This window comes from Bacillus sp. 2175 (genome assembly GCF_057812155.1).
This window is the reverse complement of sequence record NZ_CM173819.1, coordinates 2,179,630-2,641,002: the sequence shown is the minus strand read 5'-3', so window position 1 is coordinate 2,641,002 and position 461,373 is coordinate 2,179,630. Positions and strand designations below refer to the sequence as shown.

The following is a 461,373-nucleotide window of genomic DNA, read 5'->3' as shown; positions in this document are numbered from 1 at the left end:
TAAACCTTCCAGTAAACCTGCTTTCGCCAGTAATAGCGCTCCTGTACAAACTGAAGTCATCAGCTTTACTTCTTTCATTTGTTGGCGAATCCATTTTATTACTATTTCATTTTTTATTTCATATTTTCTAGCACCTAGCCCACCCGGAATTATTAAAATATCCACTGGTGGTAAATTTTCAATACTATAATCTGGCTGTACCTTCAATCCATTCCTTGCTGTAATCATTTCCCCATTCTCGCTAACTGTATAAACAGTAAATGTTTTTTCTTCATTCACCTCAGTTACAGAAAAAACTTCAAATGGCCCTGCAAAGTCTAACACTTCTACTTCATTAAATAAAAATATACCAACACTCCATTTATTCATCATAAGTTCACTTCCTGTTTCAAATGATGTAAAAGGTGATTATATCCTTTTTCTAATGCAATATCATACGCTGTTTTCCCATCATTTTTCTTAATCATCTTATTAGCTCCATTTTTAAGGAGCAACATAATTATTTCTTCATTTCCTAATAATGCTGCTTCGTGGAGTCCTGTCCAGCCACCACTTTGCATAATATTTACATCTGATCCTTTTTCAATTAAGAAAGCGACAAGTTCACTTTGCTTGTTCGCAATTGCCGCTTGCAAAGGTGTATTTTCATTTTCATTTTTCGCTCTACTATGTATATCTGCACCGCTTTCTAAAAGAAAACTCGCTATTTCTTTCTGTCCAAAATAAGCTGCTAAATGAAGTGGTGTCCAGCCATCTTCACTACATTCGTTAACAATGCTTGGACTCGCCTTTATAAACTTCACTACTTTTTCCTTATTACCACTTATAACAGCTTGTGCTATTGATTGTAAATGCTCCATAATAATCTCCCATCCTTCAAAATATTTAAGCATCTCCTTCTACATGTTCTATTAATTATTATATTTTCCTTTTAAAATCTTAAGTTTACATAATAATATTATATATATTACTTTTTTGTGCTTAATGCTGAATAGCAATAATGTTAAAAATACTGCCTTTAAACAATGAAGACCATAATTTCATTAGAGTTACTGAAAAAGCAAGCAAAAAACTATACACATAGTTTTCATCATATTTGTTCATTTGCATAAAATAAAACAGGTAATGTCTATTCTGCTATTCATGCTTTCAACATATCAAATAATATTATTCCAATAAAAAAACAATCCCTTTTTAAAATGGATTGTTTTTTTATTTCTTTTTTATACTGTTTATTTCATTTTTGTATTTTCAATGATGAAATAATTACATTTACAAAAATGAAACGCTACTATCTTAACCCCTCTTATAGTAATTTTTTCGTTTGAAAACAAAAAACACACTTCCACCTTACGATTGAAAAAACATATGTAAAAGTCTCTAAAACAGCTGCCTTATCATACTAATCTATAGCAGTTCTGTCTTCTTCCCTTACCCGTTTCCTTTAACACATACGATTTTAAAACTAGCGCCGTTAATGAATCTGTTAATGTTTTATATGATAAATTTGATAATGCCAATAGATCGTTCGTATATAGCATTCTATGCTTCTCTAATAATAATAGTACTAATCGTTCAGACGGTTTTAATGCCTCATCACTTTCTAGTATAAAGTCTATATTTTTCATTTCTCTAATTATTACTCCTTATATCAAAAAATACTTTAGACGCTTATTTAATATAAAAATAATACATAACAAAATTATAAATATATTAAAATAGCACCATCTAAAAACACTATTATACTATAACATAGAAGTAGTGTTTCCCCAAATAGGAAATGCTTTTTTATATCGCTTATAAGATTCTTGCAAACCTACATAATATTTTGTACCATTACCCACCAAGTTTTCTTCTAATTTCGCTGCTCATCCTGATGTATTTGTAATCAATGAAGTTCTTCTAAATTTATAAACAAATAAAAAACGGTTCGTCTATCATGCCCTAAACATGAATGACAACCGTTTTCCAGCTTCTTCTTAATTAACATGTTCTATCTTAAATATTTCTTGCAATATGCGGCTTACTGTAATGACTTGTTCCACCGCCACCAACTACTACTTTACCGCCTTTTTCGAAAATTAATAATTTACTTGAACCATCTGCAAGAAGCACTATTACTTCAGCATTATTACTTGTTGCTACATAAATTACATAACCACTCTTTGATATACAAGTTTCCCAATTCGAATCAAATTCTGATCTTACTACACGATTTGAATACACTTGATTTTCAATTCTATCTTGTTCTACGTTTTCCAAATTGATTCCTCCCACTTCACTAAAATAGCATTTATAGGAAAATAACAGCCCTATATAAAATAGTAGCCGACTTTAACATAAATAGTATATGTAATTAGTAGGAGAATGCTTGGACAACGAAAACGAAATAGACTTCAAAAATTTCACAATTGAAACTTCTCTTTAATCATTTCCGCTACTTCTTTTGCACTCAAATACGTGTTATTAATTTTTATATACTCTTCTTTTTCAATTTCACCATGAAGAGAGTTTAATCTATGCTTTTTCATCGTTTCTTTCAAATTATTTTCAGACCACTCAATATCTCTTTTTTTCGGTTTATGTTCTAATCTATTCGGGCTTTTATTTCGTTCTAATCTTTCATCTAATTCCGCTTCCAGCTCTACAAAATGCACTGTCCCACCTTTTGATTCAAAAATACTTTCTACATGATGTATATAATCCCAATCCGCTTGGAGGTCAAATGCCCATATATACGTAAAAATCATTCCAGATAAATCACTTTTAGATACTTCTTCAAATATTTCATTACGAAATAAACTTACTAGTCTTTTTGCTTCTTTCGTACTGTAATCAAAAATTGGACTTACTAAATCAATTGTCATGTGGTTATGAAAAAGTTTTAAACCGGTTAATGTTGCTAATTCTTGCCCCACTGTCATTTTTCCAACTGCTTGTGGGCCAAATATTAATATAAGTTTCATTTATTTCCCTCCAATCTTTCTCTATAAACCATTACATAAAATAAAAAATAAGGCAGCCGATTTTAAATCGATTGCCTTATTTTTTATTCATAGTTTTAGTTCTATTCTTTTCGCACAGCTTCAAAAGTAATCATTTGATTTGCATTTGACGGTTCTTTTTCATAATCATATTCAGCAGAGCACGTAATATTAGAGAAACCTATACTTTCTAAAAGAAGTTTAAACTCTTCTATTCCATACCAGCGCAGCGCAAAGCGTTGTAGTTCTGTTTGTACTAACTGTCCTTTACTCCACTTTTCATATTTCAAATATGATACAGTAACTTGGTTCAGCCAATCTATTTCAATTGATTTATTTTCTAATGTGATTCCGTCTCCACTCGGCAAAGAGAAAGTCGATGTATGAATTTCCCCAGTCTTCCAGTCATACGGAAGCATAATATCTACGATTAATCGTCCATCTGGATTAAGATGTTCATAAAAACATTTCAATGCATTTATAGAATCCACACGATTTTCAATTAAACAAAAAGATCCAGTAGGAATGATAATTGCGTCATATTTATGCGGAAGTGAAAATTGTTGCAAGCTTCCTTCATATAAATTAGGATGTAAGCCTCTCTCTTTACAGCGCTTACGGCAAGAATCTAGCATTTCAGGTGAATAATCTATCCCATCCACTTTAAAACCAGCCTCTAGAAGCGGAATGATGACACGTCCTGAACCTACTGCGGCTTCGAGGATTCTTCCTCTACAATCTTTTAACCGTTTTTTGTAATACTCAATATCACCATTTAAAGAATAACCGACTGGTTTTGTGTAATCATACAGTTCTGTACAAAGTGTACTATAAAAGCTAAACATTTATTTTCTCCTCCGTTTTTACGTACGGAAGATTTCAATTCAACTAATCTTCCTGCACCTCTGATTTTAATGATATTTCGAAAGAGCTGACTGTCATAATATATCACTCACTTTCCATAGAATATAATGATATTGTATTACATAACCTTCCAATTTGAAATATAAAAATTAAAAATTCAGACTACAAATTAAAGAGCTTACTTTAGTAAGCTCTTTAGAAAAAATATTTATTTCACAATCGGCAATGTCACTTCACTTAATTTCACTGTAAGTTTCGTGCCAGCTTTCGGCCTAATTGTATAATCATAATCACTTGCAATTAAAACAACTCCGATTTGATGCCCCGCTTTAAATACATAATCATCTGGCTGCATGTCCCATGTAAATGTATAATCTTTGCCCGGTTGAATCGCTGTTGAATTTTCTATACTCTTTAAGTTTTGTGGATCCATCCAGCCTCTCGTTACGATTTCCGGCTTCGCTCCTCCATAGTCAACAAGTAATGCTGTTAAATTTGATACAGATCGATCAATATTTCCTGTAATTGAAATCTTTGGTGTACCACTTATACGCGTATCTTTTTGCAGTACAGGCATTGTATATACTAATCGATTTGCTACTTCTAATTCTGGGTTTGCTACTAATTGGTTTGATTTCATTTGTGCATCATCTAAGAATGAGAAAACTTTATTAGCCGCTCCCATACTTAATGGTAAATTGACTGATTTATTACTTAAATACATACGGATTTTTGAAGGTACAGCCGCTGGATCTGGCCAATTTTTTATCTTTTGCCACGTTTTATTTTCTCGTTGCACATCAACCATTGGTTCATTCATAATTCCATTTTCAATTCCGTACAACCAATAATCTAACCATTTATTTTGTGTTTGCTGCCAGTTATTACTTGATGTCCCACCATGACCACCTTGGTGTAGCCACATTTTACGCGGAACATTATTTTCTCCAAGTGCTTCCCACCATTGCGCGAACTGTTTTGTTTTAACATTCCAATCGTTTAAACCATGAACAACAAATACACTCGCTTTTACATTTTTAGCATCTTTTACATAGTTACGTTTATCCCAAAAATCATTATAATTACCTGTTTTTCGGTCTTGTCCAGCCGTTAACTCTTTTATAACTTGTCCGCAAACTTCAGGGTTTTCCCTTGTCAGTACTGCTTCTGCCATATTATCTGTATCTTCCCCTTGATATCCGCCTGGAGCAATGACTGCACCATTTGCACGATAATAATCATACCAACTACTAATTGCTGCGATTGGAATAATTGTTTTTAAACCTTCGACTCCAGTAGTCGCAACAGCATTTGGTAAAGTACCATTATAGGAAACTCCAGTCATACCTACATTTCCTGTAGACCAATTTGCCTGAACTTCCTCACCCTGTTCTGTAAATGCTTTCGCGCGACCGTTTACCCAATCAATAACAGATTTTGTCCCGAGTATCTCTTGTTCATCTCCAGTTGTAGGGCATCCATCTGATTTTCCAGTACCGATACTTTCGCCTAGAATAACTGCATAACCTCTTGGCACGTAATAGTTCCCATACGAACCAAGATTAACCGCTCCATACGGTTTTCCTTCATACGCATACAATTCTTCATCTACATTATATACAGGAACATCTTTTAATCCAGATCGATATGGACTCATTTCATAAATAACAGGAACTTTCACATTCGGATCTGTCTTTGGACGCATAACTTTTATCGATACTCTGTCTTTCTTACCGTCTCGATCACTATCAACTTCTGTCTCTACATATAAATTTTCGATAATAGCTTCATCGAGAGAATAAATCGGTTTTGTCATCCCATTTTCTAATTCAATTTTTGTACTTTTAGTCTCTTCCTTCTTCTCTGCATGCACATCCATAGTAAAGCTAGGTATAATTGTTGCAGATAGCATTGCTGACAGTGTAATTGCCATTTTCTTTTTACTCAAAATGTTCCCTCCCCTTATTCGTTCTCTTTTACTATATAACAAAATAACTGAAAATTCAGTTTTATTTTATATAAAAGTTGAGAAACTCAAAGATTTCTTATTAAGTAAAATTTAATGCAGGTATGAAAGTATTTTCCCACTTCCTCCTTCTTTATAAAGTGAAACTTTAATCAGCCCTCACCAATTGGGCGTTTACGATCAGCAGGGCCACTTCTTTGCTTTCGCTGAATTTTGAGGTGGGGTCTTACTGCCCGGCAAATAGCGGGATAAATAGAGAAAAAGACAACCGATATTTCTATCGCTTGCCTTACATTCCATTTATTATTTTTCTAACTCTTTAAAGGTATCTTTCAAGTCTTTATCAGATACCTTTATATCTGCATTTTTAAGCAGTTCTCTAGTAACTTGTTGATGGAATTGAGGATCTTGTATACGTTGCTGTTCTAATTCTTTACGAATATTCTCTTTCTCTTCCTCATACGGTTTAAGCTCTTTTTTATCCGTTAGCTTAATAATATGATATCCGAAAGAAGATTTAACAGGTTCACTCAATTGACCAACTTCTAACTTATACGCAGCATCCTCAAATTCTTTCACCATCATACCAGGTCCAAATTCAGATAGTTCCCCACCTTTTTCTTTAGAACCTGGATCCTCTGAATATTGTTTAGCCACTGCCGCGAAATCTTCGCCACTATTTAATTTTTCTTTAATTTCTTTTGCTGTCTTTTCATCTTTTACTAAAATATGGCTAACTTGAAGCTTTGGCTTATAATGATCTTTAATATCTTTTTCCGTTACGGTTGCTTTAATAGCTTTTTCAAAAGCAAAAGTAAGCTTTAATTTCTCTTTCAACTGATCTTCATTTTTCACACCATTAGATTCCATATATGTATTAAAATTATCGCCCATCTTGTCTTTTAATTCTTTTAGTTGTTTCGTTACCTCTTCATCCGTAACTTTATATTTATCATTTAATACTTTTTCTACTACCATTTCAGATAAATTCTGTTTACCGTAGTTTTCTTTTAATTTTTTGTTAAAATCACTTTCTGAAATGCTTCCTGATTTTGTCGTTACAATATTATCTGATGAACCACATGCAGATAAAGATAACGTCATCCCCATTAAAATGCTACCAATTACTAATTTCTTTCTTTTCAAATCTGAATACCTCACTTCATTAAATTCAAATATAACTATGTAAATATAACGTTTTCCTGTGAACTTCACGTGAATTTAATGAAAGTAGAACATTTGCTAATTCTCCATTTAATACATCAATTTTGAAAATTATGGTGATTCATCCTGTATCGCTAATCTCTAAAGCTGCAAAAAGGACTAATATTTTCATTAGTCCTTTTTCACATTTATATAAAATTGAATTTCTCCATCTATAGAGGAAACTCCATATTCAAAACCATGCCTTTCTAAAATACTTTTCACTATCGCTAGACCTAATCCTGTACCTGATTTTTCTTTACTACGAGAAGATTCTAGTACGTAAAAAGGCTCCCAAATTTTCTCGATATCCTTAATTTTATCCGTAGGAATGCCATTTTTTATTTGGAAATATATACTTTTATTTCTATCTTCTAATGTAATTATTATGTTTTGATTTGCTGTATATTTTATCGCATTAGAAATTAAATTTTGAAACACCATTCTCATTTTATTTAAATCTGCATAAACGATTGTATCGCCCGTATTACAATTTACTTGCAAGTTAATTTCTTTCGAATCCAGTTCAATCTGATGCTTATCTAATATACTCTGGACCAGTGGTTCAATGGGGAATTCTTCTTTTTGTAAAATATCTCTTTCTAGTTTAGAAAATCGTAATAGTTCTTCAATTAAGTTTGATATTTGATCTGTTTGTTTAATAATTGTATCTACATAAGTCCCATCATCTAATCCATCTTTAATCCCCATAGAGTATGCTTTTACTAATGCGATCGGTGTCTTTAATTCATGCGTTACATCACCCATAAATCGTTTTAAATGTTCATTACGATCAGTTAAGTCTTGATGTGCTTCATGTAGTTTTTCACTCATGATATTAATACTATTGGCCAACTCTCCTATTTCATCATTCGTTTTCACTTTCGTTCTTTTAAACTGCAAATGTGAAATATCCTGAGCCACATCACTTAACTCTTTCAGTGGTGTCGTTATTATTTTTGAAAGTATCCACACAAGTAAAATAATAAGAAGGAGCGAGAAACATAGGATATATAAGTAAAATGTATTTAACGTATTTATAATTTCATTTGAATTCGCAATGGAAGTCCCAATTAAAATTATCGTATCATCTTTCGCAATATATTTAGCAAAAAAACTCGCTTTTACCTTTCCTTGATCGTACAGTTTATTCGATTGCCCTTCCGTCTTCACTTTCATAACTTCGTCTTTCGTAATCCAAAGCTTATTTAACGTTACTTTCTTTTTCGTAAGTTGCATGCGTAACGCGTCGTTCATAGCATCTTCTGACTGATTAATTGGCGTATACGCAATTGTAACATTATTTTCACTTTCAATTGTATGAATAATATCTTCTAAATCATTGACTGGCGCATTTTGTATTTGAGTTGTAAATTCATTTAAGTTTTCACGTGTTTTATAAATATTATATTTCGGCAAGAGAAAGTTAATTAATAATAAAGAAATTGTAAATATAAGAATAACGGTTAAAGAAATGCTGAGAAATAGCTTTTTCCCAAGTTTATTCACTTTGTTCCTCCAAACTATAACCCAGCCCACGATGCGTCTTAATAATATTTTCTCCAATTTTTTTACGCAGCCTTCTTACATGTGTATCAACCGTTCTCTCTTCTCCAAAATAGTCAAATCCCCATACAATGTCTAACAATTTTTTACGAGTTAAAATAGTTCCTTTATGATTTAAAAAGCATTTTATTAATTCGAGCTCTGTTTTTGTAATTTCTAACTCTATATCATTTTTATATACTTTATTTTTGGCGAAATTTATCTTTACATCTTGTACTTGAATAATATCATCATGCTGAATAAGTTTTTTCGCTCGTGTAATTAGTACTCCTGGATGAAATGGTTTTTTTACGTACTCATCTGCCCCACTTTGAAGCGCTGCTAATTCATCTTCACTTTCACTTTTCGCCGTAAGCATTAATACTTTTACGCTTGAATTCTTTTTTATTTCCTGACAGACAGTAATACCACTATGTTTCGGCATCATCCAATCCAAAATAGCTAAATCAATTTTTTCATCATAAAATATTTGAAGTGCTTCCTCTCCGTCTTTCGCTAATAATACTTCAAAGCCTTCTTTTTCAAAATAAGCTTTTAAAATCCTTAACATATCTTGTTCGTCATCTGCAATTAAAACTTTCATATTTTTTCCTCCATTGCTTTTAAACAAAAACCAATTGTATCATACAACATCTTTGTTACATGAATGTGACAGAAAAATATTTAAAGCTTTTGAGGGGATAGTAATGGTGAGGTGTTGTACTATGATAAAAAAAATCGGGGTCATTTCTCTTCTTCTATTTCTATTATCAACAAATGCGTTCGCAAATACAAATCAACAAATTGAAGTATTTGATTGTCAAAAAGAAATGGTCATTCAAAAACAATCTTTAGATCCAATAGTCCAAAAAGAAGCAGTTCAATACGCTAAAGCAATTACTGGTCCATTTAAAAACTTAAATGTCGTTCCAAAAGATGGCTATATGATAAAAATCCCATTATCTAAGCCGGTTTCTATTACTAATCAATGGTTACACACTACAATAGACGAAGTACTTATACTGCTCCCACTAAATGAAAAGCCTTATATTATGCTTTATGATGATGAAAATAACCCGCATTTTTATTATGTAAAAGGTAAACCAGGATTATTATTGAAACAAATGAACGTTAAAACGTAATTGACTGAAAAGGAGTCACCTTATAAGCTAAATTTTAAAAGCTAAGGTGCTCTTTTTTATAATAACAATTTAGTAAATGAAATTATAAAAGTTGTCTTTTAATATAAGGATCGCAACTTCATATATCAGCGATTTTTAAGATATATCGATTTACCAACAAAAAACCTGTTCGTAGCTATTATTTGGATAGCAATCTCTATAATAGTTTGTAGTGACTCGATCCCTTATATAATCCCCCTTTTACAAATCCATTCGCAGTATAAAACACATCCCCTTGCTTCGTGTCAGTATGTAAAACAATCACTTCAAAATATTTTTCCGCATGACATAATAGTTGGTTTAATAATAAGTTCCCTAACCCTATACGCCGATAATCCCTTGAAATATAAAATCTCCTTAACCGCCCAATCTTATTGTCTTTTGTGTACGGATCCTCATTTAAACCTCCAACTCCAATTAACATATCACCTTGGAAAACACCATATAAACATTCTCCAGTTTTATTGAATACATTTATTTTGTTTTTATATTCATTTATTAGCCTTATAAGGAAATTAAAACCTTCTTCTTCACTGTCTTGAACGAGATGACTGAATTCATATTCCATTAAATTTTCTATTTGTTGAATATGTATATCTTTCAAGTCCATTCCCCCTAAGTATGAAAATACATAAAAATGCTCGAGAATCTTTTATTCTGAGCATTTTTATGGTTGTTACTTTATGTAATTTATAGCGTGCGTATTCTTCACTTCATATGTAAATCGATAATACAGTTGATTAATTTTATTATGAAAATATAAGAGCCTTGCTACAATCTAGTGTGTGATAAGGCTCTTTAAAGTTGTTTAATTCTTATCGAATTAAAGCATGTGTTTGTTTAAGTGTATACATTCACCATTTATAAATTCTCTCAAATATACTATAAGTTTATATATTTCTCATTCTTCTCTAACAGGTTCAAAATAAATTGTAATTTGTTAATCGATATGCTTGTGTAACCACTGTTCAAATATCTTTAACTGTTCTTCGGTATGAAAGTAATGTTCACCCGTCTCCATAACTTCTAATTCACAACGATGTTTTTCTGTAAAATAGTTAATAGTTTCAAGTTCACACAGTTCATCCTTGGCTCCGTACAAAATATATGTATCTATATTCCATGTATTAATCGGATGTTCTTTTACATAGCATAAATAATCCCAATATAACTTTTGACCAATAGGTGTCTCTATAGTCATTTCTTTTTGCAAAAGCTCTGGTGTTACATTAAACCATTTCATCATATTTTCGATAATTCGTTCCATATTAACTACTGGTGATAAAAATAATGCCTTTTCTACCACATCATTTTGATAAGCTAAAAGGCTAAAATACGCTCCCATACTACATGCAAACACGTTTATTTCTTTCCAATGTTCTTTTGCATAATTCATAATTATAGATAATTCACTAACACAAATCTGTACTTTGCAAGGCGTATTATCATCTTTTCTTTCTCCATGCTCAGGTAAATCAAAGCTTAATACTTGATAACCTTTTTGTTTGGCTTCTTCAGCTAATATTTGAATAATTGTATCTTCCTTATTTGACATATTTCCATGTACTGCAATAAAAATTTTATCACTCTTATCTCCCCATAAAACCGCAGGAATATTACTAATTTTAAAATTATTTTTAATCATATTCCCTCCATAAACTAAGACATATAGGACTTGGCAAAAAACGCACACACTTTATTTACCTCTGTACAGCAGGTAATATCCCCTTCAACTCCATTAAATCATCTATTACTACATCAGCCTGAGCAAGTTCATCTTCTTGCGCAAAATCAAAATTGCACCCAATTGCAAGTAAACCGTTGTCTTTCGCTGCATTTATATCACATAGCCGGTCACCAACTACCGCTGCCTCTTTTATATCATATTGGTTCATAATACTTTTAACTAAGTCACCTTTATTTAGCGATTGTATTTGTTCAATACTAAACGTTTCTGTCACCCACTTGTCTAAAGCATAATAAGTTACGATTGCTCGTAAATATTCTTTCAAACCATTACTAGCAATGTAAATGGAACAATTATTTTCTTTTATATATGTAAAATCATGATGGGTAACGTTAGTTGAAATAACTAAATCGCCAACTTTTACACCTGGATGTAATCCACCAGCAACGCCCGTATTGATGATAGAGTCTACATTAAATTTATGAATTAATGTTTGCACACATGCAGCAGCATTTACTTTCCCTACACCAGAACGTGTAATAATTACTTCTGTTCCCATGAATTCTCCAATATAAAATGGCATTCCCGCAATTGTCTGTTCTTCTTGTATTACTAGCTTTTTTAAAAGTAAATCTATTTCAATTTGCATTGCTCCGATAATGCCGATTCTGTTTATGTATGTAGTCCCCTTTATTAATTAATCCCTTTAATCCGCTCAGACATAACCGATAATAAAAATTTCGGAAGTACAAGTTGTCTCTTTAATCTTTTCGGCTGTGAGAGTAACCTATACAGCCATTCAGTTCCAGTATCCCTCATTATTTTTGGTGCTCTTTTTACAGTACCAGATATTATATCAATCATGCCTCCGATACCAATAGATAGCGGAACGTTTAATGTTTGTATGTTTTCATAGATGAACTCTTCTTGTTTTGGTGAACCTAGTCCTACGAGTAGTAAATGCGGCTTGAACTGCTTAATTTTCATTTTTATTTCTTCTATTTCTTCACCATTTACAAATCCATGCTGTCCTTTAAATTGTGCTCCTGGGAACTGCTCATTTAATTTTTCTAATGCCTTTTTATTACTTTCTGGCGCAGCTCCAAAAAGAAAGACACGATATTCATTGTCGTTACAATATTTTATTAAATCGTGAGTTAAATCCGCCCCAGTAACACGTTCTTTCAAAGTTCCTTTTAATATTTTCGAGCCAATTATGACACCAATCCCATCCGCTGTTATTAAATCCGCAGATAGTAACATCTTTTTAAACTCCTTTGATTTTTCCGTATTTTCCTTTGCAGACATAACAATTTCAGGATTTGCAGTTACTACAAACCTTGGTTTCTCTTGTTGTTCATGTAGCCAACCTTTTAATAAACTTATAGCTTTTGCATATTCTAAAGTTGAAAAAGGTATACCTTTTATAAACTGCTGATCCACTGTACTCTCCCCTTACATAAGCTGCAAATATTCATCAATGTCTTTAGAAATTTGAATAAAAGCTTTATTCCAAAATTCATAATTTCTTATATCTATTTCAAAATGTTTTTTCATAAGCTCCTCTACTGGAGCCTTTCCTGTTTCTCGTAAGAACTCTTTATATTTCGAATGAAAAGTACTTTTACCTTCTTGAGCTATTTCTAATAAGCTAAAACTTACTAAATATCCAAATGTGTATGGATAATTGTAAAAAGGAACATCTGCTATATAAAATTGAATATATTTCATCCATACAAACGGCTGGTATTCACTTAAAGCTTTTCCATAAGCTTCTTTTTGTGCAATTATAGATAATTTCTCAATTTCATCAGCACTTAAAGGACCCTCTTTACATTTTTCATAAAATGTTTTTTCAAACTGATACGATGCTCGTATTGCCATTACATAATTAAAACTATTTCTTATTTTCCAGCTAAGTAATGACTTTTTCATATCTTTACTATCCGTTGTTTCAATTAGATAATTTAAGAGTACCGTTTCAAAGAAAATAGATGCTGATTCAGCCGTACTCATTGGCAAATAATCATCTAAAAAAGATGTAGATTGTTCAAAACTCATATTATAAAAATGCCAAGCATGTCCTAATTCATGAGCGAGCACTCTTACACTATCTATACTCCCATCATAACGAATGGAAATTCGCGATTCTTTCTCACTGAAAAATGGAGCACAAAACCCACCTGGTGGTTTATTCTCTCTCGGTTCAGCATCTACCCAACCACTTTCTATCGCATTACGTGCAAATTCTGCTAATTCTTCATCAATATTCTTACATGCATCATAAACGTTTTGTATTGCTACTGAAAAAGGAATCATGATCTCATTACTTTCCTTTACCGTCATAAGTTCATGCCATGTAATTGAAGCTTTTCCTTTCTTATACACGTTTAAAGCACTTACTAATTTATCAAGGTTTTCTTCTGTCGCATTCCACATTTGGAATAATACAGTTTCTGAAATGCCATTCGCATGAAAAGATTGTGTTAAAATCTCTCTATCTTCTATTTCATTACTCTTTGCATTACGCAATCTCCCTATTTGATTTAATACAGTAGCAAAGATTTCTTTTTCCTTATGTAAAGTACTTGTAAGTAACTCGAATACTTCTAATCTTTCCTTTTCATTATCACTATTCATTGCAATAGTATTTGCTTGTCCAAAGGATAATTGTTTATTATTGTGCTCTATTTCTATCCTATCCCGTAATTGTATGTACATATTTTCCCAAGCATTAAGCTCATCTTTTATTAACTTAGTATTATCTGAAGTTTCCACTTCATTATGTTTTATTACTTGCTGTAATTCATTTTTTAGTTCCTTCACTTTCACGGTCAATTTAGTAAGGTCAGATGGTACACTTTCTTCAACTGATCTACAGTACAAATAGTATTCTGTTTTCTCAATAGCTTGTATTAGCTTTGAAAGAACCTCTACATCTTTTGTTACAAAATATTTCTCTTTCAACTCCAAAATTGGAAATAGAATATCCTCATTCAAATACAAGCGATTTAAATCCCATCTAGCAATTTCTTGCATTTTTATAGTCGCCTCCTATTTTTACAAATAGTTACAGATATTTCTCCCCACACAATTATATATGAAATGGCAAAATTTTGATATCTTCAAATATTTAAATTCCTACAAATACATTCTTATTTATACTCTTTTCTTCTACCATTAAGTATCATTCCACATATAAAAAATACTCCCTCTACAAGAGAGCAATTCATATAGGAAAACTTCAAAGATTTTATCTTCACCAATACCATATCGACCGGTAATCACAGATTAAAGAAAAAAGGATTGATCAAATGATCAATCCTTTACTCTACTTCATTTAAGAAAAATAACGTTATAACGCCAGGTCCTGTATGTGCTCCGATTGCTGCACCAATTGTATTTACGATAAATACTTCACAACCGAATCTTTCCGTAATTAATGATTTTAATGCTTCCGCTGTTTCTAAGTCATCACCATGAGTGATACCGATTGTTTGACCTTTAAGGTCTTTACCACGCTCTTCCATAATATCAACAATTCGGCTTAATACTTTCTTTTTCCCTCTTACCTTTTCAAGTGGTACAAGTTTTCCTTCTTCCACGTTTAAGATAGGCTTAATGTTTAGTAAACCACCGATAAAACCAGCTACTTTACTTAAACGTCCACCTCTAACAAGGTACTGTAAGTCAGCTACAGTGAAGATGTGCTCCATATGGTTCATTAGAAAAGCGACACGGTTTAAAATATCTTCTTTTGGTGCGCCGTCTTTTGCCATTTTAGCAGCTTCTAAAACGACAAGACCTTGACCAAGCGAAGCACATTTTGTATCAATAATTTCTAAATCTAAATCTGCATATGTTTCTTTTACTTCCTCTTTAATGACAACTGATGATTGATATGTACCAGACAGTTCAGATGAAAAAGCTAAATATATACAAGGATTACCTTCTTTTGCATAAGAAACAAATTTTTCTTGGAAAGTTTCAAGTGAAGGCAATGATGTTCTATAAACAGCGCCTTCTCTCATTTTTTGTAATAATGTAACTGACTCTAATGTTACTCCATCTAAATACTCTGTTTCTGCTTCATCATATACACGGAGTGGAATTAAATCAATATCATATGCTTGCAGCAATTCTACTGGTAAATCCGCCGCACTATCCGTAATGATTTTAACACTCATTTTTAAACCTCTATTCTGTTATAAATATAAAATAATAAAATAAAAATAGTACTTTTAAATTATATACGTAAAACTTAAATGAAGAAAGGAAAACACTTTATATTGTATGCACTATTCTTCAAAACTTGAACTATTAATGAAAATGATTCTATTTTAAACACCTTTTTCTTATTATTTTTCTATAACACGAGTAATTTTATAAGTATTTTGTATCAGTATATTTTACTTCTTTAGCTTAATATTATCTTTTCAAATTCATACTGTTTAAAATTGAAAAGCCAAATCCAATAAAGGAAATGGCTTTTCAATTTTCATAAAATAACCAAACTTTATTTTCCATCACATTGTTTGTTTACATTCATACTTTGGTGATGTTGAATATTAATCCAGTTATGATAAATATTTATAGCCTGTACTATAATTAAAACAGTGAATATTTACCTGTAAGATGCACTATATCTAAAGAAGGTTAAACATTTTATAAAATATTTAATTTTACTAGTAAAGCTAATAAAATTTGGAGAAGAATTTGAACATTTACTGCTATGTCTGTATCTGTAGTCGTAACTGTAACATTTCTAGAATTTCTAATAACAGTTTCTTGTTTATTAATTTGTTTAATAGATGATTTTTGAAACAATTCTTGTGCTACACGGTCAGCTTTTTCACTATCTGCTATAGAAATACTTATTATAACCACGATAGCTGCTTGTAATGCAGCTTGAATAGATAACGCAGCTTTTGTATCTGTAGTCGTAACTTCTACATCTGCTGAATCTACAATTGTAATAGATTCTTCAGAAATTTGGTAAGTTTTACTTTCTTGTGCTGCAGCTTCTGAAACAGTAGCATTTTTAAAAGATGGATGAGGATTTGAGGAGTCTAATGCACTCCACCTTTTATTTTCCTCTGAATGACATGTTTTTTTCATACATTCACCCCCTTTCAATCTAAATAATTATTAACTTGTGATTGTATTTCAGAAACAATACTTTTAATTTGCTGCTTTTTTTCTGGTGATAAATTTTTTAGTTTTTCTTCATTTATCCCATGCCTATTAAAAATATCTGAGAGTAAAAGGTCTATAATTATATTCTTTTGATCCTTATCAAACTTAAAGGAAGAAAATTTATTTAAATCATCCATTTACAATATTCACTCCTATCAGTTTTCTATAAAAATTTAGATTAACTACCAGCATTATATGTATTTAAATAAAAAATGCTTGGACAAGTAACTTAATCTTTTATTTTCACGGCTTTTTACTAATAAAATCAAAAAGCTGTCTTCTAATACGAAGACAGCTTTCCTTTACTTCACATATATAAGTTTTATTCACTGTTAAATAATAGGTTCACCTTTGTTATTGTGTAGTTTTCCACACTTAATTTCCCATCAATTTTGAATATTAATTCAGTCATAATGAGAAAGTCCAAGCTTGTACCACATATTACAACAAAAAATATTTACTTAGAGTGAACCCTTATAGCTAAATATAAATAGGATAGACACTTTATAAAATGTTTAGTTTAACTAATAACGCTAATAAAATTTGAAGAAGAATTTGAATATTCACTGCAATATCTGTATCAGTAGTTGTTACGGTTACGTTTCTGGAATTTTTAATAAATGTTTTTTGTCTATTAATTTGTTTAATAGATGATTTTTGAAACAATTCTTGTGTTATTTTATCTGCCTTTTCACTATCTGCTATAGAAATACTTACTACAACCACAATAGCTGCTTGTAACGCGGCTTGGATAGATAGTGCAGCTTTTGTATCTGTAGTAGTAACTTGTACATCTGCTGAATCTACTATTTCAATATATTCCTCAGAAACTTGATCGATTTCATCTGTTTGTATAGCTTCTTCTAAAAAATTTGCATTTTTACTAAATGAATAAGAATTTACTGATTCGGAATCCTGTTTTTTTGGTTCAGAACCCCGATTTAATGGATCACGTTTTTTCTTTCTTCTACAAACTTCACAATCACACATAAAATCACCCCTTTTAGTCTAAAAAATTAACAATATAAAAATATTGGCTAACTACTAGCATTTTATGTATTTTCAAAAAAATTGTTTGGACAAGTAACTGAATTTATATTTTATTTCTAATTCTTTTTTGTAATAACAAAAAGCTGCCTTCTAATAAGAAGACAACCCTCTTTTATTTCACATTTATATAAAAGACCCATACTTAAATACACTAAACTTCATATGATATATTGCATCCTTTCTTTTTAGAATAAGTAGTCGTTACTGAAGGGCACTTTTCGAAGTGCTCTTATCTTTAATCCCCCTCTTTTTCAGGAAGAATTTTTTTTACTAAATCCTAATATGATTTGTATCACTAGGGCTGGCGATTACCACGTTTCCTTAATAGCTTCAATGAATACAGTAGCTACTAATTAAAATAACCCTATGATTTTCTCTACACTTAAACAATCTTGCGTTACCGAACACATAAACTAATTTTTATTTTGACTATGTAACACTAAATTCACAAGATTATTATCCTATGTTTGGTGAAGCCATCATTTCAATGCCAGCAATCCCACACTTTTAACTAATAACTTAAACAAATGTGCTATCTCAAGGTTCTTTTGATATAGTATCTTATGTTCTATATAATGAAGAGAGCGCTAGTATTTCCAAGGAGGATGTATATGAGTATTCAATTGGCTACATCTAACGATTTAGAATGGGTTAATAATCAATATGACTCAATAGGATTTGTACGGAGTGATTTAAAGAGAGATAAAGTTGCAATTATTACATATAACAACGAGTATGCAGGCGTTGGCCGATTAGTCCAAATAGATGAAGATACTTTAGAAATGGGCGGAATTTTTATTCTGCCTCAATTTAGAGGGCTACAATTAGCTGGTGAGCTTGTTTCATTTTTAGTAGAAACTGCAAAAAAATCACAAATACAAAATGTATATTGTCTTCCTTTTGAGGAATTAGAAAACTTTTATAAGAAATATGGATATACTGAAGTCGATACTACGAAAGAAGCAGTCCATCCAATCATTCTAAAAAAATATAATTGGTGTTTGGAGAATTACGATAAACACGTTCTACTCTTCAAATTGTAAATGTAATAAAAAAATATATTCTCAATCGTTTTTCTATCAGTACTCCTAATGGGAGCTAAAGATTAATCAAAGATATTTTATCTCTCCTTTTATAAATGGCTGATTAAAACTCAATGTTCTGTCAATACTATAGGTAACATGATTGTATTTCTCCATTCCCCCTTGGAGAAGAGCAGTTAGCTTTTGCTAACTGCTCTTTTATTTTTTCAAAAAGTCACATAAATATCTTTAATTCCAAACATTCAAAAGATAAAATGTGATAAAATTGTTATGAAGATATTTACCAACTAATACATGCGCCCTAGACTTACGTACTAGGGCGCATGTATTTTTTAGTATGTAACTCCTTCACTCATCTATTATCTACAAAATAAGTATCATATGCCTTATCAAATTCATATCCTAACTTTTCTGCTAGTTTAGCAGATGTAGTATTCGCTGCGTCCCAGTTTGGATACTTTCCATTTTCTAAGCAATCCAATATAATAGCTGCACTAACTACAGTTGCCAAGCCCTCTCTTCTATGATTGTGATCAGTCGCAACTTCAATTTCAATCCCATCATTATAAATACTATAGGAGGATGCACCGCATACAACTTCTCCATTATATAAAATGCTATAACCTATACCACGGTTTATATAATCTTCTATCGAATGAAATTGACTTGTAAAATCTTCAGATATCTTATGTAATTTGGGGCTATTTGCGATATGCTCATCTATTCTTCTTAACTCATATTCTTTTGGAAGTGCTGATATAAAAGATTGTAATTTTGAACGATTAAAAACTTCTGGATTTCGTTTGAATTTATAACGTAAAAACTTATCTATTTTTCTTTCATGGAATGTTTCTAAGCGTTGTTTCCACTCTTCACTATTTACGATAACTAAAATTCTTTCTGGAATATTACGTAATAACTCTTCTGTTTCTTTCGTATTTGGGTCTCCAGCGTAAAATGTAAAAATTCCTACCATAACTTGTGCTACTGTTGGATTTTCAAGATCATTTACCCAAGCAGTACCCATATGCCCTTGTAAATAAGAAAGTAAAACAACGTTATTGAAATCCTCAAACATAGAAACTAGTTTTTTTCTTGTATGTATATTCGCTTCATATATCATTTACATTCCCGCCTTCTTTAGAATCAACCACTCTTAACATTTTCATGAGCGCTCCATAATTCGTATTCATATACACACCCACCTGTTCATCATAAAAGCAATTGACTATTAAATTGAAACTTCGAATATTTATAAAATATCAGTAAACATAAAATGATTATAACATCTACTAACTATGAAATGATCAACCTATAAAATAAGTCAACAATAAATATATTTCTTACTCGTTAACAAATGGCTTAAAGGATCAACATAATTAATTATGTAACAACCCTCAACAATAGTTTGAGGGTTCATTTAAATACATGTATTATAACTCATTTTTATAAATAAAAGATTCCGTCTCACCGTTCTTATATACTTTAGTCAATTTAACAACTGACTTGTACGTATTATCGTCATCCTCTATCATTTTTTCATCTCTTCTATTTCGGCATCACCAGTTCCGCCCTCTATTTTTAAACAGTTCGAAATGGCAAGGTATCCGCTTGATGCCAATATAAAAATAAAAATCGTATCAGGAAAATTAATAAATAATAATCCGTAGTTTAAAGGGTCTCCAGCTGGATGTGATAAAAGTAATCGAAAACCTACCAGTTCAGGTACTTGAACAAAATCTCTAGAAACTCTCGGTTCACAACCCACTTACACTCCATCCCTTCTCTATATAGAATTGCTACTACATATATATAGGAAGAAAATAAGAAAAGCTTGGACAATATAACTTTAACGTAACATTATCGTTACCTACTCGTACATTTATATGGAAATCACACCAATTTTGAGTAAGGACACATAATTTTTACTATAAATACATATAACAATTTCATCTTTCATAAAAAAAACGTTATAATGAGGTGTAGCCTCTACGATTACGTTATAAAGGAGATTAAAATTATGGCTAAAATTAAAGTGTACCAAGCAAAAGAAGAAAATATGGATGCAGTAAAAAATATCATTGATGTTGAGGAACAAAACCCAACTACTGAAAATTTACAAAATCTATATGCGTGTGTATTAGATACTGAAGATATGGCATTGCCTGAATCATATATTGAAGAAGATATCTTAATTGATTCTATTGAAGTTATGGTTAACGCTTCTCAAAGCAAAGTAAGAGACTTAGGCGCATACGATGTAATCGAAGTTCAAAACAAAGGCAAGAAAACGCAAATTTTATTACTTGCAGACGAAGAATACGAAATTATCGAAGGCTAATCTAACACCGTACATACGAAAAATCTCCTTTCCAATTGGAAAGGAGATTTTTCATTACGCTTTTGATGTTTCACTCTTTTTATTCATTTGTTCTTTCTTAATTACCATACGCTCATTTCCCATAAAGAAAATGAATATGAATGCTAATCCAGCTGGTACCAATGCCCACATGAATGTTTGAACAATTGAACTAGAAAGAGCGTCAATAATCTTATCTAATATTTGCGGAGGGATTTGAGATCTTGCCGATTCTGATAAAATGGCTCTTGAATCCCCTAATTTTGTATTCATTCCCCCGCTCATCCCTTTAAATGCTTCTTCTAATTGATCTTGGAAACCTGTTCTTTGGATCATTCCGAAGATTGTAATACCTAGTGTCATTCCTAATGAACGAATGAAGTTACTCGTTGAAGTCGCAGATCCACGCTGTTCCATACCGAAGTTATGAATTGAAGCCATACTTAGTACAGAGAATGAGAAACCTACTCCAAATCCGATAATAATCATATAAACCGTTAATAATGCACGACTTGTTTCTGGCGTTAATGTACTTAATAAGAATAATCCGATTAACATAATAACAGCAGAAATAATCATAATGTTTCGGTAGCTCAGCTTAGTCGTTAAAAATCCACCTAACTGCGCTGTTACGACTGATCCTAGCATCATAGGTAAAAGTAATAATCCTGAGTTTGTTGCAGTCCCGCCGTATACACCTTGAATGAATAACGGAATGTAAACAGTTGCTGACATAAATGCAGCACCGTAACATAATGCAATAATTGTACTCATTCCGAATAAGCGCTGCTTAAACATCTCAAATGAAATAATTGGTTCTTCTACTTTTCGTTCAATAAAAATGAATGCGATGATTAAAATAGCGAATCCACCAAATAAACTTAAAATAAAGCTAGAATCCCAATCATATTTTTGTCCGCCTAGTTCAAGCGCAAACATTAAAGAAACTACTGCACCAACTAAAGTAATTGCGCCAAACCAATCAATCTTTTGCTTTCTATGAACGCGTGATTCTTTATAAAAGAATGTAATAAAAATAAGTGCTAAAATGCCAAGTGGTAAGTTAATATAAAATACCCAGTGCCAGCTAATATAATCGGTAATATATGCGCCAAGTAATGGCCCGAAAATACTAGATAATCCAAATACAGCTCCGAATAAACCACCCATTTTCCCGCGTTTTTCAGGTGGAAAAATATCAAAAACGATAGTAAACGCGATCGGCACTAATGCCCCGCCGCCAATACCTTGAATGGCACGATAAATACCTAACTGTGTAATATTTTCAGCAGTACCACAAAGTGCCGAACCAATCATAAAGACAATTAAACCGAAAATAAAGAATCTCTTTCTACCATACATATCTGATAGCTTACCGAAAATAGGCATGCCTGCCATTTCTGCGACCATATAGGCAGAAACGACCCATACAAAGTTTTCGAGGCCTCCTAAGTCACCAACGATTGTTCCCATCGCCGTTACGACAATGGTATTATCCATCGATGCCATTAAAATACCTAGCAATAAGCCCGCCACAACAAAGCCGAGCTTATTATTCTTCTCAACCATATCTCTTGCTCTCCCTCATACTACTTATATTTGTTTATGTTCTTTTACGACTGCATTACCTTTTTGATTAAAACTAGTATGATATTCTACAACACTAATTTCACATCCAGGACCAATTGTGACGTTGTTGCCTCTTACAACTTCAGCAATCGTATGTTCTAAATAGATATCATCTCCTTCAACAATTGAAGTTTGGAGGTTTCCAGCATGACTAGTAAAAGGAATAAATCTCGCTTTTTTACGAACGGTAATTTTTTTACCACCAATTTCTCTTACCTTACTGCCTTCATAACGAAGTGAGATTTGAATATTTTCAGCATTAAGTAATCCATCACTTTCAAGACCACCAGTTAATGATAAATCTTCTACTTCAATATCTCCCTTTACATTTAAAGCACCTTTTACATCTACGAAATCACCTGAAAACTTTCCTTCAATATCTATCATACCTCTAACTTTTGTTTTTTCAATATGAGCATCACCATGAATTTGTGTATTACCATATACTTTTACATATTCCGCATCTACATTTCCTTGTACTTCGTTATCTCCATACACGACATAGTTTTTCACTTTCACATTACCGCGTACATCACTCGTTCCGTACGTTTTAAACTCATTGCAACTCATATCATTCGTAATTGTTCCTTCACCGCGAATCTTCACTTTATTATAATCTCCGCCTGCTGAATTACCAGAACCATTTACTGTGAGACTATGTGGATGTTCCATACTGATTTCTCCCTTCCGTTAAACCTGCTTAATTTCTTTTACATTTGCATTTTTATCAACAGTAAGAACACCGGTATATTCAATCAGTTCAATCTCACAGTTTGCTCCTACTGTAACATTGTTTCCTCTTACCGTTCTTATGTGAGCATAATCAATATCGATATTGTCACCTTCTAATAGTTCAGCTTCTAACTGCAAGCCAAACACTGTTTTAAATAGTCTACTAAATGTACCTGATCTATGTCTTACTTTAATCGTTTGACCACCAATTTCTTTCGCTCGACATGTACCGTGAATATTTATATTAATTTCATCTGCGCTTAATAAACCACCGATTGTAAATTGTCCTTCTGAAGAAAAAGTATCCACTTCACAATTACCGTCAATTGTAGCTTGACCATTGACTTTAAATTCTTCACCAGTGACATTTCCACCTATCGTACCTTTTCCTGCAATTTTCAAACTGTTTGCTTTTACATTTTGCGTAATTGTTGCTTTTCCATCAATTCGCATCGTTTCAGCTTGAACTGTGCCATCAACTTTACCAGATCCGCTAATTCGTGCACTGCTACTTTTCAAATCGCCAGTAACTGCACCGTAACCGTTACATTCAAATTGCTCACATTCAACATTTCCATTCACAGTTCCTTTTCCGTTTAATTGCACTTTATGAAACTCGCCACCATTCGATGAACCGTAACCATTTATAATCAAATTATCTGTACGCATACTTTCTCCTCCACTACAACAATTTAGTTTTTAATGCTTCGGTATATTTCATAATCGCTTCGCGTAAAACGATTTTGGTGCCTTTTTCAAAAATTAAATCGTCCACGTTTGAGACTAATAAACATGTAGAAATCCCTAACTTTCGGACAATAATTAAGTCACAAGTTTTATGTTTAATTGCTTCATAATTTTCACGTAAAACTTGCAAGACCATTTTTCCTTCTTCTAAACTAATCTCTCCTGATTGCAGTAATTCTTCTAACATGTACACATAAAGAATATCTACAAATTGAAACTCTGCTCTTTTATTCGTTTGTTCTATGAAAAATTGTAAAACTGGTTCTGATGCAATCCCCTTGCATAAAATGTCTTCCTTTGTTAAAAGAATTTCTCTCACACTCGGCGAAAACATGTTCGCTAGTTCATCAAGTGATAAATCCTCTTTCATCGTTTGGATTTTATCGATACGCTCTAATATCTTTTCTTTCGGAAAAAATGTCTCTTGACCTGTAAACGTTGATTTTCGTACAAACCAATCTTCCGGAATTAAATTTTTTCTTTTCCACCTATATAACTGTCCGTATGAAATACCAGTTAGTTCTAATAAATCTTTTTTTGAAATTAAATCTGTACTCAACTCTATAACACTCCTTCCTGATAACAATGTAACATAACACTGTTACGCTGTAAATAGACTTTTATCACAAGTAGCGTAACAATGTGTAAAACAAACCTATTCCTACATACAAAAAAGGCTCTTACACACCTTATGAAAATGTGCAAAAGCCCTTATATATCAAGACTTAAACCAAATATTATAAAAATCAATCCAACCTTGTGAATTAATCATTATATTTTGAACTTTTTCATGTGTACTTACCTCTTGTTTATTACGATATAAAGGAATAATATGAATTTGACGTAACAAAGTATCCTCGATATCGCGTAACAGTGCAACTCTTTTCTCTAATTCTTCTTGTCTAAAATAAGGAGACAACTTTTCATGAAAGTCCATGCTGCTTTGTCCATGAATAAAACTATTTTTTGTAAGAAACATATATAATAGACTATCTTCTATTCGTTCACTGATTGTGGCACTATCATGCATCATATCGGCCTTTTGTATCGTACTTACTTCCAATAGCTCTTCTATATCAAGAAAATTATTTTCTACACGAATCCCATATTTCGCACACTCTTTTTGTATCCACTGTGCATCTTCAACATGATCTCGTCCTGTAAATGTGTAGAGTTGTAGCACTTCATTATGATAAGTACTCCTTTTAATTAAACTTTCTACATCTTCCTCAATCTCTACAATGCTTTCACCTGCTAATATTAGTTTTTTTGCCACTTCTCCACGTTCTCTGCCGAGTTCTTGAACGATTGTATAACCATGAATGATGTTATATAACGCTTTCCGAAATAACTCATCTTGCATTGGTCCTTCTTTCGTAAGATTACATGTTATATATGTCACGTTCGACTCAAGCCGAGACAATTCTTTATTATGTTTTTCTTTATCTTTATACTGCGCCTTTACTAAAACATCGTATGTACCTACACCTTGTTCTACATTCCACAACTCAACACGATCTAAAAAAGGTCTTTCACGAAAATATAAAGGATGTCCTTCTAAAATGAACAGATTTTCATTACTTTTATATAATTGAAAAGGCCCGGTTCCAATTAGCCCTCCTGCTTCATCTTCATTCACGATAGAACACTGTTCTGCACTTAGCATATGTAAAAACATTCGATTTTCTGTATGTAATTGAATTTCGAAAACGTAGTCATCCACTGAACGGATACTTTCAACGTGTTGTAACATCCATGCGTGTGCATTATTTTCCAGCTTTATAAATCTATTCAACGAGTATATAACATCATGTGCAGTAAGTTGTTTTCCATTATGAAAGTGAACTCCTTTTCGTAAGTAAAACGTCCATATTTTTTCAGCGTCATTATATTCCCAGTGAAATGCAAGTCTTGGCTCTATAATGTTTGTATTACCGTCTACATACACGAGTGTGTCGAATATATGTTTTACCATATGGCATTCTGAGCGCATTGTAGCGTATACAGGATCTAATGTGATATCTAAATTCATTTGTACTTGCAACCGGAGTACATCTCTTCTCCCTTCAGATGTCATTTCAACCTTATGACCAAATATTGAATCCACCCAGGAATGATATTCTCCCTTTACTGATGGAAAATGTGAGCTATAGCGTTCCACAAATATACTTCCGCTTTTCACATCCCCTTTTTTCATTATTTCTTTTCCTCTATCTAAAATTAAAGACATCGGGTGCTTTTGAAATATTAACTTAGACCGATTTCCTCTGCCGCGACCTGGAAACCACTTGATCCAATTTAACTCATCTAATTTTTTTATAATTAATTTACTATTGCGCTCTGTACAAAATAATGTACCAGATATATTTTGCACTGTTACTTCCAATCGTTCTCCCTCTTTTTTTCCTTTTCCATAAGCAATCCATAGTTCAATGTATTGATCTAAAATAAACATCATACTCCCCCTAAAAGGTGAAAAATCCTCCCTATAGTCTCTACCCTTTTTCCAACTCTCCTTTCATCTTATCATTTCAATATAGAAAGGAGGAATTAATATTGAATTATCTCTTACTTCGTTACAATAAACCTATTTTTATTAGATTGTGTGGTGAATTATTAACCCGAACGACTGAATCTATGTTAGCTCTCATTATGATTATTTACGTCAATAAAATGTTAAACGGCAATGTAATAATAACTATGCTAATTTTCGGATTACAGCCACTTTCAGACATTTTATTTACACTTATTGCTGGAGGAATTACTGATAAATATGGCCGAAAAAAGATTATGTTACTCGGATTATTACTACAAGGTGTTGCAATCGGCAGTTTCGTTTTCGCTCAATCTGTTTTTATATTTGCACTGTTATATGTCATTAATGGTATTGGCCGTTCCTTATACATTCCAGCTCAGCGTGCACAAATTGCTGATTTAACAAAACAAGAGCAGCAAGCAGAAATTTTTGCTCTCCTACAAACGATGGGAGCAATTGGATCCGTAATCGGCCCTTTAATCGGTGCATGTTTTTATAATACTCACCCAGAATATTTATTTATCGTGCAAAGTGTAACCCTTACGATATATGCCGTTGTTGTTTGGACCCAGCTCCCAGAAACCGTTCCACCTATGAGTAAGTCGAAACAAACAGTTGAGGCAAGTTCACCAAAGCAATTTATTTTTAAACATTATGCCATATTCGGTCTTATGGTTTCTACACTTCCTATTAGCTTTTTTTATGCACAAACTGAGACGAATTATCGTATTTTTGCAGAACATGTATTTCCTAATCTCTTATTCATACTCGCATTTATTTCAACATGCAAAGCCATTTTGGAAATCATACTACAAATCTTCCTCGTAAAATGGTCTGAACGATTTTCTATGGCGAAAATCATCCTTATTTCTTACGCCTGCTATACAATAGCTGCAGTTGGCTTTAGTTCTTCAACGACGATATTGTCGTTATTCTTCACCTTACTCTTTTTAGTCATTGGAGAAAGTATTGCTCTAAACCACTTATTACGATTCGTTTCAGAAATTGCACCTCACAATAAACGTGGTTTATATTTTTCAATTTACGGTATACACTGGGATATATCTCGAACGTGCGGACCAGTTATGGGTGCAGTTTTATTAAGTAAGTTAAATGGAAGTATGCTGTTTTATATTTGTGCTAGTTTCTTATTAATTGGAGGTATTGTTCAAGCACTGTTTGTTCAAAATTTAGAACGTAAAAAAATCATGAACCAGCCTACACATAATTTATAGGTTACTACTTTTTCAGTAGATCAATATTTCTTATTGGATGAATATTAAAAAACAAAAGTGAAGTATTTCGCGTATGAAAGTATGTTTTATATGGCAGGAGACGTTCCTTATTTACAACTAAAAACACCTCACTTAAGGAAAGTGAGGTGTTTTTGAAATCACTTAATTTCTTATCCTGCCATTTTATTAATACTATCCTCTGGTGAAAATACAGAAATATGATCTACCTTACCAGTCGATTTTGGAATGACAAATTTCAGCTCATACTGGTTATTTACTTTGTATACATATATTTTATCTTCACCATTCTCTTTAACTGAAGATGGTTTTCCTAATGCTTTTTCAATTTCTTGTAATGTAATCAATTTTAGTTCTGCATGATATGAGCGTACATCAAAAACTTGTGACCCTTTATTAAATCCGAAAACAATATTTTTATTTGTAAAAGTTGCGTACATTCCGTTCCCTGCATATTCGGTTTTATTTGCTTTCCCCCACGCTTTTTCAATTTCTTCAATATCCCCTGTATGGGCTCCAAATGGTACATTAGGTACTTTTCCTTCTTTTGCGAGTTCAAACAAATCTTTAACGTGGTTAATTGATTTTTGATTAAGTGTTCTATTTTTCGAATCTGGGTCAGGCGATGGTTTTGTTGTTTTTTCATTGCTTGGTTTTGCTTCAGGATTTTTCTGTTCTTCTGAAAAATTACTTTGTTCATTTTTATTATTTTCCGAGGTTGGATTTGTTTCCTTTTTTTCGTCTGTCCCTTTACATGCGACTAGCGCAAACATACATGTAAACACCAAAAATAACATAACTATTTTTAAATATATTTTCATCATTTTTACCCCCTATTGCATCTTATTCATTTCGTTAACCAACCCATTACATTACTTTTCAAATTATGTTTGTTCCAAAAAGTCAGTGCTTCACTCTCTCCAAAAGCTTGTACAAAACATATTACAAAAGCTGTTTCTAAAAAGTAACCAAGTCTGTTATATCCGAAGTAACTACCTCTTGATAAACGAAACCATTTTCATCTCCTTATTTAAACCTTCTCTTCTCAATGATAATATCCTCTATCTATAACTTAAAACATGCTCTCACAACAGCTCCTTGAAACAGAAAAAAAACAGTAGGAAGTGATTACTCTTTTCCTACTGATTGAAATAAAATTATACGGTAAATCTTAGCTTCTTAAAAAATGTAGCGATAGTATTTTTTACAGTTTCAAAATTATAAGCAAACGTGTTATCTCCACTTAATAATGAAATACATGTTAAACCTGCAGCTTTAATAAAAGCTTTTACATCTACAAGCATAGAATTAGCCTCCATGAATTTAATTACAATCATTATAACAGGTGTTTTACGATGCTAACATGAAAGTAATAAATAAATTTCTATTATTAATTTATCCCGCTATTTGCCGGGCAGTAAGATCCCCACCTCAAAATTCAGCGGAAACAAAGAAGTTAGGTGGGGGCCCTACTGTCCGTAAAAGCCCGATTGGTGAGGGCTGATAATCAGTGGGGATGAACACCCCCCACTGATTAAAGTTTCACTTTATTTAGCTCACAGTACACCATTCCAATGTCATATAAAAAAGCTGCCCAAAAAGGGCAGCTTCAAATATGTATATTACACTTCGATTGATTTACCATCTTCAACAATATGATAAAGTAAATGCGCTAAATGATGAATTGGACCGTATTCTTCCTCTTCCTCATCTGTTTCACCTTGGAACTCAAGATCGTTTAAGTACAGTGCTAAAAATTGATAGTATAGTTTTAAATCAAATCCGTAGCACGCAGTTGGCTCTTCATGATCACCTTCGTATTGTAACATTAAGTATTGATCGTTTCCTTCTGCATCTTCTGCGTCAAAGAATACGAAGAATCCAACGTTTGTATCTAAATCAAATAGATGACGAGTGCCTTTTTCTGTTGCTTTGTTAAAGTCCTCTTCACTTAATTTATGTACTGTTGTCGCTTTAGCATTATCTTCTTGATGGAAATTTACTGTGAATGTTTTCAATGCTGACACCTCCTGATTGTATAATACTAGCATAACATATAAAAAGGACTGCTTACAAATGTAAACAGTCCTTACATTCATTTTCGCATTGCTCGTAATAAGAAGCTTACGATGAAAATTAAAATGATCGCACCGATTAAAGCTGGAATAATTGCATATCCGCCAATGACTGGACCAAAACTACCAAGTAATTTCGAACCAACCCAAGAACCGATAATACCAGCAATAATATTACCTATTACACCACCAGGTACGTCCTTTCCAGTAATTAAGCTCGCAAGCCACCCTAATATACCACCGACGATTAAAGACCAAATCATATAATAACCTCCTTTACATTTCACCAATCAAAATATAATTAGAAACAATTGCTTACCATTAGTTATGTGACATTTTTCATAAGTTATTCATGTTGTTCAACTTTAAGATTTTTGAGAATAATACACACAGATTAAACCTTTTTTTGAACTAACGATTTATCCGACTTGTTATTACACACATTAAGGACAATCTGGCTTCAATATTGTTCGCATAAACTCTTCTTTAAAAGCTGCATAGTTAAAACCAACAGCAATTCTTTGAATCGGCCGATCATCAAACCTTGTTGGCTCAGCTATTTTTCTAAAGTCTGCTACACTTTGGCCCCTAGTCACATCATTTGTCGTACTAATCCACACTGCCGATTTTTTATATTCGAAAATACTGTCATTTATAAACGAGATAAACGGTAATAAATCGTGTATAGGACTCCCACCAATACCCGGATATTCTTTTTTATAAAAGTTCTCATAATAAAAATCAATCATTGGTTTAATGAGTTTCGCCTGTCCAGTTCCTTGTTTATCTATTATATTGGCCATTTCAGGTGTTATAAGCGCGCCCTGTGTTACATTTAACGGGTATATGCTAGCGTTTTTCGCATATTTCATAACAATATTTACTGCAATTGGATCACCATAAAAATTCGCTTCAGATACTGGTGTAACATTACCTGGAAATAGGAAAGCGCCGCCCATTATATAATACGAACAAATACGATCCATTATATTTGGATACAATAAAAATAACGTAGCAAGCGTCGTTAGTCTCCCTGTCGCCACAATTATAATATCTTCTGGACAAGGTTCGATTAATTTGATTAATTCACAAAAATTTTCTCGTTTACAAATTCTCATCTCAGGTGGAATAATAGGACCTAAACCGTGATCCCCGTGGATTTCAGGGAAAAACAAAGGCTCTTCAGCTGTCATCGGTCTACTCGCACCTTCAATAATTTTCACTTGTGTAGCATAATACCTTTCTAAAAAATAAACATTTTCCGTAACGATATCTCGTGATACATTCCCATACTCAGCAACAATACCTAAAATATCTAATTTACATGTTTTATTTGCATAAATTAACGCTACGGCGTCATCAATACCAAAGTCTCCAAAAAAGATAATTTTCTTATTAACTATTCTCACCCCTCTTGAGCATAATCTACTATTATTATTATGTGAAAAAGACAAGGCGGTGAAACAGCGCAAACTAAAAGAGCCGCCTATTTATTGGCGACTTCAATCTTTTTATAAGACAAATATGCAAGTACATTTTTACTTGAATCGTATTTCGGGTTATTTCCTTTTCTCGGCTCTCTCATATGTGTCTTTTCAAATCCAGGAATGTCTGGCATTTTCCCCATAAATTCAAGCATTTCTTCCTCAGTACCTTCAATGCGTACACGAATCATTATAACTATTCCTCAATTCTCAGTTTCTCTGTACTAAGTATATCGTACTTCAGAAAGACTGCAACACATTTATCTTTATCTTTTTAACGTTGTACTTTTTTTACATATAAACATAGCCATTTCAGTATAGAACGATTCTACTTTATTATTTTTAAATTGAATATTAAAATATCCCTTCATTTCGTTTGGTGCTTTCATCATACATTCTGTTAATTTTTCACGCTTTTGTAAAGGGACATCCATCATATTACACCACCAGTCAAAATCAAACTTCTTATCAAAAGTAAGACATGACTGCATTTGCAAACCGTTTTTTTCTAATAAAGTAAGCCATTCTGTCTTTTTTAGAGCTCGTTCATGACTTGGGTCACGCTTTTTTTCTATAAAATTATAAAATGTATCATATTCATTATTTTCTGGCGAAACATTATCTATTAAGATGAATAATCCATTATTCTCCAACGTACGATTTACTTCATAAATAAATTGAGCCGGACTCGTAAAATGATGGGCTGCAATCCGGCATGTAATTGTATCAAAAAAATGGTCTGCAAATGGTAAATTCTCTGCATTTCCTGCTACAAAAGATACATTTTCATGACCATTCTGCTTTATAAAAACTTTTGCTTTTTCTAACATCTGTTCTGTTAAATCAAGTGCAACTACTTCTTCAAACATAGGTGCTAACATATTTGCCACATGCCCGCCACCAGTAGCAACATCAAGAAGACGATTATTATGACGAGACTCAACTTGTTGAACTACATATTGTAAATCCAGTCCTTTAGCATGTATTTTACTATTTATATATTTATCTGCATTGCTGCCAAACTGTTTTTTCACAAGCTCTTCTTTACTCATATTATCATCTTCTTTCTATTGTTATTTACATATACGACTCATATAATTATTACAATTCTCTTAATGTATTTTCAAATCCTCTTTTCATCTCACTTCTTATCATATTTACCTTTCATTAAAATAATATAATTTTGCATTTTATTATTAAACAAAAAAAAGGCTATGGGAACTTCCCCCCTAACCTGAATAAATATTTACTACATTTTTATTTCTTCGTATATATCTATATAATATAAATCCTCTTTCAACTTCATAATAACATCTACTTCGTTATAAGTAGCCTCACGAGCATGTAAACCAAATTGATCCATACCAATCCATATCCACCCAGGTGTAAGATATAAAACATCTATATTAAAATAATCTAACTTAGTAAGCTCCGATGTAATAAATTTATCTTTATTAGCGATTTGTTTATCTATTAAACCGTATTCTTTCCCATTTTCAAATAGCGATATAAATTTCCCTACAATCGGATGTTCACGAACAATAAAATGATATTCTTTTTCTTCTATATTTACCACAATCAAACGAGAAACAGATAAATCAGGCCCTGAATTCGACATATTTGTTTATTCACCTCCTTATATAGGCTTCTTAAATATGATAACAAATGAATATTCAAATTAAGTTAATATAATGTAAAAAATAAAAAAGCTGATTTCCCTTTAGAAATCAGCCTTTATAATTTGATCAACTTTATTCTTTTACAAATTATTATAATGTTTCTTTTTCCTCATCATTTCCAGAAACTAAATTTCCTATAGCATCCGCTGTTACTTCCACTACAAATTCACAAATACCAGCTACAACTTCTCCAAGTATTTCATCCATCTTTTTACCCCCTTATTTTATGTAACCTATTTGCATTATAGAAGAAATTGGTAAATACAAACTATCGAAAAAGGTGACATAAACCTTACAGAATTGTAAGCTCTTTTATCCCTTTACTTATCCCCTTTGAAACTCCAAGTATTTTTAGCAGACATATAGGCCATCATAATATGAAGCAAGTAATAATTTAGTGTCAGGAGGCATTTAATATGTATTACGTAAAATTAATTAAAGGTCAATCTTTCTACGCTTTTGATCATCGTTTCTTAGTGTCTGAAGAAGAAGAGGTTTCAGAGAAAATTTATAATTACTTACGACGTAATGAATTTTTTGAAGTACGTAAAGAAGAATATTCTGCTTAATTACAAAAAGCATTAAGAAAAATATCATCTTATTGTGATATATTCTTAATGCTTTTATGTGAATTTCTTCTTTTCAATAATTATTGTTGACTCTATTAAATAATCCAGTATTTGTCCAAGCTAATTCTTCACTATTTTCATATTCTAGTATATGAGGAGGTGAAGAATATGACTCATATCATTGATTACCAAGCTACTCAGCCTATAAGTAAAACTGGTGAAACAACTTTTGCAATCCCAGCTTCTCCAAATAAAGCAATTTTAGCAAATTTAAAATTGAGAATTTCAAGTAGAGATTCACGAAATAATCGAGTAGAATTAATCGCTACAGTTGGTGTAGAAGGTATAACTGAGATTTCCCAAGTTTTATTTCGAATTTTTCGTGATAATATTGAACTTTTCAATACACAAGTAGGTATTGAATCAACAGGTTCTGAACAATTCTACGTACAAACATTTCAAGCTATAGATCAAAACGTTAGCAGTGGAACACACGAATATTCATTAACCGTAGAAAACCTTACTAGTGGTGCAAGTGCAGAAGTTGTTGGCCCACTATCTTTTAGCGCTTTAGCTATTGGACAAGAGCGTAAATGTTGCTAAGTGAATCTAATATTTAATTTTGTACTTGAGAAAAGCGAGGCGTAGTTATACGTTCTTGCTTTTTTATATGTATCCTTACTTTCTATTAGCTTTAATCATAAATTTTTTACGTTTTGATTCACTTATTACATCAATTAACACATCAAATTTTTGACAAATCAAAAAGATTGAAATCCAATTATGAAACACGTAATATAGACTCTGACTCTAAAAAAGTTCGTATGAAAATAATGCATAAATAAGGAGGTTTTATATACGAGTTTTTCATTTTAAAAGACGGAGAGGTTTTATGTTATGTGGCGTAATAAAAACGTTTGGATTGTTCTAATTGGGGAGTTTATTGCAGGTCTAGGATTATGGCTTGGTATTCTTGGCAACCTTGAATTTATGCAAAAATATGTCCCTTCTGATTTCATGAAATCAGTTATATTATTTATCGGACTATTAGCCGGTGTTCTAGTTGGACCTATGGCTGGCCGTGTCATCGATCAGTATGAAAAGAAAAAAGTTCTTCTTTACGCTGGGTTTGGTCGAGTTTTAAGTGTTATTTTCATGTTTTTTGCTATTCAATTTGAAAGTATCGCATTTATGATCGCATTTATGGTTGCTCTTCAAATTTCAGCAGCATTTTATTTCCCTGCATTACAATCTGTAATTCCACTCATCGTACGTGAGCATGAGTTATTACAAATGAACGGTGTACATATGAATGTTGGTACAATTGCTCGTATTGCAGGCACTTCACTAGGTGGAATTCTTTTAGTTGTGATGAGTTTACAGTACATGTATGCCTTCTCAATGGCAGCATACGCCTTATTATTCCTCTCGACTTTCTTCCTACAATTCGAAGACAAAAAATCAACAACACCAAGTAAACAAGCTGCAAAAGATAATAGCTTTATGGAAGTATTTCGTATTTTAAAAGGAATTCCTATTGCTTTTACAGCACTTATATTAAGTATCATCCCTCTATTATTTATAGCTGGGTTTAATTTAATGGTTATTAACATTAGCGAAATGCAACATGATCCTACGATTAAAGGGTTCATATATACAATTGAAGGTGTCGCATTTATGTTAGGTGCCTTCGTAATTAAACGTCTATCTGATCATTTCAAACCTGAAAAATTACTATATTTCTTCGCAGTTTGTACTGCTTTTGCACATCTGTCATTGTTCTTTAGCGATATAAAATGGATGGCTCTTACATCATTTGGTTTGTTTGGGTTTAGTGTTGGCTGCTTCTTCCCTATTATGTCGACGATTTTCCAAACGAAAGTGGAAAAAAGTTATCACGGTCGCCTCTTCTCATTCCGTAATATGTTTGAGAGGGTTATGTTCCAAATCGTCTTACTTGGCACAGGTTTCTTCTTAGATACAATTGGGTTACAATATATGGTTCTCATCTTTGGAGTCGTTTCATTATTGATTATTTCTATTTCCCTTTCTAAGCAGAAACATTATGAAAAACAGCATTCGCAATCTGCAAATTTATAAAATAAACAAAGAAGTATGGGTCTAATATTGAATCCATACTTCTTTGTTTTATAATACGCCTATTTATTACGTTTATTGAAATTACCTAAAGGAGTATCCCCCTTTTATTTCGAATAGATTATAAAAAGTACTCTTTATAAAAGGAGTGGTAAAATGTCTGATGGCATCGAAGTATTTATTGTCCTGCTCTTTGCAATTGCTCTGTTTAGCATCCTAAACTTTTTAGCCATTTCCTTATCTGGACATAGTTTTAAAAAAAGAATCGTGGCAGGTTTCATATTTTTACTACTGACTCCCATTATCTTTTTGACTATCGCAACATTTGCTTCTATATTCGATAAAGCAGGATTTGGCGCAGGTACGTTAGCCTTTATGACCGCAAGCGTATATATATTAAATGGAATAGTGATTCTGCTTTCCTCTTTATTTATCCTCAAAAAAGACATAACATAGGCTATAGTACTAGCATGAATCTGACTTTACACTAGATTCATGCTTATTTAATTTCTCCTAAATTTTTATATGAAATTAAATAATTCTTTAAAAAAATTTAAACTTTATTTATTATAATATCCCTATCGTATTCGCACGTTTATTAAAATTTAAAAGAAAGGAGCACAAAATGAAAAAGGTTCTACTTACAATTCCTATACTAATCATCCTACTTAGTGGATGCAGCAATAACGATATATACGGTTCTTGGGAAGTCGTTGACAATAAAAAAGGGGAATGCCCTGTATATTATAAATTTGAAACAGTTATCAAAAAAGAAAATAAAGAGGAAATTGTGCAAAATTTAGTAGAAATGCAAACAACAAAGAATAAAGACGATTTATATAAAGGCTCATTTGTCAAAAATTCTAATATATATCACATTGATTATGGTAATTCATTTACATCGGACCAAACTTTAAAAGTTGCCGACGGTACATTAAATGTATACTTTTTGACAGCCGAAAAATTATGCACATATAAAAAGAAATGATTACATTTCAGAGGAGACGCAGAAAATATTTTCTGCGTTATTTCACTTTAGAAATCGTCCACAAAAATAGCCCTTGTTTTCGTATTCTTTTTCATTCAAAACATGAGAAATATACTTAATAAAAACTAGAAAATATCTTAAGTTATATAAAATGAATCCTATAATAGACATTTCAATTAACACATCTACGCTATTTACATCGTTACTTTTCAAAATAGGCTAATCCTTCCTCTAAATTTGTCAATCGTTTTAATTTTCATAAAAAAATGATAAAATATAAACATGTGTTTTCAGAATAATTAAAAATGAAGAATGAAAGCACTGTTTTAGGAGGGGTTTTGATGACTTACACGTTAGCAACTAGAATGAAAGCATTCCAATCTTCTATATTTAGTGAATTAGGAGCCTATAAAAAAGAAAAAATTGCAGCAGGTCATAACATGATTGATTTGAGCATCGGAAATCCTGATATGCCGCCCGCTGATTTTGTAAGAGAAACAATGGTACATACAGCGAGTGAGAAAGAGAGCTACGGGTATACATTATCAGGTATTCAAGAATTTCACGAAGCTGTAACTGAATATTACAACAACACTCATAACGTTTTATTAAATGCGGATAAAGAAGTTTTATTGTTAATGGGTTCACAAGACGGGCTCGTTCATTTACCTATGGTTTATGCAAATCCAGGTGATATTATATTAGTTCCTGATCCAGGATATACAGCTTATGAAACAGGTATTCAAATGGCTGGTGCAACATCTTACTACATGCCTTTAAAGAAAGAGAATGATTTCTTACCAGACTTAGAAGTCATCCCTGAAGAAATTGCCGATCAAGCAAAGATGATGATTTTAAACTTCCCAGGGAATCCCGTTCCAGCAATGGCTCATGAAGATTTCTTTAAAGAAGTAATCGCATTCGCGAAAAAGCATAATATTATCGTTGTCCATGATTTTGCTTATGCTGAATTTTATTTCGATGGTAATAAGCCAATTAGCTTTCTCTCTGTACCTGGTGCTAAAGAAGTTGGTGTAGAAATCAATTCTTTGTCAAAAAGTTATAGTTTAGCAGGTAGCCGTATTGGATATATGATTGGAAACGAAGAAATTGTTCGTGCACTTACTCAATTTAAATCTAATACCGATTACGGTGTATTTTTACCAATTCAAAAAGCGGCATCTGTAGCACTAAGAAATGGCGCTGCATTTTGTGAGAAAAACCGCGATATTTATCAAGAACGGAGAGATACTTTAGTCGATGGATTCCGAGCATTTGGCTGGAATGTCGATAAGCCAGCTGGTAGTATGTTTGTCTGGGCTGAAATTCCACAAGGATGGACTTCTCTAGACTTCGCTTATGCATTAATGGATCGTGCGAATGTCGTTGTTACACCTGGTCATGCATTTGGACCTCATGGAGAAGGCTTCGTACGTATTGCACTCGTTCAAAATAAAGAAGTATTGCAACAAGTTGTTGAAAATATTAGAAATAGCGGCATTTTCGTCCTTGAAAAAGTAGATGAATTAGTTAAAAATTAGTTCCCACTCCCCTGCTTAACTTTAGCAGGGGTATTATTAATTGGAGGTACTTTCATATGCATATTAAAGACACGCTTCCCCATCGTTATCCATTTTTAATGATTGATAAAGTAACAAATGTAAAACAAGGTGAATCCGTTACAGGATATAAACTCATTACAAATAACGAATGGTTTATAAATGATAGTCAAAAACATATGCCTCATATGTTAATTGTAGAATCACTTGCCCAGCTTAGTGCATTTGTACATACAAGTGATTCTGAAGGACTAGGATTTCTCTCCTCTTTAGATGGAGTTGAATTCCACGGAAAAGCATATCCCGGTGATAAACTTGATTTACATTATGAGCTAACGCGCAATCGCCGAGGTTTTATTCTTGGTAAAGGTATTGCAACTGTAAACGACCAGCCTATTGTAACTATAGAAAAACTATTAATATATCAAGCAGATTAAAGTGTTCCTTATATCAGTTGGAAATATCTATTCTCAACCAATTAAGTAAATAGGAAAACATATTACGTAGTTAGGAGCAGGAAAATGGAACGTACTATCGGTATCGATGCTGGAGGCACATTAACGAAAATAGCTTATTTTAACGAAAAAAAGCTATTAACTTTTGAAAAATTTTATTCACATGAACAACATAAAATAATAGATTGGATTAAAAACAACAATGGCATAAAACAAATATGTATTACGGGTGGTAAATCGAAACTATTACAGCATCTGCTTACAGGTTCATATAAAATAATAGAGCTAAACGAATTTGAATCTACTCTTGCAGGTGTCCAATACATATTAAAAGAAGAAAAACACACTATAAACAATTTTATTTTAACCAATATCGGTACAGGTACTTCTATCCATTATGTTTATAATGAACAATATATTCGCGCTGGTGGAACCGGAGTTGGCGGTGGGACTATTATGGGACTTTCAAAATTGTTAACAAATACAAATCATTTTGAAGATGTAATCCCTCTAACAAAAGTAGGATCTAGAAAAGAACTAGATATTACGGTTGGAGATATTTATAGTGGTATTCTTTCCCCTATCGATAATAACTTAACTGCTAGCAATTTTGGTAAAGCCGCTATTTCAGAATCGAAATATAATAGCTCAGACATACTTGCTACTATACAAGGACTTGTCGGTGAAGTCGTTACTGCATTAAGCCTTCAATTCGCTGAAACAAAAAACATTAAACATATTATTTATATTGGTTCGACTTTATGTAATAACGTACAACTTCAACATATTATAAGTAGCTACACCGAATATCAAAATAAAACACCAATCTTTTTACAAGATGGTGGTAATAGCGGTGCAATTGGTGCATTACTTCATGCTACGAAATAAAAAGCTGACTTTTGTCAGCTTTTTAAAAATGGCACTTCAAATTCAATAATTGATTCCCCGTTCTCTCCAATTCGCTCCACGCTTATTCTATCAATCACACAATTTAACTTCCCATGAAAACTAGGAATCTCCTTCACTACTTCAGCAGCTAATTTGGCACTTTCTTTTCTTCCGACTGTTACATGCGGGATGTACGGAATGTCTTCTTTCAAAAATTGTAATAAAGGTCCTGTATACAGCCTATCATGTAGTTCTTCTATTTGTTTTCTTCCTCTATCAACTTCTAAAAACAAATAGTTTCCTACGCTAATGATACGATTTGCAAACTCAATTTCAATTTTGCCTCCCCCTTTTGATACATTAAAAATATGAGATTTTAATTCATCATTTGAAATATTACTCTTAAACGGGAATACGATTGTTATATGCGGTGGAATTAATCCAAATAAAGGATCATGTTTATGTCTAATGTTCTCTATTTTATCGATGGACATGTTGTTTAGAAAAAGTAAAATTGTACGCATTTTTATCCCCTCAACTTTTCCTCATTATAATATGTATCATATTCTATGACAGCCTGCCCTTCAACAACTTGTTTTGCTTACCTATAAAAATAAAAAAACTTCTCAAATGAGAAGTTTTCATATAGCATGATTATTATTTTCCCGCCAAACTTTCCTAAACTTTATATAACAAGCAATTCTCCATGGAATAATATACGAGACAGCAACAACGTAAAATAATAAACCAATCGTTTGTTGATCTAAATCAACGATAAATTGTCTTGAACCATATCTTAAAACGACAAGTGCAATAAAAGTAATTAAAAAAGCTGCACTTTTTTTCGTATAAATATTCCCATCATCTCTTCGCTCATAATTTGTTAGTGCTATAAGTGGTACAGAGAAAAGAATCCCAATAAATGCTGCTATAGCCACTTGTAGTACAGCTGGATGTACGGGACCTAAAAACCATACAATACCTGGTGTTAAAAATAGTAATGGCCATAAAATACGTTTTCCCGATCCCTTTATTGGCTTATACATGGAGCGATAACGACGCCAAAATATTAGTAGTGCAATGCATAAAAAAACGGTTATTAATGAAGAAGTATCTCCCATTCACTCTTCCTTCTCCCCTAAAATAATTGTATTTAAATTGTATCTTCAAACGAAACCTTACGAATAAATAGAGCGCTAATTACAATATATATGCAAATAAGAACTATTGAAACTAATATGAAATTAGGTATTTCTAGTAACATTTTACTATTAATAAACACCAACTCTTTTATACCTATCCCTGCATACATTGTACTCGCCAATCCGAATAAAACTATTATACTAAAGGCCAATCCGAACCAATTAAATCTTTTCTGAACAATAGTTGTTGATTGGAATAAACAAGCTAATGTACTATAAAATATGAATTGTACAAAGAATTGTTCAATTGCAGATGCTCCTAAATTTACATGTTCTGTTTTATAAAATGTATCCTGTAAAAACAAAGCTTGAAGACATGAAAACAATGCTGATTGCAATAAATTAAAACATATTGAACCAATCAAAAATTGCAACCTAGTGACACCAAACGAGACGACTGTAGGAAAAATATCAAGTTGAATAAGAAACACGCTTATCACAATAAACATTACGATTACAATTGATGAATTATTGAAAATATCATGTAAAAATGCTACCTTTATTCCCTTTAAATCAGTTGCAGTCATTGTCCCTTTTATAAGTAATGCCACAGTCCAAAAGATAAGAATGGCTTTATACTGATATTTTATATGTAACTTCAACTGCTTCATTAACATCGTCATTTTATTTCACCCCCAGTTATATGAATAAATAGTTTTTGTAATGTAATTCTATCAATTGATAACCCTTCTTTTTCAAGAGAGTAATAATCTTCATTAGAAAGTTCTTCCCATATAACAGAAATCCTCTTATTTCCATAAACTTCTCGATTTATTACTTTTTTATTGATTGAAAACTCATCCACTTTATCTTTTTTTCCTGAAATAATATGACCTTGTCGTAATAAATCTTCCACTGATGATTGAACAACAAGTGCACCTTCTTTTATGATGATTACATCTTCAATAACATGAGTTACTTCTTCTACTAAATGTGTTGATAATATAATTGTTCGTGGATGCTCACCGTAATCTTCTAGTAGTAGACTATAAAATAATTCACGGTGTGCTGCGTCTAAACCTGTAGTTGGTTCATCAAAAATAGTAATAGGTGCTCTACTTGCTAATCCTTGAATGATTCCGACAACAGTTTGCATTCCGTGTGATAATTTATGATATTTTTCTTTCAAATTAAGTTGAAATTTCCTAGCAAGTTCTTCAGCAAACTTTTGATCCCAGTTTTTATAAAACATGTTACATAAATTAAAAATCTCTTTAACTTTATTATTTAGATATGCAGCTTCTTTCACTTTAACAAAACAAATATTTTGCATCGCTTTACTATTCTCAAAAACATGTTCACCAAATATTGATATGCTTCCACTACTTGAAGTAATTTGACCTGCAAGTAAATTTAATAGTGTCGTTTTCCCTGCTCCGTTCCTTCCAAGCAAACCATATATTTTATGCTCTTCCAATGAGATCGTTACTTCATTTACAGCTATTTTCTTTTTATATTTTTTCGTTACATCTTTCGTTTCAAGTGCAATCATCCCTCTTTCCCCTCCTTCGTAATCTTTTGAATCATATCCATCAATTCATTTTTTGATATTTCTAGTACTTTCGCTTCTTCCCACACTTTAGGTAAATATTCAGTCATAAAAGTATTTTGTCTTTTTTTTAGTACGACTTCTTTCGCTCCCTTTGCAACAAACATTCCGATCCCTCTCTTTTTATATAAAATCCCCTCATCTACTAATACATTCACCCCTTTAGCTGCAGTAGCCGGATTTATTTGTAACATCTTCGCAAATTGATTTGTCGATGGAACTTGTTCTTCTTCAAGCAATATGTCTTTTAAAATATCAGATTCAATCGTTTCTGCAATTTGTAAGTATATTAATTTATTTTGCTCCAGAGTAGGTTTCACACTTTCACCACCTTAGGTTCATAGGTTCATTACTTATGTAATTAACCATATCACATAAAAATGTTTTTTTCCATAAATTTCTTTTACAAAAAAGAGAATCATTCGTTTAAGAATGACTCTCTTTCTAAAATTTCGAAGTTTCAACTCTTGTTCTCAAATTCTTTTCATTTATACCATTTTGACAAAAGTTAAATTGTTGTCCCTTTATTGACTTTGTACGATCTACTATTTGCCCTAAATGATAACTTGTATGCTCCACTAAATGTAATAAACTATGAAGATCAATATGCCTTTTTTCTTCCCATACTTGTATATATACTTTTCCCCACTCATCAAATATTTCTTCAACAGTTTTTAACAAAGTTTCGGAGCTTAAATGTTTTATTGGAAAATATTCTTCAATTCCATTTTCAAAAACTATATTGGAATCCTTATAACGCCTTGTATTTCTCTGTAAATGTTCACAAATATGTAGTACGATTCCACCAATTGAATTAACAGCGGTCTCTTGTTTCCACAAATCTTCTTCACTAACGAGCCTAATTGCCTGTACTAACTTAGGTAAATAATGATCCTGCATTCTATGATAAGAAATTTTGTATACTAACTCCATCTTCTCCCCTCCATTATTTCAACTGGCTCACTGGATATTTAGCAAATAAAGATTTCCGAAAATCTTTATCTTCCACAAGCATTTTAATTTTTTCTTCATTGCCGTTAAAGAACTTTATAACTTTATTTTTATCCCATATATCTTTTTCTTTTGGAAAATCATCGAATATTCTATGCAAAATTGATAACATTTCTTCCCTCGTTATCTTAAAGTTTTTATTCTCTACCTGAAACTCATAACTTTTTGCATTTGGCACTAAAATCACTAAATATATAGCATTAAAGAAAAAATTCTTCTTCATCGTATCCTTCTCATCAAACCAATACGTCTCAATCATTTCTTCTGTAAGAGCCCCACTTTCTTTTGCGCCATAGTTCACTTTTATATTTTCATTTTCTAAACTTATACTTTGAACTGTTCCACCACCGGGTAAATGATTAACAATTGCAACCACATCTGAATTATTACCAACGTATGTCCCAGTATATTTCTTAAAATCATCTGACCTAATATCATATATATCTTTTATTCTTTCTCCATTAGAACAAGCCGCAATGAATAAAAAAATTGTTAGCATAACGATCATGTTATGATGCATATATTTCATTTAGCATCCCCCATTTTTATCGATATTTCGTTAATTACAATATTTACTTTCAAATCCCTTTTAAATATACGCATTTTAATCAAAATTAAAAATTTTCATTTTTTATGTTTACAATTATCCATTAATTGTATATACTTACTAACGTAAGAAAAAAATTCTAAAAGGAGGTCGAAGGAAATGATGAAATTACAATTACATGCATTAACTTTAGCGTTAACTGCACCTGTGTTTTCTGGACAATTAAATATGAATTCGACCACCCTAATGGAGAATTGAAAATCGTACTTTATTTCATTTAATTCATAAATTCGCCACAGGAGGCCGTATACTTTCCTGTGGCTTTTTCACGCCCAGCCATAGGAGAACTGTATCTTCCTGTGGTTTTTTTGCGCGATTTTTTAGTCTCTTACATTATTTTTCTAAGAAAGGAGCAACATTCAATGACTATTAGCGTATTGTTTTTAAGTATTACGATTCAAAGAAATATAATTTCCAAAGATGAAATTCTTCATAATGAGCAAATTGAAAAAGCTATGAATGATGTTAAGGAGCGCCAAGCACTTTACTGTGATCACCTGTAATTCCTTTTCGAAAGGAGGAATTCATTTATGACTTTTCATATTTTCTTTTTTACGACTGTACTTCAAAAAAATACTTTATCTGAAACTGAAATCAATCGTAAACAACAGTTAAAACAACTGACTGATAAAATAACTGACATTAAAAGTTCATACTACACTCAAATGTATTAAAAATATATTTTAAAGGGGTAATATATTCATGAAATTTAAAGCATTCTTTTTAACAATCACTATTCAAAAACGTAAGCTCTCACAGAAAGAGATTTTACGTGAACAACACATTCAAAATATTATGGACGAAGTAAAAGAGCTTCAATCTTCTTATTACACTCGTCTTTTCTAAATCACTTATAAAGGGGTAATTATTTTATGAAATTTAAAGTATTCTTTTTAACCATTACCATTCAAAAAAATAAATTTTCCGAGTCTGAAATGCTTCATGAGCGACAAATTAATCAGGCTATGGATTCTGTAAAAGAAAGACAAAGTCATTACTGTAGTCACCTGTAATTTCTTATTACACTCGTTTTTTCTAAATCACTTATAAAGGGGCAATTATTTTATGAAATTTAAAGTATTCTTTTTAACCATTACCATTCAAAAAAATAAATTTTCTGAGTCTGAAATGCTTCATGAACGACAAATTAATCAGGCTATGGATTCTGTAAAAGAAAGACAAAGTCATTACTGTAGTCATCTGTAATTCCAATTCGAAAGGAGGAATTCACATATGAAGTTTCACCTATTCTTTTTAACGATTACGATTCAAAAAGAAACAATATCTCAAAATGAATTAAAACAAGAAAGACAATATAAACAAGTTATTGATGAAATTCGAGATCGTAGAAGCAAATACTACACTCACCTTTAATCGTTTAACTATATAGAATTGAAAGGAGTCGATTATGATGATGATAGCACGTAAGGAAATGATTTGGATAGTTCAGAGGGATTCCACATAGTTTTATAGAGCTTATATCACACAAGTTCATCGCTGAATTTGATGTATAAAAAATATATAATAAAATCATATCAACCCGCTTTTAATTATTTTTTTATAAACAAAAGATACACCACTTAAATAGAGGTGTATCTTTCTCAGGTTTTACTATTTCCGATTACTTCTCTTCGTTTTAAACAATCTCACTAAGTTTGAAACAACTGTTTTTGTTACTGCATAAACTGGTACTGCTAAAATCATTCCGATGATTCCAGCAAAGTTACCTACCCCTAAAATTAGGATAATAATTGTTAATGGGTGGATGTTTAATTTCGAGCTCATAATACGTGGTGAAATAATATTACTTTCAAACTGTTGTACAATTGTTACGATAATAATTACGTATAAGGCTTGCATCGGAGATACGAACAGTCCTACAATAACAGCTGGTGCTGCTCCGATAAATGGACCTAAGTTAGGAATAATGTTTGTAAATGCTGCAATAATTCCTAAAACGAAAGCGTACGGTAAATCGATAATTAAATAACCGATAAAAGTAAACGCACCTACAAATATACAAACGAGCGCTTGCCCTTGAATATATGCAGATAATGTTTCGTTCGTTTCCTTAATGATACGAAGCCCCTCTTCACGGTAAGACTCTGGTAATAAACTTACCGCTTTTCCTGGAAAGGCATGTCCATCTTTAAACATGTAAAATAAAATGAACGGTACAGTAAATACAACTAATGCAACGTTCGTGATAATACCAAATAAAGCCGTTGCACTCGACGTAATTGTATTTGGTATATCTTTTAAGTATTCAATCGCATTTTTTTCAATTGTTTCAATGGAAACGTAGTTTTGTGTAGATAACCATTCAAACAACCTATGATGTGATAATTCTTGTATGTATACTTTTCCCTCTTTTATGTAGCCTGGCATATTTTTTACTAAGTCCATTAGCTGTTGTGAAATCGTAGGAACAACTACTCCAACGCCAACCGCAGTTAATGTTATGATAAAAAGATATAACAGCAATATCGCTAAATTTCTAGGTACTTTTTTATTCTCCAAAAAGATTAATACAGGATTAAATATGAAGTATAAAAAAAGCGCGATTAAGATTGGGAAAAATAATGTTGATATGAAGATACCAATCGGTTGAAATAAAAATGATATTTTTGTGCAAATAAATATGATTCCTACAACCATTAGCACTTCTAATGTCCAAAAGTGCACTTTTGATTTCAAAAAAATGGCCTCCTTTAAACTAGCACTTCTCTTCATTGTACCAAAATAAGTATGAATTTCACATAATATTTTCCTTTACAATATTCCAAAATACCAATAAATACACTACAATGAGATTATATACAAATTTGCAGGTAAAGGTGATAAAAATGACACAATGCATCATTTGCAGAAAAGATACGAAAGAACTTAGTGAACAATATGTCATTCCAGAAATATTATGTGGATATTATTTCACAAACTCAATTTGTGATACTTGTCATGAACAAATGACAACAAATATTGATCGTCCTTTAATTAGGCATAAATTGAGTCAATTTAAGATTGAACAAATGAAAAGACAAATTGATTCCCCACTCTATACAAATGAGCACGGTGAGGAACTTGCGGCTGCTGAGACTGATGTTGTCGAAGTAAGCGACGAAATTCTTTATTCTAATGCATTAATTATGAAACTATGTAAAAAGCACGATATTTCCTTACATAATGAAATTTGGAAAGAGGAACGTGTAACGAAAGTAGCCAGTTCTATTCAACGTGAATTGCTATTGGATAACCGTAAATATAAAATGAGTATATTAAAAATGGCTTATACATTCGCTGTACAAACAGTTGATGGCTACTTTGAAGATCAAGATGCGATTGATATCTCTACCATTCTCTCAAATGCAGATTTCGTGGAACTAAAAGAAAAAAGCATTGTACGTGATTTAAGCAAAAGTTCTTTATGGAATACGCTAAATACAAGTAGTGAAAATCATTACTTTATTTTACTTAGCGATAAAGACGGTCTGTTTTGCTTCATTCGTTTGTTTGACATTTTTGATGTTGTCGTTCATTTATCAGAAAAAAGATTTGACCTTCCATCACCCATTGTCGGTGTAAATAATGTGAATACACAAAAATTTTATGTCCAAAGTTTAAAACAGTATATGGATGGGCTGTTTAAAGAAAAAGCACCTACTATATAACAGAGACCAGAACATACGGTCTCCTTTCTTGATGAAAAGACACTGTGTTATAATGAGTATGAAAAGAACAATACAATCACATAAACCAATTATAAATTGTATATAAATAAAAAAAACTAGTGTGCGGCTACACACTAGTCCACGTAACTTAGCAGATTGGATTGTTCATTTATCCTATTTGTTTCTTACAAACAAAACAACCCACATTCTATAGGCATAGGTGGGTTGTTATTTTTTGAGCTTGTCTATTAAAACGACGACGAACGTTAACAATGCAACGAGAAACAGTCCACCCTGCAGTAGCAACGCTATTTCACTCACGTATTATCACCCCCCTCCTACTCGGAGAAGTGATAATTGAACAACCAACCGCACCTTAAGTTACCCTTTAATTTTACCATATTTTCTAATAATTTACGATGAAAACCCGCAAGCGAATAACTTGCGGGTTTTTTATCTCGTGTTAACAGGCAGTAAACAAAATGAAGCAATAAATAAGTGAAACTTTATTTCTCACTATTTTTTTAATGCATATGCATCAGCAATCATTTCACCAACAATTTTATTTTCTTCTTTCTTCTCGTCTTTCAATAATGGGAATAACAATTCTGCCACTTCATACGCTTCTTCTAAATGCGGATATCCTGATAAAACAAACGTATCAATTCCTAACGATTCATATTCTTTTATCCTTTCTGCTACTGTATGCGGATCGCCTACAAGTGCAGTACCTGCCCCACCTCTTACAAGTCCGATTCCAGCCCATAAATTAGGGCTTATCTCTAACGACTCTCTCGTACCTTTATTTAAATGGGTCATCCGTTTTTGACCAACCGAATCATATCTTGCAAATGTCTTTTGAGCAAGCTCAATTGTTTCATTATCCACATATTGAATTAAACGTTCTGCCTCTTCCCATGCTTCTTCTTCTGTTTCTCTTACAATTACGTGTAATCTAATGCCAAATCGCACTGTACGCCCCTTCTCTTCTGCAAGTTTTCTTACTTCTTCTATTTTCTCTTTCACTTGCTCTGGCGGCTCTCCCCACGTTAAATATACATCACTATGTTCAGCTGCTACTTCTTTTCCAGCAGTTGACGATCCTCCGAAATATATAGGAGGATATGGTATTTGAACTGGTGGGAATACAACTTTACTATCTGTAACTTTAATATGTTTTCCTTCTAAAGAGATCGTTTCACCTTGCAATGTCGATTTCCAAACTTTTAAAAATTCATCCGCTGCTTCATATCTTTCATCATGATCAAGATATAATCCATCTCCTTGTAGTTCAACTGGATCTCCTCCAGCTACTACATTAATAAGCAGCCTCCCATGTGAAATTCTATCAAATGTAGATGCCATCCTCGCTGCAACTGTAGGGGACATTAGTCCTGGTCTCACTGCTACTAAAAATTTTAGTTTTTCTGTTTCAGCAGCAAGAGCTGAAGCTAACACCCAAGGGTCTTCACATCCTTGACCAGTTGGAAGTAAAACACCCGTATATCCTAAATAATCAGCTGCCGCAGCAACTTGCTTATAATAACCATATTCAGCTGCTCTTCCTCGTTTTGTCGTTCCTAAATATCGACCATCTCCATAAGCCGGAATAAACCATAATAATTCCATACCTTTACACACCCCTTATTTATTTTGAATCGTATACTAACACATTCTATATAAATTACCCCTAATAATTTATATGTTAATTCCCTGTCTCACCTTTAAAGTTATCTCGCCATCTTAAAAACTTCACTTCTAGTAAACGTACTAGAGAGTCAGAAAACTTCCCAACAAATGCAAATATAATTATGCCGACAAATACGATATCTGTATTTGAAAATTGCCTTGCATCCATAATCATATAGCCAATACCTTCTGTAGACCCCATAAGTTCTGCTACTACTAAACTCACCCACGCAACACCTAACGATAACCTTGCTCCTAGTAAAAGGTTAGGCAATGCAGCTGGTAAAATTAGTTTCGTGATTAATTTTCTTTTACTAAACTCTAACACTCTCGCAACATCAAATAACTTTGAATCCACACCTCTAATACCTAAAAATGCGTTTACGTATAAAGGAAAAAATGCACCATCTGCAATTAATAACACTTTTGATGTTTCACCAAAACCGAACCATAATACAAAAAGCGGCGCAACAGCTAAATGAGGTACAGTTCTTAACATTTGCACAGATGGGTCTAAATATTGCTCACTTCTCGTTGAAAATCCAACAATCGTTCCTAAAATGATTCCTAAGCCCCCACCAATAAAGAAACCAGCCGCAGCCCTGAATACACTAATACTTAAATGTCCGAATAACTCTCCTGTTTTAATAAGCTCTTGGAAAGCTAGAAAAATATCTAATGGTGTTGGTAAAACTGTTTTAGAAACAAGACCGAATACGCCAGCCAACTGCCAAATTATTAATATAATAACCGGTATAGTAATCGCCCTTACTAAAACTTTTACATTTAACTTTCGTACCTTCTTTATGCCATTTTTCTTAATCGTTATACTCGCTGGTTTCATAACAGCTTTCGTATTTTCCACTTTACAAAACCTCTTTTCACTTCGCTTTCAATGCTTTTTCTACGAAAGAATTATCTACAACTTTTTCCGTCTTAATTTCTTTCTTTATAGAACCGAGCTTATATTGAAAATCCGCAGTCTTTTGTTGTTCTGCTATTATTTCCTTAGTTACCGGAACTAAAATTGGTTTGTCGTGATTAAACACTTCTTTTACGATCTTCGCATCTATCTTTTTTACAGAAGTGTATACTTTTATTGCTTCATCTAAGTTAGCATCTTGCCATACACGTGCTTTCTCATAAACTTTGAGGAATTTCTCAACTAATTCTGGATGTTCTTTCGCAAATTTTGTCCTCGTAATTAAAAATTCTGGTGAAGAGACATTTAATGTTTCACCGTCTGCAATCACCTTCGCACCTTTATTTAACGTATGTAATGATATGAAAGGGTCCCAAATCGCCCATGCATCTACTGATCCTGATTCGAATGCAGGCTGCGCTTCATCTGGTTGTAATTGAATGACATTTACATCTTTTGCATCAATACCTTCTTTATCAAGTGCTCGATATAATAAATTAAAGGCACTACTTCCTTTTGCTACTGCAATTTTTTTACCTTTTAAATCTTTTACACTCGCAATCTTACTATCTTTTTGAACGAGAATTCCAGTTCCTTTTCTCGCATAACTTGTATTGGCGATTTCGGTAAATCCAATACCTGCTGCTTGCGCTGAAATGACTGGAGAATTCCCTACTTCACCAAAGTCTAATCGGTTTGATGCGATTGCTTCAAAATAAGGAGGTCCACTTTGGAACTCTGTCCATTTCACTTTAACTCCTTCTTTTTTAAACTCCTCTTCAAACCACCCCTTTTTCTTTGCTAGTAATAGCGGGCTTAATCCTTGTTGTATACCAATTTGTATTGTTACATCTTCTTTCTTACTACTTGCTGTACTTTTTTCACATCCTAACAAACATACTGATATAGCTAAAGCAAAAGAAAGAATTTTTAATTTTTTATACATATAAAATCACCCTTTTCCTATATACTTGTTTGAATCAACCCTCCATATTCAAACTGCTGTAATACTTTCGTTCGAAGTTGTTGGAACGATTGAGAAGTTTTATTTCGCGGATAAGCCAAATTATTTTCAATCACTTTATGTATTTTCCCTGGTTTTGCACTCATAATGATGATTCGGTTTGAAAGATATATCGCTTCGTCTATATCATGTGTAACGAATATCATTGTTGTTTTCTTCTGCTCCCAAATATTTAGCAATACTTCTTGTAAATGACTTCGAGTAAAAGCATCCAGCGCTCCAAAAGGTTCATCAAGTAATAATACATTTGGATCTCTTAATAACGCTCTCGCTATCGCAACACGTTGTGACATCCCGCCTGAAATTTCTTTCGGATACGATTTTTCAAAGCCATCTAACCGAACGATTTCAACCCATTCTCTTACCTTATCTTTCACATACTTATCTTTTAACGATAAATCTGCCGCTATATTTTCTTCAACTGTTAACCATGGAAAAAGCCTATGTTCTTGAAAAATAAAACCTTGTTTCTTGCTCGTTTTTAAGATAGGCTCCCCGTCAATAACAACTTCCCCTTCAAAATCATTATCTAGACCGGCAACAATTTTTAGTAATGTACTTTTTCCGCACCCACTCGGACCAATTACTGTAACAAAATCCCCTTTCTCTAATTGAAAATTAATATTCTCTAATACTTGAACAGTACCAGTTTGTTTCAAAAAATATTTTGATACCCCATCAATTGAAACAGTCATTTCTTCTCCTCCTTAAAATGATTCATATAAATGAACAGATTCAGTATTTGTGCAATAAAAAAACCAAAGGCATTTTATCAACAGATAAAATGCCTTTGGTTTCTCCAATCAGCAATACGTTATGGAATTAAGTACATATTATACAAATATTTCCGATAAGTCAACTAGGTTTTATCAAAACATACATATGATTCGTTTGAATATTTTTACTGTTGTTTATTTGAACGATATCATTTACTTACTATTTTTTCTGATTTTTAATCCACTGTAACCAATAAGAAAACTCACACGCTAAATGCATTTGATGGAATTTAATAACTAAGCGACGAAATTTCTACAAAAAAAAGAGTAATTTCAAGAAATATGCTACTAACCTTAGATTTATTAAAAAAGTTAGATCATATAACTTGAGACTACTCATTCCCATTCAAAATATTTATGTAATTAAATTTTATTTCCTCTGCACCCTGGCTGTCTCCAAAACTATTGGTGGCAGCTCTTTTTGAATGATTTCTTTTAATCCATAAAGAGCTTTCCTCACATAACCACCTTCGAAATTCCCTAATGGTTCTGGTAATTCATCTTCATCCAATATGAAGTATTCTCCATTTGGAAGTACCATAATATCGATGATTAAATCTTCAAAGGAAACCACTTCATCTTTTATTTGTGTGTTTTTTACAATATTAAAATAGGAACCTAAATACTTTCCTTTTATATCTCTCCATACGTATAAATTGTACGGACGATCTTTCCAGTAATATGCGATTGTATAACTTCCTTTTGGGATTGTTAACTTAGTATCATTTGCAGTCATTGTAAATGAATACTGCACCTCGTGAAATAAAACGATACTTTGTGATTGCTTTTCAAGTAATAAGCAATTGTGATCTACTATTGTTGAGTTATACCGGATTTTTCTTTCTATAATTTCAATTTTCGATGTAAGTAACTTATTCATTATTTTGTTTCCCCTTATGCTAGTTCTATCCTCAATTATATCCATTTATGTAGTGATAAAGAAGTGTATAGTTTTTTATATAATGTTTTATAAAAGTATATAATAAAAACTCCTTCTTATTTAGAAAGAGTTTTTCACTATCCATGTTTCATATTTTTTCACTTCTAACGGAAGCTCATTTGTTTTTATGTAACTAACAGCACTATTACTCATGTTTTAACTTTTCCTTAACCGCATCATAAAATTTTCGTTCTTCATCAACATTTAAGTAAACACGACTTACTGTTTTAGAAAAGCCGTATAACAACTGCGCTTTCACTGGCTCTTTTAATGTTATTTCAAAAGTAGCAGGTTCTTTTATGAACTCCATAACAGTTGCATCCAATACCTGTTTCCTTTCTTTTGCCGTTAGCAATTCACCCTTGTAGAACGCAATATTATCAATTTGTGTAAATGGCATAACAATTTTCTTTCCTAATCCGATTTGAATGACTACTTGTTCTTCTGTTACGACAAGGGGATTTTTGCGCATCGCTTGTATTTCAGCTATAAAATAAATCATCGCGTATACATTTAAAATAAGTAAAATCCATGCTATTACTGGATTCCACTGATGTAGTAAATAATGAAAACCAATGCTTTCAATTATTGTTGCATGAATAATCATGATATACACACCTATAGCACCAGTCTTTTTATGATATGAGTATACAGATTTACCTGTTGGTACTTTTTCACGCCACGATAAAAACGCATAATAGATTAACTTACACTCTGTTAGAATGGCATCTACTAACTTACTTCTTTTCATAGTAGCGTCAAACGCTGCATCAATTGCATAAGAAAAGGAATAATTTTCTCTTCTATATTCTTTATATTTTTTTATTATTTTAGGAAGCACTCTAACAATTTTATAGAGAAGGAATAATTCTAGACCTACAAATGCAATTTCAGCCGCAACAATAATATAAGAGATGAATGAAAAAGCTTGTAAATAGTCACTTGGAATAATAAATCTTGCAAAAATATAACCAGCTATTACAACAGGAACTATATACGTTAACGAGTATCTTTTTCGAATAATGAAGAAATACGTGATGATTGGAATGACAAACATGCAATCTAATAATGACCCAAGCACAACTTCTTTCGGCGCAACTGGTACAATTGGAAGGGCATACAATAAATAGTTTAATAGCATAATTAAAGATACGAGTCCAATCCAAACACCTTTTCGCCTTCGTGATAGTGTAACCTCCATACGTTCACTCCTTTATTTAAAAACCTCATTTAAATGGTCTTTATAAAATGAAATGGCACGTTCAAATTCTTTTACTTCCTCTACTTTCACGACAGTTTCAAGTAATAATTTCATCGCTGATTCGTGATCGTTTACGTTATATTTTGCTAATGATAAAAATACTTTCATCGGAGCGTTCTCTGGGAATTTTTTCACCCCAGCTTCTAATACTGTAATTGCCTTTTCATATTCCCCTATACAACGATATGTACTTCCTAAACCAATATAAGCACCGCAAAGCGATTCGCCATCAAGTCCATTTGCGATTGCCTGCTCATAATACGGAACTGCTTCTGTTTCTAGCCCCATTACATCATGTATCCACGCACACTGATACAGTACTTCTGCATCCTTTGTAAAGTTTGTTAATCCTATAAGCATCTCTTTAGACTGCGCATATTTCTTTTCGTTTCTAAGTTTAATAGCTTGCTTTAATAAATGTTCCATAGAATCCACTCCTCACCAATTATTCTGTGTATAGCTCTTGATTGGTATACGCTTCACATTCGTGTAAAAGTAAAATTCCCACCAATTAAAGTTTCGCTTACTTATTACTATGCGGATTCATTCTCATCTAAAAACTTAATTTTAAAAAGCAGTGACACGATTACATAATAACTCTAGGCTTTTGACAATTTCTTTCGCTGTTTCATCTTTCCCATTACACAACTTCCCTTTACCATCCTGTCCAATTACATAATGCACAGCTCCGCGCGAATATAAAGAATGTGGTGAATTCGCAATCATTACATTCGCCCTTGCTTCTTTCATTCTATTTTTTGCTCTTTCAAACAGTTCTTCTTCATTTAAATCACTTTCAAGTTTAAAACCAACAAGTACTGTTTCTGGGTCCCATTCTTTTATTTGTTTTAATACTTTTGGAGCCTTTTGAAAGTGAATAATCGGTGCTATATCACTTGAAATTTTTCCGTTCATATTAAGAACATTACCATCTTGATCACAAATTTTCTCCACAATCCAATCTGATCCAGCCGCTGCCATAATGACTGCATCAATCTTTTCATGTGATATGATACTTTTCATTTTATCTTGTAAATCAACGATTCCTTCAAATGGATGTAATTCTAACCCTCTATGTACATCACTCGGTTTCTCCGCAAAATAACCGTGTAAATATATAACATGTGCCCCTTTAGCTAGAAGTTCTTCTGCGATTATCCTTCCGATTGTACCTTTGGCCATATTCGTATGCCCGCGTACTTGATCCCATTTTTCTAGACAACCACCGCTCGTAATTAATACCTTTTTCCCCTTCATTGTAACCATCCCTTACTAATTTTTCTTACGAAACCATTCTGTTCCAAAGTCAACTATATCACGCTGTTTCATTAGACGACACGTTGCATTCCCTATCTTCCCATTTTTTACAGTTCCTTTTCGCTCAAACTCCACACCAATTTCTACAAACTTCTCAGATTCGTAATCCATTTCAAAAAACTCTTTCCACACTCTTTCACCGTTTTCTATAATAGGTGCTCCTACTTGTATTAACTCACATGCACCAGAACGCACCTCGGATAAATGAACAGACGTATTGGAATCATATCCAACACCAATTAATAATACGTACCCGTCTAAATCATATATTTTTCTTAATGGAGATTCTTCTCCAAAGCTCATTGATAACGAATGGTTCATTGTTATTTCTACTGCATGTTTTCCCCATGCAGCAAAACTTCCTAACGGATGATTACTACGTACTACATTCGGATATGTACGAAAACATTCAACTATTTCACCCATTCCCCTTGTTGGGGTTATACGTGAATCAAATGCTGGGACGTTATCTCGGATAATTTGCCACCAGTCTTCCGGTACAGGTGGTCTTGACCAATGTTTCGGATCGGACAAATCCGAAGATTGCGTTGGCATTATTATCGTTCCTTCTTCCGTAACAACTTTCATTAATGCTTCTACTACAGCAACCGCACCACCAGATATCCACCCGATAGAACTTAGTGATGAATGAACGATAATTGTCATTCCTTTTTCGACTCCTAATGCTTTTAAATCTTTTGTTATTGTTTCGATTGTATTTGGAAATTGTGTACTTGCTACTATTTCATTCATTTTCATATTGGTTCCCCCACTAGCTACGTAAATTTAAACTTTTATATAAATATATTATCATATTTTTCTTAATTTTTAACTTAATCATTTTTCACATCTATAAAAAATAGTAATATTATTACACAAAAAATATTTGAATTATAATATTCAGATTTAAAACACAAAAAGAAAGTGAAGATTTTACATCCAACCATAAAAAGCTGTTTTATACATAGACGAAAGAGCTCATCACAAATGATGAGCTCTTTGTTTACTTTATCCTTCAATTGTAACCCCAGTAAACATTGATAAGTTTCCCGTTATTTTCTCACCTACACGTAAAAATAAGCCTGCTGCTCTTCCGCTTATACAGTGAGAGCCAATTAATAGTTTACCAGTATATGGACCATCCCATGTGTCAATGGTATAGTCAGGCATTTCTATGTATTGCTGGTATATCTTCCTTTGTTCAAAGTAATACTCTGTTTTATCTTCAGCTAATAATTCATCATTTTCGTATATAGATACTCCGCCACCTTCACGACCAAATACAGGTTTTGAAACGTATGATTCATGTCTTTCTAGAAATCGCTTATTTGAAAAATATGTTGGTAGAAAGTATTTATAAATAATGTCTTGCTCTTCTTCTGTAAAGAAAACACTTTCTTCATAAAGCTTCCAAATTAGTGCGAGTACACTTTTGTTTTGCATAACAAACGCGGCTGGCGGATTAATAATTTTCACTCTTTCTTGCGCAATATGATCTAAAAATTGTAAACCAATCCTTTTTCCGTTCTTATCAACGTCCGTTACTAAATACTCTATTGGATACAGTCTATATAAATATTTTATTTTTTCTCCACTTGGCGTATATATACCATCTTCCGCAACGACAATGTCTTGTATTCCTACATAGTCCGTTGACTGATTTAAGCAATACGTTCTTAAAAACTGAACCGTTTGACTATCTTCATCGTGCCAATCATAACTAGTAAAATATATCGTCTCTTCAGGGCCTATATGATAGTCATGTTTAATTTGTTCCCATGCCTGCACAATATGCTCTTCTATATGGTTTGGGTGATTTACATCATGATAACGGCATAACACTTCATTTGCGACAGACGGTTCTAAATAGCCTGTTGGCGTATCACAATTTACTTCTATTAATTTTATATCGTCACCATTTACGATAAAATCAAACCTTGTAAAATATGAAAATAAACCATTATGTTTCATTCTCGCCATTTCCCACGCTTCAGCTGGGAATCCAAGTTTTTGAAAATCTTCTGTCGTATTTACAATATATTGATACGTTCTATATAACACATACATGATTTCTTCTGTCGCTTTTGAGATAGCAGTATAAGTTTTTGCTGGCATGCGATACATCCCTGTTGCCATATATTGATTCCATTCTTCATTCTCTAACAGACTAGGCCAAGTGAAACCATTCCTACTAGCCTCTTCTGCAAGTGAAAACCATACTTTCATATACTCTTCTTGCTCTCGTTCTGTATACATTACTCCATTACCCTTTCGTTTTAGGATCCTGCTGGCGCTTTTGCGTTTCCAATTCCACTTGAACCAGAGTTTACTTTCGGTGTTTGCGTAGTAGATGATTTTGGCGTATTTGTATCTGGTGTTACTTTATTGGATGGATTTGGCTGCTGTTTATTTAAATCTACTTTATTGGAAGTATTATTGTTACCGTTAGAACCACCAGTATAACCACCGCTACTACCGCCACCTGTTCTACGCTCATCTTTTTCACGATATGGAATAACATTATTTGCATACGGTTTCTTCATTAAATTTGGTTTTGCTGTATAATTCATATTTGAAGTTCTACTCGCTAATAAATATCCTGCTACAAATGGAAGTATCGGTAAATGAGAGTTTTCATGATAAGATGAAAATGACGGATTATTTTCCTTGCATAACTCATCTTTCTCTACATTTTCATTGGTTGGGGCTTTATCATCACAATTTAATGTTTCTTGTTCATTTCTTTGTTTTGCACCATCTGTTTTAACAGCTGTACTTTCTTGCTGAGCAGTTTCTTCTTCATAATCACCACAACCTGTTAATAAAAAAGATGACACCCCTATTGAAGTAGCTATTTTTATAAACTTACTTTTATCCATTCTCACTTGTTATACACCCATCTTCTTTTATCTATATTTTTCCAGATACCTATATTATATAATGAAATTATTATTTTTTTCAAACTATATTCAATATGTACAATTGTATATTTTCATGCTATTTTTCCATGTAACAATGAAATCTTTCTATCCCTGGATATTTTTCTCCTAAACTTTTAACTTGAAAACCAATTCTTTTATAAAATTCTACCGCCTCATCGTCTGTCTCTGCTTCTATATAAGTCAATTGATATATCCTTACCACTTCTTTAATCATTTGCAGTGCAATTCCTTTTTGACGATAATCTGGAGCCACTGCTATATGACATACTCGTGCTTTAGTTGCTCCGATTACTTCAATACCTAGACAAGCTTTTTCTTCATATTTGTACAAAGTCCCTTTATTACTTTGATAAAATAATACTGCTTTCTTTAAGCTTATTTCATTTGGACCGACGGCATATTGTAGCACATTTAATATTGAATCTTTTTCAATTTGTTCAACGCGATGTAAATTCATATTTTCATCCCTTTCTATGAAAAAAAGACTAACTCTTAATAAAAAGAGCTAATCTCATTACGCCGTTATTTTTTCTTCTTTTTTTACAACGACAGCCACATAACTATGAAGTATCATTCCAATAATAACGAGACTCATACCAATCCAAGATAATGATGACGGAATTGGTGCAGATAACCAGATCAGCTCTCCTACTAGCGCAAATAAAACTTCACCAGACTGCGTCGCTTCCACTGTTGCTAATTTTTGCGGATCATCTTTCACAAGATCTGTTGCAAAGAAAAATAATACTGTCGCGATTAACCCAGAGCTAACTGCTACAATAAAACATTGAAAAACTTGGCTACTTGACGGTAATCCGCCTGTTGATACTTCGTAACCAGATAATAAAAACCAAAATGGTAAACTTGCTAATGTCATACCGAGTACTCGCTGAAATACATCTAATTCCCCTTTACAAACTTGCATCATTTTTCTATTTCCAAGAGGATACGCAAATGCTGCAATAAGTACAGGAACTACACATAAAACGGTTTCACGAATACCTAATGAAGAAGCATGTTCTGCTTGCATGAGAACAACACCGAATAAAATAATGCCCGACATAACTAATTCCTTCATCGGAAGTTTTTTATGTAGTGGATCCACCGCAAAAAATGGTGTTAACAAAATCCCTGCAACGATTGTAATTTGCCATGTTGATGCAACAAGCCAACCTGGTCCGAACGCTCCAGCAAAACTAAGCGGTGCATAAAAGAGACCAAATCCAACGATACTCCACACTAACCATTCTTTCGGATTGTTTTTCATATATTGAAAGAGTTGCTTTAAGTTCCCTCTATACATAACAATAAGTAATAGCATTGGAACCATAAAATAATACCGTAATGATGCACTCCAAATCCAGCTTCCACCTTCTAAGTCCATTGCCCGGTTTAAAACAAAGGTAAAGGCAAAGAAAAATGATGCCAATATCCCTATAACAATTGCTTTCATTGTAAAACCCCTTGTATTTAATTTTTTATCTCTATGACATATATTTTAGTATACGCGATGAAAAATCTACATACAAACTTACATTTCACTTTGGGATGATGAAGGAATTGTAGTAGATTTACATGGGAATAAAGTGCATTGGTATGAAATCGAGGCCATTACATATCAAAATTTTCAAGGGTCAAAATCTACTTTAATCTCGACCCACTATACTCACCATGAAAATATACACATCCGCTATAAAAGATGGCTACCAACTATTGCACATTCAATTTACTGGTTTTCTATTGAGAAACCAAAAGATTATCATAAAAATTTAATGATAGCTTGGGAAGAAAAGCGAACGAATAAAAACAAACGCCTCCTTTAATTATTATTTAGGGGCGTTCGTTCATTCAAAAATTAAAGAATATGTAGTTTATATTCTCTGTATAATTTCCTCAAACGACTGATATGAGCTTGATGATACCAATTATGATCTGCTATATGCCATATTCACCATCTTATTGTCGCAGTTTCGCCTTTTTCATACAAAACTTCCTCTCTTAAAAGAACAACACCATATGTTCATCATCACTATACACACCATTCATTTTTATAGCCCTTTTTTCAATTCCGTATGTTTTAAATCCCATTGATTCATATAATCGTTTGGCTGGTTCGTTCGTTGACACAACCCCTAAATTCAATTGCTCTAGCTTCATCTCTTTTGCCCTTTCAATTGCTTTACGTATTAAATCACGTGCAAGACCACTTCTTCGATTTTCAGTATCTACATACATTGCAACGATATGTCCTTTATGCTTATATGCGTCTTTTTCTTCTGTTAATAAAGTAACAACCCCAACTAAACGATTTTCATTATTAAAAGCACCAAATGTAAAACTACTATTGGATGAAAGATTACTAGCAACTCGTTCAAGAGGATTTTCTTGACGTACTGCTTCTTCATAAGTCGTTATAAATGCTTCTGGATTTACTTGTAATGCTTGTAAACGTAACTCCCAATATTGTTTTGCATCCGCTTTTGTAAGTAATCGAATCATTTTATCTTCCCCTTTTTAATTTACATAATATTTTTATAGGCTACTTTTTTTGATTCATACTCTTCTTTTAATATACTGTAACGATTGCGATGAATGAACTTCCCCTGTCTCAATCGATCATTTCTCATTAACCCTTCGCATACAAATCCGGCACTTTCATAACTCTTTTTAGCTTTTGTATTATCTTCATCTACACGTAACCAAATTTTCTCCAATTCAAACTGAGAAAAACCTATTTGTAACATGCTGTTTAGAGCTGCCATTCCAAATCCTTTACCCCAATAGTCTTTATTTCCAATCGCAATTCCTAGTTCAGCATTTTTATTTGTTTTATCAAAATTTTTAAGGTCTACCCATCCAATATGTATACCTGCCTCAGTAACGATTGCCCTTTGTTCATAACCATTTTTTCGGCTTATACAAGCTTCAATCCAGTTTCTCGTATCTCCACGAGTGAACGGAGGATATTGATCTGGTACGACTAAATGCTTTGTTACATCTCTATCTAATGACCATTGATAGCGATCTTCTACATCATCTAGTGTCAATTCTCTTAATTGAACATATGGTACATTCATTTTTCTCTCCCCTTTTTATTTACCAATAGAAAATCCTTCGAACACTCTTCCACCATACTGTTCTAACATCTTTTCTATAAAATGAATTAATTCATTTTTCTCTCCCGTTTTATAAAAATAATCAAAAGCCGCTACAAATTTGTTTGCATATTGCTCATCATATCTTTTTAGCACTCTAATAAACCATTTTGAACTCCCAAGCCACTTACCATTTACTCTTAATACATATTCATGTACTAAATCCGCTAATAAATTAGCGATAAACAATTCTTCTTCTCTTTTTGTTGCACCAATAAAGTCATCTAAAGTATCCGTAATAAAATATCGCTTCTGCTTAATCGTTTCTTCGGTCCATTTAGCTGGTCCTTTATGTAGTAAATCATTCGCTTCTTTTTTTAATTTCTCAACAATTTCCTTTTCCCCTTTTAATGCAATCCCTTCCGAAACTAATTGTGGTAACGACGGTCTCCCTCGATCACAATCCATTTTGAAAAAGGTTTTATATGTTTCAAAATTATGAACAAACACCTCAACAGGCCATCCATTACTATAGAAAGATTCCCTATAGCAAGAAGTTAAACTTTGGTCAACTATTACAATATCAAGGTCAGATGTTTTCGTCGCTTCTCCTCGTACAACGCTTCCGCCGAGTAAAGCTACATCACAATTAGAAAATTGTAATGTAATTATGTTTTGTGCTGCGTCAATTGCTTTCATAACCGATCCTCTTTTCTTATTTCACTTTCTTTTTTTCAGCTCTTTCTCTCGCTTTTTTTATATAGCTTTCTGCATCTGGTGTTTTACATGATGTTGCACCGTGATCAACCTCTACTTTTCCAATTTCACGTGCAATTTCAATCGCTTGTCGCTCTAAGTCTTCATTACGAATTCCTATTGCGATTAAAGCACTATTCATCGCTTCTTTTTTTCTATTTTTTTCATTATGTATATTTTCTTTAATCTCTTCTAAGTACGGAGAGAAGAAATCATCATGTAACGTTTTATTTTTAATCGCTATATTTGCTAATAAAGACCAGCCAGCTCTTCCAATCCATTCATCATTAGACTTTGTCCACTCTTCCATTCTTTCTATTGCAATTGGCGAAGTACATATAGATGTCATAAGAACATCCATCAAACAGTAATAATCAACATCCTGAATCCAACTATTAAGCTGTTCTGTCGTTATTTTTTTCGGATCTAAAATATAAGTTGCTAATGTCATTGCGTCCATATTTTTCGTTTCCCACAATCCAACTGCTAAATCATGATCTTTTTTTATCTTCTTTTTTAACAATTTTAAATTCGCAAAACTAACTCCAAATAACGGCTCTTTCGCTCCGTGGTTTTTATACGTTTTTCGATTTTGTTCTGTTCCATATTCCTCTAGTTGCTGCATTACTTCCTCAAGTAACATATACCCACCTCTTTATCTTTTATGTTGACTGTATATATGTATGTACGATATATTCTACATTACTTTTTGGTTTTCCTATATTTATTTTTAAAATACGGTATGTGAAATTTTTAAACATTGCACAGCTACACCATCAAAAAACTATACATGTTAAACATACAGTTTTTTGATGGTATCAATTTTCCGTAGAATAAGATATAAACTACGAAAGAACTTTTAATGAGATGTGTATTTCCAACATGTTTAGAAAACTCCTTAAAATGGTTTACTATCATACTTTTATACCTCCTTCATAAATTATGTTTACTACATTTATTCTTAGCCAAAATACTTTCTACATTTTAATAACTCTCTCAATAAGATTTTCTTATATAAAAATCCCTACAAACGCTGTAGGGATTTATGTCTAAATCATTTTGCTACACTCTATTTCATATGAAAATAGTTTCCTTATTCAGATGCATTCATAAGCACAATTCTCCAACCATCTGGATCCTCTATTGTGGTTCCTTTCTCTATCCAATACGGGTTTTCTGGTTCCACCTCATGGTAGCCCATATTACTTAATTGATTTACTATATTTTCAATTTCATCTTTATTAGGCATATAAAAAACTAGTAAATTATCTTTTGTCGGTGCCGGACATGGACTTCCATTAACATGTGAAGTAAACTCCAAATGATACTCTTCATCTGGTAATCCAAACATAACCCCGTCATATCCTTCATGATTGTGAAATTCCCCTATACGTTTTAATCCTAATCCTGTTTCATAAAAACTAATCACTTCTTCCAATTTATCTGTTGGTCTTGCAATTCTAAATTGAACCCAATTCTTCATGCAAATCTCCTCCTTTTCATTTTCCAAAGCTTTATAGTAATTAGTATAGGTTAGATATATTCCCTTTAACATCCCTCATTAGTGTGAGCTTCCTAAGTTGAAAGACCTATTAGTTAATAAACAATAGGTCTTTAGTATAAATTGCTATTTTGCATTGTTTCTAATGTTATCCATGACTGCCCAATTGGATTAACATATGGCCTTTCCTCATTACAAATTTTACAGTGAGAAGGTGCTTCTTCATTTTCGGGATACTGTACTCCACATGTAGTGCAAATATAATTATTCATATTCCCGCTCCTTTTTTCATATAATTGTTTCTTTACGAATATTTTAATAAAAATCAAAAATATTCGAATCAATATTTGGAACGAAAACGAAGTGATACGAAAGTATGATTTGGTGATTGAAAGTTTAAATAATAAAGTTTAAATTCATTCTATTTTTCAAAACTGCAATTGATATAAAATCTTGCATACTTTTGGGTAAACTTTTTTACAAGTGTAAAAAAGTTTCTTTGCATTTCCCTACCTATAATTGCTAATATAGTAGAGTAGAACTTTTATAGAGAGAAGGAAAATTATGCACAATGGAATTCGAATGACAACTTTAGTAAAAAGGGCTATGTTAGTTTGTGCGGGAGTATTATTCACATACGAAGCGGCTTTTGGATCAGTACATACTGCTTTAGCTAGTACAGAGGATGAAGCAAAATCTGTTCAACTTGTAAGTGAGATTCAAACATCTCTTGCTCCGAAAGAAGCTCCAAAACATTATAACGGGCAAGTTAGAAAAGTCGCTTATTTAACATTTGATGACGGTCCTGGAAAATACACAGCTGAGCTTTTAGATATGTTAAAGAAAGAAAATGCAAAAGCAACATTTTTCCTAATTGGTTCAAACGTAAAAGCTTTCCCTGATCTTGTAAAACGCGAAGATGCTGAAGGCCACTACGTTGGGATGCACAGTATGACTCATAACTACAAGAAACTTTATACTGAAGGTCATTACGTAGATGAAATGAAGGAAGACCAAGGCTTAATCGCTGGTGTTTTAGGTAAATCACCAGTATTAACTCGTCCAGCTTACGGCTCTATGCCAGGATTAAACGAAGCTCTTCGCAACAAAGTTGTAGACAATGGCTTAAAAGTTTGGGATTGGACAATTGATTCTTTAGACTGGAAATATAACAAAATGCAAGTTGATGCTGCATCAGCTAAAATTGTAGAAAACGTTCTAGCTCATTCTACAAACCCAACAGAAGTTATCCTTATGCATGATATTCATCCACAATCAGTAAAAGCAGTACCTGGAATTATTAAAGGACTGAAAGAAAAAGGATATGAATTAGAAGCATATAATGAGAACGAACACTTCCCATTAAACTTCTGGCATGATAATCGTATGTAATGAAAAGACTTGATCCCCTCTAGTAGGTTATCAAGTCTTTTTTATCGTTTTTAGAATTTCCTTATAGAGAAAACCTATACACGCTTGCACCATATCAATATTATACGTCCCTTCCCTTTTATCAAATAAATTTAACTTTGAAATATCACATGCTATCTTTAACCTAGTTTAAATAAGTAGATGTTATATAATCGTATTTATAGTGCAAACTGAAGAAACTTGGAATCAATTTAAGAAAGAAACGCGATAAGTAAAAACTACAAAAGCGACTTATTCAAAATAAAAACATACATATCAGAATACAGTCAAAAAAGGATTGAATATACAATTTCAATCCTTTTTTATATTATCAACACTTTAGCACATATTACTCTTAAGGAGTGATATGTATATGGATTTTCTTTCACCTGAATATTTGTCTGCCTTGCTTGCCATTATTGTAATCGATTTAGTGTTAGCCGGAGATAATGCCATCGTAATTGGATTAGCAGCAAGAAGATTACCGAAAGACCAACAAAAGAAAGTTATCATTTGGGGAACCATTGGAGCAATCGCTATTAGGGCTCTCGCTACCTTAGTTGTCGTTTGGTTATTAAAAATACCTGGATTACTCCTAATTGGTGGTGTACTTCTTATTTGGATCGCTTACAAGCTGATCGCTGAGGGCAAAAATCATGATATTAAAGCCGAAGAAGGATTTTGGTCTGCTATTAAAACCATTATTATTGCTGATGCGTTAATGGGCATTGATAATGTACTCGCTGTTGCAGGAGCTGCCCATGGTAACTTTTCTTTAGTAATCATCGGACTATTAGTGTCTATTCCAGTAGTCGTATGGGGCAGCACATTAATTTTAAAATGGGTGGATCGTTTTCCTGTCATCATTACGATCGGAGCAGCCGTTTTAGCTTATACTGCCGCGAAAATGATTGTAGATGAGAAATGGTTCGCTGGATTTTTCGAAAGTAACCCTTTCGTTAAATGGGCATTTATCATTATTATCATCGTCGGTGTAGTTTTCTTCGGAAAGGCAAAACAAAAAGCAACAGCTGGTTTTGTCTCATAATGATGGTATATTTACAAATAAAAGGCGCTATTCATATGAATAGCGCCTTTTATTATTTATTTAGCTTCCCCTTCCGGAGTCGTTTTTACCTTCGTTTTGTTTTTATCACGGTTGTTATAGTTATACTTCGAACGATCTACTGGAGTGAATCCTTCCGGTGTGTAGAATCGTAATAAGTCACCATTTACGACTTGGTCAGAGTATTTTAGTGAGTTTTGAACCATTTGTTCATTTTTCTTTATTTCATCTGTAAATTCTACAGGTTTTCCAGTAGTTGTATCATAGTATTTGCCGTTTAGTGCAGTAACTGTTGGGCTTACGTAGTTACCGTTACGGAACGCAACGACTTGTTTATGATCTGGTGATAATAAATCAGAACCGAATTGAACATAATTCTTTGTATCTGTACCTAGTAAGTGTAATAGCGTTGGAAGAACGTCAATTTCACCACCGTATTGATGTTGTACGCCACCTTTCACTCCTGGTACACGAACGATTAATGGTACACGTTGTAACTGTGCATTTTCAAATGAGTTCATTTCTTTACCCATTACTTTTGACATTGCTGCATTATGATTATCTGAAATACCGTAATGGTCTCCGTACATAACAATAATTGAGTTATCATATAAACCAGATTGTTTCAAGTAATCGATGAAGCCTTTTACAGATTCATCTAAATAGCGTGCTGTTTGGAAGTACGTATCTACTGATGAATCACCTGTTGTTGCTGGTTCAATCGTTGCTTCTGCCTTATCGATTGGATAAGGGAAATGGTTCGATAACGTAATAAACTTTGTATAGAACGGTTGTTTCAACGTTTGTAATAACGGAATAGATTCATTAAAGAACGGTTTATCTTTTAATCCGTAGTTTACTACGTCTTTTTCATTCATATCGTAGTATGACGCATCAAAGAATTTATTAAAACCAAATGATTTATAAATATCGTCACGGTTCCAGAATGTTTTGTAGTTACCGTGGAATACTGCTGATGTGTATCCTTGTTGTCCTAAAATAGCTGGTGCTGATTGATACGTATTATGAGATTTCGTTGTAAAGACAGAACCTTGCGGTAAGCCAAACATTGAATTCTCTAACATAAACTCCGCATCAGATGTTTTCCCTTGTCCTGTTTGATGGAAGAAGTTATCAAAGTATAGTGTATTCGCATCTTTTGTAAATGAGTTTAAGAACGGTGTAACTTCTTGACCATTTAATTTGTAATCAATTAAGAAGTTTTGGAATGACTCTAAATGAATGTAAATTACGTTCATTCCCTTTCCTTTACCGAAATACTCAGGATTTGGACTTGCATAAGTTGATGTTAAATAATTTCGTACTTCTGTCATATTATCGCCATCCGCTAATGCTCGTTCTGTTGATGCTTTCGCACTTTGAATTCCATCATAAATTGTGTAGTTGTATGCACCTAAATATTTCACAATATAATTACGGTCAAACGTTCTTGTTAATAATTCAGGACGGTCAGACTCTGCAAGACCTAAGTTAACACTGAATAATAAAATACCTACTACAAATACTAGAGATAATTTATGCTTCGCAACACGAATTGGTTTTGGATTTGCAAATTTTGTTGCGACTAACACAATTAATATAATCGTGTCTAAGAAGTATAATGGATCATAAAGATGTAGCAACGCAAGAATACTACCACCTAAATCTCCAAAGTTATTCGTTTGTGTTAATGTCGGGAACGTAATAAAGTCACTGAAAAAGCGATAGTATACTACGTTTGCGTATAAAAGAATCGACAATAACAAATTAATGATAATTAACCAAATATAAGATCGTTTCCCTTTTGCAAATAATGCAAGTCCTAAAAATAGAACTGCTGAACTAAGCGGGTTAAAAAACAGCAAGAATTTTTGGATTGTGTTTGAAATTCCTAAATTGAATTCCGTTACATAAGCTGCATATGTTTTGAGCCACAATAAAATAACGGCAAACAGAAAGAATCCAAAATGATTGCTTAACACACTTTTGCTCTTTAATAAGAACTGTTTCATTTCTCCACCTCTTTTGATCATCCAAGGCTTATTTTTTATAAGTCTGTCTCTCTATTCAAATTTTCTTCTTCAAATAGATTATCTTTATTTAACTATATGAAGAATATTAGTAATTATAATTTGAAGCTAGTATTTATTCAACTATTTCTTTCTAGACATTTTGACCTTGGTTTCTATTTAACAAAATAAATTTGTAACATTTCCTGTTTTCTCCCAAGATTCATCCACTAATTATGACACCCCATACTATATACCTTTATAAACTCATTCGCAAACTATTCTATCTCCAAATTTGGTACATATTTCACATGACAAAATAATACGATTTGATTATATTACTCCACTTACATTTCCCTTCTTCAACTAACTCTTTAAATCTTAAAGTCATTACATCCCTTCCATACATGAAAGAATTCTCCTGTTCATTAATATTATATTTGAATAATTATTCATTTGACCGACCAGCGATGTTACGTTTTCTCGACAAAAAAACTCGCTCTAAAAAGAACGAGTTTTTTCATTATATATTATTGACCTTTGTACATTGCATCTACTTGTTTTTGAAGTTCCTCATTTTCTAAGAACTCATCATAAGTAGCCTCTTTATCGATTACACCGTTTGGTGTTACTTCGATAATGCGGTTTGCAATTGTTTGCACGAACTGATGGTCATGAGATGTGAATAATATTGTACCTTTGAATGCAATTAAACCGTTGTTTAATGCTGTGATTGACTCAAGGTCTAAGTGGTTCGTTGGATCGTCAAGTGTGATTACGTTCGCACCACTTAACATCATTTTAGATAACATACAACGAACTTTTTCGCCTCCAGATAATACAGAAACGTTCTTCTTAACTTCTTCACCTGAGAATAACATACGGCCTAAGAAACCACGTAAGAAGCTTTCAGACTCATCTTGTGGAGAGAATTGACGTAACCATTCAACTAAGTTGTAATCACTGTTCTCAAAGTACTTAGAGTTATCTCTTGGGAAGTAAGATTGAGAGGTTGTAACACCCCATTTGAATGAACCGCTATCCGGCTCCATTTCACCCATAAGAATTTTAAATAATGTTGTCATCGCAATATCGTTACGGCCGATAAATGCAACTTTATCACCTTTATTTAAAGTGAAGTACACATTATCTAACACTTTTTCACCATCAATTGTTTTAGAAAGACCTTCAACAGTTAATAAGTCATTTCCTACTTCACGCTCAGGTGTGAAGCCAACGAATGGGTAACGACGTGATGACGGTCTAATATCATCTAATGTAATTTTGTCTAATAATTTTTTACGAGAAGTTGCTTGTTTCGCTTTAGAAGCGTTTGAACTAAAGCGTGCAATGAAGTTTTGTAACTCTTTTACTTTCTCTTCTTTTTTCTTATTAGCATCTTGTGTTAATTTTAAAGCTAATTGGCTTGACTCATACCAGAAGTCATAGTTACCAACATAAAGTTGAATTTTACCGAAATCAAGGTCAGCCATGTGCGTACATACTTTATTTAAGAAGTGACGGTCATGGGATACTACGATAACTGTGTTTTCAAAGTTCATTAAGAAGTTTTCTAACCATTGAATCGCTTTTAAGTCCAAGTGGTTGGTAGGCTCATCTAATAATAGAATGTCAGGTTGACCGAATAAAGCTTGAGCAAGTAATACTTTTACTTTCTCTGCCCCAGTTAATTCTGACAATTTCTTATCATGAAGGTCTTCACCAATACCTAAACCTTTAAGAAGAATTGCAGCTTCTGACTCAGCTTCCCAACCGTTAAGCTCAGCGAACTCACCTTCAAGTTCAGCAGCGCGCATTCCATCTTCATCACTAAAGTCTTCTTTCATGTAAATAGCATTTTTCTCTTGCATTACTTTGTAAAGTTGCGTGTGACCCATAATTACTGTTTCTAATACTGGGAACTCTTCATATTCGAAGTGGTTCTGTTTTAATACTGCTAGACGCTCACCTGGCGTAATATGTATGTCACCTGTTGATGGTTCAATTTCTCCAGATAAAATCTTTAGAAATGTCGATTTACCAGCACCGTTCGCTCCGATTAAACCGTAGCAGTTACCTGGCGTAAATTTTATGTTAACATCTTCAAATAATTTGCGATCCGCGAAACGCAAACTAACGTTACTTACTGTAATCATTTGTGTCCTCCTACTAATACCGCTTATTTCAGCGTTTTCTCACCGATTGTCTTAAGAAATCGCATATTACGACTCAATTATTGTAGACTATAGCTATTATATAGTAGAAGATGGATGAATAGCAACGGTTGATTACCTTTCTACAATGAAATCGGATAGTTTTTGTCCATTCCCCTAGCTATTGTATGTATATCATCGACCTCTTTCTCATATAACCTTTCACTGCTCATTCTGTAATATATCGGATTCATTTTCATCTGAAATATTATATACCGAAAAAACTGTAGAGAAATCATTCCCTACAGTCTCTTCTTATTTCGTATTTATTATTTTCTCTTTGTAACTCTTCATTTTACTCGTTAACCCTATTAACGCCGGTAATAATATCGGCATCACAATTAAAGCTAATAGAAGAAGTGCAACGCCAACTACTGATGCAACTTGTATAAGTGTTAATACACCTGATGGAATTAATGCTGCAAATGTCCCGCCTAAAATTAGCGCAGCTGATAATACAACTCCTCCTATATGACGAGATGCAGTTACAATTTTCGTTACCGAATCCCCTTCTATCTCGTTATAGCGCATCATTACGAAAATACTATAATCCACTCCTAAAGCGACAATCATAATGAAGCTAAAGAATGGAACATTCCAGCTTAATGAATCTACATGTAATACATGTGCACTAATTTGTTCGCTTATACCGAGTGATGCGAAGTACGCTAATAGTAATGAGCCAATAATAAATATTATGTTTAGTAATGAGCGTGTAATTACGATTAATACAATCGCAATTCCAATTAACATAATTGTAGCTGTACGTAAGAAATCTTGCCCTGTTACTTCTTTTAAATCAACGTTTCTAGCTGTTGTTCCGCCAATTGCTGTTTTCGCATCATGTAATTCCGTTCCCTTTACAGTGCCATCGATTGTTTTATTGATTTCTTGAATAATTGGCATCGCTTCTTTTGAATACGGATTTACATCTAAAATGATAGTCATTTTAGCAATTTTTCTATCCTGCGACATGTACGTGTTCAATGCTTTTTGGAAATCTTCTCCCTCTAGCACTTCTTTTGGAATATAAAACTTCTCAGAGCTCTTCGATTCATTGAGCTCCCCTAAATATTTTTGTGCGTCATGCAGGCCATTACTTACTTTTCCAAGCCCTTCTGTACTTTTAGATAAACCGGATTGTAATTGCCCCATCTTTTCTTGCAGGTCTTTAAGGCCCGTTAAAAGTTGTCCTTGCCCATCGTTTATTTTCGTTAATCCAGATTGTAACTCAACTGATTTATTTGCAATTTGTTTTGAACCTGAAGAACCTTCATTTAATCCATTTTTAAGATCGGCTGCTCCCTTTTGTAACTTATTAACTCCATTGCTCATTTCTTTTAAGCCGTTATCCACTTTCAGTAACGATTGATTCGCTTCTTTAAATGAACTCATCGCCGTTTTGTGCTGTGTTGCTAATTGATTTAATTCATTTGAAAGTACGCTTAATTTCTTTTGAGCCTCTTTAGCAATTCCTATCGTTTGTTGTATGTTTGGATCATTCGCTAATTCTGGTTTCGTTTGAACGAAATTGGTCATTAACATTTCAATTTGTTCATATCCCTTTTTCGCACCATCAATCGCTTGAGAAATACTTCCGAAGTATTGATCGTAAGAGTTTAAACCTTTTTCTAACTGTGCATAACCAGCATGCAGCTGCGACGTTGCATTAGATAGAACATTTATATTTTCGTTTACTGAAGCTAAACCACTCTCAATTTGCTGTGCTCCTTGTGCACCGTCGTTTATGCCATTTGATAATTGATGTAAAGCTGTTCCTAATGCTGATACCCCGTTTTTCACCTCGTTCGTTCCATCAATTAATTTTTGAACATTCGCAAGACTATTTGAATCATTACTTCCCATTTTATTTTTCGCATCTGTTAATCCATCATTAATTTCCTTTATGCCACCATCGGCATCTCCTAATCCTGTATTCAATTCTCCCGCTTGCTTATTTAAATATAATTCTTTTATCTTCTCACCAGTTGGACGTGTTGGTGCATATACTTCTGACACACCTTTAACTTTCGAAATTTTATCAGTTAATTCGTCTAAAATTTGTAGAGAAGTTCCTTCATCCAGCTTTTTATCAGATTGAATGACTAATGTACTCGGTGAAGAGAAACCAGGCGGAAAATGATCCTCTATTACGTTAATACCCATCTTGGATTCATACTTATTATCCACTTCAAATAAATCATTGTAATTAAGTGTATTAGAGTATTTTAATACGAAAGGAATCGATATTACGAATACGATGATTAAAGCGACAAATGGCCTTGCTACTGAGTTTTTCGCAAAGAATCCCCACAAGCGACTATCCTCATGACCTTTAAATGTTTTAACTGGATAAAACATTCCTTTTCCTAAAAGCACCATGAAAAATGGATTTAAAGTCGTTAATACGAGTAATAATACTAAAACACCAATTGCTACCGCTGAAGTCGATTGATATAATTTAAAACTTGCTAAAGCAAGTGATGCAAAACCAATTAGCACCGCTATTCCGCTATATAATACAGTTTTACCTGCTGATTTGAATGTTTCTTTCGTAGCTAAAAATGCATTTTCTTGTTTACTTAATTCTTCTTTAAACCTCGTATATAATAAAATGTTATAATCTGTTCCTACCCCATGCCCATCAACTTAAGAATTTGCACTACCCCCAAGTGTCAAAAAACGTTATTCTTTCTAAAAAGCTAGCTAGAAAGGATGACATTTTTTATGAATCTTTCAATTCAAGATGAATTACAACTATTTTCTGAAGAGCTGTATCGTCATTTAACCCCTTCTCTTTTGGAAGAACTCGCTAAAGAATTAGGTTTTGTAAAAAGAAAACGAAAGTTTTCAGGAAATGAATTAGCTACCATATGTATCTGGGTCAGTCAACGTACAGCGAGTGATTCTCTCGTTCGACTATGCAGTCAATTACACGCCGCCACAGGCACTCTTATGAGTCCAGAAGGACTCAATAAACGCTTTGATAAAAAAGCGGTTGAATTTTTGAAATATATTTTTTCTGCATTATGGAAAAGTAAACTTTGTAAAACATCAGCCATTTCAAGTGCAGCACTCACGTATTTTCAACGAATCCGTATTTTAGATGCGACGATTTTCCAAGTACCGAAACATTTAGCACATGTATATCCTGGGTCAGGTGGTTGTGCACAAACTGCAGGTATCAAGATTCAATTAGAATATGACTTACACAGCGGACAGTTTTTAAACTTCCAGGTAGGTCCTGGAAAAAATAATGATAAAACATTTGGAACAGATTGCTTAGATACCTTACGGCCGGGTGATCTGTGTATTCGTGATTTAGGATATTTTTCATTGGAAGACTTAGATCAAATGGATCAACGTGGCGTGTGCTATATATCAAGACTTAAGTTAAACCATACCGTCTATACGAAAAATCCATTTCCAGAATACTTTCGAAATGGGACAATCAAAAAACAGTCACAGTATATCCAAGTTGATTTAGAGAACATTATGCACACGTTAAAACCAGGACAAACGTATGAAATAAAAGAGTCGTATATTGGCAAGAATCAAAGATTATTTACAAGAGTAATTATCTACCGATTAACAGAGGAACAAATACTGGAACGTAGAAAAAAACAAAGCTATACCGAAAGTAAAAAGGGGATTACATTTTCAGAAAAGAGTAAACGATTAACGGGTATCAACATATATGTTACGAATACGCCTTGGGAAGTGGTTCCGATGGAACAAATCCATGATTTTTACTCCCTCCGCTGGCAGATCGAAATCATATTTAAAACGTGGAAATCTCTATTTCAAATTCATCATTGGCAAACTATCAAACAAGAGCGATTAGAATGCCATGTGTATGGAAAACTCATTGCCATTTTTATATGTTCTTCCACGATGTTTAAGATGCGCCAACTTCTGTTGCAAAAGCACAAAAGAGAACTAAGCGAATATAAAGCAATTGGGATGATTCAAGATCATCTATCCCTGTTATATCAAGCGATACAGAGAAACACCCGTATAATAACAAAGGTTTTAATCCGCCTGTTTACCCTACTAAAGAAAAATGGCCGGAAATCCCATCGATATGAGAAGAAAACTATCTTTGATATTATGGGTGTTGTCTATGAGTATAATGGATTGAGAAAACAAAAGAAAGCTGCATAAGAAAAAAATGAAACCCGTTAGGGTTTATTTCGTATGCTCATTTTTAAGAGGATTATACTGTTTAAAAGTTTGTTCATTTCAATTAATGGAAAACCGTAGAGTTTCTATCCTTAAGTTGATGGGCATGTGTTCCTACCCCAAACAGGACGACGACTACGAACACTTGTGTAAAGTTTGAGAATGGAAAATTAAATTGATCTACAAGCTGGGCAATAATCCCCATTGAAACTAAATACGATATACCAACTGTAAGAAGAGAAACAATTGGAACAACTGGTGAACGGAATACGAGGATTAATACTACAAGAATGAAAATGATTGAAATAACTTCTGTCTTTTTCACTCCCTCTTGAGAGGATTTAAGAAAATCACCCGCTATTAAGTCACTTCCTGTTAAATACGTTTTTACCCCTTTCGTTTGCACTTTTTCATGAAGATTATTTGAAACTTTTGATATTTCACCATGTTTTTTATCTATCGATATTTGCGTTAAAATAGTCGTATTATCTTTAGAAACTAATTGTTTCTCCAAGTCTTTATTGTCTAAATGTGAAACAACTTCCTTAATTCCTAATTGCTCTTTTTCAGTTTGCAGGGCGTTGATTGTTTTTGTTATTTCCTTTTTTTGTTCATCTGTTAAAGCTGCCTTATTGCCACTATTAAAAACGGCTATAATTTCATACTTTTCAACCCCTTCTTTATCCATCTCTTTCATCATCTTGTCAGCAATACTGCTTTGCTTTGTATTAGGGATTGTAATTTTCCCTTTTTCTTTCACTAATTGATCCATATTAGGCATCGTTACGACCATTGTAATAGTAATAACTATCCATAATAGAAAAGATAAACTTCTCCAACTTTTTAACTTGCTCATTTGAATCATCTCCCGTTTTGAAAGTTTCACGTTAGTAACGGAATGAACGTTCATTCCTATTGTTCTATTACATTATTTTGTAAATTCTATTAAACTAGTCTTTCCGGAATGAATGTTCATTCCCTTAGTTACACAAACATCCTTTCCTACTCTCATTTTTTAAATCTATTTAGGAATGAATATTCATTCCTTTCCTTATAAAGCTATAGAATCAAATGATTCTAATAGCGTTCCAAGAGCTTTCTTCTAATTCTTTTACTAACTCTTTCGAGTATTCTAATTGCCCTGTTGCAATTACTTTCGTTAATTTTTCTAGCGGTTGATATACAATAATAATTAAAGCAACTGGAGGCAATGGACGAAGAAAACCTTTTGCGATTCCATCTTCAATAATATTCATAAAGAAGCCTATAAAATCATCAAATATTTTCTTACTCTGTTCATCAAGAAAATAACTATCACAGTGAGAATTTGTAAATAAAAAAGCATCTACATTGTTTCTCGCAAATTCAAATAAACGGTTGTACGTATGACTAAACTGTTCACGAATATTTGCTTCAACAGGAAAATCCGTTTTTATTATTTCAGAAAGCTGTAACATACTTTTTGAAAATAATGAGTTAACAAGTGCCTCTTTATTTTCAAAATAGCGATAAATAGTACCCGCACCGACTTTTGCCTTTTCAGCGATCATTGGAATTGTCGTACCATCGTAACCACGCTCTGCAAAAAGTTGCATCGCAGCATCAAAAATATCCTCTTGTTTGTTTTTAGCCATTTTTTCCACCTCTATTTCCAGGAATGAAAATTCATTCCGTTTTTAATTATAAATTACATGGATTAAAAGTCAAGTGCGTGACAAAGTATAGTTACGTTTTAGTGAAAAAATTATATCAACGATTATTAGAATATATCAGCGCAAGTCTAATTATATCAGCGATTTTCAGAATATATCGGCGCATCTCCAATTATATCAGCGATTTTCAGGATATATCGACTTACCGACAACCAAAGAGAAAGCTGTCCCAAAAATTGTTTTTGGGCAGCCCAATTTTCTATTGAAAACTTAAAAGAAATCATAAATAAATGCTTCTCGTACCGGAACTATTTTCTCAAACGCTTGTATTTCCTCTTCACTTCCGCTAATTAATTCTAATTCATTCAGTTGTAACGGACGTTTATAGCCGAACATTATTGTAGATAACTCGTTTATATCCAGTTTGATGCCTTTATCTATTGTTTTTTCTTTTATTATTGTTATTTCATGATTTGCAAGTCTCACTGTTATGTTATTCCACGGAGCAAATGCGTCTGTAATGTTTAGGATCACTTCTTGCTCTACATTGTTCCAATTCAACTCATATTGTTTTAAGAACTGCTCTACATCTACAATTCTTCCCATAAAATATGGTTTTATTTCTGTCTTCACGCGTGGCTCTTGCAATGAATATAATAACGGTTCGCTTTCACTTACTGTCATTTCAATTTCTTTAATCATAGAATCATGCTGACAAATAAAGTTCCACAGACCATTTCGTGCTTCATTATGCAGTGGTACAAATTCTTCTACTGTCATTTTATAGTTTTCTATTTTGTATAACATGTAACCTGCTGCTTTTTTATTTTCATCATAGTAAATCGCTAATGTTAAATCATCATAAACCGCTTGTAACCACCAGTTCTTCTCTCGAACTAACATACATGAAAAACGTTCTGCAAATGCTTCATAGAGCTTCTCGACTTCTTCTGGATGATTTTCTTTATTAAAACGTTTCACAGTACCATTTACTTGTTTTTTCATCACTAAATCGCTCTTACTTATATGACATTTGAGTAGATTCGCACAAAGTTCCCAGCCGTATTTACGGTAAAACGAAACAGCAAATGGATGTAACATAGAGACTGTAAAGCCATCTTTTTTCATTGTTTGAAGTGAATGTTGAAGTAGCTCTTTTACATACCCACTTCTTCTGTACTCTGGATACGTCGCTACTCCTGCAACGCCACCCATTTTAAATTTTTCTTTACCTATGTAAATATGAAACGGGATGAGGTGTAGTTTTGCAGCTAAGTCTTCCCCTTCCATAATGCCGTATATTTCATGACTTTCCTTCATTTTTGTAAGTTGCTGCTGTAATCGTTCCTCATCTACTTTATATTGAAAAGCGTATTCTGATAAACGTAATGCTTCTCTAAACTTATCTTCTTTTAATTGTATGACATTCATATAATTCTCCTCCATTCTCTGTTTGAATTGTATCATAATTCTTACTATTATAGTTCGATAAGTGAAATTACAAGGACGTTTTAACAAAAAAAGCAGATACATCACGTATCTGCTTTCCACCCTTTTTATTTAGCTAACTTTTGAAGTTCGTCAAAGAATGTAGGATATGATACACCTACTGCTTCTGCATCTTCAATAATTGTTTTTCCTTCTGCCAAACAGCCAGCAATTGCAAGCATCATTCCGATACGGTGATCACCATAACTATTTACTGTATTGCCTTTTAGAGCTGATTTTCCGTAAATGATCATACCGTCATCAGTTGCTTCTATGCGAGCTCCTAGTTTCGTTAACTCAGCAACGACTGTATCAATACGGTTTGTTTCTTTTACTTTTAATTCGTGTGCATCTTTAATTACTGTAATTCCTTCTGCTTGCGTTGCCGCTAATGCGATTACAGGAATCTCATCGATTAATCTAGGGATAATATCTCCGCCAATTTCAATTCCTTTTAATGAAGATGTTTCGATTGTAATATTTGCAGCTGGTTCTGATGCCTCTTCGTTAATTAGATCTACAGTGAACGTAGCACCCATTTTTTCTAAAACATCAATAATACCTGTACGGGTTGGATTCATTCCTACATTTTGTAATACTAGTTTACTATTTGGGATGATTGCACCTGCTACTAAGAAAAACGCTGCTGATGATACGTCACCTGGCACTTGAATGTCTGTTGCTGTTAATTTTTGTCCACCTGACAGCTTCACTGTTTTCCCTTCGCGAGTTACTTTAACACCAAATGCTTCGAGCATTCTTTCCGTATGGTCGCGTGAAATATGTGGTTCTGTAACAGCTGTTACACCTTCTGCACGAAGACCTGCAAGTAAAATAGCCGACTTTACTTGTGCACTTGCAACAGGAGAAATATATTCAATTGCTTTTAAATCGCCGCCACGTATTGTTAACGGTGTAAATGTTCCTTCTTCTCGGCCGTCTATGTTTGCGCCCATTTGTTTTAATGGGTTTGTTACACGCTTCATCGGTCTTTTTGCGATAGATTCATCACCTTGTACGCAAGAGAAAAATGGTGTGTTAGCTAATATACCTGACATTAATCGGATTGTTGTACCAGAATTACCAACATCTAATACAGCTTTCGGTTCTTGTAAACCTTCTAATCCTTTACCAACTACAGTAACCTCATCACCGTTTTGCGTAATTTCTACTCCCATTTCTTTAAAACATGAAATCGTACTTAAACAGTCTGCACCGGGCAAGAAACCTCTAATTATTGTTTTCCCTTCTGCAATAGAACCGAACATAACAGCACGGTGTGAAATGGATTTATCACCTGGGATTGTAATATTGCCATTCAATCCGTTATTAACAGGTTGTATTGTTCTTTCTTTCACGTTTTTCACCTTCTCATTTAAATTGTTTCATAAGTTTGGTATTCTTCTTCTCCAAGCGCTAGCTTTGCTTTCATACGATCTTCTTCCCTTTGGAAGCTAATACGTAATACCCCAAGCAGTCCTTCACGCGCTTCTAATATTTGCAAGTTCGTAATACTAATTTCCTCGCGCGCTAAAATACTCGTAATATGAGCCAATGCCCCCACCTTATCTAATACATCGACGTATAAGTCGTGATAGGCAGGAATTGCCCCTCTCTTTCTTACTGGTAAAGAATCACGGTATTCTTTCGCATCTGCAAAATAGTTTTGAATCTCGCCTGCATCTCCGGTAGAAACTGTTTTATATAAATCTTCCATTTCAGAGATCCACTCTTTTAATAATACCATTAAATGCTCTCGATTTTGCTTTACAATATCACTCCACATTTTTGGACTACTAGATGCGATACGTGTAATGTCTTTGAAACCTCCAGCAGCTAGTTGATGAATGAGCGGATTATCTCCTGCATGTTTCTCAACTTGCTTTACTAAACCTGCTGCGATAAGGTGCGGAAAATGACTAACGATCCCTGTTACATAATCATGTTCTTCCGTATTTAAAACAAGAAAATGTGACCCTGTTCCTTTTAACCATACTTTAAGGTCTTCCACTTGTTTATTTGGCACGTGATTCATCGGTGTTAAAATGTAAAATGCATTTTCAAATAAATGTGCCTTTGCACTTTCAACTCCCGTTTTATGAGAACCCGCCATCGGATGTCCACCAATGAAAGAAACATCCTTTGAAAATAAAGCTTCCGCTTCGTTCATAATAGACCCTTTTGTACTACCAACATCAGTCACTATAACATCTTCTCGTAAACGGAATGACGCAAGTTTGTGTAATAGCTTCTTCGTTTCTTCAACTGGAGAAGCAAAAACAATTAAATGTGCCTCTTCACATGCACGCTGTAAATCAACTCCTATTTCATCTACTACGTGTAATTCTTTTGCACGCTCTACTTGCTCTTTAAATATATCGTACCCTGTTATCGTTACATCGTGCTCTTTCTTAATTGCTAATGCGAGAGAGCCTCCTATTAAACCTGTTCCAATTAATACTACCTTTTTACGCATTTGCCTCATCTCGAGACTTATTTTTTTTATTTTCAAAGTGTTGTTTTAACACTGAAATCACCCCTTCATTTTGCTCCCTTGTTCCAACTGTAATACGGACACCATTCGGGAACGGACGAATAATAAATCCTGCATGTGCACAAGCTTCATAAATCTCTCCAGCATTATCTACCGGTAAGAAGATGAAATTAGTTTGTGACGAATAAAATGGTATACCGTTTTCCTTACAGAAACTCTCGTATTGCTGTAATCCTTCTGTATTCATGTGAACTATTTCTTTAATAAACTCGTCATCACCAAAAGCAATCGTCGCTGCTTTTTGCGCTAATGAAGATACGTTAAATGGTAAACGTACGACATTTAATTTCTCAATTAGCTCTTCCTGTCCGATCGCATATCCAACGCGGAAAGAAGCTAATCCGTATGCTTTAGAAAACGTTCTAAGTACAAGAATGTTTTTATGTTTTTCTAAAAGCGGTAATGTCTCAGGGAAATCTTTTGCTGTTACGTATTCATAGTACGCTTCATCAATGACAATTAACGTATTTTCACTAATGCCTTCAATAAATCGAGTTAATTTTTGCTCATTCACATATGTGCCCGTCGGGTTGTTTGGATTACAAATCCATACGATTTTCGTATTATTATTTACCGCTGACGAAATTTCGTCTAAATCGTATACACCTTTATTTAAAGGAATTTCTTTCACTTCACACCCTTCAATAATCGCATGATGGCGGTACTGCGGGAATGTTGCACCTGCTGTTACAATGTTATCTCCCGCTCGTAATACGGCGCGGCTTATTATTTGAATGATTTCATCTAAACCACTACCACAAAGTACTTGTTCCATTTGCACATGCAACTTATCTGCGATTGTTTGACGGAGCGTTGTAGCACCTCCGTCAGGATATAAAGCATGTTCCAACCAAGAGTTTTGCAACTCTTCTAAAACTCTCGGTGAACAACCAAATGGATTTTCATTCGATGCTAATTTCACAAACGAATGATCTCCGTACACTTCTTTCATTTGTTCTGGTGATTTACCTGGTTTATATGGTTGTAATGATGATAGTTGATCTTTTACTTGCACGTTAAACCCACCTTTTTATTAAAATTCTTTTGCGTAGTTATTGTGTTGCATAATGTTTTGTTTTAATAATTCCATACGATCTTTTCCGAATTGTTCGACTAGTGCATCTGCAAGTTCCCATGCCACAACAGATTCAGCTACTACACCCGCTGCTGGTACTGCGCAACTATCAGATCTTTCAATACTCGCTTGGAATGCTTCTTTCGTATCAATATCAACGCTTGCTAACGGTTTGTATAAAGTAGGAATTGGCTTCATCACGCCTCTTACGATAATTGGCATACCTGTTGTCATACCGCCTTCTAAACCGCCGGCATTATTCGTTTTTCTCGTGTATCCTTTTTTTTCATCCCACAGAATTTCATCATGCACTTTGCTTCCTGGTTGTCGTGCCGCTTCAAAACCTACGCCGATTTCAGCACCTTTAAATGCATTTATACTCATAATTGCACCAGCAAGTTTTGCATCTAATTTACGATCGTAATGAACGTAACTACCAACGCCAATCGGCATACCTTCTGCAATGACTTCCACAATACCACCGATTGAATCTCCACTACTTTTTGCGTTGTCAATCGCATTCATCATTTCTTGCTCTACTTCTTTATCTAAACATCGAACTGGTGAGTTTTCAGTAATTGTTTGAATTTCTTCAATTGATAAGTTTGAAATATGTTTTGCTTTTACTCCACCAATTTCAAGAACATGTCCTGCAATTCCCACGCCTAATTCGCTTAAAATTTGTTTTGCAACTGCACCAGCAGCTACACGAACTGTCGTTTCTCTTGCAGATGACCGCTCTAATACGTTTCTTATATCACGATGACCATATTTAATTGCTCCATTTAAATCTGCATGTCCGGGACGTGGTTTTGTAATTGTACGTTTCATGTCTTTACTTTCTTTTTCCGAAATTGGCTCTGCACCCATTACTTTCGTCCAATGTTTGAAATCATCATTTTTTACAATTAACGTAATCGGTGATCCAAGTGTCATCCCGTGACGAACACCACTTACAATTTCAACTGTATCTGTTTCAATTTGCATACGTCTTCCGCGTCCATGACCTTTTTGTCTTCTTAATAATTCTTTATTAATATGTTCCGCCGTAAGTGTCAAACCTGCTGGTACACCTTCTAAAATAACTGTTAACTGCGGTCCATGTGATTCTCCAGCTGTAATGTATCTCATTTCTCTTGCCCCTTTACTATTTTTTTGTACAAAAAAGTCCCTACTGAGCGCTCAGTAGGGACGATGTTTATCGCGGTACCACCCTAGTTGTAGACTTCTTTCGTCTACCTCTCTTCTTCTTTAACGATCGTTCGACCGTCTTACCCTCCAAAAGTTGTCGGGAAAGATGCTCCAAGGCTGTAATTCATGCTTACCTTTGTACTGATTCACACCGACCATCAGCTCTCTTTAACAGTGAGATAAGCACTACTGTTTCCTCTTCAATGCATATATGATATGGAATTAAGATAATTTATTTTTGAAACCTTTTAACTCATCCATGAATCTATGGAATTCTGGAATGTCCATTTGTTGTGCAGAATCTGATAATGCAACTGCTGGATCTGGATGAACTTCAGCCATTACTGCATCTGCGCCAATTGCAAGTGCCGCTTTCGCTGTTGGTAATAATAAATCTCTGCGTCCAGTTGAATGTGTTACATCAACGATAACTGGTAAATGTGTTTCTTTCTTTAAAATTGGTACTGCAGAAATGTCTAATGTGTTACGTGTTGCTCTTTCGTATGTGCGGATACCGCGCTCACAAAGAATAATTTGATCGTTACCTTGCGCAATGATGTATTCCGCTGCGTTAATGAACTCATCAATTGTTGCTGCTAATCCACGTTTTAATAATACTGGTGTGTTAACTTTACCTACAGCTCGTAATAAATCGAAGTTTTGCATGTTACGTGCGCCAACTTGAATTACATCAACGTAGTCTAATGCCATTTCAACATCGTTCGGATTTAAAATTTCACTAATAATTGCTAAGTCAAACTCGTCTGCTACTTGACGTAAAATTTGAAGTCCTTCTACTCCTAAACCTTGGAAATCATATGGAGAAGTTCTCGGTTTGAATGCACCACCGCGCATTAATTTTAAGCCTTGGTCTTTCATCGCTTGCCCTACTTGACGAACTTGTTCTAAACTTTCTACTGCACAAGGTCCCATGATGAACGTTTGTGTTCCGTTTCCAATCAATTCACCTTTTACATCAACAATTGTATTTTCTTGTTTCTTTTTACGTGATACTAGTAACGCTTTACGGTTATCATCTTCTTGTAACTCTAAGCTTGCTTTGAAAATCGTTTTGAAAATATGTTGAACTGTTGATGTTTCGAATGGTCCTTCGTTATGCTCTGCAATCATATCAAGTACTTCACGCTCACGTACTGGATCAAAGCGTTTCGTGCCTTGTACTTGCTTTTGCTCTCCAATTTTTTGAACAATTTCACCACGTTTGTTTAAAAGGTGTAATAGTTGTAAGTTAATTTCATCTACCTGTTTACGTAATTGATCTAATTCATGATTTGCCATTTGGAAATCCTCCTCTAATGTTTTAAAAGTATAGTAAGAGAATAAAAAATTCTCTATTTTCTGAACTGACTAATTATACAAATTTATAGTGGAATCGATACCTCTTCTTATTTTAAACTAATAATTCGTACAAAGACATGAACTACTAGTTAAAAACCCACTTTTTTGTACAAAAAAGCCCTACTGATTCAATCAGTAGGGACGATATTTATCGCGGTACCACCCTAGTTGTAGACTTCTTTCGTCTACCTCTCTTCATTGTTAACGATCATCTGACCGTCTTTCCCTTCATAAAGACAATACTATCTTTACTACGAAAAAGATGCTCCAGGACTGTAATTCGCTCTTGTTTATGTACTGGTTTGCACCAACCACCAGCTCTCTGTTACAGGGAAACAACAACTACTGCTTTTCCTTTCAATGCATGACTATTTAATTTTCAAGTTGAACCACTAAAATACAAAAAGTCCCTACTGAATAAATCAGTAGGGACGATATTTATCGCGGTACCACCCTAGTTGTAGACTAACTTTCCGTCTACCTCTCTTCACTGTTAACGATCAATTGACCGCTTTTTCCTCATAAAGACAAACTATCTTTATTACGAAAAAGATGCTCCAAGACTGTAATTCATGATTATCCCTGTACTGGTTCACACCAACCACCAGCTCTCTGTTACAGTAAGACTAACCACTACTGTGATCTCTTCATTGCACTTTGTTTATTCAAATGTTTTTGAAATTGAATAAGTATGATTCGTATTATAGAACGCTTTTCAAAACACTGTCAACAACTTTTTATATATTTTTTTAAATTCCACTTTCGTTCTATAATTCTTTTTGTAAATCACCCATTACAATTCCTATGCGAATTATTTCATTTTCTAGTAAATGTAAAACATATTCCTCTACTTCATACTGAACTAATAATTCTTTTATTTGTATGATTTCTTTTTCAAATAAAACGGCTTCGTGACATGTTTGTAGTAAAATAAAAAACACATTTGCAAACATTTCTTTATGCGCTTTCATACTTTCTTTTTTATGAAGCATTTCAATCAATAACCGCTTCATTTCCTCACCTGTACATTTACCTTGTACACTTGAAAATGCACGAGACATAATACATAATCCTTTTTCTAATATTTCATCCATGTATAAAATAATACGTAAAAGCATCACATATTCTCTCGCAGTTATCTCACCCATTTTTGGTCGTTCTCGCAAAAATACACTGAGCCAAGCTGTCCAAAACTTTTGTTGTTCTTTTACACTTAATGTTTTGACGTAATAGCATAAAAACTGCATAAACTTAATTTTATTTTCTTCATTTTCTAGTATGAGTAACGGGTATAACCAATTTGTTTTTTGCTCCCAATATAGTACACATTTAATAAATACAAAGCTAAGCCACTTCAAGAAAGCTTCTCTCGTATGCGGATGTAATACTTCCAAATGTTCTATCGCATACTTAATAAATCGCTTCATTTCTGTAAATAAAGGTAAATTTATTTGCGTGTAACATAAGCCGGCCCATGCATATTCCGTAATCTCATTTTGTTTTTTTAAATCTAAGTATGGTAACAAATATTTTCGGCACCATTGTTTTTCAATATGATATAGAAATGTAATATCTGCTATTAAACGAGCAAACATAAAGTTTGTTCGTTCCGAATTAACTCTTACTTGTTCTTCAAATAAAAATAAATATTCATATACATTACGATCGTATAAATGATCATATGATAACAACTTTAATAATACAGCCGTCATTTTTCCAACTGGATGCTGAATTGATTCATTATAAAAATCTTGTTTCCCAAGCTTAAAGTCTGCATCACTCTTCATAACTTGAGGGAACACTGAAAAAGCAAATCGTTTTACAACACGTATACTATTCTCTTCTAACTCTTCTAGTCGATTACTAATTTCATATAGAAAACTACTAATTAACCAATGAAAAGCAGTATTTCTAACAAATTTCTGCAATAGCGGAATAATTTTTTGGATTTGCTCATTCGTCAATCCTCGATTATTTCGCCATTCTCTAATACAAACAAACCATACTTCATTACTTATTTCTTGCACTCCTACTAATTGGTATGCAAATGAAATACTCCACTCTGTGTTTAATTTACATGCTTTTGATAACATCTCTAAAAAATGGCGTTGTTCAAAAACACCATCTTGCGAAAATTGCTGAACTTGCTTCATAATTTCAACATCTTTCAGCTGCAATAATCCGTCAGCAGTTACATTACAAGTAATGCTTTCTGCTGTATCTTCTTTCTTTTGTACACTGTATCGTTCAGAATGAAAATGAGGATGCTTTTGCTTCATTAACTCATACCCATTTGCCGTAGATGGGCTATTCGAATCACACTTGAATAATAAGTCTAATACGAGACATGCATCAAATACCCTCTCTTCTGTAAGATGCTTTATTACAGTTCGAGTGACTTCTTCTTTTGTTTTTTCTAAACAATATGCATAATGCCTTTTTAAAAGTTGAAAAACTTCGTGTTTATAAGTGAAATCTAAAAGAAGTCCTTCATGTAACAACCATTTCATTTTGTCATCTACACGAACAAAAATATTTTTATTCATCGCATCAATTGCAATTCGCTTTTTAAGTACACTATTTGCTTCTATCATTTCTGTAATATAATAATCCGCTTTTTTTTCATTGTTTTCGCATAAATAAGTTAGACACTCTTTTACAATTCGTATTAAAAATGCAAGATCATTTTGATGAAACTCTTTCTCTACATTTTCCTTATTTCTTTTTTTCAGTGCCGTTTGTCTTAACGACAACATTCTCAATTTTTCTAATCCAATCATCATAATTGGAACAGCATAATAAGCGATATATGGCCTCATCTTTTCGTTCCAAATTTGCTCCACATGAGAAAATGTAGATACTGGTAAGCGACTCGATTCCTCGAGTTCTATTGATTCTTGCGTATCATTCCCCCATTTTCTTACACGTTTCAACTTCAGTTTTCCGTCTAAAATAAAAGTTAGTAACAATAAGGCAATTTCTTTATGCTCAGGAAAAGAACATTTTTGCAGTAACTTAGAAATCTTTTCTATAGAGCTACTATCTTTTTCAGCTGTTTCTAATAAAAGGAGTGTCCACCTTGCAAACAACAGCGGGTCCATCTTACTCTTCGTTTCGTTTAAGTAGTTACAAATTGTTCTCCATAATAACGGTGATATTTTAGAATAGTTTTTATAAATTAATTGAAATAATTCTTTCTGATGACTAAAAAGAAATTGTTCCACTAACCATTCTGCAAGTAATTCATCTACTTCATTATAGTTTAGCGTAAGCATAAACAAATTTTGTAATTTACCTTCTGCTTCTAACCATTCGACCCATTCATAATCATGAGCAAATTCCACAAAGTAACGTACTGTTTCAATTTTTTTAATCGATTGCTTTATGTATGATAATTGTTCCTGTTCTACTGACGGGGGAACCGTTACAATATCCCGAATACGCATTCTTTTCGTAATATAATTATCACCCATTAATTCAGCCCAGCGTTTTACTGCTTTTACGAGGGATTGATGATTATTCACCTTATTCGGATACACAATTGGTCTTATCCCTAAATGTTCCCAGTGGTACGTATTTTCTCCTTGTGCGACAAAAGCAAATCGTCTTGTACTTGGTGGTAAACCAGTTGCTAAATATTTCATTACTGGGTCATTATGACTATATCCAATGAATAAAACGGTGTAATTTGAGAATAGATCAACTAAAAATCTTCTCGCCCACCCTTCCGTTAAGTAAGCCCTTCCAAAATCACCATCTGTTAAAATTAAAGCCTCTTTCTCCTGTTCTACATTACCATGTATATAAGCAAGACCTTTAAAAGCTCTCCCAGTCGGTAAAGCTGGAGCGTAATAAACATTGATATCTCTATTTATTTCTTTAATTGCTGTTGTAAAATGTTGATCAAAATTTGTTGTTACAATGCGGATATCTGTATCTAAAGGAAATAGCCTTGGAATTGCATAATGCAATGGATTCGGTTTTGATTTCTCTATATGAACAAGATCTCTTGCGACTTGATGTACATCTTTTGTTTTCGCAATTTTACCAAGATAATAATCATGTGGTTCTGTTATTTCACGTTTTTCGACATATAACGTTTTTGCAATTTCATCAACTAAATCATCAAAATTCGGTAAGTTTGATTTCCCTTTCATAGAAACTCCCGCTCCAACAAATAATACTAACTTTCCTTGCTCAAGGTGATCAATTAACTCATCTGGAATTTCTACTTCTGAAGTAATCCACATCCTGGATTCCCCCTTACCTAAAAATGTCATACACTCTCATTTTACTATAACATTTTTTCATTGTTTTTATAATATTTAGACTAAATTCCGAACATGAAAAAGTTTTATGTAAATAAATCCGTTACAATGTATGAACTCCAGAATTTATTGAAAAACTATGTATAAATCGGAGGTGTAAATTTTGAATGATTTCACAGTAGTGCTTATCAAGTTTATATCGTGCATTATCGCATTTAGCATTGGGCTTGCTTTATTTTTCCCTGCAACGTTTGTTCAAATTATTTCATTCAGTCTCTTTGTTACAATCGTATCCTACATGTTCGTTGATAAAATCATTTTAAATCGAATTGGCAATACTGGTGCCATTATGTCGGATTTCTTATTAACATATTTAAGCGTATGGATTTTCGGTAATATTTTATTAGACAACTATATGCAAATTGCATGGGGCAGTATCCTTTCTGCCATCGTCTTCACTTTATCTGAAGTAATCGTTCATCGCTTCTCTAACTCTCATACAAGGCACAACAATGATAACATTCGTATTAATCGCCGCTTTGCATATGGTACAGAGTTTGCTGAAGAACAAAATATATTGGATAAAGATAAAAAAAAGTAACGTTTTAATGCAGGAGCGCCCTTTTTAATTATGTGGTGCTCCTTTTTTGTATTTTTTCATTATGGTACGTGAAATTATATAAGTGATTATTTCAAAATACCGACCTACTAACAATATTTGACGCTATTTTTTCTAATGAAAACTGCCTCTTATTTAGAGGCAGCCACTTTTAAGTCTTTTACTTCAACAACATCCGCAAACGCTCCCAATACTGCGTTATGATGTTTCACAATATCTTCAGCACGTAACACTTCTGTATTAAATGTACTATGTGCATCACTCACTAACGTTACTTTATATCCTTCACTACATGCTCTGCGCGTTGTCGTATCTACACAATACTCTGTTTGCATTCCCGAAAGAATAACGTGTTCAATTCCTTTCTCTTGTAACACTTCGCTTAAGTTTGTATTATGGAATGAATCTGGAGTCGTCTTTTCAACTATATTATCTCCTTCTTGCGGAGCGATGGCCGCATGGATTCGCCATCCATCCGTACCTTTTTCTAACGGATGGTCTTTAGGACCGTTATGTTGGATATAAATAACTGGAATATCATTTGAACGACATTCCCTAATAAGCTCTTGCAGTGTTTGTAAAAACTTTCCCCCATTATGTACTGGCATTCCAGCTGTATACATACCCGCTTGCACATCAATTACGATTAATGCTTTTTTCATTTCACACATCCCCCTTTGTTTGTATAAGCCATTATTATTGTTTATATTCCATCATCCAACAATCTTCTAATTTCCCCTCATGCAACTCATGTTCCTTTAAAATCTTTACTTTTTTAAATCCACTTTTTTCATAACACTTTATTGCCCGTTCATTATTTACTTTCGGATCCATTGCAATTGCTTCTGCTCCCATTTCACCCATAATATATGTAATTGCTGCCTGAACGAGTTTTGTTCCAATTCCCTTTCCCCAATAGGCTGGTTCACCGATAAATTGGTCCATCCCCCATACATTTTGTGATTCTTTATAGCCATATAACGCTTTCCACTCTGAATCCACTGGATACATTTGTATGTAACCAATCGGAATGGTATCAAATTCTATTAAACATCTTTTTTCATTACTGTTTGGACTATGTATAAAATGATCAAGCACCTTTTCTACAGATTGCGGATTATCTCGTCCTTCGTAATACCGCAGGACTTCTGGGTCCGTTAACCATTTAGAAATGATAGATGCATCATCTTCCATTACGTATCTAATCAATAAACCTTCTTTTTGAAAAAGCATATTATACCTCTATTATTCCTTTATATTTTTTCTTGCTGTTACATCTTTCATTGCACCTACTAATGCATATGGTAGTAATGTAATCGCAAAAAATGCTGTAAATACGTTAAATTGCGGGATTGTATAGAGTGTGAACCATTCAGTGAAAAATTGAGAATTTAATATTCTATTAAAAAACTCTCCGCCTGGCCTAAAGTTTGGTACCCACCCAGTTATTTCACACAAAATAAACAGTAACTGAACAATAAAAAATGCCCCTAGATAACGAAACCAAGTCCGTTTCCATATAGGTTGTGCATTTTTTAATATATCCCCCATCTTACCCCCTCCTTAAATATCCATCATATTGATTATACACTTTCCTCACTTTATTTGTTAAAATTTTCTATATAATTAATGCTGTTTGGGGGGAATACATTATGTCTAATCCTATATTTACATCCACTTTAATCATTCTTAGAGGAAACTCCGCAAGTGGTAAAACAACGATTGCAAAACAACTACAAGAACATTTCGGACAAGGGACACTTTTAGTATCACAGGATATTGTACGTAGAGATATGCTTAGAGTACACGACACAATGGGTAATTTATCACATGATTTACTATTTGAAATTACGAAGTACGGAAAAGGAAAATGTGAATTTGTTATTTTAGAAGGTATATTGAACAGTCATAGGTATGGTGAGATGTTAAAAGAATTAATTCGTTATTTTGATGAAAATGCATTTGCATATTACTTTGATTTATCATTAGAGGAAACTATTAGACGACATAACAAAAGGGACAAACGACACGAATTTGGTGAAGATTCCCTACAAAAATGGTATAATCCGCACGATACTATTAAGGTTGCCAGAGAAACTATTTTTACAGATAACTTTACGCAAAAAGATATATTTGATGCAATTCTTAATGATGTTGCGATCAAAAAACAAGCCTAACATAATATGTTAGGCTTGTTATGTATTTTGTATTTCAGTTTTTATAATTAAACAATCTATACATAAATAATAGTATATATTCATTTCCCCAAACTGGAAATTAACTACTGAAATAAGTCCACGTTCCTCAATATCTTGAGTAATTGTAGCAACATATTTCATCTCTTTCGCACAAGTTGGACACGCCAAATCCTTTGGAAGATCATCATATAACGGTACCCCTAATAATCTACATACATATTCAGAACCGAACAAGTCAAAAGCTTCCCAGTAACTATCTTCATCTATAGGTATATCTTCATTTTTCATATTTATAAGCTTTACCGTTGTTTTTGGTAATGAAACTGGTAACTTATATTCCTCTTCCATTATCCATTCTTCTATATTTTGCTGCTGTATGATTTGAACTGTTTTACCTCCATCACTTAACTGAAAATATTGCGGTTCCCACACCATCGCGCAGTTCAAGCATGAAACGAATGGTAAAATATTTAGTTCATTACTTTTAAGTTCAGCAAGTCTCCCATCTTTTAAATCAAAACAGAGAATTAATTTTTATGTTTTGTTACAGGTTTAGTAATAAGCCATTTAAAAATCCTATTATCCTTCTACTAAAAAAATAAAAGCCAGCCTCAATAAAGAGAACTGACTTCTATTTGGATAATTATTGTTACTATAAAATTTTCACTTTAACAGTTTGTCTTCCCCAATTCATAGCTTTACTTTTTGAACCCATTAAAACATCAATACGATTACCTTTAATTGCACTTCCAGTATCACCAGCGATAGCTTCTCCATAACCTTCTACCCATACTTTAGATCCTAATGGGATTATTTTCGGGTCAACTGCGATAATTCTCATATTCGGATTTGCCGTTAAATCATGCCCCATCGCAGTTAAAACGCGTCCACCATATGTACCATTTTCACTTGGATCAGCAGTATACGCTGTCGCTACTACCGTTAATTCACGTTTAGCAGACTGTATGTTGTTTTTAGATGCTTCTTTCGCTCTCTCTTCTTCTTTAGCTTTTGCTATTTCTCTTGCTTTTTCTTCTTCTTTAGCTTTTGCTATTTCTCTTGCCTTCTCTTCTTCTTTAGCTTTTGCTATTTCTCTTGCCTTCTCTTCTTCTTTAGCTTTTGCTATTTCTCTTGCCTTCTCTTCTTCTTTAGCTTTTGCTATTTCTCTTGCTTTTTCTTCTTCTTTAGCTTTTGCTATTTCTCTTGCTTTTTCTTCTTTAGCTTTTACTATTTCTTGCGCTTTCGGTTCTTCTTTGACTTTTGCCTCTTCTTTAGGCTTTACTATTTCTTGCGCTTTCGGTTCTTCTTTGACTTTTGCCTCTTCTTTAGGCTTTACTATTTCTTGCGCTTTCGGTTCTTCTTTGACTTTTGCCTCTTCTTTAGGCTTTACTATTTCTTGCGCTTTTACTTCTTCTTTGACTTTTGCCTCTTCTTTAGGCTTTACTATTTCTTGCGCTTTTACTTCTTCTTTGACTTTTGCTTCTTCTTTAGGCTTTACTATTTCTTGCACTTTCGGTTCTTCTTTAACTTTTACTTCTTCTTTGACTTTTACCTCTTCTTTAGGCTTTACTATTTCTTGCGCTTTCTCTTCTTTTTTAACTTTTACTTCTTCTTTGACTTTTAACTCTTCTTTAGGCTTTACTATTTCTTGTGCTTTCGTTGTTTCTTTCGCTTTTGCTACTTTCTGCGTCTTTACTTCTTTCTTTTCTTTAACTGATTTTTGTACTTTCGCTACTTGCTTCGTTTTCTCTTCAGTTTTCTTTTCAGTTGGTGCTGTACTTGATAGGAAAGAAACGTTTGCATAAGCAGTTTTTCCTTTATACTCAAATTGCAGCCATCCGTCTTTTACTTGATGCGTTGATTCAATTACATCATCTTTTTTTAGTCTGCCAAGAATTTCTGAATCCGTGTTTGCTTCAGTGCGTACATTTAACAAATTCGCCGTTACATGATATACATCTTTTGTAAACTCCGAACTTACAAACACTTCTTTACCATTCAACTCAATTTTTGACCAGCCATCTTCGGTATTTATGACTTTTAACTCTTGCCCATTCTTTACTTTTTCGACCACTTTTGATTCTGTAGTCGGTTTTTCACGTACGTTAAGTACATCTGCTGTTACGATTGTTTCTGCGGTAGCAGTTGTGGTAAACGCTCCCAATCCAAAAACAGTTGCTGTTGCTGCGCCAATTACTTTTTTCATATTAACCTCCATTAAATTTTTTTGAATTTTATCAAATGCCTCCGTAAAATTGTATAATTTTACATAATATCAAAACATTTGCAACGGTATATTAATATTGTTTAATATACTGTTATTAAAACTCCTTACTCCAATACTATCAAATTCTCATTTCTAATTCTATATATTATAAATCTCCTTATCTTTTATAAAAGCTCCATACCCTTCTTCACACTAAATAGTTGTGGCAATTCCCGCCAAAAATAAACTTACGATTGCTAAAATTTGAGTAGCAACAATAGCCCCTCTTAAATGAAACTTATAATCTTTATATCCTTTCATACCTTCCGTACTAGGAATCACAACAAACCTTGGAGTAATCCAGCAAAAAATTAGCAAATCAATTATAAGTAAATCTACTAAATTGAAAATCATTAAAATACCAAAAGTGTGTAAATAGGCATCCATATACATTAACTTTTCATGCTTATGTAGTATATATGTAGAAACGAAAGGACTACCGAAAAGAATAGTATTATATACAATATTAAAATAAATGCTTTGCTTTTTTTCATGAATCGATTTTGGAAAAACTACTTTTTGAATATCTTTCGGATAATCAGTTAACGATAGTCGAGGATTATAATATAAGGACCCTAAAATCATTACAGATAGTACAATAGACATGATGACACCAACGTACATCATTTGCTCAAATTGATTCATATGCTGTATTCACCCTTTTCTGTAATTACTATGATGGTCATTCACTTAATTACATATTGTATGTACGTACATAATCAAAAATTAACAACTAGCTTTAATAGCGAAGCAAACAGATGTAAACGTACTAAAAGCAATTATCGATCCGAATAATATCCCTTCTCGCAAAATTTTACTAAGTGTAGGTTTTACATCGGAGAAAGTTTGTGAGATTGATGGATTACCTGGGGAAATTTTGAGCACATACATATAATTCCAAAAAGGCAGCGCTACTTATGTAGCACTGCCTTTTTCTTTATTGGAATAATCCTTTTCCTTTATTCATTTACTTATAAAGTATTGTCAGTTCTTCTTTATGTTCTGTATTTCCACATTATAAATATTTCACGTCAAGGAGAGATGACTGAAATGAATAATCAAAAAATTGAACTTACTGGTCGTATCGTTACACCTAATGATCCTGATTATAATTCAGCGCGTGAAGAATTCAATACATTCTTCAACAAATTTCCGTTAATCATTGTTTTTGCTCAAAATACGCAGGATGTAGTAAACGCTGTTCGCTGGTCAAGGCTACATAACGTTCCTATACGCATGCGCTCTGGACGTCATAATTATGAGGCATTATCCGTCAGTAATGCTGGTCTTGTAATTGATGTAAGTGAAATGAAACAATTAGAAATAGATCACAATAATGGAACTGTAACTATCGGGACTGGATGGAGAAATATTTCTTTAATTGAAACACTTGCAGCTGAAGGGTTAGTTGTGCCGAGTGGTGTTTGTCCTACTCCCGGGATTGCAGGTGTTACTTTAGGTGGCGGACATAGTATTCTCTCTCGTCCGTTTGGATTAACTCTCGATCATTTACTTGAATTAGAAATGGTAGACGCGAATGGTTGTATAATACGCGCTAACGCCAAGTGTAACTACGATCTCTATTGGGCTTCGCGCGGTGCTGGTGGTGGTAACTTTGGAATATGTACTTCGTTTAAGTTTCGAACACATAAAATTAATACGGTAGGATTTGCAGAAATAAGCTGGGGGATATCAGATTTAAAACCTGTATTAACCTCTTGGCAAGAATATACGCTACCTTGCGCTAATAAACGATTTACAACTACTCTTTTTATGTCTGCAGAATTAGAACCATCATTATTAATGCAAGGTGTATTTCTCGGTTCTGTACAAGAATTGCAGTCGCTACTACAGCCATTACTAGAAGCTGGTTCACCAATGCAAGTAACTATCGAAGAAATACCATGGGCAGAAGCAGCAGCGAAAATAGCTGAAAAGCAACCTGCAACACCTTTACCATTTAAAAGTGTTGGTCCATATGTATATGAACTATTACCAGAAGAAGGATTATCCATTATCGATCACTTTATTAATAATGCACCTCCCTTTTCCACCACCTCCGTATTTTTCCACGGATTAGGCGGTGCTGTTGCTGAGGTGCCAAATGAGGCAACTGCTTACTTTTACCGAAAAGCACTATCAAACATGTCAATATTCGCTACTTGGGAGCAACCAGAAGGTGCCGCTGGAAGTATTCGATGGGTTGAAGACTTCCGCTTAGCGATGCTTCCATTTACAAAAGGTGTCTACGTTAATACGCCTGACCTATCCATTAAAAATTGGCCAGATGCATACTTCAGTTGCAACTTTGACCGATTAATGGAAGTAAAAGCGAAATATGATCCGAAAAATATTTTTAACTTTCCGCAAAGTATTCCGCTTTTTTAAACTATATATTACACCTAATATATTAAAATATAAAACATCCATTTTTTAAATGGGTGTTTTATAAATAAAGTTTACATAATATAATTATTGGTTAATTCTTTTACTAAATATCTATTCAACAATCCAAAGTAACACTTTCTCAAACTCTTTTTTGGACAACATACTTTCGTTTATATAGCCATTCTTTTAATTGTACTTCATCCAAAGCTCCGTTCCCCTCTCATGATCCTTCACACTATATTCGCTCGTTTTTCACAAAAGGTTCATTTTACATGAAAATTTATTTATTACAATAAAAATATAAGGTATATTTTTATGAAAAGGAGGAATTCAAGAATGAATACAGAGGATAAAATTTACGCTGAAAAAGTGTTAAAAAATCTCTTTATCGGATCACAAGTTGATGGATTACAATTATCCCTTCTGAATCTTTAGCAATTTTCTATGAAACAGTTACATCTTCAAAGTTCTTCAGAAAATCTGATGAGCTGAATGAGTTAGCTTCAAAAATTGTACAAGCTACAGCAGAACAGAAGTACATGATCCATTATGGGGTTTAAATGTAATTCAAAAAATGCTTAGGATTTCTCCGAAGCATTTTTTGTATGTTACTAATACATTTATTCCTTAACCATTTAGTCAATGCTTGAGCCTATGGTCCCTTCTTTTACAAGTGAGGGCGCCCCTATTAATCTAAATAAGCGTCTCATTTCCAATCTTCCAGCTAAACCATCTCCCATGCCCTTCTGTTTCTCCAACCGTTTCACGATATTCGTTTCCGTTAATATAATAATCAATATGAAGGTCACGATCCCACATGTTGTTATACAGGTGGAATACATCACGTTTTGCGCCAATTTCTTGTATTTGTTTTTCTAACTTATGTTTTACTTGTTCTTGTATTTGATTTGCGACGTGTGTATGGAAAATACAAATAACAGCTTCTTCACTTATTTGTTCAATAATAGATGATAATAGCTCTACACCGTCTCCTTCTATTAATTGGACAGATTCATTTTTCACTAAAGATGCAGCTTGATCAAACATCTCAAACCTTTCTTTATGCTCTGGCCAAATTAAAGCACGTAACCATAAATAATCTTCCTCATTATGTAAATCATTCACATGTAAGTCCAGTCCGATTCTTTCTACGACAGATGGGCTTTCTTTTAGAAAATGCGGCACATTCTCCCCTCTTATTTCAGAAGTTACATGCACATTTGAATCTATATTTCCGTACATTTCATCCGTCCCGTACGAATAACGATATTGGTCCCAGAACAGTTGCAACCCAGAACTTGTCCCAATTTCAATTAACGCTAACGGCTTCTTCACTTTGTTAAATATGTAGCAGAAACTTGGGTATAAGTATGCGCACCGTCTTACTTCATTTGTTTGAACGAGTTTCGTTTGTAACAAAGTAATGATTTCTTCTCGGTACTCTTTACAGAAATCTTTAAAATGATTAAAAGCTTTATCTAAATTTGTATCAGCATTTTCAACTAAACTACTATAATACGTTTTTAAATGATGTTCTTTCCCTGCTAGCAATAAATAATGTACTGCACCTAATAGTAAGTTTGGGACTGGTTGACCTATCTGAGCATAGGACGATAGTGTAAGTACTTCCTCATCTTCAGCAATTTTCATTGATAAATATTCATATAAATCACTTGACCCTTTACATTCCTTTATTGAAAAGTTTCGAAATAAGTTTGAAATTTGTTCTTTTGTACACATTAGAGTCCCTCCTTTTTATTTTTCAGAATAATCTTACCATTACGGAAAGAATAATCCCATAAAAAGGTACTCGATTTAGTCACTTAAGGATACGTAAGCTTTTTCGAGATAATTTTAAACTGTAATTTTTTTCTATTTACCACCTTAAAAGAGCTTGTTAAATAAGATTTTTAGCGAATAAAACGTTAAATAGTTTAAAATTATCAGATAACACTAGATATTTTAGTCTATTAATTATTATAATAGAGTATGAGATGGTTATATAATTGAGACAAAAAAGGTATACACCTAGGTGGGGCCTAGGCGGTGTTTCTCTTTTACGGCTTAGACATAGAAAACACCTACACTTTTTTGCCAATATAGGGGATGGAGAGATTATCATGAGCAACATGCAGCAAAAAACAGACGTTATCTTAATTGGTGCAGGAATTATGAGTGCAACATTAGGCTCATTACTAAAAGAATTAGCACCAGAATGGGAAATTAAAGTTTTTGAAAAACTCGCAAGTGCCGGGGAAGAAAGCTCTAACGAATGGAATAATGCAGGTACAGGGCATTCTGCGCTATGCGAACTGAACTATACTTCCGAAAAAGCTGACGGATCTATAGATATTAGTAAGGCTGTAAAAGTGAATGAGCAATTCCAGCTTTCAAGACAATTTTGGGCATATCTTGTAAAGAGCAAATTAATTCGTAATCCACAAGATTTTATTATGCCACTACCTCATATGAGTTTAGTACAAGGGGAAAAAAATGTTGAGTTTCTAAAAAACCGTTTTGAAGCGCTTTCAAAAAATCCACTGTTTCAAGGAATGGAATTTTCTGATGCTCCTGAAACATTAAAAAAATGGCTTCCACTCATTATGGAAGGTCGCACATCTAATGAACCGATGGCGGCAACGAAGATTGACTCTGGAACAGATGTTAACTTCGGTGCATTAACACGTATGTTGTTTGATTACTTAAAAACAAAAAATGTCGAGCTAAACTACAAGCATAGTGTCGAAAATATTAAGCGCACGAAAAATGGTTTGTGGGAAGTAAAAGTACACGATATGAATAGTGGTAAAATTGAGCATCATACTGCTAAATTCGTCTTTATTGGCGGCGGTGGCGGTAGCCTACCTCTACTCCAAAAGACTGGTATCCCTGAATCAAAGCATATTGGTGGCTTCCCAGTAAGTGGACTATTTATGGTATGTAAAAACCAAAAAGTTGTAGAGCAGCATCATGCGAAAGTGTACGGTAAAGCTAAAGTTGGCGCTCCGCCAATGTCTGTACCTCATCTAGATACGAGATATATAGACAATAAAAAAGCTTTACTGTTTGGACCATTCGCAGGCTTCTCACCTAAATTCTTAAAAACTGGCTCAAATCTTGACTTAATCGGTTCTGTAAAACCGAATAACGTCTTAACGATGTTAGCCGCTGGTGTAAAAGAAATGGGACTTACAAAATACTTAATTCAGCAAGTTATGTTATCACATGAAAAACGTATGGAAGAATTACGCGAATTCATTCCGAACGCGAAAAGTGAAGATTGGGATATTGTAGTTGCTGGACAACGTGTACAAGTAATTAAAGATACTGATGCTGGCGGTAAAGGAACACTTCAATTTGGTACAGAAGTAGTAAGTGCAGCTGACGGCTCAATCGCCGCATTACTAGGCGCATCACCAGGTGCTTCTACTGCTGTTCACGTCATGCTTGAAGTATTAGAAAAATGTTTCCCAAGCCGCATGGTAGAATGGGAAGAAAAAATAAAAGAAATGATTCCTTCATATGGCATTTCACTAACTGAAAATCCAAGATTGTTCCAAGATCTTCACACTTCTACTGGTCGTACACTTGGATTAAACGAAAAAGAAACTGTTCATAATTAATGCAGAAATAAAAAAACGTCCGATATATTCGGACGTTTTTTTGTCTACTAAAAATTATACTTATCAATATTATCTTTCGTAAATACAACTCGTTCTGGTAATACGATAATTCCGTTCCCTTCTGCCTCATAATCATATCCTTGAATGGAGTTTGGCTCTACTTTCACTTTTCCAATTCCTTTTACTTCGAAGCTATCCCCTACTTTTAACTTCTTCCCTTTTACAACAATTTCATTTGCTACATACGTTGCGAGAGCACCTTGTTGTTTTACATCCCATAAACCAAATTGTTGTACTGTTCCTCGTTTTACATAATCACGCATAACGTTCGGTGTAGAAAATCCAGTTACCACTACTTTTTTATCCATTTTTAAGTTTTCAGCTGCCTGCGCCATTGCTGGGAGTGCTGTTGCATCTGGACAAATAACTGCGTTAATATCTGGATACGTTTTTAATATGTTCTCCCCTACGGATAAAGATTTTTGTGCATTATTTTCACCGTACTGCGTCGTTACAATTTCCCAGTTCGGATATTTCTTTTTAATAATTTCTTTCGCTTTCGTTACCCATTGGTTTTGATCCGTTACTGTCGGGCTAGAATAAAAGAATGCTACTTTTCCTTTATCTCCAATTTGCTTAGAAGTCATTTCTATTAATAAGTTAGCAAGTTGGTCTGGTGTTCCTTGGCTTATATAAAAAGAACGATCTTTCGGATTCACATCAGAATCCCATGTTAACACCGTCATCCCTTTTTTCTTAGCACGTTGCAGTGATTGCGATAGCCCCTCCACTGACGTAGATGAAACCATAAGTGCATCATAGTTTTGGTTAATAAAATTATTTATATACTTTACTTGCCCTGATACACTCGCTTCAGACGGTCCATCATACTTCACTTGTACGCCTAGCTTATCTCCCATCTCTTTTGCCCCTTCACCGCCCGATGTAAAGAAGCCAACTCCTGTTAATTTCGGAATAAATGCAAATTTCACATCATCCGCTTTTTTCTTATCTGCCGTTTGACTGGAACAAGCTATTAAACCAATTAGGCAAATACATACGATCAATACAATCCCTAGTTTTCTCTTCATGACATTTCCCCCTTATGCAAACTCTGTCTTTTCCCCGCTAAAAATTGATGTAATTTGAAATGTCTCATAATAACTGAAAGAATAAGGATAATACCTATTACTACATTGGATTGTTCATTTGTTAAACCCGTCATTTGCAAGCCATACTGCATGAGCCCAATGAAAATACTCGCCAGTACAGTACCGATAATGCTTCCTTTTCCGCCTGTAATAAGTGTACCGCCTAAGACGACTGCTGTAATGATTGGTAATATTGTTTCGCTTCCTATATCAGCACGTGCAGAACCGAAATATGCAGTTAAGAAAGCTCCTCCTAATCCACCTCCTAACCCAGAAAGTATGTAAGCAATGATTACTACTTTCTTCGTCTTAATCCCGGTGTATTTTGCTGTATTTTCATTCGCACCTGTTAATTGTACGTGGCGCCCATATATCGTTCGGTGAAACAAAATCGTGCATACAATTGTTAATAAAATAAGTAGCCATAATAAATTGGGTATTCCTATAAAACTACCATTTGCTAGTTGTACATAAGTATCAGGTAAACCGCTTATCCCTTCATATCCAGAAGCACCTGCCCCTCCTGAAACGACAAGCGCAATTCCTCCGTATAAAAACATCGTTCCGAGTGTAACGACTAGTGGCTCTACATCTGTCATTTTTATAATGAGTCCATTTAAAGCTCCTGCTAAGCAACTGACTATAAGTGCCATTATTACTGCTAGTAAAATATGAATCCCATTCATCCAAAACACACCAATTAAAATCGAGGTTAGCCCCATAATTGATCCTACAGATACATCAATTCCTCCTGTTACTATAACAAAAGTCATTGGTATCGCCGCAATTGCGATAAATAGGAAATCATTTGTACTAAAAAGGAGATTACTAATATTTAAGAAATCGCTATTTATAAAACTAAAGAGAATGAATTCTATAAGAAGTAATATGATTAACACACCTTCCCATCTGTAAAAATACTTCATAGATTCATCCTCCTTTCTGCTTTCCACCTCTTCATGACGCTATCTAATATGATAATAAGTAATAGTAAAAAACCTGAAATAGCATTATTCCAAAATGCTGGTATTTTTAAAAAGACGAGTGAGCTACTTATTGTTTCTAAAAATAACGCTCCTAATGCAGCTCCAAATAAAGATCCTGTTCCTCCTTTTAAATGAATTCCTCCTAGTACAGCGGCTGCCATTACTTGTAATTCTAATCCTGTACCTGTTTGATTTGGGACGAACCCGATATTCATAACAAATATGCAACCAGCGAGCGCAGCGCTTATGCCTGAAATCATAAACGCATATATCTTCACTTTATTAACAGGTATACCAATAAGCCTCGCGCCATCTTCATTATCACCTACCGCATAAAAGTATCTTCCCAATGGCACTTTTCTTAAAAAGAAGTATAGTAGTAGTAAAATAATAAGAACGAACCATACAGTTATAGGTAAACCAAGAATGATGATAGATGACAGCTGCTTAAAATCGTTTGGAATATCTTCAATCCACTTCCCGCCTGTGAAGATTAACATTGCCCCCCTAGCAATTCCTAGCATCCCTAATGTCATAATAATGGCTGGTACCCGAAACTTTGCGACGCCAATCCCGTTTATGAAACCAATACTAGCACCAAGCATTACAGCAGCAAAAATTGACAAGAATGCATTATACCCGTTCGTTAACAACATCCCGCAAACTGCCGCGCTTAATCCCATAATTGAGCCAACTGATACGTCTATATTTTTCGTAAATAAGACAAACGATTGACCGATTGCTAGCACGACTAAAATAACGCTTGATTTCATCAGTAAAGATAACGAGTTAAATTGAATAAAACTAGGGTTTATCATCCCTACAGTAGCTATATAAATTAGTAGTAACAGTATGATAGACGTTTCGTGCATTTTATACATACGTTTCATTCCGTTACACCTCCGTATGCAAGGCGTGTAACTTCATTCACACTCAGTTGTTCTTTTTCCATATGAGAAACAAATCGCCCATTTCTCATTACATATACACGGTTTACTAATTGGATAATTTCTTCAACATCTGAAGAGATTAATAAAATTGCGAGTCCTTCCCTTTTCATTTTTTTTATCGTCTCATACACTTCAAGCCTTGCTTTCGCATCAATTCCGCGAGTCGGCTCATCAAGAATAATAATTTTAGGATTACATGCAAGATACTTCGCAAGCACGACCTTCTGCTGATTACCTCCTGATAAAGATGCCAATTCTTTATTCATATTCTGTACAACAATTCGGAACTGTTCTATAAACGAATTAACTAAAGCGCTTTCTTTTTCTTGATTTATAAAAAAGCGATTATTTTGATATAAACTTGCTGCTGCAATATTTTCTTTAACAGAAGCAATTGAGAAAATTCCATTCCTCACTCTATCCTCTGGCACATAAACTAGGCCTTCGTCTAGCCTTTTATGCAAAGAACACGTATCAATTGATTTTCCACCCAATAAGATAGACCCTGATTTTATAGTTTTCAATCCAAATATCGCTTCTGCTAATTCCGTTCTGCCAGATCCTATAATGCCAGCAACACCTACAACCTCACCCGCATGTACAGTGAATGATATATTTTCGAATGCGTGACCATTTATATCAACCACTTCTAATATTTTTTTCGTCTTTGCTGTCTCTTGAACTACTTCTATTTTCTCTTTCTGTTTATATCCTTTTGGCAATAGTCCCTCCATCAGCATGTCATATGTATAGTCACATACATCACCTTGGCTTACAACCATTCCATCACGTAGTATTGCTACTTTGTTGGCAATTTCAAAGATTTCTGGAAAACGATGCGTAATATAAATCATCCCAATTCCTTTTTCTTGTAAACTTTTCATCAACACAAAAAGACTCTTAATTTCGTGTGTTGTTAATGTCGATGTTGGCTCATCTAGAATAAGAATCTCAGCTTCTCTTATTAATCCTCTAACGATTTCTACTAACTGTTGTTGCGCAATAGATAACGATTCTCCCTGTTCATTAAGATCAATATCCCAACTTAAACTGTCAATTAATTGCTGAACTTTTACTTTAAGCTTCTTTCTATTCCCCTTTAATCCAATACATATATTTTCTTCAATGGTCATATGCGGAAAAATGAGCGGTTCTTGTGGTATTAAATAAATCCCTTCTTGGTGTGCTTCTTTTGGATTTGCAAACTGCTGTCTCTTTCCTTTCACATACATTTCTCCACTATCATACGAATATAACCCCGTTAATATTTTCATTAATGTCGATTTCCCGGCGCCATTTCCACCAACTAAAGCGTATATATCACCATGCTCTACTTGTAAGTTCACTTCCTTTAGCACAAGTTGATTCGAAAACGCCTTACTCATTTTCTTCACTTGTAATAAGGGCACATTCTCCACATGATGTCACCTGCCTTTACCCAGAACATTTTTTGAGAAAATGATTATTTGTTCTACTTGTTTTGTAGCATTGTATATTCCTTTTTTCATATCTAGAACACTTTTTTCAATGTACTATTAATCGTTTCAACTGGAATAAACAAAATATGTGACACATATGTTTAAGCATTGGTCAATTGTTGAAAGGGATGAAGAGTATGTCACAGCTGAACTTTGAAGAAAATTTATTAATTAAAGTAGCCTGGTACTATTATAAAGATCAATTAACACAACAAGAGATTGCTTCACTTCTTCATATTTCAAGAAATAAAGTCGTCCGGTTATTAGATAAGGCACGCAGTGAAGGTATCGTTACATTTCACGTAAAAGGAACCGGTTTGCATTGCTTGAGCATTGAACGTGACTTAATGAAAAAGTTCCACTTAAAAGATGCTTTCATTATCCCTACTCCAATAAACAATTATGCTACTTCTCTCGGAAAAGCCGCTGCACAATATTTAGAAACTCATCTCCAACAAGGTGATTTACTCGGCATCGGCTGGGGTGAAACGATAAGTAAAATGCTAGAAAACATTCATTTTGAAAGTTCTATTAATCTTTCATTCGTAACGCTAACAGGCGGAGTAAACCACTATCTCCCAAGAAAACAAAACTATTTACACTACATGCAAGGTGATCTTCATATTATTCCTACTCCTTTTCTAGCATCTTCTACTGAAATGGCACGAAGTATTTTATCAGAACCAAGTGTGAAAGATATGCTTCATGTCGCTTCACTTGCACATACAGCAGTTGTCGGTATTGGCGGGTTATCTCAAGACGCTACAATTGTAAAAGAAGAAAAATTAACGCTACGTGAAATGACATATATTCGAAGTCAAAACGGGGCGGGCGATATTTTAGGACAGTTTTATAATACGAATGGTGAGTTATTAGAGCTCTCGCATCATAATCGTCTAATTGGCACGCCTCTCTCTATTTTGCGCAATATGAATCATGTCGTCGGTGTTGCTGGAGGTATAGAAAAGATAGATGCAATTTATGGTGCCTTAAAAGGAAAGTTTATTCATACATTAATTACCGATGAGGAAACTGCCCTCTCCTTATTACGAAAGGATGGTGATTGTTAATGTCCCATTTATTAGCTTTCGATGCTGGTACAGGGAGCATTCGAGCAGTTCTTTTTGATTTACATGGTAATCAAATTGCAGTAAGTCAAAAAGAATGGATTCACAAATCTGACCTTCGTTATCCAGGCTCTATGAACTTTGATGTAGTAGAAAATTGGAAGCTAGTACAAGAATGTACGAAAGAGGTGCTTCAAAAAAGCAACACTCCTGCCTCTTCTATTCTTGCTATTAGCGCTACAAGTATGCGAGAAGGATTTGTTTTATATGATCAAGATGGGCAAGAAATATGGGCGTGTGCAAATGTTGATGGGCGCGCATCCGTCGAAGTTAGTGAATTAAAAGAAATTCGGTCACATCTTGAAAAAGATTTATATACAAAGTCTGGTCAAACTTTTTCATTAGGTGCTTTACCACGCCTACTCTGGATAAAAAAACATGAACCCGACGTCTATAATAATATTTACTCTTTTACAATGTTAAACGATTGGATTTTATATAAACTAAGCGGCGTACTACAAATTGATCCCTCAAACGGATGCACGTCAGGTATTTTTGACTTACAAAATAGAGTGTGGGATAACGATGTCGCTAAGGAGTGCGGTCTATCTTTGCCATTTTCACCAACAGTAAATGAAGCTGGTACAGTAATTGGCAACGTTACAAAAGAGTGTGCAGCATTAACTGGTTTACTTGAAGGGATTCCTGTCGTCGCCGGGGGTGGAGATGCTCAAATGGCATCGCTCGGAACAGGAATCGTGAAACCGAATCAAACGTTAATATGCGGGGGTAGCTTTTGGCAACAAGAAGTGAATGTTACTGAGCCAATAACAGATCCACATGCTGCGATTCGAGTAAATTGTCACGTCGTTCCGAACCTATGGCAATATGAAACAATCGCCTTTTTCCCAGGTCTCGTTATGCGCTGGTTTCGAGACGCTTTTTGCCAAGAAGAAAAGAAACTTGCTGATAAACTCGGTGTAGATGCTTATGAATTACTAGAAGAACAAGCGAAAGACGTACCTGTCGGTTCACATGGCATTATCCCTACTTTTTCAAACGTTATGAACTACATTTCTTGGCGTCATGCCGCACCTTCATTCTTAAATTTAAGTTTAGACGCTGACAAATGCGGAAAAAAGGAAATGTTCCGTGCTATTGAAGAAAATGCCGCCTTCGTTACACTTGGAAACTTAAAACTAATTGAAAATCTTACTGGTACATTCCCTTCTGAAGTCGTTTTTGCTGGCGGTGCCGCTAAAGGAAAACTATGGCCACAAATTCTATCAGACGTACTCGGTATTCCTGTAAAAGTACCTGTTGTGAAAGAAGCAGCTGCTTTAGGAACTGCGATTGCTGCTGGAGTTGGTGCTGGCATATATTCATCTATGGAAGAAACTGCCGAAGAGTTTGTACAGTGGGAGCAAACATTCGAACCAGTTACTGAAAATCACGAACTATATAAAGAGTTCTATGAAACATGGAAAACTGTATATGACAGTCAGCTCGCTTTAGCTGATAAAGGGCTCACCTCACATATGTGGATTGCGCCTGGTGCACTGTAACACATTACATAAAGGAGTGAACTGTATGTTAAAAGCGAATGAAAATGACTTCTCCTATCGCTTCGGTGATAACGGGCCGAAATATTTAATACAAGGTCCAAATATTGATCTTGGCCTTGTTGTCATTCAACCGGGCCAGGAGTTTCAAAACCATTATCATACGACGTGCGAAGAGGTCTTTTATGCATTAGAAGGTGAAATAGACTTCTATGTAAATAACGAAAGAGTTCCAATTAAACAAGGTGATGTCCTGCAAGTTCGCCCTCATGAATCTCACTATCTGATTAACCATTCTGACAAACCTTTTAAAGCTGTTTTTATAAAGTCACCACATTTACCAAATAAAGATACGGTACAAACGGAAAATCCAACATTAACGAAGGAGTGATTTGGAATGACTTGGGGATTTAAAAATCGATTAAATACAATTTTACCTGATGGCAGAGCGGTAATGTTAGCGATAGATCACGGCTACTTTTTAGGACCAATTCACGGGCTTGAACAGCCACTTGAAACTGTTAAAAACTTACTTCCTTACACGGATTCTCTCTTTTTAACGCGTGGTGTACTTAGCTCCTGTATTCCTGAAAACTGCAGCACACCGATGGTTATGCGTGTATCTGGCGGCGCTACTGTCGTCGGTAAAGATTTAGCGAATGAAACAATTGTTACACCTGTGAAAGAAGCAGTAAAACAAAACGCAATTGGCGTCGGCGTTTCTGTTTTCATTGGATCAGACTATGAAACACAAACTGTTACAAATCTCGCAAATGTAGTTTCTGAAGCTCATGATTACGGCCTGCCAGTACTCGGCATTACCGCAGTCGCAAAAGAATTACAAAAACGTGAAGCTCGCTTTCTAGCACTTGCTTCCCGCGTATGTGCTGAAATGGGTGCTGATATTATTAAAACGTATTACTGTGAAGGATTCGAAAAAATAACGAGCACATGCCCTGCCCCAGTTGTCATTGCTGGTGGACCAAAATTAGATTCAATTGAAGACGCATTAAACATTACGTACAATGCGTTGCAAGAAGGCGCAATTGGAGTAGACATGGGCCGAAACATATGGCAATCCGAGCACCCAGCTGCGATGATTCAAGCAATACATGGCATTGTAAAAAATGGATTGAATGTGAAAGAGGCACTTGAACTTTATGATGATGTGAAGAATTAATGTGAAAAGACAGACTATTTATTAGTCTGTCTTTTTTACTTTACAGTGAAACTTTCTTAATCCGTCTTCTAATATGATACATACTTAAATTCTATACACCTTCAAATGATTACTCTAGATGATTACTATTAAGCTTTGAAACTTTCTTACCTTCTCTATAATCAAGACAAGACACTTCAATTAATAAGCCATTAAATACTGTAAAATAAAAACCATAACTACTACCTCGCATCAAATAAGGTTCCTTGTCTATTTCAATGCCGCCGGCTACTAAACGATTATACGCTTGATCCACTTCACTTGATGTATCCACTAAAAAACCAATATGAAAAGCTTCCGGATACGTAACTTCCTTATTCCCTTTAAATGCTTTTGGATCACTTAGTACAAGTATAAAACCACTCTCATCACTCATCACTACAAGTGCTTTCCCTTTTTGCTCCAAAAATTGAAAATCAAAAAATGTTTCAAAGAAATGTCTCGCTTCCGATAAATCATCAACACATAAATTTAAATGATTCAGCTTCATGTACTCATCTCCTTTTAAACAGAGGGTATATGGATTCATTTTCATAACACTTAAATATGTAAGGCAAGATATTCAAGCGTTCCATCTAAGACTATGCTTTATAAGTCTAATATTTTTTTCTATAGCCTAGAACGTTTTTTATGACTGTAATTCCATAAACTGTTCGACGCGAAATATTATTTTACCTATATAAAATAGCCACATTATTTATTTTTCAAATTGTGTAAAACCCACTCAATCAAGAAAATTGCTGCAGAGGTACGTTCTGTCGTATCACCTAAAAACAGTTTATTGATAAAACCTTTAAAATGAGTTGGTACTTTAGATAATGTTTCAATATACTTCAAAACAGATCCCGCTGGTGGTATAGGCTTATTATTAACAGCCCATATCCCATCTAACAATGTCCAAGTTGAAATTTGAACTATGTATGAAGCTTTTAACTCATCATTTGCTTTCAAGGCAGATTGAATTTTAATTAATGAACTATGCAACCAATGAGAAATGCCCTTCATTTTGTCGCTAGAAACACGATAGTTTTCAAATTCATATGTAGCTATTTCCTTTAACTTTTTCAACTCACCGCTTTTATCAAACAAAATTTCCCCTTCTAGAAATGAGTAAAATTCCATCGGATTGTTTTTAAAGTTTACTTGAATTTGATTAAAATCTGCACTCTTATATTCAACTAAAATATCATCACTCGTTTCAAAATGAAATTTTTTCTTTTGCCCTTCTTCTAAAAGAATATAGAAATCTAAATCCGAATCAGGATATGCGTCACCTCTTGCGACAGATCCAATTAGCATGAATCCATTTACTTTATCTCTAAATAAATATTCATTTAAAATTGTTTGTACCAATTTTTTATGTTTTTCATTTGTAATGAATGAAAAACTCTCCATCATTTCCATCCCCCATTACTACAAAAAGAGGATACATGTTAGCATCTACAACATGTATCCTCTACTTATATATTACGACTGTTGATAAGCCGATTTCGATGATTTCACATAATAAACCGCATGATCCACATTAATAATATGATCTGGCTTCGGTTTACCACGGCCCGCTCTATGTCCAGCTAAGTGTTCTTCACTTGTTTCCCAGTTTTTCCATGCTTCTTCCGATTCCCAGCGAATCATAACGACAACTTCTTCGTCTCCTCGTCTTACTTTTTTCACAAGAACACTCAAGTCGATAAAGCCTTCAAATTTTTCAATAATACCTTCTCCAGTGAAACGTTCTACAACTATATTTGATGTGCCTTCTTTTACTGTAAATGTTTTCGTTTCGATAAACATATATCCCACTCCCTCTTTGTAATACGAATACTAGTATTCTTCTATTATAATTGATTATGATAATTATTTTCAATTGTAAAGTTTTAATTTTTTGAATTATGCTGATTTCTTTTCTATCGCCTCATCTAAAAATTTGAAATATGGAAATAACATCCCTATTAAAGATGTAACACATATAATTGCACCGATAATTACATATAGCGCTCTTACTCCCCACATTTCACTCAATATTCCCCCTACTAACACACCTAATGGCATAGCGGATCGTATAAAAAATAAACGCACTGAAAATACTTGTCCTATCATATTATTTGGGACGATTTGTTGGCATATTGTTGTGTTATGAACATTGAAAAATGCAATACAAATCCCTGCTATTACTTCAATTATTATTGCAATGATAATACTATGATTGAACCCTAATGAAATGTATGTGAGCCCCCCTATAAACAATCCTCCAAGCATAAGTATACGCCGGCTTTTATATGTTACTTTTCCCACTAATACTGAGCCAATTACGTAGCCAAGTGGAAAACCTGCCATAAAATAGCCGTACTCTGCATATCCCGCTAACAGCTCGTCTTTTATATAAGGAAGATTTGTGACCATCGTTACCCCTACTCCAAACTGCACGAAAGTAAGAAATATACCGAGCCAAACGATGATTGGTTTTGTAAAAAAATATGTAAAACCTTGAAGAAATTGTTCTAGCCACGTTTTTCGTATATCTGTTGTAGTCCTCTTTTCTTTTATATAAAGTAAGAAAGCACCACTAACAAATAGACAAATACATACGAAAGATAATGTAAGTTCTGTTCCAATGAAATGAATGACTACTCCGCCCAATACTGGCGCAAGAAACATCATGAGACGAGTCATTCCATCAATATACGCATTTGCGTCTTGAAGTTGTCCTTGACTTACAATGCTCGGTGTAATTGCCTGACTCGCAGGTGTATAAAGAGGTGTAATAAGTCCCACTACAATTTGAACAACATAAATGTGCCAAACTTCTATACTACCTGTAACTAGCATCACCAAAGGTAATAAGAATACGGACGCCCGTATCCATTGTGAAAAAATCATAATCCACTTCCGGCTCCATTTATCAATAAATGGGCCACTTATTAATTGCAGTATGAGTGATGGGATGAAATATAATAGCCACATACTACTTAAAGCCATTTCCGATCCTGTTAACTCATATACTAGAATTGAATTACATAACGTTCCGAAAGCCCCTCCTAATTCAGAGATTGCACTACCAATCCACATAAAAAAGTACGAACGATTTTTCAATATATTTTTCAATTTCACACACCAACTTTTCTTTTATATTCCTCCCTTTATGTACATTCTCGTTGTTAATTATCTATTCAAAAACATATCTAATTCTTTCGCTAAAGACTGTACTGCTTTCTTTCTTAATACATACTTTCCGTCATGTATATCAACTAACTTCGCTGCACGTAACAATTTCAAATGATGGTGTACTGTCGATTTACCAAGCTGTAATCTTTCCGTTATTTCCTGTAATGTACGTTCTTTTTCAAACAACATTTTTACAATTCGCAATCTCGCCTCATCCCCAAGAGCCTTATGTTTTTGAACTAAAAAATAATTCGGTTCATACGGATCTTCAGGATGAATGCTTTCATTCGCAACTGGATAATGAAATACTTTCGTATCTTCAATATCCGCTTCAATATTCCACGGTCTGTACGTCATTTGCGGGATAAGAAGCACGTAATGAACACTTGGTTCTGGCATATAGTTAATGCCACCAGTAGCCCACTCAACAAACTCTTCTGGTTTCATCTTTTTATTCATTTCATTTTTTGCTTCATAATCTCGTTTTAATATAGAAAGTATTTGTTCTTCCTCTCTTTTAATAACACTCTCATACCAACCTGTCATAACAGCGATTAAATGCGATTTCAGCACTTGTACATCTACATTACATATAAAGCTAATATAAGTAGAAAAAAACTGATGATTATCTGTTAGTTCCTTTAGTTCGTGTATTGCACATACAACTCCCGTTGCAGCTAAACGTCTTTTCTCTTCATACTTCTCTCCTAAAAACGGTAAACATATAAATTTCAAATCTTCTTCTGAAAGTGAATCAATTTTAAAATTAAACTGCGATAAATCTTGAAAATCCTCTTCATACAATAACTGGAGTAACGCTTTCCACGTATTATGTTCTTCTACAAACTGTAAGTGTTCTCTCATTTCTTCTGTTAATGATTTCTTAATTTCTTCCCATTCACTTTGAGTCTTTTCAAGAGTATCAATTAACCTTTTATGAGTAATCGCTGCAATGCCAAGTGCACACTCGAAAAGTATCGAATATTTCACCTGAACGTTGTATGTTTCCCTTTTTCTGCTCGTTATATGATAGACCTCCATTTTTATCCCCTCCTTGTTTGCTATATAACATATTCTATTTTTATCGAATTTTACCTTCTATATTTTTAGAACCGTTTTGCAACTTAAAAAAAACTTTAATCAATGAGCAAACAGAAAAAGGTTTATACTCTTTTCATTCTGACTCAATGAAAGCCTTGATTATTAAATATCATATTAAAAATGAGATTTTTTAATGGCTCAATTATACGTTGTATTTCACTCTCTTGTTCAACTATAGAGAAGGTTTATTGAAGAGAAAAGCGAACGCTTCAAGTACATGATGCCTTACAATCTTCATTAACCGCCCTTCAAGAAGCAGAACTAGATCAACTAAGTCCTTCTCTACCAGTTTGGCAACAATATATGAATATCCTTTTGCATGATGCTTATCATACAGGACAAATTATACAGCTTCGGAAACTTCAAGGTTCATGGCCAACTCACCGTTCTTATTTATAAAGTGAAATTTTAATCAGCTCTTACCAATCGGGATTTTGCGGGCAGCCCATCCCCACTTCTTTGCTTTCCCTGAATTTTGAGGTAAAAGTCTTACTGCCCGTTAATCCGGGATAAACGATGTTTAAAATCGCATACGTTTAATATCCAACAAAACAATTGAAAACAACTAATTGTTCGATAATTACTGCGATTACTCAAAATAAAGCAAATTAAAATACATTGATTCCTAACATAACTTACATGCTTCATAACTTCTAATCATAATCCAAATTTGGAAGAATAGATGCTTTTTTATATACAAATAATAAGCCTCAAGGAGTTGTTGACATGCATTTCATATTGAATATGTTAGGGATTTTCGTTGTCATATTAATCGTTTTCTTATGTTCGCCTAATAAAAAACATATAAAATGGAGACCAATTGTAATTCTCATCCTATTGGAGCTTTTTATTACATGGTTTATGTTAGGCACAAAGCTCGGCAGTATTATCATTAATAAAATTGCGTCATTTTTCAGTTGGCTACTAGCATGTGCGAATGAAGGTATTCGATTTGCATTTCCTTCAGCTATGGAAAGTCAGCACATTGATTTCTTCTTTAGTGCGTTACTTCCTATCATTTTTGTTATTACTTTTTTCGATATTCTATCTTATTTCGGAATCTTAACTTGGATTATTGATAAAGTAGGTGCAGTTATTTCAAAGATTTCTCGTTTACCAAAGTTAGAAAGTTTCTTTTCGATTCAAATGATGTTTTTAGGAAACACCGAAGCACTTGCGGTTGTTCGTGATCAATTATCTGTGTTAAAAGAAAATCGATTATTAACTTTTGGAATTATGAGTATGAGTAGCGTTAGCGGATCCATTCTTGGCGCTTATTTATCAATGGTGCCAGCAACATATATTTTCAGTGCCATTCCATTAAATTGTATTAACGCATTAATTTTAGCCAATGTATTAAATCCTGTGGAAGTTTCGAAAGAAGAAGACGTTGTTTACACACCTTCAAAACATGAAAAAAAGGATTTCTTTTCTACTATTTCAAACAGTATGTTAGTTGGGATGAATATGGTTATCGTTATTTTAGCTATGGTAATTGGTTATGTAGCTTTAACAGCATGTTTAAATGGGATTTTAGGATTTTTTGTAACGGGGTTAACAATTCAAAAAATCTTCTCCATTATCTTTAGTCCTTTTGCATTTTTACTCGGTTTATCAGGCAGTGATGCTATGTATGTAGCTGAATTAATGGGGATCAAAATAACGACGAATGAATTTGTTGCAATGATGGATTTAAAATCAAACTTAAAGTCGTTACAACCGCATACGGTTGCGGTTGCAACGACATTTCTAGCTTCTTTTGCTAACTTTAGTACAGTAGGTATGATTTACGGAACTTACAATTCATTATTTGGCGGAGAAAAATCATCAGTCATCGGTAAAAATGTTTGGAAGCTTCTTGTTAGCGGGATGGCTGTTTCTTTATTAAGTGCTATGCTCGTTGGGCTATTTGTATGGTAAATAATTTTTATAAAAAAAGACACCCAAGCCAATTAAAATGTACCCTATAGAATAGACACTTGAAAAAAGTCTATTCTATAGGGTATTTCTTGTATAATAAAAGGAAAATTGGGATCGGAGAATGTTGAAAATGACAAAAAAACTATTTACAGAAAGAGAAATTCAAATTCTATCAAATAACCTATACGTAAAATCTGTAAGTCAGAAAGGTATCACTTATACAGAGGAATTTAAGCATATTTTTATTGAGGAAAATGAAAAAGGAAAGCTACCTCGAAATATTTTTGAAGAATGTGGTTTTGATATAGATATGATTGGAATGAAACGAGTTATGTCATCGGGAAGTAGATGGCGTGCTGCTTATAGAAAAAATGGTGTATTGGGTTTAAGGGATACACGTATCGAAAACGCTGGAAGAACTCTTGAGAGAGAGCTTACGTTAGAAGAAAAGTATGCCCGTTTAGAAGCCGAACGAAACTTACTAAAGGCGGAAAACGAATTGCTAAAAAAAATCAAACTTATGGAAGGGAGGATGAGAAGGAAATAACACTACCACCTAGTCAGAAATTCATCTTGATTCGTTCTGTCATCATGAAATACAACTTAAGGAATATGGTCAGTCATTTGTGTAAAGTAGCTGGTGTATCCCGTTCGGGATACTATAATTACTTTTCAGTTTCATCTCAAGAACAACGGAAACAAAAGAGTGATCGAGATGAAATCTTGAAGGAAACCATATTAAAAGCACTTCGATTTAGAAATAGAAACAAAGGGGCTCGTCAGATAAAGATGACATTGGCGGGTCAGTTTCAAGTTGTCTACAATTTAAAGCGTATCCGTAGAATTATGAAGAAATACGAGATTATCTGTCCGGTTCGCAAAGCGAATCCTTATAAAAGAATGCTTAAAGCTACAAAAGAACATCGAATAGTACCAAATCAATTAAATCGGGAATTTAAACAAAATACCCCAGGGAAAACACTTCTTACAGATATCACCTATTTAGTTTACGGTAAGAATCAAAGGGCCTATTTATCTACAATTTTAGACGGCTCAACTAATGAAATTTTAGCTTACCATGTTTCAGAACAGATGACATTAGAGCTCGTAACGACAACTCTCCATAAACTAAAAAGGAATCCGCGGATTCGATTGACTGAAGGTGCTTATATTCATTCAGATCAAGGATCCCACTACACAAGCCCTACCTATCAAAAGCTAGTTAAAAAGCTAAACCTAGGACAATCCATGTCAAGAAGAGGAAACTGTTGGGATAACGCCCCACAAGAATCATTTTTTGGTCATCTGAAAGATGAAGCTCATATAAAACCTTGCGTGTCCTTTAATGAATTGAAACAAGAGATTAAGAAATATATGACGTATTATAATCATTATAGATATCAATGGAATTTAAAAAAGATGACTCCTGTTGGATACAGAAACCATCTTCTTGATGTTGCCTAACTTTTTTCAAAATGTCCTTTACAAAGGGTACAGATTAAATTGAGTGTCTTTTATTATTATTTTCGAATTTGCCCATTTCCACGAATCACATATTTTGTAGAAGTTAATGCTGGAAGCCCCATTGGTCCTCTTACGTGTAACTTTTGTGTACTGATACCAATTTCCGCTCCGAATCCAAATTCGGATCCATCTGTAAAACGAGTCGATGCATTATGATAAAGTGCCGCGGCATCTACAGAAGTAAAAAACTTGCTGACGTTTTCCTCGTTTTCAGTAATAATCGCTTCAGAATGCATAGATCCATACGTATTTATATGATGAATCGCTTCTTCAACAGTGGAAACCACTTTCACTGCTAGTGTGAGAGATAAAAACTCAGTTTCCCAGTCTTCTTCTGTCGCAAGTAAGATAGAAGGATCAATCGCCACTGCTTTATTATCACCACGTAGCTCCACTCCTCTTTCCTTCAAGGAAGAAAACAACTCGCTACCATATTGCTCTGCCCAATTCTCATGAAGTACAATCGTCTCAATTGCATTACATACAGATGGACGCTGCGTTTTTGCGTTTATAATAATATTAAACGCCATTTGTTTATCTGCTGTTTCATCAATGAATATATGACAATTTCCCGCACCTGTTTCAAGTACTGGAACAGACGCTTCTCTCACTACTGTATCAATTAATTGTTTACCGCCTCTTGGTATAAGAACATCCAAGTACTCGTTCAATGTAAACAACTGTTTTGCACTATCTCTCGTTGTATCTTCTATGAGCTGTACACTTTCTGAAGGCAAGCTAGTTTGCTTAAGCGCCCGGTGAATAACGCTAACGATAGCTTTGTTAGAATGTATAGCAGAAGAACTACCACGTAGTATTACTGCGTTTCCTGTTTTTAAACAAATTGTAGCAGCATCAACAGTTACATTCGGTCTTGCCTCATAAATCATTCCGACAACACCAAGTGGTACGCGCATCTCCTGAATAGATAGTCCATTTGGTCGTTCCCATGCACTTACACATTCTCCAATAGGATCACGTAATTCAATTAACTGCTTAATACCCTCTGTCATATCAACAATTCGTTGTTCATTCAGCAAAAGGCGATCAAGGAGTGAATGAGAAAATCCTTTCTCCTTACCTTCTTCAATATCCCGTTTGTTTTCTTCTAAAATATAAGCTGTTTCTACTATCAGCTGATTAGCAATTGCAGCAAGTGCTTCATTTTTTTGATCTGTAGTTTTAAGCACAAGTTCTCTAGCAACCTCTTTTGCTTTTATCCCCTTTGCTAACACTTCATTCATTTTTATTTCCTCCTTTTTAAAGTGAAACCCAATGATCCCTATGGATGACTTCATAACTATGTCTCTCGCCTCTTACTTGAATATCTTGGCTTTGCATACCTTTTACATCTCTTAGTTCCTCTGCACTATATGTGCATTGTCCTTTTCCTATTACGCGCCCTTGTTGCGTTACAACCTCTACAACTTCACCCACTTGGAAAAATCCTGATACATTCGTAACACCAGCTGGAAGTAAACTCTTCCCATGCTGAATGATGGCAGTAGCTGCCCCAGCATCTACTTCAATTTGTCCGCTAACAAGCGAATGCAAGGCAATCCATTGCTTGTTCATCTTCATTTCTTTTTGAGGAGCATTACCAACATACGTTCCATCACCCTTACCCTTCAAAACATCTACAAACTTTTCCTGTCCACGTCCTGTTCCGATAAATACACTCACACCAAGAGAGAGTGCTGTCTTTGCAGCATCGATTTTTGATTTCATACCGCCAGTCCCAAGTTTTGAGCCTGCATCTCCTGCAAGAGAAGAAATTTCTTCCGTAACTTCAGGAAGAAAATAATATTTTTTTGCATCCGCATTTTTCTGAGGATTTTTGTCATATAACCCGTTCACATCCGTAAAGATCATAAGCATATCCGCCGAAACAAGCCCGCTTACTAAAGCTGACAGCATATCATTATCACCGAACGTTAGCTCCTCTAAAGAGATGGAATCATTTTCATTAATAATTGGAAGAGCGGAACGGTTTAATAATTCTCCTAACGTAGCGTAAGCATTACTATATTGTTCTTTTCTAGAAAAATCACTTCTCGTCAGCAAAAGTTGCGCAGTAACGATGCCATATTTACGGAATTCCTCCGTGTACGCCTGCATTAACAAACTTTGTCCGACAGCTGCTGCAGCCTGTTTCCCTTTAATCGTTACAGGTCTGCTAGGATATCCTAGCGCTGAAAAACCTGCAGCGACGGCTCCAGATGTAATTAACACAACCTCGTGCCCATCTTCTTTCAACCGAGCCAATGCGGCAACGTGATCTGAAAGCTGTTCTGTAGAGATGCCTCCATGACTATCTGCCAAGGAACTACTCCCAATCTTTACAACAATTCGTTGTTTTTTCACTTTTTTATCCCCCAAGTCTAAAATCAAAGTTTTTTTATAAATTACACTTCATTCACTTTGTAACTATATCTATTCTCATCAATGCTGCACTGAAGTATTTAAGAGCAAAATAAAAATGACCGCTTCGCCCTTAATAAAATAAAAAGGACGAAACGGTCATTGTTCCGCGGTACCACCTTAATTGATATACATAGATATCCACTTGGTGCCTATAACGCAGGCGAACGCCTAAACTTTCATTTAAGACTCAGGGATAGGTTCGATATATTCTATACGAGGAATCTTTCAGCCGGTGAATTCCACTCTCTTTCGCAAGAAGACATATGTACTAATTCCCTTCAACGATTTTCAATCTAATTTTTTTATATTATGCGATATAGTTTGATTCGGTGTCAAGAGGTATTTTTAAAAATAAATAGAGCCACAAGTTATTTGTATGAAATTATCGCCCTACTGAATGAAAATACAAAATGATATAAGTTTAACTCATATTCATAAACATAAAACCTTACATTATAGTGTATATATTTACATAATGTCGAATATAATTAATTTTTGTCTTTTAGTGTTGCAAAAAGGAATATATTCTCTTAGAATGTTTCTTTATATTGCACAGGGATGTTATTCTTATTCTAAGAAAATAATATCAAACCGATATAATTGATTATAAAAGGAGCAAGATTGAGTTATTATGGATAAACAAATTGGATTCATCGGTTGCGGAAATATGGGAATGGCTATGATTGGCGGAATGATAAACAAAAATATAGTATCTTCAAATCAAATTATTTGTTCAGATTTAAACACTGCTAATTTAAAAAATGCTAGTGAAAAATATGGGCTAACTACAACTACCGACAACAATAAAGTAGCTAAAAATGCTGATATTTTAATTTTATCAATCAAACCAGACCTATATTCATCAATAATTAATGAAATAAAAGAAGTAATCAAAAACGATGCTATCATCGTTACGATCGCTGCTGGAAAAAGTATTGAAAGTACTGAAAATGCCTTTAATAAAAAAGTAAAGGTTGTAAGAGTAATGCCTAATACTCCTGCTCTTGTTGGAGAAGGAATGTCTGCATTATGCCCTAATGAAATGGTGACAGAAAAAGATTTAGAAGATGTACTAAACATTTTCAATAGTTTTGGTCAAACAGAGATCGTAAGTGAAAAATTAATGGATGTTGTCACATCCGTAAGTGGTTCTTCACCAGCTTATGTATATATGATTATAGAAGCGATGGCAGATGCTGCTGTACTAGATGGTATGCCAAGAAATCAAGCATATAAATTCGCTGCTCAAGCTGTGTTAGGCTCTGCAAAAATGGTACTAGAAACAGGAATACATCCAGGTGAATTGAAAGATATGGTTTGTTCTCCTGGCGGAACGACAATAGAAGCTGTAGCAACATTAGAGGAAAAAGGATTACGAACAGCGATTATTTCAGCTATGCAGCGTTGTACGCAAAAGTCTGTTGAACTATCTGGTCAAACTAAAAAATAAAACTATAAAAGAGATTACGTTAGCTATGAATTCACATAATTTTAATTAAAAATTCACTACATGATAAACGGCCAAACTCATATAAAATTGAGCTTGGCCGTTCTACTTTTTAATTATATTAAAATAATTTGATTCGACTCTTCTTTAAAGGTTCTGTTTTATCCCTTACCTATTCCCTACTATGATTGTGTAATTTTATTAGAAACTAATAATTTTTCAATGCATTTCGGTAACATATCTAATAGTGTTTCAAATGCGTAGTTTACATCTAGACGTTCTGTCCATTGATGTGCATCTTTTCCTACCGGTCCCATATTTAATACTGGAACATCAAACTCTTCTAATTCCTGAAGCGGAATTGAATAGCCTTTATCCCATAATGGCATATTGTCTACAAGCGAACTCATTGAATCCAGTGGATACTGCAAGCCTACATAGCTTAAATCTGAAATCCCCCCAAAATAATTTTGGTTTTCAAATGTAATTTTATGATTGTAATGTGCATACTTTTCCATTTCTACAACTACCTCTTTTATTAAAGGATTGTTGCGTGAACTCACAGCTGGATAGTACGGCGGAGCGAAGAAAAGTACAATCATCGGTGCCTTTTCTTTACATAAAATCGCTAATTTATCTACTAAATCAATCGTTACCGCACGATCATCTTTATCTCCTCTATTTTTTATAATATTAGATTGAATATGATCTATTTTTTCTCGTCCATGTTGCTCAATTGCATATGTGATAAGCTCTTCATAAGTTAATACATTTACTTTGAGATTAGGTGGTATAAATGGATTATATTTAGAAAAACGATATGCATGTTTTTCATACGACTCTTCTATTTTCTCTGCTACTTTCGTTACTTTTTGACGTAACAATGAAACTACATCTGTCATTGATTTTTCTAATAAAAACAAATTAAATAATGTGACTGCACGATGCGGAATTTGTACAGAATAATCCTCTTTTAAGTCCCTTTGAAGTAAGTTAGTTGGTGGAGGACTCGCTTCCCCTTCTACAATATCACAAAGGTCTGTGTTTAACTCTAGTTCTGCTGTTATTAATGAAGCCATATAACTCCCATTTAACCCTGCAAAAGGTTCACCTACATGTGTCTCTTTTCCGTAGCAAAGAAAACCAGGTAACACTTTACCAATAGAGCCAGTGTAAATATACTTATTTTGGTCACCAGGATGTCTTGAAAACATAGGCTCTGAGTTTAAGACCGTTTTATAATCTAAATTATGCTCTCTTGCTAAATCTAATAGTCTCGGAACAGCGGCCCTCATCCCTACAGAATTCACTTCTTCATCTGGTACAGCCAATAAAAGAACATTCCCATCGAATCTTCCTTCACATGCTTGTTCAATCATTGCCATTTGTAATGCGAGGCCGCATTTCATGTCCATTGTTCCTCTACCAAACAGCCAATCTCCATGTTCTATATCTTCACGTACATGGTCTGGAAGTTCATCTTTATGAGAATAAAACATAGATGTTAACTTTTTAGGATTAAATGCATCTTCTTTCCACACTCCGTAATCTTGTACATCTACAACATCAAAGTGACTTACTAGAATTACAGTATTTTTTGTACTATCACTTTTCTTTACTAGTGCTGTAACAAAATATCGTCCGTCCCCCGTCGGATTTTTTTGCACATGGTGCGGGTTTTCTTTGAAGTACTGTAAATCAGATAATTGCTCCACAACAAAGTCTGGCAATATCACTTCAGCCTCTGTACCTGTAATACTAGGAATTTCAACAAGACTGCTTAATAATTGAATCAATTGTTCTTTTGATTGCCACCTTGACATATAAATCCCCCTATTTTTCCGCATTATGAAAACGAATTCCAGTATATGAATAAAAAATGACGACAGCTATCAAAATTATAGTTCTGATGTACTGCCGATTTTTATTGATATTTCATGAGCTGCTTGTTTTACCTTGCTAATAAGAAAAGATAGTCGATCATCATTAATACGATGACTAATTAACCCAACACTTAATGCTCCTACTACTTTATGATTAAATCCGATAATAGGTGCAGCTACTGAAGCTGTCCCTTCTGTTTTTTCACCATAACTGACAGCATATCCTTCATTTTTTATTTGCTTTATTTGATTAAGAAGAATTTGCTTTTGTTCTGGTAATGAAGAAAGTAAATGTTCTACAATATGTTCCATTTCATTCGTTTTCATATTGGCAAGCATCGTTTTATTTGCGGCACCAATTGAAAGTGGAATTTGTTCCCCTAGATTATCGATAACTCGAATTTTTAAAGGACTATCAATTCTTTCAATGATAATAGAATGTGTTCCGTTTGGAATATTTAAATAGACACTTTCTTCGACTTCAAAGGCCAACCGCTTCATCACTTCTCTTGCAACTGATCTGTAGTCTACCTTCTCCAATTGACGTAACCCTATTTCCATCCACATTGGTCCAATTTTGTACTGTTTTGTCTCTGGTATTTGTGTAACTAACCCATGCTCCATTAGAGAGTTAAGTAATCTATGTACTGTACTAACTGGGAGATGTGTTCCATCAGCTATATCAGAAATAGCCCAATACTCTTTTTCATTTGTAGAATTCAATAATTTAATAATACTTATCGCTCGATCAATGGACTGTACCATAACTCGCCTCAACTTTACTCGTAGTATGTTAGTACGTTTAATTAACTATCAATTTAGCAAACATTCGAAATGAAATCAATATATTTATTCAATTTTCTAACAATAAAAATATATCACTAACAACGAATTGAAAACGCAAACAAAAAAATATTGACTTTTCTTTTTAATTATCTGAAAATTATAACAAGATTTCACATCACGGAATACATTCCATAATACGGAAAAACATCAAACTTTATTCTATCAACTACGAAAGTGAGGAAAACAATGGCGCAAGTAAACAATACAAACAATGAATTAAAACGTACGATGAAAAGTAGACACTTATTCATGATTGCACTCGGTGGTGTGATTGGAACGGGGTTATTTAACGGATCTGGCTTTATAATAAGTCAAGCTGGACCTGGTGGATCCGTACTTGCCTTTATGGCCGGTGGATTATTAATGTATTTCGTTATGCTATGTCTTGGTGAACTCGCTGTAGCCATGCCTGTTTCGGGTTCTTTCCAGGAATATGCCACTAAATTCATCAATCCTGCAACTGGCTTTACAATCGGATGGTTGTATTGGTTAAGCTGGGCGAATACGACCGGTCTTGAATTTACAACTGCCGGTATTACAATGCAGCGCTGGTTTCCTGATATTCCTGTTTGGGCTTGGTGTTTAATATTTGGCGTTACAATCTTTACTATTAACGCATTATCTGCTCGTAGTTATGCAGAAACAGAATTTTGGTTTTCAAGTATAAAAGTATCTGCCATTATAGCTTTTATAATTCTTGGTGGCGCCGCTATGTTCGGCTTTATTGATTTAAAAGGCGACGAACCAGCTCCACTCCTTTCAAATTTCGTAAATCATGGTGGTTTATTTCCGAATGGACTTGCAGCTATTCTATTAACAATGGTTACAGTCAATTATTCCTTCCAAGGTACAGAGCTTGTCGGAATCGCAGCAGGTGAAAGTGAAGATCCAGCAAAAACTTTACCTCGTTCTATTAGAAATATTATATGGCGCACAATGTTTTTCTTCGTCTTAGCAATCTTTGTTCTTGTTGCTTTAATTCCTTGGGAAGAAGCAGGACTCACAAAGAGCCCATTCGTTGCTGTTTTTGATAATATCGGTATTCCATATGCAGCTGATATTATGAACTTTGTTATTCTTACTGCTGTTCTTTCTGTTGCAAACTCAGGACTATACGCTGCTACTCGAATGCTTTGGTCTTTATCAAAAAACGAAATGGCTCCAGCATTTTTAAAGAAATTATCATCACGTGGGATTCCTCTCAACGCTTTAATCATGACAATAGCTATTTCTGCTTTTTCTCTTTTAACAAGCGTCGTAGCTGCTGAAACGGTTTACTTATGGTTAATTTCCATTTCTGGAGTCATAACAATTATTGTTTGGATGTCAATTTGTGTTTCTCAATTCTTTTTCCGCAAACACTATTTAGCTGAAGGTGGGAAATTAGACGACTTGAAGTTCAGAACTCCACTCTATCCCCTTGTACCAATTCTTGGTTTTGGATTGTATGGCATTATATTAGTAAGTCTTATCTTTATCCCAGATCAAAGACTAGGCATTTATTGTACTGTACCATTTATCATCTTTTGCTATACTTACTATCACTTTAAAGTTAAGAAAAGAATTGCAACTAACACTCAAAGTGAAACTAAAATTAGCGAAACTTCGTAATATTGTACGATACAAAAAAGACAACACGTGGCGTTTCACTTCATGTGTTGTCTTTTTTTATTATTTAAATATGAGTTCACCTGAATTTAATGGATTTTTCTCTTCTCCTACAAAAGTAGTAAAATTTTCATTTGAACTTGCTACCTCAGTTGGATTTATCGTATTTCAATTTCGATATAATAATAAATAGGTATATCAGATATAGCTGTACATTATTAGAACTACATTCATTACTCAACTGGTAGTTATCAAGAAAGAAAGGAATGATCATAATGATACAGAACATATACGAAACTCATTTACATGTAAGAAATTTAGAAAAAGCGATAAATTTCTATCAAAACAAGCTAGGATTAACCTTAGCAAGAAAACTCTCCAAAAGAAGAGTGGCTTTCTTTTGGGTCGGAGAAAATAAAAAACAAATGCTTGGACTATGGGAAGTAAATAATATCGAAGACTTTGAGCTGAGACATTTTGCTTTTGGTGTAAATTTAGAGTTTTTAATGACTTCTAAAGCGTGGTTAGAGGAGCGTGGAATAGAAGTGATAGGAAGTCAAGGAAAAGGAAATCAAGAGCCAATTGTCCAAAGGTGGATGCCCGCTGCAAGTGTATACTTTCTAGATTGTGATAGAAATAAATTAGAATTCATTTCTATGTTACATGACAATCCAGATGAATTAGAATATGCATCCTATTTAAGTGTATGGAATGCGGAACACCAAGAAAAATGAATGAAATTTCCGTTCAAGTCTTTTCTAATTTTTTAGATATACTGTTGTACGATCCCCCTTTTGCTATTAATTTTCGTCGGATTTATGAACAGTTATCGTAATGGAAAATTCATGATAACTCCACTTGTTAACATAATGCATTTATTGTTATCTTGTATTTGTACTTACGTACTAGCAATTCCTAATCTGCTTCCATTACAATTTGAAACATTTAATTTTTCTTCTTATCTGGCATCTAATCTTTAAACAAAAACTCCCCTTAAATCGAAAATGATTAAGGGGAATTTTATATACGATGCAATTATAGTTCAGATTTCACCCGAACAGAAACATTATTTTTAATTATATTTTTGACATCTTTAAAGCTAACAAAATTGTTACTTTTCTCATCCCAAAGACGGAAACGGAGTGAACGCAAGCTTGTAGCAAGCGTAATTGTTGGTACATTTTTTAAAGGAAGGGTATTGTTGTGTGCCTCTTCTAGTTTATAGTTAGGTACTCTTGGACTTAAATGGTGAACATGATGAAATCCAATATTACCCGTTAGAAATTGCAAAATTTTTGGAAGTTTATAAAAAGAACTTCCTTCCACTGCCGCTTTCACATATTCCCATTCTTTATCTTCTTCAAAATAAGAATCCTCGAATGTGTGCTGTACGTAAAACAGCCAAATCCCTATTGAACCTGCTATTAAAAATATAGAACCATGTACTAAAAGAAACGATTGCCATCCAATTGCCCAGCAAAGCATTCCTACAATAGCAACGATTAAAATATTCGTTAAATAAGTGTTCATACGTTCTTTTTTTCTAGCACCTTTTCGGTTAAATCTATTTTTAAGCAAGAAAACATAAATCGGGCCTAACCCAAACATAACGAATGGATTGCGATATAAACGATATGCTAAACGGAGTCTAAATGGTGCTGCTACATATTCATCTACTGTAAGCGTCCAAATATCCCCTGTACCCCTCTTATCCAAATTACCACTCGTAGCGTGGTGAATAGAATGCTCATGCCCCCACTGATCAAATGGGAATAATGTTAAAACACCCATACACGTTCCAACTATTCTATTTGCACGTCGACTTTTAAAGAATGAATAATGGGTACAATCATGAAAAATAATGAAAATCCTTGTCATAAATCCAGCGGCTAACAGTGCTGGAACTAATGTTAACCAATAAGAAACTGACAAACTTTTATAAGCAAGGTACCATAAAATAATAAATGGCACGATTGTGTTGATCAGTTGCCAAACACTTTTTTTAATCATTGATTTTTCAAAAGGAGCAACTTGTTTTTTTAAATTTTTAGTATTTTCTAAGGTCATTGTTCTAATTCCTTTCCTTTTTGTTGCTAATTCATATTATAGCACACTATTAGTAGCAGGTGTTAAAAGTAGCTATAATAAATATTTTATACTATGAAAATCTCTTTTTTCTTACTCATTACTTACAAATTTCTTACGTCCAAAATAGCTTCTATAATTGGACAGACGGAGCATTTTATGTATCAAAGAAACTTCATATTTTTCCAATAAGTACATAAAAAACAGCGAGTTTTTTCACAAGAAGAAAAAAGCTGCAATCAGTCAGTTTCACCGACTTATCGCAGCTTCTCTTCTTTTTACCTTATTTTATCGATGAAGCCAAACTGCACCTGCAGACTTGTCTTCAGCTTGGCCTACCACTTCAAACTTCAGTCCTAGCTTCGGTAACTTACGTCCTGCATCAGGAATAACGCTGTTGATGTATTGCTTAGAATCATCAAATTTTGCCACTCCTGGTAATCCTTTATAATCAAAGATACCGCGTGTTGGTGAATTTACTTTCCATGCTGGTGTTTGATCAAATGAGAATGCCGCATCGGCAATTTGATAACGCGTACTGCTCTTCACAGTAGGTTGTCCGTTTAATGTCCCTACAATTGCCTCTGGATGAGAATCTACTACTCCTAAGAACCCTTCACCTGGATGAACGCCTACCCAGTTATCTGTAAAGCTTTGATCCGCATACCATACAACCATTCCTGTATTAAATACTGGGCCACGTGCATATTGTAACGCAGTGTCAGAACCAGCGTAATTTCTCCACTCTACATAGTAATTATGTTTTTTCTGTTCAAATCCGTTAGACACAGTAAAGCCTTTTAACGTCATTGCAGGCTGACCTTCTGCATCATCAGAGAAAACAACTTTTCCATCTACAGTTAAGGCTGCATTATCTAACGCAAATCCTTTATAAGCTACTGCAATATCTGTTAAGTACTCAAATTGCAGTTTTACTTTTTTTCCTTTGAATTGGCTTAAATCGTATGATTTATCAACCCACTTACCATCAGTTGTATCCGCGCCGCCTTTTATATCTTTTTCGCCCATTCTATCAATGCGTGTCTTCGTTCCATCTTCTGCAATCGCATATACGTCAAGGAAATCATACTTCGCTTCAAGTTCGTAAAATGCCTTATAATCGAACTTAGCATCCTTTGCATTTGTTAAGTCAAATACTGGTGTCTCAAGTGTTGTATGAATGTCATTTCCTTTTGTACTGTAATAGAACTTCTTACCAAACGCTGATTCGATATTTTTTATATCTTTGTCCGGCAAGTTAACACGAACAATTCCAGGTCGTTTAGATTTTGTAGTACTTTGATCTACATATGTTGCAACACCGATTCCTTTGCTAAGTTTGTCATAATCTACTTCAAGAATATTCGCCCAGTTCCCCTTCATATTCTTTTGGAAAAACTCTTTATTTTGTGGCGAGAAACTCGTTGGCTCTGTTCCTGCAATTTTTCCAGCCCAGCTACCACCACTCATAATAGACCATGACTCAACAGGTTCACCTTGTCCTGAGTACTTTGTATCATATTCATCTGGTAAGCCTAAATCATGGCCATACTCATGTGCAAACACACCAACTGCTCCGTCTTCAGGCTCGATTGTATAATCATATGCAGCCATCTTTCCGCCCCAGTTCGAAACAGAAGATTTCGTGCCATCAATTGCATATGGTTTTGAACCTAATTTTGAACGATGTGACCAAATCGCATCATCTTTCAATTTACCGCCGCCAGCTTCTTGACCAACACCAGCATGTACAACCATTAAATGATCAATAATGCCGTCTGGCTCGTTTTTATTTCCATTACCATTTTGATCGTACTGATCATATTGATCAAAGTCTGCTAAATTTATCCCTTTTGCTACCGCTGCTTTTAATGCTTCTTTCACAAGATCTTTTGGTCCTAAAGGTCCCTTGTTATCATGACCAGTACCCGCATCAGCACCATAATCTGATGCTTTTCCTGGAACAGTAAGCCATTCTGTTACAGTCCCATCAACTGTATAGCTACCACCAGATTGTTCTTCATAATATTGCTTAAATGTGTTAATCTTCGATCCATCAAATAAAGTAAATGGTTCATCACCAAATAACATTTTTTGATAATGTTCACGATTAAAGTCCTTAGAATACATGTATCCTGGCTCTTGATCAATATTGTTATGTTTAAAATCGCTAAATTCTACAAGTAAAACAAGTACTTTATCTTTTCGAACAGCTCCATTGTATTCTTCTTGCTTCGCTGATGTAGTAGGTACTTTTCCATTTAATTTCCCAGGGTTCAATGCTGCACCTTGTCCAGCTACTGGGCCTACTTCAGGCTGCTGCGCCTGTTCATTTTCCCTCATTTTTGCATCTTTTACTTTTTTCATAAAGTCAGAGGCTTCTTGCGTAAGACTATCTCCTGTTAAGATTTCTTTCCCAGGGTTTTCCCCTTTCTTTTTCTCAACATATTTTTCGACAGCCTTTGAAGTCTCAGCTTGTGATGCAGATTGATCAATTACCCCCCGTTGTTTTAGCGCTTCAGCCAAACGCTCCTCCGGTATTAAGTGCTCATCTATTGGTAGAGATGATGTTGGTGTCTCAGCATACGCTGCGTGACCTCCAAAAGCAAACGTACTACTTAGTACTGCTGCTGTTGTTAATACCGCTAATGGTTTTAATTTCTTTTTCTTTTTCAATGTATTTCCTCCCCAGTGTCTGCAAATTATCGTTTTTTGCCGATAACAACATAATATTCGTTATAATACGAATATTCAATATTTTTCAACAAATAAAATGTTGAGAAATATTTTTTTATGCAGGGTGAAATACATAAGATATAAAAACAAACAGACTCTCCTATAAATAACAGTGAACTTTTATATGTTCTTAGTTACAATCAAAACCCAGTAAATCTGGGATTCATGCTTTTTTAATAAAAATAAGAATTAAATATTTTCTATACTATTTAATCTATGGATTACCATATTACTCACTATTCTCATTATTACAAGCTAATAGTGGTTCGTACATCATTATAGCGTGATTCTCTGTTACATATTGATCTTCTATTAACTGTTTCTGTTGATTATATACTTTACGTTGAATCACATTATGTCGTATATAACCGCCCCAGTATGCAGGTTGAATTGAGTGTTCTTTCTCATACACTTCATATTGATAAAGTTGCGGATAGACTGTTCTCCATTCACCAACTAAATGTTCATCTGTCATATAAAGGTGAAGTTGATACGGTTGGTCCGTTTCATTTTTAATTTGTAAATCCAAATAGTTATAGGAACAAGTCGCCCCACTCCCAAACGGTTGAGTGCGCCTAGAGTCAGGAAAGACATCAAAGCTATGACGATATCGTTCTGTTACTGTCAGTGGTGTATGTAAAGTCATCCAATATATTAAATTCGAAAGCTGACAAAGACCTCCTCCAATACCTGTTTGAAAAGATCCGTAATGTAATACCATACCTTCTACATACCCTTTTTTCCTCGTTGGCTTACCTATTAAACGCCAGTAAGAAAATGTTTCTCCCGGTCTAATGACGATACCATTTAGTTTTTTAACAGCAATTTTCAAATTAACAACCTTATTCTGTTGATACCACATATCTACATCTTTGAGCTTACGAAGTAATATCGTTCGGTGCTGAATTGCTGTACAAGGTAGCTTTTCTTGTTGAAACCTTTTTGCATATGTTTTTCCGTCTGCTAACCACTGAATGTACCTCTTTGTAGAGTAATACCACTTCCCTAGCATAATGCGATACTTAGACCGCTGTTTAGGACGTAAGTGCACTATATTCATTTTATTCCCTCTCTCTTTCTTCAACTAAATTCTAATATATTTCTAATTCAATAAATTACAGTTTTCTTAGCTGCATAATAATTTCCGCAAAAAAATAATAAATTTACTCTAGTGGAGATTTTATTTTGATGATTGCTTTATAATTATATAAAACTGAGCTTCAATACAATAAATTGAAATAAACATATTATAAATATAACGGATAACCTTAAATAAAAAATAATGAACATTAAAGAAATTCTAAAGTATTAATATATTTTTCGTAAATATTAATTGATAACACATTAGACTTTACTATATGTATAACTTCTTATTCTACAAAACGAAATTTTTTAATGTAAGAAAAAAATATAATTTCCCTTTAACATTTATACAAGTCTCATATGGAAAACTTTACAAAACAATTCGAACACTTATATTTAGAATAAACACAAAAAATTGCCACCAGTTAGCTTAACTGGTTGGCAATTTTTTAACGAGAATGCTTTACAAATAGTTGAATTGCTTCTTCTGGTACATAGCACTTTCCATTACTCTCTACAATAATACTTCTTAATTCATACCCTTTACCATTGATACGAATTATATTTTTGTTACCAAATAATTGTGCTTCTACTTTATTATGTTTTACTACGAGTAACGGGTTTGCTCCTTCGGTTTTGTTGGCTGTTACAGTTGCACCGATTTTCTTAAAGGCTTGTTCACTCTCTAAAAATATTTTATTCGTTACTTCTTCTAAGTTAAAGCCCATCGCTTTCGCCATCGTCTTCGCAATGTCTGTATTTTGGATTAAGCCTTCTGGTTTTTGAGGTCCATAAGAATGTAAGAATACATCCTCACCTGTATGTCCTCCTGTCGTAAAGCCGATATTTGCACGATTAGCCAATAATGTAGTAAGAATTCGTCCTACATCCATTTTCTTTTTTGCCACTTTTAATTTTTCTTTTTCATCATGAGTTAGATTATCCAAACCGTATAGTTTAGCTACATCTTCTACATTTGATAAATCAGATTTCAGTTTATTTATAGTTCCTTCAAGTGTCATTTTCGCCTTTTTCAATGGATCAATGTATGCAGAAACCGGTGTAGTATTGTATCCTTTTTTCGTATTCCTATTCCCTATAGAGATGCCGCTGTTACCATGATCAGTTAAAGCGATGAGCATCGTATCCCCATCTTTCTTCGCAAATTGTAACGCCTTTGCTACCGCTTCATCAAATGCCAATACATCACTAATCATCCCAATTGGATCATTAGCATGAGCTGCCCAATCAGGCTTACTACCTTCTACGAATAAAAAGAAGCCATCTTTATCTTTTGATAATGTTTGAATTGCTTTTTCTGTCATTTGAGAAAGTGTTGGTTGTTCTGGATTTGTTGCTATACGATCCATATCAAACGCAAGAGCATGATGTGAGAAAGAGCCCCAAATTTTATTAGATTTGGAGTTCAATAACGCATCTTTCGTTTCAACAAAGTCGTATCCTTTGTTTTGAATCACCTTTACTAAATCTTCACCATCTTTTCGGATCCCATTACTTTTTATAGGTAGCAGTGCCGCTTTTCCCCCACCTAATACAACATCTATATTTTGATACACTTGTTGCTTCGCAATTACGTCAAAATGTTTGCGATTGACATGGTGAGCGGAGAATCCGGCCGGAGTAGCATGCTGAATTTCAGATGTAGCAACAATGCCAGTTGCACGACCAGTACGTTTTGCGCCTTCTAATACGTTTGCGACCGGCCGTAACTTGTCTTCTTCTTTTATTGGCTGTAAGCTAGGCGAACTTACAATAGAAGGTAATACACCTACATATCCTGAATTCGATTTATTTCCAGTTGCTAAAGCTGTTGCTGCTGGCGCCGAGTCTGTAATAGCTGATTCCGCCGAAAACGTACGAACACCTCCTGTTACAATTTGATCTAACGTAAGCGGTGCCCCTTTATACCAGCGAGCCAATGTTGTCGCCGTTGAACTCGTTCCGTCCATAACCATCATAATTATATTTTTAGGCTGGTGTTCTACTTTTTTCACCTTAGCTTTGGCCGAATGATAATTCATCATACTTTCCGTACTTAATACGCTTACTATTATAGCTCCCACTAATAGTAACTTTTTCATCTTCACACCATAATTCAACATGATTGTTCCTCCATAAACTTTGCATTCATTTCAATACACCTTATTTCCTTTTCCATACCAAAACCTACATATGTTTTATTAGTTCCCAATTCTCATAAAGCTAACAATAGTTACTTTCTCTTTCTTTAATTAAATATCGATATGTATCATTTATCTTATAAAAAAGATTTAACATCCTTTTCATTAATTACTTGTTTAACAATAAATCCTCGATTAAAAGAAATAAAAATTTATTGTTAAACAATAAATTTCATGTTAAATTAATAAGATATTAAATAAATGAGGTGCTTTTTATGAAACAAGGATCCACACTCTTTTTAAAGACCGTTGTAATTCTGATCGGAATCCCCGTTCTTGCTATGTGCATTTTTTTAGTCCCTAAAATAGGAAATTTCGCCGCAGAATTATATCCAGATATTGCATATATTAAATATCTTGTATTTATCAATTTATACGCAACAGCAATACCTTATTACTTCGCACTGTACCAAACATTTAAGCTTTTAAACTATATTGATAAAAATAACGCATTCTCAGAGCTATCTGTTCAAGCTTTAAAAAATATTAAGTACAGCGCATTGGCAATTAGTGTATTATATGTATTAGGTATGCTACTTTTCTATCTCGTGGCAGAGAGAGATGACGCCCCTGGCATTATTATTATCGGGATGATTATGATTTTTGCTTCAATGGTAATCGCGGTCTTTGCTGCCGTTCTCCAAAGACTATTAAAAGATGCTATAGATATAAAATCAGAAAATGATTTAACGGTCTGAGGTGAATAATATGGCAATTATTATTAATATTGATGTAATGTTAGCAAAAAGAAAAATGAGTGTAACAGAACTTTCGGAGAAGGTTGGAATTACAATGGCTAACCTTTCTATCTTGAAAAATGGAAAAGCAAAAGCAGTCCGTTTTTCAACTTTAGAAGCAATATGTAAAGCATTAGAATGCCAACCGGGGGATATTTTAGAATATCAACCTGAAGATACCGAGTAAAAAGAGTCCTTCATACGAGAAGGACTCTTTTTATTACACATTACGGCGCAAAACTAATTTGGCCAGTAAACAATAGGATAATTGCTATGATCCAAAATATAAAAAATGATGAGGACAGTATTAATGAAAGAATAGCAATTCCCTTCTTCTCTGTTCTTTTCGTCATTGTGATTATTGAAAGCATGATACCTACACCTGTAAGGGCAATTGTAATATAATCCCCAACTATATTACCTGCATTGGCTATCCTTGTTGGCGTTATAAAAACGAATAGAAAACACAGAATGCCGATGAGTAAAGATACATAGCTTATTATACTGTACTTCTTTTTAGGAACTATTTCAGTTTTCATACTAACCCCACCCCTTCTATATAGCTATGAGTGCATATTAACATGAATAACCATAATTTAGTTAAAATAAACTGGCCACTTCCTTAATAAAGATGGACGATTATCCTTTAATCTCTAGTAATTATTATATACAGAAAATAAAGTGAAACTTTAATCAGTGGAGGTTTTGTTCACCCTCCACTGATTATTAGTTGAAGCAATCAGGCTGCCCGTTATTACGGAATAAAATGAAAGAGTTCTAAAAAATAAAGACTGTACCTTTAAAATAAAAGATTCAGTCTTTATTAATAACTTTTTTTATAAAGAAAACTCTCTATCACTCACTATCTTAAAAAACTCCGAGTAATGTGATAAAGAATAATCCGCTACATCACAATTACCTTGAAACATACATGTTGAAATACCTAATTCTTTTGCAGGTAATAAATCTAATTCTCTATCTCCAATAGCTAAATCAATATTATGCTTTTTATGTAAATGATTATAAGCTAAAGAGTTGGGCTTTCGGGGAAAGCCATCGTCAATTGTAACCATATCTACAAAGTATTTTTCCCAGCCGTAATATTTTAAAATGTCCATAACTCCTGCCCTATGTTTATGGGTCATAATCACATTTTTATCTGCAAATTTCAAAACCTCTTCGACACCTGCAAAAGGTTTCATATCTTTTGGCGTGAATTTTCCCTTCAAAACTTTAATCTTTTCTTCCTGCTCGCATGAAATATTATAATACTGAATTGCATGAGAGTATGATATTTTTAAGTTTTTGTATATTTCTTGTTTTTCTACTGAGTCACCTAATATTTCAGAAAGCATTATTGTATATGCAGGATACGTATCAAATAACGTCCCATCAAAATCCCATAAAATATTCATTCTATTCACCTTCTATTTTCAAATCATTGGATGACTAAATCCGCCCTATCCCTCGGCAATTCCGTTTCTAAGTAATAATCCTCTGCTTTCCAATACCTATTTTCAAACTTTGAAAGGTTCTTCTGTGTCTCCTCACTCTCACGTAGAAACCTTGTCTCTCTTGGACAGTCCAAATAGACCATATAATGAAAGAAATCTCTCCATTCTTTTCGCTGCAGAAAAACTCCTTCAATAACAATTACGCCTACAATAGGAATCTGTACTTTTTCCATTTCACATATATCTGTTTCTTCGTGAAAGAAAGGTAATTTCAATTTTGTTTCATGTTGTAGCTTTTGAAAAAATTTCTGCCTTAACCATTCAATGTCCCATTGTAAATAATAATACTCGTACCATTCTTCATATCCAGTATGATATCGTTTATTACGCTCCACTATATGATCATCAATATGGAAAATATGAAACGGAATGCCTTCTTGTTTCATATTTTCTTTTAAATTGGCTACAAATGTTGTTTTTCCAGATCGACTTAAACCATCTATACCTAAAATGAATCTATTTTCCCTATGCTTCTTCATAATCGTTATAAGTTCGTTTGTACTCATTACTTCTTCCACTCTTCTTTTAATAAAGAATATAAAATAGTATCATGAGCAACTCCATTTTGAATCATATGTTTTCGAAGTAATCCTTCTTCTTGAAATCCTGCTTTACTTAATAATTTTTGAGAAGCTTTATTTTCTACATATACAACAGCAGCAACTCTAATAAGTTGCAATGTTTCAAACCCGTAAGTTAAAATTGCCTGTAACGCTTCCGATGCATATCCTTGTCCCCAATATGTATCGTCTAATTCATAACCAATTTCAGCTCGTTTATGATGATTATTAATTAAATGAAATCCGCACGTTCCGATTAATTGGCCCGTCCCTTTTTTCTCGATTCCCCAGCGAAATACACTGCCCTCTTCATAACGATTTTTAAACGTTTGAATCGTTGTTTTCGCTTGCTCGATATTTTCGAAAGAATCCATTCCGAAATAACGTATAACAGATTCTTTTGAAAAATAACGGAACATTGTTTCTGCATCTAACAGTGTTAGTTCTCTTAATTGTAAACGTTCTGTTTCTAGTCTCGGAAACCCCATCTCTTTTTCTCCTTTTATTCTAATGAACTGCAAATTTCAATATAATTCCCATCTGGATCGGCAATGTAGGCAATTGTTTGTCCCCACGGTTTCACAATTGGCTCCACTAAAATTTTAATACCTTGCTCTCTAAATTGCTCAATCGTTTCTTGTACATTCTCAACAACGAATCCTAATTCGAAATGAGAAGACTGTAATTCACCTTCTGTAAGCGGTAGTCCTGTTAATTCTTTCACATCTTGCCGCGTATTCATCGCTAAAATGGTAGTTCCAGTATTAAATTCAATATATGTTCCGTGCTCTGCTTTTATAGGTAACTGTAAAATATCTTTATAGAACCTTAAACATGCCTCAAACTTTTCTACATATAAAATGATGTACTTCATTTTTAAATTCATTTTACATCCCCCTTTATATCCATCCCTAAAATTTCGACAAATGTCTCATAAAAACCTTGTTTCTTATAGTAACGAGCACAAAAAAATGAGGCCGATTTCTCGGCCCCCCAGCTTATTGGCATAAAACAGGAGATTTGGTTTGGACATAACCAGTTCGTACTTTTATTATATTTTATTTTTTCTGAATTTTAAATACATTAAACACCTATTTATATTGAGAAAGTTTTTTGCTTGCATAAAATTAAAGATTTTAAGAAATGATACAAATGGAGGTGTATACATATGGAACCAATGCTATGTCCAAGTTGTAAAACAAACCGTACCCGCTTTAATATTCTTGAGCAACAAGTAAAACCAGTCAAATTAAATCCACAAACTGGTCAAGTAGAAGAAGAATACACAAATGAAACGATGAATGCTTTTCATATGGCCTATCAAGGACCTACTTATCGCGTCCAATGCGCTGTATGTGGGCTTGTTGAAAACCCAGAACAATTTATTAAACCTGCTCAAAATCAGTCTTTCTAATAAAAACATGATTATCCCTTATAGAAATAGATTTTTCTATAAGGGATTTTTTCGTTTAATAAGTTAATTAAAAATGGATTTCTTCCTTATTATATGTTAAACTTCGCACTCTTTTGGGAATGTTTACATAAGCGAGGTAAAACAAATAATAAAAAAATAACGCTTCCATCAATATTTCTACTATTAACTTGTCATATAGTCATCTTTTACTTTTGGATCTTCGATTGGGAGAAAATAACGACTCCTTACGGTCTAACAATATGGTTTGTTTCTACTATTTATAGTCTTTTACTTTACTACCATTTTAAAAATTAAAAATCTATTAAATTAATATTAATTGCTAGTTCGTTATTATTGATTATTTCTTCTTCATTTATGATTTTTTTAGGTGTTGTTACTGGTATTATGGTATATTATCTTTGTAACTGTTAGTTCTATGAATTAAAAAGTTGGTCTTTTATTATATAAAAAAGAATGAACAAAATAAATATATATAGAAATTAGAGAAGTTGATTCCCATCAATAATCTTCTCTAAGAATATCACTCTTTGTTAAAATATTTCCTTTTTCAACTTTTTAATCTTCCTAAATAAATTAATAAACGCATATAAATATATACAAACTAAAAACCCAACCATACCTTTATATAATCCTGATTCTGATACTCCAAGAAAACATAAGTAAAGCACTGGAATTAACATTACAAACATAATTGCAACGAACTGTATCAATTCAACAAATTTTTGTATCTTCGTTTCTTTGTCTGAATAAATATCAGGTAACTCATTTTCCACGTCTACTTCTTTACAAAAATAATTCCACTTCGCAAAACTCGTTACATGTTTCCATCCACACATTTCATATATTTCAATATATTCTTTTTGTTTTTCTTTTGAATCTTTATAATCCAGTCTAAAATCCGCTTTATATACTACATCTTTTGGTTCAGTTTTCTTAAACGTATACATTACATTATACTTTTGTAAAGCCCATCCTTTTTGATGCATTTTTCTTAAAAAAGCTTCTTCTTTTTCCAAACTCCATATCGCATATAAATGCTAACTTAAATATGTACATTAACGCTTGAATAAATATGTACATTTTCAATTGGATTCTCCATACTGACTCTGAGGTGGTTAGTATGTATATTAAGCTAGATATTCAAACAGAATTTGAGGTTAAAAGTCTTTCAGACTTACCAAATTTTAAAAAACTAATGGGGAACTTAAAAATGAAGATAAATAAAAGTCAATTAGCCAGAGAATTGAATGTGGATCGGCGTACCATAGATAAGTATTTGAATGGTTTTACACCAAAAGGGACAAAAAATAAAACATCGAAAATCGATACATATTATGAAGTGATTGCAGCTCTTTTATCTAGTGATTCTAAACAAATCTTCTACTACAAACGAGTGTTATGGCAGTATCTAACAGACAATCACGGTTTAAAATGTTCACAGTCTGCATTTCGTGCTTATATTAATAGAAAGCCTGAATTTAGAACATATTTTGATGAGGGGAAGCGTATTTTATCAGGTCATTCAGTGGGTGTCCGTTATGAGACACCTCCAGGAGAACAAGCTCAATTAGATTGGAAAGAAAGCATACGATTTGAAACCAAAAGTGGCGAAATCGTATATGTGAATGTAGCTGTACTTTTATTGTCCTACTCGAGATTTAAAGTTTTTCATTTGAATATTTCAAAATCACAAAGTGTTTTAATGTCATTTATGACAGAGGCATTTGAAATGTTTGGTGGTGTACCGAAGGTAATTGTCACGGATAATATGAAGACGGTAATGGATGAAGCTCGAACAGAACACTTTACAGGAACGATTAACAATAAGTTTGCCCAATTCGCTCAAGATTTTGGATTTAAGGTACAACCTTGTATCGCAGGGCGACCAAATACCAAAGGGAAAGTAGAAGCGCCAATGAAACTTCTAGACGAAATTCATGCTTATCAAGGAAGATTCACTTTTGAAGAATTACATGAATTTGTGCAAAAATTATGTGCAAGAATTAATCAAACATTTCATCAAGGGACTGGTAAGATTCCAGTGTTTGCCCTAAAACAGGAAAAGAATCTCCTACAACCACTCCCGAAGAGCGCGATAAGAGATTCCTATATGATTAAGCATAAACTTGTAAAAGTTAATACATCAGGCATGATATCTTACAAATCGAATCAATACTCAGTTCCAGCTGAATATCAAGGTAAAACCGTCGGTTTACAAGTATATGATAATCAAATATATGTTTATCATAACATGAAGTTAATTGTACAACATAAAATCAGCCAATCTAAGCTCAATTATAAAGAAGAACATTATAAAAAAGCATTGGCTAAGTCACTACCTAAATATCCGAACATTGACAATTTGGCGAAACAAAATTTATCAGTAATTGGTGAGGTATATAGAAATGAAGAATAGCTATCAACAATTAACAACAAACCTAGAGTATTTAAAATTAAAACAAATGGCACAACATTTAGGTGACGTAGTCGATTTTAGCATTAATAATGAATTATCCTTCGTAGAGACACTTGTTAAACTGACAAACTATGAGATTGATGTACGAGAACAAAATATGATTCATTCTATGGTGAAAATGGGCGCATTTCCTCATAGAAAGGAGGTTGATGAGTTTGATTTCGAATTCCAGCCGAGTATTAATAAACAACAAATCTTAGATTTTATTTCTCTACGTTTCTTAGAGCAACAAGAAAACATAGTATTTTTAGGACCTAGTGGTGTTGGTAAGACCCATTTGGCCACGTCTATTGGTATAGCAGCAGCTAAAAAGCGAACAAGTACTTATTTTATTAAATGTCATGATTTACTTCAAAATTTAAAACGTGCCAAGATTGAGAATCGCCTAGAATCTCGTTTAAAGCACTATACAAAATACAAATTACTTATTATTGATGAAATTGGGTACTTGCCTATTGATCCGGAGGATGCAAAATTATTCTTTCAATTAATCGATATGCGTTATGAAAAGCGTAGTACCATCCTAACGACCAATATCAACTTCAAGTCTTGGGACGAAGTATTCCAGGACCCTAAACTCGCCAATGCCATACTAGATCGTGTCTTACATCATGCCACGGTGGTCAGTATTGTAGGACAATCCTATCGAATTAAAGATCATTTTAGCAAAGAAAATGATTGATTTTGTACATGCTTAAACAAGCGAAAATGTACATGTTTATCTTGACATTTACATCGCAAAAGGTTTGAATACCTTCTTTGTCTCCATTTCCCATTCACTCCCCTAATATACTATTTCCATTCCTTACAGATCTCTGCAATCTATTGTACTCCAGTTCCAGCACTTCTCTCCCAAACGGCGTTAACTCATAGCACTTCTTTCTGTCTGTAGAGGCAACTTCAACAATTAACTTCTCTTTTAGTAATTTCGTCGTATTTCCATATAAAGTACCAGGGCCGAGCTTTACTTCCCCATTTGTCATCTCTTCTACCATTTGCATAATTCCGTAGCCATGCAACGGCTTCACGAGTGACAATAATATGTAATATGTCGCCTCAGTTAACGGAATATATTTTTGCGCCTTCCCATTCATTATAACTACCTCCGATACATCGCCTTATGATATATCGACTTACGATACATCGCATATCGATATTGTATAATCATATTCCAAAATATGCAAGAGTAATTTAATAATTAAATATCCATTTCTTTGAATTAAAAAACCATACAAATTTTCTGAATAATTTGTTAAAATATAGAAATATTAGCTCTTTTATAATGAAAGGAATGGTACATATGATAAATAAATTGAAAGAAAACATCGGATCTGTGTTTGTTGGGAAAGAAAATGTTATTGATCTACTGCTCGTTTCACTTCTTGCTGGTGGGCATGTATTGCTCGAAGACGTGCCTGGTACTGGGAAAACGTTACTGGCGAAAACCATTTCCAAAAGTATTGGTGGTAGTTTTTCTCGCGTTCAATTCACCCCTGATGTACTTCCAAGTGATGTAACAGGTATTGAATACTTCAACCCAAAAACAAGCGAATTCGAATTAAGAATTGGACCAGTTATGACAAACATTTTGCTAGCAGATGAAATTAACCGTGCAATGCCGAGAACGCAGTCGAGTTTGTTAGAAGCGATGGAAGAACGACAAGTGACGCTCGAAAAACAATCTACGCCTCTGCCGAAACCGTTCTTTGTTATTGCGACGCAAAACCCAATTGAATCACAAGGGACTTTCCCTCTTCCAGATGCACAGCTTGATCGCTTTTTAATGACGATTTCAATCGGTTATCCTACTCCTGAAGATGAGCTACAAATGATGCGACGTTTTCGGAACGATTTACCATTAGAAAGTGTCACATCTGTCATCTCATTAGAAGATATTTTAGAATCTCAAAAACGAGTAAAAGAAATATTTGTTTCGGAACCGTTAGAACATTACATTATTAAACTTGCTCATGCTACAAGAAATCATGATTATATCGCTAACGGTGTAAGCCCACGTGCCACATTAGCTTTAGTACGTGCTGTTCAAGCTTTAGCCTTTTTACGCGGGAGAGAATATTGCACACCAGAAGATATACAATTGTTAGTTCCTTCTGTTTGGAATCACCGTATCGTCTTATCAATGGAAGGTGCCCTGCGCACGACTAAAAATGATATAATGCAAAGTATTTTAAAAGAAGTTGACGTACCTGTGGAGATTGAGCAAGCATGAATGGACAGCGTGTTGTAACTGTGCCTTTATTTTTTCAACTCCATATTATTCAACTAACCGTTCCAATCGCGTTACTTTTCACATTCTTTTTCCCGCAACGAATGCTTATGTTTCTCTTTTTCTTCTATTATATATTTGCGATTTTTATTTATAAATATGTCGCTTTCATAGAGAAGAAGTTTCAAATCATAAATGAGAAACAAACTACACGGCTTTTTCCTGAGGAATCTGGACAGTTTTTTATTCATTTAAAAAATGGAGCCAGCATACCGCTCGTTAATGGTGTTTGTTACTTTCATTTAAATTCGTCCCTTATACCGCATAAAGAGCAAGGCATTGAACAAATATCAAAAACATTATTCTCTTTCCCATTTTCACAACCCGCACATTCGGCACAAAAATGGGGTTTAACATTAACCGCAACGAAGCGTGGTGTGTTTCAAATTGAACAGTTTGAATGTGTATTAAAAGATCCATTTCATCTATTAACTGTACATTTACCTGTTTTTGATAAATTAAGGACTGAAATTATTGTGTATCCTTCTCCTAAAGAAGTAGCAGGTTTGCAAGAACTTCAGCAACTTTTGAATGGATTTTATCGAACGAATTTTTCTTTTTACAATGATGAAACATCTATTATCGGTGTAAAGCGATATGAGCGTGAGTCTTTCCGCTCTATTCATTGGAAGGCATCTGCTAAAATGCAACAATTACAAGCGAAGCAATATGAACCTGTAAAAAATTATAGTTGGACGATTTGTCTTTCTTTAGCTGCCGATCGTGGATTTGGTTGGAAAGATAATGTAGAAGAACTTATTTCATATGCAACATACATTTTCCAGTACACAACGAAGCACCACATTCCGTTTGAATTGTTTATTAGTGTATTAGCAGAAGGCGGTGCATTACATGTACCGTTAAATGAAGGACAAACACAATATGCAAAAGCTTTAGAAGAATTAGCCCGTATTTCAGATGATAGTACGTTACTTCCGAAACAAGGATTCCTTCATTATGTAAAGAGAAAGAGAGAACGATCGTCTACAATGATATACATTGGTTTACAAAAAAATGAACTCCCTCTTCTCTCGCAGCCAACGTTTCTCATTACTAGTGAAGGGATGGTGGAACCAGTTGAAAACTTGGCTATATCACATTCATGATTTCATTCTGCTCCTCCTGCTTTCATTATTAACAGAAAGAGATGAACTAATTAGTATTGCAATATTTTTAACAACAGGCTATATTGGAGTATTTCTTATTCATAAATTTATGCAGAAAAAAACAACAGGATTTGTAATACTTTTAGTTCTTCAAATCGTTCTTTTCTCTTTATTTTTACCTTTTTCTCTTTTTGGCACAATCATATTACCACTATTTTTCTTTATCGTACATGTGGTCGGACCTGGATATCCAGTTCAAAAATCTTTAGGTGGTATTGTATGGTTTGTCGTTTCAGCTATATTTTATGCACCCTTTCCACCGTTGTGGAAACTATTAATGTTAGCCTTGCATCTTATGATTACATTTTGGTTAACCGGGGCAAATCGCAAACAACAACTATTACGTTTTGCTTCTATCATTACGATTGGCTTAATGAGTATATTAATTGTTCAAGTATTTCCTTTCATTCGACTTATTTTTGGTTTTATAACGGAAGTAGTCGCATTAGGCGTCGGCTATGCTTTAATGCCATTAATTAAAGCAGCGGAATTAAAAGATACTGAAGATGTTTGGGCAAATAAAGGACATCTCTTAAAACCCAAAATTGAAGACGGAAAAAAAATTCCTGATTTTGATCCAATACTCATAAATAGCGCTACAATAATAGTCTGTACAGCTATCGCTATTTACGTCGTTTGGAAAATAGTAAAAAAACGAAAACATTTAAGTTTACCAAATATGCCCGCCTTCGAATCTACTATCATTACTGATAAAGAAGGAATAAGCCAAAATCGTTTTAAACGAAATAAACCGCCACATAACGAAATTCGGAAGGAAATTTTCAAGCTAGAGAGTAAGTTAACCTCTCCTTTAAATAGAAAACGGGGAGAAACTGTTGAGGCTTGGCTAGAAAGAATAAACGATGAAGAAGATGTAAATATTCAAAGTGATATTATTATAGATGCTTATAATACGGTGCGGTATTCAAATGGTGCAAACACTGTACTTCTACATGAATTTATGGAAGAGATTCATAAGCTTTATGCATATCAAAAAAGTTTGAAGAAACGAAAGAAATAACGTAACAAAAAGACTCCTATATTCATAGGAGTCTTTTTATACTTCTACGTTGCTTTTTAAATGGAAGCATTCTTCCCTGCTTCAATTTCTAATGACTCTTCATGCCACCAAAGTGTTTCTTCAGGATCTTCTTTAGCGATTTGGTGTGCTTCTTTTTTCGTTTCTACTGTAGGATATGAACCTTTTAGCGCACGCCCTGAAGTCGTAACGAATAGTACACTAAATACAACTAATCCAATAATACTTACACCTGCTAAATAAAATGCCGGTGCGAGCGGGTTACCAGTTGCATGAACTAAGTATGAACATACAAGCGGTGTTGTTCCACCGAATATCGATACAGAAATATTAAATGAGATCGAAAGTGCTCGATAACGTACATCAGTGAAAAAGAGTGATGGTAATAATGAAGGTAATGTTCCTTCATATACACTTAAGAAGAAACCTAGTACGAAAATACCTGCAAATATAGCTGCAATATGTCCGTTACCTATTAGTAAAAATGCTGGAATTGCAAATACAGTTAAACCAAGTAAACCAATTTGCACAACACGTTTATTACCAATTTTATCACTTAATTTACCGAAATATAGTGCTAGTGGAATCATAAGTGCCATCGTAATAGAAATAATTAATAAGCCTGTTGTTTCTTCGACTTTAAGTACTTGAGTTAGATAAGAAGGAATATACGAAAGAATCATATAATTTGTAATATTAAAGAAGGCGACAATTACTGTGCTTAATAAGAAGTCTTTTTTGTGATATTTAATAATATCCATAAATGAAAATTGTTCATTGTCTTCAGATTCCTCTTGTGCTTTTTCCATCTCTTCAAAGATTGGAGATTCATCTAGATGACGGCGTAAGTATAAACCGACCAAACCAATTGGTGCAGCTATTAAGAATGGAATACGCCATCCCCAGCTGAGCATTTGCTCATCTGTTAACAATAACGTCAAAATGGTAACAATTACCGATGCAGCAATGTAACCTGAGAGTGTTCCAATTTCAAGACCACTACCGAGTATACCACGCTTTTTATCTGGAGAAGATTCTGCGATATAAACCATTGCTCCTGAATATTCGCCGCCTGTAGAGAAGCCTTGAATCATTCGGGCAACTAAAAGTAGTATTGGTGCCCATACACCAATTTGTTCATAGGTTGGTAGTAATGCGATGAATAATGTAGAAAGTGCCATTAAAATAATAGTAGTACTTAACACGATTTTTCGGCCGTACTTATCTCCTATTCTACCAAAGAATACACCTCCGATTGGTCGAACGAGAAAGGCTGCTGCAAATGTACCGAATGTAAGTACAAGTTGCAATCCACTATTATCAACACCTGAGAAGAATAATTGACTTAAAATTACCGCTAAATACGCGTATAATCCGAAGTCAAACCACTCCATTGCGTTCCCTATACCAGTAGCAATTACTGCTTTCCTGGCTTGTTTAGGATTGACAATATTAACGTCTTGAGGTTCAAAATTTAAATCATTATTTTGTTGCATATAATAAAACAGCTCCTTATTTAATTTAACTTCTTTAAGCACACCTTCTCTTATTGAATAAAATTAATTCGAAGCACTTAAGGAAAAACAACGTCTCCTTATCTGTTATTATTATTTCACATAATTAATTATTTGTCCAATTAAATGCTCTTTTTCTATAAAGTTACACCCTGTTTAACTTTTATATAATGACGTGTAGCTTATATAATATATACCTTTACACTACAAATAAATCTTTAATTCATTAGATTGTACAACGTACCTATAATTATTTCCTCTAACTTAAAAACCAGTAACTTTTACTGAAATTTTGCATATATTTAGAAAAGCGAACTCATTAATACGAATTTCTTCTTATTGCATTCAACCATAAAAATATGGAGTATCATTAAATACCTAATTAGATAATATTATTATAATTTTCTTTTTGAAGGAGGATATTTTATGTTGGAGATAATATTTTTGCTTACTTCTTTGTCTTTTCTCTTAATCATTTCTGGTTTTTTCATCATCTTAAAACAATATAAAGAAATAAAAACCATAAGAACAATATTAACTACAAAAAAAGAAAATGAGAAAACTACATCCGAAAACTCAATCCCTATGCAATTAGATCTTAGTGTTCTCAATAATTTAATAGCTTCTGGTATAAACAAAGGTTCTAATTCAGTTAATGAAAATTCGGAGGCAGATAAAACTAAATAATTGCTATGTTTGTAACAAGAAAATATTTATCTCCTATTTTATCTATTCTTATTAATAACTACCTCTGATTAAAAAGGAGACTACTTATGTGTAAAAATCCAATCTCTATTATTATCCCCATACAGCATCAAACAAGCGTTTTACCCGAAATTCTAAAAGCATGTCAACAACTGAAACCTTTAGAAGTTATTCTTATTATTAACGGATGTATTGATGATTGTATTGATATTACACGATCTTACAGTTGTAAAGTTATTACACTAGAAGAATCAACAGAATATAATATTTGTTATACAATTGGAGCAAAAAAGGCAAGAGGTAATTGCCTATTATTTTTAGATGAAAATTACATTATTCAATCTTCCACACTTATACAATTTCTTCAACCATTACTAGACGGATCCGCTGATGTAGTATTAAATAATTTGGATTATTTTTTTTATAAGAAGCAACGGCCTAATATAGCAATGATGTGGCAGCAAGTTACGAATCATTTTTTTCATCGTTCAGATTTAAATGTTAACTCATTATTATTTCCTCCCTATGCAATAACAAAAAAAGTTCTAGAGGCAATTACTCCAGAAAGTTTATCAAATCCGATATTGGCACAAATGAAAATTATTAAATATAAATTTCAGATTTGCAATCATCTAAAAATTTATATACCTCAAATCCCCTCCTTCCCTTCAAAACAACTCACTTGTTATCATCTTGAAGCTATTGAACATTGGATAAATATAGCGCAAGATTCAAGAGGAAACTACACTGATAGTAGCCGAAGGCGGGATATTATTTTAGGGCTTCAAAACGGCGAACAAAAATATATGCCAAAAATAAGTACAGGTAAAGAATTTTATTCGAATACTTATGGGGATAAACAATTATCGGTTATCATCCCTGTTCAAAATGAAGAAAAAACGATAGAATCTGTAATTTATGAGGTACAAAAATTAAAACCTTTAGAGATTATCATTATTGTTAATGGAGCAACAGATAAAACAGAGGCATTGGCAAAGAATTGTGGTGCAACAGTTATTAGCTACAAAGAGCCACTTGGTAATGATACTGGACGTGCTGTTGGCGCACGTTTTGCAAAAGGTGATATATTATTATTTATAGATGGTGATTTCTTAATTCCTAGTTCTGATCTATTACCATTTGTACAATCTGTTCAAAATGGTACAGATTTAGCTTTAAATAAGTTAGAGTATTACTATATGTATCGATTTCCTTATTCTATCGTGACCGCATGTAAATATGTTGTGAATTTAGCATGTAATCGAAAGGATTTAGGGATGGGATCCACAATTGCTGTGCCTCATGCTTTTAGTCGCAAATGTATTGATACAATTGGTTTTGATTCACTTCTTTCACCTACCTCAAGTCAAGTTAAAACAATTTTAGCAGGCCTTCATGTGAAAAATGCCCATTCTGTCGATGTTGATAAGATGAATCGTGTTCGACCAGAAAAACACTTCTCTCAAGAAGGTTTTCTTTCATTAGCAACGCAACAAATCATTGGTGATCATATAGAAGCAATTTCTTACCTCATCGAACAAAAAAGAAACACTGAATGCTTTTAATTGTATATTCTTACCACCAAATAATATATGAATTTATTTTAAATATATAGCAAAATAAAAAAGATGGTTGTAACCATCTTTTTTATTTTTACATTAGATCAAAAGAAAAGTAGCAGGCAGGCTTTTCATTTCTGTATCTTTCTTAAGAAGTTTGAAAATAGAGGCTTGTTAATGAAGATGCAACACTTAAATCATCGTTTAGCGAGATTGAGAAACATGCAATTAATGGTAAAGTAATAACAATTGATCCACTAGAACTAATTACAATTGTAGGACTTGTCCCACATGTACCCCCACAATCCACTACTGCATCAATTCCACTTCCAGGGGTAATTGTAATCTTAAGGCACACATCAAAACAAACATTATTCGTAGTACATGCCATAACTCTCCCTCCTTTCTCTTAACAATATATGCAGTTACTTAAATTCGGATACAACTCTCTTACTAAATTTAATAAATTAGGTGCTTCTTTAATATTAATTGGATAGTTAATTAACGTTTTATTAAACTATCTAAATAAGATAAGAAACTAAAATCATCCTTTACTGAAATAGCTATACATGCAATGAATGGTATTACATTGAAATTAGATGGACATTCATCATTGCACCTTACAAATATTTCTGCCCCACCATTTGGATTAACTATAGATTCTAAGCAAATGTTAAAACAACTCTTGTTGATGCAAGACAAGATATTCCCTCCTTTCTTACACATAATATCAATTTATGAGAAAATAATAATATCGTTACAACTTTATTCAACCCTCACCAATCGTGCTATTATGGGCAGTTGATCTCCCACCTAACTTCTTTGCTACAGCCGAATTTTGAGGTGGGAGTTTTACTGCCCGCAAATAGTGAGATAAAATAAACTAAAGAGGTAAAAACTTCTTCAAATACATGAAGAGATTCTCAACTTTTAATTACAATATTCTATCTTCATAGAGCGTTTGTTTCATATATGGCATAATTTTATTCTTCTCTAAAGGGATGTGCCCTAATTGTTTATCAAAATATAAATCTAATTTAACTTTATTTACAGCATCTATCCTTTCTAATTCTTGTAATCCAGTTATAAAAGGCTCCAAATGATTTTTCATATCAAAATCAGCTGCTATATTTTGCAAGTAATAAATTGGCGGTACATAGCCTATCTTATTATAAAATGCAATAACATTTATTCTCTCTGCAAACGTATCTTTAATTTCTTGTATTGATAAGTTAGGATATGATAGCTGAAAAACTTGTGTAATAGGAGTAGTATACCAATTTGTTAATATGGTTTGAGGATTGTTGACCAATGCGAAAGTCCCTCTTAAATAACCTGCTAATATAAGGGACATAAATCCTCCACCTGAACTTCCATAAAGTAACACATTTTCTTTTAAAATATTTATCTTTCTTATTATTTTTTCTAAAATTATCGCTATATCTTTCAAGTAATACCTATCTATCGTTCCTTGCCCCCAACCTAAAGAAATTTCACCTAAATAAAGGGTTGGATCATTATAAAAAATTACAGATTCTTCGAAATCCTTAATCCAAGTGTATCTTTGAAAAATAGGTGGCGACTGCTTTTCACTTGCCCCCGAACCCAAAATAATAAGTTTTTTTGATTGTAATTTCATTCTAATAATAAACTCATAATTTATTCCTTGCCATTCTACACTTAGTAAAAACGGTTCTTCCATATTAAAATAAATGCCTTCAAGTTGCTCATATGAAATATTTATATTTCTCAATTGATTAATCGACTGAATCACCTCTTAAAATAGAAATAAATCTTTAAAATTCCTATGCTTCAATAAATACGAAAGGCCTTCTAAATGATCACCAGTAATTCTTAATACAGCTGGCGGATGCCCTATTGTCGCGAAGTGCTCATGTGGTCGAATACGATTTGGTTTCATTACATCTACATAATGAACACATTCTACTTTATATCCTTCTAATATTGCTTTTACTTGTGCAATACATGATGTGTGAAGAGTATCCCAGCCAATTCCCTCTAAACATTTTCTACTAATAGCATGAGGAACCGCTACAAGAGATCCCACTCCTAAATCTTTACGGTTACAAGCAATATTCAACATATATTTATATATATTTACAATATATAGAGGGAATCTAAGATTTAAATTTAAATCGTTTAAAGCAATATCAACACCGTCAGTAACAGCTTGCGTTAATGGATGTAAATCTTTTGCTGGAATAGCAAAATCGGCATCTATAAAGAGAAGTATATCTCCTATGGCCTCCTGCGCACCAATTGCACGCCCGACATCATGTCCTAACGCTTCTTGATAGACAATCACTGTTGCTCCTAATTGCTTTGAAATTTCCTCTGTCCGATCTGTCGATCCATTTATAACAACAATTATTTCTTTCGGTTCAATTTTTCTTGCCTCAAGAATAACTTGTTTAATCGTCGCTTCTTCATTTTGTGCTGGTATAATAATTGATAGCTGTTTTCCATTATAAATAGAAGACTTCATTCCCCATCCTTTATGGAAACGCAAATAATTTTTTTGTATTTTTAGTTGCTCTATAATTTCTCTTTTCCTTCCTCCATCCGTATAGTTACCTCTATCACCTTTTCGTTGTAACCAGTTTTCTAATACTTTTACATTTTTTTTAATCTCACGCACTTCTAATTTAGTTAATTCATTTCCAGAGAAAGAGTTTTTATTTGTAGATATATTATTCAAAGAGGTTTTAGTAATTGCTGATGAGGTGTGTACTCGCCACCCTTTCTCAATAAGTGTTGCTTGAGCAAGTATAGGATTCTGTAAGATGTCATATCCAATGTCTTCAATTACTTTTTTTGAAATGGCATATGGCATAGATAACATCGAATCATACTTTAAATCCATATGTCCTAATACGTCATTTAATACTTTTCTATACACCATAGCAATACTCGGCCACTCTATTTTCATTTTTTCAAAATATACGGAGTCTGCGTTATTCAATATTACATCTGTTTCTTTTTTTAATAGCGGCTTTAAAAATTGTGCTAACTCCACTGAAAAAACAACATCTTCTCCGTCTAAAAATAAGACAGCATCTCCATTGGCTATTCTTGCCCCATTAACTGGTGCTTTACATTTGTTTTTCTCTTCAATAACAACAACATTACTTTCAACAATTGTCGTTATTGATTGTATAGTATTCATTCTATTATCAGCTACAATGATAATTTCTAGTGGTTTTAAATAATTTAATTTCTCTAAAATTCGATTTAATTTCGACTTTTGCTCTCCCACGACAATAACGACTGACAATTCCACTCCTTCTTTCACCTCTCTTACAGTCTGATTAGGTTTTACCTTTTTTATATATTCAATCGTTTCATTCTTCTCTAAAGCTGCATGCCCTGCTTTCTTGTCGAAATATAAGTCTACTAAAATTTGATTCACTTCCGTATTTTCATCCATTTGCTCTAACCCAGAAATAAATGGTAGTAAGTGATTTTGCACATCAAATTCACATGCGACATTTTGTAAAAAATAAATATTTGGAACGTATTCAATACTCTTAAAAAAATCCGTGATGTTAATTCTTTCGCCAAATTTCTCTTCAATTTCTTCTCTTGATAAGCCTGGATAAGATAAATTGAAAACTTGATTTACCGGTACAGGTATCCATTTCATTAAATTTGTTTGAGGATTATTAACTAAAGCTGTGGAACCCTTTACGAAACCAGCTAATATTAAAGACATAAATCCTCCCCCGGAACTTCCATAAAACAACACATTTTTCGAATCAACTTGCAACTTTATCAATAATAGTTTTAAAATATTTGCGATATCTTGTAAATAAAATCTATCTAACTCCCCCTGTCCCCAACCTAAAGATATTTCTCCATGATATAAAGTAGGATCATTATAATATATAACAGTATCTTCAAATTCTTCCATCCAAGAATGTCTATGAAAAATAGGTGGACCAATTGGTTGTTCTTGAAAACCACCTGCTCCAGAGCCAAAAACAATAACATTGGAAGCATTATGCTTAATACGAATTAAAAATTCATAAGCTACTTTATCCCAATCAATTTTGAGTATAAAAGGTTCCGTAGTTTGAAAATTCATTTGCTGTAATTGTTCATATGAAATATTGATTTTTTTATACTGATCTAACAGTTTAATCACCCTTCCCATCTATCTAAAATATACTTACATTTTGCTATGATTCAACAAATAAGAGAAACCCTCCAAATGATCTCCCAGAATGAGTGATATAGTTGGAGAAATTCCTTTCGCTACAACATTTTCATTCGGGCGGAGCCGATTATTTTTAATTACGTCTACATAATGTACACATTCTATCTTGTAATCATTTAAAATAGCGTTTACCTGCGCAACGCTTGGACAGAGTAATATATCCCATCCGATATCATTTATAAATTGTTTACTAATTGCATGTGGAATTGCTGTAAGTGAACCTACACCTAAATCTTTTCTATCACATGCTAAGTTCAACGCGTATTTAAATAAGGTGACAATATGAAGGGGAAAATGTTTACATAAAAAGGGATTTAAATCATTTAAGGCAACATCACATCCATCTGCAATAGCTTGTGGAAATGGATATAGATCTTTTGCAGAAACAACAAGATCACCATCTAAAAATAAAAGAATATCTCCCTTTGCTGCTACAGTGCCAATTGCTCTTCCCACATCATGCCCTAACGGATTTTTATACGTAATAACAGTAGCACCAAGTTGCGTAGCAACATTTGCTGTATTATCTGTGGAACCATTTACAACGACAATAATTTCTAGGGGCTCAATTTTTCTCACTTCACAAATTACTTGTCCAATTGTTGCTTCCTCATTCTGAGCGGGTATAATTACAGACAATTGTTTTCCGTTATATTTTTGTGATTGAATTCCCCATCCTTTTTGTGAAAAAGGGATGGTATTATGTTTTTTAAGAATATTTACAAGTTTTCGATTTCTTGTAACATCATGATACATTCCCCTAATTCCAGTTTTCATTAACCATTCTGCCATAGCAACTAAGTGTTTGTTCATATTTTTCTTTTCTATATCTACTAATGATCTTTCATTTAATGCTCTTTCTTCTAAACAAAACTCTTTAGCCAATTGTGTTTCTATAAAGTAATGGCAACTAAACTTTTTTTCTTCTTCAATAAGTCTTATTTGCGCCAAAACAGGGTTTTTAAGAGTTTCATATTTAATTTCTTGTAAAGCTTTTTTTGTAATTATATTTGGTAAAGAGAGCAAAGAATTTATTTTTAATTCATTCGCTCCTAACACTTCATTTATAATTTGTCTCCAAATAATATTAGCACCTGGAAATTCTTTTTTCTGTCTTTCAATAAAGAAAGAGTGCAAGTTATTTAAAACCACATCTGCATTATCTTTAATAGCAGGTTGCATAAATTGTTTAAGTTCACATGCAGAAATACTATTACTATCATCTAAAAATAACAATATATCTCCTTTTGCTTCTTTTGCCCCTATAACACGCATATTTTCTGAATCACTTCTAATACATTTAACTCCAGATTCAGTTAGAGTTTTTTTGTTTATGTTTCGCTTCTCATTTATTACTATAATAATCTCATATGGAAATAAACTTTTAGCACTCTGAATAATTTCATTTAACAAACCTATTTCATATTCAACTAATATGATTATGGAAAGTAATTTCTTCATTTTTACACCTCACCAATTCTCTTATATAACTCATTGCCCTAATCTAACTTTTCTATTAAGTAGGAGAGTGCTTCAATATGATCACCCAGAATTCTTAATACTGCTGGAGGATGCCCAGTGTAATCTACATGTTCTTTTAAACGAATTCTATTCGGCTTTACAACATCTACATAGTGCACACACTCTACTCTGTATCCTTGTAATATAGCTTTCACTTGAGCAAGGCTAGGGCATAATAAAGTTTCCCATCCTATTGCATCTAAACATGATCTACTCATTGCATGTGGAATAGCTACTAACGAACCATTACTTAATTCAGGACGATTATATGCTAAATTAAGCATATACTTTACAATATCAACAATATAAAAAGGCGGATTTAAACTTGGATTTAGATTATTTAATGCTATATCTACACCATCTGAGACTGCTTGCGTAAAGCAATGCAAATCACTTCCTGAAATACTAAAATCACCATCAATAAATAAGAGAATATCTCCTATCGCTTCAAGTGCCCCAATTGCACGTCCAACATTATGGCCAAGTCGCTCGTTATATTTAATAACAGTAGCACCAAGACTTTTAGCAATATTGGCGGTATTATCTGTTGACCCATTTACAACAACAATAATTTCTAGCGGTTCTATTTTTCTAGTCTCAAGTATCACTTGTTCTATAGTTTCTTCTTCATCCTGCACCGGTATAATTACAGAAAGTTGCTTTCCACCATAAATTGAAGAATGCATCCCAAAACCTTGATGATAACAAGGGTATTGTTTTAATTCACCTAACCTTTGAATAATATCTCTTCTTTTTCCTGCATCAGTAAACCCTCCTCTTCTCCCTTTTTCCTCTATCCCTTTAGATATTCCAATTAGATATTTTTTCACTTTCTCTTTTTCATTTTTTGATAGTTCCTTTTTTATTAAATATCCTTTTTCTTCTAAAGTTTCATCTTTAGATAAAGTGTTTATTGCATATTGATCGCTAATCCGCCACCCTTGACTCACAATCTTGATATGAGAAAGAATGGCATCTTCTATAAAATCACAACCGATATTAACCAATACTTCCTTCGTAAGCACATATGGTAATGAAAGCATTGAATTGCATTTTAAATCTGGCCGACCTAAAATTTCATTTAACATTTTTCTCCATACAATATCCACATTCGGACATTTATCTATTTCTATAAACTTATCTATTTTATTCAAAATTACATCAGCCTGATTTGTAACAATTGGTTCAATAAATCCCTTCATTTCATCTGTAGATAATGAAAATTTACCATCTAAAAATAATAAAGCATCTCCTCTTGCTTCCTTTATAAAAGCTTCATATCCGCGATAATGCCCACTATATTTCTCTGTCAAAACAATTCGGCATCTATATTTCTTTGCTATTTCATATAATTTACTTCTATCATTAGGGAGCATAACAATAATTTCAATTGGGTTTAGCTCCCATACATTTTTAATTAAATCTTCTAATATTTGTGCTCTATCACTATACGAAATAATAACTGTTAATGATCTCATTACAATCCCCCTTTTTTACACACCATGTGGCATCATTAATATGAACATAAAATATTAAGTATTACTATTCCCTCTAAATTTGCTACTTTATCAATATATTCAAAAATGGATTGTACTGTGTAAAAACAAACGTCCATTTTTTTGAAAATATATGCTTTACGCTTTTATCCTTCCCCCTTCTAATTATGTATATTACAACTCTCGCCTTTTAAAAATCATAAAAAAAGTCCTAATTTTTTAGGACTCTTTTTTAAGTTAATTTATCAATATGATTAATTTTATATAACACTTTCTTCCAGGTTATACCCCTATCTGTTGTAGTAAATATTTCTTCTTTACTACAAGCCCAGCCACTATGCTCATTTATAAAATGTAAACAAAATACATTTTTTAACAACGGATTACTTGATAATTTTATCCATTCCGATGCTTTTTTCTTTACTTGATACACATCTCCGTTCTCACTATTTATAACCCAACCATAATGTGCACTGAAAAAAGAAATAGCAACTTTACTAGTGTTTATTTTTCGATTTGGAGTATGCCATGTATTACCTTTATCAAATGAATAATTTATAAAAAATATATTATCATTCGTTTTTGTTGGTATCGCTAACAAGTTATTTTTATAGATCGTTTTATAAGCCATGGAATTCCCGTTATTAACCTCTTGAATATTCTGATTGTTTTTTATAGGGTGCCAAGTTCTACCACCATCTATCGTTTTATATATCGTTGATTCTTTATATTTTTTTTGTAGAGAAATAAAACCAACTAACCTATTTATAAATGTTACACCTGATATACTATCACTAATATTTATTTTTCTTATTACCTTCCATACTTGTCCTTTAGTTTTCAAATAATACAAATTATGCTCAAATTTATTCGATGCGAGTTTTCTAGATATTATAATCCATATACTATCCATATTCGTGGCATGCAATTGTACCTGAACATCAGTCGATTTCTCCCAATTTTCTTCAATTGGTAAAATAAACTCACTCCATTTTTCCCCTCTGTTAACTGTATAAAATATAGCAGGCACTAGATTATCATTCGTTTTTGTTAAACCATATGCCCAAGAGCTTCGAGAGTTTATCGGATATATGGATAATATTATAGAATTAAGAGGATTGACAATATCCCATTCTTCCCCTCCATTTCGAGTAAATAAAATAGCTTGCTTTTTATTTGTATATTGAATACCGGCCCACCCAAATCTATCAGTTCTCATTTGTAAGGACGTGAATTGAATATCCTTGTATTCCAACATATCACCTCATTCTCATTATATTTATATTCGTATGTTATTTTTTTGAAAATGTTCTAGCATTCTTATTTTTTGGCTTTTTACCAGACAAATGTCGTCTAGTAATATATAAATTACTAAATAAAATAATGCTTCTGAAATAAAACTTTTAAAATTCAAATCAATAACTCAAATTATTCCCCTTTTAGACACATTTTTTTGGTAGATGAAGACATACTATTTTACCAATCACAACTGAAGAAATAATTAAGAATATTTCATAGCTACTGATATATTTATGAAAAAAAAACTATCTGTATAAAAGATAGTTTTTTTTTCATAAATTACAATTCAAAAAAGAATGTATTCTGAAGAGTAGAACTTGAAATTTATTTTTAAACAATTGTTAAAACAGCTACTTTAACCAGACAAGAAATAAACTGATTAATAAATGCATCAATTTCCTCTTTTGTAATAATATACGGCGGAAGTAATCGAATAATATTCCCTTGTGTTACATCGACTAACATTCCTTTATTCATTAGCTCAACCTGTAATTTCTTCACATTTTCATTCGTATCATTCAGACTAATTCCAAACATCATGCCAGCATGACGCACTTCCTGAATATAATAAGAATTTTCTTTCTGAATGTCTTGCAGTTTGTCATTCAAATATAGTGACGTTTCATAAGCTTCTTGCATTAACCCCTCATCAAGTAATGTATTTAATACAGTTAAACCTAAAGCTGTTCCCATTGATGAATGAGCAAATGTTGTCCCGTGATCTCCTGGTGAAAATACATCACATAACTTTTCACCTACAATAATTCCCCCTAGCGGTATCCCGCCTCCTGCTCCTTTACCAATTTGAATAATGTCCGGTGTAATATTAAAATTTTGATACGCAAACAGTTTCCCGGTTCTCCCCATACCACTTTGAACTTCATCAACGACAAGAAGTACATTATATTTTTCACATAAATATTGAATACCATGCAAATATTCACTTGATAAAGGATAAATCCCCCCACTTCCTAATACAGGCTCTAGCATAATCGCAATTGGGTTTTCTTTAATAATAGTCTCTTCTAATTGGTCTATATTTTCGCGCTCTACTTCGTATACAGGAATCGATGTTTCAGGGAAATTTTGATATACACTTTCTTGTCTCGTAAAATGTAGTGCCCCTAACGTACGCCCATGGAAACTATTCTTTAGCACTACAATTCCTTCACATTCTTCATTCATATTAGCTCTATATTTATCAATTAATTTCAACGTCGTTTCTGTCGCTTCCGTACCTGAGTTTGTAAAAAAGACCTTTCCGTTTTTTAATGAGCAATCCACTAATTTCTTAGCATACTCAATTGCAACTGGGTTTAAAAAATGAAACGGCAGATGCAACGATTTTGTAACTTGTTCCATTGTTGTTTGCACAATTTTCGGATGATTATACCCTAATACGTTTACTCCGACGCCAGAAAATAGGTCTATATACGCTTTACCATCCACATCATAAAGCTTGCACCCTTCTCCTCTTTCTATTGCAACCTTCGTACGACAATACGTAGACATCATATATTCCTTATCTAATTGAAACCAATCCGACATGTTAAATTCCTCCTAGTTATTTTCCCTGTTTATTTATGTTTATTCTCTATAAATTTATTTTTCAGATTAAAATTTTAATAGTAATTTTCTTCACGATATTCATTTTTCCATAATTTCTTCTATTTCAACAGGTCCACTACATGTGCATTTTTTTCATCTAGCGGTCTGTTACTACTTTGCATGTCATACATAATCAAGGTTATAAAATCATATTTAGTAACAATAGACGAAATAAATTTGGAGGCTATATCGATGAATGAAAACTATGATAAACAGGGGCAATCTTTACTAGGGAATGACTTTAATGAAGATAGAGAACGTAATGAACAAGCTACACTCCACTCACAAACAGTTGGTTCACGTGGACCTGTTCTAGAGCAAGATAGTGTACTTCACGAGACGTTACAAGAATTTATTCATGAAAAAATTTTAGAAAGACCTGTTCATGTAAAAGGATTTGGTGCGTTCGGTTATTTTCAAACGATATATTCGATGTCTGAACATACTAAATTAAGTTTTTTACAAAATTCTAATGAGAAAGTTCCTGTTATGGTGCGATTTTCGTTAGCTGTTAGTACGAAAGGAACACCGGATACTGCTAGAAATGTACGCGGTTTTTCTACAAAATTTTATACAAAAGAAGGCATTTTTGACCTTTTATGTAATCACATTCCTGTTTTTTCTGTCCGTGATCCGATGCGTTTCCCTGAAACGATTCAAGCATTATTGCCTTCACCTAAAAATAACTTAATAGACCCTAATAGATTTTGGAGTTTTGTCGCTAAAGCACCTGAATCTATTCATTTTGTTGTCCGTTTATACTCTAATAATGGTACGGCCAAAAGTCTTCGCCACATTCCAGGACATAGTGTTAATACATATGTATGGAGAAATGCGGAAGGTAATCGAAAGTATGTAAAGTATCATTGGTACCCGTTTGAAGGTGTACAGTACATTACTAGTAAAGAAGCAATTAAACTAGCTGCCGAAAATCCTGATTATAGCGGGAAAGATTTATATGATGCTATTGAAAATGGTAAACCAGTGGAGTATGGTTTATACGTCCAGCTCATGGATCCGAAAGATGAAGCGCACCTTTCTTATGATCCTTTAGATGACACAAAAGTATGGGATGAACAAACGTATCCTCTCATACCAGTCGGGAAAATGGTATTAAATAAAAATCCTGAAAATTTTATGGAACAAGTAGAAAAAGTCGCATTCTCCCCTTCTAATTTACTGGATGGTGCAGAACTATCAGATGATAAAATGCTGCAAGGGCGCGCTAACATTTACAGTGATTCACAAAGAAGAAGAATTGGTCCCGAATTTCGTAAATTAACGATTAACCAGCAGCAAGATTGGACACCTGCTAATCAAATTACAACCGGTGAAGGAAGGTACGTTGAAGGTAAACTTGAAAGAACTTCTATAACGAAACAGGATAACTTTACGCAGGCTAGTGAATTTTATACGAAGTTACAGCCAATAGAAAAAGAACATCTCGCTGAAAACTTAGCTAGTGATTTGAAAGTTATATCCGATGATATTAGGAAGATCGTTTTGGGGTATTTCAATCGAGTATCCACTGATTTGAAAACAAACATTGAGACAAAAATGAAAGAGCATTAAGAAGATTAAAACATGCTTTACGAATGAGAATTCAAATCTATATTAATTATTTTCTTATCAAAATCCAATGAGATTATTTAATTTAAAAATGTAAAGCCAATATATCCCTGTTCTATAATTAGAACAGGGATATATTGAAGTAGTTTAATGTTTAACATTAAACTACTTTATTTCGCTACAAAATGCGATAAGTAGCCTTTCAAAACAAACTATAGTAAACTATTTTACTTGTACCGTATAATTCCCTGTTCCACCACCATACTTATATACACTTAAGTAATATTTCCCTGGCTTTGCATTATAATTTCCAAGCAATTTGTTTCCATCACGTTTTGTTGCATAAGCTACATAATTATTTAGATCTGATTCAGAATATAATACCCAGTTCAATCCAAGATTTTGTTCGTTCGTAACCGAAATTTGTAAATCTTTTTGATCCTTTACATCAATAACAAATTTATCCCCCTGATCTTGATCGCTCAAGGTTCCTCTTAACAAAATATTCAAAGATAGTGGGTTTGCTGTTTCAAATGAATTATTTGGTTCTTTTTCTACAGCCGTACCTTCTTCCGTATTCACTCCGCTAAACACAACATCATATTCAAATTGCCCAGCATTATTTACACGGTAATTTACAAAATAAGCAGTCAATGTTTTATATCCAGTCCACTCTTTTCCTGAAAGGCGTTTCAACATATCATTTGTTGCTTCATTCATCACTTTCCAGTCCTCAACTTCTCCTTTAGCCGCACTTCCTGTATATGTCCCCTGTAGTGTAAATGTATTAAAGAATTGTGATTTATTCTTTGTTACTTTCACATCTTTTAGTTTCGCTTCATTCGTAATATCTGAAGTAACGTCCGAAAGCGATTTTGGATCATGCTGAGTTAAATACTCATCTGATACTTGTGGAATTGTATACTTATCACGATTATCAATAAGCATTTGCATATAAGATTGATATTCTTCATTTAACTTATTATCTTTGCTTAATGTAGCACGGTATTCATCGTAACTTGAAACATCATTTGCGCGAATTAAATCATGTACTTTATCGAACATTTCTGGGCGCTTATTATACATATATGATTGTAGTGCAAACGAATAATTATAAAAATCCCACGTTCCATATTTCGCATTTAATGTTTGTGATGCTGTATAACGTTTTGTAGGATCATTAGATAACCCACCAATTATACTTTTTCGTGGTACTACACTATCTAATCGCGTTGCACCTGCAAAGAACTCTGCATTCCCTTCTTCAAACCATGTTAAACGTTCATTTTGATACATTTCCCCTTGGCCCCATAATCCCTGAACTTCGTACCTTCCCTGTAAGTAGTGCGTAAATTCATGGCGGAACAATTCTTCCAGACTATAAATACTTTGCTCTGGTGTACGTTCATATGTAAAGAAAGTCCCTGTCCCTTCAATATAAATCCCACCATTATTCGTTTCATATCCGTACAGTTGACGATTAAATTGATACTCATCTGGGCTATTATAAATAACCATCGTTAACACATCATCAGCATGTCCACTTTCAAGTGGTTTACCGCTACCAACTGTACGATAAAATTGAGAACGCACTTCTTTTGCCGCCCAGTATAGACGTTTAATTTTCTCTTCGCTAACTTTATCCCCAGCTTTAAAGACAATTGCACCATCATCAAACGTATACGTTTTCGGTAAATATTTCTTTTTACCCTCTTCTCGAATTTGATCTAAATTTACAGTTTTTCCATTCGCATCTATTCCTCCATAATTTGTAGTAATTTGTTCTGCCGCAACAAAGTATTGCTCTCCTAAATATGGATAAATTCGCATTGCATCTGTAGCAACTTGTTGTCCTTTTGTCGGCGTGCTATGAAGCTTGCCCAATCGGCCAGCATAGTAAATTCCATTATTAATTAACCATCCGTTTTTATTTGTTACTGTACCAAGTAGTGCAAAACGATTTATTTCATTAATAAAGTTATCGATATTTCGATACCACATCGTATCTTTTGGCTCTTTTCCAGTCGTGTACATATCCGTCTGAATATCAAAGTCAATTCCCTTCATCAACTCATATATAGCGTCTCCTTTTGTTCGGTCTTCAATGAAAGTTGCAAGATTATCGTTATATTGTTTAAAAATTTCACCTGCATATAAAACCGTTTCAACATCTGCTGATGCATTTCCAATTAATTTTCCATATGATGCAATTACTTTATTTTGTTCTGATGTACCAAGTTTGAAATTTGGATTTTTTGCAATTGTTTTTAAAGCTGGTAAACATTTATCATGGTAGCTACGCTCATTTAGTTTGCTTAATTCATCATGGTAAAAACCTAAATAAAATGCTGCACGTAGAGCTTCTACTAATGTTTCAATTCCTTTTGAATCATCTTTCGTATAAGTTTGTCCTTGTTCTGCTAGTTTATTAATAATTGCTTGCATTCGACTATCATCTTGATAGAATTTAAGACTATCACTATTAAACTGAAATAATTCCGGAATTTGATACCATTTAATTGTCACAAGAAGATCAGTTAATTGTTTGTTATTTAATTGATTTAACTCAGCCATTGAATACTTTTTTTCTTCAGCTAACGGTTTAATATTATCGGTTGGTGCTAGTGGACGCTGCGATAAATCCGCTAATTTTAATCGTTTTGTAAAAGATGCATTTTCTTGTACTTTTGAAGGGTGCGCCAATTCATCAACAGATTTCTGTATTCCTACCGGCTCCATTTGTAATACGTTCTTCACATTTTTCTCTTTTGTCTCTGCTTGAATTTGCAAACCATTACATGTTATCGTCACTAGTCCCACACCAAGAATCCACTTAGAAATTTTCGAATATTTAACCATACCATTGCCCCCTAACAATTTAAAAGAAAATTCAGAATTTTAAAACCAAAAAACCACTTATTTGTATGTATTTACAGTTCCGCCATAAATACAAATATGATTAATAATGCAATAGTAGCTTGTTTTATACTATTACGAGTACAGATTCCTTACATACAATCTCCCTTCCTTACATGTAATACAAGCAAAAACTGTGCCAATTATATTTCTTATGAATAGCCAACATTTTTTATAAATACTGTAGAATAAAATATACATAGGTGATTCGGCAATGTATAAATCATTTGACACAAAATCTAATGTTTATGAAGAACAAATTCATTGAATGCTATAAGCTCATTAGCCAGTAAATAAATTTCAACTAACAACATCCCAATTTTTAAATCTCTCAAACAAAGGTAAACAAACATATTCCATAAAGCTAATATGTTCGTTTACCTTTGTTATTTCATATCAACAGCAAAATATCGTTGAATAAAATAGCATGAATAAGTATTTTGTTATTCATTTCTCTTTTTCATATAATCTTTTTCACATTGCAACGGCTTGAATTTCACTTTTTTCCCTTTCTTCTTTTTCGTTTTTATAACGAGCCATTCCCCTTTTTCAACGTCTAGTTTTAGGCTTTTCATTACATTGATATTATCTTGTTCTTTATAAAGTAAAAATGCTTCTTGCGCCCTCACAAATAGGCTGGGCTGTTCGCTAAATCTACCACTGTCATAAATTTTAGTTAGCGAATTATAATAAGAATCATTTTCCTTTCCACCATACATCAAATGGGCAGCCTCCAAATCTCTTTTACTTACTTCCCAAAAACTATGTTCATCAATATTTAAATTAAATGTGGATTTAATGTCCTGTATTATATTCTTCACATACTTTTCATCTCTAACTTTTCTTTCTTCGAGACAATCCGAAGATAACTCTGGTGCATCTGATTGGGAATGTACAACGTGTTGTATCGATACACACAGAATAAATACGCTTAAAATGTAAAATATTTTTTTCATATTTACATATCACCTCAAATGATTTAGATACTATATCATTTGAGGCTTACAATATTCTTATGCTAATAATAAGAAAGATCCTATAAAATAAAATTTTTATAGGATCTTTCCTTTTAATATTGCTTTATCAAATTCACGGGCGGGGCAACTACCTTACTACTTTTCACATCATATAATCCTATAGGTGTTACTCGTATAAAAGGCAAGTGCGTCGCAGAAAAGAATAAAATTGTAAATGCTGGATCATCATACGCGTAGCCACGCTCTTGTAGTAATTTCACCATCTGTTTCTCTTCCTGTATTAATTCTCTCATTTTTAAATTAGACATAATCCCGAGCAATGGTAATGCTATTTCGTGTAACACTTCATTGTTTTCTACTATGACCATTCCACCACCGAGCTCTTTTACTCTACGAAAAGCTGTTAGCATATCTTCTTTTCTTTTTCCGATAAGAATGATGTCACCTGTACCAGAATAAGAGCTAGCAAGCCCACCTAGTTTTTTCGCAAAACCTTTCACAGCTGTATTCACTTGCCAACTGCCATCACGGGCAATCATCATAAGGAAACATTCATCATGATCTGTGGACAATTCATCACAGTCTATATTGATTTCACTAGTGTATGGTTTTGTAATAACGTTATTTAATAAGTGTATCCCCGTTTTATTAGAGAAAATCATATCCTCTTTTTCTATTGACCAATCTAATGATAATGGAGTTACTTTATGTTTACTCCAGTCTATATGTAATGCCTCATGTGTATTTACACCGTCACGCTTCACCCATTTCCCCTTTGCAAGGACACTAATTGGTACTGGGTTTTCTTTACTTTCTAAAATATTGATATTAGCAATTCTACCTGTCGCAATCGAACCATGTACATGTTCCATATTATAATAACGAGCAATATTATAACTTGCCATATCGTATGCATCTATTACTGGCACTCCTTGTTTTATCGCGGTAGAAATCATAACGTTTGTCATTCCATTCTCATAAAACGAAGGATGTGAGCCGTCTGTTGTAAAAAAGAATCTATCAAACTGCTTTACGCCTAGTTCCAACAATTCTTTCAGTAAAACTTCTAAATCTGGGCGGATTGAAGAATTTCTTAGGGAAACAGTGTAACCTTGCATAAGACGAGTGAAAGCTTCCTGCCCTGTCATCGCTTCATGATCACAATCTGTACCTAACAGTTTTAACTTCGCTAAAGTCGTTTCAGATGCACCTGGAAAATGTCCTTCTACTTTCTTCTGCAATCGCTTCGTTTCCTGCATCCAAGTTAACATTTCATCATCGCCATGTAATAGTTTTGGCCACGCTGTTAGTTCGCCGCCTTGAAGAACTGCTTTATGCTTAAGCCATTCTATTATTTCTTCACGATTAAATAAAGTTTCCCCGTTTTGCAATTCAGTTTGTCCATCAAAACGACACCACCAATACATACTTGCTGGAATCTTTTCAAATTCATCTAATAAACGAAATGCTTCTTCACGTTGTAATGTGAAAAATAAAGTTAAATTATCATTAATAAAAGTTGTTGTCCCAAACTGCATCGCATGATTCGCTAAAGTTTCAGGATTATATAATTGATACGGATGTGCATGAGGTTCTATGTAACTTGGAACTACATACTTTCCATCACAATCAATGACTTCACATTCATGCAGTTGCACTGGCAGCTTTTCCCCTACATAAACAATCCGGTCATCATAGATCCAAATATTTGCTTGCATCCACTCGCGCATATAGGAATTTAAATAAGTTGCGTTCTTACATAAAATGTGCGGACTTCTTTTACCATCTATTACTTCAACATGTTCTCGTAATTGTGTGTTACTCCATCTAAACTGATTTTCTCCCAATGAATTTCACTCCAAATCAATTTACTTTTATTTATTAAAATAAAAACAATTAACAAACTAAAGTATTCTCCATTCATAACTCCCCTGTATATCCCCTATACCTTTCATTATATGGAATGATTGCAAAAATAACAATTTTCAAAATTCAAAACACACCTCTTTGATTCTCAATAAAAAAGGATGTCGTGTAACCGACATCCTTTTTTACCACCAGACTATAAGTTTGAATTACACTTGATGCCATACTATGAATACTAATACTGCCCTTAAAACAGGATCCCATTTACATTCTTTTCATTTATTTCTTAAATTCAATTTGCATCATTTTATTAAACTGTGTAAGAATACCAGCCGCACCTAAAGAGTTAACATTGACAGCAAATGTATGCTTGCCTCCAATTACTCCGCCAGCAAAAGTCATAAACCCAGGAATTGCTCCTCCGTGACCCCAAACTGAAACACCGTTTGGAAGTTTCGTCTCATAGATCCCAAGGCCATATCCATCACCAAGATCTTTTCCTTCTATTGGAACTGTAGTAAGCATTTCTTTTAGCTCGCGTTCTTTCAATAACTTACCACCGAGCAAAGATGAAAAGAACTTATTTAAATCGTCCGCATCTGAAATCATATCTCCCGCTGAATTAGCTAAACTCGGATTATAATACGTCATGTCTTTCAATTCACTTGTTTCGTCAATTTTCATATACCCTCGAGCATGATTCTTTCCTGGGATGACTGGTGAATTACCTGGTAAAAACGTATTTAACAAGTCCAAAGGTTCAATAATTCGCTTTTCAATTTCTTCCGCATAACTATTACCAGTTATTTTTTCAATAAGCATTCCTAGTATTACGTATCCCGTGTTTGAATACGACCAACCTTTACCTGGCGAAAAATCTGGAGGTAGAGCAAGCCCTATTTCCACTATTTCTTCTGCTGTATACGTTTTTTTCGAATTCATAATGTCAGCGTCTTTTGACTTTAAATATTCAGCTATACCACTTGTATGGTTCAAAAGTTGACGTATCGTAATTTGATTGCCATCATATCCATTTCCTTGAATGAGGCCAGGTAGCCACTTTTCAATAGAATCGTCAAGTTGTACACGATTTTCTCCTACTAATTGAAGAACAGTCGTAGCAGTAAAAGTCTTCGTCACACTTCCAATCCGAAAACGATAATCCGATTTCATTGGTTTCTTACTATTTAAATCCGCGACGCCTGCAGTATAACTACTAATCTTTCCATTGTTTGATGCCCTCGCTAATACCCCTGGTGTTCCAAGCTGTACTGTTTCCTGCATTATTTGTTTCCAACTATTCCGATTCTTTTGATCCTGTGCTTGTGACGGACTAGAAATATTTTGAGTAGACTCTGCTTTCACATTAAAACCTGGTGCGAAAAGAGTAGTACCCGCTATTAAAACTGCAAAACTTCCTAACTTTATTGAAGTACATTTTTTCATAAGGTTCTCTCCTCTATCCATATCGTATTGATTCAAGCTACACTTTCATCTTATATAATAAATCTCTCTTTTTTCTTATCCATTCCTTACGAAATACTTACTTTCAAAATTAGACGCCCAGATGAGAAAAAGTAATGTATGAAAATAAAAAAAGAACGTGTTTTCAATTTATCAAAACACGTTCTCTTACATACTTAAAACCCTATATCAACTTTTTAGTTCATTCACTTTTACCATCCTGCACTAGCGTTCATGCCATTCCCGATAAGAGTAAGTAGTAATGGCCACAGCACTGGGGCTAACGTAAGAAATAGATTAAACAGTATAAGTATTCTATATCTCCCAGGAATATTATAATTTTTACGATTAACAAATAATACAAAAACTAATAATATTATGGTCGTTACAAATAAAAGTAACACTAACAACCAATACCAAACCATTAAACTAAGACTCCATGGCTGTAATAGCTCGTGTACAATACCAAATGTGATTCCCAATACTGCAAAACTAAAGGTAGTAATTGTTGCTTTGATAAACAATTCACTTAATTTTTTATCGTATGTATACTTACAATATAAATCTATTAACGTGTATAAAGATAAAAAGGCCATTAATACACCTACCCAAGACAATAACCAATCTCCGTCTCCTCTAACTAACATAAATAGGAACCAACACATCCCTGCTGCAGAAAAAATAAAGGAAAGGAGTATGTTTTTCAATACCGGTTTCATTCTATTTTCACACCCTCACAAAAATTTAAATATAAATTATATTTTTTATTTACATGATACCCGTAATGGATTCATCACTTTTTCATTCTATATTGATGAAGTGAAGATAACCTCAAAAAAAATTCAACGAGCAATACTTTACTAAGGCTACCTTTTTACATTGGTAGAGATATAAAAAAGTAAGTATACATTACCATGTAATTAAATATAAGTAAATGAAATTAATTTACAGTTAATTTCATTTACTTATATTAATGTCACGCCTTCCCGTCTCGCTCTATCCATCGTACAGTCTTCTCTACATCTAACTCCGTATACGTCTTTTCTCCATATCGGACAGACTCATATATCGGAATAATATCTTGCGTTCTACAAATTCTGCTTAACCATTGTTGCATCGTTTCATATGACCTTCTCTGTTCATGAAACGGTAATGTTCTTTCCCATTCCACTAACGTTTGCCTTATCTTATCTTTAAGTAACGGCTGTTCAAACTGATGCTTCACTTTCTTGTTCTTTTCGGTTCTATCCATATTTTCTTTTGTTATCGATTGTTTATCCTGTTCTATTTCTAATTTCGTTACCTTTCTCCTCGTTAATTTATAAAAAGCATAGAGAATGACCACTGCAATAATTACATAAAAAACGACACTAATCCATGCATTTGAAAGAACAGAAAACACATCAGTCCATGAATTTTTTCGTACAAAAAGTGGAATTTTCCTATCTATTTTTGTTCTTGTATCTACAACTCCTGTTTCTTCATCTATAATTCTTTCAGGTTCATCAAACTGTTCATCTAAACTAGTAAAATCATAATTTCTTTCCGATATTGTCTCCGTCTTACTAGAAAAAAGCCCTTTTACTATGTCTTGTACATGCACAACACCTTGTGATAACGTTATCGCACTAACCGTAAAGAAAAGTATCATGAAAACTCTAATACTCCAAACCTTCACCTTCATATGTCGCTCTTTATTAGCCATAACATAAACCCCTTCTTATTCTTTAATTACGACCCATTTATTCGTTCTACTGTATTTCTTTGGGGAAGTACCAAGAATTAAAGGAACTGCATCCAATTCTTTTCGCCGAAAGCCTGCTGTGTAAAAATAAGTAGACGATACAGGAGTATCTTGGTCCGATATTGAGGCAAGTACTTTTAATACATTTTGCAAATGTTTTCGGTTATGACCGTTCTTTATATGTAGCAAACCGTTATCTTTTACGCTATTGATCCATACTTCAAATGAACAGTTTTGCATAAGCAGTTGTTTACATATGCCTGCCGTTAATTCAATGAGTTCCTCTGTATCATTTCGCAAAGAAATACCGCTTTTATTTTGCAAGTTGAGATATATCGCATATTTATCTGATTGTGTTCGCTCGTACTTTTTCGCGGTTATCGTCCCTGTTTTCGCTGTTGCACTCCAGTGGATAGAACGAAAATCTTCATTTTCATACGACTTCACTCCCATTACTTTCGTTTCATCATATAAGGGGGATGACATCGCTTTTCGAAACCCTCGTGACCATTCTTGCAATTCAGGAACTTGCATTTTCGGAACAGCTGGTAAAACTAAATAAGACGGCGTTCCAACTTGTTTATACGTTATATGGTTCGTTATGAATCCAAAGGGATCCGTAATGACAATTTCAACTTCTTCCCATTTCGCGATGCCTCTTTTTAACGCTACAGCTTGCAAATCAAATGAAACTGACTCCCTTCCTTTTAAATTAAAATTCATATAATAATTTGAACCTGTACTATAATTTTTGTTTATTTCATCATGATTCCAAGTTAGCTTATTTTCACATTTAAATCGAAATACGATATTAAGAATAGGAAATATCGACTTGTTTGAAATTTTCATTTTGCACATATTCGTTTCACCTATAAAAACATTCGAACTCCCTTGACTGTATTCCCATTCAACACGAGATACTTTACGTATATATACATGCATAGCACCTATTAAAATTACATATAAAAATACGAGAGATAAAAACAGTAGATTGCTTGAAAATACACTTAAAATAACGGCTACAACTGACATAACCCCCATTACGAAAGGCTCCGCTAAAGGTGTATACACAAGCTGTTGATTCATCGTACATTCTCCACTAGCACACTAATCGTATGAAGAATTTCTTTCATAATTTGTTCTTTCGTCGTTTTCATCTCTCCCTCAATCGTTAACGTTAAACGATGAGCACAAACGGATGCAGCGAGCGTCTTAATATCATCTGGCGTACAGTAATCTCTTTCATTTAATATTGCCCGTGCTTGAATTGCTCTCATAAATGCCAACGTTCCCCGAGGGCTTACACCAATTTCAATTAACTCATGGTTACGAGTTGCTTCAATAATTTCAAGGAGATAATCTTGCACATCATTCCCTACTAACACTTCTCTTGCACGCTTTTGCACTGTAATAATTTCTTCAGTTGAAATAATGGAATGTAACGTTTCTAACGGATCATTTGTTTGGAAACGATTCATCATCTCCTTTTCTGCTTCTCTTGTAGGATAGCCTTGGCGTATAGTAAGTAAAAATCGATCTAACTGAGCATCAGGTAAAGGAAATGTACCGGCGGATTCAAGAGGATTTTGCGTTGCAATTACTAAAAAGGGTTCTGGTAATGAATGTGTCTGTTTCGCAATCGTAACAGTACGTTCTTCCATCACTTCCAGTAACGAAGATTGCGTTCTCGGTACAGCACGATTTATTTCGTCTACTACTACTATATTTGCAAAAATAGGACCCAACCTCGTTTTAAATTCGGATTCCTTCACATCAAAATATTCAAGACCAATAACATCTCCCGGCAAAGTATCCGCTGTAAATTGTATTCTTTGAAATTTAGCGTCCACACTTTTAGCCAAGCTTTTCGCTAACGTTGTTTTTCCTGTTCCAGGTACATCTTCTAATAAAATATGCCCCCTTGCTATTAGAGCAATGGCTGCTAGTTCTATCGATTCGTTTTTTCCTATAATAACTTTCGAAATATTGTTAGTAATTTTCTTTAATGTACTCATATAGTAATCTACCACCTTTCAATTATCTAAAAATTAAGAATATATTTTTTCCAAATTATAACATGTATTTCAAAGATGAAATAGAGTGAAAATGAATCTTTTATTTTTTCTTCATTGCACGCAAAAAAGCACCTATTGTCGTATATTGACAATGAGGTGCTTAACTCAATCCAACACCCTTCTTTCCCTCTAATTTTTAGTAACGATACATCCTTTTTTCTGCCACGCATGCATTGTTTTCAATTAACTAGTAAAATGCATTCTAATATTACATATAATAAAAAACATTTCGATTTGTTCGTTATAGAACTTCCTCTACATCGACACTCTCTATCTTTACTTCATACATATTTGGGATACTTGCTTCTTTTGGTACCCATGCATAATAATTTTGATCATTTTCTAATATAAATTGAACTAACTTTGTTTCTGAAACATTCCAGAAATTTTTAAGATTATCAATGTAGTCTTCTAAATCTTCTTTATAGTCCAGTTGTAATATATAATCTCTTACCGTCAGGGCAAACACAATTAAACTTCCTAATAGATTTTTTTGTTCATTTTCTTCTTCATACTCTTGTGGTAAGAACCACACTTGACCTATTCCTATCGTTTTTTTGTATTTTTCATAAAAACTACTATCATCCATATTCTCATAGTCATGTATTAATTCATTGACCAATGAATGCCATTTTGGCGGAATAATATTTTCCAATGCAGGATTATGTTCAATTCCTTCTACTATATCCTCGATTTCTTCTGTCTCATCTTCATAGTGATATTCACTTAGGTCTATATGCTTGAATTTCATTTCATTTTTATAATGTGCCAAATCATATGGATAATGATTATTATCTTTTAAACTTGTATCATCAAGTCCGAGTATCTTTACTATTGCAGCTGTCTCAAAGCTCCAATACCCTACATATCCAGGTTCTTTATGCGCATTTTTCCATTCATAATCATAATGGCCTTTAAACCATTCTTTCTCCATGTACGTTTGTAATCTTTTAGATGCTTCTTTTTTATCTGCTTGTGCAAGTTCTATAATCTCTCTCGTTTTTGCATATGGATTTTCTTTAAAATAAACATTCGTCATTTTTGTGTATCCAATATCACTAGCGCATAAGAGGAAATCGATTACTGCATCGTTCATATTTTCTTTCTCAACTAGCTTAGCTAAACTTACAAGATTCTTTTTCTCCGTCTCTAATAAAATCCCTAGAGATATCATCCAAATTAGATTTAAATATCCAACTTCATTTTCCCCTATATGCCTCAAATCAATAAGAGCGTTGTCAAAATCTCCTTCTATTGTATGGATAGCTTCTCCTAGGGAATATTTTGCAATAATATCCTCTAACTCATAATTAAAGCTTGATAAGTAGGTTCCTTCTATAATACTATTATTATCCTTAGAATATCTTTGAATTCCCTTTTTCTCACCTTCTTCTAAACTTTTAATATCCTCTTTATTTTCTTGAATAAACTCTTTATTATATTCAATTCCTTCTCTACATTTTTCTTCTATAATTAAATAATCTCTCATTCTATTTGATTCCTCCTATAGATATTATGATTATTTAGATAAAAAAAACAGTGATAATTCCTAATTAGTTCTGCATCAATCTTACTTCTAGCTCACTAGATCCCTTACCAACATTACCCTTATAGATACTTTAACACAAACTAAAAAATCCACAGTGTAAAAAGTTGAACACTGTGGATTCTTACATTTATTTTCCTTGATAATGCACCATATCATAAGGGTAGTATAAAGTATTTTTTAAACTTGAATCATCTAATTTTAAAATCTTTACGATTGCTCCGCTTTCGTAACTCCAATAACCATTGTAGATATCATTTTTATTTTCATGTGAGTCATACCAGCCTGTATCACTATGCCCCTTATACCATTTCCCCTCTAAATATTCTTTCAATTCCTTTACTGATTCTTCTTTATTCTTTGCATTGATCACATGATAAATTGATTTATATGGGTCTACAAAGATAAATTCTGTGGTATTCCCTTCCCAATTTTCATCTTTATAACTAAATAAAAAATCAATCAAATAATCATTCAATTTCTCTTTTTCTACCAACTTTTCTAATTCAATTATATAATCTTTTGAAACATCAAGCATTATCCCAATAGAAAGAACCCACAATAAATCTACATATCTATATTTGCCACTCCACCCCTTTTTCATCGCCTCAATTATTTCGGGGTAAAAATCTCTTAGTACTTCCATAGGTCTTCCCATTGAATATAAACAATTAAATTTATCAATACAAATTGATTCAATATATCCATAAGCTCTTTTAATACTACCTAAATCATTTGATCTTTCATTTTTTACTTTTATTGCTAATTCTTTATATTTTTCTATTCTATTATTCTGTCTATTTAAATAATCCTCGAAATAATCTTCATTTTTTAAAATATCTCTCATTTCATTCTCCTTACTCAATTATTTTCTTCCCAGAAGAATCCAAAATGTTTTTAACCACATTACCATCCTTGTCAACATTAATTAGTATATTTTGTACATTTTCAGGATTCAAAAGCATTTCTTCTCGAATTTTATCTGCCATTTCTTCTCCAACAGTTGATTCCAAACGTCTAGAACCATCTATCCATATTTGACATTTGTCGTCCATCTTTAGTTTTCCCCAATTGTGAACTACCAAACTTTGCTTCATCAATAACATATTTGATCTTTGATTCTGCATTTGCATTTTCGTATAATCCATCAATTCCTTTTACTATTTTATCATTTATGCCTGATGGTGCACTTTTTCCGACTGGCTTTAAATCAAATCCAGCTTCTTTTAAACTTTGATTATTCAATAAATTGTCACTAGATTTTATTTCACCATAATTACCTTTTTGCTTATTTGTAGCTGTTTTTGCATCAAAATTATCTACAGTTGTATTTTTGTTACTGCTAGGTTTACCGTTAGCCGCACCTCCACCAGAAGACTGGATTTTTTGAATAGTATCCTTAGTATTTTGAATCGATTTATCCCAAACAAATCCACCATGTACAAAAAGACTTGCCCCAGTAGCTGTTGCTGCTATATCTAATGGAATAACAATTGGTGATGCTAATCCGCCAGTTCCTACTTCTGCAACGATAGTTAAGAAATTAGATCCGCCTATGAGCGAAATAGCTTCAAACATTTCTACAATGGACCCGGCTATTTAATAATATTGTCCAGCTTTTTCTAATGTTTCTTTACATTGAAAAACATACTATATAACATCAATTGAAGCCTATGTGCCTGTGAAATGCGAGGTACGAAAGTGCATTCGCTTAAATAATAATTTTCAATTTAAATCAACAAAAGAGACCTCAAATGTGAAGTCTCTTTTGTTGATTATTTTCCATAAGTAACTCGCCTTTTATTTGTTTATTTTAAGACAGATAACATGGTTCATTCAAATATATATCCTAAAGAAAAATTTTTTCCTGCCGTCATAATCTAGTAGAATAGATTCAATTAATTCTTATTAATTGCGATAAACTCACTAGGAATCTCATCTGCTAACCAAGCTTTTTCATTTCCTAAATAAAATTTAACGCCTTCTTCTCTAGCTTTTTCAGTATTAACTTCTAAAATAATAGGATGCTTATCTTTTCTTTTCCCCACTAATTCAGCAGTTACAATATCTTCAGAAAGATGGACATATTGTCTATACATAGGTGATAGCCCATTTAATTCAATAGAATTTAAAAAGCGAGGAGATGTACCATGATAAAGAAATTTAGGTGGAACGCCTTCTTCCTTTACTATTTTCATGGGAATAGAATGTTCATACAACGCACGAATTTTATTTTCTTTTAGCTCATGCCTTTTTTCTCAGATTTCTCAATCATTATTTTTAAATCTTCTATCTTCACATCTCTCCATTCAATGGATTGGTGAAGTGCGTGTAAAAGTTGCTCAACAGACACCCAGCCATTCTCATCTAACTCCAATTCGTATTCCCACGGAGCATGACGTAAAGCATAAGATACTTATTCAATTAAATTTTTAAATGATTTTGATTATTGTTTTTTTCACTTCGATTGTAATCTATCATTTCTTTCATAGCACATTCAACCCAATCCCAAAAGTCATCAAATTCTTTTCTTCGTTCAAAACCTTCACAAGTAAAATCATGAATAAATTGAACTTTACTTCCTTTGTCGATTTCAAAACATGCAGTATCATCATTATCAAATCTTTTAGCAAAAGGAATCAGCTTACGATTAGGATATCTTTTCTTCATACCAGAGTATATGTTAGTAGCCTGTTCTGATTCCATTAAAAACCATATATCAAAATTAACTAAATCTAATTTGACTAATAAGGTAACAGTTTAAATGCCACCTATTATTTACACATTTCTCTTTCCCATACTCTTTTTCCGTCAGTTAAAAACACTGCACTTGGCGGATCATCATAGAGAGAAATTTCAACCAATGAACTTTTTTCTTGTTTTAACCAATTATATACAGTACCTTCGTTTGTATTAGGTCGAGATAAAATATTATTTACTCTAAATACAGCTGCATCATATTCTGTATAATTTATATCATCCTCATCTAGTCCATTGTCTGTTTCAAAAACTGTATCTAGTTCTCCAATAATCCTCAATCCACTTTTCCATTCTAGTATCATGTCACTATGTTCATAATTTATTAATGTTCCAATTAAAGAATCGTACCCCATTCGCATCCTCTTTTCTTATGATTTTTATGGTCTGGATGGTACTATATGAGCGCCATCAAGACCATAATGAATCAACCCTTTAGTAGTCTCATGGTATTCACCAGTATTGCGGTCATAATATTTTCCTATTGGCTCACCAAAGTCTACTCTTTCTCTACCGTTTTTTAATAGTTCACCTTTTCCTGCAAACTTATCAAGCAATTCTTGTGCTATTTTATTATCGCCATAGAAAATGCTCTTATTTTTTCCATTTGCTAATTCTTGTTTATAGTTCGGTGTATCAGGAATATGCTTCTCTTGAGCTCCTGCTTTCACTTTTATTGGATAACCATTTACTTCACGGTATGGACCTTTAGGTACAGAATCTTTTCCATAAGAAGGTATTCGATTACTCGCACCCTTACCCCCACCAGAAGACTGGATTTTTTGAATAGTATCCTTAGTATTTTGAATCGATTTATTCCAAACAAATCCACCATGTACAAAAAGACTTGCCCCAATAGCTGTTGCTGCTATATCTAATGGAATAACAATTGGTGACGCTAATCCGCCAGTTCCTACTTCTGCGACGATCGTTAAGAAATTAGATCCGCCTATGAGCGAAATAGCTTCAAACATTTCTACAATGGACCCGGCTATTGATATAACATTTCCAGCCAACCTTCCAGCTTGGTAAGTTGTCTTACTTTCTAATTTATCATTCTCATGTGGTTGTAGTCCAAAAAAGTTTTCTAGTGCTGCATCACCAGCACCTTGAAAAAATTCGATAACTCCATGCAAAAATGTTTGCGCATAAATGGCTGTTTTTTCATGCCATGATCTATTGTCTTCCTGTTCTTGTAAGTTCATTTCTTGTTTGTGCAAAGTAATTTCTTTCATCTCGTTTTTTCGAGCTGTTTCTTCTATAATCCCCTGAATCGAACTCACCCAATCCATATTCAACCCTTGTGTACTAAACGTCCCACTCACAGGACTAAATCCTTTCCCGCTTTGCACTTCAGCGAGTCCGGCTGTGATGCTAGCCGCTAATTGGAGGGCGGTGCTGTAATTGTTGCTGGACGGATGAATGATTGAATTCATTAAACACACTACTTACTTTACAGAACCATTCGTAAACACAAAAATAGTGGCAGTTGGATTCTCCAAACTACCACTATTTTTAACCTCTTAATTCATTAAATTCCGTATAAATTAGTTTTTTCAACATTACTCATGATACACAATGTTTTAATTTGCTTATTATAGAACTTCCTCTACATCGACACTCTCAATCTTCACTTCATACATATTTGGGATGTTTGCTTCTTTTGGTACCCATGCATAATAATTTTGATCATTCTCTAAAATAAATTGAATTAACTTTGTTTCTGAAACATTCCAGAAATTTTTAAGATTATCAATGTAGTCTTCTAAATCTTCTTTATAGTCCAGTTGTAATATATAATCTCTTACCGTCAGGGCAAACACAATTAAACTTCCTAATAGATTTTTTTGTTCATTTTCTTCTTCATACTCTTGTGGTAAGAACCACACTTGACCTATTCCTATCGTTTTTTTGTATTTTTCATAAAAACTACTATCATCCATATTCTCATAGTCATGTATTAATTCATTGACCAATGAATGCCATTTTGGCGGAATAATATTTTCCAATGCAGGATTATGTTCAATTCCTTCTACTATATCCTCGATTTCTTCTGTCTCATCTTCATAGTGATATTCACTTAGGTCTATATGCTTGAATTTCATTTCATTTTTGTAATGTGCCAAATCATAAGGATAGTGATTATTATCTTTTAAACATGTATCATCAAGTTCCAAAATTTTCGCAAGCGCCGCTGTTTCAAAACTCCAACATCCTACATATCCAGGTTCTTTATGCGCATTTTTCCATTCATAATCATAATGGCCTTTAAACCATTCTTTCTCCATGTACGTTTGTAATCTTTTAGATGCTTCTTTTTTATCTGCTTGTGCAAGTTCTATAATCTCTCTCGTTTTTGCATATGGATTTTCTTTAAAATAAACATTCGTCATTTTTGTGTATCCAATATCACTAGCGCATAAGAGGAAATCGATTACTGCATCGTTCACATTTTTTTTATCAACTATCTTTTTTAATCTTTCTATATTCTTTTTACCCGTCTCTAACAAAATTCCTAAAGAAATTATCCAAAGCATATATATATAACCCACTTTGCTAGTCCCTGTATGCTCTAAATCATCTATCGCATTATAAAAATATACTTCCATTTTACTAATGTCTTCTCCTAAAGAATACATTGCCCTAATATCGTTCATCTCATGTATAAAATTCGACAAATAATTTTCTAATATAATACTTTTGTTATCATTAGGATATCTTTGAATACCATTTTTTTCATCTTCTTCTAAACTTTTAATCTCTTCTCTATTTTCTTCGATAAACTCTTTATGATATTCTATTCCCCTTTTACATTTTTCTTCTATACATAAATGATCTCTCATTCTTTTTAATTCCTCCTCGCTTCTAGATTATGGCCACTCTCCAACGATGTTACCCTTTGCATCTATCTTAAATGTTTTAACCTTTCCACTACTATCAACTTTTGATAATACTCTTTCAACTTTACCTCTTTGCAAGGCTTTCGTAATCTGTTCAGCTAATACTTAATCTCCCTCAACAGCTTTTAATATTCTACTTTTTCCAGTTTCAGAACCTTTCAACCAATCATTTGACATTTGTCGTCCATCTTTAGTTTTCCCCAATTGTGAACTACCAAACTTAGCTTCATCTATAACGTATTTGATCTTTGATTCTGCATTTGCATTTTCGTATAATCCATCAATTCCTTTTACTATTTTATCATTTATGCCTGATGGTGCACTTTTTCCGACTGGCTTTAAATCAAATCCAGCTTCTTTTAAACTTTGATTATTCAATAAATTGTCACTAGATTTTATTTCACCATAATTCCCTTTTTTTCTTTTTTTCATAATATTTTTCTTGGCTTCTACAACTTTTAATTGATGTTCATTTAAGTTTCTAGCAACATAATGCTCTCTGCTACTTTATCAACTTGAACCATACCCTAAATAAAAAGCACTTGTTGCCTTTAGTCGACAATCAAGTGCTATAAGTACATATTTCTGTTACAAGCGTAATTAAATATTTTTTGATTATTTTAACAATAATTATCTCTTTGTACTAATATTATTTTTTCGCATAGAGAATTTATTCATTTTTAAAATGAACCATGTCATAAGGATAATAAGAAATATCTTTTAATATACTATCATCTAATCCTAAAATTTTCATAATTGCTCCACTTTCAAAACTCCAATAACCAAAATATAATTTTTCTTAATGTTTATGGCATTCATACCATACCATATTATTATGCCCAACATACCATTGCCCTAACAAGTATTTTTTCATGAATTCACAAGATTTTGTATTATCATTACACAAAATAACATTAATCAGACTTTTAAATGGCTTTTCAAATAACCAGCTATATTTTCGAACTGTAATCACTTCTTAACAACTACTAATCTACCTCTATTATTTGTATCCCTTCTTTGGTTTCTGGACAATCATTAATGCTTCTTTTTAATACTCATCTTCAAATAAACAATTATATATAGTAACACCTGTTTCCTTTAACTCTAACGAAACATCCTCCACTTCAATACTTAACGTTTCTTTATCAAGATTCTTTATTCCGTTACTATCTAATAATTTTAAAATACTACTTCCTATTTTCTTAGATTCATCATTGTATGGCGAGGACTCTTCAACTAGCTCGATTGTACCATTAGTGTATCTATATCTTAAATATTTAACCACTGCATATGGCGCGATTGCCGAAATCATTAGCATTACACAATTAATTTCTGATTGCTTCCGAACATACTCACTGAATTCTACACTACCAAAACGAAATTTCACATCTAGTGGTAGAAGAATGTAAGAAAAACATGATGAATAACTAAAATCAGTAATATTATCAACGTTTATATTTGATATTTTATTAATTTCTCCATCCCAGAAATGTTTATCAACAAATTTCCCCAAAACATATTGGAAATCACCTTGTTTATATAATTTATTAACAACTTTTAGTATCTCATCACTCATAATTATTCTCCTTTATTGTACAGGGTATCCATGTATATTTCCTTTACCATCCATATGAACCTTTACCCTCGTTTCTCCATTTGGACCTATTGGTTTTCCAAAATCATGTACTCTAACACTTCCATCTGGCTTTACTGGTGTTCCTTTCACCCATGCTTCTTGTGTCTCTACTACTCCATTCTTCCCTGCTCCCCACTGCGATTTGGTTGAGACATTATTCCCATGACCAGGAACATGTTTACCTTGTTTTCCTGCATCAACTTTTGGAGCCCCTGAAACGCCAGCATCAACATGTCCTTGACTTGCTAGTTTATCATTTTTTCCAATGTTCCCTGCTACACTGGCTCCCTGGCCACCATCACCAGTACCCTTACCTCCACCAGAAGACTCGATTCTTTGAAGAGTATCCTTAGCATTTTGAATCGATTTATCCCATACAAATCCACCATGTACAAAAAGACTTGCCCCAGTAGCTGTTGCTGCTATATCTAATGGAATAACAATTGGTGACGCTAATCCGCCAGTTCCTACTTCTGCGACGATCGTTAAGAAATTAGATCCGCCTATGAGCGAAATAGCTTCAAACATTTCTACAATGGACCCGGCTATTGATATAACATTTCCAGCCAACCTTCCAGCTTGGTAAGTTGTCTTACTTTCTAATTTATCATTCTCATGTGGTTGTAGTCCAAAAAAGTTTTCTAGTGCTGCATCACCAGCACCTTGAAAAAATTCGATAACTCCATGCAAAAATGTTTGCGCATAAATGGCTGTTTTTTCATGCCATGATCTATTGTCTTCCTGTTCTTGTAAGTTCATTTCTTGTTTGTGCAAAGTAATTTCTTTCATCTCGTTTTTTCGAGCTGTTTCTTCTATAATCCCCTGAATCGAACTCACCCAATCCATATTCAACCCTTGTGTACTAAACGTCCCACTCACAGGACTAAATCCTTTCCCGCTTTGCACTTCAGCGAGTCCGGCTGTGATGCTAGCCGCTAATTGGAGGGCGGTGCTGTAGTTGTTGCTGGATGAATGTTCGAATTCTTGTAAACGCTCTAGTTTTTCTTCCAGTTTTTTTCTCATTGCACCTAATACCGTTACAATCGCACTTACTCCGGGCATCGGTGTAAGTACTTCTATTGCTTCTATACTTGTAATCGATTGATTAATTCCCCGTATTTGTTCTCTTATTTCTTGTTCGATCACATCTGTCGAAGCAACTTTCGCTTGGAACTCGTTTGGAAATGCTTCGTTTTGGCGAATTAATTCTTCACATAAGCATATGATTCCTTGCGCTAATGGCCGAAATGTTTGGACAAGGTAGGCTTTTGCACTACTGTATGTTTGTCCTTGTAATACTGTGTCTATCGCAAAGGCATCAATAGATTGAATGGCTTGTTCCATACTTTGAATCGTAGCATTACATATAGCGTTCATACTTTGAGTTTGACTTTGTACTTCTCCCAAATACATGTTTAAACTCATGTATTGGCCTCCCTTTGTAGTTGCTGCTGTTCATAGGAAAGGTCGTTTTCTTTCTCACTGAGATGCCGTTTTTCTTTAAGCAACGTCTCTTTTTCATTTTCTAATTCGAATGTAAGTTTTCTTTCATACTGTCCGATTTCTTGCCGCATATTCGTAAAAAGGTGAAACACTTCTTTGTCGCCGTGCCAAGTTTCTAGTATTCGGTTAAATAAACGATTACTTCTATTTTTCCATTCATGAAAACTAACCTCAGCTCGTTCTTGATTTTGCAGCGCAATTCGGTTTTCATTTTGTTCTTCAAATATAATTCGTAATTTTTGATTACATTGACTGATTCTCGTTTCAATTTCTTGACTCATCTTTTCTCCCTACCTTTTCCCCTTTACGTAGGTTGTTACATTATTGAAAAGTCTTTTGAAGTCCTGTATCCATTTTCTCAAATTCATTTGCTACGGAATGGATATTATCAATTGTTTGTTGAAAAGCAGTACAAAATTGTTTCGTGATCTGTAAATTTTGTTGATTTGCCTCTTGTGCTTGGAAGTTCACAGATAGTGTCGTACGCGTTGCCTTATTTATAGAGCGACTAGTAGCACTTTGCATTCTATCTGAAGCATTTCTCATTTTCGTTGCAAGTTGCGTTGCCGTATGCAAATTACTTTGAAATTCTCCCATTACTTACTCCCCTCTACCTTTTATTTACAAGAAAATTATACCACGGAAAAATATCCCAATAAACCGAATGTTCGAATTTAACATACAATTCAGCACTCTTACTGAGGATGCGAGCAACGCTTATCTATCAACATAACTGAGTCCAAAATGGATTCTACTTATACAAAAAAGATGACTTCAGCCATATGCTAAAGTCATCTTTTTCTACCTTATTATTTTACTAATTCTCCATTATAAGCTTTTATATTAAGCGGAGCAGTTAAAAATTGTGCTGCTTTACTAACGAAAGATGTGAAGTGTTCACTCGTATTATGGCTCGCAACTGCTGCTTCATCTTTCCATACTTCTACCATCGTATAAACACTTTCTTTTTCTGTATCTTTATATAAATCATAAGATACATTTCCACTTTCTTCTCTTGAACCGTGAATGAGTGGCTGAATTTCTTCTAAAAATGATTGTTGTTTTGCTGGGTCTACTTGAAATATTGCGTGAATAATAATCATGGTGTTTCCCCTTTCATATTCCATATATTTCTATGACCTAATTAGATTACTTCCACTCAGCAACTTTGTCAATTGGAAGACGTACTGATTGGTAACCACTATCAGCAGCTTTTCCGATTGAAATTAACATTACTGGTACGTAACGTTCTTTATCTAGTCCAAATGCTTCTGCGATTTGGTCTTTTTCAAATCCACCAATTGGACAAGTATCGTAACCGTGAGCACGAGCTGCTAGCATAAATTGCATTGCTACAAGACCACCGTCAATTAGCACTGTATCTTTCATGACTTCTGGTGTAACCATTGAGAAGTAAGCTGAAAGTTTTTTCATTTGATCTTCTTTTACTTCTGCTGGCATTAAACCGCGTTCTACTGCTGTACCGTAAATTTCTTCTGCGTTATCAAAGTTATTTAAATCACCAAATAAAGCGATCATCGCTGAAGATGTTTCTACTTGTGATTGGTTGAATTTCGCAAGTGGCGCAAGTGTTGCTTTCGCTTCGTCACTTTCAATTACTAAAAATCTCCATGGTTGCATGTTTACTGAAGATGGTGCAAGTGTTGCTTCTGTAAGAATTTCTGTCATTTCTTCTTTGCTAATTTTCACTGAAGGGTCGTACTTACGAATTGAACGACGTCCTGTTAAAATTTCGTTAAAATCATTTGTTTTTACTGAGTTAGTCATAGTTGTATTCTCCCTTTTTTATAATTCTTTTATATTTTCTTGAATGTGATTTAACATATTTAAAAGATTATCGCGTTCTTCCTCACTTAATCCTTTAAATGCAGATGCTGCAAAACGTTCTTTTTCCTCTTGAAATGCTTGAATTTTATTTCGTCCCTCTTCAGTAAGAGAAACTAACGTAATTCTGTTATCATCTGGATTTTTACGTCTTACAATCATTTCATTGGCCTCAAGCTGCTTTAAATGCCTTGTTATCGCAGCATTATCAATATTCACTTCTTGTTGAAGTGCTTTTTGACTAATTTCACCTACTTCATATAACTGAAGTATAAGCTCTAATCGAGACTGGCTCATACCCGTACACCCTTCAAATTTCGAACTTACTTCTTTATTTAGAAAGTGTAATTTATATAAAATAATCGCTTCTTTTGAGCATGAACTTGTCAAATTAACCCTCCTTTACAATCAAAATAAAAACATTTGATGTATCAATAGTTGATATGTCAATTAATATAATCTATATCGATTTAGAATGCAAGCATTTTGTTTTCATTTTATTTTTTTCAAATTAAGGCGCTTTGTAGCGTTACAAATAATGTTAATTGCACTATAATAATACTAATTTAAAGAACTGGAGAGTGATTGATAATGCGGCAATATACAAATAGAAATGAGGAATTGAAAATGGAAAATGAAATGAGGATATTCACAAATGACAACAATAAATATAGGGATTGTCGCGCACGTAGACGCTGGCAAGACGAGTTTGACTGAGCGTATTCTTTATGAAACGAATGTGATTAAAGAAATTGGCCGAGTAGATAGTGGTAATACACAAACTGACTCAATGGAATTAGAAAGACAACGCGGAATTACGATTAAAGCATCTGTCGTTTCTTTCTTTATTGATGCTGTAAAAGTAAATGTCATTGATACACCTGGACACGCTGATTTTATCGCTGAAGTGGAGCGATCATTCCGCGTTCTAGACGGTGCGATTTTAGTTATCTCTGCCGTTGAAGGTGTGCAAGCACAAACAAAAATTTTAATGCGAACATTACAGAAACTAAACATACCGACTATTTTATTCGTTAATAAAATTGATCGTAGTGGCGCAAACACTGAAAAAGTTATGAAACAAATAAAAGAGGTTCTTTCAAATGAAGCATTCCCCTTCTACTCTGTTCTAAACGAAGGAACGAAAGAAGCCCGGATCATTGAATACAAATCATATGACGATTGTATGGAACTGTTAGCACCATTTAATGAATCGTTACTTGAATCATATGTAAATAACGAAATAATACCGGACGCACTATTAAGAGAAAAACTAGAACAGCAAATACAGCAAGCGAATGTGTATCCAATCTTTTTCGGTTCAGCAATGACTGGTATGAGCGTAACAGAACTTCTTGAAAAACTTCCGGCTCTCATTCCAACTCTTACATCGGCACAAGAGGAACCATTATCCGGTGTTGTTTTTAAAATTGAACGTGAACCTTCTGGAGAAAAGGTTGCTTATATAAGAGTTTTTTCAGGTAGCTTACATGTTAGAAAATATGTTAATATACAGCGCAGTAAGTCTCTATTCCATAAAGAAAAGATAAAAAAAATGTGCCTATTTCATAATGGAGATACCGTTCAAACTTCTACCGTTCCTAGCGGTGAGTTTTGTAAAGTGTGGGGGCTGAATGATATTAAAATTGGTGATATTATCGGTGAACGTACGGATTATATAAAAGATATTCACTTTGCCGAACCACAAATGGAAGCTGCCATTGATGCGGTACCTAAAGAGCAAATTCATAATTTATACGCTGTTCTTATGGAACTCTGTGAAGAAGATCCGCTCATTAAAGTTTGGAAAGACGATGTTCATAATGAACTATATATTCGCCTTTTCGGTGAGGTACAAAAAGAAGTAATTGAAACAACACTTTATGAGAAATATAATTTGCAGGTTAATTTTTCAAATACGCGAGTTGTATGTATCGAGAAACCAATTGGCGTAGGCAATTCTGTTGAAGTAATGGGTGAAAAAGAGAATCCATTTTACGCAACAATCGGATTCAAAGTTGAACGTGGTGAACTTAATTGCGGTATAACATATAAATTAGGTGTTGAGCTCGGCTCACTACCTTTAGCATTTCATAAAGCGATTGAAGATACGGTATTTCAAACGTTAAAACAAGGATTATATGGGTGGGAAGTTACAGATATTATCGTCACGTTAACACATACTGGTTATGCTAGTCCTGTTACAACAGCGAGTGACTTTAGAAACTTAACACCGCTCGTTTTAATGGATGCTTTAAAACAAGCTGCAACATATGTATATGAACCAGTTAATGCGTTTGAATTAACTGTACCGGAGCAAGCAATTAGTACCGCAATGTATAAGCTCGCTGCCGTTCCAGCAACTTTTGCAGAGCCTATATTCAATAACAATTCTTATCAGTTAACAGGATCATTACCTGTTGCGAAAACAGAGAGTTTCAAACGAATACTACATTCATTTACAGAAGGAGAAGGCATATTTACAACGAAGCCAGCTGGTTTCACAAAACTTATGGCTCCCTTCCCTACTCGAAAACGTGTTGATTATAATCCGCTGAATCGTAAGGATTATTTACTTCATGTTTTGAAGGCTTATTAAAGTAAAAGAGGTGCAATTCGCACCTCTTTTGCATGTATTAATAGGTTAGTTTGTCCTAACAACTTCTTTAAGTTTTCCTATTATTTTCGCTATAGCCTCAATTGAATTTTCCGTTTCATATCCCCCAACATTTACAGAATGATTTGCATTTTTGACAACTTCAATCTGTAAATTCGTTTTATATAACTGATCAATTTGATCTGCATTGTATTGGTGATCTTTATCCCCAATAACTAAAAACCCTTCGTGTCGACTATGTAAGATAAAATCAAAAATTGTATCAAACGTCAGTAAAGGTGTAAGTAGTATCATTTTTGACTGCGCGAATTCTTCTCTCTTCATTAAATCATTTGCAATCGGAATTGTTCCGAATGACTTCCCTAAAAACATAGTCTCGTTGTATTGCTCATCTTTTAATACTTCATTTATTACAGGATTAATATCATCCATCATTACTTTCGTTACTTCTTCCATTGGTTTATTCATTAATTGTCCATCATAAGAATAATGAATATGTACAACATCTATTTTATGTTCAAGCATTAACATCGTTGCGTAATAAAATAACGGCTTATCATAATTGTATCCTGAACCTGAAAACATAAAACAAACCGTACTAGAACCTTTTTCGATATGTGTGTAACGAATTACTTTGTCATTTATATGTACCTCTTTTTTAGTCCCCTTCACCGTTTTCTCCTCCGAATACGTTTACTTTTGTAATACGATATGTTCTGTGTGAACTGATACATCCTTTACTTTCTCTTTTATAAATGCAGGCTGTAAGTTATATGTATGCAGTTCTTCTACTGGCACCCATCTAAACAAATACGTTCTACCCTCTTCTTCCAAAATATATTGATCCGCTCCACTCGCAGGTAACTCATGTAGCTCTACTTCATAATAAAAACTAATTTCATGAAACTTTCGCTCAGAAAGTGTAAAGAAATTTTCTACTGACCATATTAACCTTTTCCTTTTAATAGGAACACCTATCTCTTCCGCAAGCTCTCGTTTTAATGCATCTTCACTATTCTCTAGCATTTTTACTCTACCGCCGGGTACATACAAAAAATCTTCACCGTCACCTTGCAGAATGAGTATTTTATTATCATGTTTACAAATTGCTCCAACGCGGTAATTAAAACATGTTTCCTCAACTTTAAATGTAAGATCCATCCGTAACGCCCCCTTATATAAATATCGAATTATTACAAAACAATTATGTAATTACTGTACAAATAAGGTTACTAAATTTATCCACTCCATTCAATGATTTTTGAATTTTCTAAACTATTATTTTTCATCATTACAAGTGTATATGCATATGTTACAATCATATTGCACACTAGAAAACATTATGGGGGTACGGATGGAAACGTTATTAATCCAGCAAACTGAGAAATCAAATAAGTTTTGGAAAATCGTTGTGAAAGAAAAAGACTATGTTGTGTTTTACGGAAAAATTGGCACAGCTGGCAGTGTGAAAGCGAAAGAGTTTGAAACAGAAGAAGAATGTATGAAAGAAGCTAATAAACTAGTTGCTTCCAAACGTAAAAAAGGATATACAGACCCGTTGCCTGGGGAAGATTACATAAAAGAAAAAACGATAACAGAAGAAGAATTTTGGGAACTACTTAATCGTGCAAAAACGAAAGGTGAAGACCAAGAAGAACAAATAGAATGGCTTACTTCCCACCTTGCTAAACGTACAGTACATGAAATTGTAGCTTTTGATACGCATATGCATCGTCTTTTGAAAGATTCCTATACCTCCCGTTTATGGGCAGCAGCCTATATTATTATGGGTGGCTGTTCAGATGATACTTTCGATTACTTCCGCGGATGGTTATTATATCAAGGAAAAGAGACATACGAAGCTTGTATTGAAGATCCAGAACGATTAATTCCTGTATTAGAAAATTTGAGTGAGTATGACGTCCCAGAAATAGAAGAACTTTCTTTATATTTCGGTTTCACTGTATATGCAGAAAAAACTGGTGACGAAGATGATACTTACTTTACACTTTACCATGTCTTATCTAATGAAGAATTCGACGATGTAGATTTTGAATTTGACTGGAATGAAGACGATGAAGAAGGTTTAAAAAAGATGTTTCCTAAGCTATGGGAACTGTATGGAGAAGAACCGTTTGAGTGGTAGATTCATTATTCGTGAAAAAGTGCCTTGTTTCTTTAGTAACAAGGCACTTTTTTTGATACTATATTTAAATTATCATCTTTCCACTCTCCCACCACTCCATAAAAGTCTTTAAAGAAAGAGCAACCCACGTTCTACTATCATTTTCATGGTTCCATACATATATATCATCTCTTTGTACTTTTCCATTCAAAATGGAATAGCCAAACAAATCACCATTTCCCCCATCAGCAAAAAATAATAAACAGTCAAAAGGCATGTATAAATCCTTAAAATCAACTATATTTCTCATACTCATATTTTCAGTTTTAATTTTTGAAGCAGACCATATAAAGTCACCGTATTCACCTTCTATACCGTTTGTTTCCTGTAATAATTGATATAAATCATTCGGTAACTCCACATGTAAACATTTTTGTATATCAGTAAGTTCATCCTTCGTAGCTGGGTTTTTCAAGCTTAAATTTGATGAGATACTGTGAATGGTGTCTTTCCACATCACCTTTTCCTCCTTATGTGCAATCAAGCATACTCAAAGAACTCCGCTAAATTTATTGATACCATCTTTCTAACAATTCCTTCTCCCTCTCGCCTGAAATACCTGCTTTTAATTCCCATTCTTCCGTACTCTCCATCCACTCATACACATCTGTAACTGTCTCGTCTATTCTTCTAAAAGTAAGCCCTTCATTAACCGCACTTTCGATACAAATAGAAAACCCGCCTCTCCACGGCTTCGTCTCACCATCTAATGGGAAAGTTTCTGGAATCCACAAAGGCATTTCTGTCCAAGGCTGCACATTGTGTTCACTCATAAACGATTCGTCTACCCAAACAAATTCAGCATCGCTATTCGTAACTTTTTTACACGTATTTAACAGCTCTTCCATCGTCAATTCATCATTCGGACCTGTTATATTGAATGTACCTGCTTTATTATTTTCTGCCATGTTGAGTCCAAATCTCGCGACATCTTTTATATCAACTATCTGCACTGGACGATTTTTTCTTCCTGGAACTAACACGTTACCTCCTTTTGCTACACGCTGAATCCAGTATGGAAGTCGATCTGTATAATCGAACATTCCTGAAAGAAGTCCTGCTCTTACGTGTAAAACACGCCCCGGCCAATACTTCTCTGCTTCTTTTTCGCATAATACTTTCAGCGCACCATAATGCTCATAAGGAGATATTTCACCATTCTCTACAGCCTTTATTTGCTCTTCCGTCGGTTCAGGTTGTAATATATAGTCTTCTTTTATGTCATGCGGAATCCAATCTTTATATACGGAAAGGCTTGAGATGAATATATAGTGTTCAATATTATCTTTAAGCACTTCTCCAACATTCCTAATATGATGTGGAGAAAATCCACATGTGTCTATGACAACATCCCACGTTCGATTTTTTAAACTTGATACATCGTTATTTCTGTCACCGGTTAACTGCTCCACATTAGAAAAAATTTCTTTGTTTGTTCCTCGGTTAAATAACGTAATTTCATGCCCTCTCTGTAAAGCCTCATCTACAAATGCTCTTCCTAAAAATCGTGTACCGCCTAGAATTAGAATTTTCATGGTTCTCCCCCATTCGTGATTAATAACCCTTCCTAATGTTTAACGATTTTTTATTGAGGAAAGTTACGGGGAGCGTTTAAATTTTTCTACAAGTTCACCATTACTCTTTTAAAAGTATATACTCTTTGATTAATCTCCATCTATCCTTTATTTCTGGCACAACTTCAGAAGCCATCACCACCACCAATTCCTTCTCTGGAATACAACAAATCATATTCCCACCATCACCCATTGCACAATACGAATAGACACCCTCTTCTTCTCGTAACCACCATAAGTAACCATATTGATTTGAATTCATCGCTATTGATTCTTTTATCCATGATTTTGATAGTATTTGTTTTCCATTATGAATACCTTCATTCAAATACAGCTGTCCAAACTTAGCTATATCCCTAACCGTTAACGTTAGTCCCCAGCCGCCCGTCGAAATACCGTTTGGATCGTGAACCCATCCTTTCACATCTTTTCCGAATAAGTCATCGAATCCAAATGCTTTCATATTGTAGTTTGGAATTTCGCTCATGCCGAGTGGTTGAAATAAGTACTCATTCGCAAATTCACGTGCACTTTTCCCTGTTGCATTCGTAATCATTGCTGATAGTACATGCGCTCCTGCAGATGAATATTTAAAAGCTCCAATCTCTCCACCGTTCCCCATTCTATGAAGTGTATACTGTACCCAGTCTGGTTGTGTACATAATTCTTCTAACGGTTCCTGCCAGTCTACAAAAGGGTATGGAGCTGTCATTGTAAGTAGGTGTCGCACTGTTACTTCAGATGACTTTACTTTATATTCAGGGAAAAACTCTATTACTTTTTGATCAACACTTTTTATATAGCCCTTATCTATACATATTCCAATTAGCGCAGAGATTATCGTTTTTGTAACTGACGCTACATGAAATGTATCATTTTGTCCGTAATCGTTATAATATTTTTCAAAAATAACATTACCTTTCCGCACTACTAACATACCATTCATATTTTCATATTCTTCTTTTATAATCTGATCTAACTTTTCAGCAGTTTTCATTATTCTTTCCCCTTTAACCTATGATTAAAAAGGTTCGATAGGTACATATATATCAACTATATGTTTATGCTTTGGATGCTGCTTTGGATTATTTCTATATACTTCAAAAGGATACGAGTCTCTCGGTTTATATCCGCTATTTGGCAGCCATTCACCGTATAAGAAATCCCATGCTCCTTTATATTCATCTTGGAATATTTCAAAATGTCCTACTGCATATTTTCCAGAAGGTATTACCATTATTCCAACGTCGTTCGTTTCTACTGTGGATTCATCTGAAATTGTTACACATAGACTTGTTCTTAAATGATAGTCCTCAGTAAATTCATGATGATCGTGGTAAATGGTTAATACTTTCGTATCCTCAAATACATGATAGTTTTTCTTCGCCGCGTAACGAAATAATTTTTCTATCATTTCTGGAAAAGCTATAGCTAACTCTTTATATGTACCTGTATGTCTTATGTATGCGACGTTTATATCGTCCGCTGTTACAATTTCAACATTTCCTCGAACCTTCTTACATTCATTGTATTGAGGAATTCCCCTTACGTCTTTGCAATTCTTGCTATTATCGTTTCGATATTGAGACGGACTTACACCGTAATGACTTTTAAATGTTCGGGAAAAAACTGCTGAATCTGTGAATCCGAAGTGATACGCAATATCTGTAATCGTCATGTCTGCGCGATATGTAAGTAGATGTGTTGCCCTTTCTAGTTTCAAGCGATTCACATACCGAGATAATGGCTCATCAACTATTCCTTTAAAAATCCGATGAAAATGATACTTCGAAAATCCTGCTATATCAGCTAGCTCTTCAATGGATAATGAACTGTCTATGTTTGATTCTATATAATCTTGAACCTTATGTATGCGTCTTACATACTCATTTCTACTCTGTTTATTCTCCATACTCTTTATCTCCTCACAACAAAAAGAACCATCCTAGAATACTTTTAGGACGGCTTTCTATTCGTAATAGATTCTTCCATATTCTATTGTTAAATCGATATAATTTCACTATATTTTTTAAATTGATGGTAATGTGGCAGTATCCCGATTTAATTGAAAGAAACAACTATTTTTTTATAGCCCTACGCAAATTAATAATATTATTGGGATTTAGCTCCCATTGTCTCATAAGTTCTTTTTGTCTTGTTTTTAAGTCTTCAAATGGTTCTTCCACTATGTCGATTTTATTAAATTTCCCTTCGAAAACTAAAGCATTTTTTATCTTTTTATATCCACCAAAACCTAAGTCATCATTTAGTAACCAGACTACTCTCTGTATTTTTGCGAATAAAATACCACCTGTACACATTGGACACGGTTCCAACGTGCTATAAATAGTAAACTTCTCATTTTTTATTTTTGCATCAAACATTGCTTCCCCTGCATTGCGAATAGCGTCTATCTCTGCGTGAGCTGTTATGTCTTTTTGTGGATGCACTCTATTTCTTCCTCTTGCAATGACATTATTATTTCCATCAACAATAACTGCTCCTACTGGATATGTGTTTTCTTTTAATGCCTTTTCTGCTTCTTCCAATGCCATCTCCAAAAAATATCTATCTCTTTCAAAATGCATATAAATCCCCTTCTTTTGATGAAATTATTTTATAGAAATTGCTTTTGACATCCCACTCACTTCTATCAAATTAACAAAATAAAAAAAGATATCATTATGTCTGCAACAACAGGGCAAGAATGGTGTTTTGATATAAACTTAATTTAATAGAATTTGTGATACAATCCAATCGCCATTAAGCTAAGAAAAACAAATACCCTAAAACGAGAAATTTTAAGGGATCATAAAATTTTCAAATTTTTAATTCTTGTTTTGACGTTTCTTTTGTATGCTCCCTATAACCCCAAATACAATCGCTACTGCTAAACATACGATTGAGAAAGTTTGTAATACGTTTGTCGAAAAATAGCCTACCCCTAACACTACTGCTAAAACGATTCCTGCTACTAACATTCTCCGTTGCTGCATATCCATGCAATCATTCCCCTTTTATCTACACATGTTTCAAAAATAAAACTCTACTCCCGCCATTCCCATCATAATTTGTATGTACCGATACACCCTCTACCTCATCATCCCCAGCCTCAATTCGAAAACCGATTTCTTGATGAAACTGTATCGACTTTTTATTAGTTGGTGACGTAATTGCTTTTACAACTTTACGATTATTTGCACGAGCGACATCAAAGAAATAAGAATACAATGTCGATGCGATTCCTCTTCTTCTATACTTCGGATTTACACCGATAAAATGAACGTATGCTTCATCTTTATATGTTTGTGAAAAAAATCCGCATAAGAAACCTAACGTTTCACCCTCTTCTTCAATGATAAAACTCGTTTCTTGAAAGTGAACAAAAAACAGTTTTGGCAACATGGCAACCATGTCTCTCCCGCCCCACCAATCATTTAAAACTGAATGAATCTTTACATAATCTTCCCCTTGGATATTTCTTACTCGCATATGTTTCTCCCTCTCACTCACTTCATTTTTTCATAAATTTTAATGACTGTTTCTACTAATAGGATGAATACCCATATCCCGCAAAATACAAGAACAGACTGGAATATAGATCCAATTATCATAACACCAACTGTACCTGTTATTGAAAAAGATATTCCACCAAGCCCTGGATCTTGTATAAATGCTCCAGCAGAAAAAGCAGTTATAATTGATACTATTAAATAAATAACACTCGTTATTTTTAATATCTTTATAGAAAGATACGAGGTTTTTTCTTGTTCCACTTGTGATAATTCGATTTCCCCGCTCTCAATTCCTTTTTGCAAACAGTCTTCACATAGAAATTCTTCCTTAATTTTTTTACCACCGTGCATCGTACCTGTTATTTCTTTACATCTTGAACATTTTCGATTTATCATGTTGTTATCACTCCAATCTGTTAAGATTATACTTATACAATTCTACGTTTACCTTAATATTCCTTTTATGTATTTTATAGAGAAAGGTCGTGTTTTATGATTTCAAAACTCACATTTGGCTCTAAAAAAATTAACGTTCATTATACATTAAGGCCTAGTTGTTATGCGATTATTTTTCAATCATCTTCTTCAAAGATTGCTGTTATCCAAAAAGGAGACCGTTACTTTTTACCTGGTGGCGGTATGGAAGGTAATGAAACAAAAGAAGAATGTTTGCACCGTGAACTACTAGAGGAATTAGGATGGGCAATTAAAATTGATCAGTATATCGGTAATGCGGCTCGATATTTTTATGCAGAAAAGGAAGATATATATTATTTAAACGATGGATTTTTTTATATTGCGAATATGGTGCAGAAACAAACTGAAAACTGTGAGGAGGATCATGTTCTAAGGTGGATGTCTCCATTGCATGCTATAGAGCTTCTCATACACGATCATCAAAAATGGGCCGTTGAACAAGCGCTTTTATTACAAAAACAAAAAGGATCTCCTTCTATATGAAAGAGATCCTTTTTACTGTTAACTTACTTTTTTCAAATTGAGAGCAGGCTTTTTCATTCCACCTTTTTTTACAACATATAAGCCGATAAAAATAATAAGTCCGCCAACGAGTTGCATCAAATTAATTTGCTCTCCAATGGTTACTGCCGCAAAGATCACTGCAAACAATGGCACAAGATACATATAAACCATTACTTTCGTTGAGCCTATTTTACTAATACCGACATACCACATTGCAAGTCCGAAGATGGTCGCAAAGATGATTGAATATGCAAGCGATCCCCAGCTTGGCGTATCTACTGGCCACGTTAAAGAATTTACGTTGAATAAACAGTATATAACTAGCGGTACAATTCCAATTAAAGTAGACCATGATGTGACTCTCATTGCGGAGTATTTTGTAATAAGAGGTTGCGCTAATATTGGATACCATCCCCACGCAATTGCTGCGACTAATCCAATTACATTTCCGAGCCACGCATACTCGTAAGTAGCTCCTCCTGTATGTCCTGTTAATAAAACGAATGCTGCACCAATAAAGGCTACGATTGAACCAATTTGTACTTTCATCGAAAAACGTTCTTGTTTGTGCAATACTGCTAATATCCCTGTAAAAATAGGTGACATTGCAATTAATAATGAAGCGTTCGTTGCTGAAGTATATTTCACAGATAGCATAAACATCGTTTGATACATTGTCGTTCCAACGATGCCGACTGCTACTAATCGTAACCAATCTTTTCTTTCAATACGTAATGAGCGTTCCATCATAAAAGTAATAAGTAATAATACCGGTGACGCTACTAAAAATCGTAAACTATTAAATTGAATGGATGACATATATGCCACGCCATACTTTCCTATTGTATAATTTGCTCCCCATACTAATGCAACAGATACTAGGAGCCATTCCATTTGCCATCGTTTCATCCGAATCTCCCCTTCCATATTTAGCATAGTAAAATTGGCTGGATATAACACCGTCCAATTGGCTGTTTTTTTACCCAGCCAATTTGTTATACTGAATGTATATAAGAGATGCGGAGGCGTTTGTATGGAATGGAAGCTAGATAACGACAGTAAAATCCCCATTTATCAGCAAGTTGTTGACTTTATTGAAAAACGTATTACATACGGAGAACTTCCTCCAGGAAGCTTCCTACCTTCCGAACGAAAATTAGCTACACAGTTAAATGTAAACCGAAGTACAGTAACGACTGCTTATAACGAACTACGTGCTATGGGAATTGTAGAAAGTACGACTGGTAAAGGTACACGTGTAAGTACACATATGTGGGGCGTTTCTCCAACATTAACGCCGAACTGGAGAAATTTCGTAGAAGGCGGTACGTTCTTACCAAACTTACCGTTACTTCGCCATATTCGGGCAGAAGTACAACAAAATGAAAATATTATTGATTTCGCAAACGGAGAACTCGGTTGTAATCTCTACCCACACGATCAACTACAAACAATTTTACGAGAACAACCGTTAACACATTCATTAAGTTATGATCATCCACAAGGCTATCTTCCGCTCAGACAAGCGGTTGTAAAATACATGAGGGAATATTTAAAAGTTGAAGCAACTGAGCAATCCATTATGATTACATCTGGCGCACAGCAAGCACTTCACCTGATCGTACAATGTTTATTAAATCCAGGTGATGCTGTTGCTTTCGAAAGTCCTTCACACTGTTATTCCCTGCCTCTATTCCAATCAGCAGGTATTCGTATTTTCCCATTACCTGTCGATGAACATGGGATTAACCCAGATGATGTACAGGAGTTATATAGAAAACACCGTATTAAAATGATCTTTTTAAATCCAAATTTCCAAAACCCTACGGGAACGATGCTTCATCCAAACCGTAGAAAAAAACTATTATCACTTTGCGCAGATTTACGAATTGCAATCGTTGAAGATGATCCGTCCAGTTTACTTACGCTAGAAAAGAAACAACCTTGCCCTACTTTAAAATCGATTGATGAAAATGGAACAGTCATTTATGTACATTCTTTATCAAAAATGATTGCGCCAGGATTACGAGTCGGCTGGCTCGTCGCTCCGCAATCCGTAGTAGAAAGGTTATCCGACGCAAGGCACCAAATGGAATTAGGTATGAGCATATTCCCGCAGTGGCTTATGCAGCAGTTTTTCGAAACTGTACCATTTCAGTCGCATATCGTACCGTTACGAAAACAACTAGCAGAAAAAAGAGACGTTATCGTTCGCGCCCTAAACGAGCAACTTCACGATAAAATCTCTTTTTCAAACCCAACCGGCGGTATATACATATGGGGGAAACTAAAAGAACCGATAAACGAAAAACAACTTATTATGCAAAGTTTAAAACAAGAAATCGCGTTTATGCCGGGTAGTATTTTCGGTGCGAAAGATGGTTATATTCGTTTATCTTATGGAAAAGTGAATATTGATCAAATTGAGGAAGGTATTTCTCGTTTGCGTGAGGCTATTTTAGTTTGTGAAAAATAACTTTACATAAAGCTCTATCGTTTGACAAAAGAAAAATCTACCATTATTATCAACACGAACCTAGTTACCCCGCATTAACGGGCAATAAAACTCCCAGCTCAAAATTCAGCTGTAACAAAGAAGTTAGGTGGGAGATTAACTGCCCGTAAATGCCCGATTGGTTCAACTAATAATCAGTGGAGGGTGAATCCCCCCACTGATTAAAGTTTCACTTTATAGGAGTGGTAAAAATGAAAATTTACGTTGATGCAGATGCTTGTCCTGTAAAAGATGTAATTATTTTTGAAGCTACGAGTGCAGAAATTCCTGTAACTCTAGTTACTAGCTTTTCTCATTATTCTAATGCTCAGCAGCCTAAAGGTGTAGAAACAATTTATGTTGATTCCGGAGCAGATGCTGCAGATTACCGAATTATGCAGTTAGCAAAAAAAGAAGATTTAATCGTAACACAAGATTACGGTCTTGCTTCGCTCGCTTTAGCAAAAGGCTGTATCGTTCTACACCATAAAGGCTATAAGTATACGAATGATAACATCGAACAATTGTTACAAACACGATATTTAAGTGCAATGGTTCGAAAAAGTGGTAAACGTACAAAGGGACCGAAACCATTTACAGCAGAAGATAAAGAGAAATTTAGAGAGCTCTTTAAAAGTATGATCGCACTTTAAAAATGAATCGTCTATTTGCAAGGAAAACTTCGCAAAACAAAGAAGAGAATATCGTAATGAACATTCTCTTCTTGAGGTTTACCCTTTAAAATGAAGGTAAATTATCTAAGTTATTTTCTTTTATTCCATCAGGTTCACTACGTATAATATCTCTACCATACTTATGAAATACGTCCACATGAGCTAACTTCCCTGATTTTGCTTCACTAAGAGCAGTCATATAATCTAACTCTCTCCCGCTACTTGTTTTAAAAGCAATCAAATCACCTTCATCATTTTTACGAACAGCAACAATTTGTTCTGCTCCTGAAGTAACTTCCTGAGCTATTTCAAATTGAGCTTGCTCTTCCCCTTGATGTAAATAATCATTATATACTTTTTCAAAGTCTTTTTTGTCCATTAAACTCACCTCCAAAACATTTTATTAGTATGGTTGGGAGGTGTTGGTTTTATGTACTTTTCTGTTAGAAAAACGAATTTTTAATACCTACGCAAACCCTTCAAAGTCTCCAATATATCATCTGTAAAGGCTGTACTACCCTCTGTCTCTAAAGCTCTGAAATAAAAACTTCTTAGGAAAGTTCTAATATTTTGTACTAAAATAGCATGCTGCGGATGTCGGATGTCTTCAACAGTTGCTATACTATGTAACCAGTTGCTCCACTCTTCTTCAGTTAAAAGATTTTGGTCACGTAAAGACATAATTGGCTTTACTAATCTCTCATCTTCAAAGTGTACATATACGTAATCACTTAATCGAACCTTTTGACGAACAGCTGCAAGAATTGCATATGAAAACTCACGATTTTGTATAGTACGCACTAAAGCATCTAGTGCATCAGCAGCGTGTGCAGTAGAGTGTGCCCAGCCTTTTCCTTCTACGTAACCTCTTACATCTTCTTCTAAATATACATATTCCAGCACTTGTTCTGCTACACTGTACAGTTGTTCTTCGGATAACAACGGTTCTCTTTCATGAACAGATAAAATAAGTGGTGGAATTAATCCGGAGAATGCACGTTTAAATACAGAGTCTGTTCCCTTTTCACCAATTTTATAAAATAAATAATCAGGACTAATTGCTTGTAACATTAATCCTCTTAACTCTTTTTGTCTAAATACATCATTTGTAATCCATGTGTGAAGCGTACTATAAATTAAATCATCACGTAATTCAGCATCAGGTGATCCGATATAATCTAGCATCCACTGCGCATATGGATATGCATCTACGTCTTCTGGTACAGCATAATTGTTATTTTTAATTTGTAGTAGTTCTTCTTTTAGTTCTAGTACTTCATTCATTATATTTCTTGTCCCCTTTTTGCGTTTTTTATTGTCTTATCCCCTTTTATTTGCTTCATAAAATTAATTTAATTATAACAATAAACAAAAGGCTATACATATATTTCTGATTATGTATTACGCTCTTTCATGAAATATAACTTCTGGATTTCCTAAATCACTATTCTTAAATATAACATTCGCACACTCTTTCGGATTATGCTCATCTATATACATTTTACAAGCCGCGTGATACCTGTTTAAAAACATCTTCTCTGCTTCTTCATAACTTCCAAAAGCTTCAGTTTCCCGCTTAGCACCACGTTTTCTCGCAATCTCAAAATTTGTATCTACAAAGATTTTGTAATCAAATAAATGCGCAACGTCTTTTTTCAATAGAAACGTTCCATCTACTATTAATATCATATTTTGCGTGGCCAATAGCGGCTCATTATGTACAGGCATATCCGTTATTAAGTTATGAGAAATCGTTTCATACTGTAAATTTCCGTTAGGTCCTAAAGGCATTAATAATCTTTCTTTGAAAGCTGTATAATCGTGTGCATCTTCATAATACCCTCTTGCAGATTCTTTTCCTTTTGCATAGCGAATCACTCTTGGATTATGAAAATCATCAATGCTGGCGCGTGTTACTGGTAATCCTCGTTTTTTTATTTCTTCCGCTAGTTCGCTTGCAAATGTTGTTTTTCCTGAGGCTGTAATACCGCTTACTCCAACTCTTATTGGATGGGTTAAGTTTAGCTTTACAATATGATCTGCAATTTCTTTGATTCGTTGTTTTCGGTTCATGATATCTCCCTTTATAATTAGTTTACATAATATAATTATAGGTAATAATTCATGTCACTATTTGTCGGTAAATCGATATCCTTTCTCGAATCGCTGATATCTCGAAAAAATCGTTGATATATTTTAAGTTATGATAGATATATTTGAAAAATCGTTGATATATTATTAGCTTACTTCCCCTTAAACCCTCGATATAAAGCAGTCCGTAATTCTTGTTTGTATTCTTCAATTTCTGGCATTTCGAGTTCTTCTGCTAGTCTGATAGCTAATTCAATATCATACGGTACTCGTACAAGTTGAATAGAAAAGCTCGCTGCTTCTTTTTCATTGTAAGTTCCTTCAAATATTAAATAGGAAGCTTGTGTTATTTCAAGTGGGTTTCCTACGCTACCGGCATTACATAACGTTTTCCCTCTGAAATTTTGAACGAATGCTTGGTGAACGTCACCGTAACAAACGACATCTGGTTTTCTTTCCCCTTCTATATTTTCCGTCAGATCACTATTTTCGAACATACTAATACGTTCTTCTCTTGAAGCGTGTGGTTGAATTCTTTCATATAAACTTCTCGGTGAAGCGTGAAACATACGAATGAATTTCCCACTCATATAAAACTCGATTGAAAATGGTAAGTTTCTTAAATAGTCATTTTGTTCTTCCGATAATTGTTTTTGATGCCATTTCAATGCTTCAAATTCAGTCGGCTTTGTAATAAAATCATCCCAGTTTCCCATTACGACTACTTCACATTCTTTACGAATGATTTCAATTGCTTCACTGGAATGAGGTCCTTTTCCTACTAAATCTCCAAGGCAAATAATGCGCTCGATTCCTCTTAATTTAATATCATTCAACACGGATTCTAATGCTTGAATATTACCGTGAATATCTGAAATTACTGCTATTTTATCCATATAAATTACTCCTTTATTTATTAAATTCGCTTGATTGATACCATTTTGGAATATAAGATGAAAAATGATTATGATCTTCTAAAATTCCATTTAATCTTTCCTTCATATCATCTACTAAATGCGGTGTACTTCGATTCGTCCAAACGATATCCGCTGGGAATGTCATCGCGACGTACAATGTATACAGTTTCCAAAAATGAAGCGATGGTTCGCCTCCGAAATAACCGTGAACTTGTCCAACCGCAAATGGTTTACTTATTCTTATAGTAAAAATCGCTACGTTATAAAAATCGTGTATTGGATCACCAAAATCATATCCACCAAAATCGATAACGATAAATTCCTTATTATGAATCATGCTATTTGCTGGATGGAAGTCATCATGTAAAAATCTTATTGGACGATTTCCCAATAAATCTTTATGATTTTCTACAAAGGTTAATACTGGCTTCAAATCCAGAAAATTCACCTCGTAATCTGTTAGTGCCTCTATGTATCTTTCGTATTTATTCCATCTAGATGTTTCCCATTTATTACTTGCACTTTCTCTTTCAATTGGGTGAATCCTCTTTAATACTTCCCCCGCTTTTCTTCCTGCCTTATACTGTTCTTCCACCGATAACTTCGTTAAACCTTCTTCACCATTTATACCTCGGGTCCATTCAAATACTTGAACACATTTATTTAATTTCTCAATTATTATGAAATGAATTAACTTGGGTGTTGGAATATGTAATGACTCTAATTGTTTCATATACGTATATTCTTCTTGTTTACGTTCAAAATGAACAGCATCACATACTTTTACAAAATAGGTTTCTTGATTCTTTAATTCAATTTTATATTTCTCATCGAATGAAAAGCCTTTTGAAATAACAGTCGCTTTTAACATGCGAGGCCATTCTAGTATTCTCTCTATCTCTCTAAGCATTTCTTCCACAACGTTCACCTCTATTAATATATGTACAAACTCCCTAACACTTCATGCTCTCGTTTATTTCCCCCTTTAAACTCTACTGCAAATGGATATTCGCCATGATTCTTTATGTATTCTTGCACTAGACCTTCTCCAACCGGTTCACAAAACTGTACTTGAATGTCACCAAACGATACACTTTGACACTCAGCATTCCATTTTTCATTTTTCACAACTGAGCTTGTAGATAGTCCCATTACTTCTTTCCATTTCCGTACTGTTTCTCGAACATTTTTTACTGCGTAATGAATCGTTTCAATTTGTTGCACTTTGTTTTTATGTTCAGTAATCGTCCCACTGTTACGTAAATCGTTTCTTCTTTCTTCGTCCGTTTCATTCCACTGTATAAAGAAAGGTAATTTCGGTCCGTTCTCTTCTTGCTTAACGAATAACATTTTCCATTCTAAAAGTCGGCCATCTTTTCTCATACGTTTCCCTTCAAATGGCCCTATCGTATGTAAGCCGTACTTATTAAAGTTAACTGCTAGCTCCTCAATTGCATCTGTTCGGATCGCGATTTGTAGCATTCCTTCTCCATTTTGTAGTTTCACCACTGTTTCTTGTACTAATGGATTTTCTGCTTCTTTCGCTTTTTCTTCATGTTGAACTGCTAAAAATTCTATATATGATAAATCAAAATAACTTAAACTATTCCAAGTACCCCAATTCGTATGCTCTCCGCCTAATACAGTATGAAATCCCAGTTCCTGCATTTGTTTTGCCGCTTCCTCCGGTGTACCATGAACTGTGTGAACGAGATGATCAAATCGTAACATGTCTTTCTCCCCTTTCTCTCCATCCTTTTATTGTATATTTTATTTTTCTTTCATTCAATTCAAAAACTTTAAAACCCAGTTGATTTATACGATTAATATGTATTATAATGAAACAAATTTAATTATTGCTGATTGGAAAAACCAAAGGCACTTTTCTCATACGGGAAAAGTGTCTTTTTCATTTATTATTACAGGGGGATTATTTATGCAGAAATTAATTGTCTTTGCTATTATTGGATTTTTCGCCCAATTGATCGATGGAGCACTCGGAATGGCGTATGGGGTAACGTCTACTTCACTATTATTAATGTTTGGTATTGCACCGGCTGTAGCTTCAGCATCGGTTCATTTAGCTGAAGTCGTTACAACTGCAGCTTCTGGCGCATCTCATATCAAATTTGGAAACGTTGATAAATATACAGTTTCCAGGCTTACATTACCTGGGGCAATCGGCGCATTTGTTGGGGCATGTTTTTTAAGTAATTTGCCTGGAGATATAATCAAACCGTACATTTCCGTATTTTTATTTACTTTAGGGGTTTATATTTTATTACGATTCATCATTCAAAAACAAATTGTCACTTCAAATAAGCGTATGTCTGCCAAACAACTTGTGCCGCTTGGTTTATTCGCTGGATTCGTTGATTCAACTGGTGGCGGTGGTTGGGGGCCGATTACGACACCCGTTCTTCTAGCAAGAGGAAATGAAGCTAGAAAAGTTATTGGATCTGTAGATACGAGTGAATTTCCTGTTTCACTCGCTGCAACAATTGGCTTCTTCATCTCACTTGGCTGGGAACAAGTAAGCTGGGTTTGGGTATTTGCCTTAATGCTCGGCGGTATTGTCGCAGCTCCAATTGCTGCATGGTTAGTCCGCATCGTTCCGCCCCATTTACTTGGCATATTAGTTGGTGGTCTTATTATCTTCACAAATATTCGTACACTGCTTTCTACATTTAAAGTGGATCCAACTATTATTTCACTTTCTTACGTTGCAGTTGGTCTTGTCGTTATTATTTCTATTTTCATTGCTGTTCGAAATCATTCCAATCGTCCTAACGCATCAACGGCTGAGTATCCGAATGATCAGAAGCAAATGCTACCATAACTATAAAAAATACCGCTCAATTTAGAGCGGTATTTTTTATTTTTCTATTTTCCAATTAATCATCGTTTCTGTAGCATTTACTCTCTTCATATGTAACTTTTCTAAAACACGCATCGAACTATAGTTATCTAGGAGTGTCTCCGCAATTATTGTTTCTACCTCTCCTGTTTTGAAAGCCCAATCGATTAGTTCTCTTACAGCTTCTGTTGCATAGCCCTGATTCCAATATTTCTCAATAAATCCATAGCCTATTTCTACTGTTTGATTCTCGTTTGGTTTCCCTTTAAACCCAATATCACCTAAAACGCTATCATCTTCTTTCCGAAGAACATACCACGCCCCCCATGGTAATAAAGCCGCATCTTGTTTTACATTCTCTACATGCCCTACAATATGCGGACCGCTATTATATCCTTGCTCGTTAGCGACTTGAATACTCTCTTCTGTACACGGCACTATATAGAGCCTTTCTGTTTCTAATTTCATTTTGATTTCCCCTTTTTGCTTAAACGTTACTCTGATTATAACAAATAATATGACTTTATCATGAATGTCGAATTATATTTTTCTGAATTTTCTTTTTATTTAGAGGGTTTTTCAATATTTTTTGCGAAACATTTGTATAACAATTTTTTCTTTGCTTATTGCTACATAATAGTAGGTTCGGGTGGAGTTTTGCAAGCGTTTCCTATACAATAACCGATATTTTTTGACTTTTCCTAACAAAATATCTTGCAATATATTCAGAAAGTCATTACAATTGCCATATATTAAAAATCTTAGCAATATATAAATCCTCATCAATCCGATGAGGTAGAGGTTGCGACTTTTAATAGTAAAACGGACGAGACACAGAGAATGTCACCGACTCCGTTTGAAAGGAAAAGTTGCCGAAGTTTATATTTCTTCTCTGGAAATATGAGCTGGGGCTGTCTCCGAAAGGAACAGAACTGTCACGTTTACAAAATTACCGTGTAAACGTGGGGTGCTATCTTAACGGAAGGGTATGATGGGGTGGTTATTTGTGAAACGTTCCGCCAAATTCCTTTGGCGGTTTTTTGTATTTTTCTCCCCCGCTCCTTCCTAACCTACAAGAAAAGGAGTGTTGAACATGAATAGCGCAACAAATCAATCTACCTCTAAAACGCAAACTACACAAGGACAAGGTGAATTAAAACGCGGATTAAAATCGCGTCACCTTACGATGATTTCTCTCGGCGGTACAATTGGTACCGGACTATTTCTTGCCAGCGGTGGTGTCATCCATTCAGCTGGTCCTGGCGGCGCATTAATTGCATACGCCGCAATTGGAATTATGGTTTACTTCTTAATGACAAGCTTAGCTGAACTCGCAGCTTACATGCCTGTTACTGGATCTTTTAGTACGTATGCAACAAAATTTGTTGATCCATCACTTGGCTTTGCACTTGGATGGAACTATTGGTATAACTGGGCGATTACGATCGCTGCTGAACTTGCAGCCGTAACATTAATTATGAAATTTTGGTTCCCAGATACCCCTTCTCTTATTTGGAGCGGATTATGTTTAGCTATTATTTTCCTTTTAAACTATTTATCTGTTAAAGGATTTGGTGAATCTGAATATTGGTTCGCACTTATTAAAGTAGTTACAATTATTATCTTTTTAATTGTCGGCTTTATGATGATTTTCGGAATTATGGGGGGCGAAACTGTTGGATTCAAAAACTTCACTGTTGCAGATGCACCATTTAACGGCGGTATCATGGCAATTATCGGTGTATTTATGGCAGCTGGTTTCTCCTTCCAAGGAACTGAATTATTAGGAGTAGCTGCTGGTGAAACATCTGATCCAGAACGTAATATCCCAAAAGCAATTCGTTCAATCTTTTGGCGTATTCTTTTATTCTATATCCTTGCGATTCTCGTTATCGGTTTATTAATTCCTTATACAACTGAAAGTCTTGCTGCAAGTGATGTAACAGTAAGTCCATTTACACTTATTTTCGAAAAAGCGGGCGTTGCCTTTGCTGCCTCTGTTATGAACGCTGTTATTTTAACGGCAGTACTATCTGCTGGTAACTCTGGTATGTACGCATCAACTCGTATGCTTTGGGATTTAGCTCGCCAAGGAAAAGCACCAAAATTCTTAGGCAAATTAGATAGCCGCGGTGTACCTGTAAACGCATTAATCGTAACGTCAATTGTCGGTAGTATCGCTTTCATTGCTTCTTTATTCGGTGACGGTGTTGTATACATTTGGTTATTAAACGCATCTGGAATGTCTGGCTTTATCGCATGGGTTGGAATAGCAATTAGTCATTACCGTTTCCGTAAAGCATATACCGTACAAGGCAAAGATTTAAAAGACTTACCATATAGAGCAAAATGGTTCCCATTCGGTCCAATCTTCGCATTTACACTTTGTATCATCGTAATTTTAGGACAAAACTACGGCGCATTTATGGGTGAATCAATCGATTGGAACGGCGTACTCGTTTCTTACATCGGTTTACCACTCTTCTTAGTACTATGGTTAGGATATAAATTTACGAAAAAAACAAAAGTGATTCCACTTGATAAATGTGAACTAAAATAAAGTGAAACGAGCAAACAAATTTGTTTGCTCGTTTTTTGTTGCAAACCTCTTTGCTTCCCTATTGCTCCTGTTTTTGCCATAATAGAAGAAATATAATTAAAGGTTGGGATACAATGAACATTCGCATTACTGATGAAGCAAAAGCAGCTATACATAGATTAGAACGTAAAGACAAAAAGATCATTCGCATTAGAGGGACAATGACAAACTCTTGTAGTATTTTCGTTGATGTCGATTTAATTTGGGATACATATAACGCAGATGATGTTGTATATGAAGATGCAGATCTTATCGTACAAATGGATTCATTCACGAAAGACTACACTGGTGATACGGTGAAACTTGATTATAAGACGACAGGTTTTAGTATTACGACTCCGAGTGAGACTTTAGTTTATGGATTGTCGATTAAAAAATAAAAATTGTTTTCATTTGACCACTGAGGTGAAAAAATGGGTAAATATGTTCCGTTAAAATTTTTATTTAACGAAGAATTAGCAGAAAAAATGGCTGATTCTATTTGTAAACACGATCCTACTTTCTCTAAAAGAAACTTTGTATCTTCCGTAACATGTAAAGTTGAAAATTTAGAGTTAAAGCATCGTATTGAAGTAATTGCAGATGAATTACACAATGCTTTACAAAAAGATTTTAATGCAGCCATACATATATTGCTGAAAACATTAGGACCAGAAAATACAACAGAAGTAGGCACATTTACATGTATGAAATAACGAAAAGGAATACTGCTGAATATGCCATTCGGCCTTTTCTTCAAACATACCATGAAGACACACTAGACATATTGCAACAGTGGATTCATGACGAAAACAGCCACATTAGAAGATTAGTTTCTGAAGGTACAAGACCAAGGCTTCCTTGGGCTAAAAAAATTGGAGCTCTAAAAGGTGACTTTAAGAACAATTTACAGCTTCTTGAACCTTTAATGAATGACCCTTCTAAATATGTTCAAAAATCTGTAGCCAATCATATGAACGATATTACGAAAGAAGATAAAGAACTCGTTTTTCAGTGGTTACAGCAATTACGTGATAAACAGCATCCTATTAAACCTTGGATTATAAAACATGGGTTAAGAACAATAATAAAAAGTGGTACTTTACCAAAAGATTTTTGTTTTTGAGTATTTTAAACAAAACCGCTTATGCTTCAAAAATGAAACATAAGCGGTTTTCCTTTTGAATACAGAAATAACAAACATAAAAAGCACTTTAAATTTCTTCTTTATATCATTATTTTACTAACTCTTCTATGTTATTACTTTCCTTAATTTTTTCGGATGATAGCCAGAGTGAATAACTTGTTCCATCCTTGTTCCTTAAATATATGTTAAAATCCTTATTATATAGTTCTTCTTTAAGAATAGTGACTACCTTTCTCAAATCATCTATTACATATGGATCATTTCTATATTTTATCTCACTGTCATTGAAAACTAATGTCAATTCATACTCTAGACAATTGCCGTCTTTCGGGTGTGGACAAGTAATATCCTCAATTTCAAAACGATCATTTTGAATTTCATTTAACCTTACGCCTACTTTTGTTTCAGTTTGAACCAAATATGTCCAATAACTGCTTACTGTGTTTTTCATTGTTAAAAGCAGTTCTTCTTTCGTTATAGCTTTTTGCACATTTTGAAAAGGCAAGCCTATAGATTCACCATTATAATCCTCAATTTCAAGTGTTGTTATCTTTCTATTACTCTTCTGAATGAATTGGATTAGAGCATATAAACGATCTAATTCTTTTGATTCAAATTGACTGTAATCAATCTTGTCACTCGTTTTTAAAGTTAATAATAACTTATCCGTTGGTTTCTCCTCTATATCATCATCCACTATATATTGAAAAACATTTTTATTTTCAGGTTCCACGTAACCTAATTTTTTAATTTCTTCTAGCATTGGTTTAAATTTCTTATATTCCTCATATGTTTTTTTTCCGTATTGATATTCATCACCTTTTATTCTTGAATATAAGAAGCCATCTACCTCTACTCTAAATTGAATATTTTTGTTATTTTTTGCTTGAACAGTATGATATGTATGCCCCATATTTCCTTCGTTTATAGCACCCCAATGTGTTACAATCACATCAATTCCGTGCTTTTTTTTCACATATTTTTTCACCTGATCGTCATCTTTATAATTACACCCACTTAAACATAAGAAACATAACAATAGTAACATTACATTTTTCATTCTTTTCATATAGCACCTTGCCCTCTTTTCGCATAAACAAAATATTCCATATATAAAGAATACTAAATCGCTGAATGTTTTCAAAGAATTAAAATATTTTTACACTCGGTATATATATCTATTTCTTTTATTAATGGCTCTAATAAGTTTTAATATTGATAATCGAATATAATAAAAAGAAACCTAAATTTAAGGTTTCCCATTTTTACCAACAATTTAAATTTTAATAGATATTTTTTAGCCAAGTAATAATTCGTAGTACCTGAAACGACTCAAACCAAGTAATGAAAAACAGGACAACAAAGAAAGAGATAAGTGATATGAATTTTAATCTTCCATCTTCACGTCTAGCAATCGCTATAATACTCAGAACCACTCCAATTAAAAAAGAAATATACCCTAATAGGATAATAGGCTCAGAATAGCTATCTATTATCCTATTTAATCCAAATAATAACATTCCAAAAGTCATCAAGGTTATTGAAAATACACTAAATTTTTTCATAATTCAACCTCCAATATAATTTTACTATTTTATGGAGAGAATAATTTTTTTATGCGTATGAATGAACAATTACACTATAAAAGTAGATAACTCAATTTACTTTTTCATTAAACAACTGCCTTCTTTTATACCCTCAAAGGATTTTCACTCAATTAACCCGAATATATAAATAACAATTCTCACAAGGAGTAACTTTATATGAATCTATTCGAACACGAAACATAAAACCGTTCCACTTTAATAAGAGGTCCTCCCTTTTTCTTTTCTCATCATATCATCCATTAAAAAAATAGGAGGACATAATTATGAAACGTGATCCATTATTTTTAACTTTATTAGAAAGTGCAAATACACATTTTAGCGGTTGGGATTTTTCTTTCATTTCAGAAACGGGTCGAATGAAGAGCGAGCCTTTATCGTGGTCGTACGGCAGTACTGCTTTTCAGCTTATGCAACGTGCAGAATCAATGCTCGATATGGGTACTGGCGGCGGAGAGTTTTTATCTATGTTACAACCGTTCCCGTCAACTATATTCGCTACTGAGGGCTACGCTCCAAATGTGCCAATTGCTCGAAAGAAATTAGAGCCTTTAGGGGTTGCCGTTGTAGAAGTGACCGATGATACTGCTTTGCCATTTCAAGATGGTCAATTTAATTTAATTATAAATCAACATGAATCGTATGCTGCTTCTGAGGTAAACAGAATTCTTTCTCCAAGTGGCGTTTTTCTTACACAACAAGTTGGCGGTCTTGATTGCGCGGAACTTAATGAGCAGTTTGGCTCACCACTAAATAGCGAATTTGCAAGTTGGTCTCTCGAAACCGCATGCAGTGAGTTAAAGCAAAATGGATTTACTATCTTAGATGCAAAAGAGGAATTCCCTTTCCAACGCTTTTATGACATTGGCGCTATCGTCTATTATTTAAAAGCGATTCCGTGGCAAATTCCTGATTTTACTGTTGAAAGGTATTGTGAGGAATTATATCGTATACATGAAATCATCTTACAAAAAGGTTATTTTGATGTGAAGCAACATCGTTTTATGATTAAGGCGATTTGTAGCTAACAAAAAGAGGTGGCAAAGCCACCTCCTTTTTGCTCCGTTTACATATGTTCTCTACTCTTTCATAATAAGAAAAGTTATATCATGCATATTACAATTATGACCAATGAATTGTATTTCTGAAACATATAATCACCTCGCATATATGATGAGAGCAAAAACGTGATTTTTCACTTTCCTCTTCTATTGAGAAATGAGTTGTTTTTCATATCGCTTGTTCGCATCATCTTCTGTCAAACATGCAGTTGTGTAATGAATAATATTCCGGTTATCATACGTAAACATATGTTCTAACTTATTTTCTTCTGTTAATACTGTCGGTAAGTATTTTGGTAAATTGCTAACTACTCCTCTATTATCACCATCTAATATCCAATCAATTTCTTTCCATTCTAATAGACCTTCAGCCGTACGTAATGGTGTATTCATTTGCATTCCATCTGGCAAATCAGCAACGAACACATACATTCCTTCACTAGCCTGGGGCTCATCTTTACCTTTAAAACCAACAGTCCCTTTATACGTTACACTTGAAAGTTCTATGCCCGTTTCCTCAAATGTTTCTCTAATTATTCCTTCGTATGGCGTTTCATTATCTTCTATTTTTCCTCCAACACCATTCCACATCCCCATATTCGGCTTTTTATTTCTATTTAATAGCAGTATTTTATCGCTTTTTCTAATAAAGCAAATTGTGTATTTGTACATACGATCATTTCCTTTCATTTTCCACATGAGTTATTTGGCTTATTTTCAAGTATCGACGAGTCTAAACATAAATTTTTCATATCATTTAATCCAAAAGGTTTTTTAAAGAAAATAAAGTGAAACTTTAATAAGTGGGGTTTTGCTCCTCTCCCACTTATTCTATTATTTTCATTTTTGAAAAAGGATAATATACAAATTCCACCTTGCCAATTATGTTATCTTCTTCAATATATCCTAAGCCATTTCGACTATCTCTACTTACTTCGCGGTTATCTCCCATTACAAATAACTTATTTGGCGGAATTTTTGTCTTTTGAAAGTTATAAAACACTTGTGTGTTGTTAAATAAATCTTTGTTTGTATATGGTTCTTCTTGCTTTTTATCGTTCACATATACCTTTCCGTTCGTTATGTTAATTACATCACCAGGAAGCCCTATTACACGTTTCACATAATATTTCGATTCATCCGCTTCCTTTATAATGACAATTTCTCCGTGTTGTAAATTAGAAAGACGTACTACTGCTTTATTTACAAATACGTAGTCTTCTTCATATAAAGTCGGCTGCATCGATTCCCCTTCCACCTTACATAAAGTAAAAGAATGGTAGCCTATGACTATCACCAATATAAATAGTATGTACTTTCCCCAGCCTCTCTTAATCTCCTTTTTCATATCCATTCCCACCTTATAAAGCGCTTTTTAACTCAAAAAATATATCACTGCACAATATGTTTCCATGCAGTGATACTATTTTTACTGTGCCTTGTTCGGTTGTTCTACTGGAATTGAATTTGTATTTGATCTATTTGTTTTTAATTCAAAATACGCATCCAAAATCTCTTTACCAATCGCAGAATTAATTCCTGATTTATCATCATTCACCCATGGTACAACAACTGAAAAAGCTACTTCCGGATCAGCATCATATGGTGCATAACCGGCAAGAGTTAAATTATAACATTTTTTTCGGTTGTTGTTCTCATCTCTTCCAATATCACTTTCTCCACCATATACTGTCTCAGCTGTTCCTGTTTTTCCCGCTGGTTTATATGGTAGACCTTTAAACGTTCCGGTACCTGTTCCGTCAGCTTCTTGAAAAACTCTTCTAAATCCTTCTTTTACATGATTAATGTACGAAGTGTCCATATCCACTCTATTTAATACAACTGGTTCAATCGACCGAACGACTTTTCCTACATCCTCTGGTCTATTCGGTTGCTCTCTAACTTCTTGTACAATTTGTGGCTTCATTCGGTAACCGCCATTTGCAATGGTTGAAATATATTGTGCAAGCTGAAGCGGCGTATATGTATCATACTGTCCAATCGCGTAATCAAGTAAAAATCCGGGTATGTTATCAGTTCTACCTACTTGACCAATTGATTCATTTGGCAGGTCAATACCAGTCGACACACCTAGGCCAAATTGTCTAAAATAGTAGCGCATTTTATTAAATGTTTCTTGTTTAATATCTAATGGATTGTTTGGGACATAATTAATGCCTGCCATTTTTAAAGCCGTATTAAACATATAAACGTTCGATGACACTTGCAAAGCTCTTAAATCATCAATATCCCCAAATTCTTTCCACGATTTCTTCGGCTTAGAACTTCCTTTAAAATACATTGGTGCATCAAAGAAATGTGTATACGGCTTAATCGCTTCTGTTTGATATCCAGTTAATAAAGTAGCACCTTTTACAGTTGACCCTAACTCATAAGAACTTGTCATCGTTCCTAATGCATAATCTTCTATTTGCATACCGCCATCTTTATTTACAATTTTCTTTCCTGCCATTGATAAAATTTGACCGTTTTTCGGATTCATCATTACTACGAACGCACGATCCATCATCGGCTCTGCAGCATGAAAGGCTCGTAAATTCTTTTCAAGACTTCCCTCTACTCTTTTCTGTAAATCCATATCGACTGTTAACATCAAGTTATTTCCACTTTTTCCTTCAGTCACTTTTTCTGTGCGAACAATCTTCCCTGCTTTATCCATAATATTTTTAGACTGTTCTTTCGTTCCGTGTAGTGCATCTTCGTATTGTTTTTCGATGTAACTTTTACCAATACGGTCGTTTCGATTATAATCACGAACTAAATAATAATCTAATTGTTCTCTTGGCAACCCTTCATTTTCATTAGAAACGCTACCTAGTATAGAGCGCAGTATTTTATCATTTGGGTATTCACGTTCCCAATCTACTGTTGTATCTACCCCCGGTAAACTTGCCAACCTTTCACTAACGACAGCATATTCATTTTGACTTACATCTTTTTTAACGATTTGCGGCGTCATTTTATATCCCGCATTCATTTTGCTTTTAATGGCTAGTACTTCTAGGTCTTCTTTTGAAAGTTCACTTAATTCTTCTTGTGTAATTCTTTCCCTACGTAACTCTTCAACTTTTTTATCTAATTCTTTCCCTTCTATCTCCTGCTTTCTAAATTTACTCTCATCTTCTTTCGTTACTTTCGCTGCTGCCCGCTTTTCATTTAACTGCATCCAAAAATCCTTTTTATCTGTTTCTGTTAACTTGTCTATGTCCTCTTGCGACATTTCAATTAGCTTAGCTAAACCTCTTGCTACTTGTAAAACTTCTTTCGAGTCTACTCCTCTCATTTTCGTATATGTAACGGTTCGCAATGGTTTATTATTTACAATAACGTGACCTTGCCGATCAAACATTTTCCCTCTAGGAACGGGAGTGCTTACCGTTACATCTTCCTTTTTATTTACTTCATTTCTATACGTTTCTCCATCAATGATTTGTACTTTACCTAATTGAATTATAATAGCTGAAAATAAAAGAAAGACAATAAAAAATAGTACATTTAACCGAAATGGAATATGAGTCTTTTTCTTTTTCGATAGTTTTTTCTGCTCCTTTTTCTGTCTCATTTCGCTCCCTCGCTTCATTCTATTAACATTTCTACGCAAAGTCATTATGTATCAAATTTATTTATATGATATATATAGAATTTTATATTAATTATAAAAGAAATAAAAGATTTAATTTTCAGTTTTTTATTTTTATACCCTATTTATTACCATTCCCTTAATGCACAATAAAATGAATATTATTCTAAAAGAAAAATGGAGCAAATTTATTTTTATACCATTAGTTTACATTTCTTTGTATACTAAAGAAATAAATTCATAAAAGACATTACTTAAGGAGAGAACGAAAATGACAGATTCGTTTATCATACATACTAAAACGCCACATTGTTTAAACTTTATGATCTACATTCAAAATATTTATCTCAATCAAAAAGGAAAAAAAGAAAATTTTCGTTTTCCTTACATAACAAAAACATTACATTTCTCCACTGACTTTAAAATAAATTTCAAAGAATTATGGCTGACTCTTCGTAAGCAAACTGCTAACGACAGATATGATTTACAAATTTTTCATGAAGAAAACCATATCTTCTATGAGAAGCTTTTTAACACCCAATTATGTAATGAAGACTCTTTTAAAGAATTAGTATGTAGTTTTCAAGTATGGTGGACTAGCATAGTAGGTCAACTTTCATTAGAACGTTCTGTAGATGAATATGGGCAACAACTTTTTAACGATTTAGTTTTATACTTAAAGCAAAACGAAATAGAACCTTTACAACAGCTACATATTAGCTTACTTTATGACGATTGTTTATTGGTTAAAGAAAACATTTCTTCCTATTCTGCTATTTTGCCGACTAAAACCTTTTTTATAAATTATAGAGATGTGATTACTACATTATCGACCTGTTTTCATGTTGCTTAATACAGCGATTACCCAAATAAAAAACTGAGGTAGATACCTCAGTTTTTTCGTTAACTTATTTCATTGAAGATAACCCTTCAACAAACTCACCAATCTTATTTTGAAAAACAAAGTCAAAGTTATATTCTTGTCCTGTTAACTCTTCATTTACTAAAATAGTTGTTGCCCCTACTTCTCTCTTTGCGATTTCCGGGAATGAAGCGACAGGTTGTACTTTTAATGACGTTCCCATAACGAGAAGTACATCTGTTTCATATAAACGTTTCATCGCATTTTGATATTGAGGCAGTGTATCTCCGTATAAAACAACGTCTGGATTTAAAATGAAATTACACTTCTCACAGCGCGGCACTTCATGATCAATCATATACTGTAAATCATATCCCGCTTTACACTTCGGACAATGTGCTGTTTGAAGTGTTCCATGTAAATCAATGACATGTTTACTGCCACCTAATTGATGTAAACCGTCAATATTTTGCGTTAAAATCGTAATATCTTTCCCTTGTTCTTCTAGCTCAGCTAAAAAACGATGTCCACGATTTGGTTTATATTGATGGAACGTATTAATTTGAAAGATTTCTTTATAATGCTTCCAAAATTCTTTCGGACTTCGGTTATAGTACCCTCTTGATAAATACATCTCCACATTCGCATCAGCATACAATCCATTTGCTGAACGGAAATCTGGGATACCACTTTCCGTACTTGCACCAGCGCCTGTTAATACTGTAATTTTCTTCGCTTTTTCTAAAATTAAACGTACTTCTTCAAATTGTTGCACAAAAATCACCTCTATGTATTTTCCTATTCTTATTATACCAGTTGTTTACAGGAGGTGTTGTACAATTCATTTTACTTAATGCGTTGCGCCCCCAATCTCTACAATATCTACTTCAACTGTCATCGTTACTTCAATTGCCAATTCTATTCCCTTACTAATAGTAGAAAGTGACATACTCGGTTGCCCTGGATAATTACTCGCTTGTTCTGGTAAAAACGGAATATGAATGAATCCGCCTTTTATTTTCTTATCATGTTTCTCTAATTCATGCATAAGTCCATAGAATAAGTGATTACAAACGAATGTGCCTGCCGTCTGTGAAACAGATGACGGTATGCCCTCTTCGCGAAGTTTTTTTACGATTGCTTTCATCGGAAGTGTAGACCAATACGCAATCGCTCCTTCTTCTACAACCGGTACATCTACTGGCTGATTCCCTTCATTATCAGCAATTCTTGCATCATCAATATTAATTGCGACACGTTCTATCGTAATATCTGGTCTGCCCCCAGCTTGTCCGATACATATAGTAATTTCCGGCCCTAGTTCTTCTATATACTCTTTTAATACGCTTATTGATTTATGAAATACAGTTGGTATTTGTTTGCTTATTATCTTGTATTCTCCAATTGTTTTTTCATGCAAACCTTTTGCTACTTCCCAAGCTGGATTGATATTTTCTCCGCCAAACGGATCAAACCCTGTTAATAATACTGTTTTCATAGTTTTATCCTCCTAATTAAAAACGATATACAAGGCCGTACATAATAAACATATTTATGATAAAAATTGAAAGAGCAATTGGTACTTGCGCTTTAATAACCGCATTTTTATCCTTTAGCTCTAAAAGCATCGCAGGTACGATATTAAAGTTTGCTGCCATTGGCGTAAGCAGTGTTCCGCAATATCCAGCAAACATACCGAGTGCTGCCATAATTGCTGGGTTTCCGCCGTGCATTTGAACTATTAAAGGTAAGCCAATTCCGCCAGTAATAACAGCAAACGCTGCGAATGCATTTCCCATTACGACTGTAAATAGCATCATGCCTAAACAGTACGCCATAACAGCAACGAACGGATACTCTGTCGGTAACACTTGTCCGACTAAATCAGAAACGACTTGTCCAACGCCCGACTTCGCGAAAATACCGCCAAGTGCCGCTAACATTTGTGGTAAAATAACAGCCCAGCCGACAGCTTGTAATAGTCTGCTTCCTTCTTGAACAGGCGTTGTTATTTTCGATTTTGTAATACGCATCGCCGCGACAAATGCGAGTAATGCACCAAGCGCTAATGCAACTAAAGTTACTTTATCTGGATCAACAAGAGAGACATTTCCCCATTTAATTTTCCCTAACGTCAACGTACCGATAATTGTAAAAATAGGAATTAATAGTGCAGGCATAAAAATTTTATTTTTTAATTTCTCAGCATGTTTTACACGTTCTTGTACTGGAACTTCTTTTTCCTCTGATTTTGTCACTTTATTTAGCGAGGCTAAAACGACCATAGCGAGCACGATACAGCCAACGTAAAACGAAGGAATTACATTTCCAAATAAAAATGTAACTGCAAACAATGCCCAAAATAAACTAGAACCGAATCTGTTTGGATGTTCACGATCGAATGCGATACGAACAGCGATAAAAGCAACAATTATCCCTAATACATAATAGATTGTATCCATTGTGATGATGTTCATATTAGATTGCCTCCTTCTCTTCTTTTCCTTCTGCCTTCATTGTTTTCTCTATATATTTATCAAACCTTCTAAATCTAATCCAGCTTACAATAAGTGCAGATATTGCTGTCGGAATGCCCCAAAGTGCCATATCCCATACACCGACATGCATACCTACTGAATCGAAGAATCCTTTCATTAATAAAATAGCACCAGTTGCGATGAAAATATCTTCTCCGAAAAACCAAGCTGTATTTTCCGCAGCAGCTGCGTTTGCTTTAATCTTTTCTCTTAATTTTTCAGGAAGTTTACCGTATTTACCTTGCGCAGCCCCTTCTGCCATCGGTGCAACGAGCGGCCTTACTGTTTGCGCATGCCCACCAATATTAAGCCCTAGTGCTGCTGATGATTCTCTTATCGTAAAATATGACATTAATACTCTTCCAGTTGTTGCTCCTTTTGATTTCGTTATAAGTGCTTCGGCTCTTTCTTTTAAACCGTAACGCTCTAAAATTCCGATTACCGGTAAAGTTAATATAATTGGCATAGACATATATCTATTTTCTATGAAAAATTTACCGAACATGCTGATCACATCATAAAAACTTAATCCTGAAACCATACCAGTAACAATACCTGCAACCATAACTACTAAAAGTGTATTTAATCTAAATAAAAAGCCCACTGCCACTAATAATATCCCGATTAATTTCACCAATTCCAACACTTCCCCTCATTTTTTATTTCGGTGCACATATAGAAATACCATCATGTCCGAATGTTCTGTATATTCTTTCTGCAAATTGCACTGCTTTTTCCCCATCACCGTGTAAACAAATCGTTTGCGCCTGAACTGCTACTTTCTCTCCATTGATCGAATTTACATGGCCTTCTTTCACCATTTGAAGTACTTGCTTTATCGCTTCGTCTTCATCTTTTATAAGCGCATTTTCTTCTGTACGGCTCGTTAATGTACCATCTTGCTTATACGTACGATCCGCAAAAGCCTCTTGTACGAGAGTTACATTGTATTTTTCTGCAGCCTGTATAAACGCCTCGCTATTTGCTAATCCGTAAAGTAATAGACTTGGATTTATATGATAAATTGCCTTTGCGATTGCATCTGCAATTTCCGGATTAGACGCCGCCATATTATATAAGGCACCGTGCGGCTTTACATGATGCATCTTCCCGCCAGCCACTTTTACAAACCCGTCTAATGCGCCGATTTGATATAAAACATAATCGTATACTTCACTTGCTGAAACATTCATGTTTCTTCTACCAAATCCAATTAAATCAGGAAATCCAGGATGCGCCCCTATTGCTACGTTATACTCCAAAGCTTTTTCAACAGTTTGACGCATAATAGACGGATCACCCGCATGAAAACCGCAAGCAACGTTTATAGAGGAAACGAACGGAAGAATTTCATCATCATTCCCCATTTTATAAACTCCAAAACTTTCTCCTAAATCACAGTTTAAATCGATTGTAGTCACAATGTATTCCTCCTAATTCCAGCTTCGTAAAGCGATGAATTTCTTTAATAGATTCATATTTACTTCTTGTTCTATGTACAATTGTTCCGCTTCTTCAAGCGTAATTTTCTCAAAAGAAACATAGTCCCCCGGCTTTAGCTGGGCAAGAAGAGGTAAATCTACTGAAATGATATCTCCCATTCTCGGATAGCCACCTGTCGTTTGCCTATCTGCCATTAATATAATCGGCTGTCCGCCATTAGGAACTTGAATGGTTCCAAATGTAACAGGACTCGATAAAATCTCTTTTTCTTGAATCCTATTTAAAACTTCTCCCTCAACCCTATAGCCCATACGGTCAGCATAATTAGATACCTTATACTCTTTCGTAAAAAATGCCTTTCTACTTTCTTCTGTAAATTGATCGTATTCAAAGTCAGCTATGACACGAAGCTTAGGATGTTTCTTATACTTTGGTAGTACGCTGTTGCTAATTACCCATTTCGTTTTTATTCGCTCATCTTTTTGTAAGTCTTGAATGAAACGATTCGCCATTTCTGAGTACGTACCAATTTGAAAACAATCTCCTTTTTTCAGCATTCTTCCTTCTATACCACCAATCGCAGCACGTATGTACGTACTTTTGCTTCCCATTGTACGCTCAATATGTATACCACCCGCAAAAGTCACATACGCTCTACAACCACTTTTCACTTTTCCAAAACAAAGCATACTACCTTCTTCCGCTAAAATGGGACGCCATAATGGGATACGTTCTCCATTTAACAACGGTTCCATGTCTGCTCCGCCAATCGCAAGTAAAGTCGTTTTCTTTATTAACAATTTAGGTCCCATAATCGTCATTTCGAGTCCCGCTTCATTCTCTTCATTACCAACTAACATATTGATCATCCGAAGTGCACTTTGATCCATCGCCCCGCCAACTGGCACACCGTATTGTTGATAATGAGATCGCCCTAAATCTTGGACTGTTGTAAACATTCCCGCATGCAAAACTTCTACATCCATTCTTTAACCCCCTCAAGTGATACGTACTCTTCCTTCGTTATTGGAATAAATCGTAAATACATACCACTTTGAATATATGTTGGTATTTCTTCTTCCGGATTAAATAATGAAATAGGAGTTCGGCCGATAATATTCCATCCTCCCGGTGTTTCAAGCGGATATATACCTGTTTGATTTCCCCCAATACCTACTGAACCAGGAGAGATTTGTAACCGTGGTGTTTCTTTTCTAGGTGTTCCTAATTCTTTTGATAATCCTCCTAAATACGGGAACCCTGGTGTAAAACCAAGCATATATACAAAATATGTAGTTTCACTATGTATTCGAATCACATCTTCTACTTGTAAACCGTGATAATGCGCGACCTCTTCTAAATCAGGTCCATATTCTTCCCCGTAGCACACTGGTATAGAAATATGTTTCACATCCTGTTTTACTTCTTCTTTATAAGAATCACACAGTTCCTTTATATACTGGCGAACGTAATCATATGACCTTTCACTTCTCTCATTTCTCTTCCATACTTCGTATACATTGTAGTAAACAGCTAATGAAGTAAACGATGGAACACACTCAATCATTCCTGCAAACGGATGTTGCTGCAGTGCTTGAAATAACCGCTGTACTTTCTCATATATATCCATCTTAATTTCTTCACCAAATGTAACAATAATTGCTTGATCCCCTAACGCAGAAAATTTCATCCTACTCCCTCTTTCTATGCCAAAAAGCCGAGTTCTTTCGAAATGCGATGCGCTGTTTCTTTCACCTTCGCAATAAAATATGAAATGTTACTTTCGCTGTACTCAATTGCTAATCCTGAAATACTAATGCCTGCTACAACCGTTCCATCGCTCGCGAAAATGGGTGCTGCTATCGCGGCTGTATGATTTTCTAACTCAGAATAACTAATTGTGTAGCCTTCCTTTTTTGCCATTTGCAACACTTCTAACAATTGTTCCTTATCCACGATTGTTCCATCTGCAAACTGTTTTAAATCCACTTCCTCTATGTATCTCCGTTTCTCTTCCTCAGAGAAATACGATAGTAAAATTCTTGGACATGCACCAGCATAAAGCGGTGCTCTTCTTCCAACTGCCGTATACACGCGTACTGGCTGAACACCTTCCATCTTTTCAACATAAATTGCGTCATTACCATCTTGAATTATTAAATTAACTGCCTGTCCTAAACTATCTCTAAGTTCTTTCATATAAGGAATTGCTATATTTCTTACTGATAATCGGTGTGAAACAAGTTGACCGAACCGTAAAAATACGACCCCTAAACGATATTTCCCCTTTTCGTTTTTTTGTAAAAACGCCATCTCTTCTAACGAGCCAATTAAACGATAAACAGATGTTTTCGGCATATTTGTAAGCTGAACCATCTCAGTTAAACTTAGCTCTTCATGCTCATAAAACAACTCTAAAATATCCATTGTCTTAACTGCCGTTTTATTTATACTCATTCTATCTCCCTTTCGTTCCGAAAAACGGAACTTAAATTCCGTTTTTCGAAACAAACATATAATTTAAAATTATAAAATATTCTTTCAATTCAATCAATAGATTTTAAGCAAATAAAAAAGCATGGAAGAATATCTCTCCCATACTTCACTACACTTTATAACGCTCTTACTTGTTTCAACGGCCAGAAAACAGCTTGTCCTTTTCCAACAATTTCATCTTCTGAAATAAAGCCAAACATGCGACCATCCTTAGAAACTTCACGATTATCCCCTAAAACAAATACTTGGCCTTCTGGCACTTTCGTTTTCCCTGTGATTTGTTCTAACGTAAAGTCTGGAGTTAATACACGGCCTACTGCTTTTTCTTTAAACTGTTTTAAATATGGTTCTTCCATCGCTTTTCCGTTTACATATAAAACATCATTTTTATACTCAACTGTATCGCCTGGCAAACCAATTACTCGTTTTACTAAATCGTAACCTTCTTTTCCGTGGAAGACGATAATATCAAAGCGATCTAATCCACTTATACTATAACCAATCTTATTCACGAGAACTCGTTCGTTATTTTCTAAAGTGGGCATCATCGATTCACCTTGTACTAAAGAAGGTGTAAATAAAACACCGCGAATAATAGCAATTAATACAAGGGTAAACCCTATCGTTTTAGCCCATGAGAATAATTCTTTCTTCGTATTTTCCTTCATCGTTTCTCCTCTTTCTTAAGCACTTATTTTATTATTTCAACTAATTCTTGTACTAAATTAGGATCTATTTCAGAAAAACATGATTTTCCTTCTCTTACCGCTGTACCGACGTGCGCCTGCGTAATTCCAGTTTCATCTAGCAATCGCTTTATATTTTCTTTCGTCACGCCAGCTCCAGCTACAAGCTGAATTTGACCATCGCTTACCTTTTGCATTTCTGTAAGCACCGGAATATTCTCTACTATATTTCCTTGTCCACCTGAAGTTAAAACGTGAGTCACTTTATGAAACTTCTTTAAAGTTCTCATCGCTTCTACTGGATTTTCTATATCATCTATCGCACGGTGGTACGTTACATTTATTCCATCTACAACAGATAGTAAGTCCGCTAATTTCTCTTCATCCACTTCATTTCGTTCATTTAATACGCCTAATACTACACCAGCTGCTCCTAACTTCTGTGCAACTATAATATCTTCTTTCATCATTTCAATTTCTTCTTCCGTATATGTAAAAGACTTCGCATGCGGACGAATCATAACATGAATTGGTATACTTACCGCTTCTACCGCTTTTTTTATAAAAGCATAACTCGGTGTTAAACCACCTTCTGTATAAGATGAAATTAATTCAATCCGCTTCCCGCCAGCGCTTTCAATTCGTTTTACATCTTCTAAACATGTTGCAATAACCTCTAGCATGAGATGACCTCTTTTCGTGCTTTTTTCTTATTATAACATTAGTAAAAATAAGAAGCCTAGCTTTCTCCTTTAAAACTTAAAAAAGAAGAATGAAAAGAAAGATTTTTTTATTGGCAACAATTATTGGTAACATCCTATTATTCATGTACACTCCTACCATAATGAAAAAACCCGTCATTTTGACGGACTTTTCTAATTTCAAGCTTTCCTTTCCTCAGTTTTCATATCAATGCCTAATTGATCTTCCAATAACTTTACACCTTTCTTTGTAAGATGGACAGCCCGATTCTTATCCGTTTTTGTAATCCATTCCTGTTCAAAAAATAGTTTTGCTATTGCAGATCCTAACCAACCGGCAATATGGTAGCGTCGTTCACTCCAATCAAGGCAAGGTTTTGCAAATACCCTCCTTTTTGTATCTGCCTCATCAACATTTATTTCAAAATTCAGAAACCATTGCTTACCTTGTTCCGTTACAATGTATTCTCCATCCTCTAAAATTATAAATTGCCTATCTAGTAATTTTTCAGTTATCTCTACACCGAGTTTGCCTGCAAGATGATCATAACAAGTTCGAGCATAACGAATTTGTTTTAGTTGACCTGATTGTTTTAAAGAACGAACTTGAACTGTTGGTGCGATTGTCCCTAACTTTTCAAGCACTTCTGCAACTTCTTGATTAGCAAGTCGATAGTAACGATGTCTACCATGTTGTTCAACTGTAAGTAAATTCCCTTCTACTAATTTAGAAAGATGCGAACTAATTGTTGGATGTGACACTTTTGCCATATAAGCCAATTCACTAGCAGGTAGTGCCTGATTATTCATTAGACAATCTAATATGATTGCTCTTGTAGGTTCAGCAATTAGTTTAGCTATATATGAGATATTCGGATATACATTCATATTTCGATGATACCCTAACTATTAAATTGATACAATTATTTTAAGTTTAATAGTAAAGGAGAATGTATTATGAATGCAATTGATCTTAGTATATTAAATTTGAAAGAAACGAGAAGGCGCTCAGAAAAATTATGGAATTCTCTTCCTAATAATTTTCTTAATTGGAAGCCTGATCCTGAGGCTATGTCTTTTGGTGAGATGATTCGTCATGTATGGAGTTCAACTTTTTACTACCATATGATTATAAAAAACAACGGTTCAATAAACGACATACGTATCCCGTATGATGACGAGCCGATTACTTGTGTAAAAAAAGAAATTGAATTGGCACAATCATACTTTACTGACTTCATAGAATATGTTCAATCAATAAGCATAGCCGATCTAGATTCAAGACTTATTGATAGAAGCGATGTTGGCTATCAACGATATTTAGGCGATATGCTATTACGAATTGCCTATCATGATGCGGTCCATGCAGGTCAATTTTTACAATATTTACGAATGGTAAACTTAGAAAGACCATTAATTTGGGATTAAATACGAAAAATGTTTATACAGCCTCCAAACTGGCATTACAATAAGAATTTTTCAACAAGAAACAATCACAAAACCATGATAATCATTTATATTAAAAACCTACATCTCAACTAAGTACTTCATACACATAAAAAGCACGGGTTTGATTACTAATCAAACCCGTGCTTTCAAAACAACTATAATATCCATAAACAATAAAATGTAAAATTTAAAAACTACGACCGAAACGCCGCATCCGCCAGCATAGACAATGTTGCATCATCCATCGGTGGATTATGCAGTCCTGCTCTGACGTTTAAATAGTAACGATGGAGCGGATTTTTTTCTGATAAACTTTTTGCTCCTACGATGCGCATCGATTTATCCACTATAGATATCGCCGCATTTGTTACAGCATATTTCACGGCTGCTAATTCTGCTTGTAGTGATAGTTTATCTTCTGCCTCATCGTACTTTTTCGCAATTTGATATAAAAAGACGCGAGCTTGCATAAGCTCGAGTTCTAATTCTCCAACTAATCTTCTAACATTCGGCAATAAACTAATAGAATGGTTTAAACTGTTTGGCTTGTATGATTCCGCAAATTGAACTGCATAATTTCTTGCTGATTGTGCAATTCCTAAATAACATGCTGGTATATGTAGCAACCAGCCAACACCCTTTTGTTTTACTTTCCCGCCTTTTATATCTGTAAAAAAGCGACTTTCTATCTCTACATTTTGTAAGACAAGGTCGTGGCTAGCAGTCCCTCGCATTGCAACGCTATCCCACGTTTCTTCAATAGATACACCGGGTGTATTTCTTGGAATAACAAACTCACCAACTTCTTCTTGGCCTTCCATACTTGCTGAAATAATAAAATAATCAAGTACTGGTGCCATCGTTGTAAAAGTTTTTCTTCCATTTATAACCCACTTCTCGCCTTGTTGAACCGCTATTGTTTCTGGTTTGCCGCCACGCGTCGGACTCCCTGTTTTCGGTTCTGTCGCTGCCCTGTTAAAGAGCGCACCATTACGTACTTCTTCGCAAAACCATTTGAACATCTCATCATTCCAAGAGCGATTTTCCGCTAGCTCTTTCACAATGCCAAGATGCCAGCCAATCGATAATGCAGTAGCTCCGCAGCCTTCCGCGATTTTCTCTTGAAATAAAACAAAGTCATATAAAGAAATCGCACTACCACCAAATTCCTTCGGTAACGTTAATTTCGTATATCCGATATCTTTCAAATCATTTATATTTTCATACGGAAATGATCCCAATTCACTTAGCTGATGCTCCCTTTCCATGAACTTCGGAATCAATTTATTTATTTGTGCAATAATGAAAGATTGTTCTTCTGTTTCAACAAATGAGAGTGCCATACTATAATCTCCTTTATGTTCGATTCATCAACCGCTCACTTTTTCATTATGATTATATGAAGCTACCTCTCTATTGTTTCACTATTCCGATAAAAATACAATGTTTTTGACTAATAAGAAAAGTTCCTATTTAAGGATAGGTTCTTTTCTTATGTTAATCTCCTTTCAATGCCTTTAATGGCAAAGAGGTTACATATCCAATATACGAGAATAATTCTTTAAAGAAGAATGGAATTTCTGTGTCTAACGTTTTATATGCTGATGTCGGCGTTGGTGAAGCATACGCTTCAATATTAATATGTTTTGCAATTCTCATTGCGCGTTTCATATGAAGTGGATCACTTACAATCGTGTATGTGCGTATTCCGTTCTCTATTCCAACTTGCTTCGCATTTTTTAAATTTTCTTCAGTGAAAAGGGATTTAGTTTCAATTAAAATATCTTCCTCTTTTACACCTTGTTTCATTGCATATACTCTTGCAGTACGTGCTTCCTCAAGTTCTGCCTCGAACTTTGTACCACCTGTAAAAATAATCTTTTTGATATTTCCATTCTTATATAAAGAAATCGCATGATTAATTCTTTCTTTAAATACAGGAGATGGTTTTCCGTTCCACGAAGCTGCTCCTAGTACGATACCAGCATCCGTTTTCACGTCATCATTTGCTTTAAAACGATAACTCCAAATATCGTAAGCTGCATAACTTACATATAAAATAGCAGAACAAATCATTAGTAAAAATACTTGAAAGATTCGTCTTTTCTTACTCTTCTTATTTTCTTTCATTTGTAATTGCCTCCGTACATCATCCATACTTCTATAAAAAACATTTATATCAAATCGTTTTGTTTGAGTTTATTTAAAAGAAGGAACTTTACTTGTTATTTATGTATAAAAGGGTTTTCATTTAAAATTGAGGATTATCAATTCATTTTCATTTGCGGTTTTCATTACATTTTTTAAATTCATAAGTTTATTACCATACAACTACATTGTAACGAATTTTTTCTCAGAAGGGAACGATGAAACAAAAGGAATTAAAATAAAGTAGCATTTTGTAAGAAAAAAGGTATATTTTTCATGTCTCACGAACAATATACCTTTCAAAACACGAATTATAACTTTTCTTTATATAACTCTAATTTTTCTAACAATTGTTCTTTTACGCCTGGCCATTCACTCGAGATAATACTGTACACCACCGCATCTCTCACATAACCATTCGGTAATTTTCTTTCATTTCTAAGCACACCTTCTTTTACTGCGCCTAATCTTTCAATTGCTCGTTGTGCTTTTTCATTTCTTGCATCCGTCTTAATTTGCACTCTCAGCATATGCAATTTTTCAAAAGCATACTGGAGAAGCATATACTTACACTCTGTATTTATACTCGTACGTTGTACACTCGGATGATACCACGTTTGCCCTAACTCAACTGTCTTATCTTCTACTGAAATATTATATAAACGTGTACTTCCTACAATCTTATTCGACTGTTGATCTACGACTATGAAAGGTATTTGAGTACCTCTTCCGTAACCCTTTATCGCTTTTTGAACGTATTGTTGCATATCTTGCACACTATCCATTTTAGAGATTAAATACGCCCAAATATCCCGATTTCCTTCTACAATCGAAAACAAAGTTTCGACATCAGTATTATCCATTAACCGCAACTTTGCTCTTTCGTGAATAATTTCCATTTTTAAGCCCCCTTTGTTGTTACTATATCATAAGAATAAAAACGTATTATAATAATATAAAAATATAAAGCAAAGAATTCTTTTCAAATATATTCTTCTCGTATAAGGAAGGTAGGAAGACTCATCAGTAACCCTTAAAAAAGAATTTTTTGGTAATTCCCAATAAATTCTATATAATGATAAACGGGAGGGGATAAAAAATGCTAGATCAAATTACTTGGGGAACGCCAGGCAGCTTATTATGCTTAGGGTTCTTTTTTGCGGGACTAGGAATCTTCTTAAGAAGCGTTACGTCATATACGAAAAATAAATAAGAATATCCTGCTTTTAAACAAAAGAAGCCCTCTTTTTACAGACGGCTTCTTTTTTATAACTTTATCTTATTAAAACTTTAAAGCAATAAATAAGCAATCGGCGTAATAATAAGTAACGTTAAAATCGTTCTCTGCACATATAAAATAATAAGTTCAGATACTTTTAACGGAATATCTGTTGATAATATACAAGGAATGGAAGCGGAGAAAAACAAAATAGATGATACGGAAACAACTGCAATAACAAACTTTGTCACAATTGGTGCACTTACTACTAATAATGACGGTAAAAACATTTCTGCAATACCAACTGATGCGGCTTTAGCGGCTAAGTCTGCTTCTGGTAATTGTAATAGCCATGTAAACGGATAGAAAATATAACTGATCCAATCAAATATTGGCGTAAACTTCGCTAAGACGATACCAATTAATCCTACTGACATAATGGATGGTAAAATTCCCATCGTCATAATAAATCCGTCTTTTAAATTTAATGCAATATTTTTCATAATGCTCGGTGCAGACTTTGATACTTCTAACGCATCTTCCCAAGCACGTTCTAACATTTTTTCTTTATAAACAGGCTCTGGGAACCCTTCTTCTGTTACATATGTATCTGGTTTTCTACTGAGGGGCGGGATTCTTACGGTGATAGCAGTCACGATGAATGTTACAACAAGCGTAGTCCAAAAATAAACATTCCATAAATGCATAATATCTAATGTTTTTGCGATGATGATCATAAATGTAGCGGATACTGTAGAAAATCCTGTAGCGATAATCGCCGCTTCTTTTGTCGTATACTTTCCTTCTTTATACACGCGATTCGTAATAAGGAGAGCAAGCGAATAACTTCCAACGAAGGACGCAACTGCGTCGATTGCCGATCTCCCCGGCGTATTCCATAATGGCCTCATAATCGGACGACAAAATGTACCGATAAATTCAAGCAATCCATATCCGACTAATAACGCTAAAAACGCCGAGCCAATTGGAACGAGCAAACTTACTGATATGACTAGCTTCTCATACAAAAACGGTCCAACATCTGGCGCAAAGAACCAAGCTGGTCCTACTTTTAAACAATATAATATGCCAAATACAACGCCAACTACTTTTAAAATAGAAAAACAAATGTCTACGATAGATGCATTCCATTTCTTCGTATAAAATGGATAAATCGCACCAATTGCCATAACAAATAATGCATAATAAGGTACTATGCCAGGAACCGAAGCCCTAATCCACGATACGATATGATCAATCATAATAGACGATGCACCGTTTATCGTAACAGGAACGAAAAACATAAACACTCCAACGAGACTAGCAAGTATAAACCGAAGAATAATTCCCTTCTCTTGCCCTGTCTTAATTACATTACTCTTTAATTCAATTTCACTCAAAATTCGACACCTCCTATTATCTAAATATTCTGTATAATTATGTTGGATTCCTTCTTTCCATTTCTACTATTTCATCATATAAAAAAAGCCTATTTTAAAATAGGCTTTTTCTACTACCTCTCATAATCATCCACAATCACTTGAATGATACGATACGATTCTTCTGCTACTTTTTCATTACTATCCCTATTCGCATCATATGTAATTAACGCCTTCCAAAGTGCCCATCCTCTCGCTCTATTCCACGTTTCTTCATCCATGCGTAATACTTCATTAAATACATTTCTACTATTTTCATCAAAAAACGTCCACGCCATCGCTGCATCACAAGCCGGATCCCCTACTCCTAAAATACCAAAATCAATTACGGCACAAAGCTTTCCGTCCTTAACAAGTAAGTTTCCAGGTGCAACATCCCCATGAACCCAAACTGGCTTACGGTCCCATGTTGAACTAAGTGCTACATTCCAAAGGTGCTTTAATAATGCCTCGTCAAAAACATCCTTATTATTTTCAATAGCAACTCTCGCCTCTTCAGCATATACAGATATAAGCCCGCCTCGGTAAAAATTATGCGCTCCAGCTATTGGGCCATTACTCGCATCAATAGCCTGCAATTCCACTAAAAATGATCCTAAGTCCGCCGCAAATTCATTTAGGTCACGGACATTTTGTTTCGTAATAGTATCTCCTTCTATCCACTTATTAATAGACCAAGGCCATGGATACTCTTCAGATGGATTTCCTTTCGCAATTGGTGCAGAAATCGGTAAAGAAAGCTCCTTACTTAATATAGGTAGCCACTTATTTTCTTTCTCTACTTGCGGCGCATATGCCGCGTCACTTGGCAATCTTACACTCATCTCATCCCCTAGATGAAACGTTCTATTATCATGCCCACTAAACTTTACAGGCTTCACTTCTAAATGTGCCCATTTAGGAAATTGTTCCCCTATCAATCTTTTAACTAAATCAGTATGAATTTGATTCATTCACTTGCCCCTTCTCTTTTGAAATTTACTAAGTCCATCTGTACTCCCAACATACTCAAAACCACTTCTTTTATAAAAATCATTCAGCGTACGATTATGTCCAACGCAATCTAACTTCAAATACTCTTTATCACATTGTACATTCTCGTCTATCCACTGTAAAACCCTCTCTCCTATTCCATTCCCCTTATATTTTCGTTTCACCGCAAATCTATGAATATATAATGAATTAGAAACTTCCTCTTTACCAAAAATGTATTCATCCCATTCATTTTGTTTAGGAGAAACTGTAATCGTACCAACTATTTCATCTTCTTTCATAACAACATACGTATATTTCTCTCTTATACATTCTAGTATTTCAGCCGTAGCTTCCTCTCCTAAAAGATACTGCCACTGATCCACTTCTTTATATTGTAGCCATTGTGCTACTTCTTTTAATAAAATGATAATACTATCACTTTCATTTTCAGTAGCAATTCGAATTGCATATTCTTTACTTATATTGCTCTCCATATTGCCTTTCCCCTTTCAAATTGCTACCATACTGACAAACGAGTCCTTCCATCATTTTCATCTGTAATATATTCTACATAAAATCCTTGATTCCGTGCGTTTTCATACATCAATTCAATCGCTTTTTGATCTTTCGCATAAATTTGTATGCATTGAGCATCCACTGCTAATACGATTAGCTCACACTTACTTTCCTTAAACTCTTCATATGTTTCAATATCTATCGTTTTTTCTCCTTTAGGATATGCTTTTAAATCTGCAAAAATAAGATAATATATGTTGTCTTTAACTAACTTTTTCAATGCTAACCCTTCCACTACACTTGGTTCTTCTGGAAATAATGCCTCATCCAATTCACCACGTGCTATTAAGTAGGACTCCTCATCCCTCACTCGCCAATCAAATTCAGTAATATCAATTGGGTTTAACACTTTCCAAAGTACATTGCTGTATTCATTTGGAATATCTACAAAAATCCCTCTTTTCATATGCTTGCTCCTAACTTATTCATTTTCATACATTATATATGAAATGTAATTACTATATTTTGTCGATACATATGTACATCATAAAAAACCGCTCCACTATTAGCGAAACGGTTTCCTTTTTCTTACATTTAAATATTTCATTCAATTGTTGCACTGCCTTTTAAAATAATTTCTAATATATGCACCACATTAGCCGTTCATTCTTAATGCTCACTTCGACTTTACAAAATAATATAAAAACCATACTGCATGATTTTGTTCATCCGCAGCTATTCTCCGTAACAACTCTTTCAAATGTACATCGGATGTCTCATCTGAAATTTCCAAATAAAAATCTACTGTTTTTTGTTCATCTTGTATAGCGAACTCTAATCCTTGTAAATACGTATTTGGGCAGTCTTCAGTAATTTGTGGTTTCGGCTGCCTGCCAGTTAAGTTCGTATAAATTTGTACAAAGTTGTGGAAATGCTTTATTTCATCATTACGAATTTCAAGAATTTGTTTTTGTTCTACTTGATTTGGAGCCATATTCGCTAATTTTGCATAGCAGCTTATGGCGCTATACTCTCCATTTATAGCTTTTTCAATATCACTAATCAACTTATCATTTTGCCTATAACAATCATAATAATTTGAATTATACATCGTATCCCCCCATACTTTCGCTTACCATTTTATGCATTTAGAAATAGTAGGAGCCTGTGTATTTAACGGGACGGCTTTAGAATGAAAGAAAAGTTTGAGAAAAGGGTCTATTTTGCAAAGGAATTGCTTATGCATAAAATAATACTATTGTATACTGTTGCTATAAACTCTCGCGGGAGTTAGGAAAATAAATTCGCGAATCAACGATTGGTTCAACATGATGCGGTGCGAAGCTATTATGAGTTAAGTGACATAATTAGGAGGTTCCACTATGCCATCTTTATTTAAAACTATGGAGTTCCAGCTAAAAACCGAACGACTTGACCTGAGTATGTGGGAGGAATCCGATTCAGTTTGGATGAGGAAATTAATTGGCGAACGTGGTGTGGACATGCCGACCCTCGACTCCGTTCGTAACCGGCTTATTGAGATGCGTAAGAAGGCAGATGAAAATGGCATTTCCCTTCTCACTATTCGAAGAAGAGACGAAGGCGATTTCATCGGATACTGCGGCTTGATTATCGGTCGTTCCACACTTGAAGAGCCGGAGATTGCATACGAGTTGTTCCGCAGCGCTCATGGTAAAGGTTATGCGACTGAGGCGGCATCTGTTGTACTGGACGCGGCGATTGCTACTGGGCGCCAAAGACTTTGGTCGACTGTAGGTGCTTGGAATATCGCTTCCCTCCGGGTACTAGAAAAGATAGGATTTAAGCGTCATCACAGTACGTGGGATGACGAACGTGGTGAGATTGTCTGGAATGTACGTGACCTTTAGAAATCCCGACTTAATTCTAAACATAACACTTTTCAACAATTAGGTGTTTACATTGAGGAAAAGCCAGAAAAATTAACAAACTTTATTATCAGCAAATATTCATTCTTCAGCTTATAGATTTCATCAAAAAAAGCCGTTTCACTAATTATGAAGTGACCCCCGAAAGTTAGACAGGTCGTTTCATTAGGCAGCCTCTAGGGTATGAGCCCGGTATTGTACTGGGCTCATACCCTTTAATTTTGCCTTAATTCTTTTATGATTATAGTATTCTATATACTTTGCTAATTCTTGTTTGAAATGTGTTATACTTTCAAATTCTTTTCGATACAGAAATTCCGATTTCATGATACCGAAGAAATTTTCAATAACGGCATTGTCATAACAGTTTCCTTTGCGAGACATACTTTGAGTTATGCCACAATTCTTAAGAGAATGACGGTATTGTTTCATTTGATAGTGCCAACCTTGATCAGAGTGAATGAGGAGTTTATCCGGATTGGTTACACAATAAAGGGCTTGGTCCAACATCGTTGAAACAAGGGAATAGGTCGGTCTTGAACCAATTGTATACGTGATAATTTCACCATTAAATAAATCCAACATTGGTGATAGGTATAACTTCTCCCCAAATAACTTAAACTCCGTAATATCTGTAACCCACTTTTCATTTGGTTTTTCAGCTTGGAAGTTGCGATTTAAAATATTTGGCGCAATTTTCCCAACTGTCCCTTTGTAAGAGCGGTATTTTTTCATACGAACCAGACATTTTAACCCTAATTCTTTCATAAGGCGATACACTTTTTTATGATTTACTTTGTGTCCACGATTCATAAGTTCATCACGAATACGACGATAACCATAACACCCATCGTGTTCATTATAAATAGCTTGAATCAGTTCTTTTACCTCCGCATTTGGATCAGGACGATTAAAACGTTTCATCCAGTAATAGTACGTACTACGTGGAATGTTTGCGAGTTGAAGTAACTCCTTGATAGGAAATTCATGCCTTAACTCGTAGATTACTTGCGCTTTGTCTTGTTTGGTGATTTTTCTTTGTTTTGAACTAAGGCATTCAACTTTTTTAAATATGCATTTTCCATACGTAAACGCTCATTTTCCGCTTGTAAGGCTTCGATTGATCCTTCATCTACTGGCTTTATTTTTTTATCTTTCATGGTTGGACGCCCCTTTTTCTTTGATTGTAGGGCATCCAATCCTCCTGTTTCATAAGCTATTTTCCATTTCCGAAGTGTTTCATAAGACGGTATATTGAAAAGTGCCGCTGTTTCTCTGATAGATGTCCCGTGTTCATTCATATAATAAAGTACATCTAGTTTATACTGGGCTGGGTAGAATGTATAGCACTTTTCAAAGGCCTTTTCACCTGAAGACTCATATCGTCTAATCCACTCACGAAGTACGCTAGGGTTAACTCCTATAGATTTAGCAATTGTTTTTCCACTTTCTGTACCATCTAAATATCGTTTCACCGCTTGGATTTTTTCTTTTGAAGAAAATTTAGCCATAAAAAATGCACCTCCAATTGTTAGACTGTGTCTAACAATTGGGGTGCACTTCAATTAGTGAAACGGCTTTTTTTTAAGCGTTCAATTCTGTTTTATACCCTTTTACTGCACTACGTTTGAATGCAGTTGCTAATATAGTAACCATACTTACTATACCAATCCAAACGAGTACAGTAACAGGTGTATTCCAGCTTAATCCTTTTCCGAAGAAGAAGATTTCTCTTAAGCCTTCAATCATAAATTTCATTGGTAACCATGAGTAAACCCAGTCTTGATAAAACGGAGACAACATCTCAGGTGCTAACGATAGTAACGGCGCCCCGAAGAATAGTAATAAAGCGAATAAACCGATTCCTTTTAGCCCAACCAATGAAAGTACCGCAGATATCATTAAGAAGAAACTAAAAGAAGTAATGGATAAGAATAGAGCTGTATCCGTGAAGTTCGAAATATTTAACCCTACCATCCCATCCGCAATCCATGTAAGACCAAATCCAATTACAAGTGTCGCAATAGCTCCTGTTACGATTTGGTTTACTTTTAACAGAAAGTTTTCTTTTCTTGAGCTTACTGGCATTTTACTAATCGCAATAAAAATAATCGCTGCACTAGCTAAACTTGCAATCCATAACGGCTGGAACAATGATATTGGTGAGTTACCGTTCGCACTATTTTTGCCGACCTCATTCATATTTTTCACGTTCTTTACAATAGGTGTTACTAATTTCGCAGCTTGATCTGTTGTTAATGTACCTCCTTTTTCCTTATATCCTTCTAATACTTGCGCGCGAACAGTATTGTTCATATTATCAACAATCGCCTGTAATATTTGTCCTGCCATAGTTGATGCAGCCGTATTCATTCCTTGATTAATATATATTTCTATCTCAGGTGAAGATGGCTGTGGTGTTCGTAACGACGCTTGTTTTGCGCTAAATTCTTTCGGGATGACTAATGCCGCGTAATACTCTTTATTGTTTAATCCCTTTTGAACGGCTTCTTTATTTTTTACTTCTACCCACTTCACTGCGGGTTCTTCCTCTGATTTCGCTGTTTTTTTCATGTTATCAACGATCGTTTGCCCCATATTCATTTTCGGTTGATTTGGAATTTCTACACCTTGATCCTCATTTACAATTGCAATTGGCAAGTTTTTCGGCTTTGGTTGAACAGTTGGAAATAACGTTAATGAAAAAATAAAAACAACAAGTAGTGCAATAACTGGTGATAACAATAAAAGTTTATTTTTAAACATTTTCTTTTCTCCTCCCTTAATTTGATCTATAATAACCAACAACGTGTTGTTTATTTATATTTTGAATTATATGTTCGAGTTGAACCTTATACAATAATCAAAAATCGTGAATGTGTTGGTTATAAGACACATTTTCTAAATGTGTTGAGTAAAATTAAGGAGGGATATGCTTTGCGCGATAATAATTTAGATTTGCGTGTTGTTCGTACAAAAACTGCCATACGAAATGCATTGGTGGAGCTAATTGAAGAAAAAGGTTTTGACGCCATTACAGTGAAAGATATTACAACGAAAGCAAACATTAATCGCGGTACTTTCTATGCGCACTATCAAGATAAATTTGATTTAATGACAAAATGCCAAGAAGACATTATGTACGAGTTTTCTAACATTGCTAAACAGAAATTCCCAGAAGTTATTGCTGACCTTGGATCAAATCCTTCTCCAACAATGCCATTTATACTTATCACTTCTATTCTTGCATTTCTAAATGAAAATAGTGATTTTATGAGAGCTGTACTAAGTCCGAAAGGAGATTTATCTTTCCAAACAAAACTGAAAGACTTTATGTGGAAAACATTATTTGAAGATACGAATGGTCCTCTCATTAATAAGGAGAATTTACTTGTTCCAAGCGAATACTTAACTTCTTATATGGCATCTGCGCATATAGGTGTCATCCAACAATGGTTAAATAATGGACAAAAAGAAACACCTGAGGAGATTGCTCGCTTTTTATCAACAATCGCAGTTCATGGACCTTTTTATGCGGCTGGCTTAAAGAAATAAGTCAGCTATATAATAAAAGAACATCCACTATAATAGCGGATGTTCTTTTATTTCATTACAACACTTCAATATACCCTTCTGTTCCATGTACCCGAATTCGTTGTCCGTCTTTTATTAATTTCGTAGCATTCTCTACTCCAACGACTGCCGGTAATCCATATTCACGTGCAATTACTGCTCCGTGCGTCATAAGTCCGCCAACTTCAGTGACTAACCCTTTTATAGACACAAACAATGGTGTCCAGCCCGGATCAGTAAAAGCTGTAACTAATATATCGCCCTCTTCTAAATTCGCTTCTTCCATGTTTAAAATAACGCGAGCTCTCCCCTCAATCACTCCTGAAGAAACAGGCAAACCTACAATCGCATCATCTGGGAGGTTTTCTCGTTTATATTTACCTGTAATGATTTCTCCATCAGACGTCATTATACGAGGAGGCGTTAGTTTTTCATATAATTTGTAATCATTTTTTTGTTTTTGTATCAGTTCGTAATCTAGTTTATTCGTGCAGACTACTTCGTGAAGTTCTTCAAAAGTTAAATAGTATATATCATCCACTTCACGAATGACACCGCTCTGCACAAGTTGCTCAGCTTCTTTCAGTAACGCTTGCTTATATATGAAATAACGATTAATCATACCGTATTTTGGATATTCACGATAGCCGATAAAATTACGGATATTACGAATCATTCGCTTCGTTTCTTCTACTTTTTGTTTTCCATCCGATAAGTGCTGTAATCGATCTACTAACTCTTCTTCTTTTTTCAAAGCTTCTTGCAGTCCTTCTTCAAATTTCCGCTTACTCGCACCATATTCAAAATCTCTTATATTATTTAAAATCATCGGGATAATTGTAGTTGGCTTTTCACTCCAGCGCGTTTTCGTAATATCTATTTCTCCGCTACATCTCATTCCGTATTTATTTAGAAAAGTTAGAATAGCATCTCGAGCTTCTTCTCCACCCTTAAACTGAACTAGTTCATTTAAAAAGCTATCATCTTCTACATGTTGTAAATACGTAATAACTTCTTTGTACGGCCGAATCACATCAGCGACATCCATTAATGCTAAACCCATTTCAGATGTAATATTATTTTGTACGGATTGAGAAAGCGTGTCTGCTGCATTTTTTTCACCTAACCATTGCTCCATCTTTTCATTTATCCATGTTGAAGCATTCATACCAGCCATAATGACAGCGATACTTTGCGGGTTAAACAATACTTTCTTTAATTGCTGAATATCTTCCAAAATAAAATCAAGTACGTCCACTCCTGATTTCAGTTGCATATTTTGTTTTAACTCTTCAAGTGATGCTTGACTATTCTGTATTAAATTTGTAACGATTGCCGGATCATTTTCAATTTCCGGTTGAGAATTTGCAGGTGGCACACTTTTACCAACACTCTTCCCTTTTTCATCATCTGGTAATAATTTAATAAAATTATCTCGCTTAACTATAGTCGTTAATGCATCTCTTACGAGTAGATCCGATTTTCCTAAAGTGTTTATTAAGTAATCTCTGCTAGCAGGTAAAGCTAATTGTTGCGTAGCATCGACAAATAACCTGCCTCCCGCTTTACGCATAGGGGCACTAGTCGTTAACAGGAAAAAAGATAAACCTAATGGTTTCATCGCATCGGTCATCATTTGTTGATGGCCAACCGATATATACACATGATTTCCCTCATCATTTTCTTCAGGAATTGGATATAAAGTCGTAATGGGGCGACTTTGGACTATATAAATTGTATCATCAACTAAGCACCATTCAATATCTTGCGGACAACCAAAATAAGCTTCGATTTGTCTTCCGATGCGTACTAGTTGTAAAATCTGTTGTTCAGTAAGTGTTTGAACTTTTTGCTGATTAGGAGCAATTTTCTTTCTCTCTGTTCCGCCTTCTTTTCGTCCATAGATGGCTAATTTTTTCATTGCGATGACCTTTTCGACGATTTCATCTTCTTTTACCTTATAATTATCGGCAGAAACTAATCCAGATACTAGCGCCTCGCCAAGTCCAAAGCTGGCATCGATTGACAACACCTTCCTATTTGAAGTAATCGGATCAGCCGTAAATAAAATACCCGAAGCCTCAGGGAAAACCATTTTTTGAACGACAACACATATAGAAACTTGATTATGTTCAAAACCATTTTGCATGCGGTACGTAACTGCTCGCTCTGTAAATAAAGACCCCCAGCACTTTCTTACATGCTGTAAAATCGCTTCTTCTCCGATAATATTTAAATACGTATCTTGTTGACCTGCAAATGAAGCATACGGTAAATCTTCAGCCGTCGCACTAGAACGCACGGCATACGCATGTTCATTTCCAAAACGTGAGAGATAATGAGTTACTGCTTCCACTACATCAGAAGGGATTTCTACTGCCATAATTACTTCTCTAATCTTCTTACTCATTTCACCAATTTGAGCTCGCTCTTCCATTTTCAACTTTGTTAGTTGCTGCAACAAAGCCTGAAGCTCTTCATTTTGCTCGATAGCCTTTTCATATCCTACCGTTGTAACACAAAAACCTTCGGGTACTTGTATACCTTGAATGTTTGTTAACTCCCCTAAATTCAAACCTTTTCCACCGACGAGCGAAAGCTGCGTGTTTTCTATTTCCTGAAAATCGAGAACGAAAGAACTCATATAACATCTCTCCTTACTATGCATGTGTTCTTGATTGTAGCAGGAGTCAATACGAATAAACAGTCTATTTCGAACTTGATTTACATGATATAATTAAGTTAGGAAGAGATAACTATTTTTATTTCTCCCCCTCTAATCCACTTCAATTACATCTCCAAACTTAAACATTCTTTGATTATGAAAAGCATCCGTACAAGTAATCGTCTTATTTAATGGATTTATATTAGCTACTGTTATGTAATTTTTATATAGATAGCCATTCTCTAAAATTTTTATAGTGTAATCCACTTTCAATAAAAGTCAAAAAATATGTTCGTCAATTAAATCTTCACAAATATTTAATGCTTATAAATTAATATTCATCTCATATATAAGTTCTAAGAAATTTAGATAAAAAAGACATTATTTTTGATGATCTAAACTAATTGAAACTTTAATTAAATTATATATCTATAACAACATAGAGCAATGTCATAACGAATTGAAACCGAAAGTTTCTTAAAGTAGAAAATTCGGCTTCTTTTATATCGAAATTTGCTTAGCGTATATTTTCGTTAAAATGCGGGTAGTACCCCATCGCTATTGAGCTAAGCTCATACACCATCAATTATAGTAGAGGCTACGTGTAAAGAATTTAAAGACCCCTCAGGGATCAATGAATTCCTGAGGGGTTGCCTACGTGATATAACATATTTACAATTATGTTACGTTTAAAATACGTATCTTTTTCATTTACCTTATAACCACCCTATTTAAGTTTATAAGAACTATGCTTTTGAGATAAAAGTCATTACTTGTTTTATAAACTCGTAACCAAAATAACCACTAAATCCGAATAGGACTATTGCGGCAAATATAGATACTCTTTTAATAAAGGTTGGATTTAGAAAACGTCTAGTAAAATGAACAAAGCTTAATAAGATCATATCATGCATAAAGATACCTAATAAAATACCTACAGCTATTAATATAAATGTAGATGTACTTGCATTACCTAATGAAGAAACTAGAACCGGGCCAAAGACCCCTATCCAAAATACAATATTAGCCGGTGATATAGCAATCATAAAACCAGATAAATAAGCTGATAATAAAGATTTATTAGGATCTTCTCCATCTATGTTAACTTCCGACTTTGCTTCTTTAATGCTTTCTATTCCAATAAACATTAAAAATATAAAACCTAGGAGCCACATAACTGTTTCTACCCATGGATTGGTTAATACACTAGAGAACCCTAGATAAATCAGGACGATTAAAGATAAATCTACAGTCATTCCTCCTATACCTACAAACCAACCATGTACGAAACCATTTCTCATTCCTTGTTTAGTCATTTGGACTGTCATAGCACCTGCGGGTATTGCTAAAGATAAACCTAACAAAATATATGTGAAAAGTGTTATAATCATAAAAATTCTCCTATTATAAGTATTGTAATAATCAAACCCTTTTTCTTTTTCCTCGGGTTCAGCAAATAGAACTACAGCACGGCGACTTTTCACATTACTTCTAGCAAGCATCAAAAACTCATAAGAAGATAAATGCCTAAAATCCCATAAGATCCTTTACATGTTCAGCATTCTTTTTAGATGTTAATTTTTCAAGTAATAAAAACGCAACATCAAAAGCTGTGCCTGGATTTGATGATGTAATAATATTTCCATCTTGTACTATTAAATCATTTTGTACTATTGCACCGAAATTCTTTAACTGCTCTTTTCGTTTACTCGTCGGATGACTGTATGTGGTAGCTTTTTTACCTACAAGAATTCCACTTTTTCCAAGCGTTAATGATGCAACACAAATACTGGCAATAGGCTTCTGCTTGGCATAAAAATGTTGAATAACATGTAAGAATTCTCTACTGTATGCATCCCGATAAAAACCAGCCTCTTCAAATCCTCCTGGAATAGCTAGTGCATCAAATTCATCTAATTGAATATCATCAACCGTTTTTTCCGGTATGACAGTGAAATTCCAAGTACAAGTTAATTTATTCCGAAGACCAACTGTTACGACCTCGGTTGATCCATCTCCCTCCCATTTATTCCAGCCTAGTACATCTGTAAATACACTAGCTTCTACTGCTTCAAACCCGTCAGCTAATAATAATAAAATCTTTTTCATATCGTAAACCGCCTCCTTCTACCCTTATTTTATACAAGTATAGAAGGCTGATAAATAAGTTCAATAAGGATATTTGATTGTTTTTCTTTATTTTATAAAGAATTTAAGTTATTCTATTTTATAAAAAAAGGTTGGATAATTTATGGATCAAATTGATAAAAAAATCGTGGGACTATTACAGTCAAATGCAAAAATTTCAATGAAGGATTTAGCGGAAGCGGTTCACTTATCTTCCCCGTCAGTAACTGAGCGAGTACGAAAGTTAGAGGAACAACAAATTATTGAAGGTTACCATGCACATGTTTCTCTAAAAAAAATAAATCGTCCAATTTCTGCACTTATACTGTTTAAATCAACAAATTGTAAATCATTATCTAACTTTTGCTACAATCATCCAGATGTACTTGAGTGTTACAGAGTAGCAGGAGAAATTAGCTATATTGTCAAAATAGCAACACATTCTGTAGAAAGTTTAGAACAATTTATTGATGATTCAATGCAATATGGTACGCCATCAACGAATATTGTGTTATCTTCTTATGAAAAAAAGATAATTACTCCTTTTATTAGTGAAGAATAAAAATACGGGCATAATCAATTAACTATTGCTTATGCAGAAGGATAATTTTTGTATGTTATATTAAAAAATAAAGACGTTATATTTTTTTAAAAGGAGTGTAATTACAATGGATTTTTCTAATAAATTAGTGATCATAACAGGGGCTGGAAATGGAATCGGGAGAGGAATTGCTTTACATTATGCAGAGGGGCCAATGTTATTTTAGCAGATATAGACGAAAAAGCAGGTGCAAAAACAGTTACTAAGATGAAAGAACAGGGTAAAGAAGCACTTTTCGTACAAACAGATGTAAGGCTGGAAACAGATATTATTCGATTAATGGAAGTAGCTAATCAAACATACGGTCAGATAGATATTTTAATTAATAATGCAGGAAAAGAGTTATTCAAGTCTCCTTACGATATTTCGCTAGAAGAATGGGACGATGTAATAAGCACAAACCTAAGAAGCGTTTTCTTGGGTTCACGTGAAGCAGCAAAGTATATGCGTCATAACAAAGAAGGTGGATCTATCGTGAATATTGCCTCTACAAGGGCGATTATGTCTGAGCCAAATTCAGAATCTTATGCTGCCACAAAAGGTGGGATCGTTGCTATTACACACGCGCTCGCAGCCTCATTTAGCGAAGCTAGGATTACCGTGAATGCTATTTCCCCAGGTTGGATTGAAACAGGAGATTATTCAAAATTAAGTAAAATTGATCATGAACAGCACCTATCAAAGCGTGTAGGAACACCAGATGATATTGCACGAGCCTGTCTGTATTTAACAGCCAGCGAAAATGATTTTGTTACAGGTATAAACCTTGTCGTAGACGGTGGAATGACGAGGAAAATGATGTATGAGGAATAGGCGGTAATCAATCAAGAAATACAGATTCGCTATCAATAAAGCCTACTTTATCCAAGGTGATTTACCGAATCATCATGTGAATTTGAAATACAATTGAACTGTTTATAAAAAAGATGAACCGGAATTTCCTATCTCTAATAAAGAAGGGATTTCCGTTTTTCTTTCGGATGAAACATGTGAAAATGAATAAAAACCATGAAGTACTCAATGCAAGGACACCAGCTACACTAAGAGCGTTAGTTAGATAAAAAATAGAATATATCATTATAGATAGTAAGAGATATTAGTATCACTGAACGGGCTGTTAATAGCTATTGAAAAGCATAATTTAATCAATCTCAATTACATCACAAAACTTAAATATCCTTTGATTATGAAAAGCATCGGTACAAGTAATCGCCTCATTTAATGAATTTCTATTAGAAACTGTTCTGTATTCTTTATAAACCTACGTTAAAATATTCAGATGAACCTTTTATTAACTCATAACCCCTCCTCAAAAAATAGTAAAAACTACACTTGTGAAATCAATATTTTCTGTTTGCACTTTATATAAATCGATATGTCTCCACCTTAATTTTTGTTTTTTGTAATCCCCACTAATTCTTTTCTCAAATCCCCCAAAATGGATTTGAGAAATTAGGGAACTATAATGTCGTATTGAAACATATTAAGGGGGACAAAAGGTGAACAAGGAAATGAATTATGGAAGTGATTACAAGTTTATTCCAGCAACTTCAATTGAAAGTGGTCACGGCATCGAAGTATTACCTGATTTATTTTGCTACACGATTCAAATCGTCAACATATGTTTTGTTGGGAATCCGCATACCGATGATTTTGTTTTAGTTGACGCTGGAATGCCTAAATGTGCAAATGAAATTATCTCTGTTACTGAGGAGCGATTTGGTACAAATAGCCGTCCAAAAGCAATTATTTTAACTCATGGGCATTTTGATCATGTTGGAGGAATAATTGAACTCATTAAATATTGGGATGTTCCAGTCTATGCCCATCAAATGGAGATACCGTTTTTGACTGGACAACAAAGCTATCCTGAACCAGATCCAACAGTTGAAGGTGGTATGGTAGCGAAAATGTCTCCCCTGTTCCCTAATGAACCGATTGATTTAGGAAATAGCGTAAAAGCACTACCTATCGATGGAACTGTTCCCCATATGCCAGAGTTTAGATGGATTCATACACCAGGGCATACTCCTGGGCATATTTCATTATTCCGAGAGAAAGACCGAACTTTAATTGCTGGGGACGCTTTTGTTACAGTGAAACAGGAGTATCTGTATAAAGTAATAACTCAAGAACAGGAAATAAGCGGTCCTCCTCGTTATTTAACAACAGACTGGAAAGCCGCTAAAGAATCAGTCATTAAATTAGAAGAATTAAAGCCTCTAGTCGCTATTACTGGACATGGGATACCAATGTCAGGTGAATTGCTATCAACGAACCTCAAAACACTGGTTCAAGAATTTGATAAAATTGCTGTACCTGATTACGGAAAATATATAGATAAAAAGATGCATTAAATGCGGAAATACTTTGTTTATTTTCATATTAATGAATCAAAATATAATGCAAAATCAAAACACCAACGAATATTAAGTTTAATATGAAAAAACACTGTACTTAGGCAACATCTCTATTATAAGAATGGAACTACCCTTTATGAATAAAGCTCGATATTCCGCAAATACTATCCATAGTATAAGCCTGCTTCTTACCCAGGTTGTACTTCTTACCATTAAGGGGTGATTAAAACGGGTTACGCTATATAAAAGCATAATCCGTTTTTAATGAAATATTGTATTCCATATACGTTTAAACAATGGAGGAAAATGATGAAACATATTGTTGCCTTATTAATTAAATACACAGCGATAACTGCAGTATTGCTAATCATGCTCAGTATCTTTCAAGGCATTTCAATTCCTAGAGTATTATTAATTTCTCTTTTTCTTACGGGAGCTGCCTATTTAATCGGAGACCTCTTCATTTTACCTAAATACGGAAATATGATTGCTACAATGGCAGATTTCGGCTTAAGCTTTTTCGGAACTTGGTTACTAACATCCTTGTTTACTAATTTAGATGCTACTCGTAACATTGGACTTTCTTCATTTATAGCCGCTTTAATTATTGGTGGAACAGAAGTTTTCTTCCATATTTATATGAAGAGGCTAGTGCTACGTAACGACGATGAATTAAAAAATCGCAATCATATTCACCATGATAAATATGCTATGGAGATGTCAGAGGAATATATGGATTCTTCCACAGTAAATAAATCCAATCTTGAGGATACATCTAAAAAATAAAAAAGTGGCCAACGCCACTTTTTATTTTTGTTTATTAAGCTTGATCGGAATTTCTTACATGTAATGGAGGTGGAACTACCCATCCTTTTTTCTTACTTAAACGTAGCAACGTTACACCTGCCTGCGCTTTTTTCATATGAAATTGGCCAAATAGCATCCCTACATCTTCTCGAAGACATTTTCCCATCACCTGACTACATGTCACAAGTCCAGCTGCTAATCCTGCAGAAACAGCAGCAGCAATTTCAACATCATTAATACGTGCTCCCGGAGGAATGTCTTCGATAGATGCAACTGGTCGTTCTGGAGGAGCAGGCGGTAAAGCGACCCCATTAATCTTTAAAAGAGCTTTTAATTCTTCTATTTCCGAATTCATATCATTTTCAATTAAGCCTTCTAAAAACTTCTTCAAGTCTTCATCACCTGTGTGATTCATAAATACTTGATGACTTGCAATTGCACCCTGTGCAGCAAGAAGATAGCTCCAAATATCAAATACTTCACCGTAATGTAACGGTTCATTTTGAGGATTTCCACTTAATATACCCATTTTTAAATTCCTACCTTTCGAAAATATCATAATAAATATTGATTTCAATATTGAAATCAAATTTTTAAGTATGCTTTTTCCTGCAAAAGATTTTCTACTATGCATGGAAAACACCTTTCCAACACCGCGTGTTTATTGTTTAGGAAAGTAGTTTACAAATTAAATACTCAAAGATTATGAAAGAAGATTATCAATAATCTTTGAGTGAAAATCCATTTACTATAAGGTTTTTTATTTTTATACATATACAAAAGAAATTGATTTACATATTCGCTATATTTTACACTAATTCACTTAGCGATTAGCTCTACCACCAAGTTGTTGTTCAGCCATTGCTACTAAACGTTTTGTAATTTCACCACCAACAGATCCGTTTGCACGAGCTGTTGTATCTGCACCAAGTTGTACACCAAACTCTTGTGCAATTTCATATTTCATTTGATCAAGAGCTTGTTCAGCACCTCGAACTAACAATTCATTACGACTTCCACTATTATTGTTTGCCATCTTATTTCACCTCCGATGTTTTTAATATGCTACAAATTATGAAATAATAATTATCCTTTTTATGGAAATTAGATTATGAATAAAAATTGATTTTTTTCTTAAAGTAGGGCAAAACATATAAGAAAGAATAACTGATATAACATACTTTCATAACAACACTATGTATACTTCCTAATTCCCTTCAGTAAATAAAAGAAAGATTTCTATTTCACCAAGAGATTAAATAAAATTATGTTTTGAGACATAATCCAAAAGGAGATATGAGATGAAAGCTGTAACCTATCAAGGACCAAATCAAGTACAAGTTAAACAAGTTGATGATGCAAAGTTAGAGAAAAAAGATGATATTATTGTAAGAATTACTTCAACCGCTATTTGCGGTTCTGATTTACATTTATATCAAGGTAACATGCCCTTACCTCAAGGATACATTATCGGCCATGAACCAATGGGAATCGTTGAAGAAGTCGGGCCAGATGTCACTAAAGTGAAAAAAGGCGATCGTGTTGTCATCCCCTTCAACGTTTCTTGTGGACATTGTTTCTATTGCCAACATGAAATGGAAAGTCAATGTGATAACTCAAATCCTCATTACGATTCTGGTGGATACTTTGGTTATACGGAGAAATTTGGTAATCATCCAGGCGGACAAGCAGAATATTTAAAAGTTCCATTTGGCAATTTTACTCCATTTGTTATACCGGAATCATGCGAGCTTGAAGATGAATCCCTACTATTTTTATCAGATGTTTTACCTACAGCCTATTGGAGTGTAATAAACGCAGGCGTAAAGCCAGGTGATACTGTTATCGTCCTTGGTTGTGGACCTGTTGGATTAATGACACAAAAATTTGCTTGGATGCAAGGTGCTAAACGTGTAATTGCAGTGGATTACTTAGATTATCGGATGAATTATGCAAAAAAGATTAACAATGTTGAGGTATTTGAGTTTACAAAATTCCCCGATATGGGAGAACATTTAAAGGAAATTACACATGGTGGTGCCGATGTAGTTATTGATTGTGTGGGGATGGATGGAAAAAAATCGCCTTTAGAATTTCTGGAACAAAAATTGAAATTACAAGGCGGAACTCTCGGCCCTATTCAAATAGCTACGAAAGCCGTAAGAAAATATGGAACGGTTCAAATGACCGGCGTTTATGGTGGCAATTATAATGCATTTCCACTCGGGGCATTTTGGGTTAGAAATATTAATCTTAAAATGGGACAAGCACCTGTCATTCATTTTATGCCGGAACTATTTGAAAAAATAATAAATAAAGAATTTGATCCAAAAGAGATTATTACACACAAAATCCCCCTTGAAGAAGCGAGCTACGGTTATCAAATTTTTAATAATCGTGAAGACGACTGTATAAAAGTCATTCTGAAACCTTGAAGCTACAATTCATTATTCTTAATAAAAAGATAAGATTACATTTCGTAATCTTATCTTTTTTATTAAATGCTAAGTATCTATCCCCCATTTTCATCTCACATCTAAAATAGTTATTTCCAAAAACTTTGCATTTTGAGGTAGTAATTTAAAAGAGGTGTACTTCATGGTTTTATTATAAAGAAGAACTGATTAATATTATCAAACCGGACAAACCGCTACAGGTATAAAAACTATTAACAAAGCATCTTAATGTTTATGAAATTCTTTGTTAATAGTTTCTCTTCTCCCTAATCTCCTGCGAGACTATATTTTTCATTAAAATTACAAGTAAAAATTTGAAATGTTTTCAAGCATAATTACAATATTAAAAACATCCTTTCTTTTGGTTGTAAAGAAAGGATGTTTTTATAACAGGCTTTTTGGAAGGTTTTAATTTAATCCTAATTATATTTTTTATAAATTCTAAAAGTACATTCTTTATTTTTGGTATAACATACAGAAATTATTTTTTGAACAGTAGACAGCTGCAGAAGCTAAGTTAAAGTGTCGATTAATTCCCTCCATGCTTAATAAAATCCCTGTTATGATTTCTAAAATGACTACACAGTTGAGTAAGAGCCGTAGTAGAGATTTTTTGATTTAACCATAAGTTCCTATGATACTTACATTTTCGTTTCATTCCACCAGTTTCTATAGTTAATTGATTAAGTGTATCGGGGATATAACTCTTCGACATATACAGACAATCTTGTTTTGGAAGTATTACATGATTTGTATGCTATTGTAACAAGACTTGTATCGTTTCTCGCTTTTCCATGTCTTATTGCGTTTGTCATTTCCTCTTGTAAACAACGATAGAAAGTTCTATTCAGTTTTTGTTTAATAGCATTACGTTTTATATGGTTTCTTAAAAAATTTCAGTGAAAAAATATATTAATTTTGAAGTGTACAAATAGGGAGAGTGACTTCAACTGTAGTTCCCTTATTCACTTCACTCTCAATAAATACATTTCCCTGATGTGTTTCAATGATTTTATAACAGATCATTAACCCTAAGCCAATCCCCTCTTCTTTAATACTATAAAAAGGTTCTCCGAGGTATGGTATACGTTCTTTTGGAATGCCACACCCTTGATCGATAAAACGAATACTTAATTGATTATTATCAAGTATATTTAATTGAATGAGAATTTCTCCTCCCATCGGCATAGATTCAATTGCATTTTTTAATATATTAACAAATACTTGCTTTAATTGATTTCCTTCACATGAAATCAATGGAATACCAGGGTTAAGATCGATTTTAATTTTTATATTATTCATCATTGCTTGAGGTTGTAGTAGCATTAAAACTTGATCCATTAGCACACTAATGTTATTAGGTTGCATTTTTACCACCTGTGGTTTGGCTACCGCCATAAATTCAGTTGTAATGCTCTCTATACGCTCAATCTCTGATGATACTATATTAATATAACCCTGATTATTCTCACTTTCCGTTGATTTTAGTAATTGCATGAACCCTTTCATTGCAGTTAATGGATTATTAATCTCATGAGCCATTACAGTCGCTAATTGTCCTACAACAGCAAGTTTTTCAGATTTTCGTAATAATTCTTCTGTTTTTAGCCGTTCAGTGATATCACGAGAAATACTTAGGAAAACTTTTTTCCCATTTAAGTTAAAAACACGAACACTAAACTCAGTTGTTATTACTTTTCCTGTTGGAAAAAGATATTCATCTTGCAAAGTGAAGGAAGTTTGTCCCTTTTTAATTTTTTCTAATAACCTTACGATCATTTGAGAATCTTGTGGTACTATATTTGAAAATGATAATGAGAGCAACTCTTCTCTACTATATCCAAACCTTCTACACCCAACAGGGTTTACCTCAATAAATCGACTTGGAGCATTTTCTTCATTCAGCTCTACTACATATACCGCATCAGTTGCTTGTTCGATTAGTGCACGGTACTTCATTTCACTATCTCTTAATTGCTGGTGTAATCGATGTCGTTCTCTTTCTGCTTGTTTTCTTTCAGAGATGTCTCTACATATTGCTGATAAAGCTATCACATTTCCTCTTACATCTAGTATAGGAGAAACTGTCAGACTAACATCAAGAAGACTCCCATCACTCCTTTGTCTAACGGTTTCTAATCTAGTAACCACAGATTCTCCTGTTAGAATTTTCTGAATATTTTTAAGCGATTCTTCCATTAAAAAATCTGGTACACAAGGTAATCTTTTACCTATGATTTCTTGTGATGACCACCCAAATATCTTTTCATAAGCTTTATTCGCTTGTAAAATATGCCCTTCTCGATCAGAAATGGTAATAGCATCTAGATTGTGCTTTATAAATGATTCCAATAATTCTTTAGTAGCGCTTAATTCTGATTCTACCTTTTTCCTTTCGGTTATATCAACTGTAGAACCAACAACTTCAATAACTTGTCCATTTCGTTTAATCGGCCTAAGCGCAATAAGAATAATAGTTTTATCATTTGGCCAAGGTAATTCAAATATAATTTCTTTTCCTTCCCATGCCTGAAGATAGTACTTCATCAATTGTGGAACTAAATGTGGAGGAACAATAGAAGCATCAATAGTACGTAAGCTTTTTCCTACCACCTGTTCAGAATAAAATCCGTTTTGATAATAAAACTGTCCATCACATAAAGTGTGTATAAAGTGCTTACCCACTTTTTTAAATTTAAAAATTCCTCCTTGAAGCTCATGTACGGTATCTGCAAGTTCTTGCTTCGATTTTTTTAATTCTCGATTCATTTTAGATAAGTCCTGTGTTAAATAATACAATCTCTGGTAGGCTTCCATAAGAAATAGCCCAATTAAAAGTCCTAACGCTATATATAATAAGCCTCCTGTGTAAAGTAATGTAGTATTAAATAATACGCCAACTAACCACTTTATTCCAATAAAAACAGAAAAATATAACGATGCACTTTTAAAAGGATGTAGTTTTTTAAAATAAGTTTTAAAGGTAGAAAATAGAATCCCCATACCTAAATAAGCAATCACAGGAGGTTCCCAGTACCCTCCTGTGTAAAAGATACGCATTACAATTATGCTAATTAACGTAATCCAACCAGCAATACGACCAAAGTAAATAAAAGATAGAATAAGAGGAACAACTCGAAGATCGTAGGAAAATCCCATGTATGGAAAAGAAAAGAACATTAACGTAACTGCAATAATCCCTCCATAGAGCTTTTCAAAATATCGACTAGAATTAATTGTAAACACTTGAATAAATATTGCTGCGCTAACTAATAAAGAAAAAATAGAAAGGTTGATGAAATAATCTTTAATAATCATGTAATGTCCCTCCTTGCATTAAGTGTATTCGACAAAAAAGCTAAAAATCCTACAAATTGTATAAACAGTTCAAATGCATAAATTTTAAACTAGGATAAAATCTAGAAAAGTAAATAAGGGGCACAGCAGATGAGATATTTTAATGAAAAATAGTTCAAAAAAGATAATAGTAACCGTTGACTACTATTATCTTTTTTCTTTAATTTATCGTAATATGTCTGAAACTCTAAGGGACGTGGTATGTCATTTCATCAAACAATGATTATATGCTGAGTGATGAATATAGAAATTTCAGCAGTAATTTTTGAAAAATAACATAAAAAACAAAACTATCTTTAAAAATGGAAAAAAACTATATAAATGTCAACTAATCTATGTACAAAAACGTTCACTTAATTTTGCATAAAATTACTCAACTTAGGAAGCTAAGTAGTTCTTCAAGGTCGATAAGAACACCTGTAGATGCTTCAGGATAACTACATAATTGTATGAGTAATGTACTTGAAACCTTTCGGTAAAACCATACACATAAGACAACTAACTCCTTGGTTCAATATTTACTTTTTCGCTGAACAAATTCTTTTTCTTGAGCAAAATATTCTAGGATATAAGGAGATTTTTCAATTAACTTGTTGTCTAGTTTATTGTCCAGCTCCAATTACTTCGTTACTTTCAGATTCAGTTCATTATATTTTGTACTTTGTCTTTATACACAACATATTCTTTACCATCCACTACTGCTACTACCGCAAATTCATCATTTGGATTGAATGAAAGCCAATCAGCCCACATGTTAGTATTAGCCCCTCCACTCCACATATTATGAACAGTGTTTTTAGTTAAATTCATAACTTTATAAGACGCATTTGGCGCATTTGTTCCAGTCTTTATTTCAAAAGTGTATGCGTTATGAATTTTTTTATAAAAGTAGAACACGTTTGATGGACGAAGCTGATTCAAAAAATCCTGTTCTTTTTTCTCTGCAATTTTTATCCCTTCTTGCAAAGTGACAACATCTGTTTTTAATGTTTTCCAACTGTTTTTCGCTGCATTCAAGCTAGGGGTTAAGAATTTATATTTATTTTGATCAGCTTTTTGATCAGCTTTATCAATATGTCCCAGTACACCCGAATATTGAGAATCTAAATCCTCCCATTGCGTAGACATATAAGTAAGAGCAGTGATAGCACTATCAAGCATACTATGCATATCACTAATATTATGAAATGCAACTCCAACTACACGATTCAATGTTATTTTATAATCTACAGTCTGACGCAATTTTTCTAATTCAGGTTCTAGCCAACCTAACTTACCTCTTGCATCACCTATCATTATGCCACCAGCAATCAAGGTTGGAATAAAGGGGATTTTCACCATGTCTAAGCCCTTAGATTCTATGTCTTTCTGATATTTTACTTGTCCTAAAAGGTCCTCTAGACGCTTTTGGTCAGCCTCCACATCAGCACCTTGGTTTTTTAAAATCGATTGCAATGTCTCTTTATGACTTCCAAATGTTCTAACATCTTCTCCAATAGCATTTTTTAATTGAATTAATTCTTCTATTAATGCTTTTGCAGACTTTTGATTTTGTTGAATTCCTCCCTGTAAATCTGTAATCCCTTTTTTTAAAGTATCTCCATTTCCAGTATTGATCGCCTCTACTAATGTTTCATAATAATTTTCAAATTTTGTATCGTATTCTATAATGCCTGTCAATGTATCAAAAAGCTGTTTTTTTACTTGTGTATTCCATGTAACAGCATGTGCTCTTGCATTCTTTTGATCTTGTACAATTTTACTAGGTAAATCTGCATTTCCATTAATAGTTATTCCTTCAAAACTCACATCTGGATTATTAATTAGCAAATAAGAATATTCATTCATAGCTTTTGCAAATAAACCAGCATCTTGCAAAGCTTTTTTCATCTGTTCTTCATTTGCTGAAAGAGACATATTTTCATTGTTCGTTTGTTCAATTTCAATTGCAAAAGTTTCTAGTGGTATGACTGCATAAGTAGTTGTTATAGTTAAAAACGCTGATACAGCGAGTAGTTTATGAGGGATTTTTTTCATCATTTTGTATTCCTCCTATATAAGGTATGGTTTCAAGTTCTAATCTTATTAAAAAGCGATGTCTTTCAAAATGAGTTCTACATCTTTTATCAGTATCGTTTGAACTTTCTTTAGCAGCCTTCAAATCATTAAGTATTAAAGAAAATGTATATCATCTGCTTCAAATTAACCGATTCTATTGCAAATTTTAAAAAAGCAATTAAACTACAAGGTTATTCTTTATTCGAATCATACTTATATATAATTGAAAGGCGAAGTCTTTAATGAGACTCCGCCTTTCTGTTATATAAGGATTTATTAATTATTACTTTTCTGTTTAACAGTGTAATCATAGACTTTCTATGTTTTAGTTCACTTTACAACAGAATTAATATTTCCCTATTTTTGTGGAGTAACAGTTTCCACTTTTAATTCCTTTATTCCTTCTTTTAATGTAACAGCATCTGTTCGTAATGTTTTCCAACTGTCTTTCGCTGCATTTAAATTAGGTTTTAAGAATTTAAATTTATTTTGATCGGCTTTTTGAGCTGCATTCTCAATATGCCCTAGAACGCCCGAATATTGAGAATCTAAATCATGCCACTGCGTGGACATATAAGTAAGAGCGTTAATAGCATCATCAAGCGCCTTGTGCATTTCATTAATATTACTGTAAGCAACTCCAACTACACGATTTAAGGTTACTTTATAATCCACGGTCTGACGTAATTCTGCTAATAAAGGCTCTAACTTACCTAAATTATCCCTTGCTACTCCCACTATGATACCGCCAATTATTGGTAGACCCAAAATAGCACCCTTCATTACATTAAACCCATCAGATTCTAATTGTTTATAATAGTTTACTGATCCTAATACTTCTTCTAGACGCTTTTGATCGGCATCAACATCTGCACCTTGATTTTTTAAAATTGACTGCAAGAGCTCTTTATTACTTCCAAATGCTCTAACATCGTGTCCAATAGAGTCTCTTAATTTAGTTAATTCTTCTATTAGTTGTTGTGCATACTTTTGATTTTGTTGAATTTCACCTCGTAAATCTGTAATCCCTTCTTTTAAAGTTTCTCCATCCCCTGTATTAATCGCCTCTATCATTGTTTCATAATAATTATCAAATGTTGTATCGTATTCAACAATACCATTCAATGTATCTAAAAGCTGTTTTTTTACTTTCGTATCCCAAGTAACGGCATGTGCCCTTGCATTCTTTTGATCTTGTACGATTCTACCAGGTAAATCTACATATCCATTAATGGTAATTCCCTCAAAATTCACATCAGGATTCTTAATTAACATATAAGAATAGGCATTCATAGATTTTGCAAATAATCCAGCCTTTTGCAAGGTCTCTTTCATTCTCGCTTCATTTGCAGAAAGAGCCGTATCTCCATTATTCGTTTGTTCAATTTCACTTGCAAAAGTTGTTACTGGTGAAACTACATTAGCAGTTGTAATAGTTAATAGTGTCGATACAGCGAGTAATTTGTAAGGGATTTTTTTTATCATTTCATTTTCCTCCAATTTAGGTTTTAAATTTCAGTTCTACTCCTGTTTAAAAGCAATATCTTTTGAAATGAATTCTGCATCTTTATGAATATCATTCCAACTTTCTTTAGCCGCTTTTAAATCATCTGGTATTAAAGAGAATTTGTGGTCTTGCATAGAATCGATATTATCCAATAAATCTGTATAATTTGCGCCCATTGTATTCCATTGCTTTTGAATATTTGTTAGAGACAATATCGCTTGATCTACAGTCTGGTATAAATATGCCAATGTTTCTTTCGCGTTAGTAAGCGAAAGAACTGCTTGATTAGCACGATCTGCTTTCATACTTAATTCTCCGATTTTGTTAGAAATTTCATTATAGGAATCCATATGCTTAGATGCTGTGACACCAGCCGCAGTTCCTAGACCGATACCAGCTGCGCCAAGAGCCGAGAGTCCACCAACAACAGCCGGTGTTGCTGTACCGCCAGTTACAACAATAACTACCGCTCCTCCAATAGCTGCAATAACTAAAATAGCTGCTCCCAATCCACCACCAATTGACCATGCTAATACATCATCAAAATGTTTTTTCTGAGTAGAACGAAGTTGCTCAATTTCAGCTTGAAGTTGTGGAATCGTTGCCTGTTGACCTGCTAATATTGCAGTTAATCCACCTTTCCCATCTGGACCACCAACATTATTTTTAAAATCTGTAGAATTTTGATATAATTTCCCTTTGAAGTCTTGTAGCATCTTAATCACATCTGTAACTTCTTTTGAATTTGTATTGATTGTAGTAATTAAATCATTTATACCCTCTTTTAGACCTGCCTTATCTTTCTTTTGTACAGTTTCTACTAATGTGTCGTAATAATTTTGAAATTGTTCATCGTAATTTACAATATTACGAGCAGTTTTTTGAATCTGTGGCTTCGCTGTATCTAACCAGTAATTCGCATTGATTCGTGACAGCTCTTGATTAAGGTGAATATTTTTGAGCAACTCTCCCCCCTCTGAGCCTAAATCGATATTAGATAAATTTACATTTGGTTGCTTAATCATTGTTTTTGCGTATAAATCCATTACTAGAATATGAGACCCTGTTTCAGCTAATGCTTTCTTCAGTCCTTCGGGGCCTAATGCATAATTGCCTACTTTTTGTTCTTGAGCGGTCGTTTCTTGTGCAAATGCATGAATAGTGTTACCGGTAGTAGCAGTTATAACAGTTGCTAATGTAGCTAAAGTTAGTACTTTGAATGGAAATTTTTTCATGACTATTCTCCTTCTTTCGCTAAATGCTTATAATCTTTATGGATTCCCAAAAAACGCAATATTAAAATTTATATACTTGTTCTTCAAGGTAACTTATTACATTTTTTAATTGTCTTAATGTATCTTTTTGAGACTGCTCGTTAGTTGTATCAACATTAGTAGATAATTTTGTAATGCTATTTTTTATTAGATTTAAATCTTCTTTATAGCGCTTTAGTAGATCAAGTTCTACATCTACTTGATTTGCAAACGTATGCAAATCATTTTGTGTAAGAAGAAGCATTGATTTTTGTAAATCAGCTATTGATAATTTCGTTGTTAAATCATATATTTTTTGATTTTGTTTCTCTAAATCATCTAAATATGCTCGCTGTTCTGCTGTTAATTTATTTACTTCAGCAAAAACGCCAAATGTTTTCTTAATCTTTTCGGTATCAATGGCTTTCATCAGGTCATACTCTTGTGTTTTTGCTGCGGCTGCGGCTGCTATTTCACCTTGTTTGCTTTTCTCAATTGCTTCACGAGCTGCTTTTTTTGCTGATTCAATCTCTAGAGCAGTTTTACCTTGTTCTGTCGCTTCTTGCGCCGCTTTTTTCTCCGCTTCTAGAATAGAGTTGTTAATTTCTTTTCCTTTGTTATACGCTGCCACCCCTGCTTGAGCAGCCGGTTCAATAATTTCTTTTGAAAGACTATAAACTTCTTTGAATATAGCAAATCCCTGCTCATTTAAAGCTCCTGGTATTAATGCAATTTGCTGTAAATCATTTTGAATTGCTTTTTTGGTATTTAATATTTCATTTTTTAACTGATCTATTTTTCCTGTTCCATCTGTACTTAGTATGCCTTGCGCAGTTGCCACATTAGTATCAAAATCTTTTAATTTTTTATCAAGCTGTAATTTAAGATCTGTTAATTCATTGATTTGTCGTTGCGCATTTTCTTGATTCGTCATAGCCATTTCTTGAAGTACTTCAAGTCTATCCGAAAACCCTTCTCTATCTTCTTTATTGTCTACAAACGATTTTAATGTCGGGTAATAACTATTAAATTTTGTTACAAATCCTTTACTTTTTGAATTTAATAGAATTAACTGTGGATAGAGTTCCGATGACCATTCCTTCATATCTTGTTTGATTAGGAATTGATTGGTATTTAAAGCTGGGACTTCCTCTAGCTGTACATTAGGACTCATTAAAGATTGATCAATATACGTTTGGACTAATTTAGAATGCGCACCTAATTTTCGTAATGATGAAGAAATATCCATGTTTTCTTGTTGAGTTTCTGCTTGAACGATTGGTGTTGCGAGAGTATTGATAGGAATAGTTGCTCCAGTTACAATGGATGTTATTAAAAATCCTGTCATTATTTTAGTTTTCATTCCGTACACTCCTTTACCATTGTTTTTATAACTTAATTCATATAACTTGTACGACCGCTCTCTTTGTAAACTGGATAAGAAGGAGAAATCTTTCAGATACGTTAATATCGTTGTTTTTTACTTCTAATAGGATATAAGGATTTTATTTATCTCTCATTTCGATACTCTATTTTTTAAAATATAAATAACAAAAATTTATTAACTATATTTGAATCAGGCACCTTATGAGTAGTAAATTATTAATTCTTTCCTAAAGTTGCGGTTTAACTTACAGAATCGTGAGGATCAATAAACCAATGCTTACAGTTAATCCTGTCATAACATTGTTTAATTTCAATTTGATAATATCCCTCTTAGTTTTGTCAGCAAACTCCTTACTAGACAACAAAAGATGAAATTATACTGTACATTGCTTATACTTTTATTGCGGAATAACTTCACTTTTGTTATGCAGAAACTTAGAACACGTTTATTACCAATTTGATTCTTGACCTCTTATAAATAAATTGACTATTTAGAAAATTATTAAAGACATAATGTTACTTATAACTTCACTATAATTCCTATTAGCGTAACCTTCTCCTTTCTGTCTGGTCATACCAGTTATGTTGTTCATTAAAACATTAAATTTTTAATGCGTAAATAGAAAAATTTTGTCGATTAAGCTCGATAATTCACTGTTAAATAAAAATATGTCCCGAAAAAAATTATATAAATATAGTTATTCGTAAATTTCATTTCTGTAATTGGAATGATTACAAATTAATGTGTATACGGTTAAAAATAACTATTTTAGCTCAACCAAGAAATTTTATTTTAGAAAAAATACTTATAGAATAATATAATAGGTCTTTTTATACTTTTTTACCTTTATTTAGTTATGCATAATTGCATAACATGTAGATATATTTAGTAATATATGTTATATTATTGATTTTTTTACATAACATTCTAATATCATTATTAACAAATATCTAGTATGAAGATATTAGTCTATAAACTTGTCATCGTTATAAACATAGGTTTTAAATTACAAAAAAGCTGCAAAGCTTCCATGGAACACTTTGCAGCCTTCTGTCTTTTTATTTCCTTTAGCAAAATAACGGTTAATGTATTTTTTCAAATTAACAATATGGTACAAAGATTTCCATTGAGCTTTTGCTCACATATGTGTTTATAAAGTCTTCAAGAGCTATTTGTTTGAGCTGACGTCAGACTAGTTTATCTGATTTAGAACTATACCGATAAAGTGCAACTTTAATCAGTGGGGGTTTTGTTCATCCCCACTGATTATTAGCCCACACCAATCGGGCTTTTACGGGCAGCCCACCCCCCCCACCTAACTTCTTTGCTTTCGCTGAATTTTTAGATGGAGGTCTTACTGCCCGGCAAATAGCGGGATAAATTCAGCACATGATTGTTATTAAAAAAATAGATATACTTTGTTTCTCCATTATTTTTCTAACTCCTAAAAATTGAAACTGTTCCGCTAACAAGATAATATCTGGTTAATCTCATACGTCTATTTGAATACAAGTTCTTTTTCTAGACAAATCACAAACTCTTTCTAGCGTAATAAGTTCAGTATTTTCATCTTTTGGGATACTTACACCCATGTTTAAGTCTTTACATTGGAGACAGTAGATAACAAACTTATATTATTGTATATTTTTCACGGTACTGCCTAGGAGTCATGCTAGTGATTTTTTTGAAAACTCTTATAAAATAACTTTGGTCATTAAAGTTAAGCCAAGCACAGATATCTGATAACGAATAAGTAGTGAGTGTTAATAATTTCTTTGCTTCTTCCACTCGTTCCCTTTGAATATATTCACTTAAAGTAATTCCCATTTCTTTTTTAAATAGTTTAGACAGATAAGTAGGCGTAATTTCTAAATGATTAGCAAGTTCATTCAGAGATATTCCATCGTAAACATTTTTATTAATATGTTTTATACATGTAGTAACCGCGTAAGAATACTTTTTTGCATTGTATTCTTTCACACGATCTGCAAAGGTACGTAAAGCGTCCCCTGATAATCGCTTTACAGATTCTACATTATCTAATTGTTCTAGGGTTTGTATATATAAAATACTATGGGCAAAAGCAATATCTGGTGGCAGATTTCCTTCTATTGCATATCGAGTGGCTAAGGTAATCGCAATAATTCCAAGGTTTTTTTGATTCCTGAGCGGATCCTCTACTAGCATAAGTTCAACATCTTCTTGCGAAACCGCATACATATACTGTATTAACTTTTTTTTATTTCCTTCTTTGATAGTCGAAAAGAAATCATTTACTAATGCCATATTGTGCGTTTTAGGTTTGTTTTGTCGACGTTTTAAAATATATAAATCAGGTTTCACATTTTTATTAGGAGTTTCCTCTAGTACTTTATTTTTTTCCAAGACAATATCTACATCTAACTTTTCATTGAAAATCATGTAATGTAATAAAATTCCCATATCAATTAATGTAGTTTTTTTAATCTCCGATAAACACTGATAATAGGCAAGTCTTTCTTGAATGTTATCATTTGATTTAAATTCTTTCTGAAATTTTATGATCATATCATCTGAATCTTTTGAATGTATAGTAGGACCGATTATAATAGTCCCTTTAATATCATCATGATTTTCTATATGAATTAGAACAAAATTTTCAAGATAGTTGTTGCTTCGAAAAAGTGGCAAGTTACAGGGATCGTTTTCTTGATAAATATCACTAAGATGTTCTTCTTTTGAAGAATAAAAAGGACTACAAACATTATCAGATGTAGAATGATATAAAATTTTTCTGTCTGCAGATAAAATATGTACAGGGGCATTAAATGCTTTATGTGCAAGATCACACAAGTGTTGTATATCGATAGAAGTATTCATTACATTCTCCTTTATAGATCCATAAAATATATTTTGTTATATATAATTCACGACAAATAATACTATAAAATATCAAATTAGTACAATTCACAACAAAATATTACTATATCTTTTTTATAAAAATCATATATTATTTAATTGTAGTTAGCATCTAAATATCAGAGTAGATACGTAAAGGAAATACACTAAGTTCTTTTCTTAATTCTACAAAATATAATTATTGAACTTGAGAAAACAGTGAAGTACTTCAAAATACAGTGGTAGTCAATGCGAGGACCAAGCTGGAAAAAGATTTAAAATAAAGCGAAAGTAACAGGAGATACTGTACCACCGCAAGAAACAACAGTCAAAGTTCCAATTCAATCATTTATACAAATTGAATTCAAAAAATAAATACTGCTAATTTAAATGTGAAACTGAAAAACTATTTTGCTCCAAATTTTAGAAAAAGATAATAAAGAAGTTGTGAAATTGGAAACAGATGAAAGCGATACGGCTATTTTTGAAGCACTATGCTTTGAAAAGTACAAGGTGGAGGAAATTCAAGTACTCAATTAAATATTTAATTGAGAGAAAGGTCTTTTCATCAACTAAAAATAAAAAACGAATGGAATATTCAAAAACATGACACTATATTACTGGTCGTAACAATAGTTTTACTTTCCACAAAAGAGGAAAAATATATAGACTTTACAAATACTAAGAATAGCAAACTAGATAGTTTTATTACCGCATCACATAAAGTGAAACTTTAATCAGTGGGGGTTTTGTTCATCCCCCACTGATTATTAGCTCTCACCAATCGGGCTTTTACGGGCAGCCCGCCCCCCCACCTAACTTCTTTGGCTTCGGCTGAATTTTGAGGTGGAGGTCTTACTGCCCGGCAAATAGCGGGATAAACTTATTATTAATTTCCAAATACAATAGTTGTTAATCAACAAAAAAACTTCAATAATTAAGGTGCACAGTAAATTGACCTCAAAACAGTAATTACTACAATATCAGTTTTTACTTATTCTATAAAAAAGAAATATCACTTAATGATTATTATTTTATATCGATTTAGACATAGAACATTTTATTATATCGGCTTAAGTAATTATGGAATTAAAATTGCGAATAACACCAAAACCCTTTTAAGGGCTCATATATCTTCCATATCTAATTTAACACCTTTCGATACCTATTCCATTAACATGACTAAAAAAGTTTATTACAAAGGAATCTGAGGAGTTTTTTCGATTTCAAATTTTATTTTTTTGTAAATTAAAGGAAAAATAATCCGTATATATACGGATTATTTTCTTAGTGTAATCTGTATTGACCTGTTAACTGTTTTTCAACCATTCGAACTAAGCGTTTTGTAATCTCTCCACCGATCCGAACCATTTGTAGATGATGATGTATCAAGTCACAGTGTTACTCCTAGTTCAAAAGCAATTTCATACTTCATTTGCTCAATAGTACTTGTAGTAGTAGAAATAAGAATTTCATTTGTATTACTTTCGTATCTTTAAATATTGATAATTGCACTTCCAATATATTTATAAATAACATGTGCCTACTTATGCTATTTATGCATAAGTAACCTAATTTCTTCTAGTATTTTTATGGGAACCCTTTCCCTCCCCTTTTTCTTTAGCTTCATCAATTTCTAACAACATAGATTTTTTATTTGTCTGCTTAATGTATTGAGTATACAACTCTGGGAATTCTTTTTGTACTTCTTTGTTTAATACTGGTTTATATTTAATCATGTAAGTAACTTGTAACAATGAGCGTTTTAACAAACTATCTTCAATGAGATACGCTACTTTATTAAATAAATGTACATATAATTGAAAATCTCTTTTTCCTTACAAATTCCTTACATTCGAAATTGTTTCTATATTGATAGGATTGAAGTAGCGTCTGTGCCCGAAAACGCAAACAAATAGATTACCTGCACACGAAAAAGTATAGTGCACAGGTAATCTATTTGTTTTTAAGATTAACAAAAACCTAATTTATTTTTTGAATTCTTCCATCAATAACAGACTGAATTGGTTCTTTTGATTTTTTTATATAATCTACTAATGCTTCAAAATCAGTTGGTCCTGTTTCAGCATCTTTACCGTTTTTAAAAGATACAAATCCATCTCCACCTGAAGCTAAAAATGCGTTAGCAACGACGCTGTAAGTTTTAGAAGGAATGATTTCTTCTCCATTTGTTAAGCGAATACTTGTTACTTTTTCTCCATTGGGCTTGTTCGCATCCCAAGTGTATTGGATCCCTGAAATTTGAAGCATTCTTGTTATGTCTTTTTGCCATTGTTGATTTAAAATATCACGAATGTCTTGACCTGTTAAATTTACTTTTATTAATTGATTTCCGAATGGTTGAATACCATATATCTCTCCCCATGTAATATCACCAGCATCTAAGTCATTACGAATACCACCAGGATTCATAAGTGCAATTTGGGATTGCATTGTTGTACGCTGGGCATCAGCAACTAAATTTCCAAGAGTAGATTCACCAGCCGTATTGAGTTTGCGATCTAGTGGCGCAATAGACTTACCTACAACTTCATTAACAAGAGGTGCGATTTTTGCTTGATATTTCTCCATCTTCTTCTTTATTTTTTTATCAGGCTCTATGCCTTCATGATAAGTTGTAACAATTTCTGCTTTTTTCTCAACAATATCTTGTGTTTTACGATCAATCTTTACATCAACATCAGCAAAAGCCATACCATATGAATTTGCTTGTACGACAAGTTTATTATTAACAGTTCCATTTACATAAGTGTGGCTATGGCCACCAAAAATAACATCGACTTCTGGATCAGTCTCATTTGCTAATCGGACGATATCACCATTTGTTACGCCGTTCCCATCTGTTATACCTCCGTTATGTGCAAGAACAACGATAGATTTAACGCCTAGTTTTTTTAATTGCTTTACGGATTTGTTAATAGCTTCAACTTCATCTGTAATTTCTACATTCTTTAGCATAGTAGGCATAACAAGGTTAGGAACATCCGTTGTTACGACTCCGATAAATCCAACAGGAACTCCTTGTACCTTTTTTATAGTGAATGGTGGTAAAAATAAACGACCGGTGGATTTATTATAGAAATTTGCAGCAACATATGGGAATTTTGCTCCTTTAAAATTCCCTGTTTTCTCATGGTATCCACCATAAATAAGGCGGTTCATTTCTTCAACACCTTCATCAAATTCATGATTCCCTATCGTTCCAACATCGAATTTCAAATCATTTAGAAATTCAATCGTAGGTTCGTCTTGTAATAATGCTGAAACAGGAGTACTTGCTCCAACAACATCTCCAGCATGTACCTTTAATGTATTCGGATTTTGTTTTTCACGATCACGTAAATAAGCCCCTAAGTACTCAATTCCCCCTGCATCTTTATTGTTAATTTTTTTTACAGTGTCTAGTTGCCCATGAAAATCGTTAATACCGAGCATTTGTACATCTATGTAGCGGTTTGATTCTGTACTTGCTTGGGCTGAAGGCATAGCAAATACACTAGTAAAAGTAACTGTACTTAATGCTAAAGCAACTGGAATGATTTTTTTCAACATAAAATTTCTCTCCCCTAATTAAAATCTGACATAATACGATGTTATTTTAATATATTAAGAGAATTATTTCCACAAAAATTCTACCAATTATAAAAATTAATAAGATTTCATTGTTTTCTGACAAGATATTTCTTCCTCAAAAAATGTATATTTCTTTGTTTTGAGAATTATTCAAAATATTATCTTGATAGTAATATAACAATACTTCTAAGAAATCTAAAAAACTCTAATCAATATATTTTAGCTGTTAAGAAGAGTATTCAATCCAAAATTAATGGAGATTTATCAACCTAACATCTCAATATCACCATTTAAAAAGATGCTCCTGGATTTATCCAAGAGCATCTTTTATAAAGCTTTATTTTTTACTTGTTTATAATTTATCAATTAACAATTATATAGTTGTAATCAGTCATTTAAAAATAATAGGAGTGCTTCATTAAATTCTTTGGCATGCGTTGCATTTAGCCCATGTGGACCACCCTTTATTAACGTTACTTTAGAATTAGGAATTGCTTCATGTGTTAATTTCCCACTATATTCAAATGGTACAGTTGCATCAGAATCACCGTGAATAATAAGAGTAGGTATATTAAACTTCTCCAAGTCTTTTCTAAAATCTGTCTTACTAAAGGCGGTAATACAATCAAGTGTTCCTTTAGGTGATGCACTGGCTGCAATATCCCAATTATATAAACGGAATGGCTCACTAACTAAATCTGTTCGATTACCAGCTGCGAAAAATCCCTTAGTAAATTCATCAAGAAATGCAAGGCGGTCATTAATCACACCACTTTTGAACGCTTCAATTGTTGCATCATCTAATGCCCCTTCAGGATGATCCTCTGATTTGTATAAATATGGAGGAACTGCTCCAGCAAAAACAGCCTTTTCAATACGATCTGTTCCATACGTACTAATATACCGGGCTACTTCGCCTCCACCCATAGAAAAACCAACAAGTGTGACATTTTGAAGCTCTAAATGTTCTAATAATTGATGTAAATCAGAAGTAAAGGTATCATATTCATACCCTTCCCACGGCTGAGATGATTTTCCAAAACCTCGACGATCATATGTTATAACTCTGTATCCAGCCTCAACAAGAGCGGGAACTTGATATTCCCAAGATTGACCACTTAACGGCCAACCATGAATGAGTACAACTGGTTTTCCTATGCCATGATCCTCATAATATATCTCAATTGGTGCTTGATTTTCGGTTCCTACAGTAATTTTTGCCATTTTCCTACCTCCTTTAATATATATCCTTTTCTTCAATAATCCGGATGAATCTCATAACCTATTTATGCACATTTATATTGTGAACGCTAAGTATGAAACTCTATTGTTCCGATGAATTCATTTTCTGTTTATGGAACGCTTCCCCATCTCATACTTTTTTCATCACGAAGTATTTGCTGAACATTTCTCCTATTCAATTGTAATAACAAAAGTAGGTGACTATCAATATCGTTCTATCTATAGAATGTATAGGTAAAACCAATTCATTTTATAGTGAAAATAACTATAGTTACCACCTATACAAACTATAGATAATTTAGAATTGATTAACGAATCAGTTTTCAAATACTATAAATTTGTATAGCGCTTCATGTTCCGTGAATGCTGCTATAACCAATATTATTGGTCAGCTTAGTTATAAACGAAGAAACTTATGATAGTATTCGACTATTTAAACTTTCTTTGATTACTTAATTTTTAGGAGGAATACATAATGACTGATCTCTATTCTCGTATTAACAAAGATGATGCTCTCGTGCTTTTAGTAGATCATCAAACTGGTCTTATGTCCGGACTAGTACGTGACTATGGTGTTGATGAATTCAAGAACAATGTTTTAGCCCTTGCTCATACTGCTAAGTTTTTTGATTTACCAGTTATTTTAACAACAAGTTTCGAAAACGGGCCTAATGGACCTTTAATGCAAGAATTGGTTGATCTCTTTCCTCATGCACCAAAAATAGCTCGACCTGGACAAATTAACGCATGGGATAATGATGATTTTGTAAAAGCAATCGAAGAAACTGGAAAAAAACAACTTATCATCGCGGGCGTAGTTACGGACGTTTGTGTTGCTTTCCCAGCACTTTCCGCTATAAAAGCTGGATATGAAGTATTTGCTGTTACTGATGCTTCAGGAACTTTCAGTAAACAAGTTGCAGATGCTGCCAATACGCGTATGGCACATAATGGCGTACAACTTATGAACTGGTTTAGCGTAGCTTGCGAATTACAACGCGATTGGCGCAACGATGTCGAAGGTTTTGGCAATTTGCTTGCTAGCAATCTTCCAGGCTATCAAAATATAATTGGAAGCTATAGGGGAGCTCAACGAGATCTTAGTAAGCAAAATGTATAAGTGTATTCCAAGGAAATAGCTTTAAATCACTTTTTAAAGTAGATAGTATAAATTTAGTGCTGATTAAATCAGCACTAAATTTTACATTAAAAAGTATAGCAGTGTTTTAATTGACAGAAAATATATTATTTTCGATAAACAATTAAAAAAGGAGCGTTTTATTATGAGTAAGTTAGAATTGTTAAATCCGGAGAACAGTGCATTAATTTTGATTGATTTTCAACCCCAAATGACTTTTGGAGTTGCAAGTATTGATAGACAAACATTGATTAATAACGTTATGTTGCTTGCTAAATCAGCAAAAACTTTTAACGTACCTACTATTCTTACTACAGTTGAGACACGCAGCTTTTCTGGTTATTTTTGGCCACAAATTCTTGACATATTCCCAAACCATGAAATTATAGAACGCAGTTCAATGAACTCTTGGGAAGATCCAAAATTTGTTGAAGCAGTTAAAGCAACAGGTAGAAAGAAATTAATATTTGCAGCACTTTGGACTGAAGTTTGCCTTGCATTCCCTGTGCTTGAAGCAATGAAAGCTGGCTATGAAGTGTATGCAGTTGATGATGCTTCAGGTGGTACTAGTCTGACAGCACATAACGCTGCTATGCGTCGTGTAGAACAAGCTGGTGCAATTCCAGTGACAGCAATTCAAGTTTTACTTGAATACCAACGTGACTGGGCACACAAAGACACTTATGATGCTGTAATGGAAATTGTAAAGGAGCACACTGGCGCTTATGGTCAAGGAGTAGAATACGCATATACTATGGTGCACGGCGCGCTTCCAAGCAGGAAAATATGAAACAAGAAGGAGTAGCTGTCGAAGAGACTTATACAGGGAACACGATGGATGCTGCTGATCCAGTAACAACGATTGTTACATGGGAAATTCAACAAGGTAAAGAAAAACAGTTTGAAACATGGAGACATGAAATCGAAGCTGCCGCTACTAAATTCCCAGGGCATTTAGGTGTAAATCTAATAGTCCCAAATAACGAATCGAGAGAGTATACTGTTATTTTTCGCTTTGATACGTATGAGCATCTACGTGCTTGGCAAGAATCAGACATTCGCCGGGATTTGTTAAAAACGGCAGAACAATTTCAAGTTACTAATCCGAGTTACAAAACTGAAAGTAGTTTGGCTTATTGGTTTGTTACTCCGAAAACGCCAGTTCCACCGCCAAAATGGAAAATGTCTATCGTTACCCTTTTGGGTGTATGGCCTCTTAGCATGTTAGTTCCTAAAGTGATAGGACCTATTATAAAACATATGAATCCTATTATGTCGGCCTTTTTTGTTTCAGTATGTATAGTGTCCTTGCTATCATGGGTAGTCATGCCGATTTTCGGTAAATTATTTCATCCATGGTTACAAAATAATAGAAAGTAGACGAGGTGTGAACATGAATTTACCGGATATGATCTTATATAACGGAAAAATTACTACCCTTGACCCTTCTCAGCCTGAGGTATCTGCTATCGCCATAACTGATGGTTTAGTCACTGCAGTAGGTGGAGATGAGCTTCTTAATAGTGCCACGGAAAAAACAAAAAAAATAGACCTTAAAAGAAAGAGAGCTATTCCAGGCCTGAATGACTCTCATATACACGTTATTCGTGGTGGTCTGCATTATAATATGGAATTACGTTGGGAAGGCGTGCCATCACTTTTTATTGCTCTAGAAATGCTCAAAGAACAGGCAAGGCGTACACCTGCTCCTCAGTGGGTAAGGGTAGTTGGAGGTTGGTCTGAATTTCAATTTAAAGAGAGACGGTTGCCAACTTTGGAAGAAATTAATGCCGTTTCTGAAGACACTCCTGTCTTTGTGCTACATCTTTACGATAGAGCACTTGTAAATCGTGCTGGGCTGCATGCACTGGGATATACAAAAGATACACCAGACCCTCCAGGCTGCTTAATTGAGCGGGACAAACGAGGTAATCCAACGGGCCTTTTAATTGCGAATCCTAACGCTTCTATTCTTTATTCAAGTTTGGGTAAAGCACCAGCACTTAATTTTGACGACCAGATTAATTCAACTCGCCATTTTATGCGCGAATTAAATAGATTAGGTATTACAAGTGCTATTGACGCAGGTGGTGGATTCCAAAATTATCCTGATGATTACAAAGTTGTTGAACATTTAGCCGAGAAGGAACAATTAACTTTGCGTATTGCTTATAATCTATTTACGCAAAATCCAAATCATGAATATGAAGACTTTGCTTCATGGGCAAAAATTGTTTCTCCAGGTCAAGGAACTGATAAGTATAAAATGAATGGTGCCGGAGAGATGTTAGTATTCTCAGCAGCCGATTTTGAAAAATTTCAAATGCCACGGCCTGAACTAGCTACGATGATGGAAGCTGACTTAAAGAAAGTAATTTCTCTATTGGTGGAAAACCGTTGGCCCTTCCGTTTACATGCAACTTATGATGAGTCAATCACACGTTTCTTAAATGTATTCGAGGAAGTTAACAGTGAAATTCCTTTTAATGGTCTACGATGGTGGTTTGATCATGCAGAAACAATCTCAGATCGTAGCATGGAACGTGTTAAGGCTTTAAATGGAGGTATTGCCATCCAAGACCGCATGGCTTTTCAAGGTGAATACTTTGTTGATTTATACGGAAAGGAAGCTGCAAAGCGTACTCCTCCGATTTATCGTATGTTAGACCTTGGTATACCTGTTGGCGCCGGTAGTGATGCAACTAGAGTTTCCAGCTATAACCCTTGGGTCGCTCTTTATTGGATGGTTGCCGGAAAAACCATTGGTGGACTTTCGATATACGATGAAAAAAATAAACTGGATAGAAAAGTAGCCCTGGAATTATATTCAAAAGGAAGTGCGTGGTTCTCTGGTGATGAAGGTAAAAAAGGAACCCTTGCAGTAGGTCAGTTTGCTGATCTTGCTGTATTGTCTGCTGACTACTTTACTGTGCCAGAAGAAGAAATCAAGAACCTTGAATCATTACTCACAATTATGGGCGGACAGGTTGTGTATGGAAATGATGAATTTAAAAATTTATCACCTGAATTGCCGCCAGCATCACCTGACTGGTCACCGACGGGCGTTTATGGTTATGGCGGTGCTAACCTAGCCAACACTATACTTTCTCACGATGCCCATGATAACAAGTTACATAGTTGCAGTAACCCTCTCCATCAACACACTCATACCGTAATAGGAAAAGATGGAACTAAATGGGGTATTGGTTGTACTTGCTTTGCTTTCTAAATCAAAACCACCGGTATAATGCCGGTGGTTTTCTTTATGCAATAAGGATATGTAAAAAGAAATAGCAGTATCTCCCTAATGGAATCTATTACTATGTGATAAAACCGAAGAGTTAATTAATTAACTTGACTTATTTTTAACAGCCTTCTCCCCTTGCAAAGTCTGCCCTTTTTTCCTTAAGTAAAAGTCAATGATATTCCCATTTGAATCGATCACACCACACATATAAAGTCAATGCCCTTTGACTGTAATTTAGCTCTTACCCCAAGGATTATGTATCATTTTTAATTCTCACACTATAATCATTATTATTTCTATTATACTAATACTTTTTCAGGATCATGTAACTTCTGCATAAAGATACGTGCTGCAAAACTTAAAAATTTATCATCAAAGTGAATAAGATTAATATCTTGCCTTGGTGTTGGATCAATAATACGAACTATGCTCAAAGTATCATTATTAACAAAGTCAACTAGTGAAAGAGGTATTATAGCAACCCCATGTCCATTGCATACAAGGCTCAATAGAGAAATGGAAGATTTTGTTTCTATATTTACTTCAGATAAAGATAGCCCTAAACTCTCACAATATATTTTAATAGTTTCACGACAACTACATGAAACCATTATTCTACTGAGCCCTACTAATTCTCTAAAAGAAACAAATGATGTTTCATTCAAAGGATGGTTTTTGGGAATGACAAGGACAAGCTCTTCGCTATACAAAAGGGTACTTGTTAATGTGTCTGGAATTTGAGCACTACGCGTGATGCCTATATCAATATTTTTATCAACGATTTGATTTACAGCAACTTCGGATTCTATAATTTTTACAACGATGTTGGGATAATGTTGTTGAAACTTCATAATATAAGGTGTTAAATAAGTGAGATCCTCTAATAAACCTCCTATAGTAATTACACCTCTTTTTACACCCTTTAATTCAAAAATTTCATTATAAACGTCATCAAATTGTTGCATGATAAATTTTCCTTTATCAAATAGCAGCTTACCCGCTTCTGTCATTTTGATACCTCTTCCAACTCGATGAAACAAAGGTGTATCAAGTTCACCTTCTAACACACGGATTTGTTGACTTAAAGTCGGCTGTGAAATACCTAGAACTTCCGCAGCTTTAGTAAAACTATTATTATTACAAACTTGAATAAAGTACTCTAAATGACGTAATTCCATTCTTGATACCCACTCCCACTCTCCGCTTTATGAAAGATTTATAATGAAAAGGACAATATGTATACGTTATGCATAACAACTATCTTTCCTACTATATCAATTGCAATTACATAATTTCTTTATTTTGTACTACAATACATTTACTACTATTTATTAATTTTCCCTCCTATTTATTTAATTTATATTTAATTAGGATATTACTAAACAGAAATAACATCTAAAAACTTACACTTTCTGTGCGTAATATCCTAACTTTTTCAACTGTTTACTTATCATTTTTTCTCAATATAGTCCAAACTACCAAATATTTGCCGAATCCCCTCTTTATGCTGAGGAAAAATTAGTGTCACCAATTCAATACTTTCTGAAATAATTGATGCATACGTGACACGGCGGTCTTTAGGACATGGTTTCACCTCTTCTTTTCCAACCTATCCACTACATACGTGATACAAAAACTTGCAAGTAATATTTTGTCCCCAATTTTTTTATAGGCTGATCAGCTTTACTGTATAGTAGCTCAAGCACTGCAAATTCAGTTGCATTAAGTCCATAAATTTTTAGATCCTTTTCAATACGTTTAGTGATTGGCTGTAATTCCCTTGATAATATAACAATTAACTTTAAAGATAAGCTCTCATCGTTAATCACGCTCACAATTACCAATCCTTTACAAATTACCTTGAATTCGAGATTTATTATATTATCGTCAAAATATTATGTCAATCATTCATTTTAGCTTTATCAAGCCACTTATAATTTATTTCTCAACATAAGACATATGGAATCGTTAGAAAATAACTGTTAATATATAGATATCTCAATTACGTTATTTTTTAGAGGGCTTGTTGTCTAGCGCAAGCTCTCTTTTTTCATAGTCTAAATGGAATTCGGACACATTTTATATGGTGAGTTTTGCCCTCTTTTAGCGATAGAGACAAAAAATCTGGTTGTGATGTAAAAACTTCAAAATAACCGCAAATAATCTATAAAACTCAGACATATCAATGAATACGCATTCAAGCGATTCCGATCCACAATGCTACACTCCATCCACCTCAAGCGTATGCCCATCCTCCGACAAAGGGTCCAACAGCACCACCCAAAAAGAAAATAGACATGAATAATCCATTTAAGCGACTACGCACTTCTGGTTGCAAAGAGAAAATCAAACGTTGACTTAAAACTGGCGGAAGAATATCGTACTCGATGTTTCCGCCCCGTCGACTGCAAGCAAAGCAACTTCTAGAGAGGGGAATTCAAAGAGGAGAATTGAAAGAAAACCTTGATATTGAATTATCCATCGATCTCATTTACGGACCAATTTTTTATCGGTTGCTAGTAACCGGTGATAAGTTGGATGATTCCTATGTACATCACTTGGTAACAAGCGCATTCGATGGAATACGATTAACATGAATAACATTCGAAAAAAGAATTAAATGCGCCTTCCTCATATACGAATAAAATTTCGCTTAACTTAATAAATAAAATATCTAATTATTTAAGCAGATGTATATGAATCGGTCCCCCACATACATCTGCTTAAGAGTTGAGAATTACCCTAAATGAATGAACATGCAAAAAAATTTATTCTGAGGATTTTACGATATTTTATTTAATCGAAATGTGACATAACTCCTAATATTAGTTTTATTAAGACGCAAGCTCCCTCTCTTCTATTTTTTAATTGAATATTTTAGGTTTATAATGATTTATTTTTAGAGATAATTACCTAATTTATTAACTTATTTTAGAGTAAAAATTAGGAGAAGCCTATCGTGACAGACTCCTCCTAAAAAACAACCGTTATATACATATGGAAAATAAATTTATTTTATTAATAATGAATATTCACCAGTGTTATCATCAAATTTATACACATTCAAATAATATTTCCCTGGTTTCGCTACGAATTTTCCCTTTATAGCATTTCCTTCATCTTCACCACAAACTACGTAATTTTGCATGTCTGATTCATGATAAAGTACCCATGTCATCCCAATGTTTTGTTCATTTACCACAGAAATATCTACTTCTTTTGGAACTGTAACATCAAACGTATAAACATCTGTTTGATCAGGAGCAATCAGATTTCCTTTTACAAGCTTATTAAATGGGAGTACCTTTTCCTCTTCAAGGGATTCACCTGTTTGCGGATCTTGTTTTACAGTAACTTTTGTTTGTTCTTTACTTTCTTTTCCTCTACTATCTTTCACAGTTAGTTCCACAGTATATGTTCCTTTTTCCCCATATACATGGGTAGGGTTGGCTTCAGTACTTGTTGTACCATCTCCAAAGTTCCATAGATAAGAAATAATTTTTCCATTTTCACTTTCTGTACCATCACTATGGAATTGAATTCCTTCATTTACTATCCCGCTATATGGTCCATTCATATTTACTATAGTCGTTGTTTTTTCTTTTTCCTCTGTTGCAACACCATGGAAAACAATATCATATTCAAATTGATTGGCTGCATTCACACGATAGTTAACAAAATAGGCTGTAACTGTTTTATAGCCGCTCCATCCTGTTTGAGACAACTGCTCCAAGGTTTGATTGACTTGTTTACTCATTGTTTTCCAGTCTTCAGACTCACCTTTTGATGTACTACCTATGTACTTGCCTTCTACAGTAAATGTGTTAAAAAATTGAGACTCATGTTTTGTGATTTTTGCATCTTTTATATTAGTTACATCGACAATTTCTTTCTTCACTTCAGCTAACGGCTTAGGTGCATGTTGTATTAAGTAATCATTTGTTACTTGTGGTACATTGTATTTATCTTGATTATCAATCAACTGCTGCATATACGTTTGATATTCTGTATTCAGCTGTGCATCTTTACTTAATGCTTCACGATACGCGTCATAATTTTTCACATCGTTTGCACGGATTAAATCCTGAATCTTATCAAAGGTTTCAAAGTGGTGATTATATAGATAAGACTGTAGTGCAAAGGAATAATTATAAAAATCCCATGATCCATATTTTGCGAACAAAGTTTGCTTTGCAGTATAACGGCTTGCCGGATCAGATGATAAGCCACTTATAATACTTTTACGTGGAACAACATTATTTGTACGTGTAGATCCTGCAAAGAATTCTGCATTCCCTTCTTGGAACCAAGTTAAGCGTTCATTTTGATATAGTTCTCCACTCCCAAATAAACCAGGAACCTCGTATCTTCCTTGTAAATAATGAGTGAATTCGTGACGGAATAACTCTTCTAGACTATAAATACTCTGTTTTGGTGTACGCTCATATGTAAAGAAAGTACCCTTCTCTTCAATATAAATACCGCCGTTGTTCGTTTCATATCCATATAATTGTCTATTTAATTGATAATCATCTGGATTATTATAAATTACAATTGTCAGCACATCATCTGCGTTACCTGGTTCTAGTGCTTTATCATTTCCAATTACACGGTGATATTGTGCCTTTACTTCTTTGGCTGCCCAATATAACCTTTTAATTTTCTCTTCTGTTACTTTATCGCCTGTCTTAAAAACAATAGATCCATCATCAAATGTATATGTTTTAGGTAAGTATTGTAACTTCCCTTCTTCACGTATTTTCTGTAAATCTACTGTATTTCCATCATAATCTTTTCCACCGTAGTTTGTTTTGATTTGCTCTACCGCTATAAAATAAGGTCCACTTAGGCGAGGATACATATTCATCGCTTGTGTAATAACTTCCAATCCTTTGTTTGGATTGCTATGAAATTTCCCTAAACGTCCTGCATAATAAATCCCATTATTAATTAGCCAACTATTCTCAGTTGTTAAATTCCGTATGAGAGCAATTCTACTAATCTCATTTATAAAATTATCAATTTTTCCATACCACATTGTTGCATTAGGTTTTTTATTCGTTTCCTGCAAATAAGACTGTAGATCATAATCAATACCTTTTACAATTTCATATACAGCTTGTTCTTTCGTATAATTTTTAGCATACATAGAAAGGTTATCATTAAACTGTTTTAAAATATTTGCTGCATACTGTACTGTTTCAGCATCACTAGAAGCATTACTAATTAACTTTCCATACGCAACTACTACTCTATCTTGCTCAGCTGTACCTAATGTAAAGTTTGGATTTTTTGCAATTGCTTTTAATGATGGTAAACATTTGTCATGGAAGCTTCTCTCTTTTAAGTAACCTACTTCATTATTAAAATATCCCACATAAAAAGCAGAACGTAATACTTCAACAAAAGTTTCAATTCCCTTTGAATCCTCTTTCGTAAAAGATGTCCCTCTTTGTCCTAATTCATCAATGATAACGTTCATACGTTCTTTATTTTGATAAAAAGCTTTCGTATCTTGATTGAATTGAAATAAGTCTGTAATTTGATTCCATGAAACTCTTGATAGCGTATCAATGAATTGACTATCAGGCATTTTATTCAATTCTGCCAGAGTATAGCTTTGCTTTAATTGCCTTTCATCATGTTTCATCACCGAAGTAGGTCGTTGTGAAAAATCGCCTACTTTTAAACGCTCTTCAAAAGTTAAAGTTCCATCCGCTTTTGTAGCATGTGCAATTTCATCTTTTAAAGTTTCTGTCCCAATCGGTTTCATCTGTAACGTATTATAGGGTGCTTTTTCTTCTGCGGATACCTGTGTTTGAATACTTCCAAATGATAATGCCATCGTACTAATACCGATCATCATTTGAGTAAATTTTAAATTCTTGTTCATAACATTTCCTCCATTTATATATTCCACCCAAAAATATAACATTTTATTTTAATAAATCATCATAAAATGTATTATTACATATTGTTTAATATGTATTTCTGTATAAATTAATATTAAATAAAGCATTATTGAATCTCTTTCTTTTTCCATACATACTCATAAATTGAGTAAACTTTTTGTTTGGAATTTACAGGTTCGTTGCACGAAACCAGACTCTCTGGCAAGATTTCTTAAGATGTTCGGGGATAAATAACATTGAATTTCTTGAGCAAATAGTTGTAGTTCATCAGATACAAAAATAGACATAAAAAACGCTATCCTTTCCTATGATTCTAGAGAAAGAATAGCGTTTTTTTACTCGTTCAGTACTTAGTAGGTATAACTTTTTATATTTCAAATGACTTTTCTCTCTAAAATTATTTTTCATACAAATTTTCAGATTCTAAAAAATCTATAAATTTCTTATAATGTGTCACTGTTCTTTCTAAAGCAATCATTAAAACAAATATAAAATAAATTGCTTGAATTCCATTCATATAATTAAAGAGTGATTCAAATATATATACAATACTTGCAATCATAGAACAAAACCATAAATAAAATTTCATTTTCAGTTTTTTAATTTTTTGCTTAGTTGTCTTACAAGGCTGGCCATGAACTCTTATAAACAAATAAATTGCTGTATGCAAAATAATAATTGAAAATTGGAAACTTCGATTGTCCTCCGAACTAAATTCAGAGAAACCTATTTCTAATGAATGTAATACTATCCAAATAGAAAACAAAGATAGCACGAAGACATATAAAAAACCAAATAATAATTCAAAAATAAATAACCAAGGTTTATTTAATATTGAGTAAAATGGATTTAGATATTTTATGGTTAATAAAAATTTCTTCACTAAATCAGTAATAATAATTGATGTATTAGTTATATTCATATAGAAAAGTAATGTTATTGGAACCAATAACATTATAGCAATGCCCCAAATGGTAATCTTAATACCGGATAAAAAGAAAACAGCTCCAAAAATTACAACTGAAAAAATAAAAGTTGATATTGGAACAAACATTAAAAATATAAGAGTTCTTATTAAGATTAACTCCCCTAAAAAATCTTTTATTATGAAAACATGTATTTTTTCCTCCTTGTAATTCTTCACAGTTTCAACTATTTCTTTCTCGGATAAAAGAAAATACTTCAATCTATTAAACATAAAAAAACTCCTTTATATTAATTTAAAAAAGATTGCCCTCTGTATGCTACAGAGGGCAATCTTTCTTGATGATTAAAATATATACCCAACTGTTAGCAAATATATTAAAAGACATTGTCATCAATTCACTTTAAATTTCACTTCTGGGTATTTGGAGTCCAATTTTTCAAGCGCAGAGCTATCGTCTACCTGTTTCACATATCGATCAAAAAAAGCGAGACTGAATTCGTTTATAATACGGTGAACGTATCTTGGATCTTCATCTAAGCTTCGTAACAAAGGAGAGAACAAATGAAAATCAGTGAAACTCGTATGATTGGTATGGGGAATAACCATTGACATGCCACCACCTGCAAGTGCATGGTCACTACGAACTTTTCCCTCTAAAAAATCTTCCGTGGAATCATCACTAGTCTCTGCATTCATAATCAAAAACGGTTTTCCAACTCTAGATTTCGGAACATTTTCCCCATATAATGTACCATCCATATTGATGGCTGCTTTGACACGGGAGTCTTCCACTAACACTTGCGCAGCTGTAGCTCCACCATAAGAATGTCCAAACATTCCAATTCGGGATGTATCCATTCTTCCTGTAAAGCGATTATCTTTATCGCTTTGGTTAAGCTTCTCTATTTGATTAAGTACAAAAACAACATCTTCCTTCCATAATTTGATATGGCAATCTCGTTCGGCAAAATCAGTTAAATTGATCGACTGTACAAAAGCGGTTCTGCCATCTGGAAAGACGGTAGCTGCAGCATCATAGGTATGATCAATTCCTACGACGATGTAACCTTGGCTGGCCAACTCCTCCACCTCAAACGTGTTTTGATTGCGAAAACCGCTTAAACCATGGGAAAAGAGTAGGACCGGATAACGTTCCTCTGAATCTGACAATTGAGCTTCCATGAATGCATTCGACTTCATCAAGCCTAGATGATGAAACGCGAATGCTGGAATAGACAATGATTTTTCCAACCCCTTGGCAATCTCATCCGAGTTATGGATATAAGGTGCGCGATTCATCTCTCCTTTTTCTTTTGCAGGATACCAAACCTGAACCATCAGCTCGCGCCGGCCGTTCAAATCTTTCATATAAGGTTCTTCTCGATTATAATCAATCCAATGATAAAGTGTAGTACCAACCTTGAAGGGACCGCTCGTTTTTTCAAATAAAACTACCGGCATGAGGGAAGGAAGCATGACCGCAATAGTCAAATAAATGACCAGTAGCGATGTCTTGACTGTGAATGCCCCACAACTTTTAACGTTCTTTTTTGATTCAGCAAATAGATAGCAGCTTGTTAAAATAAATGGGGACAAATAAGCAGGAATCATCTGCCAGCGATACCCTTCTACGATAAGCTGCACACCAACCACACAAAAGGCAACTGTTAGAATGAAGACAGACCATTGTTTTATTTTCTCACTAAAAAACAATATACAGCCTAGAATACTAAAATTCACAATGATTATAACAGTCTCAAAAAAATCCATTTACATTCCTCCTATACCCGTATTTTATCTTCAAGGACATCCCAGCCAAATTGAAAAAACAATTTAAAATTACAAACTTTTCGTTTCCATCTCTGATTACCTTAATTCGTACCTTCAGTACCGAAAAATTATTTTTGGTACTCATTTTATATTATACCGAAATCTTCCAGACTGTAAAGTATAATTACCCTTAAGTAAAATCGACATAAAGTGAAACTTTAATCAGCCCTCACCAATCGGACTTTTATGGGCAGTTGATCTCCCACCTAAATTCTTTGCTTTCACTGAATTTTGAGGTAGGAATCTTACTGCCCATTAAAGCGGGATAAAAATAAAAAATGAGCGAGGCTACGTTAACCTGTATGGTTATTGTGACCCTACTCATTTTTTATGTAGAAGTACTATTTAATCCTTACTTGTGATTCCATGCAATATGATATCGGCCATCATTGCAAGTGACTCTTGTAGAGTAATTTGGTTAGAGGCTATACTCCCCTGTTCAAAAATTGATTTCATTAACGTTTTGAGTGTTTGGATTAGCACTGGAATGTCCATTGAACGTAAAACACCGCTATTGATGCCCTCTTCAACTAGCCCAGTAATTACCTCCCATTCTTCATTTATGCCTTGTTCTATTTTTGCCCACTGCTCTGGATGGTAACGTCGCAGTTCAATCAGTAAACGTACGAAGCTGTGCTGAAAATCCTTAGGCACAATTAAAAGAATCCCTTTTAATTTTTCCGGTATGGTCAAATTCGAATTATCGATAATTTCCCGAAAACGTATTTGGGCTTCTTCATTTATTTGCTCAACTACATAACCAATAAGCTCGTCCTTAGATGGAAAATGCTCGTAAAGCGTACTTTTGCTTACACCTAGATCACGAGCTAAATCACTCATTGTGAATTTTATTCCCCTTACATGAAAAAGCGCAATAGCAGTTTTGGCAATCCGATCTTTCATCATTTATTCACCTCATACCAAAATAGTAAAGTTATTATCTCTCCAGTACTATAATAGTACTTCGAGTACAAGAATAGTTTAACTTTTTATTTCTTGAAGGTCAAACGTGATGAAGATGATGACATTTCACCTCATAGCCTTTAAATGAAAATATTATGTTTTTTATGGAAACCAAGTTTATTTTTATCATTGCGGGGACATCAAAACTTTAACTTGATAGGGATATGGCACTACCCCAATTAATAAATATTATTAACTATATGTCTATCATATTTTTTATAAACAGGACTAATTAGATTTAAAAAAAGACTTCTTTTTCTTTACTCGTAATAAATCACCTGTCCATCCTTTGAATCGCATATACATATACATACCCGCTGTTGTGAAAATAATAAATAAGAGAGCGATTAAATAGCTATATTTCCATTCTAGTTCAGGCATGTATTTAAAATTCATACCCCATAATGCTCCTAAGGCTGTCAAAGGCGTACTCACAGCAGTTAATACAGTAAGAGCTTTCATAATTTCATTCCCACGATGAGAAGAAACAACTTCTTGCAAATGAATCATCGTGTCTAATTCTTCTTGGTACTCTTTAACAAGTTGTAATCCACGCTCTAATTTTACGTGTGTTTGTTTATAACAAAGGGTGTTTGTTAGTTTTTCTAACCAAGCTTCCTCCAAGCCTTGTAACACTTCTTGTATTAAGCGAAACACATGTGTGTTCATAAATAATTCATGACGAATATGATAAATCCTTTCTAAAACTGCTATGTTATTATAATGATAAAAATCCCATAACACATTTCTGAAATTGTTTTCAAAATAGTCAACCTTTCGTAAATAGTGAGATATAAATATCGATAAGATGGCACATAGTCCTTCAGCGGAACTATTACAATTTTTTATACCTATAGGGAATTTATGTATTAATTCTTGAAAATCTTCTTCCTCTTTTTCTTGGACCGTTATCAGTATCCCATGAGCTACGAAATAATGAAGAAATTTTTGAATTTTGGCGTCCTTTTTATCTTGATCATATAAAAACGAACCATATACACAAGTTTGACTTGGTGATAACGTATAAACATATAATCCATTTTCACAAGGAGAACTTATTTTCTTTACAAATTGAGGGAAATAAGATGTTACATCACGGGGGATTATAGAAGAAATTTCTTCAAGCTCACTAGTTTTCACATGATACCAACTCCATTTCGTCATTTTTATGCATTCCATATTATTCTTCCTTTCTAAATAGTTTTATGTTTGATCGAATCATATCCGTAATATGAAATTTGTATGTAGGTATCCATATCTTGGAGGAAAAGTTTTTAAATCATCTAAATTACAAAATAAATGCATAGGAGGTCTTATTCTTTAAAAAGGAAGACCCCCTATATATTAGTTATTTTTATTCTCAATTTTAAACATTTCCTCTATACAAGCACTTTTTATCTTTTCTTATTTATATTTGGAAAAGAAGCCACACAATTTGGCACGTCTATTCAACGAACTCCATTTCGGTCGTCATTATAATTTGGATTTATATGCAGATTGATTGGTGATGTCCTCAAATACTTGACTTCCAATAATATAGTATCCATGAAGCGCGGCCTCTTTTGAAGCGTCTACCATACGGAAAGAAACAATTTCACCTTGCATTTTTTCAATTTGTTTTTTGTGGAGATCTACTACTCCTCCTGTCCAAATAATAGTATCATACTGGTCTAACTTAAATTGTTCTTGTAATACACGCATGATGTCTTGGAAATGTGTATCCAACTCTTTTTGAATTAAAATATCCACCTGACTTGTCTCATAATTTTCTTCTTTATCTCCATATCCTTTTTCTAATATTTTTGGCATGTCATTAATATGCAATTGATTACTTTCACCCGCATGATTCTGCAGGATATTCTTAATATTTTTCAAAGGCTTGCTACATCCTAGTTCCGTCTCATAATGATTTAAAATGACATTCTGTTTCATATCTGTCATTTCTAATGTACGAAATCCACCATCAATAATTAAGATGCGATCTTGTTCCTGAATGATTCCCTCTTTTAAGAAATAGGCATGTAAAGCGATCGGTTGCTGAAGAATCAAAGCATTTTCAACCGTAATATTAATAAATTTCCCATCAATTTGTACGGAAGTTTCTTTTTTTAGTGCACGTTGTAATTGCTCATGCTGACTACCAAAACAAGTGACTGGAAGCCCGGTAACAACTAAAGGTAACACGACATTTTCTTTATAATCCTTTGCAATGCAACCAAATATTTGTTGTTTAAACTGTTCGCTTTCATAATAATTTTCTATTTCTTCGTCAAATGGAGGAAGAAATGAAGCGTCAGATTGATGTGCTTCATTTCCCATGTAGTATGCAAAGTCTAAGTCTATAAAACTTACCTTTGTTAAATCTTCACTTTCAGCATGATTAGGTACAGGAGCTAGTGTGGCAGCTTCACTCTTAATCGTCACCTCAGAATCTACATCCTGTCGATATGCCCGCTTAGTAAAACCAATTCCTACATCAATTGCATACAGAGATTTCATACTTTTTTCCTCACTTTCTCTTTTTAGAATTAAATCTAAGCACTCTCTTCTTTCCCTTCTTTCACATATTTCTTTTCATTTTCCGTTTTTTCTCCGTCTAGGTTCTTACTATTTTGTTTTATTTCATTATCCTTTTCATCTTTTTTCTTTTTGTTATTTTCGTTTTCTGTTAAATCTTTAATAGTAGAAATGACAACCGGTGTGGCTGTAAGCAGTTGTGGTAATGTTTGTTTTGCAACATTAGCTGCAGTTACAGAGAATTGTTTACTTGTCTCGGTTACCTTCTCTAATGTTTCCTTTATGTTTCCTTCTTGTAGTTTGTCTTTTACGCTTTTTCCTTTTGTTTGTATAGCTTTCCGATTTTCTTTTTTTAACAGAGATACCATGACTCCGGTCGTAATCCCAATCACAGCATATTTAAATATTGTATGTTTCATTTTTCTCACCCTTCTCTACTTTTATTTTCTTCCATGCTACAACCTAAAATAATTAACTTATCTATTTATCAGATATTGCAATCTATTAGAGAGAATGATAGTTTTGCGGCTGCCTATCACTCGCCGTTAGTGTTTCATCTGTTACTAGAAGTAAAATTCTCCCTTGATCTAGTTTTTCTTCATATAAGTTAGCTTCCTCCTTCGACAACCCCATTTCCTCCATTTGATTTCGGAGCTCGTCCCCTTTTTTGGAGAAAAAGTTGATAATACTTGTGCCCAATCCTTGTTCTTTTACTCCAATCGTATTTGTGTTTGTATCATCCGCAATCTTTTTTGTTATATGTTTTTCATGTGTTAAGACGTAAATGTCATCTTGGTGAATCCCTTGCAATTCTAGCTCTTTTACTTTCATAACTACTTCCTGTTCATTTTGATATTCATAAACCACCGGTTTTCTTTCATTCTTATGCATCGTATTTTTCCTCCCTTAGATTTTTTATTTTCTTATTTAGTTGTTATGTAATATGTAATACACCTATTTTAAAGATGTTAAACCTAAATTTTCAAAAAACTTCACATAATAGGTTATTAATGTTTTTGAATATCAAGGAAATGTCACGAGCACTTTGCTTTGATAACAGTGTTACAAATAACGCTTTATTTGGAAGACAAGCCTATTGTTTTATAGAAAATTTCGATTTAAAAAAGTTACAAAAGGAGTACAAGATATTTTTTTCGTTAATTAAATCAAAGGAAAATAAAAAAACACTCTTTTTAAAAGAGTGCTAAAAAACATATACCCTAATAATGTTTCTAGTTTAATTACAGAAAGAAAGTCTTTATTAAAACATATAGTTGCTAATTTAATTGCGATCTTCCTTGCACCCAAGCAGCAATATCATTTATAACATACTCAAGAATATTAGCAGGACTATAATATTCATCCGGTTTACTTATTTCTCCATCCCCTTCTGTAAAGAAATGATTTAACTTTGGATATAGTCGATAATCAATGTTATCTCGTTCTTTTAATTGTTCTTTCCATAGAGAGATTTCGATTTTCGATTGAACTTGATAGTCTCTTTCACCTTGAATAATAAAAAGCGATGTCTTTTGTTCTTTTGACATTTCTGCTGCTTTAATTTTTCGGATGGAATTCTTACTTCACAGAATTTTTTGCTGTTTTCACTATATACTTACTATACAAATGAAAATATACAACGATACTAAATATACAAACTTTGCATAAAAAATGATTTTATAGCCTCTTTTTAATATCCATGCCCACTTTGCCAGCCACCGTGTCCACCTTGCCAACCACCGTGTCCGCCTTGCCAACCACTGTGTCCGCCTTGCCAACCACCGTGTCCACCTTGCCAACCACTATGTCCGCCTTGCCAACCACCGTGTCCACCCGGCCAACCACCGTGTCCGCCTTGCCAACCACCATGTCCACCTTGCCAACCACCATGTCCACCTTGCCAACCACCGTGTCCGCCTTGCCAACCACCGTGTCCACCCGGCCAACCACCACCGTGCCCGCCTTGCCACCAGCCTACATAGCCTTGTCTCTGTGAGTTCATTCCTTCGCATCCCTTCTTATTAAAAATTCAAATACTGTAACTGGGTATTCTCTAAATATAATTATGTATCCAAAAAATAAATGTATCCGCAAACATCTCGATTATCGGTAAAGTAATTATCTAATGAAAAAACATTTATCATTGCAAATCTAAGCTCTATTGTTTTTTACTTTTTTTTAAAAAAATTCCGCTATTTTATTAGCATACTTTTTAGATTCAAATTCGTCATAGTTACTTAGTATTGCAACAGACAAATCATTACTTGGGATCATTTTTCAACATTACATCAGAATCCATAGCTGGGCTTTAGTTATACAATGAAAAACGATACTTCACTATTGAAATATCGCAAAAAACTATTTATTTACATTATTATGATTATAATCCTATCCGGTATTAGTTAATCACCTATAATTGCAACAGGGCTAAACGATTCATAATGAATCAATTCCTTTGGTACTTCCCATTTATACAAAATTTTAATACTAGCTTCCATAAAAGGAAGAGAACCGCATATATAAACTTGCTTCCTTGGTAGCAATATTTCTCTATTTAAACAAACTGCAAGTAACCACTCATCCTTAGAATGAGTGGTTACTCGGTATTTTTATATAAAGAGCCATAAAAATAATGTCAGCATACGAACCATCTTTGAACCTAATTTGGTTTATTTCCCCATCTTCGGTTTACACCACCGACCGACTCTCTAAAAGAAAAACTACTTTTACTCTTTCCTTTTATCGTTTTCACACAATATACATTTTAATTATCATCACTTTACAATAACTCTGTGTATTTATCAAGGGATGTTTTTTAAAATAAAATATATTCATAATTAATTCACAAAATACATTTTCTAATATATATAAGGAGATCTAATTTCATCTAGAAATGTTGTGTTTTGCATAAAAGCCACGAAGATATAAATAAAAAATAATACGATTTGCACGAAAGAATAACCATACAATGTTATCCCTCCTTTAAACACCTATTTAAGAAAAACTTAAGAAATTCACTTCTAAATTCATAAGAATTTTTTCCTATACTTAAAAATAAGTAATTTAACAAAAGGAGAAACGTTCATGAAGAAATTTGTAATTTTTATACTAGGAATAGGCCTCCCTATATACTTACTACCTTTCATATTACGTGGAGATTTAGACAGATTTAATCCGATTGCTGAAGAAAAAAATGTATATGCCGTTGCGAAAGGATATGGTGTTCCAGATTATCATCATAAAGGAAGAGCTATGTACTCACTAAAAGGTGTTGATGAATTAAGCAATGAAAAAGAATATAAAATTGGAACGAACACGCCTAATGATTTTAGAAGAAAAACTTACTTAAAAATTCATGTAAAAGGAAAGTATGTCTATTCTTACGACGTTATTTCTGAAAAGGACATTCCGGAGAAAATAAGGGGACAATTGGAGATAGCAAATAAATAAAAGAGCCAATTCATACGATTTGGCTCTTTATTCTCTCTCCCATCTACCGTTTGGATAATTCTTTCGGTAGATTTATTAAATTCGTTATCATTGTTCCAATAACCATTGCTCAATTACTTTTACTGTTTCATCTCGTTGTGCTTTTGGCGTAATTAAACTCGCATTATCACCTTTTTGCTCACCATACATACCAAAATGAGCATGATTGCCCCCTTTTATCATGTGCATAGTTGTATTTTTGGACATGAACTTTTTATTGTTTTCTATTTTTTCTACAGTTGCTAAAGCATCTACTTCCCCATAAATTGATAACATCGGAATCGATTTCGTAGAGAAGTCATCTGCAGGATACGAACCTAAGAAAATGATTCCGTCTACCTTGTCTTCATGTTGAAAGGCATACTTAGAAATCATAGCTCCTCCCATTGAATGCCCTGCAACATACCATTTTTGAACTTCCGGATACTTTTCAATTACACTGTCTACCTCATTTATTCCAAGTATCGCTAAATTTAATGGTAACTGAGGCATTACTACAAAGTGCCCATCTTTTGCAAGAGCTTCTCCTAAGTAACTATAAGCCTCAGCTTCTACTTTAGCTCCTTGATAAAAAATAACCCCTACTTTCGCATCTTTCGCTCCAAAAACGATATTATCTTCATCTTTTTTATCATCTACTAACGACAAAGCCTCTTGCGTCGGTTTATAAGTAAACTGAGACCAAGTCAAAAAAGTAATACTTCCTATAATTAAAATAGCTAGTAAAGAGTACAGCGTAATTTTTATCCATTTCTTCACAAAGATGACCTCCATAAGATGTATATATTCCATATTTCGGATTATCATTAACACACATAAAAACTCGAGCATTTTTATTATGCTCAAGTTTTTATTTACGCCTTTAATTTATACTATAAATGGTCCAAGATAAATATGTAGCAAATGCAGTCCATAAAAAATATGGAATTAGCAACCATGTCGATACTTTAGATAAATTGGAAGAAACCGCTATGAGAAGCAACGTAGTAATAGCGACTAGTAAACAATCTATTGTTGCTAAAAACAAATTCTTTTGGCTAAATTGAAAATAGCTGAACGCTTGATTGAATATATAATTTAAAAGGAATAAAAACCAAAATGTTTTTGGCTTAAATCCATAGTTGTTGTAAATAATTGCTACTGATAATGCAATAAGTCCAAATAATACAGCCCATATCATTCCGATTGTCATACCAGGAGGTGTCCAAGACGGCTTTTCTAACGCATCATACCAAGTACGATCAATAGGGAATAAAACACTAGAAACATAAAACAAACCATATGTTAGTAAAAATACTATAATACTAGATTTTTTCATAAACATTCTCCTTTTTAATAGAAGGTTTTAGAAACTCTATATGATTCGTATACTCTTTCAATGAATACAACTTTAATACGCAAATAGACATTATAACTTTTACATATCAAATTCATATTGACTCGTGTATTTTATATAAATTCTTTCATACTTTTATATGCACAAAGGGCTCTCTCTCGTGCTGCCTTATGATCAACAATCGGATAAGGGTATGTATTCCCAAGTTTTATATTGGATTTTTGTAAAATATGCTCAGGTGCTTCCCAAGGTTTATGTATATATTTGTTTGGGATATCTCTTAATTCTGGTACCCATCTTCTTATATACTCTCCATTTTTATCAAACTTTTCTCCTTGTGTGATAGGATTAAAAATACGAAAGTACGGTGATGCATCTGCTCCACTTCCAGCAACCCATTGCCATCCCATTGTATTATTTGCAATATCAGCATCTAGTAGTGTATCCATAAACCATTTTGCACCTTCTTGCCACGGAATTAACAAATGCTTTACAAGAAAAGAGGCTACAGCCATTCTTGCCCGATTATGCATAAAACCGGTTTGCCATAGTTCTCGCATTCCCGCATCAATAAACGGATAACCAGTTTCACCCTTCTGCCATACTCTTAATAACTCCTCTTCCTTATTCCACGGAAAATGTTCAAAGCTCTTATTAAGAGGTTTATATACTGTAAATGGATAATGGTATAGTAAATAATAAGAAAACTCTCGCCAAATTAATTGACGTATAAAGCTATTAACTTGTTTTTCAAAGAGACTAGATTGTCTTTCAGTACTTTTATTTATTAAGTAATGAAACATTAGCTTTACTGATATTTGTCCAAATGAAAGATACGGTGCCAACATCGAATGGACATTTTGATTTGGAAAATCTCTTCCTTCACTATAAGAGGCTAATTTACTAGAGAAAAATTTCTTAAATGTTTTGTATGCCCCTTCCTCTGTAGGCTCCCATATTGCTTCCATATGAGATGTCCACGGTATAGTCGGCAACAAGTGTAATTCTGAGACAGATAAGCTTGCTGGTAAAGAGTTTCCCCACTTTATACTCTGCACTCTGTTAATAGGTTTAGGTATTACCTGCTTTTGAAATGCATTGTAAAAAGGCGTAAACACCTTATATTCAGTGTTATCCTTCTTTTTTATAATCCACGGTTCTAATAATAAATGCGAATTAAATTCCTTACAAATAATACCTTTATCTTCTAATATCATTTTCATTTTTTGATTAGATTTTAACCTGTCTGGATCATAACAACTATTCCAATATACAGCCGTTATATCTAATTGTTTTATGAGAGAAAGTATTTCTTCCTGTGTATTTCCTTTGCGGATTATTAAAGTAGAGCCCAATGCCTTAAGTTGCTTTTGGACATCTATTATAGCATGGTGTAACCACCACTTTGCCGCACTTCCTATTGAAAAAGTTTCATCTTGTACATATACCGGAAGAACCTCCCCGGACTGAACAGCCTCAAATAGAGCTGGGTTATCATATAAACGAAAATCTTTTTGAAACATAACGATAATTTTGTTTTGCATGGCTATCCCCTCTTACTCTTAAAACATAATAGATTCTTTATGTGAATAATCCTCTTTTTTACTTTTGCATTATTATATTAATAATTCTTTGTAATCGTAAACAAACGTTTCCATAGTTATTGGACTTCTATCTAGTAAATTCGATAAATCTGATGTGACTTTTTTAGCTAACCCTAATTTTGCAGTTGTATATATTCCAATCATAACCCAAATAAAGTCACTGTTAAGTCCCTTTTGAATCATTCTTTTTCTAAATTTAAATATACTTGGATTTGTATAAGTAATATCTTTATTTATTATTTTTGAAATAATAGCAGCAACTTCATAATATGTTAATGCCTCATTTCCCGTTAAAGAATAAGCTTTAAATTCATGTCCCTCTTCGGTTAATATTTTAGCTGCAACTTCTCCAATATCCCGTACATCTATAAAACTTGTTTCCCCTTTACCAGCAGGTACTTCAATTATTTTTTCATTTCTTAATTCATCACCATGTTGTGATAATAAATTTTGCATAAAAAAACTCGGTCTTAGGAATGTGTAAGGGATCCCAGAAGCCTTTATCATAGCTTCAATTTTAGCATGAGGTACTATCGGATTTTTTTCTACACCTAATAAAGATAAAAATACAATGTGTTTTATACCTATTTCTTTTGCGGCATCTACAACAGGCTGGAAATACTTTTTTGCATCAGCTAGATGTGGTGGTCTTATTAGAAAGACTTTAGTAACACCTGTTAAAGCCGCCTTTACAGATGAGGGGTTTTCAAAATCAAAATACACTCCTTCAGTTTCTCTACTGCGCGTTGTGACTTTGAAAGTAGCATTTCTTTTTATTAGGCATTTTACAACCTCTTTTCCTACATTCCCTGTAGCACCTGTTACTAAAATCATTTTAATCACCCTTTATTTTTTTGTAAATTTTGAATCATACTTTGCAAAACTCGAACTGTATTTTCTACTTCCTCTTTAGGAATACTAGCTGTAGCATTTTTTATAACTTCATCGCTTACATTTTCTATCTCCTGTATTAATGCCTTAGTTTCATCTGTTAAAAATATTAAATGTGACCGTTTATCTTTAGGATTATGTTTTATAAGAATCCATTCTTTTTGCAATAATCTTTGTATAATTCCGGTTACTGTTGGACGGTCTGCTAAGAGCCTTTCAGCAATCATAGCCGGGGTGGTTCCATTTGGATAAAGAGATATATCCTTTAACACAGACCATTGCTGAGCTGTTATTTTATATTCTTTTAATTGATTTGATAATTCTGTTTTCGTCATTATACTTACCTTGTGTAATAAATAGCCTAAATTATTCATATAACCTCCAATATAGTTAGTACACTAATTATATAGTTAGTATACTAACTATAATGTGTAATTACAAACTTCAATTAATAGTTTATATATAAAAGATGTATCAAATTCTTATTTTGTACTATTTCATATTATATTTAAAATCTTCTTTAATCCTGTTTTGCATGTATTGTACACTCTATATACAAAGGTTATTCCTTGCTGTTACTTTAAATAAGCATTTACAATTGTATCTAGCATAGGTATTTCTTATTATCCGATTAGTCATATTTATTCTTAATTCTGCAAAATAAAAAAGAAAATGGAGCGAAAGATGAAAAAACAATTTGATAAACAATCAAACTTAAATACATTTATTGATTCAACAATCCTATGGACTTTTCAAAACAAAAATGCTATAAATACACTTTTGAATGAAGGTAAGCTTATAGCCAATCCTATTTTTGTTAGTAAAGAAGATTTCACAGCATATAAATACATTGTAAGACACATGAAACAGAAAGGTATTGACTTTACTATAGATTTCCCCATTTGGGCATGGCATTCATGCAATGGTTACAAAAAGAAGCCTACTTTTGAGACTGCAAGGGAATTACTATCAGATATTCAATTAGAGAAAGAAATATACCTCATCGAATTCACATGTCCTAATTTTTTATTTATGTTAACAAACTATAGCGGATGGTGCGACATTTATTTTAAACTCACTGGCAATCCTAAAGCAAGTGTAACAAATGATGAAGAAAAATACTTATTTAACCTTTATCCTACCATTGAGGAAGAATGGGAATATCATCATATCCAAGCAACTCTACCCTACCTAAAAAAAGAATGGATTATACAAATAACAGAAATTAGTAAGATGAATGGGTTTAACAAATAATATTGTTTATAAATGCTTTATTTAAGCATTCATAAACATAACAAATAGTCACATTAAACTAATACATTTAAAATAGCGTTTTTTTACAATGGAACCCTAAATAAACTCGTTACTACTATGATTTTGCATACATGTAGCTTACTCATTTAGTTTTGGTCTAGTTTGTAAATATAAATTCAAATCCGGACTTGAACCGCTAATAATTATATCTCGAACAATTTTAGAAAGCACCATACTATATACTAATCCATTATCTCCATACGCATAGATAAAGTGACAATTTGGAAACTCTTCATACATTCCAATTATAGGTAAACCATCATGAGTACCACCATAAAAAGCACTTAAATAAAATTCAGGTTCAACTGTTATATTGGGAAAGAGCTTATTAAATTCATTTACTAATTTCTCTTTTTTATGGATTAATTTTGAATCTCTTTCTTGAGCAATGTTTGTATCTTCATCTAACCCACCTATAATAATCCTGTTATCTGCAGTAGTTCTCATATAAATATATGGTCTCGCAGTTTCCCAAATGAGAGTACGTTTATACCAAGAAGATAAATCTTCTACAGGATTAGTAACAACTGCATATGAGCTAATCAGTGTAGCGTTCTTTTCCTTTTTAAATTCCAACCCTTCATATCCTGCAGCCACAATTACTTTATTGGCAGTAATAGAATTGCCCCCCTTTGTATAAAAGATAGCACATTCTTTCTCTAACTTTTTGCCAACAATCTCTGTATCTTCATAAATTTGAACTCCTTTATTAGCAGCTTGTTCTAATAAACTATGTGTAAATTTATAAGGATTTATTTCACCATCATTATACGTATAAATAGCTGCACGTTTTTTAAATGGATATCTCTGTCCAATTTGTTCCTCTGATAGCCAAGTCGCTTTAAAATCATGCTTATGTAAATAATACAGTTCTTTTTCTAATTTCTTTATATCCTCTTCATAACTTGCATAATATAAACTGTCACGTCGTTTAAAATCAGAGCAATAAGGCAAGTTTTGATCAGCATATTCAATATCATTAATAGCTTGTTCACATAATTTCATATGCTTAACTGCATACTCTTCTCCAAATGTATTTACAAGTTCAAAAAACATCTTGTCACCTAAATATTGAATAAGTGCTGTATTTGTAAGGTTACTCCCGTGTCCTACCTTTCTTTTATCAACGACAACAATATTTAAATCTGATTCACTCAAATAGTATGCTGATTGAGCACCTGAACTTCCTGCTCCTATTATTAGTACGTCACATTTTATATCTTCTTCCAAGCGAGGATAAGAAGATGTATTAGAAAAAGTTGTGTTCCAATATAATTTCCCTTTCTGTAAATCCATTTAAAGTGCACCGTCCTAAATAAAATAGTTATATCCCCATCTGTATCTCCAAATCATTCTTACTATATACTTCTTATCAAATTTATTTTTGCTACCATTAGATTATTAATGCAATATTTTGTTCACCCCTATATGGTATTAAACTAGGCTTATAAAAAGTTAATAGTATATATATTATTTATTTTCATTTAGAAATTTAAGAACTTGGTTAAAAGCTTCTTCACCTGCTGGAGTGTTCATTTTAAATTGAAATTCATGTGCTAACTCGCCAGAGATATTTTTATCAAAGAAAAGTGTATCTACAGGTACTCCTTTATTTTGTAAAGTAGAAGCTAATGCTTTACCTTGCTCTTCAAATGATGCAGTATTTCCATCTGTGATGAACGTTGGTGGGTAATCTTTTGTAACGTGTTTATAAATAGAGGCGATTTCCATTTCAGGTAATGTTTCAAATTTCTTTTTCCCAAAGTAAGCCCAGCCAGTAGTACGCATAAAGTCTTGCACTTCTTTGGATGTTTCCATTTTAGCTAATGCAGGCATATTATACGGGCCGCAAAATAGCAATATACCTTTAATTGTAGAAGGAGCAACAACAGCGTCAATCCCGGTTAATTTCGCATAATCTGGAGATGTTTGAATAGTAACAAATTGTCCAGATATTTGCGCTCCCGCAGAATCTCCTGCAAAATATAGGTCATCTAGTTTTACATTATATTTCTTTGCATTTGCTTTTATATATTCATAAGCCTCACCAAGTTGTAGTACTGGTGTAGGATACTTTCTTTTAGGAGCAAGAGCATAATTTATATTTATCACTGTATAACCACGAGCAGCTAATTCTACTGCATAACCAGTAATGTCTGATTTATCTCCACCTACAAATCCACCCCCGTGCACCCAAAAAATAACAGGTGTTTTCCCTATAAAATTTTTGGGATAAATAATGTCTAATGTACCATCAGGAAATTTAGAATTATAATTGATATCTTTAACAATTCGTGTCTCTTTTAGAGCGTTTTTATAATTATTAGATTGAACAAACATTCCACCTTCAAATGCTTTTTTTATGAGAAACGCTTTCGGAATAGGTGAAACATTCCAAAAAACAACCCCCGCAATAATCAATCCGAAAACAATAAAAAGAGTTAGCAACATTCTTTTTTTCCATATCACTTTAGGTTTTAACTGTTTTATTCTCATAATTAAAGAATCTCCATTCTTTTTAGTAATAATCTTAAAATAAAGTGAAACTTTAATCAGCCCTCACCAATAGGGCTGCCCGTTAATGCGGGATCAATCACAATATACACTTCTATTTTACGATTAACTTTATTATCACCTGCTAATCCGTCCTTAAAATTTTATGCAAAAAGTTATATATTTTTATTATGTACATATTAGGTATCTCCTATAAAACACATTAAAAATTCAAACAAAAAGAGCAAAAGATCCCCATTTATAGAAGATTTCTTTTGCTCTTTGTAAAGGACACAAGTCCAAATAAAAGTTGCTTATCTATCGATAACTTACACATAAGAATGCATTTGTTTCAGTACTTTATTAGCAAAAACTTTAACAACCGTTTCTTTTTCACCCGTTCTATCAATTATGAAACCATGAACTTCAATATCAGAAGGTACTAATGGATGATGACGGATCATATCTATACTCTTTTCAATATTTTCACTAACATTTTTTTGTGCACTCAGCCATTGATTAAGGCTACCACTTGAAAATTCAGGCATGCAATTTTTAAAGAGATAGTCTAATTCTATATTATCTTTTATGAAATCACGTTGAGTTTGTAGATTAACTGAAGAAGTTTCTTTATCCTCTATTCCGACAACAAAAATTTCTTTAACATTTTCTTGATAAATAGCAATAATAATAGATCTCATTATATCTCCATAAGGATGTACAATTACAGAATCATAGCTGTGTATAGTCAACATGTTTTCTTGTTGAATGTTAGTTACTTGTTGGATACTAGGCTCTATTCCGTGTTCAATGTCTGTTAATAATAAAACTTTTTTATTCTTTGAATTCATATGGAGCACTCCTTCTTCATTATTGTATTTATGAAACTTTTAAGCTAGTAACAATAATAATTGTTACCAGTTTTTCCAGCTTCCCTCTGGATCAACACTTGCAAGTCTAACCCATCCATTTTGAACTTTTTCTCGAAATGTGAAATCATTATTTAACAAACGTTCTATATATTCAATAGGTGCTTGAATGACAATTAGTAAACGAAGTGGTGAATGATACGTCTCACTATCTGACTGCATAACCGATTGCCAAGGTAAGCCTGGCAACAGGTCACTAGCATTCCCTTGCATAACACCGAGACCCGCCGTTACGGTTTGGGTTGTTTTATTTCCACTACCATAATAATGAGGAGCTACAGTTGATGCGTAATATTGTAGATTTATCCACTGTGCAACTGTTCCTGGTCCTGCAATAATGTTAGCTAATATATCGCCACTTTCATCCTGTTTCCAATCATAATTATGAAGGAAAGCCCTGCCTTCTAAGTCACAATCTTGAGTTAATTCACGCTGTCCGATAATAAAAGATGCATTACGCGCTAATCCCCATTCTGGACGTATTTCACTCCAATCTTCTGCAAATCGATGTGCCTCTTTACTCGGATTTTTTATTTTCGTTTTAAAATTAGGTAATTGCGTTAAACGTTCTCTATTTGCATGTTGGCTCACATTTGGCATAATCGTCTCGATACAATCAAACGCTTCTTGCGCAGTTTTCGAAAGTTCTGGGACGTAAATCCATTCCAATTCGTCCACTGTTGTTTTATGTTCAGCTGCTGCAAAAATGGTATCCTTAGGAATGTTAATGCCTTCAGCAAACAACGCCTCTCTCACTTCTGGAAGATTACATAAAGTCGCAAAAACTCTTGCATTGAATCCTCCTGCTGCTCCGCCACAAGCACCACACTCAAGTGCTGCAGCATAAGGGTTGTTCGTACTTTGACTACTATGTCCGCACATTACAACTAAAGGAGCAAATTTTTCTGTCAGTCCCACCATTTTTAAAGCTTGACGCACATAGTTCACTTTTTCTTCTTTCGTAAAACCGATAGGTATCTCACCTTTTGTGTCATGAACATGATTAAGCGAGAATGTTGTATCAGGTTTTTGTAACATAGTTTTACGAAGTTTACGAATGAAACCACCAACTCCTCTTGGGACAAAGCTTCTTGTCACCATCTGTAGACCAAGTAAAGGACCACTTAACTCAGGTAGCGCCATACTTGTCAGTACGTTCTGTTTCATCGTTTTAAATGTATAACGCACCGAACTGCCTACCCTCTTACGTTGCTCATAAGATTTAAATTCATTTTCATCTGTAAGCTCTTTTATTTGATGCTTCGGTTTCAGTATAACTGGCAAGGAAGGATGGCTGTCATTACTACCTAGTTCACTAGTCGCAATTGGTAACCCAAAGAAACCAGCTATTCCAAACGTTTCAAACGGACCTAGTTTTTCTAAGTGGCGACGAAACGGTTCTGAACGTACATCAATACAAAATGCTAATTGAGCTAATACACGCTTTTTATCATTGGTTGCGCGTTGTTTAGAAGCAATCTTCTCTCTTAATTGCTCTGCATGCGTTTGTTCCCAAGCTTCCAGCCAAAGTTTCCTGCGAATATTTTCATCAAAACGATATGCAAATGCTAACAATTCGCTTTGTTCAGCTGCAGACATTTGTGACCATTCCCGTGTTGAAATATTCCCCCAATAGATCCAAGAAGCTATAAGTGGGACGATCGAAACTTTTTTCTCAACCTTTTGATTTTTTAAAGATAAATAAGGTTTTGCAATAGCCAGCTCCATAGAAATTCGAACTGCTAAATATTCTATTAAAAGCCCCTGTTCCTGAATTGATTGTTGTGAGCGCCATCGTATCATTCCTGCCCACCCAGGTAAAGAAAGTAAGTGCCCTTCAAGATAAGCTTGTATGTTAGATTCAGAAATTCCTAGTTCAAATAACGCTCTCGCTAAAGCTACTTCGGCATCTTGTGGCCAATCTTTTAAAACTTTACGCTCATTTTTACTGAGCGCTGGATCAAATGTAATAAGGTGTTGCCATGCACGATAAAAACCTTTCTCTCGATTTGGCATCGTCCAACTTGATCCGGAGTCATCAAGATATAATTTACACCATTTAATGATATGATAATTAAGAATATCAGATAGGTTTTCACTATTTTGATTCTCTATAAGCGAACTTATTGGCTGCATAACAGAGGCTTTCATATTTGCTGTATTTATATAACTCATTTCTTCTGCCAATTTATTTAATTCTGGCGATGATAATAGACTAGAAGGTAATTTTTCTAACTTTAAAGCCGCTTGGCAAAATCGCTCTACTTTCTCTCGCGGAATATGAAAAGATTGTGAATCCAGCCAACGAGACAAACTACTTTGTAAAAATGATTCCTCAATCTCACCTTTCGCTTTTGCCGAATGAATCATGGAAGTACTAGGATACATATCCACATTACGAGCTTCTTTTAGCCAATTTGCGACTTGTTCAAATGATTGCTTTTCAAGTCCCATCCAAGGGTGGTGAGCTGCAAACGTAGAGATAGGCCAAAGTGGTGCAATAACTCGGCTAGCAGATGCAACTAAATCATTTATATTATTTTCTTGCATATCAATGTTTGTATCTTTCTTTAATATTGACGATATGCTCATCACGAATTACCTCCCTTTGATACATAATGTTTCAGATAGCTTGGGTGACTTTCTACTGATTTTCTTCTCGCCTCACCTACTCGAACTAACCAAAGATAAAGTACAGCGAATAAAGTAGAAGATTGATGACGAGTAACGAAAGTACTAGTAACACTACTAAATAGTAAAATACATATAACAAAGATAACGGCTGGAGCTGAAGGTTGAACACTTTGATAAATATCAGTATGCAACCATTTATAAAGAGAATTATGAACGGTAAAGTAAATGAGAGAAAATCCAATCAAAACAATTACGCCAGCAATTCGTCCCATTCTTCCCTCTCCAAAAACAACAAGCTGTTTCCATGAAAAGTATAGTGACCAGCCTAAGATTAACGCACTAACTAGTTGATACCCCTCTCCAGAAGTCATAAACCAGAAAGTAATTGCTATAAATAATCCTAAAACACGCCCGACTCTAATCCATAAATTGGACATCTTTTCATTAGACTGATTCACTACCCCAAAACGTTGCACTGAAGAACCAGCTTGTAAAAACAGTGTAGCTTTAAACAAACCATGTAAAATTAAATGAATAACAGCCGCTAAATAGGCGCCTAATGCACATTGAATAAGCATAAATCCCATTTGTGCAATAGTTGAACCTACTAGCTGACGTTTATAATCAACTTGGACTAAACTAATTCCTGTACCTATCAAGACAGAAATACTAGAGAAAATTAGTAAAATTATTTGTGCAATATCATCATGAAAAAGAGGTGAAAATCTAGTTAACATGATACCGCCAGCATTTACTAAACCCGCATGCATAATAGCAGAAACAGGAGTTGGAGCAACAGCGGACTCAATTAACCATCTTTGAAAAGGCCATTGTGCTGCTGGAATCATCACCGCTAATATAATTAATAAGTTAATTCCTGTTCTCTCCAATGTTCCATGTAGCGCTACATTTTCATTCGTTAAAACTGATGTTAATTGCCACTGTCCAGTTACTTGAAAAAGCCAAATGATAGCTGATAGCAATGCAATCCAACTTATTGTAAATAAATAGCCAGAGATTTTAGTTGCTTCACTAACTACTTTCCACCCTTTATTTAGCCCTATGAGTAGAACCAATCCTATAAGCGTTGCTCCCCAACAAATAATCATGAAACGAAGATCATCACTTAACCATGCAACCGAAGATACACCTGTAGTAAATGTAAAAAGTACAAAGTATTTTCGATATGAGCGATCTCCCATTAAGTAACGTACAGAAAAACGCTGAATGATTAAACCAATTGTAAGAACAAAGAAAGCCATTAACCAAGCTAAAGTATCTAGATGCCAAGGCCCCACAACTCTATCTCCATTGTTATTAACAAGTGCGAGCAAAGAAACCAATGAAGGTAAAGCAGCGATACCAATATGGATATGAACAAAACGTAAAGGTATCCTTGCATGTAAAAACAATAATCCACTTAGCCAAGAAGCACTAAGCGCCATAAAAAATAAAGTTAACAGTGTTGATGAACTCAGCGAAATTAACATGTTAAATACTCCCTTCTAAGCGAAAATAACCTATAAAAATTCCTTTTAATTACGATAGTTTTTTAAATTTCAATTTTCATTCACTCTTTTTAGTGCATCGTTTTTTCCCATAAAAAAAACCGACAACTTCCATAATTCAATGATTTTATATCATCATTGAATTATGGAGATTGTCGGTTTCCCTTCAACTAACTTCAATAAAGTTTTTTGAAGAGCTCCCATTTTATAGAGGATAATAATGTATGTATTACTCCTATTAAAAAGAAATGTATATTTCTGATCTCCTAGATTATGCAATCAATATATCAATTTATGTTATACGCTATCTTTTAATTAAGAAACTTTTTCATTTAGTCAATATTACATATTAAAAAAATGCTAAAGCCTTAATTATAGCAAACTGTTAAAATGAGCATCTATCAATTTTTTAAAACAATTATAAGATAAACCATATTAAGCAGTTTGTCAATTTCTTTATCCGTTTTTTAAGAGTTATCAGAATTAAGATTTATTATACCTAAATAACTTCAAGTTTTTAATTATTAGCCTGTTAATAAAGTGTAAAACTTGTAGGTTTCTTAATCCTTCCACTAACCTTAAGGTATTTTTAAAATTTCTCCTCAAGATTATGAAGCAATTTAAAAATCATTACTCGTTCACCTGTACGGGAGCTTATATCCGTATGAAAGCTTTTCACTTTCTCTCCAGTTAATTCTAGTATAATCTCTTTCAGATCATCAATTCCAGATTCAACTAGCTCCGAACGATTCTTCTTTATCGTTAGCATCCCGTCTTTTGTTTCGCAAACACTATATTCAGCCGGCGTTAAAACACCTTGTAAATTTACGATAATCATATCCCGTAATATATCTGTCTTAACGGATATAGACCCGCGTCCTAGGTAGTCCTTTTCCCAGTGAGTAATTGCTTTGCTTATCTCTGATTCAATAGAGCCTTTTGAGCTTTTCATCTATGTATCCTCCTTCAATAAAATAAATTTACAATAACAATATAATAATCCGGATTGATTTTATTTTCAATTATTGAGAAGAATTTATTGGGATTGTTGTATGGTATCCTTTCATATCATAGCGATTTTTTATATTACAATATAGATTTTTTTGATCATTCCCAACAAGATACTCTTACTATAAAGGCTCTGTTGCATAGATTTCTAAAAAGGACATTCCGGAGAAAATAAGGAAACTCTTGTGACATAATACATAAACGAAAGAGTCGATTTCTTTATAAAATAGGAAATCGACTTTTGCTTAATTATTGATTTAGTAATAAAAACACCTTTTAAAATAACTATGTTTATACTATAGACGTTGATCTTTTTGGAAGTTTAGACGAAAATGATCCTCGTCATTATATACACCAAATTCATACCCTTTCTCTTTATAAAATTTAATAATTTCAGGAAGAGCTTGTAATGTTTGCGCCTTTTCATGCATTAAAACAACTTCTACTTCTTCTGTTGTCTGTTTCTTTACATTATCGATAATCTGAGTTGGATTATCTTTTAATTTCCAATCATTTGAGTCTATTGTCCAATCCCAAACTTTTATTGCTGCTTCTACAATTTGGTTACGAATTTCCTCGCCCTTTAATCCTGGTGCAGATCCATATGGCGGACGAACTAATTTAGGAGTTGTACCCGTAATATTATGAATAAGAGCTAACGTTTCTTTCATCTCCGTTACAAATTGTCCTTTTTTGTATAGCTTATCACTATTATGTGTCATACTATGTGCACCAATATAATGCCCTTCTTTTACTGCTCGCTTTACGTTTTCCTGAAAACCTGTATTTTGTAAATTGCTACCTTGCATAAAAAATGTCGAGGCGACATTTTGCTCTTTTAGTACATCTAAAAATTTCCCAGTTAGTTCGCTAGGACCATCATCGAATGTTAAATAAACAACCTTTCCCACCGGTTTTCCATCAGGTCTTTTCTGTTTTGCTGGTGGTGTTTCTTTTTTCTTTTCTTGTTGTTGCGTGTTAACTTGATTACTACTTTCGTTAGCTATTCCCTTCGCTGGGATAGAGTTCCATTTTCCTATTAAAAAGAAGGTGAAAAAGGTCGTTGCTAAAACAACTCCTAGAGATATTATTACCTTAGTTAGTCGACTTGTTTTTTTCTTACTTTGTGATTCTTTCATTATTTTTCGATCCTTTCCCTATTAATTTTTATATTCATTATTTATACAGCTGAGCATTAACTCCAGCTGATGTTTACAATAAATAGATTAATAGAGGAAGGTGAAGATAAAATGCAGATAATGTCGAATTTAGTTAAAGAATAACGTATGGCATCCACTCTTTAAAAAAATATTTGTTTCTCTACTACAGTTAAATTTGAAAACTGGATATACATCCAAAATAAAAGATACTACTCTTTCTAAACAATATTTTCATATCAAGATAACAACATGCTGGTATAAAGATAAAATACAAAGATAGCCGTACTATTGAAATTCTATTATAATTTTGTAATTGGAATTCATTTGAACCAAATGAAGAACTAGAAGAAATATTATTATGTGGAGGTGCCCCGATGAACCTTGTAATTAGAGAGTTAGAAACAAATGATTTAGATAATCTCCCGGAGATTGATGACAGTTTTATAGTGAATGCTCGGTTAATTCTTTCTCTTTCCAAAGGAAATAAACGTATAGAATATACAGTAGAAGACGTTCCGAGTTATGAAAAAAGTTATTTACAAAATCAAGATGATAATGAAGAACTGGCTTACAATGAATATATAAATAAACCTAATCAAGTCATTTACATAGCACTGTTACATAACCAAATCATTGGATTAATGGTATTGAAAAAGAATTGGAACCACTATGCTTACATAGAAGATATAACGGTAGATAAAAAATATCGTACACTCGGAGTTGGTAAAAGATTAGTTGATCAAGCAAAGCAGTGGGCAAAAAAAGGCAATATGCCAGGTATCATGCTTGAAACGCAAAATAATAATGTCGCAGCATGTAAGTTCTATGAAAAATGCGGATTTGTAATTGGTGGGTGTGATTTTCTTGTTTATAAAGGTTTGGATATTGAAAATGATGAAGTTGCAATTTATTGGTATTTGCATTTCAAATGAAACTGTTTTTAACATTAAACAAAGTCAAAATAAAAACCCCAATTTCTCTATATTAAAATTGAGAAACTGGGGTTAAGTTATTTAACCATATTTTTTATTTAAAACAAATAACTAATTAATAACCCTGCTGATAATAAGAAGCCAAAAATCGTATTTGTCATCGCTGTTGATTTCATTGCGATGCGCATATACCCAGGATCCTTTGCCCCTTTTTGGAAACTTTGAATCGCAGAAATCGGCTTTCTCAAACCTAGGAACATAACTAATGCCCAAGGGCTTATATAACCCATTAATACAATTACGGCAATCCATAAATACGCAATGAAAAAGGCTACCGCTAGTGTTACCACAGCTTTCTCTCTCCCAAGGAGGATTACTAATGTCTTTCTTCCACCTTTAATATCTTCTTCGATATCTCTGATGTTATTCGACATATTGATTGCACCGACTAAAATTCCAATTGGAATGGAAATCAATACACTTTCAATCGTTATCGTATTCGTTTGAATAAAGAAAGCAATGAGTACAAAACATGTCCCCATTAACAATCCAGAAACTAATTCTCCAAACGGGGTGTACGCAATTGGTAGTGGACCACCTGTATATAAATAGCCAACTGCCATCCCAATTAAACCAATAACCACTAACCACCAACTACTATTCATACAAATATAAATGCCAATAAAAGCTGCTACGACATACAATAAAAGCGCAACTGTTAAAACATTTTTTGGCTTCAATCCATGACGGACAATTCCGCCACCGATGCCAACGGATTCAGCAGTGTCTAATCCACGTTTAAAATCATAGTACTCATTAAATAAGTTCGTTGCTATTTGCAATGCTAAACATGCAACCATCATCGCAATAAATAACAGCCAATCAATTTTGGCAACATAAAGTGATGCCACTGTTCCTAAAATTACAGGAGAAAACGTCGCCGTTAATGTATGCGGGCGCGTCATCTTCCATATTAATTTAGCGGAACTAATTTCTTTTTCTGTCCCCATAACTCTGTTCAATCTCCCTACATTTTAAGTATAAATTACTAGCAGTATCTTTCTATCTATTTCCTGCCACGCATCCATTCATTATATCAATAAATGATTATCCTTTCTAACAAATCAACTTTTAATAAGGTGAAAAATTATAAAATGAAACTTTAATCAGTAGGAATTTTGTCACCCCCACTGATTATTAGTACATATCCATTGTTTTTTTACGGGCAGCCCTCCCATTCGTTGAATTTTGTGGTGGGAGTCTTACTGCCCGTTAATGCGGGATAAAAAAGAAGTCAAATTACTTCCAAACAACACCTCGCCTCTCATATTCCATTCTGTATTCAACGGCAGCCGCAATTTTAGGGCTTGCGAATCTTTCCGTGATCCAAAGTCCCAAATCAACTCCTGAAGTAACTCCTCTTGCAGTGATAATATCCCCTTGATCCGCAATTCTGTAATGAAGAAGCTCTGCCCCGTATTCACTCATTTCATCCTGTGCCAAATAGTGCATCGTTGCCTTTCGACCGTTCAATATACCAGAGGCAGCTAATAGCATACCTCCTGTACACACACCAGCAACAATTGTTCCTGCATTGTGCATCTCGCTAATCATTTCGGTCAAAGTACCAAGCTCTGCTTGCTTTCGTGCCCCATGCTCTGCTTTATGATTCCAGCCACCACCAGGTACAATTAACAAATCTGGCCTATTATCCATTCGTAAAAAATCATGTAGTTTAACCGTAACTCCAAATGAAGTCGTAACTTCTTGTTTTTGTTCACTCGAAACGAATTCAATTGTAAATGGAGCCCCTTCTTCTATCGCTCTTTTCAGTACCTCAAACGGTGCGAAAGAGACAAGTTCTCCGAAACCATCAAACAATACTATTTGTATTTTCATTTTCGGACACCTCATATGCTTTCTTTTTTAAATTGTAGATATATATAATGATTGGGCAACCTCAAAGTGTAAATTGTAAAGTATACCTAGATTATTCAAATAAAAAATAATATCCCACATAGTTAAATACATTTGTAAACCCTACATTTTCCACAACTGCAACAGAAGGCTTGTTCAATTCCATACAGTCCCAATATGGAATAATATCATTCTCCAAACAATCTTTCACAAAACTATGCGCTATCTTTTGAGCTAATTTTCTCCCTTGGTGACCTTTTATCGTTTCAATATCTATACAATGGATATTTGCAAATACAAAACCTGAAAAACATACACTTACAATTAGATCATCATAAACAACGCAATAACCGATTCCCTCATCGAAAAAACAATCCGGTGAAGACCAAAACTCTAAAATTTTTGATTGTAAAAAATCAATATTCTTAAATGTATTGTTATTATTTTCATAGAGAGCTTTACTCATTTTCAGCACAGTATATCCCTGTTCAAATTTAGGCTCATGATGATTGTCATAATCCTCTTTTCTTAGCGTATACACTCTTTGATTCCAACTCTTTAATTTACGGTGCTGAAATATTCTTTCAATTGTTTTGTTCCATTTTGAATGATTACCGATTCCTTCAAAGCAATCTAGTCCTACCTTCCTCGCCTCAGGTACTATTACATTATTAATAAAATGATTCATTTCTTTATTAAACTCTTCATTTGCAGAATCTCCAATGAAGAAGAATCCATCATTATTACCTAACCAAATAAGTCCCGAATTAGGAGCAGTACTATTATCTACAAATATACGACCAGGGTTCACTCCTGCAATTACAGCACGTACCTCTAATTGACCTTGTTCATTCACTAAACTATTACACCTATAAAAATCATTCTTGCTTAGTTCACAGATCATACGTTACATCCCCTTTTTTAAACTGTTCTATTCTAACTTTACCACTTTCACATAATATTCTGTATTATTTTCAAGAGTGGTTTTAAAGCGATGCGATAAGTAAATGAAATACATAATAAAAAAGAGCCAATCCCCTATAAGATAGAAGATTGACTCTTTCCTTTATTTACTCCCCTGTTTCAGAAAATCGCTTTATACGTTCACCAATTTCATCACGAACACGTTGAAATTCGGACCACTCTTTTCCTGCTGGATCATCAAATCCCCAATGAACACGATTTACATGCGGCGGAGTAGATGGACAAACAGAATCCGCATGACTACACAGCGTAACGACTAAATCAGCACTATTTAAAATGTTTGCATCAATTATATCTGATGTTTGATTTGTTATGTCGATATTTACTTCGTTCATTGCTTTAATTGCATTTGGATTTACTCCATGTGCTTCAATTCCTGCAGAATATACATTCCATTTATCACCTAAATATTGTTTGCCCCATGCTTCTGCCATTTGGCTTCGGCATGAATTTCCTGTGCATAAGAAATAGATTGTCTTTTTGTTTTCCATGTTGTTTTCCGCCTTTGTTTTTAAATTATGCTGGTTGATCATTAAAATATTTACGCTTAAACCAAAAAGCGACGTTTACAAGTGCAATCATTACAGGTACTTCAACTAATGGTCCGATAACTGCTGCAAATGCTGCGCCTGAATGAATACCAAACACCCCAACTGCTACAGCAATTGCTAACTCAAAGTTATTACTACCTGCTGTAAATGCTAACGTTGTCGTCACCGGATAGTTTGCACCAATTTTTCTTCCCATAAAGAAAGATACAAAAAACATTACAATAAAATAGATTAATAACGGAATCGCTATTCTTACCACATCTAGTGGCACGCTAACAATCATCTCTCCTTTTAAAGAAAACATAATGACGATCGTAAATAGCAATGCAAGTAATGTAAGTGGACTAATTTTAGGTATAAACACCTTTTCATACCACTGTCTTCCTTTTAACTTAACTAGTACAAAGCGTGTCAACATACCTGCTATAAAAGGAATTCCCAAATAGATAAATACTGATTTTGCTACTTCTATCATTGTAATATCGACAATAGCCCCTTCAATCCCTAACCATTCTGGAATTACAGTTACAAATACGTATGCATAAACTGAGAAAAAAAGCATTTGGAATACCGAATTAAAAGCAACTAAACCTGCCGCATACTCTTTATCCCCATCAGCAAGATCGTTCCAAACAATAACCATTGCAATACAACGTGCTAATCCAATCATAATGAGACCAACCATGTATTCTGGTTTATCAGGAAGAAAAATAATTGCTAACACAAACATAAGTACCGGACCGATAATCCAGTTTTGTACTAAAGATAGAACTAACACTTTTACATCTTTAAATACTCGGCCCATTTCCTCATAGCGAACTTTCGCTAATGGTGGATACATCATTACAATTAAACCAACAGCAAGTGGAATAGACGTCGTTCCAACTTGTAATGTATGTAGTCCGTCTACTACACTAGGAAACACAAACCCTAAACCAATCCCAACAGCCATCGCTAGAAAGATCCATAGTGTTAAATAGCGGTCTAGAAAAGATAAACGTTTCATTTTATTTTCCAGCTCCTATTAACAACAAGAATTTTTTTCTACTACTTTAGAAGTCGTACAACAAGATGGATCTTCTATTTTGTGAACATCACTATCTGCTTTTGTATAAAAGAACTCCCACTCATTACCATCGGGATCCGTTACCCAAAACTTATCTTGTACTGCATAGCAACAAGTCGTATCCATCTCATCACGCGCAAAGAAACCTTCTTTTTCTAATCGTTCTTTATGTAATGTAATTTCTTCAGCTGTATCCACTTGAAAACCAAAGTGATTTACTTGATTTCCATTCACTTCATCTCGTACGTTTAGCGTGAAATTAAGTCCTGGCGTCTCTAATAAAAATTTTGCATAATCTACTTTCACCTTAACTGGTGACACACCAAATACCTTTTCGTAAAATTCAATAGACTTCTCTAAATTCGTAACGTTTATACCAACGTGAACATATATCATAGCTTATTCCTCCTCTTTATATGTTATTAATCAATTTTTTTTGATTAATAGTGCAAAATTTTAACAACAGCTACCCTTTCCTGTTTTTCTAAAGATACAACATAATTCTTCTGATAATAAATTATTTACTTCCGCATCATTTAGATCATAATAACTCCACGTGCCTTTTGTTTCTTTTACAATTAAACCTGCATCTAATAAAATCTTTAAATGATATGACAACTTAGATTGCGTCATTTCAAAAATCTCTGTTAAATCACATACGCAAGTCTGGCCTCGCTGGCAAAGTTCATACATAATCTCTAAACGCTTCTGATCAGCCAACGCTTTAAACTTTTTCTCATATAACTTAAAATCTTGTGTCACTGTAGTTCACTTCCCTTCATCAACTTTTTTTGATGCTTATAGTATATACGCTATTGAGTTTATTATACAACTTATTAATCAATTTTTTGTGATTTAGAAAAACTTCCTCCCATTATATCTTTGCTACAACTAAAAAGGACCCCAGCCTTTTCAAAAATGAAAAACTACGGCTTTTTTTACAACTTAATAGTTACAATATTTCCGAGAAATGGAGTCTCTATAACTATTTTAAATTTTAATTTGATCATTATAGAGTAGTGCCCCATCACCATCAATCTAAGAAAAACAAATACCCCAAAATGAGAAAAATTGATATAACTCTTGTTTTTGGTGCATATTCATAAAAAGCACGTTACTATTCTCTTATGTTAATGAGAATAGTAACATGCTTTTAATTACAAAAATAGTTTTAATCCTTAAGTTGATGGTTGTGGGGCGGTACCCTATGCCCATCAACTTAAGAAAAAGAAATGCCCCCAAAACGAAAAAATGAGCGGCTTCTCAGAATAGCTATCTGTAGAGAAAGAAAAATTTAATTTAGGGGGATATGAAAGTATTAGCTTGATGGTAATGTGGCAGTACCTCATATAAAGAAATTTTAAACATCTTAATCTGCCTTTCCTTTATGTAAATATGGGAATAACGAAATTACCCCAAGGATAGCTAAACAAGCTCCAATCCATAGCGGAGATACAAAACCATATCCTTTACTGATCCCAAGACCACCTAGTGACGAACCAATAACAATACCTAGCGTAATAAAAGAACTATGAACGGTATTTATCATTATTCCATTACTAGCTGTCTTCATCACCCTCGCAACCATAGCTGGATTCAATGCTACACCAGTTAAACCAATAAAAATCGTAGAAATAACTGCAATGTATTTATTCTCTGCACTTAAAGCAAATAAAGACAACGCTATGATTAATATAATTAATCCACCCATAAGTATTTTCATTGTAAATTTATCAGCGAACTTGCCAATTATTATATTCCCAATTACTGTCGCGCTACCATAGAGAGCAAGTAAATATGGAATACTTGCTCTTGAAAACCCTGTAACATTTGTAAAGATAGGAGTGAAATAACTAAATGCGGCAAACGTACCACCAATAATGAACATACTTGTTACGTACGCTGCCCAAAGATGAATATTCTTAAATCGCAGAAGTTCATCTTTCCAATTTAATTGCTCTTTATTTGAAGAGGATGGTAACAACCGTTGAATCATAATTGCTGATACTAGCACAAGAACAGAAACAGCCCCAAAACTAATACGCCAGCCAAAATATTGCGAAATAACGGTTGTTATAGGTAAACCTAATACAGTTGCGAACATTAAACCTGCAAGTACAATTGATGCAGCTTTTCCCCTTGAATCAGAGTGAACCAATGTCGCAGAAAAGGAAATCGCAACTCCAAAAGCTGAAGCTGAAGCAATACCAGTTATAATACGTGAAATCATCATAATATCATAGTTCCAAGCAATAGCTCCGAGCGATTGACCAATTAAAAATATGAACATTAAAAACAATAATGCTTGTTTGCTGCGCATTCGTAAGAGGATTGCAGTTAAAATGGGGCCTCCTATTACCATTGCTCCTGCATAAGCTGAAATTAAATACCCAATGGATGATACAGAAACCTGGAATGCAAGAGCAAGTTCATTCATCATACCTGCAACCATAAATTCTGATGTAGTCATACAAAAGATTGCTAAAGCTAATAAATAAATAATCGATGGCATAAAAACACTCCTTATCCATTACTGTAATGATCGGTACAAAAATAGTGCGAAAAAAGGGCGCACTAAGCGCCACAAATAGACTCTACTGTTCCTTTGATAACTTGTTCAGACAACATCCGATTTTGCATCGATACATTAAGAACACGGAATCCGTAATAACTGCTTAAAAGCAGACTAGCTAATTCTTCAGCTGATTGCTTCTTTGAAATTTCACCTGTTTGCAATCCTTCCTCCATCACTGTTTCAATAGCTTGTTTAAGAAGTTCAACATGCTTCGAGAAAATTTCTTGTACCATTAAATCGTTTTTAGCACGTTCTATACTGGCATTAATCAATAAACATCCTTTTTGATCCATATTCTCAAAGTCTTCTTTCAATGCCCATTCAAAAAAATTACTTAATCGTTCTTTAACTGGAATTGGAGTATGTAACAATTTCTTTTGTTCCCTAATCCCAATTTCATGGTAGCGTTCTAATACTTGTTTATACAGTTCATGTTTACTACCGAAAGTATTGTATAAACTTCCTTTTCCAAGTCCTGTATCACTGCATAAATCTTGTGTAGAACATCCTTCATATCCTCTTAACCAAAATGTTTTCATTGCAACATCTACAATTGAGGAATAATCAAACTCTCGAGGTCTGCCGCGTTTATTCAATCGTATCCTCCTCTCATTTTAAAGATAATATGAATAGAATACCCTTTTTGTACCATGCGGTCAATAATTTTGTTTTAATGTTACTGTAAAATAAAATTGGATTATTTTAGATTATGAATAATTAAAAATAGCCCCCTTATTCAAATTGCCTAGCGAAAAAATCACGTTTTAATAGATTTCTTTATCATCTCTACCTTTCTATAGATTACTAGTTATGAAACGAGGATCGTTTCATAACTAGTAATTTACTTAATTAGCTTGCTGGTTATGGAGTAGTGCCCCTATAAACAAAACCCTCCAGAGACATCTATAATCTGCCCTGTTACCCAGCGGCTATCAGAAGAAGCAAGGAATGCTACTACATCTGCAATATCTTCAACTTGCCCTATTCGTCCGAACACAGATGAATCCGTAGCAAAATTCCGTATTTCTGAATCATCTAGCAATTTCGCATTGATATCTGTCTTCGTATATCCAGGCATAATTGTATTCACTGTTATACCTCGTTCTCCAAGATGTTTAGCTAGAGGAAGTGTCATCGTATTTAGTGCACCTTTACTTAAACCGTATGCAATGGACCCTGTAAAACCAAGTCTTACTTCCGCTGATGAAATGTTAATAACGCGCCCTTCTACTCGTAGTAACGGTAATGTTTGCTGAATTAAAAAGAATGGCGCCTTAATATTTACGGCCATAATTTCATCAAAAACTTCTTCTGTCGTATTTTCAATCGTCCCTTGTGTACCTATCCCTGCATTGTTTACTAAAATATCAATCTCTGATGTACCAACTCTTATTTGTAATTCATTCTTCAATTGTTCTACTATTTTTTTGACACCATCCATTAAATTGAGATCAGCTTCAATTAAGAATGCCTTTCCTCCATTAGATTCAATCTCACTAATTGTTTCATCTGCAACTATTTTATTTCGGCCGTAGTGAATCGCAACTAATGCACCGTCGTTTGCCAATCTCATCGCAATCGCACGACCAATGCCGCGACTTGCCCCTGTTACTAATGCTACTTTCCCATCAAGATTCTTCATTTTTTCCATCCTTCCTAAATTCCCTTTTGATAAACCCTATACTTATATTTTCATGCAAATACTAATCATTTTAAATATAGATTTATAGGTAATTTAGTTCGTTCACTTATGATATTATAGTTATAATTTACAATTCACTTTAGAAAACATAACAAGGAGGCTACACAATGCAAAACGCTGTAAAATTGGATGAAATCGATCATAAAATTATGAACCTGTTATATGAAAATGCGAGAATTTCTGTTTCAGAAATAGGACGAATTATATCCATGACGCAACCTGCTGTAAAAGAACGTATTAACAAGCTTGAAGATCAAGGAGTTATAGCGGCTTATCGAACGAAATTTGAGCCTGCAAAAATTAATAAAAACATTCAAGCATTCATCATGTTTAAAACGAGCCAATGCTCTGATTTTATTCAATTTTGTAATGCCGCTCCTGAAGTAACAGATTTATACCGAATTAGCGGGGAATTTAATTATATGATGAAGGTCATGAGCGATTCGATGGATTCTCTCGCTACATTTTTAGACTCTTTAATGCAATTTGGATTATCGTCTCCTTTAATTGTTTTAAAGAGTGAGTTTGAGGAGAAATTGTCGTTCTAATAAAGGGATACGTATTATCCCCGGCTAACAGTAAAAGTTTTTCCTTTATGAGAAAAGCCAATGAAATCAATGATTAGTAAACAAAAAAAGAACATTGATATTTCAATGTTCTTTTTTATATCTCTACTTATGAATTAGATCTCTATTCGAAAAAAGCACCTTAATCCCCTTACCCCTGATTCCTCTGCGCCTCTCTAAACTCCTCCTTCACCTTCTCTAACAACCCTTCTTCCGTAATTAATCGATACGCCGTATTTGCTAATGCTTTTGCCGATGTAATTAATGCTTTATCTCCAAGTTCTGAACGTGCTGCTTCTCTAAATTCATTCGTATGTGCAATTAAATCATCTGGTCCGATTTTAATGTACGGATGAATTGTCGGTACGACTTGACTTACGTTTCCTGCGTCGGTTGAACCAATCCCTACTCTTTCTTTACGATTTACATCTTCACCTAATAGTTCTAGTTCTTCCGCTACGATATCGTTATATGTTTTTGTTACGAGTAATTCATCGATTTCATTTTGAAATTGATGGATTTTTACTTTTGCACCTGTTGCTAATGCTGCTCCCTGTGCGATATTTTTTACTTTTTCTGTTACTTCTGCACATCTTTTTCGCGTTGCTGCACGGATGAAGAATCTTGTTGCGGCATAGTCAGGAATAATATTAGGTGCTTTTCCGCCCTCAGTAATAATGCCATGAATTTTCACATCTGACGGAAGTTGTTGGCGAAGTGCGTTAATACCGTTATAGAGCTGAATAACCGCATCTAATGCGTTAATCCCTTCTTCTGGCGAAGCTGCAGCGTGAGCTGTTTTTCCGTAAAAATGAAAATCAAGTGGATCGACTGCTAGTGAAGGACTCGTTGTCGCTGTCTTTCCGCTCGGATGAATCATAAGCGCCGCATCAATGTCTTTAAATAAACCTGCCTTTACATAACTTGATTTCGCGCTACCATTTGGCCCGCCTTCTTCTGCTGGCGTACCAAACACGACAACTTCCCCGCCAATTTCTTCAAGCGTTTCTGATAATGCGATTGCTGCTGCAACGCTAATTGTGCCAATTAAATTGTGACCACACGCATGACCTAGTCCTGGTAAAGCGTCGTACTCCGCTAGAAATGCGATTGCAGGTCCTTGTTTTCCAGAGCTTTTTCGCGCGATAAATCCCGTTTCATGTCCAGCTATATTGTGCTGCAACTGAAATCCTGCACTGCCTAGCAATAAACTTAACGTTCTAGATGCATAAAACTCTTGGTTACCAATTTCCGGATTCGCATGAATATCATGACTTGTTTCTATGTACTTTTCCTTATTTCTTTCGATACTCTCTTCAATTGTTTTTCTTTGTGACGCTACTCCTGTCGCTCCCATTGTTCTTCCTCCTTTTATTTTCACATAAAAAAGCCTCTTTCTAAAAGATAGAAAGAGGCTTCTGTATATACAGTCAAAATGAGCTTCTTTCTTATCTTTCAAGTTACCTTGCTGGAATTGGCACAGTATTCCTAACGAATCCGCTGCCGAGGTATCATAGGGCCAGTCCCTCCACCTCTCGTGATAAGAATTTTCATAAAATTATATTAAATTATTTTTTATTCTAAGTTCATTCCAAGTAAAAGTCAAGGAATTCCTATCCGAATTTACCGAATATCTAAAAATCCTTTTAATACACCAATTGTCTCAGGTGCTTGCAGTCTTGCACATACGTACGGAAATTCCGTACTACCTTCAAACATCATTTGAGATGTAAGCGGTGCGCCTGCCCAGAAGATTTCATCATCAATTACGATAAACGGGAATGCTTTATTTTGTCTTTGTAACTTTACATTTTTCAGTGGAACTGGTCCATCACTATAAACTGTTATTTGCGCATTTGTACGCATTAACGCTTGCCATACTCGCTTATCCACTTGTTTTGTACTTGGAAGTGAAATAATAATTTTTCGTTTTGAGGCTAAAATATCTTTTAATACCCCTTTCGTTTCCTCAAGATTCATTTCCATAAACCAGCGTAAACGTTTCGAAATTTTCCGTTCCCACAATTGTCTTGATGTCGTACGATCATACACATCTCCGTGACGTTCTATATGAGCTGTTAATTGTGATAACGCTTGTTTTCTCGAAAGGTTTTTACACATATAATGGCAATCAGATAATTGAATGAACTTCCCTCTCGCCCTTGTCACTGCTACATTGACGAGGCGATGGTTTTTGTGATCAAAGAATAATATGCCAGGTCGTTCTTGCGGATAACTGTCAACCGTATCAAAGATCATCATATCTCTTTCAGAACCTTGGAACTTATGAACTGTCGCCGCTAAAACTGGTATGTTTTGATATTTCGTTCTCTGCAACATTTCTCTAATACACGTTGATAAAAAGCGTGACTGCGCCCTGTAAGGTGTCACAATACCAATTGATTGCACACCATCTAACAATCCGATTAACATCATTTGCATTGCTACTAAACCAGACATAATGTTAAAACGTGAACCAGAAGCAGCATCTTTTAACGAAAAAGCTCCCATTTGGCTCGTATCAAATAAAACACTCGCTTCATTTGCGAACGGCTGCAATTGCGCAAGTTCTTTACGCTCTGAAACAGACGGATGATCGTGTACTCTATTTTTATAAATAAACGAATTCGTAAACTTCGATATATCCGCATGCATACGTCTTTGTTCCTGCAACATAAATAGGTTTGGGTGTGCTTCTGATTTATTAACAGACTCAACAATCCCAGCATGGTAAAACATATCTTCCCCAAGCCATTTACGAACGAGTTCATGATTTGCCATCGCAATTGGAGGTAACTGTAAAAAGTCACCGCAAACGACGATACGTTTTCCAAGTGAAGCAGCTAATGCAATTTGCGGAACATATGCCATACTTACTTCATCTACAACAACTAAATCAAATGTACGCTCATAAATAAGTGAATCAATGGCACATTTTGATAAAGTTGCGCCGATTACTTTTGCATTTTCAATATATTCTTTTTCTACTTCTTTAATTTTAGCCTTTTGCTTTCGAAGATCACTTTCAATCTCTTGTATACGCTTCTTATCAGCAGATGTTGCTTTATACGATAAGATTTTTTCACGAAGATCTTGTCGTGTCTCTTCTAAATAGAGTCTTTCCTCCCCCCAAGATCCGTTCGTCGTTTCAACTAACTTCGACGCAAGTAACGTTTCATGATTTCGTATATGTTCATGTTGACTATAACCGTAACGAACAATTTCACCAGGCGTCCATTTCTTTTTCTTCTCAATTTGCTTCGTTACTTCACTCATTAATACGTCTACTGCCGCATTACTATGAGCCAACACAAGTACCGATTTTCCTTTTTGATAATGAGCCGAAATAATACGTGATAAATTGTAAGACTTCCCTGTTCCCGGCGGTCCCCATACGTACGTTGTCGGATTATAAAACGAACGATATGCCAGTTCATTTTTTGGATTTTTCATCTTCTCAATATGTTTCGGACTGCTCGTCCCATCAACAAGACGCTTTATACGATTACGTTTCAGCTTATCTTTACGTGCTTCTTTCAATCGCTCTTGTAGTTGCTCTAACAATTGCCACGGTTCACTATATAAAACCGCTTCTCTTATTTCACCTTGTATATAATCATTTAATTTCAGCTCTATTTCTAATCCATGTATAGATAATACTTCCCCTGTCGCTTCCTCACCATCGAACTCAATTCGAATGGGTGAACCTTCAGGTAAGCTTACTTCCGAAATAAGCTGAAATACGTATACTGTACTTTCATAATCTGTATATAAAAAACGACCGTTCATGATAGCAATTTTACTACCACCTATCGTTTTCCAATGTTTAATTTCATACGCTAATGCATAATGCCACTCTTTCATCGTTTCCGATAATGAAGGAGTTTGAGTAGTTGTATTCATCGTATAATCTCCTTCCTTCTCCCCAAACATACTTTCTCACTATACCATATAACACGCTAAAATTTGTAAGGTTTTTATCTTGCTTATTTTCTTAATTTTCAATAATATATTGTATATAATTTTCAGAAAGAAGGAATCTACATGCCAGTTAGAAGAATTGAACACGTTGGACTTATGGTTGCAAACTTAGAAACATCTATTTCATTTTATGAAGAAGTAGTCGGCTTACAGCTCATGAAACGTATGGGTCATCCGAATCCAGACTTAAAACTCGCTTTTTTAGGTGTAGAAGAATCAAAAGAAACGATACTAGAACTCATTGAAGGCTACAACTCTTCTCTTCCGGCAGAAGGAAAAGTACATCACATTTGCTTTAAAGTGGATTCATTAGAGGATGAGATCGAAAGACTAAAGAAACAAAAAGTAACCTTTTTACTAGGAGAAGAAATTGAAACATTACCAGATGGAACACGTTACATATTCTTCGCTGGCCCTGATGGAGAGTGGATTGAGTTTTTTGAGACGGAGAGATAAAGTAAGACTTTATTTTGCGGGATAGAAAAGGAGCCGGAATTCCGGCCCTTGTTTTTAACGAAACATATTTTATTATAGGAATAAAAATCTTTCTAATAGCTCTAACTTGCACAATGCTTCCCGTTAATATAATACGCTGATTCTGTGAAAACTGTAAATACAACCTCTACTTCTGGAAGTCCAAAATCCATTACATATGTAGTAATGGCCTTGGCAAATCGATCACGAATTTCCTGTCCACGCTCGAACCATTTCACTTCAATAAGAGGAAACGCTTCTATTTCTTCTCCATTGAATACAAACGTAGAACTTGGTAATTCCAAGGTGAAATTATCCGTACCACACTCACAGATATCTGCGAGTTCTTCTACTAATGGCTTGCTTATGCTTTTTAATTGTTCAGTAGTAATTCCACGAAACACAACATGCGGCATGTTATTCCCTCCGTTACATAGCTTTATATTTCCTCATATCATAACACAATTTATTTTGCTGCACTAACATCTATTCGTACATTTCAATGACATTCTTAAGAATGATCATATGTTATTGAAGCTAATATAATCAGGAGTTAAGGAAAAGCAGACTGATAGAATTAAAGGTGAAGAGGTAATACTTGACCTCAATTCTAATCGTCATATAATCAATGCCATGCACAAAATGACTCATCAAAAAGTATTATCTCATGAAAAGCAAGGATTTATTAAAATGACTCCAGAAAACATCGAAGCAATACGTTGAGTAATTGATGAAAATAATAGTGGAACCTTACAACATAAAGAATAGTACCTCAAGATTTTGATTGGTTGGTATGAAGGCGATTTCTCCCTTATCGTTTTATGATATGCTAATAACATTTGATAAAATATGGTATCTATAGACAGTCAAACATCTTTAAAGATACCTCGTCCAGTTCTTGCTGTTGCAAGATAAACAGCATATAATCAGTTAACCACCCACATTAGTAACGAACACATAAAGAAAAGGCATTCCAAATATGAAACGCCTTCTTTCGTTTTATAAAACCATCCAACACGCTGAACTTTTCAATTTAATATAATCACTCGTTTAACTAAAGAAATTGATTACGTGCATAACGCTCTTCTCACTTTTCTTGCAAAATTTAGTGGGTCATCAACGTCTTCGATATTAACGTAAATTAAATTTGGATCATCACATAACCACTCATTGTGTATAGACGAAACGATTATTCCTTGTTTAATAATTGTCGCCACAAATTCAGTGACTTCTTTTTGTAAGAGTGCTACTCGGCCTAGGCATAATGCCCGTCCAGTTTTATTGTCTCGTGATTCGAATGAAAAGGAAGTTGTTACTCTAAAACGTTTTCCCAAGATTGTTGCTCGTATTTCATCTCGGTTTATTGTTGCCACGCATTTCCCACCAGCGAATCCTTCTTGACCGCCAATGATTCTTGCAAACTGTTGACAAATTGATTCCTCATTAACCGCCATACCTTTAATCATTCCTCCTTTTACTATTAGATTATGAATTCATACATAGGTCTGAAACGGCAATGAATCTAATCTATTATAAAAAAATGATGGCGATCTACCGAAAGCTATTAACTCAATTATTCTTGATCGTATGAATTGTTATCAGAGTTTAAATGGTGCAGAATTTTTATTTTATGCTTAATGGACATCGGAGACTGAAAGCAAAACTCAGCTATTATAATGGTAAGACATTTTTAAAGAGCATAAAAAAGACACCCTAAGGTGCCATCCTCCGACTTGAGAATTATATCTATGTATGGAGAAATTTAGAAAAGACAAATACAAAAGAGAAGATTCTAACTATAATTTATAGAACTCTTATGCCATGACTTACTTACATATTTCCTTATTTACCAGAAGAAGAATCTCAGTTACATTATTTTCTGAACAGTCTCGTTAAAGCCATACCAAGAAATCCAGCGCCCATTCCTATTAGCCATCCAGTTTGGGCATTACCTAACATAGATCCCACTCCTCCACCAAGAAACATACAGCCAACGAATACTAATCCTCCAATTCCCCAATTCGGCCGTTCCATAATTCAATCACATCCTTTCAATAAAATATATGCGATTAGCTAACTCAACTTTCTTCCTTAAGATAGTTCATTACTTTGCTTAGGTTTAGCACTTCAGGGAATTCATAAGATGCGAAGCTTGAGTCATTTATACAGATTGTAGAAATACGGGTATCAATCGTTATTAAAAATAACTGACGCATTTTAAACATCATCGATTTTATCATTTTGGACAACCTATTCTGTTAAATTGATATACATGCGAAAAAACTATCAAAATAAAACCCCAGAAATCCAAAGGTCTCTGGGGCTCCATTATATATTTAGCTCTTTTTGCTTTTTGTTTTGTTTATGTCTATACAGCAATTTTCGGCTTATTAGAGAAATCACTAATAAGGTCAGAATTAATAAGATAAGTTGCATAAATGATAAATCAAAATATTTAGCACCTGTAACGATTAAAAGTGTAGAAATCGTGCCTTTTACAACGAAAAAAATAATAACCCATAATCCGCCTTTTTTCCAGTTCATTTTATATTACCCTTTCCTACGTTTAAATTCTTAAAATATTTAATGATAGTTCTTAAATGTGACAACTTAATAGAAATCTATTATATTAACAAAAAATTCATGTCTAATTAAATGCAATGATTCTATATTAAGTGAAAATGATATTCATTGTCAATTTTATTGACTATTTGAATACTTATTATTTCTTTCTACTTTGTTTCTTATAAGCAATACGCTCTTGTATTCAAACAAAAACACCTCCATTGCATTTGCACACTTAGTATGCGAATGCAAGAGGTGTTTTTTCATATACCATCAGGTAAGATTTCCTGCTTTGTTTATTTCTTGATACGTAGCTATTTTTTAATACACAATAACTGGATCATACGTGTTCAAACTATCATATACAGTTTTTGCAACATTAGGAAGAAGGTTCACACACCCACCTGATCCTCCTGTTAAATAAGCATTATTTCCCCAGTCTTTGCGCCAGCCGGCATCGTGGAATCCTTGACCACTATTTGTGAATGGGACCCAGTAATCTACTTTAACCGCATAATCAGCTTTTCCTACTGCGTTACCTCTTAGCGTATATGGTGTTCGTTTATATAGGACGTACCACACACCTGGTGATGTATCTTCACCAGTACTATGTTTACCAGTTACTACATTTGTTGTAACAACTAATTTTCCATCTTTGTAAATCCAAATTTGTTGCTCTGCAATTGAAACTTCTGCATACGTGTCTCCGATGCCATTATTCGATGTTGTTTTATAACCGATGCCTTCCTTCTCCCAACCATTCCCGTGAATATTAGAAGCAGAAAGCGATTTTTCGCCTTTCTCAAAGGCTTGTTGAACTTGTTTAGTTTCTTTTTCAACATCTAGTGCCCAGCCGTATCCTTCTCCTTTTACTGATATGACTGAACCGGAATGAGTTTTAAATGAGAAATCTTTATTTAATGTTGATTTGGCATTATTAATTTCAGTAATTTTCTTCTTAATGTCACTCGCATCAATTGTAACTTTCATATCCTTTGACATAGAGGCATTTTGAATTAAATCTTTCGCTTTTAAAGGATAAACTTCATCCTGCACTTTATACTCAACAGACTGCCCAAGAAGATTCTGTAGTGCTTTCTCCTCTTTTTTGACAATCGGATCGTCTTCTTTAATAGGTTTTATGTATGCAGACTTCAGATGAATTTCGCTTTTATATTTTTGCTTATCATAATCTTTCAGTAGACTAGTAACATCATACTGTTTTCCTTCAACACTTTTCGAAATAACAATTTTCCCTTGTTCTAGCTTCGCCATAGCATCTTGAGGCGCTTTTAATTTCTCATTCATAGAGATGAGCTTTTCTTCTACAAGTTTTTTCAACGTTTCACTACGATACTGATCTGCCTTCTCTGGTAGCAATGAATAATTTTCTACCTTTGAGGAAGGGAAAAATGTCCACTGGTTTTTTAATAGTTTCTTAACTTGAGGCAAATCTTTTTCCGTAAGTTCCGTTTTTGTATCTTTTTCATCTAAAATTTGTTGTTGATCAACATAGACTTTGTTTGCTAGTCCAGATGTCTTTAATTTCTGTATTGCCTGATCAGCGCTCAGACCACCAACTTTTGTGTCATTAATTGTAACATTCGAATTGAAGTGAGTTGCCTGATAATAACTCATTCCCCCAATAAGAAGTGCAATTACACCAATACCCGCTGCAATAAACTTCCAATTTGTATAACGTTTTTTTGATCTTACTCGTTTTTGATCAATTTCTTCAACTGATTCATTTGTTGTATTGTTGTTCATCAATCTTTCCCCCGTATGCATTAACGTCAAACGATTTTCAACTAAAATCATAAACTAGTGTACCTTATTTTTCCTAAAATTTCATTATTTCCGACCACATTTTATCGCAATTTAATGATTAAATTTAGATTTTTCAATAGTACGATGCATTGCACAGCCCTTTACAAGTTATAAAATGAAATTTCAATCAACCGTTATACCAAGGAAATTAACTACATCTTCTTTGGAAAACTTTTTCTCTTTACGCAAATACGAATTATATTATCCATTTTATGAACATCACCTCCTAATTTTGTCAAAAAAATAAACGATAGTCCTTCTATCTAAAATGTAGAAGGACTATCGTTTTTTCAGTTAGAGTATTTGTATAATCGTTTAACTTTTTATTTCCTGAAGGTCAAACTTGATGAAGATGATGAAATTTCATCTCATAGCCTTTAAATGAAAACATTATGTTTTTTATGGCAACCAAGTTTATTTTCTTAGCTTGATGTCCCCCACATATCCAGCAGCCTAAGATGAAGTAAGAGTCTGTTCAACTAGATTTTTTCTAATATTTTTAGGAGCATCTTATTTCGCCTCGTCATATTTCACTAATTGAATTTAAAACACATCCGTATGCTATTTAGTAAAATTCACGATTCGAGACGTAATTATTGCAGTAATCAAGATAATACTAGCGGTTATCAAGCCAGATTCTCCAATCCAAATCTCAGTTTGATACCCTGTACTTGCACGTGTGAAAGGTCCTTGAATAATGGCATTCCAAGTAGCATGGATGATAACCGAAGGCCAAATGCTGCCTGTGATAAGTCGTAAATAAGCTATAATATAACCGAATGGTACAATACAAAGATAGATACCAAGTACTGAAAGAACGACAGATGGTCCCGCTACATATAGACCAGCAATAACTATTGGAACATGCCACGTTGCCCAAATCAATCCACTAATAAGGATGGGCCGTGAAAACTCTGCATCGACTAGCCTTGTGAGCATATAACCTCGCCAACCCATTTCTTCTCCCAAAGCTGGGATTAAGCCAAGCAAACTTCCGAAAATGCCGCTCAATACTACTAGATAAATGAAGCTGAATGGTGCCGTTACATACTGAAGCCCAAGCATATTGTAGATCGGTTCTAAAATAAACATACCAACTTCGGGATACTGAAACCCCGCAATTCCGCTCAACCAGGCGATAGAATAAGTAATTCCACAAATAATCATAGGGATTAGCAGAGCAAAACCGATCCCCTTCCATATCTTTAAGTTACCGAGACTAAAAGATACATCTTTAAACCCTTCTTTCAGTATTATGCGAGTCAAAATAGAAGATAATGCTGGGGTAAACATATATACCACAATAAGTGGCATACTTTTCGTAATTATTACTACTACATTTAGGATAATTGAAGTAATGATTAAGATACTCAGAAAAAGTTGAAGTCCTATTTTAGCACGTTGGATTTTATCTTTATTGTGGAACGATTTTGCGTTTAATATCATTGTAATCCGCCCTTCCCCTATAATTCACTTGTTTATCGAATATACTTCTTGTCATTTCCACAGACACAACTTAGAATAAAAATATTTTTGTATACAAATTCATTCATCTTTAAAATCCCTCCCCCATTTATAATCTAGTCTTACTTACGACTCATCAATGTAATTATTATTTATAAGTTGTCATAGCCGATAGTACAAAAGTGTAATGATTAGCATATGATCTGTGTCAATTAACTTTATGACAATATGTAACTAGAAAATATGATATGGGATAGATAACAATTGAATTAAGGCAATTGATTCGTGCAAGTACAATGAATCAATCTTGCTTTTACAAATAATTCAATTGAGGTGGAAAAAATGAATAAGAAAAGAATAATTGCAATGGTTAGTACAGCTTTATTAGTCACAGGATGTGTAGAAGTAGGAAAGGCTCAAACAGTAGCAGTCGAAAATTCAAATCAATCAATACAAAAAAATATAGTTAAATCAATACAATCACAGGCTTATCCATTAAAAACGATAGAGCCGTCAAAATCATTTGAGGATTTAAAACCACTTAAGAAAATGATTGGGAGCGCACAATATGTAGGATTAGGAGAGAATACTCATGGAAGCTCTGAAATTTTCACTATGAAGTTTCGCCTTGTGAAATATTTGGTTACTGAGATGGGTTTTACAAACTTCACAATGGAAGAAGATTGGGGAAACGGCTTAAAACTAAATGAATATATCCAAACAGGAAAAGGAAACCCTAGAGAATTTTTAAACTTGTTATATCCTACTGATGAAATTATAGCCATGGTTGAGTGGATGAAAGATTATAATGCTGATCCATCCAATAAAAAAAAGATCCAATTTATTGGGCTCGACTTAAAGGAGTTGGACCAAGGTTGCTTTAATAAAGTAATTGATTATGTAAGGGTGCATCGACCAGATTTGCTGGCAGAAGTAGAAGAAAATTATAAAGAATTGCCGTCTTTTACTGGCAGTTTACAGGAATATATGAAACTTGCTCCTGAAATAAGAGAAAAGTTCAAGGCAAACGCTGAGAGAGTAGCCCAATTACTAAAAGATGAGAATGGGCAAGCCAACACAGAAATAGCTTCACCCGAGTACATCTGGGCGAAAGCAACGGCAAGTGCAATAGAGAAATTTACCACAATGCTACTTCCTAACGACTTTCCAAGTCTGTTAAAGCTACATGAGCAATACATGGCCGATCATGCAATGTGGGCACAAGAGAGATTGGGTGGTAAAACGATAGTGTGGACACACAATATTCATATGGCTAAAGGAATTATCGATGAGGAATCATACCCTTATGCCTCGGGGCAGTTTTTGAAGGAACGTTTAGACAATAATTATGTCACAATTGGCAGTACAACTACGGAGGGGAATGTCACCTTATACAACGACACCCAAGATAAGATTATAACGGATCTGATTCCACAAGATGTAAATAGTTTCAATTATACCCTCGGAAAAGTACCATATGAAATGTTTTTATTAGATAATCGTCACCTTAAAGGACCAGCAAAGAAATGGGTTAAAGCAAAAAGACCATTACTCAGTATAGGGGCACGACTCTTACCGAACAAATCTGTATACTTTGATAAATCATTGCTTGAGCAATTTGATATTATTTTTCATATTCGAAAAACAAGTCACTCTCATATTAAATAAAAATACAAAACAATCCCGTTCTTGCAGATGCAAAAACGGGATTGTTTTATGGAGATTAATATACGCATCTTTTTTAACCAGAAGTAGGTTGTTCTCCCCTTTTTAACATCATTTAGAAATGTCATATGACACTTTTACACTAGTGAGAATGACAAAAAAAGCAGTATGATTCGGTTATTATATAGATAGGAGCGATGAACTTTATGAAATCAAGATTCATACAGAATGGTTATTTTTTATTGCTAACTTTCGTTACAGGGTTGTTTTATTTTTGTTTTTATCTAATAGCTCTGCTATTCAGCTTCACCCTTTCATTTACGGTAATTGGGATTCCACTAATTATACGTGTACTACAGACTACTACACCTTTTATTCAATTCGAACGCATACAGACGAAAATTTATACAGATATTTCAACAGACTCTTATGACAGAAGTATAACAATAGATACATCGAACTGGACTCAGGTGAAATTAGTGCTTACTGATCGTCGCACTTGGTCTGCTGTCTTTTGGTTAATGCAGAAATTAGTGATTGGCATTTTCAGTCTCATTAGTACAATCATTTTTTATGTAATGCCACTTATGTTCCTGTTGGCACCACTACTGTATCGCTACATTGAAATGAATATTATATTCATACAGATAGATACTTTTGCCAAGTCACTCTTTGTAATGTTTATGGGTATAGTATTTACCGCCATAAGTATTAGAATAGTAGAACGTTTGACAAAGAAAATTGGTGGCTATACCCGTAGCATGATTCGGCAACTAAATCGATAGAAGTTTCCCTTTTGCGAGAAAATTGTAGTGTAAAATTAAAAAGTATAACAATGTATGAAGGATTAATTTATAATATAGGAAGTAAAATGGTAGGCTACTTAGGGGGGGGAATAACTTGTTAGATATGGTTAAGTATTGGTTTTGGTACGATTGGATTATGTTAGGAGTCCGTATACTTGTTAGTGTCTCTATCGTCGTAATCACGTTAGATTTTCAGAATAGTTTGACACTACCACTTTGGATTATTATTTTTTGGGAGGTTGTTGCCTTCTCTATTCCATGGGTAGCCTTACTGTTCAATTACAAATATTACTTGTCCACAGAAATACTGCTATATGGTGGACTGTGTATATATTTAACCTCCTTATTTCCGGAAGCTAACAAGACATTTCTTATATCGGTGTTTCTAATTGCTGCGAATAGTAAGCATTTGTCCTATTATTGGACAGCTCCAACAACAGTTTTTATAACAACTGGAATTCTCTATGCGGTTGCACCAAGTAATAGCTATTGGATTATGGTTACCTACTATGGACTTGCTTATGTAATGGGATTCGCTTTCCATTTACTAATCGTCAATCATAAGCAAAATGAAGCGATTCGTAAACAAAACGCGGTACTTGAGCAATATATGTCTCAAATTGAACGCATTACATTGGCAGAAGAACGGAACAGACTGTCGAATGAGCTTCATGATACAGTTGGTCACGCTTATACTTCTATTATTATGGGGATGGAAACGTTGCGTACCGAACTTGCTACTGAAATGGGTATACAGAGGCTAGATTCTCTGCTTGAAATGGGACGTAAAAGCATCGAGGACGTGAGAGGTTACCTACATCAAATGGATTCTCCATGTCAATCGCCTTCCTTAATTCAATCTCTACAAAATCTTGGAGCCGAATTTCAGGAGCACGCTCAGGTAAATGTAAGTTTTAGGACATTCGGAGAGGAATATCAACTATCTCGGCAAGCGAAGATCACATTCATTCGTTGCTTACAGGAGTCCCTTACGAATGCAGTACGTCATGGTCAAGGGACTGAAATTATAGTTTCATTGCAGTTTGAACAACAATATACGAGGTTAGAAGTTCAAGATAATGGAAAAGGAAATGTAGAATGGCAGGAAGGCTTCGGTATGAATGCGATGAAAGAACGGGCAATGAACTTGCAAGGTCATTTGTCTGTATATACAAAGCCAGAAGAAGGAATGCTTGTTACATGCACCATACCGCGACAAACTGAAATAAAAAATGGACTTATTCGTTTGTTAATTGTAGACGATCAGCCATTTGTTCGAGAAAGTTTGAGGACACTACTCGATAGATATGAAGATTTAAATGTAGTCGGCTTGGCTGAGGATGGCAATCAAGCCATCGATTTGTGTGGGCGCCTTCAACCCCATGTTATACTTATGGATTTAGATATGCAGCACATGGATGGAATCGAAGCAACCAAAAAGATTAAGCAACAATGGCCACATATCCGCGTATTGATTTTTACAACGTTTCAAGATACCGAACAGGCAGTGGAATCACTTCGCAACGGTGCGGATGGTTTTTTACTTAAATCTATTGAAACGTTGGAGCTAGCCAATACGATCCGACTTATTCACAAAGGTGGGACACTAATTGATCAGGGAATGTCTCACAAAATATTTGAGAAGTTTGATGAGAAAAAAGAGACACCACAATCAAAAGCAACCGCTTATGAGCTAACAGCTAGGGAAATAGAAATATTACAGCTAGTAGCAAAAGGACTTCGTTACACTACCATAGCATCAAGGTTATATTTATCGAATGGTACGGTCAGAAATTATGCTTCCACAGCTTATACAAAGCTAGGAGTCAGTAACAAAGAAGAAGCTGTTCAAAAGGCTCTAGAAATTGGAATTATTGAATAAAAAAGTGTTTTTTGTTTCTTTACAGCAAGATGAAATGTAGTTACAAAATACATAGAGGATAAACTTATGAATTTAATTGGATATCATTTTTTATAGGTAAATTTCTTGAAAAATTTAACCCTGTTTAAAAAATTTAAATAGCGTTGCTACATATTGAATGTAGCAACGCTATTATTTTCTATATTAGAAATTAGACATCTTTATTATTGCTATAGGGAAGGCTGTTTCAGGTCTTTTCACATGAAGATTCCTCTAAGCCAAATGCCCCCTCCCTAATACACTTGTTGCCTCTGAAAATAACTATTTAAAAATATGGTTGCTAATTTCATTTCAATCTTCCTTGCACCCAAGTGGCAATATTATTTATAACATACTCTGGGATATTAGCAGGCTATAATATTCATTCGATTGACTTAATTCTCCATCTCCTTCTGTAAAGAAGTGATTTCACTTTCGATACAGTCGATAATTAATGTTATCTCTCTCTTAATTGTTCTTTCCAAAAAGGATTATCTATCATTCTTTATGAATAACATCATTACATTGATCTTTTTTTCGAGAGTACAATTCCTTTATATAATTGAACTGTAATCAAGTAATAAATCGAATAAATTACTACAAAAATAACAAGTGGTAACCAAATACGAGAGTACGGATTGATTAAAATAGGACTAAACATGTTCATACCAAATAATATATGAGTAATCCCGACAATTGCTGGGAATAAAAATATGAAGTATAACTCTTTATAGATTGAGTTTGTTAATAATTCTCGGCGGACAACAATTTTACGAAACGTTTGATAACGTGCCACATCTTTTGATGCTCCCGACAGAACTTTAAACATTAAGCAACTTGCCATCGTTGCTAAAAATGCAACTCCAACGAAGAACCCCATAAACATTAGTCCGCTAGCAAAATCATGACTCACAATATTGTGACGAAAAACCGGGAAAATAATAATAACTAGTTACTATTATTATTTATTTGTCACTTTTAAAGCATCTAACACTATCTTGGTTGCTTCTGCAATAAGCTTATCATCGTGTTTAGCATCCTCTTTATCATGATTAGAAAGTATCGCAAGAACAATTGGTTTTTTATTTGGTGGCCAAATAATTGCGATATCATTTCTGGTTCCATAAGATCCCGAGCCAGTCTTATCAGCTACTTCCCATCCTCCTGGAACTCCGGCACGAATTAAGTTGTCTCCGGTAGTATTCCTTTTCATCCAATCTATTAATAAATCCCGTTTCTCAGTTGAAAGTACATCTCCTAGCGTAAAAGCCTGAAGACTAGTAGCTAATGCCTTTGGGGTACTAGTATCACGTACGTCTCCTGGAGGCACTTCGTTTAATTCTGGTTCAAAACGTTCAGGATTTGTAACGGTGTCTCCTACTTCTCTTAGTGATTTTTTGAATTCACTAGGTCCACCTAATTGTTTAAGAATAAGATTTTGTGCAGTATTATCACTATATCGAAGAGAAGCATCTGCAAGCTCTTTCAGGGTCATACCACTATCAACATACTTTTCTGTAATTGGATTGTAATTAACAAGATCTTCACGGGTATACAAAACTCTTTGATTTAGATCTTCTATTGATTTCTTTTGTAAAAGTACTCCCACAGCTAAAGCTTTGTGGGTAGATGCGTATGCAAACCGTTCATCTGATTGATAAGTAACGGTTTGATTCGTATCAGTGTCCAATGCATAAATACCGAGTTTAGCATCAAATTCTTTTTCAAGTTTAACAAAAGAATCATTACCAGTAATTTCTTGTTTGATTTGATTTGTTTGTTTCGTTTGTTTAGGTAATTCAGATTGAGTATTACCATCAGAACAGCCTATAAGCGTTGCACATGAAAGAAATACTACAGGTACCATCTTTTTGTAATGTAAAATGTTAAAAAACTTGTTTAAGACTATCATACATTTTCAACCTCTTTCAAGAATATATGTTTTTTAGATGTTATACATATCGATACAATTAAAGAGTGTATCGGATATCACTCTCTTGCATCTCACTTTTCATAAAATGAGTGAACTATCATGAACCCCTGTTTTATACGTATACTTAATAGACAACCTAAATAACAAGTTTGTTCCATTTTTATCAGTAGTCGTATCTAGAAATCTAAAAAAGTCCATTTAGAAAATCTAAATGGACTTTTTCACTCATATAATCCTATCTATAGTTAAACGAATAAGATTAAATAAATTTAATTTTTCTTATTTTATCTAATAAACTGTTTAGGCATTTCTTTAACGTGCTTATCGTCATCACGCCAATCATAGGTTTCTTTCTGTGAAACATCTAAAGTTTGATCTCCAATTCTAACAATATTCTTATTTACCCATTCAATATATGGATCTGTATCTGGATAGTTCCAATATATATTTTTCTCTGAATCTGTATCAAGGTTAACTAATTCACCCCTAACAGCATCCGCACTTAATGATCCTGCATTATGAAAATAAGTCTTGATGAGATATTTTCCATCTGGAGATTTCACTGTTCGAATTAATTCCCCTTTTGGAACACCTTGCAAACTAAAAAGTTTCCAATATCCAAATCCAATTATAATTACTAACATAGTAAGTATAGTTAGTAATACTTTTCTTTTCGTTTTTTTAATTTCACCTTTTGTATTTATAATACTCATTCAACTCCATTCCACAGAACGCATACCATATTATACCATTAAATAAATGGTATAATATATCAAAAATAAAAATCCTCCCGTAATAGCATTATAAAAAGGGCATGTGATGGTCTCCCTATTTATAAAGTGAAACTTTAATCACCCTCACCAATCTGGCTGCCCGTTAATGCGGGATAATCATGAAAATTCCCCTTTAAGAAAAAAATAAAAAATCAGACAGTATACTTGAATTGCTCTTCGCAAGAGAATATACTAATAAAGCAGGCTATGACGTTCCTTCCTTCTAACTTCTTTGGCCAAATAGGGATGTTACTTTCCTGCTAAACACATAGGCTATGACAATTCTTCCTTCTTTGTAGAAATTTCAAATTGTTTTAGAGTTGTCAATTCCCTATGAAAAATAATTAGACTATAAAACCTCTTTCTTCTTTGGGATTGCATAAACTTTAGTTTATCAACCATTGATGTAGAGGTTTTCTTTTCTTAATTAACAAATTACCACTTAACAACTAAATGTTATATCCCTAATTTTCCACTAAAAAATAGCTATGTACCCTCTGTGCATTTTTCTACAATTAGTGTGTTTATACATATAAAAATAAAAATCTACCACTGAAAGGAGGACAGTCAGACTATTCCCCTCTTTTATAAGGCGTGAATAGCTGGCGTTCTCATGAAAAATTCTATTTACATAAGAAGAAGTTTGAAAGTAATTATAAAAAGAGAAGAAAATAAACTACCGAACATTTATTTAGCCACTGTTTTAAAAAACTTGGAAAATTTAGGATTTACTTTTTCCGAGCCTTTAATAGAAGAGTTGCAAACACTTTCGGTTGATGCATTCACATCGTTTTACAAAGAATTGGTAAAACATTTAAAAGAAATGGTTGGAGCACATATTCAGTTTACTCCTATGTATCCAAACTTTCCGCAACAAATGATGGATTTAAGTGACGCTGATTTATACATTAATGCCATTATTCATTATGTGACGTTGCGCCTACCTGTATCAAAAGTAGAAGAACGACTCCCTCTTTTAGATAGAGTTGATTTGAAAGTTATTGACTTAGGAAGTGAAGAAGATTTCAATCAAATGATTTCTCAATTGATTAGTGCAAACAGCTCTATTTCCTCAACTGATAAGACGGATGTAGAATGGGCTATTACACACACTGAAGATGTTTCCTGTTTTCTACCTAATGTAATTCCTCATAAGGAAAATATGTCTTTTATAATTGGGGTTTTATTAATAAACAGAAAAATATCAGCCGATGCTGCTGCAAAGTATTTTAAAACAGCAACTGATGTTCTTCGCCTTGCAGTTGCTTTATCTGAAGGCGATGTGAGTTTAGCATCCTCCGTCCGATTCAAGAAGTTTAACCGAGCAGAAAGACGCTTCCTTTTAGGATTGTTAGAGCAATGCGGAAACATTACCGAAGATATGCTTCGATACAAAAAACGTTGGATTCGTTTAGGTGAAATTCTTCATCCAGCAGAATATCATACTCGTTTCCCAAAAACCCACCGAGCATTTGAGATTCTTCGCAACAACATTAAAGTTGAAACATTTAATGGAAAAATAGAAGCAGCTTTGTTGAATCGTGATATCATGACAGCAAAAAATCTTTTAAAAACTCGCCCGGGGGAATTTGCCAGACGCTTGGATCATTTAATCCGTTTATGTAGTGATAAGTCAACAGATGTTTTCAATATTCTCGAAGATTTTCTAAGTATAATAGGAAACGTTTCTACTCCTGTATTACTTCAACTCACAGCTCATTTTAAGCATCGAAATGATAAAAATGAATTTCGTACCTTTTTTCCAAAGGGAAATGTAGCAAAAGCTATAGGTATCGAAAATACACTTCCATTTATCTCAGAGGATATTTGTTTAATGATTGTAAAAATGTGTGAAGATACTTTAAAAAATCGCTTCGCAGAACTTCCAAGTCTCGGAAAAGTATTTTTGGATGAACAGTTAAAAAATCACTTAGTTCCCTTCTCTCAACGTTCAGCCAGCAAAGCGCTTCGCACATTATCTCGAGGAAGTAAAGTAGATTTGCCAGAAGGAGATACGATTCGTTTTTTCCTATGGTGGAAAGAAGGCTATGTGAATGGACAACATACAGGACGTGTTGACATTGATTTATCTGCTGCAATGTACGACGAAGATTGGCAATACAAAGAACATGTATCCTTCACGAACTTACGTTCAAAAAATTTCAAAGCCTACCATAGCGGAGATATTACTTCTGCACCAAAGGGGGCATCTGAATTCATTGATTTCGATATTCCGTCTGTGCTGAAATATGGTGCACGCTATGTAGTAATGACTTTGCTTTCTTACACAGACCAACCGTATAAAGATTTACCAGAATGCTTTACTGGTTGGATGGTTCGTCAATATCCTGGTTCAGGTGAAATATTTGAACCTTCTACTGTTCAAGATAAAGTGGATATTACTGCCGACACCCAAATCTCTATTCCAGTTATTTTAGACTTAAAGGAACGAAAATTGATTTGGACAGATTTGTCTCTTACGAGAGATCTAACTTATGATAATACCATCGAGGCTAATCAAAAAGGTATGATACTAGTTGGGAAGGCTTTAACTAATTTAGTTAAACCGAATTTATATGACTTGTTCCGATTACATATTGAAGCTAGAGGTGAACTCGTTCAAGACATCGAAGAAGCAGAAAGCATTTTTTCTTTGGATAAAGGGATTACTCCTTTCGATATTGAAAAAATAATATCTGATTTTATAGCTGACTCAAAAGGCTAACTACATTACAAACATTGATAATGCGTGGAAAATATCGATGTATAATGTCTATGTGAAACAGGACCTGATAGATGCATATCAGGTCCTGTTTTTTATTTAGTAGATACTAAATAGTCCGGTTAATCACTATTCATCTAAATACACGATACTAATAAAGTGAAATTTATTCGAAAGAAGTTTATTAGTTAATATGTATCTAATTAAGAAACAGTCATATACCAGCCCAAACATCTTTTCCATATCGCCCTTCATCTTGCACACGATCCAACCAATTTCTTGCTTCTTGTTCACTGACTTCATGAATTTCTTGATACGCTTGACAAAGGGTATCTTCTACATCCGGAGCCATTTTACTTCCATCACCACATATATAAAGATGAGCTCCATTATCTAATAACGAAATTAAATTGATTCTATCTTGTTTTATTAAATGCTGTACATATGTTTTTGGATGTCCCTCTAGACGAGAAAAAGCTGTGTGTAAAGAGATTAATCCATCTCTTTCATCATTTTCTAGTTCTGTACGATAAAGATAATCTTTTTCAGGATGACGACAACCAAAATATAGATGTGCTTCTCCTAAGTTAATACCTTTTTGCTTTTGAACACGACGCGCTTGCAAGAATCCACGGAATGGTGCAATTCCAGTACCTGGCCCAACCATAATAATTGGTGTTTCTGGATCTTTAGGTAATTCAAAGTTTGATTGTGGCGTTCGAATGAAACAGATAATCTCATCTTTATTATGACGCTGAGCTAAGTAATTAGAAGCGACTCCTTCATATGTCCCTTCCCCACTCCATGCAGGCGCATTAACAACACCGACCGTAATGCTCAGACGATTCTGTACAACGAGTGGAGAGCTTGAAATAGAATAGTAACGCGGTTTGAGCGCAGGAAGAAGTTCTAAAAAGCGTTCAAATCGGATTTCACAAGCCTCATACTTTTCAAGAAGGTCCAACATTGAAATCCGTTTCTTTAGTATTTGTTCATGGTAAACTCCTTCTTCTAATAATGCTTCCAATTCTTTTTTATGAGGAGGACATGCTGTGAATGTTACCATTTCTCGTATTTGTGCTCGAGTGGCTGCTTCTTGAACTTCAACACTATAACTAAGAAGGTCCAATAAACTAACAGGACTGTCTAAAGGTATGTGATTTATACTTCGTCCACTTGCACTCAGTATAACTTGATCCTTCCCATTTAATCCAAAGCGTCTTAAAATTCGGTTGATATTTTTCTCGCTATTAACTGGCAGCACTCCAAGGTGGTCTCCTTCTTTATATGTAGCGCCTTCCGGCAAGGATACCTCGATATGTCGTGTACTTCTATCACTGCTGGATGATTGGAGTTCACGATTTTCTAGTATAGACGCATAAACTGCTTCATATGTTCGTGCAAGAGGAGATCCTCCAAGACGACTGACAAATTGCAGACTCAAAGTACTGCGCTCTTTTTCCATATTTTTGTTGAGCTCCAATCCAAATGCCTTCATCGCATCAGACCACATGCTTTGTTTCCATTGCTCGAGCTGTTCCTCAAAATCACCACTTGCATCTGCTTCTCCGCGTTTAGAAAATCTTGTTGCTCCTTTTTGAGCCATCTGCTCATCAATGTATCTTGGAATCCGTTGATAGGTACTAGCCCAATTATGATCTCCACAACCAAAAACTGCGTATTGAACCCCTTTTAGCTCATCTGTTTTTAGTTCCTCCAACCATTGCACAAACTGCCCTGCATTACTTGGCGGTTTTCCATTATAAGAAGAAGTCACAATAAGTACCGCTCCTTCTTTTGGCAAACTTCCAATTCGATCGTTAAGAGCTACCACTTCCGTTCGAACCCCTTCTAAACTAGCTGTATCTGCTAATTCTCTTGCAATACCTTCTGCTACCCCTGTATCCGAGCCATACAGAACAAGAAGTGAAAGATTATCGGCCCCAATAATAGAAGGTGTCTTCTGAACGTGCTGCTTAATTTCATCGTTTTTCAGCTTGTCCTCTGTAGGTGCAAGAGCAGTAGGATGGCTAATAGTTTGTTTTCGGGGTAGAATCCTAATCTTAAAATCACCGGGCTTTAGCGTTAATGTTTGTTTTACATCCAGCTGATAGTTTTGATAATCGATTAATTCAAAATGTTGAAGAAGCATTCCCATTACAAGAGTGGCTTCATGAAGTGCAAATTGCATACCGATACATGCTCTCTGGCCATTTCCAAATGGCTTATAAGCATGATGAGGAACCTTATCCAGCTCTTCAAATCGTTCAGGTTGGAATTCTTCCACATTGTCTCCCCATGCATCTTTATCCCTATGTAGCTGTGGAATAAGAACAGAAATACGATCTTCTCCTTTCTTAATTGGGTATTTCCCGCCAATCACTGTATCTTCTTTTGCATAGAGACTGAATGCTGGAGCGGTAGGCCATAGACGCAGTGATTCATTTAAAATCATCCGTATATACTTCAGTTTCATAACTTGTTGGTATGTTGGAGTAGGATCTGTCAAAACACGGTCTACTTCTTCATAGGCTTTTTTCAATTTATCCGGATTCTTTAATAAAAAGTAAATTGCAAAAGATAACAATCCACTTGTTGTCTCATGCCCAGCTATTAAAAAAGTGATAATTTGGAAACGAATGTTTTCATCATCTAATTTTTCACCAGTTTCCGGATCTTGTACATTTAACATACGGGAAAGTAAATCATTTTCTTCCTGATCTCCACTACTTTTACGTTCAGCAATAATATTATCTACTAAAGAAAACATAGACTGGATATCATGCTGAAATTGACGTTTCGTTCTCCACATAAGTTTGTCTTCTATATCTAACCGCTGTAATTGGTGCATCGCCTCATCTAGAGCACGGGTCATGCTAGTAATAAAAGGATGAGGGGTCTCACGATAAAAGCTATTAAATCGGTAATTAAAACCACATAGACCAATTGTATCTAACGTAAGACGAGTCATATCCTCCGGAACATCCACGTTTTCATTCGGATTAAGCCGTGCCCATTTTTGAACGAGTTGTACAGCAATATCAACCATCATAGCATGGTAATCTTTCATTGCCCGTTGGCTAAATGTAGGCATCAAAATATTATGAGCTTTTTTCCAGTTAGGCTCGTGAGTCTCGCTTGTAAATAATCCGTCTCCAGCAAAGGCGCGAACTTTTGCTAAAGCACCCTCTATACTTTTATCGAACCGTGTTTCGTCACAGACTTCTGCTACCAGTTCATGTCCGGAAACGACAATAATGGTATCACTTAAAGTTTGAATTTGAAAAATGGGACCATACTCTTCCGCTATCTTGATAAAGGATAGGGTCGGTTTATCTTTATCGATTAATGGGAGATTACCCAGCGGTCCATATGTTTTCGGCTGAGGAATGGCAGATACTTTTTTTTCCATTTAAAACACCCTTTCAAAAAAGCATGAAATAACATATCCCATTTAATAAAGAGGAAATAGCAACTAATCGCCTGGGATAAAGATATGTAATTGATTACCTTATTTTATCTTTTCCCTAACTATTCATGATTATGATATTACGTATAAGCTTGGCAATTAGACTTATAACTTGTAGAAAAATACTAAATTAAAATGAAGCGAATAAATATAGTTGGAGCCTTTTAATGTTGGTGTTAAAAGATAATCTAAACTTGTAATGTTTATGAGAAATTGCAAACGGATCTCATCTCTTGTATTTGTTTATAAAAACGATTATTTTGATTCATTTTTCTTCTAAAACACCCCAAAAATAGAGAAGTTGACGAGCTTAAGATTGTAGTATTCGAAAAATCAGTAGTTTAGTTAAACCAATACGATAAGCAAGTATACCGTGTTACTAATGAAAGAGGACCTGATATGAACATCAGGTCCTCTTTTACTATATAATTATTTCCCTGCTTCTTTTAGTTCTTTTCCAGCTTTAAATACCGGCGCCTTAGCAGCAAAAAACTTGTTGGAATCATTATCAAGCGTTTTATTTTTCTCTACCGATTTAGCTTCTCGACAGCTTCCGCACTTGTATCTACACGTTTAACGAAAAAAACTAATAGTAGTGCAACAACATTCATGCCAAGCGCTACATAAAACGAATATTGAATTCCAGATAATAAAGCCTTCTGAGTTACTATTGCCTTCGTAGTTTCTGTAAAGGTTGTTGGATCTATATGAGACATTAAACTTTCAGCTTTTGTTTTTGTTACAGAGTTCATAATCGTAACAAGAATAGCAGTACCAATCGAACCGGACACTTGTTGAGCCGTATTATTAACAGCTGTACCGTGCGGGTTTAAGCGAGTTGGCAATTGATTAAGACCATTTGTCATAAGTGGCATCATAACCATCGCCATCCCAAACATCCGCAGTGTGTAGATAAGAATAATATGTGTGTGACTAGAGTCAATTTGCAGACTTGCCAACATATAAGTTGAAACAGCTGTAATGGAAAGCCCCACTATGCCAAGAATCCGAGGACCATATTTATCAAATAGTTTACCTGTAATTGGTGACATAATCCCCATTATAACCGCACCTGGAAGCATCATCAGTCCAGAGCTCAGCGGAGAAATGCCACGGACGTTTTGTACATAAGCTGGTGTTAAAATCATACCCGAAAACATGGCCACCGCGTTGACAATTGCAATTACAGACGCAAGTGCAAACATTGGGTACTTGTAAACACGTAAATCCAATAACGGCTCATCCATTTTTAATTGACGAATAATGAAAGCAATTAGGGCAATTGCGCCTATGATTAAGGTTGTTAAGACAACTTTATTTGTCCAACCATCGGAGCTTGCAGAACTGAATCCATATAACAAACCGCCAAAACCGACAGAAGATAATAGTAATGAGAGATAATCAAGTTTTGCATTTTTGTTTTGTTTCATGACATTCTCAGATTTCCAAATCCCTAACAGTAAGCTAATGATTGCTAACGGTAAAATCATTTCAAAAAGCAAACGCCAGTCATAATACTCTACAATATAACCTGATAGTGTCGGCCCAATTGCTGGAGCTGTAATCATAACTAGTCCAAAAATCCCCATTGCTGTTCCCCTTTTTTCTCTTGGAAAGCTTACTAGCATAATATTCATTAACAAAGGTCCCATAACTGAAGAGCCTGCCGCTTGAACCATCCGACCAGTAAGTAATAAACCAAAGTTAGGTGCTACAGCCGCTAAGGCAGTACCAAGAATAAAAATCACCATAGATGTAATAAATAGGCTCCTATTCGAGAAACGCGTTATTAAAAATGCTGAGGCCGGAATTAATATACCACTTACAAGCATATACCCTGTAGAAAGCCACTGGATCGTTGAATAATCTTGAATGTTTAAATCTTTCATTATTGATGGCAAGGCTACATTTAAAAGGGAGTTATTTAGAAATGAAACAAATGCCCCAATAAAAAGGATTACAAGCATTACATATGGTGGTTTTCTTTTATGTAATGTTTCACTCATATATTTAATTGCCCCTTCATTATAAATTTCATTGATTCGTTTAAATCGTTTACATATTTGCACAAGAAAACATTACCCTTACAGTATTTTGCCAAACTCTTCGAATGGATATTCTCTTTTTAGCAATTCCACTTGCTCAACATACCATTTTAAAATCTTTTTGTTGATTAAACCTTTATAAAAATGTTTGTTAACGGAATTTAAATTAGGCTGAAATACAAAAAAGAAGCAACTGAAAATCCCCTTCTAAAATAAAGTGAAACTTTACATCAATGGGAATTTTACAGGCAGCGAGAAAAATCAAAAAGACTACGCACCCATTCCTTTAAATACAGGCTTGTAGATCTAGTTATGTAACCATCCATAAAAAGGAATATTACATAGGCTAAGTCTAACATTACATTTTTAAAGTGAGGAGAATAAGCGTATGGACCAATATTGGTATTTGAATTCAAAGGGAAATGGGCAACAATATACTAACCAAATTTCATTATATTCACAGCCCGAAATAACTACATCTGAGGTAATGAATGATTTGAAGCTTCCTGAGAATTGGAGTTACCGAGTCTATCCAGTTAGTTGGGATTCATCAGCCAATTATACGGGGTTCAATCCCCAACCTCCTCCCTTCTCTTGGGGGCAGCAGCCAATTAATTATGCAGAGATACTACCACAAGGTCACCCTGCTAATTGGACTCCATTACCAGGTCATGCAGGTTTTAATTTTCAAAAACCTCCCTTCCCCTGGGCGCAACCATTCAATCATACAGGGATGTTCGCACAAGGTCATCTCGCAGCTTTACTATCGCCGCCAGCTAAGGCTTTTAAATTCAATACCAATAACGGGGGTATTTTCGGAAACTCTCCAGGATGGGGAGGACAGATAAGTCCCATGGGATGGGGGAATAACGGAGGTTACGGGCAGCTGGGAATGATTGGAAACTTACTTACAGCAGGAAAAGGTACCATGAGTGGAATAGGAATGATCAGTAGTCTAATCGGGATGGGGAAGTTCTTCTTTTAGTTAATTAGAACAGGAGAATGTGGCTGTAGCTTTAATCAACCACATTTAAGGACAGTAATCTCCCACCTAACTTCCTAGCATAGCATTCGCGGAAATTTTAGGTGGATATGTATTATTACAAGTTACTGTTTTACTTTGAGTGCTCCTTTACTTTCTTATCAAGTGCCTTACTATAAGCATCTTTGTTTTCCTGTGATAACTCATAAATTGCTTTTTTCCAATGCTCTCCGTCTACACCTGATAAAAATTCAGTACCTTTCATTGTAGCTTCTTGAATCTTCTGTTTATCTTCTTTACCAGCATCCTTAATTAACTTCGTTGCTTTTCTTGCCTCTGTTACCCCTTCTTGTATGGATTTGTGAATGTCTTTGTATGTATCAGGTACTTTTATGTGTTCCATATTGTCTAAAATTTTATCTATCTCGTTTGATGTTTTTAAAACAGCTTTTGCTTTTTCTTTGTCCTTTAAGGATTCTCCTAAGTTTAGTAACAATTCATCCTTCTTAAATTGGAACTCTACCACTTGCTCACATATGTAGTACAGATACTGTTGTTCAGAAATTACTGTTTTCGTTATTGCTTTACTAGTTTGCTCAGTCTTATGAGTAGAATCTTTATCTCCTACCTCGCATCCGACTAACAGCATAAATGGAACTGCTAACGTTACTAGTTTCTTTGCTCTCATTATGTATTCTCCTTGTAGAAAGTATTGTAAGTAATTAACATATCAAACTATAACATACATTACATTATGGTTCACTTCCATTACGCTTTTAAAATGTAAAATAAGAATACACCCCATAAGCCACAAATAAGATTAATAGAATAGAAATGCCGAGTACCGTATATATAATCCATTTTAAATTTGAATTCATATCATCCTCCCGCCTCCCAGCAATTCCATTATATAACAAAAAAGCATTGGATACCCAATGCTTTTTACACTTAAGCAAATAAAGAAGTATTCGCATATAAAGCTGGTGAACCACCTGAATGTACGAATAAAATATTGTCTTCCTTATTAAATTTACCTTTTCTAATTAAATCGATTAATCCCGCTACCGCCTTACCTGTATACACTGGATCAAGTAAAATACCTTCTGTTTTCGCAAGTAACTGAACTGCCTCTACCATTTCCGGCGTTGGTAACGCATATCCTGGCCCTACATATTCATCAAAGCACGTAACAGCGTCGCGCGGGATAAAGTTTGGAATACCAACGTGTGCTGAAGTTTCATCTACAAGTTTTGCTACTTTCTCTTCTTGCTCAGCTTTTCCTCTACTTACGTTAATTCCGATTACAGGAATCTGGCTTTGCGTTCCAGAAAAACCAGTAATTAAACCGGCATGCATACCGCCGCTTCCACTTACACAAACAACTGAACTGAAATCAATTCCTTGCTCAAATGATTGCGCCATAATTTCTTGGGCACAAGCAACGTATCCCATAGCACCCGTAGGGTTTGATCCACCAACTGGAATTACATATGGTGTATTCCCTTTTTCACTTACTTCTTTTGCTACTTTATGCATTTCTTCCATAAGATCTGCTCCGTTCGGTACAACAATTACATTTTCAGCACCTAATAAGTGATATAAGAAATAGTTCCCGTTAAAGTCTCTCTTCTCTTCTGGCTCAAGCCCTTCCTCTAATACAAGGATACATTTCATTTTTTCTTTTACCGCAGCAGCAAGTGTCAGGCGGCAATGATTTGACTGAATACCACCAGCTGTAATTAACGTATCTGCACCATTTTCCTGTGCATCTGCAACTAAAAATTCTAATTTTCTCGTCTTATTGCCACCAGCTGTTAAACCAAGTAAATCATCTCGTTTAAAATAAATAGTCGGGCCACCAAGTGCTTCAGAAAAGTTGTTTAACTTTTCAATTGGTGTATATGATTCTGTATATTTTTTTCTCGGGAATTTAGCTAAATTCATTGTAACGCTCCTTTTGTACTTCTTTCACAATATATGTAACGTTACTATTATTACACGTAAAAATGGTGAAGTCACCTTTCTCGGTTAAAAATGTATTAGAATTTCGTTTTGATAAGTAAAACCGTATTAATGATTTTAACTTAATTACGGTACATGAAATTTACATCAACGATTTTTCAAATATATCGTTCATTCCTTACAATATATCAACAATTTTTCAAATGTATCTATCGTAACTTGCAATATATCAACGATTTTCTTAATATATCGATCTATCGACAAAAAACGACAGACAGGCACCTCCTTTCTCATCAACAAAAAAAGAGCCTACACATTCAAATGCAGACTCCCTCCAATCACTTATTTACCGAAAAACGAAGTAACTGTGTTAATCCCGGCTCTAAATTCATTTCACCTTTATGGCGTACGTATACGACTTTATCCCCATCAAATTTCGGAGGGTTTGCTTTACTATACGTATGCCACTCATTCGTTCCTTCTATAGAATACTCCATATATTCAGTTGCACCGACAATTATATTTTCACTATCATCTGCCGTTACATTTGGTGCCATCTGCGCAATTTTTGAATCACTAATTAATAACTTCTTTATATCCTTATCACGTTTGTAATCGTAAGCTGTCACAATTACATCGTTACCATATGCTTTCACTTGTAACCCTTGTTTAAATGAATAGCCATCTGGAGCAGTTTTCTCTCCTCCATTTGGCCCTGCTGACATCCAGCCTGTTTCAATCCCGCCCGTATTTACAACAGTGAAACCTTTTTCATCTCCGCCTTTAATTTTCTTTTTACCAGCCCAGTCAGGTAAGTTTAAATCCCAATGCGTATGACTCGTGAAGAAAACAACCTGCGGATAGTCTTTTAATATATCGTACAATTTATCCACGTTTAAATAATCTTGTAAATATGGTGATTGTCTTGATCCAGATACTGTATCAGGTAAAACGTGATGAGAGAAAATAAAGATTGGTTTATTTTTATCTTTTTGACTATACTCTTCTAAATTTTGTTTTAACCAACCTAATTGCTCATCACTCATATATACTTCATCCCACATTTTTGAATCGTGGTATTTCATATATTTTTCAGTTCCTAAAAATAAAAGTGGATAGCCATCTAATTCTTTTTTATGATATACCTTTTCTTGTCCACTAAATTTCAGATAGCGGTTAAATAAAGTTTCCTCAGTTACACCATTTGGCCATGTACTTTGAGAGAGTTTCCCATCTGCTGTCCATTTACCAGCATAAAACTCATGATTCCCAACAGTAGACCATACATTTTCTGGATGCTTATTTTTATTTAACACACGCTTTACATCATCATATTGTGACTGTTGTCCAGTCGGCGTTATATCCCCATTCATAATAAGCGCTCTAGAAAGTGGCGTTACTTTATTCATATCTTTTAATACGTGATCAAAATCTCCTAAATCACCTTGAATGTCACTAATAACATTAAAAGTTGTAGCTGATTTTCGAACTTGCTCTTTCCCTTCCGCATGTGCTGAAAATGTCGGTAATAATGCCGCCATAACTGCTAACGAAGCAACTGTCTTTTTCATACAAATTCTCCCCCTAATAATAGAATGTACCAACTGACATATTCTGCTTCTCTTAGGTGCTTGTCCAATTCACATTATAGGGGGAGATTGTAAAGATTAATGGAATAAAAAATTAAGTGTTTTTTAAGAGATTTTGTCTTTTCTACACACTCCACAATTAGCAATTCGCGCCAATCTAGCTTTTTAGTCTTTAACATTACATAAATGTAAATGAATATGATGAATCTCTTAGTTTAATATGTTGTCTTTTTAATCTCTGTTATATAACCGCCACAAAATATGCTATCTTTTCAAGTTTTCTTTCTTTAATAAACGTTACTCCTCTTTTAATTAGCCTTAAAATTGTAAAGTGGCTTAATAATATGTTTAATATCAATTGTTTCTTTTGTATTCTCAATAATTTCATCCATTGGCTTATATACCATTGGTGCTTCATCTAAAGTACTTTCTGCAACAGATGTAGTCCAAACCTCTGTCATTGTATTTTGAAAATCCTCTAAGTTAAGTACTTCTTTCGCCTTCTTGCGACTCATAATACGCCCTGCTCCATGAGGGCCAGAAAAGTTCCAATCTGGATTTCCTTTACCAAATGCAATGATTGAACCATCTCTCATATTGATTGGAATGATTACTCGTTCATTTTTCTGAGCTGAAATAGCACCTTTTCGTAGAATCATATTTTCCATATCGATGTAGTTATGAATTGTAGTGAATTGATCGGTTACTTTCCAATCCATTTTAGTGACGATTTCATCAATCATTGCCTTACGATTTAACTCTGCATATTTTTGTGCAATTTTCATATCATTCATGTAATCTTTAAATCCTTGTCCTTCTAAATAAGCTAATTCTTTGCGAATCACCGGTTTCTTAATTTCACGTAAAGCTTCATGTATTTCTTGTTGTCTACCTTCTTTCGTTAAACGCTCAATCAGTTCTTCTTTAATAGATTTAACGTTTATAAGTTGCTCGTAAGCAAAGTTTTGATAATACTCTGCTACTTGTTTCCCTAAATTACGCGAACCACTATGAATGACAATGTATACATTTCCTTTATCATCCTCATTCAGTTCGACAAAATGATTGCCCCCGCCAAGTGTACCAATACTTTTTTGAGCACGTTGCAATGTAAACGGGGCTCTTACACTATCAAAATCAATCATTTTTGAAAATCTATGTTCCTTATCTCGAATACGAAAACCACTTGGGACAAATTTACGTATCGTTTCGTCTAAGTGATCGAAGTTGATTTCCTCTTTTTTCTTATTAATCATAACAACTTCCATGCCACAACCAATATCGTACTTACCTCTCAGTTTCCTGAAAGAGTGGACTATACCTTCTCTACAGTCATCGAGATATGCAGTCTCTACTGTAGGCTCACCGTATTAATTATTCCTCTTCAATTCAAAATAGATGAGGAATAATTCTGTACCTTAGTCTGCTAACATGGTACAAGTCTCTGAACCATTCGATTATGTCACCATAACCACTGGCTGCTGATTGCCCTCGCCTTTTATCGTTAGGGTTCCCAGTCAATTGAGTGAGTAGTTTAAAGTCTGAGCCGATTAGTTAACCCCGACTAAATTAGGAACAATCTTATCTTGAATTGTCATTGTTGTCCCAATCGTGCAACCTGCACCCGCATGTGTATCTGGCATAATACGAATCTTGCTATCCTTTACGAATTCTTGGTTACAAAGATCAATAATTTGACCTGCTGCAGTTTTTTCTACATTCGTAGTAAACACTTTTGCTTCATTGTATTTCCCTTGTAATTTCAACATCTTCTATTTCCCCTTTCCTTTAGTTTCTACAAAACATTAATTTATATATATTTATAATTATATTTTCCACCACTACAGCTCATTTCCTTTTTTATAAAAAAAGACACAGAGATTCCTCCCCATGCCTACTAATTTCCTACCTTTTCACCGCATGCACATAATGCACTGTCTCAAAAGCTTTCAAATAATCGTTTCGTCCTTCAAAATATAATTTATTTATGTCTTCTGGCGATAAATGTTCATAAATGAGTAAGCCCGCCTTCTCTAACAGTGCTTCCATTTCGGCATAAGAAAAACATGATTTCATCGGTTCTCCGCCTACCGCAGCCATTTTTACCATATTTTCAACTCGATTGGACAGTCCCTTTTCCGTAAACAAGTTTTCATCGGGATAATCGAAAACGATAGAACTTCCTGCCGGAACCACCTCAAATAAACATTCTATTAAACTAGAAAGTTCCTCTTTCGTTAAATAGTACGTTACACCTAATAGACTAAAGAACGTCTTTTTATTTTCAAATCCTTCATTCCGTAACTGCTCATAGAAAAATCCTTTCGTGAAATCCATCGAAACAAAATGAAGGTTATTTGGAACTTCAAGTTCTACTTCTTTTATTCTTTCCTTCTTAAACGCCTGCGTAGAAGGATGATCCACTTCAAATATTTCTATTTTATTCTCTAACTCTCGGTTTCTAAAACTGAACGTATCTAAGCCTGCACCGAGTATGACGTATTGTTTCGCTCCTAATGTAATTTCATGTAGTAATACTCTTTCACAATATGCGGCACGTGCTAAAGGTGTTGGTGATAACTGAACTTGTGTAATCCATTTTAATATTTCTTTTGGATTGTCTTGAAACCGCTCTGCAATGTCTGTATTGAAAAAGTGAATCCCTTGAACCATGTTCGTTTCAATATTGTTACGTTCTTTTGGCGATATGAATTCTTTAGCGATATAATCATCAAAGACCTTCGGATTATCAAATTCACTATGATATGCCCTGCTGAAAGCTGATACTAACGACGTTACACTTGCTTCACCTTGTTTCACGTACATACACTCTCCTTCATTTTTACAACAAAAATAGGGTTCCCCTGGCCAGGAGAACCCTATTATACACTTTATTTTTATATTGGTAAATTATAGCATAAATAAGTTTTTTTGTCAAGTTTTCAGCCTACTAACGCTCAACAATTTGTGTAATCTCTAGCAGGAAGATTTCGATCTACACCGAATATTCCAGTTCATAACAATACAAATGGAGGGCGTCATAAAAAGATTAGTCATCATTACAGTTGGAAAAACACACAGTGGAAAAACTACATTTGCAAGAGCATTAGAAAAAGAGTTACCCCACTCTTTCGTTATGGATCAAGATAAACAAGCTGAATTTATTAACACGCATGATGAAAAATTACAGCCGGCTGAAGGTGCTAATACATTTAAGCACGGTCTTTCTAAATTCATTGTTGATTATGCGAAAGAACATACAAATTTACACCTTATTATTAGTAACTCCAATCGCAGTAAAAATGGAAGGTTATATTTACTAAACGAATTATTTCCACAGAATGAATATGTACGCATACTCGTTCATTTTGACATTCCAGATGATGTACTTTACGAAAGAGTGGCTCGAAGCACGCGAAGTACCAATATTTTTAGAGGTGGATATTCTAGTTTCAAAGAAGTATTTGATCAACAACAAACTGAATCACTTCACGATGATGTGGTAGATCCTATAGAAAATGAGGCTGATTATTTGTTTGTTATTCGCAATAATAAAGATATAAGCTTTACTATTGAAGAAATTGTTCATCTAGCTAAAGATTTATCCCCTACTCCAAAATAAGAGATTATAAAAATTACATAATCATAGATTATTATGCAAATACTTCCTCTAGGCAGCGCAGATGGTATATAATGATGGAAGAATCTACTTCTATATGCTCAATTTTACACAAAACAGCTCATGCATATGAAAGAAAAGAGGTACAAAAATATGAAAACAAAACAAACAATCGCTGCGTCTACACTAGCTTTAGCAATGATTGCTGGCGCGAACTCTGCTCATGCGGAAGTAAATGATACTACTCCCCAGCAAAGTACAGGAGATCGATTAGCTGAAATTAAGCAACATAAACAAGAGTTAGATGCGAAATTACAGCAACAAAAAGAAAACGTGGATCAAACATTAAACGAACTTAACAAAGTTAAGGAAAATGTTGATACGAAGGTGAATGAACTACATGAACGTAAACAAGTTGCTGATGAAAAAATTAACGAAGTTAAACAGCATAAACAAGAACTAGATGCAAAACTGCAGCAAGACAAACAAATTGCCGAAGATAAAATCGCTGAAATTAAAGAGCATAAAAAACAAGTAGAAGATAAAGTTGCTGAAGTAAAAGAACATAAGCAAAATATCGATAACAAAGTGAATGAGATTAAAGAACATAAACAAACTGTCGATGAAAAAGTGAATGAAATGAAGCAACATAAAGAGAACATTGATCAAAAGGTTAATGAACTTAAGGAAGTTAAAAAACAAGTAGATGAAAAATTAGCTGAGTTAAAAAAAGCGAAACAAACTGCTGAGGACAAACTCGCTGAACTAAAAGAAAACAAGCCGAATACCGGTAACACGTTAGAGGAACTTAAGAAAATTAAAGGCAATTTAGACAGTCTTTCCGCTAACTTAGAATTAGCTAAACAAGATGTAAAAAACAAACTAGCTGTTTTACAAGAAGCTAGACAAGATTTAATTAATAAAATTAACGAAATTAAACAATCGAAACAAACTGTTTCAGATGATTTATCAAAGAAAAAACAAGACTTAGATATTAAAATCAACGACTTTAAGCATACTGAGAAAAAAATTGACGACAAATTAGCTGAGTTACATACAACGAAGCAAAATGTTGACAACAAGATTAATGAAGTATCACAGTCTAAACAAACGCAAGCAGATAATGGTACTAAAAACAATAACGCTAAAGAACTTCCTAACGCTGGTAGCGAGCAATCAAACAATATGGCTCTAGGAATGCTATCTGTATTAGGCGGTGTTTTATTACTTACTCGTAATAAAATTAAAACGTTATTCTCTAAATAAGTCCATAAAAAAAGGAAAACCGCACATACATGTACGGTTTTCCTTTTTTTATATTAACTGTCCATCTCGAAGCGTCAATATACGATCACATACATCAAGCATTCTTTCATCATGTGTAATCATAATTGCTGCTTTTTGGCTCTCTTTCACTTCGCGTTTCATCATTTCAACAACTTCACGTGCGCGTTTTGAGTCTAAGCTTGCCGTTGGCTCATCCGCTAATATTAAATCTGGGTTGTTCATGAACGCACGAGCGATTGCTACCCTTTGTTTTTCCCCGCCAGATAGTTGATTTGGATAATGATTCTTTCTTTCTCCTAATCCAAATGCCGCTAATAAATGATCTGCACGCTTTCCGGATTCTTGTTTACTTTCTTTTTTTAGCTTTGCAATGTAAAGTAACTGTTCTTTCACATTTAAATATGGAACAAGGTTTGCAAACTGGAAAATGAAGCCGATTTTTTTCAAACGAATGTCTGTCATTTCCTTTTCTGATAGCTTCGTAATATTTTGCTCGCGAATGTAAATATCCCCTTTTGACGGTGATAATAAAGCACCAGCAATTGATAATAACGTACTTTTCCCTGATCCAGAAGGACCAACGATTCCGATAAACTCTCCAGCTTTCACATCAAGCGACATCGGATGAAGGGCTGTTACTTCCGTATTTCCTTCTCCGTACACTTTACTTACTTTGTCTAATTTTAATAATGAAGTCATTACATCCCGCCTCCAATTGCTTCTAATGCATCAACTTTTAATACTTGATATAACGAAATAAGTGTTCCTAAAATACTAATAACGATAAAGATTGCCGCATATTGTGCAATCATCGGTGTTGTTAATAAGAATGGCATACCAGCTGGTAAAATTTGTTCTAACCCTTGTACAAGAACAATACTTATTACCATCGCAACGACTGATAAGAATAACGCCTGTACGACTAAGCTATTTGCTAAATAAGAGTTCTTCGTACCAATTGCTTTTAATACGCCTAATTGCTGTGTTTTTTGCAGTGTAATAACGTAGAAGAATACACCGATTAATAACGCAGCGATAACAAGTAAGAATGCAATGATCATCGTCAATGTTCCTTGCTCTTCTTTAAATCCTGGAATACTTTGCAGTACTTCTTTTTTGTCGATAACATGTGCATTTTTGATTTCTTTATCTGTATTCAGCGCAATTGCACTATAATCTTTTTGATTTGGTTGTGAAATAGATCCCCATACGTCTTCATTTACATACACAACTGGTGTATGGCTAAACATTTGATCTTTCGTAAATCCAACGATTGTAAATTCTTTCTTTGAAACAGGATCAATAATTGTATCTCCAATATCAATTCCTTTTTCTTTAATTGATTCGTCAGCAACCATTTCGTTATTTGCTGTACCTAATTTCTCACCTTTTACAATTTTTGGTTCTAAAAATGAATCACGTTCACTTGAGAAAATAGCGATATCAACCTTTTTCGAACTATCTTTCTTTTCATATGTTGAAACTTTCACACGAAACGGAACGGCTTCTTTCTCGCCTACTTGATTTACTACGTTATCTACATCGTCTTTCTTAATTTGTGAACGAAGTAATTTATTTTCCGCATCATCTGCTAAAACGAACTTATTTGCCTCCATATTTTGAATCGATGAAGCATTATCATATGATAGTCCATTTGCTAATCCTGAAATAACAAGAACTAAAAATGATAATAACACCATAATCAGTCCGATTAATCCGTATCTTAATTTTGATTGTTTCAATTCACGCAGAGCTAAAAACATTTCGCTCGCTCCTTCCTCTTTCTTTCTATGCACTTATCATAAAAAAGAAATATGAACGGAATATGAACAGAAGATTACAGAGGGGAAATTAAATTACATCTGATACTTTTTGAGCGCGGGAAAGGTGTGGCTTTATAGCAGAAATACAGTACGTGAAATTTATATCAGCGATTTTTCAAATATATCAGCGCAAATAGAATTATATCGGCGCAGCTCAAATTATATCAGCGATTTTCCGATTATATCGACTTGCCGACATAAAACGACAAAAAAGAGGCAGTTCCGAAACAGCCTCTTTCTTTCCATCTATTTCGGAAGCTCCACCCGAACGGTCGTTCCTTCCCCCTTCGTACTATACACCGAAACGTTTCCATGATGCAGTTCAACAATCTTCTGCACAATCGACAATCCTAAACCGCTACCTTCTACGTTTCTCGTCCTTGCTGTATCTACTTTGTAAAAACGGTCAAAAATACGATCCATTTCTTCTTTTTCCATACCGATTCCGTTGTCTGATATAGAAATAATGACACTAGACTCTAACTCTTCGACGAAAAACTCAATCGTTCCACCATCGTTTGAAAACTTAATGCTATTCGTGAAAATGTTACTCCAAACTTGATGAAGTAAGTTTTCATCACCTTTTATAGTGATATCTGGCACATTAAATTCAACGGCGATATCTTTTTCCCGCCATTTCCACTCAAGCATAAAAATGACGTCTTTAATTTGCTTCTGCAGATTGAATTCTCTTATTTGTAGAACCTTTTCCTCTTTATCTAATGAAGCGAGCGTAAGTAACTGTTTACATAAACTAGACATTCGCTTACTTTCACCCTCAATAATTTGTAAGTAATGATTTCTTTCTTCCTCACTCATCTTTTCTGTTTGCAACGTCTTTGAAAAACCTTGTATGGAAGAAAGTGGCGACTGAAATTCATGTGAAACGTTCGAAACGAATTCTTGTCTCATTTCATCTAGTTCTTTAATACTCTTCGTCATCTTTTGGAAGCTTGTAGATAACGTTCCTATTTCATCTTTTCGTTTTACATCTAATTCAATTTCATATTCCCCACTCGCAATTTTTTGCGTAGCCTTCGTAAATTTACGGATTGGGCGAACGATGTAACCTGCTGCAATCGCTATAAAAATAATACTTAATAGTACGATAAACCCTAATAATACCGCTAGAAAAATTCTCATCTCGCCGAATTGTTGTTGAACGTCAGGGCGAATGAATAAAGCGTACTGTTTATCACCGTGTTGTACTGGGACACCGACGCTATTAATTAATTCATTATCGAAAAAACCTGTAATAAAGAGGCGCGTTGGATAAGTAGAAACACCATTAAATGTCTCCCCCTGCAATACTTTATGAACGGTATCATCACTTATTGTCGTCTTACGAAACGCATTACCGATACGCTTTCCATTCTTTTGATCATCAACAATGTAAATCTCATACCCTAATTTTGCAATAGAATGCAAATACGTCTCTTGATTTTCTTCACTTTGCTTTTCATATAACGATTTAACTTCTTCCGCATACTTTAAAATCTTTTCACTGTTATATGGTTTTAACTTCACTTGATAATATACGTTCGTTAATAAAAAGCCGATAATACTACTAAGTAGCATAATGCCGACCGTCATAAATACAAATCTAGAATATAGTGATTTCATCTTATTTCAACTCCAACTTATACCCGAGGCCGCGCACTGTTGTAATTTGAAAATCATCCGTTCGTTTTGAGAAACGATCTCGCAGCCTTTTCACATGAACATCAACTGTTCGTTCATCTCCTTCAAAATCCATTCCCCATACTAATTCAATTAGCTCTTCTCTTGAAAATGTTCTTCCAGGATAACTAGCAAGTTGTGATAATAACTCAAATTCCTTTAAAGGAAGCAAAATTGTTTGACCGTTACACTTTACTTCTACACCTTTTCGATCAATTGTCGTTCCGTGCAACGTAATAATATCTGCACTCAGCATTTGATAACGTCGTAATAAAGCTTTCATACGGAAAATCACTTCAGCTGGTTCAAATGGTTTTACGATATAATCGTCCGTACCAGAAATGAATCCTTTTTCTTTATCAACTAACTGATCTTTCGCCGTTAATAAAATAACCGGTATATCATGATACTTCCGGATTTCTTCACATAACGTATAGCCATCAACGAACGGCATCATAATGTCTACGATCGCAAGATGAATATTTTCCTTCTCTAAAACATCTTGCGCTACCTTTCCATCTTCTGCTTCAAAAACTTTAAACCCCTCTTTTTGTAAATGATAATGCAACAACTCTCTAATATGCTTATCATCATCAGCTAATAAAATATGTATCATCTTCATTAAACCCTCTCTCGTTCATCCTTCTACATCACTACATTAAGAAACAATTGGATTTTTTGCAAGAAAAAGAAAAAGAATCTATTTTGAAAAAAGATTATTCAAAATAGATTCTTACGTTTTAGTATTAAGATTATTTTAATCAAAAACAATTTCTAAGCCTTCGAAATATCAACAAATCCTTCTCCGAACACATCACGAACATCGTGTATAGCGATGAACGCCGCCGGATCCGTAGTTTGAACAATCCGCTTTAGCTTCACTACTTCTTGCTTATTAATAACAACATAAAGAATTTCCTTCGGCGTTTTCGTGTAATAGCCATGACCTGAATACACGGTAACCCCTCTCCCCATTAAGGTTGTCACCTTCCCGGCAATTTCATCTGGATTATCAGAAATAATCGTAATAGCCTTCTTCGGATTTAACCCTTCAATTACAAATTCCATCACTTTCGTTGCTACATATAGCATAATAATTGTTATCATCAGTTTTTCTGCACCAATGATGAAATAAGATGAAAATGCAACGATTAAATCGAAGAACAGTAGACCGTAGCTAATGCTCCAGCCTAAATATTTATGTGTCATCCTTGCTAAGATCGTAGTACCTGCAGTTGTTCCGCCAACGCGAATGATAAGACCAATACCACACCCGATAAATATTCCTCCGAAAATGGCATTTACAAGCATTTCATCCGAAGCAATCGTCCAGCCTTCTGTTAAATGAAGAAATAGCGAGTTAGTCACTACAGCGATAATCGTATAAATTGTTGTGATTTTATTTAAAAATTTATAACCGACTATTAACAAAATCGCATTTAAAATTAAGTTAACTAAACCTGGTGACCATTCAAATAAATAGTACGTAATAATCGTGATACCTGTTACCCCACCCTCACCAAACTCGTTCGGGATAACAAATAAATTGACACCTAAAGCAAAAAGAAATGCACCAATAATAATAAAAATAATGTCTGTCGTTCTTTTTTTCATACAGTACCTCACTTCTTATGTAAATATTTATTCTGTCATAAACTCTCACCATTATATCGTGGAATATTCAAATCGAACAGTGGTTTGTTTTTTATTTTAATATAGGATGATAAATCAACTTTATCCTATATCCACTTGTAATTAAGAAAGTAAAATAACTGTATTTATTATGTACTACAACTAAAGTTTTGATTTCACATGCAATTCATGCTAAAAATGAATAGGAACACGTACTCGCATTAACTTCGAGTACAAAACAAATAGGCGAAGCTATAGAATAGGCTTCGCATCAAACGTGTGCTCACAGAGATTTATATTCATAAATCTCTGATTTTTTCACTTATCTTTCTCCATATACTCTTTAATTTTTCGTTCTTCCCATTCTTTTCCGAATATCCCAAATGGAAAAGTTGTTAAACCATGTATAACGATACCAATCCCCCAACCTCCAAGTGGATATAAAAACCATAATTTACTTGAATCAGAGCTTATATTTATGAAAAAAAGCATTAAGTTAACTAATATATAGACCGTTAAATGAATGTAAAACGCTTTTAAATTCTCCACTCTTTTTTTAGCTCGTAAATAATTCTCATCTCGCTCCATATATAAACCCCTCTTTCATTATTGTATTTTTTAACTCGCACCGATTTAAACATCATATTCTAGTCGGATATCCCTTATTCTCAATAAAATACAAAGCAAAAAAGTATCCAGCAAATGGTCATACACATCACCATTTGCTGGATACTACATGATACATTTGTTATTTACAGGATTTTAATTAAGACCAAATCCATACACCATCATTATTTTCAGCGTTCGTCTTTGCTTCATGAACTTTTTCAATATGGTCAACTGTGTTCCAGTTAATAGAACTTCCGCCCCACCCTACATACTTCATATCAATTTTCACTTTCTCACCCGCATTAAATACTTGTCCCTTTGTTAAGAAAACATCAATAATAGCTTTCTTCCCATTTAACGATGGATACTCAACTACAACATATTTAGTAGCACCGTCTCCCTCATCTTCCATCGTTCCTACTTTTGATACTTCTCCAATTACATAATTAGGTGAGCCATCTTCTTTCATGTGCATACCTAACTTGTTTGTTGTATTTTCAACTGCAGTTGCAACCATATATTCTGTAAAATTACGCATCATAGATCCAGTAGCTTTTACTTCATCTCCTACTTTCACATTTGAAAGTGAATCAATATACACACTAACCGGTTCCTCATATTGCTTAGATTTTACAACAATTACACCGTTATCTACTTCTACTACTCGTCCTTCTAACGTCGAGAAATTCGATTCAATAGAAGCTGCACTCGCTTTTGTTACTTCTAGTCCTGGTAAATTTGTTCCTGATAATGCTGCGATCCCTAAAGCACCTGCTAAAATTAATTTTTTCATACCCATTATGAAACATCTCCATTCACGATGATTTTATTTTTTTGATTGGTATCGACCAACCTGTAATCATTATAGTTACAGGTAGTGAAAATAACAACCGTTTTCCTCATGCAATGTTGCATACTTTGATTTTCAAATATAAATAGGTTATTCCTATATTCAACACTAAGACTGAATTCTTGAATCCCAGCAGGTAAACGGATTGATGATGAAGAAACTAATGTCATACATCATGTATTTCAATGATACAGTTTGTATAATCGTAATCCATTACATTCTGTAGCAGCGGAGTTAACATGTTAATAAAACCAAAGAGGTTACAAGCAGGAGACACCGTGACAACAGTAAGTCCTTCATGGGGAGGCGCAGGTGATTCTGAGATAAGATAACGATATGACAGGGCTCAAATAAATAAAAACACTCCTATAAGATATGACTGTGAATTAGTACTTTTTAAATGATATGGAGATTACTTATCTAATGATAAAGGGGGATTTACGTGTATGGAAGTAACATTTACAGTAAGTAAATGGGATGAAAAACTAATTGATGATACTAGAAAAGATTTCCCTATTAATATTGCCCATGTTGAATATGATATTGATGGAGAATTAAAAGGAAAAGCTTTTGTTGAATACTTATTATATTATCTAGACTCAAATATAAATGATGGTCACTTGGCTACGGCTAAAATTTCTGGATTTTTACACTTTGAAGGAATTTATAAGGGGCAACAAGGGACATTCACAGCTATAGAGCAAGGAATATTTGATAAAGGAAATTTAGATTCCCCAGGAACAATTATTAAAGCTACCGGTAACTTAGAAAATCTGAGAGGGTCCTATAATTATCAGTTTACAGGTCAAACTAGTAAACTGATTTTAGAGTTTGAATTTTAGCAAAATACCTTACATTTTAGCAGAAAGGACATTTCTTGTAATACTCGGAATGTCCTTTTTGTTGACGAGCTTATTCAAATTAAAAATGAACAGAGTATATTATCAATATACAGCAATGCATATCATTTTCGTTATGGTGGAATTAAAAACCTAAGCCCGAGTGACATGGCCCCCACCTATTCATTACTTTTCCTACTAACTAAAGAATAATCCCAGAAAAACTCCCCTTCATAACTTCCTTTTCAAGTTGATTCCTACATATAAACATCGCAGTAATATTTGTACGATTTTTTTCATCGGGTTCAAATTGTTCTATGGTTAAGTCACAACGAATTGTGTCACCACTAAACACAGGACGTAAAAATTCAAAATCCATCTTGCGAGCTAGTACGTTATAATCACCGCCAATTTTTGTAGGTAGTGTTGATGTTAAAAGCCCTTGTACAACAAATCTCCCCTGCTCATCTGGTGTAACATGATGAACACCTTCATCTTTCGATACTTCCGTAAATAACGCAACATCTTCTTTTGTAAACGTTCTTTCAAAGGTAATTTTTTCGCCTACTTGCAATTTCATCGATCCCCCTCCTCAAAAACACTTGTAAAATAAGAAAAACCGAAACTCAAATCATTTCGGTTTTTCAAAACTATAGAAGTCAATATTTACTTTAAAGAATGAACAAACAACCCACTACGCAGTTTCGGTTCAAACCACGTTGATTTCGGCGGCATGACTTCTCCGGCATCTGCGATTGCTAATAAATCTTCCATAGATGTCGGATATAATGCGAATGCTGCTTTGTATTCGCCGCTGTTCACAAGGCGTTCTAGTTCTTCTAGCCCCCGTATTCCGCCAACAAAATCAATGCGTGAATCAGAACGCGGATCATGTATTTCAAGTACTTGGCTTAATAAATGATCTTGCAGGATAGATACATCTAAACCTCTAACAAGATCATTCGCATCAAATGTTTCTTCTTTCACAGTAAGCTTATACCACTTCTCATTTACATACATTCCAAATGCTTTTGGTTCATTTGGTTTATACGGAGAAACAGGTGCTTCTTCTACATAGAAGTATTGCTTGATTTGTTTTAAAAACTGTTCTTCTGATAAACCGTTTAAATCTTTCACAACTCGGTTATAGTCCCAAATCGATAATTCATCATGAGGGAATAGAACCGATAAGAAGAAATTAAATTCCTCTTCTCCTGTGTAATTTGGATATTGTTCTCTTCTCATAAGTCCTACTTTTGCAGCTGATGCAGAACGGTGATGCCCATCTGCAATATAAAGATTAGGAATATCTTCAAATGCGTTTACTAAAGTCGTAATTACATCTTCATCTGCAATCTTCCACGCAACATGCTTAACACCGTCTTCTGCTGTAAATGTATAAATTGGCGCATGCTCTTCTTTCCAGCTTCTAATTAAATGCTTTACTTCATCTTTTGTACGGTAAGTTAAAAATATCGGACCTGTATTTGCGTCACACACATCTACGTGGCGAATACGATCTAGTTCTTTTTCATGACGTGTTCTTTCATGTTTTTTAATTGTATCATCTTCATACTCATCAATAGATGTACAAACGACAAGGCCTGACTGCGTTCTTCCTTGCATCGTCAGTTCATAAATATATAGCGCTGGCTCTTCATCTTGTATGAACACTTCTTCTCGTATAAATTGCTTTAAATTGTCGCCCGCTTTTTCATACACGCGATCATCATACGGTGACAATTCAGGATCTAAATCAATTTCTGCTTTATCAACATGCAAGAAAGAATATGGATTCCCTTTTACAACTTCCCTTGCCTCTTCACTATTTAATACGTCATACGGTAAAGCTGCCACTTGTGCCGCTTTTTCCTCTACTGGACGAATGGCCCGAAACGGTCGTATTTTTGCCACATTCCTCTCTCCTTTACACAATCATTCGAACGGCTACAACACCTGTAATTTTGCTTATATTTTCTACAATATTCTCTTTTATTATATCATCAATTCCGTTATCGATATCAATCATTGTGTATGCCCAAGAATGTTTACTACGATTAATCATATCGGCAATATTAATATGATGTTCCGCTAAGCATCCTGTAATTTGCCCTACCATATTCGGGACGTTTTGATGCATAATTGTAATTCGTTTCTTTCCGATATACGGCAATTCTACGTTTGGATAATTTACTGAGTTACGAATATTTCCTGTCTCTAAATATTCACGTAATTGACGCGCCGCCATTACTGCACAATTTTCTTCCGATTCAGACGTTGATGCGCCAAGGTGAGGCGTCGCTGTTACATTTTTCATCTTTATTACATTTTCATTCGGGAAATCCGTTACGTAATGTGTAATAATATCTTCTTCTAATGCTTTTTGAAGAACCTTTTCATCTACAAGTTCTCCTCTAGAGAAATTAAATAGACGCATCCCTCTTTTCATCTTCTCTACAGCGTGTTCCCCAATGATCCCCTTCGTTTGATTCGTAAGAGGAATATGCAGTGTAATATAATCACACGTTGCAAAAATTTCATCAAGGCTAAATGCTCTTTGCACATGTGTAGAAAGACGCCAAGCTGTTTCAACTGAAATATAAGGATCATATCCGATAACATCCATGCCTAACGCTAACGCATCGTTCGCAACTAAAGCACCGATTGCGCCAAGTCCGATAACACCTAGACGTTTCCCTGCAATTTCTGATCCAACAAATTGTTTTTTTCCTGATTCAACAAGCTGTGGTACTTCTTCACCCTCTAAGTTTTTCGTCCAACTTACACCATTAATAATGTTGCGTGAAGACATAATAAGACTGGCAATAATGAGTTCCTTTACTGCATTAGCATTTGCCCCCGGCGTGTTAAATACTACAATTCCTTTTTCTGTACATCGCTCGACAGGAATATTATTTACACCAGCGCCAGCTCTTGCAATCGCCTTTAAGTCTTTTGAAAACTCTTCTTGATGTAAAGAGTAGCTACGAAGCAAAATTCCATCTGGATGATTGATTCTATCTCCTACTACATAACGTTCTTCAGTAAAAACTTGCAAACCTTTTTCTGCAATTTGATTTAACGTTTGAACACGAAACATATCCCCATCTCCCTATCTATTCTCAAGCTCAAATTCCTTCATATAATCTACTAATCGTTTTACGCCGTGTGCTGGCATCGCATTGTAAATACTGGCACGCATACCGCCAACTGAGCGATGTCCTTTTAACGTAACAAGGCCGCGTTCCTTCGCTTTTTGTAAAAACTCATTGTTAAGTTCTTCTGACGGTGTTGTAAATGGAATGTTCATAAGTGATCGATACGCAGGATCAACTGGTGAAGTAAACAATTTAGATTCATCTAAAAAATGATAAATAAGTGAAGATTTCATTCTATTTTGTTCTTCAATCGCAGATACTCCGCCTTGCTCTTTCAACCACTCTAGTACAAGTTTTGTTACGTAAATACTAAAGGATGGCGGTGTATTATATAAGGAGTTATTTTTACTGTAAGTTTCATAATTTAACATTGTCGGACAAGAGCGATCTGCTCCCCCAATTAAATCTCTTTTTATAATAGCAATCGTTAAGCCCGCTGGTCCTAAATTTTTTTGTGCTCCCGCGTATATAAGACCAAACTTCGAAACATCATATTGTTCTGACAAAATATTTGAAGACATATCCGCAACGAGCGGCACTCTTTCTATATGTGGAATATCCACATATTTTGTCCCCTCAATTGTATTATTCGTTGTAATATGTACATAATCTAGTTTTTCATCGCTTAGTAAACCGTCCAGTTTAGGAATCGTAGTAAACTTCTCTTGCTCGGAAGAAGCAATCACTTGTACTTCCCCAACTTTTTCGGCTTCTTGCAGTGCCTTTTTAGACCATGAGCCAGTTAGTACGTATCCAGCTTTTTTATACGTATTCATTAAGTTCAGTGGTATCATAGAAAATTGTAATGACGCACCGCCTTGTAAAAATAAAACATCATACTCATCAGGAATGCTCATTAATTCACGAAGTAAGTTACTCGCTTCCTCTATAATACTTTGAAAATAAGAAGATCGATGACTCATTTCCATAATAGACATGCCTGTCCCGTTATAATTTAAAAGCTCCTTTTGCACTTTCTCTAAAACTGGCAAAGGGAGTATTGATGGCCCTGCTGAAAAATTATAGACTCTCTCCATTACCCTCATAACCTCCCTATTTCTTATTTGGATATTTTTAAACTTTCTGAATTATAACCTAAAATATAATATACGGTCAATTTGTTTTCTATTATTATGGCGCAAGACGCGATGGAATCGCTTGCAAGTGCAGACTTTTTTATGGACATATAAAAAAGTGTTAAGTACATAATCGTACTTAACACTCTAATAATGAAAGAATAATAGCTAGTCGTTCGTAAAGAACCGATCAAAAATTTGATAAATAGCAGAAAGACCAATGAGCCAATAAATAGTGTCCACAAGCGCCGGCATAGAACCAAACCATTTCTCAACTACATTGTAATCTAACGCTACCAATAACCAATTCAAACCGCCAAGAATCACCAAAATTACTGTAAGGTAAGACAAAAATTTCATTATGATTGCCCCCTAGGTGATAAGATGGTGAAAGGCCTTTCACTAAAAATATATGTAGTAAACTTTAAAACTTACCTATTTTATAAAAATTATTTTCGGTACCACCCGTTAATAACTGTCTCTGCTTCTTTACTATGTATTTGATACGCATGTGTACTATCATTAGAGCCAATAAACCAAATTGAAAAACCTTTAAAATATGGTTTCGGTTCTAATACATCTCGGTAAGCACGCCATCCATTTAATTGTACATCTTTCGAAAACACATTTGAAACATCTGGATTCCATGGATTTTGTAATCCAAGTTCACGTGCTGGAACGTTAAATCCACCGAAGTAAACTGGCTTTCCTGTTGCATTATGTAATTGTTCCAATTGCTGAACAACATTTTGCCCACGATTATATACTGTTGTCGCAAATAAACTTTGCTTCACTTCTTCATATGTTGGATTTCTTTTTCCTGAAACTTCAAACCAACTGTCTATGCTAACAATATCCATCTTTTTTAAATACGGGCGATTGATTTTCTCTTTAAACTTCGCTTCATAAGAAGGATCCCAGCTTGCTGTTAACCACCAGTTCATTTGATACAAAACATTTCCTTTATACTGATTACGAACAAAATCAATTGTATCGCTCCAGTATCCTTCTGCATACTCCATATTCACGAAATTAGAAGCAATCTTTAGTCCATACACATTGTATTTACTTGTAATGGAATTAAAAATATCTTGCAGAATAACCGTCTTCCAATTCCAGAAGAAATCATTAATGTTACTTGGGTTCCATTCTGTCTCTCCAACATTCCCCTGCTGAATATATGGGAACGGTTCCACTATAACTTGAATATTACGCTTTAATAATTCTTGAATTAAAATAATAGCTTGTTGCTTTTGCGCTTGATTAATTACCATGTTAGTAGAAGTCACATTTGGGATATCTACTTGAATCGGTACATTTACTGTATTTAAATTTAAGCGCTCCACATCCGCTAATACTTTCGCTACATTTCCAACTTCCCATACTGTTACGTTTCCTGATTTGATTTTTCCAGATTGAACAGTATTTACATCTGCCTGTACATTTCCTTGAAAACAAAAAGAAAACAACATAATAAACACTCCTAAAAAACTTATTAAACTCTTATTTTTCTTCACAACTTTCCCCCTATAATTTTTGCCTTTCTTGATTATTTTATACAACGTTTCACATTTATTCCAGAAAAAAATGAAGTGCCGTTCAACTATATTCATATAAATCTTCTAAAAATAGTAGGAAAAATAAAAAAGGAGCAGATTTCCGCTCCTTTTTATCCTTTTACGATTGAAATTATTGAATCCCTTCTGGTAACTTAATTGAATCAAACTTTTCATATGAATCAATCTTTATACTCACAACTGCATCCAATTTTTCCTTATCTGTACTAGCTTTTTTATCTGAGTTACTTTCACTCACTTTTATAGTTGTTCGCATCTCTTCAAATTTATAATCTTTTGTTATTATATATTCAATGTTAAACGCATCCATATTAAATCCTTCCGTTAATTTTTTCATATCTCCATTAATTTTTTGTAACGTATCTACCGCTTCTTTTCCCTTTAATTCAAGTGTAAGTTTATATGTGTCTCCATCTTTCTTTGCTTTCATTTTCTTAGCCAAAGCTTCCGGTAAATCTAACTCATTAAGTAAATTTTTACTGACCATTACATCATTTACATTAAATTGATTATTAGGTATCGTAACTAACTCTCCTGTATCAGGGGTTTTCACTTGAGCAGCGACCTTTCCATCTACTTCATACGTTACAATATCTGTACCACTTATTTTCATTTCAGCCCTAGAATTCTTCAGTTTCGGCTCCATTTGTATTTTCATTTTAATTTCTTCTGATTGGCCGCTCCCCTTCATTGACATAAGAGATGTCAATGTAAGATATTCCTCTTGTTTTAATCCGTCAGCTGCTTTTTTAAAAATATCTTTCGCTACTAACTCTTTTTCTTTTTTTACAGATACTGTTTTAGGTCCACTTGTTTTTTCACTGCTACAACCAGTTGTTAAACCTACTATTAGCGCCAAACTAGATATTACAACCATTTTCTTCATACTGATTCTCCCCATTTCCCACTTAAAAATATTTTCATCCCATGTATAGTAAATCAACTGAAATAAATATATATACAATAATTATTTAACCTCTAAACGAAACCAGTTATTCAATCCGTATACTAATGTAACTAAAGCTCCTATCACACCAAAAACAACAATATTTATACCAATTGACGAACCAAATAAAACAGCCATCATTGACACCATCAGTAATAGCATAGCAATACTATTTATCTTAATTTCTACTACATCGCCATCCTTTACTTTCTTTTCTTTACTTCCAAAAAAGAATTGTTTTACTTTAATATTCGCTTCATCTAATTCAAAAGGAAGCGTATATTCTTCGTTATTCTCAAGTTTCATTACTACTTCGTTATCTACCTTTACAGCAACTCTTGCTGCTCCTCCCATTACCCCTGTTGCTCTTATTACTTTAATACTCATGCTAAATCTCCTCTCCCCCTATGACTTCTCCATGTCATTCATTTTTGTAATTCTTCTCTTATGAAATCCTTGAATGTAAAACAAAAAATGTATTTGTATGACACCGAAATCTTTTACGCTATACACCCATTTCTCGTTAAACAAAATATTCCAACAGAAATTATAACAAGTTCCTACAAATTTTTTTGTCAAATTTTGTCGCGTTTACAAAAAAAGAGACTCTTACATATAGTAAAAGTCTTTTCTATCATTACCGTGGCTGTAACGTTAACATTTTCCCTTCTATTCCCGCTGTATTCAGTGTAGTCGTATGATAAATCATCTATTTGATCATGATACCAATCCCTTCTAAAAGGATAAAAATCCTCTTCCCCCTAATTCGCTTCTATTATGAAAGAACCTTTTGAAACATTGAAAAACCCCCTTCATTTTCCTACCAATGAAGGGGTTTTTCTTATCGTTCGCTACGCCAACTTTCATTATGCCCAAGATTTGAATCTGTCGCTACTTGCACATCATATAACATTTCACTAAAGAAGCGTTTATCTACTTCTTTTGGTACAATGCGTCTTTCATCATCAATCTCATCGTATTCATATGAACCACGATTCACTGTACCTGCTTTATAAAATTGAATGTCAAATACACATACATCTTCTTCATCTTCATAACCAATCGGTGCTCCGCTAAATGACAATTGCACTCCTAATCCGGTACGAGTATCTTCTTTGTAAAATGTATAATATACACCGCCATCTTGAACAGACCCACGGATCCATCCAAGCTTCGTCATCTTACCGAATAACGAACGACCATTTAGTAAAATACCGCCAAATCTCTCAATAGCACTCTCATCATTCTCTTCTACTACAAACACTGGACGCTCAATTTGTAGGAACGGCTGAACAATTCCCGCACTTTCTAATTGCTCTTTCCATAATTCCTTCTCCGCCCCAGACAATTCTAACGGATGAACGAAACCAATAACAGTGCCAGATGAAAGTTCATAACTCTTCCCGTCAATTGTACAGAACACGCCACCTTCTGCATAACGGAATGCCTTCAGCAACTTCCCTTCCTTATACTCACCCCAAATGAGTGAAATAGAAAATTGCTTCATAATTGGATTATCCATAAATACAGACTTCCATGCATTATGTGACCAATAACGCTTTAATGAAAGTGCCGTTTCCAATCGTTGTTTTTGCATGGAAAGAGTATTTCGGAGTTCCTTCTTTAAAGAGGCTAATTCTTTTTTAGCCTCTTCAGCCTTTTCTACATCATCTTTTGCATTCGGCTTTGGAAGTGACTTCATACGTTTTCCTTCTTCTGTCTCTAATTCAATTTTTGACTCTGTAGTTAAAATGGCAGTAAAACTTCGATTCCCGAAATCAATTATTTTTTCACCATGTATAGTAAAGCCGAGGTCCGGCACCAATTGATCTGCCAGCTCTTCCTCTGTTATACCACGTGTTTTCACAGCAAGACTTAGCGCTTCTTTTGTTGCATTACGTACTTGCTTATGTTTATATTTAAATGCTATTGCATGAATAGACATAAGTGCAAGCTTAGATGAAGACAAACCTAAAGCACGAACGGCATCCGCTGCTATCTTTCCTCTCATTTGAAGCACCCATTCATCAATTTGCTTTATAAGTATGTCGACCATTTTGTCGTCACTATACATTCCGTATAACGAAAGAATTCCACGTTTCTTCACATCTGCGTCTTGAGAAATCCATATTTGATATATTGTTTGCACATATTCTTTTAAGTCCTCTTCATTTAAAGCTCTACCAATTACTTCTGCTGTTTCTTTCTTCTCAATAACAGCATCTAAAATATACTGTTGTAAATAGGCTAACGGAATTGCAGCATCAGCAATTTCATCAGAGTCACGTAAACGGATTTGTGGCTCATCCCCAATCAATTGCAGAAGTGAATTTCTTGTTTGTTCAGTTAAAATACGTGCACATAGTTCTTCTATCTTTTCTTCCTCCGTTTGAAATAAAAACGAGAATTTTCCTGCGAAAGATTCATTTTTACTTTCTTGCAAAGCTTCCTGTACAAATTTCGTATATTTTTCAAGCTTATACTCTATAAGTATTTTCATCACATTTTCACGAACAATTTTCTTTTTATTATGAAGTTCAACTGCTACATCTGCTGCAGCTTCTACCTCTTTTGAAAGCAGTTCAACTACAGACTCACGCATTTTTTTAGATGAATCTCCTAAGCTTTTAATTAAAATTGGACGCATTTTAATCATGTTATCCTTTGCTAACTCTTCTAAAATATATGCTTTGGCCACAGCAGAATACTCATCAAATCGTTCAATGATGTACGCTTGTTCTTTTACAATTACACAAACAAGCGCTTCCTTCGCCTTATTTCGCTCTTCACTGTAGCATGCAGCTTCTTCAACTGCATAAGCGATAAGCTTTTCCTTACTTAATCCATACGAAAGCAGATCTTCTAATACTTGTTTCGGTTCTACTCCTCTGACAGAACATTCGTAAAGAAGTTCGTATAAATTAACACTATCTTCATCTCCAAACTGTAGTGTAAGTACAGCTTCCCTCTTCGCTATATCATCTATATCCCAAAGAAGCGCAACCTCTAACACCGGCATACCCCAATACATACTTCTATATTTCGGATTTTTAAATATTTGCTCCATATCCTCAAGTGACAACTTCCCTAGTAAATAATCACGATATGTATTCCGCACTGTAGACAATTTAATTTGCAAAGCAGCAACAAAAAATTCTTCTCGCATTTTCCCTCTATTTAGCTCATATCCTTTTTCAGCTAGCGTTCGTGCGACGATGAGATAATTCATTCTACTTACATATTGCAAAGTACATTGAATAAATTCAGGATTTTCCTCCAACATAAAGCATAGCAATTCATATTCATACGTCTTACAAAAATCCTCACTATTCAAATCATGTTGCCTTAGACGATGCGCAAAAAATCGTTCCTTAGAAATCCAAAACTGTGTACAAAAACTTTGAATTTCTTCATATGTTTCTCTATTTACACTACCAGTTTTTTTGTAGTTTTGAGACTGACCGAGAGTGTGACACATATAACGTGTTGCATAGTTTATAAAACCCCAAACATTTTTCTTCGCCAATATTTCAATATATCGCCTCGCAACATTCGAATATTTATGAACACAAAATAATAGCCGCCAAATATGTTCCGGTAAATTCCCACCTATAAATACTTCACTATCATCTTTACCTTTTAAATACCGTTTAACTGCTTCAACCTTTTCCTTTTCCCCTAGCAGTTTCAATATAAATTCTGTATGTTCTTCTAACCTCTCATTCAATAAAGAACTATATGTACGAAACTTTTCATAATCTACATCAAACATTACAAGAAGTAATGTTACTTGCTGGTTAGTTGGTAAAGTATGTAATTGTCCCTCTATATAGTTCGGATTCTCTCTTGTTAACTCTCTAAGAAAAACATCTGCTTCATTCACATAACTTGAAATACTGGATAAATATTTACATGCGATTGCTACAAGTTTGTCCAAAGGAAGTGCACTTTTTTCTAAATAAATCTTCATTTTAGAAAAACTGACATGCGCAAAACGGACTACAAGAACATTTAATAATTGCTCCTCGAGTATATGGTAAAATAATCGAAAAAAATCCGGATCTTGTTTATGCACTTTCCTAAAATCGTTTATAAATCGCTCCGCAAAATCGCTTCTTTTTTGATCACGAATTGTCGTTAGTTGAATATCTTTTAAAATCTCTTCTTCTTTTGTCTGTAAATATCGTTGTGATAATTGTTTCTGTTCTTCTGTCATATTAATATATTGAAACAACTCAGATGTACTAGTAGTCAAACTTTGTACCCCCCGCATCTTTTTATCTATTATAAAAATACCCTTATTTAATGGTAGTATAGCATAAACCTCACAAAAACGAACATACATTCTATGTTAAGTTAATGTAAATTAAAATACACTACTCAAAATACATTTCCTTCTCTCTAAACTTCCCATTACGCACTTCTCCCCACTAAAATCCTTTAATTTTTCACTACACCAATTCCTCAAAATCCCCCTCACATAAGCTAACGTTTTCTTATTATTTTCAAACGCAATTTTAAGTACCTCTAACACTTTCTCTCCAGAAAGTCTTTGTATCCAATTCTTCAATTCCTTCACAATATATGGGGATAAACTACTAATATTTTGTTCATAAAACTTATAAACTTCACTATTTGGAACGTCCTCTTCTATAGTTTCCACCTCTATCTCTTCCGCTTCTTCTTTCTCTTCAATAACTACTTGTGAACTACTATTATCCTCTTCTTTTGGCATACCAAAATGCTGCAATAATAATGGAATCTTGTATTCTTCTTCAAGGCATTTACGTAAAAATATATGTATGAACTCATTACTTTTTATAGTCTTTAACTCACGTAATACGCACTTCTCCACATTCGTATTTGAAATAGGGTTATAGTGTAACCAATTTATTATGAATACCTCTTTCGTTTCCGTATCATATAAAATCTTTCCATACTCAACAAACCTGTTTAGCAACTTCTCAACAGTCTCCATACTATAACCTGTTTCAAGCTCTGCCACACGCTTCGGTAATATGTAAATACCACATTGCTTTGTTTTCGTACCAGTTAACAAATATATGTAAAAATAACGCTCCTCTGGCGTTAAATCTAATATGAATTCATCTTGCCAAAAGTTCACCTGCACATTACGGTATACCGCCATATGTTTCCCTCCACTCTTTGCTAGTAAATAGGAAAATTTTAATCCTTCATTATAAAGATAGGCATACGGGAATGGTTTTGGCATTCGAATTACAATTTTTTTACTACTACAACGCCGGTTTCATTTTTTCGCGCTTGTTTTGTTCTTGTTTTTGTTTTTGTTTTTGTTTTTGTTTTTGTTTTTTCTTAGTGATTTATTACTTGGTAGGGGCTTATAAGGGGCTTGGAAGGGCATTCTACATTACAATCTATGAAATACAATTTGTTCTTCCTACTAAATAGGAGCTATTCCAAATTATTATTTTGGATAGCTCCTTTCAAATTCTTCTTATTTTTTACTTCTACCAATGTCAGCTTCTACATACCATTTATTCTGCTATTTGCGGACAGTACAACTCTCATTTCAAAATTCGGTGAATAAACTGCTCGATTGCAATGCGAGTGGCCCTCACTGATTAAAGTTTCATTTTATTTTTGCATTGAATCTAACATCTTCACAATAAAGGCAGCTGCCTGACCACGAGTTGCTGTACCTCGGGGATCAAACTCATTATTTCCAATACCATTAACTACCTTTAGACTGTATAATCGTTGAACCGATTCTTTGTATGTTATTAAATGCTTATCTGTAAATGGTAATGCTACTAACTCACCTGTAATTCCTTTATATCGTAATGCTTTGTCAATCATAATAGATACTTCTTCACGAGTAATTGGTGAGTTAGGATCAAAAATCCCTTCACCACGACCATTAATAATTCCTACACTTGCACAACGTTTAATACCGTCATGAAGTGATGGATGTGCCTCATTAATATCTACAAATGACTTATTTCCCTCTGGTAGTTTAAGAGCATTCGAGATTAATTTCGCAAACTCCGCTCTCGTTACATTTCGATATGGCGCAAATACACCATTACCTTCGCCTTGCATAATACCTAGACTGTTTAATTTACGAATATGCCCTTCAAACCAGCCACCTGTAATATCATCTTTTGGTTTTTGTACTTCTTCCTTTGGCTTTTGTACTTCTTCCTTTGGTACATTGTAGTTAATTTTAATCCAACTTGGGTCATAGAAAATCCATTCTCCATTACCTACTTTATACCAACCATTTTTAACCGCTAATACTTTGTAACGATCTCCGTTTGAAGCTTTACGTACAACACGATGTTCAATACCCGCATCACTACGTACATTGATACCACTACCATTTACCACTAGTTCCATGCTAGGTTCAGCTGGATTATTTTCATTTGGATTAAATGAGTCATTTTTATCTTGTAAAGGCGTATCAATCTGCGCATTTATATTTGCATACCACTGAATTCCTTGTACGAAACCAGCCCAATTACCACGTGAAATTAAAATGTCAGGACATTTTTTCCCGCTCCATTGTTGATGCTTGTAAATATGATCTGCACCAATTCCTTCTTTGTTCATTAAATAACCTGCAAGTCGTTTTGCATTTTCTAAAGCTTTATTGTAATCACCATCTTGGTTAACCGCGATCTCGATACCGATAGACTCCCTGTTTCCTGATCCATCTCCATCTCCTGCATGCCAACCATTTTCGTTTGTTGGTAAGTGTTGATAAATTTGTTTATCGTCTACAGTAAAATGCCATGAAGCTGTTCGGAAAGTGCCTTCAGTTGCTTGCTTGTATAAATATTTCGCATGATTTTCAGCATTAGCACCAGCGGCTGTATTTGCGGTCTCATGAATTGTAATGTAACGTGCTTTCATCGGATTTGCAGGACGAATATCAGGATTTCCTGCTGGAACAATCCACTCCACAAATGGAACTCCTGCAAGTGTTCCATATTTCTTCGTACTCTGTGCACTATATTGAATACCTCTTGGCTTTGCAACAGGTTTCATTTGACGATCAGATCCATCATTTCGACCATCTACAGATTCAAATGCCTTTTCAATGTTTGAAATAGCTTCCTTTTCTGCTACTTGTCCCTTCTTAGCATTTTGCATTTTGTTTAATTCTTCTGTTTCATCATGTTTATGCTTATATTCTTCTAAAAGCATTTTTTCATTTTCAGATACTTCTGCTTCGTTAATTTGTACATGATCAGGAACTTCCAACTTGAAATTAGAATAATTTAATCCGCTCGTTCCGTGTTCTCCTTGGGCAATATTAAGTTGATCAGTTTGAGATTTGTTTATCTCTTCTGCTGATGCTGATAAAGGTACGCTCCCTAAAATCACTAGACTTGTTGATAGTGCGATTACTTGTTGTTTGATTGTCTTATTCATTATTATAATAAATACATACACACTCCCACCGTGTATGTATCTCAACCTCCCTTTATTGTTACATTAATTTTTAAAAATATGAATCTACTATGTACTTCCAATACATTTTCTTTTTTATTTATATATTTAAATTATCATATTTTATACTCATTAAGAAAATATTTATATGTCATCCCTACAGATGAATTTCATCTAACATACTTTTTATAAAATTCGTCAACAAACATTATTTTACAACTAATTACAAATACCGTCAAAATAATCAATTTAAACTTAGACAAATAACTGGCATACAATTTCATAATAAGAGATCCTATACTATCGAAATACATCTATTACAAATTCCCTTTAACGTTTTCAACAATCTCATTTATCGTATTCCGATCAAACTTATCACTAATTTCATATGACTCACGATCTCCTACGAATTGCACGCCTACGATATCATTGCGATCCTTACCGTATTGCACTTCAATAATAGATCCACGCTCTATTTGCTTCCAAATGAGACCTGCTTCATCTTTATTATCTAAAATAATGCAGTCTTCAATATTTTCGTCAATCCCAATTAACTTATTATCATCCATATATCCAATCTCGTATTGTTGCCGTTCTTTCGCTTTGCCACTTACTAATATACCTTTGCTACCATATGAGTAATCCATATAGTCCTTTTTCTCCGTTTGTACCGCTTTCGGCTTTTGTGCTTCAGTTTTTTCAGCAGCCCCAGAACCTGTAATAAGACTGATTGGGATAACCACTATTAATACTAATCTAGTAAATTTCTTTATCATTTGTAACCAACCTCATATATTTAATGCAAAACTCCATTTATTACTCTATTAAAGAATAACATGATACTAAGTAAACAGAACGAAAGATAACATATTATTTACATACTCGCACTTTAATGAAGGACTAGGCCATTTAAACCTAGTCCTTCATAACTTTAACTTTGCTTCACATACTTAATTGTATTAAATGACGTCTCATTAAATAATCGCAAGTTTTCCCCATCATAATCTTGAACTTTATATGCTATTTTCTTTTTTTGAATTGTATCTTCTACACCGTCTATAAATGCTAACTTAAATATGTACATTAACGCTTGAATAAATATGTACATTTTCAATTGGATTCTCCATACTGACTCTGAGGTGGTTAGTATGTATATTAAGCTAGATATTCAAACAGAATTTGAGGTTAAAAGTCTTTCAGACTTACCAAATTTTAAAAAACTAATGGGGAACTTAAAAATGAAGATAAATAAAAGTCAATTAGCCAGAGAATTGAATGTGGATCGGCGTACCATAGATAAGTATTTGAATGGTTTTACACCAAAAGGGACAAAAAATAAAACATCGAAAATCGATACATATTATGAAGTGATTGCAGCTCTTTTATCTAGTGATTCTAAACAAATCTTCTACTACAAACGAGTGTTATGGCAGTATCTAACAGACAATCACGGTTTAAAATGTTCACAGTCTGCATTTCGTGCTTATATTAATAGAAAGCCTGAATTTAGAACATATTTTGATGAGGGGAAGCGTATTTTATCAGGTCATTCAGTGGGTGTCCGTTATGAGACACCTCCAGGAGAACAAGCTCAATTAGATTGGAAAGAAAGCATACGATTTGAAACCAAAAGTGGCGAAATCGTATATGTGAATGTAGCTGTACTTTTATTGTCCTACTCGAGATTTAAAGTTTTTCATTTGAATATTTCAAAATCACAAAGTGTTTTAATGTCATTTATGACAGAGGCATTTGAAATGTTTGGTGGTGTACCGAAGGTAATTGTCACGGATAATATGAAGACGGTAATGGATGAAGCTCGAACAGAACACTTTACAGGAACGATTAACAATAAGTTTGCCCAATTCGCTCAAGATTTTGGATTTAAGGTACAACCTTGTATCGCAGGGCGACCAAATACCAAAGGGAAAGTAGAAGCGCCAATGAAACTTCTAGACGAAATTCATGCTTATCAAGGAAGATTCACTTTTGAAGAATTACATGAATTTGTGCAAAAATTATGTGCAAGAATTAATCAAACATTTCATCAAGGGACTGGTAAGATTCCAGTGTTTGCCCTAAAACAGGAAAAGAATCTCCTACAACCACTCCCGAAGAGCGCGATAAGAGATTCCTATATGATTAAGCATAAACTTGTAAAAGTTAATACATCAGGCATGATATCTTACAAATCGAATCAATACTCAGTTCCAGCTGAATATCAAGGTAAAACCGTCGGTTTACAAGTATATGATAATCAAATATATGTTTATCATAACATGAAGTTAATTGTACAACATAAAATCAGCCAATCTAAGCTCAATTATAAAGAAGAACATTATAAAAAAGCATTGGCTAAGTCACTACCTAAATATCCGAACATTGACAATTTGGCGAAACAAAATTTATCAGTAATTGGTGAGGTATATAGAAATGAAGAATAGCTATCAACAATTAACAACAAACCTAGAGTATTTAAAATTAAAACAAATGGCACAACATTTAGGTGACGTAGTCGATTTTAGCATTAATAATGAATTATCCTTCGTAGAGACACTTGTTAAACTGACAAACTATGAGATTGATGTACGAGAACAAAATATGATTCATTCTATGGTGAAAATGGGCGCATTTCCTCATAGAAAGGAGGTTGATGAGTTTGATTTCGAATTCCAGCCGAGTATTAATAAACAACAAATCTTAGATTTTATTTCTCTACGTTTCTTAGAGCAACAAGAAAACATAGTATTTTTAGGACCTAGTGGTGTTGGTAAGACCCATTTGGCCACGTCTATTGGTATAGCAGCAGCTAAAAAGCGAACAAGTACTTATTTTATTAAATGTCATGATTTACTTCAAAATTTAAAACGTGCCAAGATTGAGAATCGCCTAGAATCTCGTTTAAAGCACTATACAAAATACAAATTACTTATTATTGATGAAATTGGGTACTTGCCTATTGATCCGGAGGATGCAAAATTATTCTTTCAATTAATCGATATGCGTTATGAAAAGCGTAGTACCATCCTAACGACCAATATCAACTTCAAGTCTTGGGACGAAGTATTCCAGGACCCTAAACTCGCCAATGCCATACTAGATCGTGTCTTACATCATGCCACGGTGGTCAGTATTGTAGGACAATCCTATCGAATTAAAGATCATTTTAGCAAAGAAAATGATTGATTTTGTACATGCTTAAACAAGCGAAAATGTACATGTTTATCTTGACATTTACAATTTATCATTTTTATTTAATAATCCCACACAATAAAACTTTATCAACCTTAAAATGTTTCATAATAAAAAATGAATACAGATAAAATTAACAATATACTCACTTGATGCACACGGAAAACGCTCAAAAGATATAAAGTTCTTCAGCTAATTCCCATTCTTTCAAATACGTACAAGCTAACGCCATAAGGTTATTACAATAACCGATTTTCACTTCCTACCCATTGTGTTCAGTAAATATTTCTTTTGCTTTTGTTGCTTGTTGGAAAGCCACAAAAGCCTGATAGTAATGATATTGGAACACAGCTTGGTTATAATAAAACTCTGCCTTTTCAATTTCATCCGGAATATTTTTAAGTGAATTTTCTGCTATTTCATAATGCTCTTTGGCTGCATTGTAGTCACCAACTGCATTAGAGTAGATTGCTTTATAAAAATGATAATAATACGATAAGAAATCGTCAGTTGGTTTATTAAAAGATTCAATTTGATCAAAACTATTTTTAGCTACACTCAAATTATCTATTAAATATTTATAACCAAAATCAAGTAATGAATAATACAGTAATAGATTTTGGTCTTCTTCAATATTTTCTATAGAACTCTCAATTTCTTTTTTTATTTATATGCATTCGCAACATTTCTATTTCGAATTTCAATATACCAGGCATTTAACAGTTCAGTAACTTTATTATTTATAGTAGTTTGAACATCCAATTTGCATCCTCCTTTTCCAAATTTATCTATATTTTTTCCCTTCTATACTATCACACAACATTAAATCTTGATATCTTCATAAACTTGAGATTAATTTAATAGAAAATTCAGATGAACAACCATCTAACTAACCGTGTGTTTTGGTTACAGCCTCATGCCCATAAAGCTAACATTTTGAAGTGCCCCCAAAACAACAAAAATGGACCTGATACTATAAAAAACACAAAATTTCCGTTTATCTTAGCTTGATCGATATAGGGTAGCGTATCGTTAAAGTATGTATCATTTTTCTTAGCAGCACGCTTACGCCCAATGAAGATACACTGTTTAAATGCATCGAGCTCCTCATTATCATCACCAAAACGCATTAACCAATTTCCTCGTAATGCTTTGCTAAGAAATAACTAATATCATCCCTAGCGAATCTGTCGTATGGAATGACATACACCATAATCTCACCTTCTTGTAAATAAATGAACAAAAAGTTTTAGCTCATTAGAAGCATATCATCAAAAAAGGTAGAGTCCTTAATACAACTCCACCTTTTCTATATATAACGAATCATTTAATTATTTAACAGTATGTTTTTAAAATCTCTATATTTTAGAAAACTTAACAATAAAACCATACTTTCCTATTTCTTTGAAGAAACAGGATCCATTTTTAATGTTTTTATTCCTTCTTTTAATGTAAACGCATCTGCTCTTAATGTTTTCCAGCTGTCTTTGGCTGCATTCAGATTAGGTTTTAAGAATTTAAATTTATTTTGATCTGCTTTTTGGGATGCTTTATCAATATGATTAAGTACTCCTGAATATTGAGAATCTAAATCATGCCATTGTGCTGACATATAGGTGAGAGCATTAATAGCTGATCCAATTGCATTTTGCATTTCAGCAATATTATTATACGCAACTCCAACTACACGATTCAATGTAATTTTATAGTCTACCGTTTGGCGCAATTGCGCTAATAGCGGTTCCAGCGTACTTAAATTATTTCTTGCTACCCCTATCATTACACCTCCAGCAATCCATGTAGGGATTGAGGGAACTGATACAGTTATTATTCCATCCGATTCTACTTGTTTAAAATGTCTTACTTGCTCTAAAACATCATTTAGACGTTTTTCATCTTCATCTATTCCAGATGCTTGATTTTTTAAAATCGATTGCAAGATATCTTTATGACCTCCAAATGCTCGGACATCTTCTCCAATACTATCTCTTAACTTAGCTAGTTCTTGTATTAAATTCTTTGTATATGCTTGGTTTTTTTTAATCTCACCTTGTAAATCTGTAATGCCTTCTTTTAATGTATCTGCATCTCCTTCATTAATTGCTTCTACTAATGTATCGTAATAATTGTCAAATGTAGTATCATACTCTACAATTCCTGTAAGAGTATCTAAAAGTTGTTTTTTTATGTGCGCATCCCACTTTGTAGCATGCTCTCTTGCATTCTTTTGATCTTGTGCAATTTGACTAGGTAGATTTGTATATCCTTTAATATCAATTCCTTCAAAGTTAACATCTGGATTATTAATTAACAAATAAGAGTAATCATTCATGGATTTTGCAAATACCCCAGCATCTTGCAAAGCTTTTTTCATCTTTTCACTGTTTACAGAAAGAGATATATCTTCCGTACTGGTTTGTTCTATTTTACTTTCACTTGCAAAAGCAGCTACTGGTGAAACTACAGTAGTTGTTGTCAGGGTTAAAAACGTCGATACAGCAAGTAGTTTATAAGGAAAATTATTATTCACTTTAATTCCTCCTATGAATATATATTAATTTCTAGTTTGTTTTTTCTTGTTTAAAAGCAATGTCTTTTGAAATGAATTCTGCATCCTTATGAATATCATTCCAACTTTGTTTAGCAGCTTTTAAATCGTCAGGTATTAACGAAAGTTTATGTTCTTGCATTTGATCGATATTATCATATAAATCTTTATAATTAGCCCCCATTTTATTCCATTGTTGCTGAATACTTGTTAGAGACATTATTGCTTGATCCACTGTCTGATACAAATATGTTAGAGTGTCTTTCGTATTAGTAAGTGAAATAACCGCTTGATTAGCCAAATCAGCTTTCATACTTAATTCTCCGATTTTATTCGAAATTTCATTATAAGAATTCATATGATTAGATGCCTCGACGCCAGCTGCTGTTCCTAAACCGATACCAGCGGCTCCTAGAGCTGTAAGACCACCAACAACAGCTGGCGTAGCTGTACCACCAGTCACAACAATTACTACCGCTCCTGCAATCGTTCCAATAACTAAAATAGCTGCTCCTAATCCACCACCAATTGACCAGGCTAATACATTATCAAAATGTGTTTTCTGTGTAGAACGTAAATTCTCAATTTCGGCCTGAAGTTGTGGGACTAGCGCTTGTTTTCCCGCTAATATAGCCGTCAATCCTCCCTGTCCATCTGGACCACCAACATTATTTTTAAAATCTACAGTATTTGTATACAACTTTGTTTTGAAAGCCTCTAACATCTTAATGACTTCCGTAACTTCATTTGAATTTGTATGAATTGTATAGATTAAATCCCCTATTCCTTCTTTGAGGCTCACCTTATCCTTCTTTTTTACAGTATCTACTAATGTGTCGTAATAATTTTGAAATTGCTCATCATAATTTACAATATTACGTGCTGTTTTTTGAATGTTTGGCTTCGCTGTATCTAACCAGTAATTTGCATTGATTCGTGACAGTTCTTGATTCAGGTGAATATTTTTGATTAATTCTTCTCCACCCGAACCTAAATCAATGTTGGATAAATTTACATTCGGTTGCTTAATCATAGTTTTTGCGTACAAATCCATTACAAGAATATGAGAGCCTGTTTCAGCCAACGCTTTCTTTAATCCTTCAGGTCCTAACGCATAATTTTCTATTTTCTGTTCTTGAGCTGTCTGTTCTTGTGCAAGTGCATGAATAGTACTACCATTTGTAGCGGTTATAATCGTTGCTAAAGTAGCTAAGGTTATAACTTTAAATGGAAATTTCATCATTTGATTCTCCTCCTTATTTTCCGTTTCGTTATAATTTTTTAATAAACCTAATTTCTTAATATCAAAATTTATAAACTTGTTCTTCAAGTTGAATTGTTACACTTTTTAATCGTCTTAATATATCTTTTTGAGCCTGAGTATTATTGGTATCAACTTCAGTCGATAATTTTGTAATACTATTATTTATTAGATCCAAATCCTCTTTGTAACGTTTCATTAACTCAATTTCTCCATCTACTTGATTAGTAAATGTATGCAAGTCATTTTGCATGAAAAGAATCATTGATTTTTGTAAATCTGCTACTGTTAATTTAGTTGTTAAGTCATATAATTTCTGATTTTGTTTCTCTAAATCATTTAAATATGCTCTTTGCTCAGCTGTTAGTTTATTAATTTCAGCAAAAGTATTATATGTTTTTTTTATTTTTTCAGGATCAATCACTTTCATAAGATCATACTCTTTCGTTTTTGTAACTGCAGCTGCAGCGATTTCACCTTTTTTACTTTTCTCTATCGTTTCACGTGCTTCTTTTTTGGCAGCTTCAATTTCTATAGCTGATTTTCCCTTTTCTTTTGCTTCTTGCTCTGCTTTCTTCTCTGCGTCTACAATGGCATTGTTTATTTCTTTTCCTTTGTTATACGCTACTACTGCTGTTTGAGCAGCCGGTTCAATGATATCTTTCGATAGACTATAAATTTCTTGGAATACCTTTAGCCCTTGTTCATTTAACGCGCCTGGTAATAATGCTATTTGCTGCAAATCATTTTGAATAGATTTTTTTGTATCTAGCATTTCATTTTTTAACTTATCTATTTTTCCTGTTCCCTCTGAATTAAGGACACTTTGTGCTTTTACCACATCAGTATCAAGGTTTTTCAACTTCTTATCTACCAGTAATTTTAAATCTGTTAACTCATTAATTTGACGTTGCACACTTTCTTGATTTGTTATAGTCATGTCTTGAAGAACTTCCAGTCTATCTGTAAACCCTTCTTTATCTTCCTTATTATCTACAAATCCTTTTAATGTTGGATAATAACTATTAAATTTAGTTATAAATCCTTTACTTTTTGAATTTAATAGAATTAATTTAGGGTAAAGTTCGGATGACCACTCTTTCATATCTTGTTTAATTAGAAATTGAGTTGTATTTAAAGATGGAATTTCTTCAAATTGTACGTTCGGACTTGCTAAAGCTCCATCGATAAAGGTTTGTGTTAACTTGGAGTGTGCACCTATTTTTCGTAATGCTGAGGAAATATCTACATTATCTTGTTTTGTTTCTGCCTGAACGATTGGCGTTGCTAGAGTATTGATAGGAAAAGTCGCCCCGGTAACAATTGATGTTATTAAAAATCCTGTCATAATTTTATTCTTCATTCCTTACACCTCTTCACTATTGTTTTTTACAAGTTTTAGTCGTAAATGTTGTACAACCTAACGTTAGGATTTCTTCACACACACTTGCGGATAGAAGTTTTTTTGAAAGAGTAATTGCATCTCGTTTTTTATTTATTTTTGATAGAATATAAGGTCCTTACTTCCCCCCCATTTTAATCACTATGCTTTTCATAAGTAAACTAGAAAATCGCATATCTTATGTTTGATTTTTCCGACATTAAATATTTTGTTTTTTTCTAATTATATTAAAAAAATTTCCATACTATTATCACTTCATGAAGTGAAATAATTTTACTACTATAATTAAACATAAAATTTGTTGGTATCATTAATTCTTAATAAATATCATGCAAAAAAATGTTTTCACTATAACTTTATGGGATTTTATGTATTATGTACTTTATATGAATATGTACAATTGCATACTCATATACTCTCCTTCAATAACATACAAGGTAGTCACTATACATTCCTATCAATTTAAGTTTTTTTACTCCTCCAAGTGTAAAAAAGTTTTTATTTCTAAAATTTAACTAGAAAAGATGATGTTTTTTATAGTTTGTTCGAACTGGAGAATACAACCAAATTAATCTAGATAATATAGTGAAGAAGCTTTTTCTCAGAAAGAAGGAACTGATTCTAAAAATGAAATAACTTTATTGCTACTTAACATTTCCTTAATCGGCCTTTTAGTTCAGATCTTCTTTTCACTATAAAAACATCCCTTTTGATAAAAAGGTTCCAAGGAACAAAACATCGCAATTTTTTTAAAACATTACACCTCTTTTGTAAGCAATGTGACTTTATTTAAAAAGCGACATTAAAAATTTTTTTCAAAACCTAGAAGTAACAGTTTGTCCAAAACAAAAACAACCATAAGTTTGCCGGTCCGGAAAACTTATGATTCATATCACACTTATTCTTAAAATTATTCATTCAAATCTTCTACTTATATTATTTTTTCAAGCTCTATTACTTTTAAACAAATTAGAATTCCATTTTCATGTAGAAACATATAATTTTCTTTCTGCTTTTTTGTAGAATTGAAAGTCTAATAATCCTTGAATCTACGGATATTTTTTCTAATATTTATGATTTTCTACGCTCTAACATTAAATCTTCCCTTTTGAGGGTAAGTCTATTTCCTATTTTTGATAACCTATAAAAGTTTTATCTTTATTTCTTTTTAATATATACGATATATATTTATAATAGATTTTATCGATTCTGGAACGTGATTGATTTTGTCCTAATCAAGTTAAACTTTTTTACTGAAACAAGATATAAATCGTCAGTTTTAACTATATAGTTGAGAAGGAATGGCATAAAAAAGGAGGAAAATAATAATGAAATATCAAACAATATTTTCATCGTTAAAAAAATCCTGTTTTATCTTAATACTCTCTTTCATTATATTAATTCTTGCACTTCCAGCACCAACTTTTGCACAATCCAATAACAATGTTACATCTGGAACAGATTACTATGTATCTCCGGCAGGAAGTGACCTCAACACTGGCACATTAGATCAACCTTTCGCTACCATTCAAAAAGCTGCTGACGTCGCCACAGAAGGAAGCACAATCTACATAAGAAGCGGAGTTTATAACCAAAAAGTACATGTAACTCATTCAGGAATCTCAGAAGCACCGATTACTTTTCAAAATTACCAGAATGAAAAGGTAATTCTAGATGGCTCTAAAGTCAAGTTAGAGGATGATGGATTATTTACCATAGAAGATAAAAATTATATTCAGGTAAACGGGTTAGAATTTCGCAATTTAAAATCAACGAAAGTTAGCGAAACCCCTATTGGTATTTATATTACCGGAACAGGGAGTAATATCGAGATTAGAAATAATTATATCCATCACATTGAAACGAATGTAAAGAATGGAAACGCACACGGTATTGCTGTCTATGGTACTTCATCTAGTGCACAAAATAATTTAAATCATATTGTCATCGATAATAACGAAGTAGCAAATTTGAAATTAGGACTAAGTGAAGCAATTGCTGTGAATGGGAATGTTGATTCTTTTGGAGTTACCAATAACAAGGTGCATGATAACAACAACATCGGAATTGTTCTGATTGGACATGAAGGAGTATCTCCAGTAGCTGCTTTAGATCAAGCACGGAATGGAATTGTTCGTAACAATATCGTCCATCACAATTCATCTTTCAATAATACTAGTTATAACGAATATTCAGCTGATGGTATTTACGTGGATGGTGGGAAGGAAATTATTATTGAGCAAAATCAGAGCTATGAAAACGACCTCGGTATTGAAGTAGCTAGCGAACATGCGGGGAAAAGTGCAAGTCAAATTACAGTTAGAGATAATACAATATCTAACAATACTATGGGTGGCATTGCAATTGGTGGATATGACAGTCAGCAAGGATACGCTGAAAATAACACGATTACCAACAATTTGATTTATAAAAATGACACAAAAGATCAAGAGAGTGGTCAAATTGAATTAAATTACGATCTTCGTAACAATGTGATTACCAATAACGAAATCTATGCAAGTAATAGTCGTATTTTTATTAGCAATAATTTTAATAAAAACACTGGAAACAAACTCGATTACAATCATTACTATGGTGAATTCGATCAAACTAATGGCTTATGGCAATGGAAAAGAAAAATGTATAAAGGATTTTCTTCTTATCAAGCAGGTATGAACCAAGAAGGAAATGAACAACATAGTGTATTTAGCAAATTACCCTCTTCATTCAAACTAATACAGTAGTCTAATACTAAATTAGTATTACGTTATAAAAAAGTACATGCAATAGGCACTTTAAGAATACTAATAAATTTAACCTTATTAAAACAAAAAGAGATGCCCTAGTACCATACCTAGGGCATCTCTTTCATTTTATTATAAATAATCTTAATTTCTAGACCTTATACATCCCTAACAAATTAACAATTATCCACTATATTTTCTACTTAAAACATAGTATTATTATTAGCTGCTTCACTTGGAATCTCTTGAATTACATCCCAGTGCTCGACAATCTTTCCATCCTTGTTACGAAATATACCGACTATAGCAACTCCCTTATCTTGAGAATTAGTACGACAATGTACATGAAGAGCAACTGTATCCCCTTCAGCTACTACACGTTTAATCTCTGCAGAGGAATTAGGGTTTTTAACAAAATCCTCCTTAAAGAAATCCATGAAGGCTTTTCGTCCATCAGCAACAAAAGGATTATGTTACTTATACTCTTCACCTACATATTTTTAGTAAAAAACTCATAGTTGAATTTAATGTATCTAATTCCTTTTATTATCAGAATAAGCCTTTACAACAACTATTTATTATTTTTTATTTCATTAATTCTGTAATTTCTTTAATACACTTACCATTATCCATTGTTATATCTAATTTCTATTTAAAACCCTTCTTTGTACGTTTATACCTATATATCGTGTTAAATTGTGTGTGGCAAGATAAAATAAGCTGTTAAATTTAATTATTGTTAGGTAGTTTCTACAGTATGATATTATCACACAATTAGTTATACATATAAAAAAGGTTTCTTGCCTTGTAACAGGAAACCTTTTATGTATTATTAACCTACAAATCTAAAATTTCAACAATCTGACGTGCCTTAGCATTATCTATATAATAATGCATCTCTAATCCTCTTCTTTCTGATTGAAGTACGGTTCCCCTCAATTTTGATAAATGTTGTGAAACAGTGGATTGGGGGAGTCTTAATATTTCCGTTAACTGTGTAACATTGCATACTTTATGGTGCATTAATTCATTTACAATTTGTAATCGAACAGGATGTGCCATTACTTTTAATACATCTACATCGTCTTCGTGGATTTCAGATAGATTTCTTTCAGATATTAATGTTATCATTTTGCATTCTCATTTATTATTAATTTCTATTTTCCAGTTATCCTTATAATTAATACTTATAGCTAATTACCATTTGTCCTGTTGAGAAAATATATTCTCTTTTTAAAACAAAAAGGACACCGATTAATTAAAACGTTTTTTACCGCTTTAATTAATTGGTGTCCTCTAATTTTTTGAACAAAATATATCTTATTTTAAAGGATATTTTCAATTCTTTTTTCTCACGTCTAGTAAAATTTTATATTTTCTTTAAAATTCATATTAAGAATATTCTTCAAATCCTGAAAGCACAAGTTTGCGGCAAACTTATGCTTCATATCACATTCCACACCAATCAAGCTAATTAACACTATCAATGTAGTGCTAACTATCTTAATTGAATATTAGTAATAATGAGTTTAAATATTATCAATTAACTTTATATTACATGTATGTAAAAACAATGACATGATAAGCTTTTTCAAATTTTTCTCCTTGTAAATATTTGAAAATAGTATTTCAATACTCTCCTTACTGTTAATATGCCTAGAAAAAGAACCCCATAGGGTTCTTTTTCTGTTCATTCCCTAAAAATCTCATATTAATAAAAAAGAAGAGGGATATATCCTCTCTTCACCAATACAATCGAACATCTTTATACTTAAGGAAGGGCATACATTCATCAAGAGATGAAATGAACAATAATAGTTCACCTAGTGAATTATAACACAAATCCAATTCCATTAATAGATAATATTAACATTTATAGGATAATTGTGACAGAATTGTTAAGCATCTTAATATTAAAAGGTTTTATATGTATGTAAATTGAAAGTGGATAGTGTAAGAATAAAATATAAGGAGGATATACCATGTTTAACAAAAAACAAACATTCGTAACAACGGTAACAACTTTAACACTAGGATGTGGACTTACATTCGGATTAACACCGGCCTTTGCAGATTCTAACAAGATTTCCGCCAATAATATTCCTGTTCATACTATTCAGAACCAAGAACAAGAACCTTTTACTGGATATGTCATTTCAGTAGAGAACAATTATTTAGTAGTTGCAGCTACGCCTACAAAAGATGAAGCTCTTGCTTATCAACATGATTGGTGGGATCTAGTTTCTCAAAATAAGATTTTAAGAGTTCCTGTTTCAGATGATGAAAACTACACATTAGGTGAGAAATTAAATGTATATGCAGCTGCATGGACTAAATCCCTACCACCAATAGCTGTTATGCCTACAATTGAAAAAGTATTTCAATAGGTAATATTTCCAATAATTAAGCTATCCCATATAAAAAGGAGTCGAATAACGACTCCTTTTTATATTCTACATTCCCTTGGATTCCTTACCTTCTCGTACCCCTAATATTTAATAACATGCTTCTTTCTCCCTAGCTAAAGATGATATAGAGGTTATGTCACTCGCTTCTTTCCTTTCTTCTATGGAAGTAGCTATTATACTAGTCGAGTATCAAACATCATCATTATTTTATAGAACAAATAAGACATCTTCTTAATTCATGCTCTAATTAAAAAAGAGATCTAATACATATCTCTTTATAAAACATATTTAAAAATAAAAACCAAAGGACAACAAGCATATCTCTTTTGTTGTCCTTTAGTTTTTATCGTTGCCTATTCCATATTGTACTAAATTTTTTATTTTACTCTATTATAGAATGAGAATAAAGTTTGATTAAAACATCAATCTGACTTAATTTTTTTCCTACCAAACTAAATTATGCTGTAAATTCCTTATCCATTTAGAATATAGTATTTAGTAATTCTTGTTCTGGACTGAATTTTTTAGTATTATAGCCATCGATTAAACTTCCTTATGTATATTCTCTTTATAAATTGAGTAACTAAAGCATACATTGTTAAAATTCCCAATAACCACAGAAAATAATAAAATGGAAGTGGGGTTAAACCAATTTGAGTACTTAAACTGGTAAATGGAAGGGAAATCCCTATAAACATAACCAAGCCTGTAAGCATCAAAACTGGCCTAGCAGCCGTACTTTGTAGGAAAGGGATATGTTGAGTACGAATCATATGCACAATTAATAATTGTGTTAATAACCCTACTACGAACCAACCCGTTTGAAATAAGGATTGCATCTCAGGAATATTTGCACCAAATACATTCCACATTACGATAAAAATGATTATATCAAAAACACTACTTACCGGCCCAATAAAAATAATAAAACGAAATAAATCTTTTGTATCCCAACTTCTTGGTTTTATTAAAAATTCATTGTCTACTTTATCCCACGGAATTGAAAGTTGGGATAGATTATATAGTAAGTTTTGACATAATATTTGAATTGGTAGCATTGGAAGAAAAGGAAGAAATGCACTAGCAATTAATAAACTTAATACATTTCCAAAATTTGAACTTGCTGTCATCTTAATATACTTCAGTATATTTCCAAACGTTGTCCGTCCTTCCACTATAGCATCTTCTAAAACATGTAAGTCTTTTTCTATAAGTATAATATCTGAACTCTCTTTAACAATATCATCTGCTGTATGGATAGATACACCAACGTCAGACTGTTTTAAGGCAAACACATCGTTAATTCCATCCCCTATAAACCCGACTGTATGACCATTCATTTGAAGTGCCTTTATAATACGGAATTTTTGACTAGGATTTAATTTTGCAAACACACTTGTTTTACTTGCAAGTTTTCCTAATACCTTATCAGGAAGACTATCAATTTCATAACCCAGTACTGGTTCTCCTATATACAAGCCCATTTTCCTACATACATTTCTTGTCACGGACTCGTTATCACCTGTTAAAATTTTCACTTGTACTCCTTTCTTTTGTAGAGTATGAAGTGCAGCGATAGCCGATTGTTTGGGTGGATTTAAAAAACCTACATATCCAACGAGTATCATATCTGATTCATCATTTATAGAATAACTTCCCACTTTATCACTATTTAATTGTTTATATGCAACTGCAACAACTCGCATCCCCTGCTCTTGCCAGAGTTCAATTAGGTGTTTATTTCTACGCTGGATTTCATCTGTAATAGGAATTATCTTATTATTTTCTTTTATAAAACTACAAATTGATACAACTTCTCTAACTGCACCTTTACAAAGCATTATTCGTTCGTTAGCATTTTTTTCTATAACAACTGAAACTCTTCTTCTATCAAAATCAAATAGACATTCATCTATTTTGGAGTATTGAGACAAATCATATTTACTACTATCTTTTACATAACGTATAACTGATAAATCAATTTCATTTTTATTATTTGTATGGAAGTAACTATTTATATACGCTAATCTTAAAACCTCATCCGACTTCTCTCCATTTGTATCTGTATGGCGTACCAGATCCATCTTATTTTCTGTCAACGTGCCTGTTTTGTCGGTACAGAGAATATCAATAGCTCCAAGGTTATGAATAGAAGATAGTTGTTTTACAAGTACCTTTTTTTTACTCATATTAATAGAGCCTTTAGCTAAATTAGCTGTTACAATCATTGGAAGCATTTCTGGAGTGAGTCCAATTGCTATAGCAATTGCAAATAAAAAAGCCTCATACCAATTTCCATTAATACCCCCATGGATTATCATGACAATAGGAGTCATGATGATCATAAATTTAATTAATAGCCAACTAACTTTGCTTACCCCTTTATCGAATTTAGAATCAGATTTCTTGTTCATCTTAACCTGATTCTTTGCTATTGAACCAAAGTAAGTATCTGTTCCAGTACCTACAACTATTACTTTTGCTGTACCACTTATAATATGAGTTCCCATAAAACAGAGATTTTCTAATTCAATTAAATTTTGGATTTTTCTAATTTTACGTTTTTTGTACATATGGAAATACTGATTTGATTTTTCAACGGGTAATGCTTCTCCTGTTAGAGATGATTGATTTACAAGTAAATTTTCTGATGAGATAATCCGTACATCTGCAGGCACAATATTTCCAGCAGATAATTCTATAATATCCCCTGGTACAAGATCCTCAAGACCAATTTGTAACTTTCCACTTTCCTCCAATAAAGTTCTCTTATTTTCTTTATAAGGAATATTTCCCTTCCTGAGAACAGTTACCTTTTCATATACAAGATTTTTTAATCTTTCTATAGACTTCTGAGAACGAATTTCTTGTATGAACCGAATTAATACGCTTAACGTCACCATGATTCCCACAATAATAGTACCTTTTATATCATTGGTAAAAAAAGATAACATTCCTAATATAATTAGAAGAGAAATAAACGGACTTCTAAAAGAATTAAATAATGTTATATACCATTTTATTCTTTTTTGAGAAACTACTTTATTTTCTCCATACACTTCAAGCCTCTTAGTAGCTTCCTCGTGAGACAGCCCTTGAGACGTTGTTTTAAAAAAATCTAACGTTGATTTAACATCACTTTTTGCAATTTCAATTAGCATATTATAATTTTTGCTTAATACTTCCTGTTTATAAAAATATTTTTTATTAGATCTCAACAAATTTACCTCCTATCCAAATAAATAGAATTCCCCTGTTTTAAAAAAATAATTATAAAACTACATTTTTATAATTACTCTGAATTTTCAATTAAATTCAGAAGTTCAATAGCACTTAAATAGTATTATTCTCACCATAAATAGTAATTTTTATTTATAAGTTCCCTCTTATTAGCAACAAAAAACTACTATAGCCATAATTTTCAACTGCAACAATTGAGCTAGCACTATACATAATCAAAATTCCAAATACAATTGTAATGATAAGCGAAAACACCAACGGATATTCCAGTAACTTGAATACTTTTTTCATTTCTATTCTCTCTTTCTCTATACTTCCAACGAGTTTGTCTACAAACTTTGCGGGAACGAACTTAGGTATAAAAAAAACTTAATATAAGTTTCTTATAACCCTAGTAACATTTTTGCAATGGTAAAGTACAGAATTAACCCCGTTCCATCGACTAATGTCGTAATGAACGGACCTGAGATAACAGCTGGATCCAGCTTTAACTTATTTAAAATCAAGGGTAATACAGATGAAACAATGGACGACCAAATAACAATGAACAATCCAGTAATAGCTACAACTTGCGCGACTTCTGTACCTACGCCTAAAGTGTACGCACGAATTAATGCTGCCACGGCTAATGTAAGCCCTAGTAAAAGGCCTACTAATGCTTCTTTTTTCATAACACGAAATATATCTTTAAATTTCACCTCATTTAGAGCTACAGCTCGAACCAATGTAGTTACGACCTGTGTACCTGTATTTCCACCAGTTCCAATTAACAACGGAATAAAGAAAGCCAGTGCAACTACATGAGTTAATGTTTCTTCATAATGCCGAAGTACAGAACCAGTATATGCTTCTGCTACAAACAGAAGTAATAACCAACCTATACGTTTACGGTATATTTGCCAAATAGAAGTTTCGAAATATGGCTTATCTAATGGGGTGCTCCCTCCTAATTTTTGAATATCTTCAGTTGCTTCTTCTTCGAAAACATCCATTGCATCATCGAAGGTTATAATACCTATCATCCGATTATCCATCGTTGTTACAGGTATAGCGGATAAATCATAATCCATTAGTTTTTGTACGGCTTCCTGTTGGTCTAGGTTCACTGAAACTGAAATAACATCTGATGCCATTATCGATGATAAAGTTTTATCATCTGAAGCTAGCAATAATTCACGAATAGAAACAATTCCATTAAGCTGACCACGTGTATCCAGAACATAAATATACGAAATTGATTCAACCCCTGCCCCAATTTTTCTAATATGCGACAGCGTATCTTTCACTTTCCAATTTTCCCTGGCAGCAATATAGTCAATTGTCATCAAACTGCCCGCTGTTCCAGATTGAAAAACCAGCAGACTTCTAATTCTTTGTTGAGATTCTTCAGACAAAAGTTGTATAAGTTTTTCAGCCTGAAGTGGATGAATTGAAAGAATTACATCAACAAGGTCATCAATAGATTGCCTAGCTAATAGCTCTTCTCCTCTATCCACAGGCAAATTGGTACAAATATTATATTGCTCCTCTGGTGTAAGATAACTGAGAATTTTCGCACCTTTTTCAGTAGGAAAACATTTTATTAAAGATATCTGATCTTTATGTTGAAAACCTTTTATTTCCATTGCAATATCGTAGGATTGAATTTTTATAAGCTCTTGCACTAAGTGTGTATCTTTTGTTGCTAATAATTGTTGTAAGCATTCTTTCATCGTAATTCCTCCTTAAGGACAGTGGTACTTGGTATCATTTTCCCACTTCTAGGAAAACTAATTTCTTCATAAATATGGGATCAATATCATCAATCATTAGTCTTCCCCCCTTTTATAAAAGATTTATTACAAATAAAATTTTGCATATAAAAAACCTCCCTTAGTAATTCAACTAAAGGAGGTTGCTAAAAAAGACATAGCTAAATAAAGCTCATTCCCCCTAGTTGAGTTTTGGCACTATACAACGTAAAGGATGAATCATTCATCACTTAGCTATCTTAAGAAGAGCCTTAATCCGACAATTCCTGTTCTACCCATTGGCATCTTTCGATATTTTTGGGCAATAGCCTGTGTTTGTATAGGAGCCTCACCTAACAGGTCATAGATATCTCAAATTTTTTGTTCGTTTCGTGTTAAAGCATATCTACTATTTTTGAACTTGTCAAGTAATAACAGAACTTATTTTTTCAATTAAGACAATATCAACAACAATAGTAATTTACATAATGCCAATTCCATCGTCTTACGCTATGATTGGCTGACCGTTTCCATCAAATTGTTTCCATTCATATTCTAGCTACCGCTTTTACAACTTCAGGAGGAACATTTTCTTTTAATAATGCGTTATGAGGCTTTACTCCTCTTCTAAAATAGCGTAATAATATTCGTCCCACCATTCATTCCCATGTGGTATACACTTCCTGAAATAGCCTTCTCTTCTCATTCCAATCTTCTCCATCACTCGATATGATGGTATATTCTGTGGCTGACATGTAGCTATAATTCTATGTAACTTCAATTCCTTAAACCCATATTCCAATGTAGCTTGTGCTGCTTCAGAAGCATATCCTTTATTGAAATATTCAGGGTTGAACACCCAACCAATCTCATAAGTATGCTCACCAAAGTATTTATGAAAAACTATATGACCAATCAAAATATCTTTATCAATTAATACTACAGGAAAGTTCTTAGCGTTTTCACCAATATTTTCATTTACAAAGTTTTTTGTATCTTCTTCAGTAAAAAAACCTTCAGGTATGTATTTCATAACATTGATATCTGATGTATACTCATGAACAGCTTGCCAATCTTTGAACTCAAATTTTCGTATTAATAATCTTTCTGTTTTTATAAACATTTACTTTTCCCCCTCAAAAAATTGCAACTATATTTTAAATCCTCATTTAATCCTTAAACTAAAAAGAACTTGTAGGAATCTCTACAAGTTCTTTTTAGTTTAAGGTGAATATACGGGCCAAACAAACTATCTTACAGATTGACTGTAGAAATTTTAGGGGTAATGCTTTGACAAATATATTATATAACAAATATTAACATCTATAGGATTTATTTTTAAAAATCATATGAATTAAGAAAGGAAGTAGTTTTTTTCTTAGATACTATTATTAATAACTGGGTATCATTATATTTCATTCTGCAACTTATTTAGAAGAACTATGTACATTTCGAAGAAGTTTTTCAATAAGTTTTGTTTTTTCATTTACCTTTGTGGCATATGTGTAGAGTAAACATCCAGCGCCTTATTACATTCCTGTGATAGGTTTCCAAATGTTCCTCCCCGAACCGGACTTACATCTCTCAATGTATCCGGCTCTCCATCTGTCTTCTGCATTTTATATCTCGCCCTTGTGTCTTTTCATATGACACTCTTTACAGAGTGCGATAGTCTTTCGATTTCTCGCTATCATTTGTTTTTCAAGATATGATTTATTTGACTTTGCTCGTAGATTCTTTAATTTCTTAATGTGATGCATATGTATCACAACATTGCTAGCTCCGCATAGTTCACATGTTTCCGCCTTGATTCTATCTGACAATTTAGTCGTACTCATTACATGCCGAGTATTTGGTAAAATGTCTGTTCCTTCTAGTGATAAATTTCTTGTCATTGGAAACTTTCTTTCAATGAAATGAACTTTATTCATTCCTTTCTTTGTCTCATACTGTACAGTAAATTGTCCGTACTTTTCGTATTTCTTTCGAATTTGTTTCGTACGTGTTCTGTATTTTGACGCAAAAGTTTTCAACATTGAATAATACATGAAATATGCAAAGCGGTGCATGTGATTGCTCACATTTTCAGCTAGTCGATAGTAATTGTATAACCCTCGAATTTCGCTATTATATTGCGTGATAATCTCTAAATCTTCATTGTGTTGGAAATATCCTCTTGGCTGAGGTTTCCAAGTGCCATCGGCACACATTTTAATGGCCTGATACTTTTGAAGTTTCTTTATCCATGCCTCATGTGGCATTTTTAATTGAATTTTACCGTTAAGAACCCTAGAAGCTCTCCCAAGACTGTTAATGCGTGTTGCTTCACTTTTAAACACTTTAATTTCAAATCCTAGAAATTTAGCGTGTTTCTTGAAGGCATTTGTTATCAGAGTCTTTTCCATAGATAATTCTAATTTTAGCTCTTCTTTCAAAAATGAAGCTATCTCATTTTTAATAAGAATTGCATCCTCTTTAGAACCTATTACTCCAATAAGAAAGTCATCCGCATATCTTACATATTTGAGCCTTCTATAATTTTCATCCATTGGATTATTATAAGGTGTTTGTAACAACTTCCCTTTCAAAACTTTTTGTTGTTCTTTTAGTTCCGTAATTCGTGTTACTTCTCCATTTAGATAGGCAGTATCGATTTTCTCTTGAATCTTTCGTACTTTATACTGTAAATTACTATACTCTTTATTAATTTGTCGCTTTTTCCCTGATTCAAATCTATCCTGATACTTTTTCATATAAACATCTAATTCATTTAGATAAATATTAGAAAGTATTGGACTAATGATTCCACCTTGAGGCGCTCCACTATAGGTATTATGAAATTTCCATTCTTCTAAATATCCAGCTCGTAAGAATTTCCAGATCAACTCTATAAACGCCTCATCCTTTATTCTTCTTTTAAGAATTGTAACTAGAGTATGATGTTCAATATTGTCGAAAAATCCTTTAATATCTCCTTCGATAAACCATTTACTACCTGTAAATGTGCGCTTTATCTCTAATAACGTGCTATGGCATCCCTTTCCTTTTCGGTATCCATGTGATGAACTAGAAAAGCTTGAATCGTATATTGCTTCTAGTATCATACGTATAACTTCTTGGACTAATTTATCATAAAAACTAGGAATTCCTAATGGCCTTTTCTTGCCATTTTTCTTTTCAATATAGGTTCTTCTAGATGGATATGGTTGATAGCTTTTACTTTTTAAAACACTTATCAAGTCCTCCACTTCCTTCATAGAAAAACCATCAATAGACCTTTGGTCTACTCCTATCGTTAATGCGCCATCATTTTTACTTAGATTATCGTATGCTAATAAAAAGAAATCTGGGTTATATAAATTACGATAAAGTCTTGTATATTGATATTCCTTATTAAGACTCTTCGTTCGCAGATTGCTTAGTACTATTTTTGGACATTGCATAGTGCCTTTCGCACCTCCCCAATTTGGTAATAAGCTAACAGACTGCCTTCCTTCGCCCTGTACTAGGCTTTCCCTAGCTCTGACTACTACGAAGGCTCCGTTGTCATATTAGATATTCATGAGCCATACTTCTTGACTGTTACATCTTGAAGTTATCCTCAATAGCCTCGCAGGCATTCTAACTTAGACAATCCCCATTTAGTAAACAAGGAATTTGCACGTATAGTGTCGGATGTGACGTTCACACTTTTCTTCCATATAGAAGTGGGCAACAGATAACCCTATTCATATAAGATGACTCACACTATCTTTATGATATCTGTTGAATCTCGTTTATAAACATCTTTCGAGACTAGTTACGGTGGCCTCCCTTGTGCTATCATTCAAGCGGTTTAGCCTTCATCCTTATCTATACTTTATATCTGGCCGCTCAGTCTTGACTTGATGTTTAGCCAACTTACGGCTTTCTTGGCATGCTGTTGTCCCCTTTCAGTTTCCTTCCAAGGTTAGCCAAGTGATACTAGGTCTTTTAGGGTTGACCTAACAGCTTGCAATCACCGTTTTTCCTTGCCCCCTTATGGGCGCACGAAATCACCATAACAATATGGATACCTAAAATTATTTTTATTTCCACCACAAGTATACATCGCTGGATTTTGATCAACTTTCATCTTAGAAAACTTTTTGGCTGAATCCTCCGAGTGTTGTTTAACTTCTTGACTAGCAACAAAATCAATATACCCTGGCCCCATATTATAGCTTTGAATAATTGTATCCATGCTAACATCCTTGTCCGTTCCATATTTGTACATTTTAGCAAAGTGTTTTACCCCTTGTTCAATGCTCAAGCTTGTCTCTTGAATTTCATTTGGCTTTAATCCAAGTGATTCGGATGACTGCATAGGATCGTTTCCCTCACCTCTACTCTCTTGGTACATAATTCCTAATAAAACTGCTGTTTTCTCTCCTAAATTATATTTTTCTAATTCTTTTTTCAAGGTAGATTCATATTGCAATACACGTTTTTCGGTGGCTAGCGCTTTATTTTTTTGAATATTGGTTTTATGATTAAAATATAGCATTCCAAGTATTATTCCTAAGCCTAAAATACTAATAAGGAACACTTTTATAATTTGTTTTTTACTTGTATCCTTCATATATTCCTCCTCGTATAAAAAATTTAATTTTTCAAAGGTAATTGGTTATTTACAAACTATGTAATGAACATCTATCTCCCGCCCTTTTTAGACTCAAACATCAATACTTTAAGGTTTTAAGTTTAATATAAAAATTTAAAGATAAGGTAAAGATAAGATAAAGATAAGATAAAGGGCATTTTTTATACGTACTTTAAAAGATATTGGTACAAAGGGGTATGTGGGGAAATTTGTTGATATAAATGGATTTAGTAATAATGGAAAGGTTAACGTACAAATTATTAATAATGGAGGTATCATTCCAGATGATTTACCCTATCTTTTCAATATGCTTTATATAAAAACTACAACATAACATATAATAAAAAAACGGCGAACCCTCGACGTAGGAGAATCCACCATCACAAATAAATGATTATTTCACACCTAGTTTTTCTTTTACTTTCTTAGGAAGCTCATCTTCCTGCACTTCCTCCCAAGCTGTTACACCTTTTTTATCTAAATGATATACACGTAGGAATGCTTCTTTACGAAGATTCTTTTGTGCGATAAATTCTAACTCTTTTTCTTTACCTTCCTTATCAAAACCCGATAATGTATATTCATACTCCTTTCCCATCACTTTACCATCCATAGATTTTGAAACTCCTCCTTTTCCATCCATATTAATTTGAACGTAATATTCACCTTTACCAATACGGTTGATATCACACCAAACTAAAACACTTGCAAATACAACTTCCTTATTTTTTACGTACCTGTATATTTTTATCTTTTTACTCACTTTTATTTTTCTTTCTTAACTAACTTATTTAAGATAATCTCATATAAATTACTTAACGAATTAATGCTATTTGCGACATAAAAAAAGAGAGGCGTCTGCCCCCTCTTAGAAGTGAAATTCAACTTGCTGTTCTTTTGTAATTGTCTCATCCCCTCAGGATTAACTGTGTCGCTAAAGAGTAACTTAGCTGATATAATCTCCTCAAGCTTACTCTTAATGAATAGACCTACGCTACCTTCTTTCTTCACCTTCCCATAGAATTTGTTAGCATTCTCATCTTTCTCCTAACTAAGATCTTTTACTTTTACTAATTTCATATGAGAAATCCCCTCCAAATGTACACACTAAGAATGAGATTTGATAGAAGATACTTGTCTACATTTTAACTTTTCCTATTAAAACTGGAATATTTGGTAAAATGTATTAAACACGCAAATAACTTGATATCGTATCTCATGATTTTAATAATGATTCTGTTTTTCATTGTAGTAAGGTTGTTTATCTCATATTGAATTACCTTTCATTTTTCTTACAGGTTCGCAATATTTTTGAAAAGACAGTTTATAAAGCCGAGAATTATTATTTTTTAAGAGATAGCATTGAGGAGTTTTTCATATGCACTGTACTATACGGTACTAGATTCCCGTACAGATTTCATTTACAATTCATTGTATTTTCTTTACCATTTACCAAGTTAAAATGGAACAAATTTATTACTTAGAGTGTCTATTATGTGTATCCCTAAAAATATGAAAGGACTTATTATTCCCCAAAGTAAAGTGATGTAAAAAAGTGTGTATTGAGATACTTCATTTAAATGTTACGAGTTTAATACTTTCACGGGTAAACTATAAAAAAAGAAACACCCTAAACAGCAACTGTTCATTCATATAAACGCTTTGGTTCTGCTTAGCCTGTTAAAATTCAACTTCAGAAGTATCGGTATCCAACACCCGCTTTAATTAACATCGGTATTTAAAATACCAAAACAAAATCCATATATCGTTGAAAGAGGTTGAAAATTCATGTACGTTTTAAACAAGTTCTTTACCTACAAAAAGATTGTACCCGTCGTATTACTTTCATGTGTAACACTAATAGGGTGTTCTAATAGTAATACTCCATCTGAACCACCTAAGCAAACAAAGCAAACAAAGCAAACAAAACAAATAAAGCAAATTAAACAAGAAAATACAGGTCATGATTCTTTTGCTAAGCTTGAAAAAGAATATAATGCTAAGCTTGGTATTTATGCTCTGGATACAGGTACAAATCAAACTATTGCTTATCATTCAAATGATCGTTTTGCATTTGCCTCTACATCTAAATCATTAGCAGCGGGAGCTCTTTTACGTCAGAACTCAATAGAAGCTCTTGATGAAGGGATTACGTATACGCGTGAAGACCTTTCTAATTATAATCCAATTACAAAAAAGCATGTGTATACAGGAATGACGTTAAAAGAACTTGCAGATGCTTCTGTTCGATATAGTGACAGTACGGCACATAATTTAATTCTTAAAAAGTTAGGTGGTCCATCCGCATTTGAAAAAATCTTGAGAGAAACGGGAGATACGGTTACTAAATCTGAACGATTTGAACCTGAATTAAATGAAGTACATCCTGGAGAAACGCGCGATACCAGTACACCAGAAGCGATCGCTAAGACACTTCAATCATTTACATTAGGATCTGCACTTCCAACAGAGAAACGTGAATTATTAGTAGATTGGATGAAGAGAAATACGACTGGAGATAAGTTGATTCGTGCGGGCGTACCAAAAGGATGGGAAGTAGCTGATAAAACAGGCGCAGGATCTTATGGAACAAGGAATGATATTGCAATTATTTGGCCACCAAATAAAAAACCAATTGTTCTTGCCATCCTTTCTAATCATGATAAAAAAGATGCAGAATATGATGATAAGCTTATTGCAGACACAACTAAAGTCGTATTAGATACTTTAAAAGTTACGAATAAAAACTAATAAATTAATAGTTTTCCGTGGTTAGGGGACATATTCTCTAATAAGAGTAACCATACATGAACGTCAAATGATGCTAAAAAAAGAAAAAACACGCAGTTCCATTTGGAATTGCGTGTTTTTATTTTGCTAATTTATTTTGGATAACCGCTTGTGTCATCCAGTGCTGATTAGTTTGCACATGGTCTTTTCGAACAAATGCCCCTATGGATTTTGAAAAATCATTATAGTGAAACGCATCCGTTAATCTAAGTACATACCCCTCCTGAATCCCTCCAAAGAGTGAAGTACCGTTGTAGCACGAACGAATTACCTTTTCATTATAGGGGCCACGATATAACACTGGAACGTGTGCAAGGCCTAACTTTTTACACCATGCAACTGCTGCATCCCACGATAAACATTCATTTTTCTCATTCTATATTGAAAAGACATAAAAATAGGACGTCAGTGCTGTGTAGTGAATGCCATGACAAGCATACACATTTTCACCACATATCCTCCAGCCTTCTGGAATTCTATCCCCCCATACTTCCTTGTAACTTTTTTACCCATGTTCTCGATGGGTTATGACCACTTGATAACGACCTTGCATGAATAGCATCTTTATAAAGAGATGTATTTTCACCATCTAACTTCGTACGATTAATTACTTCCTGTAGTAGCCTTTCTACTGTATCTATTTTATCTCATTTGGTTTTCTCAATATTCTTTACTTCTATTTTTTGATTGTTATAACTGGCACTTTCTTAGTATCAGAAATTTCACTGTAACCATAATAAAGTAGAAAAAACAATAAAATAATTGTCCAAATAAATATAAACACTTTATAACTATACTTCATATGAAAAACCTCATTTTCCCTATATAAGTGAATGTACATACACCTTATAAATCCTGTTACATAAATTATTGGATATTGCAGTAGTAGAGAATCATTAAGTATTAGAAATTGTTATTCATAAACATATCCAAGAAATCTTCAAAAAATATCATCTAGACATTTTAACATTTCATAAAAATGCACAGATAATATTTTTACGTTTAGCTAAGTAATGCTTATTATGTAATAAATCCTTATCTCTATTTCACCTTAATATTTATATGTACAAGAGTCTGTGTAGCAACTAGGCTGTACTTTAAATATGTACTAAATTGTGTGTGGGAAAGGAAGCACATTTTATTTAAAGTTGTTACTTTGAACCCTTTAATTAGTTGGTAGTCTTCTTCATTCAGACAGAAAGGAAATTTAAAGTGTGCACGTATTTTCAACTCAGACTCTTTACTACACACACTCCTATACACATAAAACATCTATACCTTTCGTAACATTAAGGAAACAAAAGGAAATGATATAGAAATAATTATAATATTTCGTAACAACCTTGTAACACAAATGTAACACAATACATTTAATCGTACAATACTTTTTTAGCTAATTATCAACAAAGCATTGTTAATATCGTTCAAATTTAATAATGTTCCCATAAAGTAATACATATTGTTTGTGAAGTGTTTTTTCAAAATATAACGAAACCTACCATGACGGAGGAATGTTAATTCAATTTAAGAATAAATGGATTGATACCTTTCTAGCTTTTGTATCCCAATCATAGTATAGAGAGGATTATTGTTATCCAATAAATGTATGTGAACATATACAAGCTAAGCCTTCTAAATAATTACTGTAACTAAAAAAACAAGTAATTATACTTGTTTTTTTAGTTTACTTTCCAATATCGCAACAGTTTTATGTGCTCTCTTTTCCTGTCTACATTATTGGATGCATATCTTACTAAAGATAGCTTCTTTTTTTATGATTCTATTGAAGTAATTAATTGCTGACGTTCTTTATCTCTATAAATTTTCATTTCATGTTTAAACTCGTAATTTCCTACTTCAAATCTAGCCCATTCCTTACTTGTCCAATATACTACATCTACATTTTCTTTTAAGATTGCAGAACACACATCCACTAATTCATCTTTGTAAAATGGAGCTTCTTTTGCTAATTCAAAAGCAAGCACTTTTGGATCCTTAGTTTTAATTTGAAGTTCCCTAGAGGTTTGCCCTAAATACTGCCATGGCGATGGTATTGATTGAACTTGGGCATCTCCCCTATCTTGAAACTGTGATGGAGAATAATTTGTTGAAGCAAATGTAGGTTTACTTACTCCTATTGCTGTTCCTAAAACAATAGAACCAATAATAAGTTTTTTAATCATTTTTTCAGCCCCTTTAATAATTTTGGATATGCTTCATTTTTATACCACGTTCACAGTCATGTAAATAAAGATAATTTGACATAATTCTGCGTTTTCCTCGAAAAATGCATATTAATTACACACCTTAAATTTACCGAAAACAAAATTGTTGGTTAATGTAAACTTTCTTGTCGTAAGTATACAATTTTTGTATAAAAATTAGTTTTTAAAATATTTGCATACTTATTGATAAAGCTTCCTGCCATACCTTATTCGAAGCCAATTTACCTCTACCTACTCACTTCGCATTCCTTGAAGAAGGAATCTTCTTGACTAAAACGATAAAAAAGTTGGGGATTTCCCCAACTTTTTTATACGTTTATTGTCTTATTAATCCTGTAGATGTAACCCGATATGTTCTTTTCTTTCCGATATATTCCTGTTTTCCATTCTCAAGGTTAGTTAAAGTCGCGCGTGTTTTTTCCTTTGCTGCTTCCCCTTCTATATGAGTAAATTCTATATAATCTCCCTCTTTTACAGGTACTGTTTGGGTTTCAGCATTTTGTTGTCTATTTCCCATAATTTCCTTATTGTACATAACGCTACCAGATGAGTTCTGGACTTTAATACTTGCATATGTGCTATTGAAATAAGAATGCGGTACACCAGCTTCTAATATTCGCTTTAAAACTTAGATATATTTAATATTTTTTTCACTACTATTATTAATCAAATTATAGTATTTTGTATTAAAATCTTATGATTTAGGACTAAATAACTTAATTGATCACACTATTTGACTCAGAATTGTTTACCAGAAAAACGTTATGTAAACTTTCTATTTTGTCAATTAGACAAAATAGTTTATTTGCTGGTACCTTATCATTAGCTAGAAAGAGCCTACTAAAAAAACGTAGACTCCTTTAGGTATCTAAACATTACATATATTTCAAACGTAGATTCCTCTAACGTTAACACCTGCCCAATTCCAGCGTTGTTTACAAGGATATCAAATGTAGTATCACCTATATATTTTTGAAGAGATTGATCCATCATTGAATACAATATATTAATGCCATTAAAAGTACTTAAGTCTGCACGAATCGCAAATACGGAACCGCCATCTTTTTTAATTTTATCCACTACACTTTCTGCTTCTTCTTTTCTTTTACTATAGTGAACAACGACTAACGCACCAGCCCGTGCCAAATGTAAGGCAATACTTCGACCTATCCCCCTACTAGCCCCTGTTACTAATGCAATTTTCCCCTTCAATTTATTCATCTCATCATCCCCTGGTTTAAAAAAATCTACTTAGTTATATCACAAGATACCCTTTGAAATGTTGCTCACTAATTTGATATCCATAAAACCAAAAGGCCCACTCATAATTATAAGAGTCGGCCTTTTCACTTCACATATTCATTAGCTTTACATACAGCATCCCCAACTGTTATGTACTTTGTACTAAGTATAATAAAGACTCTAAATGGTATTATAGGTAAAGCCAACTTAAACTAAAGTTAATTCATATACATTTTGCTTAGAGTCTCTGCCTTTAAACAGTTCGTTTAGGATTCTATGCATATATTCAATAAAATTTCAGCAATGCCTGTATTTTTCATCTTTCATATTTTTCTTTATTAGCTATGAGTATACTTAAAAAACTAAAAACTATTTGATAATCTTTTAGAATCTAACTTTCTTTTAATACTATTTGCTATTTCTTCAATATTTTCATTTAGAAAGAAATGATTACCTTCAAAAGAATGAAAAGTACACGTTTTACTTGTGTATCGTTCCCATTTTATTACTTGATCATATGTAGTAAATTCATCATTTTCCCCATTAAATATAAGAAAATCAATATCACATGGTTGTGTATTTTTGTCATGAATATACGTCTCAACGATTTTAAAATCTGCTCTTAGAATAGGGAGAAAAATCTCCATTAATTCTTCTGATTGCAGTACCCCAGATGGTGTACCTCCCATTGCAATAACTTCTCTTTTAAATTGCTCATTAGAAAGATTATGTCGGATATTTTTTATTTTACTATTTGGATGATTTCTACCGGACAAAACAAGAAATTCAGGCGATACGTTTTTAGAATCTTTTATTTTTCTGGCTAATTCATAGGCGATCAAACTTCCCATGCTATGCCCGAATAGAATGTAGGGCGAATCATCTATCTGCATAACTATTTTATTGTAGACATCATTTACTGCCTCTTCCATACTTTGGTACAAGTTTTCTTCAATTCTATATCCTCTACCAGCTAGCTCTATCGGGACTACCTCAATATATGGATTAAAGTGATTTTTCCATTTTGCGTAACTAAACGCAGATCCCCCAGCATGTGGAAAGCAAAAAAGTTTAGTCTTCTGCATTGATTTTCTCCTTACTTTCAAATTTGTATATATTTTGGCAAATTGCATAAATGTCTTTAATTATTATCTCTTGCGGAAATTCATCCCTTGTTGCACAAGCAGATAACTTATAATTTGGATCAATGTTATATTGTTTAAAGTAAAAGTTTTTAGGTATATTCTTGTATGAAATTAAAGTTCGTGATTCTTTTTTTATAGAGAATGAATTTAATGGGGTATAAAGCCCTTTTCCAATCGTTTTTATATAGCTTTCTTTTAATGTCCATAAATCAAAAAAACAATTAATTTGTTCATCAGAATTCATATTAGATATATCATAAAATTCATCCGCTGAAAAAAATTCTTTTGCTAATTTAAGAGCCTCTATCTCTGAAGTCTTTTCTATATCAATACCCACATTAAAATTAGCAGTAGTACAAACCACCCATTCTCCTGAATGTGACAGATTAAAATGAAAGTCAGAAAAATTTTCAACAAAAGGTTTTCCATACTCATTATATTTAAATCTAATTTCTTCATTATTAATTTTATACTTTTGGCAGATTAGAGATCGGATTAGTAAATCCCCTATCAGGGTCCTATTAACGTCACATGAGTTTAATAAACGCTTCATTCGTTCTTTCTTCTCATTTGAAACCAAGTTACTAAGTTGCTTAAACAAATGACTTTCAATATTCTTTGGTATTTTCACAGCTTGAATGTGTATGATAAATCACTTCCTTTTTTTAAAGATGGCTTCATATATGTGCGTTACATAAATTCAAATTAACTTTATTAAATTGCAAATACAATAGAAAAGGTGCATATTTACATATCAATGAAAATATACACCTTTCCTCAATAATATCATCAAAGCATTAGTTTCTATTACAAAAAATAGAGAGGATTTACATCATTCTATGAGCAACTCATATAGGTTTCTATGTCTCTATCAAGTAAATTTTCCATTATCCTCTTAAAAATTAATACTCTTGATATATTCATTATTGCCTACACTTTATTTGCAGTTATTGGTCTCCCCTTTTCATTCATAGCGTTGCATCTTTTGCACTCTCTACTTTTCAGTTAATGAAAGGGATGTTTCTTTTATCCCTTCAAATTCATTTAATAGGTACTTAACTATCTTTTCAACTGCGGGGAAGTCTACTATTTCCTCATGTGATCCAGGGACTGAATACCTATTTACTCTTCCTTTTAATAAAGGTCCCCAATCTGTAAACAACTCTTTTCCTTCCTCAGCACTAAAGTAGATAACTTCTCCAAAGTATGGTATCAAATCATTCTCTGCCATTAAGTTCAGGCATTTCCTATGAGCATTGATAACTTGCTTCAAATTCATAAGATTTGCATCAGGCGGGAGTACTCCTTCCATAATTAATCGCTCCACAAGCATATCTTGCTTATGAACGAGCCCTTCTTCCTGCTCAGTAAGATCTCTAGGAATGAAATGTTCAGATATATATGAGAGCATATCCTCCCTTGTTTTACGATCTTGCTCTGAAGGTACTTTAGTATCCATTAGTATCAACAACTCAACTTCCTCACCTTGATTCTTTAGCACAGTTGCGATTTCATAAGCAATTGCACCGCCTAAAGACCATCCTCCAAGACGATATGGGCCTTCTGGCTGAACACGTTTGATTTCTTCAATGTAAAGTTGAATTAGTTCCGGCAAGGTCAATTCATCAATTTCTTCCTTTTCTATAAGAGGATTCTGTAAACCATAAAATGAACAATGGTTCTTAAGTAATCTTGCTAGTTGAATGTAACAGAATACATTCCCCATAAACGGATGAACACAGAAGAAAGGGCTTTTTTCTGATTCTTGTAGTGGAACTAGCGCTGCTACTGATTTCGTCATATCATGCTTATCACGAATAAGGCATGCGATTCCTTCCAATGTTGGATTCTTAATCAATGTTGAAACCTTAATCTCTTTTCCAAACTTCTCCCTAATTTTTGAAACTAATTTAATTACAAGGAGAGAGTGTCCTCCTCTATTAAAGAAATCATCATTTACATAGACATCTTCTATCTGTAACACATCCTGCCAGATTTTAATCAACTGATATTCAATTTCATCCCTTGGAATGATTGGTGTAGAGAAGTTATTTTCTCTATGAATAGTTAAATTGTTCAATGCCTTTCGATCAACTTTGCCATTCGTTGTAAGAGGAATCTCGTCTACCTTAATAAAGTGTGCGGGAACCATATAATTTGGTACTTGTGTCTTGAGATACTCACGCCACTCATGCATACTACCATCTCCAACTACATAAGCAACCAATCTCTGCTCTCCTAATTTATCCTCTGTTGCCAAAACTACTGCTTCTTTTACCAATGGATGCCTCTCTATACTCGCTTCAATCTCTTCAAGTTCAATACGAAAGCCCCTAATTTTCACTTGATTATCAATTCTTCTCAAGTAATCTAAATTACCATCAGGTAAATAACGAACCAAATCTCCCGTACGATATAAACGCTCTTCTTCATTAAATGGATGACAGATGAATCGCTCTGCTGTTAATTCTGGGCGATTCAAGTATTCTCTCGCTATACCTGCACCCCCAATATATAGCTCACCTGTTACACCAACTGGAACAGGTAACAAATTTTTATCCAATACATAAGTTTGAACGTTCGGCAATGGACGTCCAATTGTTACTCTCTTACTATCTTTTTTGATATGATAGCATGTTGCATCAACCGTACATTCTGTAGGACCGTATACGTTATAAAAATCAATCTTTTCAGTCTCTACTAGCTGTTCCCATAATGACGGCATGATTGCTTCACCACCGACCAATATCTTGCTTGGTACATGAACATCAGCACTTATTTCTAGCAATCCTCCATCTATTAGTAATTGAAGTAATGAAGGTGTCATATCAAACATTTCCAATTTATTCTCCCTAATATAGGACACAAATTGTTCTGGGTTAGTGCGAACTTCACTTGGAATAATATATAAACTTGAACCATAAAGCAGCATTTGTAATTGCTGAATAGATACATCAAAGGCAATTGATGCATTCAAACCGACGCGCATATTACTAGGTATCTCATGTGAGAAAACTTCTTTTTGTAAACCATATGATAGGTTTATTACAGAATGGTGCTGTACTAAAGCTCCCTTTGGATTCCCTGTCGAACCAGAAGTGTAGATAACATACGCTAAGTTTTCCCCTGTTACCTCACATATTGGTGAAAGTTTGCTTTCTTGAGAAAGCATTGCTTGGTCCCTATCTAGGCAAACTGTCTTAATGTCTTTAGGAATCCAGCCTAGTAATACTTCATTTGTAACTAACACTTTAATTCCTGTGTCTTCTAAAATATATTGTAGGCGGCTTTCCGGATTCGATGGATCTAATGGAACATAGGCTGCTCCAGCCTTCCAAATTCCCATGAGACCAACAACCATCTCAACTGAACGCTCAAAGCAAAGGCCAACTAATGACTCTGTCCCAATTCCACATTTCTGTAAATGATGGGCTAATTGATTAGCTCTTTCATTCAGCTCTCGATATGTTAGTTGCTGTTTTTCATCTACCACTGCCAACGCGTCAGGCGTACGATTTACTTGCTCTTCGAATAGTTGATGAATTGCATTCTCACGTGGATAGGATATAGTATTATTATTCCATTCTTCCAATAGCTTTCTTTGTTCAGCTTCCGTAATATATACTAGCTCCGATAGATTTTGATCAATGTTTTTGAGCATTTGCATTAACACTTTGTGTAAATGACCCAGCATTCGTTCAATGGTTACTCTATTAAACTTACTACGGTCATACATTAACTTTAACGATAACTGGATTCCTGGAACTACAGCTAACCCTAATGGGTAGTGGGTTTGTTCTACCCCTTCCAATTCACCAATTTCCAGATTTTCTGAAGACTCCTCTTTCACTGGATAATTTTCAAACACATATAAACTATTGAACAGCGGTATTCCTCTAGGAACTTCACTCCACCCCTGAATCTCTGTCAAAGAAGCATACTCATATTGTCTTCTTTCTATCTCTCCCTCTTGTATCTTCTGCAACCAATCTATTAATTTTATATCATCCATCAATTGAATTCGCGTCGGTGACGTTGTAATGAAAGGACCTACGATGTTTTCAACATCAATAATCTCCGTAGAACGTCCTGAGCTTGTTACACCAAAAACAATGTCATTTTCTCCACTATATCGGCTCATGAGATATGCCCATGCACCTTGAATTACTGTACTCAAAGTAAGTTTATTGCGTTTCGCCCATCCTTGTAACGCTTGAGTCTGCTCTTCTGATAAATACGTAACCTTCTCTGTGTAACCTTTTTCTTCCTCTTTACTTTCTAAGCCCAGCAAAGTTGGCGCAGTAAAACCTTTTAGCTTCTCTCTCCAGAATTGTTCCGCCTGCTCCTTATCTTGCTCTCTTAACCATTGGATATATTTCTTATATGGTGAGGACTTAGGTAACTTCACAGCTTCTCCATTCATTCTCTTCTGATAGACTGTAAGTAATTCATTAAATACTAATGGTAAACTCCATCCATCCAGTAAAATATGGTGATGGGTCCAAACAATCCGATATTCTTCCTCACCTTCTTGAATGACTGTTACCCGCATCAATGGTGCTTCATCAAATTGGAAGGCTTGTTTTCGATCTAATGCCAAAAAGACTTTTCTTTTTTCCTCTATCTCTTCACTTGTCATTGTACGCCAGTCTTCTTTATTCACTTTAAATGGGATATTTTCATACACCACTTGTACAGGTTCTTCAATTTCGTCCCATACAAATCCTGTACGAAAAATTTCATGCCGCTGAATTACAGATTTCCACGCCTGCTCAAATGTAGGAATATTCATTTTTCCTCGAATCATAAAACTCAATTGCACTATATACGGTGCAACATGTTCATCCCCTTGGTCATGCAATGTGTGGAAAATCATACCTTCTTGCAAAGGTGATAGTGGATATAAATCAGTAATCTGATTGTTCTTTCCGCGATGCATTTTGTTTAGTACATTTGTCAAACCTTCTTGGCTAAGATTAGCCATTGCAAAATCCGAAATGGTCAGTGCAGATTCTCTATCTGAAAATTGAATCAATGTACTCAGTTGATATAGCATATTCTGTGCAATACTTTGAATCGTTGATTTGGAAAATTGTCCAACATTGTATACCCAAGTGAACTGAAGTTTTCCATCCGTTACAACCCCAATTACATCAATTACATGCGATCGCTTGGAACCGGCAGCATGATCTAAACGCTTAAATTCGTTCTCCGGAATAAACATTGCATCGCTAGAAAACATTTGGTCAAATTGTCCAAGATAGTTAAAACTAATAGACGGTGTATATTGGGAGCTTAATTGCTCACACATTGTTGCGTTCATGTAACGCAACACCCCATAATCAACACCCTTATTAGGAATTTTGCGAACTTGTTCTTTAACTGCTTTTAATGCTTCAATTGGCGTATTAGCACTAGTAATATTTAAATGAACTGGGTAAATACTTGTAAACCATCCCACAGTTCTCGATAAATCAACATCTTCAATAATCTCTTCTCGACCATGTCCCTCTAAATCTACGCTCAATATCGGCTGCCCCGTACATGCTGCCGTAGCTTGTACTAATGCTGCTAATAATACTTCATTGATTTGGACACGGTGAGTGCTTAAAGTCTCTTGCAATAACATACGGGTCTCATTCTCATTTAACACCACAGTAATTTCCTCAGTTACTGCGCTTACTGGATTACTTATAGTACCATCTACCGGCAATTTAACTACGTCTTGTTCAGCCTGCTCCTCCCAGTAATGTAGCACTTCTTTTGATAGGCCAGTTTCAGCGTAATGATGTAATTTCTCCGACCATTCTTTAAAAGATGTACTCTTCATAGGTAATTGAATTTTCTGCCCTTGGACTACTTGCGTATATGCTGTTTGCAAATCTTCCAATAAAATTCGCCAAGAAACACCATCCACGGCTAAATGATGAATTGTCCAAAATAATCGGCCAGCGTGCTCACCTTCATCAAAATACACCATTCTCATTAGCGGACCATCATGTAAATTCAAACTTTCTTGTGCAATATTAATCTCTTTTTGAATAACCTGATGCCAATTAGCTTCCGGCACTTCGTCTAATGAAATGACAGTAAGCATCAATTGTTCTTCTATTCCTTCATTCCACTGTTTCCAAACCCCATTAGGTAAACGTTCATATCTTAAACGCAGAGCATCATGATGAAGTAGAAGGTTACCTGCCGCCTTTTCCAGTGATCCTATGTCCAATTTCTCTTTCGTTCTAAAGAACATGGATTGATTCCAATGATGTGGGTTAGGATGATTTTGTGCAAAAAACCTTTGCTGAATAGGTGTAAGTATCGTCTCTCCAGTTATAATTCCCTGTTCAGCTTGTACACCTTGTTCTTCTTTGACTACTTGCGCCAACTCAGCAATTGTTTGGTGTTCAAATATTTGTTTTGGTGTCAATTGTAAACCAACTTGCTTCGCGCGCGAGACAATCTGAATGCTAAGAATTGAATCTCCACCAATTTCAAAGAAGTTATCATTCATACCAATACGTTTTGAACCTAGCACACGTTCCCAAATGATAGAAAGCTTATGTTCACGTTCATTTCTTGGGGCCACGTATCCTTCTTGTGTTCCTTGATAATCTGGTATAGGTAACGATTTCCGATCAATCTTTCCATTTATGGTTAGCGGTAATTCTTTCATTTCGACAAAGTAGGAAGGTATCATATGGATTGGCAGTTTTGTTTTAAGATACTCTCGCCATTCTTCTAAACTGCCTTCGCCCACTACATAAGCTACCAGCCTCTTATCTCCCGACTGATTTTCCCTAACCATTACAACTGCCTCTTTTACTAAGTCATGCTCTTGTAAAGTCGACTCAATCTCTCCAAGTTCAATTCGAAATCCTCTAATCTTCACTTGATTATCCATTCTTCCTAAGTAGTCTATATTACCATCAGGAAGATATCTCACAAGATCACCTGTTCTATATAACCTCTCGCCTTCTTTGAATGGATGAGAAATAAATCGTTCGGATGTTAACTCTGGACGATTCAAGTACCCCCTTGCTAGACCTGCTCCTCCGATATAAAGTTCCCCCATTACACCAACTGGAACTGGCAACCTATTTCTATCTAATACATAAGTTTGGATGTTAGGCAATGGACGTCCAATTGTTACTCTCTTACTATCTTTCTTGATATGATAGCATGTTGCATCAACCGTACATTCTGTAGGACCATATACATTATAAAACTGGATTTTATCAGTCTCTACTAGCTGTTCCCATAATGACGGCATAATTGCTTCACCACCAACCAGTACCTTACTTGGAACATGAACGCCATCGCACGTTTCTAACAATCCGACATCTATAAGTAATTGAAGCAATGAAGGTGTTATATCAAAGATTTCTAACTTGTTCTCCCTAATATAAGCTACAAACTGCTCCGGATCACTTCGTACTTCGCTTGGAATAATATACAAACTTGAACCATAAAGCAGCATTTGTAATTGCTGAATAGATGCATCAAAGGCAATTGACGCATTTAAACCGACATGCATGTTAGATGGTATCTCATCTTCGAAAACCTCTTTTTGTAAACCATGCGACAAGTTTATTACAGAATGATGCTGTATCAAGACACCCTTTGGGTTCCCTGTCGATCCCGAAGTATAGATAACATACGCTAGGTTTTCTCCTGTTACTTCACATTTTGGTGAAAGAATGCTTTCTTGCGAAATCATTGTTTGATCCCTATCTAGACAAACTATCTTGATTTCTTTAGGTATCCAATCTTTCAATGACTCGTTCGTAACTAATACTTGAATTCCAGTGTCCTCCAAAATATATCGTAGGCGACTTTCTGGATATGATGGGTCTAATGGAACATAGGCTGCTCCAGCCTTCCAAATCCCCATAATACTAACAACCATCTCAATTGAACGCTCAAAGCAAAGTCCAACCAATGATTCATTCCCAATTCCGCATTGCTGAAGATAGTGGGCCAATTGATTAGCTTTTTCATTCAGCTCTCGATACGTTAACTGCTGTTTTTCATCTACCACTGCTACCGCATCAGGTGTACGATTTACTTGCTCTTCAAACAGCTGATGAATTGTACTTTCCTGTGGATATGCTACAGCACCATTATTCCACTCTTCCAACTGTTTTTGCTGTAATCCTGATAATATAGGCAACTTAGCTAATGATTTATCAGGATTCTCCACGATTACATTCAACCAGTTCCCAAAATGTTCAGCCATGGATTCAATAGTTAAGCTGTCAAATAAATCAGTTCTATAAACAAAAGTAAGTAATAAACCCTCTTCCACTTCTGCAGCAGTTAAACTTAAATCAAACTTAGCGATCGGAGCATTACTTTCCATTACTTCTATATTTCTTCCATGTAATTCTGGTAGCTTCTGTCCCGTATTTTGCAAAGTAAACATGGTTTGAAAAATCGGAGAATGGCTTGTATTTCGTTCAGGTTGGATAACCTCTACAATTTTCTCAAACGGAACATCTTGATACTCATACGCCTTCAATGCTTTTATCCGTACTTGAGATAACAACTCTTGAAATGCCGGTGCATTACTTAAATCAGCTCGATAAACCAAAGTGTTGACAAAGAAACCAATCAGCCCCTCAATTTCTCGATAATTTCGATTTGCAATTGGGCTACCAACAATAATATCCGTTTGTCCCGTATAACGAGCAAGGAAACTTTGATACGATGCCAATAAGGTCATGAAAAGTGTGGCCCCTTCTTGACGACTTAGTTCGTTTAATTTATCCAGTAATGAGCGTGACAACAAAACATTATGAGTTAATCCATGATGGGTTTGCACTGGCGGACGCGGACGATCCATTGGCAACATTAAGACTGGTAACTCACCAGATAATTCTTCCTTCCAATATGCAAGCTGTTGATATAGTACTTCATCTTTCAACCAGTCTCTTTGCCACTGAGCAAAATCGGCATATTGAACTGGTAGTGGTTCCAGCTCTGCTTGTTTTTCACCAATCGCATTCTCATAAAATGCCATCCATTCTTGAAGCAAGATTTCCATCGACCACCCATCCGAGATAATATGATGCATATTACACAGAAGAACCCATTCTTCTTCTGAAATTCTTATGAGTTTCCCACGGAATAATGGCCCTTGTTCTAAATCAAATGGAGATTCGACTTCAGTTTGAATCCATTGCTCCAGCTTTCTTTCTCGCTCCTCTAATGAAAGCTTAGTTAAGTCCATTTGCAGAAGCGGACGGAAAACGTACGGTTGAATCTGCTGCACAGGATGGCCATCCTCTTCATAAAATACAGTCCGCAAAGATTCATGACGCTCTATCAACTGATTCCATCCCAATTCCAATGCTTCAGGTAACCAATTCCCTGTAAGGCGGCATGCCATTGGCATATTATAAAGGGCACTATTAGGTGCAAATTGATCAATAAACCATAAGCGCTGTTGGGCATAAGATAGTGGAATATTATTTCCACGTTCCATCGGCACCAATGGTGGAATTTCTCGTTTTTCATTCCCCTTACGTAACTGATCCATTCGTTTCGCTAATGCCTCGATCGTTGAATATTCGAACAGTTCACGTACTGGCAATTTGATTTGAAAGACTTCCTGTAAGCGCGAGACCACTTGTGTAGCAAGTAGAGAGTGACCACCAAGCTCAAAGAAAGAATCCTGAACACCAATGTCTCCTATTCCTAGCACTTGACTCCACACTGAAGCGATAAGTTCTTCCAGCGGAGTTCTTGGGTATACAGTATTTTCAGCGGATTGTTCACTAAGTATAGGCAATGCCTTCAAATCAAGTTTTCCATTCGGTGTAAGTGGTAAAAATTCCATCTCAATAAAGTTTGTTGGAACCATGTAATTTGGTAAATGTGTTTGTAGATGTTCTCGCCATTCATGGACACTTCCTTCACCAACTACATAAGCTACTAATCTCTTATCACCTTGATTATCCTCTCGTACCAATACAACTGCTTCTTTCACAGAAGAATGTGCCTGCAAAACAGCTTCTATTTCTCCCAATTCAATCCGGAAACCACGAATTTTTACTTGGTCATCTATACGTCCATGGAACTGGAGATTACCATCAGAAAGATAACTTGCTTTGTCTCCTGTATAATAGAGACGTTCTCCTGACTTGAAAGGATGTGGAATAAATTTTTCCTTTGTAAGATCCGGACGATTAGCATATCCACGTGCAAGACTCTTCCCTCCAATATAGAGATCTCCAATTACGCCAATTGGTACTAGCTGAAGATGAGAATCTAACACATAAACTTCTGTATTTGCAATCGGTCGACCAATCGATGGCGTACCTGTTGTCACTCCTACAGGTACATAACAATCTGTGGTAACAACGGTATTTTCCGATGGACCATACTGATTAATTACCGCAAAAGGAATATCGTTAGATGGGTACTGCGTTAATTGATCCCCACCAGTAATGATAAAACGAAGATCCGTTTTATCTGGCCAAGATAATTTCAAGAGCCTTTCCAGAATAGGCGTAGGTGCAAAGCTAGCTGTTATTCGTGAATCAATGAGCCAGTCCCTTAGTGCTTCTGGATTAATTCTCAGTTCCTCTGTTGACAAGTAGAGTGCTGCGCCAGCAGTTAGATACGGCCAAATCTCCTGCACAGCCGAATCAAAAGCAACCCCTGCAATCTGAGTCGCACGATCCTCTGCTGAAATATGATAAACTTCCTGATGCCAAGAAACCATATTCATTAATGAGCGATATTCAACCATGACACCCTTCGGTTTTCCTGTAGAACCAGAGGTATAAACAATATAGGCTAAGTTCTCTGGATTTATTTGACGTGTAGGTGCGATTACGCTTTCCACCGTTAATTCTTCTAACCTCACCATTTCGACGTGTGCGAAATGGCCTTCTTGTCCTTCCGCCGTCACTACAAATTGAATCCCTGCATCTTCAATCATGTATTCTAACCTTGATTTTGGATACAACGGATCTAAAACGACATAAGCTCCACCAGCTTTTAAAATGCCTAGTAAACTTACCATTAGCTCAGCTGACCTCGGAAGATAAACCCCTACCACTGACTCTGGGGCTACTCCCTTTCGCTGTAAAACATTTGCCAACTGATTTGCTTGTGTATCCAGTTCACCATAAGTCCACTGTTTTGTTTGATCAACTATCGCAATCGCATCAGGACGCCTTGCTACTTGCTCCTCAAATTTGTCGCAAATAAGACCCTGATGAGACATTTCTATTACAGTGTCATTCCATGTTTCTAATAACAAAGTACGCTCGGGTTCTGATAGCATGCTCAGATCATGCAACGGATTTTGTGGGCGATGAGAAACTTCATGTAGCCATTTCTCAAAGTGTCCTGCCATCCGTTCAATAGTAGTAGCATTGAATAAATCCTTATTGTACTCAAAAGTAAAAAGTAATCCCTCTTCCGTCTCAACTGCCATTACACTTAAATCAAACTTTGCAATTGGACTATGGCTTTCTATCATTTCAATACTTCTACTAGATAACACCGGTAACCCTTGTTTCATATTTTGCAAGATGAACATAGTCTGGAAAATTGGCGAATGACTTGTACTTCGCTCCGGTTGCACAACTTCTACAATTTTTTCAAATGGAATATCTTGATATTCATACGCCTTCAATGCCTTTTGACGAACCTGATACAGTACATCTTGAAATGTCGGTCTACCACTCAAATTAGCTCGATAAACCAGCGTGTTAACGAAGAAACCAATTAGTCCTTCAATTTCTCTATAATTCCGATTCGCAATTGGGCTTCCGACCAGAATATCTTCTTGTCCCGTATAACGAGATAGAAAGCTTTGATATGCAGCTAAAAGCGTCATGAAGAGCGTAGCCCCTTCTTTTCGACTAAGTTCATTCAATTTATCATGTAGCGTGCTTGGCAGAACCATAGTGTATGTCGACCCGTGATGAGTTTGTATTGCGGGACGCGGGCGATCCACAGGAAGTTGGAGTACAGGAAGCTCCCCAGACAATTCTTCCCTCCAATATTGGAGTTGTTGATCAAGCACCTCCTCCTTTAACCATCCTTTTTGCCACTGAGCAAAGTCGGCATATTGAACCGGTAATGGTTCAAGTTCCGCTACCTTTCCATCCGTTGCTTTCTCATAAAATGCCATCCATTCTTCAAGTAGGATTCCCATTGACCATCCATCTGAAATGATATGATGTAGAGTACAAAGGAGTATCCATTCTTCCTCTCCCACGTGCAAAATACTTGTCCTGATTAATGGACCCTCTGTTAAATCAAATGGTACTTCTGTTTCTTGTTGAATTAAACGTTTAACTTCTTCTTCTTGATCTTCAGAAGAAAGCATAGTTAAATCCGTTTTCGGAATTGATTGAAAAGCATACGGTTCAATTTGCTGTACGGGTTGACTATTCACCTCTTGAAAGACCGTCCGCAGTGATTCATGACGTTCTATTAGTTGATTCCATCCCGTTTCCAATGCTTCAAGTAGCCAATTCCCTGTAAGACGGCATACCATTGGCATATTGTAAAGGGCACTATTAGGTGTAAATTGATCAATAAACCATAAACGTTGTTGGGCATAAGATAGTGGAATAGCATCTCCTCGTTTCATTGGTATTAGTGGCGGAATCTCTCGTTTTTTATCTCCTTTACGTAACTGTTCTAATCGCTTTGCCAGTGACTCCACCGTTGTATATTCAAATAGTTCACGTACTGGTAATTCGATTTGAAAAATTCTCTGTAAACGTGACACTACTTGAGTAGCTAGTAGTGAATGACCACCGATTTCAAAAAAGGAATCCTGAACACTAATATTTTTTATTCCTAACACTTGGCTCCAAACGGAAACGATGAGCTCCTCCACTGGTGTTCGTGATGAAGTAATATCTTCACTTATGAACTGTTCTTCTAATTCCAATAATGCTTTCCGATTCACTTTACCATTTGGAGTGAGTGGCATACCTTCAATTTGGAAAAAGTATGCCGGAACCATATAATGTGGTAATTGCTTCTTGAGATATTCACGCCATTCTCCAGCATCCCCTTCACCCACTACATAAGCTACTAACTGCTTATCTCCTGGTCGTTCTTCCTTTACCAACACGACTGCCTCTTTTACAGATGCGTGATCATGTAAAGCTGCTTCAATTTCTCCCAATTCAATTCGGAATCCTCTAATTTTAACTTGGTTATCTATTCTTCCAATATATTCTAAGTTACGATCATTCATATATCTCACCAAGTCACCCGTTCGATATAATCGTTCCCCGTCCTTAAAAGGATGCGGAATAAAACGTTCAGCAGTTAAATCCGGTCGATTGAAGTAGCCACGTGCCAATCCTACTCCTCCAAGGTAAAGTTCCCCTGCCACACCAATCGGGACCACTTGTTGATATTGATCTAACACATACAACTCTGTATTATCAATCGGACGACCAATCGGAATAAGCATTGCTTCTTTTTCTAAATCACAATCGTAATAAGTCACATCCACAGTCGCTTCAGTAGGACCATACAAGTTAATTAACTTTGTTTGCTGAACATTGTAAAAGATCCCCTTAAACCGGCGAACCTGCTCAGTGTTTAACGCTTCTCCACTAGTAAAAACTTGAATTAAAGACGATACATCCCTTTTCGAATTATATAGTTCCATATAATCTAAGAAAGTAGATAACATCGACGGAACAAAGTGCATGGTGGACACGCGATATCGTTCAATATACTCCTCAATCACCGCAGGATCTTTCTCTCCTCCTGGTGGAAGTAAACAAACACGTGCTCCTACAAATGACCACCAAAATAATTCCCATACAGAAACATCAAATGAAAACGGTGTCTTTTGTAGGATTGTATCCTCCTCGGACAATGGGTATTTTCTCTGCATCCACTGTAGGCGGTTGATAACGGAATGATGTTCAATCATTACCCCCTTTGGATTTCCCGTCGAACCCGAAGTGTATATAATATAGGCTAAGTTATTTGCTGTTACTCCACTTACCGGAGCTAAATTACTCTCTTTAGAAATCATCACTTGATCCCGGTCTAAACAAATTGCTTGAATATCTTTAGGTAACCAGTCCTGTAGTGCCTCTTTTGTTAACAGCGCTTGAATTTGTGAATTCTCCAAAATATATCTCAGGCGGTTTTCAGGATAACTTGGGTCCAGTGGGACATAAGCCCCACCTGCCTTCAAAATCCCAAAGAGACCGATAATCATATCAGGAGAACGTTCAATACATATACCAACCAATGATTCAGGTCCGATACCTCGTTTTTGTAGAAAATGTGCCAATTGATTCGATTTTTCATTTAGTTCTTGATACGTTAGCTTTCCACCCTCATAAACTACCGCCACTGCATCAGGCGTCCGTGCAACTTGCTGCTCAAATAGCTCATGAATCATACAATCATGACCATAAACTACGTCCGTATCATTCCATTCTTCTAGGAGTTGATTTTGCTCAGTATCCGATAGCATTGACAGCTTTGTATATGATTCATCTGGATGATACGTGATTTCATTTAGCCAGTTCTCAAAATGTCCTGCCATACGTGCAATGGTACTACTATCAAATAAATCCGTGTTGTATTCAAATGAGACGAATAGACCTTCTTCCACTTCATAGGCAGTTAAGCTCAAATCAAATTTAGCAATAGACATATTACTTTCTACCATTTCAATACTTCTATCAGGCAAATCTAGTCGTTCTTGTTTTATATTCTGTAGCGTAAACATGGTCTGAAATATAGGGGAATGACTCATGCTTCGTTCAGGTTGCACAGCTTCTACCACTTTTTCAAATGGTATATCTTGATATTCGTAAGCTTTTAACGCCTTTTTCTTTGTTTGGTTCAAAATCTCCCGAAAAGTAGGGGTGCCACTCAAATCTGATCGATAAACCAACGTATTAACAAAGAAACCAATTAATCCTTCTACTCCCTTATGGTTCCGATTTGCAATCGGGCTACCAACTAGAATATCTTTTTGTCCCGTATAACGAGCAAGAAAGCTCTGGTATGCGGCCATTAAAGTCATAAATAAAGTAGATCCTTCTTGTCGACTTATATCCTTCAATTGACTGAGCAATTTATAAGGAAAAATCACATGATGCGCAGCCCCAGAGTAAGTCTGCTTAACCGGTCGAGGTCGATCCACTGGCAGTTGTAAGATAGGAAGCTCACCAGACAATTCTTCCTGCCAATACGTAAGCTGACGATTTAGCACATCACCTTGCAACCACCCCTTTTGCCACTTCGCAAAGTCTGCATATTGAATAGATAATGAACTTAATTTAGCAGGATTTCCGCCCGTTTCTTCTTCATAGAAAGCAAGGAATTCATTCATGAATATACCAATGGACCAAGCATCAGAAATAATATGATGCATCGTACACAGTAATAACCATTCATCCTTCTCTAATTGAACAAGCTGATTACGAATTAAAGGACCATTCATTAAATCAAATGGTTCTTGCGCTTCTCTCGCAATTAAACTATCTACCTCTTTTTCTTTTACTTCTAGAGGAAGTTGAGAGTAATCCCTTACAGGTAATGCTCTAGGAAGGAATTCGACAATTTGTTGCACAGGCTGTTCTCCTATTTCTTTAAAAACAGTTCGTAATGATTCATGACGTTCAATGAGTCGATTGAATCCCTTCTCTAATGCTTCAGGTATCCAATTTCCTTTTAGATGCCATACGGTTGGAATATTATATAAAGAACTGTTTGGGTTAAATCTGTCCATAAACCACAAACGTTGTTGTGCATAAGACAACGGGAGTGCTTCTTTATTCTCCTTTTTTTGCATTTGCTTCTGAAGCCATGCTCTCTTCTCAGGAGAAAGTGAACTCAGCTTTGCAAGTAAATCACTTCTCATTTTTTTACCCCTTCCTCAATCAAATTACTCTCAAATATCCCTTGTGCTTCTTCCTCTGATAACTCTTCTAATTGCTTAAGCAGTTCCAGTAATTCTTCATCATTACTCACTTCTGCTTCTTTTTGAATATAATCTTGAAGGCTTATATTCTCCTTACTATCATTCTGCATTTCTTGATTTTTGTTATCGAGCAATTGATCAATCTGTTCTGCCAATTGCTGCACCGTATGAAACATAAATAAATCATGCAATGATATCTCGATTCCAAAAGCCTCTTTAAGATTGGAAACAGCTTGCGTAGCAAGTAATGAATGTCCACCAATTTCAAAAAACGAATCTTGAATTCCGATGTTTTCCATGCCTAAAACTTCATGCCATATCGAAACAATTGTTTTTTCCGTAGACGTACGAGGAGCAATATAACAACTCGCTATCTCCTGCTTCTCTGGTGCTGGTAAAGCCTTCCTATCAATTTTTCCATTAGGAGTGAGTGGAAATGCATTTAATCCAACAAAATAGGATGGAATCATATAATTTGGTAGTTGGTCCTTGAGATAATCACGCCACTTTTGAGCACCCCCGTCTCCTACAACATAGGCAATCAAACGTGGATCGCCAGGATAATCTTCCCGCACCATCACAATAGCTTCGTTAACTAATGTATGCTTTTGTAATACCGCTTCGATTTCTCCTAGTTCAATCCGGAACCCACGAATTTTCACCTGATGATCAATTCGTCCAACATACTCCAAATTTCCATCCGGCAAATACCTTACTAGATCTCCAGTCCGGTATACTCGCTCGTCTTCTTTAAACGGATGCGGTATAAATCGATTTTTCGTTAAGTCAGGGCGTTTTAAATATCCACGTGCTAACCCTGATCCACCAATGTACAACTCACCAACTACACCAATTGGAACCATTTTTTGTTCAGCACTCAATACATATACTTCTGTATTGAAGATTGGTTTACCAATTGGTGGTACCCTATGCATGACACCCTTTTCTAATTCCATATACGTGGAATACGTAGTATCTTCAGACGGTCCATATAAGTTGAACACCTTCTCAATCGTACTTCTCTCGTATAAATCTTGAACAAGCGGATATGGTAACGGTTCTCCAGCCAAATTCATTACCTTTACTGAAGAAGGAATTGTTTTTGCTCGAACCAGTTCCTTTGCTGCCGATGGCACAGTATTAACCAAAGTCACACCTTTGGTAGACAACTTGTCTAGATGTAGAGCATTTTCAGCGACAATCACCTTACCACCCATCGTTAAGGGAACAAATACTTCAAAAACAGATAAATCAAAAGATAGTGAAGTTGAAGCTAATACTCCCGCTAATTCCTTTCGAGAATACGTATGATGCGCCCAATGAATCATTGTTACTGTATTCCTGTGCTCAATCATTACTCCCTTTGGATTTCCCGTGGAACCTGAAGTATAGATAATATAGGCTAAGTTATCACCCGTCACTTCACTCGTGCATACCGTAGTAACTTCTTGTTCTATTTCTGCTCGATTACGATCAATACAAATGACGTTAACGAATGTAGGTATAACCATTTTTTGTTGTAACTTTTCCTGTGTCACCAGTACCTTTATTTGAGCATCTTCTAAAATGTACTGCAGTCGACTTTCCGGATACGCTGGATCAATTGGGACATATGCTCCTCCCGCCTTCATAATTCCTAAGAGACCGACAATCATCTCGGATGAACGTGTAACGCAAATCCCAACCAATGTTTCGCATGTTACACCATTTTTTTGTAAATAATGTGCCAACTGATTCGAGCGTTCGTCCAACTCTCGATATGTTAGTTCTTCATCTTCGCACACTACTGCAATTGCTTCTGGTGTTTTTTTCACTTGTTCTTCAAACATTGTATGAATCGTACTATCTTCTATATCTATAACGGCTGATTCATTCCATTCCTCTAGTAGTTGCTTATATTCCACTTTCGATAACATATTCAATTCTGATAATAAACATTTTGGATAAGAGGCAATTTGATTTAACCAATGTTCAAAATGATTTACCATACGTTTAATGGTTGTATCATTAAACAAATCAGTATTATATTCAAAGGTTAGTGATAATCCTTCTTCCGTCTCAGAAGCAAATAAACTCAAATCAAATTTGGCAACAGAAACATAGCTTTCCATGAGTTCCATTTGTCTTTCGGATAGCTGAAGAAACTCTTGTTTCGTATTCTGTAAAGTAAACATAGTTTGGAATATTGGTGAATGACTTGTATTCCGTTCAGGTTTTACGGATTCTACCACTTTCTCAAATGGGATGTCCTGATACTCGTATGCTTTTAGTGCTTTTTTTCTTATCTGCGACAATAGTTCTTGGAACGTCGGATTTCCACTGAAATCAGCTCGATAAACTAACGTATTTGCAAAGAATCCTATTAATCCCTCAATCTCTTTCACATTTCGATTAGCGATGGGGCTTCCAACTATAATGTCGTCCTGTCCTGTATAACGAGAAAGGAAGCTTTGATACGCTGCCATCAATGTCATAAATAAAGTGCATCCTTCTTGCAAACTTAAATCTTTGAGCTTTTCCTGTAAGGAATTCGCCACTATTAAGGACTGACTTGCACCACGATGGGTTTGAACTGCAGGTCGAGGACGATCCATCGGTAATTGTAAAACCGGTAGTTCCCCAGATAATTCTTCCTTCCAATATTGAAGATGCTGATTCAAACTCTCCTCTTTTTGCCATTCCTTCTGCCACATGACAAAATCTGCATATTGGATAGATAACTCCTTCAATTCCACTGGTTTTCCGGTTAGTGCTCCTTCATAAAAAGCCATCCATTCTTCAAGTAAGATTCCCATTGACCATCCATCTGAAATAATATGATGCATCGTACAAATGAGAACCCATTCTTCCCTGTCCACTTTCAATATTCGTGTTCGAATCAGAGGACCTTGTCCAAAATGAAATGGTTCCTCCGCCTCGTTTTGAATAAGGCGTTTCATTTCTCTTTCCCTATCTTCCAAAGAAAGATCTGTTAGATTCGTTTGAGGAATATGCCTGAACACATGAGATTGAACCTGTTGAAAAGGTTCACCCTCTTGTTCTAGAATTGTCGTCCTTAATGATTCATGACGCTCCAACAATTGATTCCATCCGACCTCCAATGCTTCAATTGACCATTTACCTGTTAAGCGACACGCTGCATGAATATTGTACATAGCACTATTTGGCATTAATTGATCAATAAACCATAGACGTTTCTGCGCATAGGAAAGTGGGATAACTTCTTCTCGTTTCATAGGTACAAGAGGAGCAACCTCTCGTTTTTTATCTTCTTTTCGTAACTGATCCACTCGTTTCGCCAATGCTTCCACTGTATCGTGCTTGAAAAGTTCACGTAATGGAATTTTAATTTGGAACATTTCTTGCAATCTAGAGACAATTTGAGTAGCAAGTAGTGAGTGCCCACCACGTTCAAAGAAGGAATCCTGAATGCCAATATTTTCTGTTCCTAACACTTGACTCCAAACCGAGGCAATAAGCTCTTCCGATGGCGTCCGAGGTAGCACATTTAAATCTTCAATAGCTTGCTCATCAGGTGCTGGCAAGGCCTTTCGGTCAATTTTCCCATTTGGAGTAAGCGGGAAGTGTTCTAAATCTATAAAGTGCGCTGGAATCATATGATTGTGCGACACGTTCCTAACTGAAAAGGTTAGGCGCTGATTCAATATTCAGCAGAACTATTATTTCGAGAAGTCAAATGATAGGGTAACGCCTTGAAGGGCTTCCTCTGATACTCCGACATGCAGCATACAAAAGATAAGCCTGTAGTTGTGTGAAGCTCGGTGAAGTCGGCTGAGAGCTACCGTTAAAGTATCTCGATACTACGAAAACTGTCCAGCGGTGGATGGTGTAGCCTATAGGCCGGGAGTCTAAAAAGCACTCATGGGTAGAATGGATTCAACAAAACCAACGGGTAGGCAGAATCTGACGAATCTTCGAATGTACGGGTCTAGAACGATGACACATAGAAATGTGTGTGCCACGAGCGTGGTGCTGATGTGGATGAGTAAAAATAGTTGTTATGAAAGTCCATATGTCGTTATAGGCGACATCAAGTCAGTAGGCTTAAAGGAGAACCCTAAAAGTGTTATGCATAGATAGAAATAATGGAACGTGGAAAGCCACCAACATGGAGAACTTATCTTCGAGGAAGTGTTTGAAGGGAAGGTGTTTGTGAGATTAGCAAACGTATAACCTTCATTTATGGTGGTGAGAGTGATGGCATAGTACCGGTGAAGCAATGGAAACATTGCAGAGGGATAGCCATTAGTCTGATGAAAGATTGACCAACCGTTTCAACAAGCTACGCAGTCGAATTATAAGGTTCTTGTGAGACTAAAAAAGGTAAACTCTGAAAGGAGATCCGACTTATAAAGAAAACTGAAAAGCTTAGACACGCTGAATATTATGATATGCAGTCTACACTAGATGACTTGTATCAGCAAAGTCAAAACGGTAACAACTTTTATAAATTAATAGAGCTTATGAAGATGGATGAAAACATACGTTTAGCATATCGAAATATAAAAAGAAATATGGGAAGTCTGACAGCTGGAACAGATGGAATGACAATTAATGATATTAAAATGCTTTCAACGGATGAAGTGATAGAAAAAGTAAGAACGATGTTTGGTTGGTATGAACCACAATCTGTAAGACGCGTATTTATACCAAAACCAAATGGAGACCGTAGACCTTTAGGGATACCAACCATATGGGACAGATTATTTCAGCAATGTGTATTGCAAATATTGGAACCAATATGCGAAGCGAAATTTCATAACCATAGTTACGGTTTTCGCCCTAACCGAAGTACACATCATGCACTAGCGAGAATGAAATCTTTAGTGAATAGAAAAGGAAACGGATTTCACTACTGTGTGGATATAGACATTAAAGGTTTCTTTGACAATGTGCATCATGGAAAACTTCTAAAGCAATTGTGGACGATAGGTATACGAGATAAGAAATTACTTTCTATCATTTCAAGACTACTGAAAGCAGAAATTGTAAATGAGGGTGTTCCTCAAAAAGGTACTCCGCAAGGAGGAATACTAAGTCCGCTTCTATCTAATATCGTACTCAACGAATTAGATTGGTGGGTAAGTAACCAATGGGAAACGATAAAGACCTCACATCCATATAAGGGAAATAGTGAAAAATATCGAGCGCTAAAGAAAAGCAAATTAAAGGAATGTTTCTTAATTCGATATGCAGACGATGCAAAAATATTATGTCGTGATTATGTAACGGCTTTAAAAATGTTTGAAGCAACAAAAGACTTTCTTAGAACACGCCTACATCTGGATATTAGCCTTGAAAAATCAAAGATTATAAATTTGAGGAAAAAAGCGAGTCACTTTTTAGGCTTTACAGTTAAGGCAAATAAGAAAGGAAACAAACATGTGGCTCATAGCAGAATGTGTGTAAAATCCAGAAAACATGCGTATAGCAAGCTGAAAAAGGCTGTTAAAGATATAAGCAGAGAACAAACACCAGAATCAGTATGGCGATTTAACACGACTGTAATGGGAATACAAAATTATTATTCAGCCGCCACACATATTAATCACGATCTAGATCACATGAGTTGCCATCTCATAAGAACACTCTATAATCGACTGAGGCGAGATTGGAAAAAAGCCACTAAGAGTGACATGTCGACTGTATTAAGGAAAAGATATAAACGATACAATCCTAAATTGTATAAAATCAAAGACATCGTATTACTACCTATCCATGCGCAGAAGCACAAACCGGCTAGAAATTTTACTCAGTCTATCTCAAATTATACAAAAGAAGGTAGAGAGAAAATACATGATACGCTAAAAGCCGTAGATAGGGAGACACTCCGACATGTACATCGTTTTTATATGAAGCATCGAACAGTAGAATACAACGATAACAGAATTGCAAAGTTTATTGCACAGTATGGAAAATGTGCAATTACGAAACAAGAAGTTGGATTAGTAGGTTGGCACTGTCATCATAAAATTCCGTTGGAATTTGGGGGACAGGACAATTATGAAAATCTGGTAATTGTACTAGAAGACATACACATAGCAATTCATAGCGATGATTCAGATAAGGCAAAATCAATCTTAAATAAGTACGACATTATTGAAGATAAGAAAGTGATGTTTGACAAGCTGAGAATATCAGCGCGTCGACATCCTATCTTTGCTTCAATACAAAAGTTGGTCAATTGAATTAGATGGAGCGCCGTATGAGGTGAAAGTCTCACGTACGGTGTGAAGTGGGGGAAAAGGTGGAGATGATGTCAAAACCTTACCTATCACTATTGGTAATTGTTTTTGTAAATACTCTCTCCACTCCTCGGTATTTCCATCGCTTATTACATATGCAACCAATCGTTGATCACCTGGACGATCTTCTCTAACTAATACGACAGCCTCTTTAATAAACGAACATTTTTCTAAAGTCGCTTCAATTTCTCCTAATTCAATCCTAAAACCACGCATTTTGACTTGGTGGTCCATTCTACCTATAAATTCTAAATTCCCATCAGTTAAATATCTTACTGAATCTCCTGTTCGATATAGTCGTTCCCCAAATCGATATGGATGCGAAACGAATTTTTCAGCAGTAAGATTCGGACGATTTAAGTATCCACGTGCTAAACCAGCACCACCAATATATAACTCACCCTCAATTCCTATTGATTGCAAGCGTTGATTTTGGTCTAATACATATAATTGCGTGTTCTGTATTGGCTGCCCAATAGAAACAAATTCTTGATTAGGCTGAATATCAAATGCATTCACATAAATAGTGGCTTCAGTTGGCCCATAAAAGTTGGTTAATTTCACTTGTCCACTATAATTCCATTTCTGTTGAAATCGTCTAACCAACCCTGAACTTAGTTCTTCTCCACCAGAAAATACATGGCGTACGGACGAACAATTCATATTCAATTCAATATGATTGAAGTGGTCTAAGAAAACAGATAACATCGAAGGTACAAATTGAACTATAGTAACCTGATGTTGTTTAATCACTTCAGCTATAATAGAAGGATCTTTTTCTCCACCTGGAGGTAGGAAAGATACACTTGCACCAACGTGAATGCCCCAAAACAATTCCCAAACAGAGACATCAAATGAGAATGGCGTTTTCTGCAAGACCACATCCTTTTCAGAAAGCGGATATTTATGTTGCATCCATTCTAGATAATTAATTACTGAATGATGCTCAATCATTACTCCCTTTGGATTCCCTGTAGATCCTGAAGTATACATAACATACGCTAAATTTTCTCCTGTTACACCACTTATACATGGGGTTGATTCTTCTTTTTCAATTGCAGTGTAATCTTTATTCATACAAATCGTTTCTATATTTTCAGATACAAACAAATTTTTAGAATTCTCTTCCGTCACTAGTACTTCGATTCCAGCATCCTCTAATATATATCGAAGTCGACTCTCTGGATAAGTAGGGTCAAGTGGAACATACGCTGCTCCTGATTTTAGAATACCTAATAACGCTATCATCATTTGTAATGAACGTTCCATATATACCCCAACTAGAAACTCTGGGCCTACACCATGCTTTTGTAGATAATGAGCTAGCTGATTTGCACGCTTCTCCAACTCTTTATAGGTAATTTGTTCATTTTCGTAACTAGCCGCGATTGCTTCCGGTGTTTTTTTAACTTGCTCCTCAAACATCGTATGAATCATGCCTTCAGCCGAATAATTAAATTGAGTATGATTCCATTCCTCTAGTAACTGTATCTGTTCTTCTTCTGTTAAATGAGTAATTTCAAATAGTTTTGAATCTAGGCTCTTCGTCATCTGAATTAATATTTGCAATAAGTGATTCTGAATCAGATTTATTGTTTCTTCATTAAAATAGCTTCGATCATACATCAACTTTAAAGTAATTTTCTTACCGGGCATTACAATGAGTGTTAAAGGATAATTTGTTTGTTCCGTGCTTGTAACATCTAGTAATCTTAAATCATCATTTCTCTCACCTTGAATTGGATAATTTTCAAACACATACAAGGTATGGAATAAGGAGCTATTTCGCGGAACCTCACTCCAGCCTTGAATATCTATCAACGAATTATACTCATACTGTCTTCGTTCCATTTCTTTCATTTGTATTTTACGAAGCCAATCTACTACTGATGTATTATCCGTTAATCGAATTCTGGTAGGTAATGTGTTAATAAATAGCCCCACCATATTCTCTGCTCCCATTAAATCAGTAGGACGTCCAGCGCTAGTTACGCCAAATACGACGTCACTGTCACCGCTATACCTACTCATCAAATAAGCCCATGCACCTTGTACTAACGTATTCAACGTTAATCGACTATTTCGTACCCACTCTTGTAACTTCTCAGTAAGTTTCTCAGATACTTGATAAACACACTCTCCATAGCCCTTCTCTTGTCCTTGATCCTTTCTTTCCATTGCTAATGGCGTAGGTGCATAGAACCCTTTTAATTCTTCTTTCCAAAATTCCTCTGCTTGACTTTGATCTTGTTTATTTATCCACTGGATATATTTTTTATAAGGAAGAGATTTAGGAAGAGTCAATAATTCTCCCTTTATCATCTTGAGATAAACTTCCATCACTTCACTAAAGACCAATGACACACTCCATCCATCTAGCAAAATATGATGATGTGTCCAAATAATTCTCGTTTCCTCTTTTGCTTCTTTGATCGCAGTGACTCTCATCAATGGTGCTTCATCCAATAAAAATCCTTTTCTACGATCTACATTCAAAAACTGTTGTAATTTCTTCACCCTTTCCTCATGTGGATAGGTGCTCCAATCCTCTTGATGAATAGTAAAAGGAAGACGTTGGTAAACCGCTTGTAGTGGCTTTTCTACTTCCTCCCATACAAATACTGAACGTAAAACCTCATGTCGATTAATAACATATTCCCAAGCCTTTTCAAAAGTATCAACATCCAATTGCCCCCCGAGCAAGAAACCTACTTGTACAATATAGGAAAAAGAATGTTCATCATCTTGATCGTATAAAGTATGAAACAGTATTCCTTTTTGCAAAGGTGATAAACCATATATATCAATAACGTCTCCCATTTTTACACCCTCTTCTTTGTTAATTTAAGTAATACTTTGCTCAAGCTTTCTTCCGTAAGATCCTCTGCATCAGCAAAATCTGATACCGTAAAAGCAGACTCTGTTGTTGGTTTATTTATAAGTTGACGAAGATGCCTCAACATACCATCTGCTATCACTTGAATTTTTAATTTAGAAAACTGTTTCCTACTATACATCCAAATAAAATGTAACTTTTCATCTTTCACCATTCCGATAACATCAATTAGATGAGATGGTTTGGAATCTGGAGCATGATCTAAAAATGTAAATCCTGTCTCTTGCATAAACAAAGAGTCCCTTGAAAACACCTGATCAAATTGGCCCAAATAGTTAAAGCTTATTGAAGGCTTTTGCTGATAAAACGGAAGTAATCCTTTATTCAAGTAACGTAAAATGCCATAGTCAACTCCGCGATTTGGGATTCGACGCAATTGCTCTTTGACTGCCTTTAACCCTTCAATAGGTGTCTGAGTTCCTTGAAAATTGAGATGAACGGGATAAATACTCGTGAACCAGCCCACTGTCCTTGATAAATCAATACCTTCAATCATCTCTTCTCTCCCGTGTCCTTCTAGATGAATAGAAACGGTTTGCTGATTTGTACAATCGACGATAGCTTGTCCTAATGCCGTTAATAGTACCTCATCAATCCTTGTCTTATGAGTGACTAGAACTTCGTGAAACAATGCTTGTGTTTCTTCTATTCCTAAAGTCCTCGTCACTTGATCAATCGATTCTTCTGTCGTTTCTTGTATTGGATAGTCCATTGGAATTTTCATCGTTTCTTTTTCTACTTGTTCATTCCAATAATCCTTTACTTCTTTTGAAATACCCGAATCACTGTATGTCTGAAGTCGTTCAGACCATTCTTTAAAAGATGTACTTTTCGCAGGTAAGCGAATTTCTTGACCTTGTTTCATCTGGTTATATACCACCTGTAAATCTTCCAATAGAATCCTCCATGACACTCCATCTACTACTAAATGATGTATCACCCAGAATATTCGATCATTTTCAGTCAAGTTATCTTCAAAGTACACTACTTTCATTAACGGACCAGTAATTAAATTGAAACTAGCTTGATGAATATTCATCTCTTCTTGTATTATTTTATTCCACTCTTTTTCATTAACTTGATTCCGTTTTACAACATGGAGTACTGACAGCTCATCAGTCCCTTCATTTCTCTGTCTCCACGTTCCGTTTGGTAACTGTTCGTACCGGAAACGTAAAGCATCATGATGTTTCAGTAAATTTAATATCGCTCCCTCTAGTAATTTCACATCCAATCTTTCTTTTACTCTTAAAAGCATTGATTGATTCCAATGCTCTGTATGTGGATGTTCTTGCTCGAAGAACCAGCACTGAATTGGAGTAAGAGGCACATCACCTATCACAATTCCCTGCTCCGCTTGTACTCCCTGCGTTTCTATAGCCACTTGTGCCAGCTCAGCGATAGTTGGGCATTCAAACATTTGCTTTGGAGTCAGTTTTAACCCCACTTGACTTGCTTGAGATATGATTTGAATACTGAGAATCGAGTCGCCACCAATTTCAAAGAAATTATCATAGATTCCCACCTTTTTAACACCTAATACTCTCTTCCAAATGGTAGTTAGTATTTGTTCGTTACTATTCCGAGGGCCAACACATTCACTATTAATCTGCTTTTCCTCCGGCATAGGTAAGGCCTCACGATCAACTTTACCGTTAGTTGTAAGTGGAATAGCTTCCATCGCCACAAATCCCGAAGGAACCATATAACTTGGTAGTTTCGCTTTAAGATATTCTCTCCACGCATCTACATTTCCATCTCCTACAACATATGCTACTAATCGTTTATCGCCTGGCTGATCTTCTCTTACAATTACAACTGCCTCTTTTACATATGCATATGTATGTAAAGTAGACTCAATTTCCCCAATCTCAATTCGGAAACCACGTATTTTAACCTGATGATCAATTCTTCCATGATAATCTAGATTCCCATCTGGCAAATACCTCGCTAAGTCTCCTGTCCGGTATAATCTTGCTTTCAGATCACTACTAAATGGATGAGATATAAAACGCTCTGCTGTTAATTCAGGTCTATTTAAATACCCACGTGCAAGCCCTGCCCCGCCAATATAAAGTTCACCATCAACACCTATAGGAACAGGTTGTTGATAAGCGTCTAGTATATACACTTCTAAATCGGGAATCCGCTTTCCAATATTACTTCTTGAAACATGCTGCACATCATCTAAAGTAATTGGATAATATGTAACATGAACTGTAGTTTCTGTAATTCCATACATATTAATTAACTGTGGTTTTTTCTCCCCATACCTTTGAAACCACGGTAACAAGCTAGTAGGTTCTAACGCTTCTCCGCCAAATATGACATAACGCAGCTGCAAATTTTTATTCTTATCTTCTTGTTCACACACTTGTATTAATTGTCGAAATGCGGAAGGTGTCTGATTTAGAACTGTGACTTCTTCCTCCACCAATAATTGATAAAAATCCTTAGGTGATCGACTAATCCAGTACGGAACAACAACTAATTTTCCACCATATAATAACGCTCCCCAAATTTCCCATACTGAGAAATCAAATGCATACGAATGAAAAAGCGTCCAAGTATCTTTTTCATTAAACTGATACCAACAATCCGTCGATTTAAATAACCGAATGACATTGTGATGTTCTATCATAACGCCCTTTGGATTTCCCGTTGATCCCGAAGTATAGATTACATATGCCAGATTTTTGGGACCGACACTAGAAACCGGCAAAGTCTTACTTTCTTTCCCAATCTCATCTTGATCACGATCCAGGCAAATCGACTCAACATTTTCTGGTAACCAGTTCAATTCTTTTAAACTTTCTTGCGTTACGAATAACTGAATGCTAGCATCTTCTAAAATATATTGAAGTCGTTGCTCTGGATATGTTGGATCAAGTGGGACATAAGCCCCACCAGCCTTCAAAATCCCTAAAATACCTACAATCATCTCGTGGGAACGTTCAACGCACAGTCCAACTAAAGTATCAGGTCCTACTCCTTTTTTCTGCAGATAATGAGCTAACTGGTTTGCACGTCCATTAAGCTCCTTATAAGTAATTTTTTCTTTTTCATACGTAACTGCAATAGCATTTGGATAAATCATCGCTTGCCGTTCGAACATTTCATGAATAGTTACTTGAGGCGGGACATCCAGTTTAGGATTGTTGAACTCAACTAAACTTTTTCTTTTATCTTCCTCAGAAATGATTTCTATTTCAGCCACCTTCTGCTTTGGGTTTTCAAAAGTGTTTTCCATTATCGCTAACATCACGTTAAAAAACCGTTTTATCTCTTCCTTAGAAAATAGCTCCTCACGATAATCAATATGTACATGTAAAGAGTCTATATCAATTAGATTTTCAATATGCACTGCAAAATCTTGTACTTCTTCACGGTTTGGAATCCATAGTGAGTCACCACTTTCATCACGATCCCTATAATCAATCGTAGTTCCGAAAAGTCTCACATTACTGTTATTCTCTTTATTAATCTGCTTTAATAACAAATCAAATGGATATTTCTGGTGTCTTAATGATTTACTTTGTTTTCTGGACACCCTACTAATAAATGAAAGTACTTCTTCTTCTGGATCAATATCCATTCTTAAAGGAACTGTACTCACCATCATTCCAATCAATTTTCGTTCCATTTTAGTCATACGGTTGCCGTAAGCCATTCCTAAACCAATATCAAACGATGAGGTCCACCGATACATGGACAACGAGAAAGCAGCAACAAAAAGGGTGTATAAACCAAAATTGTAATCTTCAGAAAATTTTTCTATCTTTCTCTTCAAATGCTCCGTTAATATAAACGTCTCACGTGATGCTTTGGTACTAACTTGGTACGTATTATAAGGCTTCAACCCGGTCATAGATGGCAGTGTTTTAAATTCCTCTAACCAAAATTTTTGATCTTTTTGAAAACGACTACTATTCAAGTATGTTTGTTCATTGGTCAGAAATTGAACATATGAATTTTTAATTTCGCCTTCCTCATTCTCGTTATGCATGTCATAATAATATTTTGCAATCTGCTCAGTAAATATTTGAATTGATAAACCATCCATAATAATATGATGAACATTTCCAAAGACTGCACATTCATTATCGTTTAATTTTATTAAAGCGAAATAGTATAAATTGGAATTAAATAATGTAAACGTTTCTTTTGTTTTCTGCTCAATCCATTCCTCAAGCAAATTTGTATTCTCCACATTACTGAAATCAAAAAACTCAAATTCTTGTTCTTCATGTTTAATAAAATATTGTTTCGGTTCCTGATGCCCATTTTCTTTTAACCTAATGCACAGACCGTCATTTTCACTGATAACGCGATTCACAACTTGGTTTAATTTTGAATAGTTCATTTTCCGATGAAGTTTAAATAAAAATCTTAAATTACATATTCCTTTATCAGAATGAATAACTTCTGTATACCATATTCTTCGCTGCGGATGGCTTAATGGATAACATTCCTCATTGGTCATAAAAATCTTCCCTTCAAAAATTATTTGCTCTTATTGGTTCGTGTTTATGTTTAGCCCATAAATATTTCTGCAGTGAAACTCCAATTACTCCAATAATAACAAGCCCAATCCCTCCATAAACATAGAGTTGAGTTACTCCAAATAAATGCACTAATGGGCCACTCATAGCAGGGGAAATAATTAAAACTGCGTTTGTTAAACTGCTTTGTATACCAAATACTCTTCCTACTTGATCTTGATCGGATTCTATTTGTAATATGACTTGATTAGATACAAGCATCAGCCCACTTCCAATACCAGCGATAAAACTAATTAAATAGGCTAAAACGAAGACCGTACCGGGCGTTATCAAACCAATCCCCCCAAAACCAATTCCCATTAAAACCATACCTCCACATACTACCCAGCCATATTGAAATTGTTTTAATTTCTGAGTTAGTAATGCACCAAGTATTCCGCCAAGACCAATAATAGAAATGATATATCCCATTTTACTTTTATCATGTGGGAATAAACTCTTAAATAAAGTTGGGAATTGTGAGTCTACTAATTGTAATACTGCCATGGCTATTGTAACGAAAATCATGGTTGATAATATTATCCGATTAGATAACACATAACCCCACCCTTGTACCCAAGCGGTCCAAGTACTTTGTTTTTGCTTTTCAACAAATTCTTTCGATATAGTTTCTTTAAATTTTATTGTGGGTATGAGAACTAAGGTAGCTAATAAACAACTTATAGCTCTTATAATGAGGCAGAACTCTGGTTGAAACCAACTCAGCAACATGCCCCCTATAAGTGGGCCTACTATCTTTGTACCCTGCTCTACTATTCCGTTGATACTTACTGCTTTAGTAAGCAAGTCCGGGGATACAATCTGTCTTGTTAGTGTTTGCTGTGCAGGATAATAGAAAACAATAAAAATGGAACGAATCATTAACGCCACTAAGAGCCAGTGGATATCTTGTACAAATAAAAGAGCAATTGTTATTAGACCAACCATTAGATTACAGAACATCATAATTGGAATTTTTCTAAAACGATCTGCAATAACACCTGCCCATGAGCCAAAAATAATTCCAGGAAGTGCATATGCAACAGGAATCAATCCAATCATAGTAGGATCTACTTCCCATTCAAACCCAACTATAGTCATAATCGCTAACATATCAATAAAAACACCAAGCATAAGCAATGAATAGGCAGAGAAAACTTGTAAATAAACCCTATTTCCTAATAGGCCTTTTGAATCAATAGTTTTCATAAAAGCAAGCTCCTTAGGTTACTAATATAAACGCTTTTGCGTATAAGGTACCTCTTTATTAAACTTAATTAATCATTATTGACATCTCACCTAGAATTTAACTTCGTCAAAACTCAAACTACTCTTGTTTTTCATATATTTAAAATAGTCAGACAAACGAAAGCGTACCTATTTCTTCATTTTTATATCAACTGTTACAAAATATATCTTTACCTTACACTAATAACAGCTAAACGTTTCCTTAATATAACCCTTTACAGTCGTTTGCACATTCAATTCACATCCTTTTTAAAGTTGGCTTTTTTCTATCTCAAATACTATCACACAAATATTTCACCTACTATATTCATAAAGTTGAAATATTTGAATCAGAAAATTCGGATAAAAAACTAAATCCACAAATCATACCAAACAATTATTTAGTTATATTGTCATTTTATAGATAGCTTTAGCCATAAGGATATCAAGAATTAAGTTTTTTAATTTTATTAACATAATAGTTTATAGAGACTATAAATCCTACTAAACAAAAAAATAAATATACAATAAAGTATATTTATTTTTTCTTATCCTACATATTTTCTATGCAAATTAATTCCAATAACTAAAGTTGATAATAAAAATATAATATTACCAATCACTAATGTACTCATAACAAGAATTGAATAATATAGTATTAATACTTCTGCACCTACTACCTATTTTATTTATTGGATATTTATACTTCAAAAAAAATTACACATCATTCACAATTAGGATACATACCCAAAATATCATTTGAACATGTTATTATATTTTAAGATAATATAAAATCAGTTTTTCTATAAGAGAACTTAATTTTTATGTAGTACGAAATTGTTAGTAATACAGCATATACTAATTTAGTTATAAAAACATTTAAAGACCACCTATTTCCATAAGTGATCTTTCTTTGTGATTCTGTATTTGTGCACTACTGTAGAAATATATCGTAGAAACGCTTTGTTTGCTAAATGTTTAGTTCTTTCCATTTACTAAAAAACATAGCTTCATACACTTAATATCATATTCGTTACATTGCAAACTATTATTTTGTCTTCTGTACAGGCAAACTACTAAAAATCAATTCAGCAACTTTTACATATCCTTTTGAGTTTGGATGAATTAAATCCTTAGACCAAAGCGTATTGTCATTAACTAAATGATGATTCCAAAAATCAACATGATGAAGCTTATACTCTCTGCTCAGTGAATGTATAACTTCATTTGCCTCTAATAATTGTTCTTTTATTTCTTGTTTTTTTTCAGAAGCAAAAGGAAGCCTAACTGTAAAATCAGGAAGGTTTGCTATAATAATATCAGCCCCTGCTTTACTTAATGTATCTATCATAAATTCCATATCGTTCTTATATGCATCATGATTCCAACGTCCTTTTAAAACATCGTTTGCCCCTGCAATGAGACTAACCAAATCTGGATTAAAAGTTAACGCCTTTTCCAATTGCTGCAAGCGAATTTCTTCAGTTACTAACCCACGCTTTGCAAAATTGGCATATTCTATATCTTTTTCACACAGTTGAACAAAATGATCTACCCAGCTTTTTAATGCAATTCCCTCAACTTCATCCCCTATCCCCTCTGTAAAACTATCACCAATTGCTACAAATCGCTTCCACATATGTATTCCCCCTTTATTTTTAAACATATCTATACTATACAATAGCTCACACCGTAATTGTTATTTCTAAGTGGTTTTCGATTTCAATTATATTCCACTTTACTATATTTACATTTAGAATCCAAAATTGACCGATTCCCAAGTATACTAAGGAATCGGTCATATTCGTATATTTACTAAAGAAATAAAATCCCTCTAGGACTTATACTTTTTTCAAAAAATTTGTTGTTCTTTGTTTTGCCCAGTTGATACATTTCTTTTCGATTACATGATACGAAACTATAGAAAAAAGTAGTGTCATTGCAATGCACAAAGTAAGAAGAAAAAATTACACCCTGACATTCCAAGCTATCCACATAAGAATCTATAGTGCTTTGAAACCTTTTGTTTCAAACTAATATTTAGTTGTATCCTATAAAATTAGCTTTTTACTATATCAATCGTACGATCCCACATACCACTAAAAAAAGATCCTGTTTTACGTATAAAACGTGTAAGCCAATTTGCTTGTTCCACATCAGATTTTGTTACAAGGTCTATTTGTAATGAATTACCTGATAAGAACCCAGGATCTGTATTATCTTTAGACGAGATAATCATTTTACTAATTGTTACACCTTTTTTAATAGGCGCTTCTTGTTCCGTATTCGATACTTTAAATTCTTTTTTATAAATGTCTTTATTGCCCTTCGGCATTGGAAGTGAAACAGCTTGCTTCGTTTGAACTACTACATCTTTGTCTTTTGCATTTGCCACTCGAACTGTTTCATGTCCTTTTATTACTGAATCTTTTCCGTAGACATTCTTCACTTCAAAATTCGCAAATCCATAATCGTATAATTTCTTTGTTTCATCAAAACGTGCCGTATGAGATTTTGCTTTTATCACTACAGAAATTAGGCGCATACCATTTCTTTCTACTGTACCAGTGAAACAATCTCCCGCTTCTGGAGTCGTTCCTGTTTTCAAACCATCTACACCTTCATATTGCTTAATTAAACCTTTTAACATCCAGTTAAAGTTCGCCATATCAATTGGATATTTACCACCCTCTTGGAATGTTTTTTTAGGAATTTTTGCTGTATTTAATATTTGGGGGAAATCTTGAATAAGACGTTGTGCTAAAATTGCACAATCCCTTGCAGACATTTTATTTTTCTCGTCTAGAGTTGTCCCTTCTAGATGATATCCTTTTAAATCTTGATTTGTTAAGCCGGTAGAGTTTACAAATTTATAGTCTTTCATACCAAACTCTTTCGACTTATCGTTCATCATTTTTACAAAATTGACTTCTTTACCAGCAATCTGTTCAACTAAAGCAATTGTTGCACCATTTGCAGAGTAAATTGCCATTGCCTCATATAACTCTTTTACCGTATAAGAGCCACCATTTTCTAATGGAACATTTGATAGTGAACGATCTTGCGAAATCTTATGTGCATATTCAGAGATTTTAACTTTTTGATCCCATTTAAGTTTTCCTTTATCCACCGCTTCATGAACTAAGTATTCGCTCATCATTTTTGTCATACTAGCAATTGCCAATGATTCATCTGCATTTTTTTCATATAAAATTTTTCCGGAATTTGCTTCTATTAAAATTGCTGATCCTGCTTCAACGTCTATAGCAGGAACTGTTTCCGCTGCTGCTTTTCCAATTGTAACGACCATGCTACAAAATAGTGTAAGCACTGTTACTATTGCAATAACTCTCTTGCAAAACATACCTTTCACTTCTGTTACCTCCAATTTCTTTGTACTCAAAAAAAGCGTTATTCTAACATAATCCCGCAAAAAATAGACAGTGTTCTCAAATTATATATACATATAAAACGTTAGAATCGCTTTCATATAGACCACCTCATCCGACACTTTTAGGTGCGCTAATACTTTGTATTCCCACACATATCCTTATTTTTAATCCCCTTATATTTTTCAAAATGATTCACACTTTCATATTTTTTAGGATTACAGTTAATAGACAATCTAAATAATACATTTGTTCCACATTTACAAAAAATAAAAAACTACACCCTATACTGGATGTAGTTTTTCTAACTGATTTATTTATTTTTCACTTCATTTTTATAAAAAGCAAATAATGGTTCGATGGATGGACTAGATAACAGCGGAATTGCCTTCTCAATCAATTTCCTATCCCAATCAAACCAACGCATTTCCATTAACATGTTTATTTCTGTATCAGTGAATCGTTTCTTTATTTCCTTAGCAGGATTTCCACCAACTATTGTATACGGCGGAACATCTTTACTTACGACTGATCCTGCAGCAACAATTGCACCTTCACCAATAGTAACGCCAGGCATTATTATAGCATTCATTCCAATCCAAGCATCACTTTTAATGACTGTATCTCCCTTAGGTTCATATGATTGTTTAATTTGCTCAGCGAATGGATATACTGTAATCCATTCTGAGTGATGATTATGATTACCACCCATTAAAATGACTACCCCGCTTGCAATGCAAACATAATTCCCAATAATGAGTTTGTCAAGGTGCCATCCCATCTGTTCAATTGGATTGAACAGTGCTTGGGACTTAGCATCTCCCCACAAATACCTTACACAGCCATCTTCAAAATTTTGATGACTATAATAGCCTGAATAATAGGAGTACTCTCCTACTTCAATGAGTGGATTTGTTACTATATCTTTTATATACTTTGTTTCTGACCAATGATTAAATAATGGATGCTTCATAACTTTATTCCTCGCTTCTAAGTATTATATATATTGCTATTTACTTAGAAGCTTACTACGACTGCTACATTTTTTAGCTTTCTCAAACGACGAATCATTATCTTCAAGCCTTTCTTTTATACTATAAAAAAGCATAACGCAATACATTACAATAGTCAAACTGTGTAATTTTGAACACATCTTAAACAGCGTAATACTGCAATAAAAACATGAAAACACTCTAACTTCGATACAAATAATATATTGATTACATTTAGTTTATATTTTGTAAAAAAATTTTAATTGCCATAACAAAGCAAACAATAACCACTATTGGTCGTATTAATGACGTCCCTTTTGTAAGCACCATCTTCGCTCCAATATATGATCCTATAATTTGACCAAGCATCATAATCAACCCAATTGTCCAATCGATTTGGCCAAAAATAATAAAATATAACAAAGCAGCGAAATTACTTGTAAAGTTCAAAATCTTAGCATTTGCAGTCGCCCGTGTAGCACTATATCCACATAAGAGAATGAACGCTAAAGCAATCAAGCTACCTGTTCCTGGGCCGAAGAAACCATCATAAAATCCCAGTAACGGAGCCACTGTTAACGCAAACAACAACATACTTATTTTCCTCGGTCGATCTTCGTTTGCTATATTTGGAGATAATAGAAAATAAATGCCAATAAAAACAAGTAAAAAAGGTAATATCATAATTAGATATTCTGCCCGTATCTGTAAAACAAGCCATCCACCGAAAACTGATCCAAAAAAGGTCATTAAGATGGACAAACGCATTTCTTTAAGATTAATTTCTTTCTTCTTAATAAAAAACACTGTTGCCATGAGAGTTCCGCTACTCCCTTGCAGTTTATTAGTTGCTATCGCTACAGAAGGAGACATACCTACTAATAACATTATCGGGATAGTTATCATACCACCGCCTCCAGCAATCGTATCTATCCATCCTGCTAATACAGCTACTAAAAATAGTAGTATGAGTAATTCAATAGTAAAATCCATACAAAGAATATGGGAAGGCTTGAGCTATTATACCCCAAACCTCCCCATCTTCCCTCCTCTCTTTAAACTAGTTAATTAAATCTTTAAAGTAACTTTCTTTCTGATCACGTAATCGGCTGGAAACGTATTGCCTGCAAACAATTCTTCTTCCGTATTTATTATTTCCAATCGGGATTTTATATTCTTCCTCAGATAACCTTTCTCTACCATGAGTTACATTTGTTTGTTTACCATAGTATGAATTTGGGATAATTAATAAATCTTCAGATGTAAGTGGAACCTTATAAGTAGGCGTTGTTCGTAAGAGTTCTAAAAACATGTCAAATTTCAATTTTTCTTCTTCACTTTCTCCTACATAAATCAATCTATTCTCTGCTCCATTTAAACAAGTTGCAATAATATCACCATTATCATCTAAAAATATAATTTGGTTTATTTCCCCTACAAATCCCGATATTTCACCATCAGCCATTCCTGCGATATGAGCAATAGGCATTTTACTTATCGCCAATATGTCATCTTTACTGAAGAAATTTTCTTCAAGATGCTTTTGAAGTAATTTTGGCGTTCCAATATGAGTTTGAGTTTTTAAATTTAACACTCCTTTTAATAAAAGAGCATCAACTCTAGTAAATTTTCCACAAGTAATTTCAGACACTATTCGTTCCACGGATTTATTAAGTCTATTTGATACAATTTCTAAATTCGTATTGAATGTTTTCAATCTTGCTTCAATATCTGATTGGTCTTTCATATCTGTATACACTGTGGCATCGTTATGTTGATAAAAGTTCCCGCCACCGGTGCTTGCACCGACATTTCGCAAAACTTCATCGTTATTTAAAGGCGAAATAAGATGAAATCTATTTTTCCCAGCATGTTCGGATGGGTGAATTAAAGCATCATAATTAAAAAGTGTGGCAAAAAGCCATGTGACCCATTCTGCATAAAAATATTTTTTCATTCTATCGTGTTCGTCTTCACCATAATTAAAACCTCTGCGATTTTCCCCAGGTAATAGTGTTTCTATAGGATCACATGGAGTATTTTTAATAAGGATAGGCGGTACGTTCCCGCCACAATTCGCTATTTTTATCATATGTAGTAGGTTTTTCATATCTGAATTCGGATTTTTCTTTGAATAGTCAATCAAACAATTAAGCCACTCTTTTGAAAAATATGCTGCTATTTCTTGATCACAAGTATAAGGATTATGAGTTTTTAATTCATTTTCTATCAGATTCTTCATTTTATCCTTCAATAGATTCGGAATAGTAATTTCTTCAATTTCTGTAATCTGCAGTATTCCTTTATTCATTATAAAACCTCCGTTGTTTTATTTTTTACACCCTATCTTCATTAAACAAACTATCCACTTCTTTTTTACTCCTTTACTTTTCGTCAGAGCTATTAGAATTACCGATTTACAAATAAAAAACATGGAGTATAAGAGATTTGTTCTTAGCTACATTTCCCCCACGAACCTCTATTGAATTGACAAATTTAATTTGAAAATCTGATTCATTTTCATACTTTACTTTCAAACTATGTTTATATGATTTTCAATTCAAGTAAGAGTATTTCATTTTCTAAAGTTTTCCTAATTTTAAAATCAGAATTTTCAATACAACTATGTTAACATTAAAAATATAACACGAAACCAAAAAATGTAAATGAATAGTTTTTTCTAAAAAATAGTCAGACTATTCACAAGGTAATTCGTATTCCATTGAACCAACTACGGCCCCTCAATTTTATTGATAACAATAAAAAAGCCCCCTAAATTGAAGTGACCCCCGAAAGTTAGACAGGTCGTTTCATTAGGCAGCCTCTAGGGTATGAGCCCGGTATTGTACTGGGCTCATACCCTTTAATTTTGCCTTAATTCTTTTATGATTATAGTATTCTATATACTTTGCTAATTCTTGTTTGAAATGTGTTATACTTTCAAATTCTTTTCGATACAGAAATTCCGATTTCATGATACCGAAGAAATTTTCAATAACGGCATTGTCATAACAGTTTCCTTTGCGAGACATACTTTGAGTTATGCCACAATTCTTAAGAGAATGACGGTATTGTTTCATTTGATAGTGCCAACCTTGATCAGAGTGAATGAGGAGTTTATCCGGATTGGTTACACAATAAAGGGCTTGGTCCAACATCGTTGAAACAAGGGAATAGGTCGGTCTTGAACCAATTGTATACGTGATAATTTCACCATTAAATAAATCCAACATTGGTGATAGGTATAACTTCTCCCCAAATAACTTAAACTCCGTAATATCTGTAACCCACTTTTCATTTGGTTTTTCAGCTTGGAAGTTGCGATTTAAAATATTTGGCGCAATTTTCCCAACTGTCCCTTTGTAAGAGCGGTATTTTTTCATACGAACCAGACATTTTAACCCTAATTCTTTCATAAGGCGATACACTTTTTTATGATTTACTTTGTGTCCACGATTCATAAGTTCATCACGAATACGACGATAACCATAACACCCATCGTGTTCATTATAAATAGCTTGAATCAGTTCTTTTACCTCCGCATTTGGATCAGGACGATTAAAACGTTTCATCCAGTAATAGTACGTACTACGTGGAATGTTTGCGAGTTGAAGTAACTCCTTGATAGGAAATTCATGCCTTAACTCGTAGATTACTTGCGCTTTGTCTTGTTTGGTGATTTTTCTTTGTTTTGAACTAAGGCATTCAACTTTTTTAAATATGCATTTTCCATACGTAAACGCTCATTTTCCGCTTGTAAGGCTTCGATTGATCCTTCATCTACTGGCTTTATTTTTTTATCTTTCATGGTTGGACGCCCCTTTTTCTTTGATTGTAGGGCATCCAATCCTCCTGTTTCATAAGCTATTTTCCATTTCCGAAGTGTTTCATAAGACGGTATATTGAAAAGTGCCGCTGTTTCTCTGATAGATGTCCCGTGTTCATTCATATAATAAAGTACATCTAGTTTATACTGGGCTGGGTAGAATGTATAGCACTTTTCAAAGGCCTTTTCACCTGAAGACTCATATCGTCTAATCCACTCACGAAGTACGCTAGGGTTAACTCCTATAGATTTAGCAATTGTTTTTCCACTTTCTGTACCATCTAAATATCGTTTCACCGCTTGGATTTTTTCTTTTGAAGAAAATTTAGCCATAAAAAATGCACCTCCAATTGTTAGACTGTGTCTAACAATTGGGGTGCACTTCAAATGAATAGAGGACTTTTTCCAAGTATATTCTATTTTAAAGTTCTTACTTATCTTTTACTTTAAAAGATATTGCTGTAACTTCTTTATTAACAGTTCCATCCCGTTTGGACTTACAATAATCTTCCCATTCGCTAACGAAATATTGCTGTCTGAAATATCTCCTGTAAGTGCACAAGCTCTTGGAGATTGATATTTTCGTAAAATAATCTGATCCTCTTCTATAAACATTTCAAGAGAATCTTTTTCTACAATTCCTAAACTCCGTCTTATTTCCATTGGAATAACAATACGCCCCATACTATCTGCTTTACGAGTAATTCCTCTTGATTTCATAAAATGCCACCCTTTATATTTATCTAATATTACGGTATTCATTTTAGCAATAAACAACAATTAGGAATAGTTCGTATTACAGTACTTTTTTTAGAAATAAATAACAATTAGGAATAGTTTATGTTAAAATTCTTTCTTGTTTATTCTTGATTTTTAATATATTTTTCCTTGATCATTTTTATATATTGTTTTCTTTCAGTTAGTTCAAATATAAATAATGCTTTTTTTATGTCTGTTAAACCAACTTCATTAGAGTGCTGAACTTTCAATAAAATTGCACCTTTTTCAAAAAACAATTCACCTAATAAGTATAAAGTATTCATATTTATGGCTAATTTTATACCTATTTCACTATACTTTATTGCTTCTTCATATTGATTTGCAAGGTGTAAACATTTTGTTAACGTATGAATGAGTCTTAATTTGATTTCTTTTTCTCTAGGAAATTCTATCTTATTAAAATTAATTAAACTTTGTTTTAATATATTTATACTTTTCTCATACTCTTCATTTTCTGCATGTATTATAGCAATTGAATTCATTATGCTTATTTCTTTTTCTGATAAAAAGTTAGTACTACTTAAGGTTTGTTTTAGTGCTCTATTTAAAATGTCAAAAGCATTACTTGTTGCTCCATTTACATAATATATAGCAATCGCTTCATGCCATAATAAAAATTGTTTATCCTCTTTCGATTGGAAATTATTATCATTTTTCTCTTTTTTTACTATTTTATAAAGCTCATTATATTGTTTTTGTTTTACACAATCTCTCATTACACATTTTACATTTTCAATATATTTTATTTTTTTATTTTTGGTTAGTGCGAATATATAATTTGGATCAATACCAAGTCTTTCAGATAATTGATACAACAATATGCTAGATGGATAAATAATACCTTTTTCTATCTTACTAATTTGACTTTGTGAACATATTCCATGACATAATTCAGATTGTGACATGTTTTTTTTCTTTCTAAGTTCTTTAATAATAATACCAAGATTGCAGAATTCCATCTTTCCTCCCTCAAATGTAACACTTTATGAGTATAAGAATATTTTCCAACTTTTAATGTAATGTAAAATTGATATAGTTACAATTACTAATTATATGGATTTATAGTTTCTTTTACAAACTTGTATCACAATACGAGAAATTATTAAAATATGGTTCACTAATAATCAATGTGCGTTTTATTCACCCCCACTGATTATTAGTCCACCCCAGGTAGGCTTTTACAGGGAGTCCGACTTCTTTGCCACATCTAAATTTTGAGGTCGGAGTCTTACTACCCGCAAATAGCCGGATTAAAATAAATATGATTTTTCACCTTTATTTCTTTTAATAGTTTCTTTTGATTTTTATATAAATAATTTCGAAGGAGCGTATTTTATGAAAAGAATGTTGACCGAAAGAGAGTTAGAAGTGGCTATTTATGTAGCAAAAGGATACACAGATGCAGAAATTTCAAAAAAAATATATGTTACCCCTCGAAGAATTTCAACGATAATTAATCATATTAAAGAAAAATGGCATATTAATTCTAGAGTGGAATTAGGTATTTTAGTTTATCATTATGGTTTTATAGATGCACCCTTATTTTCAAATAAAAAAATTCAGCTATGTAAAAAGGTTGTACAATAGATAGCTGAATATAACGAGTTTAAATTGCAAATAAAAATAGAAGAGCAGACAAACTTTTATTATTTGGTTTACTCCATCACTTTTTAAATTTCAGACATTAATATAAAAAGGTTAGAGAATTAACTTCTCTAACCTTTTTATATACACTATTAGGTTTCAAACAGTAAAGATGCCCTAATGCTACCATTGATCCTGTTCCCTATTCAACCCTGTATAAACAAAAAAATCAGATATTACCACTATTCAAAACCAGTTACAATTCTCTCTTTCATTTTCTGTATTACTTCACTGCTCAATACTTTTTGACCAGCAGGAAGTTTTAATATGGCAGCGGCACCTTTACTAAGGTATATTTCTTGATCATTATTTTGATTTACTACCAATATTCCTTGCCCTTCAAATTCGAAATAACTAATATCTTTTGTTTCATTTGTATTATTTTTTATTGCTTTATATAATCCATATAAATCTTTACTTCTATTTTCTCCGCCCGTTCGAATCGGTTCAGTATCATTCGCAACAATTAGTCCTTCTGGCTGCTCACCCTTCATAATAAACCACAGCTTTTCATTTGTTGGTAATAGTAAATTCTTAAATTCAGAGCTATTTAAAATTTGCTGTGCTGGAATTGTTTCATAGATTGGTAACGAAAATGGAGATGTTGTTATTTTTTCAAAACTTAAATTTTCAGAAGAACTTCCCTTACTATATTGATAATCTTTTAATGCGATCGATTGTACTGATTCACTTTTATTTTTTGATGCATAACTAATTTTACTAGCGAAAATAATAACGGTCATTAAGCACATGCACAGTATCACAAGCTTAAGTAGTTTTCCCATTTATGAACCCCCGCTTTTAATATTATTAGTTTGCATGGATATTATAAACAGTTTCACTCCACCAAAAATTATTATTGTTATGGAACGTACTGAAATTATGATTATAATGATCACCATACCAAGGGTCCATGTATGTTATATAATCTGTTCCATTTGTCCCTTTATAAAATCCATCAAGTACTAGAAAGTGTCCGATGTTAGCTCCATTTTGCCACATAATGAGTGCAATCATCGGCTGATTACTATTAATTTGACTTTTGAACCAATCATAAGATTTTGCTCCAGAACTTATAGCTGAGCTAACACCATATCCCGATAATCCATATTGTATTTCACGTGAAGTTGCAGGATTATTATATGATCCACCCTTAACATACCTAACGTACTGATCTTGTGAAGGAGTTTTCCCAAAATAATTTAAAACTGAAACCGAAGTGCCTGCCCAACACCAATTTGATCTTTCTTGTAATATGTTAGGTACAGATAATTTACGGTCTGTTGGTGTACTTGGGGGATTTCCATTAATATACGCTGACGTTACATATACTTTTTTTCCATCTTTAAAATAATAAAACCAACGATTATCTAAATTTCCTGTCCAGTAATCTTTAACCGCTTCACCATACTCCCATCCTTTAAAAGATACTTTTGTATTTCCGGGAATCACATCTACAATATTTGCATTTAAACTTTTTGCCTCTCTAACATTTACATTCAATGGAGCTGTTGTTCCTGAAAATTCAACTTCTTCTGCTATTATTTTCTGAACACCAATAAAACTAAATGTGAAAAACAATAAAAACATACAAACAATAAAATGATTTCTTCCCTTCATTTCTCCACCCCTTCATCAGTACTAAAAAACATCAACAATTCATCCTTATTAATTGTTCAAGCTTAATATTACATACTAACGAAAAATGACTTCTCATAAAGTGAAACTTTAATCAGTAGTGGTTTTATTCATCCCCCACTGATTATTAGTTGAACCAATCGGGCTGCCCGGCAAATAGTGGGATAAATTCCAATACAAAAAAGGAGCCTATAAATTTTTATAGGCTCCTTTTTATTTCGTCGTTATTACTTAGCTAATTCTTTCGTACCCTTCATTACATCAATGAAGAATCCCCAGTTATTCACTACAGAAGAGATACTGATATGTTCATCTGGAGTGTGGACGTTGAAAATGTCTGGTCCGAATGAAATTGCATCTAATTCAGGCATCTTTTGAACGAATGCGCTACACTCAATCCCCGCATGTACAGCGAAGATTTCAATTTCTTTATTGTATTTTTCTTGATGTACTTTTTCAAATAAATTACGAATTTGTGAGTTTGGATTGTATGGCCATTCTGGATACTCTGACTCTATTTCAAATGTAGCACCAACTAATTCAGCAATATATTTGATTTCTTCTGCAACATGTTGTTTTAAACTACTTACAGAACTTCGCACTTCGTTACGTAATTTAATTTCATCTTGCAACGTTTCAATAACGCCTAAATTTGTTGAACTTTCTACAAGACCTTTAATATCCATGCTCATACTTTGAATGCCATTTGGAATTAAGAATAATGATGAAATAAGCTGCTTTTGTGTCTCTTTAGCAAATACTTTTTCAACTTTTTCATCCAATTTTGTCAGTGTAACATGAACATCTGGATCAACAGCACGCATTTCTTCTTGTAATACACGTGTCCATGATTCTAGTTTTTCTTCTACTTGTCCTACATCTTCTGTACGAATTAAAATTGTAGCTACACTTTCACGCGGAATTGCATTCGTTTTTAATCCGCCGTGAACTTCACTTATGTAAAACTCCGTATGTACTGATAAATCACGTAATACTCGTCCTAATACTTTGTTCGCATTACCGCGTTGTTTATCAATTTCCATACCAGAATGGCCGCCTTTTAGACCACCAACATATATACGGTATGCATCCATATTCGCTGGCGTTTCATCCCAAATTACTTGAATTGTTTCAACAGCTTTCGCACCACCTGCACTACTTACAAGTAATTTATGATCTTCTTCAGAATCAATATTTATAAATATCTTTCCTTCAAAATGATTTGGATCAATAGCAAAAGCTCCGCCCATTGTCGTTTCTTCTTCAGTAGTGATAACGACTTCAAGTGCTGGATGCGGAATTTCTTTTGAATCTAATAAAGCTAATGCATACGCAACTGCAATACCATTATCAGCACCTAAAGTTGTTTGATTTGCATATAACATGTCCCCAATGATTCGTAATTCAATTGGATCTTTTTCAAAATCATGTACTGTTGCTTGATTTTTTTCGCAAACCATATCCATATGACCTTGAATAATAATAGCTGGTACATTTTCATAACCAGCTGTTGCTTCTTTTTTAATAATGACATTTAATGCTTCATCTTGAATGACTTCTAAGTTACGCTCTTTTGCAAAGCCCACTAAATAATCACTAATTTCCTTTTCATTACCTGATCCTCTAGGAATCTTTGAAATTTCTGCAAAATGAAAAAATACAGGGTGCTTTGTTAATTGTTCTAAAGTAGAATACATTTTTCAAGCTCCTCTCAAAATGAAAAAATAATATGTAAGTCTCATATCATTATACCATGATTCATTATTTTATCTTTCTTTTAACTTTTATTGTTCATTTTATGTACAACACTCTTACAACATTGTAAGCGCGTTGTAATCTACATCGATTTTTCTCATTTAATAATAGTCGTATACTTTCTAAAGAAACACATTAAAGGAGATAAAGAAAATGAAAAAGTTTTTAGCAATTATTACACTATGTTTATTATTTTTTAGTTTTACTATTGGCTGTGAGAGAGCGTCACTAAATAGAATTGGTAAAGATGTATATTACATGCAGATAAAAGGCGAAGGAACTATCGAAAAAGTAGATCATAGAAACTTACGAAACTATACGCTGTCCGCATATGATGAAGATGGCGTCAAAAAACAAATTACATTTAGAAGTACAAAAAAAGAAAACAATCATAAATTAAATGAAGACGCGTTTTTACGCCTTTATGTAGATCAAGATGATAATAGCAACAATGAAATATCATCAATTGAAGTAAAGTCCTATGAAGAGATTCAGAAAACAGATTTACCTAAAAAAGTAAAAGATAAGTTTACTATTAAATAAAAAACAAAAGAAAATGCTCTATGCATTTTCTTTTGTTCTTTTCACCTGTATATATTTTGAACTACTATTATTCATCAGTTTCTCTAACCGATTTATATTCTCCGTTAATGCACCTTTCACAAGAGAGAAATCTGTATTGGATTCTTCTTTTTTTTCTTTAAAAAACGAAGACTTTTGTACATTGACTTCAGCCATCTCTTCTCCCCCTTTTCAAAAAGATACAACCTTTTATTTATATTATATAGCAAATGTAGAAAGAGTGTACACTTATGATTTTCTTTTTAATTCTTCTTCTAATTCTTCTACTTGCTGCAACGTATCCCCTTTTATTAAAGAGAAATCTGTTGTATCTTCGTTATCTTCTTTAAAAAAATCATTGTCATAATCTTTTACCACTACAATCACCTCTACATGCTAGTGTAGGAATGATTGTCCAATTTTATTCAACTTTGTCGGATTTTGTTTTTAATTTATGTATAGAAGAAAAGGACAGAAAAAGATTCTGTCCTTATTTACTAAAATAACTATGATGTATTGTTAAATTATATACATTTTCAAAATCCCGATCTTGCAGGTTATTTTTCTTTCCATCAATAACAATGAAAACGTCACTTACTATTTTTGCTGGTATAATCCCGACATTTTCTACTTGCACCGCTTTCTGCTCATTCAATTGCTCGATATGTTCTAACGGGACGATAATACTAAATTGTGAGCGAATACCACGAAAGTTTGTATTTAATTCCTTCGCAGCTTCAAAAACAACAATTTTCGCGCCAATCTTTTCCCCATATGAATCTAAAAATGCATTTAAGCTCTTTGTATATTCCTCTTCCGTATGCCATTCCATCGTACCGAATACTGCTGGATTAACATTTTGAATAATTGTCGTGTATATTTCTCCTCTTGCTTTAGATGCAATTAATGATCGTTTTATGGATTGAACTGTCTTGCCAATATCGCTAAATTTCGCACCCCATATTTCTGAAATATTAGGCGTTAAAATGAACGCAATATCAACAAAAATAACCATTGCAGTAAACATTAAAAGATTTTTCCAGAGGGTTAAATCGATTCCTTTTATCATGAAATACACGGTGACAGATATGATAAACAAACCATACCAAGTCTTTCTAATACGTTGCTTCTTCTCCTCGTACAACTCTTCATTTTTCCAATAAAAGAAAACAAGGACTACAAAGACAATCGCTAAAACAAATAAGCCAATTCGAATGTTAGAGATCATTAATCACATCACCCTCCATTCAAAAACTACTCACGATATCATTACATGCGCAAGCTGCTCTCTTTATGACAAAAGACGTGGACAAGCTTCTAAAATTAGCTACATCGCATATATATTAGAAGGTACCACGTCTTTTATCCTGCTATTTGTGGGCAGTAAGACCCCACTGATTAAAATTTCACTTTACCATGAGTCTATATTGTATATGTAGACAAGCATTCATTTCAAATTTTCGTATTAAAAAGAAATATGTTTCGGAATTTCCCCTTCAGGTACTTCTCCATCCATACTTAAATAATAATGACGAATCGGACGTAAGTTTTCGTCTAATTCATAAACAAGCGGAATGCTAGTTGGAATATTTAATGAAACTACACCATCACTTGAAAGGTTGTCTAAATATTTTACTAGCGAGCGAATTGTGTTACCGTGTGATGAAATAATTACTTTATTACCACTTTTTAATGTCGGCGCAATTTCTGAATGCCAATAAGCAAGTACTCTCTTCTCCGTATCCTCTAAACATTCAGTTAATGGAAATTCACCTTTTTTGAGTGTTTTATATCTTGGATCGGTCGCTTCATATCGAGGATCGTCTTCAGTAAGAGCCGGTGGTCTTACATCAACACTTCTTCTCCAAATATGAACTTGCTCCTCACCATACTTTTGAGCAGTTTCATCTTTATTCAGCCCTTGCAATGCACCATAATGTCTTTCATTTAGCTTCCAAGATTTATGTATTGGAACCCAAGTAAGATCCATCTCATGAAGTACAATCCATAACGTCCGAATTGCGCGTTTTAATACAGATGTATAAGCCACATCAAAAGTATATCCGTTTTTCTTTAATATTGCTCCTGCTTCTCTCGCTTCACTTAATCCATTCTCTGATAGATCAACATCTGTCCATCCAGTAAAGCGATTTTCAAGATTCCATAAGCTTTGTCCGTGACGAATAAGTACAAGTTTTATCATTATAATTCCCCTTTCGGAAATGTGAATTTTATTGTTCCATTGCGTACACGTATAAAGTATCTAGTAATGTATCTTTTTATCCATTCACTCTATGACCAATCGATAGTTGCCAAATGTATGGATAAAATTTGTTCTTTTTCAAACGATAAAAACAGAAGTTTTTTCATTATTTTTGATCGACTGGTATTTCACGTTTCGATATCCAAGCATCAAAACCTGATCGGCTATTTGCCATTTCATTCATAACTTGGTGCCAATTGTCCTCACATGATTCACCAAATTTTGAAAAAATAGCACCCATTTGTTGTCTTTGTACATCACTCAGTTTTTTCTCTAAATCTGTACCTTTTTCTGTTAAAGACAACTGTTTCACACGTCGATCATGCATAGCTTCATTACTCTCAATTAAGCCCTTTTCCACAAGTTGACGTAGCGGTCCGTGGAGCGCTTGCTTACTTATTTCTAATAGTGATAATAACTCATTTACACTTATCCCTGGAAAACGTGCGATAAAAAATAAAATTCGATGATGTACTCGTTGAATGCCATATTCTTTTATAATTTCATCTGGCTTTTCAGTAAATGTTTTATATGCAAAATAAAATAATGCTAATGCCTCATTCATCTGTTCTTCTTTATGTTGTGTCATCTACTTTCCCCCTGTATGTAAATTATACCACAATCTAGTAATGAATATTTTAATCAACGCATTAGAACTTGTTCAGTCTATTGAAACATTCATTGCATAATTAGGAGATGATTCATTTGAAAAAACAATATACTGTAAGTACATATTTATTGGATAGACTACACGAATTAGGAATTGAACATATATTTGGGGTTCCTGGTGATTATAATCTTGCCTTTTTAGATGATGTGGTAGCACATAAAAATTTAAAGTGGATTGGCAATTGTAATGAATTAAATGCTGCATATGCAGCAGATGGGTACGCTCGCATAAAAGGAATCGCCGCTCTTATTACTACTTTCGGTGTTGGAGAATTAAGCGCTATTAACGGTATTGCTGGCTCATATGCGGAAAACGTGCCAGTTATAAAAATTACAGGTACGCCACCAACAAAAGTAATGGAAAATGGAGCAATCGTCCATCATACGTTAGGAGATGGAAAGTTCGATCACTTTTCCAATATGTATCGAGAAATCACTATAGCACAAACAAATGTAACACCTGAGCATGCTGCTGAGGAAATTGACCGTGTTTTACGTGCATGTTGGAATGAAAAACGCCCTGTTCATATTAATTTGCCGATTGATGTGTATAATAAACCAATTAATAAACCTACAGAACCAATTTTATATAAACCGATTTTAAGTAATAAAGAAACGCTGGATAAAATGCTTCTACATGCCACTTCAATAATAAATAACGCCAAAAAACCTGTAATTTTAGCTGATTTTGAAGTAGATCGATTTCATGCTAAAGAAAGTTTACATCAATTCGTAGAAAAAACTGGGTTTCCCATCGCGACGTTCAGTATGGGAAAAGGAATATTCCCAGAAAAACACCCTCAATTTATAGGTGTTTATACTGGTGATGTAAGTTCTCCGTACTTGCGAAAAAGAATTGATGAATCTGATTGTATTATTAGTATTGGCGTGAAGTTAACTGATACTATTACAGGCGGCTTCACACAAGGTTTTACAAAAGAACAAGTTATAGAAATCCATCCCTACACTGTGAAAATTATAGATAAAAAATACGGTCCAGTTGTAATGCAGGATGTTTTACAACATTTAAGTGATTCAATTGAGCATCGTAATAAAGATACCCTTGACGTTAAGCCATTTATTTTAGAAACATCACCTTTTACTGAAGAGTTCAATCCAAAAGCACAAATGGTCACACAAAAACGTTTTTGGCAGCAAATGTACCATTTCTTACAAGAAAACGACGTCTTAATTGTAGAGCAAGGAACACCTTTCTTTGGTAGTGCTGCTATCCCTCTACCTAATAACACTGCATATGTAGGACAACCATTATGGGGATCTATCGGATATACACTGCCCGCTCTACTTGGTACACAGCTCGCCAATTTATCACGGCGCAACATTTTAATTATTGGTGATGGTTCTTTCCAAGTAACTGCCCAAGAGTTATCAACTATACTACGTCAAAATTTAAAACCGATTATATTTTTAATCAATAACAACGGATACACTGTTGAACGTGCCATTCACGGACAAAACCAACTTTATAATGACATACAGATGTGGGATTACAATAAACTATCAATGATATTTGGATCAGAAGAAAAAAGTCTAACATTTAAAGTAGAAAATGAAGCAGAATTAGCAGAAACCTTAGTAAATATAATTTTTAATAAGAATCAACTTATCTTTATTGAAGTTATAATGAGCCAAAGCGATCAACCTGAATTGTTAGCTAAACTCGGGAAAAGATTCGGTCAGCAAAATTCTTAATATAAAAGCATAACCTAATTATACAACTAGTAGTGTAAAACTTGTTTTGAGAATAGTTTCGACACTCAAAATACATAAGGAAAAGGATGGAAAGTACCATCCTTTTCTATTTTAAGAGCCTTCTTCGACTAACGCCCCGTGCGACAAGCAAAAATTCTTAATCCATCTTTAATTTTATAGCTTTTGTCGCAATAAATGTTTTAATATGCTTATCTAATATCCTTGTTCCACCAAAATCATCCTCATAAAAACCTGTTATAGCAAAACCAGCATCAATTTGGCCTTGGATTTGGTCTTCTAAAGTATGCGCATATTCTATTGTTTGATTTGAATCGATGTAATCTTGAACTTCATCCTCTGGTAAATAATCCAATGTTGATGAAGGAATTGAATGTTTAACATCCAGAATACCTTTTTGCTCTTGGTTATCATCAAAAATCCATAGTAACGGATTTGTAAATCCAGCAATAAGAACACCTTTATTCTTTAAAACCCTAGAAACTTCATTCCATACAAGATGAACATCTTTGACAAACAAATTAGACACAGGATTTACAACAATATCAAAATATTCTTCCTCAAAATCACTAAGGTCTGACATATCTCCTTGTACGGTTTTTAAAGTTAAACCATCCCGTTTTGCTACCTTTTCATCTTGTTCCAATTGCTTCTTAGATATATCAGTAACTGTTACATCTGCTCCAGCAGCAGATAGAACTGGTGCTTGTTGTCCGCCACCTGATGCTAAGCAAAGTATCTTTAATCCATCTAATGACTTTGGAAACCATTCTCTAGGAACTGATTTTTCCGTAGTGACTGTAATCTCCCATTCACCTGATTTGCTTTTCTCAATAATCTCGCTACTTACAGACTGCGTGTATCTAGAACCTTCTTCCACCTTCTTATCCCATGCATTACTGTTTTGTTGTGTAGTATCCATTACAATTATTCCTCCTAACAATCTAGTTGCATTTTAAGTGTAAACTTATTAACTATTTATGCTTTCCTTTTTCTATTAACCCGCCTGATAGTTCATACATAGTTGTCTATATTTATATTAACAGATAAATGCTAATAATCGCTAAAAATTCTAAAAAGACAAAAAATTATACATCTATTCCATTCATTTAAAATAATCGTAGAATTGGTAAGTTTTAAACAACTCACTTCCACATAAAAATAGCATTCCAAATCTGTTGACAGTTGGAACGCTTTTTTATGTTATTTCATTTTTCAAGCTTTTAACTAAATCCATTAAACAAATAAGCTACGCTTTTTCTTTTTTTATTCAGCAAGAGTTAACTGCCAAGATACACCATACTTATCATTTAACCAGCCAAACTTTTTACTAAACGGATAAGAACCTAAAGGCATAAGAATCGCTCCATCCTGCGCTAGTTTATGAAAGACCGTTTCAATTTCTTCTTCTGTCTCACAAGTTACATAAAGAGACATAGCTGGAGTGAATGTAAAATTATGATTTACATAACTATCAATACACATAAACTCTTGGCCATTTAGCGTAAAAGTTGCATGAATTACAGTTCCCTCTTTACCAGGTCCATTTTCATCGTAGCGAGAAATACTTACAATTTCTGATTGATCAAATAGTGACGTATAAAAATTCATTGCTTCCTCAGCTTTGCCCTCAAACATTAAAAATGTAGTAATTTTTTGATTTGCGTTACTCATATGGAGACAGCCCCTTGTTATGTATTTATGTAAAACATACGCCAACAAAACCAAACGTACGTTCCTTTTAATATATTGTCTATAAAAACGATGAGTTTGTCAATTATCTACTTTATTATTTCTTCTTAAATAATGCTGTCCAAAGAAATGATTCTCCAAACATTTCTTTCGGTTGTTTCATTTGTTTCATTCTTCTAATCACAATTACCTCAAATTCTTTAAATATCTCTCTTAACTTTTCTTCCGAGTATGCAAGACCACCTTGTAGACTCCACCCTCTATATACGTCCCAATCTGTTATTTCCGATCCATTTCGCTCATCTAAATCACCTGCCGCAAAACATGTTAATCCGAAATAACCACCCGATTTTAATGAGTTTTTAATTAAATCCACATAATTTATTCTTCTATGCGGTGGAATGTGATGCAAACAGCCCGAATCGTATACAAAATCAAATTCGTTTTGAACCTCTAAATTAAAAATTGAATCACAAATAAAATGAATTGCTACCTCTTTTGCCAATGCCCTTTCTTTAGCCCAATTAATGCCTTCTACAGATAAATCCACTGCTGTTACATCAAATCCTTGAGTCGCTAAATAAATGGCATTTCTACCTGGACCACATCCAAGTTCTAATACTTTCCCTTTTGAAACTCTCTCTTTTTGTATATACGAAACTAGGTTCTCATCTGGAACATTTTCAAAAAATGGAACATCCTTTTCTCTATTCTCATAAAATTCATTCCAAAATGGTTCTGCAGGTCTTAATAATGAATCAAGCATTTTTAAAATGTCTTCTTGTGTGTGTAACGTTTCATTTTTCATTAATACCCCTCCACAAATTAATAGTCAGAAAATTATTATATATCTTTTTGAACTTTCAAACAAAGAAAAAACTCCTACATTCAATAGGAGTTTTTCCCTTTAAAATCCAAGTATAGCTAACCATTTTAACAACTTCTCTTCTCATACTTTCAAATGATCATGTTCCTATTTACCCATCCGTATTTCACTAACAATTTCTCCGTCTGCCAAAAAAAGAACTCTTTCTGTTTTCACCGCTACCTTTACAACATGAGTCACTTAAGAAGAATACTTTGCTGAAAAATAAAGCCGATTTCGTTAAGGCATATTTTTGCTAACGCCTCTTCTTTCATACATGATATTTCATACAATCATACTTTTCTAATAAAATAACGTTTTTGTTCACTTTTTTGATACATTTACGAAACATTCATGTGTTATCTTCATTAAGTTCTTTTCTTTTTATAATGTCGTGTGAGATATACCAACAGAGGAAGCCCTAGATCCCCTAATCCTAGGGCTTTTTTATAAGAATTTTATACATTTTATTATTTCCACTAACTCTTTAAATTGTATATACATAATATAAAATTTTCATGTTGTTATATTTTTTGATGGCCTCTTATCTTTCCTTAAAAGGCTTTTGTTTCAAATAACGCTTTTGTTTAATTTATATTTAAAAAGTTCCTTTTCATAAAGACTTCCCTTATATGCTATACTCATTCTTAAATAATTGTATAAGGAATGTTAAAAATGGATGATAGATCGTCAAGACAATGGAAATTGCGACAAAAGTTAAGAGCACTGAAAACCAAAAACAACAATGACACAAACCCTTTGTTTAGTGAATGCCTTGAATCCCTAGGAAACGAAACTCTCATTTTCTCCCAAGAAAAAAGCCAGCAGATTGCTACTATTTTAATGAATTCATTTCCTATAACTGTCTCGGGAAGAATAGATTGGGAACAGATAGATAATCAATTCATAGCTTCGAACAAAGAACAACTAATTTCCCTTATTAGAGCAAACCAACTAGATTTTGACGAACAGATTTTTATAATATGGGATAACTATGAAATCCCTGTAGTAAGTACAAATCTTGATAAAGTATTCCAATCACTAGTTGACGTTGATGCAGTCAGTTTTTATTACTGGCTATTAGACAAAGAATATAGATTCGTAATTGAAATAAATGATGAAGAATTGATTAGGATTGGGTTTCGCTAATACTCTAAGCATATGAAGCTAGTTCCCTTCATTTCTTAATATTTTCTTCGTCACCACCGCTATTATTATCATTATGAAACTAATAGCAAATATAGGTAAATAAATTTTCGTACTGAATCCTTCAAACATAAAACCATATACGACTTGCCCAATTGGTGCCATACATTGAGATACCGCTGTTATAAATGCCATCACTTTTCCTAGATTTTCATTTGGTGTTTTCTTTTGGACTACAGTAATCACATAAATGGATACAATTGTCATAATCATTGCGATTAGAAGAGAAGAAAGTATAAAGAGGATAAATGGTGGATAGTATCCTAAATTAAGAATAAACGGTGTAACTGATAGTGCCACTGGCATTACTAATAAAGCTATGATAAGCATCCAATTATATAATGTTTTCATCTGTAACTTTTTAGCAAAGAAACCGATTGACAATGCCCCTAATATGGTTGCAAAATCAATTAATCCCATTCCAATTCCATACATCGTATCGCTACTCTGCATAGTTACTCGTAACATAATAGGTCCTCCAACAACAAATAACGGTGTCAAAATTAAGTTTAGTAAAGTTGCAAGTAACATAGCCTTCAAAATAAAAGGTTGCTTTAAAACATAAAGAAAACCTTTTTTCATATCTTTTACAATTGTCGGTATGATATGGCTTTCTTGCGCTCTTTTTATAAAAGGTATTGTAATAAACATTTCTAAAATTGCAGATAAAAAGAAAGCAAGACAACTTGTTATTACGAGCATTTTCAAACCAATTATGCCATATAATATTCCTCCTAGTACAGGTGCAACTATATTAGATAATGCTTGCACACCATTTATGATACCGTTTGCTTGTTCTAACTTTTTCTCTGGAACTAATTGCGGAATACTTGCCATAACAACTGGTGAGTACATTGCACTAATGACTGCTAGTAAAAACATAATTGCTCCAATCAATAAAATAGATACCGATTCAGTTAATAACAAAACTATAAAACTTAATACAATAGCAGCGTTTATAAAATCCAAAATGACCATTACATTACGGCGGTTGAAACGATCTGCTATCGCTCCGCCAAGAGGAGCTAACAAAAACGGGATACTCGTTATGGCATATAACCCTGCAAATATATCGGCACGTCCTGTTATATCTAGCACATATAAAGACAGTGCAAAACGTAATAGTGTTGAACCTAAAATAGTAATAATTTGACCACTTACCATTAAGTGAAAATCTTTCAAGGAAGATTGAATACTTGCTGGCATCTTCATCACATCCTTCATTTAGTCTAGACCGACTGCCGGTCTATAACACCCAAACAGAAAAAAGCTATTTCTGTTTCATTAAAACCTCGATCATATAATCAAAGGACCCTTCTTTCGCTCCAACAGATACTTCCATCATTTTAATATAAGCCTTAGCTCTTCTCATCATTTCTTCCGGTTTCCACTGGAATAAACCATCATCAAATATGACTTGTGCTGAAGAGAGTAATAATTCAATTGTTTCTTGTGGGTATGGAGTAGAAAATATGCCTTCTTCTATTCCTTGCTCTAAAACTTCCGTTAATACAGGAGATAAATGTATAATGGATTGCACTAAACTTTTCTGATGCATTTCTGCATTATTTGGTTGATGGAATTGTTCAATCATTTTTTCTTTGACATCTCCTGATTTTGGTGATTGTTCCATTAAAATTTTAAATAACTTATCTAAAACGGGGATATCGGGATTGGAGACAATCCTTTTCGCCTTAGTGACATCCTCTTTAATAATCCTCATAATGATTTCATCCATTACTTCCTCCTTCGACTTAAAATAATGATAAAACGTCCCCTTTGCTATACCAATTTCTTTTAAAATATCATTCACGGTTGTTTTCGTATAACCTTTCGTAAGAAACAAACGCTCAGCTGTTTCTAAAATTTCCTTTCTACGCTCCTCATACTCCTTTACAATTCGCATTCAAGTTCTCCTTCCCATCAGACCGACTGTCGGTCTATTAAAATTATATGTTTAGTTTGCAAAAAGTTTCCTATTATCGTACATATACAACACCATACTTTCTATTTCCTTTATAAATTTTTATTTTTTAACGTCCGCTCAATTTGTTTAAAACGTATCTCATGTTTCTTATCGTCACCTTTCATTTTAGGAAAAGAACGATGCCTCCGTTCGATCTATGTACTTATCAATGGAGTATTTTGTTGAGTTCCAATATGTAATATTGCATATTTCGTACTTTTAATTTTTGTATATGTAATAATTTATTTATAAAAATATAAATTATTAATAAGGGTGATTTATATGAGCAAGTTCCGAAAGAAGATTATTAAATATTTGCAAACATTTTGGGGATGCTTAGCATTTGGAGTATTAATGTTTGCTATCTTCTTAATTACGGATTTAACAGATGCATCTTTAAATACATTAGGCTGGAGAGACTGGCTAGGTTCTGTAGCAGGCGCAACCATTTTATCTGTTGGGATGTTTACTTTAAATAAATTGAATTTAAAATAAATATTCGGTCAATACTGAATTTGGGCTGTATGCCAACATTCATTTAAAGTAGTCTTCTCTGTATCTCCTTGTATTGAGCAGTTAGCTTTTGCTAGCCGCTCTTTTATTTTGTTCCGGTTCTTGCCTCTTAAAGAACTCTTTATCTACTTTCCCCCAATAAGTACACATATCTATTCTCCATTGCTACAAAATGAAATCTTTATTTTGTTTTACGCGTCGCTTCTTCAATCAGCCAAGATACAATATTAAAATCATTAGTTTCACCCTTTAAAGATGTTCCGTTCCAAAAGCATTCTTTCATCACTTCAAGTAATTTTTCAACAGCTTCAATTCATCTCATATTAATTTTCCCTTTCTCCCAAATAACTATTTTGTTTTATTAATTAACTGATTAATAAAACAAACACCTTTATTAAACATTCCATGTTTCTTCACCCCTTGAATATTTTTCAAATAAAAATACATACTATTTTCAAGCCGCCGTGTCCATGGCTAATACCTCTTTCTTTTGATGTATATTTTTTTAGAAATCGAAAATAATACCAACAAGCTGTTTGAACTAGCAGCTTCACTCTTCTCGCAATGGGGATGCAAATTATCACAATTAGCTAACTCATTGAACTCACTGGCAGACAACCAAAATCGTTGTCTGCTTTTTGTATGAGATTTTTCGTTTTACATATACTACTTTTGAACCTGCAGACCAATACGAGCCATTTTGGTGCTTGGGATTTCCCTTCCGGGGATAAGTATCTTTTACTTATCCCTTTTTTGTATAGACACGTATATTTAGGGTAAAACTAATTACAAGCAGATTTTCTGTTTATGCGTAGTTCTAAACAAGATTACTTTTTCTCCTATTAAAGGACGGCAGGTACGACTGCTAGTCCTTTTTTCTTATTTCGCATATTATCACTAAATTACCTTCATCGTCGTCGTAAGCAATTTCCCCATAAGGATGGCAGTGGTGCTTCTCGAGTTCCTCATCGATCAAAACTAACAAATTAGTTTTCCAGTTTCCAACGATCGTACACCAATACGAGTTTAATCCTTCATAAACTTCTCTTGTTCTATTTCAATAATTGCGGAATGTATAATGAAAATACTCGCTCGCTTCAATACCTTTTCTTTTAACCAAAGTGTTCTGCTGAATGATAGTAATACCCTTGCACTAATGGTTTTGGACTATAAAATTCCCTTTATAAATTTCAAATGCGGTGAATGAAATTTTGTTTTTTTCTTGCCATCATCCTTGTTGTATACAAACAAAAAAAGAGCCACAATATTTTGCGACTCTTTTACAATTATAACCATTTAACGGCCACGTCTTTGCTGACCTTGCTTTGTACTACCTTTTTTATTACTTGGCTTATTAAATGATCGGTTATTTTCATTTCTAGAACTATTTCTCGAACTATTTCTTGAATCACTTCTTGAGCTATTTCTTGAATCACGTCTTGATTCACTTCTTGAACCTTCGCGGCTATCTCTTTGACGATTTTGACCTGATTTCTTCGGAGCCAGCTTTGGTACCGGTTTTCCATTTTCATCTACACGTTTTATCTTCGGTTGTTCGATTATTTCTCTTTGTATTGGTGCACCAAGCGTTTTTTCAATTTCTTCTAAATGTTTTTCATCTTTCGCTGCAACGAACGTAATTGCAAGACCTGATCCACCTGCACGTCCTGTTCGGCCAATACGGTGAATATAACTTTCTACATCTTCAGGGATGTCAAAGTTAAATACGTGCGTTACACCATCTACATCAAGTCCACGAGCTGCTACATCCGTTGCGATTAAGTACTGAATTTTAGCTTCGCGGAAACTCTTCATAACTCTTTCACGTTTCGCTTGAGGTATATCACCATGAAGTTCAGCACAATTATAACCTAGTCCTTTTAAATTATCATACAGTTTACTTACTCTAAGTTTTGTACGGCAGAAAATAACAGCTAAAAATGGCTGATCACGATCCATAACAAAACGAAGTGCATCTGGCTTTGCACGGTCTGTCGTCTCAATGACACGCTGCTCAATTGTATCAACCGTTACTTCTTCACTTTGTACTTGAATCATTTGCGGTTCATCCATATAACGCTTCGCCAATTTTTTAATATCTTTTGGCATCGTTGCTGAGAATAACATCGTTTGTTTACTACCTGGTGTCTCATCTAAAATATCTTCAATATCATATAAGAAACCAAAATAAAGCATTTGATCCGCTTCATCTAGTACAATCGTTGAAAGATTACTTAAATCAATTGTTTCACGGCGTATATGATCTAATAATCGTCCTGGTGTTGCAACAACAATATGTGTATTACCTTTTAATTTTCTCAATTGTTGTGCTACATCTTGCCCACCATAAATCGCTAGTACATTAATATCTTCTCTTTGAACAAGCATTTTTTTAATTTCAGTTGTAATTTGCAGGGCTAGTTCCCTTGTTGGTGCAACAATTAAAGCCTGAACATCACTAGACTCTGAATCGATTTTTTCTAAAATCGGTAACACGAATGCTAACGTTTTACCCGTACCTGTTTTTGCCTGCCCAATAATATCTTTACCAGACATAATAACAGGAATTGCCTGCTCTTGAATTGGTGTTGCTTCTGTAATTCCATTTTCACGTAATGTATGATTAAAAGTTTCACTAATTCCTAATTCTAAAAAATTTTTCAAATAGACCACTTCTTTTCCTTATTTTTCACATTAGCTTTCATTGTACCATTTGTTTCGCCAAATATGAAAAATAAAAAAATTCTTATCTTCTTTTTTTATATTCATCCTGTACTAGATGAACAAATTCTTTTTGCTTTTTCTCAGATTTTATTAATGCTTCCATATTTATAGAAGTCAAAATATACCTTTTAATTTTTCTATTACTCCAAATTAAACTTGTATACTTCAGATCTTCATGTAGATTTCGAAACCACTCTAATTCACTTAATTTTGCGATATGATGTTTCAATTTCATGTCATTTCGAGGATAAAATAAAATGATATCTGCTATTACATCAAATAACGAACCCATCTTCTCCCCCCTATACTCTTGCTCAAATTATATATATTCTTCTTTACATATATATTTCAATTTTACCGAAATATAATGTTACTGATTTGGTTGAAATCGCAAAATATATGAACTAAAAACCAATCTTTTCGATTTAGGAAAGACCGATTTTCATTAATTTATACAGTAAGCTTTCCTCCATGATAGCAATAATACTGTGTTGCTTTAAAACTTTTAATCCTATTTAAAGACTGTTTCGCTTTTTCTATATCTAAACAAAAATTCGGATTAGCTATTACTAACCCACGATTCTCTTGAACAGCCGCATCTCCCGTAATTACACAATCTAAATTCGGAAAATATAATGAAATATGCCCCGAAGTATGTCCTGGCGTCGCTACTATTTGACATTCATTATTCAAAATCATTTGACCATCATGCACTTTTTCATCGACGGAAATATGTTTTATATTTTTTAACTGTTGTATAAACCATTTACCAAATTCTTTTTCTTCATTTGGCATACGTTCTAACATTTCTTCAGCTTGAACTAACCTCTCTGATTTTATATCACCACTAATATAGTTAGATTCAATTTCACTAGCAATAACATTAATTTGAGGATATTTCACTTTAAAATCGTATAAAGGCCCTATATGATCATCATCATAATGAGTAATAATTATATTCTTTAAGTTTTTTATCTCATATCCATGTTTTAATATTGCATTTTCAATTAAAGGTAAAAAACTTGGATATCCTGTATCGACTAACGTTAATTCATTATGTAATATAATTAAACTTGGATAAATACATTGTTTTTGCCCGTTAAATTCGAATTCAATTGGTAGTTCTATTATTTTCATTTTTCTTCCCCCATACCGCCTATTCAATATTTAATAATAACCACTTCGTCCACATACATTTTACTATACATATTAAAAAATTTTTTATCAGTATTTTGTTTTAAGTTTTTTATTAGTTAATTCTATTTTTAAATGTGGATACCAAAGTTATTTTATATCTATTTCTCATATGTGTTAGCAAGTTCGTCTGTAAAATCATAGACAGGGTTTTCACTCTTAACCTAAGCTGTTACTTTTTATAAATGAATTTTACCCTTATTGGACAAGTATCCGTTTCGTAATTTTCATATGTAATAAAAGAGACATCTCCTTAAATTAGAAATGTCTCTTTTAAATTAATAGAACAAATTCAGTTGTATTTCTTTTTTGTGAAAAGTTTTTTCATCAATAAATTATACATTTTCAGTGCTTGTACTACAACTTGTCGAGTATAAAATTGGTATACCACATATAGCATCATTCATTACATCACGAAAAACTTTTGCAGCGACTTCTGTGAAAGTTTGGCATAGATTAGAAATATCATCATTAAAAAACTGAATCACTTTTGCAGCAAAAACCGGAAAAACAACATTCGCTCCACCTGGGAACTGCGGCTGCACAACAACTTGCTCAAAATACAAGTTGCTTTCTAAAGCTACTTGAAAAAGGTGTGCAATTTCAAAAGCATCTAAAGGACAAGGAATTGGGTTTACAATTCCATCCCCAATAACACTAACAACAATAGTTACATTTACATTGCCAAATTGCACTGTAGGTTTAAGAAGTGTAGCTAATGCAATCGCTTTTTCAAAATCCGTAGTTTGTACTAAAATAATAAAATTTCCATCAGTCGGTATTAGCGGACCTACTGTTACAGTTGGATCAGCCCCTACCGAATTTCTGAGTTCGTTAAAATATGTGATCCATGGCGGTGAAAGTTGAGGTTGTACACGCTCGTCCATTCTTTTTCCACCTCCTTATACAATTCTCAATACTATAATATGAAAAAATTCTAATAGCGCATTAGATATATTTATTATTTTTCATAGCATTTTCGTATCAATCTGAGAATTTTGTTTGTTTAGAAAACCTTTTAGAAACATTTAACCATTTATTGTATGTCAATAATATAGTAGTGAAAAATTTACAGGTGAAGGATATAGAAAGAACAAGGTTGCTAGTTCATTAATTGTAAAAATATGACGTTTTAGATGAATAAGCTTTATTTGCAGTAATATACCTTTATTATTATGTACCTTATATTGCAGCGATTCACTAATAAGACGTACAATCCCTATCCTTTTAGAAGTAATTAAAACCTTCGGTGAAATCTTCTTTAGATAGATACCATTTGCAAATTGTTTAATTTAACAAATACTACTTGCATACTATGTAATGAAACACTGTGAATCATTGTATAATCCACATTATATTATTTTGAACAGGTAATCCCCTATTTTTATGGAAATATATAATTAAGAAAAACAATAAAATTGATTAATCTCTCACTTCTTTGTCCATCCTTTTAAAAAATCTATGTTTTTGTAAAAGGAGTGTTTATATGGAGAAACAGACACTTTGGAAAAAGTTCAAAAAAAGCTCTGTAAACCTCGGTAAATCTAGCGTATATGAAAGTATTATTTTATTCTACACAATGAAAAAGAAAGAATTACCTACTAAGGCGAAATTCATAATATTAGCCGCTTTATCTTATTACGTATTAACAATCGATTTCATTCCAGATATAGCTGCTATTATTGGGATTGGCTTATTAGATGATGTTTTAGCAATCGCTGTAGCGCATAAATACGTTATGAGACACGCAGATGCTGAAATTCGAGAAAAGAGCAAAGTAAAGATGGAGTCATTATTTACTTCAGCACAAGCATAATGAAATTATCTAGTCATTTACCTACCTTTTTACTTTCAAATAAAGCTAACTGTAATTAATGATAGTTCCACCTCACTGAATATTACCCTTCACCATGAGAGCATAGCAGAATAAATCCCTAAACAAAAGCATTTCTCTTAGCTCTCAAACCGTAAACAAATCGGGAATCAGCACTTGTTCCTAAGTTCTGACTCCCTTTTATTTGTTCTTATATCTATCTGTTATACAGTTGCATGCATTCCCTTATACAAAACTGCCATTGCCGCTACTATAAGAATCATACCCATAAAAGCAGGTACGGCATGACCAAGTGATACATAGATTTGTCCTCCAATAATCGGACCAATCATTCTTGCTAAAGCTTGAATAGATTGGCTTCCACCTTGAATCCTTCCTTGTTCATTAGAACTGACAGACTTTGAAAGCATCCCGTTGAATGAAGGCCCGAAAATTGAATCCCCAAAACCAAACATTAGCATTCCAACGATAAGTAGTGGAGAGAGTGAAAATACAGCTGATGCTGCAATAAAACTGTATCCTATAATCTCCAAAACCATCCCAAGAATTGCTATTTGTTTATCACTAAGCTTAATTAAAAGCTTTGGCATTATAAAACTTTGTGAAACAATGTCTTGAAAGCCCAAAATTGAAAACATAAGTCCGATTAATGCAGGTTTCCAACTGAAAGTATCCATTGTAAATTGCGTGAAAATTGCTTGTAAAGATCCGTTAGGTATCCAAAGTAAAAACGCTGAGATAAGTAACCATTTTAAATTTTTTATGGAAAGTATATTTGCTAGCTGTGCAAAAGGATTTAACCTTACAAAAGTAATCTCTTTTAACCTGTTATTTTTGTCAAGGCTCTCAGGCATGTATTTCATACCATATAAAACATTTAATAAAGTTATGAACGCTCCAAAGTATAAAGGTACAGAATGACCAAACTTTGCAAGTAAGCCCCCAAGAGTTGGTCCAATAATAGTTCCCGCACCTACAACTGCACTCACCCATCCAAAGTATTTCGTTCTCTGCTCTTTCGGAATGATATCTGCAAAATATGCGAAGATAGTACTTATGCTCCCACCTGTTATACCTTCTATTATCCGTCCAGCAAATAATACCCATAAAGCTCCTCCTATGCCAAAAACTAAGTACCCAATTGCAGAACCAAATAAGCATATTAAAAGTAATGGACGACGGCCATACTTATCGCTTAAAGCCCCGAGTGCTGGAGCAGCTAAAAACACGCAGGCCGCATATACGGAAGTTAGTAGTGTAACAACCAATGCTTGTTCTTCCGGATTGCTTGTATATGGCTGTACTAAGAATGGGACTACAGGCATAATGATACTGAAACCTATACCACAAAGAAATACAGAAATAAGTCCGAATAGTAAAGCATGTTTATCTATGCTTTTTTCAGTTTCCCTTTCATTTTGTGATCTAAATATAGACATTTAACTTCTCTCCTTAAAATGTTTTGTTGCTTTGTCAACAAAATGATAACTCTGTTTTGTTGATTAGTCAACAAAGATAAAATAATAAAAAAGCAGCCTATTCTCATATTAGAGTAAGGCTGCCATTTTATTATTAAAATGTATTACGATTTAATATGTATACCTTGTTTCTTTATTTCTGCATCCAAATGTCTACTATACTTTTCCACAAAGCTAATTATACTGTCGAATTCTTCTTCAGTTACTTGCTCAAATACAGCTTTATCCCGCTCTTGAAACTCTTTGTGCAGATCTTCATGGATTTTATAAATTTCTTTCCCTTGTTCGGTAAGCTTAAAATAAATTTCTTTCTTATTTTCTGACTTTTGGTAACTTTCAACAAGGCCTTTTTGTATGAGCTTCTTAGTCATTCTACTTATAGCACCGCGAGTCACATAAAAAGCCTCTGCGAGTTGCGTCACGTTAGAATCTGCATTGTTTTCAATATATTCAATACAGTGGACTTCAGAAGACTTAAAACCTTTAAGACCTTCTTCCATCTTATCTTTATTAAGCCAAACCAGTTTATTATATAATTCCCTGAAACCGTTCATGACCTGTTCTTCTTTATTCATGATCTGCCCTCCTCACCGCTCATTAGCACATTAAAACTATTATATTAAATTTCTGCTTACATTTCGACAATATTGAAATAATTATTGTAACATTAAAGATATGTGTAAAAATAGGCGCTTAAATAAAATAATTTTTAAACAGCAAATTTTGCAAGTTTATTGCTACTTACAGTAAACAGTAGACAAAAAGTAAGAGCTAAGACTATTTCTCTTAGCTCTTCTTTCATAAAACTATTTCACTTCATTAGCGACAAAAAAGTGCTCACATACACTTGATATGCGCTGTAAGTCTACGTTCCCACCAGATATAACCGCTACTACTTTTTTTCCTTTTATATAGCTATCAACTTTTCCTGCAAGAAGTGCAGCAGTTGCTAATGCACCTGCACCTTCTACAACAGCTTTCCCACGTTGTAATAAATCTTTCATCGCTACTTCCAGCTCTTTTTCTGATACAGTTACAATATCATCTACTAATTCTTTTACAATTTCAAATGTTAATTCACCTGGTATTTTAACTGCGCAACCATCTGCAATAGTAGGCGCCTCATAATGTTCTACGATTGCTCCTTTATCGTAAGATGCCTTCATTCCATGAACATTATCTGCTTGGACACCAATTATATTAATGGATGGATTAAAAGATTTCAATGCTACAGCAATGCCAGAAATAATTCCGCCTCCACCAATTGGTACAATGACAGTATCTACATCCCACATATCATCAAGAATGTCTAATCCTATTGTACCTTGACCAGCCATTACCTCTACATCATCATATGGATGTAAGTATGTTTCACCTGTTTCCCTTATAATTTCTTCACATTTTACCTTTGCATCATCAAAGGTTTCACCATGTAAAATCACTTCAGATCCATATCCTTTTGTTGCTTCAACTTTCGCCTGCGGTGCAGAAATTGGCATAACAATTTTACTCTTAATACCGAGTAAATGAGCAGATAATGCAACTCCTTGTGCATGATTACCTGCTGAACATGCAATTACACCTCTTTCTTTTTCTTGATCCGTGAGCCGCGACATTTTATTAAATGCGCCACGGAATTTAAAAGAACCCGTTAATTGCATATTTTCTAATTTCAAATGAATTTCTCCGCCCGTTTTACTAGTCAAATAAAAAGATTTTACTAATGGCGTTTTACGAGCATTTCTATCTAGAATTTTGTGAGCTTTTTTAATATCGTCTATATGTAATGGTAGTTTTCTAGTTATCATACTGACACCTCTTCCAAAGTTCTATTTCTAAGTTTTCGTAAGTCGTAGCTCCTTTATACGAAAAGAGAAAATCTTTATATATGTACCCCACTCTGAAATAAACATATTTGCAAACAATTTAACATCCTCTTCATATCGCGTTCTTTATAATGATTTAAACATGCAATTTGAATCCAATTATTCTTTTGTAAATAAGATGACTCATAATGAACAACGTATCCTTGTAATGCTAATGCATCGCCTACTACTTTAGAAGAATGCTCTTCGCTCAATACAATAGTAAGTATAATTGGTGCGGCGTGTTCTTTAGTTGAAACAAGCTTTAAACCCATATCAGTAATAACTTCTTCAACATAATCGTATGTCTCTTTAATTTTTACAAATGCCTTTTCATCTTCAAATCTCTTCAACGCTTCTTGCAATGCATAAATTAAATTCCATGATTGTGAGTATGGAATGCTTTCATTTTCTTCATACATGCCAATGTCCATATAGGCCGGCACAGCCTCGTTTATTTTTACAATGTGGTTATGAAAAACGAAAGAAATTCCTGTATATGATTTAATCGCTTTACCGCTAACACCACTTGCAAAATACACATCCTTCAAGTCTAATGGTATTGCTCCAATTGAACTTATACAATCTACACATAGTTTCATTTGATTCTCGTTACAAAGAGTATTTAGCTCGTCTAAATCGTTTAACATTCCAGTAGATGTTTCATGATGAACAAACCAAAGCCATTCATAATTTCCAGTTATTATTATTTCTTCTAATTCGTTATAAATAAACGGCTCTCCCATTTCTTTTTTATACGTATCAAAATGTAATTGTGCTCGTTTTGCATGTCCAACTAATCTATTTCCAAATTCTCCATTTGTTAATATTAGTCCTTTCCCTTTTAAAGAACGTAACTGTAAAGCAATCGCATCATTTGCTAACGTCCCTGTTCCTAACATAAGCTGTACATGTTTTGCTTTTGTCATGTGAAGTAACCGTTTTTTCACATTGTCCATTGTCACTTGAAATGACTTAGAGCGATGCGAAATAGGCCGCGTAGAAAATGCCTTTCGAACATTCTCTTCAATATCTACTGGACCAGGTAAAAACGTATATTCTTTCGTCATAATCCCTCCAACACTCGACTCTTCAAACATAGCAGGAGTAACATACATTGGCTGGAAGGCTGCTTCTTCTGTACCAACTAACGTATGAAAAGATTTGAATCCCATTTGCTCATATAAAGGTAGTTCACGTGTTGTTGCAGAAATGAGTGCTAATTCATATCCATTTAGAAGCAAATAACGATGTAGAAAACGAATTAATCCTAACAACGCTCTTCCATTTCTATATTCACGTTCTACTGAAAGTAAACGAATTTCATACACTTTTTCTCCATGCTCTTGCAAATAAATATCTAAATTTGAGATTTTA

At 34.0% G+C, this 461,373-nt stretch carries 394 protein-coding genes, 46 pseudogenes, 3 riboswitches and 4 other annotated features (2 of these 447 cut by a window edge); of the genes and pseudogenes, 104 read left to right on the top strand and 336 right to left on the bottom strand.

Features of this window, described 5'->3' with window-relative positions; translation table 11 throughout:
• The 10 genes from ACXKY9_RS13790 to ACXKY9_RS13745 all read right to left on the bottom strand — a co-directional run.
• On the bottom strand, positions 1-372 hold the 5' portion of the coding sequence (locus ACXKY9_RS13790) for a DJ-1/PfpI family protein (protein WP_000981432.1). The gene continues 225 nt to the left of window position 1, outside the view; only the first 372 of its 597 coding nucleotides appear in the window; the start codon lies at positions 370-372; its stop codon lies beyond the left edge, outside the window.
• Positions 369-860 carry an ankyrin repeat domain-containing protein gene (locus tag ACXKY9_RS13785; protein ID WP_000400681.1) on the bottom strand — a complete coding sequence of 164 codons (492 nt, stop codon included), beginning with the start codon at positions 858-860 and terminating at the stop codon, positions 369-371. The genes ACXKY9_RS13790 and ACXKY9_RS13785 overlap by 4 nt, the downstream gene beginning before the upstream one ends.
• A 537-nt stretch (positions 861-1,397) precedes the next feature.
• Positions 1,398-1,628, bottom strand: coding sequence for a hypothetical protein (locus ACXKY9_RS13780; protein WP_000789031.1), 231 nt, complete (start codon positions 1,626-1,628; stop codon positions 1,398-1,400).
• 370 nt (positions 1,629-1,998) lie between these two features.
• Complete coding sequence (locus ACXKY9_RS13775) at positions 1,999-2,262, bottom strand: hypothetical protein (protein WP_000432429.1); 264 nt, start codon at positions 2,260-2,262, stop codon at positions 1,999-2,001.
• A 143-nt stretch (positions 2,263-2,405) separates the two neighbouring features.
• Positions 2,406-2,966: an AAA family ATPase gene (locus ACXKY9_RS13770; RefSeq protein ID WP_000767061.1), complete on the bottom strand. Its 561-nt coding sequence runs from the start codon at positions 2,964-2,966 to the stop codon at positions 2,406-2,408.
• Positions 2,967-3,067: 101 nt separating this feature from the next.
• On the bottom strand, positions 3,068-3,829 hold the full coding sequence (locus tag ACXKY9_RS13765; protein ID WP_000490928.1) for a class I SAM-dependent methyltransferase: 762 nt from the start codon (positions 3,827-3,829) through the stop codon (positions 3,068-3,070).
• 227 nt (positions 3,830-4,056) lie between these two features.
• Positions 4,057-5,796: a Xaa-Pro dipeptidyl-peptidase gene (locus ACXKY9_RS13760; RefSeq protein WP_000038304.1), complete on the bottom strand. Its 1,740-nt coding sequence runs from the start codon at positions 5,794-5,796 to the stop codon at positions 4,057-4,059.
• 321 nt (positions 5,797-6,117) lie between these two features.
• Entirely contained in the window at positions 6,118-6,960 is an 843-nt protein-coding gene (locus ACXKY9_RS13755; RefSeq protein WP_002101055.1) for a peptidylprolyl isomerase PrsA, read from the bottom strand.
• Positions 6,961-7,149: 189 nt separating this feature from the next.
• On the bottom strand, positions 7,150-8,526 hold the full coding sequence (locus ACXKY9_RS13750; RefSeq protein WP_001037250.1) for a sensor histidine kinase: 1,377 nt from the start codon (positions 8,524-8,526) through the stop codon (positions 7,150-7,152).
• The gene (locus ACXKY9_RS13745) at positions 8,519-9,166 is read right to left on the bottom strand and encodes a response regulator transcription factor (protein ID WP_000865979.1); all 648 of its coding nucleotides are present in this window, start codon (positions 9,164-9,166) and stop codon (positions 8,519-8,521) included. Before ACXKY9_RS13745 ends, ACXKY9_RS13750 begins: the two co-directional genes overlap by 8 nt.
• 121 nt (positions 9,167-9,287) lie before the next feature.
• On the opposite strand from ACXKY9_RS13745, the gene ACXKY9_RS13740 reads away from it, so the two are divergent.
• Positions 9,288-9,704 (top strand): hypothetical protein, encoded by a 417-nt coding sequence (locus ACXKY9_RS13740; RefSeq protein WP_000591761.1) that lies wholly within the window; start codon positions 9,288-9,290, stop codon positions 9,702-9,704.
• Positions 9,705-9,900: 196 nt separating this feature from the next.
• On the opposite strand, the gene ACXKY9_RS13735 is transcribed toward ACXKY9_RS13740, so the two are convergent.
• The 10 genes and pseudogenes from ACXKY9_RS13735 to ACXKY9_RS13690 all read right to left on the bottom strand — a co-directional run bounded on the left by ACXKY9_RS13735 (position 9,901) and on the right by ACXKY9_RS13690 (position 17,616).
• The gene (locus ACXKY9_RS13735; RefSeq protein ID WP_003284535.1) at positions 9,901-10,353 is read right to left on the bottom strand and encodes a GNAT family N-acetyltransferase; all 453 of its coding nucleotides are present in this window, start codon (positions 10,351-10,353) and stop codon (positions 9,901-9,903) included.
• A 330-nt stretch (positions 10,354-10,683) separates the two neighbouring features.
• Complete coding sequence (locus ACXKY9_RS13730; protein WP_000594618.1) at positions 10,684-11,388, bottom strand: alpha/beta hydrolase; 705 nt, start codon at positions 11,386-11,388, stop codon at positions 10,684-10,686.
• Between the two features lie 55 nt (positions 11,389-11,443).
• Positions 11,444-11,872, bottom strand: a pseudogene (locus tag ACXKY9_RS13725) (nucleosidase); the annotation flags it as partial.
• Positions 11,861-12,079, bottom strand: a pseudogene (locus ACXKY9_RS13720) (phosphorylase family protein); the annotation flags it as partial. The pseudogenes ACXKY9_RS13725 and ACXKY9_RS13720, both read right to left, overlap by 12 nt.
• A 44-nt stretch (positions 12,080-12,123) precedes the next feature.
• On the bottom strand, positions 12,124-12,873 hold the full coding sequence (locus tag ACXKY9_RS13715) for a WecB/TagA/CpsF family glycosyltransferase (RefSeq protein WP_000372655.1): 750 nt from the start codon (positions 12,871-12,873) through the stop codon (positions 12,124-12,126).
• Positions 12,874-12,885: 12 nt separating this feature from the next.
• Positions 12,886-14,469 carry a M3 family metallopeptidase gene (locus ACXKY9_RS13710; protein WP_001155355.1) on the bottom strand — a complete coding sequence of 528 codons (1,584 nt, stop codon included), beginning with the start codon at positions 14,467-14,469 and terminating at the stop codon, positions 12,886-12,888.
• A 287-nt stretch (positions 14,470-14,756) separates the two neighbouring features.
• Positions 14,757-15,617 carry a DegV family protein gene (locus ACXKY9_RS13705; RefSeq protein ID WP_000111642.1) on the bottom strand — a complete coding sequence of 287 codons (861 nt, stop codon included), beginning with the start codon at positions 15,615-15,617 and terminating at the stop codon, positions 14,757-14,759.
• 478 nt (positions 15,618-16,095) lie between these two features.
• Positions 16,096-16,548, bottom strand: a complete 453-nt coding sequence (locus ACXKY9_RS13700; RefSeq protein ID WP_000750489.1) for a spore coat protein — start codon at positions 16,546-16,548, stop codon at positions 16,096-16,098.
• A gap of 14 nt (positions 16,549-16,562) precedes the next feature.
• On the bottom strand, positions 16,563-16,763 hold the full coding sequence (locus ACXKY9_RS13695) for a spore coat protein W (RefSeq protein ID WP_000342253.1): 201 nt from the start codon (positions 16,761-16,763) through the stop codon (positions 16,563-16,565).
• A gap of 367 nt (positions 16,764-17,130) precedes the next feature.
• The gene (locus ACXKY9_RS13690) at positions 17,131-17,616 is read right to left on the bottom strand and encodes a spore coat protein (RefSeq protein ID WP_000332786.1); all 486 of its coding nucleotides are present in this window, start codon (positions 17,614-17,616) and stop codon (positions 17,131-17,133) included.
• 671 nt (positions 17,617-18,287) lie between these two features.
• Between ACXKY9_RS13690 and ACXKY9_RS13685 the strand changes: the two genes are divergently transcribed.
• Positions 18,288-18,719 (top strand): GNAT family N-acetyltransferase, encoded by a 432-nt coding sequence (locus ACXKY9_RS13685; protein ID WP_000027162.1) that lies wholly within the window; start codon positions 18,288-18,290, stop codon positions 18,717-18,719.
• Between the two features lie 352 nt (positions 18,720-19,071).
• Here the strand turns inward: ACXKY9_RS13685 and ACXKY9_RS13680 are convergent, their stop codons facing one another.
• Positions 19,072-19,842 carry a GNAT family N-acetyltransferase gene (locus ACXKY9_RS13680; RefSeq protein ID WP_000638732.1) on the bottom strand — a complete coding sequence of 257 codons (771 nt, stop codon included), beginning with the start codon at positions 19,840-19,842 and terminating at the stop codon, positions 19,072-19,074.
• Between the two features lie 310 nt (positions 19,843-20,152).
• Positions 20,153-20,478 (bottom strand): annotated as a pseudogene (locus tag ACXKY9_RS13675) (BC_2878 family exosporium-associated protein); the annotation flags it as partial.
• A 261-nt stretch (positions 20,479-20,739) separates the two neighbouring features.
• Here ACXKY9_RS13675 and ACXKY9_RS13670 point away from each other — a divergent pair.
• The gene (locus ACXKY9_RS13670) at positions 20,740-21,060 is read left to right on the top strand and encodes a hypothetical protein (protein ID WP_001062731.1); all 321 of its coding nucleotides are present in this window, start codon (positions 20,740-20,742) and stop codon (positions 21,058-21,060) included.
• 54 nt (positions 21,061-21,114) lie between these two features.
• On the opposite strand, the gene ACXKY9_RS13665 is transcribed toward ACXKY9_RS13670, so the two are convergent.
• From ACXKY9_RS13665 to ACXKY9_RS13645, 5 genes are all read right to left on the bottom strand, one after another.
• Positions 21,115-22,647 (bottom strand): MDR family MFS transporter, encoded by a 1,533-nt coding sequence (locus ACXKY9_RS13665; protein WP_000229618.1) that lies wholly within the window; start codon positions 22,645-22,647, stop codon positions 21,115-21,117.
• Between the two features lie 24 nt (positions 22,648-22,671).
• Positions 22,672-23,379, bottom strand: a complete 708-nt coding sequence (locus ACXKY9_RS13660) for a polymer-forming cytoskeletal protein (RefSeq protein ID WP_000400908.1) — start codon at positions 23,377-23,379, stop codon at positions 22,672-22,674.
• An 18-nt stretch (positions 23,380-23,397) separates the two neighbouring features.
• Positions 23,398-24,108, bottom strand: coding sequence for a bactofilin family protein (locus ACXKY9_RS13655; protein WP_001258385.1), 711 nt, complete (start codon positions 24,106-24,108; stop codon positions 23,398-23,400).
• A 13-nt stretch (positions 24,109-24,121) separates the two neighbouring features.
• Positions 24,122-24,745 (bottom strand): YhbD family protein, encoded by a 624-nt coding sequence (locus tag ACXKY9_RS13650; RefSeq protein WP_000102238.1) that lies wholly within the window; start codon positions 24,743-24,745, stop codon positions 24,122-24,124.
• 159 nt (positions 24,746-24,904) lie between these two features.
• Positions 24,905-26,641, bottom strand: coding sequence for an ABC transporter substrate-binding protein (locus tag ACXKY9_RS13645; RefSeq protein WP_000470206.1), 1,737 nt, complete (start codon positions 26,639-26,641; stop codon positions 24,905-24,907).
• Positions 26,642-26,742: 101 nt separating this feature from the next.
• Here ACXKY9_RS13645 and ACXKY9_RS13640 point away from each other — a divergent pair, with 101 nt between their 5' ends.
• A complete protein-coding gene (locus ACXKY9_RS13640; RefSeq protein WP_001108456.1) occupies positions 26,743-27,957 on the top strand; it encodes an MDR family MFS transporter in 1,215 nt (404 codons plus the stop codon).
• A 170-nt stretch (positions 27,958-28,127) separates the two neighbouring features.
• Here ACXKY9_RS13640 and ACXKY9_RS13635 read toward each other — a convergent pair whose 3' ends face one another.
• The 9 genes and pseudogenes from ACXKY9_RS13635 to ACXKY9_RS13595 all read right to left on the bottom strand — a co-directional run bounded on the left by ACXKY9_RS13635 (position 28,128) and on the right by ACXKY9_RS13595 (position 33,152).
• Positions 28,128-28,799 (bottom strand): YjgB family protein, encoded by a 672-nt coding sequence (locus ACXKY9_RS13635; protein ID WP_002098287.1) that lies wholly within the window; start codon positions 28,797-28,799, stop codon positions 28,128-28,130.
• A 23-nt stretch (positions 28,800-28,822) separates the two neighbouring features.
• A pseudogene (locus ACXKY9_RS13630) lies at positions 28,823-28,993 on the bottom strand (aminopeptidase); the annotation flags it as partial.
• 139 nt (positions 28,994-29,132) lie between these two features.
• On the bottom strand, positions 29,133-29,279 hold the full coding sequence (locus ACXKY9_RS13625) for a hypothetical protein (RefSeq protein WP_000959545.1): 147 nt from the start codon (positions 29,277-29,279) through the stop codon (positions 29,133-29,135).
• A gap of 318 nt (positions 29,280-29,597) precedes the next feature.
• On the bottom strand, positions 29,598-29,993 hold the full coding sequence (locus ACXKY9_RS13620; protein ID WP_000847587.1) for a hypothetical protein: 396 nt from the start codon (positions 29,991-29,993) through the stop codon (positions 29,598-29,600).
• A 77-nt stretch (positions 29,994-30,070) separates the two neighbouring features.
• Positions 30,071-30,313: a GlsB/YeaQ/YmgE family stress response membrane protein gene (locus tag ACXKY9_RS13615; protein ID WP_000638306.1), complete on the bottom strand. Its 243-nt coding sequence runs from the start codon at positions 30,311-30,313 to the stop codon at positions 30,071-30,073.
• Positions 30,314-30,493: 180 nt separating this feature from the next.
• Positions 30,494-31,459 (bottom strand): nucleoside hydrolase, encoded by a 966-nt coding sequence (locus ACXKY9_RS13610; RefSeq protein ID WP_001223686.1) that lies wholly within the window; start codon positions 31,457-31,459, stop codon positions 30,494-30,496.
• 77 nt (positions 31,460-31,536) lie between these two features.
• A complete protein-coding gene (locus ACXKY9_RS13605) occupies positions 31,537-31,725 on the bottom strand; it encodes a DUF3970 family protein (protein ID WP_000621885.1) in 189 nt (62 codons plus the stop codon).
• A 75-nt stretch (positions 31,726-31,800) separates the two neighbouring features.
• Positions 31,801-32,586 (bottom strand): class I SAM-dependent methyltransferase, encoded by a 786-nt coding sequence (locus tag ACXKY9_RS13600; RefSeq protein WP_000031298.1) that lies wholly within the window; start codon positions 32,584-32,586, stop codon positions 31,801-31,803.
• 197 nt (positions 32,587-32,783) lie between these two features.
• Positions 32,784-33,152 carry a hypothetical protein gene (locus ACXKY9_RS13595; RefSeq protein ID WP_000071478.1) on the bottom strand — a complete coding sequence of 123 codons (369 nt, stop codon included), beginning with the start codon at positions 33,150-33,152 and terminating at the stop codon, positions 32,784-32,786.
• 477 nt (positions 33,153-33,629) lie between these two features.
• Between ACXKY9_RS13595 and ACXKY9_RS13590 the strand changes: the two genes are divergently transcribed.
• The 8 genes from ACXKY9_RS13590 to coaW all read left to right on the top strand — a co-directional run bounded on the left by ACXKY9_RS13590 (position 33,630) and on the right by coaW (position 39,769).
• Positions 33,630-33,782 (top strand): YqbF domain-containing protein, encoded by a 153-nt coding sequence (locus ACXKY9_RS13590; protein ID WP_000291905.1) that lies wholly within the window; start codon positions 33,630-33,632, stop codon positions 33,780-33,782.
• 168 nt (positions 33,783-33,950) lie between these two features.
• Positions 33,951-34,385, top strand: a complete 435-nt coding sequence (exsC, locus tag ACXKY9_RS13585) for an exosporium protein ExsC (protein ID WP_000148800.1) — start codon at positions 33,951-33,953, stop codon at positions 34,383-34,385.
• A gap of 294 nt (positions 34,386-34,679) precedes the next feature.
• Entirely contained in the window at positions 34,680-35,882 is a 1,203-nt protein-coding gene (locus ACXKY9_RS13580; protein ID WP_000269261.1) for an MFS transporter, read from the top strand.
• A 153-nt stretch (positions 35,883-36,035) separates the two neighbouring features.
• The gene (locus ACXKY9_RS13575; protein ID WP_001279464.1) at positions 36,036-36,335 is read left to right on the top strand and encodes a hypothetical protein; all 300 of its coding nucleotides are present in this window, start codon (positions 36,036-36,038) and stop codon (positions 36,333-36,335) included.
• A gap of 169 nt (positions 36,336-36,504) precedes the next feature.
• Positions 36,505-36,867 (top strand): hypothetical protein, encoded by a 363-nt coding sequence (locus tag ACXKY9_RS13570; RefSeq protein WP_000757016.1) that lies wholly within the window; start codon positions 36,505-36,507, stop codon positions 36,865-36,867.
• Positions 36,868-37,208: 341 nt separating this feature from the next.
• Entirely contained in the window at positions 37,209-38,408 is a 1,200-nt protein-coding gene (locus ACXKY9_RS13565) for an LL-diaminopimelate aminotransferase (protein ID WP_000222699.1), read from the top strand.
• Positions 38,409-38,464: 56 nt separating this feature from the next.
• Positions 38,465-38,863 (top strand): 3-hydroxyacyl-ACP dehydratase FabZ family protein, encoded by a 399-nt coding sequence (locus ACXKY9_RS13560; RefSeq protein WP_000547659.1) that lies wholly within the window; start codon positions 38,465-38,467, stop codon positions 38,861-38,863.
• 84 nt (positions 38,864-38,947) lie between these two features.
• Complete coding sequence (gene coaW, locus ACXKY9_RS13555) at positions 38,948-39,769, top strand: type II pantothenate kinase (protein WP_000442495.1); 822 nt, start codon at positions 38,948-38,950, stop codon at positions 39,767-39,769.
• A gap of 14 nt (positions 39,770-39,783) precedes the next feature.
• On the opposite strand, the gene ACXKY9_RS13550 is transcribed toward coaW, so the two are convergent.
• The 7 genes from ACXKY9_RS13550 to ACXKY9_RS13520 form a co-directional block, all read right to left on the bottom strand.
• Positions 39,784-40,293, bottom strand: coding sequence for a 2'-5' RNA ligase family protein (locus ACXKY9_RS13550; protein ID WP_001259203.1), 510 nt, complete (start codon positions 40,291-40,293; stop codon positions 39,784-39,786).
• Positions 40,294-40,410: 117 nt separating this feature from the next.
• Entirely contained in the window at positions 40,411-40,890 is a 480-nt protein-coding gene (locus tag ACXKY9_RS13545; protein ID WP_000502975.1) for a CcdC family protein, read from the bottom strand.
• Positions 40,891-40,922: 32 nt separating this feature from the next.
• Positions 40,923-41,594: a DUF4052 family protein gene (locus ACXKY9_RS13540; protein WP_000178179.1), complete on the bottom strand. Its 672-nt coding sequence runs from the start codon at positions 41,592-41,594 to the stop codon at positions 40,923-40,925.
• Positions 41,591-42,463 (bottom strand): ATP-binding cassette domain-containing protein, encoded by an 873-nt coding sequence (locus ACXKY9_RS13535; RefSeq protein WP_000560916.1) that lies wholly within the window; start codon positions 42,461-42,463, stop codon positions 41,591-41,593. The genes ACXKY9_RS13540 and ACXKY9_RS13535 overlap by 4 nt, the downstream gene beginning before the upstream one ends.
• Entirely contained in the window at positions 42,460-42,840 is a 381-nt protein-coding gene (locus tag ACXKY9_RS13530) for a GntR family transcriptional regulator (RefSeq protein WP_000805199.1), read from the bottom strand. Before ACXKY9_RS13530 ends, ACXKY9_RS13535 begins: the two co-directional genes overlap by 4 nt.
• A 124-nt stretch (positions 42,841-42,964) precedes the next feature.
• The gene (locus tag ACXKY9_RS13525; protein WP_000424639.1) at positions 42,965-43,453 is read right to left on the bottom strand and encodes a hypothetical protein; all 489 of its coding nucleotides are present in this window, start codon (positions 43,451-43,453) and stop codon (positions 42,965-42,967) included.
• A 13-nt stretch (positions 43,454-43,466) separates the two neighbouring features.
• Positions 43,467-44,060: a DUF4825 domain-containing protein gene (locus ACXKY9_RS13520; RefSeq protein ID WP_000876536.1), complete on the bottom strand. Its 594-nt coding sequence runs from the start codon at positions 44,058-44,060 to the stop codon at positions 43,467-43,469.
• Between the two features lie 440 nt (positions 44,061-44,500).
• On the opposite strand from ACXKY9_RS13520, the gene ACXKY9_RS13515 reads away from it, so the two are divergent.
• Genes ACXKY9_RS13515 through ACXKY9_RS13490 form a run of 6 tightly spaced genes read left to right on the top strand, consistent with a single transcriptional unit; the run spans position 44,501 to position 45,512 of the window.
• Complete coding sequence (locus ACXKY9_RS13515; protein WP_000156176.1) at positions 44,501-44,641, top strand: YrzI family small protein; 141 nt, start codon at positions 44,501-44,503, stop codon at positions 44,639-44,641.
• Positions 44,642-44,668: 27 nt separating this feature from the next.
• Complete coding sequence (locus ACXKY9_RS13510; RefSeq protein ID WP_000142729.1) at positions 44,669-44,812, top strand: YrzI family small protein; 144 nt, start codon at positions 44,669-44,671, stop codon at positions 44,810-44,812.
• A gap of 28 nt (positions 44,813-44,840) precedes the next feature.
• Complete coding sequence (locus ACXKY9_RS13505) at positions 44,841-44,984, top strand: YrzI family small protein (RefSeq protein WP_000668961.1); 144 nt, start codon at positions 44,841-44,843, stop codon at positions 44,982-44,984.
• 26 nt (positions 44,985-45,010) lie between these two features.
• On the top strand, positions 45,011-45,151 hold the full coding sequence (locus ACXKY9_RS13500; RefSeq protein ID WP_000669805.1) for a YrzI family small protein: 141 nt from the start codon (positions 45,011-45,013) through the stop codon (positions 45,149-45,151).
• Between the two features lie 52 nt (positions 45,152-45,203).
• Positions 45,204-45,344, top strand: coding sequence for a YrzI family small protein (locus tag ACXKY9_RS13495; protein WP_000669805.1), 141 nt, complete (start codon positions 45,204-45,206; stop codon positions 45,342-45,344).
• A gap of 27 nt (positions 45,345-45,371) precedes the next feature.
• A complete protein-coding gene (locus tag ACXKY9_RS13490) occupies positions 45,372-45,512 on the top strand; it encodes a YrzI family small protein (protein WP_000668497.1) in 141 nt (46 codons plus the stop codon).
• 237 nt (positions 45,513-45,749) lie between these two features.
• On the opposite strand, the gene ACXKY9_RS13485 is transcribed toward ACXKY9_RS13490, so the two are convergent.
• Positions 45,750-46,835: an AI-2E family transporter gene (locus ACXKY9_RS13485; protein WP_000837892.1), complete on the bottom strand. Its 1,086-nt coding sequence runs from the start codon at positions 46,833-46,835 to the stop codon at positions 45,750-45,752.
• A gap of 149 nt (positions 46,836-46,984) precedes the next feature.
• Here ACXKY9_RS13485 and ACXKY9_RS13480 point away from each other — a divergent pair, with 149 nt between their 5' ends.
• Positions 46,985-47,806 carry an HNH endonuclease gene (locus ACXKY9_RS13480; protein ID WP_000189710.1) on the top strand — a complete coding sequence of 274 codons (822 nt, stop codon included), beginning with the start codon at positions 46,985-46,987 and terminating at the stop codon, positions 47,804-47,806.
• A 228-nt stretch (positions 47,807-48,034) separates the two neighbouring features.
• Here the strand turns inward: ACXKY9_RS13480 and ACXKY9_RS13475 are convergent, their stop codons facing one another.
• The 20 genes and pseudogenes from ACXKY9_RS13475 to ACXKY9_RS13380 all read right to left on the bottom strand — a co-directional run bounded on the left by ACXKY9_RS13475 (position 48,035) and on the right by ACXKY9_RS13380 (position 64,011).
• On the bottom strand, positions 48,035-48,127 hold the full coding sequence (locus ACXKY9_RS13475) for a putative holin-like toxin (protein WP_001289320.1): 93 nt from the start codon (positions 48,125-48,127) through the stop codon (positions 48,035-48,037).
• Between the two features lie 195 nt (positions 48,128-48,322).
• Positions 48,323-49,435: an FMNH2-dependent alkanesulfonate monooxygenase gene (gene ssuD / locus ACXKY9_RS13470; RefSeq protein WP_000422259.1), complete on the bottom strand. Its 1,113-nt coding sequence runs from the start codon at positions 49,433-49,435 to the stop codon at positions 48,323-48,325.
• Between the two features lie 76 nt (positions 49,436-49,511).
• A complete protein-coding gene (locus tag ACXKY9_RS13465; protein WP_000432134.1) occupies positions 49,512-50,360 on the bottom strand; it encodes an ABC transporter permease in 849 nt (282 codons plus the stop codon).
• 16 nt (positions 50,361-50,376) lie between these two features.
• The gene (locus ACXKY9_RS13460) at positions 50,377-51,363 is read right to left on the bottom strand and encodes an aliphatic sulfonate ABC transporter substrate-binding protein (protein ID WP_000277089.1); all 987 of its coding nucleotides are present in this window, start codon (positions 51,361-51,363) and stop codon (positions 50,377-50,379) included.
• A gap of 17 nt (positions 51,364-51,380) precedes the next feature.
• Positions 51,381-52,136 (bottom strand): ABC transporter ATP-binding protein, encoded by a 756-nt coding sequence (locus ACXKY9_RS13455; RefSeq protein ID WP_000218581.1) that lies wholly within the window; start codon positions 52,134-52,136, stop codon positions 51,381-51,383.
• 451 nt (positions 52,137-52,587) lie between these two features.
• On the bottom strand, positions 52,588-53,097 hold the full coding sequence (locus tag ACXKY9_RS13450; RefSeq protein ID WP_001037878.1) for a ribonuclease FAU-1 family protein: 510 nt from the start codon (positions 53,095-53,097) through the stop codon (positions 52,588-52,590).
• A gap of 205 nt (positions 53,098-53,302) precedes the next feature.
• Positions 53,303-54,358, bottom strand: coding sequence for a hypothetical protein (locus ACXKY9_RS13445; RefSeq protein ID WP_000454147.1), 1,056 nt, complete (start codon positions 54,356-54,358; stop codon positions 53,303-53,305).
• Between the two features lie 12 nt (positions 54,359-54,370).
• Positions 54,371-54,844: a tetratricopeptide repeat protein gene (locus ACXKY9_RS13440; protein WP_000400636.1), complete on the bottom strand. Its 474-nt coding sequence runs from the start codon at positions 54,842-54,844 to the stop codon at positions 54,371-54,373.
• Between the two features lie 141 nt (positions 54,845-54,985).
• Complete coding sequence (locus ACXKY9_RS13435) at positions 54,986-55,675, bottom strand: phosphopantothenoylcysteine decarboxylase domain-containing protein (RefSeq protein WP_000676724.1); 690 nt, start codon at positions 55,673-55,675, stop codon at positions 54,986-54,988.
• A gap of 15 nt (positions 55,676-55,690) precedes the next feature.
• Positions 55,691-56,494, bottom strand: a complete 804-nt coding sequence (locus ACXKY9_RS13430) for an AAC(3) family N-acetyltransferase (protein WP_000783344.1) — start codon at positions 56,492-56,494, stop codon at positions 55,691-55,693.
• A gap of 249 nt (positions 56,495-56,743) precedes the next feature.
• Positions 56,744-57,991 carry a glutathionylspermidine synthase family protein gene (locus ACXKY9_RS13425; protein ID WP_000287883.1) on the bottom strand — a complete coding sequence of 416 codons (1,248 nt, stop codon included), beginning with the start codon at positions 57,989-57,991 and terminating at the stop codon, positions 56,744-56,746.
• Positions 57,992-58,011: 20 nt separating this feature from the next.
• Positions 58,012-58,620 carry a hypothetical protein gene (locus ACXKY9_RS13420; protein WP_001242170.1) on the bottom strand — a complete coding sequence of 203 codons (609 nt, stop codon included), beginning with the start codon at positions 58,618-58,620 and terminating at the stop codon, positions 58,012-58,014.
• Positions 58,621-58,732: 112 nt separating this feature from the next.
• Positions 58,733-59,134 (bottom strand): GNAT family N-acetyltransferase, encoded by a 402-nt coding sequence (locus ACXKY9_RS13415; RefSeq protein ID WP_001048803.1) that lies wholly within the window; start codon positions 59,132-59,134, stop codon positions 58,733-58,735.
• A gap of 57 nt (positions 59,135-59,191) precedes the next feature.
• The gene (locus ACXKY9_RS13410) at positions 59,192-60,130 is read right to left on the bottom strand and encodes a DMT family transporter (protein WP_000644587.1); all 939 of its coding nucleotides are present in this window, start codon (positions 60,128-60,130) and stop codon (positions 59,192-59,194) included.
• Positions 60,131-60,532: 402 nt separating this feature from the next.
• Positions 60,533-60,679, bottom strand: a pseudogene (locus ACXKY9_RS13405) (DinB family protein); the annotation flags it as partial.
• Positions 60,676-61,176, bottom strand: coding sequence for a GNAT family N-acetyltransferase (locus ACXKY9_RS13400; RefSeq protein WP_000620317.1), 501 nt, complete (start codon positions 61,174-61,176; stop codon positions 60,676-60,678). The gene ACXKY9_RS13400 and the pseudogene ACXKY9_RS13405, both read right to left, overlap by 4 nt.
• Positions 61,177-61,196: 20 nt before the next feature.
• Positions 61,197-61,754, bottom strand: coding sequence for a GNAT family N-acetyltransferase (locus ACXKY9_RS13395; protein ID WP_001102496.1), 558 nt, complete (start codon positions 61,752-61,754; stop codon positions 61,197-61,199).
• Between the two features lie 15 nt (positions 61,755-61,769).
• Positions 61,770-62,471: a nucleotidyltransferase domain-containing protein gene (locus ACXKY9_RS13390; protein WP_000643684.1), complete on the bottom strand. Its 702-nt coding sequence runs from the start codon at positions 62,469-62,471 to the stop codon at positions 61,770-61,772.
• A gap of 16 nt (positions 62,472-62,487) precedes the next feature.
• Positions 62,488-63,171: a DNA alkylation repair protein gene (locus ACXKY9_RS13385; RefSeq protein WP_000923455.1), complete on the bottom strand. Its 684-nt coding sequence runs from the start codon at positions 63,169-63,171 to the stop codon at positions 62,488-62,490.
• Positions 63,172-63,621: 450 nt separating this feature from the next.
• Complete coding sequence (locus ACXKY9_RS13380) at positions 63,622-64,011, bottom strand: VOC family protein (RefSeq protein ID WP_000800676.1); 390 nt, start codon at positions 64,009-64,011, stop codon at positions 63,622-63,624.
• Between the two features lie 582 nt (positions 64,012-64,593).
• Here ACXKY9_RS13380 and ACXKY9_RS13375 point away from each other — a divergent pair.
• Both ACXKY9_RS13375 and ACXKY9_RS13370 read left to right on the top strand, forming a co-directional pair.
• The gene (locus ACXKY9_RS13375) at positions 64,594-65,421 is read left to right on the top strand and encodes a peptidoglycan-N-acetylglucosamine deacetylase (protein ID WP_000551443.1); all 828 of its coding nucleotides are present in this window, start codon (positions 64,594-64,596) and stop codon (positions 65,419-65,421) included.
• Positions 65,422-65,812: 391 nt separating this feature from the next.
• A complete protein-coding gene (locus tag ACXKY9_RS13370) occupies positions 65,813-66,487 on the top strand; it encodes a TerC family protein (protein ID WP_000346944.1) in 675 nt (224 codons plus the stop codon).
• Positions 66,488-66,543: 56 nt separating this feature from the next.
• Here the strand turns inward: ACXKY9_RS13370 and ltaS are convergent, their stop codons facing one another.
• The 3 genes and pseudogenes from ltaS to ACXKY9_RS13355 all read right to left on the bottom strand — a co-directional run.
• The gene (gene ltaS, locus ACXKY9_RS13365; RefSeq protein ID WP_000808774.1) at positions 66,544-68,517 is read right to left on the bottom strand and encodes a lipoteichoic acid synthase; all 1,974 of its coding nucleotides are present in this window, start codon (positions 68,515-68,517) and stop codon (positions 66,544-66,546) included.
• A gap of 527 nt (positions 68,518-69,044) precedes the next feature.
• Positions 69,045-70,670 carry an ABC-F family ATP-binding cassette domain-containing protein gene (locus ACXKY9_RS13360; protein ID WP_000633864.1) on the bottom strand — a complete coding sequence of 542 codons (1,626 nt, stop codon included), beginning with the start codon at positions 70,668-70,670 and terminating at the stop codon, positions 69,045-69,047.
• A gap of 312 nt (positions 70,671-70,982) precedes the next feature.
• Positions 70,983-73,364 (bottom strand): annotated as a pseudogene (locus ACXKY9_RS13355) (MMPL family transporter); the annotation flags it as partial.
• Positions 73,365-73,454: 90 nt separating this feature from the next.
• Between ACXKY9_RS13355 and ACXKY9_RS13350 the strand changes: the two are divergent.
• Positions 73,455-74,891 carry an IS4-like element IS231C family transposase gene (locus tag ACXKY9_RS13350; RefSeq protein ID WP_001053969.1) on the top strand — a complete coding sequence of 479 codons (1,437 nt, stop codon included), beginning with the start codon at positions 73,455-73,457 and terminating at the stop codon, positions 74,889-74,891.
• Positions 74,892-75,018: 127 nt separating this feature from the next.
• Here ACXKY9_RS13350 and ACXKY9_RS13345 read toward each other — a convergent pair.
• The 9 genes and pseudogenes from ACXKY9_RS13345 to ACXKY9_RS13305 form a co-directional block, all read right to left on the bottom strand.
• Positions 75,019-75,765: pseudogene (locus tag ACXKY9_RS13345) on the bottom strand (MMPL family transporter); the annotation flags it as partial.
• A 211-nt stretch (positions 75,766-75,976) separates the two neighbouring features.
• Complete coding sequence (locus tag ACXKY9_RS13340) at positions 75,977-76,543, bottom strand: TetR/AcrR family transcriptional regulator (protein ID WP_001107303.1); 567 nt, start codon at positions 76,541-76,543, stop codon at positions 75,977-75,979.
• A gap of 288 nt (positions 76,544-76,831) precedes the next feature.
• A complete protein-coding gene (locus ACXKY9_RS13335; protein ID WP_001100915.1) occupies positions 76,832-77,992 on the bottom strand; it encodes a GNAT family N-acetyltransferase in 1,161 nt (386 codons plus the stop codon).
• A gap of 125 nt (positions 77,993-78,117) precedes the next feature.
• Entirely contained in the window at positions 78,118-79,407 is a 1,290-nt protein-coding gene (aroA, locus tag ACXKY9_RS13330; protein WP_000664624.1) for a 3-phosphoshikimate 1-carboxyvinyltransferase, read from the bottom strand.
• A 17-nt stretch (positions 79,408-79,424) separates the two neighbouring features.
• A complete protein-coding gene (tyrA, locus tag ACXKY9_RS13325) occupies positions 79,425-80,525 on the bottom strand; it encodes a prephenate dehydrogenase (RefSeq protein WP_001228131.1) in 1,101 nt (366 codons plus the stop codon).
• A complete protein-coding gene (gene hisC / locus ACXKY9_RS13320) occupies positions 80,518-81,618 on the bottom strand; it encodes a histidinol-phosphate transaminase (protein WP_001197273.1) in 1,101 nt (366 codons plus the stop codon). The genes tyrA and hisC overlap by 8 nt, the downstream gene beginning before the upstream one ends.
• Before the next feature lie 18 nt (positions 81,619-81,636).
• The gene (aroC, locus tag ACXKY9_RS13315; RefSeq protein ID WP_001269429.1) at positions 81,637-82,809 is read right to left on the bottom strand and encodes a chorismate synthase; all 1,173 of its coding nucleotides are present in this window, start codon (positions 82,807-82,809) and stop codon (positions 81,637-81,639) included.
• 53 nt (positions 82,810-82,862) lie between these two features.
• Positions 82,863-83,082, bottom strand: a binding site (T-box leader).
• Positions 83,083-83,091: 9 nt separating this feature from the next.
• The gene (locus tag ACXKY9_RS13310; protein ID WP_001273576.1) at positions 83,092-84,168 is read right to left on the bottom strand and encodes a bifunctional 3-deoxy-7-phosphoheptulonate synthase/chorismate mutase; all 1,077 of its coding nucleotides are present in this window, start codon (positions 84,166-84,168) and stop codon (positions 83,092-83,094) included.
• Positions 84,169-84,362: 194 nt separating this feature from the next.
• Positions 84,363-84,598: a binding site (T-box leader), on the bottom strand.
• Between the two features lie 54 nt (positions 84,599-84,652).
• Positions 84,653-84,888: a binding site (T-box leader), on the bottom strand.
• Between the two features lie 107 nt (positions 84,889-84,995).
• Entirely contained in the window at positions 84,996-88,478 is a 3,483-nt protein-coding gene (locus tag ACXKY9_RS13305) for a DUF4020 domain-containing protein (RefSeq protein WP_000265206.1), read from the bottom strand.
• A 181-nt stretch (positions 88,479-88,659) separates the two neighbouring features.
• Here ACXKY9_RS13305 and ACXKY9_RS13300 point away from each other — a divergent pair, with 181 nt between their 5' ends.
• Entirely contained in the window at positions 88,660-89,097 is a 438-nt protein-coding gene (locus tag ACXKY9_RS13300; protein ID WP_000997702.1) for a YndM family protein, read from the top strand.
• Between the two features lie 149 nt (positions 89,098-89,246).
• Here the strand turns inward: ACXKY9_RS13300 and ACXKY9_RS13295 are convergent, their stop codons facing one another.
• From ACXKY9_RS13295 to ACXKY9_RS13285, 3 genes are read right to left on the bottom strand one after another with little or no spacing between them, the layout of a single operon-like run.
• Positions 89,247-89,777, bottom strand: a complete 531-nt coding sequence (locus tag ACXKY9_RS13295) for a cysteine hydrolase family protein (RefSeq protein ID WP_000709540.1) — start codon at positions 89,775-89,777, stop codon at positions 89,247-89,249.
• A 34-nt stretch (positions 89,778-89,811) separates the two neighbouring features.
• On the bottom strand, positions 89,812-90,348 hold the full coding sequence (locus tag ACXKY9_RS13290; protein ID WP_000898776.1) for a GNAT family N-acetyltransferase: 537 nt from the start codon (positions 90,346-90,348) through the stop codon (positions 89,812-89,814).
• Positions 90,349-90,360: 12 nt separating this feature from the next.
• Positions 90,361-90,666 carry a YfzA family protein gene (locus ACXKY9_RS13285; RefSeq protein ID WP_000502342.1) on the bottom strand — a complete coding sequence of 102 codons (306 nt, stop codon included), beginning with the start codon at positions 90,664-90,666 and terminating at the stop codon, positions 90,361-90,363.
• Positions 90,667-90,767: 101 nt separating this feature from the next.
• On the opposite strand from ACXKY9_RS13285, the gene ACXKY9_RS13280 reads away from it, so the two are divergent.
• Entirely contained in the window at positions 90,768-91,292 is a 525-nt protein-coding gene (locus ACXKY9_RS13280; protein WP_000070078.1) for a kinase, read from the top strand.
• Between the two features lie 18 nt (positions 91,293-91,310).
• Here ACXKY9_RS13280 and ACXKY9_RS13275 read toward each other — a convergent pair.
• The 3 genes and pseudogenes from ACXKY9_RS13275 to ACXKY9_RS13265 all read right to left on the bottom strand — a co-directional run.
• Positions 91,311-91,841 (bottom strand): annotated as a pseudogene (locus tag ACXKY9_RS13275) (hypothetical protein); the annotation flags it as partial.
• A gap of 124 nt (positions 91,842-91,965) precedes the next feature.
• Complete coding sequence (gene entB, locus ACXKY9_RS13270) at positions 91,966-93,519, bottom strand: cell wall-binding protein EntB (RefSeq protein ID WP_015382354.1); 1,554 nt, start codon at positions 93,517-93,519, stop codon at positions 91,966-91,968.
• A gap of 213 nt (positions 93,520-93,732) precedes the next feature.
• The gene (locus ACXKY9_RS13265) at positions 93,733-94,224 is read right to left on the bottom strand and encodes a hypothetical protein (protein WP_001071232.1); all 492 of its coding nucleotides are present in this window, start codon (positions 94,222-94,224) and stop codon (positions 93,733-93,735) included.
• 85 nt (positions 94,225-94,309) lie between these two features.
• Between ACXKY9_RS13265 and ACXKY9_RS13260 the strand changes: the two are divergent.
• The 3 genes and pseudogenes from ACXKY9_RS13260 to ACXKY9_RS13250 all read left to right on the top strand — a co-directional run.
• Positions 94,310-94,474 (top strand): annotated as a pseudogene (locus ACXKY9_RS13260) (GNAT family N-acetyltransferase); the annotation flags it as partial.
• Positions 94,475-94,629: 155 nt separating this feature from the next.
• A complete protein-coding gene (locus tag ACXKY9_RS13255) occupies positions 94,630-95,967 on the top strand; it encodes an FAD-binding oxidoreductase (protein ID WP_001064645.1) in 1,338 nt (445 codons plus the stop codon).
• A 407-nt stretch (positions 95,968-96,374) separates the two neighbouring features.
• Positions 96,375-96,527, top strand: a pseudogene (locus tag ACXKY9_RS13250) (short-chain dehydrogenase); the annotation flags it as partial.
• Between the two features lie 133 nt (positions 96,528-96,660).
• On the opposite strand, the gene ACXKY9_RS13245 reads toward ACXKY9_RS13250, so the two are convergent.
• On the bottom strand, positions 96,661-97,707 hold the full coding sequence (locus ACXKY9_RS13245) for a DUF2332 domain-containing protein (RefSeq protein ID WP_000337429.1): 1,047 nt from the start codon (positions 97,705-97,707) through the stop codon (positions 96,661-96,663).
• Between the two features lie 380 nt (positions 97,708-98,087).
• Here ACXKY9_RS13245 and ACXKY9_RS13240 point away from each other — a divergent pair, with 380 nt between their 5' ends.
• Positions 98,088-99,590 carry a malate:quinone oxidoreductase gene (locus ACXKY9_RS13240; RefSeq protein WP_000069138.1) on the top strand — a complete coding sequence of 501 codons (1,503 nt, stop codon included), beginning with the start codon at positions 98,088-98,090 and terminating at the stop codon, positions 99,588-99,590.
• Between the two features lie 47 nt (positions 99,591-99,637).
• On the opposite strand, the gene lsrB is transcribed toward ACXKY9_RS13240, so the two are convergent.
• Genes lsrB through ACXKY9_RS13220 form a run of 4 tightly spaced genes read right to left on the bottom strand, consistent with a single transcriptional unit; the run spans position 99,638 to position 104,095 of the window.
• Positions 99,638-100,681 carry an autoinducer 2 ABC transporter substrate-binding protein LsrB gene (gene lsrB, locus ACXKY9_RS13235; RefSeq protein ID WP_000823655.1) on the bottom strand — a complete coding sequence of 348 codons (1,044 nt, stop codon included), beginning with the start codon at positions 100,679-100,681 and terminating at the stop codon, positions 99,638-99,640.
• A complete protein-coding gene (locus tag ACXKY9_RS13230) occupies positions 100,678-101,667 on the bottom strand; it encodes an ABC transporter permease (RefSeq protein WP_000873526.1) in 990 nt (329 codons plus the stop codon). The genes lsrB and ACXKY9_RS13230 overlap by 4 nt, the downstream gene beginning before the upstream one ends.
• The gene (locus tag ACXKY9_RS13225) at positions 101,664-102,617 is read right to left on the bottom strand and encodes an ABC transporter permease subunit (RefSeq protein ID WP_000827678.1); all 954 of its coding nucleotides are present in this window, start codon (positions 102,615-102,617) and stop codon (positions 101,664-101,666) included. The genes ACXKY9_RS13230 and ACXKY9_RS13225 overlap by 4 nt, the downstream gene beginning before the upstream one ends.
• The gene (locus ACXKY9_RS13220) at positions 102,614-104,095 is read right to left on the bottom strand and encodes a sugar ABC transporter ATP-binding protein (protein ID WP_000432631.1); all 1,482 of its coding nucleotides are present in this window, start codon (positions 104,093-104,095) and stop codon (positions 102,614-102,616) included. Before ACXKY9_RS13220 ends, ACXKY9_RS13225 begins: the two co-directional genes overlap by 4 nt.
• 197 nt (positions 104,096-104,292) lie before the next feature.
• On the opposite strand from ACXKY9_RS13220, the gene ACXKY9_RS13215 reads away from it, so the two are divergent.
• The 4 genes from ACXKY9_RS13215 to lsrF are packed head-to-tail and all read left to right on the top strand — an operon-like array spanning position 104,293 to position 107,964.
• Positions 104,293-105,225 carry a sugar-binding transcriptional regulator gene (locus ACXKY9_RS13215; RefSeq protein WP_000080654.1) on the top strand — a complete coding sequence of 311 codons (933 nt, stop codon included), beginning with the start codon at positions 104,293-104,295 and terminating at the stop codon, positions 105,223-105,225.
• Entirely contained in the window at positions 105,225-106,787 is a 1,563-nt protein-coding gene (lsrK, locus tag ACXKY9_RS13210) for an autoinducer-2 kinase (protein ID WP_000018814.1), read from the top strand. The genes ACXKY9_RS13215 and lsrK overlap by 1 nt, the downstream gene beginning before the upstream one ends.
• A gap of 25 nt (positions 106,788-106,812) precedes the next feature.
• Entirely contained in the window at positions 106,813-107,175 is a 363-nt protein-coding gene (locus ACXKY9_RS13205; protein ID WP_000909986.1) for a cupin domain-containing protein, read from the top strand.
• A gap of 6 nt (positions 107,176-107,181) precedes the next feature.
• On the top strand, positions 107,182-107,964 hold the full coding sequence (gene lsrF, locus ACXKY9_RS13200; protein ID WP_000219769.1) for a 3-hydroxy-5-phosphonooxypentane-2,4-dione thiolase: 783 nt from the start codon (positions 107,182-107,184) through the stop codon (positions 107,962-107,964).
• Positions 107,965-108,073: 109 nt separating this feature from the next.
• Here lsrF and ACXKY9_RS13195 read toward each other — a convergent pair whose 3' ends face one another.
• The 5 genes from ACXKY9_RS13195 to ACXKY9_RS13175 form a co-directional block, all read right to left on the bottom strand.
• Positions 108,074-108,493: a VOC family protein gene (locus ACXKY9_RS13195; protein WP_000773085.1), complete on the bottom strand. Its 420-nt coding sequence runs from the start codon at positions 108,491-108,493 to the stop codon at positions 108,074-108,076.
• 203 nt (positions 108,494-108,696) lie between these two features.
• The gene (locus tag ACXKY9_RS13190) at positions 108,697-109,401 is read right to left on the bottom strand and encodes a nucleotidyltransferase domain-containing protein (protein WP_000970658.1); all 705 of its coding nucleotides are present in this window, start codon (positions 109,399-109,401) and stop codon (positions 108,697-108,699) included.
• A 69-nt stretch (positions 109,402-109,470) separates the two neighbouring features.
• Positions 109,471-109,797 carry a heme-degrading monooxygenase HmoA gene (hmoA, locus tag ACXKY9_RS13185; RefSeq protein WP_000469498.1) on the bottom strand — a complete coding sequence of 109 codons (327 nt, stop codon included), beginning with the start codon at positions 109,795-109,797 and terminating at the stop codon, positions 109,471-109,473.
• 96 nt (positions 109,798-109,893) lie between these two features.
• Complete coding sequence (locus ACXKY9_RS13180) at positions 109,894-111,114, bottom strand: MFS transporter (protein ID WP_000769181.1); 1,221 nt, start codon at positions 111,112-111,114, stop codon at positions 109,894-109,896.
• 51 nt (positions 111,115-111,165) lie between these two features.
• On the bottom strand, positions 111,166-112,209 hold the full coding sequence (locus ACXKY9_RS13175; protein ID WP_000454580.1) for an ArsR/SmtB family transcription factor: 1,044 nt from the start codon (positions 112,207-112,209) through the stop codon (positions 111,166-111,168).
• A gap of 258 nt (positions 112,210-112,467) precedes the next feature.
• Between ACXKY9_RS13175 and ACXKY9_RS13170 the strand changes: the two are divergent.
• From ACXKY9_RS13170 to ACXKY9_RS13160, 3 genes and pseudogenes are all read left to right on the top strand, one after another.
• Positions 112,468-112,668 (top strand): annotated as a pseudogene (locus ACXKY9_RS13170) (DinB family protein); the annotation flags it as partial.
• A gap of 327 nt (positions 112,669-112,995) precedes the next feature.
• The gene (locus tag ACXKY9_RS13165; RefSeq protein WP_000545484.1) at positions 112,996-114,189 is read left to right on the top strand and encodes a NupC/NupG family nucleoside CNT transporter; all 1,194 of its coding nucleotides are present in this window, start codon (positions 112,996-112,998) and stop codon (positions 114,187-114,189) included.
• Between the two features lie 121 nt (positions 114,190-114,310).
• A protein-coding gene (locus ACXKY9_RS13160; RefSeq protein WP_087942833.1) for an IS3 family transposase occupies positions 114,311-115,653 on the top strand; the annotation gives its coding sequence in 2 pieces (ribosomal slippage) (positions 114,311-114,692 and positions 114,692-115,653; 1,344 coding nt in all).
• 56 nt (positions 115,654-115,709) lie between these two features.
• Here the strand turns inward: ACXKY9_RS13160 and ACXKY9_RS13155 are convergent.
• Both ACXKY9_RS13155 and proB read right to left on the bottom strand, forming a co-directional pair.
• Complete coding sequence (locus tag ACXKY9_RS13155; protein ID WP_001006620.1) at positions 115,710-116,957, bottom strand: glutamate-5-semialdehyde dehydrogenase; 1,248 nt, start codon at positions 116,955-116,957, stop codon at positions 115,710-115,712.
• Between the two features lie 16 nt (positions 116,958-116,973).
• Positions 116,974-118,077: a glutamate 5-kinase gene (gene proB / locus ACXKY9_RS13150; RefSeq protein WP_000744736.1), complete on the bottom strand. Its 1,104-nt coding sequence runs from the start codon at positions 118,075-118,077 to the stop codon at positions 116,974-116,976.
• A 140-nt stretch (positions 118,078-118,217) separates the two neighbouring features.
• Positions 118,218-118,428 (bottom strand) — a binding site (T-box leader).
• A gap of 340 nt (positions 118,429-118,768) precedes the next feature.
• Between proB and proC the strand changes: the two genes are divergently transcribed.
• The gene (proC, locus tag ACXKY9_RS13145; RefSeq protein WP_000360729.1) at positions 118,769-119,587 is read left to right on the top strand and encodes a pyrroline-5-carboxylate reductase; all 819 of its coding nucleotides are present in this window, start codon (positions 118,769-118,771) and stop codon (positions 119,585-119,587) included.
• Positions 119,588-119,766: 179 nt separating this feature from the next.
• Here the strand turns inward: proC and ACXKY9_RS13140 are convergent, their stop codons facing one another.
• Both ACXKY9_RS13140 and ACXKY9_RS13135 read right to left on the bottom strand, forming a co-directional pair.
• Positions 119,767-121,431: a M20/M25/M40 family metallo-hydrolase gene (locus ACXKY9_RS13140; protein WP_113623474.1), complete on the bottom strand. Its 1,665-nt coding sequence runs from the start codon at positions 121,429-121,431 to the stop codon at positions 119,767-119,769.
• A gap of 51 nt (positions 121,432-121,482) precedes the next feature.
• A complete protein-coding gene (locus tag ACXKY9_RS13135; protein ID WP_000250746.1) occupies positions 121,483-122,232 on the bottom strand; it encodes an IclR family transcriptional regulator in 750 nt (249 codons plus the stop codon).
• 267 nt (positions 122,233-122,499) lie between these two features.
• Between ACXKY9_RS13135 and ACXKY9_RS13130 the strand changes: the two genes are divergently transcribed.
• Complete coding sequence (locus ACXKY9_RS13130) at positions 122,500-123,924, top strand: amino acid permease (RefSeq protein ID WP_000079962.1); 1,425 nt, start codon at positions 122,500-122,502, stop codon at positions 123,922-123,924.
• A 272-nt stretch (positions 123,925-124,196) separates the two neighbouring features.
• Positions 124,197-124,655, top strand: coding sequence for a VOC family protein (locus ACXKY9_RS13125; RefSeq protein ID WP_000615639.1), 459 nt, complete (start codon positions 124,197-124,199; stop codon positions 124,653-124,655).
• 301 nt (positions 124,656-124,956) lie between these two features.
• On the opposite strand, the gene desA is transcribed toward ACXKY9_RS13125, so the two are convergent.
• From desA to ACXKY9_RS13105, 4 genes are all read right to left on the bottom strand, one after another.
• The gene (gene desA, locus ACXKY9_RS13120; protein WP_000171495.1) at positions 124,957-125,988 is read right to left on the bottom strand and encodes a Delta(5) desaturase DesA; all 1,032 of its coding nucleotides are present in this window, start codon (positions 125,986-125,988) and stop codon (positions 124,957-124,959) included.
• 306 nt (positions 125,989-126,294) lie between these two features.
• Positions 126,295-128,682 carry an immune inhibitor A domain-containing protein gene (locus ACXKY9_RS13115; protein WP_000727451.1) on the bottom strand — a complete coding sequence of 796 codons (2,388 nt, stop codon included), beginning with the start codon at positions 128,680-128,682 and terminating at the stop codon, positions 126,295-126,297.
• A gap of 289 nt (positions 128,683-128,971) precedes the next feature.
• On the bottom strand, positions 128,972-129,802 hold the full coding sequence (locus ACXKY9_RS13110; RefSeq protein ID WP_001028242.1) for a VanW family protein: 831 nt from the start codon (positions 129,800-129,802) through the stop codon (positions 128,972-128,974).
• 472 nt (positions 129,803-130,274) lie between these two features.
• Complete coding sequence (locus ACXKY9_RS13105) at positions 130,275-131,948, bottom strand: alkaline phosphatase (RefSeq protein ID WP_000935930.1); 1,674 nt, start codon at positions 131,946-131,948, stop codon at positions 130,275-130,277.
• 293 nt (positions 131,949-132,241) lie between these two features.
• Between ACXKY9_RS13105 and ACXKY9_RS13100 the strand changes: the two genes are divergently transcribed.
• Together ACXKY9_RS13100 and ACXKY9_RS13095 are read left to right on the top strand one after the other, a co-directional pair.
• Positions 132,242-132,724 carry a DUF2975 domain-containing protein gene (locus ACXKY9_RS13100; RefSeq protein WP_000809117.1) on the top strand — a complete coding sequence of 161 codons (483 nt, stop codon included), beginning with the start codon at positions 132,242-132,244 and terminating at the stop codon, positions 132,722-132,724.
• A 10-nt stretch (positions 132,725-132,734) separates the two neighbouring features.
• A complete protein-coding gene (locus ACXKY9_RS13095) occupies positions 132,735-132,950 on the top strand; it encodes a helix-turn-helix domain-containing protein (RefSeq protein ID WP_000974619.1) in 216 nt (71 codons plus the stop codon).
• A 40-nt stretch (positions 132,951-132,990) separates the two neighbouring features.
• Here ACXKY9_RS13095 and ACXKY9_RS13090 read toward each other — a convergent pair whose 3' ends face one another.
• The 5 genes from ACXKY9_RS13090 to ACXKY9_RS13070 all read right to left on the bottom strand — a co-directional run bounded on the left by ACXKY9_RS13090 (position 132,991) and on the right by ACXKY9_RS13070 (position 135,723).
• Positions 132,991-133,302: a hypothetical protein gene (locus ACXKY9_RS13090; RefSeq protein ID WP_000845560.1), complete on the bottom strand. Its 312-nt coding sequence runs from the start codon at positions 133,300-133,302 to the stop codon at positions 132,991-132,993.
• A 297-nt stretch (positions 133,303-133,599) separates the two neighbouring features.
• Positions 133,600-134,178: an HAD-IA family hydrolase gene (locus ACXKY9_RS13085; protein WP_001024220.1), complete on the bottom strand. Its 579-nt coding sequence runs from the start codon at positions 134,176-134,178 to the stop codon at positions 133,600-133,602.
• 23 nt (positions 134,179-134,201) lie between these two features.
• On the bottom strand, positions 134,202-134,783 hold the full coding sequence (locus ACXKY9_RS13080) for a kinase (protein WP_000106112.1): 582 nt from the start codon (positions 134,781-134,783) through the stop codon (positions 134,202-134,204).
• Entirely contained in the window at positions 134,783-135,325 is a 543-nt protein-coding gene (locus ACXKY9_RS13075; RefSeq protein ID WP_000506714.1) for a GNAT family N-acetyltransferase, read from the bottom strand. Before ACXKY9_RS13075 ends, ACXKY9_RS13080 begins: the two co-directional genes overlap by 1 nt.
• Before the next feature lie 14 nt (positions 135,326-135,339).
• Positions 135,340-135,723 (bottom strand): VOC family protein, encoded by a 384-nt coding sequence (locus ACXKY9_RS13070; protein WP_001049847.1) that lies wholly within the window; start codon positions 135,721-135,723, stop codon positions 135,340-135,342.
• A gap of 282 nt (positions 135,724-136,005) precedes the next feature.
• On the opposite strand from ACXKY9_RS13070, the gene ACXKY9_RS13065 reads away from it, so the two are divergent.
• Together ACXKY9_RS13065 and ACXKY9_RS13060 are read left to right on the top strand one after the other, a co-directional pair.
• Positions 136,006-136,251 carry a hypothetical protein gene (locus ACXKY9_RS13065; protein WP_000433609.1) on the top strand — a complete coding sequence of 82 codons (246 nt, stop codon included), beginning with the start codon at positions 136,006-136,008 and terminating at the stop codon, positions 136,249-136,251.
• A gap of 93 nt (positions 136,252-136,344) precedes the next feature.
• Positions 136,345-136,696, top strand: a pseudogene (locus ACXKY9_RS13060) (hypothetical protein).
• 106 nt (positions 136,697-136,802) lie between these two features.
• Here the strand turns inward: ACXKY9_RS13060 and ACXKY9_RS13055 are convergent.
• Positions 136,803-137,258, bottom strand: a complete 456-nt coding sequence (locus ACXKY9_RS13055; protein WP_002133653.1) for a DUF2812 domain-containing protein — start codon at positions 137,256-137,258, stop codon at positions 136,803-136,805.
• Positions 137,259-137,392: 134 nt separating this feature from the next.
• Here ACXKY9_RS13055 and istA (ACXKY9_RS13050) point away from each other — a divergent pair, with 134 nt between their 5' ends.
• Both istA (ACXKY9_RS13050) and istB (ACXKY9_RS13045) read left to right on the top strand, forming a co-directional pair.
• Positions 137,393-138,688, top strand: a complete 1,296-nt coding sequence (istA, locus tag ACXKY9_RS13050) for an IS21-like element IS232 family transposase (RefSeq protein ID WP_000275580.1) — start codon at positions 137,393-137,395, stop codon at positions 138,686-138,688.
• Positions 138,678-139,430 (top strand): IS21-like element IS232 family helper ATPase IstB, encoded by a 753-nt coding sequence (gene istB / locus ACXKY9_RS13045; protein ID WP_000798699.1) that lies wholly within the window; start codon positions 138,678-138,680, stop codon positions 139,428-139,430. The genes istA (ACXKY9_RS13050) and istB (ACXKY9_RS13045) overlap by 11 nt, the downstream gene beginning before the upstream one ends.
• A gap of 94 nt (positions 139,431-139,524) precedes the next feature.
• On the opposite strand, the gene ACXKY9_RS13040 is transcribed toward istB (ACXKY9_RS13045), so the two are convergent.
• Complete coding sequence (locus ACXKY9_RS13040) at positions 139,525-139,842, bottom strand: PadR family transcriptional regulator (RefSeq protein ID WP_001013432.1); 318 nt, start codon at positions 139,840-139,842, stop codon at positions 139,525-139,527.
• Positions 139,843-140,048: 206 nt separating this feature from the next.
• Here ACXKY9_RS13040 and ACXKY9_RS13035 point away from each other — a divergent pair, with 206 nt between their 5' ends.
• Genes ACXKY9_RS13035 through ACXKY9_RS13025 form a run of 3 tightly spaced genes read left to right on the top strand, consistent with a single transcriptional unit; the run spans position 140,049 to position 143,222 of the window.
• Positions 140,049-140,978, top strand: coding sequence for an AAA family ATPase (locus ACXKY9_RS13035; RefSeq protein WP_000608798.1), 930 nt, complete (start codon positions 140,049-140,051; stop codon positions 140,976-140,978).
• Positions 140,975-142,141 carry a DUF58 domain-containing protein gene (locus ACXKY9_RS13030; protein WP_001014389.1) on the top strand — a complete coding sequence of 389 codons (1,167 nt, stop codon included), beginning with the start codon at positions 140,975-140,977 and terminating at the stop codon, positions 142,139-142,141. The genes ACXKY9_RS13035 and ACXKY9_RS13030 overlap by 4 nt, the downstream gene beginning before the upstream one ends.
• The gene (locus ACXKY9_RS13025; RefSeq protein WP_000860486.1) at positions 142,113-143,222 is read left to right on the top strand and encodes a DUF4018 domain-containing protein; all 1,110 of its coding nucleotides are present in this window, start codon (positions 142,113-142,115) and stop codon (positions 143,220-143,222) included. Before ACXKY9_RS13030 ends, ACXKY9_RS13025 begins: the two co-directional genes overlap by 29 nt.
• A 56-nt stretch (positions 143,223-143,278) precedes the next feature.
• Here the strand turns inward: ACXKY9_RS13025 and ACXKY9_RS13020 are convergent, their stop codons facing one another.
• Positions 143,279-144,736 (bottom strand): MFS transporter, encoded by a 1,458-nt coding sequence (locus ACXKY9_RS13020; protein ID WP_001186926.1) that lies wholly within the window; start codon positions 144,734-144,736, stop codon positions 143,279-143,281.
• 444 nt (positions 144,737-145,180) lie between these two features.
• Here ACXKY9_RS13020 and ACXKY9_RS13015 point away from each other — a divergent pair, with 444 nt between their 5' ends.
• Together ACXKY9_RS13015 and ACXKY9_RS13010 are read left to right on the top strand one after the other, a co-directional pair.
• Positions 145,181-145,441, top strand: a complete 261-nt coding sequence (locus ACXKY9_RS13015; RefSeq protein WP_000889686.1) for a hypothetical protein — start codon at positions 145,181-145,183, stop codon at positions 145,439-145,441.
• Between the two features lie 86 nt (positions 145,442-145,527).
• On the top strand, positions 145,528-147,024 hold the full coding sequence (locus ACXKY9_RS13010) for a glycosyltransferase (protein ID WP_000335240.1): 1,497 nt from the start codon (positions 145,528-145,530) through the stop codon (positions 147,022-147,024).
• Positions 147,025-147,166: 142 nt separating this feature from the next.
• Here ACXKY9_RS13010 and ACXKY9_RS13005 read toward each other — a convergent pair whose 3' ends face one another.
• The 8 genes from ACXKY9_RS13005 to ACXKY9_RS12970 form a co-directional block, all read right to left on the bottom strand.
• Positions 147,167-147,409 carry a hypothetical protein gene (locus ACXKY9_RS13005; protein WP_000752467.1) on the bottom strand — a complete coding sequence of 81 codons (243 nt, stop codon included), beginning with the start codon at positions 147,407-147,409 and terminating at the stop codon, positions 147,167-147,169.
• A 110-nt stretch (positions 147,410-147,519) separates the two neighbouring features.
• Complete coding sequence (locus tag ACXKY9_RS13000) at positions 147,520-147,720, bottom strand: hypothetical protein (RefSeq protein WP_033676526.1); 201 nt, start codon at positions 147,718-147,720, stop codon at positions 147,520-147,522.
• Positions 147,721-147,952: 232 nt separating this feature from the next.
• Positions 147,953-148,792 (bottom strand): hypothetical protein, encoded by an 840-nt coding sequence (locus tag ACXKY9_RS12995; RefSeq protein WP_003284617.1) that lies wholly within the window; start codon positions 148,790-148,792, stop codon positions 147,953-147,955.
• A 3-nt stretch (positions 148,793-148,795) separates the two neighbouring features.
• A complete protein-coding gene (locus ACXKY9_RS12990) occupies positions 148,796-151,123 on the bottom strand; it encodes a glycosyltransferase family 2 protein (RefSeq protein ID WP_170921869.1) in 2,328 nt (775 codons plus the stop codon).
• An 84-nt stretch (positions 151,124-151,207) separates the two neighbouring features.
• Positions 151,208-152,716 carry a glycosyltransferase family 2 protein gene (locus ACXKY9_RS12985; protein WP_000735456.1) on the bottom strand — a complete coding sequence of 503 codons (1,509 nt, stop codon included), beginning with the start codon at positions 152,714-152,716 and terminating at the stop codon, positions 151,208-151,210.
• A gap of 38 nt (positions 152,717-152,754) precedes the next feature.
• Positions 152,755-154,254 carry a glycosyltransferase gene (locus tag ACXKY9_RS12980; RefSeq protein WP_001257269.1) on the bottom strand — a complete coding sequence of 500 codons (1,500 nt, stop codon included), beginning with the start codon at positions 154,252-154,254 and terminating at the stop codon, positions 152,755-152,757.
• Between the two features lie 250 nt (positions 154,255-154,504).
• Positions 154,505-155,527: a VPS10 domain-containing protein gene (locus tag ACXKY9_RS12975; RefSeq protein WP_000455780.1), complete on the bottom strand. Its 1,023-nt coding sequence runs from the start codon at positions 155,525-155,527 to the stop codon at positions 154,505-154,507.
• Between the two features lie 374 nt (positions 155,528-155,901).
• Positions 155,902-157,119, bottom strand: coding sequence for an aspartate aminotransferase family protein (locus ACXKY9_RS12970; RefSeq protein WP_001286499.1), 1,218 nt, complete (start codon positions 157,117-157,119; stop codon positions 155,902-155,904).
• A 252-nt stretch (positions 157,120-157,371) separates the two neighbouring features.
• On the opposite strand from ACXKY9_RS12970, the gene ACXKY9_RS12965 reads away from it, so the two are divergent.
• Complete coding sequence (locus ACXKY9_RS12965; RefSeq protein WP_001005108.1) at positions 157,372-158,751, top strand: catalase; 1,380 nt, start codon at positions 157,372-157,374, stop codon at positions 158,749-158,751.
• A gap of 219 nt (positions 158,752-158,970) precedes the next feature.
• Here ACXKY9_RS12965 and colA (ACXKY9_RS12960) read toward each other — a convergent pair whose 3' ends face one another.
• The 25 genes and pseudogenes from colA (ACXKY9_RS12960) to ACXKY9_RS12840 form a co-directional block, all read right to left on the bottom strand.
• Positions 158,971-161,607 (bottom strand): collagenase ColA, encoded by a 2,637-nt coding sequence (gene colA, locus ACXKY9_RS12960; RefSeq protein WP_176887167.1) that lies wholly within the window; start codon positions 161,605-161,607, stop codon positions 158,971-158,973.
• Positions 161,608-162,107: 500 nt separating this feature from the next.
• Positions 162,108-162,620, bottom strand: a complete 513-nt coding sequence (locus tag ACXKY9_RS12955; protein ID WP_000719376.1) for a hypothetical protein — start codon at positions 162,618-162,620, stop codon at positions 162,108-162,110.
• Positions 162,621-162,733: 113 nt separating this feature from the next.
• Positions 162,734-164,488, bottom strand: coding sequence for an adenine deaminase (locus ACXKY9_RS12950; RefSeq protein WP_000504436.1), 1,755 nt, complete (start codon positions 164,486-164,488; stop codon positions 162,734-162,736).
• A 298-nt stretch (positions 164,489-164,786) separates the two neighbouring features.
• Positions 164,787-165,953, bottom strand: a complete 1,167-nt coding sequence (locus ACXKY9_RS12945) for a serine hydrolase domain-containing protein (protein WP_000710662.1) — start codon at positions 165,951-165,953, stop codon at positions 164,787-164,789.
• Between the two features lie 230 nt (positions 165,954-166,183).
• Positions 166,184-166,690 carry a DUF3902 family protein gene (locus tag ACXKY9_RS12940; RefSeq protein WP_000805742.1) on the bottom strand — a complete coding sequence of 169 codons (507 nt, stop codon included), beginning with the start codon at positions 166,688-166,690 and terminating at the stop codon, positions 166,184-166,186.
• 257 nt (positions 166,691-166,947) lie between these two features.
• Entirely contained in the window at positions 166,948-167,676 is a 729-nt protein-coding gene (locus ACXKY9_RS12935) for a hypothetical protein (RefSeq protein ID WP_001284445.1), read from the bottom strand.
• Positions 167,677-167,691: 15 nt separating this feature from the next.
• Positions 167,692-168,801 carry a DUF58 domain-containing protein gene (locus ACXKY9_RS12930; RefSeq protein WP_001075950.1) on the bottom strand — a complete coding sequence of 370 codons (1,110 nt, stop codon included), beginning with the start codon at positions 168,799-168,801 and terminating at the stop codon, positions 167,692-167,694.
• Positions 168,798-169,730, bottom strand: coding sequence for an AAA family ATPase (locus ACXKY9_RS12925; protein WP_000105677.1), 933 nt, complete (start codon positions 169,728-169,730; stop codon positions 168,798-168,800). The genes ACXKY9_RS12930 and ACXKY9_RS12925 overlap by 4 nt, the downstream gene beginning before the upstream one ends.
• A gap of 301 nt (positions 169,731-170,031) precedes the next feature.
• Positions 170,032-171,279 carry a PoNi-like cognate immunity protein gene (locus ACXKY9_RS12920; RefSeq protein ID WP_001205872.1) on the bottom strand — a complete coding sequence of 416 codons (1,248 nt, stop codon included), beginning with the start codon at positions 171,277-171,279 and terminating at the stop codon, positions 170,032-170,034.
• Between the two features lie 187 nt (positions 171,280-171,466).
• The gene (locus tag ACXKY9_RS12915) at positions 171,467-172,183 is read right to left on the bottom strand and encodes a PoNe immunity protein domain-containing protein (protein ID WP_001204725.1); all 717 of its coding nucleotides are present in this window, start codon (positions 172,181-172,183) and stop codon (positions 171,467-171,469) included.
• 10 nt (positions 172,184-172,193) lie between these two features.
• Positions 172,194-172,935: pseudogene (locus tag ACXKY9_RS12910) on the bottom strand (hypothetical protein); the annotation flags it as partial.
• Positions 172,936-173,234: 299 nt separating this feature from the next.
• Positions 173,235-173,713, bottom strand: a pseudogene (locus ACXKY9_RS12905) (RNA 2'-phosphotransferase).
• A 47-nt stretch (positions 173,714-173,760) separates the two neighbouring features.
• Positions 173,761-174,084 (bottom strand): annotated as a pseudogene (locus ACXKY9_RS12900) (hypothetical protein); the annotation flags it as partial.
• Between the two features lie 26 nt (positions 174,085-174,110).
• On the bottom strand, positions 174,111-174,449 hold the full coding sequence (locus ACXKY9_RS12895; RefSeq protein WP_000540188.1) for a hypothetical protein: 339 nt from the start codon (positions 174,447-174,449) through the stop codon (positions 174,111-174,113).
• Positions 174,450-174,473: 24 nt separating this feature from the next.
• A pseudogene (locus tag ACXKY9_RS12890) lies at positions 174,474-175,514 on the bottom strand (polymorphic toxin type 50 domain-containing protein); the annotation flags it as partial.
• A gap of 174 nt (positions 175,515-175,688) precedes the next feature.
• Entirely contained in the window at positions 175,689-176,936 is a 1,248-nt protein-coding gene (locus ACXKY9_RS12885) for a PoNi-like cognate immunity protein (RefSeq protein ID WP_038415357.1), read from the bottom strand.
• Between the two features lie 27 nt (positions 176,937-176,963).
• Positions 176,964-177,416, bottom strand: a pseudogene (locus ACXKY9_RS12880) (hypothetical protein); the annotation flags it as partial.
• Positions 177,417-177,663: 247 nt separating this feature from the next.
• Positions 177,664-177,966: pseudogene (locus ACXKY9_RS12875) on the bottom strand (PoNe immunity protein domain-containing protein).
• Between the two features lie 75 nt (positions 177,967-178,041).
• Positions 178,042-178,569 carry a hypothetical protein gene (locus ACXKY9_RS12870; RefSeq protein WP_001278747.1) on the bottom strand — a complete coding sequence of 176 codons (528 nt, stop codon included), beginning with the start codon at positions 178,567-178,569 and terminating at the stop codon, positions 178,042-178,044.
• A 12-nt stretch (positions 178,570-178,581) separates the two neighbouring features.
• The gene (locus ACXKY9_RS12865) at positions 178,582-180,054 is read right to left on the bottom strand and encodes a T7SS effector LXG polymorphic toxin (RefSeq protein WP_000056118.1); all 1,473 of its coding nucleotides are present in this window, start codon (positions 180,052-180,054) and stop codon (positions 178,582-178,584) included.
• Entirely contained in the window at positions 180,051-180,413 is a 363-nt protein-coding gene (locus ACXKY9_RS12860; RefSeq protein WP_000076595.1) for a DUF3958 family protein, read from the bottom strand. Before ACXKY9_RS12860 ends, ACXKY9_RS12865 begins: the two co-directional genes overlap by 4 nt.
• A gap of 40 nt (positions 180,414-180,453) precedes the next feature.
• Entirely contained in the window at positions 180,454-180,729 is a 276-nt protein-coding gene (locus ACXKY9_RS12855; protein ID WP_000503641.1) for a TIGR04197 family type VII secretion effector, read from the bottom strand.
• A 212-nt stretch (positions 180,730-180,941) separates the two neighbouring features.
• Positions 180,942-181,235, bottom strand: a complete 294-nt coding sequence (locus ACXKY9_RS12850; protein WP_000583816.1) for a putative quinol monooxygenase — start codon at positions 181,233-181,235, stop codon at positions 180,942-180,944.
• 46 nt (positions 181,236-181,281) lie between these two features.
• Positions 181,282-181,920, bottom strand: coding sequence for a nitroreductase family protein (locus ACXKY9_RS12845; protein WP_000185373.1), 639 nt, complete (start codon positions 181,918-181,920; stop codon positions 181,282-181,284).
• An 18-nt stretch (positions 181,921-181,938) separates the two neighbouring features.
• Complete coding sequence (locus ACXKY9_RS12840; RefSeq protein ID WP_000204172.1) at positions 181,939-182,367, bottom strand: MarR family winged helix-turn-helix transcriptional regulator; 429 nt, start codon at positions 182,365-182,367, stop codon at positions 181,939-181,941.
• A gap of 265 nt (positions 182,368-182,632) precedes the next feature.
• Here ACXKY9_RS12840 and ACXKY9_RS12835 point away from each other — a divergent pair, with 265 nt between their 5' ends.
• Complete coding sequence (locus tag ACXKY9_RS12835) at positions 182,633-184,576, top strand: elongation factor G (RefSeq protein WP_000207800.1); 1,944 nt, start codon at positions 182,633-182,635, stop codon at positions 184,574-184,576.
• A gap of 45 nt (positions 184,577-184,621) precedes the next feature.
• Here the strand turns inward: ACXKY9_RS12835 and ACXKY9_RS12830 are convergent, their stop codons facing one another.
• Together ACXKY9_RS12830 and ACXKY9_RS12825 are read right to left on the bottom strand one after the other, a co-directional pair.
• The gene (locus ACXKY9_RS12830; protein WP_000679151.1) at positions 184,622-185,266 is read right to left on the bottom strand and encodes a hypothetical protein; all 645 of its coding nucleotides are present in this window, start codon (positions 185,264-185,266) and stop codon (positions 184,622-184,624) included.
• A 21-nt stretch (positions 185,267-185,287) separates the two neighbouring features.
• Positions 185,288-185,755 (bottom strand): NUDIX hydrolase, encoded by a 468-nt coding sequence (locus ACXKY9_RS12825; RefSeq protein WP_000366228.1) that lies wholly within the window; start codon positions 185,753-185,755, stop codon positions 185,288-185,290.
• Positions 185,756-185,948: 193 nt separating this feature from the next.
• On the opposite strand from ACXKY9_RS12825, the gene ACXKY9_RS12820 reads away from it, so the two are divergent.
• A complete protein-coding gene (locus tag ACXKY9_RS12820; RefSeq protein ID WP_000449121.1) occupies positions 185,949-186,740 on the top strand; it encodes a DUF4240 domain-containing protein in 792 nt (263 codons plus the stop codon).
• Positions 186,741-186,804: 64 nt separating this feature from the next.
• Here ACXKY9_RS12820 and ACXKY9_RS12815 read toward each other — a convergent pair whose 3' ends face one another.
• The 8 genes from ACXKY9_RS12815 to ACXKY9_RS12780 form a co-directional block, all read right to left on the bottom strand.
• Positions 186,805-187,236, bottom strand: coding sequence for an SMI1/KNR4 family protein (locus tag ACXKY9_RS12815; protein ID WP_000265341.1), 432 nt, complete (start codon positions 187,234-187,236; stop codon positions 186,805-186,807).
• Between the two features lie 52 nt (positions 187,237-187,288).
• Positions 187,289-188,314, bottom strand: coding sequence for an SDR family oxidoreductase (locus ACXKY9_RS12810; protein ID WP_000697694.1), 1,026 nt, complete (start codon positions 188,312-188,314; stop codon positions 187,289-187,291).
• Between the two features lie 100 nt (positions 188,315-188,414).
• Positions 188,415-189,350 (bottom strand): serine hydrolase domain-containing protein, encoded by a 936-nt coding sequence (locus ACXKY9_RS12805; RefSeq protein WP_000844658.1) that lies wholly within the window; start codon positions 189,348-189,350, stop codon positions 188,415-188,417.
• Between the two features lie 24 nt (positions 189,351-189,374).
• Entirely contained in the window at positions 189,375-190,265 is an 891-nt protein-coding gene (locus ACXKY9_RS12800; protein ID WP_000428669.1) for an AraC family transcriptional regulator, read from the bottom strand.
• A 166-nt stretch (positions 190,266-190,431) separates the two neighbouring features.
• Positions 190,432-190,941: a nucleoside deaminase gene (locus ACXKY9_RS12795; protein ID WP_000545359.1), complete on the bottom strand. Its 510-nt coding sequence runs from the start codon at positions 190,939-190,941 to the stop codon at positions 190,432-190,434.
• Between the two features lie 240 nt (positions 190,942-191,181).
• Positions 191,182-191,355 (bottom strand): hypothetical protein, encoded by a 174-nt coding sequence (locus tag ACXKY9_RS12790; protein WP_000367555.1) that lies wholly within the window; start codon positions 191,353-191,355, stop codon positions 191,182-191,184.
• Between the two features lie 19 nt (positions 191,356-191,374).
• Positions 191,375-191,845: a GNAT family N-acetyltransferase gene (locus ACXKY9_RS12785; RefSeq protein ID WP_001266063.1), complete on the bottom strand. Its 471-nt coding sequence runs from the start codon at positions 191,843-191,845 to the stop codon at positions 191,375-191,377.
• Between the two features lie 17 nt (positions 191,846-191,862).
• A complete protein-coding gene (locus ACXKY9_RS12780) occupies positions 191,863-192,264 on the bottom strand; it encodes a DUF3980 domain-containing protein (protein WP_000610500.1) in 402 nt (133 codons plus the stop codon).
• Positions 192,265-192,360: 96 nt separating this feature from the next.
• On the opposite strand from ACXKY9_RS12780, the gene ACXKY9_RS12775 reads away from it, so the two are divergent.
• The gene (locus ACXKY9_RS12775) at positions 192,361-192,828 is read left to right on the top strand and encodes an NUDIX hydrolase (protein WP_000623999.1); all 468 of its coding nucleotides are present in this window, start codon (positions 192,361-192,363) and stop codon (positions 192,826-192,828) included.
• Positions 192,829-192,846: 18 nt separating this feature from the next.
• Here ACXKY9_RS12775 and ACXKY9_RS12770 read toward each other — a convergent pair whose 3' ends face one another.
• Complete coding sequence (locus tag ACXKY9_RS12770) at positions 192,847-193,758, bottom strand: DMT family transporter (RefSeq protein ID WP_000832987.1); 912 nt, start codon at positions 193,756-193,758, stop codon at positions 192,847-192,849.
• Positions 193,759-193,882: 124 nt separating this feature from the next.
• Between ACXKY9_RS12770 and pdxR the strand changes: the two genes are divergently transcribed.
• Together pdxR and ACXKY9_RS12760 are read left to right on the top strand one after the other, a co-directional pair.
• Positions 193,883-195,325, top strand: a complete 1,443-nt coding sequence (gene pdxR / locus ACXKY9_RS12765; protein WP_000454903.1) for a MocR-like pyridoxine biosynthesis transcription factor PdxR — start codon at positions 193,883-193,885, stop codon at positions 195,323-195,325.
• A gap of 230 nt (positions 195,326-195,555) precedes the next feature.
• Entirely contained in the window at positions 195,556-195,996 is a 441-nt protein-coding gene (locus tag ACXKY9_RS12760) for a YaiI/YqxD family protein (protein ID WP_000708774.1), read from the top strand.
• Positions 195,997-196,081: 85 nt separating this feature from the next.
• Here ACXKY9_RS12760 and ACXKY9_RS12755 read toward each other — a convergent pair whose 3' ends face one another.
• The 6 genes from ACXKY9_RS12755 to ACXKY9_RS12730 all read right to left on the bottom strand — a co-directional run bounded on the left by ACXKY9_RS12755 (position 196,082) and on the right by ACXKY9_RS12730 (position 200,756).
• Positions 196,082-196,396 carry a DUF3892 domain-containing protein gene (locus ACXKY9_RS12755; RefSeq protein ID WP_000358163.1) on the bottom strand — a complete coding sequence of 105 codons (315 nt, stop codon included), beginning with the start codon at positions 196,394-196,396 and terminating at the stop codon, positions 196,082-196,084.
• 80 nt (positions 196,397-196,476) lie between these two features.
• A complete protein-coding gene (locus ACXKY9_RS12750; RefSeq protein ID WP_001006669.1) occupies positions 196,477-197,301 on the bottom strand; it encodes a DUF2785 domain-containing protein in 825 nt (274 codons plus the stop codon).
• Positions 197,302-197,418: 117 nt separating this feature from the next.
• The gene (locus tag ACXKY9_RS12745; protein ID WP_001080555.1) at positions 197,419-198,090 is read right to left on the bottom strand and encodes a nucleoside/nucleotide kinase family protein; all 672 of its coding nucleotides are present in this window, start codon (positions 198,088-198,090) and stop codon (positions 197,419-197,421) included.
• A 170-nt stretch (positions 198,091-198,260) separates the two neighbouring features.
• Positions 198,261-199,004 (bottom strand): metallophosphoesterase family protein, encoded by a 744-nt coding sequence (locus tag ACXKY9_RS12740; RefSeq protein ID WP_000357653.1) that lies wholly within the window; start codon positions 199,002-199,004, stop codon positions 198,261-198,263.
• Between the two features lie 13 nt (positions 199,005-199,017).
• Positions 199,018-199,944, bottom strand: coding sequence for an aminoglycoside phosphotransferase family protein (locus ACXKY9_RS12735; protein ID WP_000392080.1), 927 nt, complete (start codon positions 199,942-199,944; stop codon positions 199,018-199,020).
• A 14-nt stretch (positions 199,945-199,958) separates the two neighbouring features.
• Positions 199,959-200,756 carry a VOC family protein gene (locus tag ACXKY9_RS12730; protein ID WP_000943371.1) on the bottom strand — a complete coding sequence of 266 codons (798 nt, stop codon included), beginning with the start codon at positions 200,754-200,756 and terminating at the stop codon, positions 199,959-199,961.
• Between the two features lie 205 nt (positions 200,757-200,961).
• Here ACXKY9_RS12730 and ACXKY9_RS12725 point away from each other — a divergent pair, with 205 nt between their 5' ends.
• Positions 200,962-201,864 (top strand): sulfite exporter TauE/SafE family protein, encoded by a 903-nt coding sequence (locus ACXKY9_RS12725; protein ID WP_001170734.1) that lies wholly within the window; start codon positions 200,962-200,964, stop codon positions 201,862-201,864.
• Positions 201,865-201,900: 36 nt separating this feature from the next.
• Here ACXKY9_RS12725 and ACXKY9_RS12720 read toward each other — a convergent pair whose 3' ends face one another.
• A complete protein-coding gene (locus ACXKY9_RS12720; protein ID WP_000764631.1) occupies positions 201,901-202,350 on the bottom strand; it encodes a GNAT family N-acetyltransferase in 450 nt (149 codons plus the stop codon).
• Between the two features lie 320 nt (positions 202,351-202,670).
• A riboswitch (Lysine riboswitch) is annotated at positions 202,671-202,863 on the top strand.
• A gap of 112 nt (positions 202,864-202,975) precedes the next feature.
• On the opposite strand from ACXKY9_RS12720, the gene ACXKY9_RS12715 reads away from it, so the two are divergent.
• The 3 genes and pseudogenes from ACXKY9_RS12715 (at position 202,976) to ACXKY9_RS12705 (ending at position 205,586) form a co-directional block, all read left to right on the top strand.
• The gene (locus ACXKY9_RS12715; RefSeq protein ID WP_001083389.1) at positions 202,976-204,442 is read left to right on the top strand and encodes an amino acid permease; all 1,467 of its coding nucleotides are present in this window, start codon (positions 202,976-202,978) and stop codon (positions 204,440-204,442) included.
• Between the two features lie 113 nt (positions 204,443-204,555).
• Complete coding sequence (locus tag ACXKY9_RS12710) at positions 204,556-204,861, top strand: iron-sulfur cluster biosynthesis family protein (protein WP_001026196.1); 306 nt, start codon at positions 204,556-204,558, stop codon at positions 204,859-204,861.
• A 33-nt stretch (positions 204,862-204,894) separates the two neighbouring features.
• Positions 204,895-205,586 (top strand): annotated as a pseudogene (locus ACXKY9_RS12705) (DNA alkylation repair protein).
• A 109-nt stretch (positions 205,587-205,695) separates the two neighbouring features.
• On the opposite strand, the gene ACXKY9_RS12700 reads toward ACXKY9_RS12705, so the two are convergent.
• Together ACXKY9_RS12700 and ACXKY9_RS12695 are read right to left on the bottom strand one after the other, a co-directional pair.
• On the bottom strand, positions 205,696-206,676 hold the full coding sequence (locus ACXKY9_RS12700; protein WP_000827148.1) for a hypothetical protein: 981 nt from the start codon (positions 206,674-206,676) through the stop codon (positions 205,696-205,698).
• A 214-nt stretch (positions 206,677-206,890) separates the two neighbouring features.
• The gene (locus ACXKY9_RS12695) at positions 206,891-207,172 is read right to left on the bottom strand and encodes a hypothetical protein (protein ID WP_000714731.1); all 282 of its coding nucleotides are present in this window, start codon (positions 207,170-207,172) and stop codon (positions 206,891-206,893) included.
• Between the two features lie 305 nt (positions 207,173-207,477).
• Here ACXKY9_RS12695 and ACXKY9_RS12690 point away from each other — a divergent pair, with 305 nt between their 5' ends.
• Positions 207,478-208,239, top strand: coding sequence for a class I SAM-dependent methyltransferase (locus tag ACXKY9_RS12690; RefSeq protein ID WP_000817569.1), 762 nt, complete (start codon positions 207,478-207,480; stop codon positions 208,237-208,239).
• Between the two features lie 180 nt (positions 208,240-208,419).
• Here ACXKY9_RS12690 and ACXKY9_RS12685 read toward each other — a convergent pair whose 3' ends face one another.
• Entirely contained in the window at positions 208,420-208,944 is a 525-nt protein-coding gene (locus ACXKY9_RS12685; protein WP_000280182.1) for an NUDIX hydrolase, read from the bottom strand.
• A 51-nt stretch (positions 208,945-208,995) separates the two neighbouring features.
• Between ACXKY9_RS12685 and ACXKY9_RS12680 the strand changes: the two are divergent.
• Positions 208,996-209,064 (top strand): annotated as a pseudogene (locus ACXKY9_RS12680) (cephalosporin hydroxylase); the annotation flags it as partial.
• A gap of 34 nt (positions 209,065-209,098) precedes the next feature.
• On the opposite strand, the gene lepB (ACXKY9_RS12675) reads toward ACXKY9_RS12680, so the two are convergent.
• Both lepB (ACXKY9_RS12675) and ACXKY9_RS12670 read right to left on the bottom strand, forming a co-directional pair.
• Positions 209,099-209,620, bottom strand: a complete 522-nt coding sequence (lepB, locus tag ACXKY9_RS12675; protein ID WP_001986493.1) for a signal peptidase I — start codon at positions 209,618-209,620, stop codon at positions 209,099-209,101.
• Between the two features lie 81 nt (positions 209,621-209,701).
• Complete coding sequence (locus ACXKY9_RS12670) at positions 209,702-211,855, bottom strand: peptidoglycan D,D-transpeptidase FtsI family protein (protein WP_001249185.1); 2,154 nt, start codon at positions 211,853-211,855, stop codon at positions 209,702-209,704.
• Between the two features lie 289 nt (positions 211,856-212,144).
• On the opposite strand from ACXKY9_RS12670, the gene ACXKY9_RS12665 reads away from it, so the two are divergent.
• Positions 212,145-212,726 carry a hypothetical protein gene (locus ACXKY9_RS12665; RefSeq protein WP_000132262.1) on the top strand — a complete coding sequence of 194 codons (582 nt, stop codon included), beginning with the start codon at positions 212,145-212,147 and terminating at the stop codon, positions 212,724-212,726.
• 55 nt (positions 212,727-212,781) lie between these two features.
• Here the strand turns inward: ACXKY9_RS12665 and ACXKY9_RS12660 are convergent, their stop codons facing one another.
• The 11 genes from ACXKY9_RS12660 to ACXKY9_RS12610 form a co-directional block, all read right to left on the bottom strand.
• A complete protein-coding gene (locus tag ACXKY9_RS12660) occupies positions 212,782-213,510 on the bottom strand; it encodes an NAD-dependent protein deacylase (RefSeq protein ID WP_001183779.1) in 729 nt (242 codons plus the stop codon).
• 75 nt (positions 213,511-213,585) lie between these two features.
• Positions 213,586-214,233, bottom strand: a complete 648-nt coding sequence (pcp, locus tag ACXKY9_RS12655) for a pyroglutamyl-peptidase I (protein WP_000859707.1) — start codon at positions 214,231-214,233, stop codon at positions 213,586-213,588.
• Positions 214,234-214,249: 16 nt separating this feature from the next.
• Complete coding sequence (locus tag ACXKY9_RS12650) at positions 214,250-215,212, bottom strand: DUF979 domain-containing protein (RefSeq protein ID WP_001021658.1); 963 nt, start codon at positions 215,210-215,212, stop codon at positions 214,250-214,252.
• 1 nt (position 215,213) lies between these two features.
• Complete coding sequence (locus ACXKY9_RS12645; RefSeq protein WP_000239809.1) at positions 215,214-215,909, bottom strand: DUF969 domain-containing protein; 696 nt, start codon at positions 215,907-215,909, stop codon at positions 215,214-215,216.
• Positions 215,910-215,931: 22 nt separating this feature from the next.
• The gene (gene pxpA / locus ACXKY9_RS12640; RefSeq protein WP_000207356.1) at positions 215,932-216,693 is read right to left on the bottom strand and encodes a 5-oxoprolinase subunit PxpA; all 762 of its coding nucleotides are present in this window, start codon (positions 216,691-216,693) and stop codon (positions 215,932-215,934) included.
• A 12-nt stretch (positions 216,694-216,705) separates the two neighbouring features.
• The gene (locus tag ACXKY9_RS12635; protein ID WP_000382231.1) at positions 216,706-217,701 is read right to left on the bottom strand and encodes a 5-oxoprolinase subunit C family protein; all 996 of its coding nucleotides are present in this window, start codon (positions 217,699-217,701) and stop codon (positions 216,706-216,708) included.
• The gene (gene pxpB / locus ACXKY9_RS12630) at positions 217,692-218,405 is read right to left on the bottom strand and encodes a 5-oxoprolinase subunit PxpB (RefSeq protein ID WP_000672266.1); all 714 of its coding nucleotides are present in this window, start codon (positions 218,403-218,405) and stop codon (positions 217,692-217,694) included. The genes ACXKY9_RS12635 and pxpB overlap by 10 nt, the downstream gene beginning before the upstream one ends.
• A 14-nt stretch (positions 218,406-218,419) precedes the next feature.
• A complete protein-coding gene (locus tag ACXKY9_RS12625; protein ID WP_000026350.1) occupies positions 218,420-219,172 on the bottom strand; it encodes an IclR family transcriptional regulator in 753 nt (250 codons plus the stop codon).
• Between the two features lie 155 nt (positions 219,173-219,327).
• Positions 219,328-219,879, bottom strand: coding sequence for a signal peptidase I (gene lepB / locus ACXKY9_RS12620; protein ID WP_000662490.1), 552 nt, complete (start codon positions 219,877-219,879; stop codon positions 219,328-219,330).
• Between the two features lie 23 nt (positions 219,880-219,902).
• The gene (locus tag ACXKY9_RS12615; RefSeq protein WP_000895111.1) at positions 219,903-220,580 is read right to left on the bottom strand and encodes a copper homeostasis protein CutC; all 678 of its coding nucleotides are present in this window, start codon (positions 220,578-220,580) and stop codon (positions 219,903-219,905) included.
• 198 nt (positions 220,581-220,778) lie between these two features.
• A complete protein-coding gene (locus tag ACXKY9_RS12610; protein WP_001103803.1) occupies positions 220,779-221,486 on the bottom strand; it encodes an ArsR/SmtB family transcription factor in 708 nt (235 codons plus the stop codon).
• Positions 221,487-221,555: 69 nt separating this feature from the next.
• Here ACXKY9_RS12610 and ACXKY9_RS12605 point away from each other — a divergent pair, with 69 nt between their 5' ends.
• The gene (locus tag ACXKY9_RS12605; RefSeq protein ID WP_000991282.1) at positions 221,556-222,026 is read left to right on the top strand and encodes a DinB family protein; all 471 of its coding nucleotides are present in this window, start codon (positions 221,556-221,558) and stop codon (positions 222,024-222,026) included.
• A gap of 215 nt (positions 222,027-222,241) precedes the next feature.
• Here ACXKY9_RS12605 and ACXKY9_RS12600 read toward each other — a convergent pair whose 3' ends face one another.
• The 8 genes from ACXKY9_RS12600 to ACXKY9_RS12565 all read right to left on the bottom strand — a co-directional run bounded on the left by ACXKY9_RS12600 (position 222,242) and on the right by ACXKY9_RS12565 (position 229,455).
• On the bottom strand, positions 222,242-223,390 hold the full coding sequence (locus tag ACXKY9_RS12600; RefSeq protein WP_001218345.1) for an acyl-CoA dehydrogenase family protein: 1,149 nt from the start codon (positions 223,388-223,390) through the stop codon (positions 222,242-222,244).
• A gap of 154 nt (positions 223,391-223,544) precedes the next feature.
• Complete coding sequence (locus tag ACXKY9_RS12595) at positions 223,545-224,177, bottom strand: YdcF family protein (protein WP_000662216.1); 633 nt, start codon at positions 224,175-224,177, stop codon at positions 223,545-223,547.
• 329 nt (positions 224,178-224,506) lie between these two features.
• Entirely contained in the window at positions 224,507-225,094 is a 588-nt protein-coding gene (locus tag ACXKY9_RS12590; protein WP_000402585.1) for a GNAT family N-acetyltransferase, read from the bottom strand.
• 391 nt (positions 225,095-225,485) lie between these two features.
• The gene (locus ACXKY9_RS12585; protein WP_001289412.1) at positions 225,486-226,814 is read right to left on the bottom strand and encodes a YjiH family protein; all 1,329 of its coding nucleotides are present in this window, start codon (positions 226,812-226,814) and stop codon (positions 225,486-225,488) included.
• A 113-nt stretch (positions 226,815-226,927) separates the two neighbouring features.
• Complete coding sequence (locus tag ACXKY9_RS12580; RefSeq protein WP_001071799.1) at positions 226,928-227,806, bottom strand: aminoglycoside phosphotransferase family protein; 879 nt, start codon at positions 227,804-227,806, stop codon at positions 226,928-226,930.
• Positions 227,807-228,322, bottom strand: a complete 516-nt coding sequence (locus ACXKY9_RS12575) for a GNAT family N-acetyltransferase (protein WP_000445466.1) — start codon at positions 228,320-228,322, stop codon at positions 227,807-227,809.
• Positions 228,323-228,345: 23 nt separating this feature from the next.
• Positions 228,346-228,810 (bottom strand): DUF2691 family protein, encoded by a 465-nt coding sequence (locus ACXKY9_RS12570; protein ID WP_000820157.1) that lies wholly within the window; start codon positions 228,808-228,810, stop codon positions 228,346-228,348.
• Positions 228,811-229,020: 210 nt separating this feature from the next.
• Entirely contained in the window at positions 229,021-229,455 is a 435-nt protein-coding gene (locus tag ACXKY9_RS12565) for a ferritin-like domain-containing protein (RefSeq protein ID WP_000282817.1), read from the bottom strand.
• A 271-nt stretch (positions 229,456-229,726) separates the two neighbouring features.
• Here ACXKY9_RS12565 and ACXKY9_RS12560 point away from each other — a divergent pair, with 271 nt between their 5' ends.
• Entirely contained in the window at positions 229,727-230,233 is a 507-nt protein-coding gene (locus ACXKY9_RS12560) for a GNAT family N-acetyltransferase (protein ID WP_001139531.1), read from the top strand.
• A 183-nt stretch (positions 230,234-230,416) separates the two neighbouring features.
• On the opposite strand, the gene ACXKY9_RS12555 is transcribed toward ACXKY9_RS12560, so the two are convergent.
• Positions 230,417-231,762 (bottom strand): IS3-like element ISBth10 family transposase gene (locus tag ACXKY9_RS12555; protein WP_087942842.1). Its coding sequence is split into 2 segments (ribosomal slippage): positions 230,417-231,321 and positions 231,321-231,762, totalling 1,347 coding nucleotides; the frame shifts between segments, so codons are not numbered across the junction.
• Between the two features lie 73 nt (positions 231,763-231,835).
• Complete coding sequence (locus ACXKY9_RS12550; RefSeq protein ID WP_000475859.1) at positions 231,836-233,017, bottom strand: YhgE/Pip domain-containing protein; 1,182 nt, start codon at positions 233,015-233,017, stop codon at positions 231,836-231,838.
• A gap of 171 nt (positions 233,018-233,188) precedes the next feature.
• On the opposite strand from ACXKY9_RS12550, the gene ACXKY9_RS12545 reads away from it, so the two are divergent.
• On the top strand, positions 233,189-233,806 hold the full coding sequence (locus ACXKY9_RS12545; RefSeq protein WP_001205503.1) for a TetR/AcrR family transcriptional regulator: 618 nt from the start codon (positions 233,189-233,191) through the stop codon (positions 233,804-233,806).
• Between the two features lie 55 nt (positions 233,807-233,861).
• Here the strand turns inward: ACXKY9_RS12545 and ppsA are convergent, their stop codons facing one another.
• The 4 genes from ppsA to ACXKY9_RS12525 all read right to left on the bottom strand — a co-directional run bounded on the left by ppsA (position 233,862) and on the right by ACXKY9_RS12525 (position 238,598).
• Positions 233,862-236,468, bottom strand: coding sequence for a phosphoenolpyruvate synthase (gene ppsA / locus ACXKY9_RS12540; protein WP_000094215.1), 2,607 nt, complete (start codon positions 236,466-236,468; stop codon positions 233,862-233,864).
• Between the two features lie 132 nt (positions 236,469-236,600).
• Complete coding sequence (locus tag ACXKY9_RS12535; protein ID WP_015382330.1) at positions 236,601-236,762, bottom strand: YolD-like family protein; 162 nt, start codon at positions 236,760-236,762, stop codon at positions 236,601-236,603.
• Positions 236,763-237,235: 473 nt separating this feature from the next.
• Positions 237,236-237,880: a LysE family translocator gene (locus ACXKY9_RS12530; protein WP_000587494.1), complete on the bottom strand. Its 645-nt coding sequence runs from the start codon at positions 237,878-237,880 to the stop codon at positions 237,236-237,238.
• 136 nt (positions 237,881-238,016) lie between these two features.
• Positions 238,017-238,598 carry a DJ-1/PfpI family protein gene (locus ACXKY9_RS12525; protein WP_000722336.1) on the bottom strand — a complete coding sequence of 194 codons (582 nt, stop codon included), beginning with the start codon at positions 238,596-238,598 and terminating at the stop codon, positions 238,017-238,019.
• 142 nt (positions 238,599-238,740) lie between these two features.
• Here ACXKY9_RS12525 and ACXKY9_RS12520 point away from each other — a divergent pair, with 142 nt between their 5' ends.
• The 4 genes and pseudogenes from ACXKY9_RS12520 to ACXKY9_RS12505 all read left to right on the top strand — a co-directional run bounded on the left by ACXKY9_RS12520 (position 238,741) and on the right by ACXKY9_RS12505 (position 242,363).
• A complete protein-coding gene (locus ACXKY9_RS12520) occupies positions 238,741-239,178 on the top strand; it encodes an Lrp/AsnC family transcriptional regulator (RefSeq protein WP_000372089.1) in 438 nt (145 codons plus the stop codon).
• Positions 239,179-239,284: 106 nt separating this feature from the next.
• Positions 239,285-240,030: pseudogene (locus ACXKY9_RS12515) on the top strand (glucose 1-dehydrogenase).
• Between the two features lie 686 nt (positions 240,031-240,716).
• A complete protein-coding gene (locus ACXKY9_RS12510) occupies positions 240,717-241,574 on the top strand; it encodes an MBL fold metallo-hydrolase (RefSeq protein ID WP_001031191.1) in 858 nt (285 codons plus the stop codon).
• Between the two features lie 312 nt (positions 241,575-241,886).
• Entirely contained in the window at positions 241,887-242,363 is a 477-nt protein-coding gene (locus tag ACXKY9_RS12505; protein WP_000680672.1) for a YndM family protein, read from the top strand.
• A gap of 34 nt (positions 242,364-242,397) precedes the next feature.
• On the opposite strand, the gene ACXKY9_RS12500 is transcribed toward ACXKY9_RS12505, so the two are convergent.
• Both ACXKY9_RS12500 and sasP read right to left on the bottom strand, forming a co-directional pair.
• On the bottom strand, positions 242,398-242,913 hold the full coding sequence (locus ACXKY9_RS12500; protein WP_002101091.1) for a DUF3231 family protein: 516 nt from the start codon (positions 242,911-242,913) through the stop codon (positions 242,398-242,400).
• Between the two features lie 294 nt (positions 242,914-243,207).
• Positions 243,208-243,420, bottom strand: a complete 213-nt coding sequence (sasP, locus tag ACXKY9_RS12495) for a small acid-soluble spore protein, SasP family (RefSeq protein WP_000002840.1) — start codon at positions 243,418-243,420, stop codon at positions 243,208-243,210.
• Positions 243,421-243,685: 265 nt separating this feature from the next.
• Here sasP and ACXKY9_RS12490 point away from each other — a divergent pair, with 265 nt between their 5' ends.
• Positions 243,686-244,819 carry a zinc-dependent alcohol dehydrogenase gene (locus ACXKY9_RS12490; RefSeq protein WP_000649091.1) on the top strand — a complete coding sequence of 378 codons (1,134 nt, stop codon included), beginning with the start codon at positions 243,686-243,688 and terminating at the stop codon, positions 244,817-244,819.
• 933 nt (positions 244,820-245,752) lie between these two features.
• Here the strand turns inward: ACXKY9_RS12490 and ACXKY9_RS12485 are convergent.
• The 7 genes and pseudogenes from ACXKY9_RS12485 to ACXKY9_RS12455 all read right to left on the bottom strand — a co-directional run bounded on the left by ACXKY9_RS12485 (position 245,753) and on the right by ACXKY9_RS12455 (position 257,261).
• Positions 245,753-248,158, bottom strand: a complete 2,406-nt coding sequence (locus tag ACXKY9_RS12485) for a PAS domain S-box protein (protein ID WP_000584303.1) — start codon at positions 248,156-248,158, stop codon at positions 245,753-245,755.
• 430 nt (positions 248,159-248,588) lie between these two features.
• A pseudogene (locus ACXKY9_RS12480) lies at positions 248,589-248,816 on the bottom strand (hypothetical protein); the annotation flags it as partial.
• A 20-nt stretch (positions 248,817-248,836) separates the two neighbouring features.
• The gene (gene hblB / locus ACXKY9_RS12475; protein WP_000976138.1) at positions 248,837-250,237 is read right to left on the bottom strand and encodes a hemolysin BL regulatory component HblB; all 1,401 of its coding nucleotides are present in this window, start codon (positions 250,235-250,237) and stop codon (positions 248,837-248,839) included.
• Between the two features lie 375 nt (positions 250,238-250,612).
• Complete coding sequence (gene hblA, locus ACXKY9_RS12470; RefSeq protein ID WP_000591969.1) at positions 250,613-251,740, bottom strand: hemolysin BL binding component B; 1,128 nt, start codon at positions 251,738-251,740, stop codon at positions 250,613-250,615.
• A gap of 36 nt (positions 251,741-251,776) precedes the next feature.
• Positions 251,777-252,997, bottom strand: coding sequence for a hemolytic enterotoxin HBL lytic component L1 (hblD, locus tag ACXKY9_RS12465; protein WP_000714435.1), 1,221 nt, complete (start codon positions 252,995-252,997; stop codon positions 251,777-251,779).
• Between the two features lie 61 nt (positions 252,998-253,058).
• Positions 253,059-254,378 carry a hemolytic enterotoxin HBL lytic component L2 gene (gene hblC, locus ACXKY9_RS12460; RefSeq protein WP_000850228.1) on the bottom strand — a complete coding sequence of 440 codons (1,320 nt, stop codon included), beginning with the start codon at positions 254,376-254,378 and terminating at the stop codon, positions 253,059-253,061.
• Between the two features lie 1,653 nt (positions 254,379-256,031).
• Positions 256,032-257,261, bottom strand: coding sequence for a helix-turn-helix domain-containing protein (locus ACXKY9_RS12455; RefSeq protein WP_001097905.1), 1,230 nt, complete (start codon positions 257,259-257,261; stop codon positions 256,032-256,034).
• 429 nt (positions 257,262-257,690) lie between these two features.
• Between ACXKY9_RS12455 and ACXKY9_RS12450 the strand changes: the two genes are divergently transcribed.
• Positions 257,691-257,819 carry a hypothetical protein gene (locus ACXKY9_RS12450; RefSeq protein ID WP_000939299.1) on the top strand — a complete coding sequence of 43 codons (129 nt, stop codon included), beginning with the start codon at positions 257,691-257,693 and terminating at the stop codon, positions 257,817-257,819.
• A gap of 747 nt (positions 257,820-258,566) precedes the next feature.
• Here the strand turns inward: ACXKY9_RS12450 and ACXKY9_RS12445 are convergent.
• The 4 genes and pseudogenes from ACXKY9_RS12445 to ACXKY9_RS12430 form a co-directional block, all read right to left on the bottom strand.
• Positions 258,567-258,750: pseudogene (locus ACXKY9_RS12445) on the bottom strand (alpha/beta-type small acid-soluble spore protein).
• 142 nt (positions 258,751-258,892) lie between these two features.
• Positions 258,893-259,096: pseudogene (locus tag ACXKY9_RS12440) on the bottom strand (nucleotide excision repair endonuclease); the annotation flags it as partial.
• 166 nt (positions 259,097-259,262) lie between these two features.
• Positions 259,263-260,852, bottom strand: coding sequence for a bifunctional metallophosphatase/5'-nucleotidase (locus tag ACXKY9_RS12435; RefSeq protein WP_000913792.1), 1,590 nt, complete (start codon positions 260,850-260,852; stop codon positions 259,263-259,265).
• A 408-nt stretch (positions 260,853-261,260) separates the two neighbouring features.
• On the bottom strand, positions 261,261-262,097 hold the full coding sequence (locus tag ACXKY9_RS12430) for a bromoperoxidase (protein WP_001074302.1): 837 nt from the start codon (positions 262,095-262,097) through the stop codon (positions 261,261-261,263).
• Between the two features lie 493 nt (positions 262,098-262,590).
• On the opposite strand from ACXKY9_RS12430, the gene ycaC reads away from it, so the two are divergent.
• From ycaC to ACXKY9_RS12410, 4 genes are all read left to right on the top strand, one after another.
• Entirely contained in the window at positions 262,591-263,235 is a 645-nt protein-coding gene (gene ycaC / locus ACXKY9_RS12425) for an isochorismate family cysteine hydrolase YcaC (protein WP_000131206.1), read from the top strand.
• Between the two features lie 163 nt (positions 263,236-263,398).
• Positions 263,399-264,043, top strand: coding sequence for a hydrolase (locus tag ACXKY9_RS12420; RefSeq protein WP_000039941.1), 645 nt, complete (start codon positions 263,399-263,401; stop codon positions 264,041-264,043).
• Positions 264,040-264,633: an antibiotic biosynthesis monooxygenase gene (locus ACXKY9_RS12415; protein WP_000806851.1), complete on the top strand. Its 594-nt coding sequence runs from the start codon at positions 264,040-264,042 to the stop codon at positions 264,631-264,633. Before ACXKY9_RS12420 ends, ACXKY9_RS12415 begins: the two co-directional genes overlap by 4 nt.
• 13 nt (positions 264,634-264,646) lie before the next feature.
• Entirely contained in the window at positions 264,647-266,482 is a 1,836-nt protein-coding gene (locus ACXKY9_RS12410) for an amidohydrolase (protein WP_001052852.1), read from the top strand.
• A 317-nt stretch (positions 266,483-266,799) separates the two neighbouring features.
• Here ACXKY9_RS12410 and ACXKY9_RS12405 read toward each other — a convergent pair whose 3' ends face one another.
• From ACXKY9_RS12405 to ACXKY9_RS12395, 3 genes and pseudogenes are all read right to left on the bottom strand, one after another.
• Positions 266,800-267,678, bottom strand: a complete 879-nt coding sequence (locus tag ACXKY9_RS12405) for a LysR family transcriptional regulator (RefSeq protein WP_000423200.1) — start codon at positions 267,676-267,678, stop codon at positions 266,800-266,802.
• Positions 267,679-267,903: 225 nt separating this feature from the next.
• Positions 267,904-268,335 (bottom strand): annotated as a pseudogene (locus ACXKY9_RS12400) (MarR family winged helix-turn-helix transcriptional regulator).
• Positions 268,336-268,736: 401 nt separating this feature from the next.
• Positions 268,737-268,865 (bottom strand): annotated as a pseudogene (locus tag ACXKY9_RS12395) (MFS transporter); the annotation flags it as partial.
• Here ACXKY9_RS12395 and ACXKY9_RS12390 point away from each other — a divergent pair.
• A pseudogene (locus ACXKY9_RS12390) lies at positions 268,856-269,097 on the top strand (TetR-like C-terminal domain-containing protein); the annotation flags it as partial. The pseudogenes ACXKY9_RS12395 and ACXKY9_RS12390 sit on opposite strands and share 10 nt — an antisense overlap.
• A 413-nt stretch (positions 269,098-269,510) precedes the next feature.
• Here the strand turns inward: ACXKY9_RS12390 and colA (ACXKY9_RS12385) are convergent.
• From colA (ACXKY9_RS12385) to ACXKY9_RS12345, 9 genes and pseudogenes are all read right to left on the bottom strand, one after another.
• Positions 269,511-272,393, bottom strand: a complete 2,883-nt coding sequence (gene colA, locus ACXKY9_RS12385; RefSeq protein WP_001038982.1) for a collagenase ColA — start codon at positions 272,391-272,393, stop codon at positions 269,511-269,513.
• 159 nt (positions 272,394-272,552) lie between these two features.
• Positions 272,553-272,699: pseudogene (locus ACXKY9_RS12380) on the bottom strand (IS4 family transposase); the annotation flags it as partial.
• Between the two features lie 110 nt (positions 272,700-272,809).
• Complete coding sequence (locus tag ACXKY9_RS12375; RefSeq protein ID WP_000483298.1) at positions 272,810-273,610, bottom strand: hypothetical protein; 801 nt, start codon at positions 273,608-273,610, stop codon at positions 272,810-272,812.
• 120 nt (positions 273,611-273,730) lie between these two features.
• A complete protein-coding gene (locus tag ACXKY9_RS12370) occupies positions 273,731-275,110 on the bottom strand; it encodes an alpha/beta hydrolase family protein (RefSeq protein WP_000345275.1) in 1,380 nt (459 codons plus the stop codon).
• Between the two features lie 405 nt (positions 275,111-275,515).
• Entirely contained in the window at positions 275,516-276,076 is a 561-nt protein-coding gene (locus ACXKY9_RS12365; RefSeq protein WP_000974054.1) for a TetR/AcrR family transcriptional regulator, read from the bottom strand.
• A gap of 285 nt (positions 276,077-276,361) precedes the next feature.
• The gene (locus ACXKY9_RS12360; RefSeq protein ID WP_000388913.1) at positions 276,362-277,312 is read right to left on the bottom strand and encodes a magnesium transporter CorA family protein; all 951 of its coding nucleotides are present in this window, start codon (positions 277,310-277,312) and stop codon (positions 276,362-276,364) included.
• A 294-nt stretch (positions 277,313-277,606) separates the two neighbouring features.
• Positions 277,607-278,632 (bottom strand): ParM/StbA family protein, encoded by a 1,026-nt coding sequence (locus ACXKY9_RS12355; RefSeq protein WP_000839455.1) that lies wholly within the window; start codon positions 278,630-278,632, stop codon positions 277,607-277,609.
• 35 nt (positions 278,633-278,667) lie between these two features.
• Positions 278,668-279,069, bottom strand: coding sequence for a hypothetical protein (locus tag ACXKY9_RS12350; RefSeq protein ID WP_000683226.1), 402 nt, complete (start codon positions 279,067-279,069; stop codon positions 278,668-278,670).
• 85 nt (positions 279,070-279,154) lie between these two features.
• Positions 279,155-279,541, bottom strand: a complete 387-nt coding sequence (locus tag ACXKY9_RS12345) for a YflT domain-containing protein (RefSeq protein WP_000549440.1) — start codon at positions 279,539-279,541, stop codon at positions 279,155-279,157.
• 119 nt (positions 279,542-279,660) lie between these two features.
• Here ACXKY9_RS12345 and ACXKY9_RS12340 point away from each other — a divergent pair.
• Positions 279,661-279,815 (top strand): annotated as a pseudogene (locus tag ACXKY9_RS12340) (acyl dehydratase).
• Positions 279,816-279,927: 112 nt separating this feature from the next.
• On the opposite strand, the pseudogene ACXKY9_RS12335 reads toward ACXKY9_RS12340, so the two are convergent.
• From ACXKY9_RS12335 to ACXKY9_RS12325, 3 genes and pseudogenes are all read right to left on the bottom strand, one after another.
• Positions 279,928-280,227 (bottom strand): annotated as a pseudogene (locus tag ACXKY9_RS12335) (alpha/beta hydrolase); the annotation flags it as partial.
• 113 nt (positions 280,228-280,340) lie between these two features.
• The gene (locus ACXKY9_RS12330; protein WP_001088228.1) at positions 280,341-280,652 is read right to left on the bottom strand and encodes a hypothetical protein; all 312 of its coding nucleotides are present in this window, start codon (positions 280,650-280,652) and stop codon (positions 280,341-280,343) included.
• Positions 280,653-281,052: 400 nt separating this feature from the next.
• Positions 281,053-281,148, bottom strand: a complete 96-nt coding sequence (locus tag ACXKY9_RS12325) for a hypothetical protein (RefSeq protein WP_023901393.1) — start codon at positions 281,146-281,148, stop codon at positions 281,053-281,055.
• 586 nt (positions 281,149-281,734) lie between these two features.
• Between ACXKY9_RS12325 and ACXKY9_RS12320 the strand changes: the two genes are divergently transcribed.
• Positions 281,735-282,100 carry a YxeA family protein gene (locus ACXKY9_RS12320; RefSeq protein ID WP_000714895.1) on the top strand — a complete coding sequence of 122 codons (366 nt, stop codon included), beginning with the start codon at positions 281,735-281,737 and terminating at the stop codon, positions 282,098-282,100.
• Positions 282,101-282,187: 87 nt separating this feature from the next.
• On the opposite strand, the gene ACXKY9_RS12315 is transcribed toward ACXKY9_RS12320, so the two are convergent.
• The 5 genes from ACXKY9_RS12315 to ACXKY9_RS12295 all read right to left on the bottom strand — a co-directional run bounded on the left by ACXKY9_RS12315 (position 282,188) and on the right by ACXKY9_RS12295 (position 286,344).
• On the bottom strand, positions 282,188-282,898 hold the full coding sequence (locus tag ACXKY9_RS12315; RefSeq protein ID WP_000758827.1) for an alpha/beta hydrolase: 711 nt from the start codon (positions 282,896-282,898) through the stop codon (positions 282,188-282,190).
• 103 nt (positions 282,899-283,001) lie between these two features.
• Positions 283,002-283,457, bottom strand: a complete 456-nt coding sequence (locus tag ACXKY9_RS12310) for a TspO/MBR family protein (RefSeq protein ID WP_000749742.1) — start codon at positions 283,455-283,457, stop codon at positions 283,002-283,004.
• Positions 283,458-283,588: 131 nt separating this feature from the next.
• Positions 283,589-285,019, bottom strand: a complete 1,431-nt coding sequence (locus ACXKY9_RS12305) for a cryptochrome/photolyase family protein (RefSeq protein ID WP_001179979.1) — start codon at positions 285,017-285,019, stop codon at positions 283,589-283,591.
• A gap of 72 nt (positions 285,020-285,091) precedes the next feature.
• Positions 285,092-285,913, bottom strand: a complete 822-nt coding sequence (locus ACXKY9_RS12300; protein WP_000604773.1) for an SDR family oxidoreductase — start codon at positions 285,911-285,913, stop codon at positions 285,092-285,094.
• A gap of 5 nt (positions 285,914-285,918) precedes the next feature.
• The gene (locus ACXKY9_RS12295) at positions 285,919-286,344 is read right to left on the bottom strand and encodes a MarR family winged helix-turn-helix transcriptional regulator (protein ID WP_001061039.1); all 426 of its coding nucleotides are present in this window, start codon (positions 286,342-286,344) and stop codon (positions 285,919-285,921) included.
• Positions 286,345-286,654: 310 nt separating this feature from the next.
• On the opposite strand from ACXKY9_RS12295, the gene ACXKY9_RS12290 reads away from it, so the two are divergent.
• Positions 286,655-287,224 (top strand): DUF3841 domain-containing protein, encoded by a 570-nt coding sequence (locus tag ACXKY9_RS12290; protein ID WP_000743850.1) that lies wholly within the window; start codon positions 286,655-286,657, stop codon positions 287,222-287,224.
• Between the two features lie 138 nt (positions 287,225-287,362).
• Here the strand turns inward: ACXKY9_RS12290 and ACXKY9_RS12285 are convergent, their stop codons facing one another.
• The 7 genes from ACXKY9_RS12285 to ACXKY9_RS12255 all read right to left on the bottom strand — a co-directional run bounded on the left by ACXKY9_RS12285 (position 287,363) and on the right by ACXKY9_RS12255 (position 296,995).
• Entirely contained in the window at positions 287,363-288,580 is a 1,218-nt protein-coding gene (locus ACXKY9_RS12285) for an NAD(P)/FAD-dependent oxidoreductase (protein ID WP_000365648.1), read from the bottom strand.
• A gap of 174 nt (positions 288,581-288,754) precedes the next feature.
• Positions 288,755-289,780, bottom strand: coding sequence for an alpha/beta hydrolase (locus ACXKY9_RS12280; protein WP_001220683.1), 1,026 nt, complete (start codon positions 289,778-289,780; stop codon positions 288,755-288,757).
• Between the two features lie 326 nt (positions 289,781-290,106).
• Positions 290,107-290,628: a carbonic anhydrase gene (locus tag ACXKY9_RS12275; RefSeq protein WP_001086248.1), complete on the bottom strand. Its 522-nt coding sequence runs from the start codon at positions 290,626-290,628 to the stop codon at positions 290,107-290,109.
• A 63-nt stretch (positions 290,629-290,691) separates the two neighbouring features.
• Positions 290,692-293,298 carry a DUF2309 domain-containing protein gene (locus tag ACXKY9_RS12270; RefSeq protein WP_000028356.1) on the bottom strand — a complete coding sequence of 869 codons (2,607 nt, stop codon included), beginning with the start codon at positions 293,296-293,298 and terminating at the stop codon, positions 290,692-290,694.
• The gene (locus ACXKY9_RS12265; protein WP_000908921.1) at positions 293,298-294,830 is read right to left on the bottom strand and encodes an NADH dehydrogenase subunit 5; all 1,533 of its coding nucleotides are present in this window, start codon (positions 294,828-294,830) and stop codon (positions 293,298-293,300) included. Before ACXKY9_RS12265 ends, ACXKY9_RS12270 begins: the two co-directional genes overlap by 1 nt.
• A 607-nt stretch (positions 294,831-295,437) precedes the next feature.
• Positions 295,438-295,800, bottom strand: a complete 363-nt coding sequence (locus ACXKY9_RS12260) for a Na-translocating system protein MpsC family protein (RefSeq protein ID WP_000842548.1) — start codon at positions 295,798-295,800, stop codon at positions 295,438-295,440.
• A gap of 352 nt (positions 295,801-296,152) precedes the next feature.
• A complete protein-coding gene (locus ACXKY9_RS12255) occupies positions 296,153-296,995 on the bottom strand; it encodes a polysaccharide deacetylase family protein (RefSeq protein WP_000665177.1) in 843 nt (280 codons plus the stop codon).
• Positions 296,996-297,390: 395 nt separating this feature from the next.
• Between ACXKY9_RS12255 and satA the strand changes: the two genes are divergently transcribed.
• Complete coding sequence (gene satA / locus ACXKY9_RS12250; protein WP_001054991.1) at positions 297,391-297,948, top strand: streptothricin N-acetyltransferase SatA; 558 nt, start codon at positions 297,391-297,393, stop codon at positions 297,946-297,948.
• Positions 297,949-298,046: 98 nt separating this feature from the next.
• Here the strand turns inward: satA and menA are convergent, their stop codons facing one another.
• The 10 genes from menA to ACXKY9_RS12200 all read right to left on the bottom strand — a co-directional run bounded on the left by menA (position 298,047) and on the right by ACXKY9_RS12200 (position 306,683).
• Positions 298,047-298,958 (bottom strand): 1,4-dihydroxy-2-naphthoate polyprenyltransferase, encoded by a 912-nt coding sequence (menA, locus tag ACXKY9_RS12245; protein WP_000536384.1) that lies wholly within the window; start codon positions 298,956-298,958, stop codon positions 298,047-298,049.
• Between the two features lie 289 nt (positions 298,959-299,247).
• Complete coding sequence (locus tag ACXKY9_RS12240; protein ID WP_000701557.1) at positions 299,248-299,847, bottom strand: DJ-1/PfpI family protein; 600 nt, start codon at positions 299,845-299,847, stop codon at positions 299,248-299,250.
• A 91-nt stretch (positions 299,848-299,938) separates the two neighbouring features.
• Positions 299,939-300,769, bottom strand: a complete 831-nt coding sequence (locus ACXKY9_RS12235) for a GNAT family N-acetyltransferase (protein WP_000562836.1) — start codon at positions 300,767-300,769, stop codon at positions 299,939-299,941.
• Between the two features lie 166 nt (positions 300,770-300,935).
• The gene (gene arsC, locus ACXKY9_RS12230; protein ID WP_000428354.1) at positions 300,936-301,340 is read right to left on the bottom strand and encodes an arsenate reductase (thioredoxin); all 405 of its coding nucleotides are present in this window, start codon (positions 301,338-301,340) and stop codon (positions 300,936-300,938) included.
• A gap of 25 nt (positions 301,341-301,365) precedes the next feature.
• Positions 301,366-302,406, bottom strand: a complete 1,041-nt coding sequence (arsB, locus tag ACXKY9_RS12225; RefSeq protein ID WP_000826532.1) for an ACR3 family arsenite efflux transporter — start codon at positions 302,404-302,406, stop codon at positions 301,366-301,368.
• An 18-nt stretch (positions 302,407-302,424) separates the two neighbouring features.
• The gene (locus ACXKY9_RS12220; RefSeq protein WP_000640876.1) at positions 302,425-302,862 is read right to left on the bottom strand and encodes an ArsI/CadI family heavy metal resistance metalloenzyme; all 438 of its coding nucleotides are present in this window, start codon (positions 302,860-302,862) and stop codon (positions 302,425-302,427) included.
• 60 nt (positions 302,863-302,922) lie between these two features.
• Complete coding sequence (arsR, locus tag ACXKY9_RS12215) at positions 302,923-303,228, bottom strand: arsenical resistance operon transcriptional regulator ArsR (RefSeq protein WP_002101104.1); 306 nt, start codon at positions 303,226-303,228, stop codon at positions 302,923-302,925.
• Positions 303,229-303,835: 607 nt separating this feature from the next.
• Positions 303,836-304,978, bottom strand: a complete 1,143-nt coding sequence (locus ACXKY9_RS12210) for an MFS transporter (protein WP_001139232.1) — start codon at positions 304,976-304,978, stop codon at positions 303,836-303,838.
• Between the two features lie 62 nt (positions 304,979-305,040).
• Positions 305,041-305,637, bottom strand: coding sequence for a TetR/AcrR family transcriptional regulator (locus tag ACXKY9_RS12205; protein WP_001042191.1), 597 nt, complete (start codon positions 305,635-305,637; stop codon positions 305,041-305,043).
• A 281-nt stretch (positions 305,638-305,918) separates the two neighbouring features.
• On the bottom strand, positions 305,919-306,683 hold the full coding sequence (locus ACXKY9_RS12200) for an SDR family oxidoreductase (RefSeq protein ID WP_002101105.1): 765 nt from the start codon (positions 306,681-306,683) through the stop codon (positions 305,919-305,921).
• A gap of 167 nt (positions 306,684-306,850) precedes the next feature.
• Between ACXKY9_RS12200 and ACXKY9_RS12195 the strand changes: the two genes are divergently transcribed.
• Positions 306,851-307,291 (top strand): Lrp/AsnC family transcriptional regulator, encoded by a 441-nt coding sequence (locus tag ACXKY9_RS12195; protein ID WP_001178562.1) that lies wholly within the window; start codon positions 306,851-306,853, stop codon positions 307,289-307,291.
• Between the two features lie 169 nt (positions 307,292-307,460).
• On the opposite strand, the gene ACXKY9_RS12190 is transcribed toward ACXKY9_RS12195, so the two are convergent.
• Positions 307,461-308,666, bottom strand: a complete 1,206-nt coding sequence (locus tag ACXKY9_RS12190; protein ID WP_000501341.1) for a M20 family metallopeptidase — start codon at positions 308,664-308,666, stop codon at positions 307,461-307,463.
• A gap of 88 nt (positions 308,667-308,754) precedes the next feature.
• Positions 308,755-308,856, bottom strand: a riboswitch (SAM riboswitch).
• A 76-nt stretch (positions 308,857-308,932) separates the two neighbouring features.
• Complete coding sequence (locus tag ACXKY9_RS12185; RefSeq protein ID WP_002133629.1) at positions 308,933-311,242, bottom strand: AAA domain-containing protein; 2,310 nt, start codon at positions 311,240-311,242, stop codon at positions 308,933-308,935.
• Between the two features lie 111 nt (positions 311,243-311,353).
• Here ACXKY9_RS12185 and ACXKY9_RS12180 point away from each other — a divergent pair, with 111 nt between their 5' ends.
• Positions 311,354-311,746, top strand: coding sequence for a VOC family protein (locus ACXKY9_RS12180; RefSeq protein ID WP_001145286.1), 393 nt, complete (start codon positions 311,354-311,356; stop codon positions 311,744-311,746).
• A gap of 101 nt (positions 311,747-311,847) precedes the next feature.
• Here the strand turns inward: ACXKY9_RS12180 and ACXKY9_RS12175 are convergent, their stop codons facing one another.
• Positions 311,848-312,180, bottom strand: a complete 333-nt coding sequence (locus ACXKY9_RS12175; RefSeq protein ID WP_001120970.1) for a DUF1904 family protein — start codon at positions 312,178-312,180, stop codon at positions 311,848-311,850.
• 130 nt (positions 312,181-312,310) lie between these two features.
• Here ACXKY9_RS12175 and ACXKY9_RS12170 point away from each other — a divergent pair.
• A pseudogene (locus ACXKY9_RS12170) lies at positions 312,311-312,529 on the top strand (DUF6241 domain-containing protein); the annotation flags it as partial.
• Between the two features lie 302 nt (positions 312,530-312,831).
• Here the strand turns inward: ACXKY9_RS12170 and ACXKY9_RS12165 are convergent.
• From ACXKY9_RS12165 to ACXKY9_RS12145, 5 genes are all read right to left on the bottom strand, one after another.
• Complete coding sequence (locus ACXKY9_RS12165) at positions 312,832-313,218, bottom strand: DUF1259 domain-containing protein (RefSeq protein WP_001986336.1); 387 nt, start codon at positions 313,216-313,218, stop codon at positions 312,832-312,834.
• 418 nt (positions 313,219-313,636) lie between these two features.
• Positions 313,637-313,798, bottom strand: coding sequence for a hypothetical protein (locus tag ACXKY9_RS12160; RefSeq protein ID WP_000441008.1), 162 nt, complete (start codon positions 313,796-313,798; stop codon positions 313,637-313,639).
• 294 nt (positions 313,799-314,092) lie between these two features.
• On the bottom strand, positions 314,093-314,308 hold the full coding sequence (locus ACXKY9_RS12155; protein WP_001104104.1) for a hypothetical protein: 216 nt from the start codon (positions 314,306-314,308) through the stop codon (positions 314,093-314,095).
• A gap of 342 nt (positions 314,309-314,650) precedes the next feature.
• Positions 314,651-316,096 carry a L,D-transpeptidase family protein gene (locus ACXKY9_RS12150; protein WP_001064059.1) on the bottom strand — a complete coding sequence of 482 codons (1,446 nt, stop codon included), beginning with the start codon at positions 316,094-316,096 and terminating at the stop codon, positions 314,651-314,653.
• Positions 316,097-316,717: 621 nt separating this feature from the next.
• Positions 316,718-317,602 carry a CPBP family intramembrane glutamic endopeptidase gene (locus ACXKY9_RS12145; protein ID WP_000602506.1) on the bottom strand — a complete coding sequence of 295 codons (885 nt, stop codon included), beginning with the start codon at positions 317,600-317,602 and terminating at the stop codon, positions 316,718-316,720.
• A 360-nt stretch (positions 317,603-317,962) separates the two neighbouring features.
• Here ACXKY9_RS12145 and ACXKY9_RS12140 point away from each other — a divergent pair, with 360 nt between their 5' ends.
• From ACXKY9_RS12140 to ACXKY9_RS12130, 3 genes are all read left to right on the top strand, one after another.
• Entirely contained in the window at positions 317,963-319,288 is a 1,326-nt protein-coding gene (locus ACXKY9_RS12140) for an erythromycin esterase family protein (protein ID WP_001036181.1), read from the top strand.
• Between the two features lie 203 nt (positions 319,289-319,491).
• Positions 319,492-320,070 carry a sensor domain-containing protein gene (locus tag ACXKY9_RS12135; RefSeq protein WP_002101109.1) on the top strand — a complete coding sequence of 193 codons (579 nt, stop codon included), beginning with the start codon at positions 319,492-319,494 and terminating at the stop codon, positions 320,068-320,070.
• A gap of 115 nt (positions 320,071-320,185) precedes the next feature.
• A complete protein-coding gene (locus tag ACXKY9_RS12130) occupies positions 320,186-321,973 on the top strand; it encodes a helix-turn-helix transcriptional regulator (protein ID WP_000886425.1) in 1,788 nt (595 codons plus the stop codon).
• A 325-nt stretch (positions 321,974-322,298) separates the two neighbouring features.
• Here the strand turns inward: ACXKY9_RS12130 and ACXKY9_RS12125 are convergent.
• The 4 genes and pseudogenes from ACXKY9_RS12125 to ACXKY9_RS12110 form a co-directional block, all read right to left on the bottom strand.
• Positions 322,299-322,490: pseudogene (locus ACXKY9_RS12125) on the bottom strand (alpha/beta hydrolase); the annotation flags it as partial.
• 21 nt (positions 322,491-322,511) lie between these two features.
• Positions 322,512-322,907, bottom strand: a pseudogene (locus tag ACXKY9_RS12120) (ABC transporter permease); the annotation flags it as partial.
• A 45-nt stretch (positions 322,908-322,952) separates the two neighbouring features.
• Positions 322,953-323,903 (bottom strand): class A beta-lactamase, encoded by a 951-nt coding sequence (bla, locus tag ACXKY9_RS12115; RefSeq protein ID WP_000636457.1) that lies wholly within the window; start codon positions 323,901-323,903, stop codon positions 322,953-322,955.
• 305 nt (positions 323,904-324,208) lie between these two features.
• On the bottom strand, positions 324,209-324,637 hold the full coding sequence (locus tag ACXKY9_RS12110; RefSeq protein WP_000022542.1) for a DUF5412 domain-containing protein: 429 nt from the start codon (positions 324,635-324,637) through the stop codon (positions 324,209-324,211).
• Between the two features lie 673 nt (positions 324,638-325,310).
• Between ACXKY9_RS12110 and ACXKY9_RS12105 the strand changes: the two genes are divergently transcribed.
• Positions 325,311-327,422 carry a TerD family protein gene (locus ACXKY9_RS12105; protein ID WP_000798021.1) on the top strand — a complete coding sequence of 704 codons (2,112 nt, stop codon included), beginning with the start codon at positions 325,311-325,313 and terminating at the stop codon, positions 327,420-327,422.
• A gap of 211 nt (positions 327,423-327,633) precedes the next feature.
• Here ACXKY9_RS12105 and cypD read toward each other — a convergent pair whose 3' ends face one another.
• Together cypD and ACXKY9_RS12095 are read right to left on the bottom strand one after the other, a co-directional pair.
• Positions 327,634-330,831: a bifunctional P-450/NADPH--P450 reductase gene (cypD, locus tag ACXKY9_RS12100; protein ID WP_000412769.1), complete on the bottom strand. Its 3,198-nt coding sequence runs from the start codon at positions 330,829-330,831 to the stop codon at positions 327,634-327,636.
• 584 nt (positions 330,832-331,415) lie between these two features.
• Complete coding sequence (locus tag ACXKY9_RS12095) at positions 331,416-332,894, bottom strand: DHA2 family efflux MFS transporter permease subunit (protein ID WP_000005138.1); 1,479 nt, start codon at positions 332,892-332,894, stop codon at positions 331,416-331,418.
• A gap of 427 nt (positions 332,895-333,321) precedes the next feature.
• Here ACXKY9_RS12095 and ACXKY9_RS12090 point away from each other — a divergent pair, with 427 nt between their 5' ends.
• Positions 333,322-333,918: a hypothetical protein gene (locus ACXKY9_RS12090; RefSeq protein WP_000373141.1), complete on the top strand. Its 597-nt coding sequence runs from the start codon at positions 333,322-333,324 to the stop codon at positions 333,916-333,918.
• A 130-nt stretch (positions 333,919-334,048) separates the two neighbouring features.
• Here ACXKY9_RS12090 and ACXKY9_RS12085 read toward each other — a convergent pair whose 3' ends face one another.
• The 6 genes from ACXKY9_RS12085 to ACXKY9_RS12060 all read right to left on the bottom strand — a co-directional run bounded on the left by ACXKY9_RS12085 (position 334,049) and on the right by ACXKY9_RS12060 (position 340,292).
• Positions 334,049-334,603, bottom strand: a complete 555-nt coding sequence (locus ACXKY9_RS12085; protein WP_001201799.1) for a hypothetical protein — start codon at positions 334,601-334,603, stop codon at positions 334,049-334,051.
• A 260-nt stretch (positions 334,604-334,863) separates the two neighbouring features.
• On the bottom strand, positions 334,864-335,859 hold the full coding sequence (cuyA, locus tag ACXKY9_RS12080; protein ID WP_001046617.1) for a D-cysteate sulfo-lyase: 996 nt from the start codon (positions 335,857-335,859) through the stop codon (positions 334,864-334,866).
• Between the two features lie 356 nt (positions 335,860-336,215).
• Complete coding sequence (locus ACXKY9_RS12075) at positions 336,216-337,448, bottom strand: DUF4073 domain-containing protein (RefSeq protein WP_000754277.1); 1,233 nt, start codon at positions 337,446-337,448, stop codon at positions 336,216-336,218.
• 326 nt (positions 337,449-337,774) lie between these two features.
• A complete protein-coding gene (locus ACXKY9_RS12070) occupies positions 337,775-338,734 on the bottom strand; it encodes an RtcB family protein (RefSeq protein ID WP_000454390.1) in 960 nt (319 codons plus the stop codon).
• A gap of 282 nt (positions 338,735-339,016) precedes the next feature.
• Entirely contained in the window at positions 339,017-339,235 is a 219-nt protein-coding gene (locus ACXKY9_RS12065) for an RtcB family protein (RefSeq protein ID WP_000916240.1), read from the bottom strand.
• A 136-nt stretch (positions 339,236-339,371) separates the two neighbouring features.
• Entirely contained in the window at positions 339,372-340,292 is a 921-nt protein-coding gene (locus ACXKY9_RS12060; protein WP_000289379.1) for a class I SAM-dependent methyltransferase, read from the bottom strand.
• Between the two features lie 214 nt (positions 340,293-340,506).
• Between ACXKY9_RS12060 and ACXKY9_RS12055 the strand changes: the two genes are divergently transcribed.
• Both ACXKY9_RS12055 and ACXKY9_RS12050 read left to right on the top strand, forming a co-directional pair.
• Complete coding sequence (locus ACXKY9_RS12055; protein WP_031303583.1) at positions 340,507-341,088, top strand: ATP-binding protein; 582 nt, start codon at positions 340,507-340,509, stop codon at positions 341,086-341,088.
• A 150-nt stretch (positions 341,089-341,238) separates the two neighbouring features.
• Entirely contained in the window at positions 341,239-342,351 is a 1,113-nt protein-coding gene (locus tag ACXKY9_RS12050) for an LPXTG cell wall anchor domain-containing protein (protein ID WP_000851015.1), read from the top strand.
• Between the two features lie 48 nt (positions 342,352-342,399).
• Here ACXKY9_RS12050 and ACXKY9_RS12045 read toward each other — a convergent pair whose 3' ends face one another.
• The 7 genes from ACXKY9_RS12045 to ACXKY9_RS12015 form a co-directional block, all read right to left on the bottom strand.
• Entirely contained in the window at positions 342,400-343,071 is a 672-nt protein-coding gene (locus tag ACXKY9_RS12045; protein ID WP_000202607.1) for an ABC transporter ATP-binding protein, read from the bottom strand.
• The gene (locus tag ACXKY9_RS12040; protein ID WP_000477750.1) at positions 343,071-344,135 is read right to left on the bottom strand and encodes an ABC transporter permease; all 1,065 of its coding nucleotides are present in this window, start codon (positions 344,133-344,135) and stop codon (positions 343,071-343,073) included. The genes ACXKY9_RS12045 and ACXKY9_RS12040 overlap by 1 nt, the downstream gene beginning before the upstream one ends.
• Positions 344,136-344,441: 306 nt before the next feature.
• The gene (locus ACXKY9_RS12035; RefSeq protein ID WP_000839528.1) at positions 344,442-345,818 is read right to left on the bottom strand and encodes a sensor histidine kinase; all 1,377 of its coding nucleotides are present in this window, start codon (positions 345,816-345,818) and stop codon (positions 344,442-344,444) included.
• A gap of 1 nt (position 345,819) precedes the next feature.
• A complete protein-coding gene (locus ACXKY9_RS12030) occupies positions 345,820-346,497 on the bottom strand; it encodes a response regulator transcription factor (RefSeq protein ID WP_000781961.1) in 678 nt (225 codons plus the stop codon).
• Between the two features lie 152 nt (positions 346,498-346,649).
• A complete protein-coding gene (locus ACXKY9_RS12025) occupies positions 346,650-347,489 on the bottom strand; it encodes a YitT family protein (RefSeq protein WP_000747492.1) in 840 nt (279 codons plus the stop codon).
• 336 nt (positions 347,490-347,825) lie between these two features.
• Positions 347,826-348,095, bottom strand: coding sequence for a 2TM domain-containing protein (locus ACXKY9_RS12020; RefSeq protein ID WP_000438994.1), 270 nt, complete (start codon positions 348,093-348,095; stop codon positions 347,826-347,828).
• Between the two features lie 178 nt (positions 348,096-348,273).
• Positions 348,274-348,915, bottom strand: a complete 642-nt coding sequence (locus ACXKY9_RS12015) for a F0F1 ATP synthase subunit alpha (RefSeq protein WP_000525525.1) — start codon at positions 348,913-348,915, stop codon at positions 348,274-348,276.
• A 497-nt stretch (positions 348,916-349,412) separates the two neighbouring features.
• Here ACXKY9_RS12015 and ACXKY9_RS12010 point away from each other — a divergent pair, with 497 nt between their 5' ends.
• A complete protein-coding gene (locus tag ACXKY9_RS12010) occupies positions 349,413-349,808 on the top strand; it encodes a DUF3224 domain-containing protein (RefSeq protein ID WP_000454079.1) in 396 nt (131 codons plus the stop codon).
• A gap of 199 nt (positions 349,809-350,007) precedes the next feature.
• Here the strand turns inward: ACXKY9_RS12010 and ACXKY9_RS12005 are convergent, their stop codons facing one another.
• The 13 genes and pseudogenes from ACXKY9_RS12005 to ACXKY9_RS11945 all read right to left on the bottom strand — a co-directional run.
• A complete protein-coding gene (locus ACXKY9_RS12005) occupies positions 350,008-350,385 on the bottom strand; it encodes a hotdog family protein (RefSeq protein ID WP_000776359.1) in 378 nt (125 codons plus the stop codon).
• Between the two features lie 86 nt (positions 350,386-350,471).
• Complete coding sequence (locus ACXKY9_RS12000; RefSeq protein ID WP_001063069.1) at positions 350,472-351,719, bottom strand: DUF1015 domain-containing protein; 1,248 nt, start codon at positions 351,717-351,719, stop codon at positions 350,472-350,474.
• A gap of 13 nt (positions 351,720-351,732) precedes the next feature.
• Positions 351,733-352,905 carry a 3-phosphoglycerate dehydrogenase family protein gene (locus ACXKY9_RS11995; RefSeq protein ID WP_000490232.1) on the bottom strand — a complete coding sequence of 391 codons (1,173 nt, stop codon included), beginning with the start codon at positions 352,903-352,905 and terminating at the stop codon, positions 351,733-351,735.
• Between the two features lie 12 nt (positions 352,906-352,917).
• Positions 352,918-354,000 carry a 3-phosphoserine/phosphohydroxythreonine transaminase gene (gene serC, locus ACXKY9_RS11990; protein ID WP_000442917.1) on the bottom strand — a complete coding sequence of 361 codons (1,083 nt, stop codon included), beginning with the start codon at positions 353,998-354,000 and terminating at the stop codon, positions 352,918-352,920.
• Between the two features lie 207 nt (positions 354,001-354,207).
• Positions 354,208-354,399, bottom strand: coding sequence for a DUF378 domain-containing protein (locus tag ACXKY9_RS11985; protein ID WP_000670805.1), 192 nt, complete (start codon positions 354,397-354,399; stop codon positions 354,208-354,210).
• Positions 354,400-354,488: 89 nt separating this feature from the next.
• On the bottom strand, positions 354,489-355,556 hold the full coding sequence (locus tag ACXKY9_RS11980) for a glycoside hydrolase family 113 (RefSeq protein ID WP_000739765.1): 1,068 nt from the start codon (positions 355,554-355,556) through the stop codon (positions 354,489-354,491).
• A gap of 172 nt (positions 355,557-355,728) precedes the next feature.
• Positions 355,729-356,502, bottom strand: coding sequence for a DUF6612 family protein (locus ACXKY9_RS11975; protein ID WP_000738994.1), 774 nt, complete (start codon positions 356,500-356,502; stop codon positions 355,729-355,731).
• 81 nt (positions 356,503-356,583) lie between these two features.
• Positions 356,584-356,949, bottom strand: coding sequence for a hypothetical protein (locus ACXKY9_RS11970; protein WP_000025026.1), 366 nt, complete (start codon positions 356,947-356,949; stop codon positions 356,584-356,586).
• A gap of 454 nt (positions 356,950-357,403) precedes the next feature.
• Positions 357,404-360,817, bottom strand: a complete 3,414-nt coding sequence (locus tag ACXKY9_RS11965) for a DUF4132 domain-containing protein (protein WP_000213795.1) — start codon at positions 360,815-360,817, stop codon at positions 357,404-357,406.
• A gap of 111 nt (positions 360,818-360,928) precedes the next feature.
• Positions 360,929-361,711 carry a DnaD domain-containing protein gene (locus tag ACXKY9_RS11960; RefSeq protein ID WP_000312089.1) on the bottom strand — a complete coding sequence of 261 codons (783 nt, stop codon included), beginning with the start codon at positions 361,709-361,711 and terminating at the stop codon, positions 360,929-360,931.
• 467 nt (positions 361,712-362,178) lie between these two features.
• The gene (locus tag ACXKY9_RS11955) at positions 362,179-363,978 is read right to left on the bottom strand and encodes an S-layer homology domain-containing protein (RefSeq protein ID WP_003284799.1); all 1,800 of its coding nucleotides are present in this window, start codon (positions 363,976-363,978) and stop codon (positions 362,179-362,181) included.
• A gap of 335 nt (positions 363,979-364,313) precedes the next feature.
• On the bottom strand, positions 364,314-364,772 hold the full coding sequence (locus ACXKY9_RS11950; protein WP_000591638.1) for a hypothetical protein: 459 nt from the start codon (positions 364,770-364,772) through the stop codon (positions 364,314-364,316).
• A 155-nt stretch (positions 364,773-364,927) separates the two neighbouring features.
• Positions 364,928-365,056 (bottom strand): annotated as a pseudogene (locus ACXKY9_RS11945) (DUF3994 domain-containing protein); the annotation flags it as partial.
• An 88-nt stretch (positions 365,057-365,144) separates the two neighbouring features.
• Between ACXKY9_RS11945 and istA (ACXKY9_RS11940) the strand changes: the two are divergent.
• Together istA (ACXKY9_RS11940) and istB (ACXKY9_RS11935) are read left to right on the top strand one after the other, a co-directional pair.
• Positions 365,145-366,440: an IS21-like element IS232 family transposase gene (gene istA / locus ACXKY9_RS11940; RefSeq protein ID WP_000275580.1), complete on the top strand. Its 1,296-nt coding sequence runs from the start codon at positions 365,145-365,147 to the stop codon at positions 366,438-366,440.
• Complete coding sequence (istB, locus tag ACXKY9_RS11935) at positions 366,430-367,182, top strand: IS21-like element IS232 family helper ATPase IstB (protein ID WP_000798699.1); 753 nt, start codon at positions 366,430-366,432, stop codon at positions 367,180-367,182. The genes istA (ACXKY9_RS11940) and istB (ACXKY9_RS11935) overlap by 11 nt, the downstream gene beginning before the upstream one ends.
• A gap of 181 nt (positions 367,183-367,363) precedes the next feature.
• Here the strand turns inward: istB (ACXKY9_RS11935) and ACXKY9_RS11930 are convergent.
• The 5 genes and pseudogenes from ACXKY9_RS11930 to hblC (ACXKY9_RS11910) form a co-directional block, all read right to left on the bottom strand.
• Positions 367,364-367,950, bottom strand: a pseudogene (locus ACXKY9_RS11930) (response regulator aspartate phosphatase); the annotation flags it as partial.
• A gap of 266 nt (positions 367,951-368,216) precedes the next feature.
• Positions 368,217-368,422, bottom strand: a pseudogene (locus ACXKY9_RS11925) (DUF6094 domain-containing protein); the annotation flags it as partial.
• 162 nt (positions 368,423-368,584) lie between these two features.
• Complete coding sequence (gene hblA / locus ACXKY9_RS11920; RefSeq protein ID WP_001063466.1) at positions 368,585-369,718, bottom strand: hemolysin BL binding component B; 1,134 nt, start codon at positions 369,716-369,718, stop codon at positions 368,585-368,587.
• Between the two features lie 31 nt (positions 369,719-369,749).
• Positions 369,750-370,979 (bottom strand): hemolysin BL lytic component L1, encoded by a 1,230-nt coding sequence (gene hblD, locus ACXKY9_RS11915; RefSeq protein ID WP_000975318.1) that lies wholly within the window; start codon positions 370,977-370,979, stop codon positions 369,750-369,752.
• A gap of 61 nt (positions 370,980-371,040) precedes the next feature.
• Positions 371,041-372,360 (bottom strand): hemolysin BL lytic component L2, encoded by a 1,320-nt coding sequence (hblC, locus tag ACXKY9_RS11910; protein ID WP_000790995.1) that lies wholly within the window; start codon positions 372,358-372,360, stop codon positions 371,041-371,043.
• Positions 372,361-373,727: 1,367 nt separating this feature from the next.
• Between hblC (ACXKY9_RS11910) and ACXKY9_RS11905 the strand changes: the two genes are divergently transcribed.
• Positions 373,728-375,143 (top strand): right-handed parallel beta-helix repeat-containing protein, encoded by a 1,416-nt coding sequence (locus tag ACXKY9_RS11905; RefSeq protein WP_000877187.1) that lies wholly within the window; start codon positions 373,728-373,730, stop codon positions 375,141-375,143.
• Between the two features lie 203 nt (positions 375,144-375,346).
• On the opposite strand, the pseudogene ACXKY9_RS11900 reads toward ACXKY9_RS11905, so the two are convergent.
• Together ACXKY9_RS11900 and ACXKY9_RS11895 are read right to left on the bottom strand one after the other, a co-directional pair.
• Positions 375,347-375,643 (bottom strand): annotated as a pseudogene (locus tag ACXKY9_RS11900) (nuclear transport factor 2 family protein); the annotation flags it as partial.
• Positions 375,644-375,980: 337 nt separating this feature from the next.
• Positions 375,981-376,274: an ArsR/SmtB family transcription factor gene (locus tag ACXKY9_RS11895; protein WP_000631355.1), complete on the bottom strand. Its 294-nt coding sequence runs from the start codon at positions 376,272-376,274 to the stop codon at positions 375,981-375,983.
• Positions 376,275-377,125: 851 nt separating this feature from the next.
• Between ACXKY9_RS11895 and ACXKY9_RS11890 the strand changes: the two genes are divergently transcribed.
• Positions 377,126-377,530, top strand: coding sequence for a DUF3221 domain-containing protein (locus ACXKY9_RS11890; RefSeq protein ID WP_000482317.1), 405 nt, complete (start codon positions 377,126-377,128; stop codon positions 377,528-377,530).
• Between the two features lie 551 nt (positions 377,531-378,081).
• Here ACXKY9_RS11890 and mgtA read toward each other — a convergent pair.
• From mgtA to ACXKY9_RS11850, 8 genes and pseudogenes are all read right to left on the bottom strand, one after another.
• The gene (gene mgtA, locus ACXKY9_RS11885; protein WP_002101013.1) at positions 378,082-380,772 is read right to left on the bottom strand and encodes a magnesium-translocating P-type ATPase; all 2,691 of its coding nucleotides are present in this window, start codon (positions 380,770-380,772) and stop codon (positions 378,082-378,084) included.
• A gap of 402 nt (positions 380,773-381,174) precedes the next feature.
• Positions 381,175-382,503, bottom strand: coding sequence for a magnesium transporter (mgtE, locus tag ACXKY9_RS11880; protein ID WP_000656647.1), 1,329 nt, complete (start codon positions 382,501-382,503; stop codon positions 381,175-381,177).
• A gap of 209 nt (positions 382,504-382,712) precedes the next feature.
• A riboswitch (M-box (ykoK) riboswitch) is annotated at positions 382,713-382,889 on the bottom strand.
• 248 nt (positions 382,890-383,137) lie between these two features.
• Positions 383,138-383,644: a GNAT family N-acetyltransferase gene (locus tag ACXKY9_RS11875; protein WP_000470142.1), complete on the bottom strand. Its 507-nt coding sequence runs from the start codon at positions 383,642-383,644 to the stop codon at positions 383,138-383,140.
• Between the two features lie 304 nt (positions 383,645-383,948).
• Positions 383,949-384,029, bottom strand: a pseudogene (locus ACXKY9_RS11870) (lysozyme family protein); the annotation flags it as partial.
• Between the two features lie 111 nt (positions 384,030-384,140).
• Complete coding sequence (locus tag ACXKY9_RS11865; RefSeq protein ID WP_001149935.1) at positions 384,141-385,964, bottom strand: reverse transcriptase/maturase family protein; 1,824 nt, start codon at positions 385,962-385,964, stop codon at positions 384,141-384,143.
• Between the two features lie 575 nt (positions 385,965-386,539).
• Positions 386,540-387,121: a lysozyme family protein gene (locus ACXKY9_RS11860; protein WP_000655718.1), complete on the bottom strand. Its 582-nt coding sequence runs from the start codon at positions 387,119-387,121 to the stop codon at positions 386,540-386,542.
• A gap of 415 nt (positions 387,122-387,536) precedes the next feature.
• A complete protein-coding gene (locus ACXKY9_RS11855; protein WP_031303557.1) occupies positions 387,537-387,893 on the bottom strand; it encodes a YxeA family protein in 357 nt (118 codons plus the stop codon).
• Positions 387,894-387,907: 14 nt separating this feature from the next.
• Positions 387,908-388,153 carry a hypothetical protein gene (locus ACXKY9_RS11850; protein WP_000711425.1) on the bottom strand — a complete coding sequence of 82 codons (246 nt, stop codon included), beginning with the start codon at positions 388,151-388,153 and terminating at the stop codon, positions 387,908-387,910.
• A 777-nt stretch (positions 388,154-388,930) separates the two neighbouring features.
• On the opposite strand from ACXKY9_RS11850, the gene bla (ACXKY9_RS11845) reads away from it, so the two are divergent.
• Positions 388,931-389,893: a class A beta-lactamase gene (gene bla, locus ACXKY9_RS11845; RefSeq protein WP_000289422.1), complete on the top strand. Its 963-nt coding sequence runs from the start codon at positions 388,931-388,933 to the stop codon at positions 389,891-389,893.
• Between the two features lie 118 nt (positions 389,894-390,011).
• On the opposite strand, the pseudogene ACXKY9_RS11840 reads toward bla (ACXKY9_RS11845), so the two are convergent.
• Positions 390,012-390,374, bottom strand: a pseudogene (locus ACXKY9_RS11840) (RNA ligase family protein).
• Between the two features lie 1,045 nt (positions 390,375-391,419).
• Here ACXKY9_RS11840 and ACXKY9_RS11835 point away from each other — a divergent pair.
• Positions 391,420-391,506, top strand: a pseudogene (locus ACXKY9_RS11835) (DUF2278 family protein); the annotation flags it as partial.
• 198 nt (positions 391,507-391,704) lie between these two features.
• On the opposite strand, the gene ACXKY9_RS11830 reads toward ACXKY9_RS11835, so the two are convergent.
• From ACXKY9_RS11830 to ACXKY9_RS11800, 7 genes and pseudogenes are all read right to left on the bottom strand, one after another.
• Entirely contained in the window at positions 391,705-392,115 is a 411-nt protein-coding gene (locus ACXKY9_RS11830) for a hypothetical protein (RefSeq protein WP_000592188.1), read from the bottom strand.
• A 358-nt stretch (positions 392,116-392,473) separates the two neighbouring features.
• A pseudogene (locus tag ACXKY9_RS11825) lies at positions 392,474-392,782 on the bottom strand (putative mucin/carbohydrate-binding domain-containing protein); the annotation flags it as partial.
• A 254-nt stretch (positions 392,783-393,036) separates the two neighbouring features.
• Positions 393,037-393,378, bottom strand: a pseudogene (locus ACXKY9_RS11820) (SDR family NAD(P)-dependent oxidoreductase); the annotation flags it as partial.
• A 383-nt stretch (positions 393,379-393,761) separates the two neighbouring features.
• Positions 393,762-394,484, bottom strand: coding sequence for a thioesterase II family protein (locus ACXKY9_RS11815; RefSeq protein WP_001172935.1), 723 nt, complete (start codon positions 394,482-394,484; stop codon positions 393,762-393,764).
• Positions 394,471-395,175: a 4'-phosphopantetheinyl transferase family protein gene (locus tag ACXKY9_RS11810; RefSeq protein WP_000701218.1), complete on the bottom strand. Its 705-nt coding sequence runs from the start codon at positions 395,173-395,175 to the stop codon at positions 394,471-394,473. Before ACXKY9_RS11810 ends, ACXKY9_RS11815 begins: the two co-directional genes overlap by 14 nt.
• A gap of 363 nt (positions 395,176-395,538) precedes the next feature.
• Positions 395,539-410,421, bottom strand: coding sequence for a non-ribosomal peptide synthetase (locus ACXKY9_RS11805; RefSeq protein ID WP_001255746.1), 14,883 nt, complete (start codon positions 410,419-410,421; stop codon positions 395,539-395,541).
• Positions 410,418-414,110: pseudogene (locus ACXKY9_RS11800) on the bottom strand (amino acid adenylation domain-containing protein); the annotation flags it as partial. The gene ACXKY9_RS11805 and the pseudogene ACXKY9_RS11800, both read right to left, overlap by 4 nt.
• Positions 414,111-414,893: 783 nt before the next feature.
• On the opposite strand from ACXKY9_RS11800, the gene ltrA reads away from it, so the two are divergent.
• Positions 414,894-416,690 (top strand): group II intron reverse transcriptase/maturase, encoded by a 1,797-nt coding sequence (gene ltrA / locus ACXKY9_RS11795; RefSeq protein ID WP_003275463.1) that lies wholly within the window; start codon positions 414,894-414,896, stop codon positions 416,688-416,690.
• 93 nt (positions 416,691-416,783) lie between these two features.
• Here ltrA and ACXKY9_RS11790 read toward each other — a convergent pair.
• The 12 genes and pseudogenes from ACXKY9_RS11790 to ACXKY9_RS11735 all read right to left on the bottom strand — a co-directional run.
• A pseudogene (locus ACXKY9_RS11790) lies at positions 416,784-419,567 on the bottom strand (non-ribosomal peptide synthetase); the annotation flags it as partial.
• Positions 419,568-419,569: 2 nt separating this feature from the next.
• The gene (locus ACXKY9_RS11785; protein WP_000180429.1) at positions 419,570-424,126 is read right to left on the bottom strand and encodes a non-ribosomal peptide synthetase; all 4,557 of its coding nucleotides are present in this window, start codon (positions 424,124-424,126) and stop codon (positions 419,570-419,572) included.
• A gap of 13 nt (positions 424,127-424,139) precedes the next feature.
• Positions 424,140-425,393, bottom strand: a complete 1,254-nt coding sequence (locus tag ACXKY9_RS11780) for an MFS transporter (protein ID WP_000848289.1) — start codon at positions 425,391-425,393, stop codon at positions 424,140-424,142.
• Positions 425,394-426,459: 1,066 nt separating this feature from the next.
• Positions 426,460-427,050, bottom strand: coding sequence for an SGNH/GDSL hydrolase family protein (locus tag ACXKY9_RS11775; protein ID WP_000265873.1), 591 nt, complete (start codon positions 427,048-427,050; stop codon positions 426,460-426,462).
• Positions 427,051-427,252: 202 nt separating this feature from the next.
• A pseudogene (locus ACXKY9_RS11770) lies at positions 427,253-427,378 on the bottom strand (acyltransferase family protein); the annotation flags it as partial.
• 92 nt (positions 427,379-427,470) lie between these two features.
• The gene (locus ACXKY9_RS11765; protein WP_000677704.1) at positions 427,471-428,784 is read right to left on the bottom strand and encodes a D-alanyl-D-alanine carboxypeptidase family protein; all 1,314 of its coding nucleotides are present in this window, start codon (positions 428,782-428,784) and stop codon (positions 427,471-427,473) included.
• Positions 428,785-429,113: 329 nt separating this feature from the next.
• Positions 429,114-429,773, bottom strand: coding sequence for a CatB-related O-acetyltransferase (locus ACXKY9_RS11760; protein WP_000682538.1), 660 nt, complete (start codon positions 429,771-429,773; stop codon positions 429,114-429,116).
• 253 nt (positions 429,774-430,026) lie between these two features.
• Entirely contained in the window at positions 430,027-430,785 is a 759-nt protein-coding gene (locus tag ACXKY9_RS11755) for a TSUP family transporter (RefSeq protein WP_000347987.1), read from the bottom strand.
• Positions 430,786-430,852: 67 nt separating this feature from the next.
• Positions 430,853-432,103, bottom strand: coding sequence for a hypothetical protein (locus ACXKY9_RS11750; protein ID WP_001032363.1), 1,251 nt, complete (start codon positions 432,101-432,103; stop codon positions 430,853-430,855).
• A 502-nt stretch (positions 432,104-432,605) separates the two neighbouring features.
• Positions 432,606-433,951, bottom strand: a protein-coding gene (locus ACXKY9_RS11745) for an IS3-like element ISBth10 family transposase (protein WP_087942842.1) whose coding sequence is annotated in 2 segments (ribosomal slippage) — positions 432,606-433,510 and positions 433,510-433,951 — 1,347 coding nt in all. Because the reading frame shifts where the segments join, the coding sequence is not laid out codon by codon here.
• Positions 433,952-434,059: 108 nt separating this feature from the next.
• Positions 434,060-434,338, bottom strand: a complete 279-nt coding sequence (locus tag ACXKY9_RS11740) for an AbrB/MazE/SpoVT family DNA-binding domain-containing protein (protein ID WP_000842216.1) — start codon at positions 434,336-434,338, stop codon at positions 434,060-434,062.
• Positions 434,339-434,478: 140 nt separating this feature from the next.
• Positions 434,479-435,357 (bottom strand): helix-turn-helix domain-containing protein, encoded by an 879-nt coding sequence (locus tag ACXKY9_RS11735; RefSeq protein WP_000393603.1) that lies wholly within the window; start codon positions 435,355-435,357, stop codon positions 434,479-434,481.
• 376 nt (positions 435,358-435,733) lie between these two features.
• Between ACXKY9_RS11735 and ACXKY9_RS11730 the strand changes: the two genes are divergently transcribed.
• Entirely contained in the window at positions 435,734-435,985 is a 252-nt protein-coding gene (locus ACXKY9_RS11730; RefSeq protein ID WP_000827560.1) for a response regulator transcription factor, read from the top strand.
• Positions 435,986-436,224: 239 nt separating this feature from the next.
• Here ACXKY9_RS11730 and ACXKY9_RS11725 read toward each other — a convergent pair whose 3' ends face one another.
• The 3 genes from ACXKY9_RS11725 to pepD all read right to left on the bottom strand — a co-directional run bounded on the left by ACXKY9_RS11725 (position 436,225) and on the right by pepD (position 439,377).
• Positions 436,225-436,827 carry a hypothetical protein gene (locus tag ACXKY9_RS11725; protein ID WP_000517260.1) on the bottom strand — a complete coding sequence of 201 codons (603 nt, stop codon included), beginning with the start codon at positions 436,825-436,827 and terminating at the stop codon, positions 436,225-436,227.
• 25 nt (positions 436,828-436,852) lie between these two features.
• Complete coding sequence (locus ACXKY9_RS11720) at positions 436,853-437,662, bottom strand: C39 family peptidase (RefSeq protein WP_000678509.1); 810 nt, start codon at positions 437,660-437,662, stop codon at positions 436,853-436,855.
• A gap of 245 nt (positions 437,663-437,907) precedes the next feature.
• Positions 437,908-439,377 (bottom strand): beta-Ala-His dipeptidase, encoded by a 1,470-nt coding sequence (pepD, locus tag ACXKY9_RS11715; protein WP_000287515.1) that lies wholly within the window; start codon positions 439,375-439,377, stop codon positions 437,908-437,910.
• 211 nt (positions 439,378-439,588) lie between these two features.
• Here pepD and ACXKY9_RS11710 point away from each other — a divergent pair, with 211 nt between their 5' ends.
• On the top strand, positions 439,589-439,978 hold the full coding sequence (locus tag ACXKY9_RS11710; RefSeq protein WP_000713866.1) for a YxeA family protein: 390 nt from the start codon (positions 439,589-439,591) through the stop codon (positions 439,976-439,978).
• Between the two features lie 18 nt (positions 439,979-439,996).
• Here the strand turns inward: ACXKY9_RS11710 and spoIISB are convergent, their stop codons facing one another.
• From spoIISB to ACXKY9_RS11685, 5 genes are all read right to left on the bottom strand, one after another.
• Complete coding sequence (spoIISB, locus tag ACXKY9_RS11705; RefSeq protein WP_000852629.1) at positions 439,997-440,173, bottom strand: stage II sporulation protein SB; 177 nt, start codon at positions 440,171-440,173, stop codon at positions 439,997-439,999.
• Between the two features lie 72 nt (positions 440,174-440,245).
• Entirely contained in the window at positions 440,246-440,374 is a 129-nt protein-coding gene (locus ACXKY9_RS11700; protein WP_000237818.1) for a hypothetical protein, read from the bottom strand.
• Between the two features lie 112 nt (positions 440,375-440,486).
• Positions 440,487-441,224, bottom strand: a complete 738-nt coding sequence (locus ACXKY9_RS11695) for a type II toxin-antitoxin system SpoIISA family toxin (protein WP_000624977.1) — start codon at positions 441,222-441,224, stop codon at positions 440,487-440,489.
• 237 nt (positions 441,225-441,461) lie between these two features.
• Entirely contained in the window at positions 441,462-442,199 is a 738-nt protein-coding gene (gene gpmA / locus ACXKY9_RS11690; protein ID WP_000594152.1) for a 2,3-diphosphoglycerate-dependent phosphoglycerate mutase, read from the bottom strand.
• Positions 442,200-442,365: 166 nt separating this feature from the next.
• Positions 442,366-442,848, bottom strand: a complete 483-nt coding sequence (locus tag ACXKY9_RS11685) for a MarR family winged helix-turn-helix transcriptional regulator (protein WP_000191888.1) — start codon at positions 442,846-442,848, stop codon at positions 442,366-442,368.
• 107 nt (positions 442,849-442,955) lie between these two features.
• Here ACXKY9_RS11685 and ACXKY9_RS11680 point away from each other — a divergent pair, with 107 nt between their 5' ends.
• Complete coding sequence (locus tag ACXKY9_RS11680; RefSeq protein WP_003284281.1) at positions 442,956-444,641, top strand: alpha-keto acid decarboxylase family protein; 1,686 nt, start codon at positions 442,956-442,958, stop codon at positions 444,639-444,641.
• A 157-nt stretch (positions 444,642-444,798) separates the two neighbouring features.
• On the opposite strand, the gene ACXKY9_RS11675 is transcribed toward ACXKY9_RS11680, so the two are convergent.
• The 4 genes and pseudogenes from ACXKY9_RS11675 to ACXKY9_RS11660 all read right to left on the bottom strand — a co-directional run.
• Positions 444,799-445,581 (bottom strand): class I SAM-dependent methyltransferase, encoded by a 783-nt coding sequence (locus ACXKY9_RS11675; protein ID WP_000381800.1) that lies wholly within the window; start codon positions 445,579-445,581, stop codon positions 444,799-444,801.
• 344 nt (positions 445,582-445,925) lie between these two features.
• Positions 445,926-446,333 carry a VOC family protein gene (locus ACXKY9_RS11670; RefSeq protein ID WP_000063589.1) on the bottom strand — a complete coding sequence of 136 codons (408 nt, stop codon included), beginning with the start codon at positions 446,331-446,333 and terminating at the stop codon, positions 445,926-445,928.
• 115 nt (positions 446,334-446,448) lie between these two features.
• Positions 446,449-447,159, bottom strand: a complete 711-nt coding sequence (locus ACXKY9_RS11665; protein WP_000787494.1) for a class I SAM-dependent methyltransferase — start codon at positions 447,157-447,159, stop codon at positions 446,449-446,451.
• Positions 447,160-447,300: 141 nt separating this feature from the next.
• Positions 447,301-447,417, bottom strand: a pseudogene (locus tag ACXKY9_RS11660) (ABC transporter ATP-binding protein); the annotation flags it as partial.
• A 474-nt stretch (positions 447,418-447,891) separates the two neighbouring features.
• On the opposite strand from ACXKY9_RS11660, the gene ACXKY9_RS11655 reads away from it, so the two are divergent.
• Positions 447,892-448,365 (top strand): CDI toxin immunity protein, encoded by a 474-nt coding sequence (locus ACXKY9_RS11655; protein ID WP_000342728.1) that lies wholly within the window; start codon positions 447,892-447,894, stop codon positions 448,363-448,365.
• An 18-nt stretch (positions 448,366-448,383) separates the two neighbouring features.
• Here ACXKY9_RS11655 and ACXKY9_RS11650 read toward each other — a convergent pair whose 3' ends face one another.
• On the bottom strand, positions 448,384-449,628 hold the full coding sequence (locus ACXKY9_RS11650) for an MFS transporter (protein ID WP_001111716.1): 1,245 nt from the start codon (positions 449,626-449,628) through the stop codon (positions 448,384-448,386).
• Positions 449,629-449,692: 64 nt separating this feature from the next.
• On the bottom strand, positions 449,693-450,328 hold the full coding sequence (locus ACXKY9_RS11645; protein WP_001223580.1) for a TetR/AcrR family transcriptional regulator: 636 nt from the start codon (positions 450,326-450,328) through the stop codon (positions 449,693-449,695).
• 342 nt (positions 450,329-450,670) lie between these two features.
• On the opposite strand from ACXKY9_RS11645, the gene ACXKY9_RS11640 reads away from it, so the two are divergent.
• A complete protein-coding gene (locus ACXKY9_RS11640) occupies positions 450,671-450,883 on the top strand; it encodes a hypothetical protein (RefSeq protein ID WP_000033153.1) in 213 nt (70 codons plus the stop codon).
• A gap of 1,314 nt (positions 450,884-452,197) precedes the next feature.
• Here the strand turns inward: ACXKY9_RS11640 and ACXKY9_RS11635 are convergent.
• From ACXKY9_RS11635 to ACXKY9_RS11620, 4 genes are all read right to left on the bottom strand, one after another.
• Positions 452,198-453,574, bottom strand: a complete 1,377-nt coding sequence (locus ACXKY9_RS11635) for a DEAD/DEAH box helicase (protein ID WP_002101005.1) — start codon at positions 453,572-453,574, stop codon at positions 452,198-452,200.
• Positions 453,575-453,647: 73 nt separating this feature from the next.
• Positions 453,648-453,917, bottom strand: coding sequence for a hypothetical protein (locus ACXKY9_RS11630; protein ID WP_000535034.1), 270 nt, complete (start codon positions 453,915-453,917; stop codon positions 453,648-453,650).
• Between the two features lie 158 nt (positions 453,918-454,075).
• Positions 454,076-454,762, bottom strand: a complete 687-nt coding sequence (locus tag ACXKY9_RS11625; protein WP_000691153.1) for an MBL fold metallo-hydrolase — start codon at positions 454,760-454,762, stop codon at positions 454,076-454,078.
• A 392-nt stretch (positions 454,763-455,154) separates the two neighbouring features.
• A complete protein-coding gene (locus ACXKY9_RS11620; protein WP_000344486.1) occupies positions 455,155-455,706 on the bottom strand; it encodes a hypothetical protein in 552 nt (183 codons plus the stop codon).
• Between the two features lie 599 nt (positions 455,707-456,305).
• Here ACXKY9_RS11620 and ACXKY9_RS11615 point away from each other — a divergent pair.
• The gene (locus tag ACXKY9_RS11615) at positions 456,306-456,635 is read left to right on the top strand and encodes a YkvA family protein (RefSeq protein WP_000415089.1); all 330 of its coding nucleotides are present in this window, start codon (positions 456,306-456,308) and stop codon (positions 456,633-456,635) included.
• A gap of 221 nt (positions 456,636-456,856) precedes the next feature.
• Here ACXKY9_RS11615 and ACXKY9_RS11610 read toward each other — a convergent pair whose 3' ends face one another.
• The 4 genes from ACXKY9_RS11610 to ACXKY9_RS11595 form a co-directional block, all read right to left on the bottom strand.
• A complete protein-coding gene (locus ACXKY9_RS11610; protein ID WP_000021818.1) occupies positions 456,857-458,092 on the bottom strand; it encodes an MFS transporter in 1,236 nt (411 codons plus the stop codon).
• Between the two features lie 143 nt (positions 458,093-458,235).
• Positions 458,236-458,706: a MarR family transcriptional regulator gene (locus ACXKY9_RS11605; RefSeq protein WP_001030900.1), complete on the bottom strand. Its 471-nt coding sequence runs from the start codon at positions 458,704-458,706 to the stop codon at positions 458,236-458,238.
• 231 nt (positions 458,707-458,937) lie between these two features.
• Positions 458,938-459,939 carry a bifunctional threonine ammonia-lyase/L-serine ammonia-lyase TdcB gene (gene tdcB, locus ACXKY9_RS11600; protein ID WP_000632958.1) on the bottom strand — a complete coding sequence of 334 codons (1,002 nt, stop codon included), beginning with the start codon at positions 459,937-459,939 and terminating at the stop codon, positions 458,938-458,940.
• Positions 459,940-460,013: 74 nt separating this feature from the next.
• Positions 460,014-461,373: the 3' portion of an aminotransferase class V-fold PLP-dependent enzyme gene (locus tag ACXKY9_RS11595; RefSeq protein WP_000523029.1), read on the bottom strand. It continues 224 nt past the right edge of the window; only the last 1,360 of its 1,584 coding nucleotides appear in the window; its start codon lies beyond the right edge, outside the window — the gene reads right to left on this strand; its stop codon occupies positions 460,014-460,016.

Coding starts and splice junctions, on each gene's coding strand:
- ACXKY9_RS12770 (WP_000832987.1), bottom strand. CDS start 193,758: ATGAAACGATGGCAAATGGAATGGCTCCTAGTATCTGTTGCATTAGTA.
- ACXKY9_RS12600 (WP_001218345.1), bottom strand. CDS start 223,390: ATGGCACTCTCATTTGTTGAAACAGAAGAACAATCTTTCATTATTGCA.
- tdcB (WP_000632958.1), bottom strand. CDS start 459,939: ATGATAACTAGAAAACTACCATTACATATAGACGATATTAAAAAAGCT.
- ACXKY9_RS12075 (WP_000754277.1), bottom strand. CDS start 337,448: ATGAAAAAGACAGTTGCTTCGTTAGCAGTTATGGCGGCATTATTACCG.
- ACXKY9_RS11630 (WP_000535034.1), bottom strand. CDS start 453,917: ATGGGTTCGTTATTTGATGTAATAGCAGATATCATTTTATTTTATCCT.
- ACXKY9_RS13030 (WP_001014389.1), top strand. CDS start 140,975: ATGAATGGACAGCGTGTTGTAACTGTGCCTTTATTTTTTCAACTCCAT.
- ACXKY9_RS13685 (WP_000027162.1), top strand. CDS start 18,288: ATGAGTATTCAATTGGCTACATCTAACGATTTAGAATGGGTTAATAAT.
- ACXKY9_RS12985 (WP_000735456.1), bottom strand. CDS start 152,716: ATGAAGAAATTACTTTCCATAATCATATTAGTTGAATATGAAATAGGT.
- ACXKY9_RS13100 (WP_000809117.1), top strand. CDS start 132,242: ATGAAACAAGGATCCACACTCTTTTTAAAGACCGTTGTAATTCTGATC.
- ACXKY9_RS12820 (WP_000449121.1), top strand. CDS start 185,949: ATGGAAACGTTATTAATCCAGCAAACTGAGAAATCAAATAAGTTTTGG.
- ACXKY9_RS13175 (WP_000454580.1), bottom strand. CDS start 112,209: ATGGAGGTCTATCATATAACGAGCAGAAAAAGGGAAACATACAACGTT.
- ACXKY9_RS13020 (WP_001186926.1), bottom strand. CDS start 144,736: ATGCAACAAAATAATGATTTAAATTTTGAACCTCAAGACGTTAATATT.
- ltrA (WP_003275463.1), top strand. CDS start 414,894: ATGCAGTCTACACTAGATGACTTGTATCAGCAAAGTCAAAACGGTAAC.
- ACXKY9_RS11995 (WP_000490232.1), bottom strand. CDS start 352,905: ATGTTTCGTGTTCAAACGTTAAATCAAATTGCAGAAAAAGGTTTGCAA.
- hblA (WP_000591969.1), bottom strand. CDS start 251,740: ATGATAAAAAAAATCCCTTACAAATTACTCGCTGTATCGACACTATTA.
- ACXKY9_RS13195 (WP_000773085.1), bottom strand. CDS start 108,493: ATGAAGCTGAATCATTTAAATTTATGTGTTGATGATTTATCGGAAGCG.
- ACXKY9_RS12025 (WP_000747492.1), bottom strand. CDS start 347,489: ATGAAAAAAAGAACGACAGACATTATTTTTATTATTATTGGTGCATTT.
- ACXKY9_RS11735 (WP_000393603.1), bottom strand. CDS start 435,357: ATGGAATTCTGCAATCTTGGTATTATTATTAAAGAACTTAGAAAGAAA.
- hblC (WP_000850228.1), bottom strand. CDS start 254,378: ATGAAAACTAAAATAATGACAGGATTTTTAATAACATCCATTGTAACT.
- ACXKY9_RS11720 (WP_000678509.1), bottom strand. CDS start 437,662: ATGAAGGGAAGAAATCATTTTATTGTTTGTATGTTTTTATTGTTTTTC.
- ACXKY9_RS13445 (WP_000454147.1), bottom strand. CDS start 54,358: ATGGAGGTTACACTATCACGAAGGCGAAAAGGTGTTTGGATTGGACTC.
- aroC (WP_001269429.1), bottom strand. CDS start 82,809: ATGAGATACATTACAGCTGGAGAATCACATGGACCGCAGTTAACAGTT.
- sasP (WP_000002840.1), bottom strand. CDS start 243,420: ATGGCAAACAATAATAGTGGAAGTCGTAATGAATTGTTAGTTCGAGGT.
- ACXKY9_RS12405 (WP_000423200.1), bottom strand. CDS start 267,678: ATGGAATTACGTCATTTAGAGTACTTTATTCAAGTTTGTAATAATAAT.
- ACXKY9_RS13500 (WP_000669805.1), top strand. CDS start 45,011: ATGAAATTTAAAGTATTCTTTTTAACCATTACCATTCAAAAAAATAAA.
- ACXKY9_RS12755 (WP_000358163.1), bottom strand. CDS start 196,396: ATGGACAAAAAAGACTTTGAAAAAGTATATAATGATTATTTACATCAA.
- ACXKY9_RS13350 (WP_001053969.1), top strand. CDS start 73,455: ATGAATCTTTCAATTCAAGATGAATTACAACTATTTTCTGAAGAGCTG.
- ACXKY9_RS12260 (WP_000842548.1), bottom strand. CDS start 295,800: ATGAAAAGCTCAAAAGGCTCTATTGAATCAGAGATAAGCAAAGCAATT.
- ACXKY9_RS12155 (WP_001104104.1), bottom strand. CDS start 314,308: ATGAACTGGAAAAAAGGCGGATTATGGGTTATTATTTTTTTCGTTGTA.
- ACXKY9_RS13735 (WP_003284535.1), bottom strand. CDS start 10,353: ATGGACTTGAAAGATATACATATTCAACAAATAGAAAATTTAATGGAA.
- hblB (WP_000976138.1), bottom strand. CDS start 250,237: ATGATGAAAAAAATCCCTCATAAACTACTCGCTGTATCAGCGTTTTTA.
- ACXKY9_RS12190 (WP_000501341.1), bottom strand. CDS start 308,666: ATGGGAGCGACAGGAGTAGCGTCACAAAGAAAAACAATTGAAGAGAGT.
- lsrK (WP_000018814.1), top strand. CDS start 105,225: ATGTCCCATTTATTAGCTTTCGATGCTGGTACAGGGAGCATTCGAGCA.
- ACXKY9_RS12685 (WP_000280182.1), bottom strand. CDS start 208,944: ATGTACAAATACACAATTTGCTTTATTAGAAAAAGCGATAAAATACTG.
- ACXKY9_RS12610 (WP_001103803.1), bottom strand. CDS start 221,486: ATGAATGTATATCCGAATATCTCATATATAGCTAAACTAATTGCTGAA.
- ACXKY9_RS12575 (WP_000445466.1), bottom strand. CDS start 228,322: ATGGAGAGCAATATAAGTAAAGAATATGCAATTCGAATTGCTACTGAA.
- ACXKY9_RS13770 (WP_000767061.1), bottom strand. CDS start 2,966: ATGAAACTTATATTAATATTTGGCCCACAAGCAGTTGGAAAAATGACA.
- ACXKY9_RS12790 (WP_000367555.1), bottom strand. CDS start 191,355: ATGGATATGCAGCAACGGAGAATGTTAGTAGCAGGAATCGTTTTAGCA.
- ACXKY9_RS12760 (WP_000708774.1), top strand. CDS start 195,556: ATGAAAATTTACGTTGATGCAGATGCTTGTCCTGTAAAAGATGTAATT.
- ACXKY9_RS12085 (WP_001201799.1), bottom strand. CDS start 334,603: ATGAGAGCAAAGAAACTAGTAACGTTAGCAGTTCCATTTATGCTGTTA.
- ACXKY9_RS12835 (WP_000207800.1), top strand. CDS start 182,633: ATGACAACAATAAATATAGGGATTGTCGCGCACGTAGACGCTGGCAAG.
- ACXKY9_RS13575 (WP_001279464.1), top strand. CDS start 36,036: ATGTCTGATGGCATCGAAGTATTTATTGTCCTGCTCTTTGCAATTGCT.
- ACXKY9_RS11725 (WP_000517260.1), bottom strand. CDS start 436,827: ATGGGAAAACTACTTAAGCTTGTGATACTGTGCATGTGCTTAATGACC.
- menA (WP_000536384.1), bottom strand. CDS start 298,958: ATGGGGACAGAAAAAGAAATTAGTTCCGCTAAATTAATATGGAAGATG.
- ACXKY9_RS12935 (WP_001284445.1), bottom strand. CDS start 167,676: ATGGCTAATAAAGAGCGACATATGAAGGTGAAGGTTTGGAGTATTAGA.
- ACXKY9_RS11710 (WP_000713866.1), top strand. CDS start 439,589: ATGAAAAAGTTTTTAGCAATTATTACACTATGTTTATTATTTTTTAGT.
- ACXKY9_RS12990 (WP_170921869.1), bottom strand. CDS start 151,123: ATGAATTTTCAAACTACGGAACCTTTTATACTCAAAATTGATTGGGAT.
- ACXKY9_RS12625 (WP_000026350.1), bottom strand. CDS start 219,172: ATGAGTATAAATAAAACGGCAGTTAAGACAATGGATATTTTAGAGTTG.
- istB (WP_000798699.1), top strand. CDS start 366,430: ATGAAGAATAGCTATCAACAATTAACAACAAACCTAGAGTATTTAAAA.
- ACXKY9_RS11815 (WP_001172935.1), bottom strand. CDS start 394,484: ATGCAGAAGACTAAACTTTTTTGCTTTCCACATGCTGGGGGATCTGCG.
- ACXKY9_RS13595 (WP_000071478.1), bottom strand. CDS start 33,152: ATGTCGAATTCAGGGCCTGATTTATCTGTTTCTCGTTTGATTGTGGTA.
- ACXKY9_RS12955 (WP_000719376.1), bottom strand. CDS start 162,620: ATGAAAAAAATATTTTACATTTTAAGCGTATTTATTCTGTGTGTATCG.
- ACXKY9_RS12430 (WP_001074302.1), bottom strand. CDS start 262,097: ATGGCAAAAATTACTGTAGGAACCGAAAATCAAGCACCAATTGAGATA.
- ACXKY9_RS13660 (WP_000400908.1), bottom strand. CDS start 23,379: ATGGAACATCCACATAGTCTCACAGTAAATGGTTCTGGTAATTCAGCA.
- ACXKY9_RS12270 (WP_000028356.1), bottom strand. CDS start 293,298: ATGAGCATATCGTCAATATTAAAGAAAGATACAAACATTGATATGCAA.
- ACXKY9_RS13520 (WP_000876536.1), bottom strand. CDS start 44,060: ATGAAATATATGCATCATAACATGATCGTTATGCTAACAATTTTTTTA.
- ACXKY9_RS12455 (WP_001097905.1), bottom strand. CDS start 257,261: ATGAATACTTCTATCGATATACAACACTTGTGTGATCTTGCACATAAA.
- ACXKY9_RS13605 (WP_000621885.1), bottom strand. CDS start 31,725: ATGATTCGTGTACGCATTGAAGGTACTGAGGAAGAAATGCTTGAATTT.
- ACXKY9_RS11805 (WP_001255746.1), bottom strand. CDS start 410,421: ATGAGAAGTGATTTACTTGCAAAGCTGAGTTCACTTTCTCCTGAGAAG.
- ycaC (WP_000131206.1), top strand. CDS start 262,591: ATGACTGATCTCTATTCTCGTATTAACAAAGATGATGCTCTCGTGCTT.
- ACXKY9_RS12305 (WP_001179979.1), bottom strand. CDS start 285,019: ATGCAAAACAAAATTATCGTTATGTTTCAAAAAGATTTTCGTTTATAT.
- ACXKY9_RS11640 (WP_000033153.1), top strand. CDS start 450,671: ATGAGCAAGTTCCGAAAGAAGATTATTAAATATTTGCAAACATTTTGG.
- ACXKY9_RS12865 (WP_000056118.1), bottom strand. CDS start 180,054: ATGAGTTTAAACATGTATTTGGGAGAAGTACAAAGTCAAACTCAAAGT.
- ACXKY9_RS13450 (WP_001037878.1), bottom strand. CDS start 53,097: ATGAATAAGTTACTTACATCGAAAATTGAAATTATAGAAAGAAAAATC.
- ACXKY9_RS12050 (WP_000851015.1), top strand. CDS start 341,239: ATGAAAACAAAACAAACAATCGCTGCGTCTACACTAGCTTTAGCAATG.
- ACXKY9_RS12745 (WP_001080555.1), bottom strand. CDS start 198,090: ATGAACCGAAAACAACGAATCAAAGAAATTGCAGATCATATTGTAAAG.
- ACXKY9_RS12110 (WP_000022542.1), bottom strand. CDS start 324,637: ATGAGTATTATAAATACAAAAGGTGAAATTAAAAAAACGAAAAGAAAA.
- ACXKY9_RS12945 (WP_000710662.1), bottom strand. CDS start 165,953: ATGAAAAAATGTACTTCAATAAAGTTAGGAAGTTTTGCAGTTTTAATA.
- ACXKY9_RS12035 (WP_000839528.1), bottom strand. CDS start 345,818: ATGAAATCACTATATTCTAGATTTGTATTTATGACGGTCGGCATTATG.
- ACXKY9_RS12275 (WP_001086248.1), bottom strand. CDS start 290,628: ATGAATTCAAAGAATAAAAAAGTTTTATTATTAACAGACATTGAACAC.
- ACXKY9_RS12010 (WP_000454079.1), top strand. CDS start 349,413: ATGGAAGTAACATTTACAGTAAGTAAATGGGATGAAAAACTAATTGAT.
- ACXKY9_RS13635 (WP_002098287.1), bottom strand. CDS start 28,799: ATGATGAAAATATATTTAAAAATAGTTATGTTATTTTTGGTGTTTACA.
- ACXKY9_RS13215 (WP_000080654.1), top strand. CDS start 104,293: ATGTCACAGCTGAACTTTGAAGAAAATTTATTAATTAAAGTAGCCTGG.
- ACXKY9_RS12505 (WP_000680672.1), top strand. CDS start 241,887: ATGAAACATATTGTTGCCTTATTAATTAAATACACAGCGATAACTGCA.
- ACXKY9_RS12715 (WP_001083389.1), top strand. CDS start 202,976: ATGAATAGCGCAACAAATCAATCTACCTCTAAAACGCAAACTACACAA.
- ACXKY9_RS12700 (WP_000827148.1), bottom strand. CDS start 206,676: ATGAAAAGAATGAAAAATGTAATGTTACTATTGTTATGTTTCTTATGT.
- ACXKY9_RS12265 (WP_000908921.1), bottom strand. CDS start 294,830: ATGTTAATTTCGCTGAGTTCATCAACACTGTTAACTTTATTTTTTATG.
- tyrA (WP_001228131.1), bottom strand. CDS start 80,525: ATGCGTAAAAAGGTAGTATTAATTGGAACAGGTTTAATAGGAGGCTCT.
- ACXKY9_RS13440 (WP_000400636.1), bottom strand. CDS start 54,844: ATGGAACATTTATTAAAGCAAGCTATTAAACTTAGAAACGAAAAGAAA.
- ACXKY9_RS12520 (WP_000372089.1), top strand. CDS start 238,741: ATGGATCAAATTGATAAAAAAATCGTGGGACTATTACAGTCAAATGCA.
- ACXKY9_RS13535 (WP_000560916.1), bottom strand. CDS start 42,463: ATGATTGCACTTGAAACGAAAGATGTAACGAAAAAATATAAAAAGAAA.
- ACXKY9_RS11970 (WP_000025026.1), bottom strand. CDS start 356,949: ATGAGTATTAAAGTAATAAGAGCAACAGGGGTAATGGGAGGAGCAGCA.
- ACXKY9_RS13285 (WP_000502342.1), bottom strand. CDS start 90,666: ATGGGGGATATATTAAAAAATGCACAACCTATATGGAAACGGACTTGG.
- ACXKY9_RS11905 (WP_000877187.1), top strand. CDS start 373,728: ATGAAATATCAAACAATATTTTCATCGTTAAAAAAATCCTGTTTTATC.
- ACXKY9_RS13230 (WP_000873526.1), bottom strand. CDS start 101,667: ATGAAGTATTTTTACAGATGGGAAGGTGTGTTAATCATATTACTTCTT.
- ACXKY9_RS13055 (WP_002133653.1), bottom strand. CDS start 137,258: ATGCATCAAAAAGGATGGGCTTTACAAAAGTATAATGTAATGTATACG.
- colA (WP_176887167.1), bottom strand. CDS start 161,607: ATGGTTAAATATTCGAAAATTTCTAAGTGGATTCTTGGTGTGGGACTA.
- ACXKY9_RS11950 (WP_000591638.1), bottom strand. CDS start 364,772: ATGATAAAGAAATTTACTAGATTAGTATTAATAGTGGTTATCCCAATC.
- ACXKY9_RS13455 (WP_000218581.1), bottom strand. CDS start 52,136: ATGACTGTTTCAATTGATGGGGTATCAAAATATTTTTTGAAACAAACT.
- ACXKY9_RS12590 (WP_000402585.1), bottom strand. CDS start 225,094: ATGGAAATTATTCACGAAAGAGCAAAGTTGCGGTTAATGGATAATACT.
- ACXKY9_RS12300 (WP_000604773.1), bottom strand. CDS start 285,913: ATGATTTTAGTAACAGGTGCTACAGGGAATGTAGGAAAAGAGGTTGTA.
- lepB (WP_001986493.1), bottom strand. CDS start 209,620: ATGAAAAAGGAGATTAAGAGAGGCTGGGGAAAGTACATACTATTTATA.
- ACXKY9_RS12285 (WP_000365648.1), bottom strand. CDS start 288,580: ATGGATTTACAGAAAGGGAAATTATATTGGAACACAACTTTTTCTAAT.
- ppsA (WP_000094215.1), bottom strand. CDS start 236,468: ATGAGTTCTTTCGTTCTCGATTTTCAGGAAATAGAAAACACGCAGCTT.
- ACXKY9_RS12360 (WP_000388913.1), bottom strand. CDS start 277,312: ATGGAATGCATAAAAATGACGAAATGGAGTTGGTATCATGTGAAAACT.
- cypD (WP_000412769.1), bottom strand. CDS start 330,831: ATGGAAAAAAAAGTATCTGCCATTCCTCAGCCGAAAACATATGGACCG.
- ACXKY9_RS12940 (WP_000805742.1), bottom strand. CDS start 166,690: ATGAAACCGGTATTGAAAAACATACTCCTTTCCTTTATTTTTTCTGCA.
- ACXKY9_RS13490 (WP_000668497.1), top strand. CDS start 45,372: ATGAAGTTTCACCTATTCTTTTTAACGATTACGATTCAAAAAGAAACA.
- ACXKY9_RS13110 (WP_001028242.1), bottom strand. CDS start 129,802: ATGAATATAGTGCACTTACGTCCTAAACAGCGGTCTAAGTATCGCATT.
- ACXKY9_RS12180 (WP_001145286.1), top strand. CDS start 311,354: ATGCCAGTTAGAAGAATTGAACACGTTGGACTTATGGTTGCAAACTTA.
- ACXKY9_RS12565 (WP_000282817.1), bottom strand. CDS start 229,455: ATGTATAATTCAAATTATTATGATTGTTATAGGCAAAATGATAAGTTG.
- ACXKY9_RS12065 (WP_000916240.1), bottom strand. CDS start 339,235: ATGTTGAAATTACAAGGGAAATACAATGAAGCAAAAGTGTTTACTACG.
- ACXKY9_RS12135 (WP_002101109.1), top strand. CDS start 319,492: ATGAAATCAAGATTCATACAGAATGGTTATTTTTTATTGCTAACTTTC.
- ACXKY9_RS12635 (WP_000382231.1), bottom strand. CDS start 217,701: ATGGATGTAGAAGTTTTGCATGCGGGAATGTTTACAACAGTCCAAGAT.
- ACXKY9_RS12710 (WP_001026196.1), top strand. CDS start 204,556: ATGAACATTCGCATTACTGATGAAGCAAAAGCAGCTATACATAGATTA.
- hmoA (WP_000469498.1), bottom strand. CDS start 109,797: ATGTTTATCGAAACGAAAACATTTACAGTAAAAGAAGGCACATCAAAT.
- coaW (WP_000442495.1), top strand. CDS start 38,948: ATGGAACGTACTATCGGTATCGATGCTGGAGGCACATTAACGAAAATA.
- ACXKY9_RS11610 (WP_000021818.1), bottom strand. CDS start 458,092: ATGTCTATATTTAGATCACAAAATGAAAGGGAAACTGAAAAAAGCATA.
- ACXKY9_RS13590 (WP_000291905.1), top strand. CDS start 33,630: ATGTATTACGTAAAATTAATTAAAGGTCAATCTTTCTACGCTTTTGAT.
- gpmA (WP_000594152.1), bottom strand. CDS start 442,199: ATGATAAAACTTGTACTTATTCGTCACGGACAAAGCTTATGGAATCTT.
- ACXKY9_RS13540 (WP_000178179.1), bottom strand. CDS start 41,594: ATGACGATGTTAATGAAGCAGTTGAAGTTACATATAAAATATCAGTAT.
- ACXKY9_RS13205 (WP_000909986.1), top strand. CDS start 106,813: ATGTTAAAAGCGAATGAAAATGACTTCTCCTATCGCTTCGGTGATAAC.
- desA (WP_000171495.1), bottom strand. CDS start 125,988: ATGACCTTAGAAAATACTAAAAATTTAAAAAAACAAGTTGCTCCTTTT.
- ACXKY9_RS12175 (WP_001120970.1), bottom strand. CDS start 312,180: ATGCCGCATGTTGTGTTTCGTGGAATTACTACTGAACAATTAAAAAGC.
- ACXKY9_RS12605 (WP_000991282.1), top strand. CDS start 221,556: ATGAATGCAATTGATCTTAGTATATTAAATTTGAAAGAAACGAGAAGG.
- ACXKY9_RS13305 (WP_000265206.1), bottom strand. CDS start 88,478: ATGTGGATTACTTCAGAAGTAGAAATTCCAGATGAGTTAATTGATCAC.
- ACXKY9_RS11695 (WP_000624977.1), bottom strand. CDS start 441,224: ATGATCTCTAACATTCGAATTGGCTTATTTGTTTTAGCGATTGTCTTT.
- ACXKY9_RS13105 (WP_000935930.1), bottom strand. CDS start 131,948: ATGTTGAATTATGGTGTGAAGATGAAAAAGTTACTATTAGTGGGAGCT.
- ACXKY9_RS12060 (WP_000289379.1), bottom strand. CDS start 340,292: ATGTACGTGAAACAAGGTGAAGCAAGTGTAACGTCGTTAGTATCAGCT.
- lsrF (WP_000219769.1), top strand. CDS start 107,182: ATGACTTGGGGATTTAAAAATCGATTAAATACAATTTTACCTGATGGC.
- ACXKY9_RS12420 (WP_000039941.1), top strand. CDS start 263,399: ATGAGTAAGTTAGAATTGTTAAATCCGGAGAACAGTGCATTAATTTTG.
- ACXKY9_RS13505 (WP_000668961.1), top strand. CDS start 44,841: ATGAAATTTAAAGCATTCTTTTTAACAATCACTATTCAAAAACGTAAG.
- ACXKY9_RS13730 (WP_000594618.1), bottom strand. CDS start 11,388: ATGATTAAAAATAATTTTAAAATTAGTAATATTCCTGCGGTTTTATGG.
- ACXKY9_RS12375 (WP_000483298.1), bottom strand. CDS start 273,610: ATGTTTAATAGATTGAAGTATTTTCTTTTATCCGAGAAAGAAATAGTT.
- ACXKY9_RS13670 (WP_001062731.1), top strand. CDS start 20,740: ATGGCTAAAATTAAAGTGTACCAAGCAAAAGAAGAAAATATGGATGCA.
- ACXKY9_RS13565 (WP_000222699.1), top strand. CDS start 37,209: ATGACTTACACGTTAGCAACTAGAATGAAAGCATTCCAATCTTCTATA.
- ACXKY9_RS12240 (WP_000701557.1), bottom strand. CDS start 299,847: ATGAAAATACAAATAGTATTGTTTGATGGTTTCGGAGAACTTGTCTCT.
- ACXKY9_RS13415 (WP_001048803.1), bottom strand. CDS start 59,134: ATGAATTTACATCGCGTTGAACAAATTGAAAAAGATTCAATATTAAAT.
- ACXKY9_RS13340 (WP_001107303.1), bottom strand. CDS start 76,543: ATGGCTAAAAACAAACAAGAGGATATTTTTGATGCTGCGATGCAACTT.
- ACXKY9_RS13645 (WP_000470206.1), bottom strand. CDS start 26,641: ATGTTTATTTTAGATCAATACATTGAACTATGGATTGCTTATGGAAAA.
- ACXKY9_RS12290 (WP_000743850.1), top strand. CDS start 286,655: ATGAAAAAACAATTTGATAAACAATCAAACTTAAATACATTTATTGAT.
- ACXKY9_RS11890 (WP_000482317.1), top strand. CDS start 377,126: ATGTTTAACAAAAAACAAACATTCGTAACAACGGTAACAACTTTAACA.
- ACXKY9_RS11975 (WP_000738994.1), bottom strand. CDS start 356,502: ATGAAGAAAATGGTTGTAATATCTAGTTTGGCGCTAATAGTAGGTTTA.
- ACXKY9_RS11645 (WP_001223580.1), bottom strand. CDS start 450,328: ATGCGAATTGTAAAGGAGTATGAGGAGCGTAGAAAGGAAATTTTAGAA.
- ACXKY9_RS13430 (WP_000783344.1), bottom strand. CDS start 56,494: ATGAAAATGAATGAAATAGTAGCAAGTACACAATTTCCAAATACAATC.
- ACXKY9_RS13525 (WP_000424639.1), bottom strand. CDS start 43,453: ATGGAGTTAGTATACAAAATTTCTTATCATAGAATGCAGGATCATTAT.
- ACXKY9_RS12365 (WP_000974054.1), bottom strand. CDS start 276,076: ATGATGAAAGATCGGATTGCCAAAACTGCTATTGCGCTTTTTCATGTA.
- ACXKY9_RS13245 (WP_000337429.1), bottom strand. CDS start 97,707: ATGTGTACAAAAGAACAAATTTCAAACTTATTTCGAAACTTTTCAATA.
- lepB (WP_000662490.1), bottom strand. CDS start 219,879: ATGAAGGAAAATACGAAGAAAGAATTATTCTCATGGGCTAAAACGATA.
- ACXKY9_RS13745 (WP_000865979.1), bottom strand. CDS start 9,166: ATGAAAGTTTTAATTGCAGATGACGAACAAGATATGTTAAGGATTTTA.
- ACXKY9_RS13390 (WP_000643684.1), bottom strand. CDS start 62,471: ATGAAAGCAATTGACGCAGCACAAAACATAATTACATTACAATTTTCT.
- cuyA (WP_001046617.1), bottom strand. CDS start 335,859: ATGAATTTAGCTAAATTCCCGAGAAAAAAATATACAGAATCATATACA.
- ACXKY9_RS12665 (WP_000132262.1), top strand. CDS start 212,145: ATGACAGATTCGTTTATCATACATACTAAAACGCCACATTGTTTAAAC.
- ACXKY9_RS12695 (WP_000714731.1), bottom strand. CDS start 207,172: ATGAAAAAATTTAGTGTATTTTCAATAACCTTGATGACTTTTGGAATG.
- ACXKY9_RS12915 (WP_001204725.1), bottom strand. CDS start 172,183: ATGAGAGATATTTTAAAAAATGAAGATTATTTCGAGGATTATTTAAAT.
- ACXKY9_RS11620 (WP_000344486.1), bottom strand. CDS start 455,706: ATGGACGAGCGTGTACAACCTCAACTTTCACCGCCATGGATCACATAT.
- ACXKY9_RS11860 (WP_000655718.1), bottom strand. CDS start 387,121: ATGAAGGATACAAGTAAAAAACAAATTATAAAAGTGTTCCTTATTAGT.
- ACXKY9_RS12030 (WP_000781961.1), bottom strand. CDS start 346,497: ATGAAGATGATACATATTTTATTAGCTGATGATGATAAGCATATTAGA.
- ACXKY9_RS13435 (WP_000676724.1), bottom strand. CDS start 55,675: ATGAAGGGGAAAAAGGTATTAATTACGAGCGGTGGTTGTCTAGAAAAA.
- ACXKY9_RS12200 (WP_002101105.1), bottom strand. CDS start 306,683: ATGAAGAATCTTGATGGGAAAGTAGCATTAGTAACAGGGGCAAGTCGC.
- ACXKY9_RS12780 (WP_000610500.1), bottom strand. CDS start 192,264: ATGATAAATCGAAAATGTTCAAGATGTAAAGAAATAACAGGTACGATG.
- ACXKY9_RS13785 (WP_000400681.1), bottom strand. CDS start 860: ATGGAGCATTTACAATCAATAGCACAAGCTGTTATAAGTGGTAATAAG.
- ACXKY9_RS11895 (WP_000631355.1), bottom strand. CDS start 376,274: ATGATAACATTAATATCTGAAAGAAATCTATCTGAAATCCACGAAGAC.
- ACXKY9_RS13080 (WP_000106112.1), bottom strand. CDS start 134,783: ATGAGTACAAACGAACTTATAACGATTATGAAGAAGCATAGGGAAAAT.
- ACXKY9_RS12855 (WP_000503641.1), bottom strand. CDS start 180,729: ATGGGAGAATTTCAAAGTAATTTGCATACGGCAACGCAACTTGCAACG.
- ACXKY9_RS12525 (WP_000722336.1), bottom strand. CDS start 238,598: ATGAAAAAGATTTTATTATTATTAGCTGACGGGTTTGAAGCAGTAGAA.
- ACXKY9_RS13700 (WP_000750489.1), bottom strand. CDS start 16,548: ATGAAAAAAACATGTCATTCAGAGGAAAATAAAAGGTGGAGTGCATTA.
- ACXKY9_RS11740 (WP_000842216.1), bottom strand. CDS start 434,338: ATGAAATCAAGAGGAATTACTCGTAAAGCAGATAGTATGGGGCGTATT.
- ACXKY9_RS13705 (WP_000111642.1), bottom strand. CDS start 15,617: ATGAGTGTTAAAATCATTACGGATAGTGCGGCGGATTTACCAGTAGAA.
- ACXKY9_RS13370 (WP_000346944.1), top strand. CDS start 65,813: ATGGATTTTCTTTCACCTGAATATTTGTCTGCCTTGCTTGCCATTATT.
- ACXKY9_RS12310 (WP_000749742.1), bottom strand. CDS start 283,457: ATGAAAAAATCTAGTATTATAGTATTTTTACTAACATATGGTTTGTTT.
- ACXKY9_RS13065 (WP_000433609.1), top strand. CDS start 136,006: ATGGAACCAATGCTATGTCCAAGTTGTAAAACAAACCGTACCCGCTTT.
- hblC (WP_000790995.1), bottom strand. CDS start 372,360: ATGAAGAATAAAATTATGACAGGATTTTTAATAACATCAATTGTTACC.
- ACXKY9_RS12330 (WP_001088228.1), bottom strand. CDS start 280,652: ATGAACTCACAGAGACAAGGCTATGTAGGCTGGTGGCAAGGCGGGCAC.
- ACXKY9_RS12210 (WP_001139232.1), bottom strand. CDS start 304,978: ATGCCATCGATTATTTATTTATTAGCTTTAGCAATCTTTTGTATGACT.
- ACXKY9_RS12500 (WP_002101091.1), bottom strand. CDS start 242,913: ATGGGTATATTAAGTGGAAATCCTCAAAATGAACCGTTACATTACGGT.
- ACXKY9_RS13410 (WP_000644587.1), bottom strand. CDS start 60,130: ATGAAAGCAATTGTTATAGGGATATTGGCATCATTTTTCTTTGCCTTT.
- ACXKY9_RS13375 (WP_000551443.1), top strand. CDS start 64,594: ATGCACAATGGAATTCGAATGACAACTTTAGTAAAAAGGGCTATGTTA.
- ACXKY9_RS12490 (WP_000649091.1), top strand. CDS start 243,686: ATGAAAGCTGTAACCTATCAAGGACCAAATCAAGTACAAGTTAAACAA.
- ACXKY9_RS13290 (WP_000898776.1), bottom strand. CDS start 90,348: ATGCTTTTTCAAAAAGAAGGTTTATTGATTAGATACGTAATGGAAGAT.
- ACXKY9_RS12800 (WP_000428669.1), bottom strand. CDS start 190,265: ATGGAGAATAAACAGAGTAGAAATGAGTATGTAAGACGCATACATAAG.
- ACXKY9_RS13335 (WP_001100915.1), bottom strand. CDS start 77,992: ATGAATGTCATACAATTAAAAGAAGATAAGTTTAGAGAAGCATTACGT.
- ACXKY9_RS11830 (WP_000592188.1), bottom strand. CDS start 392,115: ATGATTAAAAAACTTATTATTGGTTCTATTGTTTTAGGAACAGCAATA.
- ACXKY9_RS11675 (WP_000381800.1), bottom strand. CDS start 445,581: ATGGATACTACACAACAAAACAGTAATGCATGGGATAAGAAGGTGGAA.
- ACXKY9_RS13155 (WP_001006620.1), bottom strand. CDS start 116,957: ATGAATGAAGTGTTAGCAAAGGGGATAAAAGCAAAAGAGGTTGCTAGA.
- ACXKY9_RS12720 (WP_000764631.1), bottom strand. CDS start 202,350: ATGAAATTAGAAACAGAAAGGCTCTATATAGTGCCGTGTACAGAAGAG.
- ACXKY9_RS13655 (WP_001258385.1), bottom strand. CDS start 24,108: ATGCGTACAGATAATTTGATTATAAATGGTTACGGTTCATCGAATGGT.
- ACXKY9_RS13125 (WP_000615639.1), top strand. CDS start 124,197: ATGATACAGAACATATACGAAACTCATTTACATGTAAGAAATTTAGAA.
- ltaS (WP_000808774.1), bottom strand. CDS start 68,517: ATGAAACAGTTCTTATTAAAGAGCAAAAGTGTGTTAAGCAATCATTTT.
- istA (WP_000275580.1), top strand. CDS start 365,145: ATGTATATTAAGCTAGATATTCAAACAGAATTTGAGGTTAAAAGTCTT.
- pxpB (WP_000672266.1), bottom strand. CDS start 218,405: ATGAAATTTTCTGCGTTAGGGGATCAAGCAATTATTGTTACATTTGGT.
- ACXKY9_RS12090 (WP_000373141.1), top strand. CDS start 333,322: ATGGACCAATATTGGTATTTGAATTCAAAGGGAAATGGGCAACAATAT.
- ACXKY9_RS13295 (WP_000709540.1), bottom strand. CDS start 89,777: ATGAAAAAAGCATTAATCGTAATTGATGTGCAAGCGGGTATGTATACA.
- exsC (WP_000148800.1), top strand. CDS start 33,951: ATGACTCATATCATTGATTACCAAGCTACTCAGCCTATAAGTAAAACT.
- ACXKY9_RS12920 (WP_001205872.1), bottom strand. CDS start 171,279: ATGAGAGATTATTTAATTATAGAAGAAAAATGTAGAGAAGGAATTGAA.
- entB (WP_015382354.1), bottom strand. CDS start 93,519: ATGAAAAAAGTAATTGGCGCAGCAACAGCAACTGTTTTTGGATTGGGA.
- satA (WP_001054991.1), top strand. CDS start 297,391: ATGAACCTTGTAATTAGAGAGTTAGAAACAAATGATTTAGATAATCTC.
- ACXKY9_RS12895 (WP_000540188.1), bottom strand. CDS start 174,449: ATGGGGTACGATTCTTTAATTGGAACATTAATAAATTATGAACATAGT.
- hblD (WP_000714435.1), bottom strand. CDS start 252,997: ATGAAAAAATTTCCATTCAAAGTACTAACTTTAGCTACATTAGCAACT.
- ACXKY9_RS13070 (WP_001049847.1), bottom strand. CDS start 135,723: ATGAATTTAAAAATGAAGTACATCATTTTATATGTAGAAAAGTTTGAG.
- ACXKY9_RS13265 (WP_001071232.1), bottom strand. CDS start 94,224: ATGAATCAATTTGAGCAAATGATGTACGTTGGTGTCATCATGTCTATT.
- bla (WP_000636457.1), bottom strand. CDS start 323,903: ATGATAGTCTTAAACAAGTTTTTTAACATTTTACATTACAAAAAGATG.
- colA (WP_001038982.1), bottom strand. CDS start 272,393: ATGAACAAGAATTTAAAATTTACTCAAATGATGATCGGTATTAGTACG.
- ACXKY9_RS12435 (WP_000913792.1), bottom strand. CDS start 260,852: ATGTTGAAAAAAATCATTCCAGTTGCTTTAGCATTAAGTACAGTTACT.
- ACXKY9_RS12965 (WP_001005108.1), top strand. CDS start 157,372: ATGAATGAAAACTATGATAAACAGGGGCAATCTTTACTAGGGAATGAC.
- ACXKY9_RS13035 (WP_000608798.1), top strand. CDS start 140,049: ATGATAAATAAATTGAAAGAAAACATCGGATCTGTGTTTGTTGGGAAA.
- ACXKY9_RS12580 (WP_001071799.1), bottom strand. CDS start 227,806: ATGAATCAAATTCATACTGATTTAGTTAAAAGATTGATAGGGGAACAA.
- bla (WP_000289422.1), top strand. CDS start 388,931: ATGTACGTTTTAAACAAGTTCTTTACCTACAAAAAGATTGTACCCGTC.
- ACXKY9_RS13560 (WP_000547659.1), top strand. CDS start 38,465: ATGCATATTAAAGACACGCTTCCCCATCGTTATCCATTTTTAATGATT.
- ssuD (WP_000422259.1), bottom strand. CDS start 49,435: ATGGAATTATTATGGTTTATTCCGGCTTATGGAGATGGTCGATATTTA.
- ACXKY9_RS12810 (WP_000697694.1), bottom strand. CDS start 188,314: ATGAAAATTCTAATTCTAGGCGGTACACGATTTTTAGGAAGAGCATTT.
- ACXKY9_RS12670 (WP_001249185.1), bottom strand. CDS start 211,855: ATGAGACAGAAAAAGGAGCAGAAAAAACTATCGAAAAAGAAAAAGACT.
- ACXKY9_RS13395 (WP_001102496.1), bottom strand. CDS start 61,754: ATGAATGTACCATATGTTCAATTAAGAGAATTGACACTAGATGATGTA.
- ACXKY9_RS12165 (WP_001986336.1), bottom strand. CDS start 313,218: ATGGCGGTTAATGAGGAATCAATTTGTCAACAGTTTGCAAGAATCATT.
- ACXKY9_RS12980 (WP_001257269.1), bottom strand. CDS start 154,254: ATGAGATCATTAACAGTTATTATTTCGTATAGTGATAGAGCACAAATA.
- ACXKY9_RS13240 (WP_000069138.1), top strand. CDS start 98,088: ATGAGCAACATGCAGCAAAAAACAGACGTTATCTTAATTGGTGCAGGA.
- ACXKY9_RS12795 (WP_000545359.1), bottom strand. CDS start 190,941: ATGCATTTTGAAAGAGATAGATATTTTTTGGAGATGGCATTGGAAGAA.
- istA (WP_000275580.1), top strand. CDS start 137,393: ATGTATATTAAGCTAGATATTCAAACAGAATTTGAGGTTAAAAGTCTT.
- ACXKY9_RS11955 (WP_003284799.1), bottom strand. CDS start 363,978: ATGAATAAGACAATCAAACAACAAGTAATCGCACTATCAACAAGTCTA.
- ACXKY9_RS12295 (WP_001061039.1), bottom strand. CDS start 286,344: ATGAATAATTTAGGCTATTTATTACACAAGGTAAGTATAATGACGAAA.
- arsB (WP_000826532.1), bottom strand. CDS start 302,406: ATGAAACGTTTATCTTTTCTAGACCGCTATTTAACACTATGGATCTTT.
- ACXKY9_RS13515 (WP_000156176.1), top strand. CDS start 44,501: ATGACTATTAGCGTATTGTTTTTAAGTATTACGATTCAAAGAAATATA.
- ACXKY9_RS12040 (WP_000477750.1), bottom strand. CDS start 344,135: ATGTTTTTAGCTCTGCGTGAATTGAAACAATCAAAATTAAGATACGGA.
- ACXKY9_RS13695 (WP_000342253.1), bottom strand. CDS start 16,763: ATGGATGATTTAAATAAATTTTCTTCCTTTAAGTTTGATAAGGATCAA.
- ACXKY9_RS12750 (WP_001006669.1), bottom strand. CDS start 197,301: ATGAATGAAGTACTAGAACTAAAAGAAGAACTACTACAAATTAAAAAT.
- istB (WP_000798699.1), top strand. CDS start 138,678: ATGAAGAATAGCTATCAACAATTAACAACAAACCTAGAGTATTTAAAA.
- ACXKY9_RS12860 (WP_000076595.1), bottom strand. CDS start 180,413: ATGAGTCAAGAAATTGAAACGAGAATCAGTCAATGTAATCAAAAATTA.
- ACXKY9_RS12095 (WP_000005138.1), bottom strand. CDS start 332,894: ATGAGTGAAACATTACATAAAAGAAAACCACCATATGTAATGCTTGTA.
- ACXKY9_RS13580 (WP_000269261.1), top strand. CDS start 34,680: ATGTGGCGTAATAAAAACGTTTGGATTGTTCTAATTGGGGAGTTTATT.
- proC (WP_000360729.1), top strand. CDS start 118,769: ATGGATAAACAAATTGGATTCATCGGTTGCGGAAATATGGGAATGGCT.
- ACXKY9_RS12725 (WP_001170734.1), top strand. CDS start 200,962: ATGCAGAAATTAATTGTCTTTGCTATTATTGGATTTTTCGCCCAATTG.
- ACXKY9_RS12140 (WP_001036181.1), top strand. CDS start 317,963: ATGAATAAGAAAAGAATAATTGCAATGGTTAGTACAGCTTTATTAGTC.
- ACXKY9_RS12570 (WP_000820157.1), bottom strand. CDS start 228,810: ATGAAAAGAGGGATTTTTGTAGATATTCCAAATGAATACAGCAATGTA.
- ACXKY9_RS11785 (WP_000180429.1), bottom strand. CDS start 424,126: ATGACCAATGAGGAATGTTATCCATTAAGCCATCCGCAGCGAAGAATA.
- ACXKY9_RS13510 (WP_000142729.1), top strand. CDS start 44,669: ATGACTTTTCATATTTTCTTTTTTACGACTGTACTTCAAAAAAATACT.
- ACXKY9_RS12005 (WP_000776359.1), bottom strand. CDS start 350,385: ATGAAATTGCAAGTAGGCGAAAAAATTACCTTTGAAAGAACGTTTACA.
- ACXKY9_RS12690 (WP_000817569.1), top strand. CDS start 207,478: ATGAAACGTGATCCATTATTTTTAACTTTATTAGAAAGTGCAAATACA.
- ACXKY9_RS13310 (WP_001273576.1), bottom strand. CDS start 84,168: ATGGCAAATCATGAATTAGATCAATTACGTAAACAGGTAGATGAAATT.
- ACXKY9_RS12220 (WP_000640876.1), bottom strand. CDS start 302,862: ATGATATATGTTCACGTTGGTATAAACGTTACGAATTTAGAGAAGTCT.
- ACXKY9_RS13225 (WP_000827678.1), bottom strand. CDS start 102,617: ATGAAACGTATGTATAAAATGCACGAAACGTCTATCATACTGTTACTA.
- ACXKY9_RS12845 (WP_000185373.1), bottom strand. CDS start 181,920: ATGACTAACTCAGTAAAAACAAATGATTTTAACGAAATTTTAACAGGA.
- ACXKY9_RS11685 (WP_000191888.1), bottom strand. CDS start 442,848: ATGACACAACATAAAGAAGAACAGATGAATGAGGCATTAGCATTATTT.
- ACXKY9_RS11780 (WP_000848289.1), bottom strand. CDS start 425,393: ATGAAAACTATTGATTCAAAAGGCCTATTAGGAAATAGGGTTTATTTA.
- ACXKY9_RS12020 (WP_000438994.1), bottom strand. CDS start 348,095: ATGGAGCGAGATGAGAATTATTTACGAGCTAAAAAAAGAGTGGAGAAT.
- serC (WP_000442917.1), bottom strand. CDS start 354,000: ATGGAGAGAGTCTATAATTTTTCAGCAGGGCCATCAATACTCCCTTTG.
- ACXKY9_RS12930 (WP_001075950.1), bottom strand. CDS start 168,801: ATGAATCAACAGCTTGTGTATACACCTTTAGCGGAGCCTTTCGTAATG.
- ACXKY9_RS11670 (WP_000063589.1), bottom strand. CDS start 446,333: ATGAGTAACGCAAATCAAAAAATTACTACATTTTTAATGTTTGAGGGC.
- ACXKY9_RS12850 (WP_000583816.1), bottom strand. CDS start 181,235: ATGATTATTATTCACGCAATATTTCAAGTAGACCCAGCAAAACAACAA.
- ACXKY9_RS12870 (WP_001278747.1), bottom strand. CDS start 178,569: ATGAGTGATGAGATACTAAAAGTTGTTAATAAATTATATAAACAAGGT.
- ACXKY9_RS12730 (WP_000943371.1), bottom strand. CDS start 200,756: ATGTTACGATTTGATCATCTCGTTCACACAGTTCATGGTACACCGGAG.
- pdxR (WP_000454903.1), top strand. CDS start 193,883: ATGGAATGGAAGCTAGATAACGACAGTAAAATCCCCATTTATCAGCAA.
- ACXKY9_RS13280 (WP_000070078.1), top strand. CDS start 90,768: ATGTCTAATCCTATATTTACATCCACTTTAATCATTCTTAGAGGAAAC.
- ACXKY9_RS13425 (WP_000287883.1), bottom strand. CDS start 57,991: ATGTATACAGAACGAGAGCAAGAAGAGTATATGAAAGTATGGTTTTCA.
- ACXKY9_RS13095 (WP_000974619.1), top strand. CDS start 132,735: ATGGCAATTATTATTAATATTGATGTAATGTTAGCAAAAAGAAAAATG.
- ACXKY9_RS12255 (WP_000665177.1), bottom strand. CDS start 296,995: ATGAAAGAATCACAAAGTAAGAAAAAAACAAGTCGACTAACTAAGGTA.
- ACXKY9_RS12885 (WP_038415357.1), bottom strand. CDS start 176,936: ATGAGAGATCATTTATGTATAGAAGAAAAATGTAAAAGGGGAATAGAA.
- ACXKY9_RS13765 (WP_000490928.1), bottom strand. CDS start 3,829: ATGTTTAGCTTTTATAGTACACTTTGTACAGAACTGTATGATTACACA.
- ACXKY9_RS12925 (WP_000105677.1), bottom strand. CDS start 169,730: ATGAGTACATTAAAGAAAATTACTAACAATATTTCGAAAGTTATTATA.
- ACXKY9_RS13710 (WP_001155355.1), bottom strand. CDS start 14,469: ATGCAAGAAATTGCTAGATGGGATTTAAATCGCTTGTATTTGAATGAG.
- ACXKY9_RS13380 (WP_000800676.1), bottom strand. CDS start 64,011: ATGAAGAATTGGGTTCAATTTAGAATTGCAAGACCAACAGATAAATTG.
- ACXKY9_RS13495 (WP_000669805.1), top strand. CDS start 45,204: ATGAAATTTAAAGTATTCTTTTTAACCATTACCATTCAAAAAAATAAA.
- ACXKY9_RS11960 (WP_000312089.1), bottom strand. CDS start 361,711: ATGGCGGTATACCGTAATGTGCAGGTGAACTTTTGGCAAGATGAATTC.
- ACXKY9_RS11775 (WP_000265873.1), bottom strand. CDS start 427,050: ATGTGGAAGCGATTTGTAGCAATTGGTGATAGTTTTACAGAGGGGATA.
- ACXKY9_RS11650 (WP_001111716.1), bottom strand. CDS start 449,628: ATGCCAGCAAGTATTCAATCTTCCTTGAAAGATTTTCACTTAATGGTA.
- ACXKY9_RS13615 (WP_000638306.1), bottom strand. CDS start 30,313: ATGATTTGGTCTTTAATCGTCGGTGGTATATTAGGGTGGCTTGCGAGC.
- ACXKY9_RS12325 (WP_023901393.1), bottom strand. CDS start 281,148: ATGGAAGCTAGTATTAAAATTTTGTATAAATGGGAAGTACCAAAGGAA.
- ACXKY9_RS13165 (WP_000545484.1), top strand. CDS start 112,996: ATGCATTTCATATTGAATATGTTAGGGATTTTCGTTGTCATATTAATC.
- pepD (WP_000287515.1), bottom strand. CDS start 439,377: ATGTATTCTACTTTAGAACAATTAACAAAGCACCCTGTATTTTTTCAT.
- ACXKY9_RS11655 (WP_000342728.1), top strand. CDS start 447,892: ATGGATGATAGATCGTCAAGACAATGGAAATTGCGACAAAAGTTAAGA.
- ACXKY9_RS13625 (WP_000959545.1), bottom strand. CDS start 29,279: ATGCTTGTAGATGTAAAAGCTTTTATTAAAGCTGCAGGTTTAACATGT.
- ACXKY9_RS13075 (WP_000506714.1), bottom strand. CDS start 135,325: ATGGGGTTTCCGAGACTAGAAACAGAACGTTTACAATTAAGAGAACTA.
- ACXKY9_RS11680 (WP_003284281.1), top strand. CDS start 442,956: ATGATTCATTTGAAAAAACAATATACTGTAAGTACATATTTATTGGAT.
- ACXKY9_RS11730 (WP_000827560.1), top strand. CDS start 435,734: ATGAAAAGAATGTTGACCGAAAGAGAGTTAGAAGTGGCTATTTATGTA.
- ACXKY9_RS12550 (WP_000475859.1), bottom strand. CDS start 233,017: ATGTTTAAAAATAAACTTTTATTGTTATCACCAGTTATTGCACTACTT.
- ACXKY9_RS12415 (WP_000806851.1), top strand. CDS start 264,040: ATGAAACAAGAAGGAGTAGCTGTCGAAGAGACTTATACAGGGAACACG.
- mgtE (WP_000656647.1), bottom strand. CDS start 382,503: ATGAAAGAATGCTTACAACAATTATTAGCAACAAAAGATACACACTTA.
- lsrB (WP_000823655.1), bottom strand. CDS start 100,681: ATGAAGAGAAAACTAGGGATTGTATTGATCGTATGTATTTGCCTAATT.
- ACXKY9_RS13550 (WP_001259203.1), bottom strand. CDS start 40,293: ATGCGTACAATTTTACTTTTTCTAAACAACATGTCCATCGATAAAATA.
- ACXKY9_RS13780 (WP_000789031.1), bottom strand. CDS start 1,628: ATGAAAAATATAGACTTTATACTAGAAAGTGATGAGGCATTAAAACCG.
- ACXKY9_RS13690 (WP_000332786.1), bottom strand. CDS start 17,616: ATGTGTGATTGTGAAGTTTGTAGAAGAAAGAAAAAACGTGATCCATTA.
- ACXKY9_RS13005 (WP_000752467.1), bottom strand. CDS start 147,409: ATGGCATGTACTACGAATAATGTTTGTTTTGATGTGTGCCTTAAGATT.
- ACXKY9_RS12370 (WP_000345275.1), bottom strand. CDS start 275,110: ATGGATTTTTTTGAGACTGTTATAATCATTGTGAATTTTAGTATTCTA.
- ACXKY9_RS12320 (WP_000714895.1), top strand. CDS start 281,735: ATGAAGAAATTTGTAATTTTTATACTAGGAATAGGCCTCCCTATATAC.
- ACXKY9_RS12825 (WP_000366228.1), bottom strand. CDS start 185,755: ATGGATCTTACATTTAAAGTTGAGGAAACATGTTTTAATTACCGCGTT.
- spoIISB (WP_000852629.1), bottom strand. CDS start 440,173: ATGGCTGAAGTCAATGTACAAAAGTCTTCGTTTTTTAAAGAAAAAAAA.
- ACXKY9_RS12160 (WP_000441008.1), bottom strand. CDS start 313,798: ATGGAACGGCCGAATTGGGGAATTGGAGGATTAGTATTCGTTGGCTGT.
- ACXKY9_RS11755 (WP_000347987.1), bottom strand. CDS start 430,785: ATGGATTTTACTATTGAATTACTCATACTACTATTTTTAGTAGCTGTA.
- ACXKY9_RS13740 (WP_000591761.1), top strand. CDS start 9,288: ATGATAAAAAAAATCGGGGTCATTTCTCTTCTTCTATTTCTATTATCA.
- ACXKY9_RS13255 (WP_001064645.1), top strand. CDS start 94,630: ATGAATAATCAAAAAATTGAACTTACTGGTCGTATCGTTACACCTAAT.
- ACXKY9_RS13385 (WP_000923455.1), bottom strand. CDS start 63,171: ATGTTACTTGAGGAAGTAATGCAGCAACTAGAGGAATATGGAACAGAA.
- ACXKY9_RS13400 (WP_000620317.1), bottom strand. CDS start 61,176: ATGATTCGATTACTTACAAAAGCGGATGCAAAACAATATTGGGAGTTA.
- ACXKY9_RS13040 (WP_001013432.1), bottom strand. CDS start 139,842: ATGAATGGGAAGGCGCAAAAATATATTCCGTTAACTGAGGCGACATAT.
- ACXKY9_RS12355 (WP_000839455.1), bottom strand. CDS start 278,632: ATGAAATCTCTGTATGCAATTGATGTAGGAATTGGTTTTACTAAGCGG.
- ACXKY9_RS11615 (WP_000415089.1), top strand. CDS start 456,306: ATGGAGAAACAGACACTTTGGAAAAAGTTCAAAAAAAGCTCTGTAAAC.
- ACXKY9_RS12105 (WP_000798021.1), top strand. CDS start 325,311: ATGAAAAATTCTATTTACATAAGAAGAAGTTTGAAAGTAATTATAAAA.
- ACXKY9_RS13680 (WP_000638732.1), bottom strand. CDS start 19,842: ATGATATATGAAGCGAATATACATACAAGAAAAAAACTAGTTTCTATG.
- ACXKY9_RS13085 (WP_001024220.1), bottom strand. CDS start 134,178: ATGAATATTTTATGGGATTTTGATGGGACGTTATTTGATACGTATCCT.
- ACXKY9_RS12280 (WP_001220683.1), bottom strand. CDS start 289,780: ATGAGAATAAAACAGTTAAAACCTAAAGTGATATGGAAAAAAAGAATG.
- ACXKY9_RS12785 (WP_001266063.1), bottom strand. CDS start 191,845: ATGCGAGTAAGAAATATCCAAGGGGAAGATTATGTAAAGATTCATTCA.
- ACXKY9_RS13665 (WP_000229618.1), bottom strand. CDS start 22,647: ATGGTTGAGAAGAATAATAAGCTCGGCTTTGTTGTGGCGGGCTTATTG.
- ACXKY9_RS12185 (WP_002133629.1), bottom strand. CDS start 311,242: ATGTTTGGGGAGAAGGAAGGAGATTATACGATGAATACAACTACTCAA.
- ACXKY9_RS13545 (WP_000502975.1), bottom strand. CDS start 40,890: ATGGGAGATACTTCTTCATTAATAACCGTTTTTTTATGCATTGCACTA.
- ACXKY9_RS12345 (WP_000549440.1), bottom strand. CDS start 279,541: ATGCATAAGAATGAAAGAAAACCGGTGGTTTATGAATATCAAAATGAA.
- ACXKY9_RS13480 (WP_000189710.1), top strand. CDS start 46,985: ATGACACAATGCATCATTTGCAGAAAAGATACGAAAGAACTTAGTGAA.
- ACXKY9_RS12530 (WP_000587494.1), bottom strand. CDS start 237,880: ATGATTATAACACTTTTCACATATATTTTGTTAGGTTTATCTTTAGCA.
- ACXKY9_RS11760 (WP_000682538.1), bottom strand. CDS start 429,773: ATGAAGCATCCATTATTTAATCATTGGTCAGAAACAAAGTATATAAAA.
- ACXKY9_RS12615 (WP_000895111.1), bottom strand. CDS start 220,580: ATGCTAGAGGTTATTGCAACATGTTTAGAAGATGTAAAACGAATTGAA.
- ACXKY9_RS13090 (WP_000845560.1), bottom strand. CDS start 133,302: ATGAAAACTGAAATAGTTCCTAAAAAGAAGTACAGTATAATAAGCTAT.
- ACXKY9_RS13190 (WP_000970658.1), bottom strand. CDS start 109,401: ATGATGGAGAGTTTTTCATTCATTACAAATGAAAAACATAAAAAATTG.
- ACXKY9_RS12740 (WP_000357653.1), bottom strand. CDS start 199,004: ATGGATAAAATAGCAGTAATTTCAGATATTCACGGTAATATTCAAGCA.
- ACXKY9_RS12195 (WP_001178562.1), top strand. CDS start 306,851: ATGCAAAACGCTGTAAAATTGGATGAAATCGATCATAAAATTATGAAC.
- ACXKY9_RS13135 (WP_000250746.1), bottom strand. CDS start 122,232: ATGGTACAGTCCATTGATCGAGCGATAAGTATTATTAAATTATTGAAT.
- ACXKY9_RS13600 (WP_000031298.1), bottom strand. CDS start 32,586: ATGAGTAAAGAAGAGCTTGTGAAAAAACAGTTTGGCAGCAATGCAGAT.
- ACXKY9_RS13460 (WP_000277089.1), bottom strand. CDS start 51,363: ATGTATAAAAAATTAAAAATTCTTTCTTTTGCTTTAGCTATATCAGTA.
- ACXKY9_RS13360 (WP_000633864.1), bottom strand. CDS start 70,670: ATGATTACAGTAAGTAACGTTAGTTTGCGTTTCGCGGATCGCAAATTA.
- ACXKY9_RS11665 (WP_000787494.1), bottom strand. CDS start 447,159: ATGAAAAATGAAACGTTACACACACAAGAAGACATTTTAAAAATGCTT.
- ACXKY9_RS12045 (WP_000202607.1), bottom strand. CDS start 343,071: ATGACTTCATTATTAAAATTAGACAAAGTAAGTAAAGTGTACGGAGAA.
- ACXKY9_RS13015 (WP_000889686.1), top strand. CDS start 145,181: ATGTTGGAGATAATATTTTTGCTTACTTCTTTGTCTTTTCTCTTAATC.
- ACXKY9_RS11750 (WP_001032363.1), bottom strand. CDS start 432,103: ATGAATAAAGGAATACTGCAGATTACAGAAATTGAAGAAATTACTATT.
- ACXKY9_RS12350 (WP_000683226.1), bottom strand. CDS start 279,069: ATGAAACATACAATATTTAAATATGCTGTGATTGGGATTACGACCGGA.
- ACXKY9_RS13140 (WP_113623474.1), bottom strand. CDS start 121,431: ATGCGGAAAAATAGGGGGATTTATATGTCAAGGTGGCAATCAAAAGAA.
- ACXKY9_RS11865 (WP_001149935.1), bottom strand. CDS start 385,964: ATGCAATGTCCAAAAATAGTACTAAGCAATCTGCGAACGAAGAGTCTT.
- ACXKY9_RS12150 (WP_001064059.1), bottom strand. CDS start 316,096: ATGAACAACAATACAACAAATGAATCAGTTGAAGAAATTGATCAAAAA.
- ACXKY9_RS12410 (WP_001052852.1), top strand. CDS start 264,647: ATGAATTTACCGGATATGATCTTATATAACGGAAAAATTACTACCCTT.
- ACXKY9_RS12650 (WP_001021658.1), bottom strand. CDS start 215,212: ATGAACATCATCACAATGGATACAATCTATTATGTATTAGGGATAATT.
- ACXKY9_RS11985 (WP_000670805.1), bottom strand. CDS start 354,399: ATGAAATTTTTGTCTTACCTTACAGTAATTTTGGTGATTCTTGGCGGT.
- pcp (WP_000859707.1), bottom strand. CDS start 214,233: ATGAAAACAGTATTATTAACAGGGTTTGATCCGTTTGGCGGAGAAAAT.
- ACXKY9_RS12805 (WP_000844658.1), bottom strand. CDS start 189,350: ATGAAAACTGCTGAAAAGTTAGATCAGATTATAAAAGAAGAATATGAA.
- ACXKY9_RS12560 (WP_001139531.1), top strand. CDS start 229,727: ATGCCATCTTTATTTAAAACTATGGAGTTCCAGCTAAAAACCGAACGA.
- ACXKY9_RS12145 (WP_000602506.1), bottom strand. CDS start 317,602: ATGATATTAAACGCAAAATCGTTCCACAATAAAGATAAAATCCAACGT.
- ACXKY9_RS12815 (WP_000265341.1), bottom strand. CDS start 187,236: ATGTGGAAAGACACCATTCACAGTATCTCATCAAATTTAAGCTTGAAA.
- ACXKY9_RS12070 (WP_000454390.1), bottom strand. CDS start 338,734: ATGGAAGTTGTTATGATTAATAAGAAAAAAGAGGAAATCAACTTCGAT.
- hblD (WP_000975318.1), bottom strand. CDS start 370,979: ATGATGAAATTTCCATTTAAAGTTATAACCTTAGCTACTTTAGCAACG.
- arsC (WP_000428354.1), bottom strand. CDS start 301,340: ATGGAAAACAAAAAGACAATCTATTTCTTATGCACAGGAAATTCATGC.
- ACXKY9_RS12015 (WP_000525525.1), bottom strand. CDS start 348,915: ATGGGTATGAAAAAATTAATTTTAGCAGGTGCTTTAGGGATCGCAGCA.
- ACXKY9_RS12235 (WP_000562836.1), bottom strand. CDS start 300,769: ATGATCTGTGAACTAAGCAAGAATGATTTTTATAGGTGTAATAGTTTA.
- ACXKY9_RS12970 (WP_001286499.1), bottom strand. CDS start 157,119: ATGTCGGATTGGTTTCAATTAGATAAGGAATATATGATGTCTACGTAT.
- ACXKY9_RS11875 (WP_000470142.1), bottom strand. CDS start 383,644: ATGTTTATAAAAACAGAAAGATTATTAATACGAAAATTTGAGTTCAAA.
- ACXKY9_RS12595 (WP_000662216.1), bottom strand. CDS start 224,177: ATGAAAGAAAATAAGAAGAGTAAGAAAAGACGAATCTTTCAAGTATTT.
- ACXKY9_RS11625 (WP_000691153.1), bottom strand. CDS start 454,762: ATGAAAATAATAGAACTACCAATTGAATTCGAATTTAACGGGCAAAAA.
- ACXKY9_RS13130 (WP_000079962.1), top strand. CDS start 122,500: ATGGCGCAAGTAAACAATACAAACAATGAATTAAAACGTACGATGAAA.
- ACXKY9_RS12485 (WP_000584303.1), bottom strand. CDS start 248,158: ATGATTATTAAAGATTATTTCATCAACCTTTCTATTTTTTCTTTATTA.
- ACXKY9_RS13010 (WP_000335240.1), top strand. CDS start 145,528: ATGTGTAAAAATCCAATCTCTATTATTATCCCCATACAGCATCAAACA.
- ACXKY9_RS12775 (WP_000623999.1), top strand. CDS start 192,361: ATGATTTCAAAACTCACATTTGGCTCTAAAAAAATTAACGTTCATTAT.
- ACXKY9_RS13570 (WP_000757016.1), top strand. CDS start 36,505: ATGAAAAAGGTTCTACTTACAATTCCTATACTAATCATCCTACTTAGT.
- ACXKY9_RS11605 (WP_001030900.1), bottom strand. CDS start 458,706: ATGAATAAAGAAGAACAGGTCATGAACGGTTTCAGGGAATTATATAAT.